Genomic DNA, 338,476 nt, shown 5'->3' with positions numbered 1-338,476 from the left:
TCGATCCTGTAATCGTCCGCGACCTGCGGGAACTCTGCCGCCAGAAAGGCATTCAGCGCCTGCCCGTCCATCACGATATCCATGCTTTCCCCCTTGCCCGTAGCGGCATAGGCTTTCGCCAAGAAGCGAGGGAGATCAAGATGCCAGACCTGATCCTGCGGCAGGACAAGGACCACATCGCCCGCCTGGTGCTGAACAGCCCCACCAATTATAACGCCCTGTCGGTCGAGATGATCGAGGCGCTGACCGCCCAACTGGACAGCATCGCCAGGGACGACGGGGTGCGGGTGGTCGTATTGGCGGCCAGCGGCAAGGCCTTCTGCGCGGGCCATGACCTGCGCCAGATGCAGGCGGCGCGCGACGGTGGGGACGGCGGCGGTGCAGCCTTTGCGGATCTGTTCAACAGCTGCGCCCGGATGATGCAGATGATTCCCGCCCTGCCCCAGCCTGTCATCGCCGAGGTTCAGGGCATCGCCACTGCCGCCGGTTGCCAGCTCGTCGCTTCCTGCGACATGGCCGTCGCGGCCGAGGGTGCGCGCTTCGGGGTGAACGGCGTCAATATCGGCCTGTTCTGCTCGACACCGATGGTGGCGCTGACCCGCGCCATCCCCCCCAAGGCCGCATTTGAAATGCTGGTGACGGGCGAGTTCATCGACGCCGCCCGCGCCCACCAGCTTGGCCTGGTCAATCGCGTTGTCGCGCCCGAGGTGCTGACCGAAGCCGCCATGCAGATGGCCGCGGCCATAGCGGCCAAGCTTCCGCAGGCAATCCGCCTTGGCAAGCGCGCCTTCCACGACCAGTTGCGCTTGGGCTTGGCCGAGGCTTATGCGACGGCCGGCACGACGATGTGCCAGAACATCCTGCTGCCCGACACGGCAGAAGGCATGGCAGCATTCCTGGAAAAGCGTCGGCCAAGCTGGTCCTGACGCCCATCTTCCGTGCCAGAATATCCTCGGGGGTGAAGGCCGCTTGCGGCCGAAGGGGCACGAGCGCCCCCTGCCCCGCCACCTTCAGCGCGACGCCAGCGCCTTGACCAGATCAGTGAAATGCTCGCCACGCTTTTCGAAGTTGGGGTACTGGTCGAAGCTGGCGGCAGCAGGGGCAAGCAGGACGGTTTCGCCCGGCTGGGCCTCGGCTGCGGCGCGGGCAACGGCTGCCTCCATCGTCTCGGCGATCTCGTAGGGGATTTGGCCAATTTCCAAGGCAAAGTCGCGGGCGGAATGGCCGATCAGATAGGCCTTCGTCACGCGGTCCAGATGGGGGGCAAGCGCGCCGATGCCGCCTTCCTTGCCAAGGCCGCCGGCGATCCAGCGGATCCGGTCGAAGGCCTGCAAGGCCTTGGCCGCCGCATCGACATTGGTGGCCTTCGAATCGTTCACAAAGCGGACGCCGCCGATCTCGGCCACGGTCTGGCTGCGATGCGGCAGGCCCGCGAAGCTGTGGAAGGCCGCCTCGATCTCGCGCGGGGCAAGGCCAACGGCGCGGCAGGCAGCATAAGCCGCGCAGGCATTCTGGTGGTTATGCGCGCCGGGAAGGCCCCGGACCTCTCGCAGATCAATGGAAGCCGCCTGCCGCCCCTTGCGGTATTCGCAAAGGAATCCCTTGCGCGCGAAGACCGACCAGGCGGTTCCGTCCAGCTTCTGCCCCGAGGATACGCGGATCACCCGGTCGTCAGCCGGTCCCATCGACAACTGGTTCGCCAGATACAGCCCCTCGATCTCGTCGATGCCGATCACCGCGCGGTCGGGACCGCCTTCGGAAAACAGCCGCCGCTTGGCCGCGAAATAGCCGCCGGGCCCACCGTGGCGGTCAAGGTGGTCGGGCGAAAGGTTGGTGAAGACCGCGACGTCGGGCGTCAGCGCGCGCGCGAGTTCGGTCTGGTAGCTGGACAGTTCCAGCACCACGACCTCTCCGTCGATGGCGGGTTCCAAGGACAGCACGCCGGTGCCGATATTGCCGCCCATTTGCGTGGGCCGGCCTGCCTCGGTCAGGATGTGGTGGATCAGCGCGGTGGTGGTCGATTTGCCGTTCGACCCGGTCACCGCAATCACGCGGGGGGCGCGGTCGAAGCCTTCCCAATCGGCGGTGGCGTAGCTGCGGAAGAACAGGCCGATATCGTTGTCGACGGGCACGCCCAGGGCATAGGCCTTGGCGATCACGGGATGCGGCTTGGGATACAGATGCGGGATGCCGGGGCTGGTGATCAGCGCGGCCACGCCCGTCCAGGCGTCGTCGCGCGTCAGGTCGGTGATGGTCAGACCATCGGCTGCGGCGGCATCTCGCGTGTCATTGCCGTCGTCCCAAGCGATGACCGTCGCGCCGCCTGCGGCCAAGGCCGCAGCCGTGGCCTTGCCGGAACGGCCGAGGCCCAGAACGGCGATGGTTTGTCCTTCGACACCTTGAACCGGAATCATCAGCACGACCTTTCGAATAAGGCCGGGGGCTGTCTGCCCCCGGAGCCCCCGAGGAAATTTAAGCCAAGATGAAGATCAGCGCAGCTTCAGCGTCGCAAGCCCGATCAGCGCCAGGATCAAAGCGATGATCCAGAAGCGGATGACGATCTGCGCCTCGCCCCAGCCCTTTTTTTCGAAATGGTGGTGGATCGGGGCCATCAGGAAGACACGGCGACCGGTGCGCTTGAAATAGGCGACCTGGATGATGACCGACAGCGCCTCGACCACGAAGAGCCCGCCGACGATTGCCAGGACGATCTCGTGCTTGGTGACGACGGCAATGGCACCAAGCGCGCCGCCAAGGGCCAGCGAGCCGGTGTCGCCCATGAAGACCGCCGCCGGGGGGGCGTTGTACCACAGGAAGCCCAGGCCGCCGCCGATCAGGGCGGACACGAAGATCAGGATCTCGCCCGTGCCGGGAACATGGTGGACGCCCAGGTATTCGGTAAAGTCCACCCGGCCCACGGTATAGGCAATAACGCCCAGCGTGCCTGCGGCGATCATCACGGGCATGATCGCCAGCCCGTCCAGCCCGTCCGTCAGGTTCACCGCGTTGGCCGATCCCACGATCACCAGCATTCCGAAGGGGACAAAGGCCAGCGACAGGTTGATCAGCGCGTCCTTGAAGACCGGCAGCGCCAGTTGCCCGGTCAGATCCGCAGGGTGCAGCCACATCGCCCAGGCCGCGGCGACAAGGGCAAGCGCCAGTCCCAGGCCCATCCGCACCTTGCCGGACACCCCCTTGGTGTTCTGCTTGCTGACCTTGGCGTAATCGTCGGCGAATCCGATGGCGGCATAGCCTGCAGTGACCAGCAGCACGATCCAGACATAGCCGTTGTCCAGCCGCGCCCAGAGCAGCGTCGAGAAGAACAGCGCCGACAGGATCAGGATGCCGCCCATCGTGGGCGTGCCTGCCTTGACGAAATGGCCTTCCGGGCCGTCGTCGCGGATCGGCTGGCCCTTCTTCTGCACCCGGCGCAGATAGTTGATCAGCGGACGCCCGAAGATGAAGCCGAAGATCAGCGCCGTGAAGAAGGCCGCGCCCGCCCGGAAGGTGATGTAACGGAACAGGTTGAAGAGGTCGCCCCCTTCGGAAAGGCCGCTCAGCCAATAGAGCATCGGTTATTCTTTCGTTTCAGGGGCGGGCGCTTCCGCTGATTTCCGCAGGGCGTCAACAACGGTCGAGATTTTCGAGGACTTGGAGCCCTTGACCAGCACGATGTCGCCGGGCGCGACCAGATCGGCCAGGCGCCCGGCCAGTTCCGTCGCCGTTTCCGCCCAGATGCCGCGCTTGGCGGACGGCAGCGCGTCGTGAAGATGACGCATCCGGGGGCCGGCGCTGTGGACCAGATCGACTTGGGCCATGGCCGGGTCCTCGGCCATGCCGCGATGCATGGCGATTTCATCCTCGCCCAGTTCCAGCATGTCGCCCAGGATCGCGACCCGGCGCCCGCCCTGCAACCCGGCCAGCGTGGCAAGCCCTGCGGACAGAGAGGTCGGGTTGGCGTTATAGGCGTCGTCGATCAGGCGCAGGCCCGCCAGATCCTCGACCGCGCCGCGCCCCTTGGGCGGCAGCCAGTCGCCAAGGCGCCTGGCGGCTTCCTTGAGGTCGGCGCCCGCGGCCCCAAGTGCTGCCAGCACGCCCACCGCGTTCAGCGCGAAATGGCTGCCGGTGGTCTGCAGGGTGAAATCCAGCGTCTCGCCACCGATCCGGGCGCGGCACTTCAAGGCGCCGTCTTCGGTCCTGGCCTGCACCAGCTTCGCCTGCCCGTCGCGGCCAAAGCCCATGACCAGGGCGCCGGCGGCATCCGCGCAGTCGCGCAGGATTTGCGTCACCGGCAGATCCTCGGGCAGGATGGCGTGACCGATGGGTTCCAGGCCTTCGAAGATCGAGCCCTTTTCGCGCGCGATCCCCTCGATGGCACCAAAGGCTTCCAGATGGGCGGCGGCGACGGTGGTGATCATCGCGACATGCGGCCGGGCAAGCCGCGACAGGGGCGCGATCTCTCCGGGGTGGTTCATGCCGATCTCGACGATGGCGAAATCGGTATGGCGCGGCATGCGGGCCAGGGTCAGCGGCACGCCCCAGTGGTTGTTATAGCTGGCCTCGGCCGCGTGGATGCGCCCCTGCCCGGTCAGCGCCACCCGCGCCATGTCCTTGGTCGAGGTCTTGCCGACCGAGCCGGTGATGGCCACGACCTTGCCCGCCATGCGCCTGCGCCCGGCGCGGCCCAGCCCTTCCAGCGCCGCCAGCACGTCCGGCACGATCAGCAGCGGCGCATTCGCCGCCACGCCATCGGGGATGCGGCTGACGAGGGCCGCGGCTGCGCCCTTGTCCAGGGCCTGCGCCACGAAGTCATGGCCGTCGCGCGCATCGGTCAGCGCCACGAACAGATCGCCCGGACGGATGGTCCGCGTGTCGATCGAGACACCCGTCGCCACCCAATCGCCCTGCGCCCGGCCGCCTGTCGCGGCGGCGGCTTCCTCGGCTGTCCAAAGGCTCATATCTTGCCGTCCAGTGCTGCAACCGCGACGGATGCCTGTTCGGCATCGTCGAAGGGGTAAACGTCGTTGCCGATGATCTGGCCGGTTTCGTGGCCCTTGCCGCAGATCAAGAGCGCGTCGCCCGGCAGCAGCGCATCGACCCCGCGCAGGATCGCCTCGGCCCGGTCGCCGACCTCGGTGGCGTCGGGGCCGGCGCCCTCCATCACTGCGGCGCGGATCGCGGCCGGATCCTCGGTCCGGGGGTTGTCGTCGGTGACGATGACCACATCGGCGAATTGGCGCGCGGCTTCGCCCATCAGGGGGCGCTTGCCCCGGTCGCGGTCGCCGCCTGCGCCGATCACGCAGACGATGCGGCCCATGACATGGGGGCGCAGCGATTGCAGCGCGGCCACCACGGCGCCCGGCTTGTGCGCATAATCGACAAAGACCGTGGCGCCGTTGTCGCGTTGCGCGACAAGCTGCATCCGCCCGCGCACGGTCTGAAGTTCGGGCAGCGCGCGCAGGACGGATTCAGCGGAATCGCCAGCCGCCAGCGCCAGCCCCACCGCCGCCAGCACGTTTTCGGCCTGGAAGCCGCCGATCAGCGGCAGGCGGACCAGATGCGGCTGGCCCATCAGCGAAAACCGCAGATCCTGGCCCGTCGCGTCATACCGCTGGCCCAGGATCCGCAGCATGGCGTTTTCGTTCGTTCCGACGGTCGTGACCGCCAGCCCGCGATCGGTGGCGATGTCCAGCATCTGCCGCCCGCGTTCGCCGTCGATGTTGATGACCGCCGCCGCGCCGTCTTCCAGGATGTGGTTGAACAGCAGCGCCTTGGCCGCGAAATATTCGTCGAAGCCCGCGTGGTAATCCAGGTGGTCCTGGCTGAAGTTCGTGAAGGCCCCGGCCTCGACCCGCACGCCGTCCAGGCGGCGCTGATCCAGGCCGTGGCTGGACGCCTCCATCGCGGCATGGGTCACGCCCGCCTCGGCGGCCTCGGCCAGGATGCGGTGCAGGGTCAGGGGGTCGGGCGTCGTATGGGCCAGCTTGGCCTGGTAATCGCCCTGCACGCCCATCGTGCCCAGGCTGATCGCCTTGTGGCCCCCGTGCTGCCAGATCTGGCGGGTGAAGCTTGCGACGCTGGTCTTGCCCGAGGTGCCGGTGACGGCCACCACATGGTCGGGCTGCGCTTCGAACCACAGGGCGGCGGCACCGGCCAGGGCGGCGCGCGGATCCTCGGCCACGACCATCGCGCCATCCCAGCCCGACAGCGCTTCGGCCGCTATCTCTGCGCCCGCGCGGTCAGTCAGGATGGCGCCTGCCTCCATCCGCAGGGCATAGGGGATGAACTCGGCGCCATGCAGCGCCGATCCCGGCAGGGCGGCGAACAGGTGGCCCGGCCTGACCATGCGGCTGTCCAGCGACAATCCGGTGATGGCCGGGTCGCGCCCGTCCCTTGCCCGCAGCCCAAGCTGCGACAGCGTCTTCGTGCCTTGCCCCACAGTCCTACCCGTCATTGATTTGCGACGACCTTTAGCTCATCGCCGGGTTGCGATTCAACACGGGGGGCGAAGCGCGGCTCGAAGACCGGCAGGTTTTCGTCGGTGGCGGGTTCCAGCCCGACCAGCGGCGCAAGACGGCGGATCATCGCGCCTGCCACCGGTGCGGCGGTGGTGCCCGCCGTGCGCGTCTCGCCGCCAGGCCCGGTGACCGAGGGTTCATCCAGCGCCACGATCAGCACGTATTTCGGCGCGCTTGCCGGAAAGACCGAGGCGAAGTTCGCCACGACCTTGTTGTCGTAATAGCCGCCCGAGGGACGCGGCTTATCGGCGGTGCCGGTCTTGCCCGCGACCTCGTAGCCCTCGACCTCGGCCTGCTTGGCCGTGCCGCGCGTCACGACCTGGCGCAGCATCTCGACCGCGCGGGCGGCGGCGCGTTCTGAAAGGATCTGCTCGCCTTCGGGGCGGGTGCGGCCGTGGATCAGGGTGGGGGTCACCTTCTTGCCGCCATTGGCGATGGTCGCATAGGCGGCGGCAAGATGCAGGGGGCTTGCGGCAAGGCCGTGGCCGAATGACACGGTGGCGGCGGTGACGGCGGGCCAGCGGCTGGGGACCAGCGGCTTGCCGGTCGGCGCCTCGACCATTTCGATGGGCAGGGGATCGAAGAAGCCCAGCTTCTGCAGGAAGTCCTTTTGCCGGTCCACGCCCAGCATCTGCGCGATCCGCACCGTCCCCACGTTCGAGGACTTCACGATCACGTCCGTGACCGACAACTGCGGCCCGTAGTTCGAAAAGTCGCTGATCCGGTATTTCCCGATCCGCATCGGCGTCGTCGTGTTGATGCCGCTGTTGGGGTTGACGATCTGCAGGTCAAGCGCCTGCGCGACGGGGAAGATCTTGAAGGTCGAGCCCAGTTCGTACTGCCCCTGCACCGCGCGGTTGAACAGCGGGCTGTCGGACGGATCGCCCTTCAGCAGCGGGCGCGGGCGGTCGTTCGGATCGAAGTCGGGCAGGCTGGCCATCGCCAGGATCTCGCCCGACTGGATCTCCATCAGGATGCCGGTGGCGCCTTTCGCGCTCATCACCTCCATGCCGGATGCCAGCACCTGCTCCATCGCCGACTGCACCGACAGGTCGATCGACAGTTGCAGCGGCGCGCCTTCGTTCGCGGGATCGCGCAGCCAGCCATCGAAGGCCTTTTCCACGCCCGCGACGCCCAGCACCTCGGCACTGTGGACGCCTTCGTTGCCAAAGCCCGACCCGCCCAGGATGTGGCTGGCGATGTGGCCGTTGGGATAAACACGCATCTCTCGCGGGCCGAACAGCAGGCCGGGTTCACCGATGTCATGGACCGCCTGCATCTGTTCGGGCGACATCTTGCGCTTGATCCACATGAACTTGCGGCTGCCGGTAAAGTCCTGCGTCAGCTTCGCCGCGTCCAGATCCGGGAAGATGCGGGCCAGTTCGTTCGCCGCGCCCACAGGATCGACCATCTGGTGGGGATGGGCGTAAAGCGAATGGGTCAGCAGGTTCGTCGCCAGCACCCGCCCGTGCCGGTCGGTGATGTCCGCCCGCTGCGACACGATCTGCGCCGACATCACCGCGCTTTGCGGCTCGATCGGGTCGGTCGAGGCCAGCGTGCCCATGCGGACCCCCACCACGCCGAAAGCCAGCACGAAGCAGCTTGCCATCAAGGCCAGCCGCCCTTCCGCCCTGCGGCGGGCCTTGTCCTGGATCGCCTCGTGGCGCAGGCGCCGGGCCTCGGCCTCGATCTCGTCGGGGTTCTGGCCCTTTTCGCGGGCGCGGAGGATCTTGGCCAGGGGGCGCAGGGGGATGCGGATCATGACGGTCACTCCACGGGGGCGGCGTCGGCGCCGGGCTCGGGTTCAACGGGGGGTGGCGCGGGCGGCTTGGGATAGTCGATATGGCCCAGGCCCATCACCTGCCCCGCCTCGCGCGGGATCAGTTGCAGGCGGTCGAAGTTCAGGTCCACCAGTTCGCGCAGCCTTTCGGGCCGGTTCAGATAGGCCCATTCGGCCCGCAGCACCCCCAGATCCTCTCGCAGGCCCGCGATCTCGCGCTGGATCTGCTTCATCTCGCCTAGCGAGGCCTGGGTGCGATAGTTCTCGCGGTAAGCCCAGAAGGCCAGGGCCATGACCAGAAGCGTGCAGGCCAGATAGGTCAGCGGACGCATCACCAGCCCCCTTTCGGAAGGCGGGGCATGGCAAGCGCGTCGGCATCGACCGCGCCTGCGGGTGCATCGGTGCGGATCGCGACGCGCAGCAGCGCGGACCGAGCGCGCGGGTTCGAGGCTTCCTCGTCGGGGTCGGGGCCGATGGCGCGGCGGAAGGGCATGGTGAAGGCCGCGGGCGCGGTTTCCTGCACGGGGGCATAGCGGCTGCCCCCGCCCGCGCTGTTCGACCGGGCCTGCATGAACCGCTTGACGATCCGGTCTTCCAGCGAATGGAAGCTGACCACGGCCAGCTTGCCGCCCGGCTTCAGCGCGCGTTCGGCGGCGGACAGCCCGTCGACCAACTGGCGGAACTCGTCGTTCACCCAGATGCGGATCGCCTGGAAGCTGCGGGTGGCGGGATGGCTCTGGCCCGGCTTGGGGCGCGGCAAGCAAGACGCCACGACCTCGGCCAGTGCGGCCGTGCGGGTCAGCGGGCGGGCCGCGACGATGGCCCGCGCGATCCGACGGGCGGCGCGTTCCTCGCCGTAATGATACAGCACGTCCGCGATCACCGATTCATCGGCGCTGTTCAGCAGGTCGGCGGCAGACGGTCCCGCCTGCTCCATCCGCATGTCCAGCGGCCCGTCGCGCAGGAAGGAAAAGCCGCGTTCCGCCAGATCCAGTTGCATCGAGCTGACGCCCAGATCCAGCACCACGCCGTCCAGCGGTTCTCGGGCCAGCGAATCGAGGTTCGAGAAGGTGCCCTCGACCAGCCGCAGCCGGTCGCCGTATTCGCCCGCCCAGCTTGCGGCCATGTCGAAGACCAGCGGATCGCGGTCCACGCCGATCACCCGGTCTGCCCCCGCCGCCAGAAGCCCGCGGGCATAGCCGCCCGCGCCGAAGGTGCCGTCCAGCCAGGTGCCGGTCACGGGTCCTACGGCCCGCAGCAGCGGGTTCAGAAGAACGGGGATATGCGGGTCTGCCATGCCTCAGCCCTCGTCAACCTGGTCGAGGAAGGACCGCGGGTCGAAGTCCGGCCCATGCTGCGCCGTGAAGTCTTCCAGCGCGGTGACGTCCTTGGGACGGGAATCGGGATGATAAACCTGGATATAGTCGCCGCGCGATTCGAAGACCGTCTCGGCGCCCTCGGCCAGGCCCAGCTTCTCTCGCAGCTTCTGCGGCAGGACCAAGCGGCCTTCCTTGTCGATCTCAAGATCGGTGGACTGGCCGTTCATCAGCATTTCCAGCCAACGGCGCTGCGGAGAGCCGCGCGTCAGCTTGTCGATCTGCTCGTCGATCTCTTCGATGGCCTCGATGGTGTAAAGCTCGATCCAGTTCCACCAGTCGGGGCCATAGACGGCCACCAGCTGCGTGCGTCCGGTATTGGCTGTGGCAAAGGCGGGATCGCCGGCATCGAACACGCGGCGCAGCCGGGCGGGGACGGACATCCGACCCTTGCCATCGACCTTGACGGATTCAGTGCCTCTGAATTTCCGCGCCACCTTGGCCCTGCCTCACTGTCCACCCCTTTGCCCGCCTGAAAGAGAAAGGGCGGACCGGGCTGCTGCCACTGCCCGATCCGCCGCCCTCGTTCCCACGGTCTTTCCCCTTTTCGGGGTCCGTCCTTGTCATGCGCCACCTGGGGGAGGTGCTGCTCGCGCCTGCGGACGGCTTTGTTGGAAAACGGACGCCTGTATGAAAGCCTGCTTCGCCTTTGGGGTCTTGGACGCCCCTTTACTGCCCGTCTTCGTGATCCGGTTGTGACATGGGAATTCATGGGAAGCAATGGAATTCTGCGTCCGGTGAGGAAGCCAAAACGCGAACGGCGGATTGTCGCGGCTTGTGGCATCTCCGCCACGAATCGGCTTGAAACCCAATCCCTTGGGCCGCAAGCCTAGATTCTTCCCAATATTTCGTCGATTAACTTTTGTTGTCTGCGCTTAACCCGGTCGGGCATGAGCATGGACAGGGGCAAACCTGTTGCCAGTTATCCACAAAAAAGCGCAAAGGCGGGAACGGCGCCTCACGGATGCTCACGACAGCGTGATCCGCCTGCGGCGGCATGGAAGGGGCGGGATGCCGGTCATTCCCGTGCTTTCCCGCCCGCTTTGCAGAATCACGCCAGTCCCTGGTCGACAAGGCGCTGTGCCAGCCGCGCATAGGCATCGGCCGTCACACCACTTCCCAAGGCAACCGGTCGACCCGAATCACCTGCAAGGCGAGTTTCCAGTTCCAGCGGCAACTCTCCCAAGAAGGGCAGGCCCAGATCCCGCGCCTCGGCCGCGACGCCGCCATGGCCGAACAGATGGGCCTCGTGGCCGCAATTCGGGCAGACATAGGTCGACATGTTCTCGACCAGGCCCAAGACCGGAGCTTTCAGCTTGTTGAACATGTCGATGGCGCGGCGCGCGTCCAGCAGCGCGACATCCTGAGGGGTCGACACGATGATCGCGCCGTCCACGGCTGCCTTCTGGCACAGGCTCAGCTGCACGTCGCCGGTGCCGGGCGGCAGGTCGATCAGCAGCACGTCCAGTTCGCCCCAGTTCACCTGCTGCAGCATCTGCTGCATCGCGCCCATCAGCATTGGACCGCGCCAGACCACGGCCTCGCCTTCCTTCAGCATCAGGCCGATGGACATCACGGTGACGCCATGGGCGTGCAGCGGCTCGATATGCTGGCCGTCCGGGCTGGCCGGGCGGCCCGACACGCCCATCATGCGCGGCTGCGAGGGACCATAGATGTCGGCATCCAGCAGCCCCACCCGCCGGCCCGCCCGCGCAAGAGCCACCGCTAGATTGGATGTCACCGTGGACTTGCCCACCCCGCCCTTGCCCGAGCCGATGGCGATGATGCTCTTGACGCCCGGGATCGGCTGCGGCCCGGCCTGTGCCGTGGGGTGCCGCCCGATCTGCAAGGACGGGGCGGCGCCGGAACTGCGGACCGGGTGGCCGTGGGGCTGGGCCTGCGGCTTGCCGGCAGGTGCGGTCATCACGATCTGGACCTTTTCCACGCCCGGCATCGCGGACAGCCTGCGCTTGGCCTCGGCCTCGACGGGGGCCAGTGCGCGGGCCACCCCCGCATCCGCGACCTCGAGCACGAATCTGACGGTGTCGCCATCGACCGAAAAAGCCCGCACCAGATCGGCTTTTTCCAGCGTCCGGCCATCCGGCAGAATGATATCAGAGATTTCCCTAAGGGCAGTTTCGCGGTTCACGGACATGTCAGGACCTGTATTGCATCTGTGCCCAAACATGGTTCACCGGGCCAATCGCATCAACCACCTGCCGCAAAGCGCGGCAAGATGATCGTCCGGGCCCGGATTCCGCATCTTTTTGCAGCGCGGCGTGATCGCTAACGACCATCCTCCGTCACATTTTCGACATATTTGTCAACGGGCAGACCAACGACTGATTAACCAGTCATGCGGATGCTGCATGGCAGCAATCTGAAACCATCCATTGTGCACATGCAGCATTAGCGCCATCTTGGGTTCATCGAAAGGCACCAAGCCATCCGGGCAAGGTGCAGACGCTGAAAGGAAGATACCATGGCTGCAATCGCTCATACCAATAACGCCGCTGCCTCGGGCATCGCCGGCCGTTTGATGGCCGCGATCCAGCACATGCAGGAAAACCGCGCCCGCCGCGCCGTGTACCGGCAAACCGTGCGCGAACTGAATGCGCTGACCAACCGCGATCTGGCGGATCTGGGCATCAACCGCGCGATGATCGGTCGCCTGGCCCACGAAGCGGCCTGGGGCGCGAAGTAAGAACAGCATTCCTGTCCCTCCTCCTCCCCGGGACAGGACATGGCGGCATCCTCACTCCTCCTCCCAATCGAGGATGCCGCCCAAAGACAGCGCAGGAACCCTTCCTCCTCCCTGGGGTTCATGCGTCAGGCGGCGGCTCCGCTCTCCTCCCTCCAGGAGCCGCCGCAAAAGAACATAGCCGCCCCGTATCGCGGCACATGAACACGGCCCGCCCCTCCTCCTCCCATAGGGTGTGCCGTCTGCGGTGAAGCCTTCCTCCTCCCTGGCTGAACCGCACCCCATACAGCCGCCCCATCTGCGGCACCCTGATGCGACGGACCTTTCCTCCTCCCTGGGTCCGTTCGTTGGCGGCAACGGCCTCTCCTCCTCCCCGGCCTTGCCGCACCCCATGCGCGGCCCTCCCTCCTCCCTGGGCCAGCGTTACGCGGCGGCGCCCTCCTCCTCCCTGGCGCCGCCGCCCCCATATAGCCGCCCCATCTGCGGCACCCTGATGCGACGGACCTTTCCTCCTCCCTGGGTCCGTTCGTTGGCGGCAACGGCCTCTCCTCCTCCCCGGCCTTGCCGCACCCCATACGCGGCCCCTCCCTCCTCCCTGGGCCAGCGTTACGCGGCGGCGCCCTCCTCCTCCCTGGCGCCGCCGCTTTTCGTTTCAGCCCCAGGAACCCTGCCCGATGGCCCGCGTTGCGGTCACATCGCCACAAGGGGACTGCCATGACCAAGCATCGCGTCGGCGCGAAGGTGGAATGGGACTGGGGCAAGGGCACGGCCAGCGGCAAGGTCGCCGAATCCTTCACCGAGCCCGTTGAACGCACCATCAAGGGCAGCAAGATCAAGCGGAACGCCGATGGGGAAAACCCGGCCTACCTGATCGAACAGGACGACGGCGACCGGGTGCTGAAAAGCCATTCCGAACTGCGTAAGGCCACCTGAGGCCTTTCCCCGCCTCGCCCCACGGGCTAAGGGCGATTCATGCTCAGCTATCAACATGCCTATCATGCCGGGAACCTGGCCGACCTGCACAAGCACGCGCTGCTGGCCACGGCCCTGGAGTACCTGACCCGCAAGGACAAGCCGCTGTCCTATCTGGAAACCCATGCGGGGCGCGGGCTGTATTCCCTGGACAGCGCCGAGGCCGCCAAGACAGGCGAGGCCCGCGCCGGCATCCTGCGGGCCGAGGCCCAGGGCTGGCTGGCCCCCGATCACCCGCTCGTGGCGGCGCTGGCGCAGGTTCGCCGCAGCTATGGCCCGCAGGCTTATCCCGGATCGCCGCTGATCGCCGCCCACTTCCTGCGCCGGGGCGATGCCGCGCATCTGGCCGAACTGCACCCGGCGGAACATGATGCGCTGTCGGCCGTGGCGGGCTTTGCTTCGCTGCACCGGCAGGACGGTTTCCAGATGGCGCAGGCGGTCTGCCCGCCCACGCCCCGTCGCGGCATGATCCTGATCGACCCCAGCTACGAGGTGAAGGCGGATTACGCGGCCATTCCGCGCCAGATCGGCCTGATCGCGCGCAAGTGGAACGTGGGCGTGATCGCGCTGTGGTATCCGATCCTGACCGACAACCGCCACGCGCCGATGCTGGATGCGCTGACCCAAGCCCATCCCGACGCCCTGCGGTCCGAGGTTGCCTTCGCCCCCGCCCGTCCCGGCCATTCGATGGTGGGATCCGGCATGTGGATCCTCAACGCTCCCTTTAGTCTGGCCGAGGAAGCCGCGCGGCTGGAAGCCCTGTTCCGCAAGAACGCCTGATCCGGGGATTCCCCTGCCGCCGGCCCTGTGCCATCATCCCCCCGATCAACCGAAACGGCCCCGTCATGTCGCAGCGTCTTTCCATCAGCGCCACCGTTCTTCTGGCCCTGGCCGTGGCCTTGGGACTGTACTTCGCCTTTGCCGCCGTCCAGGGACCATCCGGCATCCTGCGCCGCATCCAGATCGAGGCCGAGACGGCCGAACTGGCCGCCGAACGCGACAAGCTGAAGGCCGAGGTACAAGAGATGCAGAACCTGACGCGCCGGATGTCGGACGAATATCTGGACCTGGACCTGCTGGACGAACGCGCGCGAGAGATCCTTGGGCTGATCCGCGCCGACGAGGTTATCCTGCGCTGACGCCCGGTCCTGTTCGCGGATTGCACCCTTCCCGACGATGCGCTACGGATAGTTTAACGCTGAACTATTCTGACCGCGCTTTGAGGAGGACCCCCCGCATGGCCAGGAAGCCTGCCCCCGCAACCGAGACCGCGGCCACCGGCGCGCCGTCCAACGTCTCTCGTGACGAGTTGCTGCAATATTACCGCGACATGCTGCTGATCCGCCGTTTCGAGGAAAAGGCCGGCCAGCTTTACGGCATGGGCCTGATCGGCGGCTTCTGCCACCTGTATATCGGCCAGGAAGCGGTCGTGGTGGGCCTGGAAGCGGCCACCAAGGAAGGCGACAAGCGCATCACCTCCTATCGCGACCACGGCCACATGCTGGCCTGCGGAATGTCCGCGCGGGGCGTGATGGCCGAATTGACCGGGCGCGAGGGGGGCTACTCCAAGGGCAAGGGCGGCTCGATGCACATGTTCAGCCGCGAGAAGCATTTCTATGGCGGGCACGGCATCGTTGCAGCGCAGGTGCCGCTGGGCGCGGGCCTGGCCTTTGCCGACAAGTACCTGGGCAATGACAACGTGACCTTCGCCTATTTCGGCGACGGCGCCGCCAACCAGGGCCAGGTCTACGAGACCTACAACATGGCCGTGCTGTGGGACCTGCCGGTCATCTTCGTGATCGAGAACAACCAGTATGCGATGGGCACCTCGATGAAGCGGTCCACGCGTTCGACCACGCTGTTCGGGCGGGGCGAGGCTTTCGGCATCCCGGGCGAACAGGTGGACGGCATGGACGTGCTGGCGGTCAAGGCCGCGGGCGAAAAGGCCGTGGCACACTGCCGCGCGGGCAAGGGCCCCTATATCCTGGAAGTCATGACCTACCGCTATCGCGGCCATTCCATGTCCGACCCGGCGAAATACCGCACGCGCGAGGAAGTGCAGAAGATGCGCGACGAACGCGACGCGATCGAACACGTGCGCGAGCTGCTGCTGCAGGGCAGGCACGCGTCCGAGGATGACCTGAAGGCCATCGACAAGGACATCAAGGACATCGTGAACGATTCGGCCGAGTTTGCGAAGGAAAGCCCCGAGCCGGCGCTTGATGAGCTGTGGACCGACATCTATGCCGAAGACCTGCCCCAGGGCAGCGCCGAAGAACACGCCTGAGGGAGGGTTGAACGAATGGCCACTGAAATCCTGATGCCCGCCCTGTCGCCGACCATGGAGGAAGGCACGCTGGCGAAATGGCTGAAGCAGGAAGGCGACGCCGTGAAGGCGGGCGACATCATCGCCGAGATCGAGACCGACAAGGCCACGATGGAGTTCGAGGCCGTGGATGAAGGCATCCTGGGCAAGATCCTGATCGCCGAGGGCTCGCAGGGCGTGAAGGTGAACACCCCCATCGCCGTGCTGGTCGAGGAAGGCGAATCCGCAGACGACGTGGCAGATCGTGCGGGGGCTGACAGCAAGCCCGCGCAGGTGCAGGCGCCCTCGACCGCGGAAGGCCCCGATCAGGGCGGCCAGCCCGGCAAGTCCGCCGTCGAGGCGGTCAAGACGCCCGAGCCCGACCGCAGCCCCGACTGGCCGGAAGGCACCAAGATGAAAACCATGACCGTGCGGGAAGCCCTGCGCGAGGCCATGGCCGAGGAGATGGAGCGCGACGAGACCGTCTTCCTGATGGGCGAGGAAGTCGGCGAATACCAGGGCGCATACAAGATCAGCCAGGGCCTGCTGGACCGCTTCGGCCCCCGCCGCGTCGTCGATACGCCCATCAGCGAAATCGGTTTCGCCGGCATCGGCACGGGTGCCGCCCTTGCCGGCCTGCGCCCCATCGTCGAGTTCATGACCTTCAACTTCGCCATGCAGGCGATGGACCACATCATCAACTCGGCCGCGAAGACGCTGTATATGTCGGGCGGCCAGATGGGCTGCCCCATCGTCTTCCGCGGCCCCAACGGCGCCGCCGCCCGCGTGGCCGCCCAGCACAGCCAGGACTATGCGGCCTGGTATGCCTCGGTCCCCGGCCTGAAGGTGGTGATGCCCTATTCGGCGGCCGATGCGAAGGGCCTGATGAAGCAGGCGATCCGCGACCCGAACCCGGTGATCTTCCTGGAAAACGAGATCCTTTACGGCCGCTCTTTCGAGGTGCCGGATCTGCCGGACTTTACCATCCCCTTGGGCAAGGCCCGGATCGCGCGCACCGGCAAGGACGTGACGATCATCAGCTTCGGCATCGGCATGGCCCATGCGCTGGAAGCCGCCGACAAGCTGGCCCAGGAAGGCATCGAGGCCGAAGTGATCGACCTGCGCACCCTGCGCCCGATCGATTATGGCACGATCATCGAATCGGTGAAGAAGACCAACCGCGTCGTCACGGTCGAGGAAGGCTTCCCCGTTGGGTCCATCGGCAACCACCTGTCGGCCTATATCATGGAAAACGCCTTCGATTACCTGGACGCGCCCGTGATCAACTGCACCGGCAAGGACGTGCCCATGCCCTATGCCGCCAATCTTGAAAAGCACGCGCTGATCACCGCATCCGAGGTCGTCGAAGCGGTGAAGAAAGTCACCTACAGGTAAGGGGAACGCGTTATGCCGACAGAAATCCTGATGCCCGCGCTGTCCCCCACCATGGAGGAAGGCACGCTGGCCAAATGGCTGGTCAAGGAAGGCGACGAGGTCAAATCCGGCGACATCATCGCCGAGATCGAGACCGACAAGGCCACGATGGAATTCGAGGCCGTGGATGAAGGCACCATCGGCAAGCTGCTGGTGGCCGAAGGCAGCGCGGGGGTGAAGGTCAACACCCCCATCGCCGTGCTGCTGGAGGAGGGCGAGGATGCCTCGGCCGCCGCAGCCAGCCCCGCCCCTGCGAAGGCGGCCCCCGCCGCCGAGGAAAAGGCCGCAGCCGAAAAGGGCTATGGCGGCCCCATCGGCGCACCCGTGGCTGGTGACGCTTCGCCCGCCAAACCCACGCCCGCCAAGGCCGAAGGGGGCGACCGCGTCTTCGCCTCGCCCCTCGCCCGCCGCATCGCGGCCGAAAAGGGCATCGACCTGTCGGGCATCACCGGCACCGGCCCCCGCGGCCGGATCGTCAAGGCGGATGTCGAGGGCGCGAAACCCGGCGCGGCCAAGCCTGCCGCAGCGCCCACGGCTGCGCCAGCCGCGGCCCCGGCGCCGGCGGCCGCACAGGCGCCGAAAGGCCCCTCTGCCGACGCGATCCTCAAGATGTATGCGGACCGCGAGACGACCGAGGTGCCGCTGGACGGGATGCGCCGCACCATCGCCGCCCGCCTGTCCGAGGCCAAGCAAACCATCCCGCATTTCTACCTCCGCCGCTCGGCCAAGCTGGACGCGCTGATGGAATTCCGCGCCATGCTGAACAAGCAGCTTGAGTCGCGGGGCGTGAAGCTGTCGGTCAACGACTTCGTCATCAAGGCCTGCGCCCTTGCCCTGCAACAGGTGCCGGACGCCAATGCCGTCTGGGCGGGCGACCGCATCCTGAAGCTGAAGCCGTCCGACGTCGCGGTGGCCGTTGCCATCGAAGGCGGACTTTTCACCCCGGTCCTGAAGGACGCCCACCAGAAGACGCTCTCGGCCCTGTCGGCCGAAATGAAGGATCTGGCGGGCCGCGCCAAGTCGAAGAAGCTCGCCCCCCACGAATACCAGGGCGGCAGCTTCGCCATCTCGAACCTCGGCATGTTCGGGATCGAGAACTTCGACGCGGTCATCAACCCGCCGCATGGCGCGATCCTGGCCGTCGGCGCGGGCATCCAGACCCCGGTCGTGGAAAAGGGAGAGGTCGTGGTCCGCAACGTCATGTCCATGACCCTGTCGGTCGATCACCGGGTCATCGACGGCGCCCTGGGGGCGCAGCTTCTGGAAGCCATCGTCAACCATCTGGAAAACCCGATGGGGATGCTGGCCTAAGCCCCAGACAAAACAATTGACAAAGGGCGCCCCGAAAAGGCGCCCTTTTTTCTTCTTCATCCAAATAACCTCGGGGGGTCCCGGGGGGCGAAGTGCCCCCGGCCACCGCGGGACGCAATCAGCGCAGCGCGTCCTCGATCGCGCTGACAAAGGCGTCCAGGTCGTCCGGCTTGCGGCTGGTGATGATGCCGCCGTCAACCACGACCTCTTCATCCACGACATCCGCGCCGGCATTCTTCATGTCGGTGCGGATCGATTCGTAGCTGGTCAGGCGCTTGCCCTTGGCCAGCCCCGCCTCGGCCAGCAGCCAGGGGGCGTGGCAGATCGCGGCGATGGGCTTTTCTGCATCGGCAAAGCTGCGGATCAGGCCGATGGCCGACTGGTCCGTGCGCAGGTTGTCGGGGTTGATGACGCCGCCGGGCAGGACCAGGATGTCGTAATCCCCCGCGCCCACGTCCCCGATCGCCTTGTTGGCCGTGACCGACTTGCCCCAGTCATCCTTGTCCCAAGCCTTGATCTCGCCCGCCTCAGGGGCGGCGATATCGACCTGATGGCCCGCGTCCTTCAGCTTTTCCAGCGGCACGAACAGTTCCGACTGCTCGAACCCGTCCGATGCCATGATCAGAACCTTTGCCATGATTGGCCTCCTTTCGTGTCAGCCCACCCAATGCAAGGTCCGGTGCGAAGTTCCCCTATTCCGCCGGCTGCCGTGGCCGGTTCAGCCCGATCCGCCGCGCGACCCAGCCGGTCAACCGCCCCTGTCCCCCGTGGATCAGCGAAAACAGCGCGGGCACGAACAGCAGCGACAGGACCGTGGACAGCAGCAGCCCGCCGATCACCGCAATGGCCATGGGCGCACGGAACTCGCCCCCCTCGCCCGTCGCCAGGGCAGAGGGGATCATCCCCGCGCTCATGGCGATGGTGGTCATGACGATGGGCCGGGCGCGCTTGTGGACCGCGTCCAGGATCGCATCTTTCTTCGCCACGCCCTGCTCGATCGCCGTCAGCGCGAATTCCACCAGCATGATCGAGTTCTTGGTGACGATCCCCATCAGCATCAGGAAGCCGATCACAACCGCCATGCTGATTGAATGGCCCGTCACGAACAGCGCCAGGATCGCCCCGCCGATGGCAAGCGGCAGCGACAGCAGGATCGACACCGGCGTGATGAAGTTGTGGAACAGAAGCACCAGCACGACATAGACCAGCAGCACACCGGCCCCCATCGCCGTGCCGAAGGCCCCGAAGACCTCGCCCATGATCTCGGCATCGCCCGAGGGCTGGATCCGCGTGCCGGGGGGCAGTTCGATCTGGGCCTGCAATTCCGCAACCTGGGCGCTGACGGGGCCAAGCAACTGCCCGTCCGCCAGGTTGGCGCTGACGGTGGTCTGGAACTGGCGGTCATAGCGCCCGATCTCGGTCGCGCCAGCCGACAGGGTGACGTCGGCCACGGCCCCCAGCGGCACCTGCCCGGCTTGGGAATTGACCCGCAGGTTCTGCACCGTCACCAGGTCGGCGCGGGCGTCGGCGTTCAGGCGCACGACGATGGGGATCTGTTCGTCGCCCGCGTTGAACTTGGCCAGGTTCGCCTCGACATCGCCCAGCGTCGCCACGCGCAGCGTGGTGGCCATGTCGCTGGCCGAAACGCCAAGCTGCGCCGCCACATCCGCGCGGGGCGTGATCTGGATCTCCGGGCGCTGCAACCGCGCCGTGGTTGTCACGCTTTCCAGCGACGGCAGTTGAGACATCGCCGTCGCCAGCCGTTCGGCGGCAAGCGCCGCGCCTTCCTCGGTCGCGCCCAGGACATTGATGGTCAGGTCGTTCTGGCCGTTCTCGTTCTGGAAGTTGATGCGCATGTCAGGCGTGCCGGACAGGCGTTGCTTCAACTCCTCCTCCAGCACGAACTGGGACCGCTCGCGCGTTTCCTTCTTGCCATAGTTGATCATCACCCGCGCCTCGGTCACGTCCGACCCGTCGCTGTAGACGAAGACCGACTGCACCTCGGGCACCTCGTCGATCTGGGCGGACAGGCGGCGGGCGGCATCCTCGGTGTTGTCGATGGTGGCGCCGGGGGGCAGTTCGACCTGGATTTGGCTGCGGCCGATGTCCGATGCCGGGATAAACTCGGTCGGCAGCAGGGTGGCGGACCAGATGGAGCCCGCGAAGATCCCCACGCCGGTCAGCAGCGTCAGCCCGCGATGCCGCATGGTCCAGCCGACGATGCGCATCAGGGCGCGCATGATGAAGCCGTCGCGTCCCTCGGTGCCGTGGACGGTGCCGCGCATCAGATAGGCAGCCATCATCGGCGTGATGATACGCGCGACCAGCAGCGAAAACAGGACCGACACCGCGACCGTCAGCCCGAACTGCTTGAAATACTGCCCCGGTATACCGCCCATGAAGCTGACCGGCGCAAAGACCGCGACGATGGAAAAGCTGATCGCAATCACCGTCAGGCCGATCTCGTTCGCGGCTTCCTCGCTAGCCTCGTATGGGGGTACGCCCATGCCGATATGGCGGACGATGTTCTCGATCTCGACGATGGCGTCATCGACCAGGATGCCGGTGACCAGCGTGATGCCCAGCAGGCTGATGCCGTTCAGCGTGAAGCCCAGCCAGTGCATCACGAAGAAGGTGGGGATGATCGACAGGGGCAGCGCCACGGCCGCGACAAGGGTGGCGCGCCAATTGCGGAGGAACAGGAAAACCACGATCACCGCCAAGGCCGCGCCTTCGTACAGCGTGTGCATCGCGCTTTTGTAGCTGGCCTCGGTATAGGTGGTGGCGTCGTCGATCAGGCTGATGCGGATATTGGGATAGCGCTCGGCGATCTGCGCCAGCCGTTCCTTGGCCGCGTTCCCCGCCCCCAGGTCCGAGGCGCCCGTGGTACGATAGATGCCGAAGGCCACGACCGGCTGGCCGTCCAGCAGGGCGAAGCTGCGTTCCTCGGCCGGGCCGTCGATCACCTGGCCCAGTTGGTCCAGCCGGATCGTGCGGCCGTCCGCGATGCTGATCGGCGCCCCGGCAAGCTGTTCGACACTGTCCGCCGCGCCCAGGGTGCGGATCGAGTATTCGCGCCCCGCCAGATCGCCGCGCCCGCCGCCCAGGTCGATGTTGCGGGCGCGAAGCTGGTTGGACACATCGGCCGCCGTCAGCCCGTGCGCCAGCAGCCGGTCGGGGTCCAGTTCGACCTTGATTTCCCGCGCGGCGCCGCCGATGCGGCTGGTCTTGCCGACGCCGTCCACGGTGGACAGCTCGCGCCCGATCACGTCGTCCACGAACTTGGACAGCGATTCAAGCGACTGGGTCGGATCGCTGACCGCATAGGTCAGGATCGGCATCCCCGTGACATCCAGCCGCTGCACCAGCGGTTCGTTGATGCTTTCGGGCAATTGCTGGCGGACGTTGGACACGGCGTCCTTGACGTCGTTGACGGCCCGGTCGCTGTTCGTCTCCAGCTCGAACTCGACCACGATCACGGCGGCGCTGTCCGTCGCGGTCGAGGTGATGTGGCGCACCCCGGTCACGGATGCGATGCTGTCCTCGACCGGCTGGATGACCTGGCTGGTCAGTTCCGACGGCGCGGCGCCAGGCTGGTTGATGGTGACCTGCACCAGCGGCAGGTCGATGTTGGGCATCGCCGTGACCGGCAGGCGGTTAAAGCTGTAAAGCCCGACGATCAGCAGGACCAGGAAGATCGCGACGGGCGGGACCGGGTGGCGGATCGAGAGGGTCGCAAAGTTCATGGCCGGTCCCCTTCGGCCGCGACCGGGCGCACCTGATCGCCTGTGCGGAAGAAGGCGCCGGACCGCACGATCACCTGCTCGCCCTGGGCCAGCCCTTCGACGATTTCGCGCCGCCCGTCCCACAGAAGGCCCGCACGGACGGGACGGGTTTCGACCGCGCCGTTCCGGACGACCTGAACCCTTTCGCCTGCGTCATCGGCCAGAACGGCGGAAGCGGGAACGGTCACGGCCTGGTGCCGGTCGGTGATGACCCAGCCGCTGGCGAATTGCCCGATGCGGATGCCTTCATCGTCGTCCAGGGCGATGCGCATCACCCCCAGCCGCGTCACCGGATCGACCGAGGCCGGGACCAGCCGCACCGTCCCCGGCACAGTTCCCGCGCCTGCCACCGTCACCTCGGCCGCGTCGCCGGGCTTGAGGTTGCCAAGCGCCGTTTCGATTACCTCGGCCGACATCTCGACCTCGCCATCGGCCAGCAGGACGAACATCGGGTCGCCGCCAGCCGCAGCTAGCGTGCCCAGTTCGGCATTGCGGGTCACGACGACGCCATCCACAGGGGCGACAATCTCGGCCCGTTCCAGGTTCAGTTCCGCAATCCGGCGTGCCGCCTCGGCCTGGGCCAGGGCTGCGCGGGCTACGGCCAGGCCATCGGCGGCGGATGCGGCCTGGGCGCGGGCATTGGCTTCGGCCGCGACGGCATCGTCCAGTGCGGACTGAGAGGCCGTGCCCCCTTCCCGCAGGCGCTGCACCCGCTCCAGCACGCTTTGCGCCTGGGTCAGGGATGCGCTTGCGCTGTCGATATTGCTTTGCGCCTGGCCGATCCCGGCCTCGGCCCGCTGGTATTCTGCGCGGGCCTGTTCAAGCTGCGCGGCCAGCGTGTCCGTGGACAGGCGCGCAAGCACCTGCCCCTTTGTCACGCTGTCACCGGCCTCGACCAGGATTTCGGTCAATTCGGGCCCCTGGACCTGCGGAAAGACCCGCACCAGTTGGCGCGCGACGATGCTGCCCGACACGGGCACGCGGGCCTGCACCTCGGTTCGGGCAGCCGCCGCGACGGTGACCGAGGGTGCAACGCGGCTCGGCGCCTCGGATGCGACGGCGGGCTCGTTGGCCGGTGAGGCCAACGGCAGGACGGAAGCGACAAGAAGAACGGCAATGAAACGCATGGATCCGCCCAGAACTGCGATGGCTTGTGCGCGAAGATAATCACGCCACCGGCCCGCAACAACGCGTCGCGATGACGCGTGCCTAGAAATTGACCTCGACACCCGGCAGGTTCAGTTCCCCGATCAGGTCGCGCAGTTCCTGCCGCGCGGCGATGTTGGACATCGACAACTGTTCGGTGCCGATGTCCTTGAGGTCCAGCAGCGTCAGCCCGCGCGGGAAAAGCTCGCGGAAGATGACGCGTTCTGAAAAGCCGGGCGCCACGCGAAAGCCGATGCGTTTGGACAGCGCCTGCAATGCGCCACCGACCTTGCGCTTGTTGTGCATCTGCTGCGTGCCCAGTCGGTTGCGCAGCACCAGCCAGTCGATGGGCCCCGCCCCGGCCTGCCCGCGCATCTGCCGGGCGGACCAGACCATCTCGGCATAGATCGACGGGCCGAGGATCTTGCCTTCCGGCGACAGCCGCGCCAGCAGGTCGAAATCCACGAAGCTGTCGTTCATCGGCGTGATCAGCGTGTCGGCCAGCGTATGGGCCATCTGGCTAAGCTTGGTATGGGAACCGGGGCAGTCCAGCAGGATGAAGTCGCAGGTCTTTTCCAGTTCGGTCAGGGCGGGCGTCAGCGGGTCGCCGCCCTCGCCCATCGTGCCGATCACGGGCATGGGCAGGTCCAGCCCTTCTCGCGCGGCGAAATGGGCGCGGTTTTCCAGGTAGCGGCCAAAGCTGCGTTGGCGCACGTCCAGGTCCAGGCCGCCGACGCGGTGGCCCATGCGGACAAGCGCCGTCGCCACATGCATCGAGGTGGTGGACTTGCCCGACCCGCCCTTTTCGTTGCCAACGACGATGATATGCGCCACGAAGCCGCCCCTTGCCGTCCCTTCATCCGGGGCGGACCCTAGCGGGGCCGTGGGACGAAAGAAAGCGGCGCCCCAGCGATCGGGGCGCGGGTGATGCGCGAAGGACGCGGGTCAGTTGGCCCGCACCGGCCCCGTTGCCGGTTCGTCCGTTTTCAGCAGCAGCGCCAGGGCGGCCAGGGTCGCCAGGATACCGGGCAGCAGGACGGGGCCGGGCAGCCCTTGGCCCAGGGCCGCCTCGGACAGGATCACCCAGATCGGCGTCAGATAGGTATAGGCCATCACCTTGGCGGCAGGCAGCCGCATCGCCGCGTATTGGACCAGCAGGGTCGAAAAGGCACTGGCGAAGATCGCGACATAGAAGATCGTGATCCAGACGACCGCCGGAAGCTGACCCCAAGCGGTCGAGGTCAGCGCGCCCCAGCCCCAGGCAGCCGTCAGCAGCCCGCCCGCCACCAGCGTCCCCAGGCTGGAGATCAGCGGCCCCTCGTTCCGGCTCAGCTTGCGGACCAGGGCCGCGTAAAGGGCGTGCAGCGCGCAGCCGATGAAATAGATGGCCTCGCCGCGCCCGATCTCCATCCGCATCAGCGCCGCCGGATCGCCGCGAAAGATCACCCACAGCGCCCCCGCCCCGCCTAGGGCTAAGGCAAGCGCCAGATGCCCCGTCATCCGCTGGCGCAGCAGCAGCCAGCCAAAGCCCGCAGCCATGATCGGCGTCAGGGTGAAGACGGCGCTTGCCGCGACGGCGGGGGCGGTCTTCAGCCCCTCGAACATCAGCACGAAATATCCGGCGAAGGCGCCGCCCAGCAGAAGGTATCGCCAGGGCGCCTCGACCAGCGCGCGCGGCCTGCCCCGCCCGGGCATCAGGAACGCGATCCCGGCCAGCACGCCCGCCGCGATGATGAAGCGTGCGACCGTGATCGCCGCCGGGTCGATCAGGTTCGCGGCCCGGACACCCAGCGAGAAGGATCCGGCGACCAGGGCCGAAAACAGCAGCATGGCCGCATGGCCGTGCAGGGCGTCGGTGCGGTTCACGTCCGGCCCAGCATGTAGAACTCGTCGTTGGCGCGGAAATCGCCCGCGTTGGCCATGCGGTTCGACATGCCGAAAAAGGCCGCGATGGCGCCGATGTCCCAGATCTCGTCCGCGTCAAAGCCCGCCTCGCGCAGCGCCTGGTGGTCGGCATCCCCGATCTGATGGGCCGCGACCGTGACCTTTTCGGCATAGGCCAGCATCGCGCGCTGACGATCCGTCAGATCCGCCTTGCGCCAATTGATCGCCACCTGGTCGGCGATCAGCGGGTTCTTGGCGCGGATGCGCAGGATCGCGCCGTGGGCGACAACGCAATACTGGCAGTTGTTGATGCCGCTGACTGCGACAACGATCATCTCGCGCTCGGCCTTGGACAGGCCGATATCCTTGTCCATCAGCGCCTGGTGATAGGCGAAGAAGGCGCGGAATTCGTCGGGGCGGTGCGCCAGGGCCAGGAAGACATTGGGGACGAAGCCCGACTTCTCGGCCACCTTGGCGATGGCGTCCTGCATGTCCTGGGGCAGCGTCGAAAGCTCGGGCACCGGGAAGCGGCTGATGGGATGGGTCATGACGGGTTCCTCCTGCGCGGCAGCTTGGCCTGCGGCTTGCAGACTGTGAAGGGGGTCACGCATCGCGCAGCGCCGCGACCGCCGCCTGGACCTTGGGGCTGCGGTGCAGGTCCACATGGGTGACCAACCACAGCCGCGATTCCCATTCGGGCAGGGCCATCACCTCGACCAGGCCTTCGGCGCGGGACGGCGGCAAGGGGCCGATGGCAAGGCCCGCACGGATCACCGCCTCGCGCGCGGTTTCGTCGCCCGAGGTCAGGACAACCTGCGCAGGGTCGATCCTTTCCTGAAGCCAACGCATCAGGGGCGCGTTGCGCGACTGCGGCCCCATCAGGGCCAGCGGGTGGCCCCCGATATCCGTCACGTCGCCATGCGCGGCAAGATATTCGGGCGAGGCATAGATCGGGTGGCGCAGGGCGCCCATCGGGCGGACGACGTAGTCAGGCTCGGTCGGCTGGCTGCCCGCGCGGATCGCGACATGCGCCTCTCCGGCGTCCAGGCGGAACAGGCGCACGTCGGTGACATAGTTGATCCGCAGGCCAGGATGCTGCCGCATCAGCCGGATCAGTCGGGGCATCACCAGATCGGCCAGTTCGGGCAGTGACGTCACCACCAGTTCGCCCTCGATCCGGTCGCCGCTGCCGGCAATCTGCGCGGCAAGCTGGGCAAAGCGTTCATCGGCGTCGCCCGCGACCTTCAGCATGACCTGCCCGGCTTCCGTCAGGGCATAACCGCGTGGGTGGCGCTGAAACAGCTTGACGCCCAGTTGCTGTTCAAGCCCGTCGATGCGCCGGATCACCGTGGCGTGGTGGACATCCAGCGCATGGGCCGCGGCGCTGACCGTTCCCGTGCGCGCAACGGCCAGCGCGATGCGGAGGTCGTCCCAGCTGTCAAAGCTCATGTGCATCCCCGCACAGATGATGCGCGTTTATCACCATTTCGTCCGGCTGCGCCTAGCCCTAAATCAGCATCAACGCACCGAAACTGAACGGACCTCGCCATGAACATCCTGCATCTCGACAGCGCCATCACGGGCGACGCGTCGGTCTCGCGCAAGCTGACGGCTGACATCGTGGCCAAGCTGACGGCTGCCAATCCCGAAGCCGCCGTGACCTATCGCGACCTGAACGACGGCGTCCCGACCATCGACAGCGCCTGGTTCAAGGCCGTGCGCATGGCCCCCGAAAGCCCGACGCCCGATCAGCAGCGCCTGATTGCGATCTCGGACGGCTATCTGGCCGAGGTTCAGGCCGCCGACGTGCTGGTGATCGGGCTGCCCGTCTATAACTTCAACCTGCCCGCGCAGTTGAAGAACTGGCTGGACCAGATCGCCCGCGCCGGCAAATCCTTCCGCTATACCGCCGAAGGCCCCGAAGGCCTGCTGAAGGGCAAACGCGCCATCATCGCCTATAGCGCGGCGGGCACGCCCATCGGGTCCGAGTTTGACCACGCCTCGGGCTATATCCGCTTCATGCTGGGCTTCCTGGGCATCACCGATGTGGACTTCGTGGCGGCCGACCGCCTGGCGATGGACCGCGAGGCAGGCCTGGCCCGCGCGCAAGAGGCGCTGGAAAAGCTGGCTGCCTGAGCCATCAGAATGCAGGGTCGACACAGTGTTGGCCCTGCCTTGTGTTTTAATGATTTAGGCGTGGCGGCAATTTACAGATCAGTTATGGATATCCGGTAAGCTTCGAGCACCAAACGGATATTGGCATGGTTTCAAGATTTCTAGCCGCCTTCGCAGTTTTGTTCGTTTTGGTCGGCCCCATAACGATGCCTGCCCAGGCCCAGTCGTCCTTCGGGCGCCCCAGCGAGGCGGTTCCGCGGAACTCGCGTGAATGGTCAGATCAAACGCTCCAACACTTCCGTCGCGCGCTAAGTCGTGCAGACACGGCGCTGCATACTACGGGCGGCAACCGGCCTCATTCAACTGTGCTTGAGATCACCATCGCACACGATGGAAGCGTGATGACGGTGGAGGTTATGGAGTCCAGCGGAAATCGCGCAATGGATGCTGCCCTTGTTCGTCACTTCAGCCGGATAAAGGGCATCCCAGCCTTTACCCCAGACATGAACATTCCCAGCATCACGTTGGCCTTGCCGATCAGTACTAGGCGCGGTTGACTGGCCTGAATGAGGGCCGGCTTATCCTTGCTCTTGGATTGACTCTGGCGCCTGTTCCCCCTATGTGATCCCGGATTCCCGGAAGGATTGGCCTTCCGGTCCCTTCCTTGCGTGGGGATCGCCCTCCGTCAGCGCGTTGCGCCCACGGAGGCTGCAGTGTTTTGGACCGAAGGAGGCCCGGCGATGTTCGAGAACCTTTCCGACCGTTTGGGCGGCGTCTTCGACCGGCTGACCAAGCAGGGCGCCCTGACCGAGGACGATGTCACCGCCGCCATGCGAGAGGTCCGCGTGGCCCTGCTGGAGGCTGACGTCTCGCTGCCGGTGGCCCGCAACTTCGTCAAGTCGGTCACGTCGAAAGCCACCGGCTCTGCCGTCACCAAGTCGATCACCCCGGGCCAGCAGGTCGTCAAGATCGTCCACGACGAACTGATCAAGGTTTTGCAGGGCGAAGACGCGCCCGACGCGCTGCGCATCGACAACCCGCCCGCGCCGATCCTGATGGTCGGCCTGCAGGGCTCGGGCAAGACCACCACCACCGCGAAGCTGGCCCTGCGCCTGAAGGACCGCGAGAAGAAGCGCGTGCTGATGGCGTCCCTGGACACCAACCGCCCCGCCGCAATGGAGCAGCTGGCGATCCTGGGCAGCCAGATCGGCGTCGATACCCTGCCCATCGTTCCGGGCCAGACCGCCACTCAGATCGCAAGCCGCGCCAAGCAGCAGGCCTCGCTTGGCGGCTATGACGTGGTGATGCTGGACACCGCCGGGCGCCTGCATATCGACCAGACGCTGATGGACGAGGTGCAGGCCGTCCGCGACATCGCCCAGCCTCGCGAAACGCTGCTGGTCGTCGATGGCCTGACCGGCCAGGACGCCGTGAATGTCGCGACCGAGTTTGACCAGAAGGTCGGCGTATCCGGCGTGGTGCTGACCCGGATGGACGGCGACGGGCGCGGCGGTGCGGCTCTGTCGATGCGTGCCATAACCGGCAAGCCGATCCGCTTCGTGGGCCTGGGCGAAAAGATGGACGCCCTGGAAACCTTCGACGCGCAGCGCGTCGCGGGCCGGATCCTCGGCATGGGCGACATCGTGGCCCTGGTGGAAAAGGCCCAGCAGGTGCTGGAGGTCGAACAGGCCGAGCGCATGATGAAGCGCTTCCAGAAGGGTCTGTTCAACATGAACGACCTGAAAGGTCAGCTTGAACAGATGCAGAAGATGGGCGGGATGCAGTCCATCATGGGCATGATGCCCGGCATGGCCAAGATGGCCAAGCAGGCCGAGGCCGCGGGCATGGACGACAAGGCCATCGCCCGCCAGATCGCGCTCATCAATTCGATGACCAAGAAGGAACGGGCCAATCCCGACATGCTGCAGGCCAGCCGCAAGAAGCGGATCGCGGCCGGCGCAGGGATGGAGGTGTCGGAACTCAACAAGCTGCTGAAGATGCAGAAGCAGATGGCCGACACGATGAAGAAGCTGGGCAAGATGGGCAAGGGCGGGATGCTGAAGCAGGCCATGCGCGCCATGACCGGCAAGGGCGGCGGCCTTCCCGACCTAGAGAATTTCGATCCCGCCAAGATGGCCGAGGCGCAGAAGATGCTGCAGGATCCCAAGGGCCTGGGCGGTCAGTTGGGCAAGGCAGGCTTGCCGGGCGGTCTGTCCGGCATGTTCGGGAAGAAGTGATGGACGACCACACCGATCCCGCCGCCCGCGCCGCGGCCCTTTTGCGCGACCACCGCGCCAGCATCGACCGGCTGGACGCGATCATCGTCTATACGCTGGCCGAACGCTTCAAGCACACCCAGTCCGTCGGCCGCCTCAAGGCCGAACACGATCTTCCGCCGTCCGATCCAGCGCGGGAAGCGCAGCAGATCGAGCGGCTGGAACGCCTCGCGCGCGAGGCCGACCTCGACCCGGAATTCGCGCGCAAATTCCTCAACTTCGTGATCGCCGAAGTGATCCGGCACCACGAAACCTTCCAATCCTGACGGCGGGATCCCCGCCAAACCCGCCATTACAAGGAGAGAACCAATGGCAACGAAAATCCGTCTGGCCCGTGGCGGCAGCAAGAAGCGCCCGCATTACGCCATCGTCGTGTCCGATTCGCGCATGCCGCGCGACGGCCGCTTCCTGGAAAAGCTGGGCACCTACAACCCGCTGCTGGCGAAAGACAGCGAAGACCGCATCAAGCTGGACCTGGAGCGCGCCAAGCACTGGCTGGACCACGGCGCCCAGCCGACCGACCGCGTGGCCCGCTTCCTGGAAGCCGCTGGCGTGCGTGAGAAATCGACCCGCGCCAACCTGAAAAAGGGCGAGCCGGGCAAGAAAGCCACGGCCCGCGCCGCCGAAAAGGCCGCGAAAGCCGCCGCTCCGGCCGAAGCCGAGTGATCTGATCGGGCGGGGGGCACACCCCGCCCTTTTCGTCCGAGGGGACCGCATGTCACAAGACCGCATCTGCGTGGGCGCGATTGCCGGGGCCTTCGGGGTCCAGGGCGAGGTGCGGCTGAAAAGCTTTTGCACCGAACCTTCGGACATTGCGAAATACACCCCCCTGACGACGGAAGACGGCAAGCGCAGCTTCACCGTCCGGCTGACCCGACCGGTGACCGGGGGCCTTGGCGCGCGCCTGTCGGGCGTCGCCACCCGCGAGGATGCCGAGGCGCTGCGCGGCACGACCCTTTGGGCACCGCGCGATGCCTTGCCCTCGCTGCCCGACGACGAATTCTACCACGCCGACCTGATCGGGCTGGAGGTCGTGGATACCGGCGGCGCCGTTCTGGGCCGGGTGCGCGCGATCTTCGACCACGGCGCGGGCGACATCCTGGAAGTCGTGGGCGGCAAGGACGTGTTGCTGCTGCCGTTTACACGCGCAGTGGTCCCGACCGTGGACCTGACCGCAAGACGCATCGTCGCCGATCCCCCCGCGTCCGACGAATGACCGACAAGCCCAAGTCCCATGGCCGCCTGTCCATCAGCACCAGCCTGCGCCCGCGCGAGCTGATGGCGGAACCGCAGGTGCAGGGCGCCTGGACCGCCAGCATCGTCACCCTGTTCCCCGAGGCCTTCCCCGGCATCCTGGGCCTGTCCCTGACCGGCAAGGCCCTGGCGCAAGGCCTGTGGAACCTGCGCACCATTCCCTTGCGCGACTTCGGCATGGGCCGCCACCGCAATGTCGACGACACGCCCGCGGGCGGCGGCGCGGGCATGGTGATCCGCGCCGACGTGATGGACGCAGCCCTGCGCGAGGCGCGCCAGGGCCCGCCGCGCCCGGTGATCTACATGTCCCCGCGCGGCAAGCCGCTGACTCAAGGACGCGCCCGCGACCTGGCCCAGGGCAACGGCGTCACCCTGATCTGCGGCCGGTTCGAGGGCGTGGACCAGCGTGTCCTGGACGCCCACGACATCGAGGAAATCAGCATCGGCGACTATGTCCTGACGGGAGGAGAGATCGCCGCTCAGGTCTTGATCGATGCGACGGTTCGCCTTATACCGCGCGTGCTGGGGAATCATGACTCTCTGGCCGAGGAATCCTTTTCCATCGGCAACAGGGGGCTTCTGGAAGCCCCCCAGTTCACGAAGCCCGCCCAGTGGGAAGGCCGCGAGATACCGGAAGTTCTGCTGTCCGGCAATCACGCGGCCATTCATCGTTGGAGGGCCAGTGAAGCCGAAAGGCTGACAAAGGAACGCCGCCCCGACCTGTGGCGGGCATACCAGGACGGTATGGACCCGGCAAAGGACCGACAGCTCTCGGGCGCATCAGACCAATCGCGGGACCGCCGCGAGCATGACAAGGAACCCAGGCGATGAACCTGATTGCAGAACTCGAAGCCGAGCAGATTGCACAGCTCGGCAAGACCATTCCGGATTTCAAGGCCGGCGACACCGTGCGCGTCGGCTACAAGGTGACCGAAGGCACGCGTTCGCGCGTCCAGATGTATGAAGGCGTCTGCATCGCGCGCAAGGGCGGCAGCACCATCAGCGCCAGCTTCACCGTGCGCAAGATCAGCTTCGGCGAAGGCGTGGAACGCGTGTTCCCGCTGTATTCGACCAACGTCGACTCGATCGAGGTGGTGCGCCGCGGCAAGGTTCGCCGCGCCAAGCTGTACTACCTGCGCGACCGTCGCGGCAAGTCGGCCCGTATCGTCGAGAAAACCAACTACCGTCCGCTGTCCGACGCGAAAGCCTGAGGATCCTTCCGATGAAAAAAGAAATCCATCCCGATTACCACGCCATCGAGATCAAGATGACCGATGGCACCACCTACCAGACCCGCTCGACCTGGGGTGCGGAAGGCCAGACCATGACGCTGGACATCGACCCCACCGTGCACCCGGCCTGGACCGGCGGTTCGGCCAAGCTGATGGACACCGGCGGCCGCGTGTCGAAGTTCAAGTCGAAATACGCGGGCCTGGGCTTCTGATCGCCCTGCCCTACGGAATTGCAAAACGCCGCCCCGACCGGGCGGCGTTTTCATTTTGTGCCTCGCGGTCATCTTCTGCGTGAAAATATCCCACAGGGGGTCCGGTGACGCGAAGTCCCCCGGCGCTCGTGGGACGCAGTCACGCCGCCTCGACGCTGGGCTCTACCAGCGCCACGATGTCCATCATGATCGTGTTCAACTGGAAATCCTTGGGCGTATAGACCCGCGCCACACCCATGGCCCGCAGGCGTGCCGCATCCTCGTCCGGGATGATGCCGCCGACGATCACCGGGACATGGACCATCCCCGCCGCGCGGATGCGGGCCATCACGTCCTCGATCAGCGGCAGGTGACTGCCAGACAGGATCGACAGGCCGATGACATGGGCGTCTTCCTCGGCCGCGCGCGCCACGATCTGTTCGGGTGTCAGGCGGATGCCTTCATAGGTGATGTCCATGCCGCAGTCGCGGGCGCGAAAGGCGATCTGCTCGGCCCCATTGGAATGGCCGTCCAGCCCAGGCTTGCCCACCACGAACTTCAACCGGCGGCCCAGGCGGGCGCTGACGGCATCCACCGCCTCGCGGATCTCCTCCAGGCCTTCGGTCCGATTCGACGGGCTGGAGGATACGCCGGTCGGGCCGCGGTATTCGCCATGGACCTGCCGCATGATGCCCGCCCATTCGCCGGTCGTGGCACCGGCTTTCGCGGCGGCGATGGAATAAGGCATGACGTTCTCGCCCCGCCGCGCCGCATCTCGCAACGCGCCCAGCGCAAGCTGCACCGCGCCTTCGTCCCGCGCCTGCCGCCAGGCTTGCAACCGGGCGATCTGATCCTGTTCCACTGCCGGATCCACGACCATGATCCCGCCATCGCCCGCCATCAGGGGTGAGTCCTCGCCCCCTTGCCAACGGTTGACGCCCACCACGACTGTTTCGTTGCTCTCGATCCGACCCAGCCGCTCGGCATTCGATTCGACCAGCCGCGCCTTCATGTAGTCGATGGCGGCGATTGCCCCGCCCATGTCGTCCAGCAGGCGCAGTTCGTCGCGTGCGCCCCGCTTCAACTCCTCGACCTTTGCGGCGATCACTGGGTTGCCGTCGAACAGGTCGCCATATTCCAGCAGGTCCGTCTCGTAGGCGACGATCTGCTGCATCCGCAGCGACCATTGCTGGTCCCAGGGGCGCGGCAGGCCCAGAGCCTCGTTCCAGGCGGGAAGCTGAACCGCCCGCGCCCGCGCGTTCTTCGACAGCGTGACCGCCAGCATCTCCAGCAGGATGCGATACACGTTGTTTTCCGGCTGCTGTTCCGTCAGGCCCAGGCTGTTGACTTGCACGCCATAGCGGAAGCGGCGGTATTTCTCATCATCGATGCCATACCGCTCGCGCGTGATCTCGTCCCACAACTCGGTGAAGGCGCGCATCTTGCACATCTCGGTGACAAACCGGATGCCCGCATTCACGAAGAAGCTGATGCGGCCCACCATCTCGGGGAAGCTCTCGGCCGGAACCTTGCCCTTGAGGTCGTCCAGAACGGCGATGGCGGTCGCCAGGGCATAGGCCAGTTCCTGCTGCGGCGTCGCGCCAGCCTCTTGCAGGTGATAGGAGCAGACGTTCATCGGGTTCCACTTGGGCAGGTGTTCCCGCGTATAGGCCGCCACGTCCGTGATCATCGCCAGGGACGGCTTGGGTGGGCAGATATAGGTGCCGCGCGACAGGTATTCCTTGATGAGGTCGTTCTGAACCGTTCCTTGCAGCTTGGATACATCCGCGCCCTGCTCCTCGGCCACGGCGATATACAGCGACAGCAGCCAGGGTGCGGTCGCGTTGATCGTCATCGAGGTGTTCATCTGCTCCAGCGGGATCTGGTCGAACAGCGCCCGCATGTCGCCCAGGTTGCAGATCGGCACGCCGACCTTGCCGACCTCACCCCGCGCCAGCACATGGTCGCTGTCATAACCGGTCTGCGTCGGCAGGTCGAAGGCCACCGACAGGCCGGTCTGCCCCTTGGCCAGGTTGCCGCGATACAGGGCGTTCGATTTCTCGGCGGTGGAGTGGCCCGCATAGGTGCGGAACAGCCAGGGTTTGTCCTTTTGGGCCATCTTCTCCTCGCAACAATATTTCTGCTTGAAAAGCGATACCGAAAGAAAACTGCGCCGTCAATTCGCCGCAGCGCGGCGCGGAAGACTACCGCTTTGGACATTTTATTACTGTTTAGGCATCTATAATGTTGCATTCTTGCGCAACCATCAGCTACCTCTGGCGTCACACCGTGGCGATTCTGCGCCGCAGCAGATGACAGGAGAGATTGATGGCCCTCGATTCCCCCTCTTCGATCGCGCCCTACGAGGCGCCTGTTAAGGACTTGTACGAGATCGGCGAAATGCCGCCCCTGGGCCATGTGCCTGCCCGGATGCACGCCTGGGCGATCCGGCGCGAACGCCAGGGTAATCCGGATCAGGCCATGCAGCTTGAGGTCGTGGATACGCCCAGCATCGACAGCAACGAGGTTCTGGTCCTGGTGATGGCGGCGGGCGTGAACTACAACGGCATCTGGGCGGGCTTGGGGGTGCCGATCAGCATGTTCGACGTCCACAAGCAGCCCTATCACATCGCGGGATCGGACGCGTCGGGGATCGTCTGGGCGGTGGGCGACAAGGTTCGCCGCTGGAAGGTCGGCGACGAGGTCGTGATCCATTGCAACCAGGACGACGGCGACGACGAGGAATGCAATGGCGGCGACCCGATGTATTCGCCCACCCAGCGCATCTGGGGATACGAGACGCCGGACGGCAGCTTCGCCCAGTTCACTCGCGTCCAGTCCCAGCAACTGATGCCGCGCCCCAAGCACCTGACCTGGGAAGAATCGGCTTGCTATACCCTGACGCTGGCCACCGCATACCGGATGCTGTTCGGGCACGAGCCGCATGAACTGAAGCCCGGCATGAACGTGCTGGTCTGGGGCGCGTCGGGGGGCCTTGGGTCCTATGCGATCCAGCTGATCAACGCCGCGGGCGGCAATGCCATCGGTGTCATATCCGAGGAAGACAAGCGCGACTTCGTCATGGGCCTGGGCGCCAAGGGCGTCATCAACCGCAAGGAATTCAACTGCTGGGGCCAGTTGCCCACCGTGAACACGCCGGAATACAAGGAGTGGTTCAACGAGGTCCGCAAGTTCGGCAAGGCCATCTGGGACATTACCGGCAAGGGTAACAACGTCGACATCGTCTTCGAACATCCGGGCGAGGCGACCTTCCCCGTCAGCACCTTTGTCTGCAAGAAGGGCGGCATGGTGGTGATCTGCGCGGGCACCACCGGCTTCAACTGCACCTTCGACGTGCGCTACCTGTGGATGCACCAGAAGCGCATACAGGGCAGCCATTTCGCCCATCTGAAGCAGGCTTCGGCGGCGAACAAGCTGATGCTGGAGCGCCGGCTGGACCCATGCATGTCCGAGGTCTTCCCCTGGGCCGAGATTCCGGCAGCCCATGTCAAGATGATGAAGAACCAGCACAAGCCTGGCAACATGTCCGTGCTGGTCCAGGCGCCCACCACCGGCCTGCGCACCTTCGAGGATGCACTGGAAGCCCGCCGGGGCGCCTGACAGCCCGGGACCTGAACGGCGGGGCCGCCATGCGGCGGCCCTTCCGAAGCATCTGACCCTCTCAGATCTCGGCCTGGCGCCTGTCGAAGGCGCGGCATTTCCACTCGGCCACGGTTTCCTTGGGATGGCTTTCTACCCATTCGGCCATGACCTGCTGGCCATGCACCATGCAGGCCATGATGTTCGTTTCGGTGAAGATCAGGCTTCGGTCCTGACAGCTGGCAGGATCGGCTGACAGGCAACTGACAAACAGCAGTTCAATCATCACATCCTCCTTTTCCGTTCCTCCCAATGCGCAACAGGCATTCAGGATGAGGACATGATAGTTTTGCAGCCGTGATCCGGCCGTGAAAACGGAACAAAAATCTGGATATCAACCGATTTTTCGTCAGCAGCGTGCGAATCAGGCACGCCCGATGAAAAAGGCGGCCTAGATTGACCTGTCACCCTCTCCGGCGCGGCGACAGACCCAGGACTTGACCCAGTCATCCGGATGGGCGGCAACCCATCGCGCTAGTTCATGCTGGCCCGACAACATGCAGGTTTGCAGGCCGTTTCGGGGTTCAAACAGCAGGCTGTGTTCGGTGCAGCGTTGGGGATCGCTGATCAGGCAGGTGACGAAGAACAATTCGATCATCGCGCGTTCCTTTCGACGATCTTGTAATCACGCATGACCCGCAGGAAAGTTGCATGGTTGCGAGCTATTGGCCCGGTTCGTCGGCCAGGTCGGCCAAGTCGGGCGATCGGGTGTCCGGCCTCGCAGGCTTCGTCCGCCGGCCGACCTGGCGGGGCCTTTGGGTCACCTGACCCCGCCGCCGGGCGGCCGACAAGGCGGCTTCGCTTTTCGGGCGGGGCGGGATAAGACCGGGCCATGAACACCCCCGCCCCTTCCCTGTCCCCCGACCAGGCCGATGCCTGGGACGCCCTGGCCGAGGCCTTTGGCGCGTTGGGCATCGACCTGATCGCCGAGGAGTTGCATCCCCCGCAGCCCGGCAAGGGCCGCGTGATGGCGGTGATCGGCAAGGCCGGATCGGGAAAGACCCTGCTTCTGTCGCAGATCACCAAGGCCCTGCGCGAAGCGGGCGTCGAGGTCGTCAGCGGCGATTACGAAGGCCGCCGCCGCAAGGATCGGCGCAGCGTGGCGATCCTGGCGCCCACGAACAAGGCGGCCTTCGTGCTGCGGATGCGCGGCGTGCCCGCGACGACGATCCACCGCATCCTTTACACGCCCGTCTATGATCCCGAATATGAAAAGCTGGCCGAATGGCTGACCGGCACCGGCGACCGCCCCGCCGTCGAGGGGATGACGGACACGGCGCTTGACCGGGCGAAGGCGTTCTATGACCAGCACAGCTCCATTCCCGGTGCGCTTGCGGCGGCGGGCTTGCGCGGGTCCGACTTCATCCGCGGCTGGAAACGGCGCGAGGATGCACTGGATGTCGGCCTGATCGACGAAGCCTCGATGCTGGACGAAAAGCAGTTCGACGACCTGCGCGAGATTTTCCCGCTGCTGGTGCTGTTCGGCGATCCGGCCCAGCTTGCCCCGGTGGGCCAGTCGGGCGAGATGGTCTTTGAAAAGCTGGCCCCGTCGCAGCGGCTGGTCCTGAACCGCATCCACCGGCAGGCCGATGACAGCCCCATTCTGGATCTGGCCCATGCGCTGTCCGACGACGCCCTGGGCTTCGACGATTTCGAAAGCCTGATCCGCGCCGCCGCCCGCAAGGACGACCGCGTCGTCTGGGCGGAACGGGTGGAAAGCGACCTGATGGCCCGCAGCCCGGTGCTGGTCTGGCGCAACGCCACCCGCATCCGGCTGATCCACGCCTTCCGCGCGGCCTATGGCGCGCCGGGCGATGCCCTGCTGCCGGGCGAGCCGCTGATCTGCGACGGGCTGGAACTGCCCTTGAAGCATCGCAAGAAGCGCATCGACCTGGAGGCGCGGGGTCTGATCAAGGGCGCGCAGGTCGTCTATCTGGGACCGGGCCGCAAGCCGGGCTTTTCCCGCCTGCACGTCATCGGGGCCGAGGATCCGCGCCTGTCCGCCGCCAGCATCGTCAAGATCGAGCTGCCGGACGAGGATGAACCCTTCATCCCCTTTGCCGCCCGCATGGGCGCCACCTTCCTGCATGGCGCGGCGGTGACGATCCACAAGTCGCAGGGCAGCCAGTGGCCAGACGTGCAGGTCTTCGGCCCCGACATCAGCGCCGCCGCCTGGTCGAACCGGACCGAGGCCGGGATCCCCCTGTGGAAGCGGCTGGCCTATGTCGCGATCACGCGGGCGCAGGAACGGCTGCTGTGGGTCACAAAGGCCCGGCTGGCGCGGCCGTCGGCGGCACTGGGAACAGATGACCTGGATGCGCCGGTCGCCGATCTTGCCCTCGCGGGCGAGGACGACTGACAAGCCGGGGGTTTCACACCCCCGGGCCCCCGTGGATATTTCAGCCAAGGTGACTGTCAGCGCGGGCGCTTGCGGTGGTCCAGGCGTTCGATCGACAGGCGCAGGGCCTCGACCAGGGCCTCCTTGGGAATGCCGGTTTCCTGCGAAAGCCGCATGATGCCGAAATGGACGCGGGCCAGTTCCTGGTAATAGCGCGTGAAGGTATAGTTGATCGACGCCCCCACCACCGCCCCGAAAAGCGGCGCAGCCTGGGCGGCCAGCTTCTGGCCCATCGATACCGACAGGCGCGGCGCGACCTTGCTGATCAGCCCCTGCACCGTCTGCCCCGTCACCGACATGCGCGCGGCCAGCAGGCCCAGATCGGTGGAATCATCCTCGGCCATCGGACCGGCGGCGGCAAAGATGCGCAGGCATTCCATGCGCACCTCCTCGCTGTCGGGATCCAGCCCGTGTTCGACGGCAATATCCAGCATGGCGCGCAACAGCAGGGTGATGGTGAAGGGCAGCTCGATCATCGCGCCGGCAAAGCCGCCAACGCCGCCGGCAGCCCCGCTGACGGTCGAGGCCATGCGGTTGAACCAGTCGCCCCGGTCCCGCACCATCCGCCGCGAACTGGTGGCGGCGGCAAAGGCGCGGTTCAGCGCCGTGCGCGTGATCCGGTCCATGCGGCTGCGCACGAAGCCTGGCAGCTTCTCGATCAACCCCTCGGCGCTGTTTCCGACGACCGACATCAACTCCATCCCCAGTCCGCCGGCATCCAGGTAGCGCCGCGCAAGGCGGTCGATCTGGACATGGACGGAAGGGTCATTGATCGGCGGAAGCACCAGCTGCGGATTGGTCGCCATTATCATCCTCTTGCGAAACGGCCAGGTCTGGGGGTTCCACGGTGACACAGGCCAAGGCGGCGTCAAGCCCGCGCACCCGATGCGCCAGGGCCTCCACCACCTGCGGCGAGGTTTCGCGCGTCACCTGCCCCGTCACTCCAACCCAGGCACCCCGAGAGAGTTCCAGTCCCAGCACCCGGTCGGGGTTCGTGGGCGGCGGCATCACCACGTCGTCCAGCCTGGCAAAGCCGAAGCGGTTGTAATAGGGCGCGTCGCCCACCAGCAGCACCCGCGCCCAACCCAGCTTGCGCGCCCGCGCCAGGCTGTCGCGCATCAGAAGGCCGCCCAGCCCCTCGCCCTGCGCGGTCGGATGGACGGCCACCGGTCCCAGCAGCAGCACGGGTTTCTGCGCCACCCGCACCGGCCAAAAGCGGATCGCGGCCAAAAGGATGCCGTCCGTGCGCAGCACTAGGCACAAATCGGCAACCTTCGGAACGCCGTCCCGCAGGCGGTATGACGACAAGGCGGTCCGGCCTGGCGCAAAGCACAGGTCGTAAAGCGCCTCGACCTCGGGTTCGTCGGCGGCGGTTTCGGGGCAGATCTCGTACATCGCGCCTCCTGTCGGGTCCTGGCGCCCCTTAGCATGGGGAGGGGGACGATGAAACATGCCGGGGCATTGCGGCCCAGCCCTGCTGATGGCAGGTTGTCCGCGCATGGATCACAGGAGGCCCGCGATGTTCTACCGCCCTGAAAACGGCCACGGGCTGCCCCATAATCCTTTCAACGCGATCATCGCGCCGCGTCCGATCGGCTGGATCTCCACGCGCGGCTCGGCGGGCGACAACCTGGCGCCTTATTCCTTCTTCAACGCGGTGGCCTATGTCCCGCCGCAGGTGATGTTTGCATCGACCAGTTCCAAGCCCGACCGGAACGGCACCAAGGACAGCGTGGCCCAGGTCATCGAATCCGGCGTCTTCTGCGTCAACATTGCCACCGGCGACCTGCGCGACCAGGTGAATGCGTCGTCCGCGCCCCTGCCCGCCGGCGTCAACGAGTTCGAGGCGGCGGGTATCGAGGCTGCCGAATGCGACACCATCGCCTGCCCGCGCGTGGCTGGCGCGGCCGCTGCCCTGGAATGCCGCATGACCCGCGTCGTGCCCTTGGCCGGAGAGGCGAACTTCGTTGTCTTCGGCGTGGTCACGGGCGTCCATATCCGCGATGACTGCGTGGTGGACGGCCGCTTCGATCCCCGTCCGGCGGGCGGCTGGATTGCACGGCTTGGCTATCGCGATTATGCCGCCGTCCAAGACCTGTTCGAAATGGAACGCCCTGCATGAGCCTGAACGTCAAGGATTACATCCGCACCATTGTCGATTTCCCTCATGAAGGGATCATGTTCCGGGATGTGACGACCCTGTTCGCGGATGCGCGCGGCTTTCGCATCGCGATCGACCAGTTGCTGGCGCCCTATGCCGGCGCGCGGATCGACAAGGTCGTGGGGCTGGAAGCACGCGGCTTCATCCTGGGCGGCGCGGTGGCTCATCAGCTGTCCACCGGCTTTGTCCCGATCCGCAAGAAGGGCAAGCTGCCCGGCGCAGTGATCTCGCAGGCCTACCAGCTTGAATACGGCGAGGCCGTGGTCGAGGTTCACGACGACGCGTTGAGGCCGGGCGAGCGGGTCCTGATCGTGGACGACCTGCTGGCGACCGGCGGCACGGCGGCCGCCGGGATTTCGCTGTGCGAACGGCTTGGGGCCACGGTCGTGGGCTGCGCCTTCGTGATCGACCTTCCGGATCTGGGCGGGCGCAAGCTTCTGGAGGGTCTGGGCCACGAGGTTCACGCGCTGACGGCGTTCGAAGGCGATTGACCGCTATTTCAGCGGGTCATGCCCCCAGTTCATCAGCGAATGGCGCCAAGGGCTGTCCTTCTTGTCGGTTTCGGGCCCGCCCTGCGCGGTATGGCGCTTGATGTAACCCACGACCTTGGCCATATGCGACCATTCGTCATCGGTCAGCTCGGACTTCTTCCTGTCCTTGATCTCGATGATGCGGCGGCCGGACTTGTGGCCCGTGCTCTCGCCTTCGCCTGCGGCATCGCCGACGGACTTGCTGTCCTCGGTCTCCAGCCAGGTGCGAAGCTCGGACGGGGTCATGTTGACCAGATCCCGCCATTCCTCCCAGATATCGTCATGCGACTTCATGTGTGCCTCTTTTCCCAGCGAACACCGGGCAGGCGCGACAGGTTCCTAAAGCGGCAGGATCACCCCCGGATTCATGATCCCCGCGGGATCCAGCGCATCCTTGATCGCCCGCATCGCCGCCAGCCGGGTTGGATCGCCCCATTCGGCCAGTTCCGCGGCCTTCAGCCGCCCCACCCCGTGTTCCGCCGAAAACGACCCGCCGCGTTCCACGACCATCTGATGCACGGCGCGCGACAGGCTGCGGCGGATGTCGTCATAGGTGTCGCGCGTCCGACCCTCGGCCGGGAACAGGTTGAAATGCAGGTTGCCGTCGCCTAGGTGGCCGAAGCAGTTGATGCGCAGGTCGGCCATGTCCACCAGCATGGTGCTGGCATCGCGGATGAAGTGGGCGATTTCCGACAGGGGCAGGCTGATGTCGTGGCTGGCAATGGCGCCGATGTGGCGGTTGGCGTCGGGGATCGTCTCGCGGACTGCCCACAACTCGGCCGCCTGCTGGCCTGACTGGGCGATCACGCCGTCGCTAACCAGGCCGGCCTCGGCCGCGTCGGTGAACAGGCCTTCAAGCGCCTCGTCGGCCGACAGGCCTGCAGGAAGGCCGACCTCGATCAGGACCAGCCAGTCGGGGCGGTCCGCGAAGGGCTGGCGCAGGTCGGGAAAGGCCACGTCCAGGAAGCGAAGCCCCTGTCCCGAGATCAGTTCAAAGGCCGTCACGCCCCCGGCCATGCGCGCCTGCGCCAGGGACAGCAGGGTCAGCGCAGCCTCGGGCGATTCCACGACCAGCATCGCGACGCCGGTTTCAGCAGGCACCGGGGCCAGCACCAGGGATGCGGCGGTGATGATGCCCAGCGTGCCCTCGGCCCCGATCAGCAGGTCGCGCAGGTCATAGCCGGTGTTGTCCTTTCGCAGACGCTTCAGGTCATGCATGACCTGCCCCTGCGGCAAGACCGCCTCGATCCCCAGGCACAAGGCGCGGGCATTGCCATAGCGCAGCACGTTCACACCGCCCGCATTGGTCGCCAGCACCCCGCCGATCTGAGCCGTCCCGCCCGATGCAAGGGCCAGCGGAAACTGCCGGCCCACCCTGGCCGCCTCCTCGCGGACCTGTTGCAGGGTCGCGCCAGCCTCGGCCAGGATCACGCCTTCCTCGGGATGGATGTCACGGACGCGGTTCATCCGTTCCAGCGACAACAGAAGCGGCACCGTGCCGTCCGACATCACCTGCCCGCCCACAAGGCCCGTGCCGCCGCCGCGCGGCACGATGGGAACACGAGCGCCTGCGCAGGCGCGGACGACGGCCGCCACCTCCTCGACCGTGCGGGGCGCCGCGACCAGGCCCGCCCGGCCCCTGAAGCGCCCGCGCGGTTCTTCCAGATAAGCGGGGCCGATCTCTCTCAGCACGCCTTCGGGAAGCAGGCGCCCAAGCGCGTCGGTGGCGTCATTCAGCATCATCTGTTCCTATCGCGCATCCGTGCGGCCACGGCGGTCGCTGCGCAGGTTGGCGTAAAGCACGTGGTTGCGCCACCGCCCGTCGATCTGGAGATAGCTTTGGGCAACGCCCTCATACTTGAAACCGGACTTTTCTAGAACGCCACGCGATGCCGCGTTTTCCGGCAGGCAGGCGGCCTCGATCCGGGACAGGTCAAGGACGGTGAAGGCGTGGTGCACCAGGGCGCCGATGGCTTCGCGCATATAGCCCTGGCGGGCAAAGTCCTGCCCGATCCAGTAACCGATGGTCCCCGATTGGGCCGGGCCGCGCCGGATGTTGTCCAGCGTGATCGCGCCCAGCAGCACGCCGTCGCGCCGGAGCACGAACAGCGGCAGCGCCGTGCCGCCCCGGCTGGCCCGCGCCGCCCAGTAGACGCGGTTGACGAAGCTCTTGCGCGACAGGTGGTCAGGCGACCAGACGGGTTCCCAAGGCGTCAGGAAGGCGCGACTGGCCTGCCGGAGCGAGGTCCAAGCATGGAAATCCCCGTGGGCAGGCAGGCGCAGCACGATCCGTTCGGTTTCCAGCCGCACGGGTCGTGGTCGCAGGAACATCAGGCGGCAAGCCGTTCGGCAAGCGCGTCCCGCGCGGGCGCGGCCTTGACGGGGCCGTAAAGCGCAAGTGCGGGCCGGGCCTGGGCAATCAGCGCCTGCGCATGGGCGCGTACCTCGGTCACGGTGACGGCGGCGATGCGATCCGCAACCTCGGCCGCGTCCGGCACCCTGCCCCAGATCGCCAGCGTCCGCGCCATGCGTTCGGCCTGGGCCGACGGGCTTTCCAGCGACATCAGCAGGCTGGCACGCAGTTGCGCCTTGGCACGGGCAACCTCGGCCTCGGACATGTCATCGGCGGCGCGCTTGATCTCGTCCACGGTCAGGGTGGAGAGATCGGCCAGATCCTCGGCCCCGGTGCCGGCATAGACCGTCAGCATCCCGGTGTCGTCGTGAAAGCCCGACTGCGCAAAGATCGTATAGCACAGCCCGCGTTCCTCGCGGATCTTCTGGAACAGCCGCGAGGACATGCCGCCCCCCAGCGCCGAGGAGAAGATCTGCGCGGCATAGAAGTCGGGCGCCAGATAGCCCGGCCCCTCCAGGGCCAGGGCGAAATGCGCCTGTTCCAGCTTCTTGACCTTGCGGGTTTCCAGCCCCTGCCAGCGGGCGGCCTCTCGCGGTGCCTGTGTCACGGGGGCAAGATGCCCGAAGGCGCGCTCGGCCAGCCGCACGATGCGGTCGTGATCGACCGCGCCGGCGGCCGCCACGATCATCTGGCCGGGGCCATAGTTTTCCGCGACAAAGCCCGCCAGGTCGGCGCGGCCGAAGCTGCTGACCCGCTCGGCCGGGCCAAGGATCGTGCGGCCCATCGGCTGGTTGGGATAGGCAGCCTCTTGCAGCCAATCGAAGATGATGTCGTCGGGCGTGTCCATCGACTGCCCGATTTCCTGCAGGATCACGCCGCGCTCGACCTCGATCTCGCGTTCGTCGAAGACCGGGTTCAGCACGATGTCGGACATCACGTCAAAGGCGAGGTCCACATCGTCTTCCAGCACGCGCACGTAATAAGCCGTCGCATCGCGCGAGGTATAGGCGTTGATATAGCCGCCCACATCCTCGATCGCCTCGGCGATCTGCAGGGCGGTGCGGGTCGCGGTGCCCTTGAAGGCCATGTGTTCCAGGAAATGGGCGATGCCGTTCTGCTCGGGACGTTCGTTGCGCCCGCCTGCATTCACCCAGATGCCCAGGGCGGTGGAATGCAGCCCCGGCATCAGGCGCGTGGCAACGCGCAATCCGTTGGGCAGGGTCGTGACGTGCAGGTTCGGGTCTTGGTTCACTGGGTTCTCCGCTCAAGGATCAGCGACTTAAGCGCCTCGACGTCATTTTCAACCCGCGTCACCCGCTCGGGCAGGTCGAACAGGGCGGCCATATGCGGCGGCAGCGGGGGCCGAAGGCCGATGGCCTGTTCCACGGCATCGGGGAACTTGGCGGGATGGGCGGTGGCCAGGGTCACCATCGGCACGCCGGGTTCGACATGCTGGCGCGCCACGGCCACGCCCACGGCGGTGTGGGGGCACAAAACCTCACCGGTTTCGGCGCGGATGGTGCGGATCATCGCGACGGTCTCTTCCTCGGACACGCGGCCCGACAGGTATTGCTCGCGCAGCGCCTGAAGCGCGCCCTGGCTGATGGTGAAGCCGCCGGCCTTCAATTCGTCCATCAGTTGCGAAATCGCCGCCGCGTCGCCGCCATAGGCCAGATAAAGCGCGCGCTCGAAGTTGGAACTGACCTGGATGTCCATCGACGGGCTGATCGAAGGCTCGACCGTGCCGACGCGGTATTCGCCCGTGGTCAGGGCACGGTGCAGGATGTCGTTCTGGTTCGTTGCCACGATCAGCCGGCGGATCGGCAGGCCCATCGCCCGCGCGATGGATCCCGCGAAGATGTCGCCGAAGTTGCCGGTCGGCACGGTGAAGTCCGTCTCGCGCATCCCCAGGCTGGCGCAGGCCGTGAAGTAATAGACGATCTGCGCCACCACCCGCGCCCAGTTGATGCTGTTGACGCCCGCCAGTCCCACCTGGTCGCGGAAGGCGTGGTCGTTGAACAGATCCTTCAGCCGCGCCTGGCAGTCGTCGAAGTGGCCGGTCACGGCAAGCGCGTGGACGTTGGCGGCGTCCGGCGTCGTCATCTGGCGGCGCTGCACTTCGGACACGCGGCCATGGGGGAACATGATGAAGACGTCGACATTGTCGATGCCCTTAAAGGCCTCGATGGCGGCCGAGCCCGTGTCGCCCGAGGTCGCGCCGACGATGGTGATCCTTTCGCCCGACCGCTTCAGCGCGATCTCGAACAGTTGGGCGATCAACTGCATGGCGAAGTCCTTGAAGGCCAGCGTCGGCCCGTGGAACAGTTCCAGCAGGTGATGGCCGGGGGCCAGCTGGCGCAGGGGCGCCTTCGCCGTGTGTTCGATGCGGGCGTAGGCGCGGTCGATGGCGCCGCGCAGCTCGTCGTCGGTAAAGCTGTCGCCGGTGAAGGGGCGGACGACGCGGAAGGCCACTTCCTCATAAGGCAACCCGTCCAGGTCGTTCAGTCCGCCGAAGGCCGGGATCGTCTCGGGCAGGTACAGGCCACCGTCGCGGGCCAGGCCGGACAGCATCGCCCCTTCGAAGTTCAGCACCGGGGCCTGGCCCCGCGTCGAGACGTAACGCATCCGTATTCCCTTAGTATTTCCGCTGCCTGATACGCCAGATCAGGGCCACTGTCATCCCTGCCCAGGTCGCCGCGATCAGGAACCACTGGACGGCATAGGACAGGTGGTTGTTGGGGATCCCCTCGACCGCGACGGGGATCGGTTCCACCCCCTGCGCGTCGCCCTCGACGAAGCTGGCGACCACCAGGATCGGCTGGGTATCCAGCACCTGGGCCATGGCGGGCACGTCGCGGGCGAACCAGATATTCTCGTCCAGATTGGGGTCGGGCGTGGCGCTGCCCTTTTCGTCGGGCCAGTGCAGGTTGCCCCGGATGTTCAGCCGGACGGGGGGCCGTTCGACATGGCGCAGCTCCTGCGGGACGAAGCCGCGGTCGACCATGATCGCCCGCCCGTCATCGGTGACAAAGCGCGATACGACCTGGTAGCCGCCGCCCTGTTCCTTGGTATGGGACAGCACGTCGATTTCTGCCCCGGTCGTGGTGCCGCTGACCGTCACGGGCAGGTATTTCATCGAGGGGTCGACGGCGGCAGGCAAGGGCACGGGTTCGGCCTGGATACCGGCCTCGATGCTGGCGATCATGCCTTCCTTCCAGTCCATCCGGCGCAGTTGCCACAGGCCAAGCTGGATCAGGATCGTGCAGCCGACGATGCCAAGGATCAGGGGAAACAGGATGCGGCGCATGAGGATAAAGCCAGGGGCAAAGAAAAACGCGCGGGGCCATGCCCGCGCGCCATGTGTCAGGTCATGCGGGGATCAGCTGCCCCAGACATAGACGACCGCGAAAAGGAACAGCCAGATCACGTCGACGAAGTGCCAGTACCAAGCTGCGGCCTCGAAGCCCACGTGCTTTTCCTGGCTCATCTGGCCGTTCATCAGGCGCAGCAGGCAAACGGCAAGGAAGACCGTCCCGATGATGACATGGATGCCGTGGAAGCCCGTCGCCAGGTAGAAGGCGCTGGCATAGGACGTGTCGGCCAGGCCAAAGGCCGCGTGGCTGTATTCGTAGGCCTGCAGGATCGAGAAGACGACGCCCAGGATCACGGCGACGATCAACCCGTTGATGGTGGTCTTGCGGTCGTTGTCATGGACAAGCGCGTGGTGCGCCCAGGTCACGGCGACGCCCGACAACAGCAGGATCAGCGTGTTGATGAAGGGCAGGTGCCAGGGGTCGAAGGTCACGATGCCTTCGGGCGGCCAGACGCCGTCCTTGATCGGGCTTTCCGGGCCCATCGGATACAGCGCGTTCTTGATGAAGTTCCAGAACCAGGCGACGAAGAACATCGCCTCGGAGATGATGAACAGGATGAAGCCGTATTGCAGTCCGATGCGCACGACCGGGGTATGGTCGCCCGCCTGGCTTTCGCGGACCACGTCGGCCCACCAGCTGTACATCACGTAAAGCACGCCGACGAAGCCGATCAGGAACAGCCAGGGGCCGTTGACCGGAATGCCCAGCAGATGAACCTCGCCCGAATGCATCCAGCCTACTGCGCCATACAGCATCAGGAAGGCCGAGATGGCGGAAACGAAGGGCCAGATCGACGGCGGAAGGATATGGTAATCGTGGTTCTTTGCGTGCGCCATGAGCTATCCCCGTCGGCTCCTTGAGGTATTCAGTTGACGTTATCGGCCGGTGCAACGTCAAGAGACGCCTGCTTCGGCTCGGTCCGGTGGAAGGTATAGGACAGGGTGATGTCCCTGATCCAGCTTGCGTCGCGATCCGTAACCAGTTCCGGGTCGACATAGAAGCTGACCGGCATCTCGATCCGCTCGCCCGGCTGCAGGGTCTGCTCGGTGAAGCAGAAGCACTCGATCTTGCTGAAGTAATAGCCCGACACTTCCGGCGCGACGTTGTAGCTGGCGGTGCCGGTGATGGGCACGTCGGAATTGTTGATCGCCTCGTAGAAGGCCAGGCCGTTCTCGCCAATCTTGATCTCCATGCTGGTCTGCATGGGGCGGAAGGTCCATTCCAGGTTCTTGTCCACATTGGCGTCGAAACGGACCCGGACGACCTCGTCCAGCACGTGATCGGGCGCCGAGACCGCCACTTGGGTCGTGCCGCCAAAGCCGGTGACGCGGCAGAACCAGTCATAGAAGGGCACAGCCGCCCAGGCCAGCGCCCCCATCGTCACGACGACGCCCACCAGCCATGTGACGGTCTTCTTTTCGGGCGACATGCTCATTCCTCTGCCTCCTGGGGAAGGACCGAGACGCGCGGCTGGTGGTCATAGGCCTCCATCAGGTCGCCCTGCTGGACCTTCACGACCGTCAGCCCGAAGACCAGGGCGACAAAGGCCACCAGTACAAGCCCCAGCCCGACATTGCGGGACCGGCGCCGCTTGTGAAGTTCATGTTCCGTATTCAGCGCCATCACCAGGCCCCCGCTGCATTCTGGACCAGCAATGCCACGAAGTGCAGGAACAGATAGTAAAGAGACAGCTTGAAGACGCGCTTTTCCACCGCATAGCCATCGGCCACCGCCGCAGCCTCGTCCCGGCGCAGGATCTGCCAGCCGCCGTGGATGAACAGCGCGTTCAGCACCACCGCCGCGGCCAGATAGATCGGCCCGCCGACCGACGTAAGCCCCAGCCAGATCGCGAAGGGCGCCAGCACCAGCGTATAGGCGAAGATGTGGCGGCGCGTCGCGGGGCGGCCATGCGTGACCGTCAGCATCGGCACCCTGGCCTCGTGATAGTCGGACTTCATGAACAGCGCGAGCGCCCAGAAATGCGGCGGCGTCCAGAAGAAGATCAGCGCGAACATCAGAAGCGATTCGATGCTGATCCCGCCCGTGGCGCAGGCCCAGCCGATCATCGGCGGGAAGGCACCGGCAGCGCCGCCGATGACGATGTTCTGCGGCGTCCAGCGTTTCAGCCAGATGGTGTAGACCACGGCATAGAAGAAGATCGTGAAGGCCAGGAAACCCGCCGCGAACCAGTTCGCGGCCAGGCCCAGCATCATCACCGAAAAACCTGCCAGGATCAGGCCCAGCGACAGCGCCGCGCCCCCCTCGATCCGGCCTGCCGGGATGGGGCGGCCCTGGGTGCGGCGCATCACGGCGTCGATGTCGGCGTCATACCACATGTTCAGCGCGCCCGACGCCCCGCCGCCAAGCGCGATGAACAGGACCGAACAGAAGGTGATAAAGGGATGCACGTCGACGGGCGCCACCCACAGGCCGACAAAGGCGGTGAAGACGACCAGCGACATCACCCTCGGCTTGAGCAGCGCGACAAAGTCGCGGAACTCGGCCTCGGGGGCGCCGTCATAGGTGTTGATGTCGGTCATCTCGTCTTCGGTCTGGCTTGTGTCGCTGGTCCGACCGACGGTCAGTCGGCCTCGGCCAGCGTCACGGTTTCATCGGTGGACAGCGCGGCGGTCGCCGGCGCCCCTTCAAGCGTGCCGCCCTGTTCGGCGACCCATTCGGCATATACCTCGGGGCTGACGGCCTTCACGACAATGGGCATATAAGCGTGGTTGATGCCGCAGAGTTCATAGCAATGGCCGAAATAGACGCCTTCCTGCTCGACATTGAACCAGGCTTGCGCGATGCGGCCCGGAACGGCGTCCTGCTTGACGGCAAAGGCGGGAACCGACCAGGAATGGATCACGTCGTTGCCGGTCACCTGCAGCAGCACCGTCTGGCCGACAGGCACGACCACGGCCGTATCGGTGGCCAGCAGGAACTCGTCCTCGGAATAGCCATAGTCGGCCAGTTCTTCCTTGGCCAGCATGATCGAATCGAAGCTGATCCCGTTCTCGGGATATTCATAGGACCAGTACCACTGGTTGCCGGTGGCCTTGATCACAACATCGGGGTCGGCGGGCATTTCCTGGCTGCGGAACAGCGCCGGCAGCGAAAAGGCCCCGATCGTCACCAGGATCAGCACCGGCACCAGCGTCCAGGCCACTTCCAGCGGGGTGTTATGGGTAAAGCGGGCCGGAACCGGGTTCGCGCGCCTGTTGAACCGCAGGATCGCATAGGCCAGAAGCCCGCAGACGATCAGCGTCACGACGGTGATGATGATCAGCACGAAATGATCCAGCCACTGCTGGTCGCGGGCCAGTTCGGTGGCCGCGGGCTGGAAGTTCACGCCGCGCGGCTCGGGCTTGCCGATCACGGGCAGTTCGCCCAACACATCCTGCGCAAAGGCCGACCCGGCTACCATTCCCGCCGTCGCAAGCCCCGAAGCTGCCGCGACTGTCCGGCGAATCATCGCTATTGCCATCATCCCATCCCGTTATCCTGGCGCGGCCGCGCGACCGCAGGTCGCCCGAGGGCGGCCCTTTTCCTTTAACACTGACCGTTCTATGACCATATCTCGTCCCAGCGGGCAAGTGATACATAAGCCTGCCCAAGCAAATTACCGGCACTGGGCCGCCCGGGCCGCGTCAGAAAGATGAGCCGCCATGAGCCGAACCTCTTTTGATCCGTTCACCTCGCATCTCGACCGGGACCGGGCCTTGGCGGTCCTGCGCGAAGCCACGGCGGGGGCCGAGGATGGCGAGTTGTTCCTGGAACATTCGGTGTCTGAATCGCTGGTCTTCGACGACGGGCGGCTGCGCAATTCGGGCTATACCGCCGAACAGGGTTTCGGCCTGCGCGCCGTCCGCGGCGAGGTGACGGGCTATGCCCATTCGACCGAGATTTCGGAACCGGCCCTGCGCCGCGCCGCCGAGACCGCCCGGCTGGCCGTGGGCCAGGGCGGCGGGGTCATGGCGCCCGCCGCACCCATGCAGGTGCAGCCGCTATACATGGCCGCCGACCCCGCCGAGGGCGTTCCCTTTGCCCAAAGGATCGAGCTTTTGCGGCAGATCGACGATTATGCCCGGTCGCGCGACCCGCGGGTGGTTCAGGTGACGGTCTCGCTGGCCTCGTCGCTGCAGCAGGTGGCGATCCTGCGCCCCGAGGGTGGGCTGGTGACCGACATCCGCCCCATGGCGCGGCTGAATGTCAGCGTGATCGTCGAGAATAACGACCGCCGCGAAACCGGCGGGCATGGCGGCGGCGGGCGCATTCCGCTGGCAGGGCTGATGGACCCGGCCCATTGGCAGCCCGCCGTGGACGAGGCGCTGCGCATCGCCCTGGTCAACCTGCGGTCCGTGCCCGCGCCGGCTGGCGTGATGGATGTCGTGCTTGGCCCCGGCTGGCCCGGTATCCTTCTGCACGAGGCCGTGGGCCATGGCCTGGAAGGCGATTTCAACCGCAAGAAAGCATCGGCCTTTGCGGGACTGATGGGACAACGTGTCGCAGCCCCCGGCGTGACGGTGGTGGACGACGGCACCATCCCCGACCGGCGCGGGTCCATCGGCGTTGATGACGAAGGGATGCCCCCTGCCCGCAACGTCCTGATCGAGGACGGGATCCTGGTGGGCTACATGCAGGACCGCCAGAACGCGCGTCTCATGGGGGTGGATCCGACCGGTAACGGCCGGCGGCAAAGCTTCTCGCACGCGCCGATGCCGCGCATGACCAACACCTACATGCCCGGCGGCGAGGCGGACCCGGCCGCGATCCTGGCGGACCTGAAGGACGGCATCTATGCAGTGGGCTTCGGCGGCGGCCAGGTGGACATCACCAACGGCAAGTTCGTGTTTTCCTGCACCGAGGCTTATCGCGTCAGGGACGGCGTGGTGGGCGACCCGATCCGGGGCGCCACGCTGATCGGCGACGGGGCGACCGCGCTGCAGCAGGTGCGGGCCATCGGCAACGACATGGCGCTGGATCCGGGCATCGGCAATTGCGGCAAGCAGGGGCAATGGGTGCCGGTGGGCGTGGGCCAACCGACGCTGCTGATCGGCGGGCTGACGGTCGGCGGCTCGGCTGCGTAGAGGACGCTAACCAGTTGTTAACCGCTGCGGCGTAATGCTGATTCCCGGACAAGGGCCGGAGGCAGCATGGATACCGCGCATCTTCCTTTCGACAGCCGCAGCGTTCAGGACGACGACCTCAGCGTCCTGCGCCTGATCCGGTCGCGCCGCGTCGGGCCGGCGACCTATCATCGGCTGATCGCCGAACATGGCAACGCACGGGCCGCGCTTGCGGCCCTGCCCGAAATCGCTGCCGCCGCCGGGATCGCGGATTACGAAGCCTGCCCCGAAGGCGTGGCCGCCGCCGAACTGGCCGCAGGGCGAAAGGTGGGCGCACGGCTGATCCGCTGCGATTCGCCCCTTTATCCGGCCGCGCTGCGCGAAATCGACTCTGCGCCGCCCGTCTTGTGGGTGCGCGGCGATCCTGCCTGGCTGTCCAGGAACCCGGTCGCGGTGATCGGCGCGCGCAACGCATCGTCCCTGGGGCTGCGCATGGCGCGCGGCATGGCGGCGGGACTGGGCGAGGCCGGGCATACGGTCGTGGCAGGCCTTGCCCGGGGCATCGACACGGCGGCCCATAACGCGGCCCTGCCCACGGGCACGGTGGCCGTCATGGCGGGCGGGGTCGATATGATCTATCCGGCGGAAAACGTGGTGCTGGCGGCGCAGATCGCCGAAAAAGGCGTGCTCGTTTCGGAACAGCCGCCCGGCACGGAACCGCAGGCGCGCCATTTCCCGACCCGCAACCGCATCGTGTCGGGCCTGTCCCTGGCCGTGGTGGTGATCGAGGCCGCGCACAGGTCCGGCACGCTGATCACCGCCAAGAACGCGCTCGACCAGGGGCGCGAGGTGATGGCGGTGCCCGGCCATCCGATGGATGCCCGCGCGGGCGGCTGCAACCAGTTGATCCGCGACGGGGCGATCCTGGTGCGCAACTCGGCCGATGTCTGCACGGCGCTTGGCCGGGAACCAGAGCTTGCCGGAATAGCCGAGGCACCTGCGTTCCCCGCCTCGCGTCCCGAACCCGCCGATCCGGCGCAGATCGAGGCGCGGATCCTGTCCCGCCTGGGCCCCTCGCCCTCGGATGAAAACGACGTGATCCGCGACCTGGGCCTGCCGGCCGCAACGGCAAGCGCCGCGATCCTGTCGCTGGAACTGCAGGGCCGTTTGTTGCGCGTGCCGGGGGGGCGGCTGGCACTTGGCTGACGGGCGCACACGCGGCGGATGATTTCGGCAGGTTGACACTGGCAGGCCCCCGACCCATGTTCCCGGCCCATCGCAAGGTCCCCTGAGGTAAGAATGCCCGTCGTCGTCGTGGAATCCCCGGCCAAGGCCAAGACCATCGAAAAATACCTCGGCGGCGATTATCGCGTGCTGGCCTCGTTCGGCCATGTCCGCGACCTGCCGCCCAAGGACGGCAGCGTCGATCCGAACGACGATTTCGCCATGAAATGGGAGGTCGCGGCAGACAGCCGCAAGCACCTCAAGGCGATCAAGGACGCGCTGAAGGACGACCAGACCCTGATCCTGGCGACCGACCCCGACCGCGAGGGCGAGGCGATTTCCTGGCACCTGCTTGAGGCGCTGTCGCCGGCGCTGAAGAAGGGTGCGGCGGTCAATCGCGTCACCTTCAACGCCATCACCAAGACCGCCGTGACCGAGGCCATGGCCAATCCCCGCCAGATCGACCAGCCGCTGGTCGATGCCTATCTGGCGCGCCGCGCCCTGGATTACCTGGTGGGCTTCAACCTGTCCCCGGTCCTGTGGCGCAAGCTGCCGGGCGCGAAGTCAGCGGGCCGGGTGCAGTCCGTCTGCCTGCGCCTGATCGTGGACCGCGAAATGGAGATCGAGGCCTTCAAGGCCCGCGAATACTGGTCGGTCCATGCCCGCCTGGCGACACCGGGCGGCGCGGAATACGACGCCACGCTGGTGTCGCTGGCGGGCGCGAAGCTGGACCGCTTCGACCTGCCGACGGCGGAAAAGGCCGCGATGGCCGTCAGCGCGGTGGCCAGCCGCGACCTGCGCGTGACCAGCGTCGGGGCCAAGCCCGCGACCCGCAATCCCTGGCCGCCCTTCATGACCTCGACCCTGCAGCAGGAAGCCAGCCGCAAGCTGGGCATGGGCGCCAAGGCCTGCATGTCGGCGGCCCAGCGTCTGTATGAGGCGGGGCTGATCACCTATATGCGGACCGACGGCATCGACATGGCGCCCGAGGCCGTCCATGCCGCCCGCGACGCGATCCGCGCCAAGTTCGGCGACAAATACGTGCCGTCCAGCCCGCGGATGTACAAGAACAAGGCCAAGAACGCGCAGGAAGCGCATGAATGCATCCGCCCGACCGACATGATGCTGTCGCCCGACAGGTTGAAGGTCACGGCGGACGACCAGCGGAAACTGTATGACCTGATCTGGAAGCGCACCATCGCCAGCCAGATGGAAGCCGCCCGCATGGAGCGCACCACGGTCGAGATCGCCAGCCCTGACGCCCAGGTCGGCCTGCGCGCGACGGGCCAGGTGATCCTGTTCGATGGCTTCCTGCGCGTCTATGACCAGGGCCGCGACGACGACGACGGCGAGGACAGCGCACGCCTTCCTGCGATCCAGCAGGGCGAGGCCGCGAAGCTGGTCGGCAAGGCCTTCGAGGCCGAGTTTGCCAAGGCGCGCGAAAAGGACGACCCGGTTCCCGCCGCGCCTGCCGGACAGCGCGCCGCCCCCGGCCTGCTGCTGAACGACACGGCCGCCGTTGCCGCGCGGCAGCATTTCACCCAGCCGCCCCCCCGCTATACCGAGGCGACGCTGGTCAAGCGGATGGAGGAACTGGGCATCGGGCGGCCCTCGACCTATGCCAGCATCGTCACCACGATCCAGGACCGCGAATATGTCCGCAAGGACAAGAACCGCCTGATCCCCGAGGACAAGGGCCGGCTGGTCACGATATTCCTGACCAAGTATTTCCCGCGTTACGTCAGCTATGACTTCACGGCGGATCTGGAAAACGAACTGGACGAGATCAGCGCAGGCGACCTGGTCTGGCGCGAGGTTCTGGGGCGCTTCTGGAAAGATTTTTCGAAGGCGCTGGAAGGCACGTCGGAACTGCGCATCACCGAGGTTCTGGACGCGATCGACGACGCCCTTGCCCCGCATCTTTATCCGCCGCGGGCCGATGGCGGCGATCCGCGCGTTTGCCCTGTCTGCGGCGCGGGACGGTTGAACCTGAAGACGGCGCGGTCGGGCGGGGCCTTCATCGGTTGTTCCAACTATCCCGAATGCCGCTATACGCGCCCGATCTCGGCCCCCGACGGCGAGGAAGCCGTGGGCGACCGCATCCTGGGCGAGGATAACGGCGACCCGATCAGCCTCAAGACCGGGCGCTTCGGCCCCTATGTCCAGCGAGGCGAGGCGACCGAGGAGAACCCGAAGCCGCCGCGCGCCTCGCTTCCCAAGGGCTGGAACCCGGCGACGCTGGATCTGGACCGGGCGGTGCAACTGCTGTCGCTGCCGCGTCCGGTGGGCCACCACCCCGAGGATGGCGAACTGATCGAGGCCGGGATCGGCCGGTTTGGTCCCTATGTGAAGCACGGCTCGAAATACGCGAACCTGCCCGACGTGGAGGAAGTCTTCACCATAGGCATGAACCGCGCGGTCGAGGTTCTGGCGGCCAAGCAGACCCGCGGACGGGCAGCGGCCGCGGCACCCCTGCGCGAGTTGGGCGATCATCCCAGCGGCGGCGCGATCCAGGTGATGAACGGGCGCTATGGCCCTTATGTCAAATGGGAAAAGGTGAACGCCACCCTGCCCCGCGATGTCACGCCCGAGGATCTGACGGTCGAGCAGGCGCTTGAACTGATCACCGCCAAGGCCGGCAAGTCGCCCGCCCGGAAGACCGCAAGCAAGACCGCGGGCAAGACGGCGGGCAAGACGGCGGGCAAGACGGCGACAAAGAAAGCGACGGCCAAGAAGCCTGCCGCTGCCAAGCCGGCCGCAAAGAAGACAGGCGCGGCGAAGGCTGCATCAAGCAAGGCGTGATCGCCGGGGCAGCGGGGTCCGTCCAGAACCTGCTGCCCGACCTTGCTGAAGTGACCCTCAGCCCGGCGGGACGTAGCCTGCTGCGCTCTGGTCTGTCCAAAGCTGCGCGGTGCGCGTCAGCCACAGCGCCCGCTCGGTTGGCGGTTCATCTGAACCTGCCCGGGCCGTCCGCATCTTAACCTGCACCGGCATCCAGCAGCCTTCCGACCAGTTCGGAACTGTTGCGCACGCCCATCTTGCGGATCATGTTGGCGCGATGCACCTCGACCGTGCGGGGGGAACAGTCCAGCGATTTGGCGATCTCCTTGCTGGTGAAGCCGTTGACCAGATAGCGGGCGATGCGCTTTTCCGTGGGCGTCAGCGGGCCGCCGCCCGCCACCGGGCTGTCCAGCGGCCGATAGGTCCAGACCGCCAGGCGATGCGGATCGTCCTGGTCCATCGTCCGGCCCCTGCCCTCCATCCAGACGATCTGTTCGTTCTTGCGCCGCATGAATCGTTCGTCCTGGTAGAAGGGGTGGTCCTGCATGGCCTTTCGCGCCCGTTCCCCAACCAGCCGGAAGTCGGTCTGGCCGGGATAAAGGACCTGCATCGACTGGCCCTCCAGGTCCTGCGGCGTCCAGCCGAAGACGGTTTCCACCATCAGGCTGGCCCTGACGATTACCCGGTCCGCCAGGATCAGCGTGGCGTCGGGGGCGTTCTGGAAGGCAAGAGCGTCGTAATCCCTGGCCGCACCATGGGTTCGGGGGCTTGGCATGATGGCACCGCTACTTATCGGCATACGTGTTTTTACGGATAGAGCATTCCACGGCCATGCGACAGGATTTCTCTCGACGCGGCGGCGCCTGTGCCGTCGGGATCATCAATTCGACTGGGGCGGAGAATGACAGGATCGAAAAAGGTTTACACCACTGCGGACGCGGCGCTTGAGGGGCTGCTGCATGACGGGATGCTGATCGCGGCAGGGGGCTTTGGCCTTTGCGGCATTCCCGAACTGCTGATCGACGCATTGGTCAGAAGCGGGGTCAAGGACCTGACCATCGCCTCGAACAACTGCGGCGTGGACGGCTTCGGACTGGGCAAGCTGCTGGACACGCGCCAGATCAGGAAGATGATCAGCAGCTACGTGGGCGAAAATGCCGAATTCATGCGCCAGTATCTGTCGGGCGAGCTTGAGCTGGAGTTCAACCCGCAGGGCACGCTGGCCGAACGGATGCGCGCCGGCGGCTGCGGCATCCCCGGCTTCTATACCAAGACCGGCGTCGGCACCGTCATCGCCGAGGGGAAGGAGGTCAAGACCTTCGACGGCCAGGACTACATCCTGGAACGCGCCATCGTGGCCGACCTGTCGATCGTGAAGGCCTGGAAGGCCGACGATACCGGCAACCTGGTCTTCCGCAAGACCGCCCGCAACTTCAACCCGCCCGCCGCCATGTGCGGTCGCGTCTGCGTGGCCGAGGTCGAGGAGATCGTTATGCGCGGAAGCCTAGACCCGGACATGATCCACCTGCCCGGCATCTATGTCCACCGGATCGTCCAGGGTCCGCACGAGAAGCGCATCGAGCAGCGCACCACCCGCAAGAAGGAGACCGCGTAATGGCCGAAGCATCCAAGGGTTGGGATCGCAACCAGATGGCCGCGCGGGCGGCGCAGGAACTGGAAGACGGGATGTATGTCAACCTGGGGATCGGCATCCCGACGCTGGTCGCCAACTATGTGGGCGACAAGGACATCACGCTGCAGTCGGAAAACGGGATGCTGGGCATGGGCCCCTTCCCGTTCGAGGGCGAGGAAGACCCCGACCTGATCAACGCGGGCAAGCAGACCATCACGGAACTGTCGCGCACATCCTATTTCGACAGCGCGACCAGCTTTGGCATGATCCGGGGCGGCAAGATCGCCGCCGCCATCCTGGGCGCGATGGAGGTGGCCGAGAACGGCGACCTGGCGAACTGGATGATCCCCGGCAAGCTGGTCAAGGGCATGGGCGGGGCCATGGACCTGGTCGCCGGCGTGGGGCGCGTGATCGTGGTCATGGACCACACCAACAAGGCGGGCGAATCAAAGGTGCTGCGCGAATGCACCCTGCCCCTGACCGGCAAGGGCGTGGTGGACCGCATCATCACCAACCTGGGCGTGCTGGACGTGGTGCCGGGCGGGTTGAAGATCGTCGAATGTGCCGAGGGCGTCACCGAGGAGGAATTGCGCGCCGCAACCGAGGCCACGATCGTTTCCTGAGACGCCGCGCAAGGCGGAAATCTCGGCGGGGGGCCTTGCCCCCCGTCGCTGTTTCGGCGACTCCCCCCCAGGATACTTGGGCACAAAAGAGGAAGGGACGTCATGACCGCCGAGCAGATCGCCGCGCTGTTCACCCGGCCGGACGGGACATTCCTTTGCGCCCGCTGGGGGCGGCCGGTTGCGCCGGTGATCTTCGGGCTGGCCGACGAAAGCCTGGACATCTTTCGCGGCGCCATCCGCGCGGGCTTTGCCCATGCCCGTCATCCCCTCGCGGACACGGACCCTGACATGGGGGCGAACCTGATGCTGTTCTTTGTGCGGGATTGGGCGGAACTGGCCGATGTGCCGGACCTGGACCGGCTGACCGATGCGCCGGGCCTTCCTGGCCGGCTGGCGGACGCGGATGCGGACCAATACCGGATGTTCCGCTTTGACGCAGACGGCGGCATCCGCGCCTGCCTGGGCTTCCTGCGTATGTCCGGCCCCCTGGCCGAAAGCCACCCGGCGCAACTGGCCGAGGCGCTGTTCATGCGCTGCGCGCTGACCTTCGCGCGCGACATAGCCCCTTCGGCCGGGGTGGCGGCCTTGATCCGGGCGGCCTATGATCCGGTCCTGCCGGTCGCGGCAACGGATGCCGCCCATGCCCTGCGTCTGGCGGCCAGGATGGGGAACGCATGACGCACATCATGTTCGTCCGGGTTTACTACGAGGACACCGATCTTGCCGGGATCGTCTATTACGCAAACTACCTGAAGTTCATCGAACGAGGCCGGTCGGACTGGCTGCGCGACCTGGGGATCGACCAGGTGGCGATGAAGGAAGGCGGCCATGTCTTCGCCGTCCGCCGGATCGAGGCCGATTACTTGCGCCCCGCCCGCTTCGACGACCTTCTGGCGGTCGAAACCAGGCTGGTCCAGATGACCGCGGCGCGGATCGTGGTGGACCAGACCGTCCGGCGCGGGGACGAGGCGCTGTTCGCGGCACGGGTCACCCTGGCCTGCCTGGACGGCGCGGGACGGCCGGTGCGGCTGCCCCGTGCCCTGGCCCATGCCCTGGCCATCGACTGAGGCGCGCGGGCCGCACCTGTCGGACAGTGACGGCATTGTGTTGCAGCCAGGGGCTGCAACCTTTGCTAGGAAGGCGCTAGAAGGCCCGCAAACCGGCCAGGACCAAGGCCGGATTCGTGACGGATCACGACGAAAAGGCAGTGAAGATGGAACCGATCCAGGCCGCGCAGGCCCTTGATTTCTCGTTGATGGCGCTTTTTGCGCGGGCCTCGCTGACGGTGCAGGTGGTGATGGTGCTGCTGATCGTGGCCTCGGTCTGGGCCTGGGCCATCATCATCCAGAAGTTCCTGGCCTTCGCCAAGGCGCGCAAGGAAGCCGCACGCTTCGACCGCGCCTTCTGGTCGGGCGAGCCGCTGGACGACCTGTATGACCGGCTGGGCGACCGGCCCTCGGGCGCGTCGGAACGCATCTTCGCCGCCGGCATGACCGAATGGCGCCGCAGCCACCGCGACGACGGTGGCCTGATCCCCGGCGGACCCGCCCGCATCGACCGCGCCATGAACGTCGCCATCCAGCGAGAAGAGTCGCGCCTGTTCCGGGGGCTGTCCTTCCTGGCGACGGTGGGGTCCACCGCGCCCTTCATCGGCCTGTTCGGCACCGTCTGGGGCATCAAGACCGCCTTCGAAGGCATCGCCATGTCCCAGGACACCAGCCTGGCCGTTGTGGCCCCCGGCATCGCCGAGGCGCTGCTGGCCACCGCCCTGGGCCTTTTGGCCGCCATTCCCGCCGTCGTTTTCTACAACAAGCTGTCCGGCGACGCCGAGCGCGTGACCGGCAACTGGGAAGCCTTTGCCGACGAGTTCTCGACCCTGCTGTCGCGCCAGATGGACGAGGCGTAAGATGTCGGGCGCCGTCGTCAAGCGGGTCAGCCGCAAGGGCCGGGGCAGGCGCCGCAACGCGCCGATGTCCGAAATCAACGTCACGCCCTTCGTGGACGTGATGCTGGTGCTGCTGGTCATCTTCATGGTGGCGGCACCCTTGATGACGGCGGGTGTGCCGCTGAACCTGCCGCAGACCGCAGCCACCGCCGTGCCGACCGAACCGGAAGAACCGCTGGTGATCTCGATCCCCGCCGATGGCGACGTGGTGCTGATGGACGCGCCGGTGGCGCAGGACCAGATCGTCACGCGGCTGCGCGAGATCCTCGCCAGCCGTGAAAGCCAGCGGGTTTTCCTGCGCGCGGACGGGGCGATCCCCTATGCCCGCGTGGTGCAGGTCATGGGTGCGCTGAATGCGGCCGGGCTGTCGGATATCGTGCTGGTGACGGATACCGGCGGGCCCAGGATGGACGGCTGACGCCATGGAAGACCGCGAGGGCCGCATCGGTTGGTGGGTTTCGGGATCGGCGCATGGCGCGCTGATCCTGTGGGCGATCCTGGGCGGGGTGTTCCTGCGCCCGCAGCCCTCGGCCCCCCTGCGCACGACCGAGGTCGCCACCATGAGCGGGGCCGAGTTCGAAGCCCTGGCCGCCGCATCCCGTGGCGCGGGTCCGGTCGGGCGCGATGCAACCGCCGTCGCCACCCTGCCCGCCCCTGCCGCCGAGGAGGATGCAGGCCAGATGCCTGCCGGTGCCAGTGCCCCGGATGCTGAAGCCGCCGCGCAGGCCCTGACCAGTCCCGATACGTCCGAGGCGCAGCCCGACCTGTCCGATTTCGACCGCCCTGACCCGGTTGCCGTGGCGACCGATCTGGGCGCGCCAAGCGAGAACCAGACGGCGGACGACGCCGCACCAGAAACGCCCGCCGCCACCGATGCGCCTGTGGCCGATGCAACGCCATCGCGCCCTGGCACGCCGGCGGCCGACCAGGCTGCACCCTCCGCACCGCAGTCCGAACTGGCCCTGGACCGGTCAGCCCTGCCCCGGCAGCGTCCCGAAGGGCTGGTGGAACAGCGCAATGCCCGACTGGCCCAGCAGGAGGCCGAGCGCCGCGCTGCCGCCGAAGCCGCCCTTGCCGCCGAAGAGGCAGAGCGCGCCGCCGCCGCGGCCGAGGAACGCCGCCTGACGGCCGAGCGCGAGGCCGCCGAGGAAGCGCGCCGCGCCGAACAAGCCGCGGCGGAAGAAGCCGAGCGGCAGGCCGAGGCGGAACGCCAGCGGGCCGCTGCCGAAGCCGAGGCCGATCGTCAGGCCGCCGAGCGTCGCGAGGCGCAGGAGCGGCGGGAGGCTGCGGAACAAGCCGAGCGAGAGGCCGAGGAACGGCGAGAGGCCGAAGCCCGTGCCGCCGAGGAACGTCGCGCCGCCGAGGCACGCGAAGCCGAGGAAGCGGAACGTCAGGCCGAGGCAGAGCGCCGCGAGGCCCAGGCCCGCGCCGAAGAAGAGCGTCGGGCCGCAGCCGAACGGCGCGCCGAGGAGGAACGCCGCGCGGCAGCGGAACGTGAAGCCGAAGAGCGTCGCGCCACGGCCGAACGCGAGGCCCGCGAAGCCGAGGAACGCCGCGCCGCCGAGGCCGCCGAGCGAGAGGCCGCCGAGCGCCGGGCGGAAGCCGAACGCCGGGCCGAGGAAGAACGCCAGGCCGCTGCCGAGCGAGAGGCTGCGGAACGCGAAGCGACCGAACGGGCCGCTGCCGAGGCCGCGCGCCAGCAGGCGCTTGAGGATGCGCTGCGCGAGGCGCAGGAAGGCAATGCAGGGGCCGAAGGGACCGACACGGCCTCGACCGGCGATGCGGCGGGCGGCAACAGCCAGACCATCGAGGGTGGATCGGGCGCATCGGCTGCGCAGGACCCGCTGGCCGCGGCCCTGGCCGGGGCCATGGCGGGCGGCGGGGCCGAGGGCACGGATGCCGCGCAGGGCGGCTTTGCCGAGCCGCTGCAGCTTGCGCCTTCGGCCATCCGTCCCACGCCCCTGGATGGCGGCATCGACATGTCCAGCCTGTCCGAGGCCCAGCCCCTGTCGCTGGCCGAGAAGGACGCCTTCCGTGCCGCGATCCGCCAATGCTGGAACGAAGGCGCGCTATCGCTCGAGGCGCAGCAGATGTCGGTCTCGGTGGCGTTCAGCATGACTGCGGACGGCAGGCCGATCGATGCCAGCCTGCGGATCGCGGATTACCGGGGCGGCACGGATGCCGGCGCCCAGCACGCCTTCCAGGTTGCCCGGCGGGCGATCATGATGTGCGGCGGCGCGGGCTTCCCGCTGCCCTTCGACAAGTTCAGCCGTTGGCGCGACGTGGTGGTCGAGTTTCGCCCCGACGGCATCGGGTTTGACTGACGCCGGGGATTTCCCGGCCCTGTCGCAAGGATGATGAGGATATGATGCTTCGGACGCTGACCGTGACCCTGTCGATGGCGCTGGCCGCCGTCGCGGTGCCCGCCCTGCCCGCCCTGGCGCAGGACGGGCCGCTGAAGATCGAGATCACCGATGGTGTGACCGAGCCGATGGCGATCGCCATTCCCGCCTTCCACGGCGATGCCGAGGTCGCGCAGCGGGTCCGTGACGTGGTCGCAGCCGACCTGACCGGCACCGGCCTGTTCCGCGAGATCGCCGCAGGCGCGGCCGCCGCGCCCGGCAGCTTTGGCGAGGCGATCGCCTATGAGGACTGGCGGGCGGCCAGTGCCCAGGCGCTTGTCTCGGCCGAGGTGACGCAGTCGGGCGACGCGATCAGCGTGAAGTTCCGGCTGTATGACGTCTTCGCGGGCCAGCCGCAGGGCGACGGAATGCAGTTCGACGCCCGCGCGACAGACTGGCGCCGCGCGGCCCACAAGATCGCCGACCAGATCTATGCCCGTCTGACGGGTGAACAGCCCTATTTCGACAGCCGCGTGGCCTTTGTGCAGGAAATCGGTCCCAAGGACGCGCGGATCAAGCGCATCGGGGTCATGGACTATGACGGCCAGAACATCCTGTGGATGACGGACAGCGCCTCGCTGGTGCTGGCGCCGCAGTTCTCGCGCGACGGGCGGCGGCTGGTCTATACCAGCTTCGACAGCGGCTTCCCGCAGATCCGGGTGCTGGACATCGCCACCGTGTCGTCGCGCCCGCTGACGCAGGACGCGAACAGCATGGCCTTTTCGCCCCGCTTCAGCCCGGACGGACGCTGGATCGTCTATTCCCGCGAACAGGGCGGCAATACCGATATCTGGTTGATGGACGCGGCCTCGGGCGCGCAGCGGCCGCTGGTGCAGTCGCCCTCGATCGATACCGCGCCCAGCTTCAGCCCCGACGGCCAGCGGATCGTGTTCGAATCCGACAGGTCCGGCAATCCGCAGCTTTACGTCGTGGGCGTGAACGGCGGCGAGCCGACGCGGATCAGCTTCGGCGACGGGCGCTACGGATCGCCCGCATGGTCGCCCAAGGGGGACCTGATCGCCTTTACCAAGCAGGTCGGCGACCGCTTCCACATCGCCACCATGCGCACGGACGGATCGGCCGAAAAGACCCTGACCGAATCTTTCCTTGACGAGTCCCCGACCTGGGCTCCCAATGGCCGCGTGGTGATGTTCACGCGGGTCGCGCCCGGCGGGAACGGCCAGCCGAAGCTGCATTCGGTGGACATCACCGGGCGCAATATGCGACCGCTGAGCCTTGACTTTGCCGCCTCGGATCCTTCTTGGGGTCCGTTGATGCCCTGAGCCACCGCGCCGGAAGGATAGCCCGATGATCGTCTGGAAAAAGCCCACTGCCGCCGCCCTGCTGCTGACCCTTGCCGCCTGCGCGCAACCCGCGCCGCCGGTCGTCCAGGCGCCGGTGGTCGATCCTTATGCCAATGCCGCGGGCGGCGCGCTGTATCAGGGCGACCTTGCGGGCGGCGTGCTGGGTGCCCAGGCCACGGCGGAATACTTCAACAACAGCGTGGGCAACACCGTGCTGTTCCCCGCCAACCAGACCGCCCTGACGACCGAGGCGCGGGGCATCCTGGCGCGCCAGGCGGAATGGCTGAAGACGCACACCAACTTCAGCGCCGTCGTCCAGGGCCATGCCGAGGAAACCGGCACGCGCGAATACAACCTCGCCCTTGGCGCGCGCCGCGCCAGTGCGGTGCAGGAATACCTGATCGCGCAAGGCGTGGGTTCTGACCGCATCCGCACGCTGAGCTTTGGCAAGGAACGCCCGCGCGAGGTCTGCTCGGACGAGGCCTGCTATGCCAACAACCGCCGGGCCGTGACCGTGGTCAGCGCCACGGGGGCCGGATCGTGATCCTTCGCGTCATCGCCGCAGCCGCGCTGGCCGTGACGGTGGCCCTGCCGCTTGCGGCCCAGGAACCCGGCCTTGCCGATCTGCGGGCCGAGCTGAACGCGGTGCGCGGCCAGCTGCAGTCCTTGCGGTCCGACCTTGTCGCCTCGGGGGCCGAGGGCTTCCAGGCCGCAGGCGGCGACGCCGCCATCGACCGCATGAACGCGATGGAGCAGCACCTGGCGCGGCTGACCGATCGGACCGAGCAGTTGCAGAACCGCATCGACCGGATCATTGCCGACAGCAACCGCCGCATCGCCGACCTCGAATTCCGGCTGTGCGAAATGGACGAAACCTGCGATCTGGCCGCCCTGACCACGCCCGATCCCGGCCGCCTGCCCGGCAGCCTGCCTGGTGGCCCGACCGCGCCCGCCCTGCCTGCAACGCCGCAGCAGCCTGGCAGCAAGCCGGCCTCGGCGGGCGAGCAGGCCGATTTCGACGCGGCGCGCCAGGTCATGGCCAGCGGCGATTTCCGTCGGGCGGCCGATATGTTCGGCACCGTCGCCCAGACCCATGCCGGAGGCGCCCTGACGGCCGAAGCCCTGTTCTTGCGCGGCGCGGCCCTGGACAGCGCGGGCGACCTGCGCGGGGCGGCGGCCGCCTGGCTGGAAGGCTTCTCGGCCGATCCCGACGGTCCGCGTGCCGCCGAAAGCCTGCTGGGCATCGCCCGCGTGATCGAAGGCGAGGGCGATTCCACCGCCTCCTGCCTGTATCTGGCCGAAATCCCCGCCCGCTTCCCCGGCACCCCCTTCGCCGCCGAGGCCGAGACGCGGATGAGCCGGCTGGCCTGCGGCAGCAACGACCTGGGTGCGTTGCCCCCCGGCTTCGATGCCGAGGGAGAGGCCGAGGCTGATCTGGCCGAACATCAATAGCCGCGCCATGACCCTGCCCGCCGCCGATCCAGCCTTCCGCGTTCACGCAGCCCTGGACCGGCTGGCAGGCGACATGCCCGCGATCGGCGTGGCGGTGTCCGGTGGCGGGGATTCGGTCGCGCTGATGCATCTGATGGCGGAATGGGGACGGGGCCGCCGGATCATGGTCGCCACCGTGGATCACGGCCTGCGTGCGGAAAGTGCCGATGAAGCGCGCCAGGTCGGCCGGGCCGCCCGCGCCCTTGGCCTGTCCCATGCGACACTCTTGTGGCAGCGGGGAACGGATGCCGGGAACCTGATGGCCAATGCCCGCGACGCCCGGCTGCGCCTGCTGGCGGGATGGGCGCAGCGCAACGGGCTGTCGGCGGTGGTCCTGGGGCATACGGCGGACGACCAGGCCGAAACGCTGATGATGCGCCTGGCGCGCGGATCAGGGATCGATGGGCTGGCCTCGATGGCGGAATGGCGCGATGCCTTCGGCACCCGCTGGCTGCGGCCGATGCTGGGCACCGGACGGCAGGACCTGCGCGACTGGCTGCGGGCGCGCGGGATCGCCTGGATCGACGATCCCAGCAACGACAACACCGACTTCGACCGCGTCCGCATCCGGCAGGCCATGCAGGCGATGGGCCTGGACGTTCCCGCCCTGGCCCGCGCCGCCTGCCACATCCAGGAAGCCAGGGACGCGCTGTCCCACTATGCCGCCCATGCCGCCCGCGAGGCCGAGGCGCGGGACGGCAGGCTGACCCTGCCGCGCCGGGCCTATCAGGACGCCCCGCCCGAAATCCGCCGCCGCCTGATCGTCGCGGCCTGCCGCTGGATCACCGGCGCGGATTATCCGCCTCGCCGCGCCACGGTCCTGCACGCACTGAACGCAGTCGCCACGGGGCATCGTGTCACGCTGGACGGCGCGCTGATCGAACCGGCCGGGGACCGCATCCGGCTGTTCCGGGAAACCGCCGCCGCGCTGCGGGCGCCGGAAGTCCAGGACGGGGTTTGGGACAACCGGTGGGAGGTCAAGGGCTTGAGGCCTGGCCAGCATGTCGCGGCCCTGGGCTTGGGCGAGGTCGCGCGCGTCAAATGGCGGCTTGCGGGCCTGTCGCGGGACGAGGCTGCCGCCAGCCCTGCCGTCTGGGAAGGCGACCGTCTGGTGGCCGCGCCTCTGGTCCGCCCGCAGGCACCCTTCGAGATCTTCCCGGTCCGGGTTGCGTCACATTTCCGCAGGCTGGTGATGGCGCATTGAACCTGCGCCCAGAATCCCTATTTTCAAGCCAAACCGCTTTCCGCCGGAGGTCCGATATTGGGCAACGCACGTAATCTGGCCTTCTGGGTCGTCCTTTTCCTGATGATCCTGGCGCTGTTCAACCTGTTCAGCGACGGCGCCACCACCATGAACAGCCGGCAGATCAGCTATTCCGATTTCATCCAGCGGGTGGACAACGACCAGATCGCCTCGGTCACCATCGATGGAGAGGAACTGGCCGTCACCGGCACGGATGGCAACCAGTATGTCGCCATCCGCCCTCAGGGCGAGGAAATCGCGGACCGCCTGATCTCCAAGAACGTGGATGTGAAGGTCGTGCCCCAGCAGCAGTCGGGCTTCATGTCGCTGCTGGGCGTCTGGCTGCCCTTCATCCTGCTGATCGGGGTCTGGATCTTCTTCATGAACCGGATGCAGGGCGGCGGCAAAGGCGGCGCGATGGGCTTTGGCAAGTCGCGCGCCAAGCTGCTGACAGAAAAGCACGGCCGCGTCACCTTTGACGATGTGGCCGGCATCGACGAGGCCAAGGAAGAGCTTGAGGAGATCGTCGAGTTCCTGCGCAACCCGCAGAAATTCAGCCGTCTGGGCGGCAAGATCCCGAAAGGCGCGCTGCTGGTCGGCCCTCCGGGCACGGGTAAAACGCTGCTGGCCCGCGCCATCGCGGGCGAGGCGGGCGTGCCCTTCTTCACCATCTCGGGGTCCGATTTCGTCGAAATGTTCGTGGGCGTCGGCGCATCCCGTGTCCGCGACATGTTCGAGCAGGCCAAGAAATCCGCCCCCTGCATCGTCTTCATCGACGAGATCGACGCCGTGGGCCGCGCGCGCGGCGTGGGCATCGGCGGCGGCAACGACGAACGCGAACAGACGCTGAACCAGCTTCTGGTGGAAATGGACGGGTTCGAGGCCAACGAGGGCATCATCATCGTCGCCGCCACCAACCGCCGCGACGTGCTGGACCCCGCCCTGCTGCGCCCCGGCCGCTTCGACCGCCAGATCCACGTCCCCAATCCCGACATCAAGGGGCGCGAGAAGATCCTGTCCGTCCATGCCCGCAAGGTGCCGGTCGGCCCCGACGTGGACCTGCGAATCATCGCCCGCGGCACGCCGGGCTTCTCGGGCGCCGACCTGATGAACCTGGTGAACGAGGCCGCCTTGATGGCGGCCCGCATCGGCCGCCGATTTGTCAGCATGGAAGATTTCGAGAATGCCAAGGACAAGGTCATGCTGGGCGTGGAACGCCGCAGCATGGTCCTGACGCCCGAGCAGAAGGAAAAGACCGCCTATCACGAGGCCGGTCACGCGGTCGTCGGCCTGAGCCTGCCGAAATGCGATCCGGTTTACAAAGCCACGATCATCCCGCGCGGCGGTGCCCTGGGCATGGTGGTATCCTTGCCGGAAATGGACCGCCTGAACTTCCACAAGGACGAGGCCAAGCAGAAGCTGGCCATGACCATGGCGGGCAAGGCCGCCGAGATCATCAAATATGGCGAGGAAGGCGTGTCCAACGGCCCCGCCGGCGACATCCAGCAGGCCAGCCAGCTGGCCCGCGCCATGGTGATGCGGTGGGGCATGTCCGACAAGGTCGGCAACATCGACTATGCCGAAGCGCATGAGGGCTATAACGGCTCGACCGGTGGCTTCTCGATTTCCGCCGCGACCAAGGAACTGATCGAGCAGGAAGTCCGCGACCTGATCGAGCAGGGCTATCAGGACGCACGCCGCATCCTGATCGAGAAAGAGGCCGAGTTCGAGCGGCTGGCCCAGGGCCTGCTGGAATACGAAACGCTGACCGGCGAGGAGATCGGCAAGGTCCTTCGCGGGGAGACCCTGGGCGGCGACGATGACACGCCCAGCAGCCTGATCCCCTCGGTCACGGCGATTCCCAAGGCGGGCAAGCCTGCCACGGGCGGCGATCCCGCCCCTGCATGAACCGACAAGCCCCGGCCCTCGCGCCGGGGTTTTCTTTGGTCTTGCACCCTGGGGCCGCCCGGTGCATCCCCCTGCCAAACAAACGGAGGGTCCGATGCAGATCGACGACATCTGGGACATGGCGACCTTGCGCGCCCATATCGACGCCCTGGACGAACAGCTTGTGGGCCTTCTGGCACAGCGCCACGCCCTGATCGCCCGCGCCGCCAAGATCAAGGAACAGATCGGCCTGCCCGCCCGGATCGACGACCGGGTCGAGGAAGTGGTCGCAAACGCGGGTCGCCACGCCGCATCCCGCGGGCTGGATCCCGCCCTGATCGAGAATATCTGGCGCCAACTGGTCGAAGCCGCCATCGCGCAGGAAGACCGCTACCTGAACGGAGACCGCCCGTGACAGCAACATCGCCCCAGACCGCCACGCTGATTGACGGCAAGGCCTTTGCTGCCGGCTTGCGTAGCCGCATCGGTACCGCCGTTGCAGCGATGAAGACCCAGGGCATCACCCCGGGCCTAGCGGTCGTGCTGGTTGGCGAGGATCCGGCAAGCGAGGTCTATGTCCGGTCCAAGGGACGGATGACGCGCGAAGTCGGCATGAACTCGTTCGAACACCGGTTGCCCGCCGACACGCCGCAGGCCGATCTTCTGGCGCTGATCGACCGGCTGAACGCGGATCCGGCGGTCAACGGCATCCTGGTGCAACTGCCCCTGCCCCGCCACATGGACGAGGCCGCCGTCATCAATGCCATCGACCCGGCCAAGGACGTGGACGGCTTCCACATCCTGAACGTGGGGCGTCTGGCCACGGGGCAGAAAGCGATGGTGCCCTGCACGCCGCTGGGTTGCCTGATGCTGCTGCGCGACCAGTTGGGCAGCCTGTCCGGCAAGAATGCCCTTGTTATCGGCCGCAGCAACATCGTCGGCAAACCCATGGCGCAACTTCTGCTGCGCGACAGCGCGACGGTCACCGTGGCCCATTCCCGCACCGCGAACCTGCGGGACCTGTGCCGACAGGCCGATATCGTTGTCGCCGCGGTCGGACGCGCCCGTTTCGTGCAAGGCGACTGGATCAAGCCGGGCGCGGTTGTGATCGACGTTGGCATCAACCGCACCGATGACGGGCTGGTCGGCGATGTCGATTTCGTTTCTGCCAGCCAATTCGCGGGCGCGATCACCCCGGTTCCAGGCGGCGTCGGCCCGATGACCATTGCCTGCCTGCTGGCCAACACCTTGACCGCAACCGCCCGTGCCAACGGCCTGCCCGATCCCGAGGGTTTGACGCCCTGACGGGCAACCCCATCATCTTCCGTGCACAAATATCCCGGGGGGCTGCGCGGCACGCGCGGCGGGGGTAGCGCCCCCTCCCCGACCTGCCACCCAGACCTCAGCTGTCGAACAATGTCCCCTGCTGCGCCGGCGCCGGCGCAGCAAGCCCCAGGTGACGCCACGCCCCGGACGTCAATTGCCGGCCGCGCGGCGTCCGGGCAATCAGTCCCTGTTGCAGCAGGTAAGGCTCGATCACTTCTTCGATCGCGTCGCGACTTTCGGACAGGGCAGCGGACAGGGTTTCCACGCCCACGGGACCACCACCGTAATGTTCGGCCATCTGCAGCAGGTAGCGCCTGTCGGCGCCGTCCAGACCCATGTCATCCACGCCTAGGCGGGTCAGCGCGGTATCCGCGATCCCTCGCGTCAGCCGCCCGTCCCCCTCGACCAGGGCAAAGTCCACCACGCGCCGCAGCAGCCGCCCCGCGATGCGGGGGGTTCCACGGGCACGGCGGGCAATCTCTCGCGTGCCGTCGGGTTCGGCATCTATGCCCATCAGCCGCGCGCCGCGCTGCACGATCAGGTCCAGTTCGGCCACCGTATAGAATTCCAGCCGCGTCGGAATGCCGAAACGGTCGCGCAGCGGCGTCGTCAGAAGGCCAAGCCGGGTCGTCGCGCCGACCAGCGTGAAGGGCTGCAACTCGATCCGGACGGTGCGGGCGGCGGGGCCTTCGCCGATGACCAGATCCAGTTCGAAGTCCTCCATTGCGGGATAAAGAATCTCCTCGACCGCCGGGTTCATGCGGTGGATCTCGTCGATGAACAGCACGTCCCGCGCTTCAAGGTTGGTCAGGATTGCGGCCAGATCGCCGGCCCGCGCCAGCACCGGACCGGATGTCATGCGAAAGTTCACGCCCAGTTCGCGGGCCATGATCTGCGCAAGCGTGGTCTTGCCCAGGCCCGGCGGGCCGAAGAACAGGGTATGGTCCATCGCCTTGCCGCGCATCTTGGCGCTTTCGATGAAGACGCGCAGGTTGGCGCGGGCATCGGCCTGGCCCACGAATTCCGACAGCATCTGCGGGCGCAGGGCGCGGTCTTCGGAATCGCTGTCCATCGGTTCGGGTCGCAGGGTCGGGTCGGGCTGGATCATCCGCGCCCCCAGGGGCCGTCATCGCGGCCGCTGCGGGGAATAGGGGACGCCCGTTCCGCCATGGCAGGCCGCTCCTCAAGCGCCATCAGGCGGGCGATCCGGTCCTCGGTCGCGGGATGGGTGGCGAACAGGCGGTCCATGCGCAGGCCGCCCAGCGGGTTGACGATGAACATGGATGCCGCCGCGGGGTTCTTTTCCGCCGGGATGTTCAGCACCCGCCCCGCCATCTGCGAGATCTTCGCAAGGGCCGAGGCCAAGGCACGCGGCTGCCCGCAGATCTGCGCGCCGGTCGCATCCGCCTCGAACTCTCGCGCGCGGGAAATCGCCATTTGCACCATCATGGCGGCCATGGGGGCAAAGATCATCGCCAGGATGGCGCCAAGCCCGCCGCCCCGGTCGTCGCGCCCGCCGGTGAACAGCATCATGTTGCCCATCATCGCGATGGCACCGGCCATTGTGGCGGTGACGGTCATGGTCAGCGTGTCGCGGTGCTTGATATGGGCCAGTTCATGGGCGATCACGCCCGCGATCTCGTCGCGCGACAGGGCACGGACCAAGCCCTGCGTCACCGCCACCGCCGCGTTTTCCGGGTTGCGGCCGGTGGCAAAGGCATTGGGCTGTTCGGTGGGCAGCAGATAAAGCTTGGGCATCGGCAGGTCAGCCCGCCGCGCCAGTTCGGCGGTCAGGGCATAAAGATCGCCGCCCTGCTGGGGGGACAGTTCCACCGCACCCTGCTGGCGCAGGACCATCTTGTCGCTGTTCCACCAGGAAAACACGTTCATGCCGCCCGCCAGCAGCAGCGCGACCACCGCGCCGCCCTGTCCGCCCAGCATCCAGCCCAGCACCATGACCAGGGCGGTCATGGCGGCCATCAGGATGAAGACCTTAGCGTTCCCGTGCATCAGAACCCCCTTATTCCTTCGGCGCAAGCAGGCGCAGCGCCGCGCGGATCAACGCGGGAGTTTGGGCGGCGGGTTCCCGCGCCTGCGCCTCGGCCACGGCCTGCGCGGCCTCGCTGGCAGCGTAGCCCAGATTGGACAGTGCGGACAGCGCGTCCGAAGTCGCGCGCGCGGCAAGCATCGCGTCCGATGGCGCAGCAGGCCTGGCGGGGGCACCGGCAGGTTCAAGGACAGCGGCATCCGTTTCGACCAGCGGCACGCCCATGTCCACGCTCAGCGTCGCGCCAAGCGCCATGACCGAGGGCGCCTTGTCCTTCAGCTCCAGCACCACCCGCTGGGCAAGCTTCGGCCCCACCCCCTGCGCCTTGCGGACGGACGCCCAGTCGCCCAACGCGATGGCGCGGCCCAGCCCCTCGGCCCCCAGCGTTCCCAGGATTGCCAGCGACACCTTGGCGCCAACGCCCTGCACGCCCGTCAGCAGCCGGTGCCATTCCTTTTCCAGCATGGACGTGAAGCCGAACAGTTGCAGCAGATCCTCGCGCACCATCAGGTCGGTATAAAGCGCGACCGCCTGCCCCACCGGCGGCAGGCTGGCGGCGGTGCGTTCGCTGACATGGACGATATAGCCGACGCCCCGCACGTCGATCAGGACGTGGTCGCGGGCGCGGTGCAGGATGATCCCGGCAATGCGGCCGATCATGCCGTTCTCGCAATGCGCAGAGTCCGGCCTTGAAGATGGCGGGCATGGCAGATGGCAATGGCAAGGGCATCGGCGGCATCGGCGCTGTCGAAGGTGACGCCGGGAAGCTGGACCTTGACCATGTGCTGCACCTGTTCCTTGCCCGCGTGACCCACGCCCACCACGGTCTTCTTGACGGCGTTGGGGGCGTATTCGCCGATGGCCAGCCCGGCCTCGGCCGGGGCCAGAAGGGCAATTCCGCGCGCCTGGCCCAGCTTCAGCGTGCCGACGGCATCCTTGTTCACGAAGGTCTGTTCGACCGCAGCGGCATCCGGTGCATGGGCCGCAATGACCGCCGTCAAGCCGCGATAAAGCTGCAACAGCCGCACACCCAGATCGCCCGCATCGGTCTGGATCACGCCATTGGCCACATGGCGCATGCGCGATCCGTCAACCGCGATCACGCCCCAACCCATGTTCCTCAAGCCCGGGTCAATGCCCAGAACGCGCATGAACTGCCCTTTCGGTTTTCCGCAGGCCTAGCACGAAACGCGAACATTTGCCTAGGGCCAAAGCTATTCCTCGACCACGTCCAGAACACCGGGGACGGCGCGCAGGGCCTGTCGGGCGGGGGTGGTCAGGGGGGCGTCATTCGCCACCTCGATTTCGATCACCTCGTCGCCTTCGCGGATGCGCAGCAACACGGGGCCACGCGACCGGGCGGGCACGGTGATTTCGGTGCGGATGCGGGCCAATGTCTCGGCCAGGCGGGCGATGGTGTCGCTGCCCTGCATTTCCACGGCAAGGCAGCCCGCCCCGGCGTCCGCCACCACCTCGTCCATGGCCGCAACCGAGTTCGCCAGCATCTTGACCCCGTCGCCCGAGGGTTCGACCTTGACCTGCAGCACCACGTTCTGCCCCGGTTCCAGACGGTCGCGGGACGCAGTCAGCAGGTCGGAAAACACCGTCACCTCGTATAGCCCGGTCGGGTCGGACAGGCTGACAAAGGCGTATGGCGTGCCCTTGGCGGACTTGCGTTCCATCCGCGCGGCGACCGTGCCCGCGATGCTGGCGACCAGCGGGCCGCCCAAGGCCTCCTGGCTGATCTCGGCCAGGGTCTGGACCTTCTTGCGCTTGAGCGCGGGCAGATAATCGTCCAGCGGATGGCCCGACAGATAGAAGCCCACGGCCTTGTGTTCCTCGGCCAGCTTTTCCGTGGGCAGCCAGACCCCGGTGATGGGCGCACGCGGCGGCGGCAGATCCTCTCCCCCGCCGAAAAGGGATGTCTGGCTTGAGGCCGCCTGTTCCTGCACCGCAGCCGACCAGGCGCAAAGCGCGTCCAGTCCCTTGACCACGCGGGCACGGTTGTCGTCCAGCACGTCGAAGGCCCCGGCGCGGGCCAGCATCTCCAGCGGGCGCTTGCCCACGCGCTTCATGTCCACGCGGCGGGCGAAATCGTGGATGTCGCGGAAGGGCGTGTCGCCCCGCGCGTCATGGATCAGCTTCATCGCCTCCACGCCGACGCCCTTCAGCGCGCCCAGGGCGTAATGGATGCGGCCCTCGCGGACGCTGAAGGTGGGGGCCGACCGGTTCACGCAGGGCGGCACGATCGTGATGCCCATGCGGTCGCATTCGCGCTTGTAGATCGCCAGCTTGTCGGTGAGGTGGATGTCGCAGTTCATCACCGCGGCCATGAACTCGACCGGGTGGTTCGCCTTCAGCCAGGCGGTCTGATAGCTGACCACGGCATAGGCCGCCGCGTGCGACTTGTTGAAGCCGTAATTGGCGAATTTCTCCAGCAGGTCGAAGACCTCGCCCGCCTTCTTGGCGTCCACGCCGTTCGCCACCGCCCCATCGACGAATTTCGGGCGTTCCTTGGCCATCTCGGAGGCGATCTTCTTGCCCATCGCCCGGCGCAACAGGTCCGCGCCGCCCAGGCTGTAGCCCGCCATGACCTGCGCGATCTGCATCACCTGTTCCTGATAAACGATGATGCCCTGGGTTTCCGCCAGGATCGGGTCGATGGAGGGGTGCAGCGATTCCAGTTCGCGCAGCCCGTTCTTGACCTCGCAATAGGTCGGGATGTTCTCCATCGGGCCGGGACGATAGAGCGCGACAAGCGCCACGATATCCTCGATGCAGGTGGGCTTCATGCGCCGCAGCGCGTCCATCATGCCCGAACTTTCGACCTGGAACACCGCCACCGTCTTGGCGCTGGCGAACAGGTCATAGGTCGCCTTGTCGTCCAGCGGGATCAGGTTGATCTGGTTTTCTGTCCCCGGCGCCGGATCGTAAAGCTTGCGGCCGTCGGCCGCGACATGCAGCGGGCGCCCGCCGCCGTTGATCAGATCCACGGCATTCTGGATCACCGTCAGCGTCTTGAGGCCCAGGAAGTCGAACTTCACCAGCCCGGCCTGTTCCACCCATTTCATGTTGAACTGCGTGGCCGGCATGTCGGACGCCGGATCGCGATACAGCGGCACAAGCTGGTCCAGCGGCCGGTCGCCGATCACCACGCCCGCCGCATGGGTGGACGCGTTGCGGTAAAGCCCTTCAAGCTGCTCGGCATAGTCCAGCAGGCGCTTGACGACCTCCTCCTTGGCGGCCTCGCGCAGGCGGGGCTCGTCGGCGCGGGCCTTGGCGATGCTGACGGGCTTCACGCCCTCGACCGGGATCATCTTGGACAGGCGGTCCACCTGGCCGAAGGGCATCTGCAACACGCGGCCCACGTCGCGCACGGCGGCCTTGGACAGAAGCGCGCCGAAGGTGATGATCTGGCCCACCTTCTCGGCCCCGTATTTGTTCTGGACATAGCGGATCACTTCCTCGCGCCGGTCCATGCAGAAGTCGATGTCGAAATCCGGCATCGAGACGCGCTCCGGGTTCAGGAAACGTTCGAACAGCAGGTTGTAGCGCAGCGGATCCAGGTCGGTGATGGTCAGCGCATAGGCGACCAACGACCCCGCGCCCGACCCCCGGCCCGGCCCCACGGGAATGTCGCGTTCCTTGGCCCAGCCGATGAAATCCGCCACGATCAGGAAATAGCCGGGAAAGCCCATCTGCTCGATGATGCCCAGCTCGAACTCCAGCCGCTGGTGGTATTCCTCGACGCTGAAGGCATGGGGGATGACGGCCAGCCGACGCTCCAGCCCCTCGCGGGCTTGGCGGCGCAACTCGCTGACCTCGTCGTCGGCGAAGCGCGGCAGGATCGGGGCGTGCTTTTTGACGGCGAAGGCGCAGCGGCGCGCGATCTCGACGGTGTTTTCCAGGGCCTCGGGCAGGTCGGCGAACAGCACGGCCATTTCCTCGGCCGTCTTGAAGTAATGCTGCGGCGTCAGGCGGCGGCGGGGCTGCGACTGGTCCACATAGGCCTTTTCCGCGATGCAGATCAGTGCGTCATGGGCCTCGAACATCGACGCCTTGGGGAAATAGACATCGTTCGTCGCGACCAGCGGCAGGTTCTTGGCATAGGCCAGGTCGATCAGCCCCGCCTCGGACGCGGTCTCGGCGGGCATCAGCTGCCCATTCTCGCCCGGATGGCGCTGCAATTCGACGTAAAGCCGGGTCGGAAAGGCGGCGGCCAGCCGGTCGGCCAGGGCATCGGCCTTTTCGCGCTGCCCTTGCGCGATCAGGCAGCCCAGCGGCCCGGTCGCGCCACCGGTCAGGCAGATCAGGCCTTCCGACCGCGCGCATAATTCATCCACGGTGATATGGGGCAGCGCGCCGCCGTCGCGCAGGTAAAGGCATGTCGACAGCGCCATCAGGTTCAGCCAGCCCGCCTGGTTCTGCGCCAGCAGCACGACCGGCCCCGTCGCCCCGTCCTGCAGGGTGATCTGGCAACCGATGATCGGCTGCACGCCCTTGTCCATCGCCTTCACGCTGAATTCCAGCGCCGCGAACATCGCATTGGTATCTGTCAGCGCGACGGCGGGCATCCCGGCATCGGCGGCCAGCCCCGGCAGCTTGCCGACCGGGATGGCACCTTCAAGCAACGAATGCTCGGAATGTGTGCGCAGATGGATGAATCGGGGATTTTCTGAAGGCATGGACGGGTTCTATCGCAACCTGCCGAAACAGCGCAATTGCCCAAGGGGGCGAAGCCGGGATAAGCAGGGCAAGGATTTGACCAAGGGGACAAAGTTTGACCGACGCGGCAGTTTTCCAGGCCAGGGGGATCGGCAAATCCTATCCCGGCGTCCGCGCCAATGACGATGTGTCCTTTACGGTCGCGCCGGGGGAAATCCATGCCCTGCTGGGCGAGAACGGCGCGGGCAAATCCACGCTTGTGAAGATGATCTATGGCCTCGTCCGCCCGGACGAGGGGGACATGACCCTGAACGGCCAGCCGCACCAGCCCGCCGACCCTCGGGCCGCGCGCGCGGCAGGCGTGGCGATGGTGTTCCAGCATTTTTCGCTGTTCGATGCCCTCACGGTTGCGGAAAACATCGCCCTGGGGATGGAGAACCCGCCGCCCCGACGTGAACTCTCTGCCCGGATCGCGCAGGTCAGCCAGGATTTCGGCCTGCCCCTGAACCCCGCCCGCCGCGTCGTCACCCTGTCGGCGGGCGAACGCCAGCGAGTCGAGATCATCCGCTGCCTGTTGCAGAACCCCCGCCTGCTGATCATGGATGAACCGACCAGCGTCCTGACCCCGCAAGAGGCCGAACTGCTGTTCGCGACCCTGCGCAAGCTAGCGGGCCACGGGACCGCGATCCTCTATATCAGCCACAAGCTGGAAGAAATCCGCACCCATTGCGACCGCGCCACGATCCTGCGCCACGGCCGGGTGGTGGACAGTTGCGACCCGCGCGAACATTCGGCCCGGACGCTGGCCGCGATGATGGTGGGCGGGGAAATGCGCCCCATCGACCGCAGCGGACGGCAGGCGGGCGAGGTGCTGCTGCAGGTCAAGGACCTGTCCCTGCCTGCCCCAACGGCGGAAGGCACGGCCCTGAAATCCGTCGCCCTGACCCTGCGCGCGGGCGAGATTCTGGGCATCGGCGGCGTCGCCGGGAACGGCCAGGACGAATTGCTGTCGGCGCTGTCGGGCGAGGCTCGCAGCGCCTCCGGCTCGATCCTGTTGGAAGGCGCCGACCTGTCGCGTCTTGGCCCCGAGGCACGGCGCGCCGCAGGCCTTTTGGCCGCGCCCGAGGATCGGCTAGGCCATGCGGCCGTTCCCGATTTCAGCCTGACCGAAAACACGCTGCTGACGGCAGGCGCGCGCAGGCAGTTGGTGCGCAAGGGCCTGATCGACCGCCCCGCCGCCCGCGCCTTTGCCGAAGCGGTGATCCGCGCCTTCGACGTGCGCACCCCCGGCCCCGGCACCGCCGCCAAGGCGCTGTCGGGCGGCAACCTGCAAAAATTCGTCATCGGGCGCGAGGTGATGCAGGCACCCCGCGTGCTGGTGGTGAACCAGCCCACCTGGGGCGTGGATGCGGGGGCCAGCGCCGCCGTGCGCCAGTCGCTGCTGGACCTGGCGGGCCAGGGCGCGGGCGTCATCGTGATTTCCCAAGACTTGGACGAGATTTTGGAACTTTCCGACCGTTTCTGCGCGCTGAACGAAGGCCGCCTTTCCGCCCCCGTCCCGACCGAGGGGCTGACGCTGGACCAGATCGGCCTGATGCTGGGCGGCGCGCATGGGATGGAGGTGGCCCACCTATGATCCGCCTTGTCCCCCGCACCGAAACCTCGGCCTTCTGGCAGATCGCGACTCCGGTCATGGCGGTGGCGGCCACCATGCTGGCGGGCGGGCTGCTGTTCGCGATCATGGGCTATGACCCGGTGTCTGCGATCCGCACCATCTTCTGGGATCCGCTGTTCGGTCCCGCCGCCGGCTATTCCCGCCCGCAACTGCTGGTCAAGGCCGCGCCGCTGATCCTGATCGCATCCGGCCTGGCCGTGGGCTTTCGCGCAGGCATCTGGAACATCGGGGCCGAAGGGCAATACATCATCGGCGCCATCACCGGCGCCGCCGTGGCGCTTGCCGCCTATCCCGCCCCCGAGATGTGGATCTTCCCGGCGATGGTGGTCGCGGGCGCCCTTGGCGGCTGGGCCTGGGGCATGATCCCGGCGCTTTTGCGCAACTGGTTCGGCGCGTCCGAGATTTTGGTGTCGCTGATGCTGGTCTATGTCGCGCAGCGCATCGCCGCCTGGATGGCATTCGGGCCGATGAAGAACCCCGAGGGCTTCGGGATGCCCGGTTCGCGCAACCTTCAGCAATATCCCGCAGCATCGAACCCGGAACTGATCGCCGGGACGGGCGCGCATTGGGGCGTGGTCGCGGCAGCCGCCGCCGTGCTGGCGACCTGGTTCCTGATGAGCCGTCATATCCGGGGCTTCCATATCCGCGCCGCCGGCACCGCCCCCCGCGCCGCCCGCTTCGCAGGGGTGAAGCCGGAAACCCTGGTGGCCTTCTGCCTGGGCCTGTCAGGCGCGCTTGCCGGCATGGCGGGCCTGTTCGAGGTCGCGGGGCCGGCGGGCCAGATCACCGACAAGGTCGGCGTGGGCTATGGCTTCACCGCGATCATCGTGGCCTTCCTGGGCCGGTTGCACCCCGTCGGCATCCTTCTGGCCGGGCTGCTGCTGGCGCTGACCTATATCGGCGGGGAACTGGCGCAACTGACGATGAACCTGCCCGCCGCCACCGTGCAGGTCTTCCAGGGGATGCTGCTGTTCTTCCTGCTGGGCTTCGACCTGCTGACCCGTTACCGCATCACCAGAAGGGTTACGGCATGATCGACCCCGTTGCCCTGTTCCTGCTGCTTCTGTCGGCCTCGACCCCGATCCTGTTCGCGGCCTTGGGCGAACTGGTCGTCGAACGCGCGGGCGTCCTGAACCTGGGCGTCGAGGGGATGATGATCGTTGGCGCCCTGTCGGGCTTTGCCACCGCCTATTACAGCGGCAACGCCTTCCTGGGCTTTGCCGTGGCGGCCCTGGCCGGTGCCTTGGTGGCCCTGCCCTTCGCGATCCTGACGCAGTTCCTGATGTCGAACCAAGTCGCCTCGGGCCTGGCGCTGACCCTGTTTGGCTTGGGCCTCGCCGCGCTGTTCGGCAAGCCGGTCGAGGGCGTGCGAGCACCCATCATGAGCGCCGGGCCGCTGGGCCTGAACTGGATCGTATGGCTGGGCCTCGCGATGGTGCCCGCGGTCTGGTGGTTCCTGAACAGGTCGCGCGCGGGGCTGATCCTGCGCGGCGTGGGGGAAAACCACGACGCCGCCCATGCACTTGGCTATGACGTGCGCCGGGTGCGCCTTGCCGCCATCGCCTTCGGCGGGGCCATGGCCGGCATCGGCGGGGCCTTCATCTCGGTCGCGACCGTGCTGCAATGGACCGAGGGCATGACGGCGGGCGCAGGCTGGATCGCCCTTGCCATCGTGGTCTTCTCCAACTGGACGGCAGTGGGCGTTCTGGCGGGCGCATGGCTGTTCGGCGGCGTCACCGTGCTGCAACTGCGCCTTCAGGCGGCGGGCGTGCGGGTGCCGGTGCAGCTTCTGTCCATGGCGCCCTATCTGGCGACGATCATCGTGCTGGTCGCCATCTCGGCCCGGCAAAAGTTCAGCCGCCGCGCAGGCGGCGCGGCCCCCGGATCGCTGGGGCAGGATTTCCACGCCCTGCGCTGACCGCGCCGGGCCAATCAGAGAGAGGGACACATGAACCGCAGACAGCTTATCGCCAGCGTCGCCGCCATGACGACGATCAGCCTGGCCCTGCCCGGCTGGGCCCAGGAAGACCCGCTGAAGGTCGGCTTCATCTATGTCGGCCCCGTCAGCGACGGCGGCTGGACCTATCAGCACGACCAGGGCCGCCTGGCGGTCGAGGCCGAGTTCGGCGACCGGGTGGAAACCACCTATCTGGAAAACGTCCCCGAGGGCGTCGATGCCGAACGCGCGCTGACCCAGCTGGCCTTGGCTGGCAATGACGTGATCTATGCCACCAGCTTCGGCTATATGGATGCGGTCATCAACGTCGCGGCCAAGTTCCCCGACATCAAGTTCGAACACAACACCGGCTACAAGCGCACCGAGAACGTGGGCACCTATGACGGCCGCTTCTACGAAGGCCGCGCCGTCACCGGCACCATCGCCGGCCGCATGACCCAGTCGAACAAGATCGGCTATATCGCGACCTTCCCCATCCCCGAGGTGATCCAGGGCATCAACTCGGCTTATATCCACGCCAAGAAGGTCAACCCCGATGTCGAGATGCGGGTCGTCTGGGCCTATACCTGGTTCGACCCCGCGAAAGAGGCCGATGCCGCCAACGCCCTGATGGCCGAGGGCGTGGACGTGATCCTGCAGCACACCAACTCGACCGCGCCGCTGGCGCAACTGCAGCAGCAGGGCAAGATCGGCTTCGGCCAGGCCAGCGACATGGCATCGTTCGCGCCGTCGCCGCGCGTGTCCTCGGTCTATAACAACTGGGGGGCGCATTACGTCAAAAGCGTGGGTCGCGTCCTGGACGGCACGTGGCAGCCCGAAGGCGTCTGGGGCGGGATCGGCGACGGCATCGTCGCCATCGGCGAGATCACGGACGCCGTCCCCGCCGAGGTCAAGACCGAGGCCGAGTCCCTGCGCGACAAGATCGCAGCGGGCGAGTACCACCCCTTCACCGGCCCGCTGAACAAGGCCGACGGTTCCGCCTGGCTGGCCGATGGCCAGACGGCCACGGACGAGGAACTATCGGGCATGAACTTCTTCGTGGAAGGCATCACGGCCGAGCTGCCGCAGTAACCATGCACCCGCCCCGGCTTCCTGCCGGGGCAGCCTTTGCCGCCCTTAGGGGCAAACCGCCGCTTGAAGGCGGCACAAGGCCCGCGCTATCCATGCGGGAAACAGTATCGGCACTCTTGCCCCGCTCCAGACAGGCCCCATGACCCTTCTTGATGCACGGCCGCTGGCGCAAGTGATCTATCGCCGCTTTCCCAGCTATTGGACAGTCGGTCTGGAAGCCTTTCAGGGCTGGCGGCACGGCGGCGAACGCCCGCCGGCCCGGCTGGACGTGATGACGTCGATCGGCGGCAGCAACCTTGATGTGCTGCAGGTCCTGTTGCAGTCGCTTGCCGAAACCCATCCCCGGGACCGCATCCAGTTCTGGCTGTTCTACATGCGGCTTGCGCCCCAGGACCTGACGGACCTTTCCGCCTTTGTCGCAAGGCTGCCGAACCTGACGCTGCATCCTGTCCAGGTGCAGGAACGGAAGGATTTCGACCTTCTCAGCAAGCTGGGGCAGAAGCCCTATGGCGCGCGCTTTCTGTGGTACACGGCGCATCTCTATCTGCCGGCGGATATCAAGCGGATCATCTACCTAGATCCGCTTGATACGATCGTCACGAACGACCTGCTGCCCTTCCTGAAACAGCCGCTTTTGGGCCGATACCTGGCGGCCTGCCGAGAGGCGCCGTTCGCCCCGCCCCTGATCTGCGGTCCGGCCCGTCAGGCAGCCGCGCGCGGCGCATCCCCCGACAAGATCCGGCGCATATCCAAGGGGGTCCTGAACAGCGGGGCGATCGTCATCAACCTCGACAAGCTTCGCCGGGACGGGGTGGGCATCGGCGCCTATATTGAAACGGCCAGGTGGGCGCAGGCCGAAATGGGCCTTTCCTTCGGCGACCAAGGCCTTTTCTCGCTGACCCACGGCAGCAACTATGTGCGTGCCCATGACCGCTACAATTTCCGCTTTCACGACGCACCTGCCCGCGGGCCCCGGCTTCCGCCAGCCGTCGTGCATTTCGCAGGCCGGATCCCGAAACCCTTCCACCTGCGGCTGACGCCTGACCAGGAAAGGCAGATCACAGCCGCTCTGGACAGGACAGGGGCCAGGGAACTGCCTCTCAATCCCACGCAGAAGATCAAGCGCCATGACCTGGCCTATTACCGCCAGTGGTGGGACATCTGCGCCCGGACGCCGGTTTACGACCGCATTGCGCCGCTTGCGGGGGCCTATGCCACCAAGGTTCTGTCAGAGCAGCTGCCGGCGCTGCAGGACACGTCCGTCACCCCATCCGCTCGCTGACATAGCTGCCCGGCGAGGGCGGGAAGACCACTGTCTTGTCGCCGTTCAGGAACACGCGCCCATGGATATGGGCGTGGACGGCGCGGGCCAGGACCTGCGCTTCGACGTCGCGGCCCAGCGAGACGTAGTCGCCCGGCGATTGCGCGTGGGTGACGCGGACGGTGTCCTGTTCGATGATCGGGCCCTCGTCCAGGTCGGCGGTCACGTAATGGCTGGTCGCGCCGATCAGCTTGACCCCGCGTTCATAGGCCTGCTTGTAGGGGTTGGCGCCCTTGAAGCTGGGCAGGAAGGAATGGTGGATGTTGATGATCCGCCCCGACATGGACTGGCACATCTCGTCCGACAGCACCTGCATGTAACGGGCCAGCACGATCAGTTCCGCCCCCGTCTCGCGGACGATGCGCATCTGCTCGGCCTCGGCCTGGGCCTTGTTTTCCTTGGTGACCTTGACGCAGTAATAGGGCAGGTCGTGGTTCACGACGACCTTCTGGTAATCCATGTGGTTGGAAATCACTGCCACGATGTCGATGGGCAACGCGCCGATCCGCCAGCGATACAGCAGGTCGTTCAGGCAATGCCCGAAGCGGCTGACCATGATCACGACCTTCTTCTTGACCGCGTCGTCGCTGAACTCGGCCTCCATGCCGAAGCGTTCGGCGATGGGGGCGATGCCCTGCTGCAACTGGTCCAGCGTCGCCCCCCCCTCGGACCGGAAGCTGACGCGCATGAAGAAGCGGCCGGTTTCGGTGTCGTCGAACTGCGCGCTGTCGGTGATGTTGCAGTCATGTCCCGCCAGATAGCCCGAGATCGCGGCCACGATCCCGCGGGTCGAGGCGCAGGTCACGCGCAGGGTATAGCTTTTCATGGGGCTCCGCTTCCTTGGCTGTCAGGCTGACAGCATTTCGGACGATTGCAGCGGAATGACAATCGCATTTCCGACACCGCCGGGGGCTGGCGCGACATCCCCCGGCGGCAAGTGCGATCAGGCGGCGGGCATCCGCGCCTCGACCATGCCGGCATACCAGCTTGACCCGGCGGGGATCGCATCGTCGTTGAAGTTATAGGCCGGGTGATGGACCATGGCCGTGTCGCCGTTGCCGACCCAGATATAGGCGCCGGGGCGTTCGTTCAGCATATAGCTGAAATCCTCGCCGCCCATCATCGGCTGCATGTCCATGTTCACCCCGCCCGAGATCTCGCGCGCGACATCGGCCGCCCAGACGGTGGCCTGGTCGTCGTTCACGGTGACCGGATAGCCGCGGTGGTAATCGACATCGGCCACCGCGCCCATCGCGGCGGCGATGTTGGTGGCGACACGGCGGATGCCTTCTTCCAGCTGGTCGCGCACGCCGGCATCGAGGCTGCGGGCGGTGCCCTTCAGCTTGACCACCTGCGGGATCACGTTATGCGCCGTGGAATCCGTGCTGACCACGCAGACCGAGATCACTGCGTTCTTCAGCGGGTCGATGTTGCGCGCCACGACCGACTGCATCGCGACGATGATCTGCGCGGCGGTCAGGGTCGTGTCGATGCATTCGTGGGGCTTGGCCGCGTGCCCGCCCTTGCCCGTCACGGTGATGTCGAACTGGTCGGCCGCGGCCATCATCGCGCCGGGCTTGATGGCGAAGGTGCCGACCGGCATCCCCGGCATGTTGTGCATCCCATAGAATTCTTGGATGTTCCAGCGGCTGACAAGCCCGTCCAGCACCATCGCCTCTCCGCCTGCCCCGCCTTCCTCGGCCGGCTGGAAGATCACAACGGCGGTGCCGTCGAAATTGCGCGTCTCGGCCAGGTATTTCGCCGCGCCAAGCAGCATGGCCGTATGGCCGTCATGGCCGCAGGCGTGCATCTTGCCTGGCGTCCTGGATGCATAATCGAGGCCCGTCTGTTCAATGATCGGCAGGGCGTCCATGTCCGCGCGCAGGCCGATCACCCGGCCCTGGCTGTCGGTCCTGCCCTTGATGACGCCGACCACGCCCGTCTTGCCGATGCCTTCCACCACTTCGTCGCAGCCGAAGTCGCGCAGCAACTGGGCCACCCGGCCCGCGGTGCGGTGCACGTCATACAGCAGTTCGGGATGTTCGTGGAAATCGCGGCGCCATGCGGTGATTTCGGGAAGCAGTTCGGCAAATCGGTTCTTGACTGGCATGTTCGGTCTCCTTCGATGCCAGACTAGGACCGCTGAACAGCCAGTTAAAGAGGGTGTTCTGCACAAGATGCAGGTTTAGGGCAGCGCCCGGTTCCTGCGGACGCAGAAAGGCCCTGCCGGTTTCGGCAGGGCCGTGGATGCGGCACGAGGGGATCAGTTGGTCATGGCAACCGGCTGATCTTCCTGCATGGCCTGGTTTTCGTCGTATTGGAAATCCCGCGCGCGCTGGATGTCGGCTTCGGTCACGGTGCCCAGCACCAGTTGTTCACCGTTCATCGAAACCACGGTCAGGGGAACCGGCACGACCTTGTCGCCGAGACCCATGAACCCGCCCGAGCTGAGAAGCAGGTATTGCTGCCCTTGCATGTCGATGACGCCTTCGGGATTGCCGAGATCCTGCCCGTCCGCCGTCACGACGGTCATCAGCATGACATCGCCGACCGTCATCTGGCCCGCATTGGCAGCGGCACCGGCATCCGCACCGCCGGCGGCCGGGTCGGCCATGCCGACAGGGGTATCCGTGGCAGCGGCCTGCTGGCCGGCGCGGCGCTGTTCCCGTTCCTCGGGCGTCTCGATCGTGACCCGCGGCTCTCCGGTCATCTGAACGTCGACCGTCGGCTCCTCGGTCATGGTGATCGTCACGTTGGGCTGGGTGGCGCCCGAGAAGGACACTTCGGGCTCGGCGCGGGTGATGTCCACCTGAGGCTCTTCCGCGGGGGCGACAAAGCTGACGATCGGCTGCTGCTGTTCCAGATCGACATTGCCCGAAACCTGCTGCGCCCCGTCACCCTCGGCCGTGTCCTGGGCCTGATCGGTCGGCGCCTGTTCGCCCTGGGCCACGCCCAGACCGATGTCCAGCTGGGGATCGGGCTGCGTGACGATGATCTCGGGTTCGCCCTGGACAACCTCGACCTGCGGATCGGCCTCGGTCACCGATACCTGCGGATCGCCCTGCAGCACATAGATGCTGGGTGCAGGCATTGTGACGCGGACGTTGATCGTGGGGATCTCGACCGCGATTTCGGGCTGCGCCTGCTCGACCTCGATCTGGGCGGCGCCGTCCTGCACGCTGACCTGCGGCGGAGCCTGGCGCACCGTCACCTCGGGCCGGGGCACGCGAACATCGACATTGGGTTCGGGAACCCGGACAACAGCCTCGCCGACGATGGTCGCTTCCTCGGACGTGACGACGGATTCGGTGGTCGCCTCGGCCTCGGCTTCCGCTGTGGCGCTGTCTTGCGCGGCGCCTGCTTCCGTCGTCAGCAGGGCCTGTATGTCGGCGCATTCCTGCGCGACATCGTTGTTCACGGCATCTGCAACGCGTGTGGGTTCGGCACCGGCGATGCTGCCGCCCTGATCGGCGATGAACTGGCCCAGGGACCGGCATTCCTCGCTTTTTCCCTCAAGCTCGGCAATGTCCACGTTCAGGGTTTGCGCAGAAGATGGCACTGCGAATGCCGCCGTCAGGACGGACCCCGCCAAAAGGGCTTTCAGGTTTGCTGGATTGTTCATGTCGAATGACCTCCTTGCTATCCGGCCTGCTGCTGGCGAAAAAATGTGCAGCAGACACAGGCAAAGGGGATCGGAACAGGCGATGTTCCGCTTATATATATTAACCTTTGTTAATATTTCTGATAAGTTACTCTTTTGCGGTCAGCAAAAAGGTGTTCACAAACAGTTCAGATCCGCATTACCGCTTCGATTGCAAGATATCCCCTACCCGTGGGTTACAGGGTCGACCAGAACCTTGTGACCCGGCGCGACCTCTCGATAGACCGAAGGCTGCGCCTGGTAATCCACCGGGTGGATCGGCGAGGGGATCGGCTTGAAATTCAGATCCTCGCTGATCTTCTTCTGGCGTGGATCGGCGACCGGCACGGCGGCCATCAACTGCCGGGTATAGCTGTGCTGGGGGTTCTCGAACACCTGCTGGCGGGTGCCGATTTCCACGATCCGGCCCAGATACATCACGCCCACATGGTGGCTGACGCGTTCAACCACCGCCATGTCATGGCTGATGAACAGCATCGAGATCCCCAGATCCCCCTGCAATTCCATCAGCAGGTTCAGCACCTGCGCCTGCACCGACACGTCAAGCGCCGACACGGCCTCATCGGCGACGATCAGCTTGGGGTTCAGCGCCAGGGCACGGGCGATGGCGATGCGCTGACGCTGGCCGCCCGACATCTCGTGCGGATAGCGGCGCATGAAGCTGCGTGGCAGTTCCACGCGGTCGAACAGCGCGGCGATGCGGTCCTTGCGCTCGGACCGGCTGCCGATGCCGTAGTTTTCCAGCGGCTCGGCCACCTGGTCATACAGCTTCATATGCGGATCGAGGCTGGCAAAGGGATCCTGGAAGATCATCTGCATGTCCCGGCGCGCCCGGCGCAATTCGCCGGGCGACAGCGCCAGGATGTCGGTGCCGCCCAGATCGACCGTGCCGGATTCGGGTTCCACAAGACGCAGCAGCGAACGTCCGCAGGTGGACTTGCCGCAGCCGGATTCACCCACCAGCGACAAGGTTTCGCCCGCATTGATGGTAAAGCTGACATCCTCGACCGCGTGAACACGCGCGACGGTGCGGCGCAAAAGGCCGCCCTTGACCGCAAAGCGGGTGGTCAGGTTCCGGACCGTCAGCAGCGGCTTGGGATCCTTGACGACGATGGGTTCCGGAGCGCTGACGGTGCCGTCGCGCATCAGGCGCATCCGTTCCGGCGCCGCCTTGCCGGTCATCTCGCCCAGACGCGGCACGGCGGCCAGCAGCATCTTGGTGTAATCCTGCTGCGGGTTCTCGAAGACCTCGGCGACGGGGCCTTCCTCGACCTTGTTGCCGCGATACATGACGACCACGCGATCCGCCATCTGCGCCACCACGGCCATGTCATGGGTGATGAACAGGACCGCGATCTTCTTTTCGCGCTTCAGCCGGTCGATGAGGGCCAGGATCTCGGCCTGGATGGTCACGTCCAGCGCGGTCGTGGGTTCGTCGCAGATCAACAGGCGCGGTTCGCAGGCCATGGCGATGGCGATCACGACACGCTGTCGCATTCCGCCCGAGAGTTCGTGCGGATACTGGTCCAGCCGGCGTTCGGGTTCGGGAATGCGGACCTGGCGCAGGATCTCCAACGCGCGGGCGCGGGCCTGTGCCTTGGTCAGGCCGCGGTGGACCATCAGCCCTTCGGTCAGTTGGTCGCCCACGGTGAAGACGGGGTTCAGCGCCGTCATCGGTTCCTGGAAGATCATGCCGATCTGGTTGCCGCGGATGTCGCGCATCGCCGGCGTGGATTGCTGGGCCAGGTCGATGACCTTGCCGTCGCCGCCGTCGAACATCAGACGGCCATTGGCGATGGTGCCGCCGCCGAACTCCACCAGCCGCATCAGCGACAGCGAACTGACCGATTTGCCCGATCCGGATTCCCCCACGACGCAGACGCATTCGCCCGGCTTTATGGAAAAGCTGATGTCCTTGACACCCACCACGACGCCATCGCCGGTTTCGAACTCGACGCGAAGTTTCTCAATGGAAACAAGCGGTTTTTCATCCAGCATCAGATCGTCCCCGGTTCAGTGCCTTCGCAAGGCTAGCGACCGCCTGCGAAATGTCAAAGCTGAAACAAGGGACGGATGGTCGCGCGATAAGGCTTGCTTTCCAAATGGGCTTCGATTGAAACTGATCCCATTCCGCAGGTCCGCAGGACCAGGACAAGAACCCGGATGAACCGGGGTATGGGTAAAAAAGCCTGAACAAGGGCACCAACCGTTCTGGCCGCGACCTGCGGGCAGCAACTTCCGACAGGAGAGATTGATGAAGCTTAAGACACTGCTGATGAGCGCAGCCGCCACCCTGGCACTGGCCCCTGCAGCCATGGCCGAGCGGGGCAGCGACGGCGCGCTGAACATCATCATGTGGCAGGCGCCATCCACGATGAACCCCTACCTTTCGGGGGGCACCAAGGAAATCATCGCCTCCAGCATGACGCTGGAGCCGCTGGCGGGCATGACACCGGACGGCGAGCATTACACCCGCCTGGCGGCGGAGATCCCCACACTGGAGAACGGCGGCATTGCCGAGGATCTGAAGTCGGTCACCTGGAAGCTGCAGGAAGGGCTGAAATGGTCCGACGGTAGCCCCGTCACGGCCGAGGACGTGGTCTTCACCGGCCAGTACTGCATGGACCCCGAGGGCGGCTGTTCCCAACTGGCCAAGTTCGAGGGGATCGAATCGATCGAGGCGGTCGACGACCTGACCGTCAGGATCAACTTCATCGACGCCATGCCCGACCCGTATTCGGCCTTTGTCGGATCGCAGTCACCGATCCTGCAAAAGGCGCAGTTCCAAAACTGCCTGGGCGCAAACGCGCCGACCTGCACGGACCAGAACTTCAACCCGATCGGTACCGGCCCCTTCCGCGTCACGCGCTTCCTGACAAATGACGTGATCACCTTCGAGGCCAATCCCGAATACCGCGACCCCGCCAAGCCCGCCTTTGCGACCGCGACTGTCAAGGGCGGCGGCGATGCGGCGGCGGCGGCGCGTTCGGTGCTGGAAACCGGCGAATACGACTATGCCTGGAACACCCAGCTTGCCCCCGACGTCATCGCCGGGATGGAGCAGATGGGCCGCGGCAAGGTCAGCGCCGCCTTTGGCAGCCTTGTCGAACGCATCCACGTCAACCTGACCGACCCGTCCTCGGCCCACCCGGAAGGCGAGCGTTCAACCGCAGCCCATCCCCACCCCTTCCTGACCGACCCGGCGGTGCGCAAGGCGCTGTCGATGGCCATCGACCGCCAGTTGCTGACGGAAATCGGCTATGGCGCCTCGGGCCAGCCGACCTGCAACTATGTCCCCGCCCCCGAGGCCTGGGCTTCGGACAATACCGAATGTCTGACCCAGGACATCGCGGGCGCGAATGCGCTGCTCGAGGAAGCGGGCTGGGTCATGGGCGGCAGCGGCGTGCGCGAAAAGGACGGCGTGCAGTTGCGGATGGTCTACCAGACCTCGGTCAACGCGGTGCGCCAAGACTTCCAGGCGCTGATCAAGCAATGGTGGTCGGAAATCGGCATCGAGACCGAATTGAAGACCGTCGATGCCTCGGTCTTCTTCGGGTCCGACCCCGGCTCGCCCGACACGCTGCAAAAGTTCTATGCCGATGTCGAGATGTATGCCGACAACTTCGAAGGCGGCAACCCGGCGCCCTATCTGGCGAAATGGACCTGCGACAAGGCACCAAGCCCCGCGAACCAGTGGCAGGGCGAGAACATCAGCCGCTTCTGCGACGAAGCCTATGACCAGTTGCTGGCGGAACTGTCGCGGACCGTCGATCCGGCGGAACGTGCCGAGATCGGCAAGCGCCTGAACGACATGCTGACCAAGGAAAGCAACGCGATCATCCCGCTGGTGTATCGCGGCACGGCTTCGGCCCATTCGAACACCCTGGGCGGCGTCAACCTGAACGCCTGGGATTCGGAACTGTGGAACGTGGCCGACTGGACCCGCGTCCAGTAAATCCCGGCCGGCCCCGCGATCCGTCGCGGGGCCGGATCTTCAAGACAAAGGTTGCATGTGAAGAAAGCTCTGGTCTCGGCCCTGGCGCTGATGATGGCCTCGCCTGCCGTTGCGGAACGCGGCAGCGACGGCGAATTGCGGGTGCTGTACTGGCAGGCCGCGTCGGTTCTCAATCCCTACCTGTCCACCGGGGCCAAGGACGTGGATCCCGCCTCCATGATCCTGGAACCGCTTGCGCTTGTCGGCAATGACGGCGCGTTGATCCCGGTCCTGGCGGCCGAAATCCCCTCGATCGAGAACGGCGGCATCTCGGAGGACTTCACCACCGTCACCTGGCGCTTGAAGCCCGGCGTGACCTGGTCCGACGGCACGCCGCTGACGGCCGCCGACGTGGCCTTCACCGCAGACTATTGCATGGCGCCCGATTTCGGCTGCGCCGTCCTGGCGGAATTCGAAGGCATCAAGACCGTCGAGGCCGTGGACGACCGCACCGTCCGCATCCATTACAGCGCGCCCAAGTATCCCCCGCTGCAGGCCTTCGTGGGTGGACGCACGCCCATCCTGCAAAAGGCCCAGTTCGAGCCATGCCTGGGCGAGGCGGGGGCAAGCTGCACCCAGCAGAACTTCGGTCCCATCGGCACCGGTCCCTTCCGCGTCACCAGCTTCGAGCCGGGCAATGTCTCGACCTTCGAGGCCAATCCCCATTACCGCGACCCGGCCAAGCCCGCCTTCGCCACCGTCACCATCAAGGGCGGCGGTGACGCGATGGCTGCCGCCCGCGCGGTGCTGGAAACGGGCGAGTTCGACTTTGCCTGGAACCTGCAACTGGCTCCCGACGTGGTGGCCCCGATGGAGGCCGCGGGCAAGGGCAAGTTGGTCGGATCCTTCGGCAGCATGGTCGAGCGGATCGAGTTGAACCAGACCGACCCCTCGCCCGCCTTGGGCAAGGAAAGGTCCACGCTGGCCCATCCCCATCCCTTCCTGACCGATCCGGCAGTGCGCCGCGCGCTGTCGATGGCCATTGACCGGCCAATCCTGGCGGAACTGGCATATGGACCCGCGGGCAAGCCCACCTGCACCATCGTCCCGGTCCCCCTGGACTTCACCTCGGGCCGGGACGATTGCCTGAAGCAGGACATCCAGGGCGCGAACAGGCTGCTGGACGAAGCGGGTTGGCTGCCCGGCCCCGACGGGGTGCGCCAGAAGGACGGCGTGCCGCTGCGGCTGGTGTTCCAGACGACGGTGAACGCGGTGCGTCAGGACGTGCAGTCGCTGGTCAAGCAGTGGTGGTCCGAAATCGGCGTGGCGACCGACCTCAAGACGATCGACGGCACGGTCTTCTTCGGCGGCGATGCCGGCAACCCGGATTCGCGCGCGCGTTTTCTGGCCGATGCGCAGATGTTCACCGATGCCTTCTATCTGCCCGATCCTTCGTCATTCCTGGAAGAATTCGTCTGCAGCCGCGTTCCGAATGATGAAAACCAATGGCAGGGCAACAATTCCGTGCGCTTCTGCGACCCTGACTTCGACGCCAGCATGGCGGCGCTGAACCAGACCGGCGCCGCGCGCGAGCGGCACCGGATCGCCAAGGAGATGACGGACATGCTGACCGCCGACGGCCATGTGGTCCTGCCCCTGATCCATCGCGGCATGATCGGCGCCCATGCCAATTCGCTGGCCGGCATCCTGCCCAACGGGTGGGAGGGCAGCCTTTGGAACATCGCCGATTGGAGCCGCGCCGAATGACGCGCCCTGCTGGAGGCTATCGATGCTGACATTCACCATCCGCCGCCTGCTGCTGGCGATCCCGACGCTTCTGTTCATCTCGCTGGTGATCTTCCTGCTGCTCGAGGCATCGCCGGGCGATCCGCTGGGCGACGTGCCCCTGACCGTCCCCCCCGAGGTGAAGGAACGGATGCGCGAGGCGCTTGGCCTGGGATCGCCCTGGTACGTGCGCTATGTCCTGTGGCTGAAGCAGTTCTTCTGGGTCGAGCCGCTGTATTGGTTCGACCATGTCTTCGGCACGCAGTTCAGCGCCGGGATGCAGCGGATCATCAGCTTCCAGTCGCGCAGCCCGGTCTTCGACGTCATCGCGCAGCGCGTGCCGCAGACCCTGACGGTGGTGGGCTTTTCCTACCTGGTGGGCATCCTGATCGCGATCCCGATCGGCATCATCTCGGCCTACAAGCAGTATTCGTGGTTCGACCAGCTTGGCACCTTCGTGTCGATGATCGGCTTTTCCATGCCGACCTTCTTCACCGGCGTGGTGCTGATCATCATCTTCGGGGTGAAGCTGCAATGGTTCCCGTCGGTCTATGACACCACGCTGGAGGTGCGCGACTGGAACAGCTTCTGGGCGCAGGTCCGGCAGATGATCATGCCGGTGACGGTGCTGGCCTTGTATAACGCGGCGCAGATCAGCCGCTTCATGCGCGCATCCATGCTGGACAACCTGGGCCAGGATTACGTCCGCACCGCCCGCGCCAAGGGATTGTCTGAAAAGACCGTGGTGCTGAAGCACGTGCTGCGCAACAGCCTGATCCCGGTCATCACCGTGATCGCGCTTGGCCTGCCCGCCGTCTTCGGCGGCGCGATCATCACCGAGCAGGTCTTCAAGGTGAACGGGCTGGGCCAGTTGCTGATCACCGCGATCCACGGCAACGACATCCCCATGGTGCTGACGCTGACCTTCATCTTCGCGATCCTGATCGTGCTGTTCACCCTGATTGCCGACATCCTCTACGGCATTCTCGACCCGAGGATCCGCTATGACTGAGACCCGACGCCAGCACGACCTGTCCGTGACCGAAACCGTTGAGGCCAGTTCCGTCGCGGCGGGCATCACCCCCGGCCTGCCCCCGGACGACCCCCTGCACGCCGGGGGCGAGACCCGCAGCCAGTGGCGCGACGTCTGGCGCCAGTTCCGCAGCCATCGCGGCGCGATGGTGGCCCTTGTGCTGTTCGTCTCGACCATCCTGTTCGTGCTGGTGGGGCCATATCTCTGGACCATCGACCCGACCTATGTGGATATCCGCGCCCGCAATTCGGGCTTCAGCGTCGCCCATCCCCTGGGCACCGACCAGTTGGGCCGGGACATGCTGGCGCGGCTGATGGCGGGGGGGCGTGTCTCCATCGCCGTGGGCCTGACGGCCATGATCATCGCGATCACGCTGGGCAGCCTGATAGGCCTTGTGTCGGGCTATTTCCGGCGCATGGACGCGCCCTTGATGCGCCTGACGGAGCTGTTCCTGGCCCTGCCGCTGCTGCCCCTGCTGCTGCTGATGGTCACGCTGTTCCGCGAGCCGCTGTCGCAATCCTTCGGCCCGGCCATGGGCACCTTCATCCTGATCGTGTCGGCCATCGGCGCGACAAGCTGGATGCAGGCGGCGCGCATCGTGCGGGGCGACGTGCTGGGCCTGAAGGAACGCGAGTTCATCCTGGCCGCGAAATCCATCGGCACCCCCGCGCACCGCATGATCCTGCGCCACGTGCTGCCGAACGTCCTGTCGCCGATCATGGTGGCCGCGACCCTGGGCATCGCGACGGCGATCATCACGGAAAGCGCGCTGTCCTTCCTGGGCCTGGGCTTCCCGCCCGATTTCCCGACATGGGGGCGCCTGCTTTACGACGCTGTGGACCAGATGGTGATGTATCCGTGGCGGGTGATCCTGCCGGGGCTGTTCATATCGCTGACGGTTCTCTGCGTGAACTATATCGGCGACGGGCTGCGCGACGCGATGGACCCGCGCATCCGCGGACGGTAATTCCACCTGAGATGCGAACAAAGGCGGAACATGGGCTTTCCATGTTCCGCAGACCCGCCTATGCTGGCGGGATGGAGCTTTTGGACGATTCCGATGACATGGGCGGCGTGCCGCTGTCGCAACGCGCGATGGCCGCGCGCCCTGCCCCCTATCTGGACGGGCTGAACGCCGCGCAGCGCGCCGCCGTGGAAACCCTGGACGGCCCGGTGCTGATGCTGGCGGGCGCGGGCACCGGCAAGACCCGCGCGCTGACCACGCGGATCGCGCATCTGCTGATGCTGGGCAAGGCGCGGCCGGGCCAGATCCTGGCGGTGACCTTCACCAACAAGGCCGCGCGGGAAATGAAGAACCGCATCGCCCGCCTGCTGGGCGAGACAGTCGAGGGGATGCCCTGGCTGGGCACCTTCCATTCCATTAGCGTCAAGATCCTGCGCCGCCATGCCGAACTGGTCGGCAATGGCGAACTGCACCTGAAACCTTCCTTCACCATCCTGGATACCGACGACCAGATCCGGCTGCTCAAGCAGCTGATCCAGGCCGAGAACCTGGACGAGAAACGCTGGCCCGCCCGCCAGTTGGCCCATCTGATCGACGGCTGGAAGAACCGCTGCCTGACCCCCGCCAACCTGCCCAGGGGCGAGGGCACGGGTTTCGACGGCTGGGGCGGCAAGCTGTACCAAGCCTATCAGAACCGCCTGCTGGCGCTGAACGCGGTCGATTTCGGCGATTTGCTGATGCATTGCGTGACGCTGTTCCAGGCGCATCCGGATGTGCTGCGGTCCTGGCAGGACCGCTTCCGCTATATCCTGGTGGACGAATACCAGGACACAAACGTCGCGCAGTACATGTGGCTGCGGCTGCTGGCCCAGGCGCATCGCAACATCTGCTGCGTGGGCGACGACGACCAGTCGATCTATGGCTGGCGCGGGGCCGAGGTCGGCAACATCCTGCGCTTCGAGAAGGATTTCCCCGGCGCTCAGGTGATCCGACTGGAACAGAACTATCGCTCGACCCCGCAGATCCTGGCCGCCGCTTCGGGCCTGATCGCCGCCAACCAGGGCCGCCTGGGCAAGACCCTGTGGACCGAGGCCGAGGGCGGCGAACCCGTGCGCCTGATCGGCCATTGGGACAGCGAGGCCGAGGCCCGCTGGATCGGCGAGGAGATCGAGGCCTTCCATGGCGGCCATCGCGCCAGCGTCGGCCGCACCAGCCTGAACGACATTGCCATCCTTGTCCGCGCGTCCCACCAGATGCGCGCCTTCGAGGACCGCTTCATGTCGATCGGCCTGCCCTATCGCGTGATCGGCGGCCCGCGCTTTTACGAACGGCAGGAAATCCGCGACGCCATGGCCTATTTCCGGCTGGTGGTCAGCCCCGCCGACGACCTGGCCTTCGAACGCATCGCCAACACGCCGAAGCGCGGCCTTGGCGAAAAGGGCCTGCAGGCCATCCAGCACATGGCGCGGGCGCGCGGGCTGTCGCTGCTGGACGGCACGGTCGCGGCGCTGACGGCGGGCGACCTGTCGGGCAAGGCCGCCGCCCAGATGCGCCAGTTCACCGAGGCCCTGGGCCGCTGGCATGCCGACGCCCTGGACGACCGTGTCAACCATGTCGAACTGGCCGAGCGGATCCTGGACGAATCCGGCTATACCGCCATGTGGCAGAACGACAAGTCGCCCGACGCGCCGGGGCGGCTCGACAACCTCAAGGAACTGGTAAAGGCGCTCGAGGAGTTCGAGAACCTGCAAGGCTTCCTGGAACACGTGGCCCTTGTCATGGACCGGGACGAGGGCGAGGCAGCCGAACAGGTCAGCATCATGACCCTGCACGCCGCCAAGGGGCTGGAATTCCCCATCGTCTTCCTGCCGGGGTGGGAGGACGGCTTGTTCCCCAGCCAGCGCGCCATGGACGAGAACGGCACCAAGGGTCTGGAGGAGGAACGCCGCCTGGCCTATGTCGGCATCACGCGGGCAGAACGGCTGGCGACGATCAGCTTCGCGGGCAACCGGCGCCTTTACGGGCAATGGCAAAGCAGCATGCCCTCGCGCTTTGTCGATGAGCTGCCGCCCGAACATGTCGAGGTGCTGACCCCGCCCGGCCTTTACGGCGGCGGCTATGGCGCGGCGATGGCGTTCGCTGCGGGCGGTCCGGTCAACGCGCTGCACGAACGCGCGGCCAAGGCCGATGTCTACAACTCTCCGGGTTGGAAGCGGATGCAGTCCCGCGCTTCCGAACGCAAGGCACCTGTCCACCGCGCCCCCATCATCATCGACGCCGAGCCTGCGTCGAAGTTCACCGTGGGCGACCGCGTGATCCATGCCAAGTTCGGCGAGGGCACGGTGATGGGCATCGCCGAGGATACGCTGACCGTCCAGTTCCCGGCGGGCTTCAAGAACATCAAGGCGGCCTATGTCCAACCCGCGGGCGGGGATGATGACGTGCCGTTCTAGGGCCCGGGCGTTCTGACGGCTGGTCCCCTGCCCGGCGCGGTGCTAGCCTGCGGGCCGAACCATTCGGGACCGTTCCTTGGCCGCCTTTATCCGCCTGATCCTGTTCCTGCTGATCGCCGAGGCGCTGTTCTATCTGCTTCTGCGGGTCTATCTGCGGTCGCTGCGCCGCGAGCGGCTGGAAGAGACATGGGACCAGCGCCATCCCTCCCTGCCGGGGAACACCCCCGCCCGGCGAGAGTTCGTTCGAAGGTCCATGATCGGGTTCGACAAGACGCTGAAATCGCGGCTGTTGCTTCTGGTCTTCGTTCTGCCCAATCTGGCGGTCATGGGCATCATCTATTGGGTCAACTGGCAGTAAGGACCGCTTTCCATGCATTACCTCAAGGTCGCGGTCGGCGTGCTGTTCGGCATCGCGGTGTTCCTGTTCCTGGACTATGCGCTGCCGTCCAAGAACACGGTGCGCATCACCAATACCTATAACCGCCTGACCTCGGTTACGCCGTCGAACGCGATCTTCTATGCCTCGGACAATACCGGCACGGTCGAGAATGCCCAGGGACAGCGTGACGTGCGCTTCATCGAAACGGTGCGCCCCAACGGCAAGGTCTTCGTGTATCGGAACGAGGATACCGGCTGGATCTGGCCGCCCTATTTCAAATACGACAGCGCCAACCTGCAGGCCGAGGCGACAAACCTGCAATCGGGCCGCGACAATCCGCAATGGGTCAGCGTGACCGCCTATGGCTGGCGGATGGCGTTCCTGTCCACCTATCCCAACGCGGTCAGCATCGACACGCTGGCCGGGCCGGACGAACGCCCGCGAAACTGGGCGGCAAGCATCGTCTGCATCGTGCTGCTGGCACTGCTGGCGCTGTTCTGGCGGATGTGGGCGCAGTTCCAGGAACGCGGCCTGTCCGGCTGGCGGAGGAAGCCATGACCCGCAACCCCGGCACCGCGCTGCGCACCGACGGCTTCGCCGACATCCGCATCAACACCCCGGCCGTCGAACGCCGCGCGGCCAGCCTGCCCGCCCGGCGCAGCCTGAAGAAGGATCACCAGGCGGCCTGGCTGCTGAACGCCGTGCGCTGCATCGACCTGACGACGCTGGCGGGCGACGACACGCCCGACCGCGTGGCGCGGCTTTGCGCCAAGGCGCGACAGCCCATCGCGTCCGAACTGCTTGACGCGATGGGCGTCACCGGCCTGACCACGGGCGCAGTTTGCGTTTATCCCACCATGGTTGCGCCCGCCAAGCGCGCCCTTGGCAATTCCGGCATCCCGGTCGCCAGCGTCGCCACCGGCTTTCCGGCGGGCCTGATGCCGCTGAACCTGCGGCTGGCGGAAATCCTTTATGCGGTCGAACATGGCGCGGACGAGATCGACATCGTCATCACCCGCGCCCATGTCCTGCGCGGCGAGTGGTCGGCGCTGTATGACGAACTGCGCGCCATGCGCGAGGCCTGCGGCGAAGCCAGGATGAAGGCGATCCTGGCCACCGGAGATCTCAAGTCGCTGGAGAATGTCGCCCGCGCCAGCCATGTGGCGATGCAGGCGGGGGCGGACTGGATCAAGACCTCGACGGGCAAGGAAGGGGTGAACGCCACCCTGCCCGTCAGCCTGGTGATGTGCCGCGCGATCCGCGATTATCGCGACCAGACCGGCCATGTCGTGGGCTTCAAGCCGGCGGGCGGACTGCGCACCGCCAAGGATGCGCTGAACTGGCAAGTGCTGATGGCCGAGGAACTGGACCGCGACTGGCTGCGCCCCGACCTTTTCCGCATCGGCGCATCCAGCCTTCTGGGCGATATCGAACGCCAGATCAGCCACCATGTGACGGGCCGCTATGCCGCCGGTTACCGCCAAGCGATTGCCTGAGGACCGCATGACCAGCGTGAGCGAATTGATGAAAACGATGGAATACGGCCCCTCGGTCGAGGACAGCGCCGCCGTGCGCGACTGGCTGGCGCGGCGCTGCGCATTCGGCCATTTCATCGGCGGCAGCTTCACCAAACCGGGCCAGTTGTTCGACAGCCGCGACCCGGCGACTGGCGAGGTTCTGGCGCAGGTGTCGCAGGGGACAATTGATGACGTGGCGGCGGCGGTGGCGGCGGCGCGGCAGGCGCAGCCCGGCTGGGCGGCGCTGACGGGCACGCAGCGGGCGCGATATCTTTATGCGCTGGCCCGGCATATCCAGAAACGCGAGCGCTTCCTGTCGGTGCTCGAGACGCTGGACAACGGCAAGCCGATCCGGGAATCGCGCGACATCGACGTGCCGCTGGTCGCACGGCACTTCTATCACCATGCCGGTTGGGCGGAACTGCGCGACAGCGCCTTTCCGGGGCATCAGCCGATTGGCGTCTGCGGCCAGATCATCCCCTGGAACTTTCCGCTGCTGATGCTGGCCTGGAAGATCGCACCCGCGCTTGCGGCGGGCAATACGGTCGTGCTGAAGCCGGCCGAATACACGCCGCTGACCGCGCTGGCATTCGCCGAGATCTGCCAGGAAATCGGCCTGCCCGCTGGCGTTGTCAACATCGTCACCGGGGACGGAGAAACAGGCGCGGCGCTTGTCGCGGCGGATGTGGACAAGATCGCCTTCACCGGATCCACCGAGGTGGGACGCGCGATTGCAAACCAGTTGGCGGGAAGGGCCACGCGCCTGACGCTGGAACTGGGCGGCAAGTCGCCCTTTGTGGTGATGCCCGACGCCGACCTGGACGGGGCGGTCGATGGCGTAGTGGATTCCATCTGGTTCAATGGCGGCCAAGTCTGCTGCGCCGGGTCGCGCATCCTGGTGGCCGAGGCCGTGGCGGAACGGTTCGAAACCCTGCTGGCCGCCCGTATGTCCCGCCTGCGGGTCGGGCCGCCGCTGGACAAGTCCACCGATGTGGGCGCCATCGTGGATCCGGTGCAAAAGGACCGCATCCTTTCGATTTGCCGCGCGGCGACCGATGCAGGCGCAGAACTGGTTGGTGGCGCGGCGCAGGAGGGCTGCTTCATCGCGCCGGGCTATCTGCGCAACATCACCCCCGCCAATCCGGGGTTCGAGCAGGAAATCTTCGGCCCCATCGCCACGCTGTCCACCTTCCGCACGGCGGATGAGGCGGTCGAGTTGGCGAATAACACGCGCTACGGGCTTGCGGCCTCGATCTGGTCGGAAAGCGCGGCGGTGGCGACGGATATTGCCGCCAGGGTGAAGGCGGGCGTCGTCTGGATCAACTGCGCCAACCTGTTCGACGCGGCTGCGCCCTTTGGCGGCTATCGCGAAAGCGGCTTTGGCCGCGAAGGCGGGCGCATGGGGATGCTGGACTATCTGGCGGACGCGCCGGTCGACGCGGTGGACGAACCAGCCGCCGCAGCGCCTGTCGCCGCCACCACCGGCAGCGGCAGCGGCCAGCCGGCCGATCTGGACCGAACGGCCAAGCTCTACATCGGCGGCGCGCAGAAGCGGCCCGATGGCGGGGCAAGCTATGCCGTGCCGGGCGGCCTTGCGCCGCTGGGCGGCCGCAAGGACATCCGCAACGCGGTCGAGGCTGCCGCCAAGGCCGGGAAATGGGCGGCCATGGGCAGCCATGCCCGCGCGCAGGTCCTGTACTACATCGCCGAGAACCTGTCGGCCCGCGCGGATGAATTCGCCGCCCGCACCAGCCGGGCCGAGGTCGAGGCCGCCATCGCCCGCGCCTTCCATTATGCCGCCTGGGCCGACAAGTTCGACGGCGCGAATGTGCAGGCCAAGCCGGGCCACCTGCTGAACGTGGTCAACGAACCCTTTGGCGTGATGGGCATCGCCTGCCCCAATGCCCAGCCGCTGGCCGCGTTCATGTCGCTGGTCATGCCCGCCATCGCCATGGGCAACCGCGTCGTCGCCATCGCCGCGCAGGACGATCCGCTGCCGGTGCTGGACCTGTATCAGGTCTTCGACACGTCCGACCTGCCGGGGGGCGTGGTCAACATCGTGACCGGCCCGCGCGACGATCTGGCCCGCGTGCTGGCCGCGCATGACGAGGTCGCGGCGATGTGGATGGTGGGCGGCGATCTGGCGGCGGTGGAAAAGGCTGCGGGCGGCAATCTCAAGCCCGTCTGGGCGCCAGCGCATCGCGAGTGGACCGGCCCGCAGGCGCAAGGCGAGGTCTTCCTGCGCCATGCCACGCAGGCCAAGACGATCTGGCTGCCCTATGGCGCCCTGCCCGAAGGCACCGGGTCTGCGGCCTATTAGGCCCGCAGGCCCGCGAAGGTCATCGGGTCCAACGATGCCTGGGCAAAGGTCGGCCCGCTGGTCATCAGGCTGACCGCGTCATGCGAATGCAGCGATTCCTGGTGGCTGGCAACCACCCGGAAATCGCCAAAGCGCGGATCGGCCTGCAATTGCTGGGCAAAGGCGCGCACCGCATCCTCGACAAAGATCGGGTTCGAGGCGTTGAGTTCGGCGAAGGCCTGTTCATCCTCGCGCTTGACCATCACCTGCGTTTCCGTGGGGACGGCGCGGCGGCAGAGTTCCACCATGTCCTCGAACCAGATTTTCTCCGGCCCGACCATTACTGCCGAGATCCGGGCGATGGACCGCTGCGAATGGGGCGTCGCCAGCCGCGACCGGGTCTCGCGCGCGTGTTCCGACAGTTCCAGCGAACAGGGGCAGGTCGAGGAATAGACATAGTCGAAATGCATGATCCGCAGCCGCTGGCCGTGGAAGTCCAGGATCTCCATCGCGATATCGTAATACTGCCAGCCGGACAGCCCCGACCGCAGCGAGTCCACCCGGATCGGATAGGAGAACTTCATCTGGATGCGGGCATCATAGGCATCCAAGTCGGCCTGATAATCATCAAGCGCGGCCTCCAGCACCTTGAGGCTGAAGGCATGTTCGGAATGGGCGTAAAAGGACCGCATGATCCGGGACATGTTGATGCCCTTGCGGTCGGCTTCCAGGCTGACCGTGCCCGTCACGCTGGTCTCCAGCGTCAGTTCGCCGCCGTCGCGCGTCTGGTAGCGGATCGGCAGCCGGAAATTGGAAATGCCGACATGCTGGATCGGCGCGCGCGCGCCGACGATCAGGCTGGCAGGGCCGTTCTGCAGGTCGGGCAGCCCTGCCTTGTACGAGTCATCCACCCGGAACCCCGCGTCATAGCTGCGCACAAGGGCCGGATAGGCGGGAATCATTGGGCGGGCTTCGGTCATGCTGGCATCCTTGTGGCCGGATCGCGGCACAATATGGGGGGTCAGGGCCGGAATCCAAAGCGATATTCCGGCATGTCGGGCCGCCGGGGCGGCCCAGCCCCGGTCAGCCGTTCAGGGCCTGGTGCAGGTCGTCGATCAGGTCGGCGGAATGTTCCAGCCCGATGGACAGGCGCAGCAGGCCCGGCGTGATGCCTAGATAGGCGCGGTCATCCTCGGACAGGCGCTGGTGGGTGGTCGTCGCCGGATGCGTCACGATCGACTTCGCATCGCCGAGGTTGTTCGAGATGCTGATGATTCCCAGCCGGTTCAGGCAGGCAAAGGCCGCCTCCTTGCCGCCCGCTACTTCGAAAGCGATCATGGTGCCACCCGATCCCATCTGACGCATCGCCAGGTCATGCTGGGGATGATCGGCCAGCCCCGGATAGATCACGCGCGACAGGGCCGGATGGCCCTGCAGCGCCTGTCCCACGGTCAAGGCGGTGTCGGCCTGGGCGCGCACGCGCAGGTCCATCGTGGTCAGCCCGTTCAGCATGATCCAACTGTGGAAGGGACTGATCGCGCCGCCGGTATGCTTTAGGTAAGGCTCGGCCACCTCGCGGACGAACTGGCGGGTGCCGCAGATCACGCCGGCAAGCGCGCGGCCGCCCCCGTCGATATGCTTGGTCGCGGAATAGACGACCACGTCGGCCCCCAGTTCCGCCGCACGGGAAAAGACCGGGGTGGCGAAGACGTTGTCGGCCACGACCAAGGCGCCGACCTCATGCGCCAGGCGAGCCACGGCCTCGATATCGATCACCTCCAGTGTCGGGTTCGACATGGTCTCGAAGAAGGCGGCCCTGGTGCCGGGGCGCAGGGCCGCGCGCCACTGGTCCAGATCGGTGCCGTCGACATAGGTCACCTCGACCCCGAAGCAGGCCAGCAGATCCAGCACGTAAAGGCAGGATCCGAACAAGGCACGGGCTGCCACGACATGATCGCCGGGCTTGCACATGGAAAACAGCGCCCCATTGACCGCCGCCATGCCGCTGGCCGTGGCGAATGCGTCCTCGGTCCCCTCCAAGGCGGCGATGCGATCCTCGAACATCCGGCTGGTGGGGTTGCCATAGCGGGCATAGATGAATTCGTCCGGGCCTGTGCCCTTGAAGCGTGCCTCGGCCTGTTCGGCGCTGTCATATACGAAACCCTGGGTCAGGAAGATCGCCTCGGCCATCTCGCCATACTGGCTGCGGCGGATGCCGTGATGGACGGCCTGCGTGCGCGGGTGACGTGGCTTGGCGGAACTGTCGCTCATGAAGGGCCCCTGTGCTGACGCCAGCGGGTTAGCGCCCCCGGCCCGGCCACGCAAGGGCCGAGCCCCGCCTCTGGCCGGACAAAGCCGCCTGCCCCCATGCCAAAGGGCTGAAATTAACCAGGAATAGCCTTGGCCGGGCCGTTTCCCGTAACGATTTCATGACATTGCATGATTGTCTGCATGAATTGCCCAAATGGACAGGTTGAGGGTCAAGTGACGCGAAAGTAAGTTGAGCAGGCAGTCAGGATATTGGACTGCGCAGGAAAGGATCGGCCTCTTGGCCGGGTCGTGGTCGTGATGTTGGAATATCTGAAGGAATATCCCGATATCCTGCATCGCCGATCCGTCGAACCTGACCTTTCCACCCGTCCTTCCATCCGAAGGGCGGCTTTGACAGAGCGGGACGGCAAGTCCGATTTTGTGTGTGGCGGCGCATCTGCTGGGGGACCGGTGACGGAACCCATGGAAGATTGCACGTGTGTTTGAGGTAGAGGCTTGCTGACCTGACCGGTCATCCTGTCGATCGGTCGATTGGGCTGTGTATTTGGTAATGTTCTTTGTAAAAGCCCGGCACGATACATTGGGGGGCGGAGAAATCCGCCCCCTGTGACATTCACAGATAATCGCCCCGCTGCAGGCCATACTTGGCCATCTTCTCGTTCAGGGTGCGGCGCGGCAGGCACAATTCTTCCATCACCCCGCTGATGCTGCCCTTGTGGCGGCGCATGGTGTTGTCGATCAGCATCTTTTCGAAGCTTTCGACATATTCCTTGAGCGGCTTGCCCTCGGTCGTGGTGGCCTGCTGATTGTCTTCCCCGTCCGCCATCAGAAGCGACGCGATGGATCCCGATCCCCGCCGGTTCTGCAGCACTGCGCGTTCGGCCACGTTGATCAGTTGGCGGATGTTGCCGGGCCAGGGCGCCTGCAACAACTGGGCTGCTTCCTGTGCGCTGACCTGCGGCGGCTCGCAGCCGTATTCTTCGGAGAACTGTTCGGTCATGCGGGTGAACAGCGACAGGATATCCTCGCCCCGCGCGCGCAGCGGCGGCAGGGTGATCTTCAGCGCGGACAAGCGATAGAACAGGTCGGGACGCAGCGAATCCTCGGCCTTGCGGCCTTCGCCGCGGGCATTGGAGATGGCGATGATGCGGGTTTCCGCGGGCGTGCCCCCGTCGCTGATGAAGGCCAGAAGCCGCGCTTGCAGCGGTTCCGACAGCGCCTCGATATCTTCGAGGCACAGGGTGCCGCCGCGTGCTTCCTCGACGGCGGGGATGCCGTCCTCGACCGGGCCGAACAGGCGGGCCGACAGCGCCTCGTCACTGTAGGCGGCACAGGACACCGGCACGAACTTGCGCGCGGCACGGGGCCCCACGGCGTGCAGCGCATGGGCCACCAGCGTCTTGCCGGTGCCGGTCTCGCCGTCGATCAGCACGTGGCCGTCCGCCTGGCCCAGATCCAGGATATCCTCGCGCAGGCGCTCCATCACCGGGCTGGTGCCGATCAGCTTGGACATCACCTGCTGGCCTTCCGACAGGTCGCGGCGCAGGGCGCGGTTGTCCAGCGTCATGCGCCGCATCTGCGTGGCCTTCTTGGCCAGCGTCGTCATCTTGTCGGGGTTGAAGGGCTTCTCCATGAAGTCCATCGCCCCGATCCGCATTGCCTCGACGGCCATGGGCACGTCGCCATGACCGGTGATCAGGATCACCGGCAGGCCCGAATCCAGGCCCATCAGGCGCTTCAGGAAGGCGATGCCATCCATGCCGGGCATCCGGATGTCGGATACCACGATCCCGGGCCAGTCGGCCCCGATGACCTTCAGCGCGTCTTCTGCACTGGGATAGGTTTCAGTTTCAAACCCGGACAGGACCAACCACTGGCTGATCGATTCCCGCATGTCGGGTTCGTCGTCGACAATCGCAATCTTCAATTTGCGGGACATAGGGACTTCCTCTCTCGAACAGTCATTCGGCGGCCAGGGCTTGCGGATCCTGCCTTGGCTTCTGCAAGGGCAGTTCCACCGCGAACACGGCGCCTTCATCTTCGTTATGGGCGGTCAGGCGGCCGCCGAAATCGGCGACGATGCTGGACGAGATGGCAAGACCCAAGCCCGTCCCCTCGCCTGGTTTCTTCGTGGTCCAGAACGGCTCGAACAGCTTTTCCAGATCCAGGATGCCGGGACCGTTGTCGCGCACCAGCACATAGGCATGGGCGCCGGTTTCCACGGTGATCTCGATCCGGGCGTCGCGCTTGTCGCGCACCGCATCGACGGCGTTGCGCAGCAGGTTGATGATGACCTGTTCCAGCCGTATCCGGTCGGCCATGACCGTCACCGGGCGGCGCGGCAGGTTGCGGGTCACGCGGATCGTGCGGCCCCGCAACTGCGGCTCCATCATGGTCAGGGCGCTGCTGACGGCGGCGCGCAGGTCAACGGGCTCGACCGCCTCGCCGCCCTTGCGGGCATAGGATTTCAGTTGCCGGGTGATCGCGCCCATGCGTTCGATCAGGTCGTCGATCCGCTGGAAGCTGGACAAGGCTTCCTCGGACCGGCCGCGTTGCAGCAGCAGGCGCGCGCCCGCCAGATAGGTCTTCATCGCGGCCAGGGGCTGGTTCAGCTCGTGGCTGACGCCCGCCGACATCTCGCCCAGGGCCGCCAGCTTGGATGACTGCTGCACGGTCTGTTCCGCGACCCGCAGTTCCTTCTGCATCCGCTCCCGCTCCGCGATCTCGCGCGTCAGGCGCATGTTCAGCGCCCGCAGATCCGCAGATTCGCGCATATAGGCGACCGACTGGCTGCGCGCCCGGCGCGACAGCACGTAGAACGTCCCCGCCAGCAGGATCGCGAAGCCCATGATCTCAAGCGCGAGGACCGCGTTCACCTGTTCCCGGACCGAGGCATAGGTGGTGAAGCTGATCATCCGCCAGCCGCGGAAGGGGATCCGCGCCTCGGCCTGCATGACGGCGCGGCCCTGGACATAGGCGTCGATCGGCAGCGCGGTCCAGTCGGCGGTGACCTGGAAGGCCCGCTGGATGGCCGAGGGGGCGTCGCGCACCGCCAGGGCCTCGGGCATGGTCAGGCCGCGCCATCGCGGCTCGGTCGCAAGGATGATGTTGCCTTCGCTGTCGGTGACGGCCACCGCGTCCGATATCCCCGCCCAGGATCGTTCCAGCCGGCTGAGGTCGGCCCCCACCACGATCACCCCCAGCGTCTTGCCATCAGCCACAACCGCGCGGGAATAGGTGAACTCATAGGCCCCGCCGCCCTGGTTGGCGACGGTGAAGACGGTATCGCGCGACCGCAGCGCCTCGACATAGAAGGGCGACAGGACGTTGTTCGTGCCCAACTGATAGCGGTCGGTGGACCCCACGGTGCGCCCCGACGCATCCAGAAGCCGGATCGACGCCGCGCCGATTTCCTTTTGCGCGGCGATCAGCCGGGCCGAGGTGGTCGAGAAGTCGTTGCTGTTCAGCGACCCGATCAAGGCCGGGTCGCGCGCCAGCAGCAGGGGCACCACCGCGGTCCGCTGCAACTCCGACAGGAGGTTCCCGGTGTACAGCGCCAGCCGCAGTTCGGACCGGACGCGGGTGTTTTCCGAAAACCGCGTCGTCAGCCAGGCATTGGTCGTCCAGATCGAGACGATCGCCAGCATGAAGATCAGCGCCACGGCAATGCGCAGCCACCACGGGTTGCCGGGTTGGGACAGCCGCGGCCGCACACGCTCTGACGCGCTGACGCTGTCCTTGTCCTCGATCACCTGTGAAGCCCGGTCCTGTTGCACAACTGCCGCACTCTAGGCGCAGAAGCCGCCATGCTCAAGTCAGGCGTTGACAACCCCGTCCACGACCGAGCAGAACAGCGCCGCCCCGTCGGTGCCGCCCAAGGCCGGATCGGCCGCCCGTTCTGGATGGGGCATCATGCCCAAAACGCGACGGTTTTCCGACAGGATGCCGGCGATGTCCCCGACCGAGCCGTTGATCGCAGGGCCATAGGTAAAGGCGATGCGGTCCCCATCCTGCAGCCGCGCCAGCCCGTCGGGGGTGATCTGGTAGTTGCCGTCATGATGGGCGACCGGGATGCCGATCTGCTGGCCCTTGCGGTAGCCTGCGGTGAAGGCGCTGTCGGTGGTCAGGACATTCAGCGTGGCGGGCTTGCAAATGAAGGTCAGCGCGCTGTTGCGCATCAGCGCGCCGGGCAGCAGGCCCAGTTCGGTCAGCACCTGGAAGCCGTTGCAGATCCCCAGAAGATAGCCGCCCCGTTCCGCATGACGCCGCAGTGCCGCCGCGATGGGCGAATGCGCGGCAATCGCGCCGCAGCGCAGGTAGTCGCCAAAGGAAAAGCCGCCGGGAACGCCGACCAGGTCGGTGCCTTCCGGCAGATCCTGGTCCTTGTGCCAGACCCGCGTCACCTGCGCCCCCGCATTCTGAAGGGCCACGGCCAGGTCGCGGTCGCAATTCGATCCGGGAAAGGTGATGACGGCGGCTTTCATGGGGCTGCTCCTGCTGGGATCACGCGTCCCATAGCCCAGCTTGGGTCTCGAAGAAAGGGGGCGCCGCCCCCATCGCGCGTGCCGCGCGATCCCCCCGGGATTTTTGCGTACAGAAGACGGGCAGCCGCCCTCTTCCGTGTCAGAATATCCTCGGCGGAGGCAAGAAGGGCCGGGCGAATGCCCGGCCCCGTTCCTGTGGCGACGCCTTAGTTCAGCGCCTTGTTCAGGTATTCGTCCACCTTTTCCAGGTAGCCCATGGTGGTCAGCCATTTCTGGTCCGGCCCGACCAGCAGCGCCAGGTCCTTGGTCATGTGGCCATCCTCGACCGCCTGCACGGTGACCTTTTCCAGCGTCTGGGCAAAGTTCAGCAGCGCCGCGTTGTCGTCGAGTTTCGCGCGGTGCTTCAGACCACCCGTCCAGGCAAAGATCGACGCAATCGAGTTGGTCGAGGTCTGGTTGCCCTTCTGGTGTTCGCGGTAATGGCGCGTCACGGTGCCATGGGCCGCCTCTGCCTCGACAGTCTTTCCATCGGGCGTCATCAGCACGCTGGTCATCAGCCCCAGCGAGCCAAAGCCCTGCGCCACGGTGTCGGACTGCACGTCGCCGTCATAGTTCTTGCAGGCCCAGACATAGCCGCCCGACCATTTCAGGTTCGATGCCACCATGTCGTCGATCAGGCGATGCTCATAGGTGATGCCAGCCTTCTTGAACTGGTCTGCGAACTCGGCGTCGAACACTTCCTGGAAGATGTCCTTGAAGCGGCCGTCATAGGCTTTCAGGATGGTGTTCTTGGTGGACAGGTAAACCGGGAAGCCGCGCTGCAATCCATAGTTCATCGAGGCACGGGCGAAATCGCGGATCGAATCGTCCAAGTTGTACATGGCCATCGCCACGCCGGAGGACGGGGCCTGGAAGACCTCGTGCTCGATCGTCTCGCCGTCCTCGCCCACGAACTTGATGGTCAGCTTGCCCTTGCCCGGGAAGCGGAAATCGGTGGCCTTGTACTGGTCGCCGAAGGCGTGGCGGCCGACGATTACGGGCTTGGTCCAGTGCGGCACCAGGCGCGGGACGTTCTGGCAGATGATCGGTTCACGGAAGATCACGCCGCCCAGGATGTTGCGGATCGTACCGTTGGGCGATTTCCACATCTTCTTGAGGCCGAACTCCTCGACGCGCTGTTCGTCGGGGGTGATGGTCGCGCATTTCACGCCCACGCCGTACTGCTTGATGGCGTTGGCGGCGTCAATGGTGACCTGGTCTTCGGTGCGGTCGCGTTCCTCGATGCCCAGGTCGTAGTATTTCAGATCCACGTCCAGATAGGGCAGGATCAGCTTCTGCTTGATGAAGTCCCAGATGATCCGGGTCATCTCGTCGCCGTCAAGCTCGACGACGGGGTTGGCTACCTTGATCTTCGACATGGGCATTCCCTTTGGCGTTGGATTCGGCTGCCGCTATAGCCGGGAAACGCCGGAAAGGAAAGAATGTATGCAGCGGTATGCAATCGTGCCGGGGGCATAAGCTCACTGTTGCAGAATCATTACAGGGGGATGATCTGCCGCAATTTTTAGAAAGATCCGATAGAAAACCCGGATGATTTTTCAACCTGGGGATGATATCCGGAACCGGTAGTAGTTACGAGTATCGGGTGTTTTCATGGCGTTAGTCACTTGGATGTGGCTGGGCAATCATGCGCAGGTCAATGCAACCAACGGCACGCCGTCGACCGAGATCGAGGCTGACCGTCTCGCCGGATACGGCGCCGTTGGGACCGCGCAGATCAAGGCGGTCACGCTGAAGGGCGATACCCGCACGATCACCGTCGACGGAAAGCGGGTCGAGGCTTTCGCGACAACCTATAACGACGACAGCATGGGCCGGGATGTCACCGATTCCCGCATGACCTACGAAGCCCCGTCGTCGGGCAAGGCCGTCACCACCACGATCACCGGCTTCCTGTCGGTCCGCTACCAGTTGACCTTTCCGGACGGCGGAACGTCGAAGCAGGACGGCGTGCTGATCCAGATGAAGAACGGCGACATGTTCTTTCGCCCGTCAAAGGATGCCCTGCCCCAATGGGACGGGATCGATGCTCTGCGCGGGGTCAAGATCATGTCGGCGGCTCCGATGGACCGCAACACCTATGTCGCGACGATCTCGTTCCGGCCGACGATCTTCGATCTTCCGATCAACTGCTTCACCATCGGCACGCTGATCGATACCGCCGAGGGCGAGCGCCGGGTCGAGGATATTCGTGTCGGCGATCTGGTCCAGACGCGGGACAACGGGCTTCAACCCGTCCGCTGGACAGGATGCCGCCATGTCCCGGCTGCCGAGATCGGGGCAAATCCCGCGCTTGCCCCAGTCCGCATCGCCCGTGGCGCGCTTGGGCCGGACCTGCCCCGGCAGGATCTTCTGGTGTCCCAGCAGCACCGGATCCTTGTGCGCTCGGCCATTGCCACGCGGATGTTTGGCGCGCAGGAATTGCTGGTTGCCGCCAAGCACCTGACCGAGGTCGAGGGCATCGACATCCTGCCCGATACCGCCGGCGTCACCTATGTCCACCTGATGTTCGGCGCGCACGAGATCCTGACCTCGAACGGCGCCCAATCCGAATCACTGTATCCGGGTCCGCAGGCCCTGCTGGCCTTGGGCGAGGCCGCGAACGAGATCTTCACGCTGTTCCCGGAATTGCGGGACGGCGTCGCGGATTTTCCGGGCGCACGGCCTTTCGTGGCAGGGAAGAAGGCGCGGCAACTGGCTTCTCGCCATGCGGCCAACCGAAAGCCGCTGGCTGGCTGATCAGGACAGAAACTCTTGCACCCGGGGGCGCAGCCATTGCCACAGGGCGGGCGCGCCCTGGGCGATCTTGCCGCCCACGCGCGATTCGATGTCGGCAAAGGTCACGCCGTAATCGACCCAGCCGATGCCCCCCGAACGCAGGTTCTGCATGACCGGCTGGCACCGGTCCAGCGACTTGGCGAAGATGGCGTCGGGGGTCGCGGCGGCTTCGAATTCCTGCCACAGCGACAGAAAGTCCCGCGCCTGGTCTTCCGGCAGCAGGCCGAAGATGCGGCGTGCGGCCCGGGCCTCGGCCGCCTGGATTTCGGCCGATCCATGCGCCTGGCCCGCTGCCGAATGCAACGGCACGTCGCCCACGTCGACCTCGACCAGGTCATGCAGCAGAAGCATCCGGATCACCCGCCCCGCATCGACACCCGGCCCGGCGAGACCGGCGAAGACCAGGGCGTAGAGGGCCAGGTGCCAGCTATGCTCGGCGCTGTTTTCGCGTCGCGAGCCATCGACCAGAAGGTTCGCGCGAAGGACGGTCTTCAGGCGGTCGGCCTCGGCCAGAAAGGCCAGGCGCCGGGTCAGGTCATTCCCAGCGGGCGGCAAACCTGCCATGGCAGCCTCGGCCCAGGCCAGGGCCTCGGGCCATTCGGCGGCAAGGCGCGCGGCACGTCCGCCGTGCAGATTGTCGCGGACGATGGCCACGTGATCGGCCAAGGGCTCCGGCGCCAGAAGCACCTGGAACAGCGGCTGGCTGTGGTCCATCCGCTTGGCCATGACGGCATCGGGCGTCCGGCCCGCCTCGAATTCGCGCCAAAGGGCGATCAGCGCGTCCCTGTCGGGCGACAGGCCGAAGATGCGTTCGGCCGCCCCCGCCTCGGCCAGGGCCAGGGCGGCGGCGTCATGGGCCAGGTGGATGGGCTGGTCGCCCGTGTCGATTTCCACCAGATCATGCAGCAGCAGCATCGCGATCGCGCGGTCTGATGCGCCGAACACCATGGCCTGCAAGGCGACATGCCAACTGTGTTCGGCGCTGTTCTCGGGCCGCGACAGGTCCATCAGCACATTCGCCCGATCCACCGACTTCAGCCGGTCGGCTCCGACCAGGAAATCGAAATGGCGGGCGATCCTGTCCCGCATGGCCTAGCGGCTGGTTTCGGTCAAGCGGCGGCGGACATAGGTCTGCACAAGGTCGATCATCGGCTTCATGTGCTGCTCGTCGTCGCGGAAGAAGTGATCCGCGCCTTCGATTTCCTCATGCGTGATCGTGATGCCCTTCTGTTCGCGCAGCTTGCTGACAAGGGTGTGCGTGTCCTTGGGCGGCGCGACGCGGTCGGCGGTGCCGTTCACGATCAGCCCCGAGGACGGGCAAGGCGCCAGGAAGCTGAAGTCATACATGTTGGCGGGCGGGGCCACGCTGATGAAGCCGGTGATTTCCGGGCGGCGCATCAGAAGCTGCATCCCGATCCAGGCGCCGAAGCTGAAGCCCGCGACCCAGCAATGCTTGCTGTTGGGGTTCATCGCCTGCAGGTAATCCAGCGCCGAGGCGGCGTCCGACAGCTCGCCGATGCCCTGGTCGAATTCGCCCTGGCTGCGCCCCACGCCGCGGAAGTTGAACCGCATCACGGTGAAGCCCAGCTTGTGGAAGGCGTAATGCAGGTTATAGACGACGCGGTTGTTCATCGTCCCGCCATATTGCGGGTGCGGATGCAGGACGATGGCAAGGGGGGCGTCGGGCTTGCCCGGCTGGGGATGATAGCGGCCCTCAAGCCGCCCTTCGGGACCGGGGAAAATCAGCTCTGGCATCGTCTTCCTTCGACATGACGGTGGTTTCTTGACGCATCTGCGTGGCGCTCTTAGACCGCTATCTGGGATGCCGGTCGGGAATGCGCAAGAAACGCGCAATGGCGGCATAGCGCGCCAGTGCGCGCGTCGTCAATCCGACCCGGCTGCAAGAGGGGAGCCAGCAGATGAAACTGTCCACGAAGGGGCGCTATGCGATCATCGCGCTTGTCGACCTGGCCACGGCCAAGGGCGACGACCTGACCTCGCTGGCCGAGATTTCGGGCCGCCAGGACATCTCGCTGCCCTATCTGGAGCAGCTTTTCGTCCGGCTGCGCCGCGCGGGGCTGGTGGCGTCCGTCCGCGGACCGGGCGGCGGCTACCGCCTGGCCCGCGCGCCCGAGACGATCCGCATCGCCGAGATCCTGGAAGCCGTGGACGAGACCGTCAGCGCCATGCATATCGGCGCGGGCGCGTCGGGCGGGGTGTCGGGATCGCGGGCGCAGACCCTGTCGAACCGGCTGTGGGAAAGCCTGTCGGCGCATGTCTATGTCTTCCTGCACAACCATTCGCTGGCCGATGTGGCGAAGAACCAGTTGCTGCCCTGCCCCGCCCTGCCGCGCATCCTCAGCGTCGTCGACGACTGAGAAACGAAAAACGCGGCCCCTTTCGGGACCGCGTTTCGGAAGGCAGGATCAGGCGTCTTAGAAGCGGTAGGACGCGCGGACCTGCACCAGGTCAGTGTCCAGGTCGATGCCATCGGCGATGACGTCCGAGAAATCGCTGCGGCTGTATTCGGCGCCGACCGAGAACTTCTCGGTGACCAGATATTCAGCGCCCAGGCCGTAGGTGATCCCGGTTTCCGAGAAGTCGCCGGCGGCGGCGTTGGTGGACACGCGCGCAGCGCCCAGGGTGGCGTAGGGCTGGAACCGGCCCATGTCGTAACCGACGCGGCCGCGCAGGCGCCACAGGTCGGCGTCGCCGTCATCCAGATCCACGTCGACCTTGTTGTAGTCCAGTTCGGCACCGGCAATCACCTTGCCGAAGTCGAACAGGTAACCGGCGTGCAGGCCGTAGGCATCGTAGTCGCTGTCGACATCGCTGTCGGACAGTTCGGCATTGCCCTGGCCATACTGCAGACCGGCATAGAAGCCGGACCAGTCGGTTCCAGCCTCGACCGGCACGACGGGCGCCACGACGGGCGCGGTGTCAACGACCGGGGCAACATAGCCACCGGCGAAAGCAGCCGAAGCGGCCAGCGATGCGGCAACCGAAAGGGCAACGAGTTTCATGGTAGTCTCCTTATTCGTCTCGAGCTTCTTGGTCTCGAGGCCCCTAGATATGGCCAGTGCGAAGGGTTTCCAGCCCAAGATTGCAGTGACTGCAACTTCTGTTGCAAAAATGCGACCCTATCGCGAAAGTGATTGATACGAAAAACAAAAAGCGCCCGAGGGCGCTGCCATATATCTGCATCTTTGGAAGGAAATGGTAGCGGAGGAGGGACTTGAACCCCCGACACGCGGATTATGATTCCGCTGCTCTAACCAACTGAGCTACTCCGCCACGGGTGGGGGCGATTTACGGGGTGGCGCGGGGGGCGTCAAGCGGTTTTCGACAACAAAATGAAAACGCCGCCCGGCGGGGGCGGCGTCGCATCGCTGGCTGCGGAACTGTCAGCCGCGGGCCTTGACCACCTGCAGCAGCGGCATGACCTGGGCCATGTCCGGGCCGTGCGCCTGGCCCGTCACGGCCTTGCGCAGCGGCATGAACAGGCCCTTGCCCTTGCGACCCGTCGCGTCCTTCACGGCGGCAGTCCATTCGCCCCAGGTCGCGTCCGTATAGGGCGGGGGCGGCAGCAGCGGCATGGCCTGGGCGATGAAGTCCGCATCCTCGGGATCGATCTGCGGCTCGGCCCCTTGGCTGAAGATCGTCCACCAGTCGGCCAGATCGTCCAGCTTCGTGATGTTCTGCGAGGCGACATGCCAGAAGCGTTCGGCCAGACCCTCGGGCACGCCAAGGGCCGCGATCCGGTCGGCCACCTGGGCAAAAGGCAGCGCCTGGTTGCGTTCGCGCGTCAGCGGCCACAGATCCTCGGCATCGAACTTGGTGGGCGAGGCGCCGAACTGCGACAGATCGAACCCTTCGGCCAGGTCGTCCAGCGTCATCTTCAATTCGACCGGCTGGCTGGATCCCAGCCGCGCCATCATCGACAGCAGCGCCTCGGGGGCGACCCCCGCTTCGCGCAGGTCGCGGATCGACAGGGCGCCGATGCGCTTGGACAGTTCCTCGCCCTGCGCGCCGGTCAGCAGGCTGTGATGGGCAAAGGACGGCGGCGTGCCACCCAGGGCGCGGATGATCTGGATCTGGGTCGCGGTGTTGGTCACATGATCCGCGCCACGCACGATATGCGTGACCGCCATGTCGGTGTCATCGACCGAGGATGCAAAGGTGTAAAGCACCTGCCCGTCCGCCCGGATCAGCACCGGATCCGACACGCTGGCCGCGTCGATCGAGATGTCGCCCAGGATGCCGTCGGTCCACTCGATGCGTTCCTGGTCCAGCTTGAAGCGCCAGTAGCCCTCGCGCCCCTCGGCCCGCAGGCGGTCGCGGTCGGCATCCGACAAGGCCAGCCCGGCGCGGTCGTAGACCGGCGGCTTGCCCATGTTCAGCTGCTTCTTGCGCTTCAGGTCCAGTTCCGTGGGCGTCTCGAAGACCTCGTAAAGGCGGTCCCCGGCGCGCAACTGGTCCGCCGCCTCGGCATAGCGATCAAGGCGCAGCGACTGGCGTTCGACGCGGTCCCAGTGCAGGCCCAGCCATTCCAGGTCGCGCTTGATGCCGTCGGCATATTCTTCCTTGGAGCGTTCCTGGTCGGTATCGTCCAGCCGCAGGATGAAGGTGCCCCCGGCCTTTTTCGCGATCAGATAGTTGAACAGCGCCGTGCGCAGGTTGCCGACATGGATGTGGCCCGTGGGCGAAGGGGCGAAGCGGGTGGTGGTCATGGCACAACTCTCCTGTTGGCCTTGCTCTTTCACACGCGGCGATTCTTGTCCATATCAGGGCCGGTATGCAGGAGAAGCGGATGACCGACTGGAAGGACCTGACCGCGCCGGACGCGGCCCGGATCGAGGCGATGGCGCGCGACGCATTGGCCGCCCTGCCCCCCGAATTCGCCACCCATGCCCAGGGCATCACCATCCACGTGGCCGAGTTCGCCCCCGAGGACGTGCTGGATGAATTGCAGATCGACGACCCGTTCGAGCTGACGGGCATCTATGACGGCATTCCGCTGACGGAAAAGTCGGTGTCCGACCAGCCGGGGCAGCCCGACATCATCTGGCTGTACCGCCGCCCGCTGCTGGACGAATGGGCGTCGCGCGGGAACGTGACCTTGGGCGAACTGGTGGCCCATGTCGTCACGCACGAGATGGCCCATCACTTCGGCTGGTCCGACGACGACATCGCCAGCATCGACAGGTGGTGGGAATGAAGTCGCAGGCGCCGATCCTGACGGTCACGCTGAACCCCGCGCTTGACCTGTCCACCGCAGCCGACGAAGTGCGCCCGGAACTGAAGCTGCGCTGCGACAAGCCGGTGGCCGATCCTGGCGGCGGCGGCATCAATGTCAGCCGCGCGATCAAGCACATGGGCGGGCAATCCACCGCGATGGTCGCCCTTGGCGGCGCCACCGGCACCCGCATCGGCGACATGCTGAAGGCCGACGGACTGTCGGTCGTGCGCCTGACCGCGCCTGGCGAGACGCGCCAGTCGCTGGCCGTCACCGACCGCGCGACTGGCGGGCAGTACCGCTTTGTCCTGCCCGGCCCCGAATGGCACAAGGCGCATGTGGCCGACATGACGCAGGCCATCGCCGAAGGCGCGCCGGCGGGCGGCTGGGTCGTCGTGTCGGGGTCGAACCCGCCCGGCGTTCCGGCGGGATTCGAGCAGATGCTGACCGTGCGGCTGAAGAACAGCGGTGCAAGGCTGCTGGTTGATACCTCGGGCGAGGCGCTGCGGGTGCTGGCGGGTTCCTCGACGCCCGTGGACGTGCTGCGCATGGACAGCCACGAGGCCGAGGATCTGGCGGGCCGCCCCCTGCCTTCGCGCAGCGACAGCGCGGCCTTTGCGGCGGGTCTGGTCAAGGACGGCGCGGCGCGGTCGGTGATCGTCGCGCGCGGGGCGGACGGATCGGTCATCGCCGGGCCGGACGGCGCCTGGCACGCGGCGGCGGCGCGGGTCAAGGTGGTCAGCGCGGTCGGCGCGGGCGACAGCTTCGTCGCGGGCTTCGTGCTGGCGATGGCGCGCGACTGGCCGGTCGAGGAAGCCCTGGCCCTGGGCGCGGCCGCAGCCTCGGCCGCGGTGATGACGCCCGCCACCGAACTGTGCCACGCGGCCGATGTGGACCGCTTCTACGGCGAACGCATCGTCACGCGGCTTTAGCGCAAAGAAAAAAGCCGCCCGGACGGACGGCTTGCTTCCAGTGCGGGTGCCGGGGATCAGGCGGCTTCGGCTTCCTCGGCCTCGGCGGCCATGCGGCGTTCGCTTTCCTCGCGCGACAATGCGACCGAGGTGCGCACGCCCTTGGACACGAATTCCATCAGGCCCTTCACCACGCGTTCGTTCGGGTCGATGCCCGCGCAGGACAGCACTTCGCGACCATCGCGCGACCGCGCCCAGCGGGCAATCTGCTCGGGGCCGTTGCCATATTTCTTGTCATCTGCAATCGCATCATCAAGCGCGGCCAGAACGACCGCGGCAAAAAGCTTGCGGGCCCGCTGGCCCTGTTCGAAATTGAAAGCCGATCCGTCGACAAAATCGCGCATACCATTCGTCCATCTTCTGGGCTGCAAGGGCAAGGCAGCCATGTGGGAGGCATCATGCCAGCCCATCGTTATTGTTTCCGTTTCTCTGACGGTGCCGCTGCTTAACGCGGAACGACGCCGATTCGATATTCCTCCGGCCGCATATCTCCCATGCACATAATGCATGTCGCGTAAAAAACAGGTGAAATCTGCAATTGCACCCTGCGATCGGCGCCTTCCGGCACGGGTCCGCGCCTTGACAACACCGCAAAGGCGTTTTGGTTGCCTCGCCCGGAAGGTGTCGATATAGGGGCGCCACAGCGCTGTTCAACATGGACGGCCCGATTTTCCCGAACCGCAAAGAGCATTCCATGCCCAAGATCAACGGCAATGAAATCCGCCCCGGCAACGTGCTGGAGCATGACGGAGGCCTGTGGGCCGCCGTGAAGGTCAGCCACGTGAAGCCCGGAAAAGGCGGCGCCTTCGCGCAGGTCGAGTTGAAGAACCTCCGCGACGGCCGCAAGCTGAACGAGCGTTTCCGCAGCGAAGACAAGGTCGAGCAGGTCCGGCTGGAGCAGAAGGACCAGCAGTTCCTGTATGAATCCGACGGCAAGCTGGTCTTCATGGACAGCGAGACCTTCGAGCAGACCGAACTGGATTCCGACCTGCTGGGCGACCGCCGCCCCTTCCTGCAGGACGGCATGACCGCCACCATCGAATATTACGGCGAGGAAGCGCTGTCGGTCTCGATCCCGCAGAAGGTCACCTGCACCGTCGCGGAAACCGAGCCGGTGGTGAAGGGCCAGACCGCCGCCAACAGCTACAAGCCCGCGATCCTCGACAACGGCGTGCGCATCATGATCCCGCCCTTCGTGGGCGAGGGCGAGAAGATCGTCGTGAACACCGAGGTCTTCGAATACAGCGAACGCGCCTGAAGGCCGTTCCAGACCAGGCGCCCCGGCCAGACCGGGGCGTTTTTCCTTGTCCCGGGTTCCCGACATGACGCCGCATCACGCCACTGCCGAGGATCTGGCCCGCGCCCTGCCCCATATCCTGTCCGCGCCCAAGGACGAAGCCACGGCCCAGATCCTGTGCTTCCGCCCCGGCTTCAACCAGCGGTTCTTTCCCGACCGCCTGGTGATGACACGGGCCGATGGCATTCCCGGCGAACGCTGGCGCAAGGCGCCCTGGATGCGGCTGGCGGACGGATCGCCCGATCCGCGCATCCAGGTCTCGATCCTTTCACGCCGGGTGATGGACGCCGTCTGGCTGGACCGGACCGCAACGCCCCATCCCGGCGACACGATCATCTGCGACCTGGACACCAGCCATGCCAACCTGCCGGTGGGCACGCTGCTGCAGGCCGGGACGGCGGTCCTGCAAGTGTCCGACGTGTTCAACGACGGCTGCGTCAAGTGGAAGGCGCGCTATGGCCAGGCCGCCAAGGACTGGATCACCGCACCCGGACACCCCGAACTGCGCCTGCGCGGGATCCTGTGTTCGATCGAGCGGGACGGAGAGATCGCCCTGGGTGACCCCATCCGCAAGCTGGCCTAGTCCGCCGACAGCCGCGCCTGGCCCGCCTGCATGTCGGGGCCGATCCGGTCAAAGCGCACATGCGCAAGGGCGCGGCCGCCGGACTGGGTGAACAGGGTGCCGACCTCTTTCCCCTCGGCCGTGATGGGGGTGCCGACAGGGGCCTCGCCCTCGATCCGCAGGCGGGCCAGGCCCTTGCGCAAATCGGTCTTGTGCTTCATCCGCGCCGTCACCTCTTGCCCGACATAGCAGCCCTTGCGGAAATCCACGCCGTGCAGCCGCTCGAACCCGGCTTCCAGGATGAAGGTCTCGTTCGGGATCAGTTCGACCAGCGTTTCGGGGATGATGTGGTCGACCCGAATGGCGTCGAAGTCGGTGCCGTCCTCGTCCGCCCCGCCATACAGCCGCCAGCCAAGCGCAGGGTGCCGGGGATCGGCGATTGCCCCGTCCGGCGCAGGGCCGGTGCCGCGGGCCACGGTCATGTCCGTGACCTCGATCCCGACCTTGGAGCGCAGCTTGTACATCGTCAGCCGCCGCGTCAGATCGTCGGCCAGGCGCGCGTCCACGTCCAGAAGCAGCGCGTCATTGTCCGGCACGATCAGGAAATCGGCCAGATACTTGCCCTGCGGCGTCAGCAGCGCGGCCCAGCAGGGCGCGCGGGTCACGTCATTGGTGACCAGCCCTTGCAGAAAGGAAAGGCGGTCGTCGCCGGTGACGCGGATGATCTGGCGGGTCATTGGTCTTCTCCGAATTGCAGGGCGACAAGGCGGGCATAGGCGCCACCCCGGGCCATCAACTGGGCATGGCTGCCTTCCTCGACAACCCTGCCCTGTTCCATCACCACGATCTTGTCGGCGTTGCGGATGGTGGACAGGCGGTGCGCGATCACGATCGTGGTGCGGCCTTCGGAGAGGTTTTCAAGGGCTTCCTGCACCAGCCTCTCGCTCGCGGTGTCCAGGGCGCTTGTAGCCTCGTCCAGCAGCAGCACGGGGGCATCGCGCAGGATGGCGCGGGCGATGCCGATCCGCTGGCGCTGCCCGCCCGACAGGGCCGAGCCGCGCGGGCCTGCAGGACTGTCCAGCCCGGCAGGCAGGGCATCGACGAAATCGCTGACATGGGCGGCTTCCATCGCGCGCCGCAACGCCGCCTCGTCCGATGCGGGGCGGCCCATCAGGATGTTGTCGCGCAGGGTTTCATCGAACAGCGCGGATTCCTGCGCCACGGTCGAGAACTGGTCGCGCAGGGTGCCAAGGTCCAGCTCGCCGATCGGCACCCCACCCAGCGTGATGCGCCCCCGGTCGGGATCGATCATCCGGGTCAGCAGGTTGAAGACGGTCGATTTTCCCGCCCCCGACGGTCCCACAAGCGCCGTCGTCTGCCCGGCCTCGGCCACGAAGTCCAGCCCCTGCAGGACCGGCTTGTCGCCATAGGACAGCCAGACATCGTCGAAGCGGATCGCGGTGCTGGCTGGCGCTTGACTGCGCCCCCCCGAGGTGATGCGCGGCTGCGTGTCCAGGACCTGGTAGATGCGTTCCAGGCTGGCCGCGGCGGTCTGCCAGGTTCCCGCAAGCCCGCTGAGCCGGCGCATCGGCTGGAAGGCAAGGGCAAGGGCGGTGAAGAAGGACATGAAGTCGCCGATGCTGCGCGTGCCCTCCATCACCTCGCGGCCGCCCAGGGCCAGGACGGCGACAAAGCCGATGCCGGTGACGATATCGGTCAGGGCGGGGACCAGGCTGCCCATGGCGGCGACCTTCACCTCGGTCTGGCGGATGCGGCCGACGATCTGGGCGAAGCGGCGGGTCTGGTCCGCCTCGGCCCGGTTCAGCTTGATCGAGACGATGCCGTGCATCACCTCGTCCAGACGTGTCGCGCGGGCGCTGGCATTGGCCCGGTTCTGTCGCACCTTGCGGCGGATGTATCGCTGCACCATCGCGGCGGGCAGGATCAGGATCGGCGCGCCGATCAGCGCGGCCAGCGTCCATGTGGGATCGATGTTGACCGCCACCGCGAACAGCATCACCAGCGAGATCGCGTCGCGGGTCGCACTGGTGATCAGGGTGGCCCAGACCCCCTGGACGGCGATGGTGTCGCCCTGGATCCGCTCGATCATCGCGCCGGGGGGGTTCAACTGGAAGAACCGCCCGTCCAGCGTCATGATATGGGCCAGCAGGTCGCGCTGCATCGTCGTGGAAATGCCCAGCGAGATGCGGGACAAAAGCGACCGGCTGGCGATCAGCGTCACCGCCCGCAGCACGAAGATCGCCATGATCGCGCCGCCGACCCACCAGATCGCGCCTTCCTCCTTGCCCACGAAGACGCGGTCGAAAAGGGGCTTCAGCATCCAGGATATCAGCGCCAGCGTAGAGCCTTCGACCGTCATCAGGGCGAATGCGCCCGCCATGCTGCCGCGATGGACGCGCAGGTAGTCGGTCCAGAAGCGGCGCAGCAGGCGGGTGGCGCTTGGATGCGGGGCGGGCGATGATGTCACGGGCGGGGGCGCCTTTCGTTCCTGTCCGGGCTGTCAAAGCCTTAGCCCGACCCGCCCTGTCGCGGCAAGGCGGGCCGGGATATCGGAAGTCGTTGACCTTCCTGCGCGCGGGCACTAGCGATTTTGCAGGATGTGAAGGACAGATGAAGCCATGAGCCTTGCCGCTGGTCGCCCCGTGATCGCCATTCCCGGCCCCTCGCCCGTTCCCGACAGGGTCCTGCGCGCCACTCACCGCGCCTCGCCCGACATCTATGGCGACGAACTGGCCGAACTGAACCTGGCTGTCATGGCGCAGTTGAAGCGGCTGGCCGGCACCCAGGCGAACCTTGCCCCCTACATCGGCAACGGCCATGCGGCGTGGGAGGCCGCGGGCGCCAATATCTTCACCTCGGGCGACCGGGCGCTTGCACTGACCTCGGGCCATTTCGGGCGGTCCTGGGCCCAGCAGATGGAGGCGATGGGCGTCGCGGTGGAACGGCTGGATTTCGGCAGCCTGCCCGCCGATCCCGACATGCTGGCCCGCAGGCTGGCCGAGGACAAGGCCGGCGCGATCAAGGCGGTGATGGTCTGCCAGATCGACACGGCGACCGGCGTGATGGCCGATATCCCGGCCCTGCAGGATGCGATGGGCGATCACCCGGCGCTGCTGGTGGTGGACGCGATCGCGTCCCTGGGCTGCGCGCCGATGATGATGGACGACTGGGGCGTGGACGTGCTGATCTCGGCCAGCCAGAAGGGCATGATGTGCCCGCCCGGCACCTGCTTCGTGTGGTTTTCCGAAAAGGCTGCCGCGCGCGGGCGCACGCAGCTGACGACACCCTATTGGGACTGGCACGCCCGCGCCAATGCCGAGGCGCTGTGGCGGTTCTGGGGCGGCACGCCGCCCGTCCAGCAGATCTTTGCCCTGGACGAGGCGATGCGGATGATCCTGGACGAGGAAGGCTTGTTTGCGGTCTGGGCGCGCCACGCGGCGCTTGCCCGCGCCACCTGGGCCGCGGCCGATGAATGGGGACAGGGGAATTCGGGCATCCGCCTGTCGGTCGCCGATCCGGCGGCGCGCGCATCCTCGGTCACGGCGATGTTGCTGCCCGGGGCGGATGCGCTGCGGGCCTGGACGGCGTCGCATTGCGGGGTGACGCTGGGCGTGGGCCTGGGCGCCGAGCAGCCGGAGAACGCGCTGCGCGTCGCCCATATGGGCCATGCCAATGCCGGGATGATCCTGGCCGCGCTTGGCGCGATGCAGGCGGGGATGGCCGCGCTTGGCATCCCGCACGGGGCGGGCGGCCTGGACGCGGCGGCAAGGGCCCTGGCCGAGCCCGCCTGACCCCTATTCGGTGTGGCCGTTCCGGGCCAGCCAGTCACGCATCGTCTGGATCTCGGCCTCCTGGGCAGCGATGACCTCCTCGGCCAACTGCCGGATTTCGGGGTCGTCGCCATGTTCCAGGACCACCTTGGCCATGTCGATGGCGCCCTGGTGGTGCGGGATCATGCCGCGCACGAAATCGACATCGGCGTCGCCCGAAGGCGCCATCGCCATGTCGCCATGCATCTTTTCCATCACCGACTGATAGGCCCGCGCGGCTGCGTTGTCGGACGCGCCATGGCCGCCGTGACCATCATGCGCGGCATCCTGTGCATAGGCCCCGAAGGCCAGGGCGAACAGGATCGGGGACAGGCCAAGGCCCCTGCGGACGGATTTGCTCATGGAAACCTCCTTCGCGATATGCGCCTGCAGGCTGGCGCAAAGGCGCGGCGGGGGAAAGCGCGCCTTTCGTCACATCACCGGCACCAGTCGGTTCAGGCGGGCAATCGGGCCAGCGTCACCAGCGTGTCGCCATAGCGCCGCTGGTCGATGGGGACGAGAGGCGCGGGCACCAGCGGCGGGCGGCTTTCTTCCCACACCACCATCGCGCCGGGGGCGATCCAGCCGCCGTCCAAGGCGGCGCCGACGGCCCGTTCCCCCAAGGCCTGCGCATAAGGGGGATCGAGGAACACCAAGCCATAGCCCCCATCGCGGCAGGGGGGCAGCCGCGTGGCGTCCTGGCGCAGCAATTGCGCCGCGCCCTCGGCCCGCGCCTTGGCGATGTTGCTGCGGATCAGCGCCTGCGCCTTGGCGCCATCCTCGACGAAGGTCACCGCAGAGGCGCCGCGCGACAAGGCTTCCAGGCCCAGGGCGCCGGTGCCGGCGAACAGGTCCAGCACCCGCGCGCGGGGGATCGGGTTGCCATGCGTGCCGTTGACCAGCAGGTTGAAGATCGCTTCGCGCACCCGCTCGGTCGTTGGGCGCAGATGCGCAGCCGCATCGCCCGCGCCGACCTCGGCCAGCTTCAACCCGCGCAATGTGCCGCCGACGATCCTCATGCCTGCGTCCCGCGGGGGCCGGGGGCGCTTCGCCCCCCAGACCGCCAGAGGATATTTGCGCACAGAAGATAGGTCATGCCAGCAGGGCCTTCAGATCCGTCGTGGCGGCGATGGCGTCGGCGTCGGGGCTGCGGCCTGCCTCGATCAGGCGCTTGCCGATCATGTAGGCGCGGGCATCGTTCAGCGCATCGACGGCGATCAGGCGGCCCTGGCGGTAATACCAGACCGAGCCGCCGTGCTGTCCGTCGCCGGCGCGCGTGACGATCCGGTCATGGCCCGCCCCAAGCCCCGCGATCTGCAGCTTGGCGTCGAACTGGTCCGACCAGAACCACGGCTTCGGCTGATAGGGCCGGTCCGCGCCCAGGACGTTGTCGGCCACGGCCTCGGCCATGTCGATGGCGTTGCCGACGCTTTCCAGCCGCAGGCGCCCGCCTTGCCAGGGAAAGCTGGCGCAGTCGCCCGCAGCCCAGATCGCCGGGTCCGAGGTCCGACCCAGATCGTCGGTGGCGATGCCGTTGTCCAGGACCAGCCCGGCTGTCTGCGCAAGACCCGTTTCCGGCAGCACGCCGATGCCGGAAACGATCAGGTCGGCTGGAAGCTCTCGCCCGTCGTTCAGCGCGACGCCGGTCGCCCGGTCCGTGCCGGTGATGTGCGAGATGCCGGTGCCTTCCATGATCTCGACCCCATGCGCCAGATGCAGCGCGCGGATCATGTCGGCGGTTTCCGCCGCCGCGACCCGGCCCAGGATGCGCGGCGCGGCCTCGATCAGCGTGACGGTCAGGTCCAGCTTGCGGGCGACGGCTGCGGCTTCCAGCCCGATATAGCCGCCGCCGATCACCATCAAGCGGCGCCCCCCCTGCATCTGCGGGACCATGGCGTCTACGTCGGCCAGGTTGCGGATAACATGGACGCCGGGCAGTTCGCCCCCCATGGCGGCAGGCAGGCGACGCGCCGACGCGCCCAGCGTCAAGGCAAGCGCATCGTAACCCACCTCTCCTTTGTCCGTTGTGACGACCCGCCGGACCGGGTCAATGGCGGTTGCGGATTCGCCCAGCCGAAGAGTGATGTCCTGATCCACCCACCATTCCGGCGACCGCAGCGCCAGGCGATCCAGCCCCATCTCTCCCAGCAGATAGGCCTTGGACAGCGGCGGGCGTTGATAGGGGGCCACGGGTTCGGACCCGATCAGGGTTATCTTGCCGTCATGCCCCTTGGCGCGCAGCCGTGCCGCCAGCGACGCCGCCGCCTGCCCTGCCCCTACGATCACGATCTTCATCGGCTTTCCTGCCCGCTGCGGCCCGCTGGCCTGTCATCCGGGCGCACCCTATAGTCGCCGCGAATCCGTTGCAATTCAGGAGGACAGGATGACCATCACCGTCGGAGACAAGCTGCCGCAGGCCACCCTGCTGCGCGTGGGCGCCAATGGCCCGGAAGCCGTCGATACCGCCGACCTGGCCCGGGGCCGCGTTGCCCTGTTCGGCGTGCCCGGCGCCTTTACCGGCACCTGCACCAACGCCCACATGCCCAGCTTCGTGCGCAATGCCGACGCCTTCCGCGACAAGGGCGTCAGCCGCATCGTCTGCGTGACCGTGAACGATCCCTTCGTGGCCGATGCCTGGTCGAAAGCCACCGGCGCGCAGGACGCGGGCATCGAGGTCATGGCCGATGCCGACGGCAGCCTGACCCGCGCGCTCGGCCTGAACTTCGACGCGCCGCCCGCGGGCTTCTATGGCCGTTCGAAGCGGTATGCGGCGCTGCTGAACAATGGCACCTTCGAGGCGGTCGACGTCGAGGACAGCCCCGGCCAGTGCGGCGTCAGCGCAGGCGAGGCGCTGCTGGAAAAGGTCTGATCCTGCCAGGACCGGCGATGGCCGGTCCTAGCCCCTGCGGAAGGGCGTGAAGTCCGCAAGCGCCTCGATCTCCTCGCCCATCGCCTCGCGTTCCCGGTCAAGATAGTCGGCCAAGGCACGCTGAAACCCCTCGTCCCCGACCCAGTGCAGGGAATGCGTGGCGACCGGTTCATACCCGCGCGCCAGCTTGTGTTCGCCTTGCGCCCCGGCCTCGACACGGGACAGGCCATGCGCGATGGCGTGGTCGATGGCCTGGTGATAGCACAATTCGAAATGCAGGAAGGGGTGGTCTTCGACGCAGCCCCAGTAGCGGCCATAGATCGCGTCCGGCCCCAGGAAGTTCAGCGCCCCCGCAACCGGCCGCCCGTCGCGTTCCGCCAGGACCAGCAGGATGTCGTCGCGCATGGTCTGGTGCAGGCAGTCGAAGAAGGCCCGTGTCAGATAGGGGCGGCCCCATTTGCGGCTGCCGGTGTCCTGGTAGAAGGCCCAGAAGGCGTCCCAGTGATGCGGCTTCAGGTCGTCGCCGGTCAGGTGGCGGATCGTTCCGCCGAAATCCTGCGCCCGCGCCCGTTCCTTGCGCAGATCCTTGCGCTTGCGCGACGACAGCGCCCCCAGGAAATCCTCGAAGCTGCCATAGCCCCGGTTCAACCAGTGGAACTGCTGGGTGACGCGGGGCAGAAAGCCCATCTCGGCCCCTTGCCCGGCCTCGTCCTCGGTGCAGAAGGTGACATGCACCCCCGATGCCCCGCCCTTTTCGGCCACCCGCGTCATCCCCGCCAGCAGCGACTGGCGCATGGCCGGGTCACGGGCCAGCAACCGTGCGCCGGTCACCGGCGTGAACGGCACCGCCGCCTGCAGCTTGGGATAATAGCGCCCGCCGGCCCGCTGATAGGCCTCGGCCCAGGCATGGTCGAAGATGTATTCGCCCTGGCTGTGGGATTTCGCGTAAAGCGGCGCGGCTGCAACCACGGCGCCGCCTTCCTCCAGCGTCACATGCAGGGGCTGCCAGCCGGTGCCGCGACCGACAGAGCCCGATTCCTCAAGCGCAAGCAGGAAGCGGTGGCTGGTGAAGGGATTGCCGTCGCCAAGCCCATCCCAGACATGGGCAGGGATCGCAGCGATGCCGGAATGGGTGGACAAGGTCAGCGTGCTCATGCCTGGCAAGCTAGGCAGTCGCGGGGGCTTTGTCAGCGCCCCCCGCGTCACAATCGCGCAGGGCTTTCATCTTGGCCCAAATATCCCGCAGGGGGAAATCCGCCTTTGGGCGGATTGGGGGACGCGAAGTCCCCCTGCCCCGCATCAGACCGTCGCCCGATAGCCTTCGAAGGTGATGTTGTCGGCCACGCGGCGTGCGACAGCCTCCTCCTCGGTGCTGCGGATCGTCCAGCAGAGGATGGGCACGCCCATCGCCTTCAGCGCGTCCAGGCGCGGATTGCCCAGGTCGCCCTTGTCGTGGGACACGAAGCAGGACCGGGTCTGGTCGAAATCGTTGATCCCGGCCAGATGGTGGCGGCGCTCCTCGGGGATGCCGGGCCAGTCGGCCTCGAGATAGCCGCAGGTCGTCAGCCCCACCGGAACTTGCGGCGCCAGGGCGTGGAAGGCCCCGACGACATGGGGATTGAAGGACATCACTGCGACCGGGCCGCCATAGCCTTGCAGCGCATCCGCCACCGCCTTGTGCAGCAGCCCGATATTGGGGCCCAGCGACAGATCCTGGTCCTTGATCTCGATCAGCAGGGGCACGCGCCCCGCCACAAGGTCCAGGAACTGGCGCAGCGTCGGCACGGCCTCGTCGCTGCCCAGCAATGGCAACCGGCCCAAGGCCGTGGCGTCAAGATCGGCGATCATGCCCTGCCCGCCCGTCAGCCGCGCAAGGTCGTAATCGTGAAAGACCATCGGCGTGCCGTCGCGGGCGGGCTGGATGTCCAGCTCGATCGCGTAGCCCGCGTCTATCGCGGCCCGGGCTGCGGCCAGGCTGTTTTCCGGCACGCCAGCGCCGTGCAAGCCGCGATGGGCGATGGGCATGGTCAGGAAGGCCTGAGGCAGGGTCATCACGCGACCTCGAAGATGGCTTCGATCTCGACCGCGACGCCCAAGGGCAGCGCGGGGGCGGATACGGCGGCGCGGGCATGGCGGCCGGCATCGCCAAAGATCTCGACCATCAGGTCGGAACAGCCGTTGATGACCTTGGGCTGGTCCGTGAAATCGGGGGTCGAGTTTACGAAGCCCGTCAGCTTGACCACGCGGCGCACGCGATCCAAATCGCCCACGGCGGCCTTCAGTTGCGCGATCAGAGACAGCCCGCAGCGGCGGGCGGCGGCGGCGCCTTCGTCGACGGACATGCCGTCGCCCAGGCGGCCCTTGATCAGGCCGCCCTCGTCCTGGCTGATCTGGCCCGACACGAAGATCAGGTTGCCGGTCTGCACGAAGGGCACATAGTTCGCGGCGGGCGCGGGCGCCGCGGGAAGGGTGATGCCCTTCTGGGCCAGGGTGGCTTCGATGCTCATGGCTGTCCTCATGGTTCTGGATTCGGGCGGCACCGTAGCAAGGCCCGCCCTAGGCGACCAGAGCCTCGGCGCGCTGCAGATCCACGCTGACCAACTGGCTGACGCCCTGTTCGACCATGGTGACGCCGAACAGCCGGTCCATCCGCGACATGGTGACGGCGTGGTGGGTAATGATCAGGAACCGCGTGTCGGTGCGGCGCGTCATCTCGTCCAGCAGGTCGCAGAAGCGGCTGACATTGGCGTCGTCCAGCGGAGCATCCACCTCGTCCAGGACACAGATGGGCGCGGGATTGGCCAGAAACACCGCGAAGATCAGCGCCATCGCGGTCAGCGTCTGTTCCCCACCGGACAGCAGCGACAGGGTGGACAGCTTCTTGCCCGGCGGCTGGCACATGATCTCCAGCCCCGCATCCAGCGGATCGTCGGATTCCACCAGCACCAGCCGCGCCTCTCCGCCGCCGAACAGGGTGGTGAACAGCGTGGTGAAATTGGCGTTGACCGCGTCAAAGGCCGCCAGCAGGCGCTCGCGCCCCTCGCGGTTCAGGCTGGCGATGCCCGCGCGCAGCTTGCGGATCGCCTCCTCGAGGTCGGCCTTTTCGGTGGCAAGCCGGTCGCGTTCGGCCTCCAGCTCGCGCTTGTCCTCGTCGGCGCGCAGGTTGACGGCGCCAAGCGCGTCGCGCTGCGTGCGCAGGCGGTTGATCTGGTCCTCGAGTTCGGCGGCGGGCGTGTCAGGCGGCGTCTCGCCCAGCGAAGCCAGCAGCGCCTGAGGCGTCGCCTCGGCTTCCTCGAGGATGCGGGCGCGGGCGGCGGCCTCGGCGTCGCGGGCGGCCTCGGCGCGGGCCTCTCGGGTGGCGCGGGTTTCGCGTGCCTCGGATGCGGCACGTTCCGCCTCGCGTTCCGCATGGGCGGCGGCGCGGGCGGCATCCTCGGCCACCGACAGCGCGTCGCGGGCGGCGGACAGGCGATCGCCTGCATCGGCCTCGCGCGCCTGCAGGCTGGCGCGGCGTTCGGCCAGCACCCCAGGCTGGGCCTCGGCATCGGCAAGTTCGGCCTCGGCGGCATCGCGACGGGCAGCCAGTTCCGACGCGCGGGTGCCTGCCTGCTGAAGCCGCAGCTTCCACCCGGATTCTTCCTTGGCGATCTCTTGCAGCCGCTTTGTGCGCGCATTGGCCTCGCGCTTCAGCTCGTCCAGGGCTGCGCGGCGGGACATGGTGGCGATGCGCGCGGCCTCGACGCCGGTGCGCGCGTGTTCAAGCGCGGCCGCCGCGTCGGCACGGTCAGGCAGTTCGGCAAGCGCGGCTTCAGCCTGGGCCAGCCGCCCCCGCGCATCCGCGCCGTCGGCCCGGTGGCGCGACAACTCGGCCCCCGCGGCCTCGGCCCGGCTGCGGGCAAGCGACAGATCGGATTCGGCGCGGGTCAGGGCGCGGGCCGCGTCGGACAACTGCCGTTCCGCATCGCGGCGAGCGTCGCGGGCGGATTTCTCGGTCGCCGTGGCATCCGCAAGGCCAGCGCGGGCATCCTCGTGGCGTTCCACCGCGACAGCGGCGCGCGCCTCGGCCTCGGCAGACTGATCGGCCAGTTCGGCAAGCTGGTTCATCTTTTGCAGATGCAGGGCGGCGGCCGAGGAAGCCTCGCCCGCCATGACCCGCATCCCGTCCCAGCGGAACAGGTCGCCCGCAGGCGTGACCAGCCGCTGGCCGGGCTTCAGGCCGGGCTGCGTTGCGGCGGCGGTGGCCGCGTCCCCGACCAGTCCCACCTGCGACAGGCGGCGCGACAGCACCTCGGGACCGGCGACATGCGGCGCAAGCGGCTCGGCGCCTTTGGGCAAGGGCTGCGGGTGGTCCCAGCCCGGCAGCAGGTGCCAGCCGCTTTCACCATCCACAGCCAGCCCCGCGCGCAGGTCGTCGCCGAAGGCCGCGCCGAAAGCCATTTCGTATCCCTTGGCGACCGTCACCTGATCCAGGATCGCCTTGCCGCCGGACCCGCCCCGTTCGACCAGCCTCCGAAGGGCAGCCATCTCGGCGGCAAGGGCGCTTGTCTCGCCCTCGGCCTCGGCCCGGGCGATGCGGGCGCCGGATTCCAAGGCTTCCGCCTCGGCCCGCGCGGCCTCAGTGGCGGCAAGCGCCTCCTCGGCGGCCTCGGCCCGTTCGGCGGCAAGTTCCTGCGCCTGCTCGGCCGTGGCAAGGGTTTCCTCGGCCAGGGCACCCGCCTCGGCGGCGCGGGCGGCATTGGCTTCGGCCTCGGCGGCGGCACGCTCGGACCGGGCGAGCATCGCGCGCAGATCGGCCATCAGCCGCTCCGCCGACTGGTGGCGGGCGGCCAGGCGCGCAGCCTCGTCGGTCAGTTCCGCCAGCCGCGCCTCGACTTCGCGCAGGGCCTCGGCCGCGTCATCGGCGGCCTGGGCCGCGGCATCCAGACGGGCATCGTGCCCCTGCCCGGCCTTTTCCAGTTCGGCCCGTTCCCAGGCCAGCCGCTCGACCACCTCTCCGGCGTCGCGGTTCAGCGCCTCCTCGCGGTCAAGGTCGCGGGCCAGTTGGGCGATGCGGGCCTGAAGGCTGGCAATGGCCCCTGCGGCGCGTGCGTCTGCCTCGTCCAGGGCCTCGCGCTCGACCACGATGCGGGACAGGATCGCCGCCGCGACCTGCTCCTCCTCGCGCAGGTCGGGCAGGGCGGCCTCGGCCTCCTCTCGCCCGGCACCGGCATCGCGGGACGCAGCCTCGGCGGCAGCGGCATCGCGGATCGCGGCGGACAGCGCGGCGGCGGCGGCCAGCCGCGCGGCCTCGGCCTCGGACCAGCGGCGATACAGCAGCGCACCCTCGGCCAGGCGCAATGCCGCGCCGATCTCGCGATAGCGGGCGGCGGTGCGGGCCTGCCGCGCCAGGCTGGCCGCCTGGGTGGACAACTGGTCCAGCGTATCCTCGACCCGTACCAGGTTCGCCTCGGCCCCGTTCAGCTTCAGCTCGGCCTCGTGGCGGCGTTGATACAGGCCGCTGATCCCCGCCGCTTCCTCAAGGATCCGGCGGCGGCTTCGCGGCTTGGCGCTGATCAACTCGCTGATCTGTCCCTGCCGCACCAAGGCCGGGCTATGCGCCCCGGTCGAGGCATCCGCGAACAGCATCTGCACGTCGCGCGCCCGCACGTCCTTGCCGCCGATCTTGTAGGCCGACCCGGCGTCCCGCGTGATGCGGCGGACGATGTCGAACTGGTCGTTGTCGTTGAAGCCCGCGGGCGCCAGCCGGTCGCGGTTGTCCACGGTCAGCACGACCTCGGCATGGGCGCGGGCGGACCGTCGGGCGGTGCCCGCGAAGATCACGTCCTCCATCCCCTCGCCGCGCATGGCGGTGGGGCGGTTCTCGCCCATGACCCAACGCAGGGCTTCCAGCAGGTTGGACTTGCCGCAGCCGTTCGGACCGACCACGCCCGTCAGCCCCTCGCGGATGACCAGGTCGGTCGGATCCACGAAGCTTTTGAAGCCGTTCAGTCGCAGCCGGTCGAAGCGCAAGCGGTGGTTCCCTTTTGTTCCCCTGCGGATTGTCGCATGACGGGGGTCCGAGTCAACCTGTCCGTGCTGTATCTGGCACGCGGCAACTGACTTTCCACAAGATGCGCATAGTCTGGCGGGGGTTTCTTGCTACCATCGGGCCATGATCACCGCCCTGTCCCTGATTCTGGCCTTTCAGCTGGTCGGAGAAATCCTGTCCCGTGCCTTAGACCTGCCCCTGCCCGGCCCGGTCGTGGGGCTGTGCCTGCTGGTCGGGGCCTGCATCCTGCGCCCGGCATTGGCCGCGCGGCTGAGGCCGACCGCCCAGGGCCTGCTGTCGCATCTGTCGCTGTTCTTCGTGCCTGCGGGCGTGGGCGTCGTCGCGCATTGGCCGGTGCTGCGCGACCACGGGATCGGACTCGCCCTGGCGATCATGGGCTCCACGCTGCTGGCAATCGCAGCGGGGGCGCTGACGTTCCAATGGGTGGCACGGTGGACGGGGGCGGTCGATCCGTCGGCTTTGAAGGGGCGGGGCGATGACTGACCCGGCGCTGATCTGGTCCTATCTGGCGCAGGGGCCGCTGCTTTGGCTGACGGCGACGCTGGTCGCCTATGTCATCGGCGACGCGCTGTTCCGCGCGGCAGGGCGCCAAAGCTGGGCCAATCCGGTGCTGATCGCGGTGGTCCTGCTGGCGGCGCTGCTGGGCGCAACCGGAACCGAATACGCCACCTATTTCGGGGGTGCGCAGTTCGTCCATTTCATGCTGGGCCCTGCGACCGTCTGCCTGGCGCTGCCGCTGTATGACAACCTGCCCCGCGTCCGCCGCGCCGCATGGCCGATGCTGGCGGGGCTGGTGGTCGGGTCGGGGATGGCCATCGTCTCGGCCCTGCTGATCGCCCGAGCCTTTGGAATCAGCGGTCCGGTCCTGGCCTCGCTGGCGCCCAAGTCCACCACCGCCCCCGTCGCGATCGGCATCGCCGAGCGCATCGGAGGCCAGCCGACATTGACTGCTGCCCTGGTGCTGCTGACCGGCATCTTCGGGGCGATCGTGGTGACGCCCCTGCTGAACGCGCTGCGGGTCAGGGACTGGAGGGCGCGCGGCTTTGCCGTGGGCGTCGCCGCGCATGGGATCGGGACGGCGAGGGCTTTCCAGGTAAACGAGACGGCGGGGGCGTTCTCGGGGATCGGGATGGGGCTGAATGCGGTGTTGACGGCGGTCATCGCGCCGATTGTGGTGGGGTGGTTCGGTTAAAGGCAAATCTACCTAGCCGAAAGGACATATTGCCGCAACGGAATATACTTGGTGCATTCATTTTCAAGACGATGCTTGAATCATTGATTATCAGTGTTGGTTCCCATGTCGCTTGCGCCTCTGCTGCATCGTATTCGCAAAAGCTCTTTCATGGACCGAGATATTGCCAAGGCCGCTTGCGAAACAGTGGCCATTGCCAAACCTGAAACTACTGTCCGGACAATGGCAACCTTTCTGCCGGGCCAACTGGACCGTGTGAAGGGGGTTCAATTCCAAACCACCCATCAGCAGGAAATGGATCGACTTACGGCAACGCCAGTCCATCACTCGGCGACAATGGCTTACAGGCTCAGGAATTGCCTGTTGATTGGCGGAACTCTTTACTCAAACGGCTGCCGGTATCAGATGCTGCGCGATCGACCGCCGCTTGCCGCTATGGTCGACTGCGACATCAATGAAGCAGCCTTTGTGGGCACGCCTGTCAGCGACGTTTATTTTGGTCATTATCTTGTCGGCGACATTGGTACTGCCCTTCTTGCACACAATTTTGCGCCTGTTTACCGCCCCTTCAGCTATCGCCATGCGGATTGGAGCCATCCTGTCGCCTATCGCCAGATGATGGGGATAGATTGGAAGACCACGGGCAATGCCCGCATCAAGGATGCCTGGGTTTTTCGCGACGTAGGAATGACGCAAAACCGACGCAAGCGGCTTTGCACCCTCCGGGAACGTCTGCAGGCGCGGCCATCGGCGCGCAGCGGGCATGGCGTCTTCCTGATACGCGGCGAGACGGGTTCGCAACCACGATTGCTCCGCAACGAGGCCGTGATCGCAGAGGGCCTGGCTGCGCGTGGCTTTGATATCGTCGATCCGGCGAAAGAAACGGCGGACGACATTGTCCGCAAGCTGTCGGGCGCGCGTATCGCTATCGGCGTGGAAGGAAGCTCGCTGGGACATGCGCTTCTGACCCTGGCGGACCAGGGGGCGCTGCTGACCATCCAGCCTCCGTATCGCTTCAACAATGTCTGGAAGGATTTTACGGATCTCCTGGGGATGCGGTATGGCTTTGTCGTCGCAAACGGGGACCAGGACGGTTTCGACATTGGTCTCGACGATATCCTGCGGACCGTCGATCTGGTTGCATAGCCAAAGCCAATGCGTTGGCTTGGCAAACCGTCAGTTTACCAGGACGTTCAGCCGATCGCGCGGATCTGTGGCCGCGTAAGAAGGCAGGGCCCGACGGGACACGGAGTTACTTAAACCCCCGGCCGAAACGCCTTCACCTTCGCCGGATCCGTTTCCACCCGCGCCGCGCCGATCAGGTCCAGACAATAGGGCACCGCCGCAAACACAGCCTGCAAACAGGTCGCTATCGCCGCCGGCTTCCCCGGCAGTGTGATAATCAGCGTAGCGTCCCGGATCACGGCCGTCTGGCGCGACAGGATCGCGGTCGGCACCTCGGCTAGGGAGGCGCGGCGCATTTCCTCGCCAAAGCCCTCCAGTTCCTTTTCGGCCACGTCCATCACGGCCTCGGGCGTCTGGTCGCGCGGGGCGGGGCCGGTGCCGCCGGTCACCAGGATCAGGTCCGCGCCGGTTTCGACCAGTTCGCGCAAGGTCGCGGCCACGCCTTCGCGACCGTCGGGGACGATCACGCGGTCGATCTGCATGGGCGAGGTGATGACGTCGCGCAACCAGGCCTCGGCGCCGGGGCCGCCCTTGTCCTCGTATTCCCCCCGCGCGGCGCGGTCGCTGACGGTGACAATGGCGATGCGGGCGGGACGATCGGTGACGGGGGCGGTCATGGGGCGGCCTTCTGCTGGACCGGGCCACTGTGGGACAGGCCCGGGCAAAAGAAAAGGCCGCGGGAAATGCCGCGGCCCTTGGTGCAGGATCGGGGGATGTTACCTGTTCCGCGCGTTGCGGTTCGCGACCAGCTTCAGGCGCAGCGCGTTGAGGCGGATGAAGCCCGCCGCGTCCTTCTGGTCATAGGCGCCCGCGTCATCCTCGAAGGTGACATGCGCTTCGGAATAAAGCGACTGGTCCGACCAGCGGCCCACGCAGGTGGCCAGGCCCTTGTAGAGCTTCAGCCGCACGGTGCCCGACACATGTTCCTGCGACTTGTCGATCAGCGCCTGCAGCATCTCGCGTTCGGGGCTGAACCAGAAGCCGTTGTAGATCAGTTCCGCATAGCGCGGCATCAGGCTGTCCTTGAGGTGGCCCGACCCGCTGTCCAGCGTGATCTGTTCGATCCCGCGATGCGCCTCCAGAAGGATCGTGCCGCCCGGCGTTTCGTAGATGCCGCGCGACTTCATGCCGACGAAGCGGTTTTCCACGAAATCCAGCCGGCCGATGCCGTGCTTGCCGCCCAGCTCGTTCAGGCGGGTCAGGATCGTGGCGGGCGACAGCGCCTGACCGTCGATCGCGACGGCGTCGCCGCGCTCGAAGGTGATCTCGATGAACTCAGGGGTATCCGGCGCATCCTCGGGGTTTACGGTGCGCTGATAAACGTAATCGGGCGCGGCCTCGGCCGGGTTTTCCAGCGCCTTCCCTTCGGACGAGGTATGCAGCAGGTTCGCGTCCACGCTGAAGGGCGCCTCGCCGCGCTTGTCCTTGGCGATGGGGATCTGGTTCTGTTCCGCAAACTCGATCAGCTTGGTGCGGCTGGTCAGATCCCACAGCCGCCAGGGCGCGATGACCTTGATCGACGGGTCCAGCGCATAGGCCGACAATTCGAACCGCACTTGGTCGTTGCCCTTGCCGGTCGCGCCATGGGCCACCGCATCGGCGCCGTGCTGGTGCGCCAGTTCAACCAGCCGCTTTGAGATCAGCGGGCGCGCGATGGACGTGCCCAATAGGTACAGCCCTTCATACAGCGCATTGGCGCGGAACATGGGGAACACGAAGTCGCGCACAAATTCCTCGCGCAGATCCTCGATATGGATGTTTTCGGGCGCGATGCCCAGCAGTTCGGCCTTCTGGCGCGCCGGTTCCAGTTCCTCGCCCTGGCCCAGATCGGCGGTGAAGGTGATGACCTCGCAGCCGTATTCGGTCTGCAACCACTTGAGGATGATCGAGGTGTCCAGCCCGCCCGAATAGGCAAGGACGACTTTTTTCGGCGCGTCGGTCATGCATTTAACCCTTTGGCGAAGTTTCCGGGGCAATAAGGCCAATCGCGCGGTCTAACAAGGGCCGGGCTGCCGATCCCCTTGCCAAGTTCGGCTTTTCGCGTCATGCGCAAGCGCATGGAAAACCCTGCCCCCCGCGACCCCGCCCTCAGCTTTCCCGCTGCAAGCTTTTCCGACTGCGTCGCGCAGGCCGAAACCGCCATCCGCGAGCTGTTCGAGCCCACGCCCTTGCAGCGCAACGACCACCTGTCGGCGAAGCTGGGGGCCGAGATCTGGCTCAAGCGCGAGGATCTGACGCCCGTGCGCAGCTACAAGCTGCGCGGCGCCTTTAATGCGATGCGCAAGCGGGTCACGCCCGGTGCTGCCGGAAACGCGCATTTCGTTTGCGCAAGCGCGGGCAACCACGCGCAGGGCGTAGCTTATGCCTGCCGCCATTTCGGCGCGCGCGGCACGATCTTCATGCCGGTCACGACGCCCAAGCAGAAGATCGACAAGACCAAGATCTTCGGGGGCGATGCGATCGAGATCGTGCTGACCGGCGATTACTTCGACCAGACGCTGGCCGCGTCCCAGGCCTTTGCCGCCGAACAGGACGCGCAGTTCCTGCCGCCCTTCGATTCGGCCGACGTGATCGAGGGCCAGGCGACGGTCGGGCTGGAAATCCTGCGCCAGCTTGACGGGGCGCCGGATCTGGTGGTCCTGCCGGTGGGCGGTGGCGGGCTGGCGGCGGGCATCACGCGCTATTTCGCCGAGATGGCGCCGGCCACGCAATTTGCCTTTGCGGAACCCCTGGGCGGCGCCAGCCTGCAGGCAGCCTTGCAGCAGGGCGCGCCGGTCGCGCTGCCGGCGGTGGACAATTTCGTCGACGGCGCCGCCGTGGCGCGCATCGGCGCCCTGCCCTTCGATGCCCTGCGCCGCTTCAGCCCGCAGGACGTGCATTTGGCGCCCGAGGACCGCATCTGCATCACCATGCTGGAGATGCTGAACACCGAGGGCGTGGTGTTGGAACCCGCGGGCGCGCTTGCCATCGACGTGCTGGGCGATCTCGGCGACCTGGCCGGCAAGCGGGTGGTCTGCGTCTGTTCCGGTGGCAACTTCGACTTCGAGCGACTGCCCGAGGTCAAGGAACGCGCCCAGCGTTTCGCGGGGGTGAAGAAGTATTTCGTGCTGCGCCTGCCGCAGCGCCCCGGCGCGCTGCGCGATTTCCTGGAACTGCTGGGTCCCGAAGACGACGTGGCCCGATTCGAGTACCTGAAGAAGTCGGCGCGCAACTTCGGCTCGATCCTGATCGGCATCGAGACCTCAGCTCCGCAGAACCTTACCACGCTGAAGGCGCGGCTGGATCACGCGGGCTTTGTCTATCGCGACATCACCAACGACGAGATTCTGGCAGAACTTCTGGTCTGAATCCGGGCATTTACCCGGTCTTTACGGTCCGGGGGTTATCACCTGGGCATGAAGCGCCCGAATCGCCAGATGCTTGCCCCCAGCCAGCCGCCCGCCACCCGGCTGGTTCGGCGTGTCCTGTTGGTAAGCCCCAATGCCGCGCAGCGACGCATCTTCTCGATCCAGCTGCGCCGTGCCCATTACGAGGTGATGGAGGCAGGCTCGGTCGCGGACGCGCTGCAACTGTGCCAGCGGAACGAACCCGACATCGTGCTGTCCGACTGGTCGATCCCGGGTCGTGCGGGCATGGAATCGGGACTGGACCTGTGCAGGGCCTTCCGTGCGGGCGAACGGCGAAACTATGGCTATTTCGTGTTGCTGACCTCGGCCCAGGACGAGGTGGACGTGGCCCAGGGGCTCGAGGCGGGGGCGAACGATTTCCTGGCCAAGCCCGTGACGACGCAGGACCTGCTGGTCCGCCTGGCCGCCGGCGAACGCATCCTGCGGGTCGAGGAGGATCTGCGCGCCAGCAATGCCCAGCTTCGCACCGCCCTTGACCGGCTGCGCGACACCCAGGCCGCGATCGACCGCGACCTGGCCGAGGCGCGCAAGCTGCAGCAGGGGCTGGTCAAGCAGCGATCGGGCCGGTTCGGGCCGGTCCAGCTGTCGCTGCTGCTGCGACCCGCGGGCCATATCGGCGGCGACCTGGTCGGTTTCTTCCCCATCGGAGAGGATCGGGTCGGCATCTATGCCCTGGACGTGTCGGGACACGGGGTGACGGCGGCCCTGCTGACCGCGCAACTGTCGGTCCACCTGTCGGGATCGGCCGACCAGAACGTGGCCCTGCGCGCGGCCCAGACGGGGACCGATGCGGTCAGCCCGGCGGCCCTGGCGCATTTCTTCAACAACATGATGCTCGAGGAGATGGCGACCGATACCTATTACACCATGATCTATGGCGACCTGAACCACGTGACGGGCCGGTTGCGGATGGTGCAGGCGGGTCATCCCCATCCCTTCCTGCAACGCGCCGACGGATCCGTGCGGCCCCTGGGCAACGGCGGAATGCCCATAGGCGTCTTCGAGAAGCCGATCTTCGACGAGATCGACGTGACCCTGCAACCGGGCGACCGCCTGCTGATCTGCTCCGACGGCATCACCGAGGCCACCAGCCCCGCCGGCCGGCTGCTGGGCGACGACGGGGTCGAGGCCATCCTGCGCACCAATGCCTTCCTGGGCGGGCACGTGTTCCTTGAATCGATGGCCTGGTCGGTGTCGGAATATTGCCGCGGCGAAAGGCAGGACGACATGTCGGCCGTGCTGATCGAATATCTCGCCCCGGCCGAAACGGTGCCCCTGCCCCGCCGCTAGACCAGGTGGCGGAAACGCCGCAGGAAGGCCCGGGCGCCGGGATCGGCCAGCAGGTCCATCGCCCTGTCGGGGCCGGCCCAGCGGATGCTGTGATGCGGCTCGATCGGCGCGTACAGGCGCAGGACCGGCCGGGCGATCCAGACATGGCACAGCTTTTCGGCGAAGCGGTCGTAATCCGGCATGAAGGCAAAGCGGCGATAGCTTCCCAGGTGGCGGGCGGCGCCGATGGACCAGCCGGTTTCCTCGAAAACCTCGCGGTGCAGGGCGCGCAGGCCGGTTTCGCCGGGGTCGATGCCGCCGCCGGGCAACTGGAACTCGGGCTCGGGCGTGGCCTGGTGGGTCAGCAGCAGCCGCCCGTCGCGGACCAGCAGGCCATAGGCGCCGGGCCGCAGGTGGTGACGCTGCCCCGGCCGCGGGGGATTGCCGTATCGGCGGATCATGGAAACCTCGGCTTGTCTGCCCTGTCTCTAGCGCAGGGCGGGACGGCGGGAAAGCGGCCCCCTTGGGATTGCCGGCAAACCCCCTATATTGGTCGCGACCCGGCCCGCCCCTTGCGGGCCCGAACCGATTTCAGGAATCACCGCATGAGCAAGATCAACCAGATCGCGTGGGACGACACGGTTTTGCCGTTCCAACTGGACCGTTCGGACATTCGCGGCCGCGTGGCGCGGCTGGACGGCGTGCTGGACCATATCCTGTCACGCCACGATTATCCGGCCTCGGTCGGCGCCCTGGTTGCCGAACTGGCGCTGCTGGCGGCCCTGGTGGGCCCGACCGTGAAGCTGCGGTGGAAGCTTAGCCTTCAGGTCCGCGGCAATGGCGCGATCCGCACGCTCGCCGCCGACTATTACGCCCCCGAACACGACGGCGCGCCCGCCCGGATCCGCGCCTGGGCCAGCTTCGACGCCGACCGTCTGGACAGCCGCCCCCCTTCGAACAGGTGGGCGAGGGGTATTTCGCGATCCTCATCGACCAGGGCCAGGGGTCGCTGCCCTACCAGGGGATCACGCCCTTGTCGGGCGGGTCGCTGTCGGCCTGCGCGCAGACCTATTTCGCGCAATCCGAACAGTTGCCGACGCGGTTCCAGCTGGCCAGCGGCTTTTCCCGGCTGACGGGCGAGACCGGCCATTGGCGCGCCGGCGGCGTGATGCTGCAAACCCTGCCCGCCCAGCCGATGCAGTCGGGCGAGGGCGGCAGCGGCGAGGGCGGTCTGATCGAGGCGGCCGACATCCTGCAGGGCGCGGCATCCGAGAACTGGAACCGGGCGAACCTTCTGCTGGACACCGTCGAGGTGCTGGAGCTGATCGGCCCCTCGGTCGGCCCCACCGACCTGCTTCTGCGCCTGTTCCACGAGGAAGAACCCCGCGTCTTCGACACCCAGCGGGTGGAATTCGGCTGTTCCTGCACCTCGGACCGGGTGCGCGACACGCTGTCGATCTATTCGGCCAAGGACATCGCCCACATGACCACGCCCGAGGGCATCGTGACCGCCGATTGCCAGTTCTGCGGCGCGCATTACGAGTTCGATCCCCAAAGCCTTGGCTTCGAGGCTACCGTGGACGCCGACGGCCAGCCCCTGCCCGACAGGGCGGCCGAGTGATCCCCGACTGGTCCGAGGATCGGCTGCGCCTGGCCCTGTCCGTCGCAGCCGGGCCAACCTCCGATTACGACCTGAACCCGGATGTCGCCCCCCCTACGGCCAATCTGCGTCCTGCCGGCGTGCTGGCTGCGTTCCACGCCGACGACGGGCGGCTGGTCCTGACCAAGCGCGCGTCGGGACTGCGCCATCATCCCGGCCAGATCGCGCTGCCCGGCGGCAAGGTCGACGCGGCAGATGCCGATCCGACCGCCGCCGCGCTGCGAGAAGCGCAGGAGGAAGTGGGCCTTGACCCCGCGCAGGTCGACCTGCTGGGCTCCTTGCCCCCGCATCGCACGGTGACGGGCTTTGCCGTGACCCCCGTCATCGGCATCATCCGCGGCCCCTTCCAGCCCCGCCCCGAACCCCGCGAGGTCGAGGAGGCCTTCACCCTGCCCTTCGCCCATGTCGCCGACCCGGCCCGCTATCGGGTGGAACGCCGACGCTGGCGCGAGGGCTGGCGCAGCTATCACGCCGCGCCCTTCGGCCCCTATTACCTGTGGGGCGCGACGGCGCGGATCCTGCTGGGCCTTGCGAAAGGGATCCAGGCGTGACGCGGCTTCCCGTCGGCCTTTTGCAGGATGCGGACCTGCAGGCGATCTTCGCCGCCGTCGAGGCGGGGGGCCATCGCGCCTGGCTGGTGGGCGGCGCGGTCCGCAACGCGCTTCTGGGCGAACCCGTGGGCGATCTGGACCTGGCCACCGACGCACCGCCCCACCGGGTCAGCGACCTGGCGAAAGCCGCAGGGCTGAAGCCGGTGCCCACGGGCATAGACCACGGCACGGTGACGGTCGTGGCAGGCGGACGGGGGTTCGAGGTGACCACCCTGCGCCGCGATGTCGAAACCGACGGTCGCCGCGCCGTCGTGGCCTTTTCGGACGACCTGGCCCAGGACGCGCACCGCCGGGACTTCACCATGAACGCGCTTTACGCGGGTCGCGACGGCACCGTCATCGACCTTGTCGGCGGGCTTGAGGATCTGCATGCCCGCCGCCTCCGCTTCGTGGGCGATCCCGCGCAGCGCATTGCCGAGGATTACCTGCGCATCCTGCGCTTCTTCCGCTTCCTGGCCTGGTATGGCCGCGACGCGGATCCGGCAGCCCTTGCCGCCTGCCGCGACGGGCGCGATGGGCTGGCGCAGATCTCTCGCGAACGTATCGGGCAGGAACTGCGCAAGCTGCTGATGGCCCCCGATCCCCTGCCCGCGATCCGGCTGATGGCGGAATCCGGCGTGCTGGCCGAGGTGCTGCCCCATGCCACGCCCGACCGTCTGGCGGCGCTCGCGCCCTCGACGCACTGGCTTGCGCGGCTGGCGGCGCTGTCGCAGGCCGATCTGGCCGACGCGCTGCGCCTGTCGCGCGCCGATGCACGCGACCACCGGATCCTGGTGACGGCCTTGGCCGAGGACTGGTCCTTCGACCGCATTGCCTATCGCCTGGCGGGCGAGCTGGCCGACGCCGCGGCTGTGCTGGTCCAGACGGGCCCTCGCGGCACGCGCCCCGGCTGGCCCGAGGCCAAGGCCGCCGCGCGCCCGCTGCCGATCACGGCCGGCGACCTGCAGCCGCGCCTGCAGGGCCCGGCCCTTGGACGCGCGCTGAAAGCGGCCGAGGATGCCTGGATCGAGGCGGGCTTTGCCATGCCCGTCCCCGCCCTGATCGACATCGCCCTGCTTGCCGGAGAAAGCCAATGACCCTTCACCACCGGCTTGGCCGCCTGATCGATGCCTTCCGCCCGGCGGAGGGCCCGCCCCCCGCCACCCTTCTGGCGTTCTTCCGCTGGTGCCTGTCTGGCGCATGGGGTGGGCTGACGCTGGCCGGCATCGCCTCGGCCCTGGGCGGGGTCGCCGACGTGGTGGCGGCCGTGCTGCTGGGCTGGGTCGTGGACGCCATCGCGACGGGCGATCCTGGCGCCTTCTGGGGTCAGAACGGCCTGCTGGTCGCGGCGTTCGCGGGCTTCTTCCTGCTGCTGCGGCCGCTGATCTTTGGCTTTTCCACCGCCACCAGCAGCGTCATCATCGGACCGAACGTCCTGCCCCTGGTCCTGTCGCGGATCCACCGCTGGACCATGGGCCATTCTGTCGCCTTCTTCGACAACGACTTCGCCGGGCGCCTGGCGCAAAAGCAGATGCAGACCGCCCGCGCCGTCACCGATGTCGCGTCCGAGATGGTGAACGTGGTGGCCTTCGCGCTGGCCTCGGTCCTGGGATCGGCGGCCTTCCTGGTGTCGGTCGATACCTGGGGGGCGGTCGCGCTGATCCTGTGGATGCTGGCCTATCTGGGCCTGATCCGCTTTTTCCTGCCGCGCATCCGGGCGAAATCCGGCGCCCGCGCATCGGCCCGCGCGATGATTACGGGCCAGGTCGTCGATACCATCACCAACATCAAGACCGTCAAGCTGTTCGCCCATGCCGAGCACGAGGATCGCGCGGCCCTTGGCGCCATGGCGGGCTTTCGCGAACGGGCGCTGGATTTCGGCGTGGTCAGCAGCACCTTCCGCATGTCGCTGATGGTCATCGCGGGCATCCTGCCGGTGATCCTGGTCGGCGGGTCGATCATGCTGTGGCGGCAGGGCCAGGCGACGCCCGGCGACGTGGCGGCGGCGGGTGCCATCGCCATGCGCCTGTCGCAGATGACCGGCTGGGTCAGCATGGCGCTGATGGGCATCTGGGGCAGCGTGGGCGAGGTCGAGGACGGCATGAAGACCCTGTCCCCGCCCCATGCCCTGACCGACGCGCCGGATGCGGTGCCGCTGGAACGGGTCGCGGGGCAGGTCGATTTCGACCATGTGGGTTTTGCCTATGGCCGCGACGAAGGGGGGCTTGCCGATATCGACCTGCATATCCGCGCAGGCGAAAAGGTGGGCATCGTCGGCGCCTCGGGGGCGGGCAAGTCCACGATGGTGGCGCTGCTGCTGCGGCTTTATGACGTGGAAAAGGGCGCGATCCGCATCGACGGGCACGACCTGCGGCAGGTCACCCAGGAAAGCCTGCGCCGCCAGATCGGCATGGTCACGCAGGAAACGGCGATGTTCAACCGATCCGCCCGCGACAACATCCTGTATGGCCGTCCCGGCGCCACGCAGGCCGAAATCGAGGCCGCCGCCCGCGCGGCCGAGGCGCATGACTTCATCCTGACGCTGCAGGACCATGCCGGGCGGCGGGGCTATGACGCCCATCTGGGTGAACGGGGCGTCAAGCTGTCGGGCGGGCAGCGCCAGCGGATCGCGCTGGCCCGCGCCTTCCTGAAGGACGCCCCGATCCTGGTCCTGGACGAAGCGACAAGTGCCCTGGACAGCGAGGTCGAGGCCCAGGTCCAGGACGCCCTGGTCCGCGCCATGAAGGGCAAGACCGTGCTGGCCATTGCTCACCGCCTGTCCACCATCGCCGAACTTGACCGGATCGTCGTCATGGACAACGGCCAGATCGTCGAACAGGGCAGCCACAACCAGCTTCTGGCGCGTGGGGGGCTTTACGCGCGCTATTGGAACAGGCAATCGGGCGGCTTTCTGGGAACCGAGGAAGCGGCGGAATGAGCCTGTGGCATGTCGAACGGTTGGGCCGCCGCGGCGATGGCGTGGCCCATGGCGACGCGGGCCGCGCGCTTGCGGCCCTGACCTTGCCCGGCGAGGCCATCGAGGGCGAGGCGCAGGGCGACCGCATCCCTGCCCCGCGCATCCTGACGCCCTCTCCTGACCGGGTGCGCCCCATCTGCGCCCATTACCGCGCCTGCGGGGGATGCTCGCTGATGCACGCAAGCGACGGCTTCGCCACCGCATGGAAGCGGCAGGTGGTCGAAACCGCCCTTGCGGCGCGCGGGCTGCCGGCGCCGGTCGAGGGGGTTCACGTCTCGCCGCCCATGTCCCGGCGGCGGGCGGTTCTGTCTGGCCGTCGGACGAAGAAGGGCGCGCTTGTCGGCTTCCACGCCCGCGCGTCCGACGTGATCGTCGATCTGGCCGAATGCCACGTCATGCGGCCCCAGATCACCGCCGTCCTGCCCCTGCTGCGCCGCATCACCGTCGCTGGCGCCTCGCGCAGCGGCGAGTTGTCGATGACCGTCATCCACGGCCCGGCAGGGCTGGATCTGACGGTTGCAGGCGGCAAGCCGATGGAGCCAGCGCTGTTCCAGGTCCTTGCCGCATTGGCCGAGGAAGGCGACCTTGCCCGCCTGACCTGGCAGGATCAGGCAGGTGAGGTCCAGTCGATCACGCGCCGCCCGCCGGCCCTGCCGATGGGCCGCGCGCAGGTCGTCCCGCCGCCGGGCGCTTTTCTGCAAGCCACGGCGGAGGGAGAGGCTGCCTTGCTGGCGGCGGTGCGCGACGTCACCGCAGGGGCCGCGCGGATCGTGGACCTGTTTTCGGGCTGCGGCACCTTTTCGCTGCCCCTGGCCGAGACGGCCACGGTTCACGCGGTCGAGGGGCTGGCCGCGCCCCTTTCCGCGCTTGATGCCGGTTGGCGCGCCGCACCGGGGCTGAACCGCATCACCATCGAGAATCGTGACTTGGCCCGCCGCCCGCTTCTGGCGGATGAACTGAACCGCTTTGACGCGATTGTGATCGACCCGCCCCGCTCCGGCGCCGAGGCTCAGGCGCGGGAAATCGCCTGCTCGACGGTGCGCAGGATCGCGTTCGTATCCTGCGATCCGGTCAATTTCTCAAGGGATGCGCAGCTTCTTGCCGACGGTGGCTTTGTGCTGAAACGGCTTCGCGTGGTCGATCAGTTTCGCTGGTCTCCCCATGTCGAAACGGTGGCCGAGTTCGTCAGAACCTAGGCAGATCACGATGGTTTGTGCTATCTAGCATCCATAAAAAATCCAGAAACGTCAGAGGCAGTGATGTTCAAGCCAACGCGCCGCGCCGTCGCATTTTCGATGCTCGCCTTTCTGGCGGCATGTGGCAAGCCGCCCAGCAAGTTCCGCGCCTATAACGGCCCGGCCGTCACGCAGGTCGTGGTGAACAAGGGTGCGCGCAAGATGTATCTTCTGCACGGCCAGTCCGTGCTGAAATCCTATGACGTGGGCCTGGGCAACGTGCCCGTGGGCCACAAGCAGTTCGAGGGCGATGGCAAGACGCCCGAAGGCGTATATTTCATCGACCGCTTCAACCCGCGCAGCCGCTATCACCTTTCGGTGGGCGTGTCCTATCCCAATGAACGCGACGCGGCCCTGGCGCAGGCCCTGGGACGCCAGCCGGGCGGCGACATCTTCATCCACGGCCGCGGCCCCGAAGGTAACCGCTTCGCCCAGACCAACCGCGACTGGACAGCGGGCTGCATCGCCGTGAAGGACGAAGAGATCGAGGAAGTCTATGCCATGCTGCGGCCCGGCATTCCGATCGTCATCAACCCTTGAAGGGGCGCGACGGCCCGAATGACAAAGGCCCCGGATGTCCGGGGCCTTTTGCGTTCAGCTGCCGGTCAGCAGCGTCCACCACAGCTTGCCCGACGGCTCCTGGTAGAAGGCGAAGCCCAGGTTCGTGGCCGCCGGATCCATGATCACGTCGCGGGTGTCGCGGGTGCCCATCCAGGCGGTCAGGGTCTGGATGTCGTTTTCGTAGGATTCCGAGATGTTCTCGCCAATGATGGTGCCGAAATACCCGGCCCGCCGCGCCCGATCCAGGGGCGAGGATCCGTCCGATCCCCAGTGCCAAGCCCGGTTCTGCGCCGACATGTCGCGCGAATGGGCCAGGGCGGCTGCCGACAGCTGCGGGTTCAGCACCAGAGGCGGCACGGCAATATTTGCCCGCAGCGTGTTGATTTGCTGCAACACGCGGATCGGAATCTGCTGTTCCTCGGCGGCGCCGATCTGGTTGCCGGCGGGCATCGCCCCCCCGCCCGGCGCGACCGGAGGCAGGCTGCGTGGCTGACAGGCCGCCAGTGCCATCAGCGACAGGGTCGCGATCACCTTGATATTCGGCATTTTTCCGCCATCCCTCGTATCTTCTTGCGTGAAGATCTATCGAATAGCGTCGGCCCGATCAAACCCACGAATTCGTGAAAGCCGGGGCTGTGACATCAGCGCCTCCACATGAGTTTGAATTGCTGGAATCGCTGCCGGGGCCTATACAAATCTCCTGCCGCATGAGGCGGAGTGGCAAGGCCGTCCAGCAAGAACGGCCATCCTTCGAAGGACATGTGACGATGAGCAAGTCATCTGCGATCAACCGCCGGACCTTCCTGGGTTCGGCCGCCGCGCTTGGTGCCGCCGGTCTGGCGTTGCCGTCGCTTGCGCAGCAATTCGACCCTTATACGGGCCAGCCCATCCAGGGCGCAATTCCCGGCGCCACGCCGGATGCGGGCGCCGTGCAATACGATCCGAACGCCGACCAGCGGCACAATATTTCGAGCTTCCAGGGCCAGGACTGGCGGCCGCATTTCCAGAACCTGACCAATGGCGCGATCCTGTGCGACCTGACCTCGCGCGCCGTGCATTTCTGGTCCGAGGACGGCAACACCTACAAGGTCTATCCCTCGTCCATCCCGGTCAGCGAGGATCTGACCCGCACCGGCCGGACCGAGATCATCAAGAAGGTGGAAGGTCCAAGCTGGTCCCCCACGCCCGAGATGAAGGCCCGCAACCCGGAATGGCCGGATTTCGTGCCGCCGGGGCCGGACAATCCGCTGGGGACCCATGCGCTGTGGCTGTCGTGGCAGTATTACCGGATCCACGGCACGCATGACACGCGCAAGATCGGGCGCAAGTCCTCGAATGGCTGCATCGGGCTGTATAACGAACATATCCAGGAACTATACAGCCTGACCAAGATCGGCACGCAGGTTCTGGTGATCTGACCGCGGCTGGCCGTCATTTGTAATTCAAAAGGCCGCCAGCATCCTGGTGGCCTTTGTCATGATCGGCCTCGGGTGATCAATGGCGCGTGCGGGACCGTTCCCGCGCGGGCAAATCGCCCGCGTGATCGAAGGCCCCTGAAGGCGCGGTTCTGCGTTCGGTTTCAGCCAGGGCCCTTTTGCCCTGGTCGGCATCGGGATCGTTGGGATGCAGCGGGGCACCCTTCTCTCGCATCTCCGAAGGCCCGCCCGCCGCAGACTGTTTCGCCGCGAGGGCCTTTTGCGCAAGCTCCACCTGATCCGGACGATCGCCAGCGGCCGGGCCGTCGGCCTTGCGGCGGTCGCGTTCGGCCGTGGCGCGGTCCAGCGCATCGTTGAGGTAGTCCAGCTTGCTGCGCATCCCCTCGTTTCCGCCAGCCGCCGTCGCGCCCGAGGGGTCGGCCTTGCCGCGCGCCTCTCGGCCCTGCCTGTTTCCCAGGTCGCGGGCGCGGTTGCGCCGGTCGCGCAATCGCGACACCAGATCCGACAGGTCCCGGTCCTTCAGTTGGCCAAGCGCGGGCTGCCGGGCCTGGTCGGCCAGGTCCTGCTCGTCGCGGCTCAGGGCGCGCTGTTCTTCCGCGCTTGCGGGGGCATCATGCTTGGTCATGGGGTCCTCCTTTGCGTCGGAAACCCAACAGGAAGCCCCGGCAGCGGTTCCGCCCCCGCAGGACAGGGGCGATCACGTTTCCTTCGGACCCGATCTAGACCCAGCCCGACAGATTCTCGCGCAGCACGTTCAGCATCACCTCGATATGCTCGGGGTCGTCGTTCAGGCAGGGGATGTAGGTGAAGTCCTTGCCGCCCGCGTGTTCGAAGCTTTCGCGGATCTCGCCGTTGATCTCCTCCAGCGTCTCGATGCAGTCCGAGGAGAACGCGGGCGAAATCACCGCGATGTCGGTGATGCCCTTCCGCGCCAGTTCGGCCACGTGTTCCACGGTATAGGGACGCAGCCATTCCTCGCGCCCGAAGACGGACTGGAAGGTGGTGTCGATTACGCCGTCGGGCCAGCCCAAGGCCTCTTTCAGCAGGCGCGAGGTCTTCTGGCACTGGCAGTGATAGGGATCGCCCTCCAGCAGGTATCGTTTCGGCATCCCGTGATAGCTGGCGACCAGCTTGGCGGGGACCTTGTCGCCAAGCGCGCGGCGCACCGAGGCCGCAAGCGCCTGGATGTAATCGGGCCGGTTGAAATAGGGTTCGACCGTGCGCACCGCGGGCTGCCATTTCTGCTTCATCAGCGCGCGGAACAACTGGTCGTTCGCCGTGGCCGAGGTCGCGCCCGCGTATTGCGGGTAAAGCGGCAGGAAGACGATCCGCTGGCATCCCGCCTTGACCATCCGGTCCAGCACGTCGGGGGTCGAGGGGTTGCCGTAGCGCATGCAGAACTCGACCATGACCCCTTCGCCCCATTCGGCCTGCGCGCGCTCGCGCAGCGCCTGGGTCTGGGACCGGGTGATGGTCATCAGGGGGCTTTCGTTCTTTTCCTGGTTCCAGATCAGCTTGTAGTTCTTGCCCGAGGTGAAGGGCCGCTTGGTCAGGATGATGCCCTGCAACAGCGGCTGCCACTTCCATGCCGGGAAATCGATCACCCGCTTGTCCGACAGGAACTCGTTCAGATAGCGGCGCATCGACCAGTAGTCATACCCGTCCGGCGTGCCCAGGTTGGCGATCAGGATGCCGGTCTTCTTCTTGGGGATCGAGGGGTGGTCCGCGGGCGCATGGGCTGGCTTCATGTCTTCTTGGTCCTGATTTCTTTCAGCGCGTCTTCAAGTCGTGTGGTGGCCGAACCGGGCCGCAACGGTTTCGGCTGCGTTTCGGAAGGCGACCATCCGGTCAGAAAGACCAGATCGAAGGTCGTGGCGATACGGGACGGATCGTCGCGGTCCCCATGGTGTTCGGCCATGATCGCTGCGGCGCGCGCCAGCACAGCCCGGCCCGTCGGGCGGCGGAGGCGGGCCGCCATCGCGTTCCCCTCGCCCATGGCGCGCAGGTCATGGGCCAGGTGGAACAGGTCGCGATAGCTCGCCCTCTGCGGCAAGAGGTCGGCCACCGGCAGGGCCAGCCCGGCCCGGCCGATCAGCGCGCCCATGTCGCGGATGTCGCCCATCGGCAGGACGCGCGGCGACAACCCGCCCGTCAGTTCGACCTCGGCCTGGGCCAGGGCGGCGCGCAGTTCCTGAAGGGTCTGGCCGCCGAAGCAGACGGCGATGAACAGCCCGTCCTCGCGCAAGGCGCGGGCGCATTGCACGATCTGGCCCACCGGATCATCCGCCCAGTGCAGCGCCATCGCATGGATCACCAGGTCATGGGCCCCGGCCTGCAGATCCAGGACGGGATCGTCGGGAACGATGCGCGCATCCGGGAAGGCATCGGCCCAGAAACTGGGAAAGCCCGTGACCAGGGCGGGGGCCGTAAACCTTCTTTTAACCTCGGAAAGCCTATCCTGGATCTCGTCGGCGGCCAGACGGTGCAGCACATCGACGAATCCCTGGCGAATCGCCCGGTCCCTCTGGCGCAGCAGCGCGGGGCGGTCGGTCAGGGCGGGGCGGTCTGGTGCGGATGTGGTCATGGGGGTGGAACATAGGGTGCTTCACGGGGCGATGAAAGGCGCGTTGCGCCTGCTTTATCCGCCGCAATGCGTGGCTTGCGGCGCGACGGTCGCGGACGGGGGCGACGATCCGGGGCAGCTTTGCCCCGCCTGCTTTCCAGACACGCGCTTCATCACCGGCGCGGCTTGCGCGCGCTGCGGCGTGCCCCTGCCCGATGATGGAACAGGGTCACACGACCCGACGCTGTGCTGCGACGACTGCCTGTCGATCGCGCGGCCCTGGCAGCGGGGGCGGGCAGCGATGGTCTATGCGGGCACCGGGCGGCGCCTGGTGCTGGCGCTGAAGCATGGCGATCGTCCCGACCTGGCGCCCGCGCTTGCGTCCTGGCTGGCCCGTGCGGCGGCGCCCTTGGTCGAACCGGATACGGTCGTGGCGCCGATTCCCCTGCATCTGCGGCGGCTGCTGAAGCGGCGCTATAATCAGGCGGCGCTGATCTCGGGCCGGGTGGCGCGGGCGCATGGGGTGGCGCATCTGCCGGACCTTCTGCTGCGGCGCAGGCACACGGCCGCCCAGGATCATCGCGGCGTCAGCGACCGTTTCGCCAATATCGCCGGCGCGCTTGCGATCAACCCGCGCCATGCGGCGGGTGTGGCGGGGCGGCCCGTGCTGCTGATCGACGACGTGATGGCATCGGGCGCCACCATGGCCGCCGCGGCCGAGGCGCTGCTTGCGGCAGGTTCGGGACCAGTTTCGGTCGCGGTTCTGGCAAGGGCGGTCAAGGATGACTAGGTAAGGGGGCCAAAGGAAAGGAACAGCCCGTGACCCAGCCCACGATCACCATCTATACCACCCGCACCTGCCCCTTCTGCATCCGCGCCAAGGGCCTTTTGCGGGAAAAGAACGCCCAGTATGACGAGATCGACGTGGGCGGCGACCCCTCGGTCCGCGCACAGATGACCCAGCGTGCCCATGGCCGCCGCACCGTGCCGCAAATCTTCATCGGCGACCGTCATGTCGGTGGCTGCGATGACCTGTTCGACCTCGAACGCCAAGGCAAGCTGGATGCGCTGTTGACGGGCACCGCCGCCTGAGGACATCCTGACGCAGGGTCAGGCAAAGGTCAGGCTTGACCTGCGACCATCTTGCGGGGCACGGTTTCGGCTTCGCCCCGCCCTGGCCTAATATATTGTCCCGACAGGAAAAATGCCCATACCCGCGACCTCAGACCGTTCCCAGGCCACCGACCGGCTTGCCGCAAGCCTTTTTGCCGAGGTCTTGATCGCCGAGCAGCTGTCGCGCAACCTGATCAGCAAGGCCCTGCCGCGCGGGATGCAGATTTCGCATTTCTCGGTGCTGAACCTGCTGGCCCATGTGAACGAGGAACGCACCCCTGCCCAACTGGCGCAGGCCTTTCATGTGACGCGCGGGGCAATGACCAATACCCTGTCGCGGCTGGAATGGGCGGGTCATGTCCACATCCGTCCCGACTGGGACGATGCGCGGCGCAAGTTCGTGTCGATCAGCCCGGCGGGGCGGGCGGCACGGAACGCGGCTCTTGCCGCCTTCATGCCGCTGATCGCCGAGGTCGTGCGCGACATCGGCGCAGACCGCGTCCGCACCGCCCTGCCGGTGCTGCGGGAATTGCGAATCCGGCTGGAAGGCGACGACGACTAGGCGGCGCGCCGGGCGGTCATGATGTAGTTGACCGACAGGTCGCGATCCGACAGCGACCAGCCGAAGGTGAGGGGGTTGAAGACCATCCCCCGCCGGTCCGCGACCGTCAGACCCGCGCCCTCTGCCATGCCCGCCAGTTCGTCGGGCGTAAGGAACCGCGCCCAGTCATGCGTCCCGCGCGGCAGCCAGCGCAGGACCCATTCCGCCCCGATGATCGCCGCGCCGAAGCTTTTCGCCGTCCGGTTCAGCGTCGACAGGATCACCAGCCCGCCCGGCCGCAGCAACTGCTTGCAGGTCGCGACAAAGGCCGCCGGGTCCGCCACATGTTCCACGATCTCGAGCGCGAGGACCACGTCGAACAGCCGCCCCTCGGCCACCAGGGCTTCGGCTGTCGTGGAAACGTATTCGATGGCCAGCCCCTGCTGCTGCGCATGGACCTGGGCCACGGCGATGTTGCCTTCGGCCGCATCGGCGCCCGTGACCTTCGCCCCCAGCCGGGCCATGGGTTCGGACACCAGGCCGCCGCCGCAGCCGATGTCCAGGACGCGCAGCCCCTCGAACGGGCGCAGGCTGCGCCGGTCGCGCCCGAACTCGGCGGCGATCTGGGTGGCGATATAGTCCAGCCGCACCGGGTTCATCAGGTGCAGCGGACGGAACTTGCCCCGGGGATCCCACCATTCGGCGGCCATCGCCTCGAACTTGGCGATCTCGGCAGGGTCGATGCTGCTGATGGGGCTGGTCATGGGCTGGTCCTTCTGGCGGGCGGGTTCGTCTGTGCTTATAGTAAGGCCATGGATCGATTGGCAGGACAAATCGCCGCGTCGCATGGCCGCCTTCACCCGGCCGTCGAACCCTTTGCCCGGCACATGCTGGAGGTCGGCGACGGCCACCAGATCTATGTCGAGGAAAGCGGCAATCCCGAAGGCCGCCCCGTCGTGGTCCTGCATGGCGGCCCGGGCGGCGGATGCAGCCCCTTCATGCGGCGCTTCTTCGACCCCGACCATTACCGTGCGATCCTGTTCGACCAGCGAGGCTGCGGGCGATCTCGTCCCCAAGCTTCGGTCCACGCGAACACCACGCAGCACCTGATCGGAGATATCGAGGCGATCCGACAGACCCTTGGTCTCGAACCGGTGCTGCTGTTCGGCGGCAGCTGGGGGGCGACGTTGGCCTTGGCCTATGCACAGGCCCATCCCGACCGCGTAACGGGGCTGGTCCTGCGCGGCGTCTTCCTGGGCACCAAGGCCGAGCTTGACTGGTTCTATGGCGGCGGCGCGGGCCGGTTCTTTCCCGATCTCTGGGCGCAGTTCCGCGACCCGATCCCCGAATCCGAACAGGACGACCTGATCGCCGCCTACCACAGGCGGCTGTTTTCGGACGACACCGGGCGGCAGGGCCGCTATGCCCAGCCTTGGCTGATGTGGGAAAACGCCCTGGCCGGCCTGCAATCTGCCGCCGTCAGCCATGCGCCGCCCGATTACGCCCGCGCCTTCGCCCGGCTCGAGAATCATTATTTCACCAACCGCTGCTTTCTGGACGAAGGCCAGCTTCTGCGCGACCGCCACCGGATCGAGCATCTGCCCGCCGTGATCGTCCAGGGACGCTATGACATGGTCTGCCCGCCCCTGTCGGCCTGGCGGCTGGCCGAGGGCTGGGACCGTTGCGAACTTCGCCTGGTGCCCGCCTCGGGGCACGCCCTTTCCGAGCCCCGCATCACCGCGGAACTGGTGCAGGTGATGGACGGGATCCGGGGCAGCAGTCAGGCATAGACAGCGCTTTGGCTTCCATATACCGTCGTCTGAAGCGTTACCGGATATTGTGTTTTAATAGTTATGTTTAATCCTTTCCATTTTTGGTTTCTCGGTAAGATTCATCAGGCAAGGATGAGGCTGGGGCATTCGGTTAGTTTTCAGGAACTGCCTGCCCCGACCTTCGAGAACAAGCCTGCGACAGTGGCTTGTCGGCCAGCCCTTTTCGACATGGACCACCTGTCTCGCGTAACCCGCTGCGCATTTGGCAAGACAGTCGCGCAACTTGCAGACGTACTGGCGGAACGGACCTATGTTGAAGGGCCGCTCGAAACCTATGCGATCGGCGAAGCGACAGTGGTTGTGGGAATGATCTTCGGGCCGAAGGGGCGCATCCAGCTTTCCCATCTCATTCAGGCGGGACTGGGTGATGTCTTGGCGCGGGCGCCCTTGCGGGATCGGGTCGTGCTGGCCAATTCCCAGCAGGGGCTGCGCTATTTCGGGCATTGGCTGAGCGATGATGTATCCGCCTTTGAGGCTTTTCGGGAGGATGGCAATATTCTGTCGGTGCCGCTGCCCGATTGGGAGGATGTAGCACCTTATGTCGACCTTTTCGATCAGCAGTGGAAGCAGAACATGGTCTATCGCACGCGGTCCTTGACCCTTGTACGCGACTTGGGCTTCGGCATCCGCAAGTCAGAGCGCTATCGCACTCTGCGGAACCGCTTGCGCAAGCGCACGAATGCTGCGGCTGGTCGCGGCAAGATCATCTTCCTGCGGCGTGGTCCATCGGGTGCCGCCCGCGACATCGTGAATGCACCGCAACTTGAACAGCGGCTTTGGGCGGCTGGCGTGTCAATCGTGACTGCGGAGGGCGGCAAGGATTTGATCAAGTCGATCCTGGATGCCTCGATCATCATTACCGTCGAGGGTAGTCAGGATCGTCACGCGCTTTACGCCTTGCGGGATAGAGGCGGGGTTGTCACCCTTGCACCCCCCGAGCGGTTCTATATCGCAACGCATGAATGGGCGCGAAATCTTGATATGCACAGCGGAGTTGTCATTGGTCATGCCGCCAAAGGCGGTTTCAGGATCGATCCGGACGAGGTGCTGTCAATGGTGGATAGGCTGCTGGCATTGTCGGAGAATCGCGAGGCTGTCTGAGATCTCTTGCGTCGCTGGGCAGATTGGCCTATATCCCCCTCAACAGCGGTGCAGGCGTCCAAACCCTGCCCACCGGACACATTCGCATGGGCCCGCTGAGGGCCCTTTTTCACATCCGAAGGGATCTCATGTCGAACGATCTGATCGCCAAGACCGCCATCGACCGGCGTCTGGCCGAGATCATCGCCCCGGTGATCGAGGATCTGGGGTTTGAACTGGTGCGCGTGCGCCTGCAGGGCGGCAAGACCGCCACGCTGCAGATCATGGCCGACCGTCCCGAAGGCGGCATCAACGTGGACGATTGCGGCGACATTTCCGTGGCCGTCAGCGCCACCCTGGATGTCGAGGATCCGCTGGAGGACGCCTATCACCTGGAAGTCAGCAGCCCCGGCATCGACCGCCCGCTGACCCGGATGAAGGATTTCGAAACCTTCGAAGGCTACGAGGCGCGGCTGGAAACGAACCAGGCCATCGACGGGCGCAAGCGCTTCAAGGGCGTTCTGGCCGGCGTCGAGAAGGGTGAGGGCGGCGACGAGGTCCTGCTGAACATCGAGGAAGGCGGCGAGGTCCAGACCATCGGGCTGCAGTTCGACTGGCTGTCCGACGCCAAGCTGGTCCTGACGGACGAGCTGATCAAGGAAATGCTTCGCCAGAAGAAAGAGGCCGGCGTCCAGATCGACAACCTGGACGAAAGCGCCTTTGACGAGATCGAAACCGAAGACGACAACGACGGCGAGAACGCCGCTGCCAAGGAGTGAGTGATGGCAATCACCTCTGCCAACCAGCTTGAACTGCTGCAGACGGCCGAAGCCGTCGCACGCGAGAAGATGATCGAGCCCGAGCTGGTCATCGAGGCGATGGAGGACAGCCTCGCCCGGGCCGCCAAGTCGCGCTATGGCGCCGAGATGGACATCCGCGTCAAGATCGACCGCAAGACCGGCAACGCGACCTTCACCCGCGTCCGCACCGTGGTCGAGGATGACGCGGTCGAGAACTACCAGGCGCAGGTCACGGTCGAACAGGCCCGTCCCTATCTGGACAACCCGCAGGTCGGCGACGTGATCGTGGACCAGGTTCCCCCGGTGGAACTGGGCCGCATCGCCGCGCAGTCGGCCAAGCAGGTCATCCTGCAGCGCGTCCGCGAGGCAGAGCGCGACCGCCAGTACGAGGAATTCAAGGACCGCGCCGGCACCATCATCAACGGCGTTGTCAAGCGCGAGGAATACGGCAACATCATCGTGGACGTCGGCCGGGGCGAGGCGATCCTGCGCCGCAACGAGAAGATCGGCCGCGAAAGCTATCGCCCGAACGACCGCATCCGCGCCTATGTCAAGGACGTGCGCCGCGAATCGCGCGGGCCGCAGATCTTCCTGTCGCGCACCGACCCGCAGTTCATGGCCGAACTGTTCAAGATGGAGGTGCCGGAAATCTATGACGGCATCATCGAGATCAAGGCCGTGGCCCGCGACCCCGGTTCGCGCGCGAAGATCGCCGTGATCTCCTATGACAACAGCATCGACCCGGTCGGCGCCTGCGTGGGCATGCGCGGCAGCCGCGTGCAGGCCGTTGTCGGCGAATTGCAGGGCGAAAAGATCGACATCATCCCCTGGAACGAGGATCAGGCCACCTTCCTGGTCAACGCGCTCCAGCCGGCCGAGGTCAGCAAGGTCGTCTTCGACGAGGAGGCCAACAAGATTGAGGTCGTGGTTCCCGACGAACAACTGTCGCTGGCCATCGGCCGTCGCGGCCAGAACGTGCGCCTGGCCAGCCAGCTGACCGGCATGGATATCGACATCCTGACCGAGGAAGAGGAATCCAAGCGTCGCCAGGCCGAGTTCAACGCCCGGACCCAGCTGTTCATGGACGCCCTGGACCTGGACGAGTTCTTTGCCCAGCTTCTGGTGGCGGAAGGCTTTACCGATCTTGAGGAAGTGGCCTACGTCGAACTGGACGAGCTTCTGTCGATCGAAGGCGTGGACGAGGGCACCGCATCGGAACTGCAGGCCCGCGCCCGCGACGTGCTGGAAGCCAAGAACAAGGCCGCGCTTGAAAACGCGCGCGCGCTTGGCGCCGAGGACAGCCTCATTGAATTCGAGGGGCTGACCCCCCAGATGGTAGAGGCACTGGCCAAGGACGGCGTGAAGACGCTGGAAGATTTCGCGACCTGCGCCGACTGGGAACTGGCCGGCGGCTGGACCACGGTGAACGGTCAGCGCGTCAAGGACGAAGGGCTGCTGGAGCCCTTCGAGGTCTCGCTTGAAGACGCACAGTCCATGGTCATGACCGCCCGGGTCATGCTGGGCTGGGTCGACCCGGAGGAACTGAACAGCAGTGACGACGCCGAAGCCGGCGACGACACCGACGAGGAGGCCGGGGCGTGATGCCCCGGATTTGCCCGCTTGAGTCGCGGTGGTCGCATCAAGGAACATGATCAGCCCGAAAGGCGCTGCATCGTCACCGGGGAAGTCCAGCCCAAGGCTGGACTGATCCGTTTCGTGGCCGGGCCGGACGGCCAGGTCGTGCCGGATCTGGCGGAAAAGCTGCCGGGACGGGGAATCTGGGTCAGCGCGGATCGCGCGGCCATCCAGAAGGCGGCGGCAAAGGGGCTTTTCTCGCGCGCCGCCAAGGCGCCGGTCAAGGCGCCCGAGGACCTGGCCGAGATGGTCGAGGCAGGCATTGCCAGGCGATTGGTCGAACTGGTCTCGCTTGCGCGCAAGTCCGGCCGCGCGGTCGCAGGCTTTGAAAAGGTGAAGGGCTGGCTGGCCGAGGGGCGCGCAAAGGTGCTGCTGCAGGCCAGCGACGGGTCCGATCGCGGCAAGGGAAAGCTGTGGACCCCAACGGGCGGACGCTGGTTCGGCTGCCTGACCGCATCAGAATTGGGTTTGTCCTTCGGGCGCGATCATGTCATACACGGCGCGCTTGCGGCGGGTGGCCTGACGGACAAGGTGATCTTGGAAGCCGGCAGACTGACGGGTCTGCGCGGGCATGACGGCGGCAATACGGCGGCCGAGAAGGAATGAAGACGCAGATGAGCGACAAAGACGGAAAATCCACCTTGGGACTCGGCGGCAGCGGCCGCTCGGGCCAGGTGAAGCAAAGCTTCAGCCACGGCCGCACCAAGAGCGTCGTCGTGGAAACCAAGCGCAAGCGCGTCGTGGTGCCCAAGCCGGGCGCCACGCAGATGACGGATGCCCAGAAAGAAAAGAACCCGCTGACGGCGCGCATGGCAGGCGACCCGTCCAAGCGTCCCGCAGGCATTTCCGATGCCGAGATGGAGCGCCGGCTGAAGGCTCTTGCCGCCGCCAAGTCGCGCGAGGTCGAGGAAGCCGCCCAGCGTGCCGCCGACGAAAAGGCGCGCGAGGAAGAACGCGAACGCCGCCGCGCCGAGATCGAGGCGAAGGAGCGCGAGGACCGCGAACGCGAGGAAGCCCTGCGCCTCAAGGCCGAGGAAGACGAGCGGCGCGCCCGCGAGGCTGCGGAAGCCGCCAAGCGCAAGGATGAACCCAAACCCGCCGAACGCCCGGCCCGTGCCGCCGCCCCCGCGGCTGCGCGCCCGGCAGGCGCACGTCCCGCCGCCCCCGATCGCGCCGCGATCGAGGCTGCAGCCTCGCGCGCCGAGAAGCCCGGCATCGCTACCGGCCCGCGCCGCACCGACCGTGATCGTCGCGACAGCGGCGGCGACAGCGATGCGAAAGCCAAGGCCAAGGCCGAGGACAGCCGCCGCACCGGCCGCCTGTCGCTGAACCAGGCGCTTGACGGCGAAGGCGGGCGTCAGCGTTCGCTGGCTGCGATGAAGCGCAAGCAGGACCGTGCCCGCCAGAAGGCGATGGGCAATGTCCGCACGGAAAAGCAGGTCCGCGACGTGCAGCTGCCCGAAACTATCGTGGTGTCGGAACTGGCCAACCGTATGGCGGAACGCGCCGCCGATGTCGTCAAGTCGCTGATGAAGATGGGCATGATGGTGTCCATGAACCAGGCGATCGATGCTGACACCGCCGAGCTGGTGATCGAGGAATTCGGCCACAAGGCGGTCCGCGTGTCGGATGCCGACGTGGAACAGGTCATCGATACCGTGCAGGACAAGGCCGAGGATCTGCGCCCGCGCCCGCCGATCGTCACGATCATGGGCCATGTGGACCACGGCAAGACCTCGCTTCTGGACGCGATCCGCAAGGCGAATGTCGTCTCGGGCGAGGCAGGCGGGATCACGCAGCATATCGGCGCCTACCAGGTGAAGACCGACTCCGGCGCCGTGCTGACCTTCCTGGACACGCCGGGCCACGCGGCCTTCACCTCGATGCGCGCCCGTGGGGCGCAGGTCACGGATATCGTGGTGCTGGTGGTTGCCGCCGACGACGCGGTGATGCCGCAGACAATCGAGGCGATCAATCACGCCAAGGCCGCAAAGGTGCCGATGATCGTGGCGATCAACAAGATCGACAAGCCTTCGGCCGATCCCGACCGGGTCCGCACCTCGCTGCTGCACCAGGAAGTCGTGGTCGAGAAGATGTCCGGCGACGTGCAGGATGTCGAGGTATCGGCCAAGACCGGCCAGGGCCTGGACGAGCTGCTGGAAGCCATCGCGCTGCAGGCCGAGATCCTGGAACTGCGGGCCAATCCCGATCGTGCCGCTCAGGGCGCGGTGATCGAGGCGCAGCTTGACGTGGGCCGCGGTCCCGTCGCCACCGTTCTGGTCCAGAACGGCACGCTGAAGCGCGGCGATATCTTTGTCGTGGGCGAACAGTGGGGCAAGGTGCGCGCGCTGATCAACGACAAGGGCGAACGCGTCGACGAGGCCGGCCCTTCGGTCCCGGTCGAGGTTCTGGGCCTGGACGGCACCCCCGCCGCAGGCGACGTGCTGAACGTGGTCGAGACCGAAGCCCAGGCTCGCGAGATCGCGGATTACCGCATCCAGCAGACCAAGGACAAGCGCGCCGCCGCCGGTGCCGCGACGACGCTGGAACAGCTGATGGCCAAGGCCAAGGCGGATCAAAGCGTGTCGGAACTGCCGGTGGTCGTGAAGGCCGACGTGCAAGGTTCGGCCGAAGCGATCGTGCAGGCCCTGGAAAAGATCGGCAACGACGAGGTGCGCGTCCGCGTGCTGCATTACGGCGTGGGTGCGATCACCGAATCCGATATCGGCCTGGCGGAAGCCAGCAAGGCCCCGGTGATCGGCTTCAACGTCCGCGCCAATGCCCCGGCCCGCAATTCGGCCAACCAGAAGGGTGTCGAGATCCGCTATTACTCGATCATCTATGACCTGGTGGATGACATCAAGGCGGCCGCTTCGGGCCTTCTGTCGAACGAGGTTCGCGAGAACTTCATCGGCTATGCCGAGATTCGCGAGGTCTTCAAGGTCACTGGGGTCGGCAAGGTTGCAGGCTGCCTGGTCACCGAAGGCGTGGCGCGCCGCTCGGCAGGCGTGCGCCTGCTGCGCGACAACGTGGTGATCCACGAAGGCACGCTGAAGACCTTGAAGCGCTTCAAGGACGAGGTGAAGGAAGTCATCTCGGGTCAGGAATGCGGCATGGCCTTCGAAAACTACGACGACATCCGCCAAGGCGATGTCATCGAGATCTTCGAGCGCGAGGAAGTCGAGCGCAGCCTGTAAGTGCGGCGCATCGACGCGGCAGAAAAAAGGGGCGGCCATTTCGGCCGCCCCTTCTGCATTTGTCGTGGTGCACCAAACCTGGGTCAGCGCGTGACCGGCTTCCCCTCGAATGTGCGGGTCCCAATGCGGACAACCATGTTCCCGTTGGGGGCGAGACATTCGAAAAGCCCCTGGACGAGAATGTGGCTGCCGATCGAAATCGTGCGAATCATGTCAAGCCCTCCTGTTCCCTCTGGAACCAAACTGCCATGAAATGGTTACCAATGGTTTAACGATTGCGCGATATGCGAAGAGATGAGGCCCATTGGTGACTTTTGCCACTGGAGTGAGGCGTCAAAGCCACATCTGCAGCATCGGAATCAGGGGTAGGTCGGCGGGCGGCATGGCATAGTTCCGCAGATCCCCTGCACGGACCCATGCCAATTGCTGTCCTTCCCGCGGATGGGCAATACCGTTCCACCGGCGGCAGGCAAAGACCGGCATCAGCAGGTGGAAGTCGGGATAGCCGTGGCTGGCAAAGGTCAAGGGTGCCAGGCACGATGTCCAGGTGTCGATGCCCAGTTCCTCGTGCAGTTCGCGGATCAGGGCTGCCTCGGGGGTTTCGCCCGGCTCGACCTTGCCGCCCGGAAACTCCCACAGGCCTGCCATGGACTTGCCTTCCGGGCGCTGTGCTAGAAGCACGCGCCCGTCCGCGTCGATCAGCGCGACGGCGGCAACAAGGACCGTCTTCACGACCGATAGTCGGCGTTGATGTCGATATAGCCGTGGGTCAGGTCGCAGGTCCAGACGGTCCGCGCCCCCTGCCCCAGTCCCAGGTCGACGGCGATCACCAGATCCTGCCGCTTCATGTAGGCGCTTGCCTTGGCCTCGTCATAGCTGGACGAACGCCAGCCATTCTCGGCCAGGATCATGTCGCCAAAGCGGATCGTCAGCCGGTCGCGGTCGGCCTCCGCACCCGACTTGCCGACGGCGGCGACGATGCGGCCCCAGTTCGCGTCCTCGCCCGCAATGGCGGTCTTGACCAGCGGCGAATTCGCGATGGACATGGCGACCTTGTGGGCATCGGCATCGGATGCCGCGCCCGTCACCTGCACCTCGACGAACTTCGTCGCTCCCTCGCCGTCGCGCACCACAAGCTGCGCCAGTTCGCGCATGACGCCGTGCAGCGCCGCCACGAAACCCGCACCCGCCCCGCTGTCCAGCGAGGTGATGGGCGCGGCCTTGCTGCGCCCGGTCGCGGCCAGGATCAGCGCGTCCGAGGTCGAGGTGTCGCTGTCCACGGTGATGGCGTTGAACGTCTTGTCCAGGCCCGACGACAGCGCCTGCTGCAGCAGCGGGGCCGCGATGGTGGCGTCGGTGAAGACATAGACCAGCATGGTCGCCATGTCGGGCGCGATCATGCCCGATCCCTTGGCGATGCCGGCGATGCGGATCTCGCCGCCCTCGCCCGCCACCGTGGCCGAGGCGCCCTTGGGGAAGGTGTCGGTGGTCATGATCGCACGGGCCGCGTCGGCAATGCCGCCCGTTTCCAGCGTTGCAGCCAGGTCATCGACGATGGCGATGATCCGGTCATGGGGCAGCGGTTCCCCGATCACCCCGGTCGAGGACGAAAAGACCCGATCCGCCGGGACGCCCGTCGCCGCAGCCACCGCGCCCGTCACCGCATCCACGGATTCCTGGCCACGCGTTCCGGTAAAGGCATTGGCATTCCCGGAATTGACGATGATCGCCGCGCCTTGCGGCGCATCCCCACCCCCGGCCAGCTTCGCCTGGTTGTCCAGGATGCAGGCCGCGCGGGTCGAGGACCGGGTAAAGGCCCCCGCCAGCGTCGATCCGGGCGCGATGCGGATCAGGGTCACGTCGGTGCGGCCCTGATACTTCACACCTGCGGCACCGCTGGCGAATTCCACGCCCTCGATCACCGGCAGGTCGGGAAAGCGGGCTGGGGCCAGGGGTGAAACGGAAAGCCCGGCCTTGCCCATTATTGCGCCTCCAGCAGTTCGGTCTTGTTCATCAGGGCGGGGTCGATGCCCTCGACCTTCTCGACCGTCGCTTCCGAGGTCAGGCGCTCGATCTCGGCTTGGACCTTGTCGCGAAGGACCATCTGGCTGATCTGGTCGCGCACCTCGTCAAGCGCCGGGGCCTCGCGCAGGCGGGTGTCGTTCAGCTTGATGACGTGCCAGCCGAACTCGGTCTGCACGGGTTCCGAGATCTGGCCCTTTTCCATCGCGCTGACGGCGTCGGCGAAGGGCTTGACCATCTGGTCGGCAGAAAACCAGCCCAGATCGCCCTTGTTCGGCCCGCTGGGCCCGGTCGAGCTTTGTTCGGCCAGCGTCCCGAAATCGGCGCCGCCATCAAGCTGGGCCTTGATCTCGCGGGCTTTTTCCTCGGTATCGACAAGGATATGGGCGGCGGAATATTCGGTCGCGGGTTCCTCGGCCGCGAACAGCTTGTCATAGGCCGCCTGGATTTCCTCGTCGGTCGGCTGATTCTTGGTAACCTCGGTGATCGCGGCGGCGGCCAGGGTGTTGCGCCGCTGGATTTCCAGCTGAGCGCGCACGCCGGCGTTTTCCTGGCCGGCATCGGCCACGGCGGTCTGCTGGATCAACTGGTCCAGCATGATCTCGTACAGGGCACCGTCGCCCATCTCGGCCATCTGGGGATCCTGGGATGCGGCCTGCTTCATCACGATCATCTCGCCCAGGGTGATGGGCGTGCCGTTGACGGTCGCCACGACCGTGTCGGCGCCCTTGTCCTGGGCCTGGACGGACAGCGGCAGGGACGCGGCCAGAAGGACGGCCAGAATCGACGGTTTCAGCATGGAGATTCCTTCGCGTGTTCAGCCCGCGCGTCCGGGCCAGCGTTGACAGTCCGGCAGGCGAGGCATAGATCCCGGACCAACTCCGTGGAAGGCGCTGCCGCCGCTTTCGTTCAGGCCCCTGATACGGCAATGCGGCAGGTCGCGGCAATAGCCCGGCAGACACCGCCTTTCCCAACAACGTGATTGCGAAGGTAACATGCTCGGCATCGGAAATCTGGCGAAGAAGGTCTTTGGAAGCCCCAATGACCGCAAGGTCAAGGGAACGCGCGGGCTGGTGGCCCGCATCAATGCGCTGGAGGATCAGTTCCGCCCGCTGACCGACCAGCAGTTGGTCGAGAAGACCCGCGAGTTCCAGAACCGCGTGGCCCAAGGGGAAAGCCTGGACGACATCCTGCCCGAAGCCTTCGCCAACTGCCGCGAGGGCGCGCGCCGCGCCCTGGGCCTGCGCGCCTTCGACGTGCAGCTGATGGGCGGGATCTTCCTGCACCAGGGTAACATTGCCGAGATGAAGACGGGCGAGGGCAAGACCCTGGTCGCGACCTTCCCTGCCTATCTGAACGCCCTGACCGGCAAGGGCGTCCATGTCGTCACGGTCAACGACTATCTGGCGAAACGCGACGCCGACTGGATGGGCAAGGTGTTCCGCCAGCTGGGCATGACCACGGGCGTCGTCTATCCCTTCCAGGCGGAACCCGAAAAACGTCAGGCCTATGCCGCCGACGTGACCTATGCCACGAACAACGAACTGGGCTTCGACTATCTGCGCGACAACATGAAGGGCAGCGTCGAGGAAATGGTCCAGCGCGGCCACAACTACGCCATCGTGGACGAGGTGGACTCGATCCTGATCGACGAGGCGCGGACGCCGCTGATCATCTCGGGTCCGTCGCAGGACCGCAGCGAACTGTATGTGACGCTGAACCAGTACATCCCGCTGCTGACGGAAGAACACTACAAGCTGGACGAGAAGGCCCGCAACGCCACCTTCACCGAGGAAGGCAACGAGTTCCTGGAAACCCGCCTGCAGGCCGACGGCATCCTGCCCGAGGGCCAGACGCTCTATGACCCGGAATCCACCACCATCGTCCACCACGCCAACCAGGCACTGCGCGCCTATAAGCTGTTCAACAAGGACCAGCACTACATGGTCCGCGACGGCGAGGTGATGCTGATCGATGAATTCACCGGCCGGATGATGAAGGGCCGCCGCCTGTCCGACGGCTTGCACCAGGCCATCGAGGCCAAGGAAGGCGTGACCATCCAGCCGGAAAACGTCACCTTGGCCAGCGTGACCTTCCAGAACTACTTCCGCCTTTACAACAAGCTGGCGGGCATGACCGGCACGGCCGCGACCGAGGCCGAGGAGTTCGCCGAGATCTACAAGCTGGGCGTGGTCGAGGTTCCGACCAACCGCGGCATCGCGCGCCAGGACGAACATGACCGCGTCTATCGCACCGCGCAGGAAAAATACGCAGCCGTCGTCGAGGCGATCAAGGAAGCCCATGCCAAGGGCCAGCCGACCTTGGTCGGCACCACCAGCATCGAGAAGTCCGAGATGCTGTCCGAGATCCTGAAAAAGCAGGGCATCCCCCACAACGTCCTGAACGCCCGCCAGCACGAGGCCGAGGCGCAGATCGTGGCCGACGCGGGCAAGCCCGGCGCCGTCACCATCGCCACCAACATGGCCGGCCGCGGCACCGACATCCAGTTGGGCGGCAACGTGGAAATGAAGGTGCTGGCGGCGCTTGCCGCCGACCCCGAGGCGAACCCCGACGAAATCCGCGCCCGGATCGAAGCCGAACACGCGGCGGACAAGGAAAAGGTGCTGGCCTCGGGCGGGCTGTTCGTGCTGGGCACCGAACGCCACGAAAGCCGCCGGATCGACAACCAGTTGCGCGGCCGTTCCGGCCGCCAGGGCGATCCAGGCCGGTCGCTGTTCTTCCTGTCGCTCGACGACGACCTGATGCGGATCTTCGGGTCCGAACGGCTGGACAAGGTCCTGTCCACCCTGGGCATGAAGGAAGGCGAGGCGATCGTCCACCCCTGGGTCAACAAGTCCCTGGAACGCGCCCAGGCCAAGGTCGAGGGCCGCAACTTCGACATCCGCAAGCAATTGCTGAAATTCGACGACGTGATGAACGATCAGCGCAAGGCGATCTTCAGCCAGCGCCGCGAGATCATGGACAGCACCGAGGTCGGAGAGATCGCCGCCGACATGCGCCACCAGGTGATCGACGATCTGGTCGATGAATTCATGCCGCCGAAATCCTATCCCGAACAATGGGATCTGGACGGCCTGAAGACTGCGATCCGCGAACGGCTGAACATGAACCTGCCCGTCGCCGACTGGGCGGCCGAGGAAGGCGTGGATCAGGAGGCAATGCGCGAACGGATCGAAAAGGCGACCGATACCTACATGGCCGACAAGGCGCAGGCCTTCGGCCCGGAAAACATGCGCAACATCGAAAAGCAGGTCCTGCTGCAGATGATCGACCAGAAATGGCGCGACCACCTGCTGACGCTGGAACACCTGCGGTCCGTCGTGGGCTTCCGCGGCTATGCCCAGCGCGATCCCCTGTCGGAATACAAGACCGAGGCCTTCCAGCTTTTCGAGACCATGCTGGACGGCCTGCGCTTCGACGTGACGCAGCGCCTTGCACAGATCCGCCCGCTGACCGAGGCCGAGCGCGAGGAAATGCTGCGCCAGATGGCCGAGCAGCAGAAGGCCGCGCAGGAACACCTGACGATGGAGCATGGGGCCGAGCGCCATTCCGATGACGATGCGGACAAGCCTGCGCCGCTGGTTGCGGGCTTCGACGAAGCCGATATGAACACCTGGGGCAACCCGTCGCGCAACGATCCCTGCCCCTGCGGATCGGGCAAGAAGTTCAAGCACTGCCACGGCGCGATCTGACGCGCCGTGCTCTTGCAGGGTGGGGTTGCAGGCCCCACCTAATCTCCCTGACCCGCAGGAATGCGGCTGCTAGTTCAGCCGTGCCGGAAGTACCCAGCCCCGCAGCAATTCGTCCGTCGTCATCGGCTTCTTCCCCGACCGCTGCGCTTCCAGCACCTCGACTGCGCCATCCCCGCAGGTGACGGTGAAGCCCGCCAGCACCTGCCCCGGAACCCCCTGCCCTTCAACGACCCGGCTGCGCAGCAGCTTCACCCGCTCGCCCGCGATCTCGCACCAGGCGCCGGGAAACGGCGACAGGCCCCGGATCAGCCGGTCCACTTCGAAAGCCGGTCGGGTCCAGTCCACCCGCGCCTCGGCCTTGTCGATCTTGGCGGCATAGGTCACGCCCTCGGCCGCCTGCGGCACGGCGGGCAAGGGCAGCCGGTCCAGCACATCCACGACCAGATCAGCCCCCATCGTCGCCAGCCTGTCATGCATGTCGGCGGTGGTATCCTCGGCCCCGATCACGGTCCGCGCCTCGGCCAGCACCGGCCCGGTATCCAGTCCCGCTTCCATCTGCATGATCGCCACGCCGGTTTCGGCATCCCCCGCCATCACCGCCCGGTGGATTGGCGCGGCCCCCCGCCACCGGGGCAGAAGCGAGGCATGGATGTTCAGGCAACCCAACCGCGGTGCGTCCAGCACCGGCTGCGGCAGGATCAGGCCATAAGCCACGACCACTGCAATATCCGCCCGCAGCGCCGCAAACGCCTCTTGATCCGCCACATCGCGCAAACGCAGCGGCGTGCGGACCTCGATCCCAAGTTCCTCGGCGGCACGATGAACCGCCGACGGACGCGGCTTCTGCCCCCGTCCCGCAGCACGCGGCGGCTGCGAATAAACCGCCACGACCTCATGCCGCGCGGCAATCGCCCGCAGCGCCGGCACCGAGAACTCGGGCGTCCCCATGAAGATCACGCGCATCCTGCCCTCATCTTCTGTGTCCAAATATCCTCGGGGGGTCCGGGGGGGCGAAGCGCCCCCGGCGGTCACCGCCGCGCCAGCTTCGCCGATTTCGCGACCAACATCTTGCGCCGCAGGGGCGACAGGTGATCGACATACATCCGCCCGTCCAGATGGTCGATCTGGTGCTGGACGCTGGTGGCCCACAGGCCCACGAAATCGCGCTCCTCGATCTCGCCCGCCTCGTTCAGGAAGCGCACCGTCACCGCGCGCGGTCGGCTGACGGGGGCAAAGACGCCCGGCAGATTGGGGCTGGCCTCGTCATGGCTGCGGAACTGGACGCTGGCGTGCAGGACCTCGGGGTTGGCCATGCGCACCGCCTGCCCCCGCTTCTCGGACGCATCCACGACAGCCAGCCGCAGCATGATCCCGATCTGCGGCGCGGCCAGGCCCACGCCCGGCATCGCCTCCATCGTGTCGACCATGTCGTCCCAGATCATCCGCACCGTCTCGGTCACGGCTTCGACCGGATCGGCGGGGATATGCAGCCGCCGGTCCGAATAGGGCAGGAAGGCGCGGACCGTCACGCGCGGCCCTTTTCCCGCTTCAGCTTGACCATGCGGCGGGTGATCATCTGGCGCTTGATGGCGGACAGGTGGTCGATGAACAGCACACCGTTCAGGTGGTCCAGCTCGTGCTGCGCGCAGGTCGCCCACAGCCCGTCGAACTCTTCCTCATGCGTCTTGCCGTCCAGGCCCATCCATTGCAGCCGTACCTGCTTCGGACGCGTCACGTCGGCATATTGCTCGGGGATGGACAGGCAGCCTTCCTCATAGGTGTTCAGCTCCTCGGATTCCCAGGTCACCTCGGGGTTCACCAGCACCAAGGGGCGACGCTCGGCCTCGGGGTCGCGGTTGGCGTCCATCACGAAGACGCGGGACAGCACGCCCACCTGCGGCGCGGCCAGGCCCACGCCCGGCGCGTCGTACATGGTGGCCAGCATGTCGGCGGCCAGCGTCTCGATCTCGGGCGTAATGCGGGCCACGGGCTCGCAGACCTTCTTCAGGCGCGGGTCGGGATGGATCAGGATGGGGCGCAGGCTGCTCATGTCCCGCGATTTAGGGCAAGGCTTCACCATAAGCAACAACCGGCATATGCATGGGGAAACAGCGACAGGCAGGACCATGAACCAGCACAGCCATCCCCGGCCCGACTTCGACGAGATCATCGACCGCGTGGGCACCCGCTGTTCCAAATGGGACGACATGCAGGGAACCTATGGCGTGGCGCCTGACGAAGGCGGCCTGGCGATGTGGGTGGCCGACATGGACTTCCGCCCCCCGGCAGCCGTTCAGCGCGCGGTCGAGGATGTCGCCGCCCACGGCGTCTACGGCTATCCCGGCGCGAACCGCCCCTATCTAGACGCGATCCGCTGGTGGATGGAAAACCGCCACGGCTGGACGGTCGAACCCGGCTGGATCCTGACCTGCGCAGGCCTGGTTAACGGCGTGGCCATGGCCCTTGACGCCTATACCAGCCCCGGCGACGGCGTGATCGTGATGTCGCCCGTCTACCACGCCTTCGGCCGCGTCATCCGGGCCGCGGGGCGCGAACTGGTCGAACTGCCGCTGGCGCAGGAAGACGGCCTTTACCGGATGGACTGGAACGACTGGGAAAGCCGCCTGACGGGACGCGAGCGGCTGCTGATCCTCTGCTCGCCCCACAACCCGGGCGGCAGGGTCTGGACCACCGGCGAACTGCGCGAGGTGGCCGACTTTTGCATCCGCCACGACCTGATCCTGGTATCGGACGAGATCCACTGCGACCTCGTGATGCCGGGCCACCGCCACACGGTCACCGCTCTGGCCTGCCCGGACATCGCCGACCGGCTTGTGACTCTGAACGCGGCCACGAAGACCTTCAACATCGCAGGCGCCCATATCGGCAACGCGATCATTGCGGACGACGCCTTGCGCGGGCGCTTCAAGGACGCGCTGATGGCGCGCGGCATCTCGCCCGGGTTGTTCGGAATGGACATGGTGGCCGCCGCCTATTCTCCCGAAGGCGCGGCTTGGGTCGATGCGCTTGTCGACTGTCTCGACGGCAACCGGCGGATATTCGACGACGGAATCCACGCGATCCCGGGACTTCGGTCGATGCCGCTGCAAGCCACCTACCTGTCCTGGGTCGATTTCTCAGGCACCGGCATGGAGCCTGCCGAGTTCACCGCCCGCGTCGAAAAGGCCGCCCGCATCGCCGCCAACCACGGCGCCACCTTCGGCACCGGGGGCGAGGATTTCCTGCGCTTCAACCTCGCCACCCCCCGCGCCCGCGTGACCGAGGCCGTGGAGCGCCTGCAACAGGCCTTCGCAGACCTGCAATGAAGGGGCTTGCCCGCCTCTTCTCGGTCCTGACGGCGCTGTGCCTTCTGGGGGCGGCCTGGATCATGCTCGCCCCGCAGCGGCCAGAACCCGCCCCCCGCGTGCCGCCCCTGACTGCCGGCCTGGACGGCCCTGTCGATCACATCCAGATCCGCAAGTCCGACCGCCGGATGACGGCGTATCGCGACGGCCGCCCGCTCAAGACCTATCGCATCGCGCTCGGCTTCGCACCGGATGGCGACAAGCGCCGGCAAGGCGACGGCCGCACGCCCGAAGGCCGCTTCACCATCGACCGGGTAAACCCGGGCAGCGCCTATCACCTGTCATTGGGCCTCGATTACCCGCGTCCGCAGGATCGCGCGCGTGCCGCCGCAGAAGGCGTCGATCCCGGCGGCGACATCTTCATCCACGGGCAGCCCAACCAGCGGCCCGACGGCGAAACCCTGCCCGGCGACTGGACGGCGGGCTGCATCGCCGTCACCGACGCCGAGATGCGCGAACTCTACGCCGCCGCCCGCATTGGCACGACCGTCGAGATCCTGCCCTGACGCAGCGCTTTCACTATGGTTCAAATATCCCACGGGGGTCCGGGGGTGTGAAACCCCCGGTGCCGCGTTGCAATCCCGTTGCCGCGCGATCATATAGGGGCGCACACCCGAACACACCCGAAGGCACATCCCGCATGGTTTATCTGGATTTCGAAAAGCCGCTTGCCGACATCGAGGGCAAGGCCGAGGAGCTTCGCGCCCTGGCCCGCAAATCCGAAAATACCGTGGACGTCGAGAAAGAGGCCGCGGCCCTGGACAAGAAGTCGGGCGAGCTGCTGCGCGACCTTTACAAAAGCCTAGACCCCTGGCGGAAGACCCAGGTCGCCCGCCATCCCGACCGCCCCCATTGCCGCGACTATATTGATGCGCTGTTCAGCGAATACACGCCCCTTGCGGGCGACCGCGCATTCGGCGACGACCATGCGGTCATGGGCGGCCTTGCCCGCTTCAACGACGCCCCCTGCGTGGTGATCGGCCATGAAAAGGGCAACGACACCAAGACTCGCATCCACCACAATTTCGGCATGGCGCGGCCCGAAGGCTATCGCAAGGCGATCCGGCTGATGGATCTGGCCCACCGCTTCAAGATGCCGGTCATCACGCTGGTGGACACGCCGGGCGCTTATCCCGGCAAGGGTGCCGAGGAACGCGGCCAGTCCGAGGCCATCGCCCGCTGCACCCAGAAATGCCTTGAAATCGGCGTGCCCCTGGTCAGCGTCATCATCGGCGAGGGCGGATCGGGCGGCGCAGTGGCCTTTGCCACGGCGAACCGCATCGCCATGCTGGAGCATTCGATCTATTCGGTGATCTCGCCCGAAGGCTGTGCCTCGATCCTGTGGAAGGACGCTGAACGGATGCGCGAGGCGGCCGAGGCGTTGCGCCTGACCGCGCAGGATCTGAAGAAGCTTGGCGTGATCGACCGCATCATCGCCGAACCCATGGGCGGCGCGCAGCGCGACCCTTCGGCCGCGATCAAGGCGGTGGGCGAGGAGATTACGACGATGCTGGCCGACCTGAAGGGCAAGAAACCCGCGGACCTGATCAAGGACCGCCGGCAGAAGTTCCTGGACATGGGGTCGAAAAGCCTGGTGGCGTAAGCTTTCAGGGCGCCGGGACGGCAGTCGCCCTGAACCCCGCCTCGGCCATCAGGCGGTCGGAATGGGTTTCGACCTCGGCCTCGAGCCGGGGGATGAAGCCCTCGACCGGAACCTCGGCGGGAACGACCGGCAGGAACTCGACCACGGCGCGGCCCGGGCGGATGCCCCAGCCCTTGCGCGGCCAGAACAGCCCGGTGTTGACCGCCACCGGCACCACCGGCAGGCCGCTGCCCGCACGGATCGTGCTGACGCCATGCTTGTAGGGGCGGCGCTCGCCGGGCCTGGTCCGGGTGCCTTCGGGATAGATGATCAACTGCCCCAGCCCCTCGCCCGCGATCCGGCGGTTGATCTCGGTCGAGATGGCGCGCATGGCGTCGCGCCCGCGATTGCGGTCGATGGGGATGCAGCCGACCTTCCAGGCATACCAGCCCATGATCGGCACGCGCATCACCTCGCGCTTCATGATGAAGGCGCGGCGCGGAACGGCATGGGCGATGACAAGGATGTCCAGGAAGCACTGGTGCTTGGCGGCGATGATGCAGTCATCGGTCGGAGGCGTGCCGCGCACCTCGCAGGTGACACCCAGATGCAACCGGGCGGCCCAGAGCATGTATCCGATCCAGCGCGTCGCGACCCGGTTGGCCCCGGCGCGGCCGTCGCGCAGCAGCGCGGGAATGCCCAGCAGCCCGATCGCCAGCGTCGCGAAGGCGACATGGACGTAGTAAAGCCCGTTCTGCAGATATTGCCAGGGCGTCAGCGGGCCGGGAACGGGCGATGCCGCCCGGTCGCTCATCTCACTGCCCCCAGCATCTTCAGGGCGGCCCAGCGGGTCGCCAGAAAGCCCACGACGCCCGCCACGACCGGGATCAGCAAGGGCAGAAGCCAGCCCCAGCCCTGGAAGCCCAGCCCCGTCAGGAAACCGCCTGCCGCCTCCACGCCCGGCAGCAGGGCGATGCCCGCCATGCCGCACAGCGTGCCGACGGTCGCGCCGATCGCAGCGCGCTTGGTGAAGCGGCGCACGAAGGCGGTGGCGATGGTGATGTCGCGCGCCCCGATCAGGCGCAGCACGCGGATCACCTGCCCGTTCGCGGCCAGGGCCGCCTTGGCCGCCAGCGTGATCATGGAAGCCGAGGCCGCCGCGATCAGCAGCAGCGACACGATGCCAAGCGCCCGCAGCCGGTTCGCCGCCGTCACCAGCGGGCGGCGCCATTCGGTATGGTCATCCAGGACCGCAGCCGGCACCTCGGCCTCAAGACGCAGGCGCAATCCCCCGGCGTCAAAGTCCTCGCCCGTGATAGGCAGGTCGATCAGCGAGGGCACGGGCAGCGCGTCCACCGGCATGTCGGGGCCGAACCAGGGGGCCAGCAGGCCCGCCACCTCGTCCGCCGGAAGCAGGCGGGGCTGGCCCGCCCCGGGCGTGGTAGACAGAACCTGCATCGCGGCCTGGGTGGCCGCATCCTGGTCGCCCTCGGGCGCGCTGACGCGCACGGTGACGGAACCGGCAAGCTCGCTGGACCAGCGGTCGGCCAGCCGTCCCGTCGCCAGCGCCAAGGCCAAGGCGAACACCGCCAGAAAGGCCATCGCGCCGGCCGAAAATAGCGTCAGTTGCGCGGTAAAGCCCGTGGGGGGCACGATCCGGTCGCCCGACCCGCCGTCGCGCATCAGGCCCTGCCACAGCGCCTTCAAGTTCAGCGCCCGAAATTCAGCCCGTTTCACAGATCAGCCCCCGCCAGATGCAATGTTCCGTTGGCGATCCGCAACACGCGGGCCGCGACCTGTGCCTTGGCCGCGCGGATCAGGTTCATGTCATGGGTCGCGACCAGCACGGTCTTGCCGGACTTGTTCAGCTCGATCAGCAACTGCATCAGCCGGACGGACATGTCCCAGTCGAGGTTGCCCGTCGGCTCGTCCGCCAGCACCAGGTCGGGCGACAGGATCACCGCGCGCGCCAGGGCTGCGCGCTGCCGTTCGCCACCCGACAGGGATGGCGGCATTGCACGGGCGTGCTGCGTCAGGCCCACCCAGCCCAGCAGGTCGCGCAGCGCGTCCATGTCCACAGGCTGGCCCGCCACGGACAGCGGCAGGGCCACGTTCTCGGCCACGGGCAGGTGGTCCAGGAACTGCGTGTCCTGGTGCACTACCCCTACGCGGCGGCGAAGATCCGCGATCCCGTCGCGCGTCAGTTGCCGCACATCGCCGCCAAAGGCCGTCATCTGCCCGGAGGACGGCAGCAGGTCCGCATAGCACAGCCGCAGAAGCGTCGTCTTGCCCGACCCGGATGGCCCGGTCAGGAAATGGAACATGCCCGGCTGCAAGCTCAGCGTCATGTCCGACAGCAACTCAGGCCCGCCGTGATAGCCGAAGCCGACATCCCGCATCTCGATCAAGCGCAACCCCCCGTTTCTTCTGTGCCGTTCCGTCGGTGCCTGTCTTGGAACCCGGCCCCGCGCTTGATAGAACAGCCAAAAGGCGAATGCGAGGGCCGGCATGGCGGAAATACGGTTGATCTGTCCCGGTTGCGCGGCGGAATATCGCGTCCCCGGCAGCGCAGTCCCCGCTGGCGGGCGCGAGGTGGAATGCAGCGCCTGCGGCCATGTCTGGCATGCAACACCCACGCCCGAAGCCGATCGGCTGGATCTGGCAGCGTTTCAGGCACTGCCCGCCGCCGAGCCTGCCGCGGACCTGCCCCGGCCCGTCCGCAAGCTGCCCGAGAACGTCCTGGACATCCTGCGCGACGAGGTCGAGCACGAGCGTCGCGCCCGCGCCGCCGAGGAGGACCAGCCGGACGCAGATCCCGCAGCCAAGGCGGATCCGGCACCGGACGCCCCTGGTCCGGACGTCGCCACCGATCCGGCATCGCGCCCGGCGCCCGATCCCGAATGGCCGGCAACCACCATCACCCGCCATTTCGACGCAAGGCCGGCGGCCGCCCAGAACGCCGATCCTGAATCCGCGCCGCGCCCTGCCCGGCATCCCGTCCCGCTGAAGGCCGAAGTCGCGGTAGCCCCCCGGCAGACCCCGCCGGAACGACGCCCGCAACCGGTGGCGCGACCGCAGCCGGCGCGGCCGGTCAGGACGGCGAAGGGCGGCTATGTCATGGGCTTCGCGCTTGCCGTCATGGTTCTGGCAGGGCTTCTTGCGGCCTATCTTCTTGCGCCCGGGATCGAGGACCAGGGCAGCGTCGGCGAGGCGCTTAGTCGCCTGCGTGCCAGCATCGACGGGGCACGGCTTTGGCTGCAGGACAGCCTGTCGGGGATGTTGCGCTGATCAGAAGCGGTCCAGCAACCGCCCCAGATAATCGCGTTCGTCCTGCGGACGGTCTACCTCGCCGCTGCGGCGGCGGATCTCGTCCAGCAGGTCGCGGGCACGCTGCGCAGGGTCCACGCCTTCTGCCAAGGGATCGCCGCCCGCGATGACATGGCCGTTGCCGTCGCGCTGACGGCCCAGCGGATCAAGCGCCGGACGCTGGCCCATGGTCTGGCCTTCCCCCGCCCTGTCGCCGCCGCCGGGCTGCTGGCCTTCCTGGCCCTGCTGCTGCCCCTGCTGGCCTTGTTGCCCCTGCTGGGCCATCATGTCGCCCAGGGCGCGCATCCCCTCGCGCATGGACTGGATGGCATCGGCCTGGCGCTGCAGCGCACCGCCCATGTCGCCCTCGCGCAGCGCCTGCTCGGCTTCCTCCATAGCGCGGCCCGCCTCGTCCAGCTGGCGCCGCGCCTCGTCCCCGCCGGGCGATCCCTGGCCCGGCAGCAGGCCCTGCTGCTGGCCCAGCTCCTCGCGCAGTTGCTGTTGGCGGTCTGCCAAGCCCTGCGCATTGTCGGACGGCTGACCCATCTGCCCTTGGCCGAATTGTTCCTGCATGTCCCGGAACGCCTCGTCCGACAACTGCTGCTGCTCGCGCAGCGTGTCGGCCAGCCGGTTCATCGGCTGGTTGCCGCTGCTGCCTTCCTGGCCTTCGCCCTGACCCTGGCCCTGCGACTGGCGGACCTGCAGGTTCTCCATCATGCGGTTGAACTGCTCCAGCAACTCCTGTGCCTCGGCCATGCGGCCCTCGTTCATCAGGCGCTGGATCTCGTCCATCATCTGCTGGATCTGGTCGCCGGTGATCTGCTGGCCCTGCTGTTCACCGGTGAACCGTTCCGACGGATCCTGTTGCTGCCCCTGCTGGGCCAGCATCTCGGTATAGGCGTCCGTCGCGGCCTTCAGCTCGTCCATCAGCCGCTGGATCTCGTCGGGGCTGGCGCCATTGCGGATCGCCTCGGACAACTTTTCCTGCGCCTGACGCATCCGTTCCAGAGCGTCGGAAAGCCCGCCATCCTCCAACTGGACGGCCGCCTGCCACAAGGCCTCGGCCAGATCGTCGCGGGCCTTGTCGGTCAGCCGGTCACCCTCCAGCAGCGTCACCGCGCCGCGCAGTTCCAGGTACAGCGGCTGTTCGACGAAACCCTGGGGCTGCCATGTGACCGCGCGCAGGATCTCGGCGCTACGTCCGGCATTGTCGCGCGACCACAGCAGGTCGCGCCGCATCTCGATCAGGGCGGCGGCCAGGGGGTTGAAGAAGCGCCGCCCCGGCAGCACGGTCCGCATCGGCTGGGCCTCGCCCACCTGCTCGATCCCGTCCACCGCCCGCAGGCGGACGCTGACCGGCAGGTTCGCCCAAGGATGGCGCGACAGATCCTCGGTCAGTTGGCCCTGCACCTCGCGGCGGTCGCCGCGTGGCAAGGGCAACGCCAACTCCACCGCTGGGCGGGGCTCGGGGTCGATGGCAAGGCCGAAGCGGCGGTCCACGGCAGGCAGATCAAGCGCAATCACAGCCTGGCCCGTGACGACGCCATGATCGTCCTGCGCGCTGAAATCCTGTACCATCCGGCCGTCGGCCCGGCGCACCGGCGCGGCCCCGGCCTGGATCACGGGGGCATTGTCTGCAAGCACGGTGACGTCGAAACGGCGCCCCGCCACCTCGATTGCCCCCGACTGTTCCGCCCGAAATCCCGGCGCCTGCGGATCCTCGCCAAGGGCGGGGCCGATGTCCTGCGTGACAGAGGCGCCCTGCCCGTACAGACGAAAGGTCACCTCGCTGCCCTTGGGCAGTTCCAGCACCTGCCCCTCGGCCAGGGCGTTCAGATAGATCGTCGGACGGCGGGTATAGGCAGGCGGTTCGGCCCAGCCTTCCCAACTGGGGCCGGTGGGCACCACATCGGTCGTCACCGGGCGCGATACGGTCGCGGCGATCGCAGCGATACCCTGCCCCATCTGGCTTGCCCCGCCAAAGATCAGCGCCATGACAAGGGCCACCAGCCCCGCCAGCCGCAGCGCAAAGGGATCGCGCCGCGTCAGGCCCGCATCGGGACGCACCGCCCGCGCGCGGGACGCCCGCGCCCGCATCTGCGCCAGATGCGCCTGCCACAAGGCGCCCTCGCCCCCGATCGCCGCGCTGTCGGTCAGCGCGGCCAGCGGACGGCCCGGCAGGGTCCGGTCCAGCCGGCCCATCGCATCGGCCATGCGCACCCGCCGAAAACGCATCCCGCCCCGGATCGCCACCCAGATCAGCAGCAGAACCACCGTGCCTGACAGCCAGGGCAGCACCGGCAGCGGCACAATCGCGACCACGCCCAGCGAAAAAGCGGCGAACACAAGCGCCAGCACGGTGGCCAGCGGCCAGAAGGCGCGGGCCGCCTGTTCCCAGACCATGCCCCAGCGGGTCAGGTGCAGGGCACGGGCGACCGGGCCTGTCTTCTTCACGAAAATATCCTCGGGGGTCCGGGGACCGAGTGTCCCCGGCTGCAACGTCACATCGGGGTGCCGCGTCAAAGCCATTCCGGGATGCTATCCCGGGCCAGCATTTCCTCAAACGTCGGCCTTGCCCTGATGACGGCGAAGTGATCGCCGCTGACCAGAACCTCGGGCACCAAGGGCCTGGAGTTGTACTCGGACGCCATCACCGCGCCGTAAGCCCCCGCCGACCGGAAGGCGATCAGGTCGCCTGCCGCCATCGCGGGCAGTTCTGCGCCCTTCTGGAAGGTATCGCCCGATTCGCAGACCGGACCCACGACGTCGAAGGGCTGGACGGTCGCCCCCACCGCGGGTTCGATTACCGGGACGATGTCGTGATGCGCGCCATACATGGCCGGGCGCAGCAGGTCGTTCATCGCTGCGTCCACGATCAGGAAGTCGCGCCCCTCGCCCTCTTTCACATAGACCACTTGGCTCAGCAGCACCCCGGCATTGCCGACGATGTTGCGCCCCGGCTCGATCTCGATCTCGCAGCCCAGATCGCCCACTGCGTCCCGGATCACCTGGCCATATTCGATGGGCAGGGGCGGCGCGTTATTGTCGCGACGATAGGGAATGCCCAGGCCGCCGCCCAAATCCAGCCGGGTGATGGCGTGCCCGTCGGCGCGCAGCGCGCGGGTCAGGTCCGCGACCTTGGCATAAGCCGCGCGATAGGGGTCCAGATCGGTCAACTGGCTGCCGATATGGACGTCCACACCCACGACCTGCAGGCCCGGCAGAGCGGCAGCCTCGGCATAAACCTCGCGCGCGCGGGCGATGGGGATGCCGAACTTGTTCTCGGACTTGCCGGTCGCGATCTTCTCGTGCGTTTTCGCATCCACGTCCGGGTTCACGCGCACCGCCACCGGAACCGTCGCGCCCATGCTGGCCGCAAGGGCCGACAGCGCCCGCATCTCGGGCTCGGATTCCAGGTTGAACTGGCGGATGCCGCCTTCGATGGCCATGCGCATCTCGGCCGGGGTCTTGCCCACGCCGGAAAAGACGATGCGGTCGCCCGGCACGCCCGCGGCCTTGGCACGGGCATATTCGCCGCCCGAGACGACATCCATTCCCGCGCCCAGATCGCCCAGCAGCTTCAGCACCGCCAGGTTGCTGTTGGCCTTGACGGCAAAGCAGACCAGGTGATCGGTCCAGTCCAGAGCCTGGCGGAACAGCCCGAAATGCCGCGTCAGGGTCGCCGCCGAATAGACATAGACGGGCGTCCCCACCTCGGCCGCGATGCGCGACAGGGGAACGTCCTCGGCGCAAAGCTGGCCGCCCTGATAGTTGAAGTGATCCACCTAAAGCTCCGTGATCACGCCCATGGTGGCGTGACCGGAAATCGAGACATTGGATTGAGGCGCGGTCCTGGGCGCCATCGGACGTTCGGGCGGGCCGTCGACGCCGCAGGCTGCCACGGCTGCCACCGCCAGAATTGCAATCCACTTCATGCCAGCTTCTCCTTCCAGCGGGTGATTTGCGCACGCACCTGATCGGGCGCGGTGCCGCCATAGCTTTGCCGCGAGGCGACCGAATTGTGAACGCCCAAGACGCCGAAGACTTTATCGGTGATCCCCGCATGGACCCCCTGCATGTCGTCCAGCGTCAGGTCGGGCAGGTCGCATCCCCTGCGCTCCGCCAGGGCCACCAGCGATCCGGTGACGTGATGGGCGTCGCGGAACGGCAGGCCAAGTTCGCGCACCAGCCAGTCGGCCAGATCCGTCGCGGTCGAAAAGCCGGCCGAAGCCGCAGCCTCCATCCTGTCGCGATTGGCGGTCAGGTCGGACAGCATCCCCGCCATCGCGGCCAAGGCCAGCATCAGGCTGTCGGCGGCATCGAAGACCTGTTCCTTGTCTTCCTGCATGTCCTTGGAATAGGCCAGCGGCAGGCCCTTCATCACCGTAAACAGAGCGACCGTCGCCCCCAGAATCCGGCCGATCTTGGCCCGGATCAGTTCGGCCGCATCAGGGTTGCGCTTCTGCGGCATGATGCTGGACCCGGTGGACCACTTGTCCGACATCGACACGAAGCGAAACTGCGCCGAGGACCAAATCACCAGCTCTTCGGCCAGACGCGACAGGTGAACGGCGCAGATCGACGCGGCCGACAGGAACTCCAGCGCGAAGTCGCGGTCGGACACGGCATCCAGGCTGTTGGCCATGGGGGCGTCGAAGCCAAGCGCCTGCGCGGTCGCGTGGCGGTCGATGGGATAGCCGGTCCCGGCCAGCGCGGCGGCGCCCAGCGGCGATTCGTTCATCCGCCTGCGCGCGTCCCCGAACCGCGACAGGTCGCGGCCGAACATTTCCACATAGGCCATCATGTGATGGCCCCAGGTCACGGGCTGCGCGGTCTGCAGGTGTGTGAAGCCCGGCATCACCCAGTCTGCCCCCGCCTCGGCCTGCGCCAGGGCGGCGCGGATCAGCGCCTGCAACGCGTCGATGGCCGCGTCGCACTGGTCGCGCACCCACAAGCGGAAATCGGTGGCCACCTGGTCATTGCGCGACCGGCCCGTGTGAAGGCGGCCCGCAGGTTCGCCGATCACCTCCTTCAGCCTTGCCTCGACATTCATGTGAATGTCCTCAAGCTCGGTGCGGAAAGGGAAATTGCCCCCTTCGATCTCTGACAAGACGGTGAGCAGGCCTTCCCTGATCGCCTCGGCATCGGTATCGCTGATGATGCCTTGTGCGGCCAGCATGGCGGCATGGGCCCGGCTGCCCCGGATGTCCTGGGCGTAGAGCCGCCGGTCGAACCCGATCGAGGCGTTGATCGCCTCCATGATCGCGTCCGGCCCTGCGGCGAAGCGCCCGCCCCACATGCTGTTGGCGGAATCCTGTTGCGGCCGGTCGGTCATAGGCGCGTCCTTCGGAGGTCTTCATGCTGCGTTCCGCCCTGCTTTATACGGCACTGCTTTTCGGTGCAAATGCCGCCTTCGCGGGCGCGGTGGACTGGCAGGCCGCCAAGGATGCGGGCCTTGTGAAGCTGGTCCCGGCCGAGGAACCGGCGCCCGTGTCCGATGTCGAATTCAACGACCCCGAGGGCGGCACGCATACCCTTGCCGACTACAAGGGCAAGGTCGTGCTGCTGAACTTCTGGGCCACCTGGTGCGCCCCCTGCCGCGAGGAGATGCCCTATCTGGACGCCCTGCAATCCGAAATGGGCGGCGAGGATTTCGAGGTCGTGGCGGTGGCGACGGGCCGCAACGCGCCCGACCGCATCGACAAGTTCTATGCCGAAACCGGCTTGCAGAACCTGCCCGTCCTGCTGGACCCGCGCCAGCAGCTTGCCCGCGACATGGGCGTGGTGGGCCTGCCCGTGACCGTCCTGATCGACCGCGAGGGGCGAGAGGTCGCCCGCCTGCTGGGCGAGGCCGACTGGAGCAGCGAGCCCGCCAAAACCGTCATCCGCCAGCTTGTGGCGGAGTAAGCTGGGCATGGCGGTGACAGGTGGTGACATGGTCGTTCACCATCCCCGTCGCCTGCATGAAGGCATAGGTGATCACCGGTCCGCAAAAGTTGAAGCCGCGCTTTTTCAGCGCCTTCGACATCGCGGTGGATTCCGGGGTCGCGGCCGGCACCTGGGCGCCGCTGGCGAAGTTGTTCTGGATCGGCTGGCCGCCCACGAAAGACCACAGGAAGGAGGCGAACCCCTCTTGCGCCTCGATTTCCAGGAAACGCTGCGCGCCGCGCACCGTTGATTCGATCTTGCCGCGATGGCGGATGATCCCCGGGTTCTGCAGCGCCCGGTCGATCCGCGCATCGTCCCAGCAGGCCACGCGCCCGGGATCGAAATCCTCGAACTCGGCCCGAAAGGCATCGCGCTTGCGCAGGATGGTGATCCAGGACAAGCCCGCCTGGAAACCGTCAAGCACCAGCTTTTCCCACAGCGCCCGCCCATCGTATTCGGGCACGCCCCATTCGGTATCGTGATAGGCGACATACAGCGGGTCGGTCCCGCACCAGGCACAGCGGCTGGTCATGAAGCATTAACCCTTAATCTACAAATCCCTGCGTGTTTACCGCAAATTAGGCGATCAATGCGAGAAGGGAACACGGAATGATTGCGTGACAAGGGGCCAGACGTGACCGACGCGAAAAAACCCGGCAAGGGATCCCCGCTGGATTTCGCCGTGGACCAGCAAAGCAGGCTGACCCTGCCGGGGGTCAGGCTGGCGGTCGAAAGGGGCAATGGCGTGCTGGCCTTCCAGCCCGTCGTGCAGGCGCAACGGACCAGCCGGCCAGCCTTCTACGAAGGGCTGATCCGCATCATCGACGAATCGGGCCGCATGGTGCCCCTGCGCGACTTCATGCCGGTGGCGGAAACCACCGAACTCGGTCGCCAGATCGACTGCCTGTCGCTGTCCCTGGGCCTGAAAGCCCTGTCCGAGGAAACATCGCTGCGCCTGTCGATCAACATGTCGGCCCGTTCGATCGGCTATCCGGCCTGGATGGACACTCTGCGCCGGGGCGTTTCCGCCGACCCGCAGGCGGCCGAGCGGCTGATCCTGGAAATCACCGAAAGCTCGGCCATGGGCCTGCCGGACGAGGTGAAGGCCTTCATGCGCGAGGTGCAGCGATACGGCATCGGACTGGCGCTCGATGATTTCGGGGCAGGCTATACCTCGTTTCGCTATCTGCGCGATTTCTGTTTCGACATGATCAAGATCGACGGCCAGTTCATCCGCGAGATCGCGACCCATCCCGACAACCAGGTGCTGACCCAGGCGCTGATGTCCATCGCGCATCACTTTGACATGTTCACCGTGGCCGAGATGGTCGAAACCGCCGATGACGCGGCCTTCCTGATCGACAATGGCATCGATTGCCTTCAGGGCTATTACTTCGGCGCGCCGACCATCGCGCCGCCCTGGAAGTCCCCGCCTTCGGTCGCCCTGCGCTAGTGGGGTATCAGACTTTCGGCCGATATGCTTGACGCCACGGCATGAACCCGCATCCTGTCCACGATTCGCCACTTGTGTGGCATCAAGGGAAGGAGCCCGTCATGACCAAAGCCGTAATCGTTTCCGCCGCCCGCACTCCGGTCGGCAGTTTTATGGGGTCGTTCGCCAACATCCCGGCGCATGACCTGGGGGCTGCCGTCCTGCAGGAAGTCGTGGCCCGCGCCGGGATCGACCCGGCCGAAGTCAACGAAACCATCCTGGGCCAGGTGCTGACGGCCGGCCAGGGCCAGAACCCCGCGCGCCAAGCCCATATCAAGGCGGGCCTGCCGCAGGAATCCGCGGCCTGGGGCATCAACCAGGTCTGCGGATCCGGTCTGCGGGCCGTGGCGCTTGCCGCCCAGCACGTGATCCTGGGCGATGCACAGGTGGTGCTTGCGGGCGGGCAGGAAAGCATGTCGATGTCGATGCACGCGACCTTTCTGCGCGCGGGGCAGAAGATGGGCGACATGCAGATGGTCGACACGATGATCCGCGACGGGCTGTGGGATGCCTTCAACAATTACCACATGGGCACCACGGCGGAGAACGTCGCCCAGAAGTGGCAGATCAGCCGCGACCAGCAGGACGAATTCGCGCTGGCGTCCCAGAACAAGGCCGAGGCCGCGCAGAAGGCCGGTCGCTTCGATGATGAGATCGTGGCCTATACCGTCAAGACCCGGAAGGGCGATACGGTCGTGGACAAGGACGAATACATCCGTCACGGCGCCACCATCGACGCCATGCAGAAGCTGCGCCCGGCGTTCTCGAAGGACGGCTCGGTCACGGCAGGCAATGCGTCGGGCCTGAACGACGGCGCGGCTGCGGTGATGGTGATGACCGAGGAAGAGGCCAATCGCCGTGGCCTGACGCCCCTGGCCCGCATCGTCTCTTGGGCCACGGCGGGCCTGGACCCGGCGATCATGGGCACGGGCCCCATCCCGGCCAGCCGCAAGGCCCTGGAAAAGGCCGGCTGGTCCGTGGGCGACCTGGATCTGGTCGAGGCGAACGAGGCCTTTGCCGCCCAGGCCTGCGCGGTCAACAAGGACATGGGCTGGGATCCCGACATCGTGAACGTCAACGGCGGCGCCATTGCCATCGGCCACCCGATCGGCGCCTCGGGCTGCCGGGTCCTGAACACGCTTCTGTTCGAGATGAAGCGCCGCGACGCGAAAAAGGGCCTGGCCACCCTGTGCATCGGTGGCGGCATGGGCGTCGCCATGTGCATCGAACGGTAGGCGGAATGGCGCGCAATGATGTTGCGCGCCATCTACTTGCCTTGTAGCAATATTTCAGAAACGATTTAAAAGGGGGGAGGATCCATGTCCAAGGTTGCACTTGTCACCGGGGGTTCGCGGGGCATCGGCGCGGCGATTTCCAAGGCGCTTCAGGAGGCTGGCTATACCGTCGTCGCCACCTATGCCGGCAACGACGAAGCCGCAAAGTCTTTCACGGAAGAAACCGGGATCAAGACCTATAAATGGTCGGTCGCCGACTATGACGCCTGCGCCGAAGGCATCAAGCGGATCGAGGACGAGGTCGGCCCGATTGCCGTCCTGGTCAACAACGCGGGCATCACCCGGGACGCGATGTTCCACAAGATGACGCCCCAGCAGTGGAAAGAGGTCATCGACACCAACCTGACCGGGCTGTTCAACATGACGCACCCCGTCTGGTCGGGGATGCGCGACCGCAAGTTCGGGCGGATCATCAACATCAGCTCGATCAACGGGCAGAAGGGCCAGGCGGGCCAGGCCAACTATTCCGCCGCCAAGGCGGGCGACCTTGGCTTCACAAAGGCGCTTGCCCAGGAAGGCGCGCGTGCCGGCATCACCGTGAACGCGATCTGCCCCGGCTATATCGCGACCGAGATGGTCAAGGCCATCGACGAAAAGGTCTTGAGCGAACGCATCATCCCCCAGATCCCGGTGGGCCGCCTTGGCGAGCCCGAAGAGATCGCGCGGACGGTGGTCTTCCTAGCATCCGACGATGCGGGCTTCATCACCGGATCGACCATCAGCGCCAATGGCGGCCAGTACTTCGCCTGATCGCCTTCCCGAAAACGAATACGGCCCGCGCTGATCGCGCGGGCCGCTTCAAATCTGTCACCGTTCAACAGGTCAGTGGGTCAGTCGGGAAATCTCTTCCTTGAGACGAAGTTTCTCGCGCTTCATGGCCTTGATCTGCATGTCGCTGGATCCAGGGCTTCTTTGTTCTCGTTCAACGGCCTCGGAAAGCACCTGGTGTTTCTTGCGCAGTTCCTCGACGTGGGAAGCAACCGACATCGCGTCCTCCTGTATAGGTTGAGTCGAACAGGGGGATTGCAGCATAGGCCTCCGATTCTGTCACGAGACTTTTGCAAACAAATCTGTCAGTGGCGAACCCTCGCGCAGCACGGCGGACGCTGCCTCTGTCAGATCCTCGCGGTCGCCCGGATGGGCCGGTGCGCGGTGCATGACAAAGGGCGCCAGAAGGCGCAGCGGGCCTCGCGCGCCTTTTGTCGCCTGGACGATCACCCGCCCCGCCTCGCGTCCGGCGCGGCCCGCGACGGGCAGGATCGCCACCGACCCGGCGCGACCAGACAGCGAGGCCAGCATCGCGTCCAGCCGGTCGGCCCGCTGGATCAGCGTCACCATGCCGCGGGGCCGCAACCGGCGCAGCGCGCTGTCGATCCAGACGGACAGCGGCGTTTCCTCGCGCCGGGCAATGGCACGGCCGCCATCGGGCGCGGGCGTTCCGCCCAGGAAATAGGGCGGGTTGGCGATCACATGGTCGAAGATCTGCGAACGAAGCTGGGCAGGCGGGCGGGCTAGGTCGCCTGTGACCACCTGCATGGCGATCCCATTCGCCGCCGCGTTGCGCGTCGCCAGATCGGCATAGGCGGCCTGCTGCTCCAGCCCCACCAGATGCAGACCCGGCACCCGCCAGCCCAGGCACAGGCCGGCGACCCCCGCCCCGCAGCCCAGTTCCAGCACCGCCTGCCCCGCCTGCGCCGGACAGGCCGCCGCAAGCATCACCGCATCGGCGCCCGACCGAAAGCCGCCCCGGGGCTGGGCGATGCGCAGCCGGCCGCCCAGGAAGCCGTCGCTTGTTAGATCACTCATCCAGGCCGGCATCGCGCAGGATCGCGCGGGCCATGAATTCGTCGCGGTCCGCGACCATCAGCCGCTGCGGCAGGATGCCCAACGAACCTTCCAGCACGCTCATGTGCTGATCCATCTGAAAAGCCCGGATTCCCTCGTCCTCCAGCAGGCCGAGGGCGCGGGACATGCGGACGGGATCGTTGCTGCGGAACAGTTCTTTCATGGCGGAAACGCTAGGCGGCGGTTGCGCAAATGTCGAGGGCATGGCAAGGGACGGGCGCGGCAAAGGGGTAAGGCCATGGGTGTGCAGGAAAACGTCCAGAAACCGCTGGATCGGCTGTCCGAGGCGCTTGGCGCCGAGATGGAGGCGGTCAACGTCCTGATCCGCGGCCGCATGTCCAGCGAGAACGCCCCCCGCATCCCCGAAGTGACCGCCCACCTGATCGAGGCTGGCGGCAAGCGGCTGCGGCCCATGCTGACCCTGGCCGCCGCACGCATCATGGGCTATGGCGGGCCGTTCCATATCCACCTGGCCGCAACGGTCGAGTTCATCCATACCGCAACCCTTCTGCATGACGATGTCGTGGACGAAAGCCGCCAGCGGCGCGGTCGTCCGACAGCGAACCTTTTGTGGGACAACAAGTCCAGCGTGCTGGTCGGCGATTACCTGTTCGCGCGCAGCTTCCAACTGATGGTCGAACCCGGCAACCTGCGCACGCTGGAGATCCTGTCGAATGCCGCCGCCACCATTGCCGAGGGCGAGGTGCTGCAACTGACCGCCGCCCAGGATCTGCGCACGGACGAAAGCATCTATCTGAAGGTGGTGCGAGGCAAGACCGCCGCGCTGTTTTCCGCCGCGACCGAGGTGGGCGGCGTGATCTCGGGCGCCCCGGCGGAACAGGTGCAGGCGCTGTTCGATTATGGCGACGCCCTGGGCATCGCCTTCCAGATTGTCGATGACCTGCTGGATTACGGCGGGGCGACCGAAACCATCGGCAAGAATGTCGGCGACGATTTCCGCGAACGCAAGCTGACCCTGCCGGTCATCAAGGCGGTCGCCAAGGCAGATGCGGAAGAACGCGCCTTCTGGTCGCGCACCATCGAGAAGGGCGACCAAGGGGACGGCGACCTGGAACATGCGCTTGCCCTGCTGGCCCGACACGGCGCGATGGAGGCCGCCCGCGCCGATGCGCTGCGGTGGTCGGCCACCGCCAAGGCCGCGCTGACAAAGCTGCCCCCCCACCCGATCCGCGACATGCTGTCCGATCTTGCGGATTTCGTCGTCAGCCGCGTCGCCTGACCGTCAGCCAGTCACCTTTCCCGTGACACCGCTCGCCCTGCAGGCGGGTTGGTCCCTGTCATGCAAGCCCAGCGGGCATCCCGAAAACCGGCACTGCCTGCAAAACGGGCGACCCTCGTCCGTTCCGCCCATTGGGCGGGCATTCCCTGTCTGGCCCCGTTCCGGCATTGCCCGAAGCCTGTGCAAGCCCCTGACCTGCGCCGCATGAAAGGGCGTCGGCGGCGCGTCCGGTGCCGCATGGAAGGGGATTTGATGATGACAAGGGCTGCTCCCTTTATTGCCGGTGCCGCGATGCTGATTGCGGCGCCTTCATTCGCACAGGATGCCGCGGTCGCGGTCGAGGCTGCCGTTCCGGTGCCGGACAAGGGTGACACGACCTGGATGCTGGTTTCGGCGATCCTGGTGATGATGATGACGCTGCCGGGGCTGGCGCTGTTCTATGGCGGGCTCGTGCGGGCCAAGAACATGCTGTCGGTGCTGATGCAGGTGCTGACGGTCTTCAGCCTGATGGCGATCCTGTGGGTGGCCTTCGGATACTCGCTGGCCTTCACCGGCGCGGGCACGGCCGAGGACGTGACCTTCTTCACCCCCTATATCGGCGGGCTGTCCAAGATGTTCCTGTCCGGCGTCGGCACCGATTCCGTGGTCGAGGGCTTCACGGCAGGCGTGGTCATCCCCGAACTGTCCTTCGTGATCTTCCAGATGGCCTTCGCCTGCATCGCATCCGCCCTGATCGTCGGCGCGACGGCGGAACGGTTGAAGTTCAGCGCGATCCTGATGTTCATCGTGATCTGGTTCGTCTTCTCGTATCTGCCGATGGCCCACATGGTCTGGTGGTGGGGCGGTCCCAGTGCCTATGACGCGCCTTCGGGGCTGCTGTTCGGCCATGGCGCCCTGGACTTCGCCGGCGGCACCGTCATCCACATCAACGCGGGCGTTGCGGGCCTGGTCGCCGCGATGGTCGCTGGTCCCCGCCTGGGTTACCGCAAGGAGTTGCTGGCCCCCCACAACCTGTCCTTCACCCTGATCGGCGGCTGCCTTCTGTGGATCGGCTGGTTCGGCTTCAACGCAGGCTCCAACCTGGAAGCCAACGGCCTGACCGCGCTGGCGATGATCAACACCGCCGTCGCCACCGCCGCGGGCGTGCTGGCATGGTCCTTCGGCGAATGGGCCTTCCGCGGCCATCCCAGCCTTTTGGGCGGGATTTCCGGCGCCATCGCGGGCCTTGTGGGCATCACCCCGGCCGCGGGCTTCGTTGGCCCCATGGGTGCCATCGCCATCGGCCTGATCGCGGGCCTGCTGTGCATGTGGTTCGTCATCAGCATGAAGCCGCGCATGGGCATCGACGACAGCCTGGACGTGTTCGGCATCCACGGCATCGGCGGCATCATCGGCGCGATCCTGACCGGCGTCTTCGCCGCGCCATCGCTGGGCGGGACGGGCGTCTTCGATTACGGCGCCAACGCGGTGGCCGATTTCTCGATGGGCGCGCAGGTCTGGAACCAGACGCTGGGCGTGGTGATCGCGATCGTCTGGTCGGGCGTTGTGTCCTTTGTGGCGATCCACATCGTCAAGGCGCTGATCGGGCTGCGTGTGACCGATACCGACGAACGTCAGGGGCTCGACATCACCACCCATGGCGAAAACGCCTACAACTGACATCACATACCCTGCAGGAAAGGCCCGGCGCGTCCCGCCGGGCCTTTTTCATGCGCAAATCACGGATTGGTGCGGGCAATTCCCCTGTGCTGATTCTTCGTGTAGGGTGCGGACCAATTTGGCCGGCGAACGGCCCTGGGCAGAAACGCAGGCATCTACGCATGAAACGACCGACCGGCACCCCGAAGCGCACGGGCCGCAGCCCTGTTGCCGACAAGCGCGCCTCCGCCACGGAACAGAAGGCGCCGGTCCGCCGCCACAAGGCTCCTGCCCGGCGCGGCAATGTCGTGGTCCGCACCATCGCGGGGACTGTCGGCCTGATCTGGCGCATCCTCTGGGGATCGATGTGGCGGCTGGCGATGGTCATGATCCTGATCGTGGGCGGCGCGACCGCCTATTTCTACGCGACGCTGCCCGAACCCGAGGCCCTGTTTGATGCCCGCGCGCGTGGCTCGGTCACCATGCTGGACCAGGACGGCAAGGTCTTCGCCTGGCGGGGCGAAACCTATGGCGCGGTGACCAGCGACCGCATCGCACCGGTCCTGAAGGAAGCCGTGATGGCGACCGAGGACCGCCGCTTCAACTGGCACCTGGGCGTCGATCCGATCGGCATCGCCAGCGCCATCAAGATCAACCTGTCCGAAGGCCGCGGCGCGCTGGAAGGCCACGGCGGATCCACCATCACCCAGCAGGTCGCGAAACTGCTGTGCCTGGGCGACAGCTTCGACCCGATCCGCTGGAAGAACGAGGCCGAGTTCGAACAGGACTGCCGCGTCACCTCGCTGTGGCGCAAGATCAAGGAAGTGCCTTACGCCTTTGCCCTGGAAGCCAAGTATTCCAAGGACGACATCCTCAACATCTACATGAACCGGTCCTACATGGGCGGCGGCGCGCGCGGCTTCGAGGCCGCGAGCCAGCGTTACTTCAACAAGCCCGCCTCAGACGTGAATGCGTCCGAGGCCGCGATGCTGGCGGGCCTTCTGCAGGCGCCCAGCTATTTCGCGCCGACCGCGAACCTGCAGCGTGCCCAGAACCGGGCCAGCGTGGTCCTGGGCCTGATGACCGAGGAAGGCTACCTGACCCCCGCCGAGGCCGAGCAGGCCCGCGCCAATCCCGCGCAACTGTCCCAGGCGGCCGAGGCGCGCGCCGGCGGATACTTCGCCGACTGGGTGATGGAATCCGGCCCCGGCTTCCTGACCAGCGAGACGACCGAGGACGTGACGATCCGCACGACCTTCGACCCGCGCATCCAGACGGCGGCGGAACGGGCGCTGAAGCGCATCTTCGACGAGAAGGTCAGCGACAATTCCAAGGCCGAGGCCGCCGTGGTGGTGATGTCGGCCGACGGCGCGGTCCGGGCCATCATCGGCGGGCGCGACAGCGTGGTGAACGGCGCTTTCAACCGCGCGGTCCAGGCCAAGCGCCAGACCGGGTCCAGCTTCAAGCCCTTCGTCTATGCCGCCGCGCTGGAAGCGGGCTATGGTCCCGGCGACCGGGTCGAGGACGGACCCCTGACCATCCGCATTCCCGGCGGCCGCCCCTGGTCGCCCCAGAACTATACCCGCCGCTTCTATGGCAACGTGACGCTGACGACGGCGCTGAAGCAGTCGCTGAACACCGCCACGATCCGCCTTCAGGAAGCCGTTGGCCGCGACGCGGTGCGCCGCATCGCCCACGACTTCGGCATCGTCAGCAACCTCACCACCAGCCCGTCGCTGGGCCTGGGCGCGTCAGAGGCGACGCTGATGGAACTGACCGGCGCCTATGCGGGCATCCGCAACGGCGGCACGGCGGTGGCCCCCTATGGCCTGGTCGAACTGCGCATCGCGGGCGACGACCAGCCCCTGATGGGCCAGTCTGGCGGCATGGGCGCCCGCGTCATCAGCCAGCGGGCCGCGGGCCAGTTGATCTACATGATGCAACAGGTGATCGAAAGCGGGACCGGCGGACGCGCGAAGATGGGCTCGCGCCCCGTCGCGGGCAAGACCGGCACAACCAGCAGCTATCGCGACGCCTGGTTCGTGGGCTTTTCCGAACAATACGTGGTCGGCGTCTGGATGGGCTATGACGACAACACGCCCCTGAAGGGCGTGACCGGCGGCGGCTTGCCCGCCGAGATCTGGCAGGCCGTGATGACCGACATCCACGAAGGCCTGCCGGAACTGCCGCTGTCCACCGTCTCGCCCGACGGAAGCGGGATCCTGTTGTCGAACGACGGCGCGCCCAAGGTCGTGACCTCGGGTTCGGCGGACGATCCGCTGGCGGCCGCGCTTGCGGGGGCCGTCAACTCGGCCAACCCCGCCCCGGGGGTGCCGACGCAGGTCACCGCGCCCCAGACGCCCGGCGACAGCAGCACCGCCAGTTCGGATGATGCGCTGAGCCGGGCGCTGAACGGGATACTGGGGGGGAACTGATCCCCCCATCACCACAAGCAAAAGCCCGGCTTTCGCCGGGCTTTCTTGTGGCGCAATCTGCGAGGCGACGTTAACCCGACGCCTGCAAATCCGCGGTCAGCGCCGCCAGATCGCCGCGGCGCGCCGTCAGCATGGCGGCGATCTCGGCGCGTTCGCTGGCCAGCATGTTCACGCCCTCGATGATGATGTTGAAGAACTTGTCGCGGCCGGACTTGTTCGACACGTGCCACTCGACCTCCATGGGGGCGCGTCCGTTCAGATAGGCGACCGAGGTCACGGCATAGAAGCTTTTCAGCGGGCGCGCGCCCATCACCTCGATCTTCGAGCCGACGAACTCGCGGAAGCGCTTGCCGTACTTGCGGCCGATATAACCCTGGAAGGCTTGGGTATAGGCGGCAAGGGCGCGCGGATCGGCCTGCCGGGCGGCGGGACCAAGGGCCGAACGGGCGATCACGTCCACATCGGCATAGCGGGCGAAGATCGCTTCGAAATCCCGATACATCTGCGCCGGCTGCTGGCCCGAGTTGATGACCCTGTAAACCTCGCCCAGGGCCGTGTCGATCAGCGCACGGGCCTGGTTCGCGTCCAACGACCAGCCGCGTATCGGTGCCAGCGAAAAGGCGGCCGCGCCGCCGATCAGCGCCAGGACGCCGCGCCGGTCATTCGGCATAAGGGTCGATGGCATCCTGCGCGGCGGTATCGGCATATGGGTCAATCTCGGCCCCTCCCTGGTTCAATTCGTGGCGGCGGTGCATCAGATAGATCAGCCGCACCTGGGCATAGCTATCCGCACTGCCTTGCAGAACACTATCCACGGTGTCCCCGAAACGCGCCCGCTCACCAGCTTTTGACGCGACCCGTAGGCCAAAAGCCGCCCATGCGCCGTCGCGGTGCAGCAGATGATAAAGCGGGTCGATCGCCAGATCGACGACCTTGCCCACGGCGTCCCGCTGGGTCGAGGGACCAAGGACGGGCAGTTCCAGATAGGCGCCCTCGGGCACGCCCCAGACGGCCAGCGTTTCTCCGAAATCGGTGTCCTGCTCGGGCAGGCCGAAGTCCTTGCCGGCCGGATCCAACAGGCCGCCCATTCCCAGCGTCGTGTTGACCGCAAAGCGGAAAAAGTTCTTGATCGCGGGTTCGGGTCGGCCCTGCAGGACGCTGTTGACGACCTTGCCAGGCAGCGACAGGTTGGAGCCTGCGTTGATGACCAGATCCATCGCGCCCGTCTGGCCCGGGGCCTTCTCGCCCGACGACACCAGGTTCGAGACCGGCGCGATCACCGTGCGGTCCAGACCCTTGTTGAAGGCATGGACGCGGCGGTTCTGCGCTTCATAGGGGTCGTTGACGCGGATGCCGTCCTGCATCACAGGTTCCGACGCGCAGCCGGCCAGAATCAGGCCAAGGGCCAGCGAAGCGAAAAGGGACAAGCGAGGCAAAGGATCTCCTAACCTTTTCGGAATATGACAAGGGGCATGACCGTAGGCAGTATCTTCGCATACTGGCGTGCAGGCCCTGCGGCAAGGCCGGCACCGCCGGTTGATGAATGAAGGATGGTTGAATGAGCAAGTCGCCCGCTTTCCAGGAAGGCGCCAAGGAACTGCGCAAGGCCCGCGCCGCGGGCCTGCCGCTGCTGGGCGCGGTGGCGCTGTTTTCGGCGGTCGTGAACCTGCTGATGCTGACCGGTCCGCTGTTCATGCTGCAGGTCTATGACCGCGTCCTGGCATCCCGGTCGGTCGAGACGCTGACGGCGCTGTTCGTGCTGGTGGTGTTCCTGTTCCTGCTGATGGGGTTCGTGGACTTCATCCGGGCGCGCGTGATGCAGCGGCTGGCCGCGCGTTTCCAGGACAAGCTGGAAGGGCGGGTGTTCACCGCCGCCCTGCGCGAGGGTGCGATCTCGGGCGACGAATCTGCGGCGGCGGCCAGCGGAATGCGCGACCTGGACACGGTCCAGCGGCTGATCGGATCGCCGGTGCTTCTGGCGGTCTTCGACCTGCCCTGGGCGCCCCTGTTCCTGGCGGCCGTCTATATCTTCCACCCGCTGCTGGGCGTGGTGGCGACCATCGGCGGCGCGATCCTTGTCGTGTCCACGCTTGCCAACCGGACCCTGACGAAGACGCCGCTGCAGCAATCCAATGTCGCTTCGGCCCAGGCCCAGCGCATGGCGGATCTGTACCGGGACGAGGGCGAGGTCATCGGCGCCCTGGGGATGCGCGGCGCGACCTATGCCCGCTGGCGCAAGGCCAGGGCCGAGGCGCAAGAGCAATCGGTCCGCGGTGCAGACCTTCAGTCCGGCTTCACGGTCTTTTCGAAAAGCTTCCGGCTGTTCCTGCAAAGCGCGATGCTGGCCGCAGGCGCATGGCTTGTGCTGCAGCAGGCGGTGACGCCCGGCGCGATGATCGCAAGCTCGATCATGATGGGCCGCGCGCTTGCGCCGGTGGAGCAACTGGTCGGCGGCTGGCCGATGGTGCAGGCCGCGCAGGATGCCTGGGAACGGCTGGCCCGCCTGCTGTCGCGCCAGCCCGCCCAGGTGCCGCAGACGCCCCTGCCCCGCCCCGAGGCCGTGATCGAGGTGCGCCAGTTGTCGGTCGCGCCTCCGGGGCAGAACGTGGCGACCGTGCGCGGCGTGACCTTCGCCGTGGCGCCGGGGCAGGCGCTTGGCGTGATCGGCCCGTCGGGTGCCGGCAAATCGACCCTGGCCAAGGCGCTGATCGGCGCATGGCCGGTCGGCGCGGGCTCGATCCGGCTGGGCGGCGCGACGCTGGACCAATATGACCCCGACGTGCTGGGCAACATGATCGGCTATCTGCCGCAGCAGGTCACGCTGTTCGACGGCACCATTGCCGAAAACATCGCGCGCCTGTCGCCCGATATGGACCCGGCCCGCGTGGTTCGCGCCGCCCAGGCGGCTGCGGCGCACCAGATGATCCTGGATCTGCCGCAGGGCTATGACACGCGGATCAGCCAGGCGACGGGCCGGCTGTCGGGCGGCCAGATCCAGCGGGTCGGCCTGGCGCGGGCGCTGTATCCGGACCCGGTCATGCTGGTGCTGGACGAGCCCAACTCGAACCTCGACAACGAGGGGTCGATGGCGCTGAACGCGGCGATCCGCCGGATCAAGGCGCAGAACGGCTGCGTCATCATCATGGCCCACCGGCCGGCGGCGATCAACGAATGCGACCTGCTGCTGGTCATGGAACAAGGGATGCGCCGTGCCTTCGGGCCGCGCGACAAGGTGTTGCAGGAAATGGTGCAGAACTCGGCACAGATTCTCAAGTCCCAGGAAGCCGGTCGCACGGGGGGCGTATCATGAGCGACGACCAGAAGAAGCCCGAAAGCGGCCAGACCCCCGCCCCGCGTCCCGGCGCGATACAGACCGGCATCCTGTCCAGCCGCATCGCGCCGCCGGTTGACGCACCGCTTCCCGGACCTCAACCGCGCCCCGCCGCGGCCCCCGCGCAGCCGGCCCCGCCGGTCGAGCCGCCGCAGCCCCCCGCCCCGCCCCGGCCGATCGCGCCGCCGGACCCGTCCCGCTGGTCCGTGCGCGGCGCGATGATCGCGGGGCTGGCCGCCATTGCCCTGCTGCTGGGCGGCTTCGCGGTTTGGGCAATCCAGAGCCGCATTGCCGGCGCGGTCGTCGCCTCGGGCCAGGTCGAGGTCGAACAGCAGCGCCAGGTCGTGCAGCATCCCGACGGCGGCGTGGTCGAGGAAATCCTGGTCAAGGACGGCCAGTCGGTCGAGGCGGGACAAACCCTGATGCGCCTGGACGGCAGCCTTTTGCGCACCGAACATGCCATCGTCGAAGGCCAGTATTTCGAGATCCTCGCCCGCCGCGGCCGGCTGGAAGCCGAACGCGCCGATGCCGAGACCATGGAAGTCCCACAGCAGTTGCTGGACGCGGCCTCGGGCAACGCCGAACTGCAGGATCTGGTCGAAGGACAGCGCAGCCTGTTCGAGACCCGCCGCGACACGTTGCGCCAGTCGATCGAGCAGCTTGAAAAGCAGTCCGAGCAGGTTCGCCAGCAGGTCGACGGCATCGACGCGCAGATCGTCGCGCTCGACCGGCAGCGCGAACTGATCGGCGAGGAACTGGAGGACCAGCAATCGCTGCTGGATCGCGGCCTGGCCCAAGCCTCGCGCGTGCTGGCGCTTGAGCGCGAGGCGGCAAGCCTCGACGGCCGGCTGGGCGAGTTGAAGGCCAGCCGCGCGGCCGCCGAGACGCGCCAGACCGAATTGGACATCCAGCGGCTGCGCCTGGGGGCCGAACGCCGCGAGGAAGCGGAAACGGAACTGCGCGACCTGGGTTACCGGGAACTGGAACTGGCCGAACGCCGGCGCGGCCTGACCGAACAGATCGACCGCCTGGACATTCGCGCGCCCGCCGCAGGCGTCATCTACAACCTCCAGGTGACCACGCCCCGTTCGGTGATCCGCCCTGCCGACCCCGTGCTTTACGTGATCCCGCAGGACCGCCCGCTGGTCGTCAGCGCGCGCCTGGCCACGATCAACGTGGACGAGGTTCAGGTGGGCCAGCCGGTGGTGCTGCGGTTCTCGGCCTTTTCGTCGCGCACGACGCCGGAAATCGACGGGGTTCTGGGCCGCGTCTCGGCCGATGCCCTGACCGACGAGGCGACGCAGATGCCTTATTACCGTGCCGAGGTCACGATCCCGGCCGATCAGCTTGAAAAGCTGGGCGATCTGGCCCTGGTCCCGGGGATGCCGGTCGAGGTCTTCATCCAGACCGGAGAGCGCAGCCCGATGGATTACCTGATGAAGCCCCTGGCGGACTACTTCAACAGGGCCTTCCGGGAAAGCTGACGGCGTGGGGGGCCAGCCCCCCACGCCCCCCGGGATATTGTCGCCAAGATGAAGAGGCGGCCTAGCGCTTGCGGCGGCGCTTGGTCGCGCGCTTGATTTCCGAAAGCCGGGACTTGGTGGACATGGGACGCGGTCCGCGCCTGCCCTTGCCCTTCTGCGGGCTTCGCGGCAGGGGCTGGCCCTCCAACTCCAGCAGGTCCAGCGTCAAGCCTCCGGTCATCGGGACTGCCTCGGCCAGGCGCACGGTGACCCGCTGACCCAGCCCGATTTCCAGCCCCGTATCGCTGCCGATCAGCATCTGCGCGTCAGGATCGAAGTGGAAATATTCGTTCCCGATGGCGCGGATCGGCAGAAGCCCGTCGGCCCCGGTCTCGTCCAGCTTGACGAAGGCGCCGAATTTCTGGACGCCGCTGATCCGGCCGGTCATCTCGGATCCCACGCGTTCGGACAGGAAGGCGGCCAGATAGCGGTCGGTCGTGTCGCGTTCGGCGGCCATGCTGCGGCGTTCGGTTTCGCTGATATGGGTGGCGGTTTCAGACAGGCGGTCCATGTCCTGGGGGCTGAGGCCGTCCTTGCCCCAGCCGTGGGCGGAAATCAGCGCCCGGTGCACCACCAGGTCGGAATAGCGCCGGATGGGCGAGGTGAAATGGGCATAGCTTTTCAGCGCAAGCCCGAAATGGCCGAAGTTTTCCGGGTGGTAATAGGCCTGCGTCATGGACCGCAGCGTGCTGATGTTGATCAGCTCGTCGAAATCGGTGCCTTCTGACTGGGCCAGCAGGCGGTTCAGGTGGCTGGTATGGAGCACCTGCCCCTTGGCCAGCGTAAAGCCCGAAGCCTGGGCGACCTCGCGCAGCGCGTCGATCTTGGCGAGGCTCGGTTCCTCGTGGACGCGGAACAGAAGCGGGCGCTGGCGGCGGGTCAGTTCCTCGGCCGCGGCGACATTGGCCAAGACCATGAACTCCTCGATCAGGCGGTGGGCATCGAAGCGTTCGCGGAAGTTGACCGACTTGACGCGGCCGTCCGGGGTCAGTTCGATCCGGCGTTCCGGAAGGTCCAGATCCAGCGGCTGGCGACGGGCGCGGGCATCCTTGAGCAGCCCGTAGGCGTGCCACAGCGGGCGGATCACGTTGTCCATCAGCGGCTCGGTCTGCGCATCCGGGTTGCCGTCGGCTGCCGCCTGCGCCTGTTCATAGGCAAGGCTGGCGCGGCTGTTCATCATGCCGCGATGGAAATTGTGGCTGATCTTGTTGCCCTGCGCGTCCAGCCGCATCCGCACCGCGATGACCGGCCGGTCCACGCCTTCGTGCAGCGAACACAGGTCGGCCGACAGCGCCTCGGGCAGCATCGGCACGACGCGGTCGGGGAAATAGGTGGAATTGCCGCGCAGCCATGCCTCGCGGTCAATGGCGCTGCCGGGGGTGACGTAATGGGCGACATCGGCGATGGCGACCCAGATGGTGGCGCCGCCGTCATCCTCGATATGGGCGGCGACCGCGTCGTCATGGTCGCGCGCGTCCGAGGGGTCGATGGTCACCAGGGGCAGGTCGCGCAGATCCTCGCGCCCCTTCATGGTGGCGGGCTTGGCGCCCTCGGCCTCGGCGATCACGGCGTCGGGGAAATCGTCGGGGATGCCGTGCTGGTGGATGGCGATCAGGCTGACCGCGCGGGGGGCGGAAGGATCGCCCAGCCGTTCGATGATCCGCGCACTGGGCAGGCCCAGCCGGCCCTTGGGTCCGACCTGCTCGGCCTGAACCAGTTCGCCGTTCTGCGCGCCCTGCGTGGCGTCATGGCGGACGCGCCATTCCTTGTCCTGGCCCTTGTCGATGGGGATGATCCGGCCGCCCTCGGCCTCCTTGCGGAAGATGCCGGTGATGCGGTGGGGCGCGGCCGTGATGCGGCGGATCAGACGGGCCTGATACTGGTAATCCTCGCCCTGCACTTCGACCAGGCGGCCCAAGAAGCGGTCGCCGCGGCCAAGCGCGGGGTCGCTGTCGCGCGGGGCGTAAAGGATGCGCGGCATCGGGCCGTCGCCGTGCCATTCCATCGGCCGCGCGAACAGGTCGCCCGACCCGTCCGGCGGCAGAAGTTCCAGCACCGTCACCGGCGGCAGGCGTTCCGCGTCAAGGTAATGACGGCGGCGGCGTTCCAGATGGCCCTCGCCTTCCAGTTCCTTCAGCAGGCGCTTCAGTTCGATCCGTTCGGCGCCCTTGATGCCGAAGGCCTTGGCGATGTCGCGCTTGGAATTGGCGTCGGGATGTTCCGCGACCCATTCCATGATCTGTTCCTTGCTGGGAAGCTGGGCCATGTTTCGGTCCTTCAAAGGTCGCGGGTCATGTCACGATGCGGGATTCCGGCATCGTCGTAAACCGGACCATAAGCGGTGAAGCCCAGCTTTTCATAAAAGCCAAGCGCATGGGTCTGCGCCCCCAGCTTGGCGCGCGTGATGCCCGGCTGGACCCGCAGCACGTCAAGCGCGGCCCGGATCAGCGCCGCGCCCAGGCCCGTGCCGCGCGCCTGCGGCAGCACGCAGACGCGGCCGATCTTGCCCGTGTCGCCGTCCAGCAGGATGCGGGCGCTGCCGATGGGCTGGCCGTCCTTGGTCGCCAGCAGGTGGAGGGCGCTGTCGTCCAGCCCGTCGATCTCGCGATCCTCGGGGACGCGCTGCTCCTCGATGAACACGGTGCGGCGCAGGGCAAGGCAGGCGGCAAGGTCTGTGGTCTGTTCGATCTTCATTCGAAATATTTTTCCAGGATCCGCTGATAGATGGTCTTCAACTGCTGGACCTGCGCCACGGGCACGCGTTCGTCCACCTGATGCATATAGGCGCCGACAAGGCCGAATTCGACCACCGGGCAGTGGTTCTTGACAAAGCGCGCGTCCGAGGTGCCGCCGCTGGTGGACAGGACCGGCTGGCGGTTCGTTTCCTGCGTGACGACGCTTTGCACCAGATCGACAAAGGGACCGGGCTGGGTCAGGAAGGCCTCTCCGCTGACATAGCTGTCGATGGTCAGGCTGACGCCCGTGGCTTCGGTCACGCGGGCGGCGCGGGACTTCAGTTCGGCTTCCAGGCTGGCGCCGGTATGCAGGTCGTTGAAGCGGATGTTGACCACCGCCCGCGCCGTTTCCGGGATCACGTTGGAGGCCGGGTTGCCGCAGTCGATGCTGGTGATCTGCAGGCCGGTGGGGTCGAAATGATCCGTTCCCCCGTCCAGCGGCGCGGCGATCAGGTCGTTCAGATAGGCCGTCAGCGCGTGCAGCGGGTTCTTCGCGCGGTGCGGATAGGCGGCGTGACCCTGCACCCCCTTGGCGGTGATGGTGTAGGTCGCCGATCCGCGACGCCCGATCTTCATCATCTCGCCCATGAACTCGGGGTTGGACGGTTCGCCCACGATGCAGGCCTCCATCCGCTCGCCATTCTCCTCCATCCAGTCCAGAAGGGCGATGGTGCCGTCGCGCGAGGTACCCTCCTCGTCGCCGGTGATGGTCAGGATCACCGCGCCGTCGGGGGGCGTCTCGCGCACGAAGTCGATGGCGGCGGCGACAAAGGCCGCGACGCCCGACTTCATGTCGGTGGCGCCGCGCCCCCAGATGATCCCGTCCTCGACATGGCCGCTGAAGGGGGGGTGGGTCCAGGACCCCAGGTCGCCGGGCGGGACCACGTCGGTATGGCCGTTGAAGCCCAGGGCGCGCGCCCCCTTGCGGCCCCAGCGGGCGAAGAGGTTCGGCGTGCCGTTGCGGTCGACGCGGTGGACCTCGAACCCGGCATCGGCCAGAAGGTCGCCCAGCAGCACCAGGGCGCCGCCTTCTTCCGGCGTGACAGAGGGGCAGCGGATCAGGCGGGCGGTCAGGTCGGCGGCATCGATCATGTCAAATCCAGTCTGAGAAGGCGCGGCGGACAAGGTTCAGGCCGGTGATGACCAGCAGGATCAGCGTCCAGCGGCGGAATTGTGCGACATCCATGCGGTCCTGCAAGGCAAAGCCCGCCAGCATCCCGCCGAAGGCCGGAATGCACAGGACCGCGGACAGCGGGATCGTCTGCGCGTTCAGGATGCCCGAGACCAGGTGGGCCACGGTCAGCCCGACCGCGCCCAGCAGGAAGACCACGCCCTGCACGCGGACCTGTTCGCGCTTGTCCACGCCCAGCGACAGCAGCAGCACGACCAGCGGCGGCCCCCAGATGCCGGACACGCCGCCGTAAAGCCCGCCGACGATGCCGGTCGCGATCTCGGCCCGGCGGCGGTGGTGGATGGGCAGGGTCATGGGCCTGCCCGCCAGTTGCCACAGCGCGAAGCCCAGGATCGGCAGGCCCAGCAGCGCATACATCAGCCCCTGCGGGATCTGCCGCGCCATCCCGGCCGACAGCATCAGGAAGACCAGCACCATGCCGATATGCCAGCGGAAGTTGCGAGTGGATTGCAATGCGGCGGCCGGTCCCTGGCGCAGGGCCTGATGGACGTTGGTGGTCAGCACCGGCAGGATCAGCGCGGCAAGCGCCACCTGCGGCGGCAACAGGGATGTGAAGGCCGAGGCCATGATCAGCGGCATGGCAAAACCGATCGCGCCCTTCACGAAGCCCGCGAAGCCCGTGACGGCGAAGATCGTCCAGAATTGCCAGGGATCCAGTCCAAACATGCCGGGCAAGCTAGCCGCCCTTGCAGGGAATGAAAATGCCGCATTCACCCGCATCGTGCGGGTCACATTCGTTCAACCTGAAACCACGCTGCGCATTATTGTTGCGCTGCGGATGCGAAGGCGCTACCCATGCTGCAATGCCGCAACGGGGTCCGAATCCATGAAAGACATGCCGCACCAGTTCGACACCGTCCTGTCCGAGCTTGCCGACCTGCAATCGCGCGCCACGGAAAGCGTGCGCGCCGCAGTCTCGCCCGCGGGCAAGATCGATGCCGAGGCGCTTGAACAGCACCAGCACATGGCCCACGCGTTGTCCTGGCTGGCGACCTATGTGGAATCGCTGCGCCAGCTTGCGGCATGGTCCGCGCGGGTCGGCGGCGAGATCGAGGGCCTGATCACCCGCATCGGCTTTGGCGAGTACCTGACCCAGATCGCGGGCGGCATCCCGATGAGCCAGACAGAGTTTGCGCGCCTGTCGGATCTGGGCATCGACTGGCAGCCCTCGGATGCGGCCCGCGCCCTGATGGCCGGCAACACGCCCGAGGCCCGCGCCCGGCTGGCCGCCCTGATCGCCGAGAACAAGGGCAGCGCGACCTTCGGTGCCTCGGGCCTGGACGAGGATCTGGAGATGATCCGCGACCAGTTCCGACGCTGGGCCGATGACAAGGTCGTCCCCCACGCCCATGACTGGCACCTGAAGGACGAGCTGATCCCGATGGAGATCATCGCGGAACTGGCCGAGCTTGGCGTCTTCGGCCTGACCATCCCCGAGGAGTTCGGCGGCCTCGGCATGTCGAAGGCCGCGATGGTCGTGGTCAGCGAGGAGTTGTCGCGCGGCTATATCGGCGTGGGGTCCCTGGGCACGCGCAGCGAGATTGCGGCCGAACTGATCATCGGCGGCGGGACCGACGCGCAGAAGGCCCACTGGCTGCCGCGTCTGGCATCGGGGGAAATCCTGCCCACGGCGGTCTTTACCGAACCCAACACCGGCAGCGACTTGGGCAGCCTACGCACGCGGGCGGTCAAGGACGGCGACACCTGGACGATCACCGGCAACAAGACCTGGATCACCCATGCCGCGCGCACCCATGTGATGACGCTGCTGGCCCGGACCGATCCCGACACGACCGACTATCGCGGACTGTCGATGTTCCTGGCCGAAAAGACGCCGGGCACGGACGCCGACCCCTTCCCCACCCCCGGCATGACCGGCGGGGAAATCGAGGTCCTGGGCTATCGCGGCATGAAGGAATACGAGCTGGGCTTCGACGGCTTCACCGTCAGCGCGGAAAACCTGCTGGGCGGCGTCACCGGCCAGGGCTTCAAGCAGCTGATGCAGACGTTTGAGTCCGCCCGCATCCAGACCGCCGCCCGCGCCATCGGCGTGGCGCAGAACGCCCTGGAACTGGGCCTGCAATACGCGCTTGACCGCAAGCAGTTCGGCAAGCCGCTGATCGCCTTTCCGCGCGTGGCCGACAAGCTGGCGATGATGGCGGTGGAGATCATGATCGCGCGGCAGCTGACCTATTTCAGCGCCTGGGAAAAGGACCACGGCCATCGCTGCGACCTGGAAGCCGGGATGGCCAAGCTGCTGGGCGCCCGCGTGGCCTGGGCCAGTGCCGACAACGCGCTGCAGATCCACGGCGGCAACGGCTTTGCCCTGGAATACCAGATCAGCCGGGTGTTGTGCGATGCACGCATCCTCAATATTTTTGAAGGCGCGGCGGAAATTCAGGCCCAAGTGATCGCCCGGCGGCTGTTAGGCTGATCGCGTTTCGTCTAGGGTGCTGCAACCAAAGCGGTTTTGCCGCATTCCCCTTCGACGATCGCCCACAGGAGCCTTGATCATGTCCCGCCCTGCCCGATTTGGCACATTCGGCGCCCTGACCGCCGCAGCCTTCGCCCTTGCCGCCTGCGAACCCACCACGCCGCCCGTGGATCCTGCCAACGACCGCGGCTTCATTCCGGGCGGCAGCTATGCCCTGGTCGGCATGGATGGCGCGACCGTGCCGCTGCGCAACATGACGCTGACCATCGCCGAGAAAAGCGTGTCCGGCCGCGGCCCCTGCAACGGCTATGGCGCGGTCAACAACGCCGAACTGCCGCTGGTGGCCCTGTCGCCCCTGCAGACCACCGGCGTTCCCTGCGGCAAGAACACCACCATCGAGAACCGTTTCTTCCAGGTCCTGCAATCCGCGACCGAGATGGAATATTACGGCGGCGTCCTGAAGGTGAAGTCGCCCCAGACCTGGCTGATCTTCGAACGCGGCGTGACCGAGGCGCAAGCGCAGGTGACCGCCCTGGACCAGGCCCGCGCGGGTCAGTAACCGGGTTTCTGCTGGCCCCGCGCCAGCCGGTCCACAAGACGCTGGCGGGCCGCCGGAACGGGCCGGCCCACCAGTTCACCGGCAATGCGCGTGGTCAGGAAATGGCCGGTGATCGCCAGCCCTTCTGCCAGACCCTCGCCGCGATTGTCGCCCGCCCCGCCCAGCATCCCCGGCAGGGGCAGCAGGCGGTCTGCCCATTCCCCCGCCCCTTCCCGGCTGACCGCGCGCCCGGACCGAGGGCTGACATAGGCCAGCCCGTCGCGCGCGCCTGTCACCGCGCAGGCCGACAGGTCAAGACCGAAGCCCATCTCCTCCAGCAGGCGGATTTCCCAGTGCAGGTAGTCGGCGCCCCAGTCGGCACCCGTTTCCATCCGGTCCAGCAGGCGTTCCGTGTCGCTGACCAGGGCCGGGTGCGGGTCGCGTTCGGGCAGTGCGAAGACCAGCAGCGAACAGACCGCGTTCAGCCCGGCAAGCGCCAGAGGATCGGCCATCAGCCCCGACCGCAGGCGCACGGGTTCGACGGCAAAGGTGCCAAGCTGGTCGTCGCGCCGCGCCCGCCATCGCAGATCCAGCCGCGTGCCGGGTTGCAGCATCGCCGCGCGCTTTTGCGACACGCCGCCGGGCACCAGCCCGGAATGGCGGCCGTGCAGGTCGGTCAAGACGTCCAGGATCACCGCCGTCTCGCCGTGGGTCCGGCGGGCCAGGACGGTACCTTCGGCCTGCCACTCCATCAGGCGCCGGGCAGGGTCAGCGACCCGTCGGCGGACAGGGGCCAGAAGGGATTGGTCGCGATTTCCCAGACATGTCCGTCGGGATCGGCAAAATAGCCGGAATAACCGCCCCAGAAGACCTTTTCGGGCCGTTTCAGGACCGTCGCGCCCGCGTCCACCGCCGCCCGGAAGACCGCTTCGGTTTCCGCATCATCCGGGCAATTCTGTGCCAGCGTGACAGCCCCCGTGCCAAGGGCCACACCGGGCCGCCCCTGGTCGGCGGCCAGATCGGCCAGCCCGAACAGGGCCAGAACCGCGCCGTTCATCTGGTAGAAGGTGACGCCCGGCTGGGAACCGGCGTGCGGCACCCATCCCCAGCCTTCATAGAACCGCCGGGCGCGGTCCATGTCGGCGACCCCCAAGGTGACAAGCGTGATGCGCTGACGGGTCAGGGACATGGAACCTCCGATTGCAGCTTGGCACGAGGCCGGGTGACTGCCAAGTCAGGACATCGCCCGGCGCCGCGCCCCTGCGCCACGCAGCATCGACAGGGTATAGATCACAAGCGCCGCCCAGATCATCGGAAAGGCGATCATCTGCGCCGCGCCAAAGGGTTCGCCAAAGATCAGCACCGCGGTCAGGAAGATCATCGTCGGCGCGATGTATTGCAGGATGCCGATGGTCGACAGCCGCAACTGCTTGGCAGCCGTCGCATAGCAGATCAGGGGCACTGCCGTCACCGGCCCGCAGGCGATCAGCAGCAGCGTGTCGGCCAGGCTTCCCGACGCGAAATGCGACTGCCCGCTTGCCCCCAGCCAAAGGACATAGGCCAGGGCGAATGGCGTCAGCAGCAGCACTTCCAGCGTGAAGCCCTGGGTCGGCCCCAGCGGCAGGCTTTTCTTGCAGAAGGCATAGAAACCCCAGGTCAGCATCAGCCCGATCGCCACCAGCGGCAGCCGCCCAAGCTGCACCGTCAGCACCACCACCGCCAGCGAGGCAAGCGCGATCGCCACCATCTGCGCCCGGTTCAGGCGCTCGCGCAGCAGCGTGGCCCCCATCAGGACGCTGAACAGCGGGTTGATGTAGTATCCAAGCGCTGCGTCAAGCGCGTGGTTGTTGCCCACGGCCCAGACATAGATCATCCAGTTCACCGAGATCAGCGCGGCGGTGATCAGCGCCATGCCCAGCAGGCGCGGCTGGCGCAAGGCGCCCGCGACCTCTCGCCAGCGGCGCTGCAGCAGCAGGACCGCAAGCGCGATGGGCAGCGACCACAGGACGCGATGGGCGATCACCTCGGACGGGGGGACGTGGGCCAGTTCCTTCATGAACAGCGGCAGAAAGCCCCACATGACATAGGTCGCGATGGCCAGGATCAGGCCACGGGGCGAATCAGCGGGTTGGGAAAGGCTGCTCATGCCGATTGCATAGGCTGCAAAAGAGGCCCGCGCCAGATGGATCAGGCAAGCCCGGCTTCGTCCAGCAGCGTCCGGCCATCGCGGCTTTCGATCTCGATCACCCACAGGTCGGGGTCGAAGCCGCGCTGCCGCGCGATGGCCTCATCGACCTCGCGTTCCGGGCCCTGGGCGATGACCTGCCAAGGGCGGCTGTCGCTGTCGAAATCCCATTCGCGGCCATAAAGCGCGGCGGTTCCGTTTAGCATGGCGCATTTCACCAGAACTGCACCGGCCGTTTCGTCGCCCCGCGCGGTCACATAGGCCGGGATATGGGCAAGCCCCAGCCGCGCCAGATAGGCCGAGACCCAGATGCCTGTCGCGAGTCTGGCTTCAGGCATCGCCGTCGCGGAAATCGAGTCCCATCTCGTTGTAGCGCTCGGCCTCGTCCAGCCAGTTCTCGCGCACCTTCACCTGCAGGAACAGGTGGACGCGGCGGCCCATGAATTCTTCCAGTTCGGCGCGCGCGGCCTGGCCCACGGCCTTGATCGTCTCGCCGCCCTTGCCCAGGACGATGCCCTTGTGGCCCGCGCGGGCGACATAGACGACCTGGTCGACCCTGGCAGACCCGTCCTTGCGTTCCTCCCAGGCTTCGGTTTCCACCGTCAGTTGATAGGGGATTTCCTCGTGCAGGCGCAGGGTCAGCTTTTCGCGGGTGATTTCCGCCGCGATCATGCGCATGGGCAGGTCGGCGATCTGGTCCTCGGGGTAAAGCCAGGGGCTTTCCGGCAGCGTTCCGGCCAGCCAGTCGCGCAACTGGTCGCAGCCATAGCCCTTTTCGGCGCTGATCATGAAGGTCTGCACAAAGGGGAAGGCCGCGTTCAGTTCGGCCGACAGGGCCAGCAGGGTTTCGGCCTTCACGCGGTCGATCTTGTTGATGACAAGCCCCACGGGGGTCTGGCTGTCCAGTCCCTTCAGCGATTCGATGATCGCCTTGGCGCCTTCGGTCAGTCCGCGATGCGCCTCGACCAGCAGCAGGATGATGTCGGCGTCGGCCGCCCCGCCCCAGGCGGCCTTGACCATGGACCGGTCCAGCCGGCGGCGCGGGCGGAAGATGCCCGGCGTGTCCACGAAGACGATCTGCGCCGCGTCATGGATGGCGATGCCGCGGATGCGGGCGCGGGTGGTCTGCACCTTGTGGGTGACGATGCTGACCTTGGCGCCGACCATCTGGTTCAGCAGCGTGGATTTTCCGGCATTGGGCTCGCCGATCAGGGCGACGAAGCCGGCGCGGGTGGATGTGTTGTCGGTCATGCGCGGCCCTCCAGCCGGTCCAGCAGCGCCTGCGCCGCCGCCTGTTCGATGCTGCGTTTCGTGCCCGCGCCCTGGGCCTGCGCCTCGCGACCGTCGGCCAGGCGCGCGGTGATCAGGAAGACGGGCGCGTGATCCGGACCGCTGCGTTCGGTCTGTTCATAGGCGGGCGGAGGCATTCCGTTCGCCTGCGCCCATTCCTGAAGCGCCGTCTTGGCGTCGCGGGGATCGTCCTCGAGCGTGTCGAGGCGGCCGCCCCACAGGCGCAGCACGATCCGGCGCGCCGCTTCAAAGCCCGCGTCCAGATAGACAGCGGCCAGCACGGCCTCCATCGCGTCTGCCAGCAGGGCTTCCTTGCGGCGGCCGCCCGACATCATCTCGGACCGTCCCAGCTTCAGCACGTCGCCCAGCCCGATCTCGCGCGCAATGGAGGCGCAGGTTTCACCGCGGACAAGCGCATTGTAGCGGGGGGCAAGCTGGCCTTCGCTGGCGGACTTGTCGGCGTCGAACAGCGCCTCGGCCATGACCAGGCCCAGAACGCGGTCGCCCAGGAACTCCAGCCGCTGGTTGTCGGGCCGGGTCGCGCTGGCGATGGATCCGTGGGTCAGCGCGCGCACCAGCAGTTCGGGACGCGCGAAGTCGTGCCCCAGCCGGGCCATGAAGGCGCGGATGTCGGCGCCGGGTTTCAATCGACCGCCTTGAAGAAGCGGTCCGCCCGCCAGGTCCAGAAATACAGAAGCGACCGCCCCGCGGACGAGAACATGATCCGGTCGGCGCGGCCGATCAGGTATTGTGACGGCACGAAGCCAAGGCCGCCGATTTCCTGCGGAAAACGCGAATCCTCGGAATTGTCGCGGTTGTCGCCCATGAAGAAATACTGGCCTTCGGGGACCGTGAAGGTGGGCGTGTCGTCGGCGAATGCGCCGTCCTGGATGTTCAGGATGTCGTGGCTGCGTCCGCCGGGCAGGGTCTCGGTGAAACGCTGCTTGATGCACTGGCCACCCTCGGCGACCGGATCGTTGACGCAGCGCGGGATCAGCCCTTGCGGCCCCTGCTGTTCCTTGATTTCCACGAACTCGCCTGCAGGGGTGACGGGCACTTCCTCTCCGTTGATCCACAGCCGGCCGTTGCGCATCTGGATCGTGTCGCCCGGCAGGCCGATCAGCCGCTTGATGAAATCGACCCCCCGCGTGGGGTGGCGGAAGACGACCACGTCGCCCCGTTCGGGTTCCGATGCCAGGATGCGGCCGCTGATCGGGCAGATCGAGAAGGGGCACGAATACTGCGAATAGCCGTAAGCCATCTTGTTGACGAACAGGAAGTCGCCGATCAGCAGCGTGTCCTTCATCGACCCGGACGGAATCCAGAAGGGCTGGAAGAACAGCGTGCGGAAGATGCCCGCGATGACAAGCGCCCAGAAGACGGTCTTGACCGTTTCCCACAGGCCTTCCTTTTTCTTGCCCGCCGTGCTGTCGGCCATGATGTCGTCCTTCGTCAACTAAGCGCGGGCGATTGGCCGCATTGGCGCGTTCATGGTCCCCGGCGGGGGGCAAAGTCAAGATTGGCTGGGACCGGGACGCGCCTCGATCACCACGAAAGCCTGCGCCCAAGGGTGATCGTCGGTCAAGGTGACGTGAACGATCGCGTGGTGGCCCGGCGGCGTCATCGCGGCCAGGCGGTCGGCGGCCCAGCCGGTCAGTTCCATCACCGGCTGGCCCGACCGCAGGTTGCTGACCGCCATGTCGCGCCAACTGATCCCCATGGCAAGCCCGGTGCCAAGCGCCTTGCTGCACGCCTCCTTGGCGGCCCATCGCTTGGCCAGCGTCCCGGCCTCGTCCCGGCGGCGGGCGGCCTTGGCCAGTTCCGTGGGCGTGAAGACGCGATGGCGAAAGCGGTCGCCGAAGCGGTCGAGCGTGCCCGCGATGCGCTCGATATTGGCAAGGTCGGTGCCGATGCCCAGGATCATGCGGCCCGTCCGATGCTGAAGGGGGCCGTCATTCCCGCACCTCGGTCCCGATCTTTCCGGTCTGCTGGTTGATCGTGACGACCAGCGTGTAGGGCTCGCCCTCGGGCGCGGCGTCGGCATAGCGGGTTGCGCGAAACGTCACCACCAGCCCCTGCTGGGAATCGTAGGTCGCCCGGCGCGAAGCGAAATCCAGGCCATAGAAGCCGATCCCGTTCGCCCCGATGACGCGGCATTGCCGCAGCCCCAACTCGTCGCGCGGTGGGCTGATGACGACCAGCTTCCAGGCGCCACCGGCGGGTTCCACCATGTCCAGCAACGCAAGGCGGACCTCGCCATTGGCATAGGTTGCCGTGTTCTGCTCCCACGGCTCGGCGATGGTATCGACACGCGGGCCGTCGCCGCAGGGCGTCACCTCGACCTGCTGGGATTGCGCTGCGCCCCCAAGCAGCGTCAAGGCGGTTGCCAGATGGATCATCCCCAGCCGGATCATGCCCGGGCCTCGTCCATGCAGCGCCGCATTTCCCGGATCGCGCCGTCAAGGCCGATGAAGACTGATTCCGCGATCAGGAAATGGCCGATGTTGAGTTCCTTGACCTGCGGGATGGCGGCGATGGGGCCGACGGTGTCGAAGGTCAGGCCGTGGCCTGCGTGAACCTCCAGCCCCAGGCTGTCGGCCAGCCGCGCGCCCTCGACCAGGCCCGCCAGTTCGCGGTCGCGGTCGGTGTGGCGGCCCTCGGTGTCGTAATCGCAATAGGCGCCGGTATGCAGTTCCACGACCGCCGCGCCGATCCGCGCCGAGGCCTCGATCTGCGCCGGGTCATGGCCGATGAACAGCGACACGCGGCAGCCGGCATCCCGCAGGGGGGCGATGTAGTCGGCCAGCATCGCCTCGTTTCCCGCCACGTCCAGACCGCCTTCGGTGGTGCGTTCCTCTCGCTTTTCCGGGACGATGCAGACCGCATGGGGGCGGTGGCGCAGGGCAATGGCCTGCATTTCCGGGGTCGCGGCCATTTCCAGGTTCAGGGGCAGCGTCAGGTTCGCCATCAGCGCATCGATATCGGCGTCGCTGATATGGCGGCGATCCTCGCGCAGGTGGGCGGTGATGCCGTCGGCGCCTGCCGCCTCGGCCATGCGGGCGGCGCGCAGCGGGTCGGGCCAGGGCGTGCCGCGGGCGTTGCGAATGGTTGCGACGTGATCGATGTTGACGCCAAGACGCAGCATGAAATCCCTCGTGCGGTTTTCGCCAGCTTAACGGGGCGCGGGCGGCGGTGCCAGTTCCGTGGCGACGGCCCACCAGCCATGCTGTTTCAACGCGGTGGCGGAAATGCTGGCGCGTTCGGCAGTGTCGAAAAGCCCGAAGCAGGTGGCCCCGGAACCCGACATCCGCGCAAATGCCGCGCCTGTCGCCCGCAAAGCCTTAAGCACCTGGCCGATCAGTGGGGCGATGGCCTGGGCAGGCGCTTCCAGGTCATTCCGGGTGGCGGCCAGCCAGTCCGCCAGGTCCGCAAGGCCGGTAAACGGCGGGATCGGCGGCAAGGGGTCGTTCTCTCGCCGCTTCATGGCGGCGAAAACCTGCGGCGTGGACACCGCCACGCCGGGATTGACCAGCACCAGCGGGATGGCGGGCAGCGGCGGAAGGGGTGTCACGATTTCGCCCACCCCCTGCATCCGGGCGGGACGCGAGCCGATGCAGACCGGCACATCGGCGCCAAGCCGTTCGGGATGGTGGGGCATCGGTTGGCCCATCCGCGCCAGCCCGCGCAGGACGGCCGCCGCATCGGCCGAGCCGCCGCCGATGCCCGAGGCGACGGGCAGGTTCTTGGTCAGCCGGATCGCGGCCTCGCCCCCCGCCAGCCGCGCGGCGCGCAGGCAAAGGTTGTTCTCGGTCGAAAGGCCTGCCGCGAACGGCCCGTCGATCCGCAGCGACAATGGCCCCGGCTCCAGCATCACCCTGTCGCCCATGCCTGCAAAGGCCACCAGCGAATCCAGCAGGTGATAGCCGTCGGCGCGGCGGCCGGTCACATGCAGCGCAAGGTTCAGCTTGGCCGGCGCAGCCTCAAGGATGGGCATGGATCAGTTGTTCGCGGCCTGCGGGGCGGGGGCCGGGGTCTGGACTGCGCCTGCGGCTTCCTCGGCCAGGACGGCGTCCAGGCCGCGATCCAGCTTGGCGCGAAGCCGGTCGGGATCGACATCGTCGGTCTCGGTCGGGTCCAGCGACAGGGCGCGCTGCCACTGGATCTCGGCCTCGCGATAGCGGCCGACCTTCCAGTAGATGTCGCCCAGGTGGTCATTGACCAGCGGGTCCTGCGACATGGTCAGGATCGCCTTTTCCATCGGCGCGACCGCTTCCTGATAGCGGCCCAGCCGGTAATAGGCCCAGGCCAGAGAATCGAGGATGTAGCCATCGTCCGGCGACAGCTCGACCGCCTTCTTGATGAGGTCGAGCGCCTGGTCCAGGTTCTCGTTCCGGTCGATCCAGCTATAGCCCAGGTAGTTCAGCAGGCTGGCCTGGTTCGGTCGGATCTCGATCGCGGCCAGGAAATCGGCCTCGGCCCGGTCGAACTGCCGGGACCGTTCCAGGGCGATGCCGCGCGCGTAAAGCGGGAACCACCGCGCGTCGTCGGGGGCACCTTCCAGCAGGGCCAGCGCCTTGTCATAGGCCGGCACGGCCTGGGCGAACTTCTCCTGCTGGCGCAGAAGATCGCCAAGCGCGATCCAGGCCTGGGCCAGGTCGGGATAAGCTGCGGTCAGCGACAAGGCGGCCTTGCCGGCCTCGTCCGTGCGGCCTGCGCGCGACAGGGTGTCGATGCGCGCCAGTTCCGCCGCGGGCCGCATCTGGCCCATGCGGCGCAAGGCGTCGTATTCGGGTTCAGCCAGGTCGAACTGCTGACGTTCCTGCAGGATCTGGGCCACCATCAGCCGCGCCTCGGCGGTTTCGGGCGACAGCCAGGCGGCCAGCCGGGCATGGATCAGCGACAGCGGTTCGGGATCCGGGCTGCTGACCAGGGCCGAGGCGAAGGTCAGGAAGACCTGCGATATGCCGTCGGCTGGCGTCTTGACCACGTCGAAGGTGACCGGCTGGCCCGCCTTGATCCGGTCGCGCAGGGCCAGAAGCTGCGGCTCGGCCTCGACGCCGGGCACGGCCTCGATCATGGCAACGGCCTCGTCGCGGCGTTCCAGTTGCGCCAGGATCTGCGCCCGGGCGGTGAAGCCCAGGATATGGGCGCCGGTCAGGTCGTCCGCCAGCAGCGATTCGGCCCCTTCGTAGTCGCCGACAAGCGCGCGGGCCAGGGCCAGGTGATAATTCACCATCGGCGCCACGCCCTCGACGCGGGCCAGACGCTCGAACTCGGCAAGCGCCTCGGACGCCTTGCCGGCGCCCAGCAGCCCCCAACCGCGCAGCATCCCGGCCAGCAGGTCGGCCTCGGAATCCGGATCGGTGGGGGTGCCGACATCGGCCAGAAGCCCGGTCCAGTCGCCGGAATGGACCAGCTTTGCCCGGTCGATCAGGCGCGACAGTTCGGTCGGCTCGCCCTCGGACCCGATGCGGGTGGCAAGGGCCACGGCGCGGTCGATTTCCCCTGCCGAAACCAGGGCCACAAGGGCGCTGTCCTGCAGGAAACGGTCGTCGGGATCATGGGCCACGGCCTGCACGAAAAAGCGCGCGGCGGCCTGGAAGTCGTTTTCCACCGTCGCCATGCGCGCCGCCAGGAACGGCCCGGCCAGGCCAAAGGTCACGGGCGCCGGACCGGATACGGGCGCCTCGGCGGCAGGGGCGTCATCCGCGGGGCGCGGATCGGGGCGATCCTGGGCCTGGGCAGGCAGCGACATCGCCGCCAGAAGGGCTGCGATCAGGGCCAGGTTCGGGCGGGTCAGGGTCACGGCATCCATCCCGGAAAGTCACGAAAGCGTTTGACCGACCCTAGCCTGCGCCCCGGCGCGGGGCAACGCCGGGGTCCGCCCTTCTCATCACATATTCGGGTAATTCGGCCCGTCGCCGCCCTGCGGGGTCGTCCAGACGATGTTCTGGCTGGGATCCTTGATGTCGCAGGTCTTGCAGTGGACGCAGTTCTGGAAGTTGATCACGAAGCGCGGGCCGTTGGCGTCCTCGACCACCTCATAGACGCCCGCCGGGCAATAGCGCTGCGCGGGTTCCGCATATTCAGGCAGGTTGACCGCAATCGGGATCGAGGGATCCTTCAGCTTCAGGTGGCAGGGCTGGCTTTCCTCGTGGTTGGTAAAGGAAAAGGCCACATTGGTCAGCCGGTCGAAGGACAGCCTGCCGTCGGGCTTGGGATAGTCGATGGGCTTGAACTTGGCGGCCTTGCCCGTGGCCTCGGCATCCGTCTTGCCGTGCTTCCAGGTCCGCAGGATGTTGCGGCCCGTCAGCCCGGCCCCCCACATGTCCATGCCGCCCAGCACCAGCGATGGCCAGAGCCCGTAGCGCGACCAGGCCGGCTTGACGTTGCGCACCTTCCTGAGATCCTGGCCGATGGCGCCCGTCCGCACGGCGGTGTCGTAATCCGTCAGCCGGTCGCCCTCGCGCCCCGCGGCAATCGCCGCCGCCGCCGCCTCGGCCGCCTCGATCCCCGAGATCATGGCGTTGTGGTTGCCCTTGATGCGCGGCACGTTGACCATGCCCGCCGAACAGCCCAGCAGCACGCCGCCCGCAAAGGACAGCTCCGGCAGCGACTGGTAGCCGCCTTCGGAGATCGCGCGGGCGCCATAGGAGATGCGCTTGCCGCCTTCCAGCAGTTCCGCCACCATCGGGTGGTGCTTGAAGCGCTGGAACTCCATGTAGGGATAAAGATAGGGGTTCTCGTAGTTCAGATGGACCACGAAGCCCACCATCACCAGGTTGTCCTCGTAGTGATAGATGAAGGAGCCGCCGCCGGCGTTCTTGCCCAGGGGCCAGCCCATCGTGTGGACCACGCGGCCCTTCTGGAACTTCGAAGGATCGACCTCCCAGATCTCCTTCATGCCCAGGCCAAATTTCTGCGGCTCGTGACCGTCCGACAGGTTCAGCCTGTTGATGATCTCCTTGGCCAGGCTGCCGCGCACGCCTTCGCCGATGAAGACATATTTCCCGTGCAGCTCCATGCCGGGTTCATAATGGGGGCCGGGGGTGCCGTCCGACTGCAACCCCATCTCGCCCGCGACCACGCCCTTCACGCGCTCGCCATCCCAGACGACCTGCGACGCCGCCATGCCGGGGAAGATCTCGACGCCCAGTTTCTCGGCCTGTTCGGCCAGCCAGCGGCAGACGCTGCCCATGCTGACGATATAGTTGCCATGGTTGTTCATCAGGCGCGGCATCGGCCAGTTCGGCACCCGGACCCGCCCCGCCTCGCCCAGGACATAGAAGTTGTCATCGACGACCTCGGTCTTGACCGGGGCGCCGCGTTCCTTCCAGTCGGGGATCAGGCGGTTCAGCCCGATGGGATCCAGCACCGCGCCCGACAAGATATGCGCGCCGACCTCGGACCCCTTTTCCAGGACCACCACGGACAGATCCGGGTCGATCTGCTTCAGCCGGATCGCCGCGGACAGACCCGAAGGTCCCGCCCCCACGATCACGACGTCATACTCCATCGACTCGCGCTCGGGCTGCGTGGTGACGGTCATGGCTCGGCTCCCCCTTGCTTGGCTTTTGTCATGTAGCGATTCTGCCGCGCTGCGGCAATGCTGACGCGACGGCCAAAAACTGCCGGGGATCCGGCCTCTGGTCTTGCAATGGCACGGCAGTTCGGGGCACTTTGCCTCCAACCAAGGTCGCGCCCCTGCCATTCGGATGGCAGGGGCGTTGCCTTAGCATTTGGACGAAACCGCATCCCGCAAAGGTTTGCATCCCGCAGAGGATTGGGCAGCGATGGACAAGATTCCGATGACCCGCAGCGGCTATGCCGCGCTTGAACGCGAACTGGGCGAGCTGAAGTCCAAGGAACGCCCCGCGATCATCCGCCAGATCGCCGAGGCGCGCGAGCATGGCGACCTGTCGGAAAACGCCGAATACCACGCCGCGCGCGAAAAGCAGGGCTTCATCGAGGGCCGGATCAAGGAACTGGAATCGATCCTGTCGCGGGCCGAGCAGATCGACCCGTCCAAGCTGTCCGGTTCCGTCAAGTTCGGCGCAATCGTCAACCTTGTGGACGAGGACACCGACGAGGAACGCACCTACCAGATCGTGGGCGAGGCCGAAGCGAATATCGAAAGCGGACTTTTGAACATCCGCTCTCCCCTGGCCCGCGCGCTGATCGGCAAGGACGTGGGCGACAGCGTCGAGGTGGCGACACCGGGTGGGCAGCGCAGCTATGAAATCCTGGCAATCCGGTACGAATAGCCCATGTCCCTGGTCGCCCGCATCACCTCTCTGGCGCAGCGCGACGCGCTGAGCGTCACCGGCATCGCGCTGTCCGCGGCCTGGCTGTTCCTTGTGGCGCTGTTCTGGCTGATGTCCCCGGGCGGCGAGGGCAGCCAGGGCGGGATCGCCAGGCTGGTCACGATCATGGGCGCGATCCTGCCGCTGGTCCTGATCTGGCTGGCCGTCGGCATGGCCCGCGCCCTGGCCGTCCTGCGCGCCGAGGCGGACGACCTGCGCAATCGCCTGGCCCAGCTTCGCGATGCCGCAGCGACCCGAGGCGCCCCTCTGCAGCGCCCGGCCGCGGAAGGGGCCGTCGCCGAGGACGCCGATTCCCTGCCCCGCACGCCCGCGCCCATGCCTGCACCCGCGCCCTCGCGTCCGGCGCCGCGCCCTGCGGAACAGCGCGCCCTGCCCCCCAGGGCCGAGCCTGCCCCTGCCGCGCCGGTCGATCCCGACACGCTGATCCGCGCGCTGAACTTTCCCGATGGCGCGGATGATGCGCCCGCCATCGCCGCGCTGCGCACGGCCTTGCAGGACCCCGATCATGCCCGCGTCCTGCGCGCGGCGCAGGATGTGGTGACGCTGCTGGCAGGCCAGGATCTGTATATGGACGACCTGTTGCCGGATCCCGCGCCCCTGCCCGCCTGGCGGCGTTATGCCCAGGGCGAAAGAGGCAGCGCGGTCGCGCCCTTGGGCGGCATCCAGGATCCGGTTGCCCTGGACATCGCGGCGGGCCTTCTGCAGCGCGACGAGATCTTCCGCGACACGGCCCACCATTTCCTGCGCCATTTCGACGGGATGCTTGCCCGGCAACTGCCGCAGATGGACGACGCGCAGATCGCCGTGCTGGCCGAAACCCGGTCCGCCCGGGCCTTCATGCTGCTGGGCCGGCTTTCCGGCAACTTCGGCTGATCCCGGGCCGGCCTAGAGGGGCCGGCGCAGCAGGGCGACCGGTCCCGACCACGGCCAGCCAAAGCGACCGCGCCCGATCTCGGCAAAGCCCAGGGCGGCATAAAAGGCCATGGCGGCGTGGTTCCTGACCTCGACTTCGGCCCGCAAGCCGGGATGGCCCGATCGGCGCGCGGCACCGGACGCGTTTTCCAGCAGCGCCCGCCCGACACCCTGCCCCCGCCTTGTCGCAACGATCCCGTCGATCACAAGGTCGGCCGTGGCCGGTGCGGCGCGGTAAAGCAGCCGCGCTGCCATGGGCAGGCCGGCAAGAAAGCCGCCGCCCGAGTCGCGAAGCCCTGCCACGCCACCAAGCCGGCCTGCCGCATCAATGGCCGCGATGCCGTGGCAGGCGCGGACAAGGGGCGGGCCGGGCGACAAGGGCGGGGCAAAGGCTGCCCACCAAAGCTGCGCGGCGGGGATCAGGTAGGCGGCGGGAATGGGGCTTGCGATCTTCACCCGGCCTTGCCTTCCGTTTGCGCATCGTGCAACCAAGGTGCCGCGTTCCCGTCTGATGCGAAAGCCCCCATGTCCCCGATCCCCCATCCCGGCGCGTCGTCGCGGCAAGCCCCCGCCGATGCGGCCGAGGCCCGGCCTCCTCGCGCGATGTTCCTGCAGGGCGCGGTCAAGTCCTTGCCCTTCCTGATCGTGATGATCCCCTTCGCCGTCCTGTTCGGCGTCGTCGCGACCGAGGCGGGCATGGATATCGCGCAGGTCATGGGCTTTTCCGTGCTGGTGCTGGCGGGGGCGTCCCAATTCACGGCGGTCCAGCTTCTGTCCGACAACGCCTCGGTCGTGATCGTGATCCTGTCCTGCCTGGCGGTGAACCTGCGGATGGCGATGTATTCGGCCTCGCTGGTGCCCTGGCTGCGCCACGCCAGCGGCGGGCAAAAGGCTTGGGTCGCCTATGCCCTGGTGGACCAGAGCTATGCCCTGTCCATCCAGGAATACGAGGCCGATCCCGCCATGAGCCTGCCGCAGCGGCTGGCCTTCTTCGCAGGCGTGGCGACGGTTGTCTGCCTGCCCTGGATGATCTGTTCCTGGATCGGCGCAACCGTGGGCCAGGCCATCCCCGATGGCATCGCGCTTGATTTCGCCATGCCCATCACCTTCCTGGCGATGATCGCGCCGATGCTGCGCACGCCCGCGCATCTGGCCGCCTGCTTCGTGGCGATCGCGGCGGCGCTGCTGCTGGCGGGGCTGCCCTCGGGGCTGGGGCTGCTGATCGCGGCGCCCCTGGGCATGGCTACCGGGGCCATCATCGAGACGCGGGCGACGGGGAAGGCTTCGGCATGACGGACGGACCTTCCGACCTGACCATCTGGCTGGTTATCGTGGTGCTGGGCATCGGCACCTTCCTGATCCGCTGGTCCTTCCTGGGCGCGCTTGGCAACCGGGACATGCCGCCCTGGGTGCTGCGGATGCTGCGCTATACGCCCGTGGCGGTGCTGCCCGCGCTTGTGGCGCCGCTGGTGGTCTGGCCCGCCGCGACCGGCGGTCAGCCCGACCCGGCGCGGATGGCCGCCGCCACGGTGACGGTGGCGATCGGCCTGTGGACGAAGAACATGATCGTCGCGATCCTTGCGGGCGCGATCACCCTGTTTGGCCTGCTTTACATGTTGTAGCCGACGATCCGGCCGTCCTTCTGGCGCAGCAGCACGTCATGGTTGTTGGCCGGGTCGCCATCCATGTGGCGCTTCGACTGGACATTGGGCAGGGTCAGGAACCAGTTGCGCAGCTTGATCGGGCTGAAGCCCGTCGGCGCGTTTTCAAACCCCGGCACGCGGCGCAGGGCCTTGCCGCTGTTGACCGCGCAATAGCTTTTGGGCGAAGCGCCCTGCATCTCGACCGAACGGATCGCGGCATCGGCGACCTCGCGGCTGACGAAGACGGTATCCTCGGCCACCCAATAGGTGCTGCGGGCGTGATAATCGATGTAGAAGTTCTTGAAGTTGTCGGTGATCCCGTACAGCACGTCGTTGCGTTCGGGGATGCGCGGATGTTCCCAGCTTCCCGCCGGGTCATAGATCACCCGCTGGCTGCCGTTGATCATCAGCCCGGAATGACCGCCTTCGCCCCGCGGGATGCCGATCACGGTCAGCAGCGTGATCGACGGCGGCTCGTCCGAGACGAAACGCGCGGCCCGCAGTTCCTCGTCCGTGTCCCAGACGCGTTGGGCGCCGCAGGCGGCAAGGGCGGCAGGCAGCGCGGCCGCAAGGAAAACCCGTCTTTTCATGAATGAAAGCCCGTCGGATCAGCTATTGGCCAGGGCCAGGAAGATCAGCACCAGGATCGACAGGATCGTGGTCCAGGTCGCAAGCTTGATGAAGCCCGCGAAGGTCCGCTGCTGTTCGCTGATGTCCATGGTCCCGACCTTGTGCTCGGTGGTCTCGTGATGATGCGTGGCCATAGGCTGCCCTCCTGTTCCGCTTTGATCCTGCGATAGCCGAAACCGCCTGTCCTGTCACGCCCCCCACAGCAGGGCGCCGTCGCGCTCGCCCATCTGTGACACGATCCCCTGCCGGCGCAGGTGGTTCACATGGGCCACAGCCTCAACCAGGGCCAGGCCGAATTCGCCCGCACCGATCCGGCGCTTGAACAGGATGTCGAAGCAGCCGACCGCGCTGCGCGGTTCTTCCCGCAGGGCCGCGACAAGCCGCGCAAGCGCGCTGTGATGGTTGTCGATCAGTTGCCGCAGCCGCGTGGGCAGGCCGGTGAAGGGCAGCTTGTGGCCGGGCAGGACCAGGTGCCGCGCCTGTGCCAGGTCCAGCATCCGGCCGCAGCTTTCGATCCATTCGCCCACCGGATCGGCCTCGGGCTCGGTCGGGTAGACCCCCAGGTTGGGCGATATCGAGGGCAGAAGCTGGTCGCCCCCGATCACCAGGTCGTCGTCCAGCGACCAGAAGGTCGCGTGGCAGGGCGCGTGCCCGTGACCCATCGCCACCCGCCAGCGGCGGCCCCCGAAGGCAACCTGCTGGCCGTCCACCAGCCGGGTGAAGCCCAAAGGCAGGGGGTGGACGCAATCGGCGAAGTTGAAGGGCCGTTCTGCCGCGCGCTTGTCCAGCATGGCCCCTGGCATCCCGGCACGGCGCCAGAAGGCCAGCGATTCAGGCGTGGCCCGGTCCTGCCGGTCCAGGACCAGCATCCGCGCCGTCAGCCAGGCCGTGCGGCTGATCATCAGTTCAGACCCGTCCCGCGCCATGAACCAGCCTGCCAGACCGACATGGTCGGGATGATGATGGGTGCCGATGACCCGCAGGATCGGACGCCCCCCCAACGGACCCGCCAGCAGGGCGGCCCAGGCGTCCCGGCCCGCCGGGGTGTCGAATCCGGTATCGACCAGCGTCCAGCCCTCACCCTCGGCCAGGGCATAGACGTTGACGTGATCCAGGGTCATCGGCAGCGGCAGGCGCATCCACAAGACGCCCGGCGCCACCGTCACGGCTTCGCCGGGGGCAGGCGGGGCGTCGAACGGAAAGGCGATCACGCCGCCACGTCGCCCGCAAGCGCCGCGTCGCTGATCCCGGCCAGGTCATCCACCCCAGCCAGGGCCTCGGCCAGGTCGGACGCATGGCGCGGCAGGACGCGCGCCATGAAGACCCGCGCCAGGGCCAGTTGCGCCTCGCCCCCCGCCTGCACCGCGCGCAGGTGGTAGAGCCCGCCCAGCACGCGCGCGAAGGCCGTCAGATAGGGCACCGCCCCGGCAAAGCGCACCGGCATCTCGCGCTCGAGCAGCGCATGGGTCGCCTCGCGCAGCGTTTCCGCCGCCTGCCATAGCTGATTGGCCATCTGCGGATGATCGGCCTGCGCGGCCTTGGCGCCGTCCGCGATCTCGTCCAGCAGGCGCAGGGCAGCGTCGCCGCCGTCGGACAGCTTGCGGCCCACAAGATCCATCGCCTGGATGCCGTTTGTGCCTTCGTAGATCGGCGTGATGCGCACGTCGCGCAAATACTGGGCCGCGCCGGTTTCCTCGACATAGCCCATGCCGCCATGCACCTGCACGCCGATATCGGCCACCCGGCAGCCGACATCGGTGCCGTAAGCCTTGGCGATGGGCGTCAGGAAGGCCGCGCGGGCGGCGTGGACCGCATCGCCCGTAGCGCGTTCCAGGTCGATGGCGGTGGCGCAGGCAAGGCCGATGGCGCGGGCGGCGAACACCTCGGCCCGGGCGGTGGCCAGCATCCGGCGCACGTCGGGATGCTGAATGATCAGTCCCATCTGGTTGCGGTCCTGCGCATAGGCCACGGCCTGCTGCAGCGCGGCCTCGGCCACGCCCACGCCCTGCATCCCCACGCCAAGGCGGGCCACGTTCATCATCGTGAACATGGCGGCCATGCCCTTGTGTTCGCCGCCGACCAGCCAGCCGGTCGCGCCCTCGAAGCTCATCACACAGGTGGGGCTGCCGTGGATGCCCAGCTTTTCCTCGAGGCTGACGACCTTGAGGCTGTTGGCAACCCCAGGACGGCCCTGGTCGTCGGGGATCAGCTTCGGCACCATGAACAGGCTGATGCCCTTGGTCCCCTTCGGCGCGCCGGGCAGGCGGGCCAGCACCAGGTGGCAGACGTTTTCCGTCACGTCGCTGTCGCCCCAGGTGATATAGATCTTCTGCCCCGTCACCCGATAGGTGCCGTCGCCATTCGGTTCCGCCTTGGTCACCAGCGCGCCGACGTCACTGCCTGCACCGGGTTCGGTCAGGTTCATCGTGCCGGACCATTCGCCGGAAATCAGCTTTGGCAGATACAGCGCCTTCAGGTCGTCGCTGGCGTGATGTTCAAGCGCCTCGATCTGGCCTTGGGTCAGCAGCGGGTTCAGTTGCAGCGCAAGGCAGGCGCCCGACATCATCTCGGCCACGGCCATGTTCAGCGCCTGCGGCAGGCCCATGCCGCCATGGTGTGGATCGGCCGAAAGCCCGATCCAGCCGCCCTCGGCAATGGCACGGAAGCCCTCGGCATAGCCGGGCGACGACCGGACGCGGCCATTCTCCAACACTGCGGGATGTTCGTCGCCCGCGCGGTTCAAGGGGGCCAGCACGTTGGTCGCAAGCTTGCCCGCCTCGGCCAGGATGGCGGCGGCGGTCTCGGCCGTCGCCTCGGCAAAGCGGTCGGTCCGGGCAAGTTCGGGGAACGGCACGACATGGTTCAGGATGAAGTCGATCTGCGCGACCGGTGCCTTGTAGCTCATCTGGATCCCTCTCCCTCGGCGCCTTGGCATTCGGTCCCGGCGCGACTATCAGACTGTCACAAGCCATCTTATGGGGCTTGGAACAAGGCTCAACCGAAACCCGGCGTCACGGATGCAGACCGAACAGCTGTTGCCAGATCAGATGGGCCTGGCCCGCGCGGCGATCCTGCTGGCTGGCGGCGATGTCGTGGCCATCCCGACCGAGACGGTTTACGGCCTTGCAGGGGACGCACGCAACGGACAGGCAGTCGCGCGGATCTATGCCGCCAAGGGCCGCCCGTCCTTCAACCCGCTGATCGTGCATGTGCCGGATCTGGATGCGGCGCGCCCCATTGCCCAGATCACGCCCGAGGCCGAAGCCCTGGCCGAAGCCTTCTGGCCCGGCGCGCTGACGCTGGTCCTGCCGCTGCGCCCGGATTCAGGCATCGCCTCGCTGGTCACGGCGGGCCTCGATACCATCGCGATCCGCGTGCCCGCCCATCCCGTCGCGCAGGCGCTGCTGCGGCTGACGGGTCCGCTGGCCGCGCCCTCGGCCAATGCCTCGGGCCGGATCAGCCCGACAAGCGCCGCGCATGTGCTGGACCCCGACGGAGGGCTTGACGGCCGCATCGCAGCCGTCCTCGATGCCGGACCCTGCGCGGTAGGCCTTGAATCCACCATCCTGGGCTGGCCGGGGGGCCGCGCCACATTGCTGCGCCCTGGCGGCATCCCTGCCGAAGCCATCGTGGAAAGGCTGGGCCGCCCTCTGGCCCTCCACGAGGCCGATCCCACCGCGCCCAACGCCCCGGGCCAACTGACCAGCCATTACGCGCCGAACGCGACGCTGCGCCTTGACGCCGTCGATCCTCGCGGGGACGAGACGCATGTCGCCTTCGGCCAGCCCGGTCCCTTTTCCCTGTCCGAAACCGGCGACCTGGCCCAAGCCGCGGCGCGCCTGTTCGACACGCTGCGCCGTGCCGACCGGGAAGGCCGTCCCATTGCTGTGGCCCCCATCCCGGACCACGGGCTGGGCGCCGCGATCAACGACCGCCTGCGCCGGGCCTCCGCCCCGCGCGACTGACGACTTATCTTCTGTGCCGAACTATCCCGGGGGGAGTCCGCAGGACGGGGGGGGCAGCGCCCCCTGCCCCGGTCACAGGCCCAGCGAACCGTAGACGTTCGAGATCCGCCGGATCGCCACGACATACCCGGCCGTGCGCATGTCATCGACCTTGGGATTGGACATCCAGACCTCCTTCATCTTCTTGAAGGCCTCGCGCATGGTGTCGTCCAGGCCCGACCGCACCAGATCCAGCTCGTCCGCGCCATGCAGGAAGGCCTCCTTGAAGCCCCGCGCCAGCTCGAAGTTGGTTCCCGTGTCGGCCGAAATCCGTTCCAGCTCCTCGATCAGCAGGCGCGCGCGCGCCTCCTCGTGGCGGCGCTCAAGCCGGCCCAGGCTGATCTGGGACAGGTTCTTGACCCATTCGAAATAGCTGACCGTGACGCCACCCGCGTTGGCATACATGTCGGGGATGATGACCACGCCCTTGCGCTTCAGGATGGCATCGGCATCGGCGGTCACGGGACCATTGGCCGCCTCGATGATCAGCTTGCACCTGATGCGATCGGCATTTTCGGCATGGATCACGCTTTCGATCGCCGCAGGGATCAGGATGTCGCACTCATCCTCAAGGGCGGCCAGGCCGTTCTCGTTGTAGTCGCCGCCCGAAAAGCCCTTGATGCCCCCGGTCGCGCGGATATGGCCGCGCAGGGCGTCGATGTTGATCCCCTGCGGGTTGCGGATCGCGCCGTCGCGCTCGATCACGCAGGTGATCAGGGCCTTGTCCTCGGCCGACAGGAACTGCGCCGCGTGATAGCCCACATTGCCCAGGCCCTGCACGATCACCCGCTTGCCACCCAGGCCGCCTTCCAGCCCGGCCTTCTTCATCACGTCGGCGTGGCGGAAGAACTCGCGCAGCGCGTATTGCACGCCACGGCCCGTGGCTTCGACCCGGCCCTCGATCCCACCGGCATGGCGCGGCTTGCCGGTGACGCAGGCCTTGGCGTTGATGTCGTCGGGATGCAGCCGCTTGTAGGCATCGGCCATCCAGGCCATCTCGCGTTCGCCCGTGCCCATGTCCGGCGCCGGGACGTTCTGGCTGGGCGAGATCAGATTGCGCCGCGACAGTTCATAGGTGAAGCGGCGGGTGATCCGCTCCAGCTCATCCTCGTTCCAGGCGCGCGGGTCGATGCAAAGACCCCCCTTCGATCCGCCGAAGGGCACCTCGACCAGGGCGCATTTATAGGTCATCAGCGCGGCCAGGGCCTCGACCTCGTCCTGGTTCACGTCCAGCGAATAGCGGATGCCACCCTTCACGGGCTCCATATGCTCCGAATGGACGGACCGATAGCCGGTGAAGGTGTGGATCTGGCCGCGCAGCCGGACCCCGAAGCGCACCGTATAGGTCGAGTTGCAGACCCTGATCTTTTCTTCCAGGCCCGGCTGAAGGTCCATCAGGCTTGCGGCATGGGTGAACATCCGCTCGACTGAATCGCGGAAGGATACATGGGGGATTGCCATCAACAGCTCCTGATATTCGCTGGCTCGGTTCGGTGGTTGCCCAGAGGCTATGCCAGTGCGCCAGAGGGTCCAAGACCAAACTGAACAAAAACAAGGCATCTTCTCTGCTTCTTGCCCGGCATTGCCCCATCAGGGTCCGTATCCGAAAGGAATCGACTGCAACCTTGGACGCTCATTCGGGGTTGAAGCCGCAGCCCTCGGTGATAGGCATGTTCCATTTGGGGATAAAAGATGGCCAAATGTCAGGCGGTTAGTCCAGGCCGCAAGTTTGATCAGGTCATTCGCGGCGCCACCGCGATCTTTCTGCGCGACGGGTTCGCCGGGGCAAGCGTCGATGACATCGCGGCCGAGGCGCAGGTGTCCAAGGCGACGCTCTACAGCTATTTCCCGGACAAGACGGCCATGTTCCAGGAAGCCATGCGCGCAGAAGCGGCCCGCCTCGAGGATGGCTTTGCCCTGGACATCGACACGGATCTGTCCCCCGACCAAGCCCTGCCCCTGATCATCGCCGCAATTGCCGCATGGATGGCGGATCCCGCGCGCATCAACTTCCTTCGTCTTCACCTGGCCGAGGCGGGCCGCTGCGGCACCCCGCCGGGGGGCGGGCGGGACCGGCTGGTGCGGATCATCCAGGACGCGGTCCAGCCCCACCTGGATCGCTGGGCACAAAGCGGGCAGCTTGCGATCGAGGACACGGGCCTTGCCACGCGCCAGCTTGTCGCGCTGTCCCTTTCGGGCATTGTGGACGGCCTTCTGTTCGATCCCCGGTCAAGGATGGCCAAGGCCGATACCGATGTGGTGGCGCGCTCGGCCGCGCAGCTGTTCCTCCGGGCCTTCATGCCGGCCAGCCCGCCCGAACGCCGCCGCCGCGCCGGCGGGCAATGATGCAAACGTGACGGCCGCGACGCCTTCTCAAGGCAGGGCGCGGCCTGTATCATCCGCAAGCCAAGCCCGCGACAGACGGGCGCTCCCGAGGGAATATCGACGATCATGAAGATTATCACGATTCTGCTGCCGCTTGCCGCTGCCAGCCTGGTATCGGCCTGCATGGCCCCGGCCCCGGTTCCGGCGCCGATCCCCGAACCCGCGCCGGTGGCCTATGTGCCCCCCGCGCCCACGCCCGCGCTTGGCGTGTCGGGCCTGACCGAACGCAAGCCCGACCTGTGCGGCGCGACCAAGAACTATGGCTCGTCGGTCGGCCAGCCGGGCAGCGTGATCCCGACCCTTGGCATCACCAAGGACTATCGCGTGGTCGAATATCGCGGGATCGAGCCGCAGGACTATGACCCCAACCGGATCGTCTTCCGCCTGGATGCGGCCGGAACCATCACCAATGTCGATTGCGGGTGACGCCATGACTGCCAGAAGCCTTATCCTTGCCCTGACCGCCACCGCCATCCTTGCCGCCTGCGAGCCGGTGCCGGTCGAGCCCCTGCCCGACACGCCCCCCGACGACTGCCGGGCCTCGGCCTACCAGGGGCTTGTGGGCCAGCCGGTATCCGTCCTGACGGCCATGACCTTCCCGATCGGCACCCGCCAGATCGGACCGGACGATGCCGTCACCTCGGATTTCCGGCCCGAGCGTCTGAACATCGAATACGGCCGCACCGGCTTGATCGAGAAAGTCAGCTGCTACTGACCCAGGCAAGGGCGGCAAGGCGCCGCCCTTTTCGCCATTGCCTTGCGGCGCGGCGGGTGTCACCATCCTGACATGATGAATGCCGGCCCGCCGTTTCAAGCCGATCCCGATCGCGTCGTCTTTGACCGTGCGGAACTGTCGCTGATCCTGTCGGTCTATGGCCGCTTCGTCGCGGCGGGCGAATGGCGCGACTATGCCATGTCCTTCCTGCGCGACGCGGCCGTCTTCAGCGTCTTCCGCCGCGCGACCGAACACCCGCTTTACCGGATCGAGAAGCGCCCCCGCCTGCGCGCGGCCCAGGGCGCCTATTCCGTGATCGGCATGGACGGGCGGATCCTGAAGCGCGGGCATGACCTGGCCCAGGTTCTGCGGGTGCTGGACAAGGCGCTGATCCGGTCGGTGGACTAGGTTCCGCGCGGCTTGGCCCGCGTGGTGGGATCGGCCTCTCGCGGGTCCTCGGGCCAGGGGTGTCGGGGATAGCGGCCGCGCATGTCCTTTCTGACATCGGCATAGGATGACGCCCAGAAGCCCGGCAGGTCCGTCGTCACCTGCACGGGCTTGCCGCCCGGCGACAGCAGGCTGATCCGCAAGGGCCGCCCGCCCACGACCGGGTGGCGCGTCACGCCGAACAATTCCTGCAGGCGCAGCTCGATCGAGGGCTGTTCGTGGTCATAGTCGATCGGCACCTTGCGGCCCAGGGGCGTGACGAAATGCGCCGGAACCTCGCGGTCCAGCCGCTGCTGGCCGTCCCAGCCGATGCGCGCCTTCAGGGGCTCGACCAGATCCAGCCCGCGCAGATCGGCCAGTGTCCGCGCCCGGCCCAGCAAGGGCAGCAGCCAGTCCGCGTCGGCCAGAAGGCTTGCATCGTCCACCGGCCCCAGATCCGGCAACAGCGCGATCCGCGCCCGCAACCGTGCCGCAGCCGCGCTCCAGGTCAGCCCGTCCAGCCGCAGCCCTTCCAGGGCGGCCCGGGCGACAGCTTCTTCCGGGACTTCGGGCCAGGCCCGATCCGACAGGACCAAGGCTCCCAGTCGTTCCTGCACCCGAGCCAGCACGCGCCCCTCGCGCCGCGACCATTCGCAGATCCCGGCCGCTTCGATCCTGTCGCCATGCAAGTCGCGCAGGCTGGACTCATCCAGCCGTGCCGCCATGCGGATGCGGGCTTCGCGTCCGTCACCGTCCAGATCAACGGCCACGATCAGCCGCTGCGCGGCCATCGGGTCGCTCCCCTCCATCACCGCACCCTTGCCGCCCGACAGCACGAAGCGCGGCTCGTCCCCCTTGCGGCGCAGACCGATCCTATCGGGATAGGCCAGCGAGACGATGCCGCCCAGTTCTTCTTCACGCAAATATCCTAGGGGGACCGGGGGGCTGGCCCCCCGGCAGTCGCGGGACGCAACCAGCCGCCTCAGCCGCGCAGCCTCGTCGCGGATCTGCTGGACGACTGCCCGGTTCGCCTCGAACGGATGACGGGCAGCAAAAGCCTTGGGATCGCGCAGCGCCGACAGCCGCAGGGACAGATCGACCGGCGCCCCCCGCAGCGGATCGCGGTTCGACAACAGCGCCGCGACATCGGCCGCATCCGGGCCCGCCAGCGTCAGCATATGTGCCAGCCGGGGATGCAGCGGCAACCGCGCCAGCGCCCGCCCATGATCGGTGATCCTCTCTCCAGCATCCAAGGCCTCAAGCCCCCGCAGCAATGCCCGCGCCTCGGCCAGGGCACCTTCGGGCGGTGGCGTCAGGAAGGCCAGGTCGTCCGGCTCGGATCCCCAGGCGGCCAGTTCCAGGGCAAGGCCCGCCAGGTCGGCCACGGCGATCTCGGGCGGGGCAAAGGCGGGCAGCGCGCCTTCCTCGGCCCGCGCCCACAGGCGATAGCAGATGCCTGGCGCCACGCGGCCCGCGCGGCCCCGGCGCTGCTCGGCCTCGGCCCGGCTGACGCGTTCCGTCACCAGCCGCGACATCCCCGAGCCCGGATCGAAGCGCGCCCGCCGCGCCCGGCCCGCATCGACCACCACCCGCACCGCCGGGATGGTCAGCGAGGTTTCGGCGATCGCCGTCGCCAGCACGATCCGCCGCCGCGCGCCCGGCGGGGCAAGGGCCGCGCGCTGTTCCGCAGGCTTCAGCGCACCGTAAAGCGGCAACACCTCGCACCCATCGCCAAGCTGCGCCATGACGCGGCGGATCTCTCCCTCGCCGGGCAGGAAGGCCAGGATCGTGCCTCCGGTCTCGCGCGTTTCGGCTTCGGCTTGCGCAATCAACCGCGCGGCTTCGTCGACCAGCCGCGCGCCGGCAGGCAGCGGGCGGGGCAGCCAGCGGGTCTCGACCGGAAAGGCACGGCCTTCGGACCGGATCACCGGGGCGTCGTCCAGAAGGGCGGCCACCGGCTCGGCCTCCAGCGTGGCGGACATGACCAGCACCGCCAGATCCTCGCGCAGGGCACCCTTCGCCTCCCACACCAGGGCCAGGCCCAGGTCCGCGTTCAGGTTGCGTTCGTGGAATTCGTCGAAGATCACGCAGCCGATGCCGTCCAGCGAGGGGTCGGACTGGATCATCCGCGTCAGGATCCCCTCGGTCACCACCTCGATCCGGCTGCCCGGCACCGATTCGCCGCGCATCCGGTAACCGACGCGCGTGCCCACGGCCTCGCCCAACTGTTCCGCCAGCCGCTCGGCCGCGGCCCGTGCGGCCAGCCGCCGGGGCTCCAGCATCACGATCCTGCCCGCGACCCGGTCCAGCAGCGCCAGCGGCACGCGCGTGGTCTTGCCCGCGCCGGGCGGGGCCACAAGCACCGCCCGGCCATGCGCGGCAAGCGCATCGCACAGCGGGGCAAGAACATCGTTGATAGGCAACCGATCGGGCATGGCCGCGTTATGTCGCAACGGCGGGCCAAGCGGAACCCCGGCCCGCCGCCCTATTCAAACCCCATCCCGGAGCCTATCTTCCGGAAAAGACGGCAAGACACAGGCAGGCGGAATGGGTATCGGCAGCACATTGATGGCAGGCATCGGCCTGGGCGATCCGGTGATCCGGCTGGGGGTCACGGGCCTGTCGCGGGCGGGCAAGACCGTGTTCATCACGTCGCTGGTCGCCAACCTGATGGACCGGGGGCGGATGCATTCGCTGCGCGCCGCAGCCGACGGCAGCATCAAGGCGGCTTGGCTGCAACCCCAGCCCGACGACACCGTGCCCCGCTTTGACTTCGAACGCCACCTGGCGGCCCTGACCGGCGCAGCCCCCCATTGGCCCGAAGGCACGCGCCATGTCAGCCAGTTGCGCCTGTCTCTGCGGCTGGACGGCAAGGGCCTGCTGGGGGGTCTGACCGGCCCGCGCACCGTGCATCTGGACATCGTCGATTATCCTGGCGAATGGCTTCTGGACCTGCGCCTGATGGAGCGGGACTTTTCGGAATGGTCGGCCGAGGTTCTGGACCGCATGGAAGGCCGCCCCGGCGCCGACGATTATCAGGCGGCCCTGGCCGGCCTTGACGGCGACAGCTTCGACGAACCGACGGCCCAGATGCTGGCCGCGACCTATACCGCCCATCTTCACGCCGCGCGCGAGGCAGGCTGGTCCGACTGCACCCCCGGCCGGTTCCTGATCCCCGGAGAGATGGAGGGATCGCCCGCGCTGACCTTCGCGCCCCTGCCCGCCTCTTTCGCGGACGGGCGGCTGCACAAGGAATTCCGCCGCCGCTTCGACGCCTACAAGTCACGGGTGGTGAAGCCCTTCTTCCGCGAACATTTCGCCCGCATCGACCGGCAGGTGGTGCTGGTGGATGTCTTGGGCGCCATCCACCAGGGCCCCCGCGCGGTCGAGGACATGCGCCGTGCCATGGCCGATATCCTGACCGCCTTCCGCCCCGGCCGCGCGGGCTGGCTGTCCCAGCTTCTGGGCACGCGGCGGGTGGAACGCATCCTGTTCGCCGCGACCAAGGCCGACCACCTGCACCACATCCAGCACAACCGCCTGACCGCGATCCTGTCCGCCATGCTGCGAGAAGCGCGCGACCGCGCCGATTTCAGCGGCGCCCGGACCGAGGCCATGTCCGTCGCCGCCCTGCGCGCCACGACCGAGGACACGATCCGCCAGAACGGCGAGGAACTGCCCGCCGTGCGCGGCCGGCTGATGGACGGGCGTCAGGCGGCCTTCTATCCGGGCGAGCTTCCCGCCGACCCCGCCGCCCTGCTGCATCCGGCCCGCGACGGGGCGCAGGACTGGCTGGACGGCGATTACGCGATCATGAACTTCGCCCCCGCCCCCATGACCGCGCGGCCCGGCGACGGGCCCCCGCATATCCGGCTGGACCGCGCCGCAGACTTCCTGATCGGAGACCGGCTGTGAGCGATAGCCCCCGCACCCGTGGCCCCGTCCTGATCGAACTGGACGCGCCCAAGCCCGCAGAAGCCCGCTCTGCCCCGGCCGAGGAAACCCGGCCCGAGGCGCTGAACCCCGCCGATGCCCCACCCATCGACGCGGCCGATCCGCTGCTGCCCCGCCCCCGCACGATGGAGATGGTGACGCGCCTTGTCGGGCGCCCCCCGTCGAAGCTGACGCGCTTCTTCATCAATTCGGGCGTGGCGCTGTTCACCTTTCTTCTGTCCATTGCCGCGCTGAACTTCATCAACGACCTGTTGAACCGCTATCCGGTGCTGGGCTGGATCGGGGTGGCGCTGTTTGCGCTGTTCACGCTGGCCGCGCTTGGCATGGCCTGGCGCGAATACCGGGCCTGGGCGCGGTTCGCGCGCATCGACGCGATCCAGCGGCGGGCGGGCGCGGCGCTTGCCGAGGACAGCATGGACAAGGCCCGCGCCGTGGCCGACGACCTTCTGGCGCTGTATCGCGACCGGCCGGAACTAGAATGGAACCGCAAGCGGCTGGCCGACAATCGCGGCGATGCCTTCGACGCCCGCACCTTGCTGACCATGGCGGAAACGGAACTGCTGGCCAGTCTTGACCAGGACGCGCGGCGAGAGATCGAGGCCGCGGCCCGCACGGTCGCCACCGCCACCGCGCTGATCCCGCTGGCCCTGGCCGATGTTGCCGCCGCCCTTGCCGCGAACCTGCGGATGATCCGCCGCATGGCCGAAATATATGGAGGCCGCGCCGGCGCTGTCGGCGGCTGGCGTCTGGCGCGAACGGTCATGACCCACCTGGTCGCCACCGGCGCTGTCGCGGCGGGCGACGATCTGATCGAAACGGTAGCCGGGGGCGGGATCCTGTCCAAGGTTTCCCGCCGCTTTGGAGAGGGCGTGGTCAACGGCGCCCTGACCGCCCGCGTCGGCATCGCCGCGATGGAGGTCTGCCGCCCCCTGCCCTTCCTGGCCCAGCCTCGGCCCAAGGTCGGCAACCTGGTGACGCGGGGCTTGCGCGGTCTGTTCGGATCGGACGAACGCAGCTAGAACCTGTCCTGCAAGCGGGGGACAGCGGATGGCGTTCTTTCTGGGAATCGACGGCGGCGGCACCGGATGCCGCGCGGCCTTGGCGGATGCGGATGGCCGGATCATCGGCCAGGGCCGGGCCGGTCCGGCCAATATCAACACAGATGTCGAAGGCGCTGCGGTGAATATCCTTGCCGCGACGGCCGAAGCCCTGGAAGGCACCGGCGCCGATCCCCGCGACCTGATTGCGACCCTTGGCCTTGCCGGCGGCACGATGGCGGCTGCGACCGAGCGGCTGGCGGGGCTGCTGCCCTTTGCCCGGATGCAGATCGTCAACGACGCGGTGACGGCGGCGCGGGGGGCGCTTGGCGCGGGCGACGGCATCCTGGCCGCGATCGGCACGGGATCGGTCTTTGCCGTGCAGCGCGGCGGCGATCTGCGGCAGGTCGGCGGGCGCGGTTTCCTGATGGGCGATGAAGGGTCCGGCGCGGTGCTGGGCCGCTCGCTTCTGTCGCTGGCGATCCGGGCCGAGGACGGCTTTGCCGCCATGACCCCCCTGCTGCAACAGGTGCTCGAGGAGTTCGGAGGGATCGAGGGGATCATCCGCTTTGGCAACAGCGCCGCCCCCGCCGACTTTGCCCGGCTGGCCCCGCGCATCGTCACCGGCGACGACCCTGCGGCGCGGCAGGTCTTCGATGCCGCGGTGGCCGAGGTCCGCCACATCCTGACCGTGCTGCAGGGGGATGCGCCGCTGCCGGTGGTCTTCCTGGGCGGGCTCGGCCCGGCCTATGCGGCGCAACTGACGCAATGGCCCCAGCGGCCGGCGCTTGGGTCGGGGGTGGACGGCGCGCTGCTGATGGCGCGGCAGATGGCCGGGGCGGCATAAGCGCCCCGGCGTCGCCTGCGAACCATCTGGATCGCAGGCTGGCCGTTACTCGGGGATCACGCGCACCGCGCCGCGCGCGGCACTGGTGGTCATGGCGGCATAGGCTTTCAGCGCGGTGGACACCTGACGCTGGCGCGGCTTGGCGGGCTTCCAGCCCTCGGCGTCGCGTTTTGCGCGGCGTGCGGCCAGCGTCGCGTCGTCGACGTCCAGGTGGATCACCCGGTTCGGGATGTCGATCACGATCCGGTCGCCCTGTTCGACCAGGCCGATGGTGCCGCCCTCGGCCGCCTCGGGCGAGACATGGCCGATCGACAGCCCCGAAGACCCGCCCGAAAAACGACCGTCTGTCACAAGCGCGCAGGCTTTCCCCAGGCCCTTGGATTTCAGATAGCTGGTCGGATACAGCATTTCCTGCATCCCCGGCCCGCCGCGCGGGCCTTCATAGCGGATCAGGACGACCTCGCCGGGCTTGACCTTGCCGGTCAGGATGGCGCTGACACTGTCGTCCTGGCTTTCGAAGATATGGGCCGGGCCCTCGAACTTCAGGATGGATTCGTCCACGCCCGCCGTCTTCACGATGCAGCCGTCCTCGGCTAGGTTGCCATAAAGCACCGCCAAGCCGCCATCCTGCGAAAAGGCGTGTTCGGCCGCGCGGATCACCCCGGTCTTGCGGTCGGTATCGACCGAATCGTAACGACGCTCCTGAGAGAAGGCGACCTGCGTGGGCACCCCACCCGGCGCCGCGCGATAGAAGTCGTGGACCGTGGCCGCGTCGGTGCGCACCACGTCCCAGCGGTCCAGCGCCTCGGCCAGCGACCCGGCATGGACGCTGCCCACGTTGGTGTGCAGCAGGCCCGCGCGGTCCAGCTCGCCCAGGATGCCCATGATGCCGCCCGCGCGGTGGACATCCTCCATATGCACGTCGTCCTTGGCGGGCGCGACCTTGCACAGCACCGGCACGCGCCGCGACAGGCGGTCGATATCGGACATGGTGAAGTCGATGCCGCCTTCATGGGCTGCGGCCAGCAGGTGCAGCACCGTGTTGGTGGACCCGCCCATGGCGATGTCCAGCGTCATCGCGTTCTCGAACGCCTCGAAGCTGGCGATGGAACGCGGCAGGACGGAGGCATCGTCGCCTTCGTAGTAACGGCGGGCAAGGTCCACGATCAGGTGGCCCGCCTCGACGAACAGGCGCTTGCGGTCGGCATGGGTCGCCAGGGTGGATCCGTTGCCCGGCAGGGCCAGGCCAAGCGCCTCGGTCAGGCAGTTCATCGAATTGGCGGTGAACATGCCCGAGCATGACCCACAGGTCGGGCAGGCCGAGCGTTCGATCACCTCGACCTCGGCGTCCGAGATGCGGTCGTCGGCGGCGGCGACCATGGCATCGACCAGATCCAGCGCCTTGACCTTGCCGTCTTCCAGCACGACCTTGCCGGCCTCCATCGGGCCGCCGGACACGAAGACGACGGGGATGTTCAGCCGCAGCGCGGCCATCAGCATCCCCGGCGTGATCTTGTCGCAGTTGGAAATGCAGACCATCGCATCGGCGCAATGGGCGTTGACCATGTATTCCACGCTGTCCGCGATGATCTCGCGCGAGGGCAAGGAATACAGCATCCCGTCATGGCCCATGGCGATGCCGTCATCGACCGCGATGGTGTTGAATTCCTTGGCGATGCCACCCGCCGCCTCGACCTCGCGCGCGACAAGCTGGCCCAGGTCCTTCAGGTGGACATGGCCCGGCACGAACTGGGTGAAGCTGTTGACGATGGCGATGATCGGCTTGCCGAAGTCGCTGTCCTTCACCCCCGTAGCCCGCCACAGGCCGCGCGCGCCCGCCATGTTGCGGCCGTGGGTGGTGGTGCGGGAACGATAGGCGGGCATGGCGAAGACTCCTTTGGCTGGCGAGGAGGTTTAACATCCTTGGCAACGGAAGGAAATTGCCGAATGCGTGCGTTTTGGGATCGTTTACGCCCTTATGAGGCAAGTTTCATCGTGATGATGCCGGCAAGGATCAGGGCGGCGGCCGCGACGCGGGCGGGCGTGGCCGGTTCGCCGAACAGCACGATGCCCAGAAGAAAGGCGCCGACCGCGCCGATGCCCACCCAGACGGTGTAAGAGGTGCCCAGCGGCAGCGTCCGCATCGCCACCGCCAGCAGCCAGAAGGACGCGACCATGCCGACAATCATGACGGCCGTGGGCAAGGGGCGCGTGAAGCCCGCGGATTGCTTCATCGCGACGGCCCAGACGATTTCCAGAAGACCGGCGAGAACAAGATAGAACCAGGCCATGACAACCTCATGCTGGCCGGGCCGTCCCGGCATGATCGCCCGTCAAGGGGAGGTCGTCCTCTGGCACCCTAGATACGGGTGCGGGCGCGGTGGATCAAGGTTGCAGCCGGTCGATCCGGGCGTTTTCCACAAGCTGGGTCTTGGCGCCCAGCAGGCGCTCTGCCAGAAGCTTGGCGCCCGAGATCAGCAGGTTGCTGCCGTCCCACAACTCGGCCGAAACGGGCCGGACGGTGATGACACGCAGGTCGGGATTGTCGGGCGACTTGAAAAACGTCTCGTCGCTGAAGCGCCAGACATCGCGGGCCTTTTCCGGATCGTGGCGGGCCTCGGCCACGCCGTTGATCACGACGTAATCATTCGCGCGTTCATCCGAAAAGGCCAGCGAGACATGGGGATATGCCTCGATCTGGTCCAGCTTGCAGCCCTTGCTGTCGGACAGGACATAGATCGCGCCTTCGTCGCGCCGAACGCGGGCATAGACGGGGCGGACACGCTGGCCGTCGCCATCGCGGGTCACGAACATGCAGGGGTCCAGCTTGTCGGCAATGGTCCAGATGCGGTCGATCACGTCGCTGTCGGACATCGGTGCCTCCGGTCAGGGTTCTGCGGTCAGGGCGAACGCTGCAATGCGCGGCAGCGTTCCCCGTCAGCGCATCCCCAGACCGGCCCGCATCATCAGCCGCCGCACCGGGGCAATGCCGTAAAGCCCCCCAAGCGCCGCCGCGCGCAGGTCGCGCAGCGGGCGGATGCCGGTCTGGCTTGCACGGTTCAGCGCGTCGATGCCCAGCAGCCGGGCATAGGCCTCGGGTCGGCGGGCGCGGTCGTAGGCCGCAAGGCCGTCGGGATGGCCCGGCTCGTCCCCCGACAGGTCAAGAAGGGCCGACAGGTCCGCAAGGCTCATGTTCAGCCCCTGCGCGCCGATGGGCGGGACGACATGGGCGGCCTCGGCGATCAGGGCTGTGCGGGGGCCGGTGAAGCGATGGGCGATCTGGCTGATGATCGGCCATTGGGTCAGGCGCGTGGCAAGCGTCAGATGGCCCAGCACGCCAGCGGACCGGGCGTTCAGTTCGGCCTCGAATGCGTCTGGCGACAAGGCGGCAAGGCGGGCGACCTCGCCTCCGCTTTCCATCCAGACCACCGCCGAACAGGGCTTGCCTTCACGGTCGGGCAGCGGGACCAAGGTGAAGGGCCCGCCGGATCGGTGAACCTCGGTCGAGACATTGTGGTGGGGCACCTCATGCGTGACGGCGAATGCCAGGGCCTTCTGGCCATAGCGGAAGGTCCGCACGCCGATGCCAAGCGCCTGCCGGACCGGCGAATTGCGCCCGTCCGCGCCGACCAGAAGCCGGGCGCGGATGCGCCGCCCGTCCGACAGGGTCACGATGGCGCCTTCGTCGCGGGTCACGACGCCGGCCGTGCCGGTGCCGGGCTGGAAGCGGACATTGTCCATCTCGGCCAGGCGGGCGGAAATCTCTCGCCGCAGGAGCCAGTTGGGCAGGTTCCAGCCAAAGGGCTGGTCGCCGATCTCGGAGGCGTCGAAGTCGCGGATCAGGCGCGCTACAGGCTGGGCGCCGCCCGCATCGACGATCCGCATCACCTGAAGGGGCGTGGCATGGGGCGCCAGCCTGTCCCACAGCCCGATCCGCCGCAAAAGCGCGACCGAGGGCGTCAGGAAGGCCGTGGTGCGCAGATCGGCGCCGTCGGCCCCTTCATCCGTCACCGGCGGGGCGGGATCGACGCAAAGGACCGAAAATCCCTGCGCCCCGAAGGCGGCTGCCGCGACCAGCCCGGCAATGCCGCCGCCTGACACAAGGACGTCGGTCTGATGGATTTCGCCTGCGATCATATGCCGCGCCTAGTTGCCGGCCGTGAACAGCAGCATCACGGCGAAAACGACCACCGTCAGCAGCAGCCCCAGCAGGCCCAGCACCGGCAGGCCGAAGGTGGCGACGGCCAGGACGGCGATCGCGACCACCACCAGAAGCAGGGCAAGGACCAGAAAAGTCAGGCGATTTCCGCCATTGTCGGCTGTATGGGTCATGACAAACCTATGGGTTGGCGCGCGTCCTGCCGGATTGTGGCGCAATCAGCGGCCCGGGGCAATCTGGCGCAGGAAACCCGTCAGGTCGTGGATGTGGTGATCCACATGGGCGGGCACCGCGCCCGGCATCGGATCCGGCCCGTGCCGCCCCGGTCCGACGAGGATCGTGCGCATCCCCAGCTCATGGGGAACGGCAAGATTGCGGGGGTCATCCTCGAAAAAGGCGGCGCGGGTGGGGTCGATCCCCGCAAGGCCGATCACGGCCTCGAAGGCCTCGCGCATGGGCTTGGGGTGGAAATGGGTTTCGGCGATGCCATAGATCGCCTCGAAGAGGGGCGCGGGCACGTCGTCATCGACCACGCCTAATCCCCGCGCGCGCAGCACCTTCACCGCATAGGCGGCATCGGCATTGGTGTGGACCAGCTTGCGGCCCGGCAGCGCGGCAATGGCCGCAGCCAGGTCGGGGGCGGGCAGCAGGGGCGCGAAGTCGATGTCGTGGACATCGTCCAGATAGGCCACCGGATCGATGGCATGTTCGGCCATCAGCCCCGCCAGCGTGGTCCCGTGACGCATCCACCAGTCGCGCCGCATCTGGTCGGCGGCATCGCGTTCGACTGCCAGCGTGCGCATGACGTAATCCGTCATCCGCGATTCGATCTGCGGGAACAGCGCCATTTCCGGCGGGTAGAGCGTGTTGTCCAGATCGAAGATCCAGGTGTCGACATGCGCGAAGTCCATGGCTGCCGGATAAACCGGCAAGGCCGTGCTTGCAATCCGCTGCGGCGCGGCCAATCGTGGCCGCCATGAAGGACGCATATTCCCTGATCCTGGCCGCGATCGAAGCCGGCACCTATCGCCCCGGCGACCGGCTGGTCGAATCGGAACTGGCCGAACGGTTCGGCGTCAGCCGCACCCCCGTGCGCGAGGCGCTGCAACGCCTGGAAACCCAGGCCATGCTGGTGCGCGACGGGCGCAGCCTGATCATCGCATCACTGGACCACAACCAGCTGGCCGAACTTTACACGGTGCGCGCCGAACTGGAGGCCCTGGCCGCCCGCCTGGCCGCCCGCCATGCCACGCCCGAGGAAGTGCGCGTACTGGCCCAGATGGTCGAGGACGACCAGAAGGCCGTGCGCGACCCCGAGGCGCTTGCCCGCGCCAACAAGCGCTTCCACCACCAGATCCACCTGGCGTCCCACAACCGCTATCTGGTCCAGCAGCTTGACCTTGTGCATCGGTCGATGGCGCTGATGGCGCGCACCTCGCTGGCCGCCGAGGGACGCAGCGAAACCGCCCTGGCCGAGCACAGGCGGATCGTCGAGGCGATCGCGGCGGGCGATGGGACGGCGGCGGACAAGGCCTTGAGGCAGCATATCTCCATGGCGTGGGAAACCCGGTTGAAGCTGGAAGCCGCAGTGGACCGTGACTGAGGCGGCACGCCTGATCCGCAGCCAGGCCGACCTCGAGGAAGGCGCGGCCTGGCTGGCTGCGGCCTGCCCTGCCTGGGCACGCGTCCTGCCCGGCCTTGGCCCCCTGCCCTTGCTGCGGCGAGAGGACGGATTTGCCGCCTTGGCCGATGCGGTGGTAGGGCAGTTGATCTCGATCACGGCGGCGGCGGCGATCTCGGGGCGGCTAGGGGCGGCGGGGCTGATGACGCCCGAGGCCATGGCCGCCGCGCCGGAGGACAGGCTGCGCGCGATGGGCCTGTCGCGGCCCAAGATCCGCTGCCTGAAGGGCATCGCGGCCGCAGGTCTGGACTGGGACGGCTTGCGCGGCCTGGACGACGACACCGCGCGAGCCACCCTGACCGCCCTGCCCGGCATCGGCGCCTGGACGGCCGAGATCTATCTGATGATGGCGCTTGGCCGGGCCGATGTCCTGGCCGCGGGCGATCTGGCCCTGCAGGAAGGCGCGCGGCTGATGTATGGGCTGGACAACCGCCCGACCGCCGCCAGGTTGCGCCGCATGGCCGAGCCCTGGCAGCCCTGGCGCGCGGTTGCAGCGCGGGGGCTGTGGGCCTATTACCTGAAGGCCAAAGGCCGCGAGGGACTGACATGACCGTTCTGAAATCTGCCCGCAAGGGTCCTGCCAAAGCCGATGCAGTTGTCGTGTTCCTGCACGGCTATGGCGCGGATGGGGCCGACCTGCTGGGCCTGGCCGATCCCCTGTCGGCGCATCTGCCGGGCGTGGCCTTCCATGCCCCGGACGCGCCGGAACGCAGCATCAACAATCCCTTCGGCTTCCAGTGGTTTCCGATCCCCTGGCTCGACGGCTCGACCGAGGCGCAGGCCCGGGAATCGATGGGCCGGTCGATCGGGCTGCTGGACGCCTGGCTTGACAAGGTGCTGGCCGACGAGGGGCTGACGGCGGACCGGATGGTCGTTGTGGGCTTTTCGCAGGGCACGATGATGGCGCTGCACGTGCTGCCGCGCCGCGACAAGCCGGTTGCAGGCATCATCGGCTTTTCCGGCCGGCTGCTGGCGCCCGAGCTGCTGGCGACCGAGGCCAGGGTCAAGCCGCCGGTCCTGCTGCTGCATGGCGACCAGGACCAGATGGTGCCCTTCCAGGACATGCAACTGGCCGGCGAGGCCTTGGAGACAGCGGGCTTCACCGTCTATGGCCATGTGATGATGGGCACCGGCCACGGCATTTCCCCGGACGGGCTGTCGGTGGCGCTGAGTTTCGTGAAGGACCGGCTGGGCAAGTAGCCGGCGGCCGAGGGTTTCACATCCCCGGACCCCCACGGGGATGTTCAGCACAGAAGCTGAGGCCGGTCAGCCCCAGATCGCCGGGTCGGCCAGTTCGATCGAGTTGCCTGCGGGATCGCGCACATAGATCGACCGTGCGCCGTTGGGCCAATGGAAGTCGGCCTCGATCGGAATGCCTTTCGCGATCAGGTGGGTGCGCCAGGGTTCCAGTTGCTCGGGGGCCACGGCAAGGCAGAAATGGCCAGGGCCGTGCGCGCCATGCGGGGGGACCGGCAGGCGGGCATCGGGCCGCGGCGGCTGCCCGGTTGCCGCGGGGTTGAAGACCAGCAGGACCTGCCCCGGCGCCACCCGGAAAAAGACATGCCGCCCCGGCACGGTCTGGAATGGATCAAGTCCCATCACGTCGCGCCAGAAGCGGGTCGCAGCCTCAAGATCCTCGGCGTAGAGCGCCGATTCCAGCGTGCCTTGGACGGGGGGCGCAGAGCGGGTCATGGGGTCAGCCTGCCAGTTCGCCGGGCAGCGGGCAAGCCGCCGTCATGCCAGCGTCACGGGCCGGGGCTATGCAGGCCCCAGGCGGACAGATGGGGGCTTGCCAGATCCCCGACGCGATATATAGTCGGTTTGAAGGATCTGACGGGCGCCCCCGACCACCCCGCGGGGGAGACGGGAAGGCTTATGCTTGACGACCGACACCAGACGGATTTCCGAACCCAGTTCGTGCGCGAGCCCGCAAGCCTGCGCCATTATCCCGCGCTTGTGCTGAACGCGGATTATCGGCCCTTGTCCTATTACCCCCTGTCGCTCTGGCCCTGGCAAGAGGCGATCAAGGCGGCTTTCCTGGACCGCGTGGACATCATCGCCGAATATGACCAGGTGGTGCGAAGTCAGCGACAAGCGTTCCGGCTGCCCTCGGTCGTTGTTCTAAAGGACTATGTAAAACCCCAGAAGCGCGTGGCATTCACGCGCTTCAATCTTTTTCTGCGGGACGAGTTCTGCTGCCAGTATTGCGGGGCCAAGGGAGACCTGACCTTCGACCATGTCGTGCCCCGGTCGCGCGGTGGGGTGACAAGCTGGGACAATGTCGTGGCCGCCTGTTCGCCCTGCAACCTGCGCAAAGCCAACCGCAGCCTGCGCCATTCGGGAATGAGCCTGCGCCGCAAGCCCCGTCAGCCCACACCCGAGGAAATGCACGCGGCAGGCCGGCGCTTTCCGCCGAATCACCTGCATGACAGCTGGATGGATTTCCTGTACTGGGATGCCGAGCTGGAAAGCTGACCAGTCGCCCCGCCCCAGGGTCTGGCTGACGCCTCAGGCGTCGTGGTCGTGCCTGTCGCCCTGCGCCAGATGCACCAGCACCGCCCCGGACAGCGCGATAAGCGCCAGCGCCACCAGCGGAACACCCGCAGTGAAGGATGCCCACAGCGTCAGGGCAGCGACCAGGATAACTGCGGCGATCAGGAACAGGAAATGCGGCAGGGGCATGGCGATCGTCTCCTCATCCCCAATATGGGGCGCAAGGGACCGCTTGAAAAGACGACCGTGAGAATCTGTCGCAGTTTTCCGCCGCGCCCGCCTCTCTGCCCTGCCCTGACCCTGCCGGCGTGACCGTCAGATCAGGCCCGCGTGCTCCAGCGCCGCGTCGATCTGGCGCTTCACCGGATCGGTCAGCCCCACCAGCGGCAGGCGCACCCGTTCGTCGCAAAGGCCCAGGCGAGACATCGCGTATTTCGCGCCGACCAGCCCCGGTTCCAGGAAGATGGCGATGTGCAGCGGCATCAGCCGATCCTGGTATTCCAGGGCCTTGGCGTAATCGCCCGCCAGCGTCGCCTCTTGGAATTCGGCACACAGCTTCGGCGCGACATTGGCCGTCACGCTGATGCAGCCCACGCCGCCATGGGCGTTGAAGCCAAGGGCGGTGCCATCCTCGCCAGACAGTTGCACGAAATCGGTGCCGCAGGTCATGCGCTGCTGGCTCACACGCTCCAGCTTGCCGGTGGCGTCCTTGACGCCGATGATGGTGGGCAGCTTGGCCAGTTCGCCCATGGTTTCGGGCGTCATGTCCACCACGGACCGGCCGGGAATGTTGTAGATGATGATCGGCAGGTCGGATGCCTCGGCCAGGGCGGTGAAATGGGCGATCAGACCCGTTTGGGTGGGCTTGTTGTAATAGGGCGTGACGACAAGGGCAGCGTCGGCGCCGACCTCGGCCGCGTGCCGCACCAGGCCAATGCCTTCGCGCGTGCTGTTCGACCCGGCGCCAGCGATCACCGGGATGCGGCCATTCACGGCGCGCACGACCTCCTCGATCACCAGGCGGTGTTCGTCATGGGTCAGGGTCGGGCTTTCGCCGGTGGTGCCCACGGGGACAAGGCCGTGGCTGCCCTGGTCGATGTGCCAGTCGACCAGCTTCTTCAGCGTGTCCAGATCCAGTTCGCCGTCCGGGGTGAACGGCGTGACCAGTGCGGGCAGGGATCCCTTGAACATGACACGCTTCCTTGCAGGTTTGGTTTGCCGGCCTGATTAACGGGGCGGGCGGAACTTGCCAAGGTTGTGAATTGCGTCGGGCGCATGGGGCGGCGACACAAGGCGGGTGATGCGACTTCTGCGCGACATGATTGCAGCCGGGCTTCTGGTCCTTGCCACCCTTGCCCCCGCCCGGGCCGAGGATGCGGGGGCGATGGCGCTTGCCTTGTCGGCGGCGGATGCGCGCGACTGGGTGACGGCCCGCGACGCGGCGCGGCGCTCGGGACCGATGGCCGAGGCCCTGGTGGGCTGGCAGGCGATGCGCGCGGGCCACGGGCAGATCGGCGATTACATCGATTTCGTTCGCGCCTATGGCGACTGGCCAGGGCTGGCGCTGCTGCGGGAACGGGGGGACGCCAAGCTGCGCCCCGACCTGCCACCGCAGGACATCCGCGACTGGTTGGGGAACCGCCTTCCGGACACGCTGGCGGTGGAGAACGGCTATCTCGCCACGCTGGACCCGCAGGCAGCCGTGGCCGAACGCGCCCGCTTCTGGACCACCGTGCCCCTGACCGCGCCCGAGGAGGCCGCCTTCCTGGCCGCGCACGAGGGCGAACTGGCGCCCCTGATGACCGCGCGTGCCGTCGCGATGCTGGACCGGCAGGAATGGGCGCAGGCCGAACGCCTGCTGCCGCGCCTGCCGGAACCGGACCGTCCCCTTCTGGCCGCGCGGATTGCGTTGCAGGCGGGCCGCGCGGGCGTGGACGACCTGATCCTGGCCCTGCCCGAGCCCGCCCGGGCCGATCCCGGCCTGACAATGGACCGCTATCTGTGGCGGGTCCGCGCCAAGCAGCACGATGGCGCGCAGGCGCTGATGCTGGAGGCATCCACCAGTGCCGAGGCTTTGCGCGATCCTGCCGCCTGGGCGCAGATGCGGGTAGATTACGCCCGCCTTGCAATGCGCAACGGTGATTGGGCCCGGGCCGAGGCTTTGGCCCGGCCGCATTTCCTGCCGCCGGACAACCGCCATTACGCGGATCTGGAATGGCTGGCGGGCTTTTCCGCGCTGAAGCAGGGCGCGGCGGATCGGGCGCTTGCGCATTTCCTGCATCTGGAAACCGTGGTGGGCAGCCAGATCAGCCGGTCTCGTGCCTTCTACTGGCAGGGCCGCGCGCATGGGGCACTTGGCGACCAGGCGGCGGCGGATGCCGCCTATGCCCAAGCGGCCGCTATGCCCGGCACCTATTACGGCCAGCTTGCCGCCGAACGGATCGGCGCGACCATGCCCGCCGATTACGCCGCCCCCGGCCCCCTGCCCGACTGGCGCGGCGCGGCCTTGGGCAACAGCACCGTCTTTCAAGCAGGGCTGTGGCTGCTGGCGACCGGGCGGGCGGACGAGGCGCAGCGGTTCTTCCTGCACCTGTCGGAAACCGCCGACCCGCAGGACACGCTGCGCATGGCCCGCCTGATGGCCGAGGCCGGGATGCCCTGGCACAGCCTGCGCCTGTCCAAGCGCGCCGCCGACAAGGGCGTGATCCATCCGGCCGCGCATTTTCCCCTGACCGGGCTTCACGACGCCGACCTAGGCGTGCCGGCCGAGTTGGTGCTGTCCATCGCGCGCCAGGAATCCGAGTTCAATCCGGCCGCCCGCAGCCCGGTCGGCGCACGTGGCCTGATGCAGGTGATGCCCGGCACGGCCGAGGAAATGGCCCGCAGGATCCGCGAGCCTTATGACGTGGCCCGGCTGACCCAGGACGGAGCCTATAACGCACGATTGGGGGCGGCTTATCTGGCGGGGCTGCGTGACCGATTCGGGGCGTCGACAGCGCTGATCGCCTCGGGCTACAATGCGGGGCCGGGGCGTCCCGCCCGCTGGCTGCGCGACTTCGGCGACCTGCGCCGGGACATGGACCCGGTCGAATGGGTCGAACTGATCCCCTTTGACGAAACCCGCAACTATGTCATGCGCGTGACCGAGGCGATGCCCGTCTATCGCGCCCGCATCCTGGGCCATCCCGCGCCAATCGTCCCCACATGGGACCTGACCGGCGGCGGACTGATGCCGCCCCCGGTGGCGCGGTTGACGCTGGCCTTGTCGGCCCGTCCGGCGGGCAAGCCATTCATCGGGCCAAGGCTGCCCGAGGGGTGGCAGCCAACCTCGATCGAGGCATCGGCCCGGTAAGCGTAGGTGATTGCACGCACGCTACGCGGCTTTGACCCTTGCGCGCCACAGGGTAAACAGCCCGGCCCCAACCACGATGACCGCGCCAATCACCACGTTCATGTGCAGCACTTCACCAAAGACCAGGACGCCGATCACGCTGACCCAGACCAGTTGCGTATAGGCGAAGGGTTGCAGGGCCGAAGCCTCTGCCAGTTCATAGGCGCGGATCAGCAGGTAGTGGGACAGGGTGCCAAGGGCGCAAAGGATCCCCAGCCAGATCCAGTCCGTCGGCGCCAGCCATTCCCAATGCCAGATTCCCAGGATCGTGCCAGTGACGGCCCCAGCGATGCCGGTCCAGAAAAAGCTGACCTGCGCAGGGTCGTCGCGCGCCACGTGCCGCGTCAGCAAGCCGTAGACCGCGAACATCAACGCCGCGGCGAAGGCCAGCAGCGCGCCCGGGTTCAACGCCGTGCTGCCCGGCTGCAGGATGATGAGGATGCCCGCGAAGCCCACGCCGATCGCGGTCCACCGGCGCCAGCCGACCCGCTCTCCCAGGATCGGGCCTGAAAGCGCCGCGACCAGCAGCGGATAAGCCGTGAAGATCGCATGGGTGCCGACCAGGCCGAGGCGCACGAAGGCCTCGATCATGATGGTGGTCTCGATCACCAGAAGGGCGCCGCGCAGGATTTGCGTTTTGGGGCGCCTTGTGCGGATCGCCCTGCGCAGTCCGCCCGGCTGGCGCGAGACCATGGCGATCACGAAGACCCCGAAGACCCAATATCGGATCATGACGATCAGCAGCGGCGGATATTCGGACCCGAGGATGCGCGAAAACGCGTCCTGACCGGCGAAGATCAGGCTGGTCGCGCACATCAGAAGGATCGCAAGCCCGGTCCGGTCGGGACTTCCGCCCAGGGCGGACGGGATCGGCGGCGCGGCCGATGCGGCCGCAGCCGAGACGGCGCAAGGCAGGCTGGTCTTCTGGTGTGGCATGGCATGTCCCCGGATCGACAACCGCCATGCGCCCCCGCTGCCGCAAGGTCAAGACCGGCCTTGCAGATGATGCAAATCAGTCGCGGCTGCGGATGACCTTGGCCAGCGGCTCGAAGATCTGCGGGTTGGCGGCGATCAGGCGGCCCGATTCCAGCGGATCGTCGCCGTCGCGGATGCCTTCCACGAAGCCGCCTGCCTCGCGCACCAGCAGGATGCCTGCGGCCACGTCCCAGGGCTTGTTGCCGCGTTCCCAGTATCCGTCGTACCGGCCCGCCGCCACATAGGCCAGGTCAAGCGCGGCCGCGCCCAGCCGGCGCACCCCGGCTGTCAGCGGCATCAGGCGCGCCAGATCCTGCAGCGCGGCAGGCAGCGGGCCGTTGCCGGCAAAGGGAATGCCGGTGGCGAACAGCGACTCCTCCATCCGGCGACGGCCGGACACGCGCAGCCGCTGGTCGTTCATGAAGGCGCCGCCGCCCTTTTCGGCCACGAACAATTCATCCTTGGCGGCGTCGAAGATCACGGCGGCGACGATCTCGCCCTTGTGCTCCAGGGCGATGCTGACGGCCCAATGGGGCAGGCCGTGCAGGAAGTTGGTGGTGCCGTCCAGAGGATCGACGATCCAGCGGCGGGTGGGATCCTCGCCCGCATCCTCGCCGGTTTCCTCGCCCAGCCAGCCATAGTTGGGACGCGCGCCGCGCAGTTCCTCCTTGATGATCCGCTCGGCCTCCTGGTCGGCCTTGGTGACGAAGTCGCCCGCGCCCTTGACGCTGACCTGAAGGTTCTCGACCTCGCGGAAATCCTTGACAAGGCTGCGCCCGGCCTTGCGGGCGGCCTTGATCATGACGTTCAGATTGGCGCTTGCCATCACATACCTCGGGACATGGGGTTGCAGGCGTCATAGGGGCAAGCGCGGGGAATGTGAAGCGCAAGGGCTTCAGGCGGCGGCGCCCCGCAGCATCCGCAAGGGTTCGGTGCGCGACAGGCGCAGGACATGGGCCATGTAGGGCTGGTTCAGGTCGTCCTGGCGGACAGCAGCGTAAAGCCGGCGGATAATGCCGGCGCGGGTCAGGGGCAGCATGGCGATTTCCGCATTGGCGGATTCGCGGCGCAGCACCCAGTCGGGCATCACTGCCACCCCGCGACCCGAGGCGACCAGCATCAGCGACACGGCGGTCAGTTCCACGGTGCGCTGCTGGGCGGGCTCAATCCCGGCGGGGGTCAGGAACTGGCTGAAGACATCCAGCCGCGCCCGGTCCATCGGATAGGTGATCAGCGTCTCCCCCGCCAGGTCGGCAGGGTCGGCATAGCCTTTTGCGACCAGCGGGTGATCCGCGGGCACCACGAGCGTGGGGGAATAGTCGAACAGCGGCTGATAGGCGATGCCCGCCATTTCCTCGGGGTCCGACGAGATGACCAGGTCAACCTCTTGCCGGGCCAGGGCGGGCAAGGCGCCGAAGGCCAGCCGCTGGCGGATGTCCAGGTCCACCTCGGGCCAGGTCCGGCGGAAGATGTCCAGCACCGGCAGCAGCCAGTCGAAGCAGGCATGGCATTCCATGGCGATGTGCAGCCGCCCGATGCGGCCTGCCTCGACGCCCTTGAACTCGGCCTCGGTGGCCTGAACCAAGGGCAGCACCTGTTCGGCCAGGCGCAGCAGCCGCATCCCGGCGGGCGACAGGCGCATGGGCTTGGCGCGGCGGACGAACAAATCGACGCCCGCCTGTTCCTCCAATGCCTTGACCTGATGGGACAAGGCCGACTGCGTGATGTTCAGGACCTCGGCCGCGCGGGCCAGGCCGCCTTGTTCATGGATGGCGCGGACGGTGCGCAGGTGGCGCAGTTCCAGATGCATGGTGAGCAGGACTCATGTTGATCTTGAGGATTATGAATTTGTCTCACGCAATGCCGCATGGCACAAGCGCCCAAAGCCAAAGGAATCGCCATGTCCCGCCCGCAGATCAGTTTCGAGTTCTTTCCGCCGAAGACGCTGGATGCGTCCTTCCGGCTGTGGGAAACGGCACGGGCCCTGGCGCCGCTGGCCCCGGATTTCGTATCCGTCACCTATGGCGCTGGCGGCACGACCCGCAAGCTGACGCATGAGGCGGTGACGACCATCCACCGCCATTACGGCATCCCGGTTGCCGCCCACCTGACCTGCGTCGAGGCGACGCGGGCCGAGACGATGGAGATCGTGCAAGCCTATGCCGATGCCGGGATCCGAGAGATCGTGGCCCTGCGTGGCGACGCGCCCAAGGGCCAGGACCGCTTTACCCCTCATCCCGAAGGCTTTGCCAATACGGTCGAGTTGATCGAGGCAATCGCTGCGCGCGGCGACATGACGATCCGCGTCGGCGCATATCCCGAGCCGCATCCGGACAGCAGCGGCACGGATGCCGACGTGGCCTGGCTGAAGCGCAAGGTGGATGCGGGCGCGACAAGCGCGATCACGCAGTTCTTCTTTGACGCCGACACCTTCTTCCGCTTCCGCGACAAATGCGCGGCGGCGGGCATCGACGCGCCGATCATCCCCGGCATTTTGCCGATCCAGGGCTGGGCGGGGGCAAAACGCTTTGCCGCGACCTGCGGCACCAGCGTGCCGGCCTGGGCGGAAGAGGCGTTTTCGAAGGCTGCCGCCCAAGGCCCCGCGGCGGAACGCGCCTTGTCGGAACAGGCCTGCGTCAAGCTGTGCCGGGACTTGCTGGAAGGCGGCGTGGACCGGCTGCATTTCTATACGCTGAACCGGCCGGACCTGACGCTGGCGGTCTGCGGGGCGCTTGGGGTCGAGCCGTTGCGCGATCTGGGCGCGGTGGCGTGACCGGGCGACTTCACGCCCCCGACCCCCCTGGGATATTTGAGCCAAGGTGAAAAAGGTTATTCGAAGCCCATGACCGTGGCGCGGGTCATCGCGCCAAAGCCGTTGAATCGAGTGTTGGTGACCATGGAATAGGCCCCGGCGCCGTGGAAGATGACATAGTCGCCTTCGGCAAGGTCGTCCGGCAGGCCCAGCTCGCCCGGCAAGCGGTCCAGCGAATCGCAGGTCGGGCCGAAGACCACCCGGCCGATCCGGGTGCCAGTGCGGGGCTTGCCCTGCGGGGTCAGCACCTCGATCCGGTCGAGATTGCCGATGACCGGAAGTTCGGACAGCCCGCCATAGACGCCGTCGTTCAGGAAGACATCAGTCCCGTCCCTGACCGCCTTGACCCGTGTGATAAGGGCATAGGCGTCGGCGCAAAGGCCGCGCCCCGGTTCGCAGACCAGCAAGGGCGCGTCCGCACCAAAGCATTCCGCGACCATTTGGCTGATTTCGGTAAAGATCGCCTGCAGGTCAGGCTTGCCCCCCAGGACACGGTGCGAGGGGAAGCCGCCGCCCACATTCAGCCGATGTGCCTTGACGCCCGACATGTCGCAGATCCTGCGGGCCATGCGGATATAGCTTGCCCAAGCGGCCGGGTCGGCGCATTGCGTGCCCGGGTGAAAGGTCAGCGACGGGACATAGCCCCGATCCGCCACCAAGCGCAGCAGGTCCGCCGCCAGGTCCGGCGTCGCCCCGAACTTCGAGCCGAAGTCATAGGCCGCACCCGATACCGGCAACTTGAACCGGGCGGAAATCTCGATCCCCTGCCCGTCCATCTGTGTGGGCACCTGCGCGATCAGCTTGTCCAGCTCGCTGCGGCTGTCAACGGACCAGGCCAAGACGCCCTCGCGCACAGCATGGGCGATCTCGCGCGGCGAGCGGACGGGATTGTGGTAATGGCGCGCGGCACCCGGCGCCAGGCGGCCGACCAGGTCGATCTCGAACGGCGAGGCCAGGTCGAAGCCCTGGATCCCGGCGGTCACCAGGTTCTGGATCACGGCCTCGTCCGGGTTGGACTTGACGGCATAGGTGACGAGGCCGGGAAAGCCTTGCAGGAACTGCCGCGCCCGGTCCTGCAGGACGGTCGGGGCGAAGGCCATCACCGGATGGTCGGGCTGAAGATTGCGGATGAGCTCGGCCGGGTTGTCCCAGACGGTCTTCTTTGGCTCCATGGACGGGATCCTTTCGCGCGTTCCGTGCAGGCGGGGCGACAGGGTGACGCTCCTCCCTCCAGCGTGGCGCGTATGGGTGCCGGTTTCACCAGCCAAAAGGGTAGATTTGCGCGCTCGGCCGGTTAGAATGACGATGATTGCGTCAATGTGACGAAGCAGGGGCCCACGGCCGGTGGATGATCTGGATCGCAACATCGTGGCGCTGCTGTCCCAGGACGCCCGCACATCGATTGCCGTTCTGGCCCGGCGGCTGAAGGTCGCGCGGTCGACCTTGCAAGCGCGGCTTGAGCGGCTGGAAACCTCGGGCGCCATCGCCGGATATACGCTTCGCCTGGGCGATGCCGCCCGGCTGGGCCGCATCCGCGCTACCGTCCTGCTGGTGATCGAGCAGCGCAGCCAGCCCGCCATCCTGTCGCGGCTGAAATCCATGCCCCAGGTCGAACGCATCCACACCGCCAGCGGCCGGATCGACCTGCTGGTCCAGATCGTCAGCGGATCGACTGCCGAACTGGACGAGACCCTGGACCGGATCGGCGCCATTGACGGCATCCGGTCGCAGGAAAGCCTGATCCACCTGACGACCAAGCTGGACCGCGCCCTGTGATGGGGCCGCCTAGCGCAACCGGAACAGGTCCACGAAATCCTGCGCCGCGCGCGGATCGCCCGCCAACCCGATCACCCCGTCCCGTGCCAGGTCGGCCAGCGGCACCGGGCCGTAGACCGCCCGCGCCAAGCTGTTGCCATCGCCCGACAGGGTGAAATCCGCGTCCGCCTGACCTGCTGCGGGACGCAGGACACCGCGCACAAGATGCAGGGTGTAAGCCTCGGTCCCCATCGACAGGCCGGCCGTCACCGGCCCCTCGCCCCCCCGGATCATCGCCGTCATCGAGACCACCAAGGCCGTCGGGCTGATGAAGCGCCGGGGATCGTGGCCCGGATGCAGCGCACCCCAACGGCACGCCGCCTGCAGGACCGGCATCAACCCGCGCCCCGAATCCGTCAGCCCGTAAAGCCCGGCGTCATGCGTGACCACGCCTGCGCCTGACAGTTGCGTCAGCCGCTGGGTCAGCACGGCGGCGGTGATGCCTGGCAGCCCGTGGCGGATCGCCTGGAACCGCTTGGGCGCCAGCATCAACTCACGCACCACCAGCAACGCCCAGCGGTCGCCCACCACGTTCAGGGCATGGGCGGCAAGGCATCCTTCGTCATAGCGGATGCGCGGGTTCTGGCGGGTCTCGGTCATGGCTCACGGTATCAGTTGCTTTTTCATACTGCAACAGGCACCATCCCTTTGTCGGGCTTTGCCGACCGAGGGAGGAGTTCATGACCTATATTTCCGGCTTCGTCGCTGCCGTTCCGGCGGCCAACAAGGATGCCTTCATTGCCCATGCCAAGGCTGGCTGGCCCTGGTTCCAGAAACGCGGCGCGCTGCGCATGGTCGAATGCCTGGGCGAGGACGTGAAGCACGGCCGACAGACCGACTTCTATCGCGCCACCCAGGCGGCCGAGGACGAGGTGCCGCTGTTTTCCTGGGTCGAATGGCCGGACCGCGAAACCTGCGACGCGGCCTGGGCCAGCATGGAGGATGGCACCGACCTGCCCGAGATGCCCGCCATGCCCTTTGACGGAAAGCGCATGTTCTGGGGCGGCTTCACCCCCATTGTCGAGGTGGGCGAAAGCCGCCCCGGCAGCTATGTCCAGGGGTTCGTGCTGGCCGCGCCCGAGGAAAAGAAGCAGGCCTATATCGACATGGCCCAAAGCGCGACCGAGATGTTCCGCCGCCTGGGCGCCACATGGCAGGTGGAATGCTGGGGCACCGATGTTCCCCACGGCACGCAGACCGATTTCTATCGTGCCACCCAGGCAAAGGACGGAGAGGTGCCGCTGTTTTCCTGGATCGAATGGCCCGACCGCGCCACCTGCGACAATGCCGCCCGGCAGATGGAATCCGAGATGGCGGGGATGGAGATGCCCTCCATGCCCTTTGACGGGATGCGCATGTTCTGGGGCGGCTTCACGCCGGTCTTCGACAGCAAGGCTGGGGTGCAGTGATGGCCAAGGTTCACGGACATCCGATCTGGTTCGAGCTTGCGACGGCCAAGGGGCAACTGGCCGCGGCGGGCGATTTCTATGCCAGCGTCCTGGGCTGGCGCATCGCCGACAGCGGGATGGAGGGGCTGACCTACCACCTTGCCACCGCCGATGGCGACATGGTGGCGGGGCTGGTGGAGATTCCCGATGGCATGGAGGGAATGCCGCCCAACTGGACGCTGTATTTCGGGGTGGACGATGCCGATCAGGCGGCCGATGACATCCGCACGGCGGGCGGGCAGATCCATGCAGGCCCGTCCGACATTCCCGGCACCGGCCGCTTTGCCGTGGCCTCGGACCCGCAAGGGGCGCCCTTCGGGATCCTTGCCACCCTGCCGATGGAGGATGGCCGCCAGACCCAGGCCTTCGATCAGAAAAAGGCCGGCCACGGCAACTGGACAGAACTGATGTCCAGCGATCCTGCGGCGGGCTTCGACTTCTATGCCCGCATCTTCGGCTGGCAGAAATCGGATGCGATGGACATGGGTCCGATGGGCACCTACCAGCTGTTCCGCCATGACGGCGGCGATATCGGCGGCATGATGGGCCTGGGCAACGCGCCGCAGCCCTGCTGGCTGTCCTATTTCGGCGTGAACGGCATCAACCCGGCCATCCAGCGGATCCGGGACGGTGGCGGCACCATTCAGCACGGCCCGCAAGAGGTTCCCGGCGGCGCCCATATCGCCGTCGCCACCGACCCGCAGGGCGCCTGGTTCGCCCTTGTCGGCCCGCTTAAGGAAACATCATGACGCTGGTCCTGACCACCTATGACTGGGTGCCCGACTTTCCGCGCGGCTTCGTGCGCGATATCCGCGTCCGCTGGATGCTCGAGGAACTGGGACGGCCTTACCGGGTCGAGACGGTGCCGCTGCGGGACAAGTCCCCGGACCATGTCGCGCAGCAGCCCTTCGCCCAGGTGCCGTTCATCCGCGACGGCGACCTGACGCTGTTCGAATCGGGCGCGATCCTGCTGCATCTGGCAGAGGGCACGGTTCTGATGCCACAAGCGCAGCGCCCGCATGTCCAGCAATGGCTGATCGCCGCGCTGAACAGCGTCGAGCCCTTTGTCCTTGCCTGGATCGTGAACAAGGTCTTCGACAAGGACGAGGCAGGCGCTGCCCGCCGCGAACCCATGATGCGCCGGCGGCTGGCACAGTTGCAGGCCGCCCTGGGCGGGCGCGACTGGCTGGCAGGCGACGGCTTCACCGTGGCGGACCTGCTGATGGCCGACATCCTGCGCATTCCCGCGCAGAACGGGTTCCTGGACGACCTGCACGGCCTTGCCGCCTATGTCGAACGCGCGACAGGGCGGCCCGCCTTCGGAAAGGCCATGGCCGATCACCTGGCGCATTGGCGTGCAGCCGATGAAAAGGCGGGGGCGGCATGATCGGCCCCGGGCGCAACATCGCGATCAAGGTGCCCCTGCACCGATGGAACGAGATGGTCGCCTTCTATCGCGACAGGATCGGCCTGCGGGTCGCCCAACAGATGCGGGACAGTATCGGCTTCGACTTCAACGGCTTCACCCTGTGGCTTGACCGGGTGCCCCATCAGGCGCAGGCCGATCTTTGGCTGGAACTGTTCAGCGACAATCCGGACGCCGCCCTGGCGCGACTTGGCAGCCCGCTGCGCGACGAACTCGAACCGCTGGAAGGGGTGACGGGGCACTGGACCTCGGACCCCGCTGGCACCGTCCTGCTGGTCCGCCAACCGCGCGAGGGCGAAACCTGACGCTTGCGCCCTGCCGTGCCGCCGGGCGATGTGGCGGCGCGGCCATGACCCAAGCCATCCCTTGGCCTTTGCCCCTGCATTCGCTAATCCCCTTTCCAAGCGAAGGGGATCTGCCGAGATGAGCATGGACAAAAGCTTTGACGCCAAGGCCGCCGAGGCCAGGATCAGTGCGGAATGGGAACGGGCGAATGCATTCGCCGCCGGGGCCAATGCCCGACGGTCCGAAACATTCACCGTGATGATCCCGCCGCCGAACGTCACCGGCAGCCTGCATATCGGCCATGCCTTCAACAACACGCTGCAGGACATCCTGATCCGCTGGCACCGGATGCGCGGCTTCGATACGCTGTGGCAGCCCGGCCAGGACCATGCGGGCATCGCAACGCAAATGGTCGTTGAACGCCAGATGGCGCAACGCCAGGAACCCGACCGCCGCAGCATCGGACGCGAGGCCTTCACCGCCAAGATCTGGGACTGGAAGCGGGAATCCGGCGACACGATCATCAACCAGTTGAAGCGTCTTGGCGCGTCCTGCGACTGGTCCCGCAACGCCTTCACCATGTCAGGCGCCCCCGGCGCCCCTGCGGGCGAGGAAGGCAACTTCCACGACGCCGTGATCCGGGTCTTCGTGGATCTGTATAACAAGGGCATCATCTATCGCGGCAAGCGGCTGGTGAACTGGGACCCGCATTTCGAAACCGCAATCAGCGATCTCGAGGTCGAGAACCGAGAGGTTCCGGGCCACATGTGGCATTTCAAATACCCTCTGGCCGGCGGCGAGACCTATGAATACGTCGAACGCGACGCCGACGGGAACGTCACCCTGCGCGAGACGCGCGATTACATCAGCATCGCCACGACGCGGCCCGAAACCATGTTGGGCGACGGCGCGGTGGCGGTGCATCCGGATGACCCGCGCTATGCCCCCATCGTCGGCAAGCTGTGCGAGATCCCGGTGGGGCCGCGCGAACACCGCCGCCTGATCCCGATCATCACCGACGAATACCCCGATCCGAACTTCGGATCCGGCGCGGTCAAGATCACCGGCGCGCATGATTTCAACGACTATGGCGTGGCACAGCGCAACGGCATCCCGCTTTACGCGCTGATGGACAGCAAGGGCGCGATGCGCGCGGACGGGCTGTCCTATGCCGAAAGCGCCGAAATCGCGTCTCGCGCGGCGCGGGGCGAGGATGTGGGCGACGTGTCCAACGTCAACCTGGTGCCCGAGGATCTGCGCGGCCTGGACCGGCTGGAGGCCCGCAAGCGCGTCGTCGCGCAGATCAATGCCGAAGGCCTGGCCGTCACCTATCTGCACAAGGAAATCGACGCGGACACCGGGTCGGAACACTTGGAACGCCGTCCGGTCGTGGACAGCAAGCCGATCATGCAGCCCTTCGGCGACCGGTCCGGCGTGGTGATCGAACCCATGCTGACCGACCAGTGGTTCGTGGACACCGCCCGCATCGTCGGCCCCGCACTTGACGCCGTCCGGTCCGGCCGGACCGAGATCCTGCCGGAACAGCACAAGAAGGTCTATTTCAACTGGCTTGAGAATATCGAACCCTGGACGATCAGTCGACAATTGTGGTGGGGCCACCAGATCCCGGTCTGGTATGGCCTCGACCTGTCGCTGGAAGGCCAGGTCGAGGATGACCATGACGGTGCGCTTGACGACGTGGAGATTTTCGCGCTGCTGGAAGAAGGCCTGGTCCACCGCGACGAAATCCACCACGCCGCCGCCAGCTTTGCCGAGGTGGCCGAGCAGTTCCGCGATTCCATCGCCGGCCTGCCCCAGCCGCTCGAGATCGCCCGGATCGTCGAATGCACCGACCGCAATGCCGCCATTGACGCCTTCGCGCGTGGTCTGGCCGATTACAACCTGACCCAGGATCCGACCCGGCTGGTTTATCCGGTCTGGCGCGACCCGGACGTGCTGGACACCTGGTTTTCCTCGGGCCTGTGGCCGCTGGGCACGCTGGGCTGGCCTGAAGACACGCCTGAACTGCGCCGGTATTTCCCGACCGACGTCCTTGTCACCGGCTTCGACATCATCTTCTTCTGGGTTGCCCGGATGATGATGATGCAGCTTGAGGTGGCGGGCGACGTGCCCTTCCGCACCGTCTATGTCCACGGCCTCGTGCGCGACGAAAAGGGCGCGAAGATGTCGAAGTCGAAGGGCAACGTCATCGACCCGCTGTCGCTGATCGACGAATACGGCGCCGATGCGCTGCGCATGACCCTGACCGGCATGGCTGCGATGGGCCGCGACCCCAAGCTGGGGCCGAAGCATGTCGAGGGGGCGCGCAACTTCGTCACCAAGATCTGGAACGCGACGCGCTTTGCCGAGATGAACGGCGTGCGCGGCGGCGGCGCCATGCCCCAGCCCAGCCACACCGTGAACCGCTGGATCATCGGCGAGGTCGCGCGCATCCGCCTTGCCACCGACGAGGCGCTTGCGACATACCGCTTCAACGATGCGGCGAACGGGCTTTACGCCTTTGTCTGGGGCAAGGTCTGCGACTGGTATGTGGAATTCGCCAAGCCCCTGTTCGACGGCGACCACGCCGACGAAACCCGCGCCACGATGGGCTGGGTGCTGGACCAGTGCTATCTGCTGCTGCACCCGATCATGCCCTTCGTGACCGAGGAACTGTGGTCTCTGACTGGGGATCGGTCGAAGATGCTGGTCCACGGCGACTGGCCGACCTATGGCGCCGAGCTGATCGATGCGGACGCCGACCGGCAGATGAACTGGGTGATTTCGCTGATCGAGGCAGTGCGCTCCGCCCGTGCCCAGATGGGCGTTCCGGCAGGCGCCAAGCTGGACCTGATCGTGACCGAGGCGGATGCAGCCGCCCGGGCGGCGCTGACCGCCAATGGGCCGCTGATCGAACGGCTGGCGCGGGTCAATGCGCCGGTCGATGGCGCGGCGGGCAAGGGCATGATCGCGGTCGCAGCGCAGGGGGCCAGCTTTGCCCTGCCCATCGGCGAGGTGATCGACGTCTCGGCCGAAACCGCGCGTCTGCAGAAAGCCGTCGGCAAGACCGAAAAGGACGCCGACGGGTTGCGCAAGCGGCTTGGGAATCCGAAGTTCGTCGAGAACGCTGAACCTGAAGTCATCGAGGAAACGCGAGAGAAGCTGGCAGCGCTTGACGACGACCTGGCGCGGCTGAAATCGGCCTTGGCGCAGTTGGCCGCGATGTGAGGACACTCCTCGGCCCTCGATGCGGGGCCGGGGACCGCAACAAGGCTTCAGGGGGTGCCGGGATGGGCTGGCTGGACCGGATCGCGGAACGGATGATGCTGAAGGCGCGGGCCGAGGGAAAGCTCTCGGGCCTTAAGGGCGAGGGCAAGCCCCTGCCCGATCGCCCGGCGGGCGAGGACGGCACGGCGGTAGGCTTTCGGATCATGGCCCAGGCGGGCGTCCTGCCCGAGGAGATCGTGCTGAAAAAGCAGGTCATCGCCGCGCAGGAACGCCTGGCCCGCCTGCCGGAAGGCCCGGAACGCACGGCCCTTCTGGCCGAGATCGCGCGGCTGCAGATGCGCCAGGCCATCGCCGAGGAAGCCCGGCGCCGCTTCATGCGCGACTGACCGCCGCCACGGCCCGGGGCAAGGCCTCGGCCAGGATATCCAGTTCGGCGTCGGGGGCGCAGCTGATGCGGATGCAGCGGTTCAGGGGCGCGACCCCGGGCATCCGGATGAAGACGCCTTCTGCCGCAAGCGCATCCACCAGGCCGCGGGCGAAGGCGCCGTCGCGGCCGGTATCGACGGCGACAAAATTGGTGGCCGAAGGCAGCGCCGTCATGCCGTTGTCCCCGGCAATGGCGCCGATCCGGGCCCGAGCGGTCGCCACCTGCGCCACGGTCCGGGCCAGCCAATCACGGTCTTGCAAGGCCGCAAGGGCGCCTGCCTGGCCGATGCGGTTCACGCCGAAATGGTTTCGCACCCGGTCGAAGGCGGCGATCAGGTCCGGATGGCCCATGGCATAGCCCACCCGCGCGCCCGCCATGCCATAAGCCTTGGAAAAGGTCCGCATCCGGATGACGCGCGGATCGTCTGCGTCGATGTCAGGAAGGGCGTCGGCCGGGGCAAATTCGGCATAGGCCTCGTCCAGGATCAGCAGCGCGCCTTCGGGCAGATCGTCCAGCATCGTCCGGATCACCGTGCCGTCGTGCCAGCTTCCCATGGGGTTGTCGGGATTGGCCAGATAGACCAGACGCGCGCCCACCTGCCGGACGCGGTCCAGCAGGGCCTGCGGATCCTCGGCGTCGTTTCGGTATGGCACCTTGTCCAGGCAGCCGCCGAAGCCCGCGACATGGAAGTTGAAGGTCGGGTATGCCCCGTCCGAGGTCACGACCACGTCGCCCGGCGCGACGGTCAGCCGCACCAGCAGGCCCAGCAGCCCGTCGATCCCCTCGCCCACGACGATGTTCCGGGGCCGGACGCCGTGATGAGCCGCAAGGGCGCGGGTCAGGTCGTGATTGGTCGGATCGCCGTATTTCCAGACCTCGCCCGCCGCCGCCTGCATCGCGGCAAGGGCGCGGGGGCTGGGGCCGAAGCCGTTCTCGTTCGCGCCAAGTCGGGCGGCGAAGGGACGGCCCGCCTGGCGTTCCAGCGTCTCGGGGCCGACAAAGGGCACGGTGGCGGGCAGGCCCGCCGGGATCGGGGCAAGGCGGATCATCAGAAGGCGCGGAAGGTCATCGTGGTCAGCGTGCGGCTGATATGGGGAATGTCGAACAGCTTCTCAGACAGAAACCGGCCCACATCCTCGTCTTCCGGGATATAGACCTTGGCGATCAGGTCGTAGTCGCCCGAGGTCGAGTAAAGCTCGCTCACGACTTCCCGGTCATAGATGGCCTCGGCGACCTGATAGGTCTTGCCGGGCTCGCAGCGGAACTGGACGAAGACGGGTCGCATGGGTGGCCTCCTTTGCAATCGGGCGCAGGTTAGACTGCCGCGGCGGGACGGGTCCATACCCCGCGCGCGTGTCCCCGCCAGAACCGAACCAGCAGCAGCGCCGCAGCCACCGTCAACCCGACGCAAAGGCCCACCCACAACCCGGCCGGACCATAGCCCAGCGGGAAGGCCAGCCCCCAGGCGACAGGCATCCCCACCACCCAATAGCTGAAGCCCGCGATCCACATCGGCACGCGCGTGTCATGAACGCCCCGCAGGAAACCCAGGGCCAGCACCTGCAGCGCGTCGGCAAGCTGGAACAGGGCCGCGAAGAACAGCAGGCCCGCGCCGATGCGGATGATCGCCCCGGCCTGCGGATCAGACGGGTCCAGATACAGCCGCACCAGCGGCACGGCGGCGGTCAGGAACAGCAGGATGGTCAAGCAGGCGAAGGCCAGCGACATCCAGGTGACGGTCATGGCCGCGTCGCGCATGAAGACGGGGTCGTTGCGCCCCTTGGCCTGGCCCACGCGGATCGTCGCGGCATTGGACAGGCCCAGATGCGCCATGAAGGCGATCGCGGTGATCTGCAGCGCGATCCCGTGCGCGGCCAGTTCCTGCGTGCCGATCCAGCCCATCATGATGTTCGACCCGACGAACAGCCCTCCCTCGGCCACCATGGTCAGGCCGATGGGCAGCCCGATCGAGGCCACGCGGCGAAGCGCCGACCAGTCGGGCCGCCAAAGCCGCTGGAACAGGTTGTACTTGCGCGCCATCGGCAGCCAGATCGCATAGGCGACCAGCAGGAACAGTTGCAGCCACTGGACCGTCAGGCTGGCGATGGCCGCGCCCGCGACGCCCAGTTCCGGCGCCCCCAGGTTGCCGAAGATCAGGATCCAGTTCAGCGCGACGTTCACCGGCAGCCCCGCCAGCGTCACCCACATCACCACCTGCGTCCGCTCCATCGCCGCCAGATAGGAGTTCAGCGTCAACTGGCACAGGACGACCGCCAGGCCCCAGCCGGCAATGCGCAGATATTCCTGCGCATAGGCCGCGACGACCGGGGACTGCCCAAGCGCGGACAGGATCGGTTCGGAAAACCACATCAAGGGCATGACTGCCAGCCCGAAGCCGCTGGACAGCCACAGGGCCATGCGTGTTTCGCGCCGCACCTCGGTCTCGTCGCCGCGGGCAATTGCGGTGGCGATCAGTCCCAGCACGCCGGTGCCGAAGCCCATGCCCAGGAAGAACAGGATGTGGAAAAAGGATGTGGCGATGACCAACCCGGCCAAGGCGTCCACGCCGTACCATCCGACCATTACGGTATCGCCGACGCCGATGGCCATGCGTGCCAGATGGCTGCCGATCAGGGGCAGGCCCAGCGACAGGGTCGCGGCAATATGAGGCAGATAACGGGTCATGATCCCGCCATACTGCGAGGGCGGTCACTTCACAATCTGCAAAAGCGGCAGATCAGCTTTCGGCTTTCCTTGAAAACGCGCACCAACCTTCAGTCGTCGCGGGACAGGGTCACGACGCGCAGCCGGCGGACGGTCTTCTGGATACGGCCGCGCACTTCGTCGGGCTCGGTGGCGACGGCCTGGATCAGCGCCCGCATGTCGCCGCGCGCGGTGTTCAACTGGTCGATCAACGACATGACCATCGCCAGCGAATCGTCGGGCAGATCATAAACCTCGGACAGGTCGCAAAGCAGTTGCAGCCGGGCCAGATCGGCCTCGCTGAAGGCATGGCCCTGCGGGGTGACGACCGGACTTACCACATGGGCGGCCACAAAGGCGTGCAGCCGGGCGGGATCCAGGCCCTCGAGGGTCGCGATGACTTCGGTCTCCGAGAAATGCCGGGCCATGCTATTTCCCTCCGGCCTTCATTCCGGCCCGCGGATCATAGCCATGGTCCTTGCGCCAAGCTTCCATGAAACGCGCCAGATCGTCGTCCACCCTGGGCGGCATCACGATCTTTAGGTCCACCTGCTGATCGCCGCCATTGATCCCCCGGCCGCGCAAGCGCAGCTTCTGCCCGGTCGTGGCACCCTTCGGGATCGTCAGGTTGACCGGGCCGTCGATGGTCGGGACCGCGATCTTGCCGCCCAAGACCGCCTCGTCCAAGGTGATCGGCAGGGTCAGCAGGATATCGTCGCCGTCGCGCCGGAAATCCGGATGAGGGGCCACGCTGATCGCCAGATAGGCGTCGCCCGCCCCGCCCTGCCCCAGGCCCTGCCCGCCCTTGCCTTTCAGCCGGATGGTCTGGCCGTCGCGCACGCCCTTGGGGATCGTCACCTCGAGGTCGCCCCCCTCGGGCAGGGTGATGCGGGTCTTGCCGCCCCTGGCGGCAGTCAGGAAATCGACCTGGAGCGAGAAGCGGTAATCCTGCCCGCGCACATGGAAGTTGCGTGGATCCTCGGCCCCGCCACGGTTGAAGCCGCCAAAGCCGCGCCGCCCGAAAAGGTCCGAGAAGACGTCCGACAGGTCCGGGTCGGATTCAAAGCCATAGCTGCGGGCATAGGGGTTGCCCGCGGCTTCGGCATGGTCGCGCCAGGGGCGGCGCTGCGCGCGTTCCTGGCCCTGGGCGTCGATTTCCCCTGCATCGAAGCGGCGCCGCTGTTCAGGATCCTTCAGCAGGTCATAGGCTGCGGATGCGGCCTTGAAGCGCGCCATAGCCGCCGGATCGGGGTTCAGGTCGGGATGGTCCGACTTGGCGATCCGGCGATAGGCCTTCTTGATCTCGGCGTCGCTTGCCGATCTCGTCAGCCCCAGGGCCTCATATGGATCACCAGCCATGCCCATTTCCTCATTTCATCGCCTGTGTTCAAGAACATAGGGAACGGCCACGTTTCATCAATAGGGCAGCGGATACTGCTTGTGCAGCCGGTCGATGGCCTTGCGCAGGTCGTCCGGCAAGGGCTTGCCCAGGCCCGCGATCAGGTGGTCAAGCTGGTCCATCCGCGTGGCGCCGATGATCGGGACCACCCTGAAGGGCCGTGTCAACTGCCAGGCGATCGCCATGTGGATCGCGTCCCAGCCATGTTCGGCGGCCAGCTTGTGATAGGCCTCGGTCGCGGCGACAGCTTGCGGGGTCTTGCGACCCCCAAGGTTGCCTTGCCCGCCCGTGGCCTTGTCGACCGCCGCGCGGCTGCCATCCGGCATGGCTCCGCCCGAGTATTTGCCCGACAACAGGCCAGCAGCCAGCGGGGAATAGGACAGAAGCGTCACGTCCTCGTTCACCGCGACCTCGGCCAGGTCGGTGTCGTAAAGTCGATAAAGCAGCGAATATTCGTTCTGGATCGAGGCCATGCGCGGCCCACCGGTCCGGTCGGCCACGTCGCACCAGCGGGCCAGGCCCCAGGCAGATTCGTTCGACAGGCCGACGGCGCGGATCTTGCCCGCCTTCCGGGCATCCGACAGCGCCCCCAGGACGTCGGCCATGTGGTCCAGCGTCTGCTGCTTCGACTGCTTTGAGGGGTCGTAGGTCCAGTTCTGGCGGAAGGCATAGCTGCCGCGCACCGGCCAGTGCATCTGGTAAAGGTCGATTCGATCCGTCTGCAGCCGCGTCAGCGAGGCATCAATGGCCTTGGCGACGATGGCGCCGTCATAGGGCGAGCCATCGCGGACCATCTGGCTGGGACCGGTGATCTTGGTGGCGATCTCGACCCGGTCGCGGTTGCCGCCGCGGGCCAGCCAGTTGCCGACGATGGTTTCGGTCAGGCCGATGGTTTCGCGCCGGACGGGGTTCACGGGATACATCTCGGCCGTGTCCAGGAAGGTGATGCCCGCGTTCAGGGCGCGGTCCATCTGAGCATGGCCCTCGGCCTCGGCCGTCTGGTTGCCGAAGGTCATGGTGCCCAGACAGATTTCGCTGACCTCGACATCGCTGCCGCCCAGTTTCACGCGCTTCATGGTGGTCCCTTTCCTGCTGTCGCGCGCACGTTAGCGATAGCGCGCGGCGACGCAAGGCTTTGACCAAGGCCGAACCTGTGCCAGCCTTGCACCGCCAAGGGGGCAGGACGATGGAGACAGGCAGGCCCGTGCTTCTGTCGGGCGGCAACCCGCAGATCCCGAAAGGCTTTGGCGAGGGACCGGTGCAGGCCTATATCGCAGCCATGCCGGGTTGGAAGCAGGACGTCGGGCGAGCGCTGGACGGTCTGATCACGGCTGCGCTGCCGGGCGTCGGCAAGGCGGTCAAGTGGAACTCTCCGCTTTACGGGATGCAGGAGGGGCTGTGGTTCCTGTCCTTTCACTGCATGACCCGATACGTCAAGGTTGCCTTTTTCCGGGGCACCGAGCTTCGGCCGATGCCGCCGGTCGGGTCCCGGCAGCCCCTGATCCGCTATCTGCATATCGACCAGGACGGTGCCTTCGACGAGGCGCAGTTCACCGAGTGGGTGCGGCAGGCAAGCCGTCTGCCGGGCGAGAGGATGTGATCACGCCCGCTCGTATCCTTGGGACGCGGCGATCAGTTGCCGGGTATAGTCCTGCTGCGGGGTGCCTCCGCGCAGGGCCTGGACATCCATCACCTCGACGATGCGGCCGCCCTGCATGACGGCCAGCCGGTCGCACATGTGGCCCACCACCGCCAGATCGTGGCTGACCATCACATAGGTCAGGCCGTGTTCGGCGCGCAGGTCGGCCAGCAGGTTCAGGATTTCCGCCTGGACGCTGACGTCAAGCGCGCTTGTCGGTTCGTCCAGCAGCAGCAGGCGCGGTTCGGCGGCAAGCGCGCGGGCGATGGCCACCCGCTGGCGCTGCCCGCCCGACAGTTGGTGCGGATAGCGGAAGCGGAAGCCGCGACCCAGGCCCACATCGTCCAGAAGCCGCGCGATACGGCGATCGATATCGTCCATGCCCTGCAGGCGCAGGGTTTCCGACAACACCGCATCGACCGAATGGCGGGGATGCAGGCTGGCATAGGGATCCTGGAAGACCATCTGCACGGTCTTGTGGAAGGCCCGGTCGCGTTTGCGCGCGGCCAGCGGCTGGCCTGCGACCGTGATGGTGCCGGACCAGGTGTCGATCAGGCCTGCGATGGCGCGCAGGATTGTTGACTTGCCCGACCCGGATTCGCCCACAAGGCCGAAGCTTTCGCCTTGGGCGACGCTGAAGCTGGCGTCTTTCACGGCGTCCACGCGGTCGGGATGGTGGCCGAACCAGACGTTCAGATGATCGACCGTCAGCATGGGCGGCTCCGGCGGGATAGGGTATTTGGACAACGGAGAAGCATCAGAGGCCCCCTGGAAATTCGGTTTCCAGGCTTTGGCTGATCATGTCGCCGTCGCGCCAGGCATCCTGACGTTCCAGCACCGGCAGGCGGTCCACCGGCGCGTCCAGCCGCGGCAGGCTGTTCAGCAGGCCCTGTGTGTAAGGGTGGCGGGCCTGGTGCAGGTCGCATGCCGCCAGCGTTTCCACGATCCGGCCCGCGTACATGATCAGCACCCGGTCGCAGAACTGCGCGACCAGGTTCAGGTCGTGGCTGATGAAGATCAGGCCCATGCCCCGGTCGCGGACCAGACGGTCCATGATGTTCAGAACCTCGGTCCTGACCGACACGTCCAGCGCGCTTGTCGGCTCGTCCGCGATCAGGATTTCGGGGTCGGGGGCCAGCATCATGGCGATCATGATCCGCTGGCCCATGCCGCCCGACACCTCGTGCGGATAGGCGCCCATGACCCGTTCGGGATCGCGGATCTGGACGGCGGCCAGCATGTCCAGCGCCTTTTGCCGGGCGGCGGCCCGGTTGCCGCCCGCGTGCAGGCGATAGGCCTCGACGATCTGGTCGCCGATGGTCATGACCGGGTTCAGGCTGAACTTGGGATCCTGCATGACCATGCTGATCCGCCTGCCCCGGATCTTGCGCATCCGGCGTTCGGGCAGGTTCAGGATCGACTGGCCCTCAAGGTCGAGGCGGTCGGCGGTCACGCGGCCGGGCAGACGGACAAGGCCCAGGATCGCGCGGCCGGTCATGGACTTGCCCGACCCGGATTCGCCCACGACCCCCAGCCGTTCCCGGCCCAGATCGAAGCTGATGCCGCGCACGGCCTCGAATGTGCCTTGGCGCGTGGGAAAGCTGACACGCAGGTTCTGGACGGACAGCAGGGTCATTCCTTGGCCCCCTTCGGATCCAGCACGTCGCGCAAGCCGTCGCCCAGCAGGTTGAAGGCCATCGAGACGATGAAGATCGCGATCCCCGGCATGGCGGCGACCCACCAGAAATCCAGGATATAGGTTCGCCCGTCGGAAATCATCGCCCCCCATTCCGGCATCGGCGGCTGCGCGCCAAGGCCCAGGAAGCCCAGTCCCGCCGCCGACAGGATGATCCCCGCCATGTCCAGCGCAACGCGCACGATCAGCGAGGAAATGCACAGCGGCCAGATATGCTTGATGAGCAGCCGCAGCGGCCCCGCCCCTTGCAGGCGGGCGGCGGCGATGAAGTCGGCATGGCGGATGGTCAGCGTTTCCGCCCGCGCAAGGCGGGCATAGGGGGGCCAAGCGGTCAGGGCCAGCGCCAGGACCGCGTTGCCGATGCTGGGGCCCAGGGCCGCGACGAAGGCCAAGGCCAGGATCAGCTTGGGGAAGGCCAGGAAGATGTCGGTGATCCGCATCAGCACCTGGTCCACCCAGCCGCCCGCGAAACCCGCCACCGTGCCGATGAACAGCCCCATGATCGGCGCGATCAGCGCCACGGTGCCGACGATGAACAGCGTGATCCGGGATCCGTAGATCAGCCGCGACAGGATGTCCCGGCCAAGCGCGTCGGTGCCCAGCCAGTGATCGGCGGATGGCGGTTGCAGCCGGCCCGCCAGGTCCTGCGCAAAGGGGCTTTGGGGGGCAATCCAGGGTGCCAGGATCGCCATGCCGATCAGCCCGACCAGCACGATCAGCCCCAGCATCGCCAGCTTGTTGCCGCGGAAGGTCAGCCAGCCCTGGTAGAAGGCGCCAAGCCGGGCTTGGCGGCGGGTCTGGGGCGCGTCTGACAGCAGCCATTCTTTCCTGGATTGGGCGCGTCCGATCTGGTTCATTTCGACCTCGGATCGAGGACGCGATACAGGATGTCGCTGAACAGGTTCAGCACCACGAAGCAGGTGCCGACGACCACCGTGCCGCCCAGGACCGCGTTCATGTCGCCCGACAGCAGCGCCTTGGTTATGTATTGGCCCAGGCCCGGCCAGGAAAAGATGATCTCGGTCAAGACGGATCCTTCCAGCAGCGATCCGAAGGACAGCGCGATCACGGTGGTCAGCGGGATCTGGATGTTGCGAAAGGCGTGGCGCCAGATCACCGCGCGTTCGGACAGGCCCTTGACGCGGGCGGTGGTGATGTATTCGGCCGAAAGCTGTTCCAGCATGAAGCTGCGCGTCATGCGGCTGATATAGGCCAGGCTGAAATAGCCCAGAAGGCTGGCGGGCAGGATGATGTGGGAAAACGCGTCCTTGAAGGCGCCCCAGTCGCCCGCGATCAGCGAATCGACAAGGATCAGCCCGGTCACGGCCGGCACCATCCCGTCATAGATGATCCCCTGCCGCCCCGGCCCCCCGACCCAGCCGAGGATGCCATAGAAGACCAGAAGCCCCATCAGTCCCAGCCAGAAGATCGGCATGGAATAGCCCACAAGCGCCACCACGCGGGCCACTTGGTCGATGATCCCGCCGCGCCGCGCGGCGGCGATCACGCCCAGCGGCACGCCGATCAGGACGCCGATCAGGGTGCCCAGGGTCGCCAGTTCGAAGGTGGCGGGAAAGACGCGCTTGATGTCGTCCACGACAAGCTGGCCAGTGGAGATGGACCGGCCGAAATCGCCTGTCAGCACATCGCCCAGATAGCGCACGAACTGCACATACAGCGGCTGGTCCAGCCCCATTGCCTGATACGCGGCGTCGTATTGCGCCTGGGACGCGCGGTCGCCAACCACCTTCAGCACCGGGTCGATGGGCATGACCCGGCCGATGATGAAGGTGACCAGCAGCAGACCCAGCATGGTCAGGGCCAGCGACAACAGCGTGCCGCCGATGCTGCGGGCGCGGCGGCGCCGGGCGGCGGCGCGGTGGTTCGGCGCATCGGGATTCGGCGCGGGGGGCAAAGCTGTTCCACGGCCGGCGGCATCGGTGTCGGAAACGGCCAAGCCTTATTCGCCCTTCGTAACCTGCCGATACATGACCGAGGTCACGGACCCGCCGGAATTCCAGTTCTGCACGTTGTCGCGCAGGCCGGTGTTCTCGACCCGCTGGAACAGCGGCACGATCGGGGCCTCGGCCTGATACTGCTTCTGGATGTCGATATACATCTGGGCGCGCTTGTCGGCGTCCTGTTCCAGGGTGGCGGCGACCGTGGCCTCGTTCATCTCGGCCGGAACCTCATAGGCGTTGCGCCAGGCCAGAAGGCCCGTCGCCTGCGCCTCGTCGCTGTTGTCGGGGTTATAGGCGAAGGTCGCGGCATTGGTGTTCGGGTCCGAATAATCCGGTCCCCATTCGCCCAAAAAGACCGGCACGTCGCGGGCGCGATAGGCGTCCAGCACCTGCGCGCCGGTCATCTGCTGGATTTCCAGCGTCAGGCCTGCCTCGGCCATGGATGCCTGCAGGGCCTGGGCCACGTCCACATATTCGCGCAGGTCGCGGACCTTGGTGGTGATGGTCTTGCCGGACATCCCGGCCTCGTCGATCAGGGCCTTGGCCTTGGCGACGTCATAGGTCCAGGGCATGTCCTCCAGCGCGCCCAGGTATCCCTTGGGCAGGAAGGACTGGTGCGGAACGAAGGTGCCTTTCAGGAAGCTGTTCGCGATGCCGTCGTAGTCGACCAGGTGCTTCATCGCCTCGATGACCTGGGGGTTCGACAGGACCGGATCCTTCTGGTTCAGGCCCATGTACAGGATCCGGCCGCGCGGTTCGTCCTGGATCTTGACGCCCTCGACCGTGCCCACGGATTCCACGTCGGTCGGCGACAGGTTGCGGGCGGCGTCGATATCGCCCTGTTCCAGCAGCAGGCGCTGCGCGCTGGATTCGGCGACGTTGCGGACCACCACGCGCTTCATCGCGGGCGCGCCCTGGAAATAATCCTCATAGGCGGTGAACTGCACGGCCTCGTTCGGGCGCCAGCCGGCCAGGACATAGGGGCCGGATCCCGCCTCGTTGGTGTTCAGCCAGGTGTTGCCAAGGTCATCGCCCTGGGCGTTTGCCATGACCGTTTCCTTGTCCACCACGCTGGCGATGTTGGCTGTCAGGCAGTTCAGCACGAAGGTCGGCGCATAGGGCTTGTCGAGCGTCAGCGTCAGGGTCGTGTCGTCGAAGGTGATCTTTTCTTCCACGTTGTCGGCGGTGAAGCCGAACTGGGTCAGGATGAAGGCCGGGGTCTTGTCCAGCTTGACCGCGCGCTGCAGCGACCAGGCCGCATCCTCGGCCCGGACGGGGTTTCCGGAATGGAAGGTCACGCCCGGGCGCATGGTGAAGGTGATGGACATGCCGTCTTCGGACACTTCCCAGCTTTCGGCGAGCGAGGGCTTGAAGCCCGCCTCCATGTCCAGCGGGTCGAAATCGACCAACCGGTCATAGGTGTTCTGGTTCACGTCATTGCCCGAGAACTCGAAGCTCTGGGCCGGGTCCAGGCTGATGATGTCGTCAATGGCGGCGGCCACGACCAGCGTGTCGGCGGGCGTTTCCGCCCAAGCCGCGGGCGCGATGGCCAGGGCCGATGCCAGCAGGATCGCGCGCGGGGTCAGAAGATGTTTCATGGTGGTTCCCTGTCGGTTCATCCCGCTTCGTGGCGGGTTGCATGACATGCAGCGTGACCCATGGCCGGACGGGTGGCAACCCCCATCAGGCCCCGCGCAAGGCCCGGTGGAACGCTGCCAGCCAGCGGCGCGCATCGAAACCGGGCGGCGGATCGGCTGCGAAAAGCTGGCGGTCAAGCTGGGCCATGACGGCCGGGGCGGGCTGCCCGCGCCAGTGCAGGTGGCGGTCCGCAGCCGCCCGCAGCGCCGGCAGGTCACCCGTGTCGGCCGCGTGGCGCATGGCCCCCGCATGGGGGCCGGGCTGCCAGCGGCGCAACTGCCGGCGGATGCGGTCGCGGGGCAGCAGCCCGCGCCCCCGCAGCATGAGGCCGAGGCCAAGGGCCATGCCCCCGCCCAGCGACAGAAGCGTGCCCAGCCGGTTGCGCAGCACCGGTCCTTCCGGGTCGCCGAAGTTCGACCCGAAGCCCGCGAAGCCGAAGGGGATCGGCTTCAGGGGCGCCACCTGGATCTGCCGGTTGTCCGTGTCGAACCAGGTAAAGGCCTCGGCGTGAAGGATGGCGGGCTCGCCCGTGCGGGGGCGCAGCTGCCATTCCCAGACGACCCGCGCAACCGGCCCCCCTTCGGTCAGAACGGTTTCGCGGGTTTCGGGTTGGCTGAATAGGATCAGCCAGGGCTGGGACAGGTCGGGGCGTTCGGGCAGGTGATGGGCAAGGGTTCCCAAGGCCTCGATGGTGACGCGGCGGGTCAGGATCTCGTCCTTCTTCAGGCGGCCGGGTTCGGCGGACAGTTCGTCCGTCAGCGTCAGTTGCCGCGCCGACAAGGGCGGCGCGTCGGCGGGAAAGGCCCGGACGGCCAAGGTGACGGGATCGGCGGTCACGGTGGTTTGCGCGCGTTGTCCGTCCGCCGTGACATAGGTCAGCTTGTGGCTGACCGGGCCCACCGTCAACGGCCCGTCGCGGCGTGGAAACAGCGCGATCTTGCGTTCGAAGATCTGCAAAAGCCGACCCTGCACGCGATCCTTGTGCCAGTCGTCGCGCGCGATCTGGATCCAGTCGTAATCGGGCGAGTTCGGAAACTCCATGTCTTCCAGCGAGACGGTCAGGTCGTATTCGCCCCGGATCGTCAGTTCGATCATTTCCGACACGACCGGATTGCCGTGGTCGTGCAGGATCATCAGGCGGGTGTCGCCCTGCGCCAAGGCGGCGCCTGTCAAGGCCAGCCAGATCAGGATGGCGCGGATCACCACGGGTCTCCCTCCTCGGGACGGATCAGGCCAAGCTGGGCACGGCGGTCGAACTCGGCCAGGATGCGCAGGCGCAGGAACTCGCCCGGGTCGTCGACAATGGTGTCCAGCCACTGGTCGGTCGCGGCCAGGCCACGGGCGTCCAGCCGCCGCTCCCATTCCGGCCCCGAAGCATTGGCCAGAAGATCCGAAATGGGCACGTCTTCTGCCTCAAGCCCCCCTGCCCCCCGGATGCGACCAGGGGCGATGGAATCGCCCTGGTGCGGCGGATACATTGCGGCCACCAGATCGCGGTTGCGGCGGGCCTGTTCGTCGGCAGGGTTGGCAAACAGCATCGCATCGAAATAGGCCACCGACAGCGGGTAATCCCCCGTGGCCGCCAGCGACAGGCCGCGGTTGAAGGTCTGCGACCGGCCCGCCTGGGCGAAGGCCGCATCGGCAGCCGCGTGATCGCCCGCGCCGTAAAGCGCTACGCCGCGGGCAGCCGGATCGGACAGCAGGATCGCCGCGGGTCGGTCAAGCCCCGCGCGCAGGGCAAGACGGCCCAGGGCCTCGGGACCAGCCACGGCAAGGGCCGCGATTCCGGCCAGGGCAATCAGCGCGGGCTTCATTCCAGCCTCCGCAGCATCATCAGCAGCCCCGGCAGCGCCAGAACCGCGAGCCACGGCCCCAGGTCGCGGTATTGCAGCGCCCGCAGCGCCGGGTCGCGGGTCGATCCGCCGCTGCGCGCCAGCCGCGCGGCCAGCCGGTCGGTGCGGTCCCATGCCTCGACCGCCCCGCCGCGCACCAGCCGGTCAAGCGCGTCCTCGGGGGCGGCCGGGGCGCCGGGCGCCAGGGCTGTCAGCCGCAGGGCCGAGATGCGGACCCCCTGTTCCGCAAGCCGGTCTGCCTCGGCCAGGGCCTGCCGGTCGATCCCGCCGCCGTCCGAGACCAGCACAAGATCGGCACGCGGAAGCCCGGCCAGCATCCGCGCCGCCATTCCGATGGCCGCTGCCGGACGGCTGCCCTGCGCGGGCATTGTGTCGCCGTCCAGAACGCCGATCTGGGTCTGCAGGCTGCCCACGTCCAGCGTCGGCGCGGTTGCCGTGAAGGCCTCTCCCGAATAAAGCACCAGACCCACGGGCCGACCGGCCAGCCCCTGCGCCAGACCGGCCGCCGCCAGCTTGGCCTGGTCCAGCCCCGGCCCCTTCGCCACGGAAGGCGACAGGTCCACCGCAACCACCACGGCGTCCGATTGTGCCAGCACCGGCGCATCGGCGCGCGGCAGGGCCGGCCCCGCAAGGCCCGCGATCAGCAGCGCCAAGGCCAAGGGCGCAAGAAGCCGCATCCACAAGGGCTGGCGGCCGCGCAATGCCCCCAGGGCCTGCATCGCCCGCAGCATGTCCGAACCCATCACGCCTTCCCACCCGCCGGCATCGGGCAGGCGGCGCAGGCGCAGCAGGACCAGCCCCGCCAGCGGCAGCAGCGCCAGCAGCCACAAGGGGCGCAAAAGGATCAGCCCGTCCATCCGCGCCTCCGCCCGGCGATCAGGAACAGGCACAGCGCGGCAAGGGCGGCGGGCCAGACCCACAAGGGCTGCCACAACCGCATCGGCGGGCGGGCCGAGGGGTTTGGCTCCAGCCGGTCTAGGCTTGCGGCTACGGCCTGCAAATCGGCAGTGTCGCGGACGCGGAAGCTTTCGCCCCCGGCGACCTCGGCCACGGCGCGCAGGGTGGCCACGTCCACCGCGTCACGCGATTGGGGCTGGTTTTCCAGATCCTCGGGGCCAAGGGCGATGGAATGGACGCGGATGCCGTGGTCATGGGCCAGCCGAGCGGCTTCGACCGCGGGAACAGTGCCCGAGGTGTCCACCCCGTCCGACAGCAGCACGATCACCCGCGTCGGCGCATCGCTGCGCGACAGGCGCTTGGCGGCAAGGCCCAAGCCGTCGGAAATCGCGGTGCCGCGTCCGGATATGCCGATCTGCGCCTCGTCTATGGCGCGGGCCACGGCGTCCACGTCAAAGGTCAGGGGTGCGGCGAAATAGGCGCGCTCGCCGAAGATCACCAGCCCGATCCGGTCCCCCCGCCGCGCCGCGACAAAGGCGGAGGCGGTGCGCTTGACGGCCTCCAGCCGGGTGACGGGCTGGTCGTCCAGGAAGAAGTCTTCCTTCAACATGCTGCCGGACAGGTCGATCACCAGCACGATGTCGCGGCCCGATGCGGGGATCACGTCGCTTGCGACCTCGATCCGCGGGCCCGCGAGGGCAAGGACAAGCGCGATCCAGGCTAGCCCCGCCAGCCAGGATCCATGCATCCGGGCCGCGCCGGCAGGACGGGCACCCGCCAGAAGATGCGCGGGCAGCGCCAGGGCGGGGCGGGGCACGGCAAGGGGCGGCAGTAGGCGGCGCAGCAGCAGGGGCAAGGGCAACAGCGCCAAAAGCCAGGGAAAGGCGAGGCTCATCCCTTGCCTAGCCTCTGCGGCGGCCAAGCGCGATGCGGTCGATCGCGTCGTCGTCGGGCGCTGGCGCCGCGCCATAGGCGGCCGGGCGCAGCGGGTCCGGCAGGCGGCCGAGGATGCGGGCTATGGCAAGGATCCGCACTTGGGGCGGCATTCCGCGCGTGCCGAGGATCCGCGCGCGCCGCGACGGCCTGCGGGCCAGCAGCGGCCCCAGCAGCAGCGCGACCAGAAGGCCCGCCAGCAGGCCGATCCCGCCCAGGGCCAGCATCTCGCGCCAATCCAGTGCAGCCATGTCCAGGGGCAGGCGCGGCGGGGAAAGCTGGGCCAGAAGCTCGTCCCTTGTCACGGCGCGACCTCGGCCACCGTGGCGCCAAGCGCCCGCAGCCGCGAAAGATCGGCCGAGATGTCGGGCGCGGTCAGGCGGGCAATGCGGCTGTGCTGACCATCGCTTACGGCAAGGACGCCGGGCGGAGGCTGGATCTCGCTGTCGTCCAGCATCAGGGCCAGCGTCACGGCGCGACGCCGGCAAAGCTGGGCCAGGGCATCCTCGGCCCCTGCAAGCCCGTCAAGACAGGTGGCCAACAGCACCCTGCCCCCCGCAGGCGACATGCGCGCGGCGCGGGCGATCGCCTGGATCAGGTCTCCTTGTCCGGGCGCGGCAAGCGCCCCGTCATGCTCGCGGGCGAGGGCGTTGCAGACCGCCGCCATATGCCCTTCTCCGCCCGCCCCGCGCAATTCCGCCACCCGCGTCCCGGCCACCAGGCAGGCGACCGAGCCGCCGCGCAGGGCGACTGTCCAGCCCGCCTGCGCCAGGTGCCGCGCGGCGCGCACGGATCGCAGCGCCGCACCCGTGCCCCACAGCATCGGGGCGCGGAAATCGGCCAGCAGCAGGATCGTATCGTCGCGATCTTCGTGCAGGCTGCGGATATGCGGATGGCCGGTGCGGGCGGTCGCGGCGGGGTCCAGCCGACGGGGATCGTCGCCCGCGACATAGGCGCGGATTTCGCGCAGGTCCATGCCCGCCCCCGGCATCCGCGCCGGGACCGCGCCTGCACGACGCGTCAGCGGGCGGTGCTTGCCGCGGTCGGGTGCCTGGTCGCGCAGCGCCAGCAATTCGGCCGCGGTCAGGCGGATGCCCGGTGCGTCGGGCAGGCCTGCGGGCAAGGCTACCACGGGCGCACCTGGCGCAGGATCTCGGCCACCAGGCTGCGGGCGGTGCGGCCCTCGCCGCTGGCGGACCAGGCGGGGATCAGGCGGTGCGACAGGGCATCGGCGGCAAGCGCCTCGGCATCCTCGGGCAGGCCGTGGTCGCGGCCGTGCAGCCAAGCCCGCGCCCGCACCCCCGCCGCAAGCGCCAGCGTGCCGCGGGGCGAGACGGGATGTTCCACCCACTCCGCCACCGCCCCGCCCGGCCGCGTTGCCATGACCAACCGCACGATGAAATCCTTGAGCGCGGGTGCAAGATGAACCCGCGCGACCTGTGACCGCGCCTGGGCCAGGTCGGTGGCGCGGATCATCGTGCCGCCCTGAGTGGCCGGGGCCACCGCCTCGGCCTCGACCAGGTCGAGGATCGCGCGCTCGGCCTCGGCACTGGGCAGGTCCAGGCGCAGGTGCAGAAGGAAGCGGTCAAGCTGCGCCTCGGGCAGGGGAAAGGTGCCCTCGTGCTCGATCGGGTTCTGGGTCGCCACGACTATGAAGGGCTCGGGCAAGGGGCGGGTCACGCCGCCGGACGTCACCTGCCCCTCGGCCATGGCCTCCAGCAGCGCGGATTGCACCTTGGGCGGCGCCCGGTTGATCTCGTCCACCAGCACGAGGCTGTGGAAGATCGGGCCGGGGATGAAGTCGAAGCCGCCCGTTTCGGGACGGAACACCTGCGTGCCCGTCAGATCCGAGGGCAGAAGGTCCGGCGTGCACTGGATGCGGGCGTGGCTGCCGGGCAGATGCGCCGCAAGCGCCTTGACGGCGCGGGTCTTGGCGATGCCCGGCGGGCCTTCGATCAGGACATGGCCCCCGGCCAAGAGCGCGACCAGCAGGCGTTCCACCAGCACGGCATGGCCGATCAGCGTGGCGCCGATCTCGGACCCCAGGCGGCGGACGGCATGGGCCTGTTCCGTCAGGTCGTTCATCGCTTTCTCCCCCCGCGTTGAACTTGCCTACTGTGCAACTGCGTGGGATCGCGATCCAGTGCTAATGCTGGATTTTCCCTGCCACTTTGGTCTGAAAACCTCTAGCGGCGCAGGGCGTAGGCGACCAGGACCAGCAGCCCGCCGGCCATCGCGAACCAGGTCAGCGCATAGGTCAGGTGGGAATTGCGGAAGGCGATAACGGTCAGCCCGCCGATGGGTTGGGCATCGCCCGCGCGATCCGCGTCGATGAAATAGGGCGCGACATCGCGCAGGCCCAGGCTGGCGCCGATGGCCTGGGTGTCGCGCGAATACCAGCGGCCCGCATCCGGGTCGTTGGCGCGCAGGAAGGCGCCGTCGGGCTGGGACAGGCGTAACAGCCCTGTCACAGCCTGCGGTCCCTGCGGCAGGGGCCGGTCGTCGCGGCGGTCTGCGGCGACGAAGCCCCGGTTGACCAGAACTGTCCAGCCATCGTCGGTGACAAGCGGGGTCATGACCCAGAAGCCCGCCCCCCGTTCCGTCACCGCCTGCACCAGCACGTCGCTGTCGGGCCGGTATTCGCCCCCGACGCTGACGCGGCGGTATTCGGCATTCTCGGCCGTCAGCCCCGCCCATTCGGCAGGCGGGGGCGCGGGGACCGGGTCCGCCGCCACCCGCGCGTCCACGCGGGCGATCAGGTCGGTCTTCCAGGCCAGCCGCTGCACCTGCCAGACGCCCAGGCCCATCAGGACCAGGAAGACGATCCCCGCCGCGACCAGCAGGGCTATGGGGCGGCGGCGGGCGGTCACGATCCCAGGCCCAGAGCCTCGTGGTTCATCTGGGGCATCATGTTGGTGTTCATGTTGTACATGACCCACAGCGACCCGGACAGCACGATCACCAGGATCACGACGGTGAAGATCAGCGCCATCATGGTCCAGCCTTCGTCGCTGCGCGTGTTCATGTGCAGGAAATAGACCATGTGGACCAGGATCTGCACGATCGCCATGCCCACCACCACGGCGGCGGTCAGGAAGCGGCTTTCGAAGCCGCCCGCCATCACGATGGCAAAGGGGATCGCGGTCAGGATCACCGACAGGATGAACCCGGTCAGGTAGGACCGGACGCTGCCGTGGTCGTGGCCGTCGTCATGTTGGTCGCCATGCGCCTCGGCCTGGCGTTCGGCGCGATGCTTGTCGCCCTGGGCTTCAATCGAGGTCATCAGATCATCCCCAGCAGATAAACGAAGGTGAAGACGCCGATCCAGATCACGTCCAGGAAGTGCCAGAACATCGACAGGCAGGCCAGGCGGCGGCGGTTGGCCGGGATCAGCCCGCGCTGACGGATCTGGATCATCAGCGTGACCAGCCACAGGCAGCCAAAGGCCACGTGCAGCCCGTGGGTTCCCACAAGCGCGAAAAAGGCCGACAGGAAGGCCGACCGCTGCGGCCCCGCGCCCAGGTGGATCAGGTGCTGGAACTCATAGATCTCGACGGCCAGGAACAGCAGACCGAAGACCAGCGTGATCCCCAGCCACATCAGCGTGCCGCGCGTGTTTTCCTTGACCATCGCCAGCATAGCAAAGCCATAGGTGATCGAGGACAGCAGCAGAAAGGCCGTGTTCAGCGCCACCAGTTCCAGGTCGAACAGATCCTTTGGTCCCGGACCGGCGGCATAGCTGCCGCCAAGGACGCCGAAGACCGCGAAGAGGACCGCGAACATCAGGCAGTCGCTCATCAGGTAGATCCAGAAGCCGATGCTTGTGGACGCGCCCTCGTGGTGGTGGTGCGGCTCGACTTCCCAGAAATCGCCGGGGGCTGTTTGAGTGGCTGTGCTCATGGATCAGACCCCTGCGCTTGCCAGCTGGCGGTCGCGCGCGTCTTCCGTCGCGCGGACCTCCTCGGCCGGGATGTGGTAGTCGCGGGCATAGTTGAAGGTATGCAGGATCGAGGCGATCACGATGCCTGCGAAGGCGAGGGCTGCAAGCCACCAGATATACCAGACCAGGGCAAAGCCGCAGATCGTGGACAGGCCCGCGATGATGACGCCCGTCCCGGTGTTCCGGGGCATGTGGATGGGGACATAGGCGGCACGCGGCCGGGTCTGGCCGTAGCGCTTCATGTCCCACCAGGTATCCAGCCCGTGGCTGACCGGCGTGAAGGCGAAGTTGTAGGCCGGCGGGGGCGAGGACGTTGCCCATTCCAGCGTGCGCCCGTCCCAGGGATCGCCCGTCTCGTCGCGCAACTGGTCGCGGCGCGCGATGGACACGCCGAACTGGATGAACATGGCGGCGATGCCGATGGCGATCAGGACGGCGCCGAAAGCCGCGATCACGAACCAGATCTGCAGGCTGGGATCGTCGAAGACCCGCACCCGCCGCGTCACGCCCATCAGCCCCAAGATATAGAGCGGCGCGAAGGCCGTCCAGAAGCCCACGACCCAGAACCAGAAGCTGACCTTGCCCCACCAAGGATCCAGCCGGAAGCCGAAGGCCTTGGGCCACCAGTAATAGACTGCCGCGAACAGGCCGAACAGCACGCCGCCGATGATGACGTTGTGGAAATGCGCCACCAGGAACAGCGAGTTGTGCAGCACGAAGTCGGCGGGCGGCACGGCCAGCAGCACACCCGTCATGCCGCCGATCACGAAGGTCAGCATGAAGGCGATGGTCCACATCATCGGCAACTCGAACCGGATGCGGCTGCGATACATGGTGAACAGCCAGTTGAAGATCTTGGCGCCCGTAGGGACCGAGATGATCATGGTGGTGATCCCGAAGAACGAGTTCACGGACGCCCCCGACCCCATCGTGAAGAAGTGGTGCAGCCAGACCAGATAGGACAGGATGGTGATGCAGACCGTCGCATAGACCATCGAGGTGTATCCAAACAGCCGCTTGCCGGTGAAGGTCGCCACCACCTCGGAATAGACGCCGAACAGGGGCAGGATCAGGATATAGACCTCGGGGTGGCCCCAGATCCAGATCAGGTTCACATACATCATGGCGTTGCCGCCAAGATCGTTCGTGAAGAAGTTGGTGCCCACGTAACGGTCCAGCGTCAGCAGGACCAGCGTCGCGGTCAGCACCGGGAACGACGCCACGATCAGGATGTTCGTGCAAAGAGAGGTCCAGGTGAAGATCGGCATCCGCATCATGGTCATGCCGGGCGCGCGCATCTTGATGATCGTCACCAGCAGGTTGATGCCCGACAGCGTGGTCCCGACCCCCGCGACCTGAAGGCCCCAGATGTAGTAATCAACGCCGACATAGGGGCTGTAGCCGATCCCCGACAGCGGCGGGAAGGCCAGCCAGCCGGTCTGCGCGAATTCGCCCACGAACAGCGACATCATGACCAGGACGGCCCCGCCAACCGTCATCCAGAAGGACAGGTTGTTCAGGAACGGGAAGGACACGTCCCGCGCGCCGATCTGCAGCGGCACGACATAGTTCATCAGGCCCGTGACGAAGGGCATCGCCACGAAGAAGATCATGATGACCCCGTGGGCCGAGAAGATCTGGTCGTAGTGGTGCGAATTCAGATAGCCCTCGGACCCGCCAAAGGCGATCGCCTGCTGAAGCCGCATCATGATCGCGTCGGCGAAGCCGCGCACGAACATGACCAGGGCCAGCACGACATACATGATGCCGATCTTCTTGTGATCGACCGTCGTGAACCATTCGTGCCACAGGTATGACCACAGGCGATACTTGTGCAGCATCCACAACAGCCCGGCGCCGCCGATGGCGACGACCACGCCGGTGGCCCAGACGATCGGATCCTGCGGGATCGCGTTCCAGTCCAGGCGGCCCAACAGGAAGGTGGTTTGGATGTCGGAGGGTACAGCCATCTTCGGCCTCTACAGGTTCTGGTCGGCGCCGGAGGGCGGCGTGGACTGTGTCAGTCGGTTCGGGATCAGGTTGCGGCCCAGGATGCCCTGCGGCGCCTCGAGCCCCTGCCCGCGCATGGGCGTCAGGTCGCGCCGCGCGGGACGTTCGGCCTGATCGGCACTTGCCAGCATCTCGTTCAATTCCTCGACCGTGCAGATGCCGGTGACCTGGAAGGGCGGCAGGCCCAAGATGGGGCGCGGCGTGCCGCGGCCGGGATCGGTGAGCGCCGCCACGTTGGCGATGCCCGGCAGGCCCAGCCCGCCCTGGGCGTCATAGGCCATCATCTCGGCCATGCACATGCGGCCCTCCTCGACGCACATGTTCACCACGCGGCTGAACAGTTGCGGATCGACCTGGGCAAAGGCCTGGGGCGCCACATTCTCGCTGGGCTTTTCAAGTTCCAGATAGCGGGCGCGGTCCAATGCCTCGCCGCTGTCGGCCGCTTCGGCGACCCATGTGTCAAAGCCGGCGCCGTCAAGCGCATGGGCCTTGAAGCGCATCCCCGAAAAGCCGTGGCCCGAATAATGCGACGCCAGGCCCTGGTATTCGCCGGGATGGTTGAAGACGCCGTTCAACGTGGTCTGCATCCCCGGCATGGCATAGATCATCCCCGCCATCGCCGGGATGTAGAAGGCGTTCATGACCGAGGTCGAGGTCAGCGTGAACTCGACCGGGCGATCCACCGGCACGGCCAATTCGTTGACCGAGGCGATGCCCTGTTCGGGATAGATGAACAGCCATTTCCAATCCATCGCGACGACCTGGACCTGCAGCGGCTGTTCATCCTCGATGGGCTTCTCGGCGCTGATGCGGTCCAGCGGGCGATAGGGATCCAGCAGATGCGTGCCGACCCAGGTCAGCGCGCCCAGGCAGACGATGATCAGCAGGGGGATCGCCCAGATCACCAGTTCCAGCTTGGTCGAATGGTCCCAGTCGGGGTCATAGCTGGCCTGCTTGTTCGTCGCGCGATAGCGCCAGGCGAACCACACCGTCAGCGCCATGACCGGGATGATGATGATCAGCATCAGCAGCGTGGACTGCACCAGCAGGTTCGCCTGCCGCGCCGCGATGTCGCCCGAGGGCCGCAGCACGACCGCCTCGCAGCCCGCAAGCAGCATGATGGGCGCAAGCCAGAGAAGATGTTTGAAAGGGTGTTTCATGTGGTGATGACCCCGTTGGCCGCGAGACTCACGCAGCTGTTCAGACGGCGACGCCTTGAGATTGACGTTCAGATAGATGCCATGACCCATGTCAAACATAAGACAATTTGTCGCGTATTAATCCCGCTTCGTTTGTATCATGTCTGCCAATGACCGCGCGAATCCTTCGGGACGTCGCGCCTATTGCCCTTCATGCCTTCTGGCCCCATCCGGAGTGGTGCACGCAATGGTGACATCTGCCGAAACATCTGCCCAGCAAGGTCCAAGCCCCGGCAAGGATGCAGACGATATCCATGTCTCGCCGTCGGACATTGCGGTCGGCGTGGTGATCGGGCGCACGTCCGAGTTCTTCGACTTCTTCGTCTTCGCCATCGCCTCGGTGATCGTGTTTCCCGCGCGGCTGTTTCCCTTCGTGGACCCGCTGACGGGCACGCTTCTGTCCTTCGGGCTGGTGCTGCTGGCCTTTGTCGCCCGGCCTGTCGGCACGGCGATCTTCATGCGCATCGACCGCAAGCATGGCCGCGTGACCAAGCTGACACTGGCGCTGTTCCTGCTGGGCACCTCGACCGTGGCGATGGGGCTGGTGCCGTCCTATGCGGTGCTGGGCGAATGGGCGATCATCATCATGGCGGTGTTGCGGATCGGCCAGGGCCTTGCCATCGGCGGAAGCTGGGACGGGCTCTCCTCGCTTCTGGCGCTGAGCGCGCCCAGGAAGAAGCGCGGCTTCTATGCAATGGTGCCGCAGCTTGGCGCGCCCATCGGGCTGATCGTGGCGGCGCTGCTGTTTTCCTATCTGGTATCCAACCTTTCGGCCGAGGATTTCCTGGACTGGGGCTGGCGCTATCCCTTCTTCGTGGCCTTCTCGGTCAACGTCGTGGCGCTGTTCGCCCGTCTTCGCATCATCGCCTCGCCCGAGTTCCAGGAGGCGTTCGAGACGCGAGAGTTGCAGCCGACCCGCATCCGCACCGCCTTCCGATCGGACTGGCGCGCGATCTGGCTTGCATCCTTCGTTCCGCTGGCAAGCTTTGCGATGTTCCACATGGTCACGGTCTTCCCGCTGTCCTGGGTTTACCTTTACACGGACGAGACGCTGACCTTCTTCCTGAACATGCTGGCGCTTGCCGCGGCCTTCGGCCTGGGTTCGGTCCTGCTGTCGGGCTATCTGTCCGACTGGTTCGGGCGGCGGCGCGTGCTGCTGTGGGGCGCGCTTGGCATCGGCGTCTTCAGCCTGATGGCGCCCCTGCTGCTGAGCGCGGGCAAGACCGGCGTGTCGGCCTATCTGATCGGGGGCTTCATGATCCTGGGCATCAGCTTCGGCCTGTCGTCGGGCGCGGTGGCGTCGATGTTCAACAGCCGCAACCGTTACACGGATTCCGCTTTTGCCTCGGCGCTTGGCTGGCTGTTCGGTGCAGGGCTTGCGCCGCTGACCGCGCTGTTCCTGTCAACGACGCTGGGCCTGTTCGCGGCGGGGCTTTACCTGCTGTCGGGTGCTGCCGCCACGGCCGTGGCGCTGTGGCTGGCCCGGCAGATGGAGTTCCAGAAGCAGGGGTAAGGCCGCTTCACGATGCCGGGTCAAAGCGCAGGATCCCTGCAAGCCTTGGCCCGGCATCCGTGTCCTTGGGATGGGATACGCCGTCCAGAACGGGAACCTCGGGGAAATCGAAGGGACTGACGCCGTCGAGGCAGGCCACGTTCACGCCGAACTGTTCGGGGTTCGACCGGCGCTGATGGTGGGTATAGATCCCGCAGGTCTTGCAGAAGTAATGCTTCGCCGAGCCCGTGTTGAAGGTATAAAGCGTCAGGTTGTCCCGCCCCCCGACAAACTCGATGTCGCCAAGCTGGGCGGATACGGCGACCGCGCCGCGCATCCGGCAATAGGAACAAGTGCATCTGCGGACGGTGTTGAAGCCGTCCGTCAGCCGCATCCTGAACCGGACCGTGCCGCAATGGCAGGCGGCATCGATCTGATTTCTGTTGTCGGACATCCGCACCCCGCAATCATGCGGAGGTTAGCTTGCCGCCCGCGGCGGCGGCAAGCCCTTTGCCGGTTCTCAGCCCCGCAGCGCCTTGGCTTGCCTGCGCCGTGCGTGCAGCGCGGGTTCCGTGTAACCGGAGGGCTGGGTCGTGCCCGTCAGCACCAGGTCGCGCGCGGCCTCGAAGGCGGGACCGTCGAAGCCGGGGGCCATGGGGACATAGTTCGGATCGCCTGCGTTCTGTTCGTCCACCTTCAACGCCATGCGGCGCAGCGCATCCTCGACCTGGTCGCGGGTGATCAGGCGCTGTTCCAGCCAGTTTGCCAGAAGCTGCGCGCTGATGCGGCAGGTGGCGCGGTCTTCCATCATCGGCACGTCGTCGATGTCGGGCACCTTGGAACAGCCGACGCCCTGGTCCACCCAACGGACCACGTATCCCAGGATCCCCTGGGCGCTGTTGTCCAACTCGCGAAGGATCTGGTCCTGCGGCAGGGGCGTGTCCCCCATCAGGGCGGGGGTCAGCAGCGCATCCAGGTCGGGCACGGGCTGGCCCTGCAATTCGTCCTGCCGGGCTGCCACATCGACCATGTGGTAATGCAGCGCGTGCAGCGTGGCCGCCGTGGGGCTGGGGACCCAGGCGGTGTTGGCGCCCGATTGCGGATGGGCGATCTTGGCGCCCAGCATCTCGGCCAGGGCGTCGGGCTTGGCCCACATGCCCTTGCCGATCTGCGCGCGGCCGCGCAGCCCGCAGTTCAGGCCGATCAGCACGTTGCGGTCCTCATAGGCCTTCAGCCAGCCGGACCGGCGCGTCGCATCCCGCCCCGCAAAGGCGCCGGCCTGCATCGAGGTGTGGATCTCGTCCCCCGTGCGGTCCAGGAAGCCGGTGTTGATGAAGAACACCCGGTTGCGGATCGCGTGGATGGATGCGGCAAGGTTCGCGCTTGTGCGGCGTTCCTCGTCCATGAGGCCCAGCTTCACGGTGTTAGCGGGCAGGCCCAGGATCTGTTCCACCTTGGTGAAACTGCGATCGGCGAATGCGGCCTCGTCCGGGCCATGCATCTTGGGCTTCACCACATAGATCGCGCCGGCGCGGCTGTTCCGCGGGCCTTCGGTCTTTCTGATGTCGTGGATCGCGCAGGCAGTCGTGACCATCGCATCCATCAGCCCCTCGGGCGTGTCCTGTCCGTCCAGGCGCACGGCATCGGTGGTCATCAGCAGGCCCACGTTGCGCACCAGCAGCAGCGCGCGGCCCTGAAGGACAAGGGTGCTGCCGTCGGGGCGGGTCACCTGCCGGTCGCCGGCCAGGCGGCGGGTCATGGTCTTGCCGCCCTTTTCGAAGCTGTCGGCCAGATCGCCCTTCATCAGCCCCAGCCAGTTGGCGTAAACGGCGACCTTGTCCTCGGCATCGACGGCGGCAACGCTGTCCTCGCAATCCTGGATCGCGCTGAGGGCGGCTTCCACGACCACGTCGCGCAGGCCGGACGCCGACGCCGCGCCGATCGGGTGGCCGGGATTGATGACCAGTTCGACATGAAGCCCGTTGTGACGCAGCACCAGCCCGGTATCGCCGCCCTCGGCCCGGCGCCCGACATAGGCCGCAGGATCGCGCAGCGTCACGACCGAGCCGGCGACGGTGGCCTTCAGCCCCTCGGCATCGGCATCATAGGCCGACACCTCGGCATGGCTGCCGCTGGTCAGGGGAAAGGTCTCGTCCAGGAACTGCGCGGCGCGGGCCACCACCGCCTCGCGGCGCGCGGGCTCGATGCCGCCCGCGGGCGGCGGCGGCCCCAGCACGTCGGACCCGTACAGCGCGTCATACAGCGATCCCCAGCGGGCATTGGCGGCGTTCAGCGCGAAGCGGGCATTGCTGACCGGCACCACAAGCTGCGGCCCGGCGACCTGGGCAATTTCCGGGTCGATCTGGCCGTTGTCGACGGCAAAGGGCGCGGGTTCGGGGACCAGGTAGCCGATCTCGGTCAGGAAGGCGCGATAAGCGGTGATATCCCAAGGCTGGTTTCCCCGGGCCTTGTGCCAAGCGTCGATCCGGCCCTGCAATTCGGCCCGTCGATCCAGCAGCGCGCGGTTTTCGGCCCCGAAGTCGCGCAGCAGTTCCCCATAGCCCGACCAGAAGCGGTCGGCATCGATGCCCGTTCCCGGCAGCACCTGGCCTTCGACAAAGGCTGCAAGTTCCTCGGCCACCTCTAGGCCGTGTTTGGGGACATAGCGGGTCTGGCTCATGCGGCTGCTCCTTTCAACTGGGGCGACGGTATACCATCGCGCACTTTGAATCGGTTTACGTCAAGCCCCTGCATTTTCCAAGATATGGTGAAAAGTTTTTCTGCATTCCGGAAAAAGCCGGATAGGCGGATTCCAACCGTCCGGCTTGTCAGTTTCCAGCAGGATCCCGCGGTTTGCAGACGCCTCTGCAACCCCCGCCCGCCAAGCCCGTTGTCCTGCGCGCCGTCCGGCGGCGCATCCTAGGACGGACATGAAGGAGTTCAGATGTTCCGCAATACTGCTTTCGCCCTCGGGCTGGTTCTGGCCGCCCCGGCGGCTTTCGCGCAGACGGCCCCGGCGGCCGAACCGATCGACCCGTCGCTGGCCTACGAGGCCGCGCGCAACCAGCTGGGCATCCTGAAATACTGCGCGGACCAGGGCCATACCGGGACCGAAGCCGTTGCAGCCCAGGAAAAGATGGTGGGAATGCTGCCCGCGGGCGACACCGCCGCAGGCGACCAGGCCGAGGCGAAGGGTGCCGCCGGTACCGTGTCCATTGGCGAGACCGAGGTGACGCTGGCCAATGCCGCCGCCAACCAGAACACGACGGTCGACGCGCAGTGCAAGCAGATCGAGGCGGCCGTCAATCAGGTCGCCGCGCAACTGCCCGGCTGACGGACCCATCGGACCAGTCGGAAGGGCCGCCCGCGTGGCGGCCCTTTTCATGTTTTGCCGCTTCCCGGAATCTCGTCCTCGACGATCTCGGCCGTCACTTCGCGGGCTGCGGCCTCGTCCTCGGCCACGCTGCCCGCCTCGACGATCTCGCGGGCTTCTTCCTCGTCCTCGTCCTCCAGCGTGGGGGGATCCTCGCCCGCCAGGAAATTGCCGAACTTTTCCCAGCCGGGGACATAGTCGGCCAAGACGCGCATCACCACCAGCACCGGCACGGCGATGATCATGCCGATCACCGACCACAGCCATGCCCAAAGCGCCACGGCCAGAAACACCACCACCGCGTTCATCTGCAGCCGGCGCGACACGAAATAGGGCGTGATGATCTGCCCTTCCAGCGAGGTCAGCAGAAGATAGCTGCCCGCCACCATCAGCGGCCAGAACAGCCCCGGCATCACGACAAGCGCGACCAGGGCCGAGGAGATGACCCCCACGATCGCGCCCAGATAGGGGATGAAGTTCAGGATAAAGGCGCCCAGGCCGAACAGCACCGCGCCGGGCATTCCCCAGGCGAACATGGCAAGCCCGACCGCCAGCCCCAGCCCCGCATTGATGATGGTGATCGCGCCAAGGTAGTTGCCCAGCGAATCCTCGATCTGGCGCAGGGCCAGATAGGCGCTTCGCTTTTCGGCCATGGTGTCGAAGCTTTGCACGATCTTGAGATACAGAAGGTCGCCCGACGCCAGCATGAAGAACAGCAGGAACAGCGTGAAGACCACCTGCCCGGCGATGGCGGGCGTGAACTTCATCAACGAGGTGAGGGGACTTTCGCTGACCTGCTCGACCTTGATGGGCTCCTGCTGTTCGGGGTCGTCGCTGGCCTGGACCTGCTCGATCTCTTGCGCGGCCTGCTGAAGCTCTTCGAAGGATTCGCGGATGTCGCTGAACTTCTGTTCCAGGCGGATCTTGATGGTGGGCAGGTTCTCGGCCGCCCGGCTGATCGGGCCGCTGGCGGCCAGGCCGATCAGAACCACCGTCACGACAAGCCCCAGCGTGATTCCCGTCGCGGTCAGCGCGTCCGGAATGCCGCGCCGGCGTGCAAGGCGGCGCAGGGGCGTGAAGACGAAGAACAGCAAGGCCGCCAGCGTGACCGGCATCAGGAAATCGCGCCCGGCGGCAATGGCTGCAAAGCCAAGGATCAGGAAGATGCCGATGACGGCCCAGTTGGCTGCACGTTCGCTTCTGCCGCTGCTTTCGGTTCGAAAGCGCGGAAAGCTGTATTTTTCGGCCACGGCGTCCCCCCTGCATCAACGCCAGCACCGAACGCGAACGGCGGCCCGATGTTCCGGACCGCCGCCAGCGTCAAGCCGCAAGGGGCCCGATTACAGGGGGTGGTCACCCGTCGCGTCGATCACGCGAGTAGGCAGGCCCATGTCCCCAAGAAGTTCCAGGAAGGGCCGGGCGGGCAGATCCTCGACATTGGCCATTCGCTTCACATCCCAGGTGCCGCGCGCGACCAGCACCGCCGCCGCGACCGGAGGCACGCCTGCGGTATAGCTGATGCCCTGGCTGCCGACTTCGTTGAATGCTTCCTTGTGGTCGGCGACGTTGTAGATGAAGACCTCGCCCGGCTTGCCGTTCAGGCTGCCCTTGACCAGATCGCCGATGCAGGTCTTGCCCTGGTAATCGGGGGCAAGGCTGGCCGGATCTGGCAGCACGGCCTTGACGACCTTCAAGGGCACGACCTCTTGCCCCTCGGCGGTTTTCACCGGCTGTTCGGACAGAAGGCCCAGGTTCTGTAGCACGGTGAAGACGTTGATGTAGTGGTCGCCAAAGCCCATCCAGAACCGCACATCGGCGTCCTTGTAGCGGGCTGACAGGCTGTGGACCTCGTCATGGCCCGACAGATAGGCCTTCTGCTTGCCGACGACGGGCAGATCCCATTCACGCCCGACCTCGAACATCTTGTTCGTGCGCCATTCGCCGCCCTGCCAGGAATAGACCGTGCCGGTGAATTCGCGGAAGTTGATCTCGGGGTCGAAGTTCGTGGCGAACCAGCGGCCGTGGGAACCGGCGTTGATGTCCACGATGTCGATGCTGTCGATCTTGTCGAAATATTCGTCCTCGGCCAGGCGGGCATAGGCGTTGACCACGCCCGGATCGAAGCCCGCGCCCAGGATCGCGGTGATCCCGGCCGCCGCCACATCATCGCGGCGCTTCCATTCATAGTTGCCATACCAGGGCGGCGTTTCGCAGACTTTGGCCGGATCCTCGTGGATGGCCGTGTCGATATAGGCTGCGCCCGCGCGGATGCAGCCCTCCAGAACGGTCATGTTGATGAAGGCCGTACCCACATTGATGACGATGCCCGCATCCACCTGGCGGATCAGCCCCTCGACCGCGCCCGCATTCATCGCGTCCAGCGCGTGGCTGGCGAAGGGCATCTGGTGGCCCTTGTCGCGCAGGCTGCCGATGATCGCGTCAGCCCGTGCCTGGGTGCGGTTGGCGATGTGCAACTCGCCAAATTCCGCGGCCCATTGCGCAACCTTGTGCGCCACGACTTGCGCGACGCCACCCGCGCCGATGATGAGGACGTTCTTCTTGGCCAATTCTGGATCCTTTCCGGGGTTGCAGAGAGGGCGCCTTAGGACAGGCTGGACTTGTAGTCTTCGTAGGGAAAGCTGCGGACGCTGCGGACGCTGCCGTCCTCTTCCCTGATGGCGATGGCGGGCATGGCCACGCCGTTGAACCAGTTCTTCTTGACCATGGTATAACCCGCCGCGTCCGCGATGCTGATCCGGTCGCCGACGGCCAGGGGCTTGTCGAAGCGCCCGTCGCCGAAGATGTCGCCCGCAAGGCAGGTCTTGCCCGCGATCTGGTATTCGTGGGTGCCCAACTGCGGCAGCTTGGCGGTTTCGCGATAGATCAGCAGATCCAGCATATGCGCCTCGATGCTGCTGTCGACGATCGCGACCTTCTTGCCGTTGTCGATGATGTCCAGCACGCTGACCTCCAGCGTGGTGGTGCCGGTGATGCTGGCCTCGCCCGGTTCAAGATAGGCCTGGACGCCGAAACGGTCCTGGAAGGCCTTCAGCCGGTCCGCCAGACGCTCGACCGGATAGCCCTCGCCGGTGAAATGGATGCCGCCGCCAAGGCTGACCCAGTCCAGCCGCTTCAGGATCTCGCCGAACTCGGTCTCGATCCGGGTCAGCTGGCTGTCGAACAGGTCGAAGTCGCGGTTTTCGCAGTTGTAATGGATCATCACGCCGCTGATGCGGTCCATCGCCTGTTCCAGCCGCGACAGATCCCATTCGCCCAGGCGGCTGAAGGGTCGCGCCGGGTCGGCCAGGTCGAAGCCGCTGGTGGAAAAGCGCGGGTTCAGGCGCAGGCCGGTTGTCACGCCCTTGGCGCGGTCGGCAAAGCGGTCAAGCTGGGACAGGCTGTTGAAGATGATCTTGTCGGAATAGGACACCGCCTCGTCGATCTCGTGATCGGCCCAGGCGACGGAATAGGCATGGGTTTCCTTGCCAAAGGTTTCGTGCCCAAGGCGCAGTTCGAACAAGGACGACGAGGTGGTTCCGTCCATGTAGTCGCGCATCAGGTCGAAGACCGACCAGGTGGCGAAGCATTTCAGCGCCAGCAGCGCCTTGGCCCCGGACGCCTCGCGCAGGCGCGCGACCTGTTCCATGTTGCGACGCAACGCGGATTTGTCGATCAGGTAGAAGGGCGTCTGCATCCCGGCCATGCGAAACCTTTGGGCTGAAAGCGAAAGCGCCGATATAGCCACGGCCCGTGCTTTTCGCAAGGAACGGTGTCAGGGGCGTGACAGCCCTCAGCCGCCCGAGGCGAACCGCCGGAATTCGCGCTTCACCAGGTCAAGTTCCGCCCGAAGCTGCGCGACCTCGGCCAGCAGCTCCTCGCCCGCGACGGTGCCCGCGACAAGGGTCAGGCTGGCCAGCACCTGCGATCCGACCTTGTCAGGATCGCCCGCCACCAGCAGCAACCCATGCACCCCCCGGTCGATCACCGATCCCGGCAGATCCACGGCCACGGACCAGGTGCCCGGCCCGGCCTCGCGCAGCCTTGCCTGCGCCACCGCCTTGCCCCGATGGACCAGGCACAGCGCCGCAGGCGGGTCGTCGGACTGCAAGGCCCCGGTCCAGCAGCCCGCGGACAAGCCGTGATCCTCGAACGTCATGGCTTGTCCCTTCAGGCCTGGGCGCGCGGGTGATGCGACACCAGCACGTCGTTGATGGTGACCGCGTTCAGGCGGGGCGATTCGAAGATCAGGTCCAGCCAGGCGCGTTCGATGGGCCGGTTGGCAAGGTCGGCATATGCCAGGTCGAACTCGACCCGCCGGCGCGCGCCCCTTCCTTCCGCCGGGTGGCCCAACTGGCGCAGCATGGTCTCGGTATTCGGGCCTTGGACCAGGTTGATCCGGGCATAGATGGTGATGGCTCGTTCCGCGTCCATCACCGTGTCCAGTTGCAGCACGCGTTCCGGCCCCAGCCCGCCCAAGGCGTCGCCGGGCAGGTCCAGGGCCAAGGACAGGAAGCCGCAGGAATTGCCCATCATCTCGACCTGCAGGGCATAGCAGGCAGCCTGTCCGGGGCGTGGCCGTGCAGACTGGCGCAGGATCAGCGCGTTATAGGGGCAGTCGTGCCACAGGGCCGCATCCTCGCCCAGGCGGTGGCCGTTTTCCGGCGCGACAACGGCCCTGGGGCTGACCTGCCCGCACAGCAGCCGGGGCCGCCAATGCCAGTCGGTGCCGGGCGGCAGGTCATCCTCGGCAACACCGGTCTTGCGCAGCATCCAAGGGTCCGAGATCTGCAGGAAGCGCGACAGGTGGCGATGCAGGCGCTGCGCTTCCTCGCGCAGGTCGGGGTCCACAGGCTTCGGCCTGCGGTCCAGCCGCTCGGCCAGGCGGACCCAATCCGGGCGCCGCCGATCCAGACCGAAGATGTCAAGCAGCCGCATGACCATGAGGGCACCTTGTCCTTGTCCCCCGTGGATAAACTGCAACCTGGGCGCGAACAAGCCTCAGCGCAGCAGGGCGTCCAGATGCGCCGCGGCAGTGAAATCCGCGTCCGTCAGACCGCCCGCATCATGGGTGGTGAAGGTAACCTGGCAATAGCCCCAGCCGAAGGCCACGTCGGGGTGATGGCCGCGCTTGTTGCCCAGCCAGGCCGCCAGGTTCGCCATCTCGACCGCCTTGGCAAAACCCTTGAACGCGAAGTGGCGGGTGATCGCCTTGCCCTCTGGGGTCAGGGTCCAGCCATCCAGGCCCGCCAGCCGTTCAGCGATATCTTGGCTTTCCATGTCCCCTCACAGCAATGGCGACGCCAGGGCCAGCAGGTTGTTGCGCAACCGGCGCAGGATCGACCAGTTGCGGACCTCCTCCAGCGTAATCTCTCGCGCGCGTTCGGCATAGCTTTCCTGCCGCGCGTCCAGTTCTTCGATGAAGTCGCGGTCGAAGACGGCCATGTTGACCTCGTAGTTCAACTCGAAGCTACGGCGGTCCAGGTTGGCGCTGCCGACCATGCCCATCCGGCCGTCCACGGTCATGATCTTGGAATGCAGCAAGCCGTCCTGGAACAGCAGGATCCGCGCCCCCGCCGCCAGAAGGCCATAATAGAACCCCTGGCTGGTCGCGCCCACCACGATGGAATCGTTGCGCGCCGGCAGGATCATCGTCACCTCGACCCCCCGCCGGGCGGCGGCGCGGACGGCTGCGTCCAGGGCGGTGTCGGGAACGTAGTATGGCGTCGTGATCACCACCCGGTCGCGCGCCGCATGAAGCATCCCGGACAGGCAGTCCGAGATCGACCCCTGCCGCCGATCCGGCCCGGTGGGTATGACCTGGGCGATGTCGCCCGGATCGGCCACCGGTTCCACGGGCTGCAGCATGTAGCCCAGGTCCTTGCCGGTATAGCTCATCCAGTCGCCCAGGAAGACCGACTGGAACTGCCGCACGACCGGCCCCTCGACCGACATCAGGATATCGACCCAGGGGGCAAAGCGCGGCTTGATGGCGAAGGCCATGTCCGCGCAGTTGCGGCTGCCGGAAAAGGCGAGGCGGTTGTCGACCACCAGGATCTTGCGGTGGTTGCGCAGATCCAGCCTGCGGAACAAGACGCTGATGAAGGGCAGGCCCCAGGGGAATGCGGTGACGCATTCTGCGCCCGCTTTCTGCATCTGCGCCCAAAGGGGCGAACGCACCAGCAGGCGCGATCCAAGCGCATCCACGATCACCCGGCATTCGACGCCCCGGCTGGCGGCGCGGGCCACGGCCTCGGCCACCTTTTGGCCGGAATGGTCGGGCAGCCAGATGTAGAACAGGATATGGACGTGATCCACGGCGCGGTCGATGCTGTCGATCAGCCGGTCGATGGCCTCGTCGCTTTCCTCCAGCAGGTGGATGCGGTTGCCCGACAAGGCCGACATGCCCCCTACCGCCGCATTGGCCGCGACCACCGGCAGCGCGTAATGCGGCGGCTCGGCGATGACGGCGGGATTGGGGATGCGCAGGTTGGTCAGCCGGTCGCGCACGTCGGCCATGCGCTGAACCTCGGCCTGGTTCATGCGAACCTCGCCGAACAGGATATAGGACAGGATGCCCACGACGGGCAGCGCCTCGATGACCATGATCCAGGCCAGGCGGACAGACGGATCCAGCCGCGGGCGGATCAGGACGCGCGCGATAAGGGCCAGCGTGACCGTCGTATGCAGCATGACGAGGAATGAGGCCCACATGCCGCGCATCATTCCCGCCCGCCACGGCAATTGCAATTCCCCCCGTCGCGGCCTATCTCGGTGGCTTGAAAACAGCAGGGGCCGCCCGCGAATGAACTGGATCACCAACTACGTCCGTCCGCGCATCAATTCGCTGTTCTCGCGCCGCGAGGTGCCCGAGAACCTGTGGACGAAATGCCCCGAATGCGGGACGATGCTGTTCCATCGCGAATTGTCGGACAACCTGAACGTCTGCACGAATTGCGACCACCACCTGGCGATCAGCCCCCGCGACCGCTTCACCGCCCTGTTCGACGGCGGCGCTTTCCTCGAGGTGAAGGTCCCCGAGCCCATCGCCGACCCGCTGCAGTTCCGCGATCAGAAGAAATACCCCGACCGCATGAAGGCGGCCCAGAAATCCACTGGCGAAAAGGAAGCGATGCTGGTCGCCGAGGGCGAGATCGGCCGCACCCCCATCATCGCCGCAGCCCAGGATTTCAGCTTCATGGGGGGGTCGATGGGCATGTACGTCGGCAACGCCATCATCGCCGCCGCCGAACGGGCCGTGAAGACCAAGCGCCCGCTGGTGCTGTTTTCCGCCGCCGGGGGCGCGCGGATGCAGGAAGGCATCCTGTCCCTGATGCAGATGCCCCGCACGACCGTCGCGGTCGAGATGCTGAAGGAAGCAGGCCTGCCCTATATCGTCGTATTGACCCACCCGACCACCGGCGGCGTCACCGCCAGCTATGCCATGCTGGGCGACATCCAGATCGCCGAACCCAACGCCCTGATCTGCTTTGCAGGCCCCCGCGTGATCGAGCAGACCATCCGCGAGAAACTGCCCGAAGGCTTCCAGCGGGCCGAATACCTGCTAGAACACGGGATGCTGGACCGCGTGACGCACCGCAAGAAACTGCGCGACGAACTGGTCTCGATCCTGCGCATGGTCGGGGGAATGCCCGCCCCCACCCGCGCCGACCTGCCCGCGCCCGTCATCGAACCCATCCAGCCCGAACCCGCGCAGGCCGTCTAGGCTTCTTCTTCACCCAAACATCCCGGGGGTCCGGGGGCTGGCCCCCGGCTTGTGCCGCCATGAGCCAATCCGACGCCATCCTCGACCGCCTGATGTCCCTGCATCCCAAGGTCATCGACCTGTCGCTGGACCGGATGCACCGCCTGCTGGCGGCCCTTGGCAACCCCGAGCGCCGCATCCCGCCGGTGATTCACATTGCCGGCACGAACGGCAAGGGCAGCACCCAGGCGATGATCCGGGCGGGGCTGCAGGCCGGTGGCGCACGGGTCCATGCCTATACCTCGCCGCATCTGGCGCGTTTCCATGAACGCATCCGCTTGGCGGGCGATCTGATCGCGGAAGCCGACCTCGCCGCCACGCTGGAGGAATGCGAGGCCGCCAATGCGGCCCAGCCCATCACCTTCTTCGAGATCACGACGGCAGCCGCCTTCCTGGCCTTCTCGCGCACCCCTGCCGATTTCACCCTGCTCGAAGTGGGCCTTGGCGGCCGGCTGGACGCCACGAACGTGATCGACAGCCCCCGCCTGACGGTCATCACGCCGGTCAGCATCGACCATACCCAATACCTGGGCGAGACGCTGCCCCTGATCGCGGGCGAAAAGGCCGGCATCATCAAGCGCGGCGTCCCCGTGATCGTCGGTCCCCAGCAGGACGAGGCCCTGCGCGTGATCGAGGCCAAGGCCTCCGGCCTGACCGCGCCTGTTTTCGCCCATGGCCAGCACTGGATGATCGCGCGCGACCGCGACGGCATGGTCTATCAGGACGACCACGGGCTGTGGGACCTGCCGTTGCCTAACCTGATCGGCCCCCACCAGATCCAGAACGCTGGCACCGCCCTTGCCACCCTGCGCCACCTGGGCGCGACCGATGCCCAGGCCCACGCCGCCGTGACCCAGGCTGAATGGCCCGCCCGGATGCAGCGGCTCCGCCACGGTCCGCTGGTGGACCTGGCCGGCCCGCAGGCGGAACTGTGGCTGGACGGCGGCCACAACCCCGCCGGGGGCGAGGCGCTTGCCGCCACGCTTGCCGCCCTGCCGATGCGCCCGACGCATCTTGTCTGCGGGATGCTGAACACCAAGGACATCGCCGGCTATCTGCGCCCGCTGGCGGCCCATGCCTGTTCCCTTACCGCCATTGAGATCCCCGGAGAGCCGAACACCCTGCCCGCAGCCACGACCGCGGGCGTCGCGGCAAGCGTCGGCATGATCGCGGGCATGGCCGATGATGCAGCGGTCGCCGTTTCGGCCATTATCGCACGGGATCCCCAGGCGCGGATCCTGATCTGCGGGTCGCTGTATCTGGCGGGCCGGGTGCTGCGCGAGAATGGCTGAGGGCTAGGCCCCCCGCCCCCAACCTGCATCCTGCATCTCGCGCAGGCGGCTGGCGGTGCGCTCGAACTCGAAGCTGCCCTCGCCTTCGTTGTAAAGCTGCTCCGGCTGGTCCGCCGCGCTGGCGATCAGCCGCACCTTGGCTTCATAGATCGCGTCGATCAGGGTGACGAAGCGCTTGGCCTCGTTATAGTTGGACGCGGACAGGCGCGGGATCGCGTCGATCATCAGCACCCGCACCTCGCGCGTCAGCGCCAGGTAGTCGGCCGGGCCCAAGGGCTTGCCGCACAGGTCCCAGAAGCTCGACCGGCCCGCGCCGTTTGCGAATCGCGGCAGGGTGAAGCTGCGCCCGCCGACCTCGATCCGCCGGGCCTCGCCTTGCGCGCCGCCGGTCATGTTGTCCCAGATCGCGTCCATCGCGTCCCTGGCGGCGGCATCGGCCGGGCAGAACCAGACCTGCCCGCCGCTCGCCCGGCCCTGCCGGTGGTCCACGGGGCTGTCCAGGCAGACGACCTCCAGCCGCTGGCGGATCAGGTCGATGAAAGGCAGGAACAACTGCCGGTTCAGCCCGTGCTTGTACAGATCCTCGGGCACGCGGTTGGATGTCGTGACGATCACCACGCCCTGTTCCAGCAACACCTGGAACAGCCGCCCCACGATCATCGCATCGGCGATGTCGGTGATCTGCATCTCGTCAAAGCACAGAAGGCGGACCTTGGCCGCGACCTCCATCGCGACGGGGCGCACGGTGTCCTGGTCGCCCCGCTGGCGGGCGCGGTTCAGGCCCGCCTGGATTTCCTGCATGAATTCGTGGAAATGCACGCGCCGGGCCGGCACCGTTGCGGCCTCGGCCATCAGGTCCATCAGCATCGACTTGCCGCGCCCGACGCCGCCCCACAGGTAAAGCCCCCGGGCAGCCGGTGCGGGCGGCGGGCTGCCCACGCCCAGGAAGGCCCGCCATGCCGACCGCTTTTCCGGCGCGGGGGTGGCGGCCATGTCGTCCAGCACCCGGTCCAGATGCGGCAGCACGGAAAGCTGCGCCGGATCGGCCTCGATCCGTCCTTCCGCCACGCGCTGCCTGTAAAGATCGCTGACCTTCCCCATGCGCCCGCAAGTGCCACGGATGCGGAAGCCCCCGCAAGGCCCAATGCTTGACCATTCGCCGTGCCCCGTGCGACCCCTGCCAAAGCAGCCTTTTCCGAGGATCCATGACAAAGACATCCAGCCTGATCGCGGACATGCCCGTCCTGTTCGTCATGGCGGCCGAGGCCGAATACGGCCCCGCCCTGCGCGCCCGGATCGACCCGATCATCACCGGCATCGGCCCGGTCGAGGGCGCGGTCCAGCTGACCGCAGCCCTGGCCGGAATGCGCGACCTGCCGCGGCTGATCGTGTCGCTGGGCTCGGCCGGGTCGGCGCGGCTGGAACAGGCGCAGGTGTATCAGGTGACGGCCGTCGCCTATCGCGACATGGACGCCTCGCCCCTGGGCTTCGAAAAGGGCCGCACGCCGCTGCTGGACCTGCCGGTCCGCGTCGAATTGCCCCTCCGGGTCGAGGGGGTGCCGACCGCCACCCTGTCCACCGGCGCCAACATCGTCAGCGGGGCGGCCTATGACGCTGTGGCCGAGGACATGGTGGACATGGAAACATTCGCCCATCTGCGCGCGGCCCAGCATTTCGGGGTGCCGCTGGTCGGGCTGCGCGGGATCTCGGACGGGGTCGCCGAATTGCAGACGCTGTCGGACTGGACGCAATACCTTCACATCATCGACGAAAAGCTGGCATGGGCAGTGGACCGCATCGCCGAGCAACTGGCCGACGGACGGCTGATGCCCTTGGCCCCGCGCTTGTCCTGAGGCGTCCCACGGCCTAAACCCGCCTGGCACAGCTACCGGCAAAGGCAGACATGGCACGCGGCACGACGATTACTCCTGACCGGCCCACCAGCAAGCGCGTGGGCGCCCTGCGCGCGCTCTGGCCCTTTGTCCGCCCCTACCGCGTCCAGGCGGGCCTGGCGCTGATCGCGCTTGCCGCGACCTCGGCCATCAGTCTGATCCTGCCGCTGGCGGCTCGGCGGGTCGTGGACAATTTCGACGATGGCGCCGGGCTGCTGGACGACTATTTCGGCGCGGCGCTGATGATCGTGGCGCTGCTGGCCCTGGGCACGGCGGCGCGGTATTACTTCGTCACCCGCCTGGGCGAACGGGTCGTGGCAGACATCCGCAAGGCCGTCTTTGCCCGCGTCATCACCCTGTCGCCCGCCTTCTTCGAGCGCGTGATGACCGGCGAGATCCTGTCGCGCATCACCACCGACACGACGCTGATCCAGTCGGTGATCGGCGCGTCCCTGTCCATCGCGCTGCGCAACATGCTGATCCTGGCGGGCGGGCTGGCGATGCTGGCCTTCACCTCGCTGAAGCTGATGGGGCTGGTCCTGCTGATCGTGCCGGCGATCCTTGTGCCGATCATCGTCCTTGGCCGCCGCCTGCGGGGCCTGTCGCGCGCCAACCAGGACTGGATCGCCGCATCCTCGGGCGCAGCGTCCGAGGCGCTGCTGGCAGCCCAGACCGTCCAGGCCTACACGCATGAAGGGCGCAGCATTGCGCGCTTTGACGACGTGACCGAAAGCTCGTTCGGCGTGGCGCTGACGCGGATCCGCACGCGGGCGGTGATGACCGCCATCGTGATCTTCCTGATCTTCGTGGGCGTGATCGGCGTTCTGTGGATCGGCGCGCGCGACGTGCAAACCGGCGTGATGACCGCCGGGCAACTTGTGCAATTCGTGATCTACGCCATCCTTGTGGCCAGTTCGACCGGCGCCCTGTCCGAGATCTGGGGCGAACTGCAGCGCGCGGCGGGCGCGACCGAACGCCTGGGCGAACTGCTGTCGGCCGAGGATGCGCTGACCGATCCTGCCCGTCCCCTGCCCCTGCCCCGCCCGGTGCGCGGCCAGATCACGCTGGACGGCGTCAGTTTCCGCTATCCGACACGGCCCGATGTCTCGGCCCTTGATGATGTCAGCCTTTCGATCAAACCGGGCGAGACGGTGGCCCTGGTCGGTCCGTCGGGCGCGGGCAAGACCACGGTGATCCAGTTGATCCAGCGGTTCTGGGATCCGGCGTCAGGCCGCGTGACGCTGGACGGGATCGACCTGCGCGACATGGCGCGGGCCGATTTCCGGCAGGCCATGGCGCTTGTCCCGCAGGATCCGGTGATCTTCGCCACGACCGCGCTTGAGAACATCCGCCTCGGCCGCCCCGATGCCCCCCCGTCCGAGGTCGAGGCCGCGGCCCGCGCGGCCCATGCCCATGATTTCATCACCACGCTGCCGCAGGGCTATGACACGCCCCTGGGCGAGCGCGGGGTGATGCTGTCGGGGGGCCAGCGCCAGCGCATCGCCATCGCCCGCGCCATCCTGCGCGACGCGCCGGTCCTGTTGCTGGACGAGGCCACAAGCGCGCTTGACGCGGAATCGGAATCGCTGGTGCAGGCCGCCGTGCAGCGGCTGTCCGAAAACCGCACCACCGTCGTGGTTGCCCACCGGCTGGCCACGGTGAAAAAGGCCGACCGCATCGTGGTCTTCGACGGCGGCCGGATCGTGGCCCAGGGCACCCATGATGCCCTGGTGTCCGAGGGCGGGCTTTACGCCCGGCTGGCGCGGATGCAGTTCACCGACATGCCGGTCCTGCCGGAACCCGCCTGATCACTTCGGAGCGGCATAGACCGCCGCCCAGAAGCGGGTCTTGCCGTCCGGCCCGATCGCCTGCCCGATGCCGTAATCGCGGACCTGCGGAATCATGATGTTCGCCAGATGGCCGCTGGACGCGTTCCATTCGGACAGCACGCGTTCCTGCGAGAATGGTCCCGCGGCGATGTTCTCGGCCGTGACGCGGGGGGCATAGCCCGCGGCCTTCACGCGCGGGCCGGGGCCGCTGGTCTTGCTGCCAAGATGGGTCATGCGGCCACGCTGCGCCATGTCGCAGGCGTGCTGCGCGGCCACGCGGGCCAGTACCGGATTGGCCTGGACAGGCGGCAAGCCCGCGCTGCGCCGCACCGCATTGGTTGCCGCCGCGCCATGGCTGTTCTGGCTGGAACTGGTGGCAAGGCAGGTGGCTTGCCCCGCCGGCATCAGCTGCATGGCATGGGGATCATTCTTGCCGACGCTGATATCAGGAGAGGTCTGCGCACAGGCTGCAAGGATGGCGCAACCAAGGGCCAAGACAGGCAATTTGGTAAGGGATGTCATCATGCTTCACCTTTGATGTTTAAGCGCATCTTACGGGTGAAAGTGTGAATGATTTAACAATGCACGGTTGTTATATAGCAAGGCCCGACGGCATAACCAGAGGGAACGCTTGGCTCAAGACCGCGTTTTTCACGAAATGATCAAGTTTCCATCAGCAAAGGATGAACCATGGCAATTTGGGACTTCGTGAAGGACGCCGGAAAATCGGTCTTCGGCAAGGCCGAGGCCGCCGAGCCCAAGCCTGCCACACAGCCCGAGGCGGCTGCGGCAAAGCCCGGTCAGGATCCGGAAACGACCCGCAAGGTCGCCGCCCTCAAGGCCGAGTTGCGGGCGCTGAACCTGGACAAGGATGACGTGCACCTGACCCTGCGCGGCGATACGGTGAAGATCGAGACCAAGGGCGCGGATCGCGAAACGCTCGAGAAACTGGTGCTGGCCGTCGGCAATATCGAAGGCATCGCCAAGGTCGAGGCCGACCTGCCCCAGGCCGAGGAGGCGCCCTTGTTCCACACCGTCAAGAAGGGCGAAACGCTTTCGGCGATTGCCAAGGCCTATCTTGGCAATGCCAACAAATACAACGCGATCTTCGAGGCGAACCACCCGATGCTGCTGGACCCGGACAAGATCTATCCGGGCCAGACCCTGCGCATTCCCCGGGATTGACCGGTGACGCGGCGTCCGGCCGGTCCTGACGCCGCGTCCTTTTCCGCCCTTTCGTCAAGACCCTTGCCCCTTTTCCCGTCGTTGCCCCATTCTGGCCCTGATTGGGATCAGGAGGGTGATCCCGTGGGAGGGATCGATGACGCGTTTCAGCAGCTATGACGACCGCAATGCCTTGGAAGCAGCCATGCCTTACGAGGCCAGGGACTTGCCGGTCACGCTCTACGGCTTTCTGGCCCGCACAGCCGAACGCTATCCCGACCGCCCCGCGATCAGCTTCCAGCTTCTGGCCGATCCGAAAAGCCACGCCTCGACCCTGACCTGGCAGGATCTGCTGGAACGGGTGACCGAGACGGCGAACCTGTTCCGCAAGCTGGGCGTCGGGCCGACCGACACGGTGGCCTATCTTCTGCCCAACAGCATCGAAACCCCGGTGGTCCTGCTGGCCGGTGCAACCGCCGGGATCGTCAACCCCATCAACCCGCTGCTGGACGCCCAGCAGATCGCGGGCATCCTGCGCGAAACCCGCGCCAAGGTTCTGGTCACGCTGCGCGCATTCCCCAAGACCGATGTGGCCCAGAAGGCGGCCGAGGCCGTGGCCTTGGCCCCGGACGTCACCCATGTGGTCGAAGTGGATTTGAACCGCCACCTGCGCGGGCTGAAACGCTTCATCGTGCCGCTGATCCGCCCCCGCGTGAAGCGCAGGCACAAGGCCAGGGTCCTGAACTTCGAGGCCGCGACAAGCGCCGAAAAACACACCCGCCTGGATTTCGAGGACATCCAGCAGGACCGCGTGGCCGCCTATTTCCACACCGGCGGCACGACCGGAACCCCCAAGGTGGCGCAGCACAAGTATTCCGGCATGATCTACAACGGCTGGCTGGGCGGGTCGCTGCTGTTTGACGAAAACGACGTGCTGATGTGCCCGCTGCCGATGTTCCACGTCTTCGCGGCCTATCCGATCCTGATGTCCTGCATCGCATCCGGCGCGCATGTGGTAATGCCCACACCTGCCGGATATCGGGGCGATGGGGTCTTCGACAACTTCTGGAAGCTGATCGAACGCTGGCAGGCGACCTTCCTGATCACCGTGCCCACCGCCATCGCCGCCCTGATGCAGCGGCCGGTCAATGCCGATGTCCGCTCGCTCAAGACCGCGATCTCGGGCTCGGCCCCCCTGCCGATCGAGCTTTACAACCGCTTCAAGTCCGCCACCGGGGTCGAGATTGCCGAAGGCTATGGCCTGACCGAGGCCACCTGCCTTGTCAGTTGCAACCCCGTAGACGGCATGAAGAAGGTCGGCTCGGTGGGCATCCCCCTGCCCTATACCCATGTCCGCATTCTCCACCACGACGATGCGGGCAATGTCCGTGAATGTCCGACCGACGTGGTCGGAGAGATTTGCGTGGCCAATCCCGGCGTCTTTCCGGGGTCCACCTACACCGAGGCCGACAAGAACCACAAACTCTTCGCCGAGGACATCTATCTGCGCACGGGCGACCTGGGGCGGCTGGATTCAGACGGCTATCTGTGGATCACCGGCCGCGCCAAGGACCTGATCATCCGCGGCGGCCACAACATCGACCCCGCCGAGATCGAGGAGGCGATGCTGTCCCATCCCGCCGTGGCCTTTGCCGGCGCGATCGGCCAGCCCGACAGCTTCGCGGGCGAGCTGCCCTGCGTCTATGTCGAACTGGTCGCCGGCGCCCAGGCCTCCGAGTCCGAATTGCTGGCCCACGCCAAGGCCCATATCCACGAACGCGCCGCCATTCCCAAGCATGTCGAGATTCTGGCGGAACTGCCCAAGACGGCGGTCGGCAAGATCTTCAAGCCCGACCTGCGCCGCATGGCGATCACCCGCGTCTATGACAAGGCTCTTGACGGCACCGGCGCCCGCGTGGCCGAGGTGGTCGAGGACAAGAAACGTGGCCTCGTCGCGCGCCTTGCCCGCGAAGGCGAGGTCGACGAGGCGGCCGTGAAGGCGAAGCTGGGCGAGTTCACGCGGCCTTGGGAATGGGCTGCTTGACCACAATCTTGGGTAGCCGGGTTGTTGCCATTAACAATTCTGCGTAGAAACATTCCTGCGGAACCTATGCTGCGGGGGCAAGATGCTGGATCTGAACAACGAGTCGGACGACCTGGTCCTGATCGAGAATGCGATCGTTGTTCCGCCCACGCCGAAAGGCATGGGGAAATGGCAGCCCTCGGGCGTTCTGGACAGCAAGGGTGACTTTGTCGCCAACTCGATCAGTTGGTCCAGCAGCACCTTGCCGGTCAATTCCGAACCGAAGATGCCGCCGACTGAGGCCATTCACGACATGGCCGGCACGCATATGTTCGCCGGCATCAGCTATGGCCATTTCGGGCATTTCATCACGGAAAGCATGACCCGGATCTGGGCTCTGGATCAGGTGCGTGACAAGATCGACGGGCTGGTCTTCACGCCCAAGAACCAGATGAAGGACAACCTGCGCCCCTTCGAGGTTTACCGGGAGTTGATCGACAATTTTGGACTGGCGGGCGTTCCCATCGCCTGCCCCGCCGAACCCGTCCGGGTCGAGCGGCTGTATGTCCCGAAGCAGGGCTTTGGCTTGGGCGACCTTGCCGGCGGCAGCAGGAAGTTCGTGGATTTCATCAACCGCCACGCGGGTATTGACGTGACCCCGGCCGGAGCCGAGCGGATCTATATCTCTCGGTCGCAGCTTCCGGCCGATCGCGGCGGCATTCTGGGCGAGGCGAAGCTCGAGGAATATCTGGCGGCGGAAGGCTATGCGATCTTCCATCCGCAGAAGGAAAAGAAACTGGCCCAGTTGGCCCAATACAAGGCGGCGCGCGTCGTGATCTCGGTCGATTGCTCGCCGTTGCACCTGATCGGCTACGTGGGCAACGCCGACCAGACCGTGGCGATCCTGCGGCGGCGCAGCCTGGACTTCGGCGATCTGTTCGCGCGGCAGTTGACCGGCTTCAAGGGAATCCGCTGCCTGACGGTGGATGCGCTGAAGAACGACTGGCTGCCGCTGAACACCAATCGCCCCAGCCGCAGTTCCTTTGGCGAGATCGACTTTCCCGAAACCTATCGGACCCTGAAGGAGGCCGGGCTGATCCGGGGCGAGACGCCCTGGACGCCGCTGACGCTGGACGAACGGAACCGCGACCTGCATCGGATCGAGGCGATGCACGAGATGGCCTTCAAGCCTTTCAAGCCCGACAGCAGCTTCCAGACCAGCATCCAGGCTGCCGATCAGTCGGGCTGACCTTCCTCCGCAAGGTCGCAGATCAGGTCGATTGCCGCCTTGCCCACCCGCACGCCGATCAGCCCGTCGGTGATCGAGGGGATGACCGAAGGGTCCTCTTGCGCCAGATCCGCAAAGACCACCGAATAGCGGCAGCCCGCGACATGGGCATTGCCCAGGAAATCCCCCCAGCGGTGGAACTGCGTCTGGATGCTGCCGATCTCGATCACATGGGCGTCGGGATTGGCGAACATCATGTTGGCGAAGAAGGCGCCGTGCGCCGAAACGACCACTTCGGCGGCGTTCATGGTAGAGATCTGCTCAACGGGCGAAAGCCGCTCGAAATATACCTTCTCGAACCCCAGGGCCCGGAGCCGGTCCCACAGCGCGTCCTGCCCCAGAAAACCCCTTTGATTGACCGCGTCGTTCTGGGGATCGCGGACCACGAAGATACGTCGCGCCAACCTGCGGCCCGGCCCCTCGGCCGCCTTGGCAAGGGCCCGTTCGCGCATTTGGCGCAACGAACGGTCGAATGTGTTCTTGAGCACGAATTTCCGGCTTTGCGTATGGGCGGTCAGATCCCGCCATGCCGGATCCCCTTCGTGACGATCAAGTTCCTCGGCAATGCGCGGGTCGCCGTTCGCCGCCACAAGATGCCGCGCGTTGAATGGGATGACAACGTGGTCATAGCGGCAGGCACGGTCGGTAAAGGCGATCCGGCCCTCTAGTTCGGGGAACAATGCGTGTGTGAACTGTTCCGAGAACGCTGACGTCCTGGCGTTGCGGCAGTGAATGGTGATCTGGCCTGTCTCACGGTCGCAGAAATGCGTCAGTTGAGGCAGGGTTTCGGTCATGAAGTGGTAATAATTGACACGGTTCCGGCACTCGATCCCGACAGGCATGTTCCTGATGGCACCGTCCCACAGGGGCAGGTCGGCGTCGGTCCCGGATCGCATCTGGCGGAAGAACGAGATCATCGCGGCCACGGCCTCGTCCGTCTTGTTATGCTTCAGAAACCGCGCGAAAATCCGGTCGCCTGATGCCCCGTTGGCAAGCCATTTGCCGTTGATCTGAAGGCTTCCGGCACTGAACATGGCATCTTCGGCAACTGCGGGAACCGTGTTCGTCTCGAAGACACAGGGCGCCTGTCGCCATCTGTCCTCAAGGTTTCGTTCAAGACGCCTCTGGATGTTTCCGTGATCGCTGCGGGCATACTGGCGGACGCTGGCGCCGAGGGCGCGGCGAATCAACCACTCTGGCTGTTCCACCGGGAAAAGTCCCGGATCGGTACCGGGCATGAAGAAATATTCCTCGGCAGGACCGGCCCATCTGCCAGTGGCGCCATGCTTTTCCGTCTGAACGGTGGCCACCTTTGTTCCTTTCGCGACTGCGAAGACTTCCTGTTGTGACGCCTGCCTTGGATCGCGAAACAAAGCCGCGCCACAACATCCTATGCGCGAATACACCAAGGCCGGAAAACCCCACAGGTGTAGTCATGACCCACCCGCTGCTGAAAGCCAAGATTGTCTGCCCCGGATTTGCGTCTTATCCTGTCACTGTCCTGCAGGCAGGAAGCCGGCCCATGCCCGATGATCCCAATTGCCCCCTGTGCCTGCGCCCGATCCCGCCCGGCGTGCCGCAAAGCCGGCATCACCTGGTCCCTAAGCTGCGCGGTGGCAAGGGTGGCGAGACGGTGCTGCTGCATCACGTCTGCCATCGCACGATCCACAAGACGCTGGGCGAAACCGAACTGGCGCGCAACTATGCCACTGTCGAGGCGCTGCGTGCGCATCCAGACCTGCGGCGCTTCTTCGACTGGGTCGGCAAGCGTCCGCCGGGCTGGACGGGCAAGGTTCGGTAACGCGGCTGTGTGTTTGCCGCGGCTCGATTCGGCCGCAGGCTTGCCTTGTTCCAACAGGAAAGGAGACTGCATGCCCAGACTTGCCCTCACCACCCTGGCCGCCTGCCTGCTGGCGGCACCCGTGCTTGCCGCCGACGCACCGGCGACGACGGACAAGACCGCAGGCCCGGCCACGACGCTGATCCTGGCCAACTGAACCGCCCCGGGTTTACCGGAGAGTAAAACACTCAAAGGATGAGCCCTATGTCAAAGCCGAGATTCACCCCCGCCTATCCGGCCGAGCTTCGCGAACGCGGTGTTCGACTTTTCCGAGAGAACCGCGGCGACTACGCGAGCGACACGGCCGCCTACAGGGCGATTGCGCCGAAGCTTGGCTGTTCGCCCGACAGCCTGCGCGTCTGGTGCCAGCAGGCCGAACGTGATGCCGGTCAGCGCGGCGGTCTGACGAGCGCGGAGAAGGACCGGATCAAGGAACTGGAGCGCGAGGTCCGTGAACTGCGCCAGGCCAATGAGATCCTGAAGAAGGCCAGTGCGTATTTCGCAGCGGCGGAGCTCGACCGCCCCTTCCGCAAATGATCGCGTTCATCGACGATCACCGTTGTGTCCATGGTGTCGGGCCGATCTGCCGGGTTCTGGGGATCGCACCATCGACCTATCATGCCTTCAAGGCCGTCGAGCGTAATCCCGATCTGGCGTCGGATCGGGCCAGGCAGGATCGCCTCGACATGGCTGCCATCAAGGAGGTTTTCGATGGCAGCCGGGGCCGTTATGGCGCGCGCAAGGTCTGGCACCAATTACGCCGCGAAGGGCACGATATCGCCCGCTGCACGGTGGAGCGGCTGATGAAGGCGATGGGATTGCAAGGCGTTGTGCGTGGCAAGAAGGTCATCACGACCCACCCCGATGCGGCTCAGCCTTGCCCAGACGACAAGGTGAACCGGGCCTTCGTTGCGGACATGCCGAACCAGCTATGGGTCAGCGACTTCACCTATGTCTCAAGCTGGCAGGGCATGGTCTATGTTGCCTTCGTCATCGACGTCTTCGCCCGGAAGATCGTCGGCTGGCGCGTCTCGAGCTCGATGACGACTGGTTTCGTGTTGGATGCTTTGAACCAGGCTATCTGCCAGAGGACCCCATCCGAGACTGACAAGCTGATCCATCATAGTGATCGAGGCAGCCAATACCTGTCGATCCGATATACCGAACGGCTGGCTGAGGCAGGCATCGACACCTCGGTCGGCAGCGTCGGGGACTCCTATGACAATGCCCTCGCGGAAAGCATCATTGGTCTGTTCAAGACCGAGGTCATCAAGTTCCTCGGACCCTGGAAGTCCGTCGGTCAGGTCGAATGGGAAACCTTGAAATGGGTCGACTGGTATAACAAGACGCGCCTGCACAGCGCCATCGGTTACGTCACGCCGAACGAAGCAGAGGAGGCCTTCTACGCAAGCTTGAACGCAGCCGAAAAAGCAGCCTAATCATTGAACCACAAACTCTCCGGTAAACCCGGGGCGGTTCAAACTGCCCCGGCAAGCCGCCGGTCAACGCCTGAAGAACGCGCAACGCCCGCGGGCGTTGCGTGCATCCCATTGCCGGCGGGGTCTAAGCCCGCCTTCCGCCTTAGCGCGTGAACTTCTTGTACTTCACCCGCTTCGGCTCGATGCTGTCCGGGCCCAGGCGGCGGACCTTGTCCTTTTCGTAATCCTCGAAGTTGCCCTCGAAGAACTCGACATGGGCGTCCCCTTCGAAGGCCAGGATATGCGTGCACAGCCGGTCGAGGAAGAAGCGGTCGTGCGAGATGATGATCGCGCAGCCGGCGAAGTTCTCGATCGCGGCCTCCAGGGCCTGCAGGGTTTCCACGTCCAGGTCGTTGGTCGGTTCGTCCAGCAGCAGCAGGTTGCCGCCTGACTTCAGCAGCTTGGCCATGTGGACGCGGTTGCGTTCACCGCCCGACAGCAGGCCCACCTTCTTCTGCTGGTCGCCGCCCTTGAAGTTGAACGAGCCCACATAGTTGCGGCTGTTGACCTGAGCGTCGCCCAGTTCGATCACCTCGGCCCCGCCCGAGATTTCCTCCCACACGGTCTTTTCCGGGTCCAGGCTGTCGCGCGACTGGTCCACATAGGACATCTTCACCGTCTCGCCCACGGTGATGGTGCCCTCGTCTGGCGCCTCCTGGCCGGTGATCATCTTGAACAGCGTGGACTTGCCCGCGCCGTTGGGGCCGATCACGCCGATGATGCCGCCGGGCGGCAGGCTGAAGGACAGATCCTCGATCAGCAGCTTGTCGCCCATGTGCTTCTTCAGGCCCTCGACCTCCAGCACCTTGCCGCCAAGGCGCGGGCCGTGCGGGATGACGATCTGGGCCTTGCCGACCAGGTCCTTGACCGATTCGTCGGCCATCTTGTTATAGGCCGAGATCCGGGCCTTGGATTTCGCCTGCCGGGCCTTGGCGCCGGCGCGGATCCATTCCAGTTCCTTTTCCATGGCCTTCTGCTTGGCCTTGTCCTCGCGCGCTTCCTGGGCGACGCGCTTGGCCTTGGCTTCCAGCCAGCTGGAATAGTTGCCCTCATGCGGCAGGCCCCGGCCGCGTTCCAGTTCCAGGATCCAGCTGGTGATGTCGTCCAGGAAATAGCGGTCGTGGGTCACGGTCAGGATCGTGCCCTTGTAGTCGATCAGGTGCTTTTGCAGCCAGGCGATGGTTTCCGCGTCCAGGTGGTTGGTCGGTTCGTCCAGCAGCAGCATGTCGGGTGCCTCGAGCAGCAGCTTGCACAGCGCCACGCGGCGGCGCTCGCCGCCCGACAGCGTTTCGACATCGGCGTCGTCGGGCGGGCAGCGCAGCGCCTCCATCGCGATATCGACCTGGTTGTCCAGTTCCCACAGGTTCTCGGCGTCGATCTCGTCCTGGAGACGCGCCATCTCGTCGGCGGTCTCGTCGGAATAGTTCATCGCCAGTTCGTTATAGCGGTCCAGCTTGGCCTGCTTGGCCTTGACGCCCTCCATGACGTTGCCGCGCACGTTCAGCTGCGGATCCAGCCAGGGCTCCTGGGACAGATAGCCGACCTTGGCGCCCTTGGCAGCCCAGGCCTCGCCCTGGAAATCCTTGTCGAGGCCGGCCATCACCTTGAGAAGGGTGGATTTACCGGCGCCGTTCACGCCCACCACGCCGATCTTGACGCCCGGCAGGAAGTTCAGGTGGATGTTCTCGAACACCTTCTTGCCGCCGGGATAGGTCTTGGACACGCCGTCCATGTGGTAGACGAACTGATAGGACGCCATCGGAATCTCCTGCAAACTTTGGGTGCTATTTAGGGGAAAGCGCGGCGCTGCGAAAGGTCAGCGCGTCCGGGCCACGAAATCCGCGCCCAGGTGGTCGGCCAGAAAGGCCAGTTGCGGGGCCATGCGGTCCTCTAGCGCGGCAAGAGCCTCGGGCGGCGGCTGGACGGGATTGCGGCTGGCGAAGACCTTTTCGGCGATGTTGGAATACAGCCAGGGCCCGATGCCCAGATAAGCCTCGACCGTATCCATCACCCCTTGCGGGTCGCGGGCGATGCGGCCGAAGGGCAGGACCAGCATGTCAGGATATCGCGCCTGCCAGCGGGGAAGGTAGGTGGCGTAGTCGCCGCGGTCGTAAAGCACCGGGTTGTCGATTTCCGCCATCCAGTCGGCCAGCGTTTCCGGGCGGCGCCTCTCTCGCGCGAGGTTCATACGCAGTTGCGACACGGCGCGGTCGACCGGGTGGCGGATCAGGTAGATGACACGGGCCTTGGGCAGGAAGCCCGCGACATGATCCACGCCCTCGTCCGGCAGGGTCGAATATTCCGGCGTGAAGTCCATCGGCATCGCGACGGGCGGCGCCGGGGCGAAGACGCGCTTGTACCACTGGTTGTGGAACATCTTCCCGCGCGTGACGCCGTTCAGATAGACATCCAGTTCCGGCGGAACCGGGATGCCGCGTTTCGCGTGACGGTCGCGGATTTCCTGGGGCTTCTGGCGGTAATGCCAGTCGATCCATCTGCGATGTTCGGGGATGAACAGGTGGTTGAAATACTGCACCTCCTTGAACGGAGGGATCCAGATCTGCGGGTGCTGGCCCAGCATCTGCGCCAGCCAGCTTGTTCCCGCCTTTTGCGCGCCGATGCACAGCGCGCCGGGCTTGCGCGGCTGGCCCGCGGGATCCATGACCGTGCCCAGGCTGCTCACGGCGCCCTCACCAGGCTGCTTTGCGAGTGGTTGGAATAGGTGGGCCAGTCGGGCCGGTAATCCTCGGCCTGGTTGCCCCAGACAGTCCAGTTCTTGCGCGGCCCGCGGGCGAACATTTCAAGCCGGGGACCCCAGGAACAGGCCTCGATCAGGTCATATTGCTCATCCGGCTTGCGCGAGTGTTCGCGTTTGCGGGTGGCGATGATGTTTTCCTGGCTGCGGCCGGGATCCAGCGTGCGCACATCCTTGCCGCGCGTGCCGAACAGCAGGATCTCGGTCACGTTGCGGAAATAGAAGCCCACGCCGCGCCGGTCGGGGCCGCCGTCCTTGCGGGTCTTGTACCAGATCAGGTTCGACTTGTAGGTGAAGCCCCAGGCGTCCATCACCCTCAGCCCCTCGGGCAGCAGGGCGTTGGGAACCCAGAGGTACAGGTGGGCCCGTGCGTCGGCGACTGCCTTGACCGGCAGGTCGCAGATCTCGTCCAGGGTCATCGTCGGGTAACGCGACAGGCGCTTGTGCTCGGGGGCCATCTTGCCGGTGCGGTTCTGGAACTGCCAGGGCGGGTCGGCCAGGACCGTGCCGAACCGGGCCGCGCCTGCGGTGGCCAGAAGATCGTCGGACGCGCTTGTCAAACCGGCCTCCGGTCAGGGTTTCGCTGTTCCCGATACCCTGTAGCGGACAGATCCGCCCGCCGCCACCGCCAAGGTGGCAGCCTCTACAGGCGGCCCCACAGGTCGTATTCGCCCGCCTCGTCCACGGTCACCGTCACGATGTCACCCGGCTTCAGGGTCTCGAAGCCTTCGTCGATGAACAGATTGCCGTCGATTTCCGGCGCGTCGGCCTTGGTGCGGCAGGTGGCGCCGTCGCCGTCCACGCTGTCCACGATCACCTCTAGGCGCGTCCCGACCTTGGCGGCCAGCTTGGCTTCGGAAATGGCCTGGGCCTTTTCCATGAAGCGGTCGAAGCGGTCCTGCTTGACCTCGGGCGGGACATGATCGGGCAGGTCGTTGGCCCGCGCGCCCTTGACGTTTTCATACTGGAAGGCACCGACGCGATCCAGTTGCGCCTCGTCCAGCCAGTCCAGCAGGGTCTGGAACTCGGCCTCGGTCTCGCCGGGATAGCCGACGATGAAGGTGGACCGCAGGGTGATGTCGGGGCAGATCGCACGCCAAGCGGCGATTTCATCCAGGGTCTTTGCGGCGGCGGCGGGCCGGGCCATGCGGCGCAGCACATCCGGGTGGGCATGCTGGAAGGGGATGTCCAGATAGGGCAGCACCAGCCCTTCCGCCATCAGCGGGATCAGGTCGCGCACATGGGGATAGGGATAGACATAATGCAGCCGCACCCAGGCCCCCAGCGAACCAAGATCGCGCGCCAGATCGGTGATATGGGCGCGGTGGCCCCGGTCCGTCGCGTGCCGCAGGTCAAGCCCATAGGCACTGGTGTCCTGCGAGATGACCAGCAACTCCCTGACGCCCGCCTGCACCAGCTTTTCCGCCTCGCGGACGATGGCATGGGCCGGGCGGCTGACCAGGCGGCCGCGCATGTCGGGGATGATGCAGAACTTGCACTTGTGATTGCAGCCTTCCGAAATCTTCAGATAGCTGTAATGGCGCGGCGTCAGGCTGACGCCCGATGCGGGCAGCAGGTCGATGAAGGGATCGGGCTGCGGGGGCACGGCGGCATGGACCGCGTCCAGCACGGCCTCGTATTGGTGCGGCCCGGTGACGGCCAGGACCTTGGGATGAGCGCCGGTGATGTATTCGGGTTCCGCCCCCAGGCAGCCAGTGACCAGGACCTTGCCGTTCTCGCGCAGCGCCTCGCCGATGGCGTCCAGACTTTCCGCCTTGGCGCTGTCCAGGAAGCCGCAGGTGTTCACGATCACCGCGTCCGCGCCCTTGTAGTCGGGGCTGATCGCATAGCCCTCGGCCCGCAGGCGGGTCAGGATGCGTTCGCTGTCCACAAGCGCCTTGGGGCAGCCGAGGCTGACCATGCCGATGGTCGGCTGGCCTTCGCGGCGCCCCAGAAGGCTGTCATCGGAAATGCGGGCGCGGGCCAGGTCGGGGCGCAGGTCGGGCGGGTTCATGTGCATCCGCCGCAAATAGGTGATTCGGTCCCGCCAGAAAAGAGGAGAGACGGCCCCACCCCCACAATCGCGCGATCAAGCAAATCCGTGCTTTTCATGAACTCCGGCCGTCCCCATCATCAGGGCCATGAAAAAGATCGGCGGATGGATCGTGATCGGCTTGGTTCTGGGCTCGATGGTGCTGGCGGATATCGTGATGGCGCAACCCGCGGGCCTGGGCTGACGTTGGAAGGCCAGGCGGCGGATCGCACCGTCGCCTGAACGTGATTTTCCCCTGCGCGACCAATCGGCAAGATGGCCCCATGACACGATTTCGCCTGATCCTGACCCTTGCCGCGGCTCTGATGGCCGTGGCCCCCGCCGCCATCCACGCCAATATCGTCGAGCGCGGGCGCTTCATCGATGTGGAAAACCACCGCGGCGGCAATGTGCTGCAGATGGTGCAGTTGCGCGAACGCCTTGCCCGGTCGGGCAAGACGGTTCGGATCCGGGGATACTGCCGGTCGGCCTGCACGATCCTGACGACCATGCCCAATGCCTGCCTGGGACCGAAGGCCCGCATCGGCTTCCACGCGCCGCGCCTGCCCAACACGCAGATCATCCCGCCCTATGTGGACCAGATCATGGGCAACTATTACCGGGGCGGGATCCGCGACCGCTGGTTCGGCGGCTGGAACCGGTCGATCGACATGAACATCATCAGCGCCCGCGAATATGTCCGGCTGGATCGCCAGGCCCGCATCTGCGACAGCCTGGTGCGGCAGGGTTCACTCGCGCAGCCGCCAGCCCGTCGCGAAGATCCAGCGGATCGCCGCGCAGCAGACCGCGATCATCAGCGCGACCGCGACCAGCGACACGCCGACCGGCACATCCGCAAGGCCGAAAAAGGACCAGCGAAAGCCCGACACAAGGTAAAGGACCGGGTTCAGCTTGGCGACGCCTTCCCAGAATGGCGGCAGCATGTCCGCCGAGTAGAACGCGCCGCCCAGAAACACCAGGGGCGTGATCACCATCATCGGCACGATCTGCAACTGCTCGAAGCTCTTCGCCCATAGCCCGATGATGAAGCCCAGAAGGCTGAAGCCCAGGGCGGTCAGGACCAGGAAGGCCAGCATCCAGAGCGGATGCAGGATATGGACGCCCACGAAGAAGAAGGAGGTCAGCAGGATCACCAGGGCGATCAGCACCGCCTTGGCCGCGGCCGCGCCCACGAAGCCCAGCGTCACCTCGATCCAGCCCACGGGCGAAACCAGGTATTCATAGATCGTGCCGCTGAACTTGGGGAAGTAGATACCGAAGCTCGCGTTGCTGACCGATTGCTGCAGGATCGTCAGCATCATCAGGCCGGGCACGATGAAGGCGCCGTATTCCACGCCCTCGACCGACTGGATTCGTCCGCCGATGGCCGCGCCGAAGACCACGAAATACAGGACCGTGGACACGACCGGCGACAGCAGGGACTGCATGATCGTGCGGAAGAACCGCGTCATCTCGTGATGAAAGATCGCCCAGACTCCGGGCCAGTTGATACCGTTCATGCCGTCACCTCCTGACGCGGTTCGGCGACCAGCGTCATGAACACTTCCTCAAGGCTGGATTGCCGCGTGGACACGTCGCGCACCATGATCCCCTGCCCCGCCAGATCGCCCAGCAGCCGCGCAATGCCGGTCCGGTCGGCACGCGTGTCATATTCATAGGCCAGCGACCGCCCGTCCGCCGACAGCCGCAGACCGCGATCGGACAGCGCGTCGGGAATGGCCGCCAGGGGCTCGATCAGTTCGACCGTCAGGGTCTTCTTGCCGAACTCGCCCATCAGGTCGGCCGTGGGCCTGACCAGAAGAAGCTGGCCCTTGTTGATGACGCCGACGCGATCGGCCATTTCCTCGGCCTCTTCCAGGTAATGGGTGGTCAGGATGATGGTCACGCCCTCGCGGCGAAGCTGGTCCACGACCTCCCACATCTCGCGGCGCAGGGCCACATCGACCCCGGCGGTGGGTTCGTCCAGGAACAGCACCTTCGGCCGGTGCGACAGCGCCTTGGCGATCAGCACGCGCCGCTTCATGCCGCCCGACAATTCGCGCGTCATGGCGTCGCGCTTGTCCCACAGGGCAAGGCTGCGCAGCACCTGTTCCACATAGGCCTCGTCCGGCGCCTCGCCGTAAAGGCCGCGGGTGAAGCGGACGCAGTTGATGACCTTCTCGAAGGGCTCAAGCGCGATTTCCTGAGGGACAAGCCCGATCAGCTTACGGGCCGCGCGCCAGTCGGTGCGGATGTCGTGCCCGCCCACGCGGACCGTTCCGCCGGTCGGCACCACCAGTCCGCAGATGACCGAGATCAGCGTCGTCTTGCCCGCCCCGTTCGGTCCCAGAAGGGCGATGATTTCCCCTTCGTGGATATCCAGCGACACGTCGCTCAGGGCCTTGGTGCCGCTGTCATACTGCTTGGAGAGGTTCTCGATCTGGATGATCGCACTCATTCCGAAATCCTTTTCACCTGCACCGCCGGGGCTTGGCGCCGCAGCATCGCGACAAGCGCTAGGGCCAGGATGACGAAGCCCGCCGCCCCGGCCAGAAACGCCCCCGGATAACCCAGATGGGCCACCAGCGGCGTCGATGCCAGAGGCGACAGGAACTGCCCCAGAAAAATGGCCGAGGTGATCAGACCCGACACCAGCCCGCGATAACGCGCAGGCGACGCGTTCAGCGCGGCGGTAATGAAGGTGGGGATGCAGAAGCCCAGGCCCGCGCCGATCAGCGCGGCGCCCGCCATGGCCATCGCCAGCGACTGCGCCAGGGCGATGGCCGCAAAGCCCAAGGTCAGCAAGGCATAGCCCGTGACCGGCGTGGCGATCCGCCCCAGCCGGATCAGCCCCGACACGACCGACATCACCGCGGCCGAGGCCATCATCGCCCCCATCACCGCCCCGGCATGGCGCGGATCGTCCAGCCCGATGCCCCCCAGGTGATAGGGCAGTTGCGTGGGCACGGCATAGAAGATCACGAAGGTCAGCCCGGCCGCGCCCGCCATGACGCCCGCGACCATCCGCCAGCCGGGATCGGCGGCCAGGTCCGGCAGCACACCGTGCCCGCGCCCGCCCAAGCGCGGCGGCTCGGGCAGGATCCGCCACAGCAGCGGAAACAGCGGCACCGCAAGCGCATAGATCGCAAAGGGCAGCCGGGGATCGCTTGCCGCCAGGGCGCCTGCGGCCGTCACGAAAAGAAGACCGCCCAGATTGGTCGAGGCCATCTGGTATCCCATCAGGCGCCCGCGCGCCGGGCCGTCGAAGTAATCCCCGATCAGCGCCGCCTGCGCGGTCATGATCAGCGCAACACCCAGGCCAAGCGCCAGGCGGCTGGCCAGGATCGCCTCGATCGTGGGCAGATACAGCCCCGCCGTTCCCGCCACGGCATAGATCACCAGCCCCCACAGAAGCGGGCGGCGGCGCCCCAGCCGGTCGGTCAGCACCCCCGCCAGCGGCGCGACAACGGCCACCAGCAGCGAAGGCGCCGTGATCAGCAGGCGGGTGATGGTCGGGGCCAGCGGGTCATCGGCGAAGGCGGCCTCCAGCCCCGGAAGCGAGGGGGTGATCGTTGCGTTCGACATCACCGTCAGCATCGCCGCCAGCATCAGCCCCCAGCTGCGCGGGTCGGACAGCAGCCGGTCCATCAGCCGTCATCCCGGGGATCATAGGGCTTGGCATGGCGCGCATGGGCCAGGGCATCGGCCCACCAGTCCAGCCGATGCGCAAAGACCGCCATCGCGGCTTCGGCGGCGGCCGCGTCATTGGCATCGGTGATATGGCCCAGTTCGTCGAACTTGCGCCAGGGCGAGGTGAAGCTGACCGTGTCGCGCAAGGCGACCGTGTGCAGTTCAGCCAGGATGATGCGCAATGCCTCGAGCGCGCGCAACCCGCCCGAGATGCCGCCATAGCCGATCAGCCCCACGGGCCGCGCCCACCATTCGGCAGTGACCGAATCGATCAGGGTCTTCAGGGGGCCCGGCTCGGCGTGATTGTATTCGGGCGTCACGATGACGAAGCCGTCGAGGTCCGCCATCCGCTCGCGCAGGCGCTGGATGGCCGCAGGATCGCCCGTCTGCACCGGCAGCAGGCCGGGATCGGCGGGGTCGATGGTGCGCGTGGCAAAGCCGTGGTGTTCCAGCTGGCGGATCACCCAGAAGGCCACGCGGTCGTTGATGCGCCCTTCCCGGATCGACCCCAGGATCACCCCGATGCACTTGCGTTCCGCCATAAAGCTGTTCCTTGCGTTCCTGATCGGGCTGCGCCCTAAAGACAATCGCCCTTGGTCAAGAACAAGGCGAAAATGCCTGCCCGCACTCTGGCAGACAGGAGGGTTTGCATCGCCTGCTTGCCGGACCGCTGCGGTGGGTACAACCCCATCCTACAGATAGGACTTTGGATCAGAGTTCTTATGGCCACTCTCGGCCGTCGCGGCGAGAGAAAATCCAGATCCCAAGCCGCATGAATGCGGCACACAGCCCGCCAATGACCACAGGTGCAGAAAGGAATGTCATAAGAGCATAGCTGATGTCGCCAGCCGGGCCTTCACGTAAGGCGTGCGCCCAAGCCAGTGACAACCCCAACCCCAGTTGCACCACCGCCATGATTGACAACCATCCGCCGCAAAAGCGGTCGGGCAGGAACATCGCAACAAGCCCCGTGAGCATCGTCAGACCCAAGGCAGCAACCAGGATGAACATGATGTCCGGGTCTGCAAGCATATCCCGGATGATGCCCGCCATGCACCCGATCCCACCTACCCCCGCGCCGCCAGCAGGCTTTCGTCCAGGATGTCCAGCGCCTCCTCGAACACCGCATCCGGAATCGTCAGCGGCGCCAGGAAGCGGACCACGTTGCCGTAGACGCCGCAGGTCAGCAGGATCAGGCCGCGCTTCAGCGCCTCCTCGCGCACCTTGTTGGTGAAGTCGGGGTTGGGGCTGTCGCTGCCGGGCAGGTTGAACTCGACCGCGTTCATGAAGCCGGGGCCGCGGATGTCGGCGATCTGGGGGATCTGGTCGCGCGCTGCCGCCAGCCGCTGCTTCAGCCGCTGGCCCAGGCGGGTGGCGCGGTCGCAAAGGCCTTCTTCCTCGATCACGTCCAGAACGGCATGGGCCGCGGCAACCCCCAAAGGGTTGCCCGCATAGGTGCCGCCGAGGCCGCCGGGATGGGGGCTGTCCATCACGGCGGCCCGGCCGGTCACGGCGCTGATGGGCAACCCGCCGCCAAGCCCCTTGGCCATCGTCACCAGGTCGGCGGCGACGCCGTGATGCTCCATCGCGAACAGCTTGCCGGTGCGGGCAAAGCCGGTCTGCACCTCGTCCGCGATCAAAAGCATCCCGTGGTGGTCGCACAGCGCACGCAGTTCCGCCATGAAGCCCTGCGGCACCTCGTAGAACCCGCCTTCGCCCTGCACGGGTTCCACGATGATGGCGGCCACGCGCGCCGGTTCCAGATCGGCCTTGAACAGTTGCTGCAGCGCCTTCAGCGCGTCTTCCTTGGACACGCCGTGCAAGGGGTTCGGGAAGGGCAGGTGCCAGACATCGGGCATCATCGGCCCGAAGCCCGCCTTGTAGGGCTGCACCTTGCCGGTCAGCGCCATGCCCATGAAGGTGCGCCCGTGAAACCCGCCCGCAAAGCTGACGATGCCGGGGCGGCCGGTATAATGGCGGGCGATCTTGATGGCGTTTTCCACCGCCTCGGCGCCGGTGGTGGCGAAGATCGTCTTCTTTTCGAAATCGCCCGGGACCAGGCTGTTCAGCCGTTCCGCAAGAGCGACATAGTTCTCGTAGGGCACGACCTGGTGGCAGGTATGGGTGAAGCGGTCCAGCTGCGCCTTTACAGCCTCGACCACCTTGGGGTGGCGGTGGCCGGTGTTCACCACCGCGATCCCTGCGGCAAAGTCGATATAGCGGTTGCCGTCCTTGTCCCAGATCTCGGCGTTCTCGGCACGCTCGGCATAGATCTGCGTCGTCATGCCCACCCCGCGAGAGATCGCGGCATTCTTGCGGTCGGTCATGGTGGTCATCGGATTGGCTCTCCCCTTGATTCGGCAGGATGCTAGCGCAGCACCGATGCGCCGAACAGGTCCGGCCTTGCGCCGCCTGCCCCGCCGCGCGATGCTGCCCCACCGATCCAGGAGGTTCCGATGCTGTCCCGCACCCTTGCCGTTCTTGCCGCCACCGCCTCGCTTGCCGCCTGCCAGGACGCAGGCGAACGGTCGGTGTCCATGCTGCGGCCCGGCAGCAGCTTCACCGTGGCGCGCATCGATGGCACCCCCGCCCCCGCCGGCGTCACCCTGGACGTGGGCGAGGGCGGCCGCGTCACCGGCCGCGCGCCCTGCAACCGCTACAGCGGGCAGCTGACCCAAAGCGGCGGCGCGATGACCGTCAGCGGCACCGTGATGACCCGCATGGCCTGCGCAGAGCCTGACCGCATGATGGCCGAGACCCGCTTCGGCATGGCCCTGGGCAGCATCACCGCCGCCCGCCGCAGCGCCGACGGCATCGCCTTGGTCGACCCCGAGGGGCGGGAACGCATCGGCCTGATCCCCAACGCGGGCGGCTGAGGCCCGTGTTTCCGATCCGCGATCACAACCCCTCGCAGCAGCGCCCCTTGGTCACCTATGGCCTGATCGCGGCCAATATCGCGATGTTCCTTCTGACCCTGCCGGTCGTGCAGGGCGGAGAATGGCTGTGGGTGCGGCTGGCGCTTTATCCGCTGGCGGTGGTCAACGGGGAACTGATGTGGGGGCTTCTGACCCACATGTTCCTGCATGGCGGGATCATGCATATCCTGGGCAACATGCTGTTCCTGTACATCTTCGGCGACAACCTCGAGGAACAACTGGGCCACATGGGCTTCCTGGTCTTCTACCTGGCCGCGGGACTGTTCGCCGCCGCGGCCCAGATCGTGGCCGAGCCGCTGTCCCCCATCCCGATGGTCGGCGCGTCCGGCGCAATCGCGGGCGTGATGGGAGGCTATCTGCTGCTGTTCCCGCGCGCCAAGGTCGATATCCTTGCGATCTTCATCGTCTTCTTCAAGATCTTCACCCTGCCCGCCTGGGTCGTGCTGGGGGTCTGGCTGGCGATCCAGCTGTTCGGCGGCTACACAACGCCCGGCGATACGGGCGGCGTGGCCTATTGGGCCCATGCGGGCGGCTTTCTGGCCGGCGCGATCCTTGCCCTGCCGCGCTTCCTGCACCTGGGCGGGCCCGGCTTCTGGGCGCGCACCCACGGCTGCCCTCCGCATCCCGAGGCCGTCTATGGCCCCAGCCGCATCCCGCGCGTGGGTCGCTAGGGCTTTCGCCCCAGGCTCATGTGCCGCTTGCGACCGAAACCGGGGCGGCGGCTGACCTCGAACCCGGCCTCGGCCAGGGCGCGGCGCACGCCGCCTGCGGCGGTATAGGTGGCGAATGTGCCCCCCGCAGCGGTGCAGCGCCCGACATGGACCATGATCTCGTCACGCCACATCTCGGGGTTCTTGGCGGGGGAAAAGCCGTCCAGGAACCAGGCATCCGCCCTGCCCTGCCAATCGGGCAAGGTCTGCGCGACATCTCCGATCACCAGCCGCAGCCGGACCTGGCCCACCTGGATCTCATCGCCCCCCCAGCCTGCGCGAAGCGGGGCGGCAAGGTCGGCCAGTTCGGGAAAGGCGGCATGGGCCTGTTCAAGCTGCGCGATGCTCATCGGCCATGCCTCGAAGCTGGTCATCGTCACCGGAACCGCCGCCACCTGCGCCAGGGCCAGGCAGTTCAGCCCGGTCCCGAAGCCCAGTTCCGCCACGTGAAAGCCGGGCCGCAGCCGCGCGGGCAGGTCGTTGCCGTCCAGGAACACGTGGCGCGTCTCGGCCAGCCCGCCGCCCAGGCTGAAATAGGGATCGTCAAAGCGGGTGGACACGGGGATGCCGCCCTCGCGCCAGTCAAGCTGCGGGTGGCGGGCGGGGTCGGGATCGGGTAACGCGCTCATGCCCGCAGCTAGGGGAAAGGGACATGCCTTGACAAGCGTCACGATCATCGGCGGCGGCATCTTCGGCCTGAGCTGCGCATGGGAGATGACCCGCCGCGGTGCGCGCGTCCGCCTGATCGAGGCGCGGCGGATCGGCGCCGGATCATCCGGCGGCCATGTCGGCGCGCTTGCCCCCCATGCGCCGGAAAACTGGAATCCCAAGAAAGCCTTCCAATTGGACAGCCTGCTGATGGCCCCCGGCTTCTGGGCAGGGGTCGAAGAGGCCGCGAACCTGCCCACCGGCTACGGACGCACGGGCCGACTGCAACCCGTGGCCGATGCCGCCGCCGTGGACCGCCTGGCGGACCGCATCGCCGCCGCGGCGCAACGCTGGCCCGAAGACTGCGCCATGCGCCTGACCGACGCCCTGGGTGGCGGCCTCGTGCCAGACAGCCCCTCGGGCCTGTGGCTCTTCGACGGGCTAACCGCGCGCCTTGCGCCCCGTGCCGCTGGTGCGGCCCTTACCCAAGCCATCCGTAACAGGGGCGGAGAGATCGTCGAGGGTCAGGCTCCAGGCGACCCCGCAGGCCCGATCCTCTGGACGACCGGGACGGAGGGGCTTGCGGATCTGTCGCGCGATCTTGGGCGACCAATCGGAAAGGGCGTCAAGGGCCAGTCGGCGCTGCTGCGATACGCCGCGCCAGACGCGCCGCAGATCTTCGCCGAGGCGCTGCATATCGTGCCCCATGCCGACGGCACGGTGGCTGTCGGCTCGACCTCGGAGAACGACTACGACCATCTCGACCCGGACGACCAGATCGACGGGCTGATCGCCAAGGCCCGCACGATCTGCCCGCAACTGCGCGACGCCCCGGTGATCGACCGCTGGGCGGGCGCCCGGCCCCGCGCGCGCAGCCGCGCCCCGATCCTGGGGCCCTGGCCTGGCCGCCCGGGCCATTACGTCGCCAATGGCGGCTTCAAGATCGGCTTCGGCATGGCGCCCAAGATCGCGCAGGTAATGGCCGATCTGATCCTGGACGGCCAGGACGCAATCCCCGACGGCTTCCGCCTGACCTGATTCACTTTGGTCCAAATATCCTTGGGCTTCCGAGCGCCCGGAAAAAGGTCCATTGGACCTTCTTCAGCAAGGAAGGGTCTGGCAGGCCCGGGTGGAGGCGAAGCGCCCCCGGTTATCGATTGCCGTCAGGCAGGCAAGGGCGACACGCCGATCAGCAGCGGATGCAGATGCAGCAGCGCCGCCCAGACCAGCACCGCCAGCAGGATCCGCCGCCATGTGACCCGGAACACCTTTGGCAGCCCTGACCGCGCCAGCCCCGACACCGCAAAGACCCCCATCCCGCCGAAGAAGACCGCATGGGCCAGATCGCCATTGGCCACCAGATGCGCGCCGGCCCAAAGGGCGAAGGCCGTCACCAGCCCCGACATGCCGCGGGACAGCGCGGCAAGCAGGATCGCCGCCGGCATGGCCATGTTGACCAGCCAGCGGCTCCAGCCCGGCTGGTCCCACAGGTGGACGTAAGGCGCCCGCCCCGCCGCCAGGATCAGCCAGAACAAAAGCCCGATCGACAAAAGGCTGAATGCGGCCAGGTATCCCCGCCGCCCCAGCCGGGCCACCAGCCGGGCGCGCGGGCCGGGCAGCATGGGGACCAGGTGCGCGCCCAGAAAACAGGCCCATGCGGCCGCGTATTCGATCCATCCGGTCATGCAGGGCGATCTAGCCGCTTGCAGGCCGGTGCGCCAGCGGGTGAAACTGCGGCAAAAGGGACAACACCATGACCACACGCCTTGACCATGCCTTCCAGGCCATCGACGCCGCCAATGCCCGGGATCCGAACCTGGACGACGGGAAGCCCGCGAACCTGCTTTACGGGCAGCGGATGACGGAACAGCAGCAGCACCTTTTCCCCCAGGCCTCGGACGCGTTGCGGATCGCTTGCCGGGGCCAGCATATCGAACGCTGGCTTCTGCCGCGCGATGCCTATCCGATGGACCGGGCGGGCTATCTGCAATGGCGCCAGGAACAGGGCCGCCGCCATGCCGACCGCATTGCGGGGATCATGGCCGACGCGGGCTATGGCCAGGACGACATCGGTCAGGCGCGTAGGATGCTGACCAAGCAGGGGCTCAAGCGCGACGATCAGGTGCAGGCCCTGGAAGACGTGATCTGCTTCACCTTCATCCGCTGGTACCTGGGCGATTTCATGGCCGCGATCCCGGACGAGAAGATGGACCGCATCATCCAGAAGACCGCCGCCAAGATGTCACCCGAAGGCCGCGCCCGGGCCTTGGAGGAGTTTCCCATGGCCGAGGCCCTGGCCCGGCATTTCCGCCAATGACGCGTCCCGTGACCAGCAGGGCCGTCATCGTGTCTCACGGCCAGCCCGGAGATCCCGGCCCCCAGCAGCAGGCCATCGAGGATCTGGCCGCCCGCGTCGCTGCCTGCGACCCCGGCTGCGCCGTCGCGGGCGCGACGCTGGCCATGCCCGGCGCGCTTGCGGCGGTGGCCGGCGACGACAGCCTGATCTATCCGATGTTCATGGCCGAAGGCTGGTTCACGCGGTCCGAGTTGCCCCGCCGGCTGGCCCAGGCCGGCGCGGGCGGGGCGCGGGTGCTTCGGCCCTTCGGCACCGATCCCGCGCTGCCCGGTCTGATCGTGGCCCAGGCCCATGCGGCGGCGGCGGCGCAGGGCTGGGCGCCGGGGGACACGACGCTGCTGCTGTCGGCGCATGGGTCGCAGCGGTCGCAGGCGTCCTTTACCATCACCACCGCGCTTGCGGATCAGATCGCCCCGCATTTCGCGCGGGTGGTGACCGGCTTCGTGGAACAGGAACCCTTCCTGGCCGATGCCGCCCAGGGGCTGGACCATGCGGTCAGCCTGCCGTTCTTCGCGCTTCGGGCGGAACATGTGCTGGACGACCTGCCCGAGGCGCTGGATCAGGCGGGCTTTACCGGCCCGCGCCTGGACCCCATCGGCCTTGCGCCCGAGGTTCCCGCCCTGATCGCCGCCAGCATCCGCGCCGCGCTATAGGTCCTTGGCGTAATAGGCATATCCGGCAACCTCGCTAAACCCCAGCCGGTCATAGGTGGCCCTGGCGCCGCCATTGGCCCGGCTGACGGCCAGGCCGATCCGGGTCGCCCCGTGGTCCGCTGCCCATTGGGCCGCCTGGCGCATCAGCCATCCGGCAAGTCCCCGGCGGCGGAAGGCGGGCAGCACCTCGACCGCATGGACCATCACCACATCGCCCGCGACCGCCGCAAAGGCCGCGCCCGCGGCGCGGTCGTCGATGCGGCCCAGGATCGCGGTCTTTGGGGCGGGCACCCGATCCATCACCGCCTGCCGCATCGGATCGATGTTGCCCGCGGCCCAGATGTCCCGCTGGATCGCCAGGGGCGGCCAGATCGCGAAGGTCGTCAGATAGGGGATCGGCTGCCCGGTCAGCGCGGCGACAGGGGCCTGCATGATCGCGGTCGGTGTCTCGCGGCGGTAACCGGCGTCCTGAAGCGCGTCCGCCAGGCCGTCGTCGGTGTCTGGGACGCGGAACATCGGCTGCTGCCGCCAGCGGCGATGGATGGCCTCGACCGCCGGAATGTCGCCCTTGGTCCAGCGGCCAACGGCTCGCGCCGAACTGACCCGGCCGCCTGCCCCAAGCCCGCGTCCCACCCGAAATCCGCCTGCATCGGCATATTCGGCGGCGGGCCAGGTATCCTCGAAGGCCCGGGCCAGGGCGGCGTCCATCACAGGGCCAGCCGCTGCTTCAACACCGTCATGGCCTGATCGACCCGCGTCGCATCCAGACCGCGCACCACAAGGTTCGTGCCCCAGCCGGTCGGATCCTGGAAGGGATAGGAGCCGAGCGACAGGTCGGGAAACTCGGCCGCGACCGCGCGCAGATCCTCGGCCACGTCGCTTTCGCCGCGCCGCACCTCGACGCTTTGGGATTGGACGGGGCGGCCTGCAGACAGGCGCGGGATCAGCCAGTCCACCATGCCCCGGAACACCTCGGGGACGCCCGCCATCACATGGGTATTGCCGATGGAAAAGCCCGGCGCGGCGGACACGGCATTCTGGATCAGCGTGGCGCCCAGGGGAACGCGGGCCATGCGCAGCCGGTTCTCGGTCAGCTCGACCCCCATGCGGTCGCAGCGGGCCTGCAGCAGGGCGCGCGCCTCGGGGTGGATCTCCAGCACCGTGCCATGCGCATCGGCCACCGCATCGGCGGTGATGTCGTCATGCGTCGGGCCGATCCCGCCCGAGGTGAACAGCAGGTCGTAATCCCCGCCCAGGCTGCCATCAAGCGCCCGCACCGCCGCCACGATCCGGTCGTGATCGTCAGACACCACGCGGATTTCGCGCAGGTCGAAGCCGGTGGCGGACAGCACCTGCGCCAGGTGATGCGCGTTTCCTTCGCGCGTGCGGCCTGACAGGATTTCGTCCCCGATCACCAGGATCGCCGCCGTCGGATTGTCGGATTGCATTGCCCCGCCCCCTGAAACCTGTATTGCCACGCATCTATGCGCAGGTGCAGGGCTGGAACAAGGGACCGCGCGGGACTATCTATGCCCCCAGATGAAAGGATCACCGATGGACCAGAGCCACATCACCAAGGAAGGCATCCGCATCCACGCGCGCGAGGATTTCGACGGGATGCACAAGGCAGGGGCCGTGGCATCGCAGATCCTGGACGAGGTAGGCCCGCTGGTCCAGCCGGGCGTCACCACCGGCGCCCTTGACGATTTCATCACCCGCCGGGTTGCGGAACTGGGCGCCACCTCGGCCACCATCGGCTATCGCGGCTATGAACATGCAAGCTGCATCAGCGTGAACCATGTCGTCTGCCACGGCATCCCGGGCGACAAGGTGCTGTCGAACGGCGACATCCTGAACATCGACGTGACGGTGATCCTGGATGGCTGGTATGGGGATACCAGCCGGATGTACGTTGCCGGCAAGGCATCGATCAAGGCCAAGCGGCTGATCCAGGTAACCCATGACGCGCTGATGAAGGGGATCGAGGCCGTGCGCCCCGGCGCGACCTTTGGGGATATCGGCGCGGCGATCCAGTCTTACGCCGAAGGGCGCGGGATGTCGGTGGTACGCGACTTCTGCGGCCACGGGCTGGGCCGGGTCTTCCACGCGCCGCCCAACGTGCTGCATTTCGGCCGCCCCGGCAAAGGCCCGAAGCTGGAAGAAGGCATGTTCTTCACCATCGAGCCGATGATCAACCTGGGCCGGCCAGAAACCAAGGTTCTGGCCGACGACTGGACCGCGGTGACCCGCGACAAGTCGCTGTCGGCGCAGTTCGAACATTCCATCGGCGTGACGGCAGATGGGGCCGAGATCTTCACCCTCTCGGACAAGTTCTTCCCCGAACTGGACTGACCGGCCCTTCCGGTCAGCCCCGGCCGTCCGGATCCGGCTTGACCCGCATTACCGCGCAATACAGCGCCGGCACGAAGACCAGCGTGATCAGCGTGCCTGCGATGATGCCGCCCATCATCGAGAATGCCATCGGTCCCCAGAACACCTGGCGCGAGATGGGGATCAGCGCCAGCGAGGCAGCCGCCGCCGTCAGCAGGATCGGACGGGCGCGGCTGTCCGACGCCTCGAACACGGCCTGCCACTGGCTGCGGCCCTTGTGCAGCAGTTCCTGGATCTCGTGGACCAGGATGACCGAGTTGCGGATCAGGATGCCGATCAGCGCCAGGATGCCCAGGATCGCGACAAAGCCCATCGGCACGCCGAAGGGCACCAGCACCGCGACCACGCCGATCAGGCCCAGGGGTGCTGCGGCAAAGACGATCAGCGACAAGCGGAAGCTTTGCATCTGCGCCATGACCAGGAAGGCCATGATCAGCAGCATGACCGGCACCACGGCCGCGATCGGTTCCTGGCTGTCGGCCGAAGTCTCGACCGTGCCGCCCACCGTGATCGTCACCTCCGAGGGCAGGCTCGCCTGGAACTCGGCCACCGCGGGGGCAAGCGCGCTGACCAGGGTGGCGGGCTGGTCCCTGGTCGCCACGTCGGCCTTGACGGTGACGGTGGGAAGTCCGTTGCGCTGCGCGATCAGCGGCTGTTCGGTCGCATAGTCCAGCGACACGACCGAGGATAGCGGCGTCCCCTCGCCATTCGGCAGCCGCAGTTCCAGGTTGCGGATCGATTCGATCGAGGTGCGGTCCTCGGCCTGCCCCCGCCCGACCACGTCGATCAGGAAGATGTCGTCGCGCAACTGGGTGATGACTTGGCCCGAGAACAGCGCCGACAGCGTGTCGGCCACGTCCTGGCTGGTCAGGCCCAGCCGCCGTACCTGGTCCTGGTCGATCTGCAGCCGCACCACGCGCGCAGGCTCGTTCCAGTCCATCGAGATGCCGCGCAGCCGGGGTTCGCGGGCCAGCACCGCCGCCAGGCGGCGGGCCGTGTCCCGCGCGACATCCGCATCGGGGGCGCTGACGCGGTATTGCACCGGCTTGCCGACCGGCGGCCCGATTTCCAGGTTCTTCACATAGATGTCCACGCCCGGAAACTCGCGCGCCGCCTTGTCCATCAACAGCGCCTTAAGCCGGTCGCGCGCCGCAAGGTCGGGCGTCTGGATCACGATCTGGCCCATATAGGGTCCGGGCGTCGGCACATCCATCGCCAGCACGAAGCGCGGCGCGCCGGTGCCCACATAGGATGTCCAGAACAGGACGTCCTCGTTCCCCGCCAGGACCTGTTCCAGGCGGTCCATGTCCTCGCGGGTCCGGGCGATCGAGGTGTTCTGGCGTTCGACGATATCGACCAGAACCTCGGTCCGGTCCGATGTGGGGAAGAACTGCTGCTCGACGAAACGCATTCCCCAGACGGACAGGGCGAACAACGCCAGCGTGACGGCGATCACGATCCACTTGAAGCGCATCGACCACAGCAGCAGCCCGTGGAAGCGGCGGCGCAGCCAGCCGGGCTTGGGCTGATGGTGGGCGTCGTAGCGGCGCAGGAAGGTCACCCCCAGAAGCGGCGCGAACAGCACGGCCACGATCCAGGACACCACCAGCGACACGGCGATCACCACGAACAGCGAAAAGGTGAACTCGCCCGCGGCCGAGCTGTTCAACCCGATCGGGATGAAGCCCGCAACCGTCACCAGCGTCCCCGTCAGCATCGGGAATGCGATCGAGGTCCAGGCATAGCTGGCGGCCTTTTCCAGCGTTTCGCCGATCTCGAGCCGGGATATCATCGTCTCGATCGCGATCATCGCATCATCGACCAGCAGCCCAAGCGCGATGATCAGCGCCCCCAGCGAAATGCGCTGCAGGGTGATGCCGTAAAGATCCAGGATCACGAAGGTTATGGCCAGGCACAACGGGATGGTCATGGTCACCACCATGCCTGCGCGCAGGCCCAGGCTGATGAAGCTGACCACAAGGACGATGATCACGGCCTCGGCCAGGGCCGTGACGAAATGGCCCACGGCATCCTCGACCACATGGGGCTGGTCGGCAACCTTGGCCATCTCGATCCCCACGGGCAGCTCAGCGGCCACGCGCGACATCAGCGCGTCCAGATCCTTGCCGAATTCAAGGATATTCTCGCCTTCGCGCATCCCGACCTGAAGGCCGATGGCGGGCTTGCCGTTATATCGGAACAGCGATTGCGGCGGATCCTGATAGCCGCGCCGCACGCTTGCCACGTCGCCCAGGTTGAAGAACCGCTCGCCCACGCGCAGGTTCACGGCGGCGATGGATTCGGCGTCGTCGAACTGCCCGCCCACGCGGACCAGCACCTGTTCCGGCCCCGCCTGGATCACCCCCGACGGCACGATCGCGTTCTGCTGGGCCAGCGTCGCCACGACCTGCTGCTGGTTCAGCCCCAGGGCTGCCAGCCGCGCGGCCGAGAATTCAAGGTAGATCTGCTCGGACTGCTCTCCCAGGAGCTCGGTCCGGCCGGCGGCGTCCAGGGCGGCCACCTGCTTGCGGATGCGTTCGACCCGGTCGCGCAATTCGCGGGGGCTGTAGCCGTCGGCGGTGAAGGCATAGATGTTGCCGAAGACGTCGCCGAAATCGTCGTTGAACTGGAAGCCCGCAAATTCCTGCGGAAATTCGGGGCGGATATCCGACATCATCTCGCGCACGCGCCTCCAGATGTCGGGCACCTGCGGGCCGCGCGTGGTGGGCAGCAGTTCCAGATAGACGACCGCCTGCCCCGGCATGGTCACGGACCGGGTGAAGTAAAGCTCGTCCAGTTCCTCGAGCTTGGTTTCGATCCGGGTGGTGACCTGCTTCAGCGTTTCCTCGACCGTGGCGCCGGGCAGGGCCGCGCTGATCACCATGATCTTGATGGTGAAGTTCGGGTCCTCCTCGCGACCCAGGTTGTTATAGCTGATCGTTCCCGCCACCAGCGAGATGATCAGCAGGAACCACACGAAACTGCGGTGGTTCAGCGCCCAGTCCGACAGGTTGAAGCCCTTCAAGGCTGGACCCTTTCCCCGACGGCCTGGCCGTCGGTCAGCGAATTGACGCCCCGGATCACGACCTCGTCGCCCGGGTTCAACCCCTGGGACACGAGGACGCGCCCGTCGAAATCGGCGGCGGGGGTGATCGGCACGGCCTCGACGTGGGCCGCTTCGCCATTGCGCAGCACGCGCCAGACATGGGGGGCGCCGTCACGTTGGAAGATGGCCGATGACGACAGCATCAGCGCAGGCTCGCTGGCGGTCCCCAGCCGGGCACGGATCAGGGCGCCCAGCCGGAAGGGCGCGTCGGGCGGCAGCGTCAGGTAAAGCCGCCGGGTGCGGGTGGCGCTGTCGGCGGTGGGGTCGATCCGGTCCAGCGTGGCGCGGACCTGCCGGTTCGGGTCCGAAAGCTGCCAGATCGTGAAGACCGCGTCCGCCGGCAGCCCGGCAAGCGCGGGTTCGGGAAGGTCGATCAGCGCCTCCCGCTGGTCCTCGGCCGAAAGCTGCAGGACGGGGGTGCCCGCCCCCAGCACGCTGCCCGGCGCCTCGTAGACGGCGCTGACGACGCCCGCGAAGGGCGCGGTCATGCGGGCATAGCTTTGCGCATCACGGGCCTGGACCAGTTCCGACTGGGCCTGCTCGGCCCCTGCCTCGGCAGCTGCGGCGGCACGTTGGGCCTGTTCCAACTGGGCGGCCGTGGCGACGTTGCGGGCGGCAAGCGCCTGCGTGCGTTCCAGCGTCAGGCGCGCGGTGTCGCGCTGAACCTCGGCCGCAGCCAGGGCGGCCTCGGCGGCGCGGGTGGTGGCGGCCAGATCCTCGGACGCGAGGTTGGCCAGCACGTCGCCCCGTTCGACCCGGTCGCCCAGGTCGACAGGGCGCGAGACCATCCGGCCCAGCGTCTGGAAGGCCATCGTCACCTGCGTCTTCGACGCAACCACCCCCGGCACCCACCGCGCGTCCTGTCCGCGATCCTCGACGATCTCGGACACGATGGGGCGGACAGATCCGCCTTCCTCGGCATGGCCTTCGAGACCAAGCCAATCAGGCAGGCTCAGTGACTGCGCCTGCAAGGGCAGGACCAGCACCGGAAGGATCAGGACAAGGGCGCGGATCACGGCAGCACCTCGGCCCGCTGGACCTGGCGGCCGGGATAAAGAAGCTGGGATCCCGCCCCGACCACCACGTCGCCGGCCTCGATCCCCTTGGACAGGTAGACCACGCCGTTCGAGAAATGCGCGATGCCCACCGGCACCAGGCTGACCCGGTTGTCCCCATCCACGCGCCACACCGCCGGCTGGTCGCCGTCGCGCATCAGCGCCGTCCAGGGCACCGCGATGCCGCGATCGACCGACAGGTCCACATGACCCCGCACCGCCGCACCCAGCAAGGCGGTGTCGGCGGGCACGTCGGCGATCGCGACGCGCAAGGTGACCGTGCCCGTCGCGGGATCCACGAGGGGCGAGATTTCGGTGACCGTGCCCTGCATCTCGGGCCGGTCGATGTCGATGGTTTCCAGCCGCACGGCCTGGCCCATCGCGCTGTGCAGCCGGGGGTGGTCGGGCGCGTCGAACACGGCCTCCAGCCCGTCAAGCGCGGCCAGCGTCAGCACCACCTGCGCCGCGCCGACCACCTGCCCCGGAGCCATGTCGCGAGAAGTCACGACCCCATCCTCGGGCGCGCGCAGGACGGTGTCCTGGACCGCACGGCGGGCCTGTTCAAGCCCGCTTTCCGCACGCTCGACAGTGCCCTGCGCTTCGGACAAGGCCCGCAGGGCATCATCCCGCGCGGCGCGGGTGCCGACGCCCCGTGACAACAGCGCCTCGGCTCGGTCGCTGGCCTGCCGGGCCTGCGAAAGACCCGCCTGTGCCGCGGCCAGCCCCGCCTCGGCCACCCGCAGCGCCTGGTCCTGCTGGACCGAATCCAGCCGCGCCAATTCCTGGCCCTGGCGGACCCGGTCGCCCCTGTCGACCAGCACGTCGGTCACGCGCCCGGGCTGGCGAAAGCTCATCTGCACGCTGTCTGTCGCGGTGATGCTGCCCGACAGTTGCAGGTCAAGCGCGACGGGCCTTTCCTCGGCCGATACCATCTCGACGCGCAGCAGGTCATCCTGCGCGGCCGCGGGGGGGACCGGCAGACAGGCAAGAAGGAACCAGGAAAGCAGCCGCACGCGCATCGTCATGACCCAACCGGACGCAATATATCTGGTTCACAACAGTCCATGATGGAAGCCCCATCTCCCTACGTCACGGCGGCTCTTTGATGAAACCTTTCGTCATTCCAGTTGCCGTCGCGCAGAATCCGGGCCAGCCCGTCCACCGCCCGCTCGACATCGTCCAGGTCGTTGTAAAGGGGTGCAAAGCCGAAGCGCAGCACGTCGGGGGCGCGGAAATCGCCAACGATGCCCGCGGCGATCAGCGCCTGCATCACCGCATAGCCCTGCGGATGGCAAAAGCTGACCTGCGACCCGCGCAGGGCCGGATCGCGCGGGGAATTGAGCGTCACGTCTGGGCAGCTTGCCTCGACCCCGGCGATGAAGGCTTGGGTCAGCACGATCGACCGGGCGCGCAGGTCGGCCAGGCTGACATCGTCCCAGACATCCAGGGCCGCGTCGAGCGCGGCCAGCGCGATCACCGGCGGCGTGCCCACCCGCATCCGCTCCACCCCGGCGGCGGGGCGATAGTCGGGATCAAAGGCGAAGGGCGCGTCATGCCCCATCCAGCCCTGCAGGATCGGCTGGGCCGCATCGGCATGGCGGGGATGGGTCCAGATGAAGGCCGGCGCACCCGGCCCGCCATTGAGGTATTTATAGGTGCAGCCCACCGCGAAATCGGCATCGGCCGCGGTCAGGTCCACATCGACCGCCCCCGCCGAATGGGCCAGATCCCACAGCGCCAGGGCGCCCGCGTCATGCGCCCTGGCGGTCAGCGCGTCCATGTCGTGGCGGCGACCGGTGCGGTAATCGACCTCGGTCAGCATCAGCACGGCCAGGTCGTCGGTGATGGCGGCCTTGACCGCCTCGGGCGCGACCACGCGCAACTCGGCCCCCAAGGAATGGGCAAGGCCTTGCGCCACATAAAGATCAGACGGGAAATTGCCGCTGTCGGACAGGATCACCCGCCGGCCGGGACGCAGCGCCAAGGCCGCGCTGAGGGCCTGGAACACCTTGATCGACAGCGTGTCCCCCATCACCACCTGCCCCGGCCCCGCGCCGATCAGCCGCGCGATCCGGTCGCCGACCTTGCGCGGCTGGACATACCAGCCCGCCTTGTTCCAGCCGGTGATCAGCATCTCGGACCATTCATCCGCCATCATCCGGGCCACCCGGTCGTGCGCGGCGACCGGCATCGGCCCCAGCGAATTGCCGTCCAGGTAGGTGATCCCCTGGGGCAGGTGGAAGGCGCGGCGGGTGGCGGCAAAATCGGTCATGGCTCTCTCCATCTTGACCGCAGGCTAGCAGCAGCCTTTTCTGCCCGAAAGAGAGGGCAGCATGATCTATCACGTCATCGACTGGGACGACGCTTATGCCAATGGCGCGCATATCCCGCAGGCCGAAGGCTTCGTGTCCCGCTGGCAGTCCGCCGCGGCAGCGTTCAGGGAAGCATACCCGCCCAAGCCGCTGCGACACGGGCATCTGTTTCACCCTGACGGCACGCCGGAAGGGCTGATGGTCTTCATCCACGGCGGATACTGGATGCGCTTCGACCCCGGAATGTGGTCGCATCTTGCGGCGGGTGCCCTTGCGCGTGGCTGGGCGGTGGCGATGCCGGCCTATACCCTGGCACCACAAGCACGCATCCGGCAGATGGTGGCCGAGGTGGCAGAGGCGATCACGCAGGCGGCCGCACAGGTGGACGGTCCCATTGCCTTGACCGGCCATTCGGCGGGCGGCCATCTGGCGGCCCGAATGATCTGCGACGACGGCACGCTGCCCGATGCGGTTGCCCTTCGGGTGACAACCTGCATCCCGATCTCTCCTTTGACCGACCTGCGCCCGCTGATGCGGACCACGATGAACGAGACGCTGCACCTCGACGCGGCCGAGGCCGTGGCCGAAAGCCCGGCCCTGCTGGTCCCGCGCCAGGGGATCCCCGTCACCACCTGGGTCGGCGGCATGGAACGGCCCGAGTTCATCCGCCAGGCCCGCCTGCTGGCAAATATCTGGGCGGGCATGGGCGCCCCCACCGATTGCGTAACTGACCCCGGCCTGCACCATTTCGATGTGATCGACCGGCTGGAGCAGCCAAGCAGCCCATTGCTGGAACGCCTGCTCAGCCGGTGAAATCCGCCAGCCTGCCCCCGGTCAACTCAAGCAGTTGGTTGGGCGCGATTGCGAAGACATGGCGCGGCGTTCCTGCCGCCGCCCAGACGACGCTGAAATCCAGAAGACGCGGATCGAAGAAGGCCGTCACCGGCTTCAGATGCCCCACCGGGGCCACGCCGCCGATGGCGAAGCCGGTTTCCTCGCGGATCAGGGCGGCGTCGGCCTTGCCCAGGGGCTGCCCGGCGACCGTCGTGGCCCTTGCCGGATCGACGCGGTTGCCGCCTGCGGTCAGGAACAGGATGACATGGCCCGTGGCCTCGCCCCGGAAGATGATCGACTTGGCGATCTGGTCCACCGCGCAGCCCGCTGCCCGCGCAGCATCCTCGGCGGTGCGGGTCGTTTCGGACATCTCGCGAATCTCGGCGTCGACGCCCGCCGCTTCCAGGGCCGCGCGGACCCGTGCCAGGCTCTTGCTCATTCCCATTCCCCTTTTCGCGCGACCCTAGCGGCGGTGAAGGGGCGCGAAAAGCCCGCCCCTTATCTTGCGTCCCCGCATCAGGCATGATGTTGCAAGCCATCGCAGCAGAGAGGTCGCCATGAACGTCTATACCCTTCTGGTCGAGGTGGGCCGCAGCAAGGACGACGGCCTGCCGGAAGGCGCCACCGGGGCCGCGCTGATCTGCTATTCCGCCGGCCGGGACGAAGCCGAGGCGGTGCGCGAGACCGTGGCGATCCTGAAGCAGGCCGACCTGTCGCCCCTGGACGTGACCGGCTATGGCAGCCTGGAGGAACGGCTGGCCGAGGGTCACGAAATCGATCAGGACGAACGCGCCTTGATGCAGCGTGCCCTGGACGAAAACTCGGTCATCATCGCGCAGATGCAGCCCTTCTTCAAAGGCGAGGGCGCGTCGGACGAGGGCGAGACGCTGCACTGACGGGCGACGCGGCCCTATTCAACCGGAAGTGTCTTCGCTAAACTGCCGTTAACAATAATAGCAGCAGTTACGGACAGGCGATTCATGACACTTTCCCGCATCTTCCTGACCACCGCATTGGTGGGCGTTCTGGCATCCTGCGCAGGCCCGATGAACCGCGCGCCCGGCGGCATGTCCGGCAGCGCTCCGGTTACGCCCGCGCCGATCCCCGCGGCATCCGCGGGCGACGAGGCGGGATTGCAGAACTTCGTCCAGTCCTTCCGGTCCCGCGCGGTGGCCTCGGGCGTTTCGCCCGCCACCTATGACCGCGCCATGCGGATCGCGCGCTATAACCCTGAGGTGATCCGCCTGGACCGCAAGCAGGCCGAGTTCAGCCGCCCTGTCTGGCTGTACCTGGACAGCGCGGTGTCGGACGTGCGCGTCACCACCGGCCGCCAGAAGGCCGCGCAACTGTCGGGCACCCTATCCCAGATCGAGGCCCGCTACGGCGTCCCGCGCGAGATCGTGCTGGCCGTCTGGGGCATGGAATCGAACTTCGGCGCCAATCGCGGCAAGATGCAGATCATCCCGTCCTTGGCGACGCTGGCCTATGACGGCCGGCGCGGAGAAATGTTCCAGAACCAGCTGATCGCCGCGCTGCGCATCCTGCAGGCAGGCGACACCGATCCCGAACACATGCTGGGAAGCTGGGCCGGGGCGATGGGCCACACGCAGTTCATGCCCACGTCCTATCTGGACTATGCGGTCGACTTCACCGGCGACGGCCGCCGCGACATCTGGTCCGAGGATCCGACCGACTCGCTGGCCTCGACCGCGAACTACCTGCGCCGCAACGGCTGGGTGCCGGGCCAGGCCTGGGGGGCCGAGGTGCAACTGCCGCCGGGCTTCAACATGGGCCTGGTGGGCAAGGGCACGCGGCGGTCGGACTGGGCCGCGCAGGGCGTGCGCCGCATCGGCGGCGGCGCGCTGCCTTCGGGCAACGGGTCCATCATCATGCCGGCGGGGGCGAACGGCCCGGCCTTCCTGATCCTCGACAACTTCCGGTCGATCCTGCGCTACAACAACTCGGACAACTATGCGTTGGGCGTGGCTTTCCTGGGCGAACGCATCGCGGGACGTCCGGGCATCCAGGGATCCTGGCCGCGCAACGACCGCCCGCTGTCCACCAGCGAGCGTCAGGAAATCCAGCAGCGCCTGCGCGCCAAGGGCTTCTACCAAGGCGAGATCGACGGGCTATTCGGGTCGGCCACGATGGAATCGGTCGCGGCCTATCAGCGGTCCATCGGCGTGACGCCAGACGGTTATCCGACCTCGATCCTGCTGGGTCAATTGCGGCGGTAAGCGAAGGGGGCGTCCGGTTCGGGCGCCCTTTCCGTTCGGGCATCCAGGCCCGACGGACCGACGCAGGTCACCTCTCCCTCTACCCAATCTCTCCCGAGGTTGAACGGCTTTATTTCTCGCGGCAGTTTGGTGCGAAGGATCAGCCCGGAGGATCATCCATGCAGATAGCACTTCAGCTTGTCGGGGGCTTGATCCTGCTGATGCTGGGAGGAGAGATGCTGGTCCGAGGGGCCGTGCAGGTGGCGAACCGGCTTGGTGTCTCGCCCCTTGTCATCGGCCTTACGCTGGTCGGTTTCGGAACCTCGACGCCCGAGCTTGTTACCTCGGTTCAGGCGGCACTCAGCGGGTCGCCCGGGATTGCCTATGGCAACATCGTCGGCTCCAACATTGCCAACATCCTTCTGATCCTCGGGATCGCCGCGATCATCACGCCGATCGCCGTATCCTCGAACGCACTGAAGCGGGACAGCACGATCATGGTCCTGGTCACGGTCGTCTTCGCGATCGTTGCCGCGCTTGTGCCGATGGGGCTGCTGGCCGGTCTGGTCTTCGTGCTTGCCCTTGCAGGCTACATCTTCGCAGCCTTCTGGCAAGAGCGCGGCCTGGCTGCCGGCGCCCTGGACGATGCGCATGGCGCAGCCTTCGACAAGTCGCTGGCCCTGCAAGAGGCAGATCCCGCCCTCAAGGCCCCAAGTGAAATCGGCAGGTCCGCCTTCCTCTCGATCCTGATCGCGATCGCCGGATTGGCCCTTGTCGTGCTGGGCGGCAATTTCCTGGTAAGCGGTGCCGTTGGCCTGGCTCGCTCGTTCTCGATATCGGAAACGATCATCGGCCTGACGATCGTCGCCATCGGAACCTCCATGCCCGAACTTGTGACATCCGTCATGGCCGCACTCCGCAAGCAGACCGAGGTGGCATTCGGAAACGTCGTCGGGTCCAACATCTACAACATCCTGGGTATCGGCGGCTTCACGGCTCTGATCTCGCCCACGAACGTGCCGAGCGAGATCGTCCGCTTCGACAACCTGATCATGATCGGGGCGTCGCTGGTGCTGGTGGCATTCGCCTTCACCGGCAGGCGTATAAGCCGCAGGGAGGGGGCCGTCCTTGTCGCAGGATACGCGGCCTATGTGGCGCTGATCTGGCCGTGACGGAACCGCCAAAGGCGAAGCGACCGGCAGGTCTGACCGCGTGGCGATCACTGCCCTGTCGCGCTCCTACCGCAGCCACCCCTGAAACGCCGCCAGCACCTCCTCGTAGACGCCGCGCTTGAAGGGCACGATGTTTTCCAGCAGCGCCGTGGGGGGCATCCACCGCCATTCCTGGAACTCGGGGTGGTCGGTGTCGATGCGGATGTCGGCATCTTCGCCCAAGAACCGCATCAGCACCCATTTCTGGCGCTGGCCGCCATAGCGGCCCTTCCAGACCTTGCCCAGAAGTTCGGGCGGCAGGTCGTAATAGACCCAGCCGGGCGTTTCGGCCAGCACCTCGACCTTGTCGGGGGCGACGCCGGTTTCCTCGGTCAGTTCGCGCAAGGCGGCGTCGCGCGGGGTTTCATCCCCGTCGATACCGCCCTGTGGCATCTGCCAGGCGCCCGGCATGTCGATCCGCTGGCCTGCAAAGACCAGCCCCTCGGCGTTCATCAGCACGACGCCCGCGCAGGGCCGATAGGGAAGCCCCTCCTGCCCCATCCGATCCGATTCAGCCATTCGTGTTGGCCGCACCCGATCCGGGGGTTCCCGATCCCTCGCCCGTCACGGCGGGGGTCGCGGCGGCAGGCACCTGGCCCGCCTGGAAATCGACAGCCGCCAGGCCCTTGAGGATATCGACCGCATAGGCCAACTGGTAATCCTCCTCGCGCAGCTTGGCGGTGGCCTCGACCGCGGCGGCCTCGTCCTCGATCTGCTTCTTCTCGTCGTCGCTGACCGAATCGTTGTTCAGCGCGCCGCGCAGGTCGGCCTCGGACCGGCCGAAGTTCGACTGGCTGCGGGGGCCTTCCTCCTCGTCCTCAGAGGCGGGCGGGCGGGCGGGCTGTGCCACCAGGATGTCGGGCTGGATGCCCAGCGACTGGATCGACCGTCCCGACGGGGTGTAATAGCGCGCGGTGGTCAGGCGGATGGCGCTGTCGGCGGTGACCGGCATCACCGTCTGGACCGAGCCCTTGCCGAAGGTCTTCTCGCCCACTACGATGGCGCGGCGGTGGTCCTGCAGCGCGCCCGCGACGATTTCGGATGCACTGGCCGAACCGCCATTGGTCAGCACGACCATCGGCTTGCCCTGCGCCAGATCGCCCGCTTCCGCGTTCCAGCGTTCGCTTTCCTCGGGGTTGCGGCCGCGGGTCGAAACGATCTCGCCCGCGTCCAGGAAGGCGTCGGACACGCTGATCGCCTGGTTCAGAAGGCCGCCGGGGTTGTTGCGCAGATCCAGCACGAAGCCCGTGACCTTGTCGATGCCGCCGGCTTCCGCGACGGCCTTGTCCAGTTCGGATTTCAGCGTGTCAAAGGTTTCGTCGTTGAAGGTCGACACGCGCAGCACGACCGACTTGCCCTCGATCCGGGTCTTGACCACGGTCAGCTTGATCGTGTCGCGGGTCATGGTCAGGTCGAAGGGCTCGGTCTCGCCCTCGCGCAGGATGGTCACGGTGATCTCGGACCCGATGGGGCCGCGCATCATGTCCACGGCCTGGTCCAGCGTCAGGCCCATCAGCGATTCGCCGTTCACATGGGTGATGAAGTCGCCCGACTTCACGCCCGCCTCGGCGGCAGGGGTGTCGTCGATGGGCGAGACGACCTTGACCAGGCCCTCTTCCTGGCTGACCTCAATCCCAAGGCCGCCGAAGCTGCCGCGGGTCTGGGTCTGCATGTCCTCGTAATCGTTGGCCGACAGGAAGGACGAATGCGGATCCAGTGAGGTCAGCATCCCGTTGATCGCGGCCTCGATCAGTTCCTTGTCGTCGGGTGCCTCGACATAGTCGGCCCGGACGCGTTCGAACACATTGCCGAACAGTTCAAGCTGTTCATAGATCGAGGCGTTGCTGCCGGTTTCCTGTGCGACCAGCGGCCCGGCGATCTGGGTGGTCAGAAGCGCACCGGCCAGAACACCGCCCACGCCTGCGATCAGATAATGTTTCATGACGGCCTTTCCTGCCTTCAATCCTGTTCAGGCTCCACGACGGGATTCAGCACGAACCATTCCGCCGGGTCCAGAGTTTCCTGTCCCTTGCGCAATTCAAGATACAGGGATTCGGTCTGCCCTGCATTTCCGCCGATGGCGGCATCGGTCACGAATTGCGCACCGAATTCCTGCGCCGGCGCCTCGGTCCCGCCCATCAGGCCGATCGGGTCGCCCGCCTGCAGCACATCGCCCACCTCTCCGAAGACCTGCGACATGCCCGCGAAGACCAGAAGATAACCGCGCGCGGGCTCGACGATCATCACATTGCCGTAATCCAGCAAAGGGCCGCGATAGCGGATGGTGGCGGACCACGGTGTGGTGACCAGGGCCGCAGGGGGGGTTGCGATGACCCAGCCGGGCCGTTCGACGCCCGCGGCGTCGGGCTGGCCGTAAAGGCGCAGGATGGTGCCGACGGCGGGCAGCGGAAGGGTGCCCTGGGCGCCCTCGAAATCCTCCATCGGCGGGCCGACATCCAGTTGCAGCCGGGAAACCCCTGCCGCGAATTCGTCCAGCGACTGCGCGGCGTCGCGCAATTGCTGCAATTCGGCGGGGGCATCGGCATAGCGCACCGGCAGGCTTGACCGGTCGGTGACGGCGCTTGCCAGCAGGCGGCGCGCTTCCTGCACCGAGGCAAGCCCCGTGCCCAGCATCTGCGCCGCGCCTGCCTGCAGGTCGCGCACGGTGGCGATTTCAGCCAGGTCGTCCTGCAGCCGCTCGGCCTCGGCCCGCAGGCCGGGGGTGACATCCGACAGCACCATTCCCGAACGCGCATTGGCAAGCGCGCCTGCCGGATGGAGCAGCATGGTGGTTTCGGGCGCCTGCTGCAACGCGGTCATGGCGCCCAGAACCGAGGCCAGCCTGCCCCGCTGCGATTCGAAGCGGGCGCGCAATTCGGCTTCGCGCGCGCTGGCCTGGCGCAAGCCGTCGCGCAGGGCGGAAAGGCCCTGTTCATAGCCCCGGATCACCTCGGTCAGGGCCGTCACCTGGTCGTCTGCGGACACCGCATCGGCCAACTTGGCCACGGCCGCGCGCAACTGGGCGGCGGCGTCCTGCGCCTCGGACACGGCGGCGGTGACCGAGGGTTCCTGCGCCGGAACGGGCGCGGCGAGGACAAGGGCTGCCAGGGCCAGGGGGATCAGGAACCTCATGCGGTCACGATCAGGCTTTTGCCCGTCATCTCGACCGGTAGGTCCAGGCCCATCAGGTCCAGCACCGTGGGCGCAAGATCGGCCAGGCGCCCGTCGCGCAGCCGCGCGCCAGCAGGTCCGCCATAGACGATCACAGGCACGGGATTGGTGGTATGGGCGGTATGCGGCCCGCCGGAAAGGGGATCGACCATCGTCTCGCAGTTGCCGTGATCGGCGCAGACCACTGCCGCCCCGCCCACGCGCTCAAGCGCCTCCAGCATCCGGCCCAGGCCGCGGTCCACGGCCTCGCAGGCCAGGACGGCGGCGGGCAGGCTGCCGGTATGGCCCACCATGTCTGGATTGGCGAAGTTGACGACGATCAGGTCGTAGCCTGCGCCGATCACCTCGACCAGCTTGTCGGTCACCTGGTCCGCCGCCATCTCGGGGGCCAGGTCATAGGTCGCGACCTTCGGGCTCGAGGGCATGAAGCGGTCCTCGCCCGGCTCGGGCGCCTCCTTGCCGCCGTTCAGGAAGAAGGTGACATGGGGATATTTCTCGGTCTCGGCCAGGCGGAACTGGCGCAGGCCCTTGGCGGCGACCCAGGCGCCCAGCGTGTTGACGACCTGCCGCTTGGGATAGGCGGTGGTCATGAACTCGTTGTGGCGGGTGCTGTAGTCGACCATCCCCAGAAGCGCCGCCCATTCCGGACGGTCGCCCGTGTCGAAATGGTCGAAGGTCGGATCGGCAAGCGCCGTCAGGATTTCCCGCGCGCGGTCGGCCCGGAAGTTCAGGCAGAAGAACCCGTCCCCGTCCATCGCGCCGTTATAGCCGTCGACGATGAAGGGCTGGATGAATTCGTCTGTCTCGCCCCGCGCATAGGCGTCCGTCACGGCCAGGTCCGCCGACAGCGCGGGTTCGCCCTGCCCCGCGACGATGGCGCGATAGGCGCGTTCCACCCGTTCCCAGCGGTTGTCGCGGTCCATCGCGTAATAGCGCCCGATGACCGTGCCGATCCGCGCGCCTTCGGGCATCGACCCTTGCAGTTCGGTGACAAAGCCCATCGCGGATTGCGGAGGCACGTCGCGGCCGTCGGTGATCGCGTGCAGGACGACCGGCACGCCTGCCCCGGCGATGGCGCGAACGGCGGCCTGGACATGGACCACATGGCCATGCACGCCTCCGTCGGACACCACGCCCATCAGATGCGCCGTCCCGCCCGTGGCACGCAGCCGCTCGACAAACCGCACAAGGCTTTCGTTGCCCACGAAGCTGCCGTCCTCAATCGCCAGGTCGATCTGGCCCAAGTCCATCGCGACGACGCGGCCCGCGCCGATATTGGTATGGCCCACCTCGGAATTGCCCATCTGCCCGCGCGGCAGTCCGACGTCGGGGCCGAAGGTGGTCAGGGTTGCGTGCGGACAATCGCGCATCAGCCGGTCGAAGTTCGGCGTCGCGGCCTGATCGGGCGCGCTTTGTTCGGGCCGGTCGGACAGGCCCCAGCCGTCAAGAATGCACAAGACCACAGGTTTCGTCATGTCGCCCCTCGGGATGTTTGGGCCTTGTTACGCTTGCGGCGCCCCAGCGGCAACCGCAAGGCCGGGGGCCAGCCCCCGGACCCCCGGGATATTTGCACCAAGATGAAGGCCCGCCGCTTCACCTTTGCGCAAGGATCCTCGGGGGAGTCGCCGCAGGAGATGGGGGCAGACAGCCCCCGCCCCACTTTTCCCTTCATTCCCGGTGATAGGGGGATCCGGCCAGGATCGTGGACGCGCGGTAAAGCTGTTCGGCCAGCATCACACGCACCAGCATATGCGGCCAGACCATGCGGCCGAGGCTGATCTGCCAATCTGCCCGCGCCCGCAGCGACGGGTCGATCCCGTCCGCGCCGCCGATCACGAAGCAGAGATCGCGCGCCCCGTCCCGGTAAGCCGCCAGCCGCCGCGCGAACTCGGGCGAGGTGGGCTGGTCACCGCGTTCGTCCATGCAGACCAGTGCCGCCCCCGGAGGGATGGCGCGGCCCAGCAGTTCGGCCTCGGCAGCCATGCCGCCGCCGCGCTTGTCCTCGACTTCGGTGAGGGTGATGGAGGGAAGGCCAAGGCTGCGGCCGGCCTTGGCGAATCGGTCCAGGTAATCGGCCACCATCGCGGCCTCTGGACCCTTGCGCAGCCGCCCGACGGCGGCGATGTCGATGCGCATGAACCCGCCCGGCTTAATGCGCGGGGCGGGCCTGGTCGCGGACGCGGCTGAGGGCGTCGGCGGGCATCCACATCTTCTCCAGCTGGTAGAACTCTCGGACCTCGGGGCGGAAGACGTGGACGATCACGTCGTCCGTGTCGATCAGCACCCAGTCGCCGGTGTCCTTGCCCTCGATGCGGGGGGTGCGGCCGGTCAGCTGCTTGATGCGGTCAGCAAGCTTTTCGGCGATGGCGCCCACCTGGCGGGAACTGCGGCCCGATGCGATCACCATGTGATCCGCCATGGCCGACCGTCCACGCAGGTCGATCGTGACGATGTCCTCGGCCTTGTCGTCGTCAAGCGAGGACAGGACGCGGGCAAGGATCTGGTCGCTGGTCAGATCATGCCCGGCGGCGGCGGTCGCTGCCGGCCCCGTGGCCGGCGAGACGTCTTGTGACAGGGTTGTATCCTCCGGTCAGCGCGCCGATCGCCCCCGGCGCAGGGGATGGATCAAAGATAGCAACTTTTCGGACCATCTCAATGTTCCCGGCCCGATTCCGCTTTCTGGGATGTGCGATGGGACGCTTTGGACCGCCCCGACCGCGATGGCAAGGCGGAACAGGGCCGCCGGTGCCGCGGCTCAAGAATATTGCGTGGCGCGGGAAAGCGGCCTAGAACATCGGCCATGTCCGGGTTCATCTATTTCGACATCCATGACCGCGCGCGCCTGCCTTCGCGGTTCTTTGGCGAAACGCGCGGCGTGACGGCGCGACTGTGACGGGCTGCGGTCCTGCCGCAGCCGATCCGTCCGCCACGATCCCATCACAGCCGAAAGCCATTAGCCATGACCCTTGAGCCCAAATCCGCCTCCGCGCGGACGCTTTATGACAAGATCTGGGACGCCCATGTCGTCGACCGCCAGGATGACGGCACCTGCCTTCTGTATATCGACCGCCACCTGGTCCACGAGGTGACCAGCCCGCAGGCCTTCGAAGGGCTGCGCATGACCGGCCGCACCGTCCGCGCCCCCGAGCGCACGATTGCCGTGCCCGATCATAACGTTCCCACCACCTGGGACCGCGAGAAAGGCATCGACAACGAGGAATCGCGCATCCAGGTCGACGCGCTTGACCGCAATGCGCGCGAGTTCGGCGTGGTCTACTACCCCGTCAACGACATCCGCCAGGGCATCGTGCATATCGTCGGCCCCGAACAGGGCTGGACCCTGCCCGGCATGACCGTTGTCTGCGGCGACAGCCATACCGCGACGCACGGCGCCTTCGGGGCGCTTGCCCACGGCATCGGCACCAGCGAGGTCGAGCATGTGCTGGCCACCCAGACGCTGATCCAGAAGAAGTCGAAGAACATGAAGGTCGAGGTGACCGGCCGGCTGGCCCCCGGCGTCACCGCCAAGGACGTGGTGCTGGCGATCATCGGCAAGACCGGCACCGGCGGCGGCACCGGCCATGTCATCGAATACTGCGGCGAGGCGATCCGCAACCTGTCGATGGAAGGCCGCATGACCATCTGCAACATGGCGATCGAGGGCGGCGCCCGCGCGGGCTTGATCGCGCCCGACCAGACCACCTTCGATTACGTCAAGGGCCGCCCCCATGCGCCCAAGGGCGCCCAATGGGAAGCGGCGGTTGCCTGGTGGAAGACGCTGTTTTCCGACGACGACGCCCATTGGGACAAGGTCGTAACCCTTCGCGGCGAGGATATCGCCCCCACCGTCACCTGGGGCACCAGCCCCGAGGACGCGCTGCCCATCACCGCCACCGTCCCCTCCCCCGAGGATTTCACCGGCGGCAAGGTCGAGGCTGCCAGGCGCAGCCTGGACTACATGGGCCTGACGGCTGGCACCCGGCTGACCGACATTGCCATCGACGCGGTCTTTATCGGGTCCTGCACCAATGGCCGGATCGAGGATCTGCGTGCCGCCGCCGACATCCTGCGCGGGCGCAGGCTGGCGCCCGGTGTGCGCGGCATGGTCGTGCCGGGATCCGGCCTTGTCCGCGCCCAGGCCGAAGAAGAAGGCTTGGACGCGGTCTTCAAGGAGGCGGGCTTCGAATGGCGCCTTGCAGGCTGTTCGATGTGCCTGGGCATGAACCCCGACCAGTTGGCCCCCGGCGAACGCTGCGCCGCGACCAGCAACCGCAACTTCGAAGGCCGCCAGGGCTACAAGGGCCGCACCCATCTGATGTCGCCAGCGATGGCGGCGGCGGCGGGCGTGGCCGGGCATCTGGTCGACGTGCGGGAGTTGTCGCGGGAACTGGCCTGACATGGCCAGCCCCTGCATGGCGGGGCGCCGGTTGACCCGATCAGCCGGCCCGCGCGGCCGGACTGCGCCGGGACGGAACGCGCTTGCGCGCCAAAAGCCAGGTTGCGTTGACGGCGATCAGGACCAGCCCGGCATTCTCGAACAGGAAATTGTTCGTCACGCCGAAGTTCGTCGTGCCGATCAGGCGGTCGAAATGGTGGAAGCTCAGGGCGCGGACCAGCACGAAGCAAAGCACGAGGGTCAGGCCGATCGCAGCCAGCAGGTTGTAACGAAGCCTGCCCCACAGGCTGGCGGTCATGCTGACCAGCAGCACAAGCGCAGCGGCAACCACCGCGCCGATGAACAGCACCTGCATCACCCGGCGCTGGTCATACCAGCCCTGCGCGCGGGCAAGGCATTTTCCCGCCGCCGTGACCGCCGATTGCAGATCCAGTTGCTTGTTGACCGCCAAAGCCGCCAGCAGCAGCGACAGGACCAGCCAGAAGACACGCCCGCGTTGGCCCTTCAGCCGCCGCCACACGGCCAGGGCCAGCAGCGTGCAGGCCGCATAGGCCAGCACCGTCAGCCAGCCGGTCAGCCCCGGATCACCGATCTGGGGCGACCACCGCTGCAGCACGCAGCCCTGCAATTCACTTACCGTCACGCCAACATTCTCCCCTGCCGGACGCGGGCACAGTAGCCCGGGGCAAGGGAAAGCAGAAGCCAAGAGGACACATGGACAAGTTCACAACCCTGACCGGCATCGCGGCACCCATGCCGCTGGTCAACATCGACACCGACATGATCATCCCCAAGCAGTTCCTGAAGACGATCCAGCGGTCAGGGCTGGGGGTGAACCTGTTCGACGAGATGCGCTATGACCGAGACGGCAACGAGATCCCCGATTTCGTGCTGAACCAGCCTGCCTACAGGCAGGCCCAGATCATCGTGGCCGGGGACAACTTCGGCTGCGGATCCTCGCGCGAACATGCGCCCTGGGCGCTGCTGGACTTCGGGATACGCTGCGTGATCTCGACCAGCTTTGCCGACATCTTCTTCAACAACTGCTTCAAGAACGGCATCCTGCCCATTGTCCTGCCGCAGGACGCCGTGGACGTGCTGATGGAAGATGCGCGCAAGGGCGCCAATGCCCGCATGACGGTGGATCTGGAAAACCAGACCGTCACCTCATCGGACGGGGTGGTCTTCAGCTTCGAGATGGACCCGTTCCGCAAGCATTGCCTGCTGCACGGGCTGGACGACATCGGCCTGACCATGGAAAAGGCGCCGCGCATCGAAAGCTTCGAAACGCAGATGGCGCAGGCCCGGCCCTGGGTCTGAGCACGCCGCGGTGAAAAAAGCCCCGCCAGCAATCGTGGCGGGGCTAGGCGGTTCTCCCCTGGCGGCAGCCGGGGGAACCAGGCGAACCATGGATTTCAGTTCGGGCGGGAAACCTCGCCTTCCATCTCGGCGCGGATCTGCTGGCGCAGGATGTCGAT

335 protein-coding genes, 1 tRNA gene, 2 pseudogenes and 1 other annotated feature (2 of these 339 cut by a window edge) are annotated in these 338,476 nt (G+C 66.9%); of the genes and pseudogenes, 147 read left to right on the top strand and 191 right to left on the bottom strand.

The window, feature by feature from the left end; all coding sequences use genetic code 11:
• On the bottom strand, positions 1 to 83 hold the beginning of the coding sequence (locus FIU66_RS03375) for a PaaI family thioesterase (RefSeq protein WP_167621397.1). Its footprint begins 343 nt before the window's first position; only the first 83 of its 426 coding nucleotides appear in the window; it begins with the start codon at positions 81 to 83; its stop codon lies beyond the left edge, outside the window.
• Between the two features lie 57 nt (positions 84 to 140).
• Here FIU66_RS03375 and FIU66_RS03370 point away from each other — a divergent pair, with 57 nt between their 5' ends.
• Positions 141 to 926 carry an enoyl-CoA hydratase gene (locus FIU66_RS03370; RefSeq protein ID WP_167621396.1) on the top strand — a complete coding sequence of 262 codons (786 nt, stop codon included), beginning with the start codon at positions 141 to 143 and terminating at the stop codon, positions 924 to 926.
• Positions 927 to 1,010: 84 nt separating this feature from the next.
• Here FIU66_RS03370 and murD read toward each other — a convergent pair whose 3' ends face one another.
• From murD to FIU66_RS03325, 9 genes are all read right to left on the bottom strand, one after another.
• Entirely contained in the window at positions 1,011 to 2,414 is a 1,404-nt protein-coding gene (murD, locus tag FIU66_RS03365; RefSeq protein ID WP_167621395.1) for a UDP-N-acetylmuramoyl-L-alanine--D-glutamate ligase, read from the bottom strand.
• 75 nt (positions 2,415 to 2,489) lie between these two features.
• Positions 2,490 to 3,572, bottom strand: coding sequence for a phospho-N-acetylmuramoyl-pentapeptide-transferase (mraY, locus tag FIU66_RS03360; protein WP_167621394.1), 1,083 nt, complete (start codon positions 3,570 to 3,572; stop codon positions 2,490 to 2,492).
• A 3-nt stretch (positions 3,573 to 3,575) separates the two neighbouring features.
• Positions 3,576 to 4,958: a UDP-N-acetylmuramoyl-tripeptide--D-alanyl-D-alanine ligase gene (murF, locus tag FIU66_RS03355; RefSeq protein WP_167621393.1), complete on the bottom strand. Its 1,383-nt coding sequence runs from the start codon at positions 4,956 to 4,958 to the stop codon at positions 3,576 to 3,578.
• A complete protein-coding gene (locus FIU66_RS03350) occupies positions 4,955 to 6,454 on the bottom strand; it encodes a UDP-N-acetylmuramoyl-L-alanyl-D-glutamate--2,6-diaminopimelate ligase (RefSeq protein WP_167621392.1) in 1,500 nt (499 codons plus the stop codon). Before FIU66_RS03350 ends, murF begins: the two co-directional genes overlap by 4 nt.
• Positions 6,451 to 8,280: a penicillin-binding protein 2 gene (locus tag FIU66_RS03345; RefSeq protein WP_167621391.1), complete on the bottom strand. Its 1,830-nt coding sequence runs from the start codon at positions 8,278 to 8,280 to the stop codon at positions 6,451 to 6,453. The genes FIU66_RS03350 and FIU66_RS03345 overlap by 4 nt, the downstream gene beginning before the upstream one ends.
• Positions 8,281 to 8,285: 5 nt before the next feature.
• Entirely contained in the window at positions 8,286 to 8,630 is a 345-nt protein-coding gene (locus FIU66_RS03340) for a cell division protein FtsL (protein WP_167621390.1), read from the bottom strand.
• On the bottom strand, positions 8,630 to 9,595 hold the full coding sequence (gene rsmH / locus FIU66_RS03335) for a 16S rRNA (cytosine(1402)-N(4))-methyltransferase RsmH (RefSeq protein ID WP_167621389.1): 966 nt from the start codon (positions 9,593 to 9,595) through the stop codon (positions 8,630 to 8,632). The genes FIU66_RS03340 and rsmH overlap by 1 nt, the downstream gene beginning before the upstream one ends.
• A gap of 3 nt (positions 9,596 to 9,598) precedes the next feature.
• Positions 9,599 to 10,111 carry a division/cell wall cluster transcriptional repressor MraZ gene (locus FIU66_RS03330; RefSeq protein ID WP_167621388.1) on the bottom strand — a complete coding sequence of 171 codons (513 nt, stop codon included), beginning with the start codon at positions 10,109 to 10,111 and terminating at the stop codon, positions 9,599 to 9,601.
• Positions 10,112 to 10,725: 614 nt separating this feature from the next.
• Complete coding sequence (locus FIU66_RS03325; RefSeq protein ID WP_167621387.1) at positions 10,726 to 11,829, bottom strand: Mrp/NBP35 family ATP-binding protein; 1,104 nt, start codon at positions 11,827 to 11,829, stop codon at positions 10,726 to 10,728.
• Between the two features lie 327 nt (positions 11,830 to 12,156).
• On the opposite strand from FIU66_RS03325, the gene FIU66_RS03320 reads away from it, so the two are divergent.
• The 7 genes from FIU66_RS03320 to FIU66_RS03290 all read left to right on the top strand — a co-directional run bounded on the left by FIU66_RS03320 (position 12,157) and on the right by FIU66_RS03290 (position 18,397).
• On the top strand, positions 12,157 to 12,378 hold the full coding sequence (locus FIU66_RS03320; protein WP_240544724.1) for a DUF1127 domain-containing protein: 222 nt from the start codon (positions 12,157 to 12,159) through the stop codon (positions 12,376 to 12,378).
• 711 nt (positions 12,379 to 13,089) lie between these two features.
• On the top strand, positions 13,090 to 13,308 hold the full coding sequence (locus FIU66_RS03315; protein WP_167621386.1) for a DUF2945 domain-containing protein: 219 nt from the start codon (positions 13,090 to 13,092) through the stop codon (positions 13,306 to 13,308).
• A 39-nt stretch (positions 13,309 to 13,347) separates the two neighbouring features.
• On the top strand, positions 13,348 to 14,127 hold the full coding sequence (locus FIU66_RS03310; RefSeq protein ID WP_167621385.1) for a 23S rRNA (adenine(2030)-N(6))-methyltransferase RlmJ: 780 nt from the start codon (positions 13,348 to 13,350) through the stop codon (positions 14,125 to 14,127).
• A gap of 65 nt (positions 14,128 to 14,192) precedes the next feature.
• The gene (locus FIU66_RS03305; protein ID WP_167621384.1) at positions 14,193 to 14,486 is read left to right on the top strand and encodes a septum formation initiator family protein; all 294 of its coding nucleotides are present in this window, start codon (positions 14,193 to 14,195) and stop codon (positions 14,484 to 14,486) included.
• 98 nt (positions 14,487 to 14,584) lie between these two features.
• The gene (gene pdhA / locus FIU66_RS03300; protein WP_167621383.1) at positions 14,585 to 15,634 is read left to right on the top strand and encodes a pyruvate dehydrogenase (acetyl-transferring) E1 component subunit alpha; all 1,050 of its coding nucleotides are present in this window, start codon (positions 14,585 to 14,587) and stop codon (positions 15,632 to 15,634) included.
• Between the two features lie 15 nt (positions 15,635 to 15,649).
• A complete protein-coding gene (locus FIU66_RS03295; RefSeq protein WP_167621382.1) occupies positions 15,650 to 17,047 on the top strand; it encodes a pyruvate dehydrogenase complex E1 component subunit beta in 1,398 nt (465 codons plus the stop codon).
• A 12-nt stretch (positions 17,048 to 17,059) separates the two neighbouring features.
• Positions 17,060 to 18,397, top strand: coding sequence for a pyruvate dehydrogenase complex dihydrolipoamide acetyltransferase (locus FIU66_RS03290; RefSeq protein ID WP_167621381.1), 1,338 nt, complete (start codon positions 17,060 to 17,062; stop codon positions 18,395 to 18,397).
• Between the two features lie 118 nt (positions 18,398 to 18,515).
• Here the strand turns inward: FIU66_RS03290 and FIU66_RS03285 are convergent, their stop codons facing one another.
• The 7 genes from FIU66_RS03285 to FIU66_RS03255 all read right to left on the bottom strand — a co-directional run bounded on the left by FIU66_RS03285 (position 18,516) and on the right by FIU66_RS03255 (position 26,661).
• The gene (locus FIU66_RS03285; protein WP_167621380.1) at positions 18,516 to 19,034 is read right to left on the bottom strand and encodes a type 1 glutamine amidotransferase domain-containing protein; all 519 of its coding nucleotides are present in this window, start codon (positions 19,032 to 19,034) and stop codon (positions 18,516 to 18,518) included.
• Positions 19,035 to 19,089: 55 nt separating this feature from the next.
• Positions 19,090 to 22,143 carry an efflux RND transporter permease subunit gene (locus FIU66_RS03280; protein ID WP_167621379.1) on the bottom strand — a complete coding sequence of 1,018 codons (3,054 nt, stop codon included), beginning with the start codon at positions 22,141 to 22,143 and terminating at the stop codon, positions 19,090 to 19,092.
• Complete coding sequence (locus tag FIU66_RS03275; protein WP_167621378.1) at positions 22,140 to 23,309, bottom strand: efflux RND transporter periplasmic adaptor subunit; 1,170 nt, start codon at positions 23,307 to 23,309, stop codon at positions 22,140 to 22,142. The genes FIU66_RS03280 and FIU66_RS03275 overlap by 4 nt, the downstream gene beginning before the upstream one ends.
• Before the next feature lie 82 nt (positions 23,310 to 23,391).
• Positions 23,392 to 24,162: a division plane positioning ATPase MipZ gene (locus tag FIU66_RS03270; protein ID WP_167621377.1), complete on the bottom strand. Its 771-nt coding sequence runs from the start codon at positions 24,160 to 24,162 to the stop codon at positions 23,392 to 23,394.
• Positions 24,163 to 24,273: 111 nt separating this feature from the next.
• Positions 24,274 to 25,158, bottom strand: a complete 885-nt coding sequence (locus tag FIU66_RS03265; protein ID WP_167623373.1) for a DMT family transporter — start codon at positions 25,156 to 25,158, stop codon at positions 24,274 to 24,276.
• Positions 25,159 to 25,190: 32 nt separating this feature from the next.
• Positions 25,191 to 25,760, bottom strand: coding sequence for a peroxidase-related enzyme (locus FIU66_RS03260; protein WP_167621376.1), 570 nt, complete (start codon positions 25,758 to 25,760; stop codon positions 25,191 to 25,193).
• Positions 25,761 to 25,815: 55 nt separating this feature from the next.
• Entirely contained in the window at positions 25,816 to 26,661 is an 846-nt protein-coding gene (locus FIU66_RS03255; protein WP_167621375.1) for a LysR family transcriptional regulator, read from the bottom strand.
• A 99-nt stretch (positions 26,662 to 26,760) separates the two neighbouring features.
• On the opposite strand from FIU66_RS03255, the gene FIU66_RS03250 reads away from it, so the two are divergent.
• The 9 genes from FIU66_RS03250 (at position 26,761) to rpmE (ending at position 32,301) form a co-directional block, all read left to right on the top strand.
• The gene (locus FIU66_RS03250) at positions 26,761 to 27,348 is read left to right on the top strand and encodes an FMN-dependent NADH-azoreductase (protein ID WP_167621374.1); all 588 of its coding nucleotides are present in this window, start codon (positions 26,761 to 26,763) and stop codon (positions 27,346 to 27,348) included.
• A gap of 125 nt (positions 27,349 to 27,473) precedes the next feature.
• Positions 27,474 to 27,884 (top strand): energy transducer TonB, encoded by a 411-nt coding sequence (locus FIU66_RS18315; RefSeq protein ID WP_370528940.1) that lies wholly within the window; start codon positions 27,474 to 27,476, stop codon positions 27,882 to 27,884.
• 183 nt (positions 27,885 to 28,067) lie between these two features.
• On the top strand, positions 28,068 to 29,564 hold the full coding sequence (ffh, locus tag FIU66_RS03240; RefSeq protein ID WP_167621372.1) for a signal recognition particle protein: 1,497 nt from the start codon (positions 28,068 to 28,070) through the stop codon (positions 29,562 to 29,564).
• Entirely contained in the window at positions 29,564 to 29,869 is a 306-nt protein-coding gene (locus FIU66_RS03235) for a chorismate mutase (protein ID WP_167621371.1), read from the top strand. The genes ffh and FIU66_RS03235 overlap by 1 nt, the downstream gene beginning before the upstream one ends.
• A gap of 43 nt (positions 29,870 to 29,912) precedes the next feature.
• Positions 29,913 to 30,269: a 30S ribosomal protein S16 gene (gene rpsP / locus FIU66_RS03230; RefSeq protein WP_167621370.1), complete on the top strand. Its 357-nt coding sequence runs from the start codon at positions 29,913 to 29,915 to the stop codon at positions 30,267 to 30,269.
• Positions 30,270 to 30,318: 49 nt separating this feature from the next.
• Complete coding sequence (gene rimM / locus FIU66_RS03225; RefSeq protein ID WP_167621369.1) at positions 30,319 to 30,819, top strand: ribosome maturation factor RimM; 501 nt, start codon at positions 30,319 to 30,321, stop codon at positions 30,817 to 30,819.
• On the top strand, positions 30,816 to 31,688 hold the full coding sequence (gene trmD, locus FIU66_RS03220; protein ID WP_167621368.1) for a tRNA (guanosine(37)-N1)-methyltransferase TrmD: 873 nt from the start codon (positions 30,816 to 30,818) through the stop codon (positions 31,686 to 31,688). The genes rimM and trmD overlap by 4 nt, the downstream gene beginning before the upstream one ends.
• Entirely contained in the window at positions 31,685 to 32,068 is a 384-nt protein-coding gene (rplS, locus tag FIU66_RS03215; RefSeq protein ID WP_167621367.1) for a 50S ribosomal protein L19, read from the top strand. Before trmD ends, rplS begins: the two co-directional genes overlap by 4 nt.
• An 11-nt stretch (positions 32,069 to 32,079) precedes the next feature.
• The gene (rpmE, locus tag FIU66_RS03210; protein ID WP_167621366.1) at positions 32,080 to 32,301 is read left to right on the top strand and encodes a 50S ribosomal protein L31; all 222 of its coding nucleotides are present in this window, start codon (positions 32,080 to 32,082) and stop codon (positions 32,299 to 32,301) included.
• Between the two features lie 139 nt (positions 32,302 to 32,440).
• Here the strand turns inward: rpmE and FIU66_RS03205 are convergent, their stop codons facing one another.
• Positions 32,441 to 34,399 carry a protein meaA gene (locus FIU66_RS03205; RefSeq protein WP_167621365.1) on the bottom strand — a complete coding sequence of 653 codons (1,959 nt, stop codon included), beginning with the start codon at positions 34,397 to 34,399 and terminating at the stop codon, positions 32,441 to 32,443.
• 209 nt (positions 34,400 to 34,608) lie between these two features.
• Here FIU66_RS03205 and ccrA point away from each other — a divergent pair, with 209 nt between their 5' ends.
• Positions 34,609 to 35,901, top strand: coding sequence for a crotonyl-CoA carboxylase/reductase (gene ccrA / locus FIU66_RS03200; protein WP_167621364.1), 1,293 nt, complete (start codon positions 34,609 to 34,611; stop codon positions 35,899 to 35,901).
• A 61-nt stretch (positions 35,902 to 35,962) separates the two neighbouring features.
• On the opposite strand, the gene FIU66_RS03195 is transcribed toward ccrA, so the two are convergent.
• The gene (locus FIU66_RS03195; protein ID WP_167621363.1) at positions 35,963 to 36,166 is read right to left on the bottom strand and encodes a hypothetical protein; all 204 of its coding nucleotides are present in this window, start codon (positions 36,164 to 36,166) and stop codon (positions 35,963 to 35,965) included.
• Positions 36,167 to 36,331: 165 nt separating this feature from the next.
• Complete coding sequence (locus FIU66_RS03190) at positions 36,332 to 36,538, bottom strand: hypothetical protein (protein ID WP_167621362.1); 207 nt, start codon at positions 36,536 to 36,538, stop codon at positions 36,332 to 36,334.
• Positions 36,539 to 36,772: 234 nt separating this feature from the next.
• Between FIU66_RS03190 and FIU66_RS03185 the strand changes: the two genes are divergently transcribed.
• Complete coding sequence (locus FIU66_RS03185; protein ID WP_167621361.1) at positions 36,773 to 38,299, top strand: ATP-dependent RecD-like DNA helicase; 1,527 nt, start codon at positions 36,773 to 36,775, stop codon at positions 38,297 to 38,299.
• A gap of 56 nt (positions 38,300 to 38,355) precedes the next feature.
• Here FIU66_RS03185 and FIU66_RS03180 read toward each other — a convergent pair whose 3' ends face one another.
• Positions 38,356 to 39,144, bottom strand: a complete 789-nt coding sequence (locus FIU66_RS03180) for an EcsC family protein (RefSeq protein WP_229849253.1) — start codon at positions 39,142 to 39,144, stop codon at positions 38,356 to 38,358.
• A gap of 115 nt (positions 39,145 to 39,259) precedes the next feature.
• Positions 39,260 to 39,733 (bottom strand): annotated as a pseudogene (locus FIU66_RS03175) (GNAT family N-acetyltransferase); the annotation flags it as partial.
• A 124-nt stretch (positions 39,734 to 39,857) separates the two neighbouring features.
• Here FIU66_RS03175 and FIU66_RS03170 point away from each other — a divergent pair.
• Both FIU66_RS03170 and FIU66_RS03165 read left to right on the top strand, forming a co-directional pair.
• Positions 39,858 to 40,460, top strand: a complete 603-nt coding sequence (locus FIU66_RS03170) for a flavin reductase family protein (protein ID WP_167621358.1) — start codon at positions 39,858 to 39,860, stop codon at positions 40,458 to 40,460.
• Positions 40,457 to 40,990 carry an adenine phosphoribosyltransferase gene (locus FIU66_RS03165; protein ID WP_167621357.1) on the top strand — a complete coding sequence of 178 codons (534 nt, stop codon included), beginning with the start codon at positions 40,457 to 40,459 and terminating at the stop codon, positions 40,988 to 40,990. The genes FIU66_RS03170 and FIU66_RS03165 overlap by 4 nt, the downstream gene beginning before the upstream one ends.
• 3 nt (positions 40,991 to 40,993) lie before the next feature.
• Here the strand turns inward: FIU66_RS03165 and FIU66_RS03160 are convergent, their stop codons facing one another.
• The 11 genes from FIU66_RS03160 to coxB form a co-directional block, all read right to left on the bottom strand.
• Positions 40,994 to 41,323, bottom strand: a complete 330-nt coding sequence (locus FIU66_RS03160; RefSeq protein ID WP_167621356.1) for a DUF3140 domain-containing protein — start codon at positions 41,321 to 41,323, stop codon at positions 40,994 to 40,996.
• A gap of 45 nt (positions 41,324 to 41,368) precedes the next feature.
• A complete protein-coding gene (locus FIU66_RS03155) occupies positions 41,369 to 42,769 on the bottom strand; it encodes an FAD-binding oxidoreductase (RefSeq protein ID WP_167623372.1) in 1,401 nt (466 codons plus the stop codon).
• A 9-nt stretch (positions 42,770 to 42,778) separates the two neighbouring features.
• A complete protein-coding gene (locus FIU66_RS03150; protein ID WP_167621355.1) occupies positions 42,779 to 43,360 on the bottom strand; it encodes a GNAT family N-acetyltransferase in 582 nt (193 codons plus the stop codon).
• The gene (locus FIU66_RS03145; RefSeq protein ID WP_167621354.1) at positions 43,360 to 44,634 is read right to left on the bottom strand and encodes a pitrilysin family protein; all 1,275 of its coding nucleotides are present in this window, start codon (positions 44,632 to 44,634) and stop codon (positions 43,360 to 43,362) included. Before FIU66_RS03145 ends, FIU66_RS03150 begins: the two co-directional genes overlap by 1 nt.
• Positions 44,631 to 46,007 (bottom strand): threonine synthase, encoded by a 1,377-nt coding sequence (gene thrC / locus FIU66_RS03140; RefSeq protein WP_167621353.1) that lies wholly within the window; start codon positions 46,005 to 46,007, stop codon positions 44,631 to 44,633. The genes FIU66_RS03145 and thrC overlap by 4 nt, the downstream gene beginning before the upstream one ends.
• 10 nt (positions 46,008 to 46,017) lie before the next feature.
• Positions 46,018 to 46,689: an SURF1 family protein gene (locus FIU66_RS03135; protein ID WP_167621352.1), complete on the bottom strand. Its 672-nt coding sequence runs from the start codon at positions 46,687 to 46,689 to the stop codon at positions 46,018 to 46,020.
• A gap of 72 nt (positions 46,690 to 46,761) precedes the next feature.
• The gene (locus tag FIU66_RS03130; protein ID WP_167621351.1) at positions 46,762 to 47,592 is read right to left on the bottom strand and encodes a cytochrome c oxidase subunit 3; all 831 of its coding nucleotides are present in this window, start codon (positions 47,590 to 47,592) and stop codon (positions 46,762 to 46,764) included.
• Between the two features lie 29 nt (positions 47,593 to 47,621).
• Positions 47,622 to 48,191 carry a cytochrome c oxidase assembly protein gene (locus FIU66_RS03125; RefSeq protein WP_167621350.1) on the bottom strand — a complete coding sequence of 190 codons (570 nt, stop codon included), beginning with the start codon at positions 48,189 to 48,191 and terminating at the stop codon, positions 47,622 to 47,624.
• On the bottom strand, positions 48,188 to 48,379 hold the full coding sequence (locus tag FIU66_RS03120) for a cytochrome d ubiquinol oxidase subunit II (RefSeq protein ID WP_167621349.1): 192 nt from the start codon (positions 48,377 to 48,379) through the stop codon (positions 48,188 to 48,190). The genes FIU66_RS03125 and FIU66_RS03120 overlap by 4 nt, the downstream gene beginning before the upstream one ends.
• Positions 48,379 to 49,296 carry a heme o synthase gene (gene cyoE / locus FIU66_RS03115; RefSeq protein ID WP_167621348.1) on the bottom strand — a complete coding sequence of 306 codons (918 nt, stop codon included), beginning with the start codon at positions 49,294 to 49,296 and terminating at the stop codon, positions 48,379 to 48,381. Before cyoE ends, FIU66_RS03120 begins: the two co-directional genes overlap by 1 nt.
• Positions 49,297 to 49,337: 41 nt before the next feature.
• Positions 49,338 to 50,225, bottom strand: a complete 888-nt coding sequence (gene coxB, locus FIU66_RS03110; protein WP_229849252.1) for a cytochrome c oxidase subunit II — start codon at positions 50,223 to 50,225, stop codon at positions 49,338 to 49,340.
• Between the two features lie 193 nt (positions 50,226 to 50,418).
• Here coxB and tldD point away from each other — a divergent pair, with 193 nt between their 5' ends.
• From tldD to topA, 3 genes are all read left to right on the top strand, one after another.
• Positions 50,419 to 51,840, top strand: coding sequence for a metalloprotease TldD (tldD, locus tag FIU66_RS03105; protein ID WP_167621346.1), 1,422 nt, complete (start codon positions 50,419 to 50,421; stop codon positions 51,838 to 51,840).
• 66 nt (positions 51,841 to 51,906) lie between these two features.
• Complete coding sequence (dprA, locus tag FIU66_RS03100; RefSeq protein WP_167621345.1) at positions 51,907 to 53,025, top strand: DNA-processing protein DprA; 1,119 nt, start codon at positions 51,907 to 51,909, stop codon at positions 53,023 to 53,025.
• A 93-nt stretch (positions 53,026 to 53,118) separates the two neighbouring features.
• Positions 53,119 to 55,845: a type I DNA topoisomerase gene (topA, locus tag FIU66_RS03095; protein WP_167621344.1), complete on the top strand. Its 2,727-nt coding sequence runs from the start codon at positions 53,119 to 53,121 to the stop codon at positions 55,843 to 55,845.
• Positions 55,846 to 56,020: 175 nt separating this feature from the next.
• Here the strand turns inward: topA and FIU66_RS03090 are convergent, their stop codons facing one another.
• Positions 56,021 to 56,599, bottom strand: coding sequence for a LuxR C-terminal-related transcriptional regulator (locus FIU66_RS03090; RefSeq protein ID WP_167621343.1), 579 nt, complete (start codon positions 56,597 to 56,599; stop codon positions 56,021 to 56,023).
• Positions 56,600 to 56,725: 126 nt separating this feature from the next.
• On the opposite strand from FIU66_RS03090, the gene FIU66_RS03085 reads away from it, so the two are divergent.
• From FIU66_RS03085 to folD, 14 genes are all read left to right on the top strand, one after another.
• Positions 56,726 to 57,439 carry a CoA transferase subunit A gene (locus FIU66_RS03085; protein ID WP_167621342.1) on the top strand — a complete coding sequence of 238 codons (714 nt, stop codon included), beginning with the start codon at positions 56,726 to 56,728 and terminating at the stop codon, positions 57,437 to 57,439.
• The gene (locus FIU66_RS03080; protein WP_167621341.1) at positions 57,439 to 58,080 is read left to right on the top strand and encodes a CoA transferase subunit B; all 642 of its coding nucleotides are present in this window, start codon (positions 57,439 to 57,441) and stop codon (positions 58,078 to 58,080) included. Before FIU66_RS03085 ends, FIU66_RS03080 begins: the two co-directional genes overlap by 1 nt.
• A 102-nt stretch (positions 58,081 to 58,182) precedes the next feature.
• A complete protein-coding gene (locus FIU66_RS03075; RefSeq protein WP_167621340.1) occupies positions 58,183 to 58,758 on the top strand; it encodes a hypothetical protein in 576 nt (191 codons plus the stop codon).
• Complete coding sequence (gene ybgC / locus FIU66_RS03070; RefSeq protein WP_167621339.1) at positions 58,755 to 59,147, top strand: tol-pal system-associated acyl-CoA thioesterase; 393 nt, start codon at positions 58,755 to 58,757, stop codon at positions 59,145 to 59,147. Before FIU66_RS03075 ends, ybgC begins: the two co-directional genes overlap by 4 nt.
• 146 nt (positions 59,148 to 59,293) lie before the next feature.
• Positions 59,294 to 59,986: a protein TolQ gene (tolQ, locus tag FIU66_RS03065; RefSeq protein WP_167623371.1), complete on the top strand. Its 693-nt coding sequence runs from the start codon at positions 59,294 to 59,296 to the stop codon at positions 59,984 to 59,986.
• A 1-nt stretch (position 59,987) separates the two neighbouring features.
• The gene (locus FIU66_RS03060) at positions 59,988 to 60,443 is read left to right on the top strand and encodes an ExbD/TolR family protein (protein ID WP_167621338.1); all 456 of its coding nucleotides are present in this window, start codon (positions 59,988 to 59,990) and stop codon (positions 60,441 to 60,443) included.
• A gap of 4 nt (positions 60,444 to 60,447) precedes the next feature.
• Complete coding sequence (locus tag FIU66_RS03055; protein ID WP_167621337.1) at positions 60,448 to 62,349, top strand: protein TolA; 1,902 nt, start codon at positions 60,448 to 60,450, stop codon at positions 62,347 to 62,349.
• A 44-nt stretch (positions 62,350 to 62,393) separates the two neighbouring features.
• Positions 62,394 to 63,710: a Tol-Pal system beta propeller repeat protein TolB gene (gene tolB, locus FIU66_RS03050; RefSeq protein ID WP_167623370.1), complete on the top strand. Its 1,317-nt coding sequence runs from the start codon at positions 62,394 to 62,396 to the stop codon at positions 63,708 to 63,710.
• Between the two features lie 25 nt (positions 63,711 to 63,735).
• Entirely contained in the window at positions 63,736 to 64,275 is a 540-nt protein-coding gene (gene pal, locus FIU66_RS03045) for a peptidoglycan-associated lipoprotein Pal (RefSeq protein WP_167621336.1), read from the top strand.
• Positions 64,272 to 65,183: a tol-pal system protein gene (locus FIU66_RS03040; RefSeq protein ID WP_240544723.1), complete on the top strand. Its 912-nt coding sequence runs from the start codon at positions 64,272 to 64,274 to the stop codon at positions 65,181 to 65,183. Before pal ends, FIU66_RS03040 begins: the two co-directional genes overlap by 4 nt.
• Before the next feature lie 7 nt (positions 65,184 to 65,190).
• Positions 65,191 to 66,426, top strand: coding sequence for a tRNA lysidine(34) synthetase TilS (gene tilS / locus FIU66_RS03035; protein ID WP_167621335.1), 1,236 nt, complete (start codon positions 65,191 to 65,193; stop codon positions 66,424 to 66,426).
• 57 nt (positions 66,427 to 66,483) lie between these two features.
• Complete coding sequence (gene ftsH, locus FIU66_RS03030; protein ID WP_167621334.1) at positions 66,484 to 68,373, top strand: ATP-dependent zinc metalloprotease FtsH; 1,890 nt, start codon at positions 66,484 to 66,486, stop codon at positions 68,371 to 68,373.
• A gap of 94 nt (positions 68,374 to 68,467) precedes the next feature.
• Positions 68,468 to 68,767, top strand: a complete 300-nt coding sequence (locus FIU66_RS03025) for a chorismate mutase (RefSeq protein ID WP_167621333.1) — start codon at positions 68,468 to 68,470, stop codon at positions 68,765 to 68,767.
• Positions 68,764 to 69,657 (top strand): bifunctional methylenetetrahydrofolate dehydrogenase/methenyltetrahydrofolate cyclohydrolase FolD, encoded by an 894-nt coding sequence (gene folD / locus FIU66_RS03020; RefSeq protein WP_167621332.1) that lies wholly within the window; start codon positions 68,764 to 68,766, stop codon positions 69,655 to 69,657. Before FIU66_RS03025 ends, folD begins: the two co-directional genes overlap by 4 nt.
• 97 nt (positions 69,658 to 69,754) lie before the next feature.
• On the opposite strand, the gene ruvB is transcribed toward folD, so the two are convergent.
• The 5 genes from ruvB to dnaE form a co-directional block, all read right to left on the bottom strand.
• Positions 69,755 to 70,786, bottom strand: coding sequence for a Holliday junction branch migration DNA helicase RuvB (gene ruvB / locus FIU66_RS03015; RefSeq protein ID WP_167621331.1), 1,032 nt, complete (start codon positions 70,784 to 70,786; stop codon positions 69,755 to 69,757).
• A complete protein-coding gene (gene htpX / locus FIU66_RS03010; protein WP_167621330.1) occupies positions 70,783 to 71,688 on the bottom strand; it encodes a zinc metalloprotease HtpX in 906 nt (301 codons plus the stop codon). Before htpX ends, ruvB begins: the two co-directional genes overlap by 4 nt.
• A 10-nt stretch (positions 71,689 to 71,698) precedes the next feature.
• Positions 71,699 to 72,385 carry a Holliday junction branch migration protein RuvA gene (gene ruvA, locus FIU66_RS03005; protein WP_167621329.1) on the bottom strand — a complete coding sequence of 229 codons (687 nt, stop codon included), beginning with the start codon at positions 72,383 to 72,385 and terminating at the stop codon, positions 71,699 to 71,701.
• Positions 72,382 to 72,876, bottom strand: coding sequence for a crossover junction endodeoxyribonuclease RuvC (gene ruvC, locus FIU66_RS03000; protein WP_167621328.1), 495 nt, complete (start codon positions 72,874 to 72,876; stop codon positions 72,382 to 72,384). The genes ruvA and ruvC overlap by 4 nt, the downstream gene beginning before the upstream one ends.
• A gap of 63 nt (positions 72,877 to 72,939) precedes the next feature.
• Positions 72,940 to 76,410 carry a DNA polymerase III subunit alpha gene (gene dnaE / locus FIU66_RS02995; RefSeq protein WP_167621327.1) on the bottom strand — a complete coding sequence of 1,157 codons (3,471 nt, stop codon included), beginning with the start codon at positions 76,408 to 76,410 and terminating at the stop codon, positions 72,940 to 72,942.
• 95 nt (positions 76,411 to 76,505) lie between these two features.
• On the opposite strand from dnaE, the gene FIU66_RS02990 reads away from it, so the two are divergent.
• The 5 genes from FIU66_RS02990 to FIU66_RS02970 all read left to right on the top strand — a co-directional run bounded on the left by FIU66_RS02990 (position 76,506) and on the right by FIU66_RS02970 (position 82,375).
• Positions 76,506 to 78,026: an ABC transporter ATP-binding protein gene (locus tag FIU66_RS02990; protein WP_167621326.1), complete on the top strand. Its 1,521-nt coding sequence runs from the start codon at positions 76,506 to 76,508 to the stop codon at positions 78,024 to 78,026.
• Positions 78,023 to 79,099, top strand: a complete 1,077-nt coding sequence (locus FIU66_RS02985) for an ABC transporter permease (RefSeq protein ID WP_167621325.1) — start codon at positions 78,023 to 78,025, stop codon at positions 79,097 to 79,099. Before FIU66_RS02990 ends, FIU66_RS02985 begins: the two co-directional genes overlap by 4 nt.
• Positions 79,096 to 79,983, top strand: coding sequence for an ABC transporter permease (locus FIU66_RS02980; RefSeq protein WP_167621324.1), 888 nt, complete (start codon positions 79,096 to 79,098; stop codon positions 79,981 to 79,983). Before FIU66_RS02985 ends, FIU66_RS02980 begins: the two co-directional genes overlap by 4 nt.
• Positions 79,984 to 80,013: 30 nt before the next feature.
• Positions 80,014 to 81,093: a BMP family ABC transporter substrate-binding protein gene (locus tag FIU66_RS02975; RefSeq protein WP_167621323.1), complete on the top strand. Its 1,080-nt coding sequence runs from the start codon at positions 80,014 to 80,016 to the stop codon at positions 81,091 to 81,093.
• Between the two features lie 139 nt (positions 81,094 to 81,232).
• Entirely contained in the window at positions 81,233 to 82,375 is a 1,143-nt protein-coding gene (locus FIU66_RS02970; RefSeq protein WP_167621322.1) for a glycosyltransferase, read from the top strand.
• Here FIU66_RS02970 and purU read toward each other — a convergent pair.
• The 4 genes from purU to FIU66_RS02950 form a co-directional block, all read right to left on the bottom strand.
• On the bottom strand, positions 82,356 to 83,240 hold the full coding sequence (purU, locus tag FIU66_RS02965; RefSeq protein ID WP_167621321.1) for a formyltetrahydrofolate deformylase: 885 nt from the start codon (positions 83,238 to 83,240) through the stop codon (positions 82,356 to 82,358). The two genes, FIU66_RS02970 and purU, sit on opposite strands and share 20 nt — an antisense overlap.
• Before the next feature lie 117 nt (positions 83,241 to 83,357).
• Positions 83,358 to 84,524: a M20 aminoacylase family protein gene (locus tag FIU66_RS02960; protein ID WP_167621320.1), complete on the bottom strand. Its 1,167-nt coding sequence runs from the start codon at positions 84,522 to 84,524 to the stop codon at positions 83,358 to 83,360.
• Between the two features lie 153 nt (positions 84,525 to 84,677).
• Positions 84,678 to 86,036, bottom strand: a complete 1,359-nt coding sequence (locus FIU66_RS02955; RefSeq protein WP_167621319.1) for a hypothetical protein — start codon at positions 86,034 to 86,036, stop codon at positions 84,678 to 84,680.
• 204 nt (positions 86,037 to 86,240) lie between these two features.
• Positions 86,241 to 88,073 (bottom strand): ABC transporter ATP-binding protein, encoded by a 1,833-nt coding sequence (locus FIU66_RS02950; RefSeq protein WP_167621318.1) that lies wholly within the window; start codon positions 88,071 to 88,073, stop codon positions 86,241 to 86,243.
• 256 nt (positions 88,074 to 88,329) lie between these two features.
• Between FIU66_RS02950 and FIU66_RS02945 the strand changes: the two genes are divergently transcribed.
• The 9 genes from FIU66_RS02945 (at position 88,330) to FIU66_RS02905 (ending at position 100,460) form a co-directional block, all read left to right on the top strand.
• Entirely contained in the window at positions 88,330 to 90,030 is a 1,701-nt protein-coding gene (locus FIU66_RS02945) for a peptide ABC transporter substrate-binding protein (protein WP_167621317.1), read from the top strand.
• 51 nt (positions 90,031 to 90,081) lie between these two features.
• Positions 90,082 to 91,776 (top strand): peptide ABC transporter substrate-binding protein, encoded by a 1,695-nt coding sequence (locus FIU66_RS02940; RefSeq protein WP_370528939.1) that lies wholly within the window; start codon positions 90,082 to 90,084, stop codon positions 91,774 to 91,776.
• A 22-nt stretch (positions 91,777 to 91,798) separates the two neighbouring features.
• Positions 91,799 to 92,806, top strand: a complete 1,008-nt coding sequence (locus tag FIU66_RS02935; protein ID WP_167621316.1) for an ABC transporter permease — start codon at positions 91,799 to 91,801, stop codon at positions 92,804 to 92,806.
• Positions 92,799 to 93,794, top strand: coding sequence for an ABC transporter permease (locus tag FIU66_RS02930; RefSeq protein WP_167621315.1), 996 nt, complete (start codon positions 92,799 to 92,801; stop codon positions 93,792 to 93,794). Before FIU66_RS02935 ends, FIU66_RS02930 begins: the two co-directional genes overlap by 8 nt.
• Positions 93,795 to 93,865: 71 nt before the next feature.
• The gene (locus tag FIU66_RS02925; protein ID WP_167623367.1) at positions 93,866 to 96,244 is read left to right on the top strand and encodes an ATP-dependent helicase; all 2,379 of its coding nucleotides are present in this window, start codon (positions 93,866 to 93,868) and stop codon (positions 96,242 to 96,244) included.
• Positions 96,245 to 96,320: 76 nt separating this feature from the next.
• Positions 96,321 to 96,602 carry a hypothetical protein gene (locus tag FIU66_RS02920; protein WP_167621314.1) on the top strand — a complete coding sequence of 94 codons (282 nt, stop codon included), beginning with the start codon at positions 96,321 to 96,323 and terminating at the stop codon, positions 96,600 to 96,602.
• Between the two features lie 12 nt (positions 96,603 to 96,614).
• Positions 96,615 to 97,181, top strand: a complete 567-nt coding sequence (locus tag FIU66_RS02915) for a DUF1523 family protein (RefSeq protein WP_167621313.1) — start codon at positions 96,615 to 96,617, stop codon at positions 97,179 to 97,181.
• Entirely contained in the window at positions 97,178 to 98,119 is a 942-nt protein-coding gene (gene deoC, locus FIU66_RS02910; protein WP_167621312.1) for a deoxyribose-phosphate aldolase, read from the top strand. Before FIU66_RS02915 ends, deoC begins: the two co-directional genes overlap by 4 nt.
• A 7-nt stretch (positions 98,120 to 98,126) precedes the next feature.
• The gene (locus FIU66_RS02905) at positions 98,127 to 100,460 is read left to right on the top strand and encodes an aldehyde dehydrogenase family protein (protein WP_167621311.1); all 2,334 of its coding nucleotides are present in this window, start codon (positions 98,127 to 98,129) and stop codon (positions 100,458 to 100,460) included.
• Here FIU66_RS02905 and folE2 read toward each other — a convergent pair.
• The 6 genes from folE2 to FIU66_RS02875 all read right to left on the bottom strand — a co-directional run bounded on the left by folE2 (position 100,457) and on the right by FIU66_RS02875 (position 108,612).
• Complete coding sequence (gene folE2 / locus FIU66_RS02900; RefSeq protein WP_201281112.1) at positions 100,457 to 101,485, bottom strand: GTP cyclohydrolase FolE2; 1,029 nt, start codon at positions 101,483 to 101,485, stop codon at positions 100,457 to 100,459. The genes FIU66_RS02905 and folE2 overlap by 4 nt on opposite strands.
• Before the next feature lie 37 nt (positions 101,486 to 101,522).
• The gene (metZ, locus tag FIU66_RS02895; protein WP_167621309.1) at positions 101,523 to 102,710 is read right to left on the bottom strand and encodes an O-succinylhomoserine sulfhydrylase; all 1,188 of its coding nucleotides are present in this window, start codon (positions 102,708 to 102,710) and stop codon (positions 101,523 to 101,525) included.
• Between the two features lie 613 nt (positions 102,711 to 103,323).
• Positions 103,324 to 104,649, bottom strand: coding sequence for a sigma-54 dependent transcriptional regulator (locus FIU66_RS02890; RefSeq protein ID WP_167621308.1), 1,326 nt, complete (start codon positions 104,647 to 104,649; stop codon positions 103,324 to 103,326).
• Between the two features lie 22 nt (positions 104,650 to 104,671).
• Complete coding sequence (locus FIU66_RS02885; protein ID WP_167623366.1) at positions 104,672 to 106,357, bottom strand: ATP-binding protein; 1,686 nt, start codon at positions 106,355 to 106,357, stop codon at positions 104,672 to 104,674.
• A gap of 168 nt (positions 106,358 to 106,525) precedes the next feature.
• Positions 106,526 to 107,194: a phosphoribosylformylglycinamidine synthase subunit PurQ gene (purQ, locus tag FIU66_RS02880; protein ID WP_167621307.1), complete on the bottom strand. Its 669-nt coding sequence runs from the start codon at positions 107,192 to 107,194 to the stop codon at positions 106,526 to 106,528.
• A gap of 206 nt (positions 107,195 to 107,400) precedes the next feature.
• Positions 107,401 to 108,612: an NADP-dependent isocitrate dehydrogenase gene (locus tag FIU66_RS02875; RefSeq protein WP_167621306.1), complete on the bottom strand. Its 1,212-nt coding sequence runs from the start codon at positions 108,610 to 108,612 to the stop codon at positions 107,401 to 107,403.
• 235 nt (positions 108,613 to 108,847) lie between these two features.
• Here FIU66_RS02875 and FIU66_RS02870 point away from each other — a divergent pair, with 235 nt between their 5' ends.
• The gene (locus tag FIU66_RS02870; protein ID WP_167621305.1) at positions 108,848 to 109,993 is read left to right on the top strand and encodes a Hint domain-containing protein; all 1,146 of its coding nucleotides are present in this window, start codon (positions 108,848 to 108,850) and stop codon (positions 109,991 to 109,993) included.
• On the opposite strand, the gene FIU66_RS02865 is transcribed toward FIU66_RS02870, so the two are convergent.
• Both FIU66_RS02865 and FIU66_RS02860 read right to left on the bottom strand, forming a co-directional pair.
• On the bottom strand, positions 109,994 to 111,121 hold the full coding sequence (locus FIU66_RS02865; RefSeq protein WP_167621304.1) for an HD domain-containing protein: 1,128 nt from the start codon (positions 111,119 to 111,121) through the stop codon (positions 109,994 to 109,996). It lies immediately after the preceding gene.
• Positions 111,122 to 111,124: 3 nt separating this feature from the next.
• Positions 111,125 to 111,787 (bottom strand): alpha/beta hydrolase, encoded by a 663-nt coding sequence (locus tag FIU66_RS02860; RefSeq protein ID WP_167621303.1) that lies wholly within the window; start codon positions 111,785 to 111,787, stop codon positions 111,125 to 111,127.
• A gap of 164 nt (positions 111,788 to 111,951) precedes the next feature.
• On the opposite strand from FIU66_RS02860, the gene FIU66_RS02855 reads away from it, so the two are divergent.
• Positions 111,952 to 112,410: an Rrf2 family transcriptional regulator gene (locus tag FIU66_RS02855; RefSeq protein WP_167621302.1), complete on the top strand. Its 459-nt coding sequence runs from the start codon at positions 111,952 to 111,954 to the stop codon at positions 112,408 to 112,410.
• Positions 112,411 to 112,467: 57 nt separating this feature from the next.
• Here the strand turns inward: FIU66_RS02855 and FIU66_RS02850 are convergent, their stop codons facing one another.
• The 3 genes from FIU66_RS02850 to gltX form a co-directional block, all read right to left on the bottom strand.
• Entirely contained in the window at positions 112,468 to 113,055 is a 588-nt protein-coding gene (locus tag FIU66_RS02850) for an outer membrane protein (protein WP_167621301.1), read from the bottom strand.
• 194 nt (positions 113,056 to 113,249) lie between these two features.
• Positions 113,250 to 113,326: transfer RNA gene (locus tag FIU66_RS02845), tRNA-Met, on the bottom strand.
• Between the two features lie 110 nt (positions 113,327 to 113,436).
• Positions 113,437 to 114,762 carry a glutamate--tRNA ligase gene (gltX, locus tag FIU66_RS02840; RefSeq protein WP_167621300.1) on the bottom strand — a complete coding sequence of 442 codons (1,326 nt, stop codon included), beginning with the start codon at positions 114,760 to 114,762 and terminating at the stop codon, positions 113,437 to 113,439.
• A gap of 80 nt (positions 114,763 to 114,842) precedes the next feature.
• On the opposite strand from gltX, the gene FIU66_RS02835 reads away from it, so the two are divergent.
• On the top strand, positions 114,843 to 115,250 hold the full coding sequence (locus tag FIU66_RS02835; RefSeq protein WP_167621299.1) for a metallopeptidase family protein: 408 nt from the start codon (positions 114,843 to 114,845) through the stop codon (positions 115,248 to 115,250).
• Positions 115,247 to 116,200 (top strand): 1-phosphofructokinase family hexose kinase, encoded by a 954-nt coding sequence (locus FIU66_RS02830; RefSeq protein ID WP_167621298.1) that lies wholly within the window; start codon positions 115,247 to 115,249, stop codon positions 116,198 to 116,200. The genes FIU66_RS02835 and FIU66_RS02830 overlap by 4 nt, the downstream gene beginning before the upstream one ends.
• A 56-nt stretch (positions 116,201 to 116,256) precedes the next feature.
• Here FIU66_RS02830 and FIU66_RS02825 read toward each other — a convergent pair whose 3' ends face one another.
• Complete coding sequence (locus FIU66_RS02825) at positions 116,257 to 116,583, bottom strand: DUF6280 family protein (protein WP_042251710.1); 327 nt, start codon at positions 116,581 to 116,583, stop codon at positions 116,257 to 116,259.
• Positions 116,584 to 116,933: 350 nt separating this feature from the next.
• Between FIU66_RS02825 and efp the strand changes: the two genes are divergently transcribed.
• Together efp and FIU66_RS02815 are read left to right on the top strand one after the other, a co-directional pair.
• Positions 116,934 to 117,497, top strand: a complete 564-nt coding sequence (gene efp / locus FIU66_RS02820) for an elongation factor P (protein WP_167621297.1) — start codon at positions 116,934 to 116,936, stop codon at positions 117,495 to 117,497.
• A 64-nt stretch (positions 117,498 to 117,561) separates the two neighbouring features.
• Positions 117,562 to 118,119 carry a hypothetical protein gene (locus FIU66_RS02815; protein ID WP_167621296.1) on the top strand — a complete coding sequence of 186 codons (558 nt, stop codon included), beginning with the start codon at positions 117,562 to 117,564 and terminating at the stop codon, positions 118,117 to 118,119.
• Here the strand turns inward: FIU66_RS02815 and FIU66_RS02810 are convergent.
• Both FIU66_RS02810 and FIU66_RS02805 read right to left on the bottom strand, forming a co-directional pair.
• Positions 118,116 to 118,835 carry a folate-binding protein YgfZ gene (locus FIU66_RS02810; protein ID WP_167621295.1) on the bottom strand — a complete coding sequence of 240 codons (720 nt, stop codon included), beginning with the start codon at positions 118,833 to 118,835 and terminating at the stop codon, positions 118,116 to 118,118. The two genes, FIU66_RS02815 and FIU66_RS02810, sit on opposite strands and share 4 nt — an antisense overlap.
• The gene (locus tag FIU66_RS02805; protein WP_167621294.1) at positions 118,832 to 120,586 is read right to left on the bottom strand and encodes an ABC transporter ATP-binding protein; all 1,755 of its coding nucleotides are present in this window, start codon (positions 120,584 to 120,586) and stop codon (positions 118,832 to 118,834) included. The genes FIU66_RS02810 and FIU66_RS02805 overlap by 4 nt, the downstream gene beginning before the upstream one ends.
• 151 nt (positions 120,587 to 120,737) lie before the next feature.
• On the opposite strand from FIU66_RS02805, the gene FIU66_RS02800 reads away from it, so the two are divergent.
• Positions 120,738 to 121,910, top strand: coding sequence for an alanine--glyoxylate aminotransferase family protein (locus tag FIU66_RS02800; RefSeq protein ID WP_167621293.1), 1,173 nt, complete (start codon positions 120,738 to 120,740; stop codon positions 121,908 to 121,910).
• Between the two features lie 3 nt (positions 121,911 to 121,913).
• On the opposite strand, the gene FIU66_RS02795 is transcribed toward FIU66_RS02800, so the two are convergent.
• From FIU66_RS02795 to FIU66_RS02785, 3 genes are all read right to left on the bottom strand, one after another.
• Positions 121,914 to 122,291 carry a DUF305 domain-containing protein gene (locus FIU66_RS02795; RefSeq protein WP_167621292.1) on the bottom strand — a complete coding sequence of 126 codons (378 nt, stop codon included), beginning with the start codon at positions 122,289 to 122,291 and terminating at the stop codon, positions 121,914 to 121,916.
• A gap of 92 nt (positions 122,292 to 122,383) precedes the next feature.
• Positions 122,384 to 122,947, bottom strand: coding sequence for a 16S rRNA (guanine(966)-N(2))-methyltransferase RsmD (rsmD, locus tag FIU66_RS02790; RefSeq protein WP_167621291.1), 564 nt, complete (start codon positions 122,945 to 122,947; stop codon positions 122,384 to 122,386).
• A 73-nt stretch (positions 122,948 to 123,020) separates the two neighbouring features.
• Positions 123,021 to 124,223 (bottom strand): NAD(P)/FAD-dependent oxidoreductase, encoded by a 1,203-nt coding sequence (locus FIU66_RS02785; RefSeq protein WP_167621290.1) that lies wholly within the window; start codon positions 124,221 to 124,223, stop codon positions 123,021 to 123,023.
• Between the two features lie 88 nt (positions 124,224 to 124,311).
• Here FIU66_RS02785 and FIU66_RS02780 point away from each other — a divergent pair, with 88 nt between their 5' ends.
• Entirely contained in the window at positions 124,312 to 124,797 is a 486-nt protein-coding gene (locus FIU66_RS02780; RefSeq protein ID WP_167621289.1) for a peroxiredoxin, read from the top strand.
• 27 nt (positions 124,798 to 124,824) lie between these two features.
• Here FIU66_RS02780 and FIU66_RS02775 read toward each other — a convergent pair whose 3' ends face one another.
• The 4 genes from FIU66_RS02775 to FIU66_RS02760 all read right to left on the bottom strand — a co-directional run bounded on the left by FIU66_RS02775 (position 124,825) and on the right by FIU66_RS02760 (position 130,806).
• Positions 124,825 to 125,952 carry a GNAT family N-acetyltransferase gene (locus FIU66_RS02775; protein WP_167621288.1) on the bottom strand — a complete coding sequence of 376 codons (1,128 nt, stop codon included), beginning with the start codon at positions 125,950 to 125,952 and terminating at the stop codon, positions 124,825 to 124,827.
• Between the two features lie 144 nt (positions 125,953 to 126,096).
• On the bottom strand, positions 126,097 to 126,849 hold the full coding sequence (locus FIU66_RS02770) for a glycerophosphodiester phosphodiesterase family protein (protein WP_167621287.1): 753 nt from the start codon (positions 126,847 to 126,849) through the stop codon (positions 126,097 to 126,099).
• The gene (locus FIU66_RS02765; RefSeq protein WP_167621286.1) at positions 126,849 to 127,304 is read right to left on the bottom strand and encodes a RidA family protein; all 456 of its coding nucleotides are present in this window, start codon (positions 127,302 to 127,304) and stop codon (positions 126,849 to 126,851) included. Before FIU66_RS02765 ends, FIU66_RS02770 begins: the two co-directional genes overlap by 1 nt.
• Before the next feature lie 49 nt (positions 127,305 to 127,353).
• Complete coding sequence (locus tag FIU66_RS02760; RefSeq protein WP_167621285.1) at positions 127,354 to 130,806, bottom strand: chromosome segregation SMC family protein; 3,453 nt, start codon at positions 130,804 to 130,806, stop codon at positions 127,354 to 127,356.
• A 142-nt stretch (positions 130,807 to 130,948) separates the two neighbouring features.
• Between FIU66_RS02760 and FIU66_RS02755 the strand changes: the two genes are divergently transcribed.
• The 3 genes from FIU66_RS02755 (at position 130,949) to FIU66_RS02745 (ending at position 133,184) form a co-directional block, all read left to right on the top strand.
• The gene (locus tag FIU66_RS02755) at positions 130,949 to 131,329 is read left to right on the top strand and encodes a CidA/LrgA family protein (protein ID WP_167621284.1); all 381 of its coding nucleotides are present in this window, start codon (positions 130,949 to 130,951) and stop codon (positions 131,327 to 131,329) included.
• Complete coding sequence (locus FIU66_RS02750) at positions 131,322 to 132,038, top strand: LrgB family protein (protein ID WP_167621283.1); 717 nt, start codon at positions 131,322 to 131,324, stop codon at positions 132,036 to 132,038. The genes FIU66_RS02755 and FIU66_RS02750 overlap by 8 nt, the downstream gene beginning before the upstream one ends.
• A gap of 150 nt (positions 132,039 to 132,188) precedes the next feature.
• On the top strand, positions 132,189 to 133,184 hold the full coding sequence (locus tag FIU66_RS02745; protein WP_167621282.1) for a glycosyltransferase 61 family protein: 996 nt from the start codon (positions 132,189 to 132,191) through the stop codon (positions 133,182 to 133,184).
• 110 nt (positions 133,185 to 133,294) lie between these two features.
• Here the strand turns inward: FIU66_RS02745 and mog are convergent, their stop codons facing one another.
• Together mog and FIU66_RS02735 are read right to left on the bottom strand one after the other, a co-directional pair.
• On the bottom strand, positions 133,295 to 133,840 hold the full coding sequence (gene mog, locus FIU66_RS02740) for a molybdopterin adenylyltransferase (protein ID WP_167621281.1): 546 nt from the start codon (positions 133,838 to 133,840) through the stop codon (positions 133,295 to 133,297).
• Between the two features lie 99 nt (positions 133,841 to 133,939).
• Positions 133,940 to 135,199 (bottom strand): argininosuccinate synthase, encoded by a 1,260-nt coding sequence (locus FIU66_RS02735; protein ID WP_255432311.1) that lies wholly within the window; start codon positions 135,197 to 135,199, stop codon positions 133,940 to 133,942.
• 81 nt (positions 135,200 to 135,280) lie between these two features.
• Between FIU66_RS02735 and ilvA the strand changes: the two genes are divergently transcribed.
• Positions 135,281 to 136,570: a threonine ammonia-lyase IlvA gene (gene ilvA / locus FIU66_RS02730; protein ID WP_167623365.1), complete on the top strand. Its 1,290-nt coding sequence runs from the start codon at positions 135,281 to 135,283 to the stop codon at positions 136,568 to 136,570.
• A 69-nt stretch (positions 136,571 to 136,639) separates the two neighbouring features.
• Positions 136,640 to 137,920 carry a PP2C family protein-serine/threonine phosphatase gene (locus tag FIU66_RS02725; protein ID WP_167621279.1) on the top strand — a complete coding sequence of 427 codons (1,281 nt, stop codon included), beginning with the start codon at positions 136,640 to 136,642 and terminating at the stop codon, positions 137,918 to 137,920.
• On the opposite strand, the gene FIU66_RS02720 is transcribed toward FIU66_RS02725, so the two are convergent.
• Complete coding sequence (locus FIU66_RS02720) at positions 137,917 to 138,360, bottom strand: NUDIX domain-containing protein (RefSeq protein ID WP_167621278.1); 444 nt, start codon at positions 138,358 to 138,360, stop codon at positions 137,917 to 137,919. The two genes, FIU66_RS02725 and FIU66_RS02720, sit on opposite strands and share 4 nt — an antisense overlap.
• A 144-nt stretch (positions 138,361 to 138,504) precedes the next feature.
• Between FIU66_RS02720 and FIU66_RS02715 the strand changes: the two are divergent.
• From FIU66_RS02715 to FIU66_RS02690, 6 genes and pseudogenes are all read left to right on the top strand, one after another.
• A pseudogene (locus FIU66_RS02715) lies at positions 138,505 to 139,520 on the top strand (Hsp33 family molecular chaperone HslO).
• On the top strand, positions 139,517 to 140,110 hold the full coding sequence (locus FIU66_RS02710) for a CoA pyrophosphatase (protein ID WP_240544721.1): 594 nt from the start codon (positions 139,517 to 139,519) through the stop codon (positions 140,108 to 140,110). The pseudogene FIU66_RS02715 and the gene FIU66_RS02710 overlap by 4 nt, the downstream one beginning before the upstream one ends.
• Complete coding sequence (locus FIU66_RS02705; RefSeq protein ID WP_167621277.1) at positions 140,107 to 141,246, top strand: CCA tRNA nucleotidyltransferase; 1,140 nt, start codon at positions 140,107 to 140,109, stop codon at positions 141,244 to 141,246. The genes FIU66_RS02710 and FIU66_RS02705 overlap by 4 nt, the downstream gene beginning before the upstream one ends.
• Positions 141,243 to 143,087, top strand: a complete 1,845-nt coding sequence (locus FIU66_RS02700) for an ABC transporter ATP-binding protein (protein ID WP_167621276.1) — start codon at positions 141,243 to 141,245, stop codon at positions 143,085 to 143,087. Before FIU66_RS02705 ends, FIU66_RS02700 begins: the two co-directional genes overlap by 4 nt.
• Positions 143,084 to 144,322, top strand: coding sequence for a class I SAM-dependent RNA methyltransferase (locus FIU66_RS02695; RefSeq protein WP_167621275.1), 1,239 nt, complete (start codon positions 143,084 to 143,086; stop codon positions 144,320 to 144,322). The genes FIU66_RS02700 and FIU66_RS02695 overlap by 4 nt, the downstream gene beginning before the upstream one ends.
• A 63-nt stretch (positions 144,323 to 144,385) precedes the next feature.
• Entirely contained in the window at positions 144,386 to 144,901 is a 516-nt protein-coding gene (locus tag FIU66_RS02690; protein ID WP_191308561.1) for a murein L,D-transpeptidase family protein, read from the top strand.
• 54 nt (positions 144,902 to 144,955) lie between these two features.
• On the opposite strand, the gene FIU66_RS02685 is transcribed toward FIU66_RS02690, so the two are convergent.
• Complete coding sequence (locus FIU66_RS02685) at positions 144,956 to 145,468, bottom strand: CAP domain-containing protein (protein ID WP_167621274.1); 513 nt, start codon at positions 145,466 to 145,468, stop codon at positions 144,956 to 144,958.
• Positions 145,469 to 145,689: 221 nt separating this feature from the next.
• On the opposite strand from FIU66_RS02685, the gene FIU66_RS02680 reads away from it, so the two are divergent.
• Positions 145,690 to 146,340 carry a L,D-transpeptidase gene (locus tag FIU66_RS02680; protein WP_167621273.1) on the top strand — a complete coding sequence of 217 codons (651 nt, stop codon included), beginning with the start codon at positions 145,690 to 145,692 and terminating at the stop codon, positions 146,338 to 146,340.
• Positions 146,341 to 146,416: 76 nt separating this feature from the next.
• Here FIU66_RS02680 and FIU66_RS02675 read toward each other — a convergent pair whose 3' ends face one another.
• The 3 genes from FIU66_RS02675 to FIU66_RS02665 form a co-directional block, all read right to left on the bottom strand.
• Positions 146,417 to 146,983, bottom strand: coding sequence for a hypothetical protein (locus FIU66_RS02675; protein WP_167621272.1), 567 nt, complete (start codon positions 146,981 to 146,983; stop codon positions 146,417 to 146,419).
• Between the two features lie 94 nt (positions 146,984 to 147,077).
• A complete protein-coding gene (hemH, locus tag FIU66_RS02670; RefSeq protein ID WP_167621271.1) occupies positions 147,078 to 148,106 on the bottom strand; it encodes a ferrochelatase in 1,029 nt (342 codons plus the stop codon).
• Positions 148,103 to 148,942, bottom strand: coding sequence for an SAM-dependent methyltransferase (locus FIU66_RS02665; protein WP_167621270.1), 840 nt, complete (start codon positions 148,940 to 148,942; stop codon positions 148,103 to 148,105). Before FIU66_RS02665 ends, hemH begins: the two co-directional genes overlap by 4 nt.
• A 31-nt stretch (positions 148,943 to 148,973) precedes the next feature.
• Between FIU66_RS02665 and FIU66_RS02660 the strand changes: the two genes are divergently transcribed.
• The 3 genes from FIU66_RS02660 to FIU66_RS02650 all read left to right on the top strand — a co-directional run bounded on the left by FIU66_RS02660 (position 148,974) and on the right by FIU66_RS02650 (position 150,596).
• Entirely contained in the window at positions 148,974 to 149,711 is a 738-nt protein-coding gene (locus tag FIU66_RS02660) for a double zinc ribbon domain-containing protein (protein WP_167621269.1), read from the top strand.
• 29 nt (positions 149,712 to 149,740) lie between these two features.
• Entirely contained in the window at positions 149,741 to 150,013 is a 273-nt protein-coding gene (grxC, locus tag FIU66_RS02655) for a glutaredoxin 3 (protein ID WP_167621268.1), read from the top strand.
• A 112-nt stretch (positions 150,014 to 150,125) separates the two neighbouring features.
• On the top strand, positions 150,126 to 150,596 hold the full coding sequence (locus FIU66_RS02650; RefSeq protein ID WP_167621267.1) for a MarR family winged helix-turn-helix transcriptional regulator: 471 nt from the start codon (positions 150,126 to 150,128) through the stop codon (positions 150,594 to 150,596).
• On the opposite strand, the gene ubiG is transcribed toward FIU66_RS02650, so the two are convergent.
• Complete coding sequence (ubiG, locus tag FIU66_RS02645) at positions 150,593 to 151,339, bottom strand: bifunctional 2-polyprenyl-6-hydroxyphenol methylase/3-demethylubiquinol 3-O-methyltransferase UbiG (RefSeq protein WP_167621266.1); 747 nt, start codon at positions 151,337 to 151,339, stop codon at positions 150,593 to 150,595. The genes FIU66_RS02650 and ubiG overlap by 4 nt on opposite strands.
• Positions 151,340 to 151,387: 48 nt before the next feature.
• On the opposite strand from ubiG, the gene pip reads away from it, so the two are divergent.
• From pip to infB, 6 genes are all read left to right on the top strand, one after another.
• Positions 151,388 to 152,365: a prolyl aminopeptidase gene (pip, locus tag FIU66_RS02640; RefSeq protein WP_167621265.1), complete on the top strand. Its 978-nt coding sequence runs from the start codon at positions 151,388 to 151,390 to the stop codon at positions 152,363 to 152,365.
• Positions 152,366 to 152,575: 210 nt separating this feature from the next.
• Positions 152,576 to 153,508 (top strand): glycosyltransferase 61 family protein, encoded by a 933-nt coding sequence (locus FIU66_RS02635; protein WP_167621264.1) that lies wholly within the window; start codon positions 152,576 to 152,578, stop codon positions 153,506 to 153,508.
• Between the two features lie 128 nt (positions 153,509 to 153,636).
• A complete protein-coding gene (gene rimP / locus FIU66_RS02630) occupies positions 153,637 to 154,266 on the top strand; it encodes a ribosome maturation factor RimP (RefSeq protein ID WP_167621263.1) in 630 nt (209 codons plus the stop codon).
• A gap of 3 nt (positions 154,267 to 154,269) precedes the next feature.
• A complete protein-coding gene (gene nusA / locus FIU66_RS02625) occupies positions 154,270 to 155,889 on the top strand; it encodes a transcription termination factor NusA (protein WP_167621262.1) in 1,620 nt (539 codons plus the stop codon).
• 18 nt (positions 155,890 to 155,907) lie between these two features.
• Positions 155,908 to 156,528, top strand: coding sequence for an RNA-binding protein (locus FIU66_RS02620; protein ID WP_167621261.1), 621 nt, complete (start codon positions 155,908 to 155,910; stop codon positions 156,526 to 156,528).
• 8 nt (positions 156,529 to 156,536) lie between these two features.
• On the top strand, positions 156,537 to 159,119 hold the full coding sequence (infB, locus tag FIU66_RS02615; protein WP_167621260.1) for a translation initiation factor IF-2: 2,583 nt from the start codon (positions 156,537 to 156,539) through the stop codon (positions 159,117 to 159,119).
• A 333-nt stretch (positions 159,120 to 159,452) separates the two neighbouring features.
• Here infB and mutT read toward each other — a convergent pair whose 3' ends face one another.
• Genes mutT through FIU66_RS02600 form a run of 3 tightly spaced genes read right to left on the bottom strand, consistent with a single transcriptional unit; the run spans position 159,453 to position 161,940 of the window.
• The gene (mutT, locus tag FIU66_RS02610) at positions 159,453 to 159,851 is read right to left on the bottom strand and encodes an 8-oxo-dGTP diphosphatase MutT (protein ID WP_167621259.1); all 399 of its coding nucleotides are present in this window, start codon (positions 159,849 to 159,851) and stop codon (positions 159,453 to 159,455) included.
• Positions 159,848 to 161,101: a bifunctional glutamate N-acetyltransferase/amino-acid acetyltransferase ArgJ gene (gene argJ / locus FIU66_RS02605; protein WP_167621258.1), complete on the bottom strand. Its 1,254-nt coding sequence runs from the start codon at positions 161,099 to 161,101 to the stop codon at positions 159,848 to 159,850. Before argJ ends, mutT begins: the two co-directional genes overlap by 4 nt.
• On the bottom strand, positions 161,101 to 161,940 hold the full coding sequence (locus tag FIU66_RS02600) for a peptidylprolyl isomerase (protein ID WP_167621257.1): 840 nt from the start codon (positions 161,938 to 161,940) through the stop codon (positions 161,101 to 161,103). Before FIU66_RS02600 ends, argJ begins: the two co-directional genes overlap by 1 nt.
• A gap of 196 nt (positions 161,941 to 162,136) precedes the next feature.
• On the opposite strand from FIU66_RS02600, the gene secA reads away from it, so the two are divergent.
• Positions 162,137 to 164,854, top strand: coding sequence for a preprotein translocase subunit SecA (gene secA, locus FIU66_RS02595; RefSeq protein ID WP_167621256.1), 2,718 nt, complete (start codon positions 162,137 to 162,139; stop codon positions 164,852 to 164,854).
• Positions 164,855 to 164,923: 69 nt separating this feature from the next.
• On the opposite strand, the gene fmt is transcribed toward secA, so the two are convergent.
• The 3 genes from fmt to def (FIU66_RS02580) form a co-directional block, all read right to left on the bottom strand.
• Positions 164,924 to 165,817, bottom strand: a complete 894-nt coding sequence (gene fmt, locus FIU66_RS02590) for a methionyl-tRNA formyltransferase (RefSeq protein ID WP_167621255.1) — start codon at positions 165,815 to 165,817, stop codon at positions 164,924 to 164,926.
• 65 nt (positions 165,818 to 165,882) lie between these two features.
• Positions 165,883 to 166,383 (bottom strand): peptide deformylase, encoded by a 501-nt coding sequence (gene def, locus FIU66_RS02585; protein ID WP_167621254.1) that lies wholly within the window; start codon positions 166,381 to 166,383, stop codon positions 165,883 to 165,885.
• Positions 166,380 to 166,904, bottom strand: a complete 525-nt coding sequence (def, locus tag FIU66_RS02580; protein WP_167621253.1) for a peptide deformylase — start codon at positions 166,902 to 166,904, stop codon at positions 166,380 to 166,382. Before def (FIU66_RS02580) ends, def (FIU66_RS02585) begins: the two co-directional genes overlap by 4 nt.
• A gap of 76 nt (positions 166,905 to 166,980) precedes the next feature.
• On the opposite strand from def (FIU66_RS02580), the gene FIU66_RS02575 reads away from it, so the two are divergent.
• The 3 genes from FIU66_RS02575 (at position 166,981) to FIU66_RS02565 (ending at position 169,822) form a co-directional block, all read left to right on the top strand.
• Positions 166,981 to 168,180: a MalY/PatB family protein gene (locus FIU66_RS02575; protein WP_167621252.1), complete on the top strand. Its 1,200-nt coding sequence runs from the start codon at positions 166,981 to 166,983 to the stop codon at positions 168,178 to 168,180.
• Positions 168,177 to 168,725 (top strand): murein L,D-transpeptidase family protein, encoded by a 549-nt coding sequence (locus tag FIU66_RS02570; protein WP_167621251.1) that lies wholly within the window; start codon positions 168,177 to 168,179, stop codon positions 168,723 to 168,725. Before FIU66_RS02575 ends, FIU66_RS02570 begins: the two co-directional genes overlap by 4 nt.
• Before the next feature lie 134 nt (positions 168,726 to 168,859).
• The gene (locus FIU66_RS02565) at positions 168,860 to 169,822 is read left to right on the top strand and encodes an acetyl-CoA carboxylase carboxyltransferase subunit alpha (protein ID WP_167621250.1); all 963 of its coding nucleotides are present in this window, start codon (positions 168,860 to 168,862) and stop codon (positions 169,820 to 169,822) included.
• Positions 169,823 to 169,826: 4 nt separating this feature from the next.
• Here the strand turns inward: FIU66_RS02565 and FIU66_RS02560 are convergent, their stop codons facing one another.
• The 3 genes from FIU66_RS02560 to FIU66_RS02550 are packed head-to-tail and all read right to left on the bottom strand — an operon-like array spanning position 169,827 to position 172,209.
• Positions 169,827 to 170,615: a 1-acyl-sn-glycerol-3-phosphate acyltransferase gene (locus FIU66_RS02560; protein WP_167621249.1), complete on the bottom strand. Its 789-nt coding sequence runs from the start codon at positions 170,613 to 170,615 to the stop codon at positions 169,827 to 169,829.
• Positions 170,612 to 171,484, bottom strand: a complete 873-nt coding sequence (locus FIU66_RS02555; protein WP_201281110.1) for an ABC transporter permease — start codon at positions 171,482 to 171,484, stop codon at positions 170,612 to 170,614. The genes FIU66_RS02560 and FIU66_RS02555 overlap by 4 nt, the downstream gene beginning before the upstream one ends.
• Before the next feature lie 50 nt (positions 171,485 to 171,534).
• Positions 171,535 to 172,209 carry a cell division ATP-binding protein FtsE gene (locus FIU66_RS02550; RefSeq protein WP_167623362.1) on the bottom strand — a complete coding sequence of 225 codons (675 nt, stop codon included), beginning with the start codon at positions 172,207 to 172,209 and terminating at the stop codon, positions 171,535 to 171,537.
• Between the two features lie 100 nt (positions 172,210 to 172,309).
• Between FIU66_RS02550 and FIU66_RS02545 the strand changes: the two genes are divergently transcribed.
• On the top strand, positions 172,310 to 173,089 hold the full coding sequence (locus FIU66_RS02545; protein ID WP_167621247.1) for a zinc-ribbon domain-containing protein: 780 nt from the start codon (positions 172,310 to 172,312) through the stop codon (positions 173,087 to 173,089).
• On the opposite strand, the gene FIU66_RS02540 is transcribed toward FIU66_RS02545, so the two are convergent.
• The 4 genes from FIU66_RS02540 to argH all read right to left on the bottom strand — a co-directional run bounded on the left by FIU66_RS02540 (position 173,090) and on the right by argH (position 178,442).
• Positions 173,090 to 175,561 carry a DUF4175 domain-containing protein gene (locus tag FIU66_RS02540; RefSeq protein WP_370528938.1) on the bottom strand — a complete coding sequence of 824 codons (2,472 nt, stop codon included), beginning with the start codon at positions 175,559 to 175,561 and terminating at the stop codon, positions 173,090 to 173,092.
• Between the two features lie 65 nt (positions 175,562 to 175,626).
• A complete protein-coding gene (gene lysA / locus FIU66_RS02535; RefSeq protein ID WP_167621246.1) occupies positions 175,627 to 176,892 on the bottom strand; it encodes a diaminopimelate decarboxylase in 1,266 nt (421 codons plus the stop codon).
• Complete coding sequence (locus FIU66_RS02530; protein WP_167621245.1) at positions 176,893 to 177,042, bottom strand: hypothetical protein; 150 nt, start codon at positions 177,040 to 177,042, stop codon at positions 176,893 to 176,895.
• A complete protein-coding gene (gene argH / locus FIU66_RS02525; RefSeq protein WP_167621244.1) occupies positions 177,039 to 178,442 on the bottom strand; it encodes an argininosuccinate lyase in 1,404 nt (467 codons plus the stop codon). Before argH ends, FIU66_RS02530 begins: the two co-directional genes overlap by 4 nt.
• A gap of 23 nt (positions 178,443 to 178,465) precedes the next feature.
• On the opposite strand from argH, the gene FIU66_RS02520 reads away from it, so the two are divergent.
• Entirely contained in the window at positions 178,466 to 179,014 is a 549-nt protein-coding gene (locus tag FIU66_RS02520) for a TlpA disulfide reductase family protein (protein ID WP_167621243.1), read from the top strand.
• Here the strand turns inward: FIU66_RS02520 and FIU66_RS02515 are convergent.
• Positions 178,989 to 179,567: a DNA-3-methyladenine glycosylase I gene (locus tag FIU66_RS02515; RefSeq protein WP_167621242.1), complete on the bottom strand. Its 579-nt coding sequence runs from the start codon at positions 179,565 to 179,567 to the stop codon at positions 178,989 to 178,991. The two genes, FIU66_RS02520 and FIU66_RS02515, sit on opposite strands and share 26 nt — an antisense overlap.
• Before the next feature lie 102 nt (positions 179,568 to 179,669).
• Here FIU66_RS02515 and FIU66_RS02510 point away from each other — a divergent pair, with 102 nt between their 5' ends.
• The 3 genes from FIU66_RS02510 to phbB all read left to right on the top strand — a co-directional run bounded on the left by FIU66_RS02510 (position 179,670) and on the right by phbB (position 182,572).
• On the top strand, positions 179,670 to 180,488 hold the full coding sequence (locus FIU66_RS02510; protein ID WP_167621241.1) for an EAL domain-containing protein: 819 nt from the start codon (positions 179,670 to 179,672) through the stop codon (positions 180,486 to 180,488).
• 101 nt (positions 180,489 to 180,589) lie between these two features.
• Positions 180,590 to 181,762 carry an acetyl-CoA C-acetyltransferase gene (locus FIU66_RS02505; RefSeq protein ID WP_167621240.1) on the top strand — a complete coding sequence of 391 codons (1,173 nt, stop codon included), beginning with the start codon at positions 180,590 to 180,592 and terminating at the stop codon, positions 181,760 to 181,762.
• A gap of 84 nt (positions 181,763 to 181,846) precedes the next feature.
• Positions 181,847 to 182,572, top strand: a complete 726-nt coding sequence (gene phbB, locus FIU66_RS02500) for an acetoacetyl-CoA reductase (RefSeq protein ID WP_167621239.1) — start codon at positions 181,847 to 181,849, stop codon at positions 182,570 to 182,572.
• A 72-nt stretch (positions 182,573 to 182,644) separates the two neighbouring features.
• Here the strand turns inward: phbB and FIU66_RS02495 are convergent, their stop codons facing one another.
• The 3 genes from FIU66_RS02495 to FIU66_RS02485 are packed head-to-tail and all read right to left on the bottom strand — an operon-like array spanning position 182,645 to position 183,830.
• Entirely contained in the window at positions 182,645 to 182,809 is a 165-nt protein-coding gene (locus FIU66_RS02495; protein WP_167621238.1) for a YdcH family protein, read from the bottom strand.
• A gap of 60 nt (positions 182,810 to 182,869) precedes the next feature.
• On the bottom strand, positions 182,870 to 183,628 hold the full coding sequence (locus FIU66_RS02490) for a tRNA1(Val) (adenine(37)-N6)-methyltransferase (RefSeq protein WP_167621237.1): 759 nt from the start codon (positions 183,626 to 183,628) through the stop codon (positions 182,870 to 182,872).
• A complete protein-coding gene (locus tag FIU66_RS02485; RefSeq protein WP_167621236.1) occupies positions 183,621 to 183,830 on the bottom strand; it encodes a DUF2007 domain-containing protein in 210 nt (69 codons plus the stop codon). The genes FIU66_RS02490 and FIU66_RS02485 overlap by 8 nt, the downstream gene beginning before the upstream one ends.
• A 75-nt stretch (positions 183,831 to 183,905) precedes the next feature.
• Between FIU66_RS02485 and FIU66_RS02480 the strand changes: the two genes are divergently transcribed.
• The 3 genes from FIU66_RS02480 (at position 183,906) to FIU66_RS02470 (ending at position 188,980) form a co-directional block, all read left to right on the top strand.
• The gene (locus FIU66_RS02480) at positions 183,906 to 184,907 is read left to right on the top strand and encodes a polyprenyl synthetase family protein (RefSeq protein WP_167621235.1); all 1,002 of its coding nucleotides are present in this window, start codon (positions 183,906 to 183,908) and stop codon (positions 184,905 to 184,907) included.
• Between the two features lie 291 nt (positions 184,908 to 185,198).
• On the top strand, positions 185,199 to 186,566 hold the full coding sequence (locus FIU66_RS02475) for an ammonium transporter (RefSeq protein ID WP_210254093.1): 1,368 nt from the start codon (positions 185,199 to 185,201) through the stop codon (positions 186,564 to 186,566).
• Positions 186,567 to 186,727: 161 nt separating this feature from the next.
• The gene (locus FIU66_RS02470) at positions 186,728 to 188,980 is read left to right on the top strand and encodes a transglycosylase domain-containing protein (RefSeq protein ID WP_167621233.1); all 2,253 of its coding nucleotides are present in this window, start codon (positions 186,728 to 186,730) and stop codon (positions 188,978 to 188,980) included.
• Between the two features lie 70 nt (positions 188,981 to 189,050).
• Here the strand turns inward: FIU66_RS02470 and FIU66_RS02465 are convergent, their stop codons facing one another.
• Together FIU66_RS02465 and FIU66_RS02460 are read right to left on the bottom strand one after the other, a co-directional pair.
• Positions 189,051 to 189,665, bottom strand: coding sequence for a phospholipid-binding protein MlaC (locus FIU66_RS02465; RefSeq protein ID WP_240544720.1), 615 nt, complete (start codon positions 189,663 to 189,665; stop codon positions 189,051 to 189,053).
• A complete protein-coding gene (locus tag FIU66_RS02460) occupies positions 189,640 to 190,407 on the bottom strand; it encodes a VacJ family lipoprotein (RefSeq protein WP_235986154.1) in 768 nt (255 codons plus the stop codon). The genes FIU66_RS02465 and FIU66_RS02460 overlap by 26 nt, the downstream gene beginning before the upstream one ends.
• A 131-nt stretch (positions 190,408 to 190,538) precedes the next feature.
• On the opposite strand from FIU66_RS02460, the gene FIU66_RS02455 reads away from it, so the two are divergent.
• A complete protein-coding gene (locus FIU66_RS02455; RefSeq protein ID WP_167621232.1) occupies positions 190,539 to 192,290 on the top strand; it encodes a type I secretion system permease/ATPase in 1,752 nt (583 codons plus the stop codon).
• Between the two features lie 239 nt (positions 192,291 to 192,529).
• A complete protein-coding gene (locus FIU66_RS02450) occupies positions 192,530 to 193,795 on the top strand; it encodes an HlyD family type I secretion periplasmic adaptor subunit (RefSeq protein WP_370528955.1) in 1,266 nt (421 codons plus the stop codon).
• Between the two features lie 61 nt (positions 193,796 to 193,856).
• Here FIU66_RS02450 and rnr read toward each other — a convergent pair whose 3' ends face one another.
• Genes rnr through FIU66_RS02430 form a run of 4 tightly spaced genes read right to left on the bottom strand, consistent with a single transcriptional unit; the run spans position 193,857 to position 198,427 of the window.
• Positions 193,857 to 196,100 (bottom strand): ribonuclease R, encoded by a 2,244-nt coding sequence (gene rnr / locus FIU66_RS02445; RefSeq protein ID WP_167621231.1) that lies wholly within the window; start codon positions 196,098 to 196,100, stop codon positions 193,857 to 193,859.
• Between the two features lie 11 nt (positions 196,101 to 196,111).
• Positions 196,112 to 196,528: a GNAT family N-acetyltransferase gene (locus FIU66_RS02440; RefSeq protein ID WP_167621230.1), complete on the bottom strand. Its 417-nt coding sequence runs from the start codon at positions 196,526 to 196,528 to the stop codon at positions 196,112 to 196,114.
• Positions 196,525 to 197,661: a succinyl-diaminopimelate desuccinylase gene (gene dapE, locus FIU66_RS02435; RefSeq protein WP_167621229.1), complete on the bottom strand. Its 1,137-nt coding sequence runs from the start codon at positions 197,659 to 197,661 to the stop codon at positions 196,525 to 196,527. The genes FIU66_RS02440 and dapE overlap by 4 nt, the downstream gene beginning before the upstream one ends.
• Before the next feature lies 1 nt (position 197,662).
• Positions 197,663 to 198,427 (bottom strand): sulfite exporter TauE/SafE family protein, encoded by a 765-nt coding sequence (locus tag FIU66_RS02430; protein WP_167621228.1) that lies wholly within the window; start codon positions 198,425 to 198,427, stop codon positions 197,663 to 197,665.
• A gap of 169 nt (positions 198,428 to 198,596) precedes the next feature.
• Here FIU66_RS02430 and FIU66_RS02425 point away from each other — a divergent pair, with 169 nt between their 5' ends.
• Both FIU66_RS02425 and FIU66_RS02420 read left to right on the top strand, forming a co-directional pair.
• Positions 198,597 to 200,195 carry an acyl-CoA dehydrogenase family protein gene (locus tag FIU66_RS02425; RefSeq protein WP_167623357.1) on the top strand — a complete coding sequence of 533 codons (1,599 nt, stop codon included), beginning with the start codon at positions 198,597 to 198,599 and terminating at the stop codon, positions 200,193 to 200,195.
• A gap of 79 nt (positions 200,196 to 200,274) precedes the next feature.
• Positions 200,275 to 200,754, top strand: coding sequence for an META domain-containing protein (locus FIU66_RS02420; RefSeq protein WP_167621227.1), 480 nt, complete (start codon positions 200,275 to 200,277; stop codon positions 200,752 to 200,754).
• On the opposite strand, the gene recO is transcribed toward FIU66_RS02420, so the two are convergent.
• From recO to FIU66_RS02355, 13 genes are all read right to left on the bottom strand, one after another.
• Positions 200,748 to 201,485 (bottom strand): DNA repair protein RecO, encoded by a 738-nt coding sequence (recO, locus tag FIU66_RS02415; protein WP_167621226.1) that lies wholly within the window; start codon positions 201,483 to 201,485, stop codon positions 200,748 to 200,750. The genes FIU66_RS02420 and recO overlap by 7 nt on opposite strands.
• On the bottom strand, positions 201,485 to 201,916 hold the full coding sequence (locus FIU66_RS02410; RefSeq protein ID WP_167623356.1) for a VOC family protein: 432 nt from the start codon (positions 201,914 to 201,916) through the stop codon (positions 201,485 to 201,487). Before FIU66_RS02410 ends, recO begins: the two co-directional genes overlap by 1 nt.
• Positions 201,917 to 201,967: 51 nt before the next feature.
• The gene (gene rarD, locus FIU66_RS02405) at positions 201,968 to 202,879 is read right to left on the bottom strand and encodes an EamA family transporter RarD (RefSeq protein WP_167621225.1); all 912 of its coding nucleotides are present in this window, start codon (positions 202,877 to 202,879) and stop codon (positions 201,968 to 201,970) included.
• Between the two features lie 41 nt (positions 202,880 to 202,920).
• Entirely contained in the window at positions 202,921 to 203,256 is a 336-nt protein-coding gene (locus FIU66_RS02400; protein WP_167621224.1) for a DUF1491 family protein, read from the bottom strand.
• The gene (era, locus tag FIU66_RS02395) at positions 203,249 to 204,169 is read right to left on the bottom strand and encodes a GTPase Era (RefSeq protein ID WP_167621223.1); all 921 of its coding nucleotides are present in this window, start codon (positions 204,167 to 204,169) and stop codon (positions 203,249 to 203,251) included. The genes FIU66_RS02400 and era overlap by 8 nt, the downstream gene beginning before the upstream one ends.
• Positions 204,166 to 204,855, bottom strand: a complete 690-nt coding sequence (gene rnc, locus FIU66_RS02390) for a ribonuclease III (RefSeq protein WP_167621222.1) — start codon at positions 204,853 to 204,855, stop codon at positions 204,166 to 204,168. Before rnc ends, era begins: the two co-directional genes overlap by 4 nt.
• Positions 204,852 to 205,646, bottom strand: coding sequence for a signal peptidase I (gene lepB / locus FIU66_RS02385; protein ID WP_167621221.1), 795 nt, complete (start codon positions 205,644 to 205,646; stop codon positions 204,852 to 204,854). The genes rnc and lepB overlap by 4 nt, the downstream gene beginning before the upstream one ends.
• A gap of 75 nt (positions 205,647 to 205,721) precedes the next feature.
• Positions 205,722 to 206,132 (bottom strand): holo-ACP synthase, encoded by a 411-nt coding sequence (acpS, locus tag FIU66_RS02380; protein ID WP_167621220.1) that lies wholly within the window; start codon positions 206,130 to 206,132, stop codon positions 205,722 to 205,724.
• 28 nt (positions 206,133 to 206,160) lie between these two features.
• Complete coding sequence (locus FIU66_RS02375) at positions 206,161 to 206,622, bottom strand: hypothetical protein (RefSeq protein ID WP_167621219.1); 462 nt, start codon at positions 206,620 to 206,622, stop codon at positions 206,161 to 206,163.
• Positions 206,619 to 207,353 (bottom strand): pyridoxine 5'-phosphate synthase, encoded by a 735-nt coding sequence (locus tag FIU66_RS02370; RefSeq protein WP_167621218.1) that lies wholly within the window; start codon positions 207,351 to 207,353, stop codon positions 206,619 to 206,621. The genes FIU66_RS02375 and FIU66_RS02370 overlap by 4 nt, the downstream gene beginning before the upstream one ends.
• A 27-nt stretch (positions 207,354 to 207,380) precedes the next feature.
• A complete protein-coding gene (locus FIU66_RS02365) occupies positions 207,381 to 208,202 on the bottom strand; it encodes a 4-(cytidine 5'-diphospho)-2-C-methyl-D-erythritol kinase (RefSeq protein ID WP_167621217.1) in 822 nt (273 codons plus the stop codon).
• A gap of 3 nt (positions 208,203 to 208,205) precedes the next feature.
• Complete coding sequence (locus FIU66_RS02360) at positions 208,206 to 210,023, bottom strand: tetratricopeptide repeat protein (RefSeq protein ID WP_167621216.1); 1,818 nt, start codon at positions 210,021 to 210,023, stop codon at positions 208,206 to 208,208.
• A gap of 78 nt (positions 210,024 to 210,101) precedes the next feature.
• Positions 210,102 to 211,757, bottom strand: a complete 1,656-nt coding sequence (locus FIU66_RS02355; protein ID WP_167621215.1) for an electron transfer flavoprotein-ubiquinone oxidoreductase — start codon at positions 211,755 to 211,757, stop codon at positions 210,102 to 210,104.
• Positions 211,758 to 212,001: 244 nt separating this feature from the next.
• Here FIU66_RS02355 and greA point away from each other — a divergent pair, with 244 nt between their 5' ends.
• Positions 212,002 to 212,472, top strand: a complete 471-nt coding sequence (gene greA, locus FIU66_RS02350; RefSeq protein ID WP_167621214.1) for a transcription elongation factor GreA — start codon at positions 212,002 to 212,004, stop codon at positions 212,470 to 212,472.
• Positions 212,473 to 212,475: 3 nt separating this feature from the next.
• Positions 212,476 to 213,405: a hypothetical protein gene (locus FIU66_RS02345; RefSeq protein ID WP_167621213.1), complete on the top strand. Its 930-nt coding sequence runs from the start codon at positions 212,476 to 212,478 to the stop codon at positions 213,403 to 213,405.
• Between the two features lie 12 nt (positions 213,406 to 213,417).
• Here the strand turns inward: FIU66_RS02345 and FIU66_RS02340 are convergent, their stop codons facing one another.
• Entirely contained in the window at positions 213,418 to 213,900 is a 483-nt protein-coding gene (locus FIU66_RS02340; RefSeq protein WP_167621212.1) for a GNAT family N-acetyltransferase, read from the bottom strand.
• Between the two features lie 69 nt (positions 213,901 to 213,969).
• On the opposite strand from FIU66_RS02340, the gene FIU66_RS02335 reads away from it, so the two are divergent.
• Positions 213,970 to 214,737 (top strand): AzlC family ABC transporter permease, encoded by a 768-nt coding sequence (locus tag FIU66_RS02335; RefSeq protein ID WP_240544718.1) that lies wholly within the window; start codon positions 213,970 to 213,972, stop codon positions 214,735 to 214,737.
• Complete coding sequence (locus FIU66_RS02330) at positions 214,734 to 215,066, top strand: AzlD domain-containing protein (protein WP_167621211.1); 333 nt, start codon at positions 214,734 to 214,736, stop codon at positions 215,064 to 215,066. Before FIU66_RS02335 ends, FIU66_RS02330 begins: the two co-directional genes overlap by 4 nt.
• Here FIU66_RS02330 and FIU66_RS02325 read toward each other — a convergent pair.
• The 4 genes from FIU66_RS02325 to FIU66_RS02310 are packed head-to-tail and all read right to left on the bottom strand — an operon-like array spanning position 215,054 to position 218,622.
• A complete protein-coding gene (locus tag FIU66_RS02325; protein ID WP_167621210.1) occupies positions 215,054 to 215,677 on the bottom strand; it encodes a hypothetical protein in 624 nt (207 codons plus the stop codon). The two genes, FIU66_RS02330 and FIU66_RS02325, sit on opposite strands and share 13 nt — an antisense overlap.
• A gap of 18 nt (positions 215,678 to 215,695) precedes the next feature.
• On the bottom strand, positions 215,696 to 215,851 hold the full coding sequence (locus tag FIU66_RS02320) for an aa3-type cytochrome c oxidase subunit IV (RefSeq protein ID WP_167621209.1): 156 nt from the start codon (positions 215,849 to 215,851) through the stop codon (positions 215,696 to 215,698).
• 54 nt (positions 215,852 to 215,905) lie between these two features.
• Positions 215,906 to 216,925 carry an MBL fold metallo-hydrolase gene (locus tag FIU66_RS02315; RefSeq protein WP_240544766.1) on the bottom strand — a complete coding sequence of 340 codons (1,020 nt, stop codon included), beginning with the start codon at positions 216,923 to 216,925 and terminating at the stop codon, positions 215,906 to 215,908.
• Complete coding sequence (locus tag FIU66_RS02310) at positions 216,925 to 218,622, bottom strand: acyl-CoA dehydrogenase (RefSeq protein WP_167621208.1); 1,698 nt, start codon at positions 218,620 to 218,622, stop codon at positions 216,925 to 216,927. The genes FIU66_RS02315 and FIU66_RS02310 overlap by 1 nt, the downstream gene beginning before the upstream one ends.
• A 112-nt stretch (positions 218,623 to 218,734) precedes the next feature.
• Here FIU66_RS02310 and FIU66_RS02305 point away from each other — a divergent pair, with 112 nt between their 5' ends.
• Positions 218,735 to 219,682, top strand: coding sequence for an L-threonylcarbamoyladenylate synthase (locus FIU66_RS02305; RefSeq protein ID WP_167621207.1), 948 nt, complete (start codon positions 218,735 to 218,737; stop codon positions 219,680 to 219,682).
• Positions 219,683 to 219,754: 72 nt separating this feature from the next.
• Here FIU66_RS02305 and FIU66_RS02300 read toward each other — a convergent pair whose 3' ends face one another.
• Positions 219,755 to 221,182, bottom strand: a complete 1,428-nt coding sequence (locus tag FIU66_RS02300; protein WP_167621206.1) for a Glu/Leu/Phe/Val dehydrogenase — start codon at positions 221,180 to 221,182, stop codon at positions 219,755 to 219,757.
• A gap of 231 nt (positions 221,183 to 221,413) precedes the next feature.
• On the opposite strand from FIU66_RS02300, the gene FIU66_RS02295 reads away from it, so the two are divergent.
• From FIU66_RS02295 to FIU66_RS02280, 4 genes are all read left to right on the top strand, one after another.
• A complete protein-coding gene (locus tag FIU66_RS02295; protein ID WP_167621205.1) occupies positions 221,414 to 222,067 on the top strand; it encodes a TetR/AcrR family transcriptional regulator in 654 nt (217 codons plus the stop codon).
• A 105-nt stretch (positions 222,068 to 222,172) separates the two neighbouring features.
• Positions 222,173 to 222,532, top strand: a complete 360-nt coding sequence (locus FIU66_RS02290) for a hypothetical protein (RefSeq protein ID WP_229849246.1) — start codon at positions 222,173 to 222,175, stop codon at positions 222,530 to 222,532.
• Between the two features lie 4 nt (positions 222,533 to 222,536).
• On the top strand, positions 222,537 to 222,821 hold the full coding sequence (locus FIU66_RS02285) for an I78 family peptidase inhibitor (protein ID WP_167621204.1): 285 nt from the start codon (positions 222,537 to 222,539) through the stop codon (positions 222,819 to 222,821).
• A 75-nt stretch (positions 222,822 to 222,896) separates the two neighbouring features.
• Entirely contained in the window at positions 222,897 to 223,229 is a 333-nt protein-coding gene (locus FIU66_RS02280) for a DUF2794 domain-containing protein (protein WP_167623352.1), read from the top strand.
• Here FIU66_RS02280 and hrpB read toward each other — a convergent pair.
• Positions 223,226 to 225,682 (bottom strand): ATP-dependent helicase HrpB, encoded by a 2,457-nt coding sequence (gene hrpB, locus FIU66_RS02275; protein ID WP_167621203.1) that lies wholly within the window; start codon positions 225,680 to 225,682, stop codon positions 223,226 to 223,228. The two genes, FIU66_RS02280 and hrpB, sit on opposite strands and share 4 nt — an antisense overlap.
• A 112-nt stretch (positions 225,683 to 225,794) precedes the next feature.
• Between hrpB and FIU66_RS02270 the strand changes: the two genes are divergently transcribed.
• The 3 genes from FIU66_RS02270 to FIU66_RS02260 are packed head-to-tail and all read left to right on the top strand — an operon-like array spanning position 225,795 to position 229,085.
• Entirely contained in the window at positions 225,795 to 227,162 is a 1,368-nt protein-coding gene (locus tag FIU66_RS02270) for a YcjX family protein (RefSeq protein WP_167621202.1), read from the top strand.
• Complete coding sequence (locus tag FIU66_RS02265) at positions 227,159 to 228,220, top strand: YcjF family protein (RefSeq protein ID WP_167621201.1); 1,062 nt, start codon at positions 227,159 to 227,161, stop codon at positions 228,218 to 228,220. Before FIU66_RS02270 ends, FIU66_RS02265 begins: the two co-directional genes overlap by 4 nt.
• Positions 228,221 to 228,248: 28 nt before the next feature.
• On the top strand, positions 228,249 to 229,085 hold the full coding sequence (locus tag FIU66_RS02260) for a BadF/BadG/BcrA/BcrD ATPase family protein (RefSeq protein WP_167621200.1): 837 nt from the start codon (positions 228,249 to 228,251) through the stop codon (positions 229,083 to 229,085).
• A gap of 45 nt (positions 229,086 to 229,130) precedes the next feature.
• Here the strand turns inward: FIU66_RS02260 and ilvD are convergent, their stop codons facing one another.
• The 6 genes from ilvD to FIU66_RS02230 all read right to left on the bottom strand — a co-directional run bounded on the left by ilvD (position 229,131) and on the right by FIU66_RS02230 (position 234,155).
• Positions 229,131 to 230,969, bottom strand: coding sequence for a dihydroxy-acid dehydratase (gene ilvD, locus FIU66_RS02255; protein ID WP_167621199.1), 1,839 nt, complete (start codon positions 230,967 to 230,969; stop codon positions 229,131 to 229,133).
• A gap of 92 nt (positions 230,970 to 231,061) precedes the next feature.
• Positions 231,062 to 231,376 carry a multidrug efflux SMR transporter gene (locus FIU66_RS02250; protein ID WP_167623351.1) on the bottom strand — a complete coding sequence of 105 codons (315 nt, stop codon included), beginning with the start codon at positions 231,374 to 231,376 and terminating at the stop codon, positions 231,062 to 231,064.
• A gap of 94 nt (positions 231,377 to 231,470) precedes the next feature.
• Positions 231,471 to 231,959 (bottom strand): pyridoxamine 5'-phosphate oxidase family protein, encoded by a 489-nt coding sequence (locus tag FIU66_RS02245; protein WP_167621198.1) that lies wholly within the window; start codon positions 231,957 to 231,959, stop codon positions 231,471 to 231,473.
• Positions 231,960 to 232,022: 63 nt separating this feature from the next.
• On the bottom strand, positions 232,023 to 233,222 hold the full coding sequence (locus tag FIU66_RS02240) for a UbiH/UbiF family hydroxylase (protein WP_167621197.1): 1,200 nt from the start codon (positions 233,220 to 233,222) through the stop codon (positions 232,023 to 232,025).
• 9 nt (positions 233,223 to 233,231) lie between these two features.
• A complete protein-coding gene (locus FIU66_RS02235; RefSeq protein ID WP_167621196.1) occupies positions 233,232 to 233,417 on the bottom strand; it encodes a hypothetical protein in 186 nt (61 codons plus the stop codon).
• A gap of 45 nt (positions 233,418 to 233,462) precedes the next feature.
• Entirely contained in the window at positions 233,463 to 234,155 is a 693-nt protein-coding gene (locus FIU66_RS02230) for a pyrimidine 5'-nucleotidase (protein ID WP_167621195.1), read from the bottom strand.
• 65 nt (positions 234,156 to 234,220) lie between these two features.
• Between FIU66_RS02230 and FIU66_RS02225 the strand changes: the two genes are divergently transcribed.
• Genes FIU66_RS02225 through FIU66_RS02215 form a run of 3 tightly spaced genes read left to right on the top strand, consistent with a single transcriptional unit; the run spans position 234,221 to position 236,125 of the window.
• Entirely contained in the window at positions 234,221 to 234,847 is a 627-nt protein-coding gene (locus FIU66_RS02225; protein ID WP_167621194.1) for a GntR family transcriptional regulator, read from the top strand.
• Positions 234,840 to 235,475 (top strand): DNA-3-methyladenine glycosylase, encoded by a 636-nt coding sequence (locus FIU66_RS02220; protein ID WP_167621193.1) that lies wholly within the window; start codon positions 234,840 to 234,842, stop codon positions 235,473 to 235,475. Before FIU66_RS02225 ends, FIU66_RS02220 begins: the two co-directional genes overlap by 8 nt.
• Positions 235,472 to 236,125: an alpha/beta hydrolase gene (locus FIU66_RS02215; RefSeq protein WP_167621192.1), complete on the top strand. Its 654-nt coding sequence runs from the start codon at positions 235,472 to 235,474 to the stop codon at positions 236,123 to 236,125. Before FIU66_RS02220 ends, FIU66_RS02215 begins: the two co-directional genes overlap by 4 nt.
• A 66-nt stretch (positions 236,126 to 236,191) precedes the next feature.
• Here the strand turns inward: FIU66_RS02215 and FIU66_RS02210 are convergent, their stop codons facing one another.
• Positions 236,192 to 236,617, bottom strand: coding sequence for a VOC family protein (locus tag FIU66_RS02210; RefSeq protein WP_167621191.1), 426 nt, complete (start codon positions 236,615 to 236,617; stop codon positions 236,192 to 236,194).
• Positions 236,618 to 236,800: 183 nt separating this feature from the next.
• On the opposite strand from FIU66_RS02210, the gene FIU66_RS02205 reads away from it, so the two are divergent.
• Complete coding sequence (locus FIU66_RS02205; protein WP_167621190.1) at positions 236,801 to 237,400, top strand: HNH endonuclease; 600 nt, start codon at positions 236,801 to 236,803, stop codon at positions 237,398 to 237,400.
• Between the two features lie 33 nt (positions 237,401 to 237,433).
• Here the strand turns inward: FIU66_RS02205 and FIU66_RS02200 are convergent, their stop codons facing one another.
• Entirely contained in the window at positions 237,434 to 237,607 is a 174-nt protein-coding gene (locus FIU66_RS02200; RefSeq protein ID WP_167621189.1) for a hypothetical protein, read from the bottom strand.
• A 126-nt stretch (positions 237,608 to 237,733) separates the two neighbouring features.
• The gene (gene dapA / locus FIU66_RS02195) at positions 237,734 to 238,609 is read right to left on the bottom strand and encodes a 4-hydroxy-tetrahydrodipicolinate synthase (protein WP_167621188.1); all 876 of its coding nucleotides are present in this window, start codon (positions 238,607 to 238,609) and stop codon (positions 237,734 to 237,736) included.
• 109 nt (positions 238,610 to 238,718) lie between these two features.
• Between dapA and FIU66_RS02190 the strand changes: the two genes are divergently transcribed.
• Complete coding sequence (locus tag FIU66_RS02190; RefSeq protein WP_167621187.1) at positions 238,719 to 240,770, top strand: lytic transglycosylase domain-containing protein; 2,052 nt, start codon at positions 238,719 to 238,721, stop codon at positions 240,768 to 240,770.
• A 21-nt stretch (positions 240,771 to 240,791) separates the two neighbouring features.
• On the opposite strand, the gene FIU66_RS02185 is transcribed toward FIU66_RS02190, so the two are convergent.
• The 3 genes from FIU66_RS02185 to FIU66_RS02175 all read right to left on the bottom strand — a co-directional run bounded on the left by FIU66_RS02185 (position 240,792) and on the right by FIU66_RS02175 (position 243,594).
• On the bottom strand, positions 240,792 to 241,745 hold the full coding sequence (locus FIU66_RS02185; RefSeq protein WP_167621186.1) for a DMT family transporter: 954 nt from the start codon (positions 241,743 to 241,745) through the stop codon (positions 240,792 to 240,794).
• Between the two features lie 76 nt (positions 241,746 to 241,821).
• Positions 241,822 to 242,613: an inositol monophosphatase family protein gene (locus tag FIU66_RS02180; RefSeq protein WP_191308453.1), complete on the bottom strand. Its 792-nt coding sequence runs from the start codon at positions 242,611 to 242,613 to the stop codon at positions 241,822 to 241,824.
• 66 nt (positions 242,614 to 242,679) lie between these two features.
• Positions 242,680 to 243,594, bottom strand: a complete 915-nt coding sequence (locus tag FIU66_RS02175; protein ID WP_167621184.1) for a LysR family transcriptional regulator — start codon at positions 243,592 to 243,594, stop codon at positions 242,680 to 242,682.
• Positions 243,595 to 243,684: 90 nt separating this feature from the next.
• Between FIU66_RS02175 and metF the strand changes: the two genes are divergently transcribed.
• A complete protein-coding gene (gene metF, locus FIU66_RS02170; RefSeq protein WP_167621183.1) occupies positions 243,685 to 244,557 on the top strand; it encodes a methylenetetrahydrofolate reductase [NAD(P)H] in 873 nt (290 codons plus the stop codon).
• Positions 244,558 to 244,613: 56 nt separating this feature from the next.
• Here the strand turns inward: metF and FIU66_RS02165 are convergent, their stop codons facing one another.
• A complete protein-coding gene (locus FIU66_RS02165; RefSeq protein WP_167621182.1) occupies positions 244,614 to 245,768 on the bottom strand; it encodes a type III PLP-dependent enzyme in 1,155 nt (384 codons plus the stop codon).
• A gap of 172 nt (positions 245,769 to 245,940) precedes the next feature.
• Here FIU66_RS02165 and FIU66_RS02160 point away from each other — a divergent pair, with 172 nt between their 5' ends.
• The gene (locus FIU66_RS02160) at positions 245,941 to 246,372 is read left to right on the top strand and encodes an Lrp/AsnC family transcriptional regulator (RefSeq protein ID WP_167621181.1); all 432 of its coding nucleotides are present in this window, start codon (positions 245,941 to 245,943) and stop codon (positions 246,370 to 246,372) included.
• Between the two features lie 9 nt (positions 246,373 to 246,381).
• Here the strand turns inward: FIU66_RS02160 and FIU66_RS02155 are convergent, their stop codons facing one another.
• On the bottom strand, positions 246,382 to 247,011 hold the full coding sequence (locus tag FIU66_RS02155) for a helix-turn-helix domain-containing protein (RefSeq protein ID WP_167621180.1): 630 nt from the start codon (positions 247,009 to 247,011) through the stop codon (positions 246,382 to 246,384).
• 80 nt (positions 247,012 to 247,091) lie between these two features.
• Here FIU66_RS02155 and FIU66_RS02150 point away from each other — a divergent pair, with 80 nt between their 5' ends.
• The 6 genes from FIU66_RS02150 to FIU66_RS02125 all read left to right on the top strand — a co-directional run bounded on the left by FIU66_RS02150 (position 247,092) and on the right by FIU66_RS02125 (position 253,184).
• The gene (locus FIU66_RS02150) at positions 247,092 to 247,820 is read left to right on the top strand and encodes a DUF1428 domain-containing protein (RefSeq protein WP_167621179.1); all 729 of its coding nucleotides are present in this window, start codon (positions 247,092 to 247,094) and stop codon (positions 247,818 to 247,820) included.
• The gene (locus FIU66_RS02145) at positions 247,820 to 248,608 is read left to right on the top strand and encodes a VOC family protein (RefSeq protein ID WP_167621178.1); all 789 of its coding nucleotides are present in this window, start codon (positions 247,820 to 247,822) and stop codon (positions 248,606 to 248,608) included. Before FIU66_RS02150 ends, FIU66_RS02145 begins: the two co-directional genes overlap by 1 nt.
• A complete protein-coding gene (locus FIU66_RS02140; RefSeq protein ID WP_201281078.1) occupies positions 248,605 to 249,246 on the top strand; it encodes a glutathione S-transferase family protein in 642 nt (213 codons plus the stop codon). Before FIU66_RS02145 ends, FIU66_RS02140 begins: the two co-directional genes overlap by 4 nt.
• Positions 249,243 to 249,590 carry a hypothetical protein gene (locus tag FIU66_RS02135; RefSeq protein WP_167621177.1) on the top strand — a complete coding sequence of 116 codons (348 nt, stop codon included), beginning with the start codon at positions 249,243 to 249,245 and terminating at the stop codon, positions 249,588 to 249,590. Before FIU66_RS02140 ends, FIU66_RS02135 begins: the two co-directional genes overlap by 4 nt.
• A gap of 118 nt (positions 249,591 to 249,708) precedes the next feature.
• On the top strand, positions 249,709 to 252,798 hold the full coding sequence (locus FIU66_RS02130; RefSeq protein WP_167621176.1) for a valine--tRNA ligase: 3,090 nt from the start codon (positions 249,709 to 249,711) through the stop codon (positions 252,796 to 252,798).
• Positions 252,799 to 252,860: 62 nt separating this feature from the next.
• On the top strand, positions 252,861 to 253,184 hold the full coding sequence (locus FIU66_RS02125; protein ID WP_167621175.1) for a DUF1992 domain-containing protein: 324 nt from the start codon (positions 252,861 to 252,863) through the stop codon (positions 253,182 to 253,184).
• On the opposite strand, the gene FIU66_RS02120 is transcribed toward FIU66_RS02125, so the two are convergent.
• The 6 genes from FIU66_RS02120 to FIU66_RS02095 form a co-directional block, all read right to left on the bottom strand.
• A complete protein-coding gene (locus tag FIU66_RS02120) occupies positions 253,171 to 254,274 on the bottom strand; it encodes a pyridoxal phosphate-dependent aminotransferase (protein WP_167621174.1) in 1,104 nt (367 codons plus the stop codon). The two genes, FIU66_RS02125 and FIU66_RS02120, sit on opposite strands and share 14 nt — an antisense overlap.
• On the bottom strand, positions 254,274 to 254,510 hold the full coding sequence (locus FIU66_RS02115; protein ID WP_126154199.1) for an Lrp/AsnC ligand binding domain-containing protein: 237 nt from the start codon (positions 254,508 to 254,510) through the stop codon (positions 254,274 to 254,276). The genes FIU66_RS02120 and FIU66_RS02115 overlap by 1 nt, the downstream gene beginning before the upstream one ends.
• Positions 254,511 to 254,539: 29 nt before the next feature.
• Entirely contained in the window at positions 254,540 to 255,910 is a 1,371-nt protein-coding gene (locus tag FIU66_RS02110) for an MATE family efflux transporter (RefSeq protein ID WP_167621173.1), read from the bottom strand.
• A gap of 89 nt (positions 255,911 to 255,999) precedes the next feature.
• Positions 256,000 to 256,356 (bottom strand): hypothetical protein, encoded by a 357-nt coding sequence (locus tag FIU66_RS02105; RefSeq protein WP_167621172.1) that lies wholly within the window; start codon positions 256,354 to 256,356, stop codon positions 256,000 to 256,002.
• Between the two features lies 1 nt (position 256,357).
• Positions 256,358 to 257,287: a DnaJ C-terminal domain-containing protein gene (locus FIU66_RS02100; protein ID WP_167621171.1), complete on the bottom strand. Its 930-nt coding sequence runs from the start codon at positions 257,285 to 257,287 to the stop codon at positions 256,358 to 256,360.
• 57 nt (positions 257,288 to 257,344) lie between these two features.
• The gene (locus FIU66_RS02095; RefSeq protein WP_167621170.1) at positions 257,345 to 258,403 is read right to left on the bottom strand and encodes an aldo/keto reductase; all 1,059 of its coding nucleotides are present in this window, start codon (positions 258,401 to 258,403) and stop codon (positions 257,345 to 257,347) included.
• A gap of 110 nt (positions 258,404 to 258,513) precedes the next feature.
• On the opposite strand from FIU66_RS02095, the gene FIU66_RS02090 reads away from it, so the two are divergent.
• On the top strand, positions 258,514 to 258,927 hold the full coding sequence (locus FIU66_RS02090) for a DUF1801 domain-containing protein (RefSeq protein WP_167621169.1): 414 nt from the start codon (positions 258,514 to 258,516) through the stop codon (positions 258,925 to 258,927).
• Here FIU66_RS02090 and FIU66_RS02085 read toward each other — a convergent pair whose 3' ends face one another.
• The 17 genes from FIU66_RS02085 to cyoA all read right to left on the bottom strand — a co-directional run bounded on the left by FIU66_RS02085 (position 258,928) and on the right by cyoA (position 275,012).
• Positions 258,928 to 259,680 (bottom strand): ABC transporter ATP-binding protein, encoded by a 753-nt coding sequence (locus FIU66_RS02085; protein WP_167621168.1) that lies wholly within the window; start codon positions 259,678 to 259,680, stop codon positions 258,928 to 258,930.
• 43 nt (positions 259,681 to 259,723) lie between these two features.
• On the bottom strand, positions 259,724 to 260,602 hold the full coding sequence (locus FIU66_RS02080) for an ABC transporter ATP-binding protein (RefSeq protein WP_167621167.1): 879 nt from the start codon (positions 260,600 to 260,602) through the stop codon (positions 259,724 to 259,726).
• Positions 260,599 to 261,519 carry a nickel transporter permease gene (gene nikC / locus FIU66_RS02075; protein ID WP_167621166.1) on the bottom strand — a complete coding sequence of 307 codons (921 nt, stop codon included), beginning with the start codon at positions 261,517 to 261,519 and terminating at the stop codon, positions 260,599 to 260,601. Before nikC ends, FIU66_RS02080 begins: the two co-directional genes overlap by 4 nt.
• Positions 261,516 to 262,508, bottom strand: a complete 993-nt coding sequence (locus FIU66_RS02070) for an ABC transporter permease (protein WP_370528954.1) — start codon at positions 262,506 to 262,508, stop codon at positions 261,516 to 261,518. Before FIU66_RS02070 ends, nikC begins: the two co-directional genes overlap by 4 nt.
• Before the next feature lie 114 nt (positions 262,509 to 262,622).
• Complete coding sequence (locus FIU66_RS02065) at positions 262,623 to 264,221, bottom strand: ABC transporter substrate-binding protein (RefSeq protein WP_167621165.1); 1,599 nt, start codon at positions 264,219 to 264,221, stop codon at positions 262,623 to 262,625.
• 85 nt (positions 264,222 to 264,306) lie between these two features.
• On the bottom strand, positions 264,307 to 265,464 hold the full coding sequence (locus FIU66_RS02060; RefSeq protein WP_167621164.1) for a BatD family protein: 1,158 nt from the start codon (positions 265,462 to 265,464) through the stop codon (positions 264,307 to 264,309).
• The gene (locus FIU66_RS02055; RefSeq protein WP_167621163.1) at positions 265,461 to 266,075 is read right to left on the bottom strand and encodes a hypothetical protein; all 615 of its coding nucleotides are present in this window, start codon (positions 266,073 to 266,075) and stop codon (positions 265,461 to 265,463) included. The genes FIU66_RS02060 and FIU66_RS02055 overlap by 4 nt, the downstream gene beginning before the upstream one ends.
• Positions 266,072 to 266,971 carry a VWA domain-containing protein gene (locus FIU66_RS02050; protein ID WP_167621162.1) on the bottom strand — a complete coding sequence of 300 codons (900 nt, stop codon included), beginning with the start codon at positions 266,969 to 266,971 and terminating at the stop codon, positions 266,072 to 266,074. The genes FIU66_RS02055 and FIU66_RS02050 overlap by 4 nt, the downstream gene beginning before the upstream one ends.
• Positions 266,959 to 267,906, bottom strand: coding sequence for a VWA domain-containing protein (locus FIU66_RS02045; protein WP_167621161.1), 948 nt, complete (start codon positions 267,904 to 267,906; stop codon positions 266,959 to 266,961). The genes FIU66_RS02050 and FIU66_RS02045 overlap by 13 nt, the downstream gene beginning before the upstream one ends.
• Positions 267,907 to 267,913: 7 nt before the next feature.
• Complete coding sequence (locus FIU66_RS02040) at positions 267,914 to 268,249, bottom strand: hypothetical protein (protein ID WP_167621160.1); 336 nt, start codon at positions 268,247 to 268,249, stop codon at positions 267,914 to 267,916.
• The gene (locus FIU66_RS02035) at positions 268,246 to 269,076 is read right to left on the bottom strand and encodes a DUF58 domain-containing protein (protein ID WP_240544717.1); all 831 of its coding nucleotides are present in this window, start codon (positions 269,074 to 269,076) and stop codon (positions 268,246 to 268,248) included. Before FIU66_RS02035 ends, FIU66_RS02040 begins: the two co-directional genes overlap by 4 nt.
• The gene (locus FIU66_RS02030) at positions 269,070 to 270,029 is read right to left on the bottom strand and encodes a MoxR family ATPase (RefSeq protein ID WP_167621158.1); all 960 of its coding nucleotides are present in this window, start codon (positions 270,027 to 270,029) and stop codon (positions 269,070 to 269,072) included. The genes FIU66_RS02035 and FIU66_RS02030 overlap by 7 nt, the downstream gene beginning before the upstream one ends.
• Before the next feature lie 101 nt (positions 270,030 to 270,130).
• Complete coding sequence (locus FIU66_RS02025; protein ID WP_201281077.1) at positions 270,131 to 270,814, bottom strand: SURF1 family protein; 684 nt, start codon at positions 270,812 to 270,814, stop codon at positions 270,131 to 270,133.
• Entirely contained in the window at positions 270,811 to 271,227 is a 417-nt protein-coding gene (locus FIU66_RS02020) for a cytochrome o ubiquinol oxidase subunit IV (protein WP_167621157.1), read from the bottom strand. Before FIU66_RS02020 ends, FIU66_RS02025 begins: the two co-directional genes overlap by 4 nt.
• On the bottom strand, positions 271,227 to 271,844 hold the full coding sequence (cyoC, locus tag FIU66_RS02015; RefSeq protein WP_167621156.1) for a cytochrome o ubiquinol oxidase subunit III: 618 nt from the start codon (positions 271,842 to 271,844) through the stop codon (positions 271,227 to 271,229). The genes FIU66_RS02020 and cyoC overlap by 1 nt, the downstream gene beginning before the upstream one ends.
• A gap of 3 nt (positions 271,845 to 271,847) precedes the next feature.
• Positions 271,848 to 273,854, bottom strand: a complete 2,007-nt coding sequence (cyoB, locus tag FIU66_RS02010) for a cytochrome o ubiquinol oxidase subunit I (RefSeq protein WP_167621155.1) — start codon at positions 273,852 to 273,854, stop codon at positions 271,848 to 271,850.
• A 9-nt stretch (positions 273,855 to 273,863) separates the two neighbouring features.
• Positions 273,864 to 275,012: a ubiquinol oxidase subunit II gene (gene cyoA, locus FIU66_RS02005; RefSeq protein WP_235986153.1), complete on the bottom strand. Its 1,149-nt coding sequence runs from the start codon at positions 275,010 to 275,012 to the stop codon at positions 273,864 to 273,866.
• 268 nt (positions 275,013 to 275,280) lie between these two features.
• Here cyoA and FIU66_RS02000 point away from each other — a divergent pair, with 268 nt between their 5' ends.
• A complete protein-coding gene (locus FIU66_RS02000; protein WP_167621153.1) occupies positions 275,281 to 276,606 on the top strand; it encodes an MFS transporter in 1,326 nt (441 codons plus the stop codon).
• Positions 276,607 to 276,613: 7 nt separating this feature from the next.
• On the opposite strand, the gene FIU66_RS01995 is transcribed toward FIU66_RS02000, so the two are convergent.
• Together FIU66_RS01995 and FIU66_RS01990 are read right to left on the bottom strand one after the other, a co-directional pair.
• Positions 276,614 to 277,039 carry a GFA family protein gene (locus FIU66_RS01995; RefSeq protein ID WP_167621152.1) on the bottom strand — a complete coding sequence of 142 codons (426 nt, stop codon included), beginning with the start codon at positions 277,037 to 277,039 and terminating at the stop codon, positions 276,614 to 276,616.
• A 66-nt stretch (positions 277,040 to 277,105) separates the two neighbouring features.
• Positions 277,106 to 279,265: a malate synthase G gene (locus tag FIU66_RS01990; RefSeq protein ID WP_167621151.1), complete on the bottom strand. Its 2,160-nt coding sequence runs from the start codon at positions 279,263 to 279,265 to the stop codon at positions 277,106 to 277,108.
• Between the two features lie 264 nt (positions 279,266 to 279,529).
• Between FIU66_RS01990 and FIU66_RS01985 the strand changes: the two genes are divergently transcribed.
• Positions 279,530 to 279,919, top strand: a complete 390-nt coding sequence (locus FIU66_RS01985; protein ID WP_167621150.1) for a pore-forming ESAT-6 family protein — start codon at positions 279,530 to 279,532, stop codon at positions 279,917 to 279,919.
• Between the two features lie 47 nt (positions 279,920 to 279,966).
• Here the strand turns inward: FIU66_RS01985 and FIU66_RS01980 are convergent, their stop codons facing one another.
• From FIU66_RS01980 to cls, 7 genes are all read right to left on the bottom strand, one after another.
• Positions 279,967 to 281,208: an AI-2E family transporter gene (locus tag FIU66_RS01980; RefSeq protein WP_167621149.1), complete on the bottom strand. Its 1,242-nt coding sequence runs from the start codon at positions 281,206 to 281,208 to the stop codon at positions 279,967 to 279,969.
• A 90-nt stretch (positions 281,209 to 281,298) separates the two neighbouring features.
• The gene (locus FIU66_RS01975) at positions 281,299 to 282,525 is read right to left on the bottom strand and encodes a saccharopine dehydrogenase family protein (RefSeq protein WP_167621148.1); all 1,227 of its coding nucleotides are present in this window, start codon (positions 282,523 to 282,525) and stop codon (positions 281,299 to 281,301) included.
• A gap of 35 nt (positions 282,526 to 282,560) precedes the next feature.
• Positions 282,561 to 283,661 (bottom strand): carboxynorspermidine decarboxylase, encoded by a 1,101-nt coding sequence (nspC, locus tag FIU66_RS01970; protein ID WP_167621147.1) that lies wholly within the window; start codon positions 283,659 to 283,661, stop codon positions 282,561 to 282,563.
• Positions 283,662 to 283,748: 87 nt separating this feature from the next.
• Positions 283,749 to 284,114: a hypothetical protein gene (locus FIU66_RS01965; protein ID WP_167621146.1), complete on the bottom strand. Its 366-nt coding sequence runs from the start codon at positions 284,112 to 284,114 to the stop codon at positions 283,749 to 283,751.
• An 11-nt stretch (positions 284,115 to 284,125) separates the two neighbouring features.
• A complete protein-coding gene (locus FIU66_RS01960; RefSeq protein ID WP_167621145.1) occupies positions 284,126 to 284,893 on the bottom strand; it encodes a DUF6478 family protein in 768 nt (255 codons plus the stop codon).
• Positions 284,894 to 284,956: 63 nt separating this feature from the next.
• Positions 284,957 to 285,235, bottom strand: coding sequence for a 4a-hydroxytetrahydrobiopterin dehydratase (locus tag FIU66_RS01955; protein WP_167621144.1), 279 nt, complete (start codon positions 285,233 to 285,235; stop codon positions 284,957 to 284,959).
• Positions 285,236 to 285,241: 6 nt separating this feature from the next.
• The gene (gene cls / locus FIU66_RS01950) at positions 285,242 to 286,648 is read right to left on the bottom strand and encodes a cardiolipin synthase (protein ID WP_240544716.1); all 1,407 of its coding nucleotides are present in this window, start codon (positions 286,646 to 286,648) and stop codon (positions 285,242 to 285,244) included.
• A gap of 112 nt (positions 286,649 to 286,760) precedes the next feature.
• Here cls and accD point away from each other — a divergent pair, with 112 nt between their 5' ends.
• Both accD and FIU66_RS01940 read left to right on the top strand, forming a co-directional pair.
• Entirely contained in the window at positions 286,761 to 287,681 is a 921-nt protein-coding gene (accD, locus tag FIU66_RS01945; protein ID WP_167621142.1) for an acetyl-CoA carboxylase, carboxyltransferase subunit beta, read from the top strand.
• 59 nt (positions 287,682 to 287,740) lie between these two features.
• A complete protein-coding gene (locus FIU66_RS01940; protein ID WP_167621141.1) occupies positions 287,741 to 289,012 on the top strand; it encodes a folylpolyglutamate synthase/dihydrofolate synthase family protein in 1,272 nt (423 codons plus the stop codon).
• Between the two features lie 3 nt (positions 289,013 to 289,015).
• On the opposite strand, the gene zapE is transcribed toward FIU66_RS01940, so the two are convergent.
• The gene (gene zapE, locus FIU66_RS01935) at positions 289,016 to 290,113 is read right to left on the bottom strand and encodes a cell division protein ZapE (protein ID WP_167621140.1); all 1,098 of its coding nucleotides are present in this window, start codon (positions 290,111 to 290,113) and stop codon (positions 289,016 to 289,018) included.
• Between the two features lie 104 nt (positions 290,114 to 290,217).
• Here zapE and FIU66_RS01930 point away from each other — a divergent pair, with 104 nt between their 5' ends.
• On the top strand, positions 290,218 to 290,865 hold the full coding sequence (locus tag FIU66_RS01930) for a 5'-methylthioadenosine/S-adenosylhomocysteine nucleosidase (RefSeq protein WP_167621139.1): 648 nt from the start codon (positions 290,218 to 290,220) through the stop codon (positions 290,863 to 290,865).
• Between the two features lie 50 nt (positions 290,866 to 290,915).
• Positions 290,916 to 292,712, top strand: coding sequence for an ABC transporter transmembrane domain-containing protein (locus FIU66_RS01925; protein ID WP_167621138.1), 1,797 nt, complete (start codon positions 290,916 to 290,918; stop codon positions 292,710 to 292,712).
• On the opposite strand, the gene FIU66_RS01920 is transcribed toward FIU66_RS01925, so the two are convergent.
• Positions 292,713 to 293,147, bottom strand: a complete 435-nt coding sequence (locus tag FIU66_RS01920) for a CAP domain-containing protein (protein WP_240544715.1) — start codon at positions 293,145 to 293,147, stop codon at positions 292,713 to 292,715.
• Positions 293,148 to 293,423: 276 nt separating this feature from the next.
• Between FIU66_RS01920 and lysM the strand changes: the two genes are divergently transcribed.
• The 3 genes from lysM (at position 293,424) to FIU66_RS01905 (ending at position 297,169) form a co-directional block, all read left to right on the top strand.
• Positions 293,424 to 293,918, top strand: coding sequence for a peptidoglycan-binding protein LysM (gene lysM / locus FIU66_RS01915; protein WP_167621137.1), 495 nt, complete (start codon positions 293,424 to 293,426; stop codon positions 293,916 to 293,918).
• Between the two features lie 136 nt (positions 293,919 to 294,054).
• Positions 294,055 to 295,941, top strand: a complete 1,887-nt coding sequence (locus FIU66_RS01910; RefSeq protein ID WP_167621136.1) for an acyl-CoA synthetase — start codon at positions 294,055 to 294,057, stop codon at positions 295,939 to 295,941.
• 82 nt (positions 295,942 to 296,023) lie between these two features.
• Complete coding sequence (locus FIU66_RS01905) at positions 296,024 to 297,169, top strand: glycosyltransferase 61 family protein (protein WP_167621135.1); 1,146 nt, start codon at positions 296,024 to 296,026, stop codon at positions 297,167 to 297,169.
• On the opposite strand, the gene FIU66_RS01900 is transcribed toward FIU66_RS01905, so the two are convergent.
• Positions 297,157 to 298,614, bottom strand: a complete 1,458-nt coding sequence (locus tag FIU66_RS01900; RefSeq protein ID WP_240544765.1) for a DUF563 domain-containing protein — start codon at positions 298,612 to 298,614, stop codon at positions 297,157 to 297,159. The genes FIU66_RS01905 and FIU66_RS01900 overlap by 13 nt on opposite strands.
• Positions 298,615 to 298,730: 116 nt before the next feature.
• On the opposite strand from FIU66_RS01900, the gene FIU66_RS01895 reads away from it, so the two are divergent.
• The 3 genes from FIU66_RS01895 (at position 298,731) to FIU66_RS01890 (ending at position 300,487) form a co-directional block, all read left to right on the top strand.
• Positions 298,731 to 299,009 (top strand): HNH endonuclease, encoded by a 279-nt coding sequence (locus tag FIU66_RS01895; RefSeq protein ID WP_167621133.1) that lies wholly within the window; start codon positions 298,731 to 298,733, stop codon positions 299,007 to 299,009.
• A gap of 70 nt (positions 299,010 to 299,079) precedes the next feature.
• Positions 299,080 to 299,205: a hypothetical protein gene (locus FIU66_RS18245; RefSeq protein WP_255432304.1), complete on the top strand. Its 126-nt coding sequence runs from the start codon at positions 299,080 to 299,082 to the stop codon at positions 299,203 to 299,205.
• Between the two features lie 47 nt (positions 299,206 to 299,252).
• A protein-coding gene (locus FIU66_RS01890) for an IS3 family transposase (RefSeq protein WP_370528908.1) occupies positions 299,253 to 300,487 on the top strand; the annotation gives its coding sequence in 2 pieces (ribosomal slippage) (positions 299,253 to 299,553 and positions 299,553 to 300,487; 1,236 coding nt in all).
• Positions 299,540 to 299,656, top strand: a sequence feature (AL1L pseudoknot). (Overlaps the previous gene by 117 nt.)
• A 142-nt stretch (positions 300,488 to 300,629) precedes the next feature.
• Here FIU66_RS01890 and ettA read toward each other — a convergent pair.
• The 10 genes from ettA to FIU66_RS01840 all read right to left on the bottom strand — a co-directional run bounded on the left by ettA (position 300,630) and on the right by FIU66_RS01840 (position 311,339).
• The gene (gene ettA / locus FIU66_RS01885) at positions 300,630 to 302,285 is read right to left on the bottom strand and encodes an energy-dependent translational throttle protein EttA (RefSeq protein WP_167621131.1); all 1,656 of its coding nucleotides are present in this window, start codon (positions 302,283 to 302,285) and stop codon (positions 300,630 to 300,632) included.
• Positions 302,286 to 302,342: 57 nt separating this feature from the next.
• Positions 302,343 to 303,209, bottom strand: a complete 867-nt coding sequence (locus FIU66_RS01880) for a sulfotransferase (protein ID WP_240544714.1) — start codon at positions 303,207 to 303,209, stop codon at positions 302,343 to 302,345.
• Positions 303,206 to 303,841, bottom strand: a complete 636-nt coding sequence (locus tag FIU66_RS01875) for an MT-A70 family methyltransferase (RefSeq protein ID WP_167621130.1) — start codon at positions 303,839 to 303,841, stop codon at positions 303,206 to 303,208. Before FIU66_RS01875 ends, FIU66_RS01880 begins: the two co-directional genes overlap by 4 nt.
• Before the next feature lie 83 nt (positions 303,842 to 303,924).
• A complete protein-coding gene (gene rimO, locus FIU66_RS01870) occupies positions 303,925 to 305,301 on the bottom strand; it encodes a 30S ribosomal protein S12 methylthiotransferase RimO (protein WP_167621129.1) in 1,377 nt (458 codons plus the stop codon).
• A 761-nt stretch (positions 305,302 to 306,062) separates the two neighbouring features.
• Entirely contained in the window at positions 306,063 to 306,824 is a 762-nt protein-coding gene (locus FIU66_RS01865; protein WP_370528953.1) for an ABC transporter permease, read from the bottom strand.
• Positions 306,825 to 306,829: 5 nt separating this feature from the next.
• A complete protein-coding gene (locus tag FIU66_RS01860) occupies positions 306,830 to 307,771 on the bottom strand; it encodes an ABC transporter ATP-binding protein (RefSeq protein WP_167621127.1) in 942 nt (313 codons plus the stop codon).
• Positions 307,768 to 308,961, bottom strand: coding sequence for an MFS transporter (locus FIU66_RS01855; RefSeq protein WP_167621126.1), 1,194 nt, complete (start codon positions 308,959 to 308,961; stop codon positions 307,768 to 307,770). Before FIU66_RS01855 ends, FIU66_RS01860 begins: the two co-directional genes overlap by 4 nt.
• Positions 308,961 to 309,545 carry an NADPH-dependent FMN reductase gene (locus tag FIU66_RS01850; protein WP_167621125.1) on the bottom strand — a complete coding sequence of 195 codons (585 nt, stop codon included), beginning with the start codon at positions 309,543 to 309,545 and terminating at the stop codon, positions 308,961 to 308,963. The genes FIU66_RS01855 and FIU66_RS01850 overlap by 1 nt, the downstream gene beginning before the upstream one ends.
• A gap of 178 nt (positions 309,546 to 309,723) precedes the next feature.
• A complete protein-coding gene (locus tag FIU66_RS01845) occupies positions 309,724 to 310,056 on the bottom strand; it encodes a hypothetical protein (protein WP_167621124.1) in 333 nt (110 codons plus the stop codon).
• A 14-nt stretch (positions 310,057 to 310,070) separates the two neighbouring features.
• On the bottom strand, positions 310,071 to 311,339 hold the full coding sequence (locus FIU66_RS01840) for a 4-aminobutyrate--2-oxoglutarate transaminase (protein WP_167621123.1): 1,269 nt from the start codon (positions 311,337 to 311,339) through the stop codon (positions 310,071 to 310,073).
• A gap of 120 nt (positions 311,340 to 311,459) precedes the next feature.
• On the opposite strand from FIU66_RS01840, the gene FIU66_RS01835 reads away from it, so the two are divergent.
• Both FIU66_RS01835 and FIU66_RS01830 read left to right on the top strand, forming a co-directional pair.
• Positions 311,460 to 311,879, top strand: coding sequence for an META domain-containing protein (locus tag FIU66_RS01835; RefSeq protein WP_167621122.1), 420 nt, complete (start codon positions 311,460 to 311,462; stop codon positions 311,877 to 311,879).
• Positions 311,880 to 311,884: 5 nt separating this feature from the next.
• A complete protein-coding gene (locus FIU66_RS01830) occupies positions 311,885 to 312,610 on the top strand; it encodes a rhomboid family intramembrane serine protease (RefSeq protein ID WP_167621121.1) in 726 nt (241 codons plus the stop codon).
• Here FIU66_RS01830 and mnmD read toward each other — a convergent pair.
• Positions 312,607 to 313,278, bottom strand: a complete 672-nt coding sequence (gene mnmD, locus FIU66_RS01825; RefSeq protein ID WP_201281076.1) for a tRNA (5-methylaminomethyl-2-thiouridine)(34)-methyltransferase MnmD — start codon at positions 313,276 to 313,278, stop codon at positions 312,607 to 312,609. The genes FIU66_RS01830 and mnmD overlap by 4 nt on opposite strands.
• Here mnmD and FIU66_RS01820 point away from each other — a divergent pair.
• The gene (locus FIU66_RS01820; RefSeq protein WP_167621119.1) at positions 313,277 to 314,335 is read left to right on the top strand and encodes an FAD-binding oxidoreductase; all 1,059 of its coding nucleotides are present in this window, start codon (positions 313,277 to 313,279) and stop codon (positions 314,333 to 314,335) included. The two genes, mnmD and FIU66_RS01820, sit on opposite strands and share 2 nt — an antisense overlap.
• A gap of 125 nt (positions 314,336 to 314,460) precedes the next feature.
• On the opposite strand, the gene FIU66_RS01815 is transcribed toward FIU66_RS01820, so the two are convergent.
• Positions 314,461 to 314,982 carry an NnrU family protein gene (locus tag FIU66_RS01815; protein WP_167621118.1) on the bottom strand — a complete coding sequence of 174 codons (522 nt, stop codon included), beginning with the start codon at positions 314,980 to 314,982 and terminating at the stop codon, positions 314,461 to 314,463.
• Between the two features lie 68 nt (positions 314,983 to 315,050).
• On the opposite strand from FIU66_RS01815, the gene FIU66_RS01810 reads away from it, so the two are divergent.
• Both FIU66_RS01810 and FIU66_RS01805 read left to right on the top strand, forming a co-directional pair.
• Positions 315,051 to 315,614, top strand: coding sequence for a DUF4202 domain-containing protein (locus FIU66_RS01810; RefSeq protein ID WP_167621117.1), 564 nt, complete (start codon positions 315,051 to 315,053; stop codon positions 315,612 to 315,614).
• Complete coding sequence (locus FIU66_RS01805) at positions 315,611 to 316,306, top strand: CbiX/SirB N-terminal domain-containing protein (RefSeq protein WP_167621116.1); 696 nt, start codon at positions 315,611 to 315,613, stop codon at positions 316,304 to 316,306. The genes FIU66_RS01810 and FIU66_RS01805 overlap by 4 nt, the downstream gene beginning before the upstream one ends.
• On the opposite strand, the gene FIU66_RS01800 is transcribed toward FIU66_RS01805, so the two are convergent.
• Positions 316,301 to 317,014, bottom strand: coding sequence for an N-acetyltransferase (locus FIU66_RS01800; RefSeq protein ID WP_167621115.1), 714 nt, complete (start codon positions 317,012 to 317,014; stop codon positions 316,301 to 316,303). The two genes, FIU66_RS01805 and FIU66_RS01800, sit on opposite strands and share 6 nt — an antisense overlap.
• Positions 317,014 to 317,754 (bottom strand): molybdopterin-binding protein, encoded by a 741-nt coding sequence (locus FIU66_RS01795; RefSeq protein ID WP_167621114.1) that lies wholly within the window; start codon positions 317,752 to 317,754, stop codon positions 317,014 to 317,016. The genes FIU66_RS01800 and FIU66_RS01795 overlap by 1 nt, the downstream gene beginning before the upstream one ends.
• 106 nt (positions 317,755 to 317,860) lie before the next feature.
• Here FIU66_RS01795 and map point away from each other — a divergent pair, with 106 nt between their 5' ends.
• The gene (map, locus tag FIU66_RS01790) at positions 317,861 to 318,658 is read left to right on the top strand and encodes a type I methionyl aminopeptidase (protein WP_167621113.1); all 798 of its coding nucleotides are present in this window, start codon (positions 317,861 to 317,863) and stop codon (positions 318,656 to 318,658) included.
• 13 nt (positions 318,659 to 318,671) lie between these two features.
• Here map and FIU66_RS01785 read toward each other — a convergent pair whose 3' ends face one another.
• Genes FIU66_RS01785 through kynU form a run of 4 tightly spaced genes read right to left on the bottom strand, consistent with a single transcriptional unit; the run spans position 318,672 to position 325,130 of the window.
• On the bottom strand, positions 318,672 to 321,722 hold the full coding sequence (locus tag FIU66_RS01785; protein ID WP_167621112.1) for an efflux RND transporter permease subunit: 3,051 nt from the start codon (positions 321,720 to 321,722) through the stop codon (positions 318,672 to 318,674).
• The gene (locus tag FIU66_RS01780; protein ID WP_167621111.1) at positions 321,719 to 322,819 is read right to left on the bottom strand and encodes an efflux RND transporter periplasmic adaptor subunit; all 1,101 of its coding nucleotides are present in this window, start codon (positions 322,817 to 322,819) and stop codon (positions 321,719 to 321,721) included. The genes FIU66_RS01785 and FIU66_RS01780 overlap by 4 nt, the downstream gene beginning before the upstream one ends.
• A complete protein-coding gene (locus FIU66_RS01775; protein ID WP_167621110.1) occupies positions 322,816 to 323,883 on the bottom strand; it encodes an efflux RND transporter periplasmic adaptor subunit in 1,068 nt (355 codons plus the stop codon). Before FIU66_RS01775 ends, FIU66_RS01780 begins: the two co-directional genes overlap by 4 nt.
• 59 nt (positions 323,884 to 323,942) lie before the next feature.
• Positions 323,943 to 325,130, bottom strand: a complete 1,188-nt coding sequence (gene kynU / locus FIU66_RS01770; RefSeq protein WP_167621109.1) for a kynureninase — start codon at positions 325,128 to 325,130, stop codon at positions 323,943 to 323,945.
• Positions 325,131 to 325,191: 61 nt separating this feature from the next.
• Between kynU and FIU66_RS01765 the strand changes: the two genes are divergently transcribed.
• The gene (locus FIU66_RS01765; protein WP_167621108.1) at positions 325,192 to 325,983 is read left to right on the top strand and encodes an alpha/beta hydrolase; all 792 of its coding nucleotides are present in this window, start codon (positions 325,192 to 325,194) and stop codon (positions 325,981 to 325,983) included.
• Here the strand turns inward: FIU66_RS01765 and FIU66_RS01760 are convergent.
• Entirely contained in the window at positions 325,973 to 326,443 is a 471-nt protein-coding gene (locus tag FIU66_RS01760; protein ID WP_167621107.1) for a YbaK/EbsC family protein, read from the bottom strand. The two genes, FIU66_RS01765 and FIU66_RS01760, sit on opposite strands and share 11 nt — an antisense overlap.
• Positions 326,444 to 326,561: 118 nt before the next feature.
• On the opposite strand from FIU66_RS01760, the gene FIU66_RS01755 reads away from it, so the two are divergent.
• From FIU66_RS01755 to FIU66_RS01745, 3 genes are all read left to right on the top strand, one after another.
• Entirely contained in the window at positions 326,562 to 326,900 is a 339-nt protein-coding gene (locus tag FIU66_RS01755) for a hypothetical protein (RefSeq protein WP_167621106.1), read from the top strand.
• 84 nt (positions 326,901 to 326,984) lie between these two features.
• A complete protein-coding gene (locus tag FIU66_RS01750) occupies positions 326,985 to 328,241 on the top strand; it encodes a lytic murein transglycosylase (RefSeq protein WP_167621105.1) in 1,257 nt (418 codons plus the stop codon).
• Between the two features lie 158 nt (positions 328,242 to 328,399).
• Entirely contained in the window at positions 328,400 to 329,392 is a 993-nt protein-coding gene (locus tag FIU66_RS01745) for a calcium/sodium antiporter (RefSeq protein WP_167621104.1), read from the top strand.
• A gap of 66 nt (positions 329,393 to 329,458) precedes the next feature.
• On the opposite strand, the gene FIU66_RS01740 is transcribed toward FIU66_RS01745, so the two are convergent.
• The 6 genes from FIU66_RS01740 to rsfS all read right to left on the bottom strand — a co-directional run bounded on the left by FIU66_RS01740 (position 329,459) and on the right by rsfS (position 335,117).
• Positions 329,459 to 329,950: an RNA pyrophosphohydrolase gene (locus tag FIU66_RS01740; protein ID WP_167621103.1), complete on the bottom strand. Its 492-nt coding sequence runs from the start codon at positions 329,948 to 329,950 to the stop codon at positions 329,459 to 329,461.
• Entirely contained in the window at positions 329,943 to 331,373 is a 1,431-nt protein-coding gene (locus FIU66_RS01735) for a S41 family peptidase (RefSeq protein ID WP_167621102.1), read from the bottom strand. Before FIU66_RS01735 ends, FIU66_RS01740 begins: the two co-directional genes overlap by 8 nt.
• A 17-nt stretch (positions 331,374 to 331,390) precedes the next feature.
• Entirely contained in the window at positions 331,391 to 332,563 is a 1,173-nt protein-coding gene (locus FIU66_RS01730) for a murein hydrolase activator EnvC (protein WP_167621101.1), read from the bottom strand.
• Positions 332,560 to 334,077 (bottom strand): 2,3-bisphosphoglycerate-independent phosphoglycerate mutase, encoded by a 1,518-nt coding sequence (gene gpmI / locus FIU66_RS01725; RefSeq protein ID WP_167621100.1) that lies wholly within the window; start codon positions 334,075 to 334,077, stop codon positions 332,560 to 332,562. The genes FIU66_RS01730 and gpmI overlap by 4 nt, the downstream gene beginning before the upstream one ends.
• A 193-nt stretch (positions 334,078 to 334,270) precedes the next feature.
• A complete protein-coding gene (rlmH, locus tag FIU66_RS01720; protein ID WP_167621099.1) occupies positions 334,271 to 334,738 on the bottom strand; it encodes a 23S rRNA (pseudouridine(1915)-N(3))-methyltransferase RlmH in 468 nt (155 codons plus the stop codon).
• Positions 334,739 to 334,751: 13 nt separating this feature from the next.
• On the bottom strand, positions 334,752 to 335,117 hold the full coding sequence (gene rsfS, locus FIU66_RS01715) for a ribosome silencing factor (protein ID WP_167623345.1): 366 nt from the start codon (positions 335,115 to 335,117) through the stop codon (positions 334,752 to 334,754).
• A 444-nt stretch (positions 335,118 to 335,561) separates the two neighbouring features.
• On the opposite strand from rsfS, the gene leuC reads away from it, so the two are divergent.
• Entirely contained in the window at positions 335,562 to 336,998 is a 1,437-nt protein-coding gene (gene leuC, locus FIU66_RS01710) for a 3-isopropylmalate dehydratase large subunit (protein ID WP_167621098.1), read from the top strand.
• Between the two features lie 40 nt (positions 336,999 to 337,038).
• Here leuC and FIU66_RS01705 read toward each other — a convergent pair whose 3' ends face one another.
• Positions 337,039 to 337,641, bottom strand: coding sequence for a hypothetical protein (locus FIU66_RS01705; RefSeq protein ID WP_167621097.1), 603 nt, complete (start codon positions 337,639 to 337,641; stop codon positions 337,039 to 337,041).
• A gap of 71 nt (positions 337,642 to 337,712) precedes the next feature.
• Here FIU66_RS01705 and leuD point away from each other — a divergent pair, with 71 nt between their 5' ends.
• Complete coding sequence (gene leuD / locus FIU66_RS01700) at positions 337,713 to 338,318, top strand: 3-isopropylmalate dehydratase small subunit (protein WP_167621096.1); 606 nt, start codon at positions 337,713 to 337,715, stop codon at positions 338,316 to 338,318.
• A gap of 95 nt (positions 338,319 to 338,413) precedes the next feature.
• Here the strand turns inward: leuD and FIU66_RS01695 are convergent, their stop codons facing one another.
• Positions 338,414 to 338,476, bottom strand: partial view of a site-specific DNA-methyltransferase gene (locus FIU66_RS01695; protein ID WP_167621095.1) — the 3' end only. The gene runs 1,044 nt beyond the window's last position; 63 of the gene's 1,107 nt are visible here — the last part of the coding sequence; its start codon lies beyond the right edge, outside the window — the gene reads right to left on this strand; the stop codon is at positions 338,414 to 338,416.

Source organism: Paracoccus sp. AK26 (assembly GCF_011801365.1).
In the GTDB taxonomy this organism is placed as follows: domain Bacteria; phylum Pseudomonadota; class Alphaproteobacteria; order Rhodobacterales; family Rhodobacteraceae; genus Paracoccus; species Paracoccus aerius.
This window is presented reverse-complemented; position numbering and strand designations above follow the sequence as displayed.

Coding starts and splice junctions, on each gene's coding strand:
- FIU66_RS03370 (WP_167621396.1), top strand. CDS start 141: ATGCCAGACCTGATCCTGCGGCAGGACAAGGACCACATCGCCCGCCTG.
- murD (WP_167621395.1), bottom strand. CDS start 2,414: ATGATTCCGGTTCAAGGTGTCGAAGGACAAACCATCGCCGTTCTGGGC.
- mraY (WP_167621394.1), bottom strand. CDS start 3,572: ATGCTCTATTGGCTGAGCGGCCTTTCCGAAGGGGGCGACCTCTTCAAC.
- murF (WP_167621393.1), bottom strand. CDS start 4,958: ATGAGCCTTTGGACAGCCGAGGAAGCCGCCGCCGCGACAGGCGGCCGG.
- FIU66_RS03350 (WP_167621392.1), bottom strand. CDS start 6,454: ATGACGGGTAGGACTGTGGGGCAAGGCACGAAGACGCTGTCGCAGCTT.
- FIU66_RS03345 (WP_167621391.1), bottom strand. CDS start 8,280: ATGATCCGCATCCCCCTGCGCCCCCTGGCCAAGATCCTCCGCGCCCGC.
- FIU66_RS03340 (WP_167621390.1), bottom strand. CDS start 8,630: ATGCGTCCGCTGACCTATCTGGCCTGCACGCTTCTGGTCATGGCCCTG.
- rsmH (WP_167621389.1), bottom strand. CDS start 9,595: ATGGCAGACCCGCATATCCCCGTTCTTCTGAACCCGCTGCTGCGGGCC.
- FIU66_RS03325 (WP_167621387.1), bottom strand. CDS start 11,829: ATGTCCGTGAACCGCGAAACTGCCCTTAGGGAAATCTCTGATATCATT.
- FIU66_RS03320 (WP_240544724.1), top strand. CDS start 12,157: ATGGCTGCAATCGCTCATACCAATAACGCCGCTGCCTCGGGCATCGCC.
- FIU66_RS03315 (WP_167621386.1), top strand. CDS start 13,090: ATGACCAAGCATCGCGTCGGCGCGAAGGTGGAATGGGACTGGGGCAAG.
- FIU66_RS03310 (WP_167621385.1), top strand. CDS start 13,348: ATGCTCAGCTATCAACATGCCTATCATGCCGGGAACCTGGCCGACCTG.
- FIU66_RS03305 (WP_167621384.1), top strand. CDS start 14,193: ATGTCGCAGCGTCTTTCCATCAGCGCCACCGTTCTTCTGGCCCTGGCC.
- pdhA (WP_167621383.1), top strand. CDS start 14,585: ATGGCCAGGAAGCCTGCCCCCGCAACCGAGACCGCGGCCACCGGCGCG.
- FIU66_RS03295 (WP_167621382.1), top strand. CDS start 15,650: ATGGCCACTGAAATCCTGATGCCCGCCCTGTCGCCGACCATGGAGGAA.
- FIU66_RS03290 (WP_167621381.1), top strand. CDS start 17,060: ATGCCGACAGAAATCCTGATGCCCGCGCTGTCCCCCACCATGGAGGAA.
- FIU66_RS03285 (WP_167621380.1), bottom strand. CDS start 19,034: ATGGCAAAGGTTCTGATCATGGCATCGGACGGGTTCGAGCAGTCGGAA.
- FIU66_RS03280 (WP_167621379.1), bottom strand. CDS start 22,143: ATGAACTTTGCGACCCTCTCGATCCGCCACCCGGTCCCGCCCGTCGCG.
- FIU66_RS03275 (WP_167621378.1), bottom strand. CDS start 23,309: ATGCGTTTCATTGCCGTTCTTCTTGTCGCTTCCGTCCTGCCGTTGGCC.
- FIU66_RS03265 (WP_167623373.1), bottom strand. CDS start 25,158: ATGCTGCTGTTTTCGGCCCTGGTCGCCGGATCCTTCTCGCTGGGTGTC.
- FIU66_RS03260 (WP_167621376.1), bottom strand. CDS start 25,760: ATGACCCATCCCATCAGCCGCTTCCCGGTGCCCGAGCTTTCGACGCTG.
- FIU66_RS03255 (WP_167621375.1), bottom strand. CDS start 26,661: ATGAGCTTTGACAGCTGGGACGACCTCCGCATCGCGCTGGCCGTTGCG.
- FIU66_RS03250 (WP_167621374.1), top strand. CDS start 26,761: ATGAACATCCTGCATCTCGACAGCGCCATCACGGGCGACGCGTCGGTC.
- FIU66_RS18315 (WP_370528940.1), top strand. CDS start 27,474: ATGGTTTCAAGATTTCTAGCCGCCTTCGCAGTTTTGTTCGTTTTGGTC.
- ffh (WP_167621372.1), top strand. CDS start 28,068: ATGTTCGAGAACCTTTCCGACCGTTTGGGCGGCGTCTTCGACCGGCTG.
- FIU66_RS03235 (WP_167621371.1), top strand. CDS start 29,564: ATGGACGACCACACCGATCCCGCCGCCCGCGCCGCGGCCCTTTTGCGC.
- rpsP (WP_167621370.1), top strand. CDS start 29,913: ATGGCAACGAAAATCCGTCTGGCCCGTGGCGGCAGCAAGAAGCGCCCG.
- rimM (WP_167621369.1), top strand. CDS start 30,319: ATGTCACAAGACCGCATCTGCGTGGGCGCGATTGCCGGGGCCTTCGGG.
- trmD (WP_167621368.1), top strand. CDS start 30,816: ATGACCGACAAGCCCAAGTCCCATGGCCGCCTGTCCATCAGCACCAGC.
- rplS (WP_167621367.1), top strand. CDS start 31,685: ATGAACCTGATTGCAGAACTCGAAGCCGAGCAGATTGCACAGCTCGGC.
- rpmE (WP_167621366.1), top strand. CDS start 32,080: ATGAAAAAAGAAATCCATCCCGATTACCACGCCATCGAGATCAAGATG.
- FIU66_RS03205 (WP_167621365.1), bottom strand. CDS start 34,399: ATGGCCCAAAAGGACAAACCCTGGCTGTTCCGCACCTATGCGGGCCAC.
- ccrA (WP_167621364.1), top strand. CDS start 34,609: ATGGCCCTCGATTCCCCCTCTTCGATCGCGCCCTACGAGGCGCCTGTT.
- FIU66_RS03195 (WP_167621363.1), bottom strand. CDS start 36,166: ATGATTGAACTGCTGTTTGTCAGTTGCCTGTCAGCCGATCCTGCCAGC.
- FIU66_RS03190 (WP_167621362.1), bottom strand. CDS start 36,538: ATGATCGAATTGTTCTTCGTCACCTGCCTGATCAGCGATCCCCAACGC.
- FIU66_RS03185 (WP_167621361.1), top strand. CDS start 36,773: ATGAACACCCCCGCCCCTTCCCTGTCCCCCGACCAGGCCGATGCCTGG.
- FIU66_RS03180 (WP_229849253.1), bottom strand. CDS start 39,144: ATGGCGACCAATCCGCAGCTGGTGCTTCCGCCGATCAATGACCCTTCC.
- FIU66_RS03170 (WP_167621358.1), top strand. CDS start 39,858: ATGTTCTACCGCCCTGAAAACGGCCACGGGCTGCCCCATAATCCTTTC.
- FIU66_RS03165 (WP_167621357.1), top strand. CDS start 40,457: ATGAGCCTGAACGTCAAGGATTACATCCGCACCATTGTCGATTTCCCT.
- FIU66_RS03160 (WP_167621356.1), bottom strand. CDS start 41,323: ATGAAGTCGCATGACGATATCTGGGAGGAATGGCGGGATCTGGTCAAC.
- FIU66_RS03155 (WP_167623372.1), bottom strand. CDS start 42,769: ATGCTGAATGACGCCACCGACGCGCTTGGGCGCCTGCTTCCCGAAGGC.
- FIU66_RS03150 (WP_167621355.1), bottom strand. CDS start 43,360: ATGTTCCTGCGACCACGACCCGTGCGGCTGGAAACCGAACGGATCGTG.
- thrC (WP_167621353.1), bottom strand. CDS start 46,007: ATGCGTTACGTCTCGACGCGGGGCCAGGCCCCGGTGCTGAACTTCGAA.
- FIU66_RS03135 (WP_167621352.1), bottom strand. CDS start 46,689: ATGCGCCGCATCCTGTTTCCCCTGATCCTTGGCATCGTCGGCTGCACG.
- FIU66_RS03130 (WP_167621351.1), bottom strand. CDS start 47,592: ATGGCGCACGCAAAGAACCACGATTACCATATCCTTCCGCCGTCGATC.
- FIU66_RS03125 (WP_167621350.1), bottom strand. CDS start 48,191: ATGAGCATGTCGCCCGAAAAGAAGACCGTCACATGGCTGGTGGGCGTC.
- FIU66_RS03120 (WP_167621349.1), bottom strand. CDS start 48,379: ATGGCGCTGAATACGGAACATGAACTTCACAAGCGGCGCCGGTCCCGC.
- cyoE (WP_167621348.1), bottom strand. CDS start 49,296: ATGACCGACATCAACACCTATGACGGCGCCCCCGAGGCCGAGTTCCGC.
- coxB (WP_229849252.1), bottom strand. CDS start 50,225: ATGATTCGCCGGACAGTCGCGGCAGCTTCGGGGCTTGCGACGGCGGGA.
- tldD (WP_167621346.1), top strand. CDS start 50,419: ATGAGCCGAACCTCTTTTGATCCGTTCACCTCGCATCTCGACCGGGAC.
- dprA (WP_167621345.1), top strand. CDS start 51,907: ATGGATACCGCGCATCTTCCTTTCGACAGCCGCAGCGTTCAGGACGAC.
- topA (WP_167621344.1), top strand. CDS start 53,119: ATGCCCGTCGTCGTCGTGGAATCCCCGGCCAAGGCCAAGACCATCGAA.
- FIU66_RS03090 (WP_167621343.1), bottom strand. CDS start 56,599: ATGCCAAGCCCCCGAACCCATGGTGCGGCCAGGGATTACGACGCTCTT.
- FIU66_RS03085 (WP_167621342.1), top strand. CDS start 56,726: ATGACAGGATCGAAAAAGGTTTACACCACTGCGGACGCGGCGCTTGAG.
- FIU66_RS03080 (WP_167621341.1), top strand. CDS start 57,439: ATGGCCGAAGCATCCAAGGGTTGGGATCGCAACCAGATGGCCGCGCGG.
- FIU66_RS03075 (WP_167621340.1), top strand. CDS start 58,183: ATGACCGCCGAGCAGATCGCCGCGCTGTTCACCCGGCCGGACGGGACA.
- ybgC (WP_167621339.1), top strand. CDS start 58,755: ATGACGCACATCATGTTCGTCCGGGTTTACTACGAGGACACCGATCTT.
- tolQ (WP_167623371.1), top strand. CDS start 59,294: ATGGAACCGATCCAGGCCGCGCAGGCCCTTGATTTCTCGTTGATGGCG.
- FIU66_RS03060 (WP_167621338.1), top strand. CDS start 59,988: ATGTCGGGCGCCGTCGTCAAGCGGGTCAGCCGCAAGGGCCGGGGCAGG.
- FIU66_RS03055 (WP_167621337.1), top strand. CDS start 60,448: ATGGAAGACCGCGAGGGCCGCATCGGTTGGTGGGTTTCGGGATCGGCG.
- tolB (WP_167623370.1), top strand. CDS start 62,394: ATGCTTCGGACGCTGACCGTGACCCTGTCGATGGCGCTGGCCGCCGTC.
- pal (WP_167621336.1), top strand. CDS start 63,736: ATGATCGTCTGGAAAAAGCCCACTGCCGCCGCCCTGCTGCTGACCCTT.
- tilS (WP_167621335.1), top strand. CDS start 65,191: ATGACCCTGCCCGCCGCCGATCCAGCCTTCCGCGTTCACGCAGCCCTG.
- FIU66_RS03025 (WP_167621333.1), top strand. CDS start 68,468: ATGCAGATCGACGACATCTGGGACATGGCGACCTTGCGCGCCCATATC.
- ruvB (WP_167621331.1), bottom strand. CDS start 70,786: ATGATCCAGCCCGACCCGACCCTGCGACCCGAACCGATGGACAGCGAT.
- htpX (WP_167621330.1), bottom strand. CDS start 71,688: ATGCACGGGAACGCTAAGGTCTTCATCCTGATGGCCGCCATGACCGCC.
- ruvA (WP_167621329.1), bottom strand. CDS start 72,385: ATGATCGGCCGCATTGCCGGGATCATCCTGCACCGCGCCCGCGACCAC.
- ruvC (WP_167621328.1), bottom strand. CDS start 72,876: ATGCGCGTTCTGGGCATTGACCCGGGCTTGAGGAACATGGGTTGGGGC.
- dnaE (WP_167621327.1), bottom strand. CDS start 76,410: ATGCCTTCAGAAAATCCCCGATTCATCCATCTGCGCACACATTCCGAG.
- FIU66_RS02985 (WP_167621325.1), top strand. CDS start 78,023: ATGATCCGCCTTGTCCCCCGCACCGAAACCTCGGCCTTCTGGCAGATC.
- FIU66_RS02980 (WP_167621324.1), top strand. CDS start 79,096: ATGATCGACCCCGTTGCCCTGTTCCTGCTGCTTCTGTCGGCCTCGACC.
- FIU66_RS02975 (WP_167621323.1), top strand. CDS start 80,014: ATGAACCGCAGACAGCTTATCGCCAGCGTCGCCGCCATGACGACGATC.
- FIU66_RS02970 (WP_167621322.1), top strand. CDS start 81,233: ATGACCCTTCTTGATGCACGGCCGCTGGCGCAAGTGATCTATCGCCGC.
- purU (WP_167621321.1), bottom strand. CDS start 83,240: ATGAAAAGCTATACCCTGCGCGTGACCTGCGCCTCGACCCGCGGGATC.
- FIU66_RS02960 (WP_167621320.1), bottom strand. CDS start 84,524: ATGCCAGTCAAGAACCGATTTGCCGAACTGCTTCCCGAAATCACCGCA.
- FIU66_RS02955 (WP_167621319.1), bottom strand. CDS start 86,036: ATGAACAATCCAGCAAACCTGAAAGCCCTTTTGGCGGGGTCCGTCCTG.
- FIU66_RS02950 (WP_167621318.1), bottom strand. CDS start 88,073: ATGCTGGATGAAAAACCGCTTGTTTCCATTGAGAAACTTCGCGTCGAG.
- FIU66_RS02945 (WP_167621317.1), top strand. CDS start 88,330: ATGAAGCTTAAGACACTGCTGATGAGCGCAGCCGCCACCCTGGCACTG.
- FIU66_RS02935 (WP_167621316.1), top strand. CDS start 91,799: ATGCTGACATTCACCATCCGCCGCCTGCTGCTGGCGATCCCGACGCTT.
- FIU66_RS02930 (WP_167621315.1), top strand. CDS start 92,799: ATGACTGAGACCCGACGCCAGCACGACCTGTCCGTGACCGAAACCGTT.
- FIU66_RS02925 (WP_167623367.1), top strand. CDS start 93,866: ATGGAGCTTTTGGACGATTCCGATGACATGGGCGGCGTGCCGCTGTCG.
- FIU66_RS02915 (WP_167621313.1), top strand. CDS start 96,615: ATGCATTACCTCAAGGTCGCGGTCGGCGTGCTGTTCGGCATCGCGGTG.
- deoC (WP_167621312.1), top strand. CDS start 97,178: ATGACCCGCAACCCCGGCACCGCGCTGCGCACCGACGGCTTCGCCGAC.
- FIU66_RS02905 (WP_167621311.1), top strand. CDS start 98,127: ATGACCAGCGTGAGCGAATTGATGAAAACGATGGAATACGGCCCCTCG.
- metZ (WP_167621309.1), bottom strand. CDS start 102,710: ATGAGCGACAGTTCCGCCAAGCCACGTCACCCGCGCACGCAGGCCGTC.
- FIU66_RS02890 (WP_167621308.1), bottom strand. CDS start 104,649: ATGTCCCGCAAATTGAAGATTGCGATTGTCGACGACGAACCCGACATG.
- FIU66_RS02885 (WP_167623366.1), bottom strand. CDS start 106,357: ATGCTGGCGATCGTCTCGATCTGGACGACCAATGCCTGGCTGACGACG.
- purQ (WP_167621307.1), bottom strand. CDS start 107,194: ATGAAAGCCGCCGTCATCACCTTTCCCGGATCGAATTGCGACCGCGAC.
- FIU66_RS02875 (WP_167621306.1), bottom strand. CDS start 108,612: ATGTCGAAGATCAAGGTAGCCAACCCCGTCGTCGAGCTTGACGGCGAC.
- FIU66_RS02870 (WP_167621305.1), top strand. CDS start 108,848: ATGGCGTTAGTCACTTGGATGTGGCTGGGCAATCATGCGCAGGTCAAT.
- FIU66_RS02865 (WP_167621304.1), bottom strand. CDS start 111,121: ATGCGGGACAGGATCGCCCGCCATTTCGATTTCCTGGTCGGAGCCGAC.
- FIU66_RS02860 (WP_167621303.1), bottom strand. CDS start 111,787: ATGCCAGAGCTGATTTTCCCCGGTCCCGAAGGGCGGCTTGAGGGCCGC.
- FIU66_RS02855 (WP_167621302.1), top strand. CDS start 111,952: ATGAAACTGTCCACGAAGGGGCGCTATGCGATCATCGCGCTTGTCGAC.
- FIU66_RS02850 (WP_167621301.1), bottom strand. CDS start 113,055: ATGAAACTCGTTGCCCTTTCGGTTGCCGCATCGCTGGCCGCTTCGGCT.
- gltX (WP_167621300.1), bottom strand. CDS start 114,762: ATGACCACCACCCGCTTCGCCCCTTCGCCCACGGGCCACATCCATGTC.
- FIU66_RS02835 (WP_167621299.1), top strand. CDS start 114,843: ATGACCGACTGGAAGGACCTGACCGCGCCGGACGCGGCCCGGATCGAG.
- FIU66_RS02830 (WP_167621298.1), top strand. CDS start 115,247: ATGAAGTCGCAGGCGCCGATCCTGACGGTCACGCTGAACCCCGCGCTT.
- FIU66_RS02825 (WP_042251710.1), bottom strand. CDS start 116,583: ATGCGCGATTTTGTCGACGGATCGGCTTTCAATTTCGAACAGGGCCAG.
- efp (WP_167621297.1), top strand. CDS start 116,934: ATGCCCAAGATCAACGGCAATGAAATCCGCCCCGGCAACGTGCTGGAG.
- FIU66_RS02815 (WP_167621296.1), top strand. CDS start 117,562: ATGACGCCGCATCACGCCACTGCCGAGGATCTGGCCCGCGCCCTGCCC.
- FIU66_RS02810 (WP_167621295.1), bottom strand. CDS start 118,835: ATGACCCGCCAGATCATCCGCGTCACCGGCGACGACCGCCTTTCCTTT.
- FIU66_RS02800 (WP_167621293.1), top strand. CDS start 120,738: ATGAGCCTTGCCGCTGGTCGCCCCGTGATCGCCATTCCCGGCCCCTCG.
- FIU66_RS02795 (WP_167621292.1), bottom strand. CDS start 122,291: ATGAGCAAATCCGTCCGCAGGGGCCTTGGCCTGTCCCCGATCCTGTTC.
- rsmD (WP_167621291.1), bottom strand. CDS start 122,947: ATGAGGATCGTCGGCGGCACATTGCGCGGGTTGAAGCTGGCCGAGGTC.
- FIU66_RS02785 (WP_167621290.1), bottom strand. CDS start 124,223: ATGAAGATCGTGATCGTAGGGGCAGGGCAGGCGGCGGCGTCGCTGGCG.
- FIU66_RS02780 (WP_167621289.1), top strand. CDS start 124,312: ATGACCATCACCGTCGGAGACAAGCTGCCGCAGGCCACCCTGCTGCGC.
- FIU66_RS02775 (WP_167621288.1), bottom strand. CDS start 125,952: ATGAGCACGCTGACCTTGTCCACCCATTCCGGCATCGCTGCGATCCCT.
- FIU66_RS02770 (WP_167621287.1), bottom strand. CDS start 126,849: ATGACCCTGCCTCAGGCCTTCCTGACCATGCCCATCGCCCATCGCGGC.
- FIU66_RS02765 (WP_167621286.1), bottom strand. CDS start 127,304: ATGAGCATCGAAGCCACCCTGGCCCAGAAGGGCATCACCCTTCCCGCG.
- FIU66_RS02755 (WP_167621284.1), top strand. CDS start 130,949: ATGATCACCGCCCTGTCCCTGATTCTGGCCTTTCAGCTGGTCGGAGAA.
- FIU66_RS02750 (WP_167621283.1), top strand. CDS start 131,322: ATGACTGACCCGGCGCTGATCTGGTCCTATCTGGCGCAGGGGCCGCTG.
- FIU66_RS02745 (WP_167621282.1), top strand. CDS start 132,189: ATGGACCGAGATATTGCCAAGGCCGCTTGCGAAACAGTGGCCATTGCC.
- mog (WP_167621281.1), bottom strand. CDS start 133,840: ATGACCGCCCCCGTCACCGATCGTCCCGCCCGCATCGCCATTGTCACC.
- ilvA (WP_167623365.1), top strand. CDS start 135,281: ATGGAAAACCCTGCCCCCCGCGACCCCGCCCTCAGCTTTCCCGCTGCA.
- FIU66_RS02725 (WP_167621279.1), top strand. CDS start 136,640: ATGCTTGCCCCCAGCCAGCCGCCCGCCACCCGGCTGGTTCGGCGTGTC.
- FIU66_RS02720 (WP_167621278.1), bottom strand. CDS start 138,360: ATGATCCGCCGATACGGCAATCCCCCGCGGCCGGGGCAGCGTCACCAC.
- FIU66_RS02700 (WP_167621276.1), top strand. CDS start 141,243: ATGACCCTTCACCACCGGCTTGGCCGCCTGATCGATGCCTTCCGCCCG.
- FIU66_RS02695 (WP_167621275.1), top strand. CDS start 143,084: ATGAGCCTGTGGCATGTCGAACGGTTGGGCCGCCGCGGCGATGGCGTG.
- FIU66_RS02690 (WP_191308561.1), top strand. CDS start 144,386: ATGTTCAAGCCAACGCGCCGCGCCGTCGCATTTTCGATGCTCGCCTTT.
- FIU66_RS02685 (WP_167621274.1), bottom strand. CDS start 145,468: ATGCCGAATATCAAGGTGATCGCGACCCTGTCGCTGATGGCACTGGCG.
- FIU66_RS02680 (WP_167621273.1), top strand. CDS start 145,690: ATGAGCAAGTCATCTGCGATCAACCGCCGGACCTTCCTGGGTTCGGCC.
- FIU66_RS02675 (WP_167621272.1), bottom strand. CDS start 146,983: ATGACCAAGCATGATGCCCCCGCAAGCGCGGAAGAACAGCGCGCCCTG.
- hemH (WP_167621271.1), bottom strand. CDS start 148,106: ATGAAGCCAGCCCATGCGCCCGCGGACCACCCCTCGATCCCCAAGAAG.
- FIU66_RS02665 (WP_167621270.1), bottom strand. CDS start 148,942: ATGACCACATCCGCACCAGACCGCCCCGCCCTGACCGACCGCCCCGCG.
- FIU66_RS02660 (WP_167621269.1), top strand. CDS start 148,974: ATGAAAGGCGCGTTGCGCCTGCTTTATCCGCCGCAATGCGTGGCTTGC.
- FIU66_RS02650 (WP_167621267.1), top strand. CDS start 150,126: ATGCCCATACCCGCGACCTCAGACCGTTCCCAGGCCACCGACCGGCTT.
- ubiG (WP_167621266.1), bottom strand. CDS start 151,339: ATGACCAGCCCCATCAGCAGCATCGACCCTGCCGAGATCGCCAAGTTC.
- pip (WP_167621265.1), top strand. CDS start 151,388: ATGGATCGATTGGCAGGACAAATCGCCGCGTCGCATGGCCGCCTTCAC.
- FIU66_RS02635 (WP_167621264.1), top strand. CDS start 152,576: ATGGACCACCTGTCTCGCGTAACCCGCTGCGCATTTGGCAAGACAGTC.
- rimP (WP_167621263.1), top strand. CDS start 153,637: ATGTCGAACGATCTGATCGCCAAGACCGCCATCGACCGGCGTCTGGCC.
- nusA (WP_167621262.1), top strand. CDS start 154,270: ATGGCAATCACCTCTGCCAACCAGCTTGAACTGCTGCAGACGGCCGAA.
- infB (WP_167621260.1), top strand. CDS start 156,537: ATGAGCGACAAAGACGGAAAATCCACCTTGGGACTCGGCGGCAGCGGC.
- argJ (WP_167621258.1), bottom strand. CDS start 161,101: ATGGGCAAGGCCGGGCTTTCCGTTTCACCCCTGGCCCCAGCCCGCTTT.
- FIU66_RS02600 (WP_167621257.1), bottom strand. CDS start 161,940: ATGCTGAAACCGTCGATTCTGGCCGTCCTTCTGGCCGCGTCCCTGCCG.
- secA (WP_167621256.1), top strand. CDS start 162,137: ATGCTCGGCATCGGAAATCTGGCGAAGAAGGTCTTTGGAAGCCCCAAT.
- fmt (WP_167621255.1), bottom strand. CDS start 165,817: ATGCGCGTGATCTTCATGGGGACGCCCGAGTTCTCGGTGCCGGCGCTG.
- def (WP_167621253.1), bottom strand. CDS start 166,904: ATGAGCAGCCTGCGCCCCATCCTGATCCATCCCGACCCGCGCCTGAAG.
- FIU66_RS02575 (WP_167621252.1), top strand. CDS start 166,981: ATGAACCAGCACAGCCATCCCCGGCCCGACTTCGACGAGATCATCGAC.
- FIU66_RS02570 (WP_167621251.1), top strand. CDS start 168,177: ATGAAGGGGCTTGCCCGCCTCTTCTCGGTCCTGACGGCGCTGTGCCTT.
- FIU66_RS02565 (WP_167621250.1), top strand. CDS start 168,860: ATGGTTTATCTGGATTTCGAAAAGCCGCTTGCCGACATCGAGGGCAAG.
- FIU66_RS02560 (WP_167621249.1), bottom strand. CDS start 170,615: ATGAGCGACCGGGCGGCATCGCCCGTTCCCGGCCCGCTGACGCCCTGG.
- FIU66_RS02555 (WP_201281110.1), bottom strand. CDS start 171,484: ATGCGCGACGGCGGGTCGGGCGACCGGATCGTGCCCCCCACGGGCTTT.
- FIU66_RS02545 (WP_167621247.1), top strand. CDS start 172,310: ATGGCGGAAATACGGTTGATCTGTCCCGGTTGCGCGGCGGAATATCGC.
- FIU66_RS02530 (WP_167621245.1), bottom strand. CDS start 177,042: ATGAAGTGGATTGCAATTCTGGCGGTGGCAGCCGTGGCAGCCTGCGGC.
- argH (WP_167621244.1), bottom strand. CDS start 178,442: ATGACCGACCGGCCGCAACAGGATTCCGCCAACAGCATGTGGGGCGGG.
- FIU66_RS02520 (WP_167621243.1), top strand. CDS start 178,466: ATGCTGCGTTCCGCCCTGCTTTATACGGCACTGCTTTTCGGTGCAAAT.
- FIU66_RS02515 (WP_167621242.1), bottom strand. CDS start 179,567: ATGACCAGCCGCTGTGCCTGGTGCGGGACCGACCCGCTGTATGTCGCC.
- FIU66_RS02505 (WP_167621240.1), top strand. CDS start 180,590: ATGACCAAAGCCGTAATCGTTTCCGCCGCCCGCACTCCGGTCGGCAGT.
- phbB (WP_167621239.1), top strand. CDS start 181,847: ATGTCCAAGGTTGCACTTGTCACCGGGGGTTCGCGGGGCATCGGCGCG.
- FIU66_RS02495 (WP_167621238.1), bottom strand. CDS start 182,809: ATGTCGGTTGCTTCCCACGTCGAGGAACTGCGCAAGAAACACCAGGTG.
- FIU66_RS02490 (WP_167621237.1), bottom strand. CDS start 183,628: ATGAGTGATCTAACAAGCGACGGCTTCCTGGGCGGCCGGCTGCGCATC.
- FIU66_RS02485 (WP_167621236.1), bottom strand. CDS start 183,830: ATGAAAGAACTGTTCCGCAGCAACGATCCCGTCCGCATGTCCCGCGCC.
- FIU66_RS02480 (WP_167621235.1), top strand. CDS start 183,906: ATGGGTGTGCAGGAAAACGTCCAGAAACCGCTGGATCGGCTGTCCGAG.
- FIU66_RS02475 (WP_210254093.1), top strand. CDS start 185,199: ATGCTGATTGCGGCGCCTTCATTCGCACAGGATGCCGCGGTCGCGGTC.
- FIU66_RS02470 (WP_167621233.1), top strand. CDS start 186,728: ATGAAACGACCGACCGGCACCCCGAAGCGCACGGGCCGCAGCCCTGTT.
- FIU66_RS02465 (WP_240544720.1), bottom strand. CDS start 189,665: ATGCCATCGACCCTTATGCCGAATGACCGGCGCGGCGTCCTGGCGCTG.
- FIU66_RS02455 (WP_167621232.1), top strand. CDS start 190,539: ATGAGCAAGTCGCCCGCTTTCCAGGAAGGCGCCAAGGAACTGCGCAAG.
- FIU66_RS02450 (WP_370528955.1), top strand. CDS start 192,530: ATGATCGCGGGGCTGGCCGCCATTGCCCTGCTGCTGGGCGGCTTCGCG.
- rnr (WP_167621231.1), bottom strand. CDS start 196,100: ATGGCCCAGCTTCCCAGCAAGGAACAGATCATGGAATGGGTCGCGGAA.
- FIU66_RS02440 (WP_167621230.1), bottom strand. CDS start 196,528: ATGAAGATCGAACAGACCACAGACCTTGCCGCCTGCCTTGCCCTGCGC.
- dapE (WP_167621229.1), bottom strand. CDS start 197,661: ATGATCGATGCCGCCGACCTGACCGCCCGCCTGATCCGCTGCCCCTCT.
- FIU66_RS02430 (WP_167621228.1), bottom strand. CDS start 198,427: ATGTTTGGACTGGATCCCTGGCAATTCTGGACGATCTTCGCCGTCACG.
- FIU66_RS02425 (WP_167623357.1), top strand. CDS start 198,597: ATGCCGCACCAGTTCGACACCGTCCTGTCCGAGCTTGCCGACCTGCAA.
- FIU66_RS02420 (WP_167621227.1), top strand. CDS start 200,275: ATGTCCCGCCCTGCCCGATTTGGCACATTCGGCGCCCTGACCGCCGCA.
- recO (WP_167621226.1), bottom strand. CDS start 201,485: ATGGAGTGGCAGGCCGAAGGTACCGTCCTGGCCCGCCGGACCCACGGC.
- rarD (WP_167621225.1), bottom strand. CDS start 202,879: ATGAGCAGCCTTTCCCAACCCGCTGATTCGCCCCGTGGCCTGATCCTG.
- FIU66_RS02400 (WP_167621224.1), bottom strand. CDS start 203,256: ATGCCTGAAGCCAGACTCGCGACAGGCATCTGGGTCTCGGCCTATCTG.
- era (WP_167621223.1), bottom strand. CDS start 204,169: ATGACCGACAACACATCCACCCGCGCCGGCTTCGTCGCCCTGATCGGC.
- lepB (WP_167621221.1), bottom strand. CDS start 205,646: ATGGCCGACAGCACGGCGGGCAAGAAAAAGGAAGGCCTGTGGGAAACG.
- acpS (WP_167621220.1), bottom strand. CDS start 206,132: ATGATCCTGGGCATCGGCACCGACCTTGCCAATATCGAGCGCATCGCG.
- FIU66_RS02375 (WP_167621219.1), bottom strand. CDS start 206,622: ATGATCCGGCTGGGGATGATCCATCTGGCAACCGCCTTGACGCTGCTT.
- FIU66_RS02370 (WP_167621218.1), bottom strand. CDS start 207,353: ATGCTGCGTCTTGGCGTCAACATCGATCACGTCGCAACCATTCGCAAC.
- FIU66_RS02365 (WP_167621217.1), bottom strand. CDS start 208,202: ATGCCCATCCTTGAGGCTGCGCCGGCCAAGCTGAACCTTGCGCTGCAT.
- FIU66_RS02360 (WP_167621216.1), bottom strand. CDS start 210,023: ATGGATGCCGTGACCCTGACCCGCCCGAACCTGGCCCTGATCGCAGCC.
- FIU66_RS02355 (WP_167621215.1), bottom strand. CDS start 211,757: ATGACCGTCACCACGCAGCCCGAGCGCGAGTCGATGGAGTATGACGTC.
- greA (WP_167621214.1), top strand. CDS start 212,002: ATGGACAAGATTCCGATGACCCGCAGCGGCTATGCCGCGCTTGAACGC.
- FIU66_RS02345 (WP_167621213.1), top strand. CDS start 212,476: ATGTCCCTGGTCGCCCGCATCACCTCTCTGGCGCAGCGCGACGCGCTG.
- FIU66_RS02335 (WP_240544718.1), top strand. CDS start 213,970: ATGTCCCCGATCCCCCATCCCGGCGCGTCGTCGCGGCAAGCCCCCGCC.
- FIU66_RS02330 (WP_167621211.1), top strand. CDS start 214,734: ATGACGGACGGACCTTCCGACCTGACCATCTGGCTGGTTATCGTGGTG.
- FIU66_RS02325 (WP_167621210.1), bottom strand. CDS start 215,677: ATGAAAAGACGGGTTTTCCTTGCGGCCGCGCTGCCTGCCGCCCTTGCC.
- FIU66_RS02320 (WP_167621209.1), bottom strand. CDS start 215,851: ATGGCCACGCATCATCACGAGACCACCGAGCACAAGGTCGGGACCATG.
- FIU66_RS02310 (WP_167621208.1), bottom strand. CDS start 218,622: ATGAGCTACAAGGCACCGGTCGCGCAGATCGACTTCATCCTGAACCAT.
- FIU66_RS02305 (WP_167621207.1), top strand. CDS start 218,735: ATGCAGACCGAACAGCTGTTGCCAGATCAGATGGGCCTGGCCCGCGCG.
- FIU66_RS02300 (WP_167621206.1), bottom strand. CDS start 221,182: ATGGCAATCCCCCATGTATCCTTCCGCGATTCAGTCGAGCGGATGTTC.
- FIU66_RS02295 (WP_167621205.1), top strand. CDS start 221,414: ATGGCCAAATGTCAGGCGGTTAGTCCAGGCCGCAAGTTTGATCAGGTC.
- FIU66_RS02290 (WP_229849246.1), top strand. CDS start 222,173: ATGAAGATTATCACGATTCTGCTGCCGCTTGCCGCTGCCAGCCTGGTA.
- FIU66_RS02285 (WP_167621204.1), top strand. CDS start 222,537: ATGACTGCCAGAAGCCTTATCCTTGCCCTGACCGCCACCGCCATCCTT.
- FIU66_RS02280 (WP_167623352.1), top strand. CDS start 222,897: ATGAATGCCGGCCCGCCGTTTCAAGCCGATCCCGATCGCGTCGTCTTT.
- hrpB (WP_167621203.1), bottom strand. CDS start 225,682: ATGCCCGATCGGTTGCCTATCAACGATGTTCTTGCCCCGCTGTGCGAT.
- FIU66_RS02270 (WP_167621202.1), top strand. CDS start 225,795: ATGGGTATCGGCAGCACATTGATGGCAGGCATCGGCCTGGGCGATCCG.
- FIU66_RS02260 (WP_167621200.1), top strand. CDS start 228,249: ATGGCGTTCTTTCTGGGAATCGACGGCGGCGGCACCGGATGCCGCGCG.
- ilvD (WP_167621199.1), bottom strand. CDS start 230,969: ATGCCCGCCTATCGTTCCCGCACCACCACCCACGGCCGCAACATGGCG.
- FIU66_RS02250 (WP_167623351.1), bottom strand. CDS start 231,376: ATGGCCTGGTTCTATCTTGTTCTCGCCGGTCTTCTGGAAATCGTCTGG.
- FIU66_RS02245 (WP_167621198.1), bottom strand. CDS start 231,959: ATGTCCGACAGCGACGTGATCGACCGCATCTGGACCATTGCCGACAAG.
- FIU66_RS02240 (WP_167621197.1), bottom strand. CDS start 233,222: ATGATCGCAGGCGAAATCCATCAGACCGACGTCCTTGTGTCAGGCGGC.
- FIU66_RS02235 (WP_167621196.1), bottom strand. CDS start 233,417: ATGACCCATACAGCCGACAATGGCGGAAATCGCCTGACTTTTCTGGTC.
- FIU66_RS02230 (WP_167621195.1), bottom strand. CDS start 234,155: ATGGACTTCGCGCATGTCGACACCTGGATCTTCGATCTGGACAACACG.
- FIU66_RS02225 (WP_167621194.1), top strand. CDS start 234,221: ATGAAGGACGCATATTCCCTGATCCTGGCCGCGATCGAAGCCGGCACC.
- FIU66_RS02215 (WP_167621192.1), top strand. CDS start 235,472: ATGACCGTTCTGAAATCTGCCCGCAAGGGTCCTGCCAAAGCCGATGCA.
- FIU66_RS02210 (WP_167621191.1), bottom strand. CDS start 236,617: ATGACCCGCTCTGCGCCCCCCGTCCAAGGCACGCTGGAATCGGCGCTC.
- FIU66_RS02205 (WP_167621190.1), top strand. CDS start 236,801: ATGCTTGACGACCGACACCAGACGGATTTCCGAACCCAGTTCGTGCGC.
- FIU66_RS02200 (WP_167621189.1), bottom strand. CDS start 237,607: ATGCCCCTGCCGCATTTCCTGTTCCTGATCGCCGCAGTTATCCTGGTC.
- dapA (WP_167621188.1), bottom strand. CDS start 238,609: ATGTTCAAGGGATCCCTGCCCGCACTGGTCACGCCGTTCACCCCGGAC.
- FIU66_RS02190 (WP_167621187.1), top strand. CDS start 238,719: ATGCGACTTCTGCGCGACATGATTGCAGCCGGGCTTCTGGTCCTTGCC.
- FIU66_RS02185 (WP_167621186.1), bottom strand. CDS start 241,745: ATGCCACACCAGAAGACCAGCCTGCCTTGCGCCGTCTCGGCTGCGGCC.
- FIU66_RS02175 (WP_167621184.1), bottom strand. CDS start 243,594: ATGCATCTGGAACTGCGCCACCTGCGCACCGTCCGCGCCATCCATGAA.
- metF (WP_167621183.1), top strand. CDS start 243,685: ATGTCCCGCCCGCAGATCAGTTTCGAGTTCTTTCCGCCGAAGACGCTG.
- FIU66_RS02165 (WP_167621182.1), bottom strand. CDS start 245,768: ATGGAGCCAAAGAAGACCGTCTGGGACAACCCGGCCGAGCTCATCCGC.
- FIU66_RS02155 (WP_167621180.1), bottom strand. CDS start 247,011: ATGACCGAGACCCGCCAGAACCCGCGCATCCGCTATGACGAAGGATGC.
- FIU66_RS02150 (WP_167621179.1), top strand. CDS start 247,092: ATGACCTATATTTCCGGCTTCGTCGCTGCCGTTCCGGCGGCCAACAAG.
- FIU66_RS02145 (WP_167621178.1), top strand. CDS start 247,820: ATGGCCAAGGTTCACGGACATCCGATCTGGTTCGAGCTTGCGACGGCC.
- FIU66_RS02140 (WP_201281078.1), top strand. CDS start 248,605: ATGACGCTGGTCCTGACCACCTATGACTGGGTGCCCGACTTTCCGCGC.
- FIU66_RS02135 (WP_167621177.1), top strand. CDS start 249,243: ATGATCGGCCCCGGGCGCAACATCGCGATCAAGGTGCCCCTGCACCGA.
- FIU66_RS02130 (WP_167621176.1), top strand. CDS start 249,709: ATGAGCATGGACAAAAGCTTTGACGCCAAGGCCGCCGAGGCCAGGATC.
- FIU66_RS02125 (WP_167621175.1), top strand. CDS start 252,861: ATGGGCTGGCTGGACCGGATCGCGGAACGGATGATGCTGAAGGCGCGG.
- FIU66_RS02120 (WP_167621174.1), bottom strand. CDS start 254,274: ATGATCCGCCTTGCCCCGATCCCGGCGGGCCTGCCCGCCACCGTGCCC.
- FIU66_RS02115 (WP_126154199.1), bottom strand. CDS start 254,510: ATGCGACCCGTCTTCGTCCAGTTCCGCTGCGAGCCCGGCAAGACCTAT.
- FIU66_RS02110 (WP_167621173.1), bottom strand. CDS start 255,910: ATGACCCGTTATCTGCCTCATATTGCCGCGACCCTGTCGCTGGGCCTG.
- FIU66_RS02105 (WP_167621172.1), bottom strand. CDS start 256,356: ATGGCCCGGCATTTCTCGGAGACCGAAGTCATCGCGACCCTCGAGGGC.
- FIU66_RS02100 (WP_167621171.1), bottom strand. CDS start 257,287: ATGGCTGGTGATCCATATGAGGCCCTGGGGCTGACGAGATCGGCAAGC.
- FIU66_RS02095 (WP_167621170.1), bottom strand. CDS start 258,403: ATGAAGCGCGTGAAACTGGGCGGCAGCGATGTCGAGGTCAGCGAAATC.
- FIU66_RS02090 (WP_167621169.1), top strand. CDS start 258,514: ATGGAGACAGGCAGGCCCGTGCTTCTGTCGGGCGGCAACCCGCAGATC.
- FIU66_RS02085 (WP_167621168.1), bottom strand. CDS start 259,680: ATGCTGACGGTCGATCATCTGAACGTCTGGTTCGGCCACCATCCCGAC.
- FIU66_RS02080 (WP_167621167.1), bottom strand. CDS start 260,602: ATGACCCTGCTGTCCGTCCAGAACCTGCGTGTCAGCTTTCCCACGCGC.
- nikC (WP_167621166.1), bottom strand. CDS start 261,519: ATGAACCAGATCGGACGCGCCCAATCCAGGAAAGAATGGCTGCTGTCA.
- FIU66_RS02065 (WP_167621165.1), bottom strand. CDS start 264,221: ATGAAACATCTTCTGACCCCGCGCGCGATCCTGCTGGCATCGGCCCTG.
- FIU66_RS02055 (WP_167621163.1), bottom strand. CDS start 266,075: ATGAAGCCCGCGCTGATTGCCCTGGCCGGAATCGCGGCCCTTGCCGTG.
- FIU66_RS02050 (WP_167621162.1), bottom strand. CDS start 266,971: ATGGACGGGCTGATCCTTTTGCGCCCCTTGTGGCTGCTGGCGCTGCTG.
- FIU66_RS02045 (WP_167621161.1), bottom strand. CDS start 267,906: ATGAGCCTCGCCTTTCCCTGGCTTTTGGCGCTGTTGCCCTTGCCCCTG.
- FIU66_RS02030 (WP_167621158.1), bottom strand. CDS start 270,029: ATGAACGACCTGACGGAACAGGCCCATGCCGTCCGCCGCCTGGGGTCC.
- FIU66_RS02020 (WP_167621157.1), bottom strand. CDS start 271,227: ATGACCTCGATTGAAGCCCAGGGCGACAAGCATCGCGCCGAACGCCAG.
- cyoC (WP_167621156.1), bottom strand. CDS start 271,844: ATGAGCACAGCCACTCAAACAGCCCCCGGCGATTTCTGGGAAGTCGAG.
- cyoB (WP_167621155.1), bottom strand. CDS start 273,854: ATGGCTGTACCCTCCGACATCCAAACCACCTTCCTGTTGGGCCGCCTG.
- cyoA (WP_235986153.1), bottom strand. CDS start 275,012: ATGCTGCTTGCGGGCTGCGAGGCGGTCGTGCTGCGGCCCTCGGGCGAC.
- FIU66_RS02000 (WP_167621153.1), top strand. CDS start 275,281: ATGGTGACATCTGCCGAAACATCTGCCCAGCAAGGTCCAAGCCCCGGC.
- FIU66_RS01995 (WP_167621152.1), bottom strand. CDS start 277,039: ATGTCCGACAACAGAAATCAGATCGATGCCGCCTGCCATTGCGGCACG.
- FIU66_RS01990 (WP_167621151.1), bottom strand. CDS start 279,265: ATGAGCCAGACCCGCTATGTCCCCAAACACGGCCTAGAGGTGGCCGAG.
- FIU66_RS01985 (WP_167621150.1), top strand. CDS start 279,530: ATGTTCCGCAATACTGCTTTCGCCCTCGGGCTGGTTCTGGCCGCCCCG.
- nspC (WP_167621147.1), bottom strand. CDS start 283,661: ATGGCCGGGATGCAGACGCCCTTCTACCTGATCGACAAATCCGCGTTG.
- FIU66_RS01965 (WP_167621146.1), bottom strand. CDS start 284,114: ATGACGTTCGAGGATCACGGCTTGTCCGCGGGCTGCTGGACCGGGGCC.
- FIU66_RS01960 (WP_167621145.1), bottom strand. CDS start 284,893: ATGCGGCTGCTTGACATCTTCGGTCTGGATCGGCGGCGCCCGGATTGG.
- FIU66_RS01955 (WP_167621144.1), bottom strand. CDS start 285,235: ATGGAAAGCCAAGATATCGCTGAACGGCTGGCGGGCCTGGATGGCTGG.
- cls (WP_240544716.1), bottom strand. CDS start 286,648: ATGCTGCATACGACGGTCACGCTGGCCCTTATCGCGCGCGTCCTGATC.
- accD (WP_167621142.1), top strand. CDS start 286,761: ATGAACTGGATCACCAACTACGTCCGTCCGCGCATCAATTCGCTGTTC.
- FIU66_RS01940 (WP_167621141.1), top strand. CDS start 287,741: ATGAGCCAATCCGACGCCATCCTCGACCGCCTGATGTCCCTGCATCCC.
- zapE (WP_167621140.1), bottom strand. CDS start 290,113: ATGGGGAAGGTCAGCGATCTTTACAGGCAGCGCGTGGCGGAAGGACGG.
- FIU66_RS01930 (WP_167621139.1), top strand. CDS start 290,218: ATGACAAAGACATCCAGCCTGATCGCGGACATGCCCGTCCTGTTCGTC.
- FIU66_RS01925 (WP_167621138.1), top strand. CDS start 290,916: ATGGCACGCGGCACGACGATTACTCCTGACCGGCCCACCAGCAAGCGC.
- FIU66_RS01920 (WP_240544715.1), bottom strand. CDS start 293,147: ATGCAGCTGATGCCGGCGGGGCAAGCCACCTGCCTTGCCACCAGTTCC.
- lysM (WP_167621137.1), top strand. CDS start 293,424: ATGGCAATTTGGGACTTCGTGAAGGACGCCGGAAAATCGGTCTTCGGC.
- FIU66_RS01910 (WP_167621136.1), top strand. CDS start 294,055: ATGACGCGTTTCAGCAGCTATGACGACCGCAATGCCTTGGAAGCAGCC.
- FIU66_RS01905 (WP_167621135.1), top strand. CDS start 296,024: ATGCTGGATCTGAACAACGAGTCGGACGACCTGGTCCTGATCGAGAAT.
- FIU66_RS01895 (WP_167621133.1), top strand. CDS start 298,731: ATGCCCGATGATCCCAATTGCCCCCTGTGCCTGCGCCCGATCCCGCCC.
- FIU66_RS18245 (WP_255432304.1), top strand. CDS start 299,080: ATGCCCAGACTTGCCCTCACCACCCTGGCCGCCTGCCTGCTGGCGGCA.
- ettA (WP_167621131.1), bottom strand. CDS start 302,285: ATGGCGTCCTATCAGTTCGTCTACCACATGGACGGCGTGTCCAAGACC.
- rimO (WP_167621129.1), bottom strand. CDS start 305,301: ATGCACATGAACCCGCCCGACCTGCGCCCCGACCTGGCCCGCGCCCGC.
- FIU66_RS01860 (WP_167621127.1), bottom strand. CDS start 307,771: ATGAGTGCGATCATCCAGATCGAGAACCTCTCCAAGCAGTATGACAGC.
- FIU66_RS01855 (WP_167621126.1), bottom strand. CDS start 308,961: ATGGACCGGCTGCTGTCCGACCCGCGCAGCTGGGGGCTGATGCTGGCG.
- FIU66_RS01850 (WP_167621125.1), bottom strand. CDS start 309,545: ATGGCGGAACGCAAGTGCATCGGGGTGATCCTGGGGTCGATCCGGGAA.
- FIU66_RS01845 (WP_167621124.1), bottom strand. CDS start 310,056: ATGGCGGGCATCATCCGGGATATGCTTGCAGACCCGGACATCATGTTC.
- FIU66_RS01840 (WP_167621123.1), bottom strand. CDS start 311,339: ATGACCACCATGACCGACCGCAAGAATGCCGCGATCTCTCGCGGGGTG.
- FIU66_RS01835 (WP_167621122.1), top strand. CDS start 311,460: ATGCTGTCCCGCACCCTTGCCGTTCTTGCCGCCACCGCCTCGCTTGCC.
- FIU66_RS01820 (WP_167621119.1), top strand. CDS start 313,277: ATGCCCGCAGCTAGGGGAAAGGGACATGCCTTGACAAGCGTCACGATC.
- mnmD (WP_201281076.1), bottom strand. CDS start 313,278: ATGAGCGCGTTACCCGATCCCGACCCCGCCCGCCACCCGCAGCTTGAC.
- FIU66_RS01815 (WP_167621118.1), bottom strand. CDS start 314,982: ATGACCGGATGGATCGAATACGCGGCCGCATGGGCCTGTTTTCTGGGC.
- FIU66_RS01810 (WP_167621117.1), top strand. CDS start 315,051: ATGACCACACGCCTTGACCATGCCTTCCAGGCCATCGACGCCGCCAAT.
- FIU66_RS01805 (WP_167621116.1), top strand. CDS start 315,611: ATGACGCGTCCCGTGACCAGCAGGGCCGTCATCGTGTCTCACGGCCAG.
- FIU66_RS01800 (WP_167621115.1), bottom strand. CDS start 317,014: ATGGACGCCGCCCTGGCCCGGGCCTTCGAGGATACCTGGCCCGCCGCC.
- FIU66_RS01795 (WP_167621114.1), bottom strand. CDS start 317,754: ATGCAATCCGACAATCCGACGGCGGCGATCCTGGTGATCGGGGACGAA.
- map (WP_167621113.1), top strand. CDS start 317,861: ATGGACCAGAGCCACATCACCAAGGAAGGCATCCGCATCCACGCGCGC.
- FIU66_RS01775 (WP_167621110.1), bottom strand. CDS start 323,883: ATGACGATGCGCGTGCGGCTGCTTTCCTGGTTCCTTCTTGCCTGTCTG.
- kynU (WP_167621109.1), bottom strand. CDS start 325,130: ATGACCGATTTTGCCGCCACCCGCCGCGCCTTCCACCTGCCCCAGGGG.
- FIU66_RS01765 (WP_167621108.1), top strand. CDS start 325,192: ATGATCTATCACGTCATCGACTGGGACGACGCTTATGCCAATGGCGCG.
- FIU66_RS01760 (WP_167621107.1), bottom strand. CDS start 326,443: ATGAGCAAGAGCCTGGCACGGGTCCGCGCGGCCCTGGAAGCGGCGGGC.
- FIU66_RS01755 (WP_167621106.1), top strand. CDS start 326,562: ATGAACGTCTATACCCTTCTGGTCGAGGTGGGCCGCAGCAAGGACGAC.
- FIU66_RS01750 (WP_167621105.1), top strand. CDS start 326,985: ATGACACTTTCCCGCATCTTCCTGACCACCGCATTGGTGGGCGTTCTG.
- FIU66_RS01745 (WP_167621104.1), top strand. CDS start 328,400: ATGCAGATAGCACTTCAGCTTGTCGGGGGCTTGATCCTGCTGATGCTG.
- FIU66_RS01740 (WP_167621103.1), bottom strand. CDS start 329,950: ATGGCTGAATCGGATCGGATGGGGCAGGAGGGGCTTCCCTATCGGCCC.
- FIU66_RS01735 (WP_167621102.1), bottom strand. CDS start 331,373: ATGAAACATTATCTGATCGCAGGCGTGGGCGGTGTTCTGGCCGGTGCG.
- FIU66_RS01730 (WP_167621101.1), bottom strand. CDS start 332,563: ATGAGGTTCCTGATCCCCCTGGCCCTGGCAGCCCTTGTCCTCGCCGCG.
- gpmI (WP_167621100.1), bottom strand. CDS start 334,077: ATGACGAAACCTGTGGTCTTGTGCATTCTTGACGGCTGGGGCCTGTCC.
- rlmH (WP_167621099.1), bottom strand. CDS start 334,738: ATGCGCATCGACATCGCCGCCGTCGGGCGGCTGCGCAAGGGTCCAGAG.
- leuC (WP_167621098.1), top strand. CDS start 335,562: ATGACCCTTGAGCCCAAATCCGCCTCCGCGCGGACGCTTTATGACAAG.
- leuD (WP_167621096.1), top strand. CDS start 337,713: ATGGACAAGTTCACAACCCTGACCGGCATCGCGGCACCCATGCCGCTG.